The 454,260-nt window shown below is 51.9% G+C and carries 455 protein-coding genes, 18 tRNA genes and 2 pseudogenes (2 of these 475 cut by a window edge); 241 read left to right on the forward strand and 234 right to left on the reverse strand.

Features of this window, described 5'->3' with window-relative positions; all coding sequences use genetic code 11:
- The 4 genes from UNDYM_RS20365 to UNDYM_RS20380 form a co-directional block, all read right to left on the reverse strand.
- Window positions 1-57, reverse strand: partial view of a hypothetical protein gene (locus UNDYM_RS20365; protein ID WP_162042690.1) — the beginning only. Its footprint begins 258 nt before the window's first position; only the first 57 of its 315 coding nucleotides appear in the window; the start codon lies at window positions 55-57; the stop codon falls past the left edge of the window.
- A gap of 64 nt (window positions 58-121) precedes the next feature.
- Window positions 122-934: a hypothetical protein gene (locus UNDYM_RS20370; protein ID WP_162042691.1), complete on the reverse strand. Its 813-nt coding sequence runs from the start codon at window positions 932-934 to the stop codon at window positions 122-124.
- Window positions 935-1,114: 180 nt separating this feature from the next.
- Window positions 1,115-1,669, reverse strand: coding sequence for a 3'-5' exonuclease (locus UNDYM_RS20375; protein WP_162042692.1), 555 nt, complete (start codon window positions 1,667-1,669; stop codon window positions 1,115-1,117).
- A 725-nt stretch (window positions 1,670-2,394) separates the two neighbouring features.
- Window positions 2,395-3,294, reverse strand: coding sequence for a LysR substrate-binding domain-containing protein (locus UNDYM_RS20380; protein WP_162042693.1), 900 nt, complete (start codon window positions 3,292-3,294; stop codon window positions 2,395-2,397).
- Between the two features lie 117 nt (window positions 3,295-3,411).
- On the opposite strand from UNDYM_RS20380, the gene UNDYM_RS20385 reads away from it, so the two are divergent.
- A complete protein-coding gene (locus tag UNDYM_RS20385; RefSeq protein ID WP_162042694.1) occupies window positions 3,412-4,425 on the forward strand; it encodes an MBL fold metallo-hydrolase in 1,014 nt (337 codons plus the stop codon).
- A 143-nt stretch (window positions 4,426-4,568) separates the two neighbouring features.
- Here UNDYM_RS20385 and UNDYM_RS20390 read toward each other — a convergent pair whose 3' ends face one another.
- Complete coding sequence (locus UNDYM_RS20390; protein ID WP_232064209.1) at window positions 4,569-6,272, reverse strand: PHB depolymerase family esterase; 1,704 nt, start codon at window positions 6,270-6,272, stop codon at window positions 4,569-4,571.
- 597 nt (window positions 6,273-6,869) lie between these two features.
- On the opposite strand from UNDYM_RS20390, the gene UNDYM_RS20395 reads away from it, so the two are divergent.
- The 5 genes from UNDYM_RS20395 (at window position 6,870) to UNDYM_RS20415 (ending at window position 10,186) form a co-directional block, all read left to right on the forward strand.
- On the forward strand, window positions 6,870-7,955 hold the full coding sequence (locus UNDYM_RS20395; RefSeq protein WP_162042696.1) for an alginate lyase family protein: 1,086 nt from the start codon (window positions 6,870-6,872) through the stop codon (window positions 7,953-7,955).
- Between the two features lie 71 nt (window positions 7,956-8,026).
- The gene (locus UNDYM_RS20400; protein ID WP_162042697.1) at window positions 8,027-8,263 is read left to right on the forward strand and encodes a hypothetical protein; all 237 of its coding nucleotides are present in this window, start codon (window positions 8,027-8,029) and stop codon (window positions 8,261-8,263) included.
- A gap of 86 nt (window positions 8,264-8,349) precedes the next feature.
- A complete protein-coding gene (locus UNDYM_RS20405; protein WP_162042698.1) occupies window positions 8,350-8,778 on the forward strand; it encodes a hypothetical protein in 429 nt (142 codons plus the stop codon).
- 43 nt (window positions 8,779-8,821) lie between these two features.
- Window positions 8,822-9,286 (forward strand): hypothetical protein, encoded by a 465-nt coding sequence (locus UNDYM_RS20410; protein ID WP_162042699.1) that lies wholly within the window; start codon window positions 8,822-8,824, stop codon window positions 9,284-9,286.
- A gap of 120 nt (window positions 9,287-9,406) precedes the next feature.
- The gene (locus UNDYM_RS20415) at window positions 9,407-10,186 is read left to right on the forward strand and encodes a hypothetical protein (protein ID WP_162042700.1); all 780 of its coding nucleotides are present in this window, start codon (window positions 9,407-9,409) and stop codon (window positions 10,184-10,186) included.
- A gap of 86 nt (window positions 10,187-10,272) precedes the next feature.
- Here UNDYM_RS20415 and UNDYM_RS20420 read toward each other — a convergent pair whose 3' ends face one another.
- From UNDYM_RS20420 to UNDYM_RS20430, 3 genes are all read right to left on the reverse strand, one after another.
- Window positions 10,273-10,923, reverse strand: a complete 651-nt coding sequence (locus UNDYM_RS20420; RefSeq protein ID WP_162042701.1) for a DUF1877 family protein — start codon at window positions 10,921-10,923, stop codon at window positions 10,273-10,275.
- A gap of 258 nt (window positions 10,924-11,181) precedes the next feature.
- Window positions 11,182-11,691, reverse strand: a complete 510-nt coding sequence (locus UNDYM_RS20425; protein WP_162042702.1) for a Crp/Fnr family transcriptional regulator — start codon at window positions 11,689-11,691, stop codon at window positions 11,182-11,184.
- 168 nt (window positions 11,692-11,859) lie between these two features.
- Window positions 11,860-12,774, reverse strand: a complete 915-nt coding sequence (locus tag UNDYM_RS20430) for an AraC family transcriptional regulator (protein WP_162042703.1) — start codon at window positions 12,772-12,774, stop codon at window positions 11,860-11,862.
- A gap of 267 nt (window positions 12,775-13,041) precedes the next feature.
- On the opposite strand from UNDYM_RS20430, the gene UNDYM_RS20435 reads away from it, so the two are divergent.
- From UNDYM_RS20435 to UNDYM_RS20460, 6 genes are all read left to right on the forward strand, one after another.
- On the forward strand, window positions 13,042-13,500 hold the full coding sequence (locus UNDYM_RS20435) for a (2Fe-2S)-binding protein (RefSeq protein WP_162042704.1): 459 nt from the start codon (window positions 13,042-13,044) through the stop codon (window positions 13,498-13,500).
- Window positions 13,501-13,514: 14 nt separating this feature from the next.
- Window positions 13,515-15,761, forward strand: coding sequence for a xanthine dehydrogenase family protein molybdopterin-binding subunit (locus tag UNDYM_RS20440; protein WP_162042705.1), 2,247 nt, complete (start codon window positions 13,515-13,517; stop codon window positions 15,759-15,761).
- A gap of 50 nt (window positions 15,762-15,811) precedes the next feature.
- Window positions 15,812-16,858, forward strand: a complete 1,047-nt coding sequence (locus tag UNDYM_RS20445) for an XdhC family protein (protein ID WP_162042706.1) — start codon at window positions 15,812-15,814, stop codon at window positions 16,856-16,858.
- Between the two features lie 273 nt (window positions 16,859-17,131).
- Window positions 17,132-18,688 carry a tyrosinase family protein gene (locus tag UNDYM_RS20450; RefSeq protein WP_162042707.1) on the forward strand — a complete coding sequence of 519 codons (1,557 nt, stop codon included), beginning with the start codon at window positions 17,132-17,134 and terminating at the stop codon, window positions 18,686-18,688.
- Between the two features lie 2 nt (window positions 18,689-18,690).
- The gene (locus UNDYM_RS20455) at window positions 18,691-19,449 is read left to right on the forward strand and encodes a DUF2182 domain-containing protein (protein ID WP_162042708.1); all 759 of its coding nucleotides are present in this window, start codon (window positions 18,691-18,693) and stop codon (window positions 19,447-19,449) included.
- A gap of 121 nt (window positions 19,450-19,570) precedes the next feature.
- Window positions 19,571-19,786, forward strand: a complete 216-nt coding sequence (locus UNDYM_RS20460; protein ID WP_162044726.1) for a VF530 family DNA-binding protein — start codon at window positions 19,571-19,573, stop codon at window positions 19,784-19,786.
- A 73-nt stretch (window positions 19,787-19,859) separates the two neighbouring features.
- Here the strand turns inward: UNDYM_RS20460 and UNDYM_RS20465 are convergent, their stop codons facing one another.
- Complete coding sequence (locus tag UNDYM_RS20465; protein WP_162042709.1) at window positions 19,860-20,345, reverse strand: hypothetical protein; 486 nt, start codon at window positions 20,343-20,345, stop codon at window positions 19,860-19,862.
- A 337-nt stretch (window positions 20,346-20,682) separates the two neighbouring features.
- Between UNDYM_RS20465 and UNDYM_RS20470 the strand changes: the two genes are divergently transcribed.
- The 3 genes from UNDYM_RS20470 (at window position 20,683) to UNDYM_RS20480 (ending at window position 21,983) form a co-directional block, all read left to right on the forward strand.
- On the forward strand, window positions 20,683-20,895 hold the full coding sequence (locus tag UNDYM_RS20470) for a hypothetical protein (RefSeq protein WP_162042710.1): 213 nt from the start codon (window positions 20,683-20,685) through the stop codon (window positions 20,893-20,895).
- Between the two features lie 103 nt (window positions 20,896-20,998).
- On the forward strand, window positions 20,999-21,511 hold the full coding sequence (locus tag UNDYM_RS20475) for a hypothetical protein (RefSeq protein WP_162042711.1): 513 nt from the start codon (window positions 20,999-21,001) through the stop codon (window positions 21,509-21,511).
- A gap of 49 nt (window positions 21,512-21,560) precedes the next feature.
- Window positions 21,561-21,983: a hypothetical protein gene (locus UNDYM_RS20480; RefSeq protein ID WP_162042712.1), complete on the forward strand. Its 423-nt coding sequence runs from the start codon at window positions 21,561-21,563 to the stop codon at window positions 21,981-21,983.
- Between the two features lie 48 nt (window positions 21,984-22,031).
- On the opposite strand, the gene UNDYM_RS20485 is transcribed toward UNDYM_RS20480, so the two are convergent.
- Window positions 22,032-22,982 carry an IS110 family transposase gene (locus UNDYM_RS20485; protein ID WP_162042713.1) on the reverse strand — a complete coding sequence of 317 codons (951 nt, stop codon included), beginning with the start codon at window positions 22,980-22,982 and terminating at the stop codon, window positions 22,032-22,034.
- Between the two features lie 394 nt (window positions 22,983-23,376).
- Here UNDYM_RS20485 and UNDYM_RS20490 point away from each other — a divergent pair, with 394 nt between their 5' ends.
- Together UNDYM_RS20490 and UNDYM_RS20495 are read left to right on the forward strand one after the other, a co-directional pair.
- Window positions 23,377-24,099 (forward strand): SMI1/KNR4 family protein, encoded by a 723-nt coding sequence (locus tag UNDYM_RS20490; RefSeq protein ID WP_162042714.1) that lies wholly within the window; start codon window positions 23,377-23,379, stop codon window positions 24,097-24,099.
- Between the two features lie 275 nt (window positions 24,100-24,374).
- Window positions 24,375-24,755: a hypothetical protein gene (locus tag UNDYM_RS20495; protein WP_162042715.1), complete on the forward strand. Its 381-nt coding sequence runs from the start codon at window positions 24,375-24,377 to the stop codon at window positions 24,753-24,755.
- Window positions 24,756-25,840: 1,085 nt separating this feature from the next.
- Here the strand turns inward: UNDYM_RS20495 and UNDYM_RS20500 are convergent.
- Both UNDYM_RS20500 and UNDYM_RS20505 read right to left on the reverse strand, forming a co-directional pair.
- The gene (locus tag UNDYM_RS20500; RefSeq protein ID WP_162042716.1) at window positions 25,841-26,260 is read right to left on the reverse strand and encodes a hypothetical protein; all 420 of its coding nucleotides are present in this window, start codon (window positions 26,258-26,260) and stop codon (window positions 25,841-25,843) included.
- A gap of 70 nt (window positions 26,261-26,330) precedes the next feature.
- Window positions 26,331-26,591: a hypothetical protein gene (locus UNDYM_RS20505; protein ID WP_162042717.1), complete on the reverse strand. Its 261-nt coding sequence runs from the start codon at window positions 26,589-26,591 to the stop codon at window positions 26,331-26,333.
- A 298-nt stretch (window positions 26,592-26,889) separates the two neighbouring features.
- On the opposite strand from UNDYM_RS20505, the gene UNDYM_RS20510 reads away from it, so the two are divergent.
- From UNDYM_RS20510 to UNDYM_RS31145, 3 genes are all read left to right on the forward strand, one after another.
- Window positions 26,890-27,474 carry a TetR/AcrR family transcriptional regulator gene (locus tag UNDYM_RS20510; RefSeq protein WP_162042718.1) on the forward strand — a complete coding sequence of 195 codons (585 nt, stop codon included), beginning with the start codon at window positions 26,890-26,892 and terminating at the stop codon, window positions 27,472-27,474.
- 378 nt (window positions 27,475-27,852) lie between these two features.
- Complete coding sequence (locus tag UNDYM_RS20515; protein ID WP_162042719.1) at window positions 27,853-28,356, forward strand: hypothetical protein; 504 nt, start codon at window positions 27,853-27,855, stop codon at window positions 28,354-28,356.
- A 32-nt stretch (window positions 28,357-28,388) separates the two neighbouring features.
- Window positions 28,389-28,520, forward strand: a complete 132-nt coding sequence (locus UNDYM_RS31145) for a hypothetical protein (protein ID WP_255456495.1) — start codon at window positions 28,389-28,391, stop codon at window positions 28,518-28,520.
- Here UNDYM_RS31145 and UNDYM_RS20520 read toward each other — a convergent pair.
- The 15 genes from UNDYM_RS20520 to UNDYM_RS20590 form a co-directional block, all read right to left on the reverse strand.
- Window positions 28,507-29,007 (reverse strand): hypothetical protein, encoded by a 501-nt coding sequence (locus tag UNDYM_RS20520; RefSeq protein WP_162042720.1) that lies wholly within the window; start codon window positions 29,005-29,007, stop codon window positions 28,507-28,509. The two genes, UNDYM_RS31145 and UNDYM_RS20520, sit on opposite strands and share 14 nt — an antisense overlap.
- Before the next feature lie 79 nt (window positions 29,008-29,086).
- The gene (locus UNDYM_RS20525; protein ID WP_162042721.1) at window positions 29,087-29,686 is read right to left on the reverse strand and encodes a hypothetical protein; all 600 of its coding nucleotides are present in this window, start codon (window positions 29,684-29,686) and stop codon (window positions 29,087-29,089) included.
- Window positions 29,687-29,697: 11 nt separating this feature from the next.
- A complete protein-coding gene (locus tag UNDYM_RS30835; protein WP_232063554.1) occupies window positions 29,698-30,261 on the reverse strand; it encodes a CPCC family cysteine-rich protein in 564 nt (187 codons plus the stop codon).
- A gap of 69 nt (window positions 30,262-30,330) precedes the next feature.
- The gene (locus UNDYM_RS20535) at window positions 30,331-30,570 is read right to left on the reverse strand and encodes a hypothetical protein (protein ID WP_162042722.1); all 240 of its coding nucleotides are present in this window, start codon (window positions 30,568-30,570) and stop codon (window positions 30,331-30,333) included.
- A gap of 395 nt (window positions 30,571-30,965) precedes the next feature.
- Entirely contained in the window at window positions 30,966-31,496 is a 531-nt protein-coding gene (locus UNDYM_RS20540; RefSeq protein WP_162042723.1) for a hypothetical protein, read from the reverse strand.
- 233 nt (window positions 31,497-31,729) lie between these two features.
- Window positions 31,730-32,167: a transposase gene (locus tag UNDYM_RS20545; protein WP_232063555.1), complete on the reverse strand. Its 438-nt coding sequence runs from the start codon at window positions 32,165-32,167 to the stop codon at window positions 31,730-31,732.
- Between the two features lie 179 nt (window positions 32,168-32,346).
- The gene (locus UNDYM_RS20550) at window positions 32,347-32,829 is read right to left on the reverse strand and encodes a hypothetical protein (RefSeq protein ID WP_162042724.1); all 483 of its coding nucleotides are present in this window, start codon (window positions 32,827-32,829) and stop codon (window positions 32,347-32,349) included.
- Between the two features lie 12 nt (window positions 32,830-32,841).
- Window positions 32,842-33,414, reverse strand: a complete 573-nt coding sequence (locus tag UNDYM_RS20555) for an energy transducer TonB (RefSeq protein ID WP_162042725.1) — start codon at window positions 33,412-33,414, stop codon at window positions 32,842-32,844.
- 63 nt (window positions 33,415-33,477) lie between these two features.
- Window positions 33,478-34,242, reverse strand: a complete 765-nt coding sequence (locus UNDYM_RS20560) for a hypothetical protein (RefSeq protein ID WP_162042726.1) — start codon at window positions 34,240-34,242, stop codon at window positions 33,478-33,480.
- A 77-nt stretch (window positions 34,243-34,319) separates the two neighbouring features.
- Window positions 34,320-34,646: an energy transducer TonB gene (locus UNDYM_RS20565; RefSeq protein ID WP_162042727.1), complete on the reverse strand. Its 327-nt coding sequence runs from the start codon at window positions 34,644-34,646 to the stop codon at window positions 34,320-34,322.
- Entirely contained in the window at window positions 34,643-35,485 is an 843-nt protein-coding gene (locus UNDYM_RS20570; RefSeq protein WP_162042728.1) for a hypothetical protein, read from the reverse strand. Before UNDYM_RS20570 ends, UNDYM_RS20565 begins: the two co-directional genes overlap by 4 nt.
- A gap of 227 nt (window positions 35,486-35,712) precedes the next feature.
- Window positions 35,713-36,372, reverse strand: coding sequence for a hypothetical protein (locus tag UNDYM_RS20575; RefSeq protein WP_162042729.1), 660 nt, complete (start codon window positions 36,370-36,372; stop codon window positions 35,713-35,715).
- Between the two features lie 138 nt (window positions 36,373-36,510).
- Window positions 36,511-38,139: a SulP family inorganic anion transporter gene (locus UNDYM_RS20580; protein ID WP_162042730.1), complete on the reverse strand. Its 1,629-nt coding sequence runs from the start codon at window positions 38,137-38,139 to the stop codon at window positions 36,511-36,513.
- 270 nt (window positions 38,140-38,409) lie between these two features.
- Window positions 38,410-38,853 (reverse strand): hypothetical protein, encoded by a 444-nt coding sequence (locus tag UNDYM_RS20585; RefSeq protein WP_162042731.1) that lies wholly within the window; start codon window positions 38,851-38,853, stop codon window positions 38,410-38,412.
- 43 nt (window positions 38,854-38,896) lie between these two features.
- On the reverse strand, window positions 38,897-39,112 hold the full coding sequence (locus tag UNDYM_RS20590) for a hypothetical protein (protein ID WP_162042732.1): 216 nt from the start codon (window positions 39,110-39,112) through the stop codon (window positions 38,897-38,899).
- Window positions 39,113-39,611: 499 nt separating this feature from the next.
- Here UNDYM_RS20590 and UNDYM_RS20595 point away from each other — a divergent pair, with 499 nt between their 5' ends.
- From UNDYM_RS20595 to UNDYM_RS20625, 7 genes are all read left to right on the forward strand, one after another.
- Entirely contained in the window at window positions 39,612-40,586 is a 975-nt protein-coding gene (locus UNDYM_RS20595) for a DUF535 family protein (protein WP_162042733.1), read from the forward strand.
- A gap of 376 nt (window positions 40,587-40,962) precedes the next feature.
- Window positions 40,963-41,406, forward strand: a complete 444-nt coding sequence (gene arr, locus UNDYM_RS20600; protein WP_197741940.1) for an NAD(+)--rifampin ADP-ribosyltransferase — start codon at window positions 40,963-40,965, stop codon at window positions 41,404-41,406.
- Window positions 41,407-41,486: 80 nt separating this feature from the next.
- Window positions 41,487-42,797 (forward strand): type II toxin-antitoxin system HipA family toxin, encoded by a 1,311-nt coding sequence (locus UNDYM_RS20605; RefSeq protein ID WP_162042735.1) that lies wholly within the window; start codon window positions 41,487-41,489, stop codon window positions 42,795-42,797.
- Window positions 42,798-43,091 carry a helix-turn-helix transcriptional regulator gene (locus UNDYM_RS20610; protein ID WP_162042736.1) on the forward strand — a complete coding sequence of 98 codons (294 nt, stop codon included), beginning with the start codon at window positions 42,798-42,800 and terminating at the stop codon, window positions 43,089-43,091.
- A gap of 108 nt (window positions 43,092-43,199) precedes the next feature.
- A complete protein-coding gene (locus UNDYM_RS20615) occupies window positions 43,200-47,333 on the forward strand; it encodes a response regulator (protein ID WP_232064215.1) in 4,134 nt (1,377 codons plus the stop codon).
- 107 nt (window positions 47,334-47,440) lie between these two features.
- Complete coding sequence (locus UNDYM_RS20620) at window positions 47,441-48,391, forward strand: diguanylate cyclase (RefSeq protein ID WP_162042738.1); 951 nt, start codon at window positions 47,441-47,443, stop codon at window positions 48,389-48,391.
- Between the two features lie 106 nt (window positions 48,392-48,497).
- On the forward strand, window positions 48,498-49,838 hold the full coding sequence (locus tag UNDYM_RS20625) for a HEAT repeat domain-containing protein (RefSeq protein ID WP_162042739.1): 1,341 nt from the start codon (window positions 48,498-48,500) through the stop codon (window positions 49,836-49,838).
- A 353-nt stretch (window positions 49,839-50,191) separates the two neighbouring features.
- Here UNDYM_RS20625 and UNDYM_RS20630 read toward each other — a convergent pair whose 3' ends face one another.
- The 5 genes from UNDYM_RS20630 to UNDYM_RS20650 all read right to left on the reverse strand — a co-directional run bounded on the left by UNDYM_RS20630 (window position 50,192) and on the right by UNDYM_RS20650 (window position 54,492).
- Complete coding sequence (locus UNDYM_RS20630; RefSeq protein WP_162042740.1) at window positions 50,192-50,632, reverse strand: hypothetical protein; 441 nt, start codon at window positions 50,630-50,632, stop codon at window positions 50,192-50,194.
- Window positions 50,633-50,728: 96 nt separating this feature from the next.
- Window positions 50,729-51,055, reverse strand: coding sequence for a cell envelope biogenesis protein TolA (locus tag UNDYM_RS20635; RefSeq protein ID WP_162042741.1), 327 nt, complete (start codon window positions 51,053-51,055; stop codon window positions 50,729-50,731).
- Window positions 51,056-51,538: 483 nt separating this feature from the next.
- Entirely contained in the window at window positions 51,539-52,024 is a 486-nt protein-coding gene (locus tag UNDYM_RS20640) for a MarR family transcriptional regulator (protein WP_162042742.1), read from the reverse strand.
- Window positions 52,025-52,112: 88 nt separating this feature from the next.
- On the reverse strand, window positions 52,113-53,264 hold the full coding sequence (locus UNDYM_RS20645; protein WP_162042743.1) for a branched-chain amino acid ABC transporter substrate-binding protein: 1,152 nt from the start codon (window positions 53,262-53,264) through the stop codon (window positions 52,113-52,115).
- Window positions 53,265-53,499: 235 nt separating this feature from the next.
- Window positions 53,500-54,492: a LysR family transcriptional regulator gene (locus UNDYM_RS20650; RefSeq protein WP_162042744.1), complete on the reverse strand. Its 993-nt coding sequence runs from the start codon at window positions 54,490-54,492 to the stop codon at window positions 53,500-53,502.
- Window positions 54,493-54,758: 266 nt separating this feature from the next.
- Between UNDYM_RS20650 and UNDYM_RS20655 the strand changes: the two genes are divergently transcribed.
- Both UNDYM_RS20655 and UNDYM_RS20660 read left to right on the forward strand, forming a co-directional pair.
- Window positions 54,759-55,346 carry a hypothetical protein gene (locus UNDYM_RS20655; protein WP_162042745.1) on the forward strand — a complete coding sequence of 196 codons (588 nt, stop codon included), beginning with the start codon at window positions 54,759-54,761 and terminating at the stop codon, window positions 55,344-55,346.
- A 94-nt stretch (window positions 55,347-55,440) separates the two neighbouring features.
- The gene (locus UNDYM_RS20660; RefSeq protein ID WP_162042746.1) at window positions 55,441-56,340 is read left to right on the forward strand and encodes an amino acid ABC transporter substrate-binding protein; all 900 of its coding nucleotides are present in this window, start codon (window positions 55,441-55,443) and stop codon (window positions 56,338-56,340) included.
- A gap of 12 nt (window positions 56,341-56,352) precedes the next feature.
- Here UNDYM_RS20660 and UNDYM_RS20665 read toward each other — a convergent pair.
- A pseudogene (locus UNDYM_RS20665) lies at window positions 56,353-57,539 on the reverse strand (M20 aminoacylase family protein).
- A gap of 16 nt (window positions 57,540-57,555) precedes the next feature.
- A complete protein-coding gene (locus UNDYM_RS20670) occupies window positions 57,556-58,785 on the reverse strand; it encodes a diaminopropionate ammonia-lyase (RefSeq protein WP_162042747.1) in 1,230 nt (409 codons plus the stop codon).
- Window positions 58,786-58,907: 122 nt separating this feature from the next.
- Here UNDYM_RS20670 and UNDYM_RS20675 point away from each other — a divergent pair, with 122 nt between their 5' ends.
- The 6 genes from UNDYM_RS20675 (at window position 58,908) to UNDYM_RS20700 (ending at window position 64,614) form a co-directional block, all read left to right on the forward strand.
- Window positions 58,908-59,399, forward strand: coding sequence for an Lrp/AsnC family transcriptional regulator (locus tag UNDYM_RS20675; RefSeq protein WP_162042748.1), 492 nt, complete (start codon window positions 58,908-58,910; stop codon window positions 59,397-59,399).
- Window positions 59,400-59,822: 423 nt separating this feature from the next.
- A complete protein-coding gene (locus tag UNDYM_RS20680; protein WP_162042749.1) occupies window positions 59,823-60,578 on the forward strand; it encodes a gamma-glutamyl-gamma-aminobutyrate hydrolase family protein in 756 nt (251 codons plus the stop codon).
- A gap of 25 nt (window positions 60,579-60,603) precedes the next feature.
- Window positions 60,604-61,857, forward strand: coding sequence for a D-amino acid dehydrogenase (locus UNDYM_RS20685; protein WP_162042750.1), 1,254 nt, complete (start codon window positions 60,604-60,606; stop codon window positions 61,855-61,857).
- Between the two features lie 19 nt (window positions 61,858-61,876).
- Window positions 61,877-62,782: an ornithine cyclodeaminase family protein gene (locus UNDYM_RS20690; protein WP_162042751.1), complete on the forward strand. Its 906-nt coding sequence runs from the start codon at window positions 61,877-61,879 to the stop codon at window positions 62,780-62,782.
- 446 nt (window positions 62,783-63,228) lie between these two features.
- Window positions 63,229-63,894 (forward strand): site-2 protease family protein, encoded by a 666-nt coding sequence (locus UNDYM_RS20695; RefSeq protein WP_162042752.1) that lies wholly within the window; start codon window positions 63,229-63,231, stop codon window positions 63,892-63,894.
- Window positions 63,895-63,987: 93 nt separating this feature from the next.
- A complete protein-coding gene (locus tag UNDYM_RS20700; protein ID WP_162042753.1) occupies window positions 63,988-64,614 on the forward strand; it encodes a LysE family translocator in 627 nt (208 codons plus the stop codon).
- A gap of 103 nt (window positions 64,615-64,717) precedes the next feature.
- Here UNDYM_RS20700 and UNDYM_RS20705 read toward each other — a convergent pair whose 3' ends face one another.
- The 5 genes from UNDYM_RS20705 to UNDYM_RS20725 form a co-directional block, all read right to left on the reverse strand.
- A complete protein-coding gene (locus UNDYM_RS20705) occupies window positions 64,718-65,185 on the reverse strand; it encodes a hypothetical protein (protein ID WP_162042754.1) in 468 nt (155 codons plus the stop codon).
- A gap of 99 nt (window positions 65,186-65,284) precedes the next feature.
- The gene (locus tag UNDYM_RS20710; RefSeq protein ID WP_162042755.1) at window positions 65,285-65,611 is read right to left on the reverse strand and encodes a cell envelope biogenesis protein TolA; all 327 of its coding nucleotides are present in this window, start codon (window positions 65,609-65,611) and stop codon (window positions 65,285-65,287) included.
- A gap of 565 nt (window positions 65,612-66,176) precedes the next feature.
- Window positions 66,177-66,929, reverse strand: a complete 753-nt coding sequence (locus UNDYM_RS20715; protein WP_162042756.1) for a hypothetical protein — start codon at window positions 66,927-66,929, stop codon at window positions 66,177-66,179.
- Window positions 66,929-67,747: a hypothetical protein gene (locus UNDYM_RS20720; protein ID WP_162042757.1), complete on the reverse strand. Its 819-nt coding sequence runs from the start codon at window positions 67,745-67,747 to the stop codon at window positions 66,929-66,931. The genes UNDYM_RS20715 and UNDYM_RS20720 overlap by 1 nt, the downstream gene beginning before the upstream one ends.
- Complete coding sequence (locus tag UNDYM_RS20725) at window positions 67,744-68,604, reverse strand: ATP-binding cassette domain-containing protein (protein WP_162042758.1); 861 nt, start codon at window positions 68,602-68,604, stop codon at window positions 67,744-67,746. The genes UNDYM_RS20720 and UNDYM_RS20725 overlap by 4 nt, the downstream gene beginning before the upstream one ends.
- Before the next feature lie 485 nt (window positions 68,605-69,089).
- Between UNDYM_RS20725 and UNDYM_RS31265 the strand changes: the two genes are divergently transcribed.
- Window positions 69,090-70,988, forward strand: a complete 1,899-nt coding sequence (locus UNDYM_RS31265; RefSeq protein ID WP_162042759.1) for a DUF4214 domain-containing protein — start codon at window positions 69,090-69,092, stop codon at window positions 70,986-70,988.
- An 89-nt stretch (window positions 70,989-71,077) separates the two neighbouring features.
- On the opposite strand, the gene dapF is transcribed toward UNDYM_RS31265, so the two are convergent.
- Window positions 71,078-71,908, reverse strand: coding sequence for a diaminopimelate epimerase (gene dapF, locus UNDYM_RS20735; RefSeq protein ID WP_197740934.1), 831 nt, complete (start codon window positions 71,906-71,908; stop codon window positions 71,078-71,080).
- Window positions 71,909-72,010: 102 nt separating this feature from the next.
- The gene (locus UNDYM_RS20740; RefSeq protein ID WP_162042760.1) at window positions 72,011-72,967 is read right to left on the reverse strand and encodes a zinc-binding alcohol dehydrogenase family protein; all 957 of its coding nucleotides are present in this window, start codon (window positions 72,965-72,967) and stop codon (window positions 72,011-72,013) included.
- 100 nt (window positions 72,968-73,067) lie between these two features.
- On the opposite strand from UNDYM_RS20740, the gene UNDYM_RS20745 reads away from it, so the two are divergent.
- Window positions 73,068-73,520, forward strand: a complete 453-nt coding sequence (locus UNDYM_RS20745) for a MarR family winged helix-turn-helix transcriptional regulator (RefSeq protein ID WP_162042761.1) — start codon at window positions 73,068-73,070, stop codon at window positions 73,518-73,520.
- Window positions 73,521-74,058: 538 nt separating this feature from the next.
- Here UNDYM_RS20745 and UNDYM_RS20750 read toward each other — a convergent pair.
- Together UNDYM_RS20750 and UNDYM_RS20755 are read right to left on the reverse strand one after the other, a co-directional pair.
- Window positions 74,059-75,306 carry an amino acid--tRNA ligase-related protein gene (locus UNDYM_RS20750; protein WP_162042762.1) on the reverse strand — a complete coding sequence of 416 codons (1,248 nt, stop codon included), beginning with the start codon at window positions 75,304-75,306 and terminating at the stop codon, window positions 74,059-74,061.
- Between the two features lie 445 nt (window positions 75,307-75,751).
- Window positions 75,752-76,906, reverse strand: a complete 1,155-nt coding sequence (locus UNDYM_RS20755) for a serine hydrolase (RefSeq protein ID WP_162042763.1) — start codon at window positions 76,904-76,906, stop codon at window positions 75,752-75,754.
- Window positions 76,907-77,103: 197 nt separating this feature from the next.
- On the opposite strand from UNDYM_RS20755, the gene UNDYM_RS20760 reads away from it, so the two are divergent.
- Together UNDYM_RS20760 and UNDYM_RS20765 are read left to right on the forward strand one after the other, a co-directional pair.
- Complete coding sequence (locus UNDYM_RS20760; RefSeq protein WP_162042764.1) at window positions 77,104-78,123, forward strand: hypothetical protein; 1,020 nt, start codon at window positions 77,104-77,106, stop codon at window positions 78,121-78,123.
- A gap of 422 nt (window positions 78,124-78,545) precedes the next feature.
- Window positions 78,546-81,443, forward strand: a complete 2,898-nt coding sequence (locus UNDYM_RS20765) for a ligand-binding sensor domain-containing diguanylate cyclase (protein ID WP_162042765.1) — start codon at window positions 78,546-78,548, stop codon at window positions 81,441-81,443.
- 175 nt (window positions 81,444-81,618) lie between these two features.
- Here the strand turns inward: UNDYM_RS20765 and UNDYM_RS20770 are convergent, their stop codons facing one another.
- Window positions 81,619-82,233 (reverse strand): ester cyclase, encoded by a 615-nt coding sequence (locus UNDYM_RS20770; protein ID WP_197740935.1) that lies wholly within the window; start codon window positions 82,231-82,233, stop codon window positions 81,619-81,621.
- A gap of 376 nt (window positions 82,234-82,609) precedes the next feature.
- Window positions 82,610-83,506, reverse strand: coding sequence for a LysR family transcriptional regulator (locus UNDYM_RS20775; RefSeq protein WP_162042766.1), 897 nt, complete (start codon window positions 83,504-83,506; stop codon window positions 82,610-82,612).
- A gap of 136 nt (window positions 83,507-83,642) precedes the next feature.
- Between UNDYM_RS20775 and UNDYM_RS20780 the strand changes: the two genes are divergently transcribed.
- The gene (locus UNDYM_RS20780; RefSeq protein ID WP_162042767.1) at window positions 83,643-83,858 is read left to right on the forward strand and encodes a hypothetical protein; all 216 of its coding nucleotides are present in this window, start codon (window positions 83,643-83,645) and stop codon (window positions 83,856-83,858) included.
- Window positions 83,859-84,034: 176 nt separating this feature from the next.
- On the opposite strand, the gene UNDYM_RS20785 is transcribed toward UNDYM_RS20780, so the two are convergent.
- The 7 genes from UNDYM_RS20785 to UNDYM_RS20815 all read right to left on the reverse strand — a co-directional run bounded on the left by UNDYM_RS20785 (window position 84,035) and on the right by UNDYM_RS20815 (window position 89,174).
- Window positions 84,035-85,027: a hypothetical protein gene (locus tag UNDYM_RS20785; RefSeq protein ID WP_162042768.1), complete on the reverse strand. Its 993-nt coding sequence runs from the start codon at window positions 85,025-85,027 to the stop codon at window positions 84,035-84,037.
- 221 nt (window positions 85,028-85,248) lie between these two features.
- Complete coding sequence (locus UNDYM_RS20790; protein ID WP_162042769.1) at window positions 85,249-85,575, reverse strand: hypothetical protein; 327 nt, start codon at window positions 85,573-85,575, stop codon at window positions 85,249-85,251.
- Window positions 85,576-85,635: 60 nt separating this feature from the next.
- Window positions 85,636-86,067: a hypothetical protein gene (locus tag UNDYM_RS20795; RefSeq protein WP_162042770.1), complete on the reverse strand. Its 432-nt coding sequence runs from the start codon at window positions 86,065-86,067 to the stop codon at window positions 85,636-85,638.
- A 284-nt stretch (window positions 86,068-86,351) separates the two neighbouring features.
- Window positions 86,352-87,302, reverse strand: coding sequence for an IS110 family transposase (locus UNDYM_RS20800; RefSeq protein ID WP_162042713.1), 951 nt, complete (start codon window positions 87,300-87,302; stop codon window positions 86,352-86,354).
- Between the two features lie 656 nt (window positions 87,303-87,958).
- Window positions 87,959-88,513: a hypothetical protein gene (locus UNDYM_RS20805; protein WP_162042771.1), complete on the reverse strand. Its 555-nt coding sequence runs from the start codon at window positions 88,511-88,513 to the stop codon at window positions 87,959-87,961.
- The gene (locus UNDYM_RS20810; RefSeq protein WP_162042772.1) at window positions 88,474-88,818 is read right to left on the reverse strand and encodes a hypothetical protein; all 345 of its coding nucleotides are present in this window, start codon (window positions 88,816-88,818) and stop codon (window positions 88,474-88,476) included. The genes UNDYM_RS20805 and UNDYM_RS20810 overlap by 40 nt, the downstream gene beginning before the upstream one ends.
- Window positions 88,819-88,967: 149 nt before the next feature.
- Window positions 88,968-89,174, reverse strand: a complete 207-nt coding sequence (locus tag UNDYM_RS20815) for a hypothetical protein (RefSeq protein WP_162042773.1) — start codon at window positions 89,172-89,174, stop codon at window positions 88,968-88,970.
- Window positions 89,175-89,838: 664 nt separating this feature from the next.
- Here UNDYM_RS20815 and UNDYM_RS20820 point away from each other — a divergent pair.
- From UNDYM_RS20820 to UNDYM_RS20830, 3 genes are all read left to right on the forward strand, one after another.
- The gene (locus UNDYM_RS20820; protein WP_162042774.1) at window positions 89,839-92,130 is read left to right on the forward strand and encodes a pre-peptidase C-terminal domain-containing protein; all 2,292 of its coding nucleotides are present in this window, start codon (window positions 89,839-89,841) and stop codon (window positions 92,128-92,130) included.
- Between the two features lie 409 nt (window positions 92,131-92,539).
- Entirely contained in the window at window positions 92,540-94,258 is a 1,719-nt protein-coding gene (locus UNDYM_RS20825; RefSeq protein WP_162042775.1) for an SH3 domain-containing protein, read from the forward strand.
- A 167-nt stretch (window positions 94,259-94,425) separates the two neighbouring features.
- The gene (locus UNDYM_RS20830; RefSeq protein ID WP_162042776.1) at window positions 94,426-95,151 is read left to right on the forward strand and encodes a hypothetical protein; all 726 of its coding nucleotides are present in this window, start codon (window positions 94,426-94,428) and stop codon (window positions 95,149-95,151) included.
- Window positions 95,152-95,574: 423 nt separating this feature from the next.
- Here UNDYM_RS20830 and UNDYM_RS20835 read toward each other — a convergent pair whose 3' ends face one another.
- A complete protein-coding gene (locus UNDYM_RS20835) occupies window positions 95,575-96,594 on the reverse strand; it encodes a hypothetical protein (protein ID WP_162042777.1) in 1,020 nt (339 codons plus the stop codon).
- A gap of 465 nt (window positions 96,595-97,059) precedes the next feature.
- Here UNDYM_RS20835 and UNDYM_RS20840 point away from each other — a divergent pair, with 465 nt between their 5' ends.
- The 10 genes from UNDYM_RS20840 to UNDYM_RS20885 all read left to right on the forward strand — a co-directional run bounded on the left by UNDYM_RS20840 (window position 97,060) and on the right by UNDYM_RS20885 (window position 105,211).
- Window positions 97,060-97,758, forward strand: coding sequence for a paraquat-inducible protein A (locus UNDYM_RS20840; protein ID WP_162042778.1), 699 nt, complete (start codon window positions 97,060-97,062; stop codon window positions 97,756-97,758).
- Window positions 97,751-98,407, forward strand: a complete 657-nt coding sequence (locus tag UNDYM_RS20845) for a paraquat-inducible protein A (RefSeq protein ID WP_162042779.1) — start codon at window positions 97,751-97,753, stop codon at window positions 98,405-98,407. Before UNDYM_RS20840 ends, UNDYM_RS20845 begins: the two co-directional genes overlap by 8 nt.
- Window positions 98,400-100,157, forward strand: a complete 1,758-nt coding sequence (locus tag UNDYM_RS20850; RefSeq protein ID WP_162042780.1) for an intermembrane transport protein PqiB — start codon at window positions 98,400-98,402, stop codon at window positions 100,155-100,157. Before UNDYM_RS20845 ends, UNDYM_RS20850 begins: the two co-directional genes overlap by 8 nt.
- Window positions 100,154-100,744, forward strand: coding sequence for a membrane integrity-associated transporter subunit PqiC (locus UNDYM_RS20855; RefSeq protein ID WP_162042781.1), 591 nt, complete (start codon window positions 100,154-100,156; stop codon window positions 100,742-100,744). The genes UNDYM_RS20850 and UNDYM_RS20855 overlap by 4 nt, the downstream gene beginning before the upstream one ends.
- Window positions 100,745-101,017: 273 nt before the next feature.
- Window positions 101,018-101,509 (forward strand): hypothetical protein, encoded by a 492-nt coding sequence (locus UNDYM_RS20860; RefSeq protein ID WP_162042782.1) that lies wholly within the window; start codon window positions 101,018-101,020, stop codon window positions 101,507-101,509.
- A 118-nt stretch (window positions 101,510-101,627) separates the two neighbouring features.
- On the forward strand, window positions 101,628-102,275 hold the full coding sequence (locus UNDYM_RS20865) for a DUF4303 domain-containing protein (RefSeq protein ID WP_162042783.1): 648 nt from the start codon (window positions 101,628-101,630) through the stop codon (window positions 102,273-102,275).
- Window positions 102,276-102,772: 497 nt separating this feature from the next.
- A complete protein-coding gene (locus UNDYM_RS20870; protein WP_162042713.1) occupies window positions 102,773-103,723 on the forward strand; it encodes an IS110 family transposase in 951 nt (316 codons plus the stop codon).
- A gap of 84 nt (window positions 103,724-103,807) precedes the next feature.
- On the forward strand, window positions 103,808-104,074 hold the full coding sequence (locus UNDYM_RS20875; RefSeq protein WP_162042784.1) for a hypothetical protein: 267 nt from the start codon (window positions 103,808-103,810) through the stop codon (window positions 104,072-104,074).
- A gap of 82 nt (window positions 104,075-104,156) precedes the next feature.
- Window positions 104,157-104,687 (forward strand): transposase, encoded by a 531-nt coding sequence (locus UNDYM_RS20880; RefSeq protein ID WP_162042785.1) that lies wholly within the window; start codon window positions 104,157-104,159, stop codon window positions 104,685-104,687.
- Window positions 104,688-104,845: 158 nt separating this feature from the next.
- Window positions 104,846-105,211 (forward strand): hypothetical protein, encoded by a 366-nt coding sequence (locus UNDYM_RS20885; RefSeq protein WP_162042786.1) that lies wholly within the window; start codon window positions 104,846-104,848, stop codon window positions 105,209-105,211.
- Between the two features lie 56 nt (window positions 105,212-105,267).
- Here UNDYM_RS20885 and UNDYM_RS20890 read toward each other — a convergent pair whose 3' ends face one another.
- On the reverse strand, window positions 105,268-106,218 hold the full coding sequence (locus tag UNDYM_RS20890; protein WP_162042713.1) for an IS110 family transposase: 951 nt from the start codon (window positions 106,216-106,218) through the stop codon (window positions 105,268-105,270).
- 508 nt (window positions 106,219-106,726) lie between these two features.
- Here UNDYM_RS20890 and UNDYM_RS20895 point away from each other — a divergent pair.
- The 6 genes from UNDYM_RS20895 to UNDYM_RS20920 all read left to right on the forward strand — a co-directional run bounded on the left by UNDYM_RS20895 (window position 106,727) and on the right by UNDYM_RS20920 (window position 111,140).
- Window positions 106,727-107,152 carry a hypothetical protein gene (locus UNDYM_RS20895; RefSeq protein WP_162042787.1) on the forward strand — a complete coding sequence of 142 codons (426 nt, stop codon included), beginning with the start codon at window positions 106,727-106,729 and terminating at the stop codon, window positions 107,150-107,152.
- Between the two features lie 103 nt (window positions 107,153-107,255).
- The gene (locus UNDYM_RS20900) at window positions 107,256-108,383 is read left to right on the forward strand and encodes a hypothetical protein (RefSeq protein WP_162042788.1); all 1,128 of its coding nucleotides are present in this window, start codon (window positions 107,256-107,258) and stop codon (window positions 108,381-108,383) included.
- A gap of 87 nt (window positions 108,384-108,470) precedes the next feature.
- Complete coding sequence (locus tag UNDYM_RS20905) at window positions 108,471-108,893, forward strand: hypothetical protein (RefSeq protein WP_162042789.1); 423 nt, start codon at window positions 108,471-108,473, stop codon at window positions 108,891-108,893.
- Window positions 108,894-109,340: 447 nt separating this feature from the next.
- Window positions 109,341-110,291 (forward strand): IS110 family transposase, encoded by a 951-nt coding sequence (locus tag UNDYM_RS20910; RefSeq protein WP_162042713.1) that lies wholly within the window; start codon window positions 109,341-109,343, stop codon window positions 110,289-110,291.
- Window positions 110,292-110,432: 141 nt separating this feature from the next.
- Window positions 110,433-110,927, forward strand: coding sequence for a hypothetical protein (locus UNDYM_RS20915; RefSeq protein ID WP_162042790.1), 495 nt, complete (start codon window positions 110,433-110,435; stop codon window positions 110,925-110,927).
- A 3-nt stretch (window positions 110,928-110,930) separates the two neighbouring features.
- A complete protein-coding gene (locus tag UNDYM_RS20920) occupies window positions 110,931-111,140 on the forward strand; it encodes a hypothetical protein (RefSeq protein WP_162042791.1) in 210 nt (69 codons plus the stop codon).
- 44 nt (window positions 111,141-111,184) lie between these two features.
- Here the strand turns inward: UNDYM_RS20920 and UNDYM_RS20925 are convergent, their stop codons facing one another.
- The 3 genes from UNDYM_RS20925 to UNDYM_RS20935 all read right to left on the reverse strand — a co-directional run bounded on the left by UNDYM_RS20925 (window position 111,185) and on the right by UNDYM_RS20935 (window position 113,388).
- A complete protein-coding gene (locus tag UNDYM_RS20925; protein WP_162042792.1) occupies window positions 111,185-111,922 on the reverse strand; it encodes a hypothetical protein in 738 nt (245 codons plus the stop codon).
- 81 nt (window positions 111,923-112,003) lie between these two features.
- Window positions 112,004-112,603: a hypothetical protein gene (locus UNDYM_RS20930; RefSeq protein ID WP_162042793.1), complete on the reverse strand. Its 600-nt coding sequence runs from the start codon at window positions 112,601-112,603 to the stop codon at window positions 112,004-112,006.
- 17 nt (window positions 112,604-112,620) lie between these two features.
- Window positions 112,621-113,388 carry a hypothetical protein gene (locus UNDYM_RS20935; protein ID WP_162042794.1) on the reverse strand — a complete coding sequence of 256 codons (768 nt, stop codon included), beginning with the start codon at window positions 113,386-113,388 and terminating at the stop codon, window positions 112,621-112,623.
- 427 nt (window positions 113,389-113,815) lie between these two features.
- Between UNDYM_RS20935 and UNDYM_RS20940 the strand changes: the two genes are divergently transcribed.
- Together UNDYM_RS20940 and UNDYM_RS20945 are read left to right on the forward strand one after the other, a co-directional pair.
- A complete protein-coding gene (locus UNDYM_RS20940; RefSeq protein WP_162042795.1) occupies window positions 113,816-114,190 on the forward strand; it encodes a hypothetical protein in 375 nt (124 codons plus the stop codon).
- A gap of 245 nt (window positions 114,191-114,435) precedes the next feature.
- Window positions 114,436-115,107, forward strand: coding sequence for a hypothetical protein (locus UNDYM_RS20945; protein ID WP_162042796.1), 672 nt, complete (start codon window positions 114,436-114,438; stop codon window positions 115,105-115,107).
- A gap of 676 nt (window positions 115,108-115,783) precedes the next feature.
- Here the strand turns inward: UNDYM_RS20945 and UNDYM_RS20950 are convergent.
- The gene (locus UNDYM_RS20950) at window positions 115,784-116,272 is read right to left on the reverse strand and encodes a hypothetical protein (protein WP_162042797.1); all 489 of its coding nucleotides are present in this window, start codon (window positions 116,270-116,272) and stop codon (window positions 115,784-115,786) included.
- A 171-nt stretch (window positions 116,273-116,443) separates the two neighbouring features.
- Between UNDYM_RS20950 and UNDYM_RS20955 the strand changes: the two genes are divergently transcribed.
- Window positions 116,444-117,217 (forward strand): hypothetical protein, encoded by a 774-nt coding sequence (locus UNDYM_RS20955; RefSeq protein ID WP_162042798.1) that lies wholly within the window; start codon window positions 116,444-116,446, stop codon window positions 117,215-117,217.
- Window positions 117,218-117,768: 551 nt separating this feature from the next.
- Here UNDYM_RS20955 and UNDYM_RS20960 read toward each other — a convergent pair.
- Both UNDYM_RS20960 and UNDYM_RS20965 read right to left on the reverse strand, forming a co-directional pair.
- Window positions 117,769-118,086, reverse strand: coding sequence for a hypothetical protein (locus UNDYM_RS20960; RefSeq protein WP_162042799.1), 318 nt, complete (start codon window positions 118,084-118,086; stop codon window positions 117,769-117,771).
- Between the two features lie 282 nt (window positions 118,087-118,368).
- A complete protein-coding gene (locus UNDYM_RS20965; RefSeq protein WP_162042800.1) occupies window positions 118,369-118,824 on the reverse strand; it encodes a GNAT family N-acetyltransferase in 456 nt (151 codons plus the stop codon).
- 237 nt (window positions 118,825-119,061) lie between these two features.
- On the opposite strand from UNDYM_RS20965, the gene UNDYM_RS20970 reads away from it, so the two are divergent.
- On the forward strand, window positions 119,062-119,601 hold the full coding sequence (locus UNDYM_RS20970) for a DUF4399 domain-containing protein (RefSeq protein WP_162042801.1): 540 nt from the start codon (window positions 119,062-119,064) through the stop codon (window positions 119,599-119,601).
- 46 nt (window positions 119,602-119,647) lie between these two features.
- On the opposite strand, the gene UNDYM_RS20975 is transcribed toward UNDYM_RS20970, so the two are convergent.
- From UNDYM_RS20975 to UNDYM_RS20990, 4 genes are all read right to left on the reverse strand, one after another.
- Entirely contained in the window at window positions 119,648-120,007 is a 360-nt protein-coding gene (locus tag UNDYM_RS20975; RefSeq protein ID WP_162042802.1) for a phage tail protein, read from the reverse strand.
- A 419-nt stretch (window positions 120,008-120,426) separates the two neighbouring features.
- Complete coding sequence (locus UNDYM_RS20980) at window positions 120,427-121,131, reverse strand: hypothetical protein (RefSeq protein ID WP_162042803.1); 705 nt, start codon at window positions 121,129-121,131, stop codon at window positions 120,427-120,429.
- A 257-nt stretch (window positions 121,132-121,388) separates the two neighbouring features.
- Complete coding sequence (locus UNDYM_RS20985) at window positions 121,389-121,700, reverse strand: cell envelope biogenesis protein TolA (RefSeq protein ID WP_162042804.1); 312 nt, start codon at window positions 121,698-121,700, stop codon at window positions 121,389-121,391.
- A 94-nt stretch (window positions 121,701-121,794) separates the two neighbouring features.
- Complete coding sequence (locus UNDYM_RS20990; protein ID WP_162042805.1) at window positions 121,795-122,124, reverse strand: hypothetical protein; 330 nt, start codon at window positions 122,122-122,124, stop codon at window positions 121,795-121,797.
- Window positions 122,125-122,621: 497 nt separating this feature from the next.
- Here UNDYM_RS20990 and UNDYM_RS20995 point away from each other — a divergent pair, with 497 nt between their 5' ends.
- Window positions 122,622-123,335: a GNAT family N-acetyltransferase gene (locus UNDYM_RS20995; RefSeq protein WP_162042806.1), complete on the forward strand. Its 714-nt coding sequence runs from the start codon at window positions 122,622-122,624 to the stop codon at window positions 123,333-123,335.
- 258 nt (window positions 123,336-123,593) lie between these two features.
- Here UNDYM_RS20995 and UNDYM_RS21000 read toward each other — a convergent pair whose 3' ends face one another.
- Window positions 123,594-123,848: a hypothetical protein gene (locus tag UNDYM_RS21000; protein WP_162042807.1), complete on the reverse strand. Its 255-nt coding sequence runs from the start codon at window positions 123,846-123,848 to the stop codon at window positions 123,594-123,596.
- A gap of 184 nt (window positions 123,849-124,032) precedes the next feature.
- On the opposite strand from UNDYM_RS21000, the gene UNDYM_RS21005 reads away from it, so the two are divergent.
- A complete protein-coding gene (locus tag UNDYM_RS21005) occupies window positions 124,033-124,554 on the forward strand; it encodes a hypothetical protein (RefSeq protein ID WP_162042808.1) in 522 nt (173 codons plus the stop codon).
- Window positions 124,555-124,805: 251 nt separating this feature from the next.
- Here the strand turns inward: UNDYM_RS21005 and UNDYM_RS21010 are convergent, their stop codons facing one another.
- From UNDYM_RS21010 to UNDYM_RS21025, 4 genes are all read right to left on the reverse strand, one after another.
- Complete coding sequence (locus UNDYM_RS21010) at window positions 124,806-125,432, reverse strand: hypothetical protein (protein ID WP_162042809.1); 627 nt, start codon at window positions 125,430-125,432, stop codon at window positions 124,806-124,808.
- 433 nt (window positions 125,433-125,865) lie between these two features.
- The gene (locus tag UNDYM_RS21015) at window positions 125,866-126,291 is read right to left on the reverse strand and encodes a hypothetical protein (protein ID WP_162042810.1); all 426 of its coding nucleotides are present in this window, start codon (window positions 126,289-126,291) and stop codon (window positions 125,866-125,868) included.
- A 188-nt stretch (window positions 126,292-126,479) separates the two neighbouring features.
- Window positions 126,480-127,268: an ATP-binding protein gene (locus UNDYM_RS21020; RefSeq protein WP_232063556.1), complete on the reverse strand. Its 789-nt coding sequence runs from the start codon at window positions 127,266-127,268 to the stop codon at window positions 126,480-126,482.
- Window positions 127,255-127,947, reverse strand: coding sequence for a hypothetical protein (locus tag UNDYM_RS21025; RefSeq protein WP_162042811.1), 693 nt, complete (start codon window positions 127,945-127,947; stop codon window positions 127,255-127,257). The genes UNDYM_RS21020 and UNDYM_RS21025 overlap by 14 nt, the downstream gene beginning before the upstream one ends.
- A 1,445-nt stretch (window positions 127,948-129,392) precedes the next feature.
- Here UNDYM_RS21025 and UNDYM_RS21030 point away from each other — a divergent pair.
- The 13 genes from UNDYM_RS21030 to UNDYM_RS21085 all read left to right on the forward strand — a co-directional run bounded on the left by UNDYM_RS21030 (window position 129,393) and on the right by UNDYM_RS21085 (window position 139,370).
- The gene (locus UNDYM_RS21030; protein ID WP_162042812.1) at window positions 129,393-130,085 is read left to right on the forward strand and encodes a LexA family transcriptional regulator; all 693 of its coding nucleotides are present in this window, start codon (window positions 129,393-129,395) and stop codon (window positions 130,083-130,085) included.
- A 188-nt stretch (window positions 130,086-130,273) separates the two neighbouring features.
- On the forward strand, window positions 130,274-130,840 hold the full coding sequence (locus UNDYM_RS21035; RefSeq protein WP_162042813.1) for a GNAT family N-acetyltransferase: 567 nt from the start codon (window positions 130,274-130,276) through the stop codon (window positions 130,838-130,840).
- A 531-nt stretch (window positions 130,841-131,371) separates the two neighbouring features.
- Window positions 131,372-131,587: a hypothetical protein gene (locus tag UNDYM_RS21040; RefSeq protein ID WP_162042814.1), complete on the forward strand. Its 216-nt coding sequence runs from the start codon at window positions 131,372-131,374 to the stop codon at window positions 131,585-131,587.
- Window positions 131,588-132,049: 462 nt separating this feature from the next.
- A complete protein-coding gene (locus UNDYM_RS21045) occupies window positions 132,050-132,361 on the forward strand; it encodes a hypothetical protein (protein WP_162042815.1) in 312 nt (103 codons plus the stop codon).
- Entirely contained in the window at window positions 132,358-132,672 is a 315-nt protein-coding gene (locus tag UNDYM_RS21050) for a hypothetical protein (protein WP_162042816.1), read from the forward strand. Before UNDYM_RS21045 ends, UNDYM_RS21050 begins: the two co-directional genes overlap by 4 nt.
- Entirely contained in the window at window positions 132,669-132,797 is a 129-nt protein-coding gene (locus UNDYM_RS31155; protein ID WP_255431517.1) for a hypothetical protein, read from the forward strand. Before UNDYM_RS21050 ends, UNDYM_RS31155 begins: the two co-directional genes overlap by 4 nt.
- A gap of 43 nt (window positions 132,798-132,840) precedes the next feature.
- Entirely contained in the window at window positions 132,841-133,278 is a 438-nt protein-coding gene (ssb, locus tag UNDYM_RS21055; RefSeq protein ID WP_162042817.1) for a single-stranded DNA-binding protein, read from the forward strand.
- Window positions 133,279-133,385: 107 nt separating this feature from the next.
- Window positions 133,386-133,538 (forward strand): hypothetical protein, encoded by a 153-nt coding sequence (locus UNDYM_RS21060; protein ID WP_162042818.1) that lies wholly within the window; start codon window positions 133,386-133,388, stop codon window positions 133,536-133,538.
- Window positions 133,535-133,846, forward strand: coding sequence for a hypothetical protein (locus UNDYM_RS21065; RefSeq protein ID WP_162042819.1), 312 nt, complete (start codon window positions 133,535-133,537; stop codon window positions 133,844-133,846). Before UNDYM_RS21060 ends, UNDYM_RS21065 begins: the two co-directional genes overlap by 4 nt.
- 456 nt (window positions 133,847-134,302) lie before the next feature.
- Window positions 134,303-136,630, forward strand: coding sequence for a hypothetical protein (locus UNDYM_RS21070; RefSeq protein ID WP_162042820.1), 2,328 nt, complete (start codon window positions 134,303-134,305; stop codon window positions 136,628-136,630).
- Window positions 136,631-136,649: 19 nt separating this feature from the next.
- A complete protein-coding gene (locus UNDYM_RS21075) occupies window positions 136,650-137,465 on the forward strand; it encodes a hypothetical protein (protein ID WP_162042821.1) in 816 nt (271 codons plus the stop codon).
- Between the two features lie 62 nt (window positions 137,466-137,527).
- A complete protein-coding gene (locus UNDYM_RS21080) occupies window positions 137,528-138,238 on the forward strand; it encodes a hypothetical protein (RefSeq protein WP_162042822.1) in 711 nt (236 codons plus the stop codon).
- Window positions 138,239-138,533: 295 nt separating this feature from the next.
- On the forward strand, window positions 138,534-139,370 hold the full coding sequence (locus UNDYM_RS21085) for a hypothetical protein (RefSeq protein ID WP_162042823.1): 837 nt from the start codon (window positions 138,534-138,536) through the stop codon (window positions 139,368-139,370).
- A 60-nt stretch (window positions 139,371-139,430) separates the two neighbouring features.
- Here UNDYM_RS21085 and UNDYM_RS21090 read toward each other — a convergent pair whose 3' ends face one another.
- Window positions 139,431-139,820 carry a hypothetical protein gene (locus UNDYM_RS21090; protein ID WP_162042824.1) on the reverse strand — a complete coding sequence of 130 codons (390 nt, stop codon included), beginning with the start codon at window positions 139,818-139,820 and terminating at the stop codon, window positions 139,431-139,433.
- Window positions 139,821-140,037: 217 nt separating this feature from the next.
- Here UNDYM_RS21090 and UNDYM_RS21095 point away from each other — a divergent pair, with 217 nt between their 5' ends.
- Together UNDYM_RS21095 and UNDYM_RS21100 are read left to right on the forward strand one after the other, a co-directional pair.
- On the forward strand, window positions 140,038-140,583 hold the full coding sequence (locus UNDYM_RS21095; protein ID WP_197740936.1) for an NUDIX hydrolase: 546 nt from the start codon (window positions 140,038-140,040) through the stop codon (window positions 140,581-140,583).
- A gap of 16 nt (window positions 140,584-140,599) precedes the next feature.
- Window positions 140,600-141,016, forward strand: a complete 417-nt coding sequence (locus UNDYM_RS21100; protein WP_162042826.1) for a pilus assembly protein PilP — start codon at window positions 140,600-140,602, stop codon at window positions 141,014-141,016.
- A 794-nt stretch (window positions 141,017-141,810) separates the two neighbouring features.
- Here UNDYM_RS21100 and UNDYM_RS21105 read toward each other — a convergent pair.
- From UNDYM_RS21105 to UNDYM_RS21115, 3 genes are all read right to left on the reverse strand, one after another.
- A complete protein-coding gene (locus UNDYM_RS21105; protein ID WP_162042827.1) occupies window positions 141,811-142,554 on the reverse strand; it encodes a lysozyme inhibitor LprI family protein in 744 nt (247 codons plus the stop codon).
- Window positions 142,555-142,844: 290 nt separating this feature from the next.
- Window positions 142,845-143,222: a hypothetical protein gene (locus tag UNDYM_RS21110; RefSeq protein WP_162042828.1), complete on the reverse strand. Its 378-nt coding sequence runs from the start codon at window positions 143,220-143,222 to the stop codon at window positions 142,845-142,847.
- Between the two features lie 52 nt (window positions 143,223-143,274).
- Window positions 143,275-143,700 (reverse strand): biopolymer transporter ExbD, encoded by a 426-nt coding sequence (locus UNDYM_RS21115; protein WP_162042829.1) that lies wholly within the window; start codon window positions 143,698-143,700, stop codon window positions 143,275-143,277.
- A gap of 343 nt (window positions 143,701-144,043) precedes the next feature.
- Here UNDYM_RS21115 and UNDYM_RS21120 point away from each other — a divergent pair, with 343 nt between their 5' ends.
- On the forward strand, window positions 144,044-144,508 hold the full coding sequence (locus UNDYM_RS21120) for a hypothetical protein (protein ID WP_162042830.1): 465 nt from the start codon (window positions 144,044-144,046) through the stop codon (window positions 144,506-144,508).
- A gap of 121 nt (window positions 144,509-144,629) precedes the next feature.
- On the forward strand, window positions 144,630-145,130 hold the full coding sequence (locus tag UNDYM_RS21125) for a hypothetical protein (protein ID WP_162042831.1): 501 nt from the start codon (window positions 144,630-144,632) through the stop codon (window positions 145,128-145,130).
- 101 nt (window positions 145,131-145,231) lie between these two features.
- Here UNDYM_RS21125 and UNDYM_RS21130 read toward each other — a convergent pair whose 3' ends face one another.
- Both UNDYM_RS21130 and UNDYM_RS21135 read right to left on the reverse strand, forming a co-directional pair.
- Window positions 145,232-145,801: a hypothetical protein gene (locus tag UNDYM_RS21130; RefSeq protein ID WP_162042832.1), complete on the reverse strand. Its 570-nt coding sequence runs from the start codon at window positions 145,799-145,801 to the stop codon at window positions 145,232-145,234.
- 258 nt (window positions 145,802-146,059) lie between these two features.
- The gene (locus UNDYM_RS21135; RefSeq protein WP_162042833.1) at window positions 146,060-147,058 is read right to left on the reverse strand and encodes a LysR family transcriptional regulator; all 999 of its coding nucleotides are present in this window, start codon (window positions 147,056-147,058) and stop codon (window positions 146,060-146,062) included.
- A gap of 245 nt (window positions 147,059-147,303) precedes the next feature.
- Here UNDYM_RS21135 and UNDYM_RS21140 point away from each other — a divergent pair, with 245 nt between their 5' ends.
- From UNDYM_RS21140 to UNDYM_RS21175, 8 genes are all read left to right on the forward strand, one after another.
- The gene (locus tag UNDYM_RS21140; protein ID WP_162042834.1) at window positions 147,304-147,594 is read left to right on the forward strand and encodes a DUF4148 domain-containing protein; all 291 of its coding nucleotides are present in this window, start codon (window positions 147,304-147,306) and stop codon (window positions 147,592-147,594) included.
- A gap of 240 nt (window positions 147,595-147,834) precedes the next feature.
- Complete coding sequence (locus UNDYM_RS21145) at window positions 147,835-148,221, forward strand: hypothetical protein (protein WP_162042835.1); 387 nt, start codon at window positions 147,835-147,837, stop codon at window positions 148,219-148,221.
- Between the two features lie 695 nt (window positions 148,222-148,916).
- On the forward strand, window positions 148,917-150,458 hold the full coding sequence (locus UNDYM_RS21150; RefSeq protein ID WP_232063557.1) for an FAD-binding oxidoreductase: 1,542 nt from the start codon (window positions 148,917-148,919) through the stop codon (window positions 150,456-150,458).
- A gap of 230 nt (window positions 150,459-150,688) precedes the next feature.
- The gene (locus UNDYM_RS21155; protein ID WP_162042836.1) at window positions 150,689-151,039 is read left to right on the forward strand and encodes a hypothetical protein; all 351 of its coding nucleotides are present in this window, start codon (window positions 150,689-150,691) and stop codon (window positions 151,037-151,039) included.
- 15 nt (window positions 151,040-151,054) lie between these two features.
- Window positions 151,055-151,504 carry a hypothetical protein gene (locus UNDYM_RS21160; protein ID WP_162042837.1) on the forward strand — a complete coding sequence of 150 codons (450 nt, stop codon included), beginning with the start codon at window positions 151,055-151,057 and terminating at the stop codon, window positions 151,502-151,504.
- Between the two features lie 137 nt (window positions 151,505-151,641).
- Window positions 151,642-152,493: a SpoIIE family protein phosphatase gene (locus tag UNDYM_RS21165; protein ID WP_162042838.1), complete on the forward strand. Its 852-nt coding sequence runs from the start codon at window positions 151,642-151,644 to the stop codon at window positions 152,491-152,493.
- Window positions 152,494-152,679: 186 nt separating this feature from the next.
- Complete coding sequence (locus UNDYM_RS21170) at window positions 152,680-152,838, forward strand: hypothetical protein (protein WP_162042839.1); 159 nt, start codon at window positions 152,680-152,682, stop codon at window positions 152,836-152,838.
- 35 nt (window positions 152,839-152,873) lie between these two features.
- A complete protein-coding gene (locus UNDYM_RS21175) occupies window positions 152,874-153,605 on the forward strand; it encodes a carbon-nitrogen hydrolase family protein (RefSeq protein ID WP_162042840.1) in 732 nt (243 codons plus the stop codon).
- Between the two features lie 53 nt (window positions 153,606-153,658).
- On the opposite strand, the gene UNDYM_RS21180 is transcribed toward UNDYM_RS21175, so the two are convergent.
- Window positions 153,659-154,291 (reverse strand): hypothetical protein, encoded by a 633-nt coding sequence (locus tag UNDYM_RS21180; RefSeq protein ID WP_162042841.1) that lies wholly within the window; start codon window positions 154,289-154,291, stop codon window positions 153,659-153,661.
- Between the two features lie 263 nt (window positions 154,292-154,554).
- Here UNDYM_RS21180 and UNDYM_RS21185 point away from each other — a divergent pair, with 263 nt between their 5' ends.
- On the forward strand, window positions 154,555-156,102 hold the full coding sequence (locus tag UNDYM_RS21185; RefSeq protein WP_162042842.1) for a methyl-accepting chemotaxis protein: 1,548 nt from the start codon (window positions 154,555-154,557) through the stop codon (window positions 156,100-156,102).
- A 39-nt stretch (window positions 156,103-156,141) separates the two neighbouring features.
- Here the strand turns inward: UNDYM_RS21185 and UNDYM_RS21190 are convergent, their stop codons facing one another.
- The 3 genes from UNDYM_RS21190 to UNDYM_RS21200 form a co-directional block, all read right to left on the reverse strand.
- On the reverse strand, window positions 156,142-156,501 hold the full coding sequence (locus UNDYM_RS21190) for a hypothetical protein (protein WP_162042843.1): 360 nt from the start codon (window positions 156,499-156,501) through the stop codon (window positions 156,142-156,144).
- A 510-nt stretch (window positions 156,502-157,011) separates the two neighbouring features.
- Window positions 157,012-157,938, reverse strand: coding sequence for an amino acid ABC transporter substrate-binding protein (locus UNDYM_RS21195; RefSeq protein ID WP_162042844.1), 927 nt, complete (start codon window positions 157,936-157,938; stop codon window positions 157,012-157,014).
- Window positions 157,939-157,981: 43 nt separating this feature from the next.
- Window positions 157,982-159,457 (reverse strand): aspartate/glutamate racemase family protein, encoded by a 1,476-nt coding sequence (locus UNDYM_RS21200; RefSeq protein WP_232063558.1) that lies wholly within the window; start codon window positions 159,455-159,457, stop codon window positions 157,982-157,984.
- Window positions 159,458-159,650: 193 nt separating this feature from the next.
- Between UNDYM_RS21200 and UNDYM_RS21205 the strand changes: the two genes are divergently transcribed.
- On the forward strand, window positions 159,651-160,556 hold the full coding sequence (locus UNDYM_RS21205) for a LysR family transcriptional regulator (protein ID WP_162042845.1): 906 nt from the start codon (window positions 159,651-159,653) through the stop codon (window positions 160,554-160,556).
- A 52-nt stretch (window positions 160,557-160,608) separates the two neighbouring features.
- On the opposite strand, the gene UNDYM_RS21210 is transcribed toward UNDYM_RS21205, so the two are convergent.
- On the reverse strand, window positions 160,609-161,559 hold the full coding sequence (locus UNDYM_RS21210; RefSeq protein ID WP_162042713.1) for an IS110 family transposase: 951 nt from the start codon (window positions 161,557-161,559) through the stop codon (window positions 160,609-160,611).
- A gap of 482 nt (window positions 161,560-162,041) precedes the next feature.
- Here UNDYM_RS21210 and UNDYM_RS21215 point away from each other — a divergent pair, with 482 nt between their 5' ends.
- A complete protein-coding gene (locus UNDYM_RS21215; RefSeq protein WP_162042846.1) occupies window positions 162,042-162,500 on the forward strand; it encodes a hypothetical protein in 459 nt (152 codons plus the stop codon).
- On the opposite strand, the gene UNDYM_RS21220 is transcribed toward UNDYM_RS21215, so the two are convergent.
- Complete coding sequence (locus UNDYM_RS21220) at window positions 162,497-162,796, reverse strand: hypothetical protein (protein ID WP_162042847.1); 300 nt, start codon at window positions 162,794-162,796, stop codon at window positions 162,497-162,499. The genes UNDYM_RS21215 and UNDYM_RS21220 overlap by 4 nt on opposite strands.
- A 354-nt stretch (window positions 162,797-163,150) precedes the next feature.
- Here UNDYM_RS21220 and UNDYM_RS21225 point away from each other — a divergent pair, with 354 nt between their 5' ends.
- The 3 genes from UNDYM_RS21225 (at window position 163,151) to UNDYM_RS21235 (ending at window position 167,254) form a co-directional block, all read left to right on the forward strand.
- The gene (locus tag UNDYM_RS21225) at window positions 163,151-164,080 is read left to right on the forward strand and encodes a hypothetical protein (protein WP_162042848.1); all 930 of its coding nucleotides are present in this window, start codon (window positions 163,151-163,153) and stop codon (window positions 164,078-164,080) included.
- A gap of 385 nt (window positions 164,081-164,465) precedes the next feature.
- On the forward strand, window positions 164,466-165,899 hold the full coding sequence (gene aspA, locus UNDYM_RS21230) for an aspartate ammonia-lyase (RefSeq protein ID WP_232063559.1): 1,434 nt from the start codon (window positions 164,466-164,468) through the stop codon (window positions 165,897-165,899).
- Window positions 165,900-165,952: 53 nt separating this feature from the next.
- Window positions 165,953-167,254, forward strand: coding sequence for a dicarboxylate/amino acid:cation symporter (locus tag UNDYM_RS21235; RefSeq protein WP_162042850.1), 1,302 nt, complete (start codon window positions 165,953-165,955; stop codon window positions 167,252-167,254).
- Window positions 167,255-167,505: 251 nt separating this feature from the next.
- Here UNDYM_RS21235 and UNDYM_RS21240 read toward each other — a convergent pair whose 3' ends face one another.
- Together UNDYM_RS21240 and UNDYM_RS21245 are read right to left on the reverse strand one after the other, a co-directional pair.
- The gene (locus UNDYM_RS21240) at window positions 167,506-167,937 is read right to left on the reverse strand and encodes a hypothetical protein (protein ID WP_162042851.1); all 432 of its coding nucleotides are present in this window, start codon (window positions 167,935-167,937) and stop codon (window positions 167,506-167,508) included.
- Between the two features lie 890 nt (window positions 167,938-168,827).
- The gene (locus UNDYM_RS21245; RefSeq protein WP_232063560.1) at window positions 168,828-170,051 is read right to left on the reverse strand and encodes a YbfB/YjiJ family MFS transporter; all 1,224 of its coding nucleotides are present in this window, start codon (window positions 170,049-170,051) and stop codon (window positions 168,828-168,830) included.
- Window positions 170,052-170,203: 152 nt separating this feature from the next.
- On the opposite strand from UNDYM_RS21245, the gene UNDYM_RS21250 reads away from it, so the two are divergent.
- A complete protein-coding gene (locus tag UNDYM_RS21250) occupies window positions 170,204-171,148 on the forward strand; it encodes a LysR substrate-binding domain-containing protein (RefSeq protein ID WP_162042852.1) in 945 nt (314 codons plus the stop codon).
- 239 nt (window positions 171,149-171,387) lie between these two features.
- Window positions 171,388-171,615: a hypothetical protein gene (locus UNDYM_RS21255; protein WP_162042853.1), complete on the forward strand. Its 228-nt coding sequence runs from the start codon at window positions 171,388-171,390 to the stop codon at window positions 171,613-171,615.
- Between the two features lie 163 nt (window positions 171,616-171,778).
- Here the strand turns inward: UNDYM_RS21255 and UNDYM_RS21260 are convergent, their stop codons facing one another.
- The 3 genes from UNDYM_RS21260 to UNDYM_RS21270 are packed head-to-tail and all read right to left on the reverse strand — an operon-like array spanning window position 171,779 to window position 172,988.
- Window positions 171,779-171,964, reverse strand: a complete 186-nt coding sequence (locus UNDYM_RS21260; RefSeq protein WP_162042854.1) for a hypothetical protein — start codon at window positions 171,962-171,964, stop codon at window positions 171,779-171,781.
- Window positions 171,961-172,203 (reverse strand): hypothetical protein, encoded by a 243-nt coding sequence (locus UNDYM_RS21265; protein WP_162042855.1) that lies wholly within the window; start codon window positions 172,201-172,203, stop codon window positions 171,961-171,963. The genes UNDYM_RS21260 and UNDYM_RS21265 overlap by 4 nt, the downstream gene beginning before the upstream one ends.
- A gap of 35 nt (window positions 172,204-172,238) precedes the next feature.
- The gene (locus UNDYM_RS21270) at window positions 172,239-172,988 is read right to left on the reverse strand and encodes a ubiquinone/menaquinone biosynthesis methyltransferase (protein WP_162042856.1); all 750 of its coding nucleotides are present in this window, start codon (window positions 172,986-172,988) and stop codon (window positions 172,239-172,241) included.
- 399 nt (window positions 172,989-173,387) lie between these two features.
- Here UNDYM_RS21270 and UNDYM_RS21275 point away from each other — a divergent pair, with 399 nt between their 5' ends.
- The 6 genes from UNDYM_RS21275 to UNDYM_RS21300 all read left to right on the forward strand — a co-directional run bounded on the left by UNDYM_RS21275 (window position 173,388) and on the right by UNDYM_RS21300 (window position 179,608).
- The gene (locus UNDYM_RS21275; RefSeq protein ID WP_162042857.1) at window positions 173,388-173,657 is read left to right on the forward strand and encodes a hypothetical protein; all 270 of its coding nucleotides are present in this window, start codon (window positions 173,388-173,390) and stop codon (window positions 173,655-173,657) included.
- A 199-nt stretch (window positions 173,658-173,856) separates the two neighbouring features.
- The gene (locus UNDYM_RS21280) at window positions 173,857-174,699 is read left to right on the forward strand and encodes a DUF692 domain-containing protein (RefSeq protein ID WP_162042858.1); all 843 of its coding nucleotides are present in this window, start codon (window positions 173,857-173,859) and stop codon (window positions 174,697-174,699) included.
- 24 nt (window positions 174,700-174,723) lie between these two features.
- Entirely contained in the window at window positions 174,724-175,494 is a 771-nt protein-coding gene (locus UNDYM_RS21285) for a DNA-binding domain-containing protein (RefSeq protein ID WP_162042859.1), read from the forward strand.
- Window positions 175,495-175,900: 406 nt separating this feature from the next.
- The gene (locus tag UNDYM_RS21290; RefSeq protein WP_162042860.1) at window positions 175,901-177,565 is read left to right on the forward strand and encodes a hypothetical protein; all 1,665 of its coding nucleotides are present in this window, start codon (window positions 175,901-175,903) and stop codon (window positions 177,563-177,565) included.
- 315 nt (window positions 177,566-177,880) lie between these two features.
- The gene (locus UNDYM_RS21295) at window positions 177,881-178,822 is read left to right on the forward strand and encodes a hypothetical protein (RefSeq protein ID WP_162042861.1); all 942 of its coding nucleotides are present in this window, start codon (window positions 177,881-177,883) and stop codon (window positions 178,820-178,822) included.
- 228 nt (window positions 178,823-179,050) lie between these two features.
- Window positions 179,051-179,608: an NUDIX hydrolase gene (locus UNDYM_RS21300; protein WP_162042862.1), complete on the forward strand. Its 558-nt coding sequence runs from the start codon at window positions 179,051-179,053 to the stop codon at window positions 179,606-179,608.
- A gap of 143 nt (window positions 179,609-179,751) precedes the next feature.
- Here UNDYM_RS21300 and UNDYM_RS21305 read toward each other — a convergent pair whose 3' ends face one another.
- The 20 genes from UNDYM_RS21305 to UNDYM_RS21400 all read right to left on the reverse strand — a co-directional run bounded on the left by UNDYM_RS21305 (window position 179,752) and on the right by UNDYM_RS21400 (window position 187,738).
- Window positions 179,752-180,543 (reverse strand): transglycosylase SLT domain-containing protein, encoded by a 792-nt coding sequence (locus UNDYM_RS21305; protein ID WP_162042863.1) that lies wholly within the window; start codon window positions 180,541-180,543, stop codon window positions 179,752-179,754.
- On the reverse strand, window positions 180,512-181,081 hold the full coding sequence (locus tag UNDYM_RS21310; protein WP_162042864.1) for a hypothetical protein: 570 nt from the start codon (window positions 181,079-181,081) through the stop codon (window positions 180,512-180,514). The genes UNDYM_RS21305 and UNDYM_RS21310 overlap by 32 nt, the downstream gene beginning before the upstream one ends.
- Window positions 181,082-181,404: 323 nt before the next feature.
- Window positions 181,405-181,821: a hypothetical protein gene (locus UNDYM_RS21315; protein WP_162042865.1), complete on the reverse strand. Its 417-nt coding sequence runs from the start codon at window positions 181,819-181,821 to the stop codon at window positions 181,405-181,407.
- A 471-nt stretch (window positions 181,822-182,292) separates the two neighbouring features.
- Window positions 182,293-184,425, reverse strand: coding sequence for an SMP-30/gluconolactonase/LRE family protein (locus UNDYM_RS21320; RefSeq protein ID WP_162042866.1), 2,133 nt, complete (start codon window positions 184,423-184,425; stop codon window positions 182,293-182,295).
- A gap of 216 nt (window positions 184,426-184,641) precedes the next feature.
- Window positions 184,642-184,726 (reverse strand) — tRNA-OTHER (locus UNDYM_RS21325).
- 129 nt (window positions 184,727-184,855) lie between these two features.
- Window positions 184,856-184,938 (reverse strand) — tRNA-Leu (locus tag UNDYM_RS21330).
- 245 nt (window positions 184,939-185,183) lie between these two features.
- Window positions 185,184-185,260 (reverse strand) — tRNA-Pro (locus UNDYM_RS21335).
- 266 nt (window positions 185,261-185,526) lie between these two features.
- Window positions 185,527-185,611: transfer RNA gene (locus tag UNDYM_RS21340), tRNA-Leu, on the reverse strand.
- Window positions 185,612-185,658: 47 nt separating this feature from the next.
- Window positions 185,659-185,745, reverse strand: a tRNA-Ser gene (locus UNDYM_RS21345).
- A gap of 14 nt (window positions 185,746-185,759) precedes the next feature.
- Window positions 185,760-185,844, reverse strand: a tRNA-Leu gene (locus UNDYM_RS21350).
- Between the two features lie 24 nt (window positions 185,845-185,868).
- Window positions 185,869-185,943: transfer RNA gene (locus tag UNDYM_RS21355), tRNA-His, on the reverse strand.
- A gap of 192 nt (window positions 185,944-186,135) precedes the next feature.
- A tRNA-Pro gene (locus UNDYM_RS21360) sits at window positions 186,136-186,212 on the reverse strand.
- 266 nt (window positions 186,213-186,478) lie between these two features.
- Window positions 186,479-186,563: transfer RNA gene (locus tag UNDYM_RS21365), tRNA-Leu, on the reverse strand.
- A gap of 23 nt (window positions 186,564-186,586) precedes the next feature.
- Window positions 186,587-186,661: transfer RNA gene (locus UNDYM_RS21370), tRNA-His, on the reverse strand.
- Between the two features lie 141 nt (window positions 186,662-186,802).
- A tRNA-Pro gene (locus UNDYM_RS21375) sits at window positions 186,803-186,879 on the reverse strand.
- A gap of 24 nt (window positions 186,880-186,903) precedes the next feature.
- A tRNA-Gln gene (locus UNDYM_RS21380) sits at window positions 186,904-186,978 on the reverse strand.
- Window positions 186,979-186,985: 7 nt separating this feature from the next.
- A tRNA-Leu gene (locus UNDYM_RS21385) sits at window positions 186,986-187,070 on the reverse strand.
- A 23-nt stretch (window positions 187,071-187,093) separates the two neighbouring features.
- Window positions 187,094-187,168, reverse strand: a tRNA-His gene (locus tag UNDYM_RS21390).
- A 131-nt stretch (window positions 187,169-187,299) separates the two neighbouring features.
- Window positions 187,300-187,376, reverse strand: a tRNA-Pro gene (locus tag UNDYM_RS21395).
- A 116-nt stretch (window positions 187,377-187,492) separates the two neighbouring features.
- Window positions 187,493-187,738: a hypothetical protein gene (locus UNDYM_RS21400; protein ID WP_162042867.1), complete on the reverse strand. Its 246-nt coding sequence runs from the start codon at window positions 187,736-187,738 to the stop codon at window positions 187,493-187,495.
- Between the two features lie 406 nt (window positions 187,739-188,144).
- Here UNDYM_RS21400 and UNDYM_RS21405 point away from each other — a divergent pair, with 406 nt between their 5' ends.
- Window positions 188,145-189,806 (forward strand): FAD-binding protein, encoded by a 1,662-nt coding sequence (locus tag UNDYM_RS21405; RefSeq protein WP_162042868.1) that lies wholly within the window; start codon window positions 188,145-188,147, stop codon window positions 189,804-189,806.
- A gap of 139 nt (window positions 189,807-189,945) precedes the next feature.
- On the opposite strand, the gene UNDYM_RS21410 is transcribed toward UNDYM_RS21405, so the two are convergent.
- Window positions 189,946-190,902 carry a LysR family transcriptional regulator gene (locus UNDYM_RS21410; RefSeq protein WP_162042869.1) on the reverse strand — a complete coding sequence of 319 codons (957 nt, stop codon included), beginning with the start codon at window positions 190,900-190,902 and terminating at the stop codon, window positions 189,946-189,948.
- 175 nt (window positions 190,903-191,077) lie between these two features.
- On the opposite strand from UNDYM_RS21410, the gene UNDYM_RS21415 reads away from it, so the two are divergent.
- Window positions 191,078-191,944 carry an oxidoreductase gene (locus UNDYM_RS21415; RefSeq protein ID WP_162042870.1) on the forward strand — a complete coding sequence of 289 codons (867 nt, stop codon included), beginning with the start codon at window positions 191,078-191,080 and terminating at the stop codon, window positions 191,942-191,944.
- 153 nt (window positions 191,945-192,097) lie between these two features.
- On the opposite strand, the gene UNDYM_RS21420 is transcribed toward UNDYM_RS21415, so the two are convergent.
- Window positions 192,098-192,964 carry a DUF4375 domain-containing protein gene (locus UNDYM_RS21420; protein ID WP_162042871.1) on the reverse strand — a complete coding sequence of 289 codons (867 nt, stop codon included), beginning with the start codon at window positions 192,962-192,964 and terminating at the stop codon, window positions 192,098-192,100.
- Window positions 192,965-193,953: 989 nt separating this feature from the next.
- On the opposite strand from UNDYM_RS21420, the gene zigA reads away from it, so the two are divergent.
- The 7 genes from zigA (at window position 193,954) to UNDYM_RS21455 (ending at window position 201,894) form a co-directional block, all read left to right on the forward strand.
- Window positions 193,954-195,216 carry a zinc metallochaperone GTPase ZigA gene (gene zigA / locus UNDYM_RS21425; protein WP_162042872.1) on the forward strand — a complete coding sequence of 421 codons (1,263 nt, stop codon included), beginning with the start codon at window positions 193,954-193,956 and terminating at the stop codon, window positions 195,214-195,216.
- Entirely contained in the window at window positions 195,213-195,728 is a 516-nt protein-coding gene (locus tag UNDYM_RS21430) for a DUF2796 domain-containing protein (RefSeq protein ID WP_162042873.1), read from the forward strand. The genes zigA and UNDYM_RS21430 overlap by 4 nt, the downstream gene beginning before the upstream one ends.
- Window positions 195,728-196,447, forward strand: a complete 720-nt coding sequence (locus UNDYM_RS21435) for an ABC transporter ATP-binding protein (protein ID WP_162042874.1) — start codon at window positions 195,728-195,730, stop codon at window positions 196,445-196,447. Before UNDYM_RS21430 ends, UNDYM_RS21435 begins: the two co-directional genes overlap by 1 nt.
- Window positions 196,447-197,733 (forward strand): ABC transporter permease, encoded by a 1,287-nt coding sequence (locus tag UNDYM_RS21440; RefSeq protein ID WP_162042875.1) that lies wholly within the window; start codon window positions 196,447-196,449, stop codon window positions 197,731-197,733. The genes UNDYM_RS21435 and UNDYM_RS21440 overlap by 1 nt, the downstream gene beginning before the upstream one ends.
- A 16-nt stretch (window positions 197,734-197,749) precedes the next feature.
- A complete protein-coding gene (locus UNDYM_RS21445; protein ID WP_232063561.1) occupies window positions 197,750-198,445 on the forward strand; it encodes a DUF3299 domain-containing protein in 696 nt (231 codons plus the stop codon).
- 210 nt (window positions 198,446-198,655) lie between these two features.
- Window positions 198,656-200,740, forward strand: coding sequence for a TonB-dependent siderophore receptor (locus tag UNDYM_RS21450; protein WP_162042876.1), 2,085 nt, complete (start codon window positions 198,656-198,658; stop codon window positions 200,738-200,740).
- Window positions 200,740-201,894 carry a DUF1624 domain-containing protein gene (locus UNDYM_RS21455; RefSeq protein WP_162042877.1) on the forward strand — a complete coding sequence of 385 codons (1,155 nt, stop codon included), beginning with the start codon at window positions 200,740-200,742 and terminating at the stop codon, window positions 201,892-201,894. Before UNDYM_RS21450 ends, UNDYM_RS21455 begins: the two co-directional genes overlap by 1 nt.
- 167 nt (window positions 201,895-202,061) lie before the next feature.
- Here UNDYM_RS21455 and UNDYM_RS21460 read toward each other — a convergent pair whose 3' ends face one another.
- The 3 genes from UNDYM_RS21460 to UNDYM_RS21470 all read right to left on the reverse strand — a co-directional run bounded on the left by UNDYM_RS21460 (window position 202,062) and on the right by UNDYM_RS21470 (window position 204,086).
- A complete protein-coding gene (locus tag UNDYM_RS21460) occupies window positions 202,062-202,856 on the reverse strand; it encodes a hypothetical protein (protein ID WP_162042878.1) in 795 nt (264 codons plus the stop codon).
- Between the two features lie 141 nt (window positions 202,857-202,997).
- Entirely contained in the window at window positions 202,998-203,498 is a 501-nt protein-coding gene (locus tag UNDYM_RS21465; protein ID WP_162042879.1) for a phage tail protein, read from the reverse strand.
- Window positions 203,499-203,684: 186 nt separating this feature from the next.
- Window positions 203,685-204,086, reverse strand: coding sequence for a DUF3224 domain-containing protein (locus tag UNDYM_RS21470; RefSeq protein WP_162042880.1), 402 nt, complete (start codon window positions 204,084-204,086; stop codon window positions 203,685-203,687).
- Window positions 204,087-204,311: 225 nt separating this feature from the next.
- On the opposite strand from UNDYM_RS21470, the gene UNDYM_RS21475 reads away from it, so the two are divergent.
- From UNDYM_RS21475 to UNDYM_RS21515, 9 genes are all read left to right on the forward strand, one after another.
- A complete protein-coding gene (locus tag UNDYM_RS21475; protein ID WP_162042881.1) occupies window positions 204,312-205,136 on the forward strand; it encodes an AraC family transcriptional regulator in 825 nt (274 codons plus the stop codon).
- Window positions 205,137-205,203: 67 nt separating this feature from the next.
- Window positions 205,204-206,025, forward strand: a complete 822-nt coding sequence (locus tag UNDYM_RS21480; protein WP_162042882.1) for a hypothetical protein — start codon at window positions 205,204-205,206, stop codon at window positions 206,023-206,025.
- Window positions 206,026-206,159: 134 nt separating this feature from the next.
- Window positions 206,160-206,993, forward strand: coding sequence for a lipase family protein (locus tag UNDYM_RS21485; protein WP_162042883.1), 834 nt, complete (start codon window positions 206,160-206,162; stop codon window positions 206,991-206,993).
- A gap of 314 nt (window positions 206,994-207,307) precedes the next feature.
- A complete protein-coding gene (locus tag UNDYM_RS21490) occupies window positions 207,308-208,141 on the forward strand; it encodes an AraC family transcriptional regulator (RefSeq protein ID WP_174244960.1) in 834 nt (277 codons plus the stop codon).
- A gap of 74 nt (window positions 208,142-208,215) precedes the next feature.
- On the forward strand, window positions 208,216-209,178 hold the full coding sequence (locus UNDYM_RS21495) for a DMT family transporter (protein WP_162042884.1): 963 nt from the start codon (window positions 208,216-208,218) through the stop codon (window positions 209,176-209,178).
- Window positions 209,179-209,409: 231 nt separating this feature from the next.
- Window positions 209,410-210,717: a M20/M25/M40 family metallo-hydrolase gene (locus UNDYM_RS21500; protein WP_162042885.1), complete on the forward strand. Its 1,308-nt coding sequence runs from the start codon at window positions 209,410-209,412 to the stop codon at window positions 210,715-210,717.
- A 79-nt stretch (window positions 210,718-210,796) separates the two neighbouring features.
- Window positions 210,797-211,255: an SMI1/KNR4 family protein gene (locus UNDYM_RS21505; protein WP_162042886.1), complete on the forward strand. Its 459-nt coding sequence runs from the start codon at window positions 210,797-210,799 to the stop codon at window positions 211,253-211,255.
- Between the two features lie 84 nt (window positions 211,256-211,339).
- The gene (locus tag UNDYM_RS21510; RefSeq protein WP_162042887.1) at window positions 211,340-212,251 is read left to right on the forward strand and encodes a barstar family protein; all 912 of its coding nucleotides are present in this window, start codon (window positions 211,340-211,342) and stop codon (window positions 212,249-212,251) included.
- 164 nt (window positions 212,252-212,415) lie between these two features.
- Window positions 212,416-213,615: a helix-turn-helix domain-containing protein gene (locus tag UNDYM_RS21515; protein ID WP_162042888.1), complete on the forward strand. Its 1,200-nt coding sequence runs from the start codon at window positions 212,416-212,418 to the stop codon at window positions 213,613-213,615.
- 58 nt (window positions 213,616-213,673) lie between these two features.
- On the opposite strand, the gene UNDYM_RS21520 is transcribed toward UNDYM_RS21515, so the two are convergent.
- Together UNDYM_RS21520 and UNDYM_RS21525 are read right to left on the reverse strand one after the other, a co-directional pair.
- Window positions 213,674-213,937, reverse strand: a complete 264-nt coding sequence (locus tag UNDYM_RS21520; protein ID WP_162042889.1) for a hypothetical protein — start codon at window positions 213,935-213,937, stop codon at window positions 213,674-213,676.
- An 11-nt stretch (window positions 213,938-213,948) separates the two neighbouring features.
- Window positions 213,949-215,181 carry a TCR/Tet family MFS transporter gene (locus UNDYM_RS21525; RefSeq protein ID WP_162042890.1) on the reverse strand — a complete coding sequence of 411 codons (1,233 nt, stop codon included), beginning with the start codon at window positions 215,179-215,181 and terminating at the stop codon, window positions 213,949-213,951.
- A gap of 75 nt (window positions 215,182-215,256) precedes the next feature.
- On the opposite strand from UNDYM_RS21525, the gene UNDYM_RS21530 reads away from it, so the two are divergent.
- Both UNDYM_RS21530 and UNDYM_RS21535 read left to right on the forward strand, forming a co-directional pair.
- Window positions 215,257-215,919, forward strand: coding sequence for a TetR/AcrR family transcriptional regulator (locus tag UNDYM_RS21530; protein ID WP_162042891.1), 663 nt, complete (start codon window positions 215,257-215,259; stop codon window positions 215,917-215,919).
- A gap of 27 nt (window positions 215,920-215,946) precedes the next feature.
- Complete coding sequence (locus tag UNDYM_RS21535; protein ID WP_162042892.1) at window positions 215,947-216,105, forward strand: hypothetical protein; 159 nt, start codon at window positions 215,947-215,949, stop codon at window positions 216,103-216,105.
- 224 nt (window positions 216,106-216,329) lie between these two features.
- On the opposite strand, the gene UNDYM_RS21540 is transcribed toward UNDYM_RS21535, so the two are convergent.
- The 5 genes from UNDYM_RS21540 to UNDYM_RS21555 all read right to left on the reverse strand — a co-directional run bounded on the left by UNDYM_RS21540 (window position 216,330) and on the right by UNDYM_RS21555 (window position 220,256).
- On the reverse strand, window positions 216,330-217,244 hold the full coding sequence (locus UNDYM_RS21540) for a hypothetical protein (protein ID WP_162042893.1): 915 nt from the start codon (window positions 217,242-217,244) through the stop codon (window positions 216,330-216,332).
- Between the two features lie 22 nt (window positions 217,245-217,266).
- A complete protein-coding gene (locus UNDYM_RS21545; RefSeq protein ID WP_162042894.1) occupies window positions 217,267-217,854 on the reverse strand; it encodes an SMI1/KNR4 family protein in 588 nt (195 codons plus the stop codon).
- Window positions 217,855-217,986: 132 nt separating this feature from the next.
- A complete protein-coding gene (locus UNDYM_RS21550; RefSeq protein ID WP_162042895.1) occupies window positions 217,987-218,739 on the reverse strand; it encodes a hypothetical protein in 753 nt (250 codons plus the stop codon).
- 616 nt (window positions 218,740-219,355) lie between these two features.
- Window positions 219,356-219,730: a LysR substrate-binding domain-containing protein gene (locus tag UNDYM_RS31420; protein ID WP_370529359.1), complete on the reverse strand. Its 375-nt coding sequence runs from the start codon at window positions 219,728-219,730 to the stop codon at window positions 219,356-219,358.
- Window positions 219,663-220,256 (reverse strand): LysR family transcriptional regulator, encoded by a 594-nt coding sequence (locus UNDYM_RS21555; protein WP_370529360.1) that lies wholly within the window; start codon window positions 220,254-220,256, stop codon window positions 219,663-219,665. Before UNDYM_RS21555 ends, UNDYM_RS31420 begins: the two co-directional genes overlap by 68 nt.
- Window positions 220,257-220,362: 106 nt before the next feature.
- On the opposite strand from UNDYM_RS21555, the gene UNDYM_RS21560 reads away from it, so the two are divergent.
- The gene (locus UNDYM_RS21560) at window positions 220,363-221,568 is read left to right on the forward strand and encodes an MFS transporter (RefSeq protein WP_162042896.1); all 1,206 of its coding nucleotides are present in this window, start codon (window positions 220,363-220,365) and stop codon (window positions 221,566-221,568) included.
- A gap of 360 nt (window positions 221,569-221,928) precedes the next feature.
- Entirely contained in the window at window positions 221,929-222,591 is a 663-nt protein-coding gene (locus UNDYM_RS21565; protein ID WP_162042897.1) for a hypothetical protein, read from the forward strand.
- Between the two features lie 71 nt (window positions 222,592-222,662).
- On the opposite strand, the gene UNDYM_RS21570 is transcribed toward UNDYM_RS21565, so the two are convergent.
- A complete protein-coding gene (locus tag UNDYM_RS21570; RefSeq protein WP_162042898.1) occupies window positions 222,663-223,352 on the reverse strand; it encodes a hypothetical protein in 690 nt (229 codons plus the stop codon).
- 68 nt (window positions 223,353-223,420) lie between these two features.
- Entirely contained in the window at window positions 223,421-224,032 is a 612-nt protein-coding gene (locus UNDYM_RS21575; protein WP_162042899.1) for a DUF4124 domain-containing protein, read from the reverse strand.
- Between the two features lie 357 nt (window positions 224,033-224,389).
- Here UNDYM_RS21575 and UNDYM_RS21580 point away from each other — a divergent pair, with 357 nt between their 5' ends.
- The 3 genes from UNDYM_RS21580 (at window position 224,390) to UNDYM_RS21590 (ending at window position 230,723) form a co-directional block, all read left to right on the forward strand.
- Window positions 224,390-225,631, forward strand: a complete 1,242-nt coding sequence (locus UNDYM_RS21580; RefSeq protein ID WP_255456496.1) for an MFS transporter — start codon at window positions 224,390-224,392, stop codon at window positions 225,629-225,631.
- 206 nt (window positions 225,632-225,837) lie between these two features.
- Window positions 225,838-226,575: a siderophore-interacting protein gene (locus UNDYM_RS21585; RefSeq protein WP_162042902.1), complete on the forward strand. Its 738-nt coding sequence runs from the start codon at window positions 225,838-225,840 to the stop codon at window positions 226,573-226,575.
- 950 nt (window positions 226,576-227,525) lie between these two features.
- Window positions 227,526-230,723, forward strand: coding sequence for a di-heme oxidoredictase family protein (locus UNDYM_RS21590; protein ID WP_162044736.1), 3,198 nt, complete (start codon window positions 227,526-227,528; stop codon window positions 230,721-230,723).
- A 119-nt stretch (window positions 230,724-230,842) separates the two neighbouring features.
- On the opposite strand, the gene UNDYM_RS21595 is transcribed toward UNDYM_RS21590, so the two are convergent.
- From UNDYM_RS21595 to UNDYM_RS21610, 4 genes are all read right to left on the reverse strand, one after another.
- A complete protein-coding gene (locus UNDYM_RS21595; protein WP_162042904.1) occupies window positions 230,843-231,100 on the reverse strand; it encodes a hypothetical protein in 258 nt (85 codons plus the stop codon).
- 90 nt (window positions 231,101-231,190) lie between these two features.
- The gene (locus tag UNDYM_RS21600; RefSeq protein ID WP_162042906.1) at window positions 231,191-232,366 is read right to left on the reverse strand and encodes a thioredoxin family protein; all 1,176 of its coding nucleotides are present in this window, start codon (window positions 232,364-232,366) and stop codon (window positions 231,191-231,193) included.
- Between the two features lie 86 nt (window positions 232,367-232,452).
- Window positions 232,453-232,869 carry an organic hydroperoxide resistance protein gene (locus UNDYM_RS21605; protein ID WP_162042908.1) on the reverse strand — a complete coding sequence of 139 codons (417 nt, stop codon included), beginning with the start codon at window positions 232,867-232,869 and terminating at the stop codon, window positions 232,453-232,455.
- Window positions 232,870-232,921: 52 nt separating this feature from the next.
- Window positions 232,922-233,995 carry an alpha/beta fold hydrolase gene (locus UNDYM_RS21610; protein WP_370529490.1) on the reverse strand — a complete coding sequence of 358 codons (1,074 nt, stop codon included), beginning with the start codon at window positions 233,993-233,995 and terminating at the stop codon, window positions 232,922-232,924.
- A gap of 264 nt (window positions 233,996-234,259) precedes the next feature.
- Between UNDYM_RS21610 and UNDYM_RS21615 the strand changes: the two genes are divergently transcribed.
- Window positions 234,260-234,739: a MarR family winged helix-turn-helix transcriptional regulator gene (locus tag UNDYM_RS21615; protein ID WP_162042910.1), complete on the forward strand. Its 480-nt coding sequence runs from the start codon at window positions 234,260-234,262 to the stop codon at window positions 234,737-234,739.
- A gap of 101 nt (window positions 234,740-234,840) precedes the next feature.
- Window positions 234,841-235,587: an SDR family oxidoreductase gene (locus UNDYM_RS21620; protein WP_162042911.1), complete on the forward strand. Its 747-nt coding sequence runs from the start codon at window positions 234,841-234,843 to the stop codon at window positions 235,585-235,587.
- 228 nt (window positions 235,588-235,815) lie between these two features.
- On the opposite strand, the gene UNDYM_RS21625 is transcribed toward UNDYM_RS21620, so the two are convergent.
- From UNDYM_RS21625 to UNDYM_RS21635, 3 genes are all read right to left on the reverse strand, one after another.
- Window positions 235,816-236,202, reverse strand: a complete 387-nt coding sequence (locus tag UNDYM_RS21625; protein ID WP_162042913.1) for a phage tail length tape measure family protein — start codon at window positions 236,200-236,202, stop codon at window positions 235,816-235,818.
- 107 nt (window positions 236,203-236,309) lie between these two features.
- On the reverse strand, window positions 236,310-237,260 hold the full coding sequence (locus UNDYM_RS21630) for an IS110 family transposase (RefSeq protein WP_162042713.1): 951 nt from the start codon (window positions 237,258-237,260) through the stop codon (window positions 236,310-236,312).
- Window positions 237,261-237,717: 457 nt separating this feature from the next.
- The gene (locus UNDYM_RS21635) at window positions 237,718-238,356 is read right to left on the reverse strand and encodes a hypothetical protein (RefSeq protein ID WP_162042915.1); all 639 of its coding nucleotides are present in this window, start codon (window positions 238,354-238,356) and stop codon (window positions 237,718-237,720) included.
- Window positions 238,357-238,486: 130 nt separating this feature from the next.
- Here UNDYM_RS21635 and UNDYM_RS21640 point away from each other — a divergent pair, with 130 nt between their 5' ends.
- From UNDYM_RS21640 to UNDYM_RS21650, 3 genes are all read left to right on the forward strand, one after another.
- The gene (locus UNDYM_RS21640; protein ID WP_162042916.1) at window positions 238,487-238,666 is read left to right on the forward strand and encodes a hypothetical protein; all 180 of its coding nucleotides are present in this window, start codon (window positions 238,487-238,489) and stop codon (window positions 238,664-238,666) included.
- A gap of 275 nt (window positions 238,667-238,941) precedes the next feature.
- Window positions 238,942-240,486: a hypothetical protein gene (locus tag UNDYM_RS21645; protein ID WP_162042918.1), complete on the forward strand. Its 1,545-nt coding sequence runs from the start codon at window positions 238,942-238,944 to the stop codon at window positions 240,484-240,486.
- A 176-nt stretch (window positions 240,487-240,662) separates the two neighbouring features.
- A complete protein-coding gene (locus tag UNDYM_RS21650) occupies window positions 240,663-242,114 on the forward strand; it encodes a DUF1254 domain-containing protein (protein WP_162042920.1) in 1,452 nt (483 codons plus the stop codon).
- Window positions 242,115-242,293: 179 nt separating this feature from the next.
- Here the strand turns inward: UNDYM_RS21650 and UNDYM_RS21655 are convergent, their stop codons facing one another.
- Entirely contained in the window at window positions 242,294-242,926 is a 633-nt protein-coding gene (locus tag UNDYM_RS21655) for a TetR/AcrR family transcriptional regulator (RefSeq protein WP_162042922.1), read from the reverse strand.
- Between the two features lie 67 nt (window positions 242,927-242,993).
- Between UNDYM_RS21655 and UNDYM_RS21660 the strand changes: the two genes are divergently transcribed.
- Entirely contained in the window at window positions 242,994-243,815 is an 822-nt protein-coding gene (locus UNDYM_RS21660) for an inositol monophosphatase family protein (protein ID WP_162042923.1), read from the forward strand.
- 47 nt (window positions 243,816-243,862) lie between these two features.
- Here the strand turns inward: UNDYM_RS21660 and UNDYM_RS21665 are convergent, their stop codons facing one another.
- Window positions 243,863-244,027 (reverse strand): hypothetical protein, encoded by a 165-nt coding sequence (locus UNDYM_RS21665; RefSeq protein WP_162042925.1) that lies wholly within the window; start codon window positions 244,025-244,027, stop codon window positions 243,863-243,865.
- Between the two features lie 82 nt (window positions 244,028-244,109).
- Here UNDYM_RS21665 and UNDYM_RS21670 point away from each other — a divergent pair, with 82 nt between their 5' ends.
- The 3 genes from UNDYM_RS21670 to UNDYM_RS21680 all read left to right on the forward strand — a co-directional run bounded on the left by UNDYM_RS21670 (window position 244,110) and on the right by UNDYM_RS21680 (window position 246,998).
- Window positions 244,110-244,799: an NAD(P)H-binding protein gene (locus UNDYM_RS21670; RefSeq protein WP_162042926.1), complete on the forward strand. Its 690-nt coding sequence runs from the start codon at window positions 244,110-244,112 to the stop codon at window positions 244,797-244,799.
- Window positions 244,781-244,987, forward strand: coding sequence for a hypothetical protein (locus tag UNDYM_RS21675; protein WP_162042928.1), 207 nt, complete (start codon window positions 244,781-244,783; stop codon window positions 244,985-244,987). Before UNDYM_RS21670 ends, UNDYM_RS21675 begins: the two co-directional genes overlap by 19 nt.
- Window positions 244,988-245,051: 64 nt before the next feature.
- On the forward strand, window positions 245,052-246,998 hold the full coding sequence (locus UNDYM_RS21680) for a M61 family metallopeptidase (RefSeq protein ID WP_162042930.1): 1,947 nt from the start codon (window positions 245,052-245,054) through the stop codon (window positions 246,996-246,998).
- A gap of 147 nt (window positions 246,999-247,145) precedes the next feature.
- Here the strand turns inward: UNDYM_RS21680 and UNDYM_RS21685 are convergent, their stop codons facing one another.
- Entirely contained in the window at window positions 247,146-247,997 is an 852-nt protein-coding gene (locus tag UNDYM_RS21685) for a LysR family transcriptional regulator (protein ID WP_162042932.1), read from the reverse strand.
- A 114-nt stretch (window positions 247,998-248,111) separates the two neighbouring features.
- Here UNDYM_RS21685 and UNDYM_RS21690 point away from each other — a divergent pair, with 114 nt between their 5' ends.
- Complete coding sequence (locus tag UNDYM_RS21690; protein WP_162042934.1) at window positions 248,112-248,645, forward strand: hypothetical protein; 534 nt, start codon at window positions 248,112-248,114, stop codon at window positions 248,643-248,645.
- 82 nt (window positions 248,646-248,727) lie between these two features.
- Here the strand turns inward: UNDYM_RS21690 and UNDYM_RS21695 are convergent, their stop codons facing one another.
- A complete protein-coding gene (locus tag UNDYM_RS21695) occupies window positions 248,728-250,827 on the reverse strand; it encodes a hypothetical protein (protein WP_232063563.1) in 2,100 nt (699 codons plus the stop codon).
- A gap of 310 nt (window positions 250,828-251,137) precedes the next feature.
- On the opposite strand from UNDYM_RS21695, the gene UNDYM_RS21700 reads away from it, so the two are divergent.
- Window positions 251,138-252,154, forward strand: coding sequence for a YiiG family protein (locus tag UNDYM_RS21700; protein ID WP_162042935.1), 1,017 nt, complete (start codon window positions 251,138-251,140; stop codon window positions 252,152-252,154).
- 216 nt (window positions 252,155-252,370) lie between these two features.
- Here UNDYM_RS21700 and UNDYM_RS21705 read toward each other — a convergent pair whose 3' ends face one another.
- A complete protein-coding gene (locus tag UNDYM_RS21705; protein ID WP_162042937.1) occupies window positions 252,371-253,459 on the reverse strand; it encodes a hypothetical protein in 1,089 nt (362 codons plus the stop codon).
- Between the two features lie 92 nt (window positions 253,460-253,551).
- Between UNDYM_RS21705 and UNDYM_RS21710 the strand changes: the two genes are divergently transcribed.
- The 3 genes from UNDYM_RS21710 (at window position 253,552) to UNDYM_RS21720 (ending at window position 255,926) form a co-directional block, all read left to right on the forward strand.
- On the forward strand, window positions 253,552-254,082 hold the full coding sequence (locus UNDYM_RS21710) for a hypothetical protein (protein WP_162042939.1): 531 nt from the start codon (window positions 253,552-253,554) through the stop codon (window positions 254,080-254,082).
- Window positions 254,083-254,625: 543 nt separating this feature from the next.
- On the forward strand, window positions 254,626-255,456 hold the full coding sequence (locus tag UNDYM_RS21715; protein ID WP_162042941.1) for an AraC family transcriptional regulator: 831 nt from the start codon (window positions 254,626-254,628) through the stop codon (window positions 255,454-255,456).
- An 80-nt stretch (window positions 255,457-255,536) separates the two neighbouring features.
- The gene (locus UNDYM_RS21720; RefSeq protein WP_162042944.1) at window positions 255,537-255,926 is read left to right on the forward strand and encodes a cupin domain-containing protein; all 390 of its coding nucleotides are present in this window, start codon (window positions 255,537-255,539) and stop codon (window positions 255,924-255,926) included.
- 394 nt (window positions 255,927-256,320) lie between these two features.
- On the opposite strand, the gene UNDYM_RS21725 is transcribed toward UNDYM_RS21720, so the two are convergent.
- Together UNDYM_RS21725 and UNDYM_RS21730 are read right to left on the reverse strand one after the other, a co-directional pair.
- Window positions 256,321-256,632 (reverse strand): hypothetical protein, encoded by a 312-nt coding sequence (locus tag UNDYM_RS21725; RefSeq protein ID WP_162042946.1) that lies wholly within the window; start codon window positions 256,630-256,632, stop codon window positions 256,321-256,323.
- Between the two features lie 15 nt (window positions 256,633-256,647).
- On the reverse strand, window positions 256,648-257,208 hold the full coding sequence (locus UNDYM_RS21730) for a DUF6210 family protein (RefSeq protein ID WP_162042948.1): 561 nt from the start codon (window positions 257,206-257,208) through the stop codon (window positions 256,648-256,650).
- A gap of 229 nt (window positions 257,209-257,437) precedes the next feature.
- On the opposite strand from UNDYM_RS21730, the gene UNDYM_RS21735 reads away from it, so the two are divergent.
- The 5 genes from UNDYM_RS21735 (at window position 257,438) to UNDYM_RS21755 (ending at window position 261,151) form a co-directional block, all read left to right on the forward strand.
- Window positions 257,438-258,115 (forward strand): GntR family transcriptional regulator, encoded by a 678-nt coding sequence (locus tag UNDYM_RS21735; protein ID WP_162042949.1) that lies wholly within the window; start codon window positions 257,438-257,440, stop codon window positions 258,113-258,115.
- 47 nt (window positions 258,116-258,162) lie between these two features.
- Window positions 258,163-258,681 (forward strand): isochorismatase family protein, encoded by a 519-nt coding sequence (locus UNDYM_RS21740; RefSeq protein WP_162042951.1) that lies wholly within the window; start codon window positions 258,163-258,165, stop codon window positions 258,679-258,681.
- 22 nt (window positions 258,682-258,703) lie between these two features.
- Window positions 258,704-259,846: a PLP-dependent aspartate aminotransferase family protein gene (locus UNDYM_RS21745; protein ID WP_162042953.1), complete on the forward strand. Its 1,143-nt coding sequence runs from the start codon at window positions 258,704-258,706 to the stop codon at window positions 259,844-259,846.
- Window positions 259,847-259,925: 79 nt separating this feature from the next.
- A complete protein-coding gene (locus UNDYM_RS21750; RefSeq protein WP_162042955.1) occupies window positions 259,926-260,618 on the forward strand; it encodes a hypothetical protein in 693 nt (230 codons plus the stop codon).
- A gap of 311 nt (window positions 260,619-260,929) precedes the next feature.
- Window positions 260,930-261,151, forward strand: a complete 222-nt coding sequence (locus UNDYM_RS21755; protein WP_162042957.1) for a hypothetical protein — start codon at window positions 260,930-260,932, stop codon at window positions 261,149-261,151.
- 142 nt (window positions 261,152-261,293) lie between these two features.
- On the opposite strand, the gene UNDYM_RS21760 is transcribed toward UNDYM_RS21755, so the two are convergent.
- Window positions 261,294-261,587, reverse strand: a complete 294-nt coding sequence (locus UNDYM_RS21760) for a hypothetical protein (protein WP_162042959.1) — start codon at window positions 261,585-261,587, stop codon at window positions 261,294-261,296.
- A gap of 64 nt (window positions 261,588-261,651) precedes the next feature.
- The gene (locus tag UNDYM_RS21765; protein WP_162042961.1) at window positions 261,652-262,248 is read right to left on the reverse strand and encodes a DJ-1/PfpI family protein; all 597 of its coding nucleotides are present in this window, start codon (window positions 262,246-262,248) and stop codon (window positions 261,652-261,654) included.
- Between the two features lie 87 nt (window positions 262,249-262,335).
- Between UNDYM_RS21765 and UNDYM_RS21770 the strand changes: the two genes are divergently transcribed.
- The gene (locus UNDYM_RS21770) at window positions 262,336-263,670 is read left to right on the forward strand and encodes a PLP-dependent aminotransferase family protein (protein WP_162042963.1); all 1,335 of its coding nucleotides are present in this window, start codon (window positions 262,336-262,338) and stop codon (window positions 263,668-263,670) included.
- A gap of 20 nt (window positions 263,671-263,690) precedes the next feature.
- On the opposite strand, the gene UNDYM_RS21775 is transcribed toward UNDYM_RS21770, so the two are convergent.
- Both UNDYM_RS21775 and UNDYM_RS21780 read right to left on the reverse strand, forming a co-directional pair.
- Complete coding sequence (locus UNDYM_RS21775) at window positions 263,691-264,257, reverse strand: hypothetical protein (protein WP_162042965.1); 567 nt, start codon at window positions 264,255-264,257, stop codon at window positions 263,691-263,693.
- Window positions 264,258-264,534: 277 nt separating this feature from the next.
- Window positions 264,535-265,452 (reverse strand): hypothetical protein, encoded by a 918-nt coding sequence (locus UNDYM_RS21780; RefSeq protein WP_162042967.1) that lies wholly within the window; start codon window positions 265,450-265,452, stop codon window positions 264,535-264,537.
- 246 nt (window positions 265,453-265,698) lie between these two features.
- Between UNDYM_RS21780 and UNDYM_RS21785 the strand changes: the two genes are divergently transcribed.
- On the forward strand, window positions 265,699-266,409 hold the full coding sequence (locus UNDYM_RS21785; protein WP_162042969.1) for a hypothetical protein: 711 nt from the start codon (window positions 265,699-265,701) through the stop codon (window positions 266,407-266,409).
- A gap of 97 nt (window positions 266,410-266,506) precedes the next feature.
- Here the strand turns inward: UNDYM_RS21785 and UNDYM_RS21790 are convergent, their stop codons facing one another.
- Genes UNDYM_RS21790 through UNDYM_RS21800 form a run of 3 tightly spaced genes read right to left on the reverse strand, consistent with a single transcriptional unit; the run spans window position 266,507 to window position 269,145 of the window.
- On the reverse strand, window positions 266,507-267,700 hold the full coding sequence (locus tag UNDYM_RS21790; RefSeq protein WP_162042971.1) for an aminotransferase class V-fold PLP-dependent enzyme: 1,194 nt from the start codon (window positions 267,698-267,700) through the stop codon (window positions 266,507-266,509).
- Window positions 267,697-268,161 (reverse strand): RidA family protein, encoded by a 465-nt coding sequence (locus UNDYM_RS21795; protein WP_162042973.1) that lies wholly within the window; start codon window positions 268,159-268,161, stop codon window positions 267,697-267,699. Before UNDYM_RS21795 ends, UNDYM_RS21790 begins: the two co-directional genes overlap by 4 nt.
- A gap of 9 nt (window positions 268,162-268,170) precedes the next feature.
- The gene (locus UNDYM_RS21800; protein WP_162042974.1) at window positions 268,171-269,145 is read right to left on the reverse strand and encodes a quinone oxidoreductase; all 975 of its coding nucleotides are present in this window, start codon (window positions 269,143-269,145) and stop codon (window positions 268,171-268,173) included.
- Window positions 269,146-269,243: 98 nt separating this feature from the next.
- On the opposite strand from UNDYM_RS21800, the gene UNDYM_RS21805 reads away from it, so the two are divergent.
- The 4 genes from UNDYM_RS21805 (at window position 269,244) to UNDYM_RS21820 (ending at window position 272,276) form a co-directional block, all read left to right on the forward strand.
- The gene (locus UNDYM_RS21805; RefSeq protein ID WP_162042975.1) at window positions 269,244-270,167 is read left to right on the forward strand and encodes a LysR family transcriptional regulator; all 924 of its coding nucleotides are present in this window, start codon (window positions 269,244-269,246) and stop codon (window positions 270,165-270,167) included.
- A gap of 254 nt (window positions 270,168-270,421) precedes the next feature.
- Window positions 270,422-271,105: a DUF3106 domain-containing protein gene (locus tag UNDYM_RS21810; protein ID WP_162042976.1), complete on the forward strand. Its 684-nt coding sequence runs from the start codon at window positions 270,422-270,424 to the stop codon at window positions 271,103-271,105.
- A 100-nt stretch (window positions 271,106-271,205) separates the two neighbouring features.
- Window positions 271,206-271,715 (forward strand): hypothetical protein, encoded by a 510-nt coding sequence (locus UNDYM_RS21815; RefSeq protein WP_162042977.1) that lies wholly within the window; start codon window positions 271,206-271,208, stop codon window positions 271,713-271,715.
- 123 nt (window positions 271,716-271,838) lie between these two features.
- Entirely contained in the window at window positions 271,839-272,276 is a 438-nt protein-coding gene (locus tag UNDYM_RS21820) for a biopolymer transporter ExbD (protein WP_162042978.1), read from the forward strand.
- Between the two features lie 28 nt (window positions 272,277-272,304).
- Here UNDYM_RS21820 and UNDYM_RS21825 read toward each other — a convergent pair whose 3' ends face one another.
- The 3 genes from UNDYM_RS21825 to UNDYM_RS21835 all read right to left on the reverse strand — a co-directional run bounded on the left by UNDYM_RS21825 (window position 272,305) and on the right by UNDYM_RS21835 (window position 274,480).
- Window positions 272,305-272,745, reverse strand: a complete 441-nt coding sequence (locus UNDYM_RS21825; protein WP_162042979.1) for a hypothetical protein — start codon at window positions 272,743-272,745, stop codon at window positions 272,305-272,307.
- Window positions 272,746-272,974: 229 nt separating this feature from the next.
- A complete protein-coding gene (locus UNDYM_RS21830) occupies window positions 272,975-273,751 on the reverse strand; it encodes an ATP-grasp domain-containing protein (RefSeq protein WP_162042980.1) in 777 nt (258 codons plus the stop codon).
- Window positions 273,752-274,027: 276 nt separating this feature from the next.
- Window positions 274,028-274,480 carry a cache domain-containing protein gene (locus tag UNDYM_RS21835; protein WP_162042981.1) on the reverse strand — a complete coding sequence of 151 codons (453 nt, stop codon included), beginning with the start codon at window positions 274,478-274,480 and terminating at the stop codon, window positions 274,028-274,030.
- Between the two features lie 247 nt (window positions 274,481-274,727).
- On the opposite strand from UNDYM_RS21835, the gene UNDYM_RS21840 reads away from it, so the two are divergent.
- On the forward strand, window positions 274,728-275,300 hold the full coding sequence (locus UNDYM_RS21840; protein WP_197740937.1) for a glutathione S-transferase family protein: 573 nt from the start codon (window positions 274,728-274,730) through the stop codon (window positions 275,298-275,300).
- Between the two features lie 7 nt (window positions 275,301-275,307).
- On the opposite strand, the gene UNDYM_RS21845 is transcribed toward UNDYM_RS21840, so the two are convergent.
- The 3 genes from UNDYM_RS21845 to UNDYM_RS21855 all read right to left on the reverse strand — a co-directional run bounded on the left by UNDYM_RS21845 (window position 275,308) and on the right by UNDYM_RS21855 (window position 277,830).
- Complete coding sequence (locus UNDYM_RS21845) at window positions 275,308-275,784, reverse strand: Lrp/AsnC family transcriptional regulator (RefSeq protein WP_162042982.1); 477 nt, start codon at window positions 275,782-275,784, stop codon at window positions 275,308-275,310.
- A gap of 73 nt (window positions 275,785-275,857) precedes the next feature.
- Entirely contained in the window at window positions 275,858-276,784 is a 927-nt protein-coding gene (locus UNDYM_RS21850) for a TIGR02285 family protein (RefSeq protein WP_162042983.1), read from the reverse strand.
- A 203-nt stretch (window positions 276,785-276,987) separates the two neighbouring features.
- The gene (locus UNDYM_RS21855) at window positions 276,988-277,830 is read right to left on the reverse strand and encodes an oxidoreductase (protein ID WP_162042984.1); all 843 of its coding nucleotides are present in this window, start codon (window positions 277,828-277,830) and stop codon (window positions 276,988-276,990) included.
- A 211-nt stretch (window positions 277,831-278,041) separates the two neighbouring features.
- Here UNDYM_RS21855 and UNDYM_RS21860 point away from each other — a divergent pair, with 211 nt between their 5' ends.
- The 3 genes from UNDYM_RS21860 to UNDYM_RS21870 all read left to right on the forward strand — a co-directional run bounded on the left by UNDYM_RS21860 (window position 278,042) and on the right by UNDYM_RS21870 (window position 280,055).
- Complete coding sequence (locus UNDYM_RS21860) at window positions 278,042-278,983, forward strand: AraC family transcriptional regulator (RefSeq protein ID WP_162042985.1); 942 nt, start codon at window positions 278,042-278,044, stop codon at window positions 278,981-278,983.
- Window positions 278,984-279,046: 63 nt separating this feature from the next.
- The gene (locus UNDYM_RS21865) at window positions 279,047-279,604 is read left to right on the forward strand and encodes a hypothetical protein (RefSeq protein WP_162042986.1); all 558 of its coding nucleotides are present in this window, start codon (window positions 279,047-279,049) and stop codon (window positions 279,602-279,604) included.
- 16 nt (window positions 279,605-279,620) lie between these two features.
- A complete protein-coding gene (locus tag UNDYM_RS21870) occupies window positions 279,621-280,055 on the forward strand; it encodes an EamA family transporter (RefSeq protein WP_162042987.1) in 435 nt (144 codons plus the stop codon).
- 353 nt (window positions 280,056-280,408) lie between these two features.
- On the opposite strand, the gene UNDYM_RS21875 is transcribed toward UNDYM_RS21870, so the two are convergent.
- The 4 genes from UNDYM_RS21875 to UNDYM_RS21890 form a co-directional block, all read right to left on the reverse strand.
- Complete coding sequence (locus tag UNDYM_RS21875; protein WP_162042988.1) at window positions 280,409-281,428, reverse strand: alpha/beta hydrolase; 1,020 nt, start codon at window positions 281,426-281,428, stop codon at window positions 280,409-280,411.
- A gap of 434 nt (window positions 281,429-281,862) precedes the next feature.
- Window positions 281,863-282,345, reverse strand: coding sequence for a MarR family winged helix-turn-helix transcriptional regulator (locus UNDYM_RS21880; RefSeq protein WP_370529362.1), 483 nt, complete (start codon window positions 282,343-282,345; stop codon window positions 281,863-281,865).
- Between the two features lie 85 nt (window positions 282,346-282,430).
- Entirely contained in the window at window positions 282,431-282,715 is a 285-nt protein-coding gene (locus UNDYM_RS21885; protein WP_162042990.1) for a hypothetical protein, read from the reverse strand.
- 220 nt (window positions 282,716-282,935) lie between these two features.
- Window positions 282,936-284,594, reverse strand: a complete 1,659-nt coding sequence (locus UNDYM_RS21890) for a Tar ligand binding domain-containing protein (RefSeq protein WP_162042991.1) — start codon at window positions 284,592-284,594, stop codon at window positions 282,936-282,938.
- Window positions 284,595-285,015: 421 nt separating this feature from the next.
- Here UNDYM_RS21890 and UNDYM_RS21895 point away from each other — a divergent pair, with 421 nt between their 5' ends.
- From UNDYM_RS21895 to UNDYM_RS21905, 3 genes are all read left to right on the forward strand, one after another.
- Window positions 285,016-285,417, forward strand: a complete 402-nt coding sequence (locus tag UNDYM_RS21895) for a PRC-barrel domain-containing protein (protein WP_162042992.1) — start codon at window positions 285,016-285,018, stop codon at window positions 285,415-285,417.
- 311 nt (window positions 285,418-285,728) lie between these two features.
- Window positions 285,729-286,130 carry a PRC-barrel domain-containing protein gene (locus UNDYM_RS21900; protein ID WP_162042993.1) on the forward strand — a complete coding sequence of 134 codons (402 nt, stop codon included), beginning with the start codon at window positions 285,729-285,731 and terminating at the stop codon, window positions 286,128-286,130.
- 70 nt (window positions 286,131-286,200) lie between these two features.
- Window positions 286,201-286,395, forward strand: coding sequence for a hypothetical protein (locus UNDYM_RS21905; protein ID WP_162042994.1), 195 nt, complete (start codon window positions 286,201-286,203; stop codon window positions 286,393-286,395).
- A gap of 74 nt (window positions 286,396-286,469) precedes the next feature.
- Here UNDYM_RS21905 and UNDYM_RS21910 read toward each other — a convergent pair whose 3' ends face one another.
- Window positions 286,470-288,569, reverse strand: coding sequence for an AsmA family protein (locus UNDYM_RS21910; protein WP_162042995.1), 2,100 nt, complete (start codon window positions 288,567-288,569; stop codon window positions 286,470-286,472).
- Window positions 288,570-288,729: 160 nt separating this feature from the next.
- Between UNDYM_RS21910 and UNDYM_RS21915 the strand changes: the two genes are divergently transcribed.
- Both UNDYM_RS21915 and UNDYM_RS21920 read left to right on the forward strand, forming a co-directional pair.
- Window positions 288,730-289,266: a ferritin-like domain-containing protein gene (locus tag UNDYM_RS21915; RefSeq protein ID WP_162042996.1), complete on the forward strand. Its 537-nt coding sequence runs from the start codon at window positions 288,730-288,732 to the stop codon at window positions 289,264-289,266.
- Between the two features lie 87 nt (window positions 289,267-289,353).
- Complete coding sequence (locus UNDYM_RS21920) at window positions 289,354-289,656, forward strand: YqjD family protein (protein WP_162042997.1); 303 nt, start codon at window positions 289,354-289,356, stop codon at window positions 289,654-289,656.
- A gap of 75 nt (window positions 289,657-289,731) precedes the next feature.
- On the opposite strand, the gene UNDYM_RS21925 is transcribed toward UNDYM_RS21920, so the two are convergent.
- From UNDYM_RS21925 to UNDYM_RS21940, 4 genes are read right to left on the reverse strand one after another with little or no spacing between them, the layout of a single operon-like run.
- The gene (locus tag UNDYM_RS21925) at window positions 289,732-290,373 is read right to left on the reverse strand and encodes an ABC-type transport auxiliary lipoprotein family protein (RefSeq protein ID WP_162042998.1); all 642 of its coding nucleotides are present in this window, start codon (window positions 290,371-290,373) and stop codon (window positions 289,732-289,734) included.
- Between the two features lie 18 nt (window positions 290,374-290,391).
- Complete coding sequence (locus UNDYM_RS21930; RefSeq protein ID WP_162042999.1) at window positions 290,392-291,324, reverse strand: MlaD family protein; 933 nt, start codon at window positions 291,322-291,324, stop codon at window positions 290,392-290,394.
- Window positions 291,309-292,208: an ABC transporter ATP-binding protein gene (locus UNDYM_RS21935; RefSeq protein ID WP_162043000.1), complete on the reverse strand. Its 900-nt coding sequence runs from the start codon at window positions 292,206-292,208 to the stop codon at window positions 291,309-291,311. Before UNDYM_RS21935 ends, UNDYM_RS21930 begins: the two co-directional genes overlap by 16 nt.
- Window positions 292,208-293,401 carry an ABC transporter permease gene (locus UNDYM_RS21940; RefSeq protein WP_232063564.1) on the reverse strand — a complete coding sequence of 398 codons (1,194 nt, stop codon included), beginning with the start codon at window positions 293,399-293,401 and terminating at the stop codon, window positions 292,208-292,210. The genes UNDYM_RS21935 and UNDYM_RS21940 overlap by 1 nt, the downstream gene beginning before the upstream one ends.
- Before the next feature lie 504 nt (window positions 293,402-293,905).
- Between UNDYM_RS21940 and UNDYM_RS21945 the strand changes: the two genes are divergently transcribed.
- Both UNDYM_RS21945 and UNDYM_RS21950 read left to right on the forward strand, forming a co-directional pair.
- Window positions 293,906-294,052, forward strand: coding sequence for a lmo0937 family membrane protein (locus tag UNDYM_RS21945; protein WP_162043001.1), 147 nt, complete (start codon window positions 293,906-293,908; stop codon window positions 294,050-294,052).
- A 77-nt stretch (window positions 294,053-294,129) separates the two neighbouring features.
- Entirely contained in the window at window positions 294,130-294,975 is an 846-nt protein-coding gene (locus UNDYM_RS21950) for a YihY/virulence factor BrkB family protein (RefSeq protein ID WP_162044741.1), read from the forward strand.
- 14 nt (window positions 294,976-294,989) lie between these two features.
- On the opposite strand, the gene UNDYM_RS21955 is transcribed toward UNDYM_RS21950, so the two are convergent.
- Entirely contained in the window at window positions 294,990-296,321 is a 1,332-nt protein-coding gene (locus tag UNDYM_RS21955; RefSeq protein ID WP_162043002.1) for a sorbosone dehydrogenase family protein, read from the reverse strand.
- Between the two features lie 699 nt (window positions 296,322-297,020).
- Between UNDYM_RS21955 and UNDYM_RS21960 the strand changes: the two genes are divergently transcribed.
- Window positions 297,021-297,686 carry a hypothetical protein gene (locus UNDYM_RS21960; protein WP_162043003.1) on the forward strand — a complete coding sequence of 222 codons (666 nt, stop codon included), beginning with the start codon at window positions 297,021-297,023 and terminating at the stop codon, window positions 297,684-297,686.
- Between the two features lie 236 nt (window positions 297,687-297,922).
- The gene (locus UNDYM_RS21965) at window positions 297,923-301,408 is read left to right on the forward strand and encodes an EAL domain-containing protein (RefSeq protein ID WP_162043004.1); all 3,486 of its coding nucleotides are present in this window, start codon (window positions 297,923-297,925) and stop codon (window positions 301,406-301,408) included.
- A 45-nt stretch (window positions 301,409-301,453) separates the two neighbouring features.
- Here the strand turns inward: UNDYM_RS21965 and UNDYM_RS21970 are convergent, their stop codons facing one another.
- The gene (locus UNDYM_RS21970) at window positions 301,454-302,278 is read right to left on the reverse strand and encodes a M50 family metallopeptidase (protein ID WP_162043005.1); all 825 of its coding nucleotides are present in this window, start codon (window positions 302,276-302,278) and stop codon (window positions 301,454-301,456) included.
- A 176-nt stretch (window positions 302,279-302,454) separates the two neighbouring features.
- Between UNDYM_RS21970 and UNDYM_RS21975 the strand changes: the two genes are divergently transcribed.
- Together UNDYM_RS21975 and UNDYM_RS21980 are read left to right on the forward strand one after the other, a co-directional pair.
- Complete coding sequence (locus UNDYM_RS21975) at window positions 302,455-302,874, forward strand: hypothetical protein (protein ID WP_162043006.1); 420 nt, start codon at window positions 302,455-302,457, stop codon at window positions 302,872-302,874.
- Between the two features lie 146 nt (window positions 302,875-303,020).
- Complete coding sequence (locus UNDYM_RS21980) at window positions 303,021-303,587, forward strand: HAD family hydrolase (RefSeq protein ID WP_162043007.1); 567 nt, start codon at window positions 303,021-303,023, stop codon at window positions 303,585-303,587.
- Between the two features lie 85 nt (window positions 303,588-303,672).
- Here UNDYM_RS21980 and UNDYM_RS21985 read toward each other — a convergent pair whose 3' ends face one another.
- The 4 genes from UNDYM_RS21985 to UNDYM_RS22000 all read right to left on the reverse strand — a co-directional run bounded on the left by UNDYM_RS21985 (window position 303,673) and on the right by UNDYM_RS22000 (window position 308,204).
- Window positions 303,673-304,755, reverse strand: a complete 1,083-nt coding sequence (locus tag UNDYM_RS21985; protein ID WP_162043008.1) for a calcium:proton antiporter — start codon at window positions 304,753-304,755, stop codon at window positions 303,673-303,675.
- A gap of 89 nt (window positions 304,756-304,844) precedes the next feature.
- Window positions 304,845-306,164, reverse strand: a complete 1,320-nt coding sequence (locus UNDYM_RS21990; RefSeq protein ID WP_162043009.1) for an MFS transporter — start codon at window positions 306,162-306,164, stop codon at window positions 304,845-304,847.
- 124 nt (window positions 306,165-306,288) lie between these two features.
- Window positions 306,289-307,083, reverse strand: coding sequence for a substrate-binding domain-containing protein (locus UNDYM_RS21995; RefSeq protein ID WP_162043010.1), 795 nt, complete (start codon window positions 307,081-307,083; stop codon window positions 306,289-306,291).
- Window positions 307,084-307,103: 20 nt separating this feature from the next.
- Entirely contained in the window at window positions 307,104-308,204 is a 1,101-nt protein-coding gene (locus UNDYM_RS22000) for a porin (RefSeq protein WP_162043011.1), read from the reverse strand.
- A 161-nt stretch (window positions 308,205-308,365) separates the two neighbouring features.
- Here UNDYM_RS22000 and UNDYM_RS22005 point away from each other — a divergent pair, with 161 nt between their 5' ends.
- Both UNDYM_RS22005 and UNDYM_RS22010 read left to right on the forward strand, forming a co-directional pair.
- A complete protein-coding gene (locus UNDYM_RS22005) occupies window positions 308,366-309,280 on the forward strand; it encodes a LysR family transcriptional regulator (protein WP_174244961.1) in 915 nt (304 codons plus the stop codon).
- Window positions 309,277-310,539: a cation:dicarboxylate symporter family transporter gene (locus UNDYM_RS22010; protein ID WP_162043012.1), complete on the forward strand. Its 1,263-nt coding sequence runs from the start codon at window positions 309,277-309,279 to the stop codon at window positions 310,537-310,539. Before UNDYM_RS22005 ends, UNDYM_RS22010 begins: the two co-directional genes overlap by 4 nt.
- A 12-nt stretch (window positions 310,540-310,551) precedes the next feature.
- On the opposite strand, the gene UNDYM_RS22015 is transcribed toward UNDYM_RS22010, so the two are convergent.
- Window positions 310,552-311,091, reverse strand: coding sequence for a histidine phosphatase family protein (locus tag UNDYM_RS22015; RefSeq protein ID WP_162043013.1), 540 nt, complete (start codon window positions 311,089-311,091; stop codon window positions 310,552-310,554).
- A gap of 113 nt (window positions 311,092-311,204) precedes the next feature.
- Between UNDYM_RS22015 and UNDYM_RS22020 the strand changes: the two genes are divergently transcribed.
- Entirely contained in the window at window positions 311,205-311,624 is a 420-nt protein-coding gene (locus UNDYM_RS22020; protein WP_162043014.1) for a hypothetical protein, read from the forward strand.
- Here the strand turns inward: UNDYM_RS22020 and UNDYM_RS22025 are convergent, their stop codons facing one another.
- On the reverse strand, window positions 311,625-312,230 hold the full coding sequence (locus tag UNDYM_RS22025; protein ID WP_162043015.1) for a hypothetical protein: 606 nt from the start codon (window positions 312,228-312,230) through the stop codon (window positions 311,625-311,627). It abuts the gene before it with no gap.
- 158 nt (window positions 312,231-312,388) lie between these two features.
- Here UNDYM_RS22025 and UNDYM_RS22030 point away from each other — a divergent pair, with 158 nt between their 5' ends.
- The 7 genes from UNDYM_RS22030 (at window position 312,389) to UNDYM_RS22060 (ending at window position 326,273) form a co-directional block, all read left to right on the forward strand.
- The gene (locus UNDYM_RS22030) at window positions 312,389-314,314 is read left to right on the forward strand and encodes an ATP-dependent Clp protease proteolytic subunit (RefSeq protein WP_162043016.1); all 1,926 of its coding nucleotides are present in this window, start codon (window positions 312,389-312,391) and stop codon (window positions 314,312-314,314) included.
- Between the two features lie 123 nt (window positions 314,315-314,437).
- Complete coding sequence (gene fumC / locus UNDYM_RS22035; protein WP_162043017.1) at window positions 314,438-315,835, forward strand: class II fumarate hydratase; 1,398 nt, start codon at window positions 314,438-314,440, stop codon at window positions 315,833-315,835.
- 282 nt (window positions 315,836-316,117) lie between these two features.
- A complete protein-coding gene (locus UNDYM_RS22040; RefSeq protein ID WP_162043018.1) occupies window positions 316,118-316,417 on the forward strand; it encodes a putative quinol monooxygenase in 300 nt (99 codons plus the stop codon).
- An 88-nt stretch (window positions 316,418-316,505) separates the two neighbouring features.
- Window positions 316,506-317,753, forward strand: a complete 1,248-nt coding sequence (locus UNDYM_RS22045; protein ID WP_162043019.1) for an alkaline phosphatase family protein — start codon at window positions 316,506-316,508, stop codon at window positions 317,751-317,753.
- Between the two features lie 1,685 nt (window positions 317,754-319,438).
- Window positions 319,439-322,276, forward strand: a complete 2,838-nt coding sequence (locus tag UNDYM_RS22050; RefSeq protein ID WP_162043020.1) for a TonB-dependent siderophore receptor — start codon at window positions 319,439-319,441, stop codon at window positions 322,274-322,276.
- A gap of 1,110 nt (window positions 322,277-323,386) precedes the next feature.
- A complete protein-coding gene (locus tag UNDYM_RS22055) occupies window positions 323,387-324,391 on the forward strand; it encodes a ferritin-like protein (RefSeq protein ID WP_162043021.1) in 1,005 nt (334 codons plus the stop codon).
- A 16-nt stretch (window positions 324,392-324,407) separates the two neighbouring features.
- Window positions 324,408-326,273, forward strand: a complete 1,866-nt coding sequence (locus tag UNDYM_RS22060) for a hypothetical protein (RefSeq protein ID WP_162043022.1) — start codon at window positions 324,408-324,410, stop codon at window positions 326,271-326,273.
- A 119-nt stretch (window positions 326,274-326,392) separates the two neighbouring features.
- Here the strand turns inward: UNDYM_RS22060 and UNDYM_RS22065 are convergent, their stop codons facing one another.
- Window positions 326,393-326,884 carry a DUF3060 domain-containing protein gene (locus tag UNDYM_RS22065; RefSeq protein WP_162043023.1) on the reverse strand — a complete coding sequence of 164 codons (492 nt, stop codon included), beginning with the start codon at window positions 326,882-326,884 and terminating at the stop codon, window positions 326,393-326,395.
- Between the two features lie 190 nt (window positions 326,885-327,074).
- On the reverse strand, window positions 327,075-327,575 hold the full coding sequence (locus UNDYM_RS22070) for a GNAT family N-acetyltransferase (protein WP_162043024.1): 501 nt from the start codon (window positions 327,573-327,575) through the stop codon (window positions 327,075-327,077).
- A gap of 189 nt (window positions 327,576-327,764) precedes the next feature.
- Between UNDYM_RS22070 and UNDYM_RS22075 the strand changes: the two genes are divergently transcribed.
- Window positions 327,765-328,688 (forward strand): LysR family transcriptional regulator, encoded by a 924-nt coding sequence (locus UNDYM_RS22075; protein ID WP_162044743.1) that lies wholly within the window; start codon window positions 327,765-327,767, stop codon window positions 328,686-328,688.
- A 151-nt stretch (window positions 328,689-328,839) separates the two neighbouring features.
- Here the strand turns inward: UNDYM_RS22075 and UNDYM_RS22080 are convergent, their stop codons facing one another.
- The 3 genes from UNDYM_RS22080 to aroQ (UNDYM_RS22090) form a co-directional block, all read right to left on the reverse strand.
- On the reverse strand, window positions 328,840-329,490 hold the full coding sequence (locus UNDYM_RS22080; RefSeq protein WP_162043025.1) for a hypothetical protein: 651 nt from the start codon (window positions 329,488-329,490) through the stop codon (window positions 328,840-328,842).
- A 440-nt stretch (window positions 329,491-329,930) separates the two neighbouring features.
- Window positions 329,931-330,353 carry a DUF4279 domain-containing protein gene (locus UNDYM_RS22085; protein WP_162043026.1) on the reverse strand — a complete coding sequence of 141 codons (423 nt, stop codon included), beginning with the start codon at window positions 330,351-330,353 and terminating at the stop codon, window positions 329,931-329,933.
- 54 nt (window positions 330,354-330,407) lie between these two features.
- Window positions 330,408-331,043 (reverse strand): gamma subclass chorismate mutase AroQ, encoded by a 636-nt coding sequence (aroQ, locus tag UNDYM_RS22090; RefSeq protein ID WP_162043027.1) that lies wholly within the window; start codon window positions 331,041-331,043, stop codon window positions 330,408-330,410.
- 104 nt (window positions 331,044-331,147) lie between these two features.
- Between aroQ (UNDYM_RS22090) and UNDYM_RS22095 the strand changes: the two genes are divergently transcribed.
- Window positions 331,148-331,834 carry a transporter substrate-binding domain-containing protein gene (locus tag UNDYM_RS22095; RefSeq protein ID WP_162043028.1) on the forward strand — a complete coding sequence of 229 codons (687 nt, stop codon included), beginning with the start codon at window positions 331,148-331,150 and terminating at the stop codon, window positions 331,832-331,834.
- Window positions 331,835-331,954: 120 nt separating this feature from the next.
- Here the strand turns inward: UNDYM_RS22095 and UNDYM_RS22100 are convergent, their stop codons facing one another.
- The 6 genes from UNDYM_RS22100 to UNDYM_RS22125 all read right to left on the reverse strand — a co-directional run bounded on the left by UNDYM_RS22100 (window position 331,955) and on the right by UNDYM_RS22125 (window position 334,748).
- Window positions 331,955-332,377, reverse strand: coding sequence for a hypothetical protein (locus UNDYM_RS22100; RefSeq protein WP_162043029.1), 423 nt, complete (start codon window positions 332,375-332,377; stop codon window positions 331,955-331,957).
- 107 nt (window positions 332,378-332,484) lie between these two features.
- A complete protein-coding gene (locus UNDYM_RS22105; protein WP_162043030.1) occupies window positions 332,485-332,859 on the reverse strand; it encodes a hypothetical protein in 375 nt (124 codons plus the stop codon).
- 95 nt (window positions 332,860-332,954) lie between these two features.
- Window positions 332,955-333,314, reverse strand: a complete 360-nt coding sequence (locus tag UNDYM_RS22110) for a hypothetical protein (RefSeq protein ID WP_162043031.1) — start codon at window positions 333,312-333,314, stop codon at window positions 332,955-332,957.
- 26 nt (window positions 333,315-333,340) lie between these two features.
- A complete protein-coding gene (locus tag UNDYM_RS22115) occupies window positions 333,341-333,763 on the reverse strand; it encodes a hypothetical protein (RefSeq protein WP_162043032.1) in 423 nt (140 codons plus the stop codon).
- A gap of 71 nt (window positions 333,764-333,834) precedes the next feature.
- A complete protein-coding gene (locus tag UNDYM_RS22120) occupies window positions 333,835-334,410 on the reverse strand; it encodes a DUF2812 domain-containing protein (RefSeq protein WP_162043033.1) in 576 nt (191 codons plus the stop codon).
- Window positions 334,407-334,748, reverse strand: coding sequence for a PadR family transcriptional regulator (locus UNDYM_RS22125; protein WP_162043034.1), 342 nt, complete (start codon window positions 334,746-334,748; stop codon window positions 334,407-334,409). The genes UNDYM_RS22120 and UNDYM_RS22125 overlap by 4 nt, the downstream gene beginning before the upstream one ends.
- Window positions 334,749-335,180: 432 nt before the next feature.
- Here UNDYM_RS22125 and UNDYM_RS22130 point away from each other — a divergent pair, with 432 nt between their 5' ends.
- The 3 genes from UNDYM_RS22130 to UNDYM_RS22140 all read left to right on the forward strand — a co-directional run bounded on the left by UNDYM_RS22130 (window position 335,181) and on the right by UNDYM_RS22140 (window position 336,905).
- A complete protein-coding gene (locus tag UNDYM_RS22130; RefSeq protein ID WP_162043035.1) occupies window positions 335,181-335,852 on the forward strand; it encodes a class I SAM-dependent methyltransferase in 672 nt (223 codons plus the stop codon).
- Window positions 335,853-336,416, forward strand: coding sequence for a hypothetical protein (locus tag UNDYM_RS22135; RefSeq protein ID WP_162043036.1), 564 nt, complete (start codon window positions 335,853-335,855; stop codon window positions 336,414-336,416).
- A 258-nt stretch (window positions 336,417-336,674) separates the two neighbouring features.
- A complete protein-coding gene (locus tag UNDYM_RS22140; protein WP_162043037.1) occupies window positions 336,675-336,905 on the forward strand; it encodes a hypothetical protein in 231 nt (76 codons plus the stop codon).
- 65 nt (window positions 336,906-336,970) lie between these two features.
- Here the strand turns inward: UNDYM_RS22140 and UNDYM_RS22145 are convergent, their stop codons facing one another.
- Window positions 336,971-338,206: an MFS transporter gene (locus tag UNDYM_RS22145; RefSeq protein WP_162043038.1), complete on the reverse strand. Its 1,236-nt coding sequence runs from the start codon at window positions 338,204-338,206 to the stop codon at window positions 336,971-336,973.
- Window positions 338,207-338,302: 96 nt separating this feature from the next.
- Between UNDYM_RS22145 and UNDYM_RS22150 the strand changes: the two genes are divergently transcribed.
- The 7 genes and pseudogenes from UNDYM_RS22150 (at window position 338,303) to UNDYM_RS22180 (ending at window position 342,958) form a co-directional block, all read left to right on the forward strand.
- On the forward strand, window positions 338,303-339,271 hold the full coding sequence (locus tag UNDYM_RS22150; protein ID WP_162043039.1) for a LysR family transcriptional regulator: 969 nt from the start codon (window positions 338,303-338,305) through the stop codon (window positions 339,269-339,271).
- 26 nt (window positions 339,272-339,297) lie between these two features.
- A pseudogene (locus UNDYM_RS22155) lies at window positions 339,298-339,368 on the forward strand.
- A 131-nt stretch (window positions 339,369-339,499) separates the two neighbouring features.
- Window positions 339,500-339,570: transfer RNA gene (locus UNDYM_RS22160), tRNA-Ser, on the forward strand.
- A 108-nt stretch (window positions 339,571-339,678) separates the two neighbouring features.
- Window positions 339,679-339,749: transfer RNA gene (locus UNDYM_RS22165), tRNA-Ala, on the forward strand.
- 52 nt (window positions 339,750-339,801) lie between these two features.
- Window positions 339,802-341,115, forward strand: coding sequence for an SDR family NAD(P)-dependent oxidoreductase (locus tag UNDYM_RS22170; protein WP_197740938.1), 1,314 nt, complete (start codon window positions 339,802-339,804; stop codon window positions 341,113-341,115).
- The gene (locus UNDYM_RS22175) at window positions 341,105-342,295 is read left to right on the forward strand and encodes a ribonuclease inhibitor (protein WP_162043040.1); all 1,191 of its coding nucleotides are present in this window, start codon (window positions 341,105-341,107) and stop codon (window positions 342,293-342,295) included. Before UNDYM_RS22170 ends, UNDYM_RS22175 begins: the two co-directional genes overlap by 11 nt.
- Before the next feature lie 57 nt (window positions 342,296-342,352).
- Entirely contained in the window at window positions 342,353-342,958 is a 606-nt protein-coding gene (locus UNDYM_RS22180) for a hypothetical protein (RefSeq protein WP_162043041.1), read from the forward strand.
- 137 nt (window positions 342,959-343,095) lie between these two features.
- Here UNDYM_RS22180 and UNDYM_RS22185 read toward each other — a convergent pair whose 3' ends face one another.
- The gene (locus UNDYM_RS22185; RefSeq protein ID WP_162043042.1) at window positions 343,096-343,500 is read right to left on the reverse strand and encodes a DUF1801 domain-containing protein; all 405 of its coding nucleotides are present in this window, start codon (window positions 343,498-343,500) and stop codon (window positions 343,096-343,098) included.
- A 232-nt stretch (window positions 343,501-343,732) separates the two neighbouring features.
- Between UNDYM_RS22185 and UNDYM_RS22190 the strand changes: the two genes are divergently transcribed.
- Window positions 343,733-345,907 carry a prolyl oligopeptidase family serine peptidase gene (locus UNDYM_RS22190; RefSeq protein ID WP_162043043.1) on the forward strand — a complete coding sequence of 725 codons (2,175 nt, stop codon included), beginning with the start codon at window positions 343,733-343,735 and terminating at the stop codon, window positions 345,905-345,907.
- A 131-nt stretch (window positions 345,908-346,038) separates the two neighbouring features.
- On the opposite strand, the gene UNDYM_RS22195 is transcribed toward UNDYM_RS22190, so the two are convergent.
- The gene (locus UNDYM_RS22195) at window positions 346,039-347,196 is read right to left on the reverse strand and encodes a hypothetical protein (protein WP_162043044.1); all 1,158 of its coding nucleotides are present in this window, start codon (window positions 347,194-347,196) and stop codon (window positions 346,039-346,041) included.
- Window positions 347,197-347,529: 333 nt separating this feature from the next.
- On the opposite strand from UNDYM_RS22195, the gene UNDYM_RS22200 reads away from it, so the two are divergent.
- Window positions 347,530-347,973 carry an NADAR family protein gene (locus UNDYM_RS22200; RefSeq protein WP_162043045.1) on the forward strand — a complete coding sequence of 148 codons (444 nt, stop codon included), beginning with the start codon at window positions 347,530-347,532 and terminating at the stop codon, window positions 347,971-347,973.
- 32 nt (window positions 347,974-348,005) lie between these two features.
- On the opposite strand, the gene UNDYM_RS22205 is transcribed toward UNDYM_RS22200, so the two are convergent.
- Window positions 348,006-348,773: an SDR family oxidoreductase gene (locus UNDYM_RS22205; protein WP_197740939.1), complete on the reverse strand. Its 768-nt coding sequence runs from the start codon at window positions 348,771-348,773 to the stop codon at window positions 348,006-348,008.
- 410 nt (window positions 348,774-349,183) lie between these two features.
- Here UNDYM_RS22205 and UNDYM_RS22210 point away from each other — a divergent pair, with 410 nt between their 5' ends.
- Together UNDYM_RS22210 and UNDYM_RS22215 are read left to right on the forward strand one after the other, a co-directional pair.
- Window positions 349,184-350,101, forward strand: a complete 918-nt coding sequence (locus UNDYM_RS22210) for an AraC family transcriptional regulator (RefSeq protein ID WP_162043046.1) — start codon at window positions 349,184-349,186, stop codon at window positions 350,099-350,101.
- 350 nt (window positions 350,102-350,451) lie between these two features.
- The gene (locus UNDYM_RS22215; protein ID WP_162043047.1) at window positions 350,452-352,476 is read left to right on the forward strand and encodes a hypothetical protein; all 2,025 of its coding nucleotides are present in this window, start codon (window positions 350,452-350,454) and stop codon (window positions 352,474-352,476) included.
- A 108-nt stretch (window positions 352,477-352,584) separates the two neighbouring features.
- Here UNDYM_RS22215 and UNDYM_RS22220 read toward each other — a convergent pair whose 3' ends face one another.
- The 4 genes from UNDYM_RS22220 to UNDYM_RS22235 all read right to left on the reverse strand — a co-directional run bounded on the left by UNDYM_RS22220 (window position 352,585) and on the right by UNDYM_RS22235 (window position 356,362).
- On the reverse strand, window positions 352,585-352,866 hold the full coding sequence (locus UNDYM_RS22220) for a hypothetical protein (RefSeq protein ID WP_162043048.1): 282 nt from the start codon (window positions 352,864-352,866) through the stop codon (window positions 352,585-352,587).
- Between the two features lie 267 nt (window positions 352,867-353,133).
- Window positions 353,134-353,484, reverse strand: coding sequence for a hypothetical protein (locus UNDYM_RS22225; protein WP_162043049.1), 351 nt, complete (start codon window positions 353,482-353,484; stop codon window positions 353,134-353,136).
- A gap of 151 nt (window positions 353,485-353,635) precedes the next feature.
- On the reverse strand, window positions 353,636-354,892 hold the full coding sequence (locus tag UNDYM_RS22230) for a DUF4861 family protein (protein WP_232063565.1): 1,257 nt from the start codon (window positions 354,890-354,892) through the stop codon (window positions 353,636-353,638).
- A gap of 48 nt (window positions 354,893-354,940) precedes the next feature.
- Entirely contained in the window at window positions 354,941-356,362 is a 1,422-nt protein-coding gene (locus UNDYM_RS22235; RefSeq protein WP_162043050.1) for a glycoside hydrolase family 105 protein, read from the reverse strand.
- 223 nt (window positions 356,363-356,585) lie between these two features.
- Here UNDYM_RS22235 and UNDYM_RS22240 point away from each other — a divergent pair, with 223 nt between their 5' ends.
- Window positions 356,586-357,611 carry an alpha/beta hydrolase gene (locus tag UNDYM_RS22240; protein ID WP_197740940.1) on the forward strand — a complete coding sequence of 342 codons (1,026 nt, stop codon included), beginning with the start codon at window positions 356,586-356,588 and terminating at the stop codon, window positions 357,609-357,611.
- 13 nt (window positions 357,612-357,624) lie between these two features.
- On the opposite strand, the gene UNDYM_RS22245 is transcribed toward UNDYM_RS22240, so the two are convergent.
- From UNDYM_RS22245 to UNDYM_RS22255, 3 genes are all read right to left on the reverse strand, one after another.
- Entirely contained in the window at window positions 357,625-357,954 is a 330-nt protein-coding gene (locus UNDYM_RS22245; RefSeq protein WP_162043051.1) for a hypothetical protein, read from the reverse strand.
- Between the two features lie 137 nt (window positions 357,955-358,091).
- Window positions 358,092-360,089 carry a sulfatase-like hydrolase/transferase gene (locus UNDYM_RS22250; RefSeq protein WP_162043052.1) on the reverse strand — a complete coding sequence of 666 codons (1,998 nt, stop codon included), beginning with the start codon at window positions 360,087-360,089 and terminating at the stop codon, window positions 358,092-358,094.
- 307 nt (window positions 360,090-360,396) lie between these two features.
- Window positions 360,397-360,939, reverse strand: a complete 543-nt coding sequence (locus tag UNDYM_RS22255; RefSeq protein WP_162043053.1) for a hypothetical protein — start codon at window positions 360,937-360,939, stop codon at window positions 360,397-360,399.
- Between the two features lie 106 nt (window positions 360,940-361,045).
- Between UNDYM_RS22255 and UNDYM_RS22260 the strand changes: the two genes are divergently transcribed.
- Window positions 361,046-361,939, forward strand: a complete 894-nt coding sequence (locus tag UNDYM_RS22260; protein WP_162043054.1) for a LysR family transcriptional regulator — start codon at window positions 361,046-361,048, stop codon at window positions 361,937-361,939.
- A 90-nt stretch (window positions 361,940-362,029) separates the two neighbouring features.
- Window positions 362,030-362,437, forward strand: coding sequence for a RidA family protein (locus UNDYM_RS22265; RefSeq protein ID WP_162043055.1), 408 nt, complete (start codon window positions 362,030-362,032; stop codon window positions 362,435-362,437).
- A 319-nt stretch (window positions 362,438-362,756) separates the two neighbouring features.
- Here UNDYM_RS22265 and UNDYM_RS22270 read toward each other — a convergent pair whose 3' ends face one another.
- Window positions 362,757-363,620, reverse strand: a complete 864-nt coding sequence (locus tag UNDYM_RS22270) for a hypothetical protein (RefSeq protein WP_162043056.1) — start codon at window positions 363,618-363,620, stop codon at window positions 362,757-362,759.
- A gap of 405 nt (window positions 363,621-364,025) precedes the next feature.
- On the opposite strand from UNDYM_RS22270, the gene UNDYM_RS22275 reads away from it, so the two are divergent.
- A tRNA-Gly gene (locus UNDYM_RS22275) sits at window positions 364,026-364,099 on the forward strand.
- Window positions 364,100-364,447: 348 nt separating this feature from the next.
- On the opposite strand, the gene UNDYM_RS22280 is transcribed toward UNDYM_RS22275, so the two are convergent.
- Entirely contained in the window at window positions 364,448-364,729 is a 282-nt protein-coding gene (locus UNDYM_RS22280) for a hypothetical protein (RefSeq protein ID WP_162043057.1), read from the reverse strand.
- A gap of 255 nt (window positions 364,730-364,984) precedes the next feature.
- Between UNDYM_RS22280 and UNDYM_RS22285 the strand changes: the two genes are divergently transcribed.
- Window positions 364,985-366,007 (forward strand): ribonuclease I, encoded by a 1,023-nt coding sequence (locus UNDYM_RS22285; RefSeq protein ID WP_162043059.1) that lies wholly within the window; start codon window positions 364,985-364,987, stop codon window positions 366,005-366,007.
- 205 nt (window positions 366,008-366,212) lie between these two features.
- On the opposite strand, the gene UNDYM_RS22290 is transcribed toward UNDYM_RS22285, so the two are convergent.
- Window positions 366,213-367,988 (reverse strand): S41 family peptidase, encoded by a 1,776-nt coding sequence (locus tag UNDYM_RS22290; RefSeq protein ID WP_162043061.1) that lies wholly within the window; start codon window positions 367,986-367,988, stop codon window positions 366,213-366,215.
- Window positions 367,989-368,255: 267 nt separating this feature from the next.
- Between UNDYM_RS22290 and UNDYM_RS22295 the strand changes: the two genes are divergently transcribed.
- From UNDYM_RS22295 to UNDYM_RS22330, 8 genes are all read left to right on the forward strand, one after another.
- Window positions 368,256-370,670 carry a PAS domain-containing protein gene (locus UNDYM_RS22295; RefSeq protein ID WP_162043063.1) on the forward strand — a complete coding sequence of 805 codons (2,415 nt, stop codon included), beginning with the start codon at window positions 368,256-368,258 and terminating at the stop codon, window positions 370,668-370,670.
- Entirely contained in the window at window positions 370,667-371,275 is a 609-nt protein-coding gene (locus UNDYM_RS22300; protein WP_162043065.1) for a response regulator transcription factor, read from the forward strand. The genes UNDYM_RS22295 and UNDYM_RS22300 overlap by 4 nt, the downstream gene beginning before the upstream one ends.
- Before the next feature lie 146 nt (window positions 371,276-371,421).
- Window positions 371,422-371,814, forward strand: a complete 393-nt coding sequence (locus tag UNDYM_RS22305; RefSeq protein WP_162043067.1) for a response regulator — start codon at window positions 371,422-371,424, stop codon at window positions 371,812-371,814.
- A 13-nt stretch (window positions 371,815-371,827) separates the two neighbouring features.
- Entirely contained in the window at window positions 371,828-373,528 is a 1,701-nt protein-coding gene (locus UNDYM_RS22310) for a methyl-accepting chemotaxis protein (protein ID WP_162043069.1), read from the forward strand.
- 222 nt (window positions 373,529-373,750) lie between these two features.
- Window positions 373,751-374,158 carry a response regulator transcription factor gene (locus UNDYM_RS22315; protein ID WP_162043071.1) on the forward strand — a complete coding sequence of 136 codons (408 nt, stop codon included), beginning with the start codon at window positions 373,751-373,753 and terminating at the stop codon, window positions 374,156-374,158.
- 47 nt (window positions 374,159-374,205) lie between these two features.
- Window positions 374,206-375,888 carry a PAS domain-containing methyl-accepting chemotaxis protein gene (locus UNDYM_RS31270; RefSeq protein WP_162043072.1) on the forward strand — a complete coding sequence of 561 codons (1,683 nt, stop codon included), beginning with the start codon at window positions 374,206-374,208 and terminating at the stop codon, window positions 375,886-375,888.
- A gap of 152 nt (window positions 375,889-376,040) precedes the next feature.
- Window positions 376,041-377,258, forward strand: coding sequence for a hypothetical protein (locus tag UNDYM_RS22325; protein WP_162043073.1), 1,218 nt, complete (start codon window positions 376,041-376,043; stop codon window positions 377,256-377,258).
- Window positions 377,259-377,346: 88 nt separating this feature from the next.
- Window positions 377,347-377,682, forward strand: a complete 336-nt coding sequence (locus UNDYM_RS22330) for a hypothetical protein (RefSeq protein ID WP_162043074.1) — start codon at window positions 377,347-377,349, stop codon at window positions 377,680-377,682.
- A 151-nt stretch (window positions 377,683-377,833) separates the two neighbouring features.
- On the opposite strand, the gene UNDYM_RS22335 is transcribed toward UNDYM_RS22330, so the two are convergent.
- The gene (locus tag UNDYM_RS22335; RefSeq protein ID WP_197740941.1) at window positions 377,834-378,733 is read right to left on the reverse strand and encodes an ABC transporter substrate-binding protein; all 900 of its coding nucleotides are present in this window, start codon (window positions 378,731-378,733) and stop codon (window positions 377,834-377,836) included.
- A gap of 393 nt (window positions 378,734-379,126) precedes the next feature.
- On the opposite strand from UNDYM_RS22335, the gene UNDYM_RS22340 reads away from it, so the two are divergent.
- From UNDYM_RS22340 to UNDYM_RS22350, 3 genes are all read left to right on the forward strand, one after another.
- Window positions 379,127-380,020, forward strand: a complete 894-nt coding sequence (locus UNDYM_RS22340) for a CPBP family intramembrane glutamic endopeptidase (RefSeq protein ID WP_162043075.1) — start codon at window positions 379,127-379,129, stop codon at window positions 380,018-380,020.
- A 399-nt stretch (window positions 380,021-380,419) separates the two neighbouring features.
- Window positions 380,420-381,622: a basic secretory protein-like protein gene (locus tag UNDYM_RS22345; RefSeq protein ID WP_162043076.1), complete on the forward strand. Its 1,203-nt coding sequence runs from the start codon at window positions 380,420-380,422 to the stop codon at window positions 381,620-381,622.
- A 105-nt stretch (window positions 381,623-381,727) separates the two neighbouring features.
- On the forward strand, window positions 381,728-382,534 hold the full coding sequence (locus tag UNDYM_RS22350; protein ID WP_162043077.1) for a hypothetical protein: 807 nt from the start codon (window positions 381,728-381,730) through the stop codon (window positions 382,532-382,534).
- Between the two features lie 14 nt (window positions 382,535-382,548).
- On the opposite strand, the gene UNDYM_RS22355 is transcribed toward UNDYM_RS22350, so the two are convergent.
- Window positions 382,549-383,103, reverse strand: coding sequence for a carboxymuconolactone decarboxylase family protein (locus tag UNDYM_RS22355; protein WP_162043078.1), 555 nt, complete (start codon window positions 383,101-383,103; stop codon window positions 382,549-382,551).
- A 137-nt stretch (window positions 383,104-383,240) separates the two neighbouring features.
- On the opposite strand from UNDYM_RS22355, the gene UNDYM_RS22360 reads away from it, so the two are divergent.
- Window positions 383,241-383,588: a helix-turn-helix domain-containing protein gene (locus tag UNDYM_RS22360; RefSeq protein ID WP_162043079.1), complete on the forward strand. Its 348-nt coding sequence runs from the start codon at window positions 383,241-383,243 to the stop codon at window positions 383,586-383,588.
- A 20-nt stretch (window positions 383,589-383,608) separates the two neighbouring features.
- Window positions 383,609-384,727, forward strand: coding sequence for a tetratricopeptide repeat protein (locus UNDYM_RS22365; protein WP_162043080.1), 1,119 nt, complete (start codon window positions 383,609-383,611; stop codon window positions 384,725-384,727).
- 19 nt (window positions 384,728-384,746) lie between these two features.
- Here UNDYM_RS22365 and UNDYM_RS22370 read toward each other — a convergent pair whose 3' ends face one another.
- Both UNDYM_RS22370 and UNDYM_RS22375 read right to left on the reverse strand, forming a co-directional pair.
- Window positions 384,747-384,962 carry a helix-turn-helix transcriptional regulator gene (locus UNDYM_RS22370; RefSeq protein ID WP_232063566.1) on the reverse strand — a complete coding sequence of 72 codons (216 nt, stop codon included), beginning with the start codon at window positions 384,960-384,962 and terminating at the stop codon, window positions 384,747-384,749.
- 9 nt (window positions 384,963-384,971) lie between these two features.
- Window positions 384,972-385,433 (reverse strand): hypothetical protein, encoded by a 462-nt coding sequence (locus UNDYM_RS22375; RefSeq protein WP_162043081.1) that lies wholly within the window; start codon window positions 385,431-385,433, stop codon window positions 384,972-384,974.
- A 287-nt stretch (window positions 385,434-385,720) separates the two neighbouring features.
- Here UNDYM_RS22375 and UNDYM_RS22380 point away from each other — a divergent pair, with 287 nt between their 5' ends.
- The 4 genes from UNDYM_RS22380 to UNDYM_RS22395 all read left to right on the forward strand — a co-directional run bounded on the left by UNDYM_RS22380 (window position 385,721) and on the right by UNDYM_RS22395 (window position 388,485).
- Entirely contained in the window at window positions 385,721-386,911 is a 1,191-nt protein-coding gene (locus tag UNDYM_RS22380; protein ID WP_162043082.1) for a metallophosphoesterase, read from the forward strand.
- A 152-nt stretch (window positions 386,912-387,063) separates the two neighbouring features.
- Window positions 387,064-387,594, forward strand: a complete 531-nt coding sequence (locus UNDYM_RS22385; RefSeq protein ID WP_162043083.1) for an SMI1/KNR4 family protein — start codon at window positions 387,064-387,066, stop codon at window positions 387,592-387,594.
- A gap of 1 nt (window position 387,595) precedes the next feature.
- Window positions 387,596-387,880, forward strand: coding sequence for a hypothetical protein (locus tag UNDYM_RS22390; protein WP_162043084.1), 285 nt, complete (start codon window positions 387,596-387,598; stop codon window positions 387,878-387,880).
- Window positions 387,859-388,485, forward strand: a complete 627-nt coding sequence (locus tag UNDYM_RS22395; RefSeq protein ID WP_162043085.1) for a hypothetical protein — start codon at window positions 387,859-387,861, stop codon at window positions 388,483-388,485. Before UNDYM_RS22390 ends, UNDYM_RS22395 begins: the two co-directional genes overlap by 22 nt.
- A gap of 16 nt (window positions 388,486-388,501) precedes the next feature.
- On the opposite strand, the gene UNDYM_RS22400 is transcribed toward UNDYM_RS22395, so the two are convergent.
- The 4 genes from UNDYM_RS22400 to UNDYM_RS22415 form a co-directional block, all read right to left on the reverse strand.
- The gene (locus UNDYM_RS22400) at window positions 388,502-389,626 is read right to left on the reverse strand and encodes a DegT/DnrJ/EryC1/StrS aminotransferase family protein (protein WP_162043086.1); all 1,125 of its coding nucleotides are present in this window, start codon (window positions 389,624-389,626) and stop codon (window positions 388,502-388,504) included.
- 78 nt (window positions 389,627-389,704) lie between these two features.
- Window positions 389,705-390,883, reverse strand: a complete 1,179-nt coding sequence (locus UNDYM_RS22405) for an MFS transporter (RefSeq protein WP_162043087.1) — start codon at window positions 390,881-390,883, stop codon at window positions 389,705-389,707.
- A complete protein-coding gene (locus UNDYM_RS22410) occupies window positions 390,880-391,284 on the reverse strand; it encodes a hypothetical protein (protein ID WP_162043088.1) in 405 nt (134 codons plus the stop codon). The genes UNDYM_RS22405 and UNDYM_RS22410 overlap by 4 nt, the downstream gene beginning before the upstream one ends.
- Before the next feature lie 79 nt (window positions 391,285-391,363).
- Entirely contained in the window at window positions 391,364-392,143 is a 780-nt protein-coding gene (locus UNDYM_RS22415) for an ABC transporter substrate-binding protein (RefSeq protein ID WP_162043089.1), read from the reverse strand.
- 195 nt (window positions 392,144-392,338) lie between these two features.
- On the opposite strand from UNDYM_RS22415, the gene UNDYM_RS22420 reads away from it, so the two are divergent.
- The 3 genes from UNDYM_RS22420 (at window position 392,339) to UNDYM_RS22430 (ending at window position 397,319) form a co-directional block, all read left to right on the forward strand.
- Window positions 392,339-395,056 (forward strand): TonB-dependent siderophore receptor, encoded by a 2,718-nt coding sequence (locus UNDYM_RS22420; protein WP_162043090.1) that lies wholly within the window; start codon window positions 392,339-392,341, stop codon window positions 395,054-395,056.
- 491 nt (window positions 395,057-395,547) lie between these two features.
- Entirely contained in the window at window positions 395,548-396,030 is a 483-nt protein-coding gene (locus tag UNDYM_RS22425) for a hypothetical protein (protein ID WP_162043091.1), read from the forward strand.
- Between the two features lie 11 nt (window positions 396,031-396,041).
- Complete coding sequence (locus tag UNDYM_RS22430; RefSeq protein WP_162043092.1) at window positions 396,042-397,319, forward strand: DUF2235 domain-containing protein; 1,278 nt, start codon at window positions 396,042-396,044, stop codon at window positions 397,317-397,319.
- Window positions 397,320-397,383: 64 nt separating this feature from the next.
- Here UNDYM_RS22430 and UNDYM_RS22435 read toward each other — a convergent pair whose 3' ends face one another.
- From UNDYM_RS22435 to UNDYM_RS22450, 4 genes are all read right to left on the reverse strand, one after another.
- Window positions 397,384-397,827: a thioesterase family protein gene (locus tag UNDYM_RS22435; RefSeq protein ID WP_162043093.1), complete on the reverse strand. Its 444-nt coding sequence runs from the start codon at window positions 397,825-397,827 to the stop codon at window positions 397,384-397,386.
- Between the two features lie 102 nt (window positions 397,828-397,929).
- Entirely contained in the window at window positions 397,930-398,301 is a 372-nt protein-coding gene (locus UNDYM_RS22440; RefSeq protein ID WP_162043094.1) for a nuclear transport factor 2 family protein, read from the reverse strand.
- A gap of 17 nt (window positions 398,302-398,318) precedes the next feature.
- The gene (locus tag UNDYM_RS22445) at window positions 398,319-398,927 is read right to left on the reverse strand and encodes a transglutaminase family protein (RefSeq protein ID WP_162043095.1); all 609 of its coding nucleotides are present in this window, start codon (window positions 398,925-398,927) and stop codon (window positions 398,319-398,321) included.
- 57 nt (window positions 398,928-398,984) lie between these two features.
- Window positions 398,985-399,398: a GNAT family N-acetyltransferase gene (locus tag UNDYM_RS22450; protein ID WP_162043096.1), complete on the reverse strand. Its 414-nt coding sequence runs from the start codon at window positions 399,396-399,398 to the stop codon at window positions 398,985-398,987.
- Window positions 399,399-399,758: 360 nt separating this feature from the next.
- On the opposite strand from UNDYM_RS22450, the gene corA reads away from it, so the two are divergent.
- The 3 genes from corA (at window position 399,759) to UNDYM_RS22465 (ending at window position 401,743) form a co-directional block, all read left to right on the forward strand.
- On the forward strand, window positions 399,759-400,727 hold the full coding sequence (gene corA / locus UNDYM_RS22455; RefSeq protein ID WP_162043097.1) for a magnesium/cobalt transporter CorA: 969 nt from the start codon (window positions 399,759-399,761) through the stop codon (window positions 400,725-400,727).
- A gap of 36 nt (window positions 400,728-400,763) precedes the next feature.
- Window positions 400,764-401,159: a VOC family protein gene (locus UNDYM_RS22460; protein WP_162043098.1), complete on the forward strand. Its 396-nt coding sequence runs from the start codon at window positions 400,764-400,766 to the stop codon at window positions 401,157-401,159.
- A gap of 173 nt (window positions 401,160-401,332) precedes the next feature.
- Window positions 401,333-401,743: a VOC family protein gene (locus UNDYM_RS22465; RefSeq protein ID WP_162043099.1), complete on the forward strand. Its 411-nt coding sequence runs from the start codon at window positions 401,333-401,335 to the stop codon at window positions 401,741-401,743.
- A gap of 3 nt (window positions 401,744-401,746) precedes the next feature.
- Here UNDYM_RS22465 and UNDYM_RS22470 read toward each other — a convergent pair whose 3' ends face one another.
- The 3 genes from UNDYM_RS22470 to UNDYM_RS22480 all read right to left on the reverse strand — a co-directional run bounded on the left by UNDYM_RS22470 (window position 401,747) and on the right by UNDYM_RS22480 (window position 404,546).
- Window positions 401,747-402,946, reverse strand: coding sequence for a DUF4272 domain-containing protein (locus tag UNDYM_RS22470; RefSeq protein WP_162043100.1), 1,200 nt, complete (start codon window positions 402,944-402,946; stop codon window positions 401,747-401,749).
- 216 nt (window positions 402,947-403,162) lie between these two features.
- Window positions 403,163-403,918, reverse strand: coding sequence for an ABC transporter substrate-binding protein (locus UNDYM_RS22475; protein WP_162043101.1), 756 nt, complete (start codon window positions 403,916-403,918; stop codon window positions 403,163-403,165).
- A 232-nt stretch (window positions 403,919-404,150) separates the two neighbouring features.
- Window positions 404,151-404,546 carry a MarR family winged helix-turn-helix transcriptional regulator gene (locus tag UNDYM_RS22480; protein WP_197740942.1) on the reverse strand — a complete coding sequence of 132 codons (396 nt, stop codon included), beginning with the start codon at window positions 404,544-404,546 and terminating at the stop codon, window positions 404,151-404,153.
- Window positions 404,547-404,738: 192 nt separating this feature from the next.
- Here UNDYM_RS22480 and UNDYM_RS22485 point away from each other — a divergent pair, with 192 nt between their 5' ends.
- The 6 genes from UNDYM_RS22485 to UNDYM_RS22510 all read left to right on the forward strand — a co-directional run bounded on the left by UNDYM_RS22485 (window position 404,739) and on the right by UNDYM_RS22510 (window position 409,890).
- Complete coding sequence (locus UNDYM_RS22485) at window positions 404,739-405,161, forward strand: nuclear transport factor 2 family protein (protein WP_197740943.1); 423 nt, start codon at window positions 404,739-404,741, stop codon at window positions 405,159-405,161.
- The gene (locus tag UNDYM_RS22490) at window positions 405,158-405,523 is read left to right on the forward strand and encodes a cytochrome-c oxidase (RefSeq protein ID WP_162043104.1); all 366 of its coding nucleotides are present in this window, start codon (window positions 405,158-405,160) and stop codon (window positions 405,521-405,523) included. The genes UNDYM_RS22485 and UNDYM_RS22490 overlap by 4 nt, the downstream gene beginning before the upstream one ends.
- Window positions 405,524-405,664: 141 nt before the next feature.
- A complete protein-coding gene (locus UNDYM_RS22495) occupies window positions 405,665-406,669 on the forward strand; it encodes a YHYH protein (protein WP_162043105.1) in 1,005 nt (334 codons plus the stop codon).
- Window positions 406,670-406,778: 109 nt separating this feature from the next.
- A complete protein-coding gene (locus UNDYM_RS22500) occupies window positions 406,779-407,441 on the forward strand; it encodes an SCO family protein (RefSeq protein ID WP_162043106.1) in 663 nt (220 codons plus the stop codon).
- 440 nt (window positions 407,442-407,881) lie between these two features.
- Complete coding sequence (locus UNDYM_RS22505) at window positions 407,882-408,898, forward strand: SPFH domain-containing protein (RefSeq protein WP_162043107.1); 1,017 nt, start codon at window positions 407,882-407,884, stop codon at window positions 408,896-408,898.
- Window positions 408,899-408,912: 14 nt separating this feature from the next.
- Window positions 408,913-409,890, forward strand: coding sequence for a sugar kinase (locus tag UNDYM_RS22510; RefSeq protein WP_162043108.1), 978 nt, complete (start codon window positions 408,913-408,915; stop codon window positions 409,888-409,890).
- Between the two features lie 11 nt (window positions 409,891-409,901).
- Here UNDYM_RS22510 and UNDYM_RS22515 read toward each other — a convergent pair whose 3' ends face one another.
- Complete coding sequence (locus tag UNDYM_RS22515; RefSeq protein WP_162043109.1) at window positions 409,902-410,288, reverse strand: nuclear transport factor 2 family protein; 387 nt, start codon at window positions 410,286-410,288, stop codon at window positions 409,902-409,904.
- A gap of 394 nt (window positions 410,289-410,682) precedes the next feature.
- Here UNDYM_RS22515 and UNDYM_RS22520 point away from each other — a divergent pair, with 394 nt between their 5' ends.
- The 4 genes from UNDYM_RS22520 to UNDYM_RS22535 all read left to right on the forward strand — a co-directional run bounded on the left by UNDYM_RS22520 (window position 410,683) and on the right by UNDYM_RS22535 (window position 413,446).
- The gene (locus UNDYM_RS22520) at window positions 410,683-411,621 is read left to right on the forward strand and encodes an ADP-ribosylglycohydrolase family protein (protein WP_162043110.1); all 939 of its coding nucleotides are present in this window, start codon (window positions 410,683-410,685) and stop codon (window positions 411,619-411,621) included.
- Window positions 411,618-412,076 (forward strand): macro domain-containing protein, encoded by a 459-nt coding sequence (locus UNDYM_RS22525; protein WP_162043111.1) that lies wholly within the window; start codon window positions 411,618-411,620, stop codon window positions 412,074-412,076. The genes UNDYM_RS22520 and UNDYM_RS22525 overlap by 4 nt, the downstream gene beginning before the upstream one ends.
- Window positions 412,077-412,154: 78 nt before the next feature.
- Window positions 412,155-412,820, forward strand: coding sequence for a hypothetical protein (locus UNDYM_RS22530; RefSeq protein WP_162043112.1), 666 nt, complete (start codon window positions 412,155-412,157; stop codon window positions 412,818-412,820).
- Between the two features lie 50 nt (window positions 412,821-412,870).
- A complete protein-coding gene (locus UNDYM_RS22535) occupies window positions 412,871-413,446 on the forward strand; it encodes a hypothetical protein (RefSeq protein ID WP_162043113.1) in 576 nt (191 codons plus the stop codon).
- 247 nt (window positions 413,447-413,693) lie between these two features.
- On the opposite strand, the gene UNDYM_RS22540 is transcribed toward UNDYM_RS22535, so the two are convergent.
- Together UNDYM_RS22540 and polA are read right to left on the reverse strand one after the other, a co-directional pair.
- Window positions 413,694-415,247 (reverse strand): DUF262 domain-containing protein, encoded by a 1,554-nt coding sequence (locus tag UNDYM_RS22540; RefSeq protein WP_162043114.1) that lies wholly within the window; start codon window positions 415,245-415,247, stop codon window positions 413,694-413,696.
- Between the two features lie 71 nt (window positions 415,248-415,318).
- Window positions 415,319-418,105 (reverse strand): DNA polymerase I, encoded by a 2,787-nt coding sequence (gene polA, locus UNDYM_RS22545; RefSeq protein WP_162043115.1) that lies wholly within the window; start codon window positions 418,103-418,105, stop codon window positions 415,319-415,321.
- On the opposite strand from polA, the gene UNDYM_RS22550 reads away from it, so the two are divergent.
- Window positions 418,106-418,843, forward strand: a complete 738-nt coding sequence (locus UNDYM_RS22550; RefSeq protein ID WP_162043116.1) for a TIGR00730 family Rossman fold protein — start codon at window positions 418,106-418,108, stop codon at window positions 418,841-418,843. It begins immediately after the preceding gene.
- A 72-nt stretch (window positions 418,844-418,915) separates the two neighbouring features.
- Here UNDYM_RS22550 and UNDYM_RS22555 read toward each other — a convergent pair whose 3' ends face one another.
- On the reverse strand, window positions 418,916-419,680 hold the full coding sequence (locus tag UNDYM_RS22555) for a hypothetical protein (protein ID WP_162043117.1): 765 nt from the start codon (window positions 419,678-419,680) through the stop codon (window positions 418,916-418,918).
- Window positions 419,681-419,928: 248 nt separating this feature from the next.
- Between UNDYM_RS22555 and UNDYM_RS22560 the strand changes: the two genes are divergently transcribed.
- Window positions 419,929-420,462 carry a GNAT family N-acetyltransferase gene (locus tag UNDYM_RS22560; RefSeq protein WP_162043118.1) on the forward strand — a complete coding sequence of 178 codons (534 nt, stop codon included), beginning with the start codon at window positions 419,929-419,931 and terminating at the stop codon, window positions 420,460-420,462.
- Between the two features lie 8 nt (window positions 420,463-420,470).
- On the forward strand, window positions 420,471-421,256 hold the full coding sequence (locus tag UNDYM_RS22565; RefSeq protein ID WP_162043119.1) for a hypothetical protein: 786 nt from the start codon (window positions 420,471-420,473) through the stop codon (window positions 421,254-421,256).
- On the opposite strand, the gene UNDYM_RS22570 is transcribed toward UNDYM_RS22565, so the two are convergent.
- Window positions 421,236-421,568: a carboxymuconolactone decarboxylase family protein gene (locus UNDYM_RS22570; RefSeq protein WP_162043120.1), complete on the reverse strand. Its 333-nt coding sequence runs from the start codon at window positions 421,566-421,568 to the stop codon at window positions 421,236-421,238. The two genes, UNDYM_RS22565 and UNDYM_RS22570, sit on opposite strands and share 21 nt — an antisense overlap.
- Window positions 421,569-421,786: 218 nt before the next feature.
- Here UNDYM_RS22570 and UNDYM_RS22575 point away from each other — a divergent pair, with 218 nt between their 5' ends.
- Window positions 421,787-422,347: a hypothetical protein gene (locus tag UNDYM_RS22575; RefSeq protein ID WP_162043121.1), complete on the forward strand. Its 561-nt coding sequence runs from the start codon at window positions 421,787-421,789 to the stop codon at window positions 422,345-422,347.
- Between the two features lie 68 nt (window positions 422,348-422,415).
- On the opposite strand, the gene UNDYM_RS22580 is transcribed toward UNDYM_RS22575, so the two are convergent.
- The 9 genes from UNDYM_RS22580 to mpl form a co-directional block, all read right to left on the reverse strand.
- Window positions 422,416-423,144 carry a hypothetical protein gene (locus UNDYM_RS22580; protein WP_162043122.1) on the reverse strand — a complete coding sequence of 243 codons (729 nt, stop codon included), beginning with the start codon at window positions 423,142-423,144 and terminating at the stop codon, window positions 422,416-422,418.
- Window positions 423,145-423,273: 129 nt separating this feature from the next.
- On the reverse strand, window positions 423,274-423,822 hold the full coding sequence (locus tag UNDYM_RS22585) for a hypothetical protein (RefSeq protein WP_162043123.1): 549 nt from the start codon (window positions 423,820-423,822) through the stop codon (window positions 423,274-423,276).
- Window positions 423,819-424,514, reverse strand: coding sequence for a monofunctional biosynthetic peptidoglycan transglycosylase (gene mtgA / locus UNDYM_RS22590; protein ID WP_162043124.1), 696 nt, complete (start codon window positions 424,512-424,514; stop codon window positions 423,819-423,821). Before mtgA ends, UNDYM_RS22585 begins: the two co-directional genes overlap by 4 nt.
- Entirely contained in the window at window positions 424,514-425,350 is an 837-nt protein-coding gene (aroE, locus tag UNDYM_RS22595) for a shikimate dehydrogenase (RefSeq protein WP_162043125.1), read from the reverse strand. Before aroE ends, mtgA begins: the two co-directional genes overlap by 1 nt.
- Window positions 425,347-426,438: an energy transducer TonB gene (locus UNDYM_RS22600; RefSeq protein WP_162043126.1), complete on the reverse strand. Its 1,092-nt coding sequence runs from the start codon at window positions 426,436-426,438 to the stop codon at window positions 425,347-425,349. The genes aroE and UNDYM_RS22600 overlap by 4 nt, the downstream gene beginning before the upstream one ends.
- Window positions 426,439-426,440: 2 nt before the next feature.
- The gene (locus UNDYM_RS22605) at window positions 426,441-428,567 is read right to left on the reverse strand and encodes a ribonuclease catalytic domain-containing protein (RefSeq protein ID WP_162043127.1); all 2,127 of its coding nucleotides are present in this window, start codon (window positions 428,565-428,567) and stop codon (window positions 426,441-426,443) included.
- Between the two features lie 589 nt (window positions 428,568-429,156).
- Window positions 429,157-429,771, reverse strand: coding sequence for a chorismate lyase (locus UNDYM_RS22610; RefSeq protein ID WP_232063567.1), 615 nt, complete (start codon window positions 429,769-429,771; stop codon window positions 429,157-429,159).
- Window positions 429,758-430,330, reverse strand: a complete 573-nt coding sequence (locus tag UNDYM_RS22615; protein ID WP_162043128.1) for a YqiA/YcfP family alpha/beta fold hydrolase — start codon at window positions 430,328-430,330, stop codon at window positions 429,758-429,760. The genes UNDYM_RS22610 and UNDYM_RS22615 overlap by 14 nt, the downstream gene beginning before the upstream one ends.
- Window positions 430,327-431,742 (reverse strand): UDP-N-acetylmuramate:L-alanyl-gamma-D-glutamyl-meso-diaminopimelate ligase, encoded by a 1,416-nt coding sequence (gene mpl / locus UNDYM_RS22620; protein ID WP_162043129.1) that lies wholly within the window; start codon window positions 431,740-431,742, stop codon window positions 430,327-430,329. The genes UNDYM_RS22615 and mpl overlap by 4 nt, the downstream gene beginning before the upstream one ends.
- A 171-nt stretch (window positions 431,743-431,913) precedes the next feature.
- Between mpl and UNDYM_RS22625 the strand changes: the two genes are divergently transcribed.
- From UNDYM_RS22625 to UNDYM_RS22635, 3 genes are all read left to right on the forward strand, one after another.
- Entirely contained in the window at window positions 431,914-432,516 is a 603-nt protein-coding gene (locus UNDYM_RS22625; protein ID WP_162043130.1) for a hypothetical protein, read from the forward strand.
- Between the two features lie 159 nt (window positions 432,517-432,675).
- Window positions 432,676-433,896 (forward strand): hypothetical protein, encoded by a 1,221-nt coding sequence (locus tag UNDYM_RS22630; protein WP_162043131.1) that lies wholly within the window; start codon window positions 432,676-432,678, stop codon window positions 433,894-433,896.
- Window positions 433,897-433,957: 61 nt separating this feature from the next.
- Complete coding sequence (locus tag UNDYM_RS22635; protein ID WP_162043132.1) at window positions 433,958-434,224, forward strand: hypothetical protein; 267 nt, start codon at window positions 433,958-433,960, stop codon at window positions 434,222-434,224.
- Between the two features lie 391 nt (window positions 434,225-434,615).
- Here the strand turns inward: UNDYM_RS22635 and UNDYM_RS22640 are convergent, their stop codons facing one another.
- The 16 genes from UNDYM_RS22640 to UNDYM_RS22710 form a co-directional block, all read right to left on the reverse strand.
- Window positions 434,616-436,307, reverse strand: coding sequence for a DUF1444 family protein (locus UNDYM_RS22640; protein WP_162043133.1), 1,692 nt, complete (start codon window positions 436,305-436,307; stop codon window positions 434,616-434,618).
- 133 nt (window positions 436,308-436,440) lie between these two features.
- On the reverse strand, window positions 436,441-437,487 hold the full coding sequence (locus UNDYM_RS22645) for a M48 family metallopeptidase (protein ID WP_162043134.1): 1,047 nt from the start codon (window positions 437,485-437,487) through the stop codon (window positions 436,441-436,443).
- Between the two features lie 7 nt (window positions 437,488-437,494).
- A complete protein-coding gene (locus UNDYM_RS22650; protein WP_162043135.1) occupies window positions 437,495-438,760 on the reverse strand; it encodes a YjgN family protein in 1,266 nt (421 codons plus the stop codon).
- A gap of 114 nt (window positions 438,761-438,874) precedes the next feature.
- Complete coding sequence (locus UNDYM_RS22655) at window positions 438,875-440,755, reverse strand: DUF3426 domain-containing protein (RefSeq protein WP_162043136.1); 1,881 nt, start codon at window positions 440,753-440,755, stop codon at window positions 438,875-438,877.
- Window positions 440,756-440,762: 7 nt separating this feature from the next.
- Window positions 440,763-441,674: a 50S ribosomal protein L11 methyltransferase gene (gene prmA / locus UNDYM_RS22660; RefSeq protein ID WP_162043137.1), complete on the reverse strand. Its 912-nt coding sequence runs from the start codon at window positions 441,672-441,674 to the stop codon at window positions 440,763-440,765.
- A 496-nt stretch (window positions 441,675-442,170) separates the two neighbouring features.
- The gene (gene accC, locus UNDYM_RS22665; RefSeq protein ID WP_162043138.1) at window positions 442,171-443,538 is read right to left on the reverse strand and encodes an acetyl-CoA carboxylase biotin carboxylase subunit; all 1,368 of its coding nucleotides are present in this window, start codon (window positions 443,536-443,538) and stop codon (window positions 442,171-442,173) included.
- 110 nt (window positions 443,539-443,648) lie between these two features.
- Window positions 443,649-444,107, reverse strand: a complete 459-nt coding sequence (gene accB, locus UNDYM_RS22670; protein ID WP_162043139.1) for an acetyl-CoA carboxylase biotin carboxyl carrier protein — start codon at window positions 444,105-444,107, stop codon at window positions 443,649-443,651.
- 145 nt (window positions 444,108-444,252) lie between these two features.
- Entirely contained in the window at window positions 444,253-444,690 is a 438-nt protein-coding gene (aroQ, locus tag UNDYM_RS22675; protein WP_162043140.1) for a type II 3-dehydroquinate dehydratase, read from the reverse strand.
- Window positions 444,691-444,768: 78 nt separating this feature from the next.
- Window positions 444,769-445,305: a TlpA disulfide reductase family protein gene (locus UNDYM_RS22680; RefSeq protein WP_162043141.1), complete on the reverse strand. Its 537-nt coding sequence runs from the start codon at window positions 445,303-445,305 to the stop codon at window positions 444,769-444,771.
- 287 nt (window positions 445,306-445,592) lie between these two features.
- Window positions 445,593-448,103, reverse strand: coding sequence for a VIT and VWA domain-containing protein (locus UNDYM_RS22685; protein WP_162043142.1), 2,511 nt, complete (start codon window positions 448,101-448,103; stop codon window positions 445,593-445,595).
- 54 nt (window positions 448,104-448,157) lie between these two features.
- The gene (locus UNDYM_RS31160) at window positions 448,158-448,289 is read right to left on the reverse strand and encodes a hypothetical protein (RefSeq protein WP_255456497.1); all 132 of its coding nucleotides are present in this window, start codon (window positions 448,287-448,289) and stop codon (window positions 448,158-448,160) included.
- A gap of 38 nt (window positions 448,290-448,327) precedes the next feature.
- Window positions 448,328-448,585, reverse strand: coding sequence for a MerR family transcriptional regulator (locus UNDYM_RS30345; RefSeq protein ID WP_197740944.1), 258 nt, complete (start codon window positions 448,583-448,585; stop codon window positions 448,328-448,330).
- Window positions 448,586-448,738: 153 nt separating this feature from the next.
- Window positions 448,739-450,295: a DHA2 family efflux MFS transporter permease subunit gene (locus tag UNDYM_RS22695; RefSeq protein WP_162043143.1), complete on the reverse strand. Its 1,557-nt coding sequence runs from the start codon at window positions 450,293-450,295 to the stop codon at window positions 448,739-448,741.
- Complete coding sequence (locus tag UNDYM_RS22700) at window positions 450,295-451,572, reverse strand: HlyD family efflux transporter periplasmic adaptor subunit (RefSeq protein ID WP_162043144.1); 1,278 nt, start codon at window positions 451,570-451,572, stop codon at window positions 450,295-450,297. The genes UNDYM_RS22695 and UNDYM_RS22700 overlap by 1 nt, the downstream gene beginning before the upstream one ends.
- Window positions 451,569-453,101 (reverse strand): efflux transporter outer membrane subunit, encoded by a 1,533-nt coding sequence (locus tag UNDYM_RS22705; RefSeq protein WP_162043145.1) that lies wholly within the window; start codon window positions 453,099-453,101, stop codon window positions 451,569-451,571. The genes UNDYM_RS22700 and UNDYM_RS22705 overlap by 4 nt, the downstream gene beginning before the upstream one ends.
- A gap of 57 nt (window positions 453,102-453,158) precedes the next feature.
- Window positions 453,159-453,644 (reverse strand): MarR family winged helix-turn-helix transcriptional regulator, encoded by a 486-nt coding sequence (locus UNDYM_RS22710; RefSeq protein ID WP_162043146.1) that lies wholly within the window; start codon window positions 453,642-453,644, stop codon window positions 453,159-453,161.
- 401 nt (window positions 453,645-454,045) lie between these two features.
- Between UNDYM_RS22710 and UNDYM_RS22715 the strand changes: the two genes are divergently transcribed.
- Window positions 454,046-454,260, forward strand: the 5' portion of a protein-coding gene (locus UNDYM_RS22715) for a diguanylate cyclase (RefSeq protein WP_370529364.1). The gene runs 1,336 nt beyond the window's last position; 215 of the gene's 1,551 nt are visible here — the first part of the coding sequence; the start codon lies at window positions 454,046-454,048; its stop codon lies beyond the right edge, outside the window.

Genomic DNA, 454,260 nt, shown 5'->3' on the forward strand with positions numbered 1-454,260 from the left:
GCAGCCATTGGCTGGAAATAACCCGGCTGTCTTGTGAGTTTTTAACGGATATTTCATATTTTAAAAAGAATATTGTTCAACACACGAGCTGTGCAGCTCAAACACATCCTGGCATCCCATACTAATTGACCAGCGTCACGCCTGCTTCAGCCTGCTTCAAAGCCTTTGCCGCCGCCACATATTTTGGCCGCCAGAACCAGAACAGTATCGCCCCCAGCGGGAAACCCGCCGTCAACACGCACGGCGCATATTTGCTCATCGTCATCAAGGCTGCCCCAAATAACTGGAATTGCAGCAGGTTCAAACGATATTCGCCAGATGTCCAGTTCATTTGAATTGCGCCTACGCTCAGGATAATGAATACAATCCACAGCCACTTGCGTTTGGGGATAGGCGTCTTGATGCAGGCGATCAGTGTGACGAGTATGAACAGGGGGATACAGACGGTAGCAATCAATACCAGGTAGTGCAATACTGATTTGCCAGACAATGTGAAGCGGTTCAGTTCTTCTTGCGAGCCATTGGCCTTGTGAACGCTAAAGGCGGTCACAATTAACTCGGCATCGATGCGTTTCAAGGCCACAAACCCTACGGCCCAGCCATACTTTGTATGGTATTCAAAAGTGAAATTGCCAGTCCAGACGCCATTGATGATATTGACTTGTGAACCTATCAGTTCCGTCGATAATATCTCGCCACCTGGAAAATAAGCGCTGATACGCAGTAAGTTATCGTCAGTTACCGTTGGCAGCAATTCTGGGTCCAGCTTACTCTTCACATAGGAAAAATCATTGTCATGCACATGCTGGAGATAATCTCTTGCGAAAGCAGATTCTTCTTTGGGTATCAGCTTGTCTTCGAGAAAACCTGCTGATGCAAAAGCAGAGATGCTTAATAATGCCATCAACAGAATGGCCTTGATGAAATTGCGCATGTATTTGTCTTTTTGCCGGTGAGGAAAAGGAAATTGGCTGGCTGCCTATTCTAAAACAAAAGACGCGGCAGCATCTTATTTTATGCATCCGCCAACTATGATTTCATTTAACGCGGTGTGCAGAATTTTTTTGAATCACTGCTATAAAACTGTGATTGCACTTCTTAGCGTCATCCCAACTCAACGATCTCCGGCATCGAACAGTAAGGGCAACAGCCGTGCGATATTGCGCGCATCGTCTATGCCACGGTGGGCAGTGCCCTCAAATTGCATGCCTGCCTGACGCAGAGCCTGGCCCAGGCCCAGTTTTTTGCTGAGGTTCAGGCGTTCAGACATCAAGGGCTTGAGGTTGATGTGTGGCGCACCAACAGGATTGGGGATGCGATGAAAGGCGCAATCCTGCTGCAATTGTTTGCGGTCATAATCGCCCCAGGAGCAAAATACAAAACCCTGGTATTGATGCAGCCATTTCTTGAATTGCACTGCCACATCCTTGAACAAAGGGGCCCCATCCACATCGTGTTGTTGTATGGATGTGAGCTCTGTGCAAAAGCCAGTCAGCACCGGGTGCCTGACAGGCTGGACAAAACTCTGGAACTGGCTGAGCACCTGGAACTGGCGTGCGTCAACCATGACTGCACCGAATTCTATGATTTCCATTTGTTCACGCGGCACGCTGCCCTGGTCGCAGCAGGTGGCTTCAAAGTCGATGACGAGGTAATAATTTGTTTTCATGTTTTTTTTATTTTAAGGCGCACAGTGTCGCTGGCACACGCCATACGGCTGCACGCTATGATGAGTAAGCTGAAATTAGTTTCAGATTTTTATATCGTATTTTTTATAATGCGCCACAGAGCCGGTCTGCAAGGTCTGCAAAGTTTGCAATATCTGCGTAAGGTCTGAGTATGGCATGGCATCGCGCTGAACATTCCATGTTGTGCCTGGTATTGTTGTGCTTCTTGTTTTGACCTGGCAAATTTTCCCTGGAGCGGGTGTTGATCACATAAATAGGACTTACGCAAAATTGTCCCAGCAAGGCGTAGCGACGAAGACAGTACTTTAGTACGACTAGGAGCTGCAACGCAGCTGGGGCGGTTTTGCGTAAGTCCTAATAAAGTGTATGTGCGGTATTGCTACAATGGGCGGATTGTAGCAATACTTGTTTAAGGAATGAAAGTTTATTTGCGATGGATGTTGCGCGTTTGCTGCATTCATCTCTTGGGGCGCATTACAGTGCGCGCGACATCACGGCTTTGATACGAGATGTTTGATGTCGTCGTCCTGCTGCTTGAAACCTCTCACCACAGAGACACAGAGTCACAGAGCTGGAACAGAGAGAACATCGTCACTTGCACACCGGAAATTACATTCATTTATAATCGTAGGGCGCATTACAATGCACCTCCCGTCACGGCTACATCACGGCTTTAATCCGGCATTTTTTTGATGCCGCCTTCCTGCTACTTTACGCCTTCCACCCGCAAGAACGCAATCAGCGCCTGCAAGGCTGCCGTCATGTGTCGTCTGCTGGAGTAATACAGATAAAAGCCCGCGCGCATGGTCGCAAAATCAGGTAGCACTTCTTGCAGGCGGCCGCTTTGCAGGTAGGGGCGTACATGGTCTTCTGCCAGGGCGGCAATGCCTGCGCCGTTCAGGGCGGCGGCCAGGGCGAGGTTGGCGTCATTGACGATGAGGTGGCCTGTTACGGCAATCTCCAGTGCCTGCCCTTTGTCCATGAAAGTCCAGGGGATATGCACCTCGGTGCTCGGGCGCTTGATGCGTATGCATTCATGCTTTTGCAAATCACGTGGGGTATGCGGCATGCCGTTTTTGCTGAGATAGCTTTTTGCAGCGACACAGACAAAGCGGCGCTCTGGGCCTATGCTGATGGCGATCATGTCTTGCGCCAGCAATTCCCCCTGGCGTATGCCTGCGTCGAAACGCCCTTTGACCAGATCGACGGTTTTATCTTCTACCGAAATATCCAGCACAATATGCGGATAGGTTTTGTGGAATTCTGCCAGCCTGGGTGCGAGCAGCAATTCTGTCGCGACCCGTGGTGCGGTCAGGCGCACTGTGCCCGCAGGTGTATCGCGAAAGTCATTGATGGCTTCTGTCGCCTTCTCCAAGCCCTCCAGCACGGGCCGCAAATGATCGAGCAATTGCTGGCCCGCCTGCGTCAGCGAAACACTGCGTGTCGTGCGGTGCAAGAGCCGCACACCGACACGGGTCTCCAGTTGCCGCATCACCTGGCTCAGGGCAGATGGTGTGACTTCCAGAAAAGCTGCCGCCCTGGCGAAGCTCTGCCTCTCTGCTATAGCCACGAAGGCCTTGAATTCTGCAAATTCACTCGCACGCATCAGTTAATCCAATTCATTAGCACTACTACATAGTTTAATAAGATATTACTACATTATTTCATCACAATAGCTCTCTATACTGAAGCCCTGTTCAACATCAGATGAAAAGGCTTTATCATGAAAACCACCATCAAAACCGCCCTCATACTTGCCAGCACGCTGAGCCTGGCAATAGCCATCTCAGGCAATGCCAATGCGCAAGCCCAGGTGCCAGAAAAGACCCGGGCAGCAACGCCCATGGCCAAGTTCCAGGCCCCCGGTTTTTACCGCGTGATGCTGGGCAGCTTTGAAGTCACGGTATTGTCAGACGGCACAGCAACCCGCCATGTCGATGAGATCATGAGCAAACCTGAAGACGTGCGCGCCGCCTACGCGCATCATCATGAGGAGCTGCCTGCTGAACTGTCGATCAATACCTATCTCATCAACACCGGCAGCAAGCTCTTGCTGGTCGATACCGGCGCGGGCGAGTTGTTTGGCGCTGCCAACGATGGCAGTGGCAGCAGCAACAGGCTGATCCGCAATCTGCGCGCAGCCGGTTACCAGCCTGAGCAGGTCGATGCGGTCTTGCTCACGCATATCCATGGTGACCACTCTGGCGGCCTATCGGCTGGCGGCAAACGCCTGTTCCCGAATGCTGATGTGTATGTTGATCAACGTGACGCCAGCTACTGGCTCAGCGAGGCCAATGCCAAGGCTGCGCCCGCAGCAAAGCAACTGACGTTTACCCAGTCACGCGCCACGGTGAACCCGTATGCCGACGCTGGCCGCCTGAAAACCTTCAACGGTGCGCAAGAACTGTTCACAGGTGTCAGCAGCCTCCCCTCTTACGGCCATACACCGGGCCACACCGCCTACCTGATCAGCAGCCAGGGCAAGAGCCTGCTGTTGTGGGGTGATGTGATACATGCCGGTGCAGCCCAGTTCAAAGACCCGACGATTACCATCGCCTATGATGTTGATGCTGCGGCTGCGGTCAGATCACGCCAGCATTTATTGCAACTGGCTGCCAGCAAGGGCTATCTGGTTGGCAGTGCGCACATCTCCTTCCCTGGTCTGGGTCATATAGGCAGCACGGCCACAGGGTTTGAATGGCTGACTGCGCCTTATCAGATTCAGGGGACGTATTAAAAGCGTCAAAGGGCAGCACTTATTAAAGCACAAGGATGGGCATGAGATTTAGCCCACCTATAATAAAAAAAACAGACATGCTTGCCCGGCATGTCTGTTCCTGCTTGCTCTCACATTTCTACGTCAATCAACTCAAAATCAACTCAGGGGCAATTACCAATGATGTAATAACCAGCCGCTGTCTGCGCCAGCGTCTTGGTGTAGAACAGGTTATCCAGCCCCATGTTCTGGTTGGAGCCATTGGCCAGTGCATAACCGCCACTGTCATGCGCCCGCCCAGCTTGCACATGGGCATAATTACTCGCAGTCACCGCGCTGCAAGTCCAGCTTGATGCAGTAGTGACGCTGATGGCAGCAGACAAGGCACTCTCACCACTGCTGCCCACGGCAGAAACAGCAAAGCTGTAACTGCTGCTGGCTGTGAGGCCGGTAACGGTATAACTGGTGGCAACGAGCGGTGACGCGGTGATTTTTGTGCCATTGCTATACAGGTTATACCCCGTTGCGCCGCTGACTGCATTCCAGCTCAGCGTTACGCTGGTTGCCGTTGGTGTGCCTGCGCTCAAGCCACCTGGTGCCGATATCACTGGCGCAGTACCCACCAAAAATTGCGGGATAGCGCAACTGGCGGATGCCTGGCCCAGATTGTCGGTGGCAATGACTGTGCCTGTGTAATAACCGCTGGCGAGGTTATAGCTTTTGCTAAAGCTGCTGCCGCTGCCTGCTGCGGTATCGTTGACATTGCTGGGGCCACTAAGACTGACGGCGTAGCTTATGATGCTGCCGCTGGCGGTAGCCGCACCATTGATGGTGGCACTGGTGGCTGTGATGCCTGAGCTGGAGCAACTGCTCATCACAGGGGCAGGCACGGTGGATGCGCGCAGATTATTCTTGAACCAGAAGTCCATCAAAAATACCGGATAGTTGATCTTCGTGCTATCGACATAATGGCTATTCTGGCCGCCACTGCCCGCAGGCCATGCATGGCCCATGCCGCTGACGGTAATCTCATGCGTGCGTACTTTGCCATTGGCATCGGTATAGGGGATATTGGTGCCGCCAGTTGCGATGCTGACACTGCTGCCCTGGGTGAAAGTCCCACCATACACCTGGCGCATGGCGGCCACATCCATGGGGCCATAGGCTTGCGCGACTGTATAGTCACTGGTACCCCAGACCGCACCGGCAATCTGGGTCGCAAATTTTGCAGCATTGCTGCCCGCCATGGCCTGGCATTTGCTGGCTGCGGTGGCAGCGGTATAGCCTGAGGGTACGGCACCGATCTGCAAGGTAGTGGTGCCTGGAGGTGGCCCGGCATTGATGCCGACACCGGCAAATACATCAGGTGCCAGGCAAGCCAGCACCATGGCTTCGCCACCGCCGGACGACAAGCCGGTGACATACACCTGGTTAGGGTCAATCGCATATTGTGGATTAGTGACAAAGCGGTTGACCAGGTCCAGCAAAATCGCATCATGCCCAGGCGCGCTGCGGGTGTGCGTGGTATTGGCATAGTCCCAGCAATGATTGCTATAGACATTGCCGGTCGCATTTGGGGCCAGGATGACTGCACCATATTGCTCGGCCACCGCCTTCCAGTTAAAGCCCTTGTCGCTGGTTTTATCGATCACGTCACCGGAAGCGGTCTGTGTGCAGCCGTGCAACACCAGCACCAGTGCGCGTTTGCCTGCCAGCGCGGGTTGTGCTGCGGGCCAGTAAAAATAACCTGTGAGGTTGCCGCCATTGACGCTGTCAGCCGCCCAGGTTTGCTGGCTACTCCAGCTGCCTGGCCCGGCTGTGGCTGCATGCGCAGTGAGGCTGGCCAGCAATGTGCAGGCGGTCAGCATGAAGGCCTGCAAGATAATCTTGATCTTGTTCATTGATGTCTCCGTTACTTTATTTATATAATTTGAAGCAGTTTGTGAGTCCAGTTTTTTGCACACCGATCGCTTTGCATTTATACGGCGAAGATGCCACGAAGATACGACTAAGATTAGCTCAGCAAAGTGTTTCCCCATAGACCCGGCAACCAGGGTGGACATACTTCCGTATTCCTGGTCTTGTTTTGGTGATGAACGCAATACGTACACGCGCACGCGTGCACCAGCTAAGCACGCACGTGTGCGCAAGCTCAAAAAATGAGCTAAAAAAAATAAAGCAGTTGAAGTTCTTGTCTCCTGATTTTTTTGGTATTCCATCTGGGCAAGCGCGGGCCAAACCAGATGCAGACCTGTACAGGTAGCAATCATGGTAAATCATTATTTTGCGATTACAAGGCGAACAGGCTGTGCAAATCTGCACATTTAGCTGGAGAAAAAAACGCATGCTTTTTTGTATCAATGTGAGCATTAGCCCGCCCGCAATTTGATACGACAATCGCTAGGTCATAAGGGCAGAGCTGTCCTTTATCACCTCGCCTTGCCCGGACACGGTATCATGCTCTCATGTCCAGCTCGCATATCATCGCCATGAAAAATCATCCAGGCCGTATCATATTCAGTCTTATTCTGGTTTTGCTCGGCCTCCCCTGTCATGCACAAACCAGTGTCGCACCCGCACAGCCGATGATGATCAGTGCAGAACGCTTCGCCAGTTTGCGACAAGAACCCGCACGCTGGGCAGCCTTGCGCAAGCGCTGCGATAAAGAGTTGACGCAACCCGCCCATGCAGTGGCAGATTACAGCCCGGCACGTCATTACACGGCTGACGGCGTCAGCCATGACCCAAGCGGCAAATACCTGAACACAGATGCCGGGGTAGCTTATCGCGCTGCCCTTTGCTACCAGCTCAGTCATGACATCGTCTATGCGCGCCACACCCAGCGGATCGCTGATGCCTGGGGCAAGACGCTGACACATGTATCAAAAGACCAGGGTGCGGCAGAGCTCAATTTCAATATCCCGCAACTGGTGATCGCCGTCAGTTGGGTGCGCGATGCCAGCCCCTGGGATGACAGTGACCTCATCGCCATGCTACAAAAAGTGGCGCTGCCGTTGTCACATGCCGACAAGGCCAATAATCACGGCAATTGGGGCGTGCTGATGGATGCCAGTATTGCCGCCTATACGGGCAACAGCAAGCAACTGGAACGCGCGCAACAGCGCTGGCAAACCCTGTTATTAAACCAGGTTGCAGAAGATGGCAGCATGCCGCTGGAAATTTGCCGCAGCAACACCAATAATTTTTGCGGCGGCCCCGACAAAGGCATCAACGGCATCAGCTACACCCATTACACCCTGCACCCCGCCACCATCACGGCAGAAATTTTTATGCAACTGGGAAAAAATTTATATCAGACGGACGCGGGCAAGAAACTGTCACTGGCCTACCAGCGCACTGCGGAATGGACGCGTTACCCTGAACGATTCCCCTACTATGCCAGCAACCAGGGCAAGCTCAATGGCATTAACAACACCGCCTATTTCCTGATCCTGCAAGCTCACAACATGAATGACGATGCCGCAGAAGTCATCAAGCAGGGCAAGCCTGGTTCAAACAGTCTGGAACTGGTGCTGCTGTACGGTCGTTGAGGCAGAGCGAATACCATGTTAAGTTACAATATCCGCCTGCATACCGCATTAGTCCACCAGGAACCCAGCACATGAACACCGTATTCGCCGCCCCCGTCTTTGACACCACCGTGATTTTTGAAGGCAAGGAACTCTTCAAAGGCAAAAGCGCCGCCGAGAACTGGGCCAAAAAACTTGGTGCAGAACTCGAATGCGTGACCACCGTAGAAAAGATAGGCACAGGCTGGGCGATAGTCGGCAATGTTGATGGTGAGGATTGTGTCTGGGCGATTTTGGGGCAGAGGTTGAAGAGGATTAATGGTGAGTGATAGGTAGGTGCGACACCTCTTGTTGGGCACACTACAATAAGCTATATATTGGTGTTGCATGTCGTGGTAAATTAGCATTGCAGTATATGCTACGCACATACTGTGCATTGCAGCGCAACCTACTCACTGATTCACATTTTATGCAAGTTCTTGGTACGATCATTTTTCTGATGGCGGCTTGCTTCTCATGGTGGCTGGCATTCCAATTCTCATCAATCGCCGGAGTATACGGAGCTTTGATTTTCCTGGCGCCCATATTGCTGATGATAGTCCCCATTGCGGTCCGCGCTTTTAAAACAAAGTCTGCTACCTTAGGCGCATTTTTGCTGGCTATCGCCCCGGTTCTGGGTGCATTAAATTTTTTACCCTGGGTGATATTCTGCGAAATCGGTGAGCTCTTGCTAGGTAAGAATGCAGATAATGTAGTAATTTTTGCGCAGGTATTTACAGTGCTGCCGTGGATTTTTGTCGCCTGTTCCATTTTGATACCGACAAAGAAAAGTGGGCAAATCTGACCAAAGTACACGCTGAAAATAGCCATCAATAAACAACAATATCATGACAACAGAATTACAAGCAGCAGTACATAAGATGGAAGGATATTTGCTGGCTGTTGCAGCATTGAAAGCAGATGGCAGTAGTTTTTCATGTTTCTACCTTGGTGAAATACCGTTGGAAAATGCACTATCACCTTTGGGCGTTTTCCTCAGAACAGAAAAAGACAGGCTGCAGTTTTATCCACCAGACACGCTGACTTTATCTGGGCTGCCAACTTCATTGCGCCAGTGGCTATGTTCGCGCAGGAGAATATATGAAGTGGATGATACAAAAGAAATCGATATCAGATTATTTGATGGCTTTGTCGAAGAAATGAACGAGCTGCTTGGCCGACCAGAGCAATGGATGCTGGCAGGTGCAGGACGAACTTACCTGCCGCCACATGATCTCGGGGCAATCTGGGATGTGTATTTGTTTTCTGCAAGGGGGCATGTTTATGCAGTGCATTGCTCCTGGGACTCGTAGTTTTTTCAATATGTGTGCGTTTCTACTTTGCCGATCGCACCTGCACAGCTAAATCCATAAAATCAACACATGCATAACTGTCTATCCACATTGATTTTGTTATTGCTCCCCTTATTCTCAATGAATGCATGGGCTGGCAATTACTTTTTCTATGATGGGATACCCCTGTTCAAACTGTCGGGCGATGGTAAATTCGAAACGTTCAGTCTGTTGCAGCAAGATGCGGGTACAAAGCAAGTTCAGTTGAATCAAGGTCTTTACCAGCAAATACCCTATGTGTGGTCTTACCATGCCAAAGGCAACGCTATCAGGCATGCAGTCAGCAAGCTCGATTTTGATGCTACCCCTGATGCGTGCGTACCCAGAGAAACCATCATATTGAAAGACGCGAAGTCTGAGGGCTTGATGACTACCTTGCCTTTGCCAGCTAAAAGCAGGGCCACGCAGGTGATAGTTGCTGACGAAAGAAGAGAGGCCGCGCTAAAAATACTGGATGCAGCCTTGATTAAGCGACGTGTCACACCAGCATGGCGCGCACGCTTGTTGGAGATGGCATCAGTGCATGAAATCCAGTTGCACAATAACGATGCAGCGACCCTGCTCGTGCAATTGCATGACGACTGGAAGCAAAGAAGTATCTCTGCCCTGCTACTGCTGACGAAAACTGAGGAGAATATTTACCTGGCTGCCTACTCGGAAATAAATATAGGCGGGCCATCTGGCTCAGAACCAGAGGCTGCCCGCATCGTCTTTATCGATCACCTGGCCACAGAACAAAATGACAGCAAGGTCGTCTTGCTGCGCCGGGAAGGCTATGAAACGACAGACTGGCTGTTACTCAAACAAGCTGGCGTGAAAAAACCCTGGCAAGAAATAGCAAGGCGAGAGACTGGGTGCTGACATCAGGTGTCACCATATAACAGGCAAAAAAATTGATGTGTTTGCCTCCACATGTGGCGCAATGCAATGCACTTGATGACTACTCATTAATTATAAATCACCAGCACATAATTCTGAGCCTTGGCGGCAGACTGATAAAACTGGCTGACAGCGCGGTAAGATGGCAGGAGGAAGTCTTCATAGACGCTATCTTTTTCTTCTTTCCAGGACATGCCGCCTACATCATATTTTGCCATTGTGGCGCGGTTGAATTGCGCCTTGATGGCAGATTCCTTGACTAGCGCAAAGGCATCTGCAATTGCCTTGACTTCAGTCGGTGCATAAACGCAGGGGCCACCTAGTCCAAAATTGATCGCCGTATCACGTTGCGCTTTATCACAACGCCCTTCTATACCCTTCAATAGCGGGTCGGTAGGCATGGCATCGGTATCTTGCGGCTGATTACCCATCTTGCGCATTTCTTGCTCGACGGCTTTTTTAAAAGCTTCTTTATCTGTCTTTTTTGTACTGCGTTCTTCACGGTCAAGTACATGCATGCGGGCGACATAGTCTTGTTGTTCAAGACGTTTTTTAGGCGAAGCCAGCCATGAAATCACTTGCCAGTCCTGATCAACATCCAGCATGGCGGCTTTGGCAAAACGCGCATCATTTTTCATCTGCCACAAGAGCACAGGTTTTTGCCTGAGCAGTTGTAGTTGTTCAAGGGAGACCTGCACGTAGTAGGCAACGATACTCATGAGCGTAGTAAGATGATTGTTAAGCAGCAGGCAATATAGTGGCAAGGTGATGCCCAGTCAAGCAAGCTGCTGACTAGTCTTTACCAACAGCCAGTAGGGTGCGTTTCAACGCACCAAATACACTAACCAATCACACTAATATGGGCGCCGTTCAGACAGTGAAGTAGAGTGCATTGCAATGCACCTCTCGTTACGATTGCGACTGCCCTGCTTCCGCCATCGCCGTACATTTGTATTGTGGCGCGAGTACTAAGCCACTCACAAAAACTCCACCAGTTGCCCGCTCACGCTACGCAGGCGCTGGCTCATGAGTTTGGCCAGCCGGGCCAGGATTTGTACTGCCAGCGCTGGCTTTTCGCGGATGATGCGCTGGTAATTGTCCTTGGTCAACAGGAGCAGGATACTGGTTTGTGAGGCCAGGCAGGTGGCGGAGCGTTTTTCGCCATCGATGATGGACATCTCGCCTATGGTCTTGCCGTGGCCTACCGAGACGATGCGGTGCGGCGTACCGTCGAGGTCCGTCTTGAGTATCCCGACTTCGCCCTTGACCAGCAGGCCCATGTAGGAACCGGCTTCACCTTCCCTGAAAATGGTCGTGCCTGCCGAGACTTCATAGCATTGCAGATAGGCCGCCAGGGCCTCGATGTCTTTCCACTCAAGGTCGGCAAACAGTTGCGATTCAGAGACCATGTCGCAGATATCACGCGACTGAAAGGTCGTGCCAGCGCCGACGAGACGAAAACCTGGCAAAGCTTGATCTGGGTTCATTTTGCACTCTCCAACATTTTACGGATGGTAGTGACTGATAGTTTATCGCAATCAGGGGAGTCTGTGACAGTAACCATCGCAGGCATCTGCGCAGCAAGCGATATAAAATTTTTAATTATCAGTACGTCATGTCCAGGTTTGTGTGCGCTATTCTGCTGTAAGGCATACTCACATCGCCATCCGCATACGCCTGATATCGCGCAATGGCGGCTCACCAAACAGCCGTGTGTATTCACGGCTGAACTGGGAGGCGCTTTCATAGCCTACTCTTAACGCGGCGCTGCTGGCGTCTATGTCTTCGACGAGCATGATCTGGCGGGCGTTTTGCAGGCGCAGGTGTTTCAGGTATTGCAAGGGGCTCATGCCTGCCACGGTGCGGAAGTGCAGCCTGAAGGTGGAGGCGCTCATGTGGGCTTTGCTGGCCAGCTCGTCAATGGCAACATCTTCGGTGTAATTCTGCTTAAGCCAGGCGATGACTCGGGCAATTTGCTGGCCCGGTGAGCCAGCGGTGACCAAATGGCGCAATACCGGGCCATGCTCGCCATTGAGCAGGCGGACGATGATCTCTTGCTGTATCAGCGGCGCCAGCATGGGGATGAGTTGCGGCTCATCCAGCAGGCGCACCAGGCGGGTGATGGCATCGAGCAAACCTTCCTCCATGGTCACAACGGACATCGCCAGCGAGGTCGTGGCTTTCAGCGGCGCTGCGAATGTCATGCCAGCGGCGCACTGGGTGATGGCCAGGGCATCCAGCATCAGGTACATGCCCAGAAATGGCTGCGCGCTGCTGGCAGCGGTCACATAAGACACCACCGGCAAATCGACCGAGGTGACCAGGGATTGCCCTGGCACATAATCAAATACTTCTTCCCCCAGATTCACGCGCTTGCTGCCTTGCACCGTGACACCCAGCCCCAGGCCATAAAAGCAGGGCATGGGGTCGGTAACCTTGCTGCGCCTGACCATGATCAGCCCTGGCACCTGGGTGATGCAGTCGCCGTCTGCCTTGATGATATTGCCGACCATTTCAGCCAGGGAGGGGCTGGATGATGGGTAGGCGGCGGTCTGGTGTGAGGTCTGCATGTGACGACGTTAGTTTTTTTAACTGTAGGTTTTTGAACTATCGATAGCCTACCATTTTCAGGGTGGGGATTTCAATTTCTGCCGGGCATTCGTCGAAATAGGCAAGAAATACGTCGAATCAGGCAAACGCTTTATTGCCGGGAGAGCTGACAATAGCCGTCAATTAAGATTTTGCAGCGGCTACCTGTACATGGGCATGGCCGCCGCCATTAACCTGGCAGCACCCCGGCATCAACCACATATCGTCACCCCATTTTGGAGGTTTTTATGATCAACTCAACTATTAATGGCAAGAATACCAGCGTCGATGTCGCGCCCGACACGCCCGTGCTATGGGCCCTGCGCGATACCCTGGGCCTTACCGGCACCAAGTTTGGCTGCGGTGCCGCCCTGTGCGGTGCCTGCACCGTGCACCTGAATGGCCAGGCCATACGCTCTTGCATCACCCCTATCTCTTCTGTCGCCGGGCAAAAAATCACCACCATCGAAGCCATTGGTGAAGACAAGGTTGGCAAGGCCGTGCAGGCCGCCTGGATCAAGCACGACGTTGCCCAATGCGGTTACTGTCAAAGCGGCCAGATCATGAGCGCCACTGCCCTGCTCAAAACCAAGAAGAAACCCAGCGATGCCGACATCGACAGCGCCATGGCAGGCAATATCTGCCGCTGTGGTACATACGTACGCATCCGCGCTGCCATCCACGACGCTGCATCCACCTTGGCCTGATCAGGAGAACCAACATGCATTTTGAAGCCCGTTTGAATGAACTGCCACGCCATTTGCAATCCCTGTTGCAATCCACCAGCCCCGAAACGAACGCAGCCGGCCTGAGCCGCCGCAGCTTCTTGAAGATGGCAACTGCCAGTGGCTTTGCCCTGGGTTGCTACCCCATGCTGGCGACAGCGCAGGACGCTGCCGCCAAAGCCCCCGCTGGTTTGAAAGCAACTGAGCAGCCTGGCGCCTTTGTCCAGATTGCCAAAGATGGCACGGTCACGGTGACGATTAACCGCCTGGAATTTGGCCAGGGTGTGCAAACCGCCTTGCCGCTGATACTGGCAGAAGAGCTCGATGCCGACTGGAGCAAGGTCAAGTATGCCAATGGCAATAACCACCCTGCCTATGTCGATCCCGCATTTGGCATGCATTTGACGGGCGGCTCGAATACCATCGCCCATTCTTATACCCAGTACCGTGAACTGGGTGCACGCACCCGTGCCATGCTGGTACAGGCTGCGGCGACGCAATGGGGTGTTGATGCCTCAGCCCTGCGTACAGAAAAAGGCGTAGTCGTTGGGCCAGGCGGCAAAAAACTGACCTATGGCGAACTGGCTGAAGCCGCCATGAGCTTGCCGGTACCAGAAAAAGTTGTGTTGAAAGACCCCAAGAGCTTTAACCTGATAGGCAAACCCACAGGCCGCCTCGATGCCAAAGCCAAATCCACAGGCACCCAGGACTTTGGGATAGACATGCACCTGCCTGGCATGCTGACGGCGGTTGTCGCACGCCCGCCGGTATTTGGTGCCAAACTCAAGTCTGTCGATGATACGGCGGCCAAAGCCATCAAAGGTGTCAAGGCCGTGGTACGTGTGCCGCTGGATCGTGGCGGCGAAGGCGTGGCGATTATTGCGACTGGCTATTGGCCAGCCAAGCAGGGGCGCGATGTGCTGAAGCTGGAATGGGATCTGGGCAGCGTAGAAAAAGTCGATAGCGTGAAACAACTGGCCAGCTATAAAGAATTGGCCAAGCAGCAAGGCGCATTGAAGTACAACGACGATGTCTCAAAGATCGCCACAGCACCACATAAACTGAGTGCAGAGTTCAACTTCCCTTACCTCGCCCATACCCCAATGGAGCCTTTGAACTGCACCGTCGCCATCAAAGGCGACAAGGCAGAATTATGGATGGGCACGCAAATGCCTGGTCTGGATGGCTTTGCCGCATCCGCCGCGCTGGGCCTGAAGCCAGAAAACATTGCCGTGCATACCCAGATGGCCGGTGGCGGTTTTGGTCGCCGTGCCATTCCTACCAGCGATTATGTGGTGGAAGCCTGCCATGTCACCAAGGCAGCAGTCGCCGCTGGCCTGGATGCGCCGGTGCGCACGCTGTGGAGCCGTGAAGATGATGTCAAGGGTGGTTACTACCGCCCCATGCATGTGCACAGGGCAGATATCGGTTTTGATGCGCAGGGCAATATCCTCGGTTGGGACCATGTCATCGTCGGCCAGTCCATCCTCAGCGGCTCGCCATTTGAAGGCATGATGGTCAAGAATGGCGTCGATGCGACTGCGGTGGAAGGCATGAAAGAACCGTATGAGATGCCTATGCGCCTGTCTGTCCATCACCCGAAAATCAATGTGCCTGTCTTGTGGTGGCGCAGTGTGGGCTCTACCCATACCGCCTTTGTCATGGAAACCCTGCTCGATGAAATTGCAGAAACCACCAAGCAAGACCCGGTGGCCTATAGACTGAAACTGATGGGTGACAAGCATCCAAGGCATAAGGCTGCGCTGGAACTGGCGGTTGAAAAATCAGGCTATGGTAAAAAGAAATTACCGGCAGGCCGGGCCTATGGTGTGGCCGTGCATGAATCCTTCTCGTCCATCGTTGCCTATGTAGTGGAAGCATCCATCAAAAATGGCCAGCCCAAATTGCACAAGGTCACGGCTGGCGTGCATTGCAATCTGGCTGTCAATCCCAAAACCGTGGAAGCACAGGTGCAGGGTGCTGCCCTGATGGGCTTGTCGATGTGCTTGCCGGGTGCGGCGATTACACTCAAGGATGGTGTGGTCGAGCAAAGCAATTTTGGTGATTTTGTCGTACCACGCATTACCGACATGCCGCAGGTTGCCGTGCACATCGTGCCCAGTGCAGATGCACCTACCGGCATGGGTGAACCTGGCCTGCCAGCCTTGGCCCCGGCATTTGCGAATGCCGTTGCCAGGGCAGGTGGCAAGCGCTGGCGTGAACTGCCATTCAAGGCTGGTTAAGCTCCATTAAGCTTAAATCAGTTAAGGTCAACTCAGTAAAAGTCAAAGCAATGGAAGATCTCGATACCCTGGTCTTGCGCACTGCGCTGAACTGGCATGCGCAGGGCTTGCAAGTCATTCTGGTCACGGTGGCGCGCACCTGGGGTTCTTCACCACGCCCACCGGGGTCGCTGATGGCGATCAACGGGCGCGGTGAAACCGTGGGCTCGGTATCGGGTGGCTGTATAGAAGATGATCTTATCCATCGCATCCGGGAAGAAGGCGTGCAGGCAGTATGCGCTGGCAACCTGCCGCTGGTGCTGCGTTATGGCATCTCTGCCGACCAGGCGCACCGCTTTGGCCTGCCCTGCGGCGGCACGGTAGAGCTGGTGCTGGAGCCAGTCTCTGCCCATAGCCGCCTCGATGAATTGTTGCTGGCCTGCGAACAACGCCGCAGCGTTGAGCGCACACTGGATTTGCAGACCGGCCATGCCCAACTGCAGGCAGGCCAGTATGATGGCTTGCCCAGGCTGGATGATCACAAGCTCATCACTTACCTGGGCCCACAGGCCCGCATCATCGTCATCGGTGCCAGTGACCTTTCACGTTACCTGTGCCAGTTTGCACTGAGCCTGGGTTTTGCCGTCATCGTCTGCGACCCGCGTGAAGAATACCGTGCCAGCTGGCAATTGCCGGGTGTCGTCGTCAGCGATGAAATGCCGGACGACCTGATACTGCGCCTGCAACCCGACAACCGCACCGCCGTCATCGCCCTCACGCATGACCCCAAGCTCGATGACCTGGCCCTCATCGATGCCCTGCAATCAAATGCCTTCTACGTAGGTGCCATCGGCTCACGCCGCAACAGCCAGCAAAGACGCGAACGCCTGCATATTCACTTTGATATCCCTGAATCTGCCCTGCAAAGCCTGCATGGGCCAGCGGGCCTGTACATAGGCAGCAAAACCCCGGCAGAAATCGCGCTGTCCATCATGGCAGAAATTGTCGCGATCAAGAATGGCATACCACAGCCAGCCAGCACGTCCGTCGTGCTTGGCAAGGCGATCTATGAAAGCCAGCCGCAAGAAGAGATGAACGCCTCCATCTGCGCTATCTGAGCATGTAGCTGCTCATCTCTTACTTTTCTCTTGCTCTATCTCTTGCCCTAACTCTTGCTCTAACTCTTGCTGCGGCATGAGGTTGCCTGGTCTGCATTCTTCCTGACTACCACCTGATCCCCTTCCCCTGCGGCTTCTCTCAAGCTCATCCATGCCCTGCGGCAATCTCAGGTCACAAATAAACAATTGACGATAACAATTGACAAAAAGTGAATAATATTGCAAGATTTTATGGCAATATTTTTGCATACCTGATCATCTCAAGGAGGATGTATGACATTTGAACGCAAGGACGTATCAAAACTGGGTTCTGACTGGAGCGATACGCTGGTCTGGTATGCAAAAGCAGTGGGCAAGCTGCAGGAAAGGCCGCTGGCATCGCGCACCAGCTGGCGTTTTCTGGCGGCCATGCATGGCTTTAATGAAGTACTCTGGTCGGCCCATGGCTATTACAGCAGTGGCGAGACCTTGCCCTCAGACAGCGACAAGGCCAGGTTCTGGGACCAGTGCCAGCATCAGAGCTGGTATTTTTTGCCCTGGCACCGTGGTTACCTCGCATCATTTGAAGCCATCGTGCGCAGTGCCGTGGTTGAGCTTGGTGGCCCGGCAGACTGGGCGCTGCCTTACTGGAATTATTTTGATCCCAATTCACGCTCTGTGCCACCGGCTTTCCTGCAAAAGACCATGCCTGATGGTTCGCCCAATCATTTGTTTGTCGAAGCCCGCTATGGCGATGGCGACGGCAACTTCATCGTGCTTCCTGAAGACGTCTCGCTGAATGCCCTGAAAGACCATGCCTTCATCGGCGGCAACGCCGGTGGCAATACCGGTTTTGGTGGGCCAGACACCAAATTCAATCACGGCAAGGGCGTTAACGGCCATCTCGAATCTGACCCGCACAATACCGTGCATGGCCTGGTTGGCGGCCTGGCCGACCCTGCACATGAAGAAGACCGCACGACCTATGGCCTGATGTCCATTCCCGCCACCGCCGCGCTTGACCCCATCTTCTGGTTGCACCACGCGAATATAGACCGCCTGTGGGAAGTCTGGCGCAAGCGCGACCCACAAAATCTGGACCCCGACCAGGAAACCTGGCTCAAAGGCCCGGTTGACCGCAAGTTCATCGTGCCTGACGCCGATGGCGAAGGCATCACTTTCACCGCTTCGCAAATGCTTGATACCACGGCAGCGCCATTGAACTACACTTATCAGGACACCAGCGACCCGCTGGCTGGCAGCACGCGCAAAAAAGTCAGGCTGACAGACTTGCGTCTCCTGAGCGATGCGCCTATGGTAAATTTTATGGATATCAAATCCGCAGGAGGCCAGGTGGCGACAGAATTATTGGGTGCCAATGCCAGCACCATCAAACTGGCTGGCGGCGTTTCACACACCAGGGTGACGCTGGACAAAGCCAGCGCTGACAAAGTCAATAACAGCTTCGACAACGTCAAACTGTTCAGCACCACGCCCAAGGAACCAGACCGCGTCTTTTTGAACCTCGAAAACATACGCGGTAAAAATGATGCAGCCGTCTTCTACGTCTATGTGAATGTGCCCAATGGTGACAAGCCACAAGACCATCCTGAAAACAAGGTTGGCGTGCTGTCGTTGTTTGGTGTGTCCGACGCCAGCAAGACAGACAGCCCGCATGGTGGTGCAGGCATCACCCAGGTGTTTGAAATCACCAGCATCGTCGATAACCTGCAGCTCGATGAAAGCCAGCTCAGCGATACCCTGCAAGTGCAATTCGTAGCACGCAATACCGTCAAGCCTGAGCACGACATCACGGTAGAACGCGTAAGCGTGTTCCGCGAAAGCCTGTAGTCGTGCTGTTTGCCACGCTGTTTGCCATCTTGCGCGCGGCCCTGCTGAGCTGCCCCCGCCCCTTGCTGTTGATCAGCCTGGCGGGCTGGCTGGGTCTGGCTGCGCTGCAATTTGGCGTGCGTGTGCCAGAATACTGCGGCAGCCTTGCCAACATAGACCTGGCTTATCTCGCCAATATCGGCGATCGCCTGGTCTTTGTCTGGCACACCAATTCAAGGCCCACCATGATGGCCAACTGGCTGCTCATGCTGCTGGCCATGATGTCACCCTTGCTCGCGCAAGAAGTGAGCTACCTGTGGCAACGCAGCCTCGCACGCCGCCGCCTGCGCGCCTTGCTGCTGTTTGCCATCGCCTATTTACTGATATGGAGTCTGGCAGGTGCATTCATCATGCTGGCCTCACTGGTGTTGCGCCTGGCCATAGGCGACATGCGCTGGTGCTTTGTCATGTTGCTGGCACTTGCCCTGCTATGGCAAATCAGCCCCGCCAAACAATACTGCCTGAACCGCTGCCACAGCCGCCCCCGCCTCGCCGCCTTTGGCTGGCAGGCCGACCGCGACAGCCTGCGCTACGGCCTGCAAGCCGCCTTCTGGTGTGGCGGCACCTGCTGGGCGTGGATGCTGGCCGCCACCGCCGCAGGCCCCGCCCACTTCCCCTTCATGCTGATCACCTCAGCCTGGCTCCTGATAGACCGCCAGGCCCCAGGCCGCCTGCCTGCATGGCAATTGCCCTACAGCCTGCGCTGGTACCGCCCCGCCTGATACCACCCACGCAGCCCCGGTGATATCATCCCATCACCGAAGAACCAAGGTGGATCTGAACAAGATCACCGATATGAGCACCGACATGAGCACCAACATGAGCACCAACGAGAGCACCAGCATGAACACACCAGCCCCCCGCAGCCTCAACGGCATCACCCTCGAAAAAATCCTCGAACAACTCGTCGCTTATTATGGCTGGGAGCAAATGGGACAGATGATAGACATCAACTGCTTCAAGAGCGACCCCAGCATCAAATCCAGTTTGAAGTTTTTGCGCAAGACACCGTGGGCACGGTCCAGGGTGGAGGAGTTGTATTTGGGAATGCCGGGGTGAGGATCTGGTGTCGTGATGCCTCATTTTTTCAGACATTGTAAATATCAGTTCCAGCACGGGTTTTTATTGGAGTTCAAGTTCCTTCAGTTACCTGCTGGAAAAGCATTAAGCGTTCTTCAGGAAAAAGAAAAACATAAGCACTGGTGTTAGTCTTGAGCACAAGACTAAATGCTTTTCTCCAATTCAAAAATCTGAAAATGAAACCAGTAAATTGTTCCATATTCATGAAAAACCAGTCAGGGTAATCACCGTTTGGAAGATAAACAGAAACCGAGATTTTCTCAGAATCTGGTAAATTCAAGACTTGAATAATTCTTTCTATTGCACCTTTATTTGCATTAGCGTCGTTATAAATAGTAATTTCAAGAAGAATATTTTTTGATGATAATATCTTTGACTCCAATCCTTTGATATTGTTGTTCAGGCTCCAGGAATTACTATTTATGTTAGTGCCAAGGAGGTACGCGATAGCGGTCTCATTTTCTTCACGATGGAATTTCGCATTCAATTTCGCATGCAATTCCGCCAATTTCTTTTCGAGTAAAGCGGACCTTTTCATTTTTTCTTTCAGTTGGTTTTAGCTGATACAGAGAATTTAGCGCGTAGGTACGATTAGTGCAACGTAATCGTACGCATGTCATGCCGTAAATAACGAAAGCTTACTAGCAAGCCCCACGGTCACCACTTATCCATTTCGACGTGAGTATGATGACGGCTTTATCCAGCCCCCCAAAGCAGCAGTGACAATCAAGCAGCATAAAGAGTTACTGCTGATCATGCGTACGATTACGTTGCACTAATCGTACCTACAACACTACAATGTATGCGTAAAACTGCACATACAAGACGGCAGCGCGGATTGCGTTACATCAACCAATTATTGCAGGAGAGATGAATTGCAGCAGCAATGGACAGAGCGTGCCATTAAAGGCACCAAATATTTATTGGCAGGCGTATTCCTGACCATGGCTATGCCAACGGCGCTATCCTTGGCTCAAGGTAATCACCTGGCTCTGGCATTTGTACATTTCGTCTTTGGAGTAATAGGCCCTATTCTGTCTGTTATTGGCATTTACTTTATTGCGACGCGAAACAGGCAGCCCAAGTGATTTCAAGCTAGATATGATCCCAACAGAATATCGCTGCAACAGTTGCCTGACAAAGTTTCAAACTCCGTTCACCAAAGCTTATTACTATCTTGGCCCAACAGCAATGGGGCAGCAGGTAGAAGATAGTCAGTTGCTCGACATACCGATGCGCCCAGCCTGGTGCAAGACCTGTGAAGTTATTTGCGGTGCCGAAGACATACTTCCATTGCGCGATTTTGAAAACGCCTATGGTGCTGCACGGGCGGGCAAACAGATCGAATATCCTGTCAACTCAGAGTTCATGCATGCCGAGTCTATAGTCGGCGAGCTTGCCCGTTACCTCAGTTGGAGAATGACACGTCGCAATGTACCACGAGTACTCTGCTGTGGTGGCACCGACTTTCAATATCTGGACGTAGCACAACCCCTGATCAAACACGCGGGTTGCGAATTTGGTTTTATACAAGGCTGGTATCGTATAGGCTCAAGTACACCTGGGCCTGGATACTATAGCCCCGCCGACTTCCGCGTATACGATACCGAAGGCACACTGATAGGGCTACTGACGTGGAGAAAGAGAGAAATTGAGGGATGGGATACTGAAAAACTCAGTTACCCTGTGCGTGTTGAGGATTAATTTCCAGGAGCCCTCGTAGCTATGATACAAATAAAACGAGAGAGAAATTATGCCATTTACGTATGAGTATATGCCAGAAGGCACATTTCAAAAATATCACCTGAACACAATGGAGAAAGAGTTTTTGACGCCCGGTTCTTCACGCTGGGTGGTAGATAAAGAGCGTGATATTCATCTTCGATATATGACTCGTGAACGTGAAGAACCCACCGAAACGAAATTCAGTTTTTACTGGGAAGGAAAATTTTTTAAAGTCATTTTAAAAAGTACAGCTCATAGTGGCAAGCGAGGTGGCGAGGGTAGTGTTACTTGGGATTTATTGAAATTTTATGAAATATCACCGAAGGTAATGAACGTCACTGAAGTTTATGGGATGGGGATCATTAGTGATTTAAAAGATGCCATCAGGACGTATAAGGACGGGACATTGCCTTCTGTATTTACTGAATTTACTACTTACTTTGAGTTTTGATCGAAAGAGCGTAGCTAGCGTAGGTACGATTAGATTCTATGGTTCCCGTCAAGTTTTTATCGAGATGAGATCAGAATTAAAATCAACGCCGTTCTTGATCAAGCTAAAAGCAATCCGCAGTATTTTACGTGCGATGATCATAATGGTGGCCGTTGATGGCCAGCCAAGCTGACGGTAATGTTGGTACACAGGTGCCCATACCTTTGATTTTGCTGCCGCCATACCAGCGTTAAATAGCAAGCGGCGCCCTTCAGCAGGGCCTCGCTTGGACAACCTCCTGCGTCCACGCTTTTGGCCAGAGTCACACGGACGTGGGTCCATACCGACAAATGCAACGACAGCATCACTGTTTGTGAAGCGAACGCGGTCAAACAGATTGGCCAGCCAGGAACTCGTTAATAGTCCGACTCCTGCAATGGATTGCAAGCGGCAGACTTGTTCATCACGCTTGGGAATATCCTTATTCAATCTGGCAATGTCCTGATCGATTTGCTTGAGTAATTCTGTGAAGCTGTCTAAAAGCCTGGCTGACTTCACTTTCAGTGATGGTGCTCCATCACAGGTCAGACGCAAAGCCGTCTTTAGAGAAACAATTTTAGCCCGGCGTTTAAGCAGTTCATCCATCGTGCGTTGCTCCGGCGTAGCTGGTTCATAGCGACGCAGTTCCTTGATTTCATGGGCCAGATAACGTGCAATGAGCATGGCATCGACGTTGTCAGTCTTGGCTCGCGCCCCAACCCCTTTCGCATAATGACGGGTATCTTTAGGATTGAGCACATAAACATGCAGGCCCATCTGGAAAGCCAGGTCGGCCAGCATCTGGTGATAGGTGCCAGTTGCTTCCATCGCAATAGACGAGCCAGGTGGCAGTTGTTTCAGGAATTTCTTTAAAGCAGCTAATTCATTAGGAACAGCACGCACTGGGAAACTGCTTTCAGAGCAGGCGATAACGACCTCAGATTTCGCCACATCAACACCTATGCATAACGGGGATTGCATGATTGCCTCCTTATCGTTAAAGTGAGAATGTTGGGGTGGCCACTTCTTCACGTTAGCTTGCACATATCGGCGGTATTGGTTGGCAGGCCTATTGACCGCTGGATTCCTCATCGACGTTGAAGAGGTGGGGTGGGAGAGTTCTAATCGGGTCTGTCAGCGAAAACTGCAGATGCGCAGCGTTGTCCCTCCACCCCGACGCTTTCTAGTTTCCCAGAAATCGTCACTTATAACCATACAAGCGCAAGCGTAATCGTACGCACTTTGTGCCGCAACGAACGAGGTGCCACAAGAAAATTTTCCGGTCACCACTAATCCATCTCAACGCGGTTGCAATGAATGCTTTATTCGGCATCATAAAGTAAGCCCGATGATCAAGTAGCAGAAAAAAAACCACATGAAAAATATATTGGAAAAAGCCTCCACACTCGCCCAGGCAGCCAACATAGAATTGCCGTCCATTTTGCAGGCACTGTATCGTGATGGCATGACCAGTTATGGCAAAGACAGGGCAGACTGGCAAGCCAACTGGGAACACTACCTGCTGGAGGCACCGCCCGCGCTGGCCAGCAGCTATGATCTTGAATGGCTGGATGCGGAAGCGATTGCAGAAACCATCAATGGCTGGCTGCATCCACAAAGCCAGAACGGCCGCAGCTTTTTCCCTTTTGCCCAGTCTGGCGCAGGTGATGTTTTTTGCCTGACCGCACATGAAGATGAGCATGAAGGTGAATGCATCGTGGTCTATATCTGGCATGACTCAGACGCGCATACGATAGAGGCATTTTCATTTGCTGATTTTATTTATTCCAGGCTGATCAAGGCGATGACAGACATGAGTCATTTGCTGGATGACTTATCCAGTGCCGACAATGCCAGGCTATGCCTGCTGGCCGATATACGCAGGATGACGGCTTACTTGCCCGCTGACGATGCGACGCGTTTGCAGGCTTATCTTGAACGCCCGGTGATCGAAGTTGAAGTGAGCTATGGTCGCCACATAGAGCGCGTGCCTTGCCTCATCACGGATGAAGACTATAAGCTGTTGATGCAAGGGAAACGCGCAAGCGAGCGCTGGCCGGTCAATATCGTTGACCGGTGGGATGTACAGTCTGTGTAGGCAGGTTCAGTGCTTACGTAATGGTATGCATGCAATGTAGATAGCAAGCAGTAGTCGTCAGCTCTACTTGTACATCTTCTGCCCATCCCAACGTGAGCTTCATTGATGTCAGATACCATGTCATAGAACGACAAGTGATGCACAGGCAGCGCGAGAAGTTTTGGCTGACCATACGTACGATTACGTAATACTGGTCGTATCTACGACGCTACACTATGCCACGCATACTGCCAATGAAACATTTTTACAAACAGATATTCATTTAGGGACGTTAAGTGCAACGATTAAAAAAATTCTTTGTTTCTTTCAGCCTCTTTGCCTTAATTTCATCTGCATTCAGCGCCAACGATGCACAATACCCGTTTGCCGTGATAAGCGCAGACACCGGGGCTGGGGAGGTTCAATATGTAAGCATATTGCCACAAAAAATTGTATTTTCCATGGGCCTGATACCGCAAGCCATAGTCGGACAACTACGTCAGCCAAATGGAAAAATTACTCCTGACAATTTTGCCCGAAATTCCGTTTTTGTCGATTACATGCATGACTTCATTCGGCGGGAAGCTGTGCAGATTCCCCAAATCAAATCTCAAGCCCAGAAAATAAAGAATGGCAAATTTGATCTGATAGACTTACGTCTTGGATCTCCAAATTAAGAAAACATAATTGGTGTTTTTAACGTGCAGAATGGAAAAATTATTTCCTATGAGCGCAATAGAGAACATAGAATTTTATCCGACCAAGGATTTTTCAGACTTCCTTATGGCATAGAAATGAAGTTGATTGCTGCGCTTAGTGCTGAGGCGAAACTAAATAAGCAGCCTGCAAAAAAATAAACTAGAAATTTTCCTCATGTTTGACGCTCATTGATATTGCAATCATTGAAGAATTCAGAGTACTTCATATGCGCCATCTATTACAACACTTGATAAAAGATATGACTGGCCCCGGCCATGATGAGGCGATGGAAAAAGCACGACCCTCGAAAACCATCAAAGACCGGTACGGGAATGAAATTGAAATCTGCAAAAAATGCAGAGTACCTGTACGACTTCAGGATACTGCGATCAAATGCATGAACGGCTGTCTTTTAGGGTGTATTGATTGTGCGCCAAACGAATTTCCATCCCCATCAAATAGTTACAATCCGTGGGTGCGCAATACTTGCCAAGCCTGTGGCGGTGACGGGAACGAATTTTTCCAGGAAGAAGGCGAATGGTGCGTAAAGTCTTGCGATACCTGCCAGGGCAAAGGATCATTCGTGGTTAAAAAACACAGTGAAGCAGAGGCTGCTTCCCTTTCACAGCCACTACCCCTCGATGTAGATGATAAGGGATGGACACGCTGTCCCGGGTGCAATTTCCGGTTTATGGTTACAGATCCCAACGTCTGGCAAGGAGACCGCCATAAACGCTGCAGCCAGAGGCTGACTTACAAAAGTTGAAATCCACATCAGACAACAAAAGCCTCATGATTGAATCCATATTCAATTTGAGCTTTGAAGAATTTGAAAACGAATATGACAATCACAAGACAGCATCACAAGGAGAGATCAGGTCGCGACTACTTCATTTAAGCTCCCTCGTTATTTGGAGCCGCATGCGTACGATTACGTTGCACTAATCGTACCTACGACGCTTGCTCACCTTCTATGCATCCCAAAATGAGCATTATAGTGGCCTGATTCCATGTCATGGAACTGCCAGACTGCATGAAGTGTTACGGGTCACCATGCGTACGATTACGTTACACTAATCGTACCTACAGCGCTGCCCTTTAGCATTTTCAATTCAAGCAGGTTTCGCAATAAATTGCCCGCCTCATCCAGTCCAATGTCATAGACGAGCCTGACCATTCTTACTATTCTTAATTCTGGCAAGCCTTCGCTTTTTGCGACCTGCACGAGTTCCTCAAGAGTCAAGCCAAAACTCTTCAGCAATTTGTACGTCTCATAGTTTGTAGAGTCGGCATCGCTTCCAATATCCTTCTTGCGTTCTGAGAGCTGATCAGGAAATGGAGGCCAGAGTAATTCGATCTCTTTAGCAAAACCAATTGCCAGGTCAATACGCTTCGTATTTTCTAGAGCAGGGTCAGCTTTTAATTCGCTTAAAACTCTGAGCATATTTTGCATGCAGACCTTAAAAATAATTTCAGTTTCCATTCATGCCTCTTTAATGACTTGCCCTTATCTTTGATTGTGCGGATATCCAGGATTTACTATATTTTCTCCATCAAATCGCCGCTATTACTTTCGATGCGGTTTGTAGAGTCTTCTCATTCAATCGGACAGTGATCGTGGCGCCTTGCCAGGCATAGATGATTAATGATTTATTTTTGAACTCAAGCTGTAACCGGGCATTTGCAATCGGGCCAAATCCCGCTACATGCGCTTTGTCTCCTGGTTCAATCCCAATTTCCTCCGCCCATGGTTCAATGACTAATTTAGATATGCTTTCGGGCATATTATCTATTAAGACATTTTGTTCGCTCATTACAGCATTTTTTTCTATCATCTTTTACCGTCAGGTCCCAGAACGCGATCCATCATCTGCTCATACAACAATGGCACGGGGCGTTGTTCGCAGCTTAGCAGGATTTGTGTTTTCAAGACGCCATCACATCAAATCAACCTACTAGTAGATAAAATCATTGACATCGATCTACTAGTAGGTACAATGCGCGCATGAACTCATTTTCCCTCATATTGAACAAGCCCTTGCCAGGAAGGCACGGCGAAGTGCGCATGCTGTCAGCGTTTGTACCATCATTTGAATTAAAAGAAAGACAAGCATGAGCTTAGAACTCTCCCCCAAAGCTGCCGAGATCGTCGCTTGCGCGCGCACCCTGCTGGCGGTTGGTGGTTATAACAGCTTTAGCTATGCTGACATTTCTGCCTCTGTACATATCAGCAAGGCCAGTATTCACCATCACTTCGCCAGCAAGGCTGAACTGGTGCGCAAGTTGCTGGTGCTGTATCGCGAAGAAAGCCGGGCTGGCCTGGCGGCGATGGAGCAGCAGATTACTGAACCGGTGGCACAGCTCAGGGCCTACACCGGGTACTGGGCCGCGTGTATCCGCGATGGCAGTGCGCCTTTTTGCGTCTGCGCCATGCTGGCGGCGGAGTTACCGGCCATCCCTGCTGAGGTTGCAGATGAGGTTCGTGGTCATTTCAAGGATTTGTCGGCATGGCTGGCCTCTGTGTTGAGCAAGGGCGCGGCACAGGGAGTCTTTGCCCTGAAAACAAAGCCCGAAGCAGAGGCATTGCGCTTCCAGGCGACGGTGCATGGGGCAATGCTGTCTGCCCGTGCCTATGGCGACCCGGAGATTTTTGCCAGCATTATTGAGCCGCTGATGCATCAATTGACTACTGAATAATTTAAATGACAGGACTTACGCAAAACCACCCCAAAGCTTGCAGCTTACCGTACTTCCGAATTCGTCATACCCGCGCAGGCGGGTATCCATGTCTGATCGGCCTGTCTTATTGCCTGCGGGGTTGATCAACGATGGATTCCCGCTAAAAGCACGCGGGAATGACGGTTTGGGGGGCATAGGATGGCTTGTGCTCATTGTGCTCATTGTGCTCGATACTATCCATGCATGGCTGACGCAAAAAGCGTCAAGGGCAATTTTGCGTAAATCCTGAATAACTTAAACAGGCGATTTCGCCTGTCTGGCCGACCGGAAAATGCTGCTATTTATTTCCGGTTTTTTTTGAAGCAATCACTCTACCTACTAATAGATAACATCATCATGCCACATCCACTCTCTCCTCTGGGCATTGCCCATACAGCCATCAGTCTATTGCCAGTCGTAGCTGGCCTGTATAGTTTTATCCGTTACCAGGCAATTGATACGAGCAGGCGTTCCGGCCAGGTCTATCTGGCCGGGCTGGCAGTGTCGGTATTTACGGCGTTTGGCCTGTCCAGCACCGGCAGCTTCAATCCTGGCCATGTGCTGGGCATACTGGCGCTGATTGCGGCCTTTGGCAGCCTGCTGGTGACGCGCTTGTCTTTTCTGGGGCGACTACGACCTTACCTGGCCACGTTCGGGCTGTCGTTCAGCTTCTTCCTGACGATGATACCAGGCACGGTAGAAACCCTGACCCGGCTGCCGGTGGCAAATCCATTAGCCAGCGGGCCAGAATCACCCGTGGTACGCGCGGTACTTTTGACCTGGGTAATAAGCCTGCTCGTGGGCTTTGCACTTCAAGCGCGGGCTCTTCGCTTGCGTCATCGAAAAGCAACAGGCAATTAGTGGACTATGGCGTTGCATAGTGAGTGAGGGGCATGTGCGCTGCGCATCAGGGCAAGGCACGCAGCCGTGCACATGCAGGCATGATGGATGCAGGCTCATCGCTGGCTTGCAATGCCGGAATAAGGAGTCGCTTCAAAACCATGCATGCGACTACACTGCAATGATCACATCTACGACCCTGAAGCCAGAAATCCAACGAACACCGTCAATCTCAATAAAAGCATCATGCTCCAAAATTCTATTCTTCGCATCGCTTAAAGGAACGATATAAATTAAACCAGGACAGTGAAAGCTTAACAAATCAATGTTCGCTTTAGCGAACTGAAGAGTACATATTAAACCAGGTTGCGATCCACTAAATATGACCGCTACATCAGTAAATTTTCCCAAACTTGTGTTGCTGATAAAAATCTCTGTTTCTTCGTCACTAACTTCATTCCACGGAAGTTGCATGGAGTTTGGTATGCGTCCCCAACCAAGCCTCATCCCGGAAACATGCCAAGGATAATTTTCGGTGATATGAGCATCAAATTCGGAGCACAAATCCCGTTCAAATAAGGTGGCAGAACCATTTTCCAAGAGCTCTCGATTTTTGGGTAAATCAACGATTAAGGAAACCATAGTAGCTTGTGTCAATTGAGGTTTCAGCATGTCTTGCCCATGCTTGCAATAGCGCCGGGCCAATAGTGCTTATCGCTCCGACAGCGTTTGTGTATGCCCCGCTTAGGTTTTAATATACAAGGACGTACTTGATGTTGGTATCTATTCTTCTTTTGCTGACAACCTGTCTCTTTAAGCTGTAAGGATTCGCTATCACCCTCAGTTCTCCATTTTCAGTATCGAACAATAATCTCGTTTGACATTCGCTACCGGCCAAAATTGTGGGCAAGGGCAACCTGCGTCTGGTTTCATGAGTTTCTCCACTGGTTACATCCATAATTTTGTGACGCTCGCCTTGAAGCTCTACATAAGGAATGCCACGCTCAGCAAGCATTCGTTCAGCATCCCAAATGCTTTTGAAAAAAGAATTGTCAAATGCTGCCATGTCAAAATACCAGCCATGCGCTTGTCCGTCATCATGCGAAACAGAGCAGGTAATAGCATCAAGAACATTGCCTTCAAAGTACAGGGTCCAAATCCCATAACCCCACATGTCTGCATTCATATATTCTGGAATTTCATCCCATTGTTCAGAGTGTACCCAGCCAGGTGGGATGCCAAACAACGCTACTACTCGCTCTTTGGTATCGCCTGGTGAAACACCGGCTAGTTCTCCGGTGGCAATCCAGGAAAAAATATCTGCTTCAGGCTTTGAAATTTCAGGGTTCATGGCTTTGCTGGTTAAGTCTCACATTCCTGTCTCTCAAATACATATCGCTCCCGTCCATCAGAAAGGACATATCGTTGAACCTCTTCACTGACGGCACCAATGTCTTGGAAATTCTGTTGTGCCTCGCGTAAAGTCATGCGGTTCGGCGAGCTAAGCTGATCTAATTCACATGTACCGTCATCTTCCCAAAAGCACACACGACAAATTTCATATTCCCCATTCACGTCCAGGCTCCGGTACCCACAACAGGGACAGGCCATCAATTTTTCGACCCGACCTTCTATCACAACTTTCGATCCATGCAGTGCAGTCTGCGCTTCCAGATACGAGTTGACCACGCCCAGATACGTATGACGAAGTGCAATCTTTAGCAGGAAATCATATATTGCATTATCTGGATCGTCAGGTTCGTCACAACAGGTGATTTTCTCTTTCAAGAGATCCGTAAGCTCTGCGTAACCAGAATCACCTGCGTCAATGGACCACCAGTCCAGCAACAAGGCCTCTCGCTCCTTGGTTGACAACCGGGCAAGGTCACGTAGCACTAATAAATCAATTGCTTCATCTCTCGTCATAAAATCATCAGGAAAAACTATGTATTCGGCCTCTTAAAATCAAGTCTCATCTATTACATGCAAATGCAGTCATTTCCAGAATTGCCACCATTTCTTCGCTGGCGAACCAGGCGATTGATAGCTTGGCCGCAGTGGGCTGGCATGATCGCAGCAATTCGTCATCTTCAAGCGCATGAGTATCTTTGGGTCTTTTCCACCGTATCGTAATGCATCAACGCAACAGACTTCAATCGCACTGCATGCCTGTTCTATCTCTTCTGCGGACTGTGGCTGCTGCAAAAAATAGGTATCCAAATTTTCGTCAGTCAAGGGCGCCAGTAGAGTTGGCGCTTCGCTCTCGGGAACGCCGCAAGACAAACACTGCCCATTCCAAGTACCGTCACATCGTTGATCTCCCAGAGTGTAGAAAGGGCCCGGAGCGTTTTTGGGGAAACGTTGTGGGTGCTTAAAATAATCACTATTCATCGTTATCGCCAATTGTATCTGGCCTGGAAAATCGCCTGGGCAGGTCAATTTAACCTGATCATGCGCATTTCGAACACAAAAGCTTGCGCGTTTCTTCGTAGCTGGAATGCAGTGCAGCCAATACCGTAGCGGGTGATACGTGCTCCAGGCCAATATCAACTACCGCGATGAGATCAACGCCCATGCGCTCGTCCGTACTCAAGCATACCTGTTATGCAAATATTCACCTCAGTTCGTACTTACGCAGAAAGTTTGCCAGCCACTGCCTGCGCGAAAGCGTCAACATCGGCCTGCGGGCCGTCACCGAAGTTGAGATGTGCATCTTCATCTGTCCATTCACAAAACACTGTCCTGGGCGTGCCGTCCAGGTTGATGCCGCATTCGAGCGTGAAATAACGTATGCCTGCGTCTTCTGGTGGCAACTCGTTTTCACCATTGACCATGAGCACTGCGGCAATATAATGCACCTCTGCCACGGCCCTGGGCTCAGGCATGCGGAGTATCACGGCGGGGTATGGGCCCATTCGGCACGTCGTGACCACGACATCATCGACTCTCAGTTCTTTGGACGGATTTTTGACATATTTGGCGCAGACATCCCACATCCATGCCAGATAGGGCTTTTGCTCTTCAGATGCCATGAGTGAGAAAAACTGCAGCGGATTATCAACGCATGCCTGACGAACGCCCTGATGGGCAAACACATAATGTTGCTCGCGTGGTTCGCTGAGCAAGCCTGTGGGTGACTCTTTCTTTTTGTTGAAGAACATGGTGGCGTTTTTCTAAAAATGGATTTGCAAAAGTTGGGACTTGAATGATATGCAGAGACTTGGTGCGTCGAGACGCACCATCTGCGCAATTAAAAATTTCAATCTTCAAATGACAATGGTACTGTAGATTCTCCCGTTTTTAGTCAGGATAATCAATATCAACTTCATCACCTCCGGCCCAGTTCTGAGGGTACACACCTTGTTCTGCCAGACGATGAAAAGTTGAATACGGCCTAGTCAACCAGTTTATCAACAAGGCCATGCTTTTGTGGATTGATGTGAACGTAATCCATGTGCGCAGAAAAATCCTGTTCGTCGCGTATCAAATGCTCCCAAAAACGTCGTTGCCAGATTCCGCGTTCATTGCGACGAGACCTGGATGAAGAAATCACTTCGGTAGCGGGGAGTGTCTTTGAGAAATTGCTTTTGATCATACGCCAGCGCACAGAAAAATCAGTATCGCCTTGCGGTAATTCAATCACGCAATGCAGATGATCGGGTAAAACGACCCAGGCATGAATGGTGAATGGATATGCTTCACGCGCCTGACGGACAGCTTCACTCAAATTTTCAATATACCGCACTAACAGATCATTTCCGGAACGCTTAAGAAGATTGACGGTGAAAAAATATGTCCCACCCGGGTGCCAGGCGCGACGGTAATTGGACATGAAATTTACTCGGCGAGTTTTTTGTTTTGACTGTCCTGCAAATATGCTACAACAAATAGCCTAACACCTTGGTTAAAACCAGCTTTCCGATCTGCTTTTTTTACACATTCATCAATACACTTTTGCTCATTTTAACGCTGACGGTGCGTCAAGACGCACCCTACAGGTTACGGCATGTACTACATATACAAAGTCTTATGATGCAAATAATTGCGATAGACGATTTTGAATGCCTCGATATCGCGCTTGTCTTGCTGCACAAGCAAATCACGCACTTCGCATTCGTTGTCTTCGATTTTATAGACCCAGAAATCGAGTTTGATTTCTGGATGATCTTGCGAAACGATGGAGACACCCTTGCCACCGCCGAGAAAATTGGAAAACAGATAGACCAGGAATTTACCCTTGAGAATTTTCTTGTCTATCTTTAATTCATCGAGAACGCTGGCGGCTCTTTCTTCTGCGGGGGAGACATCCTGGCGGTGGTCTGCGTAGGTATTGAGAAACTGACGCAAATGTCTGACCTCTGCGGTTTTATAGGTCTGGCCGTATTTGGCAAGTTGCTCTTGATTGAGTACGAGTTCTTTGGGTGCTTCTGTTTGTGCCTGGCTGGCCAGGGGGAGCAGGAACAGGGACAACAGAAGCAGTTTTTTGATATGCATGTTTTTTCGGGCCTATTTTGATGCGCTACTTTTGTTATCAGTGGGAGCTTCTGTTTCTTGCTTGTTAAAATTAAAATGGAAGATAAGCACACGTACTTCAGCTTGCTTGTTGCTTGTCTTTGCCTTCGAAAACCGGGGAAAAGGAGCACTATGACGGGCAATACTCAGGGCTGCGTCGTCGAGATCCTTATTGCCAGAAGACCTTTCAATTTGTATTCCACTGCCTTGTTCATAGATGTTGCCACTTTCCGTGATGGCAACGGACACATAAGCTTCACCATATAATTTCTTGCCATCTTTTGATGGAAAATGATCTGTGCCATAATCTTCTATTCTTTTCGAGACCATTTTGTAATAAATGGCATGCTCCCGGTTTTTTGTCGAGGGCGTAATATAGGTTCGATTGTTTTTGCCAGCAACTGAGATATTTTTTTGGCCGTTCTGCTCATCTATCATCCGGGCAATTTCTGCAGCCTTTGCGGCTAATTGCTCATCCAGTTTTTTTATTTTCTCAACATCGGCACAAGCAGCGCTACAAGATAAGAACAAACTCAGGGATAACAGGTATTGCGCAAAATGCTTCATTGAGATTTTTAATATTTTTAAATTGGTATGTAAGGATAGAAAGCGACAGGTAGCAATGCTATTTTACTTAACTAAAGCCCTAGCATCAGAATTATCCCCTTTTTTCCGATAGGCATTCCCCATCCAGCCTATTGCCAGAAACCAGAAACCAATCGAACCTACATAAGAAAAATACCAGGACAAAAACAGGGCAATGACCAGCATGGCCGATGCCGCCGCACAATTGGCATTGATAGTGCGGTGAGAAGGGAAGCAGAACCACAGTGTCCAGCCTGTCATGATGATGAGGAAAGGACCAGAGATGGCGAGGTCCAGCAGCCCACGCACATTGCTGATAAAGAGCTCGGACGCGCCCAAGCTCACCCATAGCCAGGGCGTACCAAGAAAAGTGATAGCCGCCACGGAATAAATCAGGCCCCAGTTTCTACCGGAGCGCACTTCTACCTCAGTCTCATCCCCGGTAGTCGCAGGCTGTTTAAACGTACCGCCCCTCAAAGTCTGCAAGAGCATCAAGCCAGAAAACATGATGAGAAAGCCAGGCGTCTGTTTAAACATGGCGTAAAGATTGAGCAGAAAACCTATGGTCATGAATGAAGCCCCGGCACCGATGATGACTTTTTCTTTCCTGTATTTTGGTATGCTGAGAAAAACAGTCCAACCAAGTATGGTCAGCAGATAAACAGAAGAATGCAAGAAATTCTGCAGTCCGCGAAAGCCATACATAAAATAATCTGTCTGAAAAAAAAAGTACCAGACAGGTGGTAGCCAGACAGACAGTGTCAGCAGCCAGGCGATGAGCAGGGCTTGTTTGTGCTTTGATATCTGCATCACGGCATCTTATTTTCCAGCACCACATTGTGGAGCGAGTAAGGTTGAAAATTCATGCTTGATTTTTGGCATCAGCGCTACGCGCAGTGTGCTAGCTGGGTCTCTTGTGGCAGCAGTTTATCTTCAAATCCCAGCCTATAAAATATCACGCGTACCTCAGTAGCACGGCCAGTGGATTTGCTTTTGGAAAAACCGGGGAAAGGGCCACTACGGCGGGCGATGCTGAGGGCAGCCAGGTCGAGCTCATGGTTACCAGAAGATGTTTCAAGTTTGATGCCCTCTCCTTTTACATAGATGGATCCATCTTCCTTGATGGGAATTGAGACATAGGCCTGACCCTGAAGTTTTTTGTCTTGCCCAGTTGGGAAGTTACTGGCCACATAGCTGTCGATTTTCTTGCTCACAGCCTGGTAGTAACTGACCAGCTCGCTATCGCTGGTCGTGGGGGGACATAGATTTTTTTGACTTTACGGGCGAAAAAGGCGGCTCTTAATTTATTGTTCTTTTGAATCGACTCGGCATTCATCAATACCTGCCAGAATGGTAGAAATAGCAAACTCACGCTGAAAAACTCTGGGTCAGCCTGAAAAAACACCGCCATCGCTAGCAAGGAAGCTGCCGCACCAGAACTGGTGTTGAATGTGCGTTTTGCAGAGAAGGACAACAACACTGACCAGTAGCCCATGATGCCTAGCAAGGGTGCGGCCACAACGATATCTTGCAGACTACGCATGCTGCGAAGAAAAAAATCCTGCCCGCTCAAGAGTTTCCAAAGCCAGGGCATGGCAAGTAAGATGACACTTATCCAGGCAGGCAAGGTGCTGTATCCTTTCTGCAAAGGCGCTTTGCTGGCGACCTGATCAGGTTTGGCCGCCATGTTGTCCTGCTGTTCAACTTCAGCGCCTGTCACGCTAAACAATAGCGCAAACCCGGCCAGCAGCAAAATAAGGCTGCCGGTCATGGACAAACTGGCATAAGTTTGCAACAGCAAGCCCAGTGTCAGAAATGAACTGGCGGCACCAATAATGTTTTTCTCAGTCCTGAACTTGGGTATGGATAAAACGACAGACCAGGCAAGAATGAGCAGCAGGTAATGCACTGAGTCACCAAAATCCCGCATTCCATAAACGCTGGAGAAAAAGTAAGAGGTCTGGAGAAAATAATTTCGTGTGGCTGGCAGCCAGACGAGTAGTGTCACGGTCCAGGTGATGAGGAGGATAGCTCTGCTTTTGTTGAGCAGCATTGAAATGTCCTTGATGTATGATGCGGGCAATTGCGCCTGCTTGCCATATTACCATCATTCACCCTGATTTGAGATCGTGATAATGACAGCAAATCATTACCCCCGTGTGTAGCATAGCCATACGGCGCAATATATTGCGCCCTACATCACGGCCTGGCTCAAGGAGGGCGTTTTTTTGCTGTGAACACATGCCTGCTTCAACATGACGACCAATCCCGCCTTGCGATTTATTTGGCAAATCGCAAGCGCAGAATCGCGGATAAGGCGCGTTGCCCCATCTTTGCTGCCTGTGCGTGGGCATGTTTGCTGCACAACTCCGCGATTGTCCTGAGGTTTTCTGCGGGGCGCTTGCAGATTTCCAGGGCGACGGCGTCTCCCAAAAAGAAATCATCTGAATTGACAAGCTGATGAAGCAAAGAAAAATTAGTCAGATCCAAGGAAGGAATACAGGCAAGAGTCAGCGCATTGTCAAGATTGAGCGCAAAGTCCTTTTCAATCAGGGCGCAGAGAGCAGCCTGATTAGCCACAACAGGTGAACACTTGGGGTGCAGATCATGGATATCTTCGCCTTGTGCGATCGCCTGTTCCACAGTCTGCAAAAAGTCATTCAGCGAACTGAACATGATGCGCGTGCCGCCATCATGGGCAAGATAAAGCACATAGCCTGAAAAAGGCGGCTCAATGAGGTACACATGATGATTGCTGGTATTGGGATCATCCAGCACTATGCCTTGCAAACCACCGACCAGAGGGTGGTACTGCATAAGGCCAGTGACGGAAATTGCCTCATCCCTGTTTAATAAATGTATTCCTGCTTCAGTATGATGCCGGTAGTCGCCGAGCTGGATTTCTTCAAAATAGGCAAGCAGATCGGATGAGAATTGCATAGTTTTGCACAAAGCCGGGTTAAGTGAATGCAGGTGATGATGACATAAATTCAGTGCGCATTATGCATGCCCGCCGTGATGCATGGCCATTGCAGCGTGTCTGTTCTCGACTGAAGCCGCTCCGACAAAAATTCTGTACTACTCTTTCCCCACATACGCTTCCCGCGCCATAGTGACAACATCATCGACGCTGAGTTCGCTGAAGCTGCCTATGTGCAGATGTGGTATCGCGGCTCTTTCCAGTACGACGCGGCTGGCGAATTTGACGCGGGCCAGCATCAGGTGTTTTTTCTGCAGGTAAAGCGCGGCGCATAAATCGGCGAGTGCTTCTATGCTGGAGCTGTCGAGGTCGGGGGATTCTTCCAGGCTCATGACGATGACCTTTGCATCACTGGCGACGGCATATTGCCTGGCCAGCGCCATTGCGCGTTCGGCATTGCCAAAGAACAGCGCCATCTCGGGGCGCAGGATGAGTACGCCGGGGATGATTTTGGCTTCTGGGTAATTGACGAGACTGACAAAGTCATGGCCACCGTTCAGGCGGCCAAGCACGCTGACATTGGCCTCGGCCAGCCTGCGCAGGAGCATCAGCAGGCTAAAGCCTATGGCAACCAGCAAGCCGTCGAGCACACCAAGCAAGAGCACGGCGACGACGGCAGCCAGGGCAACAAACCTGTCGCGGTGCAGTTTGAAGTAGGCATAGAACACAGAAGGCCGCAAGGAATGGCTGACCGCATGGATGACGATGGCCGCCAGCACAGGCACCGGTGTCAGGGCAATGACGGGCAAGAGCGTGAGGACGATGAGCAGCAATACCACGGCTGCGGCCCAACCCGCAAGCTTGCTGCGGCCACCATAACTTTCATTGGCTGCCGTGGCAGAAAACCCTGCCCCCACAGGCAAACCATGGAACAGGCCAGAGAACAGGTTGGCAACGCCCAGGGCCAGCAAGTCACGGTTGGGGCTGACACTGTCACCGTGGCGCAGGGCAAAATTGCGGATGGAGCTGTAGGATTCGGCATACAGTATCAGCAGCATGGCGATACCGAGCTCACCTATGCGCAGCCACTGCACATAGCTCAAGGTGGGCAGGCTGGGTACCTGCACTTGCAGATCAATCGCACCCACCACCTGCACGCCAAGTTGCGCGAGGTCCAGCGCCTGCCCTGCGGCAATGCCAAGTGCCAGCACCACCAGGCCAGCCGGCATGTAGGCAATACGTGCCAGGCCATATAAAAGCAGCAGGGCCAGCATGGCAAGGCCGAGTGAAGGCCAGTTCCACTGCGCAAACTGGGCGAGCAAGTGATAAATAAAACGCGGCATGTCAGTGCTGTGTACCTGCACGCCAACGATGTGGGCAAACTGTTTGATGACGATGACAAGTGCCAGGCCAAAGGCAAAGCCGCGCAACACTGGCCGGGCAATGAAGTCAGAAATGCTGCCCAGCCTGGCCGCACTCGCCAGCATGAAAAATGCACCTGTCATGATGACCAGCCCGGTCGCCACCAGCATGCGCAAACCCGCGTCGCCATTGGCCATGGCTGCCGTGGCCGAGGCCAGCACCGCCGCCGACGATGAAGTGGCCGCCACGATGGCAAAACGGCTGCTGCCCATCAGACCATAACAGACCAGTCCGGCAAACACGGCAACGATGCCCGCCTGTGGCGGCAGGTTGGCGATGCTGGAATAGGCAACGGCTTCAGGCAGCAGCAGGCCGGCCAGCGATAAACCAGCGATGATGTCAGACCAGGCCCAGTTTTTTTTCATGTGCTTTGAGTTTGTTTGGGTGAGTACGTTTTTTTGGTGAGCGCATATTGGCTAAATAATTTATCTTTTATTTGTATCAACGCATAGCCCACGCACAGCCAATACGCAGTCAATGTGCAATCAGTATACGCCGCGTGGATATGGATGGGGAAAATGTCAGGCTGGGGCAGATGCTTAAAAAAACTCGTGCATGACGTATCTCAAAGTCGCACCGCACAGAGTGCACTGTGCAGAGCGCATGAATGGCAAACCCTGTTATCATCGCCTGGTTCAAGCCCGGCTTTTTTGCGCCTTGCCAGGGCCAGGCTCATTGGCATTATTTATATCCATAGCCTTGTCGGCTGCGAGTTCATAGGCTTTCTGATCTATGGTCTGCCTGTATGTATTCAGCAAGGCACCTCCAATCACCATCACGATCACGCCGCCAGTATGCTGGAACATCTCATAGTATTGCATCAGCAAGCCCATGGTAAAAAGTGAGCCGCCTGCACTGAGTACCATGTCCCAGGTTCTGGTCTTTGGCAGCGTAAGCAAAATCGCATAGGCCAGTATGATCAATAAAACAGGCGCAGAAACTGCAAAATTTTGCAGGCCGCGCATATTTTTGAAAAAGAAATCTGTCTGGAAAAAATATTGCCAGGCTGGTGGCAACCACATCATGATAGTCAGGGACCAGATGGCGATGAGCGTATCTTTGCTTTTGGGTATCTGCATTGCGCGATTCTTTAATTTCAATTGATGATATGCACAGTTCATCTCATTGATTGCGCCCGCTATCCTCCCGCTCTATCCCGACCAGCTTCAAAGCCAGCACGGCAAGGCCAAGCACGATGCCCACAATGATATCCGCTATCTTGCCAGAATAAGGCAGCAGGAAGATGCTGTAAAAGATGCAGGCCAGGATGATGGCAATACAAACACCCACAATCATCGTCCTGATGATAGCTGCATTGCCTTCGGGAGGTTTGCCCATGTCAATCGCGCCTTGCTAAGAGCTGAATCTAAGAGCTGGATTGTGCTGCGTGCCTGTTTTCCCATTTTACTTCGTATTGGCAAAAAGTATTTTGTACTTCGCAATTTATATTTCCTATCGGCAATAAACCTATGTAATGCAAAGGCTATAGGCGCATGGAGGTATGGGGTCCGGCTTTTACAATCGTTATCAGTCGCTGACCACAGCTTGCGTCTGCACTTGCAGGTAAAAACTGCATGAGCTGGTCATGCAAAAACTGCCACCAATTGCAACATAACGTTACAAAGCAAAATATCTACCCTGAAAATCGGCTAACTTCGGCTTTTTTATTTTCCAAAATCAACATAATTCCCATACGGAAATTATTCAAATTTGCTATTTTCTTTTAACTCCAGACAAAGTGATGACAAATTGACGACAAAATTAAGTTTGCTAATATATTCCCATATCTGATACATTGAGTTACATTAATCTGCAGTGCGAAACAAATGGTGCGATTGTGAATATTTTGAACTGGCGTGAACTGTGGACTGCAGGCAGGGTACTGGAGGCTATTGATACAAAGAAGTTGCATGAGTCAGGCAGTTTCATGGCCAGCCTGCGCTGGGCCTTGCATGTACGTCTGGCGGATGACAACACCAGCTTCAAGAGCAAGTTCCTGTTCCTGTTGCGCAGCAGCGTGCGCCCGCAGGTGAGCTTGCGCTGGTTTCATTTCCTGCACCAGACCTATTTGCGCAAGGCTGCCCCGGGTGATATCGCCTTGCTGGACGCCATACACCGCCCTTTCTTTGACCGCCAGATTTGCTGCGTGTCGCGCCTGCGCTTGTTGCGCAATCATTTCCATTTGTCCGCCCAGTTGTTTGGCAAACGCCGCGCCCAGGACATGCTGGCGGGCAGTGACTTTACCCTGGCCACACTGGTGGGCAAGGATGAGCAGCATTACCGTATCAGCCTGTTCCGCAGTTGCGCCTTTAAACGTGAAGGTGGCCTGAGCCTGGGCCTGTTCCAGGGTAGCCAGCTGCTGCAATGCATCAGCTTCTCTTTTGACCGCAAGGATCAGCAACTGATGATCAGGGTGGGCGGCCTGCAGTCATGCAAGCACAATGCACGCGAGACCATGCGCACCTGCACCAAGAGCCTGTTTGGCATACAGCCACGCCTGTTGCTGATCGAAGCCTTGCGCAGCCTGGCACGTGAGCTGCACTGCTCGGGCATAGAATGCATCGCCAAGAAAAACCATATTTACCAGTCCTGGCGCTACCGTTTCAGCAAGACCATCAAGGCAGAATACGACAGCCTGTGGCAGGCTGCCGGCGCCTGCGCGCAAGCGAATGGCAATTACCTGTTGCCGCTGGCGAGTGAAGATGTACCACTGTCAGAACGCCCATCCAACAAGCGCAGCGAATACCGCGCACGCGATGGCCTGACCACGAGCATGCGCGAGGGGATCAGGCGCAGCCTGGTGAGTGCCTGAACGTGGCTTGTACGCGGCAAGTACGTCTTGCTCTTTCAAGCGCACGCCCATAGCTCGCAGGAGCGGCTTCAGCCGCGAATGACTTTTACCGCTATCTGTTCACAGCTAAGGCCGCTCCTACGGTTGCAATTGCCGTGACGTAGGGCGCATTGCAATGCGCCGCATGTAATCTTCACGCCTCAAAGCAAATCATCTTTGCCGTGCGCAGCGTACACATGCTGCGCAATATCTTGCGCCCTGCATCACAGCCAGGTTCGGGGACGATGGTTTGCAGCAATCAGATGCGGGTACACTACCCAGCATCAGGTGCACTCCTCCACCACCATCCGAAACACGCCAACAGCACAAATTGGAGATATTGATGAGCAATGCATCAATGGCAAATTCAGGCCCCACCAGCAGCGACAGCGACACAGCCGACCTGCGTGCGCAGACGCTTTACCACGGCACCAGGGCTGACCTGCAGGTGGGTGATCTCATCGCACCGGGTTACCGTTCGAACTATGGCAAGCGCAAGAAGGCGACTTACGTATATCTGAGCGCGACCCTGGATGCTGCCACCTGGGGCGCAGAGTTGGCAGCCGGTGACGGCCCCGGCAGGATTTATATTGTGGAAGCAATGGGTGAGATCTTCGATGACCCGAATCTGACGGACAAGAAGTTCCCTGGCAATCCGACAAAATCATACCGCAGCCGCGAGCCATTGAAGGTCGTCGGCGAGGTCATGGAATGGCAAGGGCACCCGCCAGAAATACTTCAGGCGATGAAAAATCATATAGAACAATTGCGGCTGCAGGGGATAGAGGCGATTGATGATTGATCATAACACTTCGCAATAACACACCAAACTATCATAATAGTGCACTTGTGCACCGATGATAGTGATACTATACTGTGCATATGCTCACAAATACTTGCACCCTTCAAATTTTCATTGACGCTGCCTGGCGTGATGCGGCTGTACTTGAGCTGACGGGTGAGCAAGGACTGGGAAAAGCGGCTGCCACTTATCTAATTTACTGGCGCGACTACGCGCTCAAGTATTGGGAAAGAGCAGATGCATCGGCGCTCACGGTAAATATGCCTGTTGAACTGTTTGGTCGCAGCAGCGAGGCTTGGCCAGCTTTTCTCATTGATTTATTACCTCAGGAATATGGTCGTCTTGAATTATTGCGGCAACTCAAGATGGCGGACCAGTTGGCATCTGATGCGGGCGCTGCAGACTGGCCTTTGTTACTTGCTGGTGCTGGCAATACCATTGGCAACATCAGGGTAAAAGAAGCGCATGAATGGGTTATAGCCCGCAGTGGCAATAGTGAGGGCAAACAGCGCGGCTTCACTGCAGATGAAGTAGCAGCAAGGGCTGAGGATTTCAACGAATACCTGGCGCAGCATGGTTTGTTTCTGGCGGGCTCATCGGGCATACAAGGTGAATGGCCAAAGATCTTATTGACGCAGGCACACGATGGTCTGTTTTATCTGGATCACACTTTGCCCGATGAACAGGCAGCGGAACATTTTATCGTTAAATTTGGCCGTGGTACGAACCGAGACCTGGCCAACATCCTGCGTCTCGAAGCTCCGTACATGCAACTCGCAAAAAAACTGGGGTTGCACGTGCACGCCGACCTCAGCTTGCGCGGGCGTGCTCTGTTCATCCCTCGTTTTGACCGCGAAGTGAAGGACACTCAGGTGTTCCGGCACGCGCAGGAAAGCATAGCTTCCTTATGTGGCATCAGCGGCTTGGGCAATCTTCCTTCACATAATGAAATTTGCCAGCGCCTGGCAAACGTCGTGACTGACCCAACGCGCGATATCATCGAATACATCAAACGCGATATCGCCAACATTGCCCTTGGCAACAAAGACAATCATGCTCGCAACACTGCGATACAGCGCAGACAAGACGGCAGTATCGTCCTGACGCCCTTGTTTGATTTTGCACCGATGCGATTGCATCCTGATGGCATTGCCAGAAGGATACGCTGGCAAGCAGATGACGGTGGCTCTCCAGACTGGGCCAGTGTTATCCGGCAAGCCTGTGCAGCGGCGGCACTCGATCAGGCTGTAGTAACAGATGGCATACGAATGATGGCAAAGCCAATGGCTAGCCTGCTTGACGATGCAAGGGCTCTGGGCATAGAAGAAGAATTCCTGACACCGCTGGAGCAAAGCATCATGAATATCCGCAAGCAACTGGAGAAGCTGTAAATGGACAAGCGTTTCAAACCACTGTCTCCAGCAGAAGAATTACAGGCGCGGCGCACATTGGCCATGGAGCTGGCGGCAGAACCTGCCATGCCGGTTCCGGCTGTCATCAGAAAAATACGTGTGAGCCTGCGTCTGACCATTGCCGAATATGCGCAGCTTTGCGGGGTGTCGGCCCGGACTTTGCAAGACATAGAGCGTGAAGTATCCAGCCCCAGTCTGAGTACGGCAGACAAGCTGCTGCGCCCCATAGGGATGAGCGTGGGCGCGGTACAAAAACCGCTGCCGCACCAATAAACCACATTCTTGCACTGCCATGCTGTAATTATCATAAGAAAATCAGGTAAACTTAGCCAGACCAATCCCAGCCCGCTTTACGCTGCCCACAACCGGAGAACATGCTTGATGACAGCACAGCAGCATCCCATGTCTGCCGCCAGGGTATTGCTACCGGCCTGCCTGTGGTTCTTTGTGCTGGCGGTGGCGGGCATGTGGCTCACGCGGGGCGAGAACCAGGTGTCAATACTGTGGTTTGCCAATGCCCTGGCAGTGGCTTACATGCACGGCCAGAGCCGCACCCGGCAATTGCAGATACTGGCGCTGACCGTGGTAGCCAGCCTGGCCGCCAATCTGCTGACGGGCAATAAGCTGGCGGTAGCCACCCTGTTCACCCTTGCCAATGCAGTAGAGGTCGTGCTGGTCAGCTATACCATACGGCATGCGGGGCTGGCCCAGGGCTTTGAGCATTCAAGCAGCGACATGTTGAAGCTGATCTTGCTGGGCTTTTTGCTGCCCTGCGCCTGCAGTGCCACGCTGGCGGCAGCGCTGGCAGCCTGGGTGGGCCTGGGTGAATTTGAACTGATCTTCACAGGCTGGTATGTATCGGCCTCGCTGGGCCTGATCCTGATTTACCCACTGGTGCGCAGGATGCGGCTGGAAGCAGCACCCGCCTGGGCCAGCCGCATCAACTGGGAACGCTTTGCCCGTTATGCCCTGCCGATACTGGTGCTGGTGGTGGTTGCGCTGCTATACCTGCCACTGCCCTTTTTGTACATCCTGGTGGCGCTGACCTTTGCTACCCACAGGCTCAATTTTGATGAAGCACATCTGCTGACGGTGCTGGCCATCACCTGCCTGGGGCTGATGCTGAGCCTGGGACATGTGCTGCCCCTCGGTGGCGTGGCGCGCTGGCAGTTACTGTTTGTCTATCTGCCTATCCTGATTACCTCGGTGCCGCCGATGCTGATGGCAGCGGCGCGCAATGAGAACCTGATCAAGGATGCCGAGAGACAGCGGTTTTCTGAAGAGCTGCAAAAGAGCCAGCAATCGCTGCAATCCACCATCGACCACATGCCTGCGATGATAGGTTATTGGGACCAGCAATTACATAACCGTTTTGCCAATGCTGCTTATGAAAAATGGTTCAGGCTCAAGCCTGATCAGATACGCGGCATGCATATCCGCGATGTGGTGGGGCCAGAAATATATGAGCAAAACTCTGCACACATGCAAGCTGCGCTGGCTGGGGAAGCGCGTATTTTTGAGCGCTCCATCGTTGACGCCGAGGGCAAGCTGCACAATGCCCTGACCCATTACACCCCGCACATAGTCAAAGGCAAGGTGCAGGGGTTTTATGTTTTTGCATCCGACATCACACCATTAAAAGAAGCACAGCTTCAAGAAAACCGCGCCTTGGCCAAATTTGCCAGCGTCGTCGAAGCAGCCAGTGAATTTGCCATTATCACCACCGATTTGGTGGGCACGATCACTCTCTTTAGCAAGGGTGCAGAGCGTATGCTGGGCTATGGTGCAGATGAGCTGGTGAATCTGCACACCCCTGCCATACTTCATCTACAGGAAGAAGTCAGCGCCATGGGTGAGCAACTCACCGCAGAACTAGGCTACCCCGTAGAGGGTTTTGAGGTCTTTGTCGCCAAGGCCAGACGTGGCTTGCCGCAAAGCCAGCAGTGGACCTATATCAGCAAGCAGGGACAGCATATTCCGGTGAACCTGGTGATCAACAGCATCCATGACGAGCATCAGCAAACCATTGGCTTTTTGGGTATTGCAACCGACATCAGCCGCCAGAAACAACTGGAAACCTCGATGATCAGCGCGCGCGACCAGGCCGAAATGGCCAGCCGCACCAAGTCAGAATTCCTCGCCAATATGAGCCATGAAATCCGCACGCCGATGAATGCGGTGCTGGGCATGAGTTATCTGCTGGGCAAGACAGACCTGAGTTCTACCCAGCGCCATTATTTGGAGATGATACGTTCGTCCGGCCAGTCACTGCTGGGCATACTGAATGACATACTCGATATCTCGAAGATAGAAGCAGGCCGCATAGAATTGTCGCCTACCCGCTTTTATCTCAAGGATGTGCTCAGTGCACTGGCCAATATGATGTCGGTCAATGTCGGTGAAAAGCAGCTGGAATTATCGATGGGCATAGACACTGACGTGCCCAAGGAACTGATAGGCGACGCGCTGCGCCTGCAACAGGTGCTCATCAACATCATCGGCAATGCCATCAAGTTTACGGCCAATGGTGAAGTCTCATTGCTGGTGCAACAGGCTGAGCCAGTAGCAGGCAGTGAGCAGGATACAGGCAATTTGCTGATACAGTTCATCATCCGTGACACTGGCATAGGCATGTCGGCAGAGCAGATCAGCCGCCTGTTCAATGCCTTTGAGCAGGCCGATGCCTCGACCTCGCGCCGCTTTGGCGGCACCGGACTGGGTCTGGCGATCTCGAAGCGCTTTGTCGATCTGATGGGTGGCGATATCCGTGTCAACAGTCAGGAAGGTTCAGGCACAGAATTCATCGTCAGCGTACCCATGCAAACGGCCCCGGCGCTCGAAGACAATAGTGAACAGAGCGCCAGTACTGGCTCAGGCAGCAACCAGGCCAGAAAAATCCTGGTCGTTGATGACAATGCCACCAGCCGCAGCTATATCGCCAAGACCATAGAAGCCTGGGGCTGGCATGCCGACACTGCCAGTACCGGTGAGCAAGCCCTGCAAAAAGTGCGCGAACACCTGGCCGACCAACCTGCCGCAAAAGATGAATACTGCGCCATCCTGATAGACTGGCACATGCCGGGCCAGGATGGCCTGAGTACCCTGGCCGCCATCAAGGACATGCAGGCCAGCCAGCGCATCCCCCTGATTTTGATGAGCAGCGCCTATGACCGCAGCGCCCTGCAGATGGAAGGCAAGCCAGGCGCACCCGATGCCGTGCTGCTCAAACCGGTGACCGGCTCCAGCCTGTATGATGTACTGCAAGAGACCAGCCTGCACCTGCACCATGGTGCCCCGGCGCTGTCTGCTACACTGGCTGCAGCAAACCCGCATAATGAACAAACCATGAACAATAGCAGCACACCCGCCAGGACAGGCACAGGCAGCTTCAGCGGCAAACACATACTGCTGGTGGAAGACAATTACTTCAACCAGATCGTCGCCACCAAGATCATCGAACAAACCGGGGCCAGCATCAAGGTCGCCAACAATGGCAGTGAAGCAGTAGAGATTTTCAAAGCTGCGGAAGAACAGTTTGACCTCGTCCTCATGGACGTGCAAATGCCCATCATGGATGGCTGGACCGCCACCGAAATCCTGCGCAAGGAACTGGCCCTGCCCATCCCCATCTTGGCCATGACCGCCGGTGTCATGACGGCAGAGCGCGAACATTGCCTGGCCGCAGGCATGAATGATGTCATCTCCAAACCCATAGACATAGACCAGATGCTGGGCATGCTGGCGCGCTACCTGTCGCCAGAACAGCCAGCACAGGCTGGCGGTGCAAGGGCTGCACTGCCCCCGGTCAAGCCTGCCAGTACGGCAGAGACCAGCTCAGTGCCCGCGACAAGAACAGCGCCAAGCCCAGTGCCTGTGCCAGACCCCATGCCCGGCCAGGTGGCAACACCAGTTGCCAGCGGCGTCTTTGATCCCGCCAAGATCATGGCACTGGCCAAGGGCAACCCTGCCCTCGTCAAAACCCTGGCAGGCGTGATACAGAACATGATCAACCACTCCAGGCAGGATTTTGACCAGGCCGTCAGCCACTGGCAGCAAGGCGACGCGCAACAGGCCGCCCGTACCCTGCATACCATGCGCGGCAGCATAGGTACGCTCGGTGCCAGGGACTTTGCCGCCGCTGCACTGACACTGGAAAACGCCATTACCCAACAAAACCAGCAAAACCAACAAGACCAGCAACGCGTCCCCGACCTGATCAGCCATGCCGACCAGCAACTCAGCCTGACGATTTCCAGCGTGCAGTCATGGCTCAATGAGCAAATGACCGGCAAAACCGAAGCTGACGATGTTGCCAGCCCGATCAAGCCTGGCGAACTGCAGGAATTAAAAAACCTGCTCCAGACCCAGAACATGCGTGCCAGCACCCGTTACCAGGAACTGCAAGCCAGCCTGCAGCAACACCTGTCCGGCGAGCGCCGCCAGGCCATGCAGGCCGCCATGCTGGACCTGGACTTTGCCACCGCCCTCAGGTTGCTCGACGAGATAAGGGTGTAAATTTTGCAATACGGCAAAATCCGTTTGCGTTCGCCTGTACAAATGTTATGCTGACAAAAATCTACCCTAGTGATCAGCAGTGACAATTACCAGCAATATGCAGAGCCATGCCCAACACAAAATCCCTGGACAACCTGACAGAAAAACTTGAGTTCGCAGCATACCGGCCGCGCATACTCATCGTCGATGACCAGGTCATCAATATCCAGGCATTGCACCAGATTTTTGCCAGCGACCATGAAGTCTTCATGGCCACCAGCGGCCAGAGTGCCCTCGATTTTTGCAGGAAAACCCCACCCGACCTGATCCTGCTCGACATCATGATGCCAGACATGGATGGTCTCGAAGTCTGCGCCCAGCTCAAGCATGAAGAACTCACCGCCGACATCCCGGTATTGTTTGTCACCGCCCAGAATGATGCCAGCGAAGAATCACGTGCCCTCATGGCTGGTGGCATGGATTTCATCAGCAAACCCGTTAACCCCGATGTCGTGCGCGCCCGCGTGCACACCCATGTCACCCTCAAGCTGCAACGCGACCTGCTCAAAAAACTGGTGTTCACCGACCCGCTGACAGGTCTTGCCAACCGTCGCAACTTTGACCAGGCAATCGCCAGGGAATGGCGGCATTGCCAGCGCAACGGCAAATCCCTGGCCGTGCTGATGATAGACATAGACTGCTTCAAGCAATACAACGACACCTATGGTCACCAGCAGGGTGATACCTGCCTGGCAGCCGTGGCAGCCTGCCTGCAGGCAGGATTCCGACGCCCGCATGATATCGTCGCCCGTTACGGCGGCGAAGAATTCATCTGTCTCATGCCTGAATGCGAACTGCAGAGCGCCATCAGCAAGGCCGCATCCGTGCTGCGCGCCATCACCGACCAGGCCATCCCGCACAGTTCAACCAAGGTCGCAGACAGCGACACCATCACCCTCAGCATAGGCGTGGCCGCCATCGTGCCCGGCGACCAGCACAGCATTGATGCGCTTATCGCCAAGGCCGACCAGAAACTGTATGAAGCCAAACAGGCGGGACGTAACCGGGTGGGGGCTTAGGCTCACCATAGCAAATTCAAAGTCATCAACACGGCCCAGGCCAACCGATCTCAAAGACGCCTGCACTTCTGGCGAATATCGTCGCACCTACCCTCACTTTTATCTCATGCAATTCCTTTACCGCCTGCTCATCGCCACCGCAAGCCTGCTCCTGCTGCCTGGTTGCGACAAGAAAATCGACACCAGTGTTGAAACACCTGATATCAGTTCTATCGTAGGTATCAAGACGATGCCGGATATCAAACCGACCGTTGATGTGAGCCTGCCCGATGCCGATGCCAATCTGCCAGAATTATTTTCAAGGCTGGACAGGCAGTTCTCCAAAAACAATATCCAGCCATCAGCACCCATTTCTGATCAGGAGATCACAGCCCTGGAGCTGCAACTGCCCTGCAAGCTGCCACCGATCTTGAGAGCGATGTACCGCTGGCACAATGGCATCCCGGATTTCACACCTCCGTATGAATTTCAAGCTTTGAGCAAGGTCGTAGAAGAATACAAATTCTTCAAACGCTTTAACAAAGAGTACGGCGTGAAAGAGGGTGAAGGCTGGCCCGCTCACTTTTTGCCGATCTTGCAGTTTAACGGCAAAATGTATGTAGCCCTGGATTGCAAGGATCAGGGCCCCACGCCTCTGTTTTCTTATTTCATTGAAGACGGCACGCCGCAAGCCAAGTACCGTGGTCCTGCTCATCTGCTGCAAGTAACGCTGAGTTCTTATGAGTCAGGCGCATACAAACGTGAGTTTGAAAATATGGAAGTTGATACCCTTGCAGAAGCCAGGGCATTTCGCCAGCATGCCTTTGCAAGTGAACTGCAAACCATGGAAGACAACTGGGCGAAGACGAAAAAATTTCTGATGACGGCCAAAGGAGAGAATTTCAGAGCGATGGTCGGCTCCATGGACCCTGACGAACGCGCCATCCCTTTACTCATAGACAAGTTGCATGATGCAGACCCAGAAGAAATCGTTTATATCTGCCTTGCATTTGGCAATTTTAAGTCAGAAGCAACAAGACCCGCATTAAATGACTTACTTAAACACAAATCATCCCGAGCACGAGATTTTGCAGCCAGCGCCTTATCAAAACTGAGAGGTCCACAAAGCCAGGCTGAAACAGACACCCTGCTGAGCTTGCTGGAAGACAGTGACAAGTTGGTACAGCTCAGCGCTATCGAGGCATTGAAACATGCTAAATCCTATCGCGCCATCGATACACTGATTGATAAACTGCACCGCAGCAAGCCAGGAATGCAGGTCTATATCATTAGCACATTAGCCGACATAGGCGACAGACGCGCCTTGCCTGCATTAAAAGAACTGCAGGCCAGTTTCCCTTCGCAACTCGATAGCAAACGATACGCCCGCGCCCGTGGCGATGACCCCTCACCTGCGGATTTCAAATCAAGCGTCGATGAGGCGATCAAGCGATTCGGGCAACAGTGATTTTATAGGCGAAGTCCTTGCCAGCCATGGTTCATTTGACAAAGCATGATGAACTCAAGTACGCAAACCAGGTGATCCCTTAGCCCATGCAAGCCAGGCACCGGCTCCCACATCCGGCGCATTGCAATGCGCCTCACGTTACGGCTGCATCACGGCGATGTTTGCCGCCAGGATATGCGCAAATCCTGACCTGCGGGGTGCGCCATGCGCACCGATATCACGACGAAAAAAACGCGCCATATCTCACCATGGCGCGTTTTTTATTACTACTGAACTACTCTTAATTTACTACCTATTTTACTGCTCAAGCTACTACCTGATCTACTACCAAATTTACAGCTCGCGCCGCAAACTTATTTCACTGCTGGAGTTGCTGTCTTGCCTGTACCTGCGGTTGCCACTTTGCCTGCATCAGTTTTCACTTCAGCCTTGATTTCTGTTTTTGCTTCAGCTTTTACGTCTGGTTTGACTTCTGTTTTCACTTCAGTCTTTGCCTTCGCATGTTTTTCATGCTTGACGTGCTTTTCATGTTTCTCTGCAGTTTTTTCTACTGCTGCAGTTTTAGTCTCAACCGCTGGTGTTACCGCCGCAGTGGTAGTTGTCGCTGCGCTGGTTACTGCCTTGCCAGTTGGAGCAGGTGTCGTTGCGGCTGTCGTAGCCACTGCTGTTGTTACTGCTACAGGTGCTGCAGTTGTTTTTGCTGGCGTAGTTGCTGCAGTAGTTGCCGGTGTCTGAGCAAATGCGCCACCCATCAAAACAGTAGAAGCGATCAGGGCGGTAATGAGTTTGTTCATGGTGATAATCCTTAATATGTCTGTAAGCGGTTTTTTTTACTTGATTCACCGGCAGCCCGTGCTGCCGGTAAGTGTTCAACAATTACTGATTAAAACTTATTTCGATGCTGCGCTGGCTGCCGCAGATGCGCCTGCTGCTTTTGCTTCTTTCTTGGTGTGCTTGGTATGTTTCGCAGCCTTTTCACCTGTGTGCATTGCTGGTTTGGCTTCAGGAGCAGATGCTGCTGGTGCTGCTGCAGAAGCACTGGCTGAGGCAGAAGCGGCCACTACTTTAGCTGCTGGTGCAGATTTCGCTACGCTCGCTGCTGCAGCGGCTGTCGCTGGTTTGGAAGCAGCAGTAGCAGATGCGGATGCTGGTGTCTGTGCAAAGGCGCTACCCATAACAACTGTGGAAGCGATGATGGCGGTGATCAGTTTGTTCATGATATTTCCCTCTTTATGTTTGGGTTGCTTGCTAAGTTTGTGTTTCGTTTTGCGTCTCGTAGTGTCGCTACGTAAGCCAAAAACGCCGCCCGGATAACTTGCGTTGACGCAAAAAACCACAGATCATGGGGCTTAGTGTTGTTGTTCTAAACGGCAGGTAGCTTGTCAACCGATCACCAGGTTCATGCGTTACGCGCGTAGGAACAATAAAAAACGACGCCATGCAAACTGCATGGCGTCGTTTTTTGTAGGGTGCGTCTTGACGCACCATCTCTTCAATGATCAGGAAAACGTAGAAAGACGGTGCGTCAAGACGCATCCTACTGGTTTGCTATCAACTGCAGGAGCGGCTTAACCTGATATGTGTGTTTGACGTCCAGTAGGGTGCGCCGTGCGCACCGGGTTTTGAATTGGATTATCGCAAAATATTGAGCAGAGAACGGTGCGCACGGCGCACCCTACGGATGGTAATTTTCGCTCGTCTCACAAAAAATTCTTGACCTTACGCACCCCGCGTCTGCCCCAGCGGCGGGCTGTTCTTTGCGACTGGCTGACGCGGTCAAGCTGCACGCAGCGCAGGTGTGAGCTGATGCTCTGGTCTATGTTCCACAAGGCCTGGGTAATGAGCAAATCCATTTCCGTCGTGAATTTACCTGCTACGGGTGCCGTAGTGCTGGCACGCGATGTATCTGCCATGCTGATGCGCCAGGCGTCTTCCAGCGTGATGCCGCCTGCAGGTTTGGCGAGATTCCAGTGCAGGCTGTTTTCGGCAGCAGAGATCAAGCCTTCGTCCTGCAGGCGCAGGCAGATTTTGCGGATGGCGTATTTGCTCATGCCGCAGTGTTTTGCCAGTTGATCCAGCCTGACCTCAGCCGGAGCCGCGGCGACAAAATGTTCGAGCACCCTGGCCAGTTTGCGGAACATGCCGTATTGGGATGCGGGTAAAAATTGTGCTGTGCTCAAACTCATGGCTGGGTCTTTCTTTAATACTCTCTTTGATACTTTCCATGCATGGCGCATACAGACAGCGCAGGCGCCATGCGTACTCACAAAACGATTAATGTGTTACCGCGATCAGTTCGCGCTTACCACCCTTGTAAGTGTACAAAGTCAGGGTGCCGTCACGGATATCACCACGCGCATCAAATGCGATTTCACCTGTCACGCCCTTGTGGTTGATTTTGGCCAGTTCTGGCAGGTATTTGGCGGGTTCGGCTGAATTGGCTTTTTGCATGGCGGCCACCATGGTCATCACGCCATCGTAGGCATAAGGCGCATTCAACACAACTTCGTGACCATATTTTTTGCTGAAATTGGCCTTGAACTTGACCAGGTCGGCCTTCTTGCCTTCTTCTACCCCGCCCGCCTCAGCGCAGATCACATTGCCTTCACCGATGGCATCGCCGGCCAGTTGTGCCAGGTCTGTCGAGCAGATGCCGTCACCCCCCATGAACTTGACTTTCAGGCCCAGTTGCTTGATTTGCTTGAGCATGGGGCCACCTACCGCATCCATGCCGCCAAAGAAAATCAAATCAGGATTGGTGGATTTGATGGTGGTCAGGATGGCGCTGAAATTGGTTGCCTTGTCGGTCGTATATTGACGCGAGACGATCTTGGCAGAAGCGAGTTTACCCGTTGCGCCTTTGACGAATTCGTCTGCCACACCTTGCCCATACGCGGTGCGGTCATCAATCACGGCGATATTTTTTGCCTTCAGCATTTGCACTGCATAGCGACCCAGCGTGCCACCGAGCTGGCCGTCATTGGCAACCACTCGGAAAGCCGTCTTGTAGCCCTGCATCGTGTATTGGGGGTTGGTTGCCGAGGGTGAAATTTCCGGGATACCGGCATCGCTGTAGATTTTTGAAGAGGGGATGGTGGTGCCAGAATTCATGTGGCCGATAACACCATTGACCTTGGCATCCACGAGCTTTTGCGCCACGGTAGTGGCCTGCTTTGGCTCTCCCGCATCGTCTTCTGACAGCAATTCAAACCTGGCTTTCTTGCCGCCTATGGTGACGCCTTTGGCATTGAGTTCGTCCACCGCCATGCGTGCACCCTCTTCAGTATCTTTACCCATGTGTGCAGATGGCCCGGACAAGGGGCTGACATGGCCTATCCTTACCAGCAGGTCCTGGGCATTGGCATTACCTGCCAGCAGGATGCCTGCAGAAGATGCGGCGGCGATGAGTTTGATGGTCGTGGACATAGGTATTCCTCTCTGTATGGGTTTTAGGTATTGGTTTTCGGTTTCGCCTTTCGGTGATGAATGATTGTCTGGCGCATCTCAATGCACAAGGCAATAATTCTAAGGGTATGAATTAGCGAGGCTAATGCGTAAAGACAGGCCACGCCCTGTGCAGGAACGGTGACCAAGAGGGAAAAGATGGATTAGCAGGGGTAATATGATTGCGCTTGATCTGCTGTTGCAGCAAGCCAGAAAATCAGACCATTCGCGCAATACCTGACAAAATGGCATTGCGCTGTGTTTCGAATTCGCGACACTCTTCGGTCAGCCAGTCTTTGAAGATGTTGACTGACTTTTTATTACCCACATGCTCATTGATGACTAAAAAATAAGCCGCACTGGCTTTGACGCAGATAGGCACAGTAGGTATCAACTGCCCCTGAGCAAGTTCGTCGAGTATCAATGAAGTACGTGCCATTGCCATGCCCTGCCCATAAGTGGCGGCATTGATGGCCAGGTGCGAGAGATTGTATTGATGGCCGTGGCGCACAAAGTCCTGCACCTCGTTGTCATTGCTCTGTGTGGCAATGCGCATCCACTCGCCCCACTCGGCATAGGGCGGCGCGTTCTCCCAGGGGGAATCATCATGCAGCAAAATGTGTTCAGTAAAATCCGATGCCTTTGCCAGCGCCGGGTAACGCGCGAGGTAATCATTGTTCGCCACCGGCAGCAGGTATTCAGACATCAGCCTGCTGGCATGGTGGTTACTCTGGTCTGGCCCCTGCCCGTACAGCACCAGGATGTCGATAGATTCTGCACTCATCTTCAGCGCACTCATGCCAAACAGCTCGCCACGCAAGTGGATTTCTATCTCCGGGTAGAGCCGTCCAAAGCCGCTAAGCCTGGGCATGAGCCACATCATCGAGAATGAGGGCGATGAGCGTATCGCCACGCTCTTGTTGTTCAGGCTGGGTTGTATCGCCTGCAATTGCAATTCCAGTTCTTGCAGCAGGCGGTTGACCACCCTGTGCAACTCGCTACCCTCACGCGTCAGCCGCAGGCTGCGCGTCATGCGCACGAACAGGCGCGCCCCTATCTGCTCTTCCAGCCCCTTGATCTGCTGGCTGACCGCCCCTTGCGTGACATGCAACTCCGCCGCCGCACGGGTAAAACTCAGGTTGCGCGCCGCTGCATCAAAGTATTTGAGTGCGTGTAGAACCAGGGGTGTAACTAGCTTTTGAGTGCGCATGGCATAGTCTGAAAGTGATGTCTTGCCTGATTATAAGTTTGAAAGCGGGGTGGAGGATATAGGCTCAGGTTTTATTGCAATAAACGAATCAGGCTACCATAGAATCTATTCACGAATCTATTCACTTACCTATTCACCCTGTCACATCTTCACTATGAAGACTGGCTGATTTTATCTATTCATCCCGAAGGCATATCCGGCTCAAAACAGCCTCCCTGTTACAATGTGGCAAATATACAAGATATGCCAGCCACCGCAAAATCACCATGAGCTACACCCTGTATTTTGACTTGACCCAAAAAGTATGGACAAATTTCCTGACGCCTGTCCCGCTCATTCCCCTGAGTATCGGTGTAGTTGGCATCGCCCTGAATGTCTCGCGCAAGCGGCACGGCCTGCCTGCGTATAGCTGGAGTTCAAGCCCGGATAAACCTGCCCCTTTTTTACCCTATCTCTTTCTCGGTATTGGCCTGCTCACAAGCTGGATGGCATTTCGCGACGGCTATCTTGCCTACACAGACCTGCGCGCTGAATATGATGCAGGAAAATGCGAAATCATCGAAGGCAAGATTGAGAACCTGGTTTTGCATAAAAAGAAGGGGGACCCGCCAAGTTCATTTGATGTCTGGCCCAAACACTACCCCTATCGAAGGTGGCTTAATACCGCCGCCTTTCATGTTAGCGGAAGTGACAATGACCCCATCAAGGAAGGCCTGCAAGTCAGGATCACTGATTGCAGCGGTGCCATCGTCAAACTGGAAATCGAGAAAGATGTGCCAGCCGCTCAGGCAATCGTGGATACTCCAAACGACCCGGTAGCCAAACCAAGCGTCAGCGACAATAAAGCCCAATAGCCCTGCTAATAGACCTGATTAGAAATTTTAGTTTGTTGAGCAAGGCTGCAAGCCCCCACAATCGCCAGCATCTTGAACACGATGGGGAAATTTCATGCAGGCCCACTCTACCCGCAAACTGACAGCCATGTTGTTGATGGCCGCTATCAGCATCAGCAACTCAGCAATGGCGGGCGAGACACTGGAGCGTATCAGCCGCAGTGGCAGGATAGTGCTGGCAACCAGGGATGCATCGATTCCTTTCTCATACAAAGATAATCATGGCAAACCCCTTGGTTATACCGTGGATATCTGCCTCAAGCTGGTCGACGCCATCAGGCTGCAACTGAAGCGGCCTGATCTGCGTATAGACTATATGCAGGTGACGCCGTCCAGCCGTTTCAAAGCCATCATTGAGGGACAGGCGGATCTGGAATGCGGGCCTACCACCAACACCGCAGAGCGCCGTGCGCTGGTGGGTTTTACGATTGCAAATTTTATTGCCAGTGCCAAGATGCTCGTGAAAAAAGATTCTGGCATACGCAACTGGGCAGACTTGCGCAACAAGACCATCGTCACCACAGCGGCCACTACCAATGCCAAATCGATTGCTGAACGCAATGACGTTGGCGCCTTGCGCATCACCCTGCTGGAGGCGAAAGATGACCTGGAATCTTTTCACCAGGTAGAAACCGGCAAGGCCGATGCCTTTGCGATGGATGATGTGCTGCTGTATGGCCTCAAGGCCATGTCCGCTCACCCGGCAGACTATCAGGTCGTCGCCAGCCCGCTGACGGTGGAGCCATATGCCATCATGTTTTCCAAAAATGATATCGAACTCAAGAAGCTCATGGATGCAGAAATGGCCAGGATCATTTATAACGGCGATGTCGAAAAGTTGTATAAAAAATGGTTCAACAATCCCATCCCGCCATCTGGTGTGAATCTGGATATGCCGATGAATGCCTTGTTGCGAAATTCGTTTCAGTTTCCGTCTGATAAGGTGGCGGATTGAGCTTGCTCTACCTCAATCTGCCTTCAACTCCAACCGCACAATCTCAGCAAAATACTGCGCCCCTGTCGTCAAAATTTCATCATTAAAATCATAGCCCGCATTGTGCAAGGGAATACCGCCCTGGTCGAGCGCAACACCATTGCCAATGAAGCTGAAGTTACCCGGCACGACTTGCAGGAAAGCGCCAAAGTCCTCAGAGATCATCATGGGCTGGACGTTGGCATCGACCTTGTCTTTGCCCGCGATGTTGGCTGCGGCCCTGGTGGCGACATCGACAAACTCAGTTGAATTAACAGTTGGGGCAAATTCATGGGTATATTCAAACACGCATTCTGCACCGTGCATGTGGCAAATTCCCTCACTGATGTCGCGCATGCGCTGCTCCAGCATCGCTTGCACCTCGCGTGAATAACTGCGGGTATCGCCCTTGATGGTGACGTTCGATGGAATCACGTTCCTGATGCCGTCAGTGATGAATTCAGTACAGGAGATCACTGCCTGCAAACCCGGATCAAGATTGCGGGAGACGATGGTTTGCAAGGCCAGCACGATTTGCGACGCGATGACGATGGGTCTATGCCCATATGCGGCCTGGCTGCATGGGTGCCACGTGCCTTGATGTGGATGACAAAATTATCTTCCGACGCCATAATGCCGCCCGCGCGGGTGGCAAAAGAGCCCGCAGGCATGCCCGGCATATTGTGCACACCAAAAATCGCATCGACAGGGAAGCGCTCAAACAGGCCATCCTGCATCATCGCCTTGGCGCCGCGTCCGTGTTCTTCTGCCGGTTGAAAAATAAAACGCACCGTGCCATTGAAGTCTGGCCTGGCTGTCAATAACCTCGCTGCGCCCAGCACCATGGCCATGTGACCATCGTGGCCGCAGGCGTGCATTTTGCCGTGCGTGCATGAGGCATGTGGCCTGCCGGGCGCGTTCTCGGTGATGTGCAGGGCATCCATGTCGGCGCGCAAGCCTATCGCCCGCTTGCCACTGCCTGCGCCATTACCTACGCCATTGCCTGCACTCAGGCTGGCGACCAGCCCGGTGCCACCTATGCCGCGATACACTTCCAGCCCCTTGTCCTGCAAGGCTCTGGCGACATAATCAGCGGTTGCCACTTCTTCAAAACCTGTCTCTGGATGCTGGTGCAAATGCTTGCGCCAGGCCAGCAATTCTGTCTGCAATGCCGATTTCAATTCTGATGGCAATGATTCATTCATGATGCCTGTCCTTCCAGGAATTTTGTTGGGCAAGTACCGCATGTGCCGATATGCCAAGCAGTTCGTGATATACCGTGGCCGCAGTTGCGCCTTCAGTATTGATGACCAATACTTTGGAGCTGGCATCCAGGCCCACTTGCTTCATGCAGACCTTGTTGCTGCACATACTCAGCAGGCCAGCCAGACCCGCCACGCCAGATTCACCGGCGACTATGGGGATATCTGCCTCACTACCCGCTGCCAGCACACGCATGGCCTGGATGGCGAGCTCATCTTCTATCGTCAAAAAATAATCGACCGCAGGCTGCAAGAAGCGCCATGCCAGAGGTGAAGTCTCGCCGCAAGCCAGGCCCGCCATGACAGAGTCGATAGAACCCAGCGCCCTGCTCGCCCGGCCATGCAGCGCACTTTGATAAAGGCAATCTGCCTGCGCAGGTTCTACCACGATAAAGCGCGGGCGGTTGATGCCATACAATTCCCAGAAATAACTGACGATCCCCGCAGCCAGGCCGCCGACGCCGCCCTGTAAAAAGATGTGGGTGTATGCGCTTTTTCCATCAGGCCCGGCACCTTGCTCCACCAGCTCGGCAGCAATGGTGCCATAGCCTTGCATGACATCACGCGGGATATCTTGATAGCCTTCATACGAGGTATCTGAGATCACCTGCCAGTCATTGGTGCGTGCCAGCTCGGCGGCTACTGTTACCGATTCATCATAATTACCGGTAATGCGTACTATGCGGGCACCGTAGGCCGCAATCGCGGCTTCGCGCTCGGCACTGACATGCGCATGCAAGACTATCACGCACTGGCAGCCTGCAGAACGGGCAGCCGCTGCCAGGCTGCGCCCGTGGTTGCCATCTGTAGCGCTGATGACGGTATAGTCTTGCAGCAGATGTGCATAACGGCCTGCCAGCACCTGCTCAGGCACAATATCCTGCGCAGGATAAAGCCGCAAAACCTGCCTGACCAGCGCAACAGGCGCACCCAATGCCTTGAAACTACCCAGTGGCGAACGGACTGATTCATCCTTGACATGAATGGCCCCCACCTGCAATTTGCCTGCCAGATCAGGCAGGGCATGCAGCGGCGTTGCAGCACGGGCCAGCTCTCTCCACGGTGCCAGCCAGCGCTGGCTTTGCTTTGCACTCTCTATATTCATGATGGCAGCAAGATCGGCAGGATAGGGCCGGCGTACAGCGTGTGGATTAGATAACAGCATGCTTGTTCCTGACATTGGGGTAAGATCGAATGAAATAATATTCCGCAACCAGTGGTAAGATTTACGAAAATGACGCAGATATACGCAAATTCTTTGCATAAAATGAGATTACAGAACCATAGATGACTACCCTGGACAATTTTGACCGCCGCCTGCTGGCAGAAATCCAGCAAGACAGCAGCCTGCCACAAAGCACTTTGGGAGAAAGGGTTAATCTCTCCACCGCCGCCGTCAACCGCCGCCTGAAGCGCCTCAGTGACGACAAGGTCATAGAACGCTACAGCGCACAACTGCGCCCGGATGCACTAGGCTACCCGCTGACCATCGTCGTCGAAGTGGAGGTGGAAAACGAACGCATGGATTTGCTCGACGCCATGAAAACCGCCTTTCTCGCCTGCCCCCAGGTGCAGCAATGCTATTACGTCGCTGGCGAATGTGATTTTGTCCTGATCTTCATCGTGCGCGACATGGCGCAATACACCGAGCTGACGCGCCAGCTTTTCTTTGAAAGCAATAATGTCAAACGGTTCAAGACTCTTGTGGCGATGAGCAGGGTGAAGACGGGGCTGGATGTGCCTGTGGATGATATTGACGCTAATAGTTCTTCGAAATAATTTTCGAGTATAAAATGCCATGAAAATTCCCTCCCCTTCAAGGGAGAGGGTTAGGGTGGGGATGGGTTTCGGTTGATTGTCGGAAAATGATATTGCGTCAGAAACCCATCCCCATCCCAACCATTCCACCGCGCCGCTTGCAAGCGGCTTAGAAATTTGCTGCGCAAAGCATGCTTTGCAAAACCCAGCAAATCTCCCTTGAAGGGGAAGGAGTCCAAAAAAATCCGCCGCGCAGCTTGCAAGTTAATTGGAAAACGAAAAAACTTAAACATCTGGTAACGCAGCTCTTCGCTCAAAAAAATCAAACAACCCCATGCATTAGAAAAACTAATGCCAGAACATAGAATTCATGGTTTGCGTTAAGTATTTTGAACAGGGATGATAGCAACATCAAACCCATCAAAAACAATCAAAACAAAACCCATGACCAGCTCTCCACCGCCCCGCATAGGCATCACCCCTGACCGCAGCGCTGCCGCAAGCGATATCGAAGCCCTGTTCTTTGTGCGCCGCAATTATTGCGCAGCAATCAGTGACAATGGCGGCGTACCGCTGGTGCTGCCTTATGACATGGATGCGGTAGAGACTTACCTCGACCAGATCGATGGCCTGCTCATCACTGGCGGCATGTTCGATGTCAATCCTGCCCTGTACGGCATGCCCGCCCGCTACCCTGAAAAAATGGCCCTCAAGGAAGACCGCACCGCCTTTGAACAAGCCATGCTGCGCGCTGCCATTGCGCGTGACATGCCGGTGCTGGGCATTTGCGGCGGCATGCAACTGATAGCAGTTGAACTGGGCGCAAAGCTGCTGCAGCACATCCCTTCTGATATCTCCACCAGCATAGAGCATAAGCAGGCGGAAGATTGCGATCTGGCCAGCCATGCCATCCACATCCGCCAGGGCAGCAAGTTGCGGACGATTCTGGGTGTCGAAACCTGCGAAGTCAACAGCCTGCATCACCAGTCCGTCGCGTCCTCTACCGACAAGGTCAAGGTAGCAGCAGTGGCAGATGATGGCGTGGTGGAAGCCATAGAAGTGCCGTCGCTGTCATTTTGCATGGGGGTGCAATGGCACCCTGAATACCGGGTCAATGCCAGCGAAAAAAACCTGTTCACTGCCCTGGTTGCAGCGGCGCGGGAAAGTGCTGCACGACACCTGACTGCTATCAGCGTCTAATTTATTTTCACTCAATAAGTTTATTATGAAAGTTTGTATCATCGGCGCAGGTGTCATCGGCCTCACCACTGCGTATGCACTGGCAAGGCGCGGTCATGATGTCAGCATTGTCGAGGCGCATGATGGTGCCGGTGAAGGTGCCAGCTATGGCAACGGGGCGCAGCTCAGTTACTCTTATGTTGCGCCACTGGCGGATGCCTCGGTCTGGGCCAGCATGCCCTCTTACCTGCTGAACCCTGATTCGCCTTTAAGCTGGCGTCCCTCCCTCGAGCTGGCGCAATGGAAATGGCTGTGCGGTTTTTTGCTGGCCTGTAACCAGCGCAAATCCAGGCAGACCACGGCAGAGCTGTTGCGCCTGGCCTTCTATAGCCGCGATTGCCTGGCGACTTTGCAAGCACAGTTATCACTGGATTTTGATCTGCGCCAGGCAGGCAAGCTGGTCATGTATTCATCTGATGCGGCGCTCAAGGCTGCGGCTGCGCAAGTCGCCTATCAGGCGCAACTGGGTTGTGAGCAGCAAGTTTTATCGACCCAGGCTTGTCTGGACATAGAACCTGCGCTGGCACATGCAGCCGCCCGTTGGGTAGGCGGCGTCTACACACCGTCAGAAGATGTCGGTGACTGCGCCCGCTTTTGCAGGCAATTGTCGCAGGAATTGATACACAATTATCCGAATGTGAAGTTCTTGTACGGCACGCAGGTCAACGGCCTGCTCGTGCAGGCGAGCAAACTGCAGGCCCTGCAAACCAGCCAGGGCGATATCCGCGCAGATACCTTTGTGCTGGCAAATGGATCGCATGCCGCCGCCCTGGCTGCCAAGGTGGGCATGCGCTTGCCTGTCTATCCGCTCAAGGGCTACAGCATCACGCTGGATGCGCCAGCGGCGGATGCCACCCTGCCCAGCGTCAGTATTACCGACAGTGCGAGAAAAATCGTCTATGCCCGTATAGGTGAGCGACTGCGTGTGGCAGGCCGGGTAGAAATTGTCGGCCACGACATGCAGATCAATGCGGCCCGCGCGCAAAGCCTGCTAAAAGAAACACAGGAACTCTTCCCTACGCTCAAGGCAGATACAAACGCCATACACCCCTGGGTAGGCATGCGCCCCGCAACGCCCACTGGCATCCCCATCATAGGCGCATCACCGGTCTGCAATCTCTATCTCAATACAGGCCATGGCGCACTTGGCTGGACACTGGCTTGCGGCAGTGCCGAACTGCTGTCCCAGCAAATCGATGGCGAACAGAGTGCGATTGACGCCAGCCCTTATCAATATTAAGCACTATTAAGGAAACCACATGCAAGTCATCACAAATGAACAAGTCGCATCACTGTTAACAGTCAAGGACGCCATCACCGTCATGCGCGAAGCCTTTACCCACTATGCGACCGCTGGTGCCATGCAAGAAAGGGTACGCATAGACAGCGGCAAAACCAAGCTCAGCGCCATGGGTGCCGTCATCCCTGGCCTGAATGCTGCCGGGGCCAAGATTTACTCCACCATCAATGGCAAGTTCACCTTTGTGATTGTCTTGTTCGCGGCTGACGATGGCCGCCTGCTGGCCGTGATGGAAGGCGACACCATGACAGAATTCCGCACCGCTGCCGTCACCGCTGTCGCTGCCGACAAACTGGCACGGCAAGATGCCACCACCCTGGCCATCTTTGGCACCGGCATACAGGCGCGCGCCCACGTCCCCGCCCTGCTCGCCGTGCGCAATTTCAAAGAAGTGCTGGTGGTCGGCATAGAAGGACAGGATGCTTTTGCACAGCACATCGCCACGCAATACGGCATCCCCGCCAGAACCAGCAGCGCTGCTGAAGCCGCCAGCCAGGCCGACGTCATCCTCACCGCGACACGATCAGCCACGCCGCTGTTTGATGGCAATCATGTCAAACCCGGTGCCTTTGTCGCCGCCATCGGTTCCAGCAAACCCGACACCCGCGAAGTCGATGACACCCTGATACGCCGCGCCAGCAAGATCGTCGTTGAATGGAAAAAACAGGCCGCCTATGAGGCAGGTGATTTGCTCCTGTGCGACCAGAACAGCTTTGCATGGGACGATGTGCTGGAGATGACTGATGTAGTGCAAGGCACAGGCATACGTAGAAATGAATCTGACATCATCCTCTACAAGGCCATAGGTGTAGGGCTGGAAGACGTGGCGCTGGCGGAGTTTGTTTATCGCAAGCTGGCGGAGTAAATTTTTCTTGTAGGGTACGCCGTGCGCACCATCGTTGATTTTATTCAGCGAATTGGAAACACAAACGGTGCGCACGGCGCACCCTACAAGTTGGTTGTCGTTCCATCTCAACGGACCTTGCGCAGATGGATTCCAGCCTGCGCTGGGATGACATTACTAACATAGAGATTTATCAAATTCCCCGGCCTTAATCCAGCCGGGCATTTAAAGTCGTCATTCCAGCTTTATTTCAACCTTACTCTCAAAGTCGTCTTCCAGCGCAGGCTGGAATCCAGTGGCGTTCGTCGCATTCGTCTAGCGCTGTTATAAGCACGCAAGCCGCCCACCTGCAATTAGTGGAGCAGGGCATATTGCAATACGCCGCATGAGTGGAGATAAAAAAAGCAAATCGCAAACCCTGCCATACAGGCTACAATTACGCCAGCCCTGTTCCCATCTCACCTGCCATGCTCAATCTTCTCCTCATTGTTTACATTTGTCTGTTCGTACACCTGTTCAGCATCGCTGCGGCAGGCCGGGTAGCCAGTGTCAGGCTACTGGAAATATCGATAGGCATGGGGCCAGCGCTGTTCAGGTATAAGAAATTTGTCCTGAAGCTCATCCCCATCGGTGGCTATGTCAAATTTCTGGACAGCCAGGAACACTACGTCAGCGACGCCGATCTACCCTTTGCATTTGACCAGTTAAGTCTGGTAAAGAAAATTCTGGTTATCTTGCCGGGCTGCGCCGCCCTGCTGTTACTGGCCATGGCCCTGAACGGCGCAGATGCATGGCAAGATTTTTGCACATTTCCCATGCAATTTGTGACGGGTGCTTTGTCCCCTTTTGACACGGCACAGACCCTGCTGCACACAGCTAGCAAGCTGATACAGACCAGCGGTTTTCTGAGCCTGATGGGTATCGTTGCTGCCAAACTGGCTGCTGGTAATTTACTGCCATTAGTGAGCACCAATGGCAGCCAACTCATTATTTTCGTCGCGCAGCGACTTGGCCTGGTCAAGCCTTATCCTGGTCCTATTCACAAGTTTGTCGCAATCGTCAGCATTGCATGCTGGATCTCGTGGCTCCTGGCGATAGTCAGTACCCCTGTCATAATGGTATATGGCTTGTAGCCTGCGCGAAATATGCCCCTCCAGATTGTGGTCTGTCGGGGCCTTGTCATCAATAGGATAAAATAAGCTCTCCTCCAACAGCCAAGGACATTCATGGAAAACTACGCCCCCCTGCTAGGCATCTGCGCCGCACTCACTGTCGGCGTTGTCAGCCCCGGCCCCAGTTTTGTGATGATAGCCCGCACCGCCATGGCATCTACCCGCGCCGAGGGTGTCAGTGCCGCGATAGGCATGGGCATGGGTGGTACGCTGTTTGCGCTGGCGGCCTTGCTGGGCTTACAAGGCATTTTGCTGGCTTTGCCTGTGCTGTTTATCGCACTGAAGGTATTGGGAGGGCTTTACCTGGCATACCTGGGTTTCAAAATCTGGCGTGGTGCGGCTGAGCCTTTGCAGATTGCGGCTACTGAAGCATCGGGTGAACGCAATTTGCGTAAATCGCTGTTACTGGGTTTCACTACCCAGGTCAGCAATCCAAAAACATCGATCGTGTATGCCAGCGTGTTCGCCGCCTTCATGCCTGCCACGCAAAGCCTGGGCTTTGATGTCTTGCTGCTGGCTTGTGTCTTTATCATAGAAGCGAGCTGGTATGCAATTGTTGCCGTTGCCCTGTCCTCAGAAAAACCGCGCACGACTTATCTGCGCTACAAACAATGGCTGGACCGCGTTGCAGGTGGTGTCATGATGGCGCTGGGTATCAAGCTGGTGGCATCGGCACGCTGATACCTGTTTTACTTGTTGCGCATAACAAAAGACGCTTCATCGCGAATGATGAAGCGTCTTTCTTTTCAGACCTGATATTGCCTGCTACTAAAAACCCTGCAACTTATTTTGTTGCTGGTGTTGCTGTCTTGCCAGTGCCTGCTGTGGCGACTTTAGCTGTGTCAGTTTTGACTTCGGCTTTTACTTCTGGTTTGACTTCAGTTTTCACATCTGTCTTCACTTCAGTTTTTGCCTTGGCATGCTTTTCATGGGCGACATGCTTGGCATGCTTCTCATGTTTCTCTGCTGTTTTTTCCACTGCTGCAGTTTTGACTTCTGGCGTTGCTGGTGTAGCTGCTGGCGTAGTTGCAGGCGTAGTTACCGATGTAGCTGCGGCCGTGGTGTTTGTTGCCATTGCAGTCGTTACTGCCTTGCCCGCTGGTGTTGCTGTGCTTGTTGTGACTGTGGCTGCTGGGGTTGCTGCCGTCACTGCTGGTGTTGCTTTTGCTGGCGTAGCAGTTGCAGGTGTCTGTGCAAATGCGCTACCCATCAAAACAGTAGAAGCGATCAGGGCGGTAATGAGTTTGTTCATGGTGATAATCCTTAATATGTCTGTGAGCGATTGTTTGTTTTACTTGATTACCCGGCAGCGTCTGGCTGCCGGTATGCGTTCTACAACTGCTGGTAAAACTTATTTCGATGCTGCGCTGGCTGCGGCGGATGCGCTGGCTGCTTTTGCTTCTTTCTTGGTGTGCTTGGTGTGTTTTGCAGCTTTTTCATCTGTGTGCATTGCTGGCTTGGCTTCAGGAGCAGATGCTGCTGGTGCTGCTGCAGAAGCACTGGCTGAGGCAGAAGCGGCGACTACCTTGGCTACTGGTGCAGATTTCGCTACGCTCGCTGCTGCTGCGGCTGTCGCTGGTTTGGAAGCAGCAGTAGCAGATGCAGAGGCTGGAGTTTGTGCAAAGGCGCTACCCATAACAACTGTGGAAGCGATGATGGCGGTGATCAGTTTGTTCATGATATTTCCTTCTTTATGTTTGGGTTGGCTTGCTTGATTTTTCATTTCGTAGTGTTGCTACGTAAGCCAAAAACGCCGTCCGGATACATTGCGTTGACGCAAAAAACCACAGAACATGGGGCTTAGTGTTGTTGTTCTAAACAGCAGGTAGCTTGTCAACCGATCACCAGGCTCATGCGTTACGCGCGTAGGAACAATAAAAAACGACGCCTGCAAACTGCATGGCGTCGTTTTTTGTAGGGTGCGTCTCGACGCACCATATCGTCAATCATCAGAATGGATCAAAGAGAAAAACGGTGCGTCAAGACGCACCCTACCGGTTTGCTATCAACTGTGAGGCGCACTACATTGCGCCCTGCGTTACAGCGTTAATCCTGATATGTGTGCTCAACGTCCGGTAGGGTGCGCCGTGCGCACCGGATTTTGAATTGGATTATCGCAAAATATTGAGCAGGGAAACGGTGCGCACGGCGCACCCTACTGACTTGCAACGCCCACTACTCACTGGTGCGTTTAAGCCCTCTACCCACTAATGCATTGCACTCTGCTCTGCCGTCAGGCTTGCTCACTGTGCAGCACTACTGAAACTGAGTGACCGCAAAAAATCGCGACGCCCTGTGACAATCACGTCATTACCCACATTCAACAGTGTTTGTTGCGGCGCAGTGCTTGCAGAAAAAACCAGGATTCCATGCTGCATGTTCACCTCAAGTTTTCCAAGCTGGATTTGCCCGTTAAAAGTAGCATTGAGAGAGCAATAGTTTTCTTTTGCCAGTGTTTTGCAGCCAGACATCAGCTTGAGATGATTCACTTGCAACTGCTCTGACAAGACCCGTGATCCGTTGCCCCAAAATTCCAATACCAGTTCGGCAGATGGTTCTGGCAAACTCCCGGATATCTGAATGTCATTCACGTCAAAAAAATCGACTTTGCTCACCGTCGAAGGCAAGCGGATTTCAATTTTTCCAGGTAAATGCCCGCCTCGCACTGCCACCTCCTTAGAAATAGCAATATTGAAAACACCATCAATAAGCTGCGCACTTGCATCAACCAGCCTGTTCTCGTTACTAAGCGTCGCCTGCGTAGCTGCCGGGTCGAAAACCAGCTGTAGCTGCATGCCCCGCACCTCCGTACTGAGTGCACGAATCACGGCCCTGCTGCCACTCCCGATAACAGTCTGCTGCCTGGCGACATGCGCGCTTTTGTCAAAGGATACCTGCCCTTTCTCCACATTTTTTAAGAAAAAATTACCTGTCAGATACCACAGCACAGTGAAAACGAAAAGCCATACTCCAACTTTTAAAGAATGATGCGACATCATGCCACCTCACGTTCTTTGATGTGGAAATACAGCACTGCCCACAACAATATAGGCAATCCCAGCCAGAGGCCGATAGAAAGCCCATATTCCATGGCTGTGTACTGCATTTCACCGGGGCCATAGTGCCGGGCAAAAATGCCAAGTTGCGGGGTGAAGCCTGCCCACGTCAGAATAACAAACAACAAGAATGAGCACAGTACTGTACGCAATACCGGTGAGCGTTTGAAGTATGCCGTTCCTCCTGCAATGAGTGCCTGTGCTGCCGAAAGCAACATAAAGAAAAATAGTTGATACTTCAAAAAATATCCGGCATCACTCATGCCTTTCTCTGTTGATTCTGGCGTTATGAAAGGGAGATAAAACCGAAAATCCCTGACGCAGTTTTCACAAAGTGGCCACTGGCTTGCGATAGACTTGGCAAGCTGTACAGCCGGATAGTTGAAGACGATATACAGCACGGTAAAAACCAGGGGATATAAAATACTGATGACCAGAAAAGCCATCAGCCACTTCTCAAACACAGATGCTGGCCGCATCAACGCAATCAGGCTGGCACCAGGATTGAGCAGGTATTTGAAATAGCGGCCTGCAAAGATCACTGCAGAAGGAAAAAGCCCCATCATGTACCAGGTTATCTGCCCCTGGAATTCAAATTCCCGGTATGAATAGCCGCTCTGGGTAGCAAAAGAAATGGCCATAGCAATCAAATCCAATATCATCAGCACACCTGCAAACCAGGCATATTCACGCCAGCTCTCGGCCCAATGTGCGCGCAGCAGGTGGACAAAACGCTGCATGTCAAAAAAATCTGTCATTGTTTTTCCTTCCCGGCATACTGGTAGCCCGCCACCGCATCCAACACACCCTGTTTATTGATGCTCAGCGCCTTGTACAAGAGCTCAAGATTAACCGTACCCTGCGTAGTACCTGCATTGCGGCTCACATACGCCCACTGATGGCCATAGGCCTCCTGATAAATACTGCCTGCCGTGTCTGCCTGATTATCGGTAACTCCGAGTTGCAAGGCATGTTGCAGCGTCGCCATACTGGCCGACAGAGCGAGCTTGCCGCCATCGACAAACAGCACATGGTGCATCAGGCTCTCAAGATCATGCGCCTGGTGGGTGCTGATGATCACGGTACGGTTCGCATGTTCCTTGCCACCAAGGATAGTCTTGAATTGCGAGCGCCCGACAATGTCGAGGCCGTTGGTGGGCTCATCCATCAGCAGCAGGGGCGTGTGTGTTGCCAGGGCAAAGGCAATGACGGCCTTCTTCTTTTGCCCCAGGCTCATCGCGGCAAAGCCCTTGTCACGCGGGATTTCAAAGATGTCGGCATACTTTAAAAAATCACTGCCAGAAAAGCGCGGATAAAACGGTGCATGTGTCTTTTGCAGCACGGCCATGCTGATATCAGGCAGATGAAATTCTTCCGGCACGACATATACCTGCTCCAGAAAAGTCGGCAAGCGCGCTGCTGGCTTGTAGCCCAGCACCTCCACCTGCCCACCATGCGGGAACAGCAAACCTGACAAAATCTTCAGCAGCGTCGATTTGCCACTGCCATTGCGGCCAAACAGGCCATACACACCAGGCTTGTCCAACGCCAGCGAAAAGTCGTCATAAACACGCTTCTTGCCATACTCAAATTGTAGTTGCGAGACTTTGATCATTCAAATCCTTCCAGCGTTTCATGTGCAGCGCGGTGTGACAGCAATTGATCTCACATGGCAATAAACGCGCAATTGCCAACACCGCTTCCACGGGCATGCGCAAAATGCCATGAATCAAAGGCAGCAGTGTATTACCAATTTGAAAATATGGGGAGGAATTCATTGCTGGCATAGCGATATCTGCGTAGGAGCGGCTTCAGCCGCGAATGGTCGATACGGTTAAGCGGTTCGCGGCTAAAGCCGCTCCTACAATTCCAGCCAGCAGGACGCGTCTCGACGCCCCCTGCCTTTCGATTGATGCAAAAACATCCTGTTCAACTCTCCCGCCAACGATACTGCCTGGTGCCATGCGCACTGCAATTGGAAGCCTGTGCCAGCAACATATCGCTCATGCTACAATGTCAAGCCTTAAAAAATACTGTCGCCCTAAAACTCTTCCGTGACACTATCCTCCTTGCTTGCTTCCCGCTTTTGATCAATAAATCATGTCTCTATTCACCGGCAAAAATACTGTATTCGACGAAAAAACCAGAGAAAAGGATTCTGAATTCAACTCTCCAGCTTATGTGGTTGACGTTGACTACAAAACCTATGGCAAGATGAGCGCGAATGATCTGGTTGACTGGTACCAGGTGCAGTTTCATGACCTGGGACAGTACGTTATCAAGATATCGACCGACCCGGTTAATAACTATAGTGCATCCAATGTCTGGGGAGCGGCGAACAGCCAGGTAAAAATAGAATTAACGGATGCCAGCGGCAAGCTCATTCCTGATACCCCCATTAGTATCGCCAGCGGCACAAGCGACGGTAGTACCTCGTTTTACATGAGCGGTTTCATGGCACCCGGCAGTATCAATGTCAAAGTTACCAATATGAGCGGTGGAAATATCGACTATGTCATTACGATGACGCACCCACCTCAACTGGTTGACTACAACAGGCCGGTACTGAAATCTCTGAAAATTCCTGATGCCGTCGTCGTCAATAGCAAAGGTGGCATGCTAACAATCAGCGGTGTAGCCAGCGATGCCGAGTCGGGCATACGCAATATTGCCGTTGAATTTCAGTATGGAATGAAGTCTGATTTGCCCAGTGGTTATGCTGACACGGTCAACCCTCTGGTCATGGATGGCCTGGCAGATTCCTGGAGCGACGGTCAATCGAGCCAGAGTTTCGCCATTTCCAAGTCCACGGCGCCCGCCACCTACACCGTCTGGCAGGTAACTGTCACAGACAATAGCGGCAACCAGATGCGCTATTCCACATCAGATCTCATCGCCATGGGTGTTAACACCAGCGTCAAAGTAACAACGTCTGGCGACATCAAGGCCCCCATCGTCGTCAGCGGTACACCCAGCAGCTTCAAGCATGATGTACCTTTGAATACCGATATCGTGCTTACTTTTGACGAAACCGTCGTGCGCGGCAAAGGCTTGTTTACCTTGACAGACAGGGACGGCAAGGTGGTTGAGAGCTTTGATGCGGCAACCAGCCCCAATATCAGCATCAATGATCATGTCGTGCGTCTGCACCCGGTGAACCCGCAAGCTTATGGCATGACTTATGTCCTGAATGTCCCTACAGGTGGCGTGCAGGATCTGGCAGGAAATGGTGTCCAGGGTTATTCCAGATATCTGTTCCAGACCGTAGATGCACTGGGCCTGACCATCAACGGTACAGCAGGCAATGACGTGCTGACGGGCACTTCGGGCCGGGACTATATCTACGGCGGAGCAGGCAATGACACGATCAGCGGCGGTGGTGGCAACGATACGGTAGCAGGCGGGCCAGGTGACGATTACATCATGGCAGGGGTGGCAACGGATACCGCCGTATACTCCGGCAATAAATCCAGCTATGCCATCAGCGGCATAGGCCCCATGGGTGACACCAGTACCGATGTGGTCGTCAAAGACCTGCGGGGTGTAGATGGCACAGACACCTTGCGCTTCATCAGCCGCCTGCAGTTTGCCGACGTGACCGTTTCTTTTGGCCCCTACAACGATATAGGCCGAGTTTACCGAATGTACCTTGCTGCGCTTGGAAGAAAGCCCGACCTGAGCGGCCTGGGTTACTGGGTCAATGAACTGGACCGTGGCATGGAATTAACTGCCGTTGCAGACAATTTTCTGCGGTCAGCAGAATTCCAGAAACTCAATGGCAGCAATCCATCTACCAGCACACTGATCAACAGCTTTTACCAGAATGTCTTGCATCGCACAAGTGACAAGGCCGGTTTTGATTACTGGGCAGATCGTCTCAACAGTGGAACGATATCACCCGCAGAAGTATTGATCAGCTTTTGCGACAGTAGTGAAAACATGGCACAAGTTGTTGGACAAATTCAGAACGGCATCGATTACGTCGTCTGGAAAGGATAAAAACAATACTGCCGCACGGGTCAGCAGCCAGTAGGGTGCGTCTTGACGCACCACGCTTTGCGATTGATCTCAAGATCACCCTGCCAAGCTTAAGCCCTCACCACTACCTCGCCACGGCACACCGCCTGCACCGGCCCCGTCATCGTGACCTCAAATTCAGGTGAGATAGCAATCGCGATATCACCACCGCGCATATGCACCGTCAGATTCGCCTCCACCAACCCCAGCCTGTGCGCGACGGCAGCAGCGGCGCAACTGCTGCTGCCGGATGCATGGGTATAGCCTGCACCACGCTCCCAGATTTCGATTTGTATGTTCTGGCGATCAAGCACACGCATGAACTGCACATTGCTGCGGTTAGGGAAGAGTGAATGCTGTTCCAGCAAAGGCCCTAGTTCTCTCGCAATCGCCTGTGTAGGTTCTTCCGTCAGCACCACACAATGCGGATTGCCTATGGTCGCGCAAGACACCTGCATACTGCGTTGACCAACAGCGATTTCTTCCAGCAGGACTTCACGCGCAGGCCCTGCCACGGGTATCTGTGCTGAATCGAAACTGACCTGCCCCATCGACACTTCCACCAACTGCTGCTCAGGAAAAATTCTGGCCCGCACGATGCCGCCCCGGGTCTTGACGGTGAAAGCCTGCGTGCCAATCACCCCCTGGTCGTACAGATACTGGCAAAATATACGCAAGCCATTGCCACTCTTCTCAGCCTCGCTGCCATCCGGGTTGATGATGCGCAAACCAAAGTCGGCATCATCCGGGTAACTGGGGCCAAACAACACACCATCGCTGCCTATGCCAGTACGAAAATCGCACAGACGCCTGATCTCGTCCGTGCCAATTTCCATGGCAGATGTATCCACAACCAGATAGGCATTGCCGAGTGCCTGGTATTTTGCGAAACTGATTTCCATACTGGTATCCACCGCTTGTGTCATTGATACAGACAACAAAGATACGGTAAACAATGCGCTTGTTCAAGCAGATTAGCGCAGACGCAACTTTCGCCAAAGCCATCACGCCATCGTAAACACCAGCCTAGGCATATTGGCATCCTTACCCCAGTTTTCTGCCACCGCAGACAAGGGTGCAGTCTCCACCGCGATGTCAAACCCGCCTGGCACGGCAGCATGCAAAACTTCGCTTATCGATTTGAACAGCCGCTGGGGCGGGATGCTACCTATGCCGCTGCCCATGAGCACGATGGCGGATGAACGCAGTACCGCACTCGGCAAATTGATGTCTTCGCCACTGACTGAGCCCACCTGCACAAAGCGCACGGGCACGGCTTCTTTGCCTGCCTTGGCAGCGGCGATGAGCAGCAATTCTGCGCTCTGTCCCCACAGGTAATCGACGACCACATCTACGCCCCCGGCAAATTGCTGTTTGAAGGCTTCTTCCATGGCTTGTTTATCATCGCCCAGAGGGATCACCACGTCTGCACCTATGGCTTGCAGTGCTTGCAGCGCCTGTTTGTTACGACCCGTGGCAATCACTTTCTTTGCGCCCAGGTACTTTGCAATTTGCACTGCCAGGCGGCCCGCTGAGCCAGTTGCGCCATTGATCAACACGGTTTCGCCGGCCACCAGCTTTGCTCTCTCCTGCATGGCGGCCCAGGCCGACATGCCAGGGTTGGCAAGGGCTGCCGCCTTGATATCATCAAGCGCATCTGGCAGGGCGATGCATTGCGCAGCCCTGACTACAGTCTTTTCTGCCATGCTGCCAAAGGGCGCTTGCGGCAGGGCAAAATAGACACGGCTGCCATCTTCCAAATGACCTACGCCATCAATACCCACGACAAATGGCAGGCTGCCTGCGGAACTATAATGCCTGCCCGAGGCGCGGCTTTTGACCACAGGGCTGAGCGCTGCTGCCACTACCCTGACAAGCACCTCGCCATCGCCTGCGGCTGGTTCCTTGAAATCACCATAGACGGGTGGCTTGCCAGCTTCTACTACGATTGCTGCTTTCATATCTGCTATCCTTTGCTGAAATTATTCAGGCTTGCTCAAATTGGATGCACTGAATATCCGTGCATTATACACATATATTGACATACGCAAGGACTATCACATGAAGAAAGAAATTGGCGAATTGCGCGGTGCCCTGATGGATATCACTGGCGTGCTGAACCGCCCGCAGCCGGATGCCGCCCTCATTGCGGCGGCGGGCATTGATCTTGACCGCGCCCTCTTCCCCCTGCTGGTACGCATAGAACGCCTGGGGCCGATAGGCATAGTCGAGCTGGCCGAACTGGTGGGCCGCGACCACAGCACCGTCAGTCGCCAGATCGCCAAGCTCGACAGCCTGGGCCTGGTCAGCCGTTGCCCCAGCCCACAGGATGGCCGCGTCAAGGCTGCCATCATCACCGAGCAAGGTCGCGTCATGACTGATGCGCTCGATAGTGCGCGACAAAAGATCATAGAAAAAATGCTGAGCGACTGGAAAAAAGAAGACGTGCGCGAACTGGCGCGCTTGCTACGGCATTTTGCGGATGATGCACTGGCCTGGGTGGGGACTTTGTGAAGTTGCGATGGCGGTGATCGGGTTTATGGATGAACGCAAGTGTCATTGCCGCTGCATCTGATTAACCAGTAGGGTGCGCCGTGCGCACCGCTTGTACTTTGAAATTGCCAGATTTAAAAACGGTGCGCACGGCGCACCCTACTGCGGAACGATACGGCAATAACAGCGATATACCAATGCGACGAACGCCGCTGACGCGCCAGCCCGGTAGATTCCAGCCTGCGCTGGAATGACGACTTTAAGTTCAGGGTCTGATTAGCAGCGTAAAGTTTGATGATCAGCACCCATCGCAACGTCATCCCAGCGCAGGCTGGGATCCATCTGCGCAAAATCCGTACTCCTGAAATGGCCAACGATTTTACAGATCGACTTCTGCCATTTCCAATCTGCTCGCACAAGCGCACATCCTTGACGCCACTTTAGCATCAAGATAATATCGCGCAAAATTTTATCCTGCCGCAGGATAGATAAAAAAATCCAGTACCCTACCCACATCAAGTCCAGCCAGTGACATCGCTTTCTCCATACGCAAGACCCCTCAAGGCGACAGCCTTCCCGGCCCTCTATGGATAAACGTCGCCTCTTTAATCCCCGGCAAACCCAGGAACAAGGCGGTCAAACGTGCCAGGCCCAAGCCAAAACCACCGTGTGGTGGTGCTGCCAGTTTGAATGATTCCAGATAAAACTCCAGGCCCTTGCCTGTCAGCCCTTTCTCGGCGAGTTGCGCCATCAGAACATCGTATCGGTGTTCGCGTATCGCCCCCGTGGTAATTTCAACGCCGCGATACAGCAACTCAAAACTCCGTGTCAGGCTCTCGCCTTCGCGCATATGGTAGAACGGCCTTTGCTTCCATGGCACGCGGGTCAGTGCCACCAGCTCATGGCCCTGCTCTTGCATCATCGCACCGAGTCTTCGCTCTTCCTCGGCACTCAGTGATTCATCGCCGGATACACCAAGCAAAGCCTGCGCTTCTGCAAATTCGAGAATATGGCAAGCGGCTGGCACTGTCGCTTTGGGGTAATGCACGGCCAGCTCAGTGCCCATTCTGGTGATTACCTGCTGCAAGGCGGTAATGATCAGTGCGCACTCAAGTTGTATGATCTCGACTTCGCTTTTAACACCTTCGAGTTCCACGTCGAAGGAGATAAACTCGGTCGCGTGGCGCGAAGAAAAACTCGGTTCTGCCCTGAATACCGGGCCGACCTCATAAATCTTGCCCAGGCCTGCCATGATGGCAATTTGCTTGTAGATCTGCGGTGACTGCGCCAGATAAGCGCGTTCACCAAAGTACTTGACTTCAAACACCTCTGAGCCTGATTCAGACGGCGCGCCCATGAGCTTGGGTGAATGGATGCCAATGAAACCCTGGCTCCTCAGATAGCCGGTCATTTCCATTTCGATGTCGCTTTGCACTATCAGTGCCAGCGCCTCTTTGCGATCACGGAAACGCGCTGCTGGCCATGCCAGCCTGGTGCCAATTTCACTATCGCTGGATATTGGCCACTGTATCGTTGGCGACAACAGCTCAATCGACTCTGCCTGTATCTCAAAGCCGCCAGGTGCCTGCGCCGATGCAACGACTATGCCTTCAACTGCCGCATACGCCTGCTGCATCAAGGCCTTCGCCTGTTCACGCGCCGCGCCCGATGCCACGACCTGCACCTTGCTCGCACCAGACTGCAAAATAACGAATGCCATTTTGCTCTGTATGCGGGTGGTCGCCACAAAGCCTTCTACTCTTACTTTTTTACCTGCCTGTACTGCGATTTCCTCGAATGTAAACATGTCCTGCTCCTTGATTGCGGGTTGATAAAAATGCCGCCTTCGGATTCCGGAAATGAAAAAAGCCCGGAATCTCCGGGCTTTTTTGAATCGTGGTGTTCGCTATCTATTTAATCTGATAAAGCGAAACGACTCCAGCCCGGGTTCGAGTTGGAATCATTATTATTAATGCTGGCAACAAGCGACAAAACCTCGCAGCCACAGGCGAAGCGACGCAGTGAGCGTGGCTCCGGCGTACTTGCTATTTGTGGATACGATGTAGTTTGCATGATTATTGTCAAAAATTATTGGTCGTCTGAATGAGACTGAACGCCAAGCCTATATCAAGACTATCACGCTTGTCAAGCTCACCGACAGTGGTACTAAAAGCAAGTAGGGTGCGTCTTGACGCACCGTTTTTGCTTTGAACCGTTCTGACTATTGACGATGTGGTGCGTCAAGACGCACCCTACTGCTCTGACATACTTTCCAGCACAGCAGCAATACGCCCCGCCAGCGGTTGCTGGCCAGGCTCATAGTTGGACAGCACGACCACGGTATAGCCCGCATCGAGATACATGTCGAGCTTGCCGTACACCCCGGTGAACTGCCCGCTGTGTCCCACGACTTTGCCCAGTGGGCCTGCGCTTAATTCAAAGCAGTATCCATAGCTGCCCTTGTCTGCACGGCCTGCGGTCTGGTCTTGCCAGAACAACTGGCGCGTTGCTGGCTTGAGCAGTTTGCCTGCCTGCAGTGCGTCGGCAAAGCGCAGCAGGTCATGCGTGGTCGAATAAGCCAGGCCATATGGCCCGCCGCGCAATGGTATGAGGACAGTGTTTTCTTTTCTGCCTGTCGTTGCGGCTTGCTTGCCCAGATAACCGGTGGCGAGGTTTTCTATTCCCTCGTCCCTGACATAATTATCTGTACTGCTCATGCCAGCCGCTAGAAACACATGCTGGCGCACATAGTCATAATAATTTTGCCCGGAAACTTTCTCTATGATGACACCGAGTAAAAACGTGCCCATATTGCTGTACAAATAATTGCTGCCGGGTGCAAACTCCAGCCTCGCTTCACGTGTGAATGGCTTGTAGTCATCCAGATTACGCAGCGCGACCATCTGCATATACGGGCCGTTGAGAAACTTGCTGTTGAAAAGATCGCCCAGGCCCGATGTGTGCGACAGCAACTGGCCTATGGTGATTTTCTTCGCCAATTCAGGCGGCAACCAGCTGGCATCCACATAGTTGCTGACAGTGTCTGCATACGACAAACGCCCCGCCTCTGCCAACTGGCCTATGGCCACCGCAGTAAACATCTTGCCGACCGAGGCCACATTGAACCTGGTGTCTATCGTGTTAGTGACATGGTAGCGCTTGCTGGCTTCGCCACATGCCGCTTCGCTGATGATCTTGCCGCCTTTTGCGACCAGATAGACACCAGAGAATTCATCCTTGCTGCAGGCTGTGTTGAATATGGTTTGCAGTTTGTCTTTCAGTGCAGCTTCAGCAGCGGGCGACAGCACTGCATTTTTATCAGGCATTGCAGCCGTACTGGTTTGCGCAGTTGTAAGGGATGTCAGGAGCAAACTCAATATGGCGGGCAGTGCATGGCTGGTGCGCATTCGTTTCCTTATCGGATGTATGGATGAGAGGCTGGCGAAATTTGTTGACCGCTATTGATAACGTTGTGGATTTTATATGAGTATGCACTTAAAATGAACAGCACCACCTTACTTTTCTTTAGAACATGCACGCATTAGACAGATACAGAAACACCCGCGACCACTGGAGCGAACTGGCGCCAGATTTCAGTCAAACCATGAACACGAAAGATTTGGCAGTCGATCTCAATGCAAAGCAAAGATACGCTACCCTGCTTGCAATGCAGTATGATTTTCAAGAGATTGACAAAGAACTGGTTCGCTATCTGTTTGCACAAGAAATAGATTCTCTCATCAATGACGACACCAGCGGCACCACTTATTCGTTAAAGCTGGGCGCCTATTTGCTGGCAAGTTACCGGGACCCGCTTGATATTCCCTCGTTCTATAAAGCAAAGAATATAGACATGGATACACACGGTGGATTTGACACTGAATTCATGTATTGGGCGTTGGGACGCGGAACATTTGACTATATTCGCAGCCATTTCCCGGATCTCTACGAAGACATCAAGGACGAGGAAGAAAATGATCGTTTTTTTCAACGCCTTGACAGTTGGTGGACAAGCCTTTGTGAGCAATATCCGACTCATCCTGCCAGTGAATCTGACTACACTATGTACGAGCGTCACTTGTATTTTGGCGATCTGGAACAGGCACGCATACATATTGAAAACTGGGCAAAAAACTGCAGAGATGAACGTGACGTTTCAGTCACGCTGAAGTATGCATATAAGGCACTAGGTGCATACCGGGAAGTCATCAAGATTCTTGAAGTTAATCTGAGTCAGGCAAAACCGGGCTGGGACAAAATCAGTGTCATCAGCGATCTGTTACAGATGTATGTTGGGCTCAATTCACCGCCTGAAGCCTTTGTGTATTTCGCGCAGGCAGATGCAGAATTATCGACCTTTGACGACTGGAAGAGCTTGGGGCTAGGCAGAATGTTAGTTCACGCCGCCTTCGAGTATGCGGCTCTGTGTGATGACGACCAGCTAGCAATCTCTTCATGCGGGTTCGCCTTGTCCTGGTGCCAGGAACTGACTTCTCATCATTATACTTTGCTCGTCGCTGGCGAGAAGGCAACAAGACGATGCCAGCTTATTTCTCTTGCTGAAGATTTCAGACAAAAAACCGAAACAGAACGTCAACGAATAGATGCTTTATTTCGGAAGTGAAGAACTCTTGCCAAATCCAGGCCATCATCTATTTAGGTCTATCTTGCGTCATCATCATACGTAATTTACCAAGTAGATATAATCCACTTCACAACCACAATCATTGACTGTGCAGCACGCTTTTGAGCAGCGTGATACGCAAGTCCATGCTTGCTTCATCAAAAACTGCCGATCCATGTAGCGTGTTTACCCTTTTTGTGACATGCTTCCGCCCCGCTGAGAAAATTTCCTCACCATGGAAAATCGGTAGCTTCATACCGGCAACTCTATGACATTTGCGTGACCAAAAATTTCGCTTGCATGTCAAATCGCACCAGATAGTCAAAAAAATGACGCCTAGTCAAGTTTAAGGAGTTGCGAAATTGTATTGCTACACAGGTCAATTCTTACCTCGCTTTGCCCGCTGCAAGATACTGAAGTTGATGGTCGTATTGAAGTTGATGTTCGTGTTAACGCTGGCGATATGGGTAGTACCTGCCCGGTCGCAACAAATACCGCTACGCTACTACACCCAGCTCGACGGTCTGAGCAATCTCTCAGTCACGGCGATGGCGAGTGATGCTGACGGCTATATGTGGGTGGGCACAGAGAACGGACTATTTCGCTGTAACGGCGCAGAATTTCGTCGCTACGCCCAGGAACAAGGCTTGCCCGATCCATTCATCGCCGCCTTGTACGTGGATGAACAGCGGCGGCTATGGGTGGGAAATAATGAAGGCCTCTTTCTCAAGCAGGGCGAGCGCTTTGTGCCCATACTCCACAATGGCAAAAAACTGCCGATTACACCTGGCCAGAAATTCTATTCTTCACCGGATGGCAGCCTGTACTTCATCAGCCAGCAACATCTGTATGCGCTGAACATGGCCAGCGGCCAGCCGCAGTTGCAGGTGATACTTCCGAACCAGCAAAATCTCGCGCAAGCAACGCCAGATACCCTGTATGGTCTTTATCGTGAAAAAAACGGTGATTTCTGGCTGGGTTGCGGTTCATCGATCTGTCAATACTCAGGCAATCAAATTCATGTATGGGATGCAGCGCAGGGTGTACCGGGCGACCAGTGGCTGAGTTTTCACCGCGACAACAGCGGGCAACTCTGGGCCAGGGGTGAGCAGCATATCGTGGTTTTGCAGGCCAGCGAAAAACACTTCACCGACAGGACACCACCAGGCGACATCCTGCATAAAAAAGGCCTGGTTACCTGGATATCTGCCGATGCAGAAGGACGCATACTCAGCAATGCCGACCAGTCACTGATACGCTGGAATAAAGATCACTGGGAAAATTTTGACCGGAAGAATGGATTGAAAATAGCAGGCGGCCTGACTGCCCTGCTATATGACAAAGATGGTGGCATGTGGCTGGGTTCACGCGGCCTGGGCCTGATCAAATGGCTGGGTTCTGGCAATTGGGAAAGCTGGACCATGGCCCAGGGCATGCCTGACGATGTTGCCCTTTCCATGGTCAGGGACAAGGATGGGGTTTTGCATATAGGTACACGCTCTGGCCCGGCACAACTACGTCCCGGTCAACGGCAATTCAGCAGCATGAATGACGGACTGGAAAAGCTGGACCACCAATGGTCAGGCATGGTGGTCGACAACTCTGGCGTGGTATGGGGCAGCACTTATTCCGGGCAGTTGATGCGTTTTGACGCAAAGGCGCAGGTCTATCAACAAATGGCAAGCCTGCCCCAGATTTTTAGAATGCTGCCAGACCGCCAGGGCAACATCTGGCTGGCGACCATAGAAGGCTTGTTCGTCTTTGATGCCAATGCCAGCAAGATCAATGTCGTGCGCCCCGCTGGCCTGGATGGTTTGCAGATTCCCAAGGGCGTCAATTTTCGGGATCTGTGCCTGAGCCCGAACGGCAACATCTGGTTTATGGCACGCGATCACCTGCTGCGCTTTGATGGCAAAAACTGGGCTACTTTCGAAGTGCGCTACAACGGCCAGTCACCTTATATGTCCGCCATCAGTTGCACTGCAGAGAATGACTTGTGGCTAGGTACGCGTCACGCAGGCCTCTTACGTGCCAGTGCCAGTGCCAGCATCAGCAACGGCGTCTTGCAGTTACGCCAGCAAGAGTCTCCCGTCTTAAAGAACAAGATCATCTTTTCCTTGCTGGAAGACAGCCGTGGCTGGCTGTGGGCAGGCACCGATGCCGGCATCGCCGTCTGGAATAAAAAACAGTGGCGGCTATTCAATCAAAGCAATGGCTTCGTCTGGAACGAAACCAATGGTCACAGCTTTTATGAAGACAACGATGCCGCCATGTGGGTGGCCACCAGCAACGGTATCTCACACATACTCAAACCTGAGAACCTGTTTAAAGAACATCAACTCAATACCCTGATAGAAAGCATCCATAGAGATGGCAACAGCTACGCCAGCGACAAACCGTTGGCGCTGGCCTGGTCACCCCAACCGCTGGAACTGGTGCTGGCCAGCCTTAATTTCAGGAACCGCAGCGCGCTGGAATTTCATTACCGGCTCAGTGGGCTGGAAGAAAACTGGTCAAGCTCAACGACACCCAAAGTGCGCTACACCGCGCTTGAACCTGGCAGCTACCGCTTTGAATACTTTGTCAGCAATGCCGATGCCCAGCAAACCTCGGCGGTCAAATCGCTGGACCTAATCATACAGCCGCCGTGGTGGCGAACCATCTGGTTTTACCTGCTGCTTGCCACCGCTTTGCTGATGCTGGTTTTTACCCTCCACCGCTATCGCCTGCGCAAGCTGACCGAGCTACAGGCTCGTACTGAAGCCATCGTCCGAGAACGCACACGTGAACTGGAAATATCCCGCGAAGAACTCAAGGTGCGCGCCTTGCGTGATGGCCTGACATCTGCCTGGAACCGTTCTGCCATGATGGAAATGCTGGACATGGAAATCGGCAAGGCACAACGCCAGCAAACGCCCTTGCTCCTGGCCCTGCTTGACCTCGATCACTTCAAGCGCATCAACGACACCTACGGCCACCCTGCTGGTGATGCCGTCTTGGTCGAGGTGGTGCGCCGCCTGAATGCCACAGTGCGCCAGTCAGACGCGGTTGGCCGCTATGGTGGCGAAGAATTCCTGATCATCATCCCCGGGCTTGATGTCGCGCATGGCAAGGGCCTCATCGAAAGACTGCTCAAATCAGTCCGCGAAAAAGAAATCAGCATCAGCGAACACCAGTCCATCGCCGTCACCAGCAGCTTTGGCGTCATCGCCTTTGATCCACAAAACCCGATGACAGCCGCCGAACTCATCTCGCACGCCGACCAGGCCTTGTACCGCTCCAAACAACAAGGCAGGAACAGAGTTGAGTATGTGGAATGAAGATGCCGCAAAATGAGAACGGTAGGTACGATTAGCGAATCGTAATCGTACAATTCGTAGCAAATTATGCAGTCAGGTTTAGACTGTAATTCGCCAGCCGATCGATGATGATAATGATCGGCTGACAGCACAATCACATGCATTACATGCATTACATGCGTATGATTAAAGCTCTTTAATTCGCAGCTGCTGCCTGCCCAAACTTTAACTGCGTCAACAGGCTTGCCGTATCGGCGTGCAGCCAATAGTCTTTTACTTTACCGCCTTCGATACGGAGTATGTCTGTACCTGTGAATTTCAAAGGTGTTCCCACGGCTGCATCGGCACCGGGTATTCCACCGCCATAGTTGCCCGTTGCCTCCCAGCGCAGCACTGCAAAATTGCCATCGACAATGGGGCCGACTTGTACCGTGAAGCGCAGGTTTTTGAACAGTGCATGGCTTTGCGCGACCCAGGCTGTGAGCCCGGCGGGGCCACTAATTGCAGTGTCGGGGCGGCCATCAAGCAAGGTGGCATGCAAGGCAAAATCGGGGGCAATAATGGAATTGGCCAAATCCAGATTGCCATTCCACAGCGAAATCCATTGATTAGTCAGTGCCTGATGTGCTGTGGTCACGCGGGTTTGGTGCGTTGGCTTGATTGCGGCAGGGGCAGATCCCCTTGTCTCGGTGGTCGCGCCAAAAGCCGCAGTCAGGCTCGTGCCCAGCAATGCAATTGCGGCGGCCATCTGCATGGCTTTACGGGAATATATTCCAAATGAGTTTCTGGATGAGTTGCTAGTTGAGTTCATGAAAAGCTCCTGAAATGAGTTCAATGTATTAAAAATGAGTAAGTGATTGCGTCAGTCATCGCCAGTCTGTTGAAATACGCCTGCTTGCATTAGCAAAATCCCTGATGTGGCCTTGCCGTTTACAGCCGTATTGCGATGAAAGAAGTATGGGCGAATGCCTGGGTAAAAGAAATTGCAGAAAGCCGACTAGTGGCTATGCATTAATGCATAGCCATTGAAGGTATGCTAAATGGAGATGAGTGGGAAGATTGATAGTTTGCTGTAGCCTATTCCGGCAACCGGCTATTTTTACTGCGTGGTCTTGCATGCGTTTTGCAACGGGAGTGCAAGGTCATGTGCCCGGTTTTAAACTCTCTCAAGCATGAAGAAATGCACATCAAGCATGCTTCTTGACATAGTCCTTCAAACCCGCCGTGAGCGCCGCAAATGTCACGGCACAACGCGGGCTGTCGCGCAGGTCTTCATGCATGGCGACCCATAAATCCAGGTTGACCGAGAACTGTGTTTTTAAAACGCGGACCAGGTCTTTGTCCCTCGCGGCCAGCGCAGAATGGCAAACCCCTATGCCATAGCCCGCGCGGATTGCCGCCAACTGGGCCAGGTCACTGTCGGTGCGCAAGGCAAATGACGAGGGCTCAAGCGTGGGGAATTTTGACCTCACTTTACGCAGGAAGGCGTTTTCCTGGTCAAAGCCAATGATGGTATGCCTTGGCAGCTCATCCATCGTTTTTGGTATGCCAAAGTCAGCCACATAGCGCTGGTGGGCAAAAAAACCTAGTTCAATTGCACCGGCACGCTTAGCGATCAAGGCGTCTTGCTCTGGGTTGACCATGCGCACGGCGATGTCTGCCTCTCTGTGCAAGAGATCATCGACACGGTTAGACAGCACCAGTTCTATCATCAATTCAGGGTGTTGCCGCCGCAATGCCGTCAGGACAGGCGGCAGTACTTCGACACAGGTGACTTCACTGGCAGTTACCCGCACCGTGCCGCGCACACCTGATCCATGGCTGCTGGCAACCCTGCGCAGTGCCGCAGCAGTGGCAGCAACGTCGGCGGCATAGGGTTTGAGCTCCAGTGCCGCCTCAGTTGGCGCGAAGCCGTCAAACGTGCGCGTGAACAGTTTTAAATCCAGCGCCTTCTCCAGGCTGTCTATATGGCGGCCAACAGTAGGCTGCGTCATGCCCATCGCCCGCCCTGCAGCCGACAGCGAGCCGGTGTCGATGACCATCAAGAAGGTACGGTACCACTCCCAGTTCGGTTCAGCGTTCATGGCATATACATTTATTTATAGCAACCATGCAATTCTAGGCAATTTTCATTTAGCTGGCAATACTGCACACTGGCATCTATTGCAGTAGAACTGTGCCAATTAATATTAATGCAGCATTGATGACGGAGCCCATACCATGAATATCGCCATCCATTTAGCTCAGCTATTTTCCAATCACGCAGAGTGCGCAGTTGCCTTGCGCCCCAGGCAACTGGCGATATCGGTTTTTGGGCTGGTAGTGCTGGTACTTGAATTTTGGTTGAAGGTGCCTGTGAAGCCGGTTCTGGATACTTATCTGCAAAAGCTGCTTGCCTGCATCGCAGCCAAAACATCCTCGCAGGCGGCGTTATAAGGCAGCAATTGGATGTCACAAGCAGGCATTCTAGAGATTTTCTAAGTGCATAAATTAATTGATCCCCTTGTATTTTATGCGTCGACCAGTAGGGTGCGTCTTGACGCACCGCTTTTCGCTCAGAAAAATTCAATGCACATACACATAAAGGTGCGTCGGGACGACGCCCTACTTCACTATTTCTTTTCCGCCGGCATCTGATCCACCGCCTGCGTTATCGCTTCCTTGAAATTCAACTGGCCTTCCAGATAAGGTTCCCACACCTGGTCTATCAAATCCAGATATTCTGGCCAGGCTTTTTGATACAGGCCATTCTTCAATGCGTAGGGCTGGTAGTCCAGATTGGCGCTTTGCTTGAGGACATCCTGGGTCACTTTACCGATCGTATAAAATTGCAGCACATGCCATAAGTCAGACTCACCTTCCCTATGTGCAGCCTTCATCCTGTCATTGATGGTAGCGACCAGGGTATCAGTAACGGTGGTGTGCGATGCCTCGTGATACAGCATTTCCAGCGCCGCCAGGCCCTGATAATCTGGTCGCCCACTGGGCATGACGATCTGTTCATCGGTATAGGCACCCTGCCTTGTACCCGTCATCACGACGATATCACTACGTATGGGCTTGGCCGGAAAAGCATGCACCATATACTTCTCTATGCGCGCCTGTATTTCCTTGCCATAGCTTGCGTCAAGCTGTTTGGTCTGCTTGATCCAGTCCTGGTTGCTTTGATTCTGCGATGCCCAGATACAGCGTGCATACACAGGGGCAACCCGGTTCAACACAGCAATGAGCGGCGCCGGAATAGCCAGACCGCTGGCATCGCGACGCTGGTCATCCACACTCAGGCCACGCTTGATGCCTTGCATGGTCGCATCAAACAGCGGATCGCGTTTGGCATAATCAGCCTGGTAAAAATCAACGGCGTCTTTCAGGATAGCGAATTCTGCCTCGGCAGGTTTGTTATCCCAGGGCAGCTCTTGCAGTGATTTTTTTCTGACCGACACATCCAGCAGAAAGTGATGCAGGTTCATTAAAAACGCGCTGTGATACTCAAAGCTGGCACGCTGCGAGGGCAAACCCGGCTTGCCGTTTTCTGCACTGTGGGCAGTCGTCAGGAATGAACAGGCAAGGGAAAGAGAGAGGAATAACTTCAGAACAAGGCGCATAGTAATTCGATGGGAAAGGTAACAGACTGCTGACTTGGCTCAGGACTTGGACATGCTTAAAGCATGCAAATTCTTAGGCGGTGATTCTCTCTTAATTTTGCTGGCTCCTGTATTTTTATGCAATGCCAAATCCACAATATTAAGAATGGAATTCAATTTACCAGCGCCATTGAAATATATTCGACAGAATTTTCATCAAAACAGAGAATTTTGCACGGCCTTTATTTGCCCATCCACTTCTTCAGAAAGCGCTTTTTCAATGCCGCCCGCTCCTGCGGAGTACGCCCCTTTTGATTGGCACCAATCTCAGCAGCAGCGGCCATGTCACGCGCAGAATGGTAGGAATGCCCGTCCTTACCCATCTTCCATACATTGCTGACTTGCCGCTCCAGCACAGGTAAATGAGCGTCCAGCCCTGCTGGTGTTGCACTGACGAGTGCCACACGTTCAGTGCTGCGCCAGCGGCTGTGCCAGCGCGTCTTCTCTTCCTTCTCGCTTTGGCAAACACAGTGGCCCCAGACAGGTTTTTTACGGCGGCTATTACTCATGAGCTCATCTCACTCCTCAATTTTCTGATAGCTGCTTGCAGTAAGTCCAAACGACACACACTACCCGCCTGACTGTATAGTTCTGTAGCAATCAAGAAATCCGCCATCACTCTTGATGGCGAACGATGCTATTTCTTGCAGCGTCCAGATCGCAGAATAATTATCATCGACAACTCCGGGCAAGATACTGATGAGCCGCAGCGCGAATGGACTGGCATCATTCACACCTTTGTTGCCACTAGACCTGCGCATCTCGATTGCCAGCGATACGCCTGGCATGCCCGGTAGTGCCTCTGTGACGCTGGCTATGTTTTCAGGCTCATACTCAGTGAGCATGTCATCATAAAAATAAATAGTCAGGGTATAGTCTTCTCTATACGGGTATCGCCATGTCTGTTTTTCATACTCAATGGGACTCGCCATGTGATCAACTACGTTAGTAACTAACTGACGGTCTTGAGTACGAAGATGGACTATGATGGATTCTGCCATGGTGAGTTTTTTTGGTTGTCAGTGGGTACGATGGGTAGGTACGATGGTAGGTACGATTAGCGCAGCGTAATCGTACAGATCGTGTTCACATCATATCGCCATTTCCAGGAAATTTTTCTCCCCATCCCAATGACGTCAATGTTTCTTTTTTGGATCAGGCTGTATGTGCAGTCTGCGCACCATGCGTACGATTACGCTGCGCTAATCGTACCTACGCGGGCTGCTTGTCAGCGGGTACGATGGGTAGGTGCGATGGTAGGTACGATTAGATTCTATGGTTCCCGTCAAGTTTTTATCGAGATGAGATCAGAATTAAAATCAACGCCGTTCTTGATCAAGCTAAAAGCAATCCGCAGTATTTTACGTGCGATGATCATAATGGTGGCCGTTGATGGCCAGCCAAGCTGACGGTAATGTTGGTACACAGGTGCCCATACCTTTGATTTTGCTGCCGCCATACCAGCGTTAAATAGCAAGCGGCGCCCTTCAGCAGGGCCTCGCTTGGACAACCTCCTGCGTCCACGCTTTTGGCCAGAGTCACACGGACGTGGGTCCATACCGACAAATGCAACGACAGCATCACTGTTTGTGAAGCGAACGCGGTCAAACAGATTGGCCAGCCAGGAACTCGTTAATAGTCCGACTCCTGCAATGGATTGCAAGCGGCAGACTTGTTCATCACGCTTGGGAATATCCTTATTCAATCTGGCAATGTCCTGATCGATTTGCTTGAGTAATTCTGTGAAGCTGTCTAAAAGCCTGGCTGACTTCACTTTCAGTGATGGTGCTCCATCACAGGTCAGACGCAAAGCCGTCTTTAGAGAAACAATTTTAGCCCGGCGTTTAAGCAGTTCATCCATCGTGCGTTGCTCCGGCGTAGCTGGTTCATAGCGACGCAGTTCCTTGATTTCATGGGCCAGATAACGTGCAATGAGCATGGCATCGACGTTGTCAGTCTTGGCTCGCGCCCCAACCCCTTTCGCATAATGACGGGTATCTTTAGGATTGAGCACATAAACATGCAGGCCCATCTGGAAAGCCAGGTCGGCCAGCATCTGGTGATAGGTGCCAGTTGCTTCCATCGCAATAGACGAGCCAGGTGGCAGTTGTTTCAGGAATTTCTTTAAAGCAGCTAATTCATTAGGAACAGCACGCACTGGGAAACTGCTTTCAGAGCAGGCGATAACGACCTCAGATTTCGCCACATCAACACCTATGCATAACGGGGATTGCATGATTGCCTCCTTATCGTTAAAGTGAGAATGTTGGGGTGGCCACTTCTTCACGTTAGCTTGCACATATCGGCGGTATTGGTTGGCAGGCCTATTGACCGCTGGATTCCTCATCGACGTTGAAGAGGTGGGGTGGGAGAGTTCTAATCGGGTCTGTCAGCGAAAACTGCAGATGCGCAGCGTTGTCCCTCCACCCCGACGCTTTCTAGTTTCCCAGAAATCGTCACTTATAACCATACAAGCGCAGCGTAATCGTACAAATCGTGTTCACATCATATCGCCATTTCCAGGAAATTTTTCTCCCCATCCCAATGACGTCAATGTTTCTTTTTTGGATCAGGCTGTATATGCAGTCTGCGCACCATGCGTACGATTACGCTGCGCTAATCGTACCTACGCGGGCTAAGGTCATCAAAGATCATGCCGAATTCTGGCCTTGACCCACAGTAAACCCCGATGAATCAAAAAATCAAGTATCGTCTAATGCCTGTCGCAGCAAGCAAGCTTCATTGATTTGGTTCTGACTTTTGAACCAGCAATGCTTTCATTCGCAATCTATTACGCCGCAAGTGTTCACCAAATACGATGCAAATATTTTTCTTCAAGTTTGAAAATCACGTGCGGCGCATTGCAATGCGCCCTACGTCACTGGCTGACACTCAGAGAAAGCCACCCGAAGCATTATCCAGGATTGATTTTTCTATTTTTGCAATCTGCCCATCGGACAAGTTTTGAATAGCGATCCAACATAAGCGGGCATTTCCAAAAGCAAGTTGTAAGCTGTCGTATTGCCAAATTTTTTGGGCTATTTCAATTTCATTAAAAATTAGGAAAAAAGTATTATCTGCGATACTGGCAGTGGCTTCAGCGTCGATATCAACCGTTTTTTTATTTCTCCATAGCGACAAATCAAATTGAGGTAACTCATTCACTACCTCTAAATCTGTTACTGGAAAATCTCGAATTCTCAGCCCAGAGATTTGAATTAAATTGATTGATTCAAGCAATCCGCTAAGTTCTGAAATACCGAGTTCGACAAGCGTAGTCTTTGAAACAAATCTCAAATATAGATTCGAAGATTTATTGCTTCCAATGTAGGCAAACAACGGAACATACTCATCAATCTCTAAGGTGAGTTCGTCTTTCTCAGTTACATTTTTCATGCCTGCATCAATTATTTTTCCGCGAAACGGGGTGCAAGACCATTCAGCCACGGCATAATTTCAGGCTCATCATCATTAAGCCAAGCTTCCATCTCTATCTCTGTTATCCAGATGTTGTGTGGGTCAACATAAAAGCGACCGCCGTTAATCAAAAAAACTGATTTAGAAATCGCCTCCAAATTCCCTTTGATCAGCAACTCATTTGGCACAATCTCTGTGTACAGTATGTTCTTCGCAGAAACCAACTCCATACTTTCATTTTGCAAAACGAATTCCCTAGCCCTGCTTTCGTGTTGAATCAACGCAAGGCGATAACGCTGATTTTCGTCAATATCTGATCTTCTCCACATTTTCAACTTTCAACGCTATTTGATGCGAGTAAGGTTTTTAAATTTACACTTCATTAAACTGCCGCATCATGACTCACCATTTGCCGATTATTTACAACGGATCACATTAATAAGTTTACGGTGATATATATTCAAGCTCGTTTGAAAAAAGCATTTCAATGAAAGTGTAACGCATGAAATTGAAGATTTTCTGCGCCACACCCAACGCAGCAAAAAAAAACAGACACGCCGTTTTGCGCATGTCCAGATTTTTTCTCGATATCATCTCTCTTCGCAAAATCCAGCATCAAAATAACAATCGCCCACCAAAAATCTAGAGCTCCAATTCTAATTCGCGCCAGTGTTTTACCAATGTGATTCACGCAAAAAGCAATCCGTTAAAAAGCTGTATCACAACATCCATTTTTGCCTGTTTTTTTTACATAAACGACGCCAAAAAATGCGCAAACCGGCACAGGAAATGGGGATATATATGCGCTTTTTGAGACGGTTCTGTTGCAATTTCACAACCACTTTCTACTGCTCACACATTCCTTTTCAGTAATGAAAGTATATCTTTTCCTCTATGAAAATAAGTTTTCATAAATTTCAAGGTAAATGATTAAAAAAATTTGTCTATACATAAACACTTATTGCTTTTGACATATTGTTAAAGAATGTCAATAATTTGGCTCTGTTACAAAATGGCAAACTGGTATTGAATACTTCCAGTGCCTATAAAAAATTCGGCAGTGAATATCGTCTTGCGCGGCTTTGGCCAAGCGCAAGTGGTCTTACTATTGCCTGAAAGAATTGTTGTGTGGGGAAAATGATCAATTACCTGCATGGCAATATGGGACGAAGGGCGGGCCTCGCGCAGCCTGCCTGGGTGTCTCTGGATGTAGGGTAAAAGCGGTGCGGATACACCGCTTTTGTCTGTGCATCCATCCCTGTTTTGGGAAGAATGGGGATGAGTACTTAGCCAGACCGACGCCGCCAACAAGCTTCGGTCACATACTTCGTATCAAAAAAACAAGGAGAGAAGTAATGCGTACCAGCAGTAACCTACAACTACTAACCGGCATTTCCATGGCCGTTGCCATGCTGTTCAACACGGCACAGGCATCTGCCGAACAATGGGCGCCAACAGCGACCAAGGCAACCAGGATACCTACAACGGTGTCATCCAAATCGGTGGCAACACTGATGCAGGCAGGCACGCCAACTCAAATATCGGTTGCACTCAAGCTGCGTAACAAGGCTGAGCTTGATGCCATCACCACCGGCATCCTGAACGGCAAAAACGTGAAGACGATTTCGAATGCCGAATTCATGAACCGCTTTGCACCGACCACAGCCCAGGTGCAATCGGTCGTGAATTACCTGAAGGCCAGCGGTTTCGTCAACATCACGGTGTCTGACAACCGCATGCTGGTGACTGCAGATGGTGCGGCAGCAACGGTAAAAACGGCGTTCAACACTGACCTGCAAACCTTCAGCATCGATGGCCGTACTGTGCATGCCAACACCACCGATGCACAGATCCCGCAATCGCTGTCTGACATCGTGCTGGCTGTGCATGGTCTGCAAAACGTGCACACCTACCGCACTCACCTGGTCAGGCCCAATGCCAATACACTGGCAAGCACCGGGCACAACCCTACCGAGTTCTCGGCGATCTATAACGCCAGTGGTCTACCCAGCGCTGTGAATGCCACCATAGGCATTATCACGCAAGGCAGCATGACACAAACCATCAAGGACTTGAACACCTTCACTGCCAAAGCCGGTTACCCGACTGCGAATGTGGAAACCGTGACGATAGGTTCACCCAGCACAGATACTTCCGGTATCGGTGAATGGAATATGGATACGCAAGATGCGCTGGCAACTGCAGGCGGCACGATCAAAAAGATGGTGCTCTACACAGCCAACACACTGAACCTGACTGACATTACGGCAGCCTATAACCGCGCGGTCAGTGACAACGTGGCCAAGGTCATCAACGTGTCTTTGGGTATGTGTGAAAACGATGCGAAAAATGGTGGTATCACGGCCAGTAATGACCAGATATTCCAGACAGCGGTGGCACAGGGCCAGACTTTTGCAGTCTCGTCCGGTGACTCTGGTGCGTATGAATGCGGTGGCCCAGGTACTTCACAAAGCTATCCATCGGCTTCACCTTATGTGATCTCGGTGGGTGGTACCTTGCTCAATACTTCTGGCACAACCTGGGTATCTGAATCGGTATGGTCTTGCACCACGGCGGCAAATTGCCAGGCATCTGCCAGCGGTGGCGCTGGTGGCGGGCCATCCCTAACAGAAGCAGCACCTAGCTGGCAAATCAGTTCCGGCGTTTTGGGTTCTGCAACCAAACGCGGCACGCCAGATATCTCGTTCAATGCTGACCCTGCCAGCGGTGCTTTGGTAATCGTCAATGGCTCCAACCAGCAGATCGGTGGTACCAGCCTGGCTGCACCTATCTTCACCGGCTTTTGGGCTCGGGTACAGTCGATGAACAATAACAGCCTGCCCTTCCCTGCTGCTGCGATCTATCAAAAAGCAGCCAGCACACCGGGCATGTTCCACGACGTGACCACCGGCAGCAATGGCGGTTATACCGCCAAGGCAGGCTGGGATTATGCCAGTGGTTTTGGTAGCCTGAACATGGCTAACTTTGCCGCCGCCATGGGTTCTACACCGCCACCACCAAATGTACTGGTCAAGGATGTACCGATCACAGGCATCAACGTGGCAACAGGTGCCAACCTGGTATATACCTTTGCAGTGCCAGCCGGTGCGACCAACCTGAGCTTCAAAACCACAGGTGGCACAGGCGATGCTGATTTGTATGTACAAGTGGGTTCTGCTCCAACGACCACGACCTACCTGCAAAAGTCTGACGGTTCTACCAGCACTGAAACCGTGACTATCGCATCACCAACAGCAGGCACTTACTATGTCCTGCTGAATGGTTATACGACATCCAACGGTGTCAACCTGGTGGCAACTTACCAGACCGGCACACCAGGTAATGTATTGAACAATGGCGTACCAGTCACAGGCATCAGCCTGGCCTCTGGCGCATCATCGGTCTATACCTTCGTGGTACCTGCTGGTCGCCCAACAGTGACATTCAAAACCAGCGGTGGCTCTGGCGACGCTGACCTGTATGTCAAACTGGGCTCTGCACCAACGACCTCGTCTTACCTGCAAAAATCTGATGGTGCCAGCAACAATGAAAGCATCACCATCAATTCACCAGCAGGCGGCACTTACTATGTCATGGTCAAGGCCTATAGCGCGATCAGCGGCCTGAGCCTGGTCGCAACAGACTAAGGCAAGACCTGATTTGATTTAAAAGTAACGGCATTAAGGCCCCGGGGTAAAAACCGGGGCCTTATTTTTTTGTGTTTGGGTGTTTATGGTATTTGAAGACCTCTCACCACAGAGACACAGAGCAAGCACAGAGAAAAACTTCATTCGCGTCCTGCATCGAAGAAAATGGATGGTCGTGGCCGTAACGGGAGGTGCATGGGAATGCGCCGTATGTATGCATCGTTTGCGGCAAGGACATCTTCACACTGCGTGCAGCCATTCCATGCGGCGCATTGCAATGCGCCCTACTTTACGGCCATGTCTTCGTCCGCTTGTTATGGTCAGGCAGATTTGCGCGCCTGGACCGCAGAATGCTAAAGTGCTGTCTTTATATGCCTGCCTTGAGCGCAGTGCAATTTTGTCCGACATCATGAAATCACCTAACTTCTTAGCCGTAAATTTCTTTCTGCTGGCCGCCATGGTGCAAGCAGATGCCAGCGCCAGACGGGCAGAACAGCCGCCGCGCTGGGTCACGGCGGATGAAGTGCGGGTGCGGCAAGGCCCGGACATGACGCAAAAAGTAGTAGGCGTATTACACCGTGGCGCAGCCCTGATACTGAAGGACACGACCGAGCATGCCGGTTACTGCCTGATTGAAGGTGAAGGCCAGTATGGCTATGTGGCCTGCAAATACCTGAGCGCCGACCACATAGCCAGGCCCGTGGCCGGTGAGGCAGGCATAGATGCGGCGCAACGCTGGGTCAGTGGCACGGCGCTGACACTACGCCAGGCAGGGCAGGCCGATGCGCCGGTGATAAAAAGCCTGTCCCTCAACAGCATCGTCAAACTGCTCAATGAGGGCGCAGGCAATACCTATTGCGAAGTACAAATCGCTGATGGCACACGTGGCTACACCGCTTGCCGCTACCTGGCCAAAACACCCGTGGTGGTGGCGCATATCCAGGGTGTCACCTACGGGGATGGCCCTCGCCCTGCAAACTTTGATCCGGTAAAGGCATTCTGGCTGGACCCAGGCTGGCAGGCACTGGAGAACTATGCCAACTATCTCAAGGAACGCCACCCTGAAATAACTGCAGCAGGCCCCTGGCCTCGCGATGAAGCCCTGGAAAAAATGAAGGCACATCTGGCACTGGGCCTGAAGGGCAAGAAGCCTGAGCCCTATGCCGACTGGCAAGAGATCAAGCGCAGGGCCGCGCAAAACCTGGAATTCAAACGGGAAAGCACTCGCCTGGCCGCAGAGGGGAAAAAAATCCCGGCTGATATGTGGGAACGTGAAAACCGCATGGAGAATCTCGCCAATGAACTCAGCACGACAACAGGCTTGTGGGATATAGACAGATCAGCAGGTGAAAATGATATGGGATATATCTTCCGCCTGCTGCGCAAGCTTGAATTTCCTGCCGTGCGCCCGTCTTTCTTTCGTAGCGAAGCGGACCTGGCCCCTCCGAATGTGACGCCAGAACAAGCAGGCGGCCGGTTTGACATCATCTACCGCCAGTTGACCACGCCGCGCCGTGCACCCAAACAAAACGAAGAAATAAGCTATGCAGGTCTATACGATATGCGCAGTCGCGTCCAGGTGCTGACGCGACCAGTGCAACGGGTACAATTATTTCGCGATGGCCGCCTGATCAGCAACCCCAGCTATATGCGCGTCAGCGAAACCCTGTGGCGTGACGTCGATGAGAGAGGATGTGAAAACTTCACTCCGGGCTTTTCCTATGGTGAATCCGACAATTCGATATGGAATTATTTCGATGATGGCGGTTCACCAGACGCGTACAGAATCAGTAGCCAAAAAGCCAGTTCAAAATTGAATCCACCAGGTAGTGTATATGCCTTTTATACTACGTCGACATTGCCAGCCGCCACGGCAAAAATCACGACAAGCTCTGTGAAACTGGACCGGCAGCAAACCGGCTTTATCGCGGGCACTTATCTGAACTATGATCTGGATGGTGACGGCATCGCCGACATCGCCATCTGGGAAGGCCAGGGCAAAGGCCCCGGTCACCTCGGTGGCTCAACGAAGACAGACGACCGCTGGATTCGCCTGGTGCTAGTCAATATCAACGGTGCATGGAAGCTGCTGGGCAGCGACAGATTCATCTATGGTTGCGGGTGTTAAGCTGACCAGACTGGTCAGGCTTGAGGGTCTTGAGGACAATTGCGCATTAGCCCTTGTGATAAAGTGACAAGCAGCTTGTAGGGTGCGCCGTGCGCACCGTTTTCTGCACGCACATGTGCCATAAAAATGACGTGCACAACATAGCCACACCCAAACAAAGGAGATGAATGAGCAATACAAATCTGGCCATAGAAACGAAATACGAACACGGTGGTGGCTATGGCGTCAACGAAGGTGAATTGCTGTACGCGCTGAGGAAAAAGAGCAAATTAACGATGCTCAAGATGGTCGTCCACGATGTCTCGCTGTGGTCTGTGCTGGTCGGCCTGTTTTTCTGGGGGCCGCTGCTATGGAGCCTGATGCTGTATCCTGCTTTTGTGATCCTGGCTCTGGTACTGCGCAATTTCATCGACATGCCAAATTCAGACATTAATATGTACGCTGCCTCGCTGGCCTATGCGGCTGGCATCTGGCTGTCGCTGCGCAAGCAAACCCCGGTGCGTGATTACATGACCAGGAAGCAGCATGCCGCCACCAAAACCCTGCATCTCGATTGCACCCAGAAACTGCTGGTGGCAGAAGAAGCCTATCGATTTTTCCCCGCAAAAAACCGTACAGTGAAAGTGCCGTTTGAGCATCTGCACACCTGGGCGACCTGGCAGCATGCCGACAAAGAACGGGCGGATGACGATAGCTATCTGGATTCCGTCAGCATCTATCTCAGAATCAGACGCAACAGCCGCCTCGACATGGAGTGGGCCAACAAAAAAATCGGTGACCCGGTTTTTTATCATCAATATGATAGTAGCGATGCCACGCAGAATGCGCAGGCAAAAGCGAAGTTTGATGAAGTCATGGCTTTGTTTGCGGATTGCGGGATAGGGCAGAAATGAGATTGCTCTATTTTTTGGATTGGCTTGCCAAACGATAGACCACAAAAGAGACACAAAGAAAAACCGCTGCCATCAAATGACCCGCAGTTTGTAGGGTGCGTTTCAACGCACCATCTCGTCAATCATCAGTAGCGCGAAGAATGATGGTGCGTCAAGACGCACCCTACTGGCTGACCCGCAGTTTGTAGGGTGCGCCATGCGCACCATTACGGCAATGCAAATAAATACAATGGTGCGCACGGCGCACCCTACCAATCCACAACATTCATCGTGCACGGCACCGGCATCTTACCAAGGCATGCAAGCACCTCATGCGGCGGATTACAATGCGCCCTACGTCAAGATCACGTCATGAATAGCTTGTGATTGCGAGACAAATGCGGGCAATAGCGCTGTCCGATTTTAAGAACAAGACCTCATGATCTATGATGTTTTCAATTTTCTTTGCCAAATCATCCGGGGAATACTGATTCTTTTGTTTGTGTCGCCATCCCATTCAACAAACAAGCCATGAGATTGCAATGTTTTTTTGATGATTTCAGCGACCTCCAACTTCCCCTCTTCGGTGTCACGCATGTCGCCAAAGGCAAGAAATATGCCCTGCCCAGCAACCGCCCTCTCTACATCTTGCCCATGATAAAAACAATATCCACGGTAGGTTCCCGGTGGCATTTTTGAGTGAACTTCACTGACGTCTTCATGGCCATCACTCGTCGTATATCCAGCGTTGTGGATGGCGATGATCCATTTTGAATTCAACTCATCAAAGGCAGTATCAAGCCTGTCGCAATCCGTTGTATCGGGCCATTTTCGCTCCTGCTTTCTCTTCTCGGAAAATTCCCGGTTAATCAATGCCCGCATATCTATTTCATCGACATCATCTTCCAGTATATCGTCAAGCAGTTCGTTAACGCGGTTGGCATCATAAAACCCCGACCAAACCCATGCATGGATAGCCTTTGTAATATAGCGCTCATTGTCGTTCTGGTTCATATTGTCCATTTCTGACATTTCCGGCAAGAGTTCATCTTCAGCTTGTATCTCGGCTGAAGGCTCGGGTGTGGGCATATTCAGTCGAAAGATTTCACCGTTGAGACTATAGTCACCAAGCGTAAAGAGCCGGGTGAGAATCAGATCGACTACATTGGCAAGCTCGGCAGGTGCGACTGAAACAAACGACCACGTAGCATATTTCATTGGTTCCCAGGAGATCAAATTTGCCTTCGGTAACAATTGAATGATGTCATGCAGCTCTTGTTCTGGCGAATGACTCAGGGGGTAAGCGACGTTTAACTCTGTAGGAGTGACTTGCGCCCACACATCACTCGCTCCTGCAAGCTCGAAAGATGCACACAGAACAGCACTGTTCTTTGAAGTCACCTGGGCATGATTAAAGACCTCGCGGACGAGAGGAATAATTTCAGCGATTTGATCTGCACTCATGGATAGTTCACAGTTGGAAATGGCAGGTAAGGATAGTATGTGGCTTAGTAAGTTAAATTATAACTTGAGTCCTGGCCATACATCGCGACAGGCATGCAGGCACCTCATGCGGCGCATTACAATGCGCCCTGCCTCACGCTCATATCGTGATCTGCCTATGATCCCGCACCGGGGGAAACAAGATACTTACACGCCATAATCCCCGCTTTAGCCCCTGAAACACCGGCAAAATCACAATAAACCGCTGCCACCGCCGTTATTCTATGATTAATCTCCAAAATTGATTACACTCATATACTAGTGAACTGTAATAATGAAATGGGAGTGAAGGACATGTTTCCGGCGCATCAGGGCAAGGCGCAAAACACAGCGATAGTGGGGCTATCTCGAGTATTTGCAACGCCGCCATGATCGTCGCAAACATGGCAGGCACTCCCATTTCATTGTTACAGTTCACTATTATTTTTGCCTTATTTCCTTGATTTCTACCTGACCCTGCACCATAACGTGAAGCCCGCCATCAAGCCTGCCCATCATTTTATCGTCTGCCATGAATGCGACCTGGTCTGTGCGGATGTGCCGGTCGCCACGGGTGAGGCGGCGAGTTGCCCGCGTTGCCGGGCTATCTTGTACCGCAATGGCACTGCCAGCGTCGACGTGGCGCTGGCGCTGGCGATCACTTCGGTGATCCTGCTATTGCTGCTCAACTGCTTCCCGCTGCTGTCGCTGAAGGTGCAGCAGGTCACGCGCGACACCACGCTTTTTCATGCGGCGCTGGCGATGTGGGATGATGGCATGCACATCCTCTCGTTGCTGGTGATTATCACCACCATGCTGGCACCGACCCTGCAAATCTCGGTGGCGGTGTATCTTTTGTATGTGATCCGTTTTGGTGATGCCGGGCTGGCGCTGGGTGCGCCCCTGCGTGCGCTGCAAACCCTGCGGCCCTGGAGCATGGTCGAGATTTTCATGCTGGGCTTGCTGGTGTCGCTGGTCAAGCTGCAACACATGGCCGACATCGTCATTGGCCCGGCCCTGTGGTCTTGCGCCTCGCTGATCTTTTTTACGGCTGCGCTGACCTCGGTGCTGACGCCGCGCAATATCTGGCTGTGGGCAAACGCCGCCAAAGCCAGCAAGGCAGCCACCGGGGTAAGCCATGTCTGAGCAAGAATACCGCCACATCCCCGCTACCGGGCTGGCAGGCCAGACCGGCGCCTCTGCCGGGCTGATCACCTGTGACATTTGCGAAGCCCTGTGCTGCACCCACGACGAGGCCGCCACCCACTGCCCCATCTGCGGTGCCACCCTGCATTTGCGCCATAAAGACAGCCTGACCAAATCCCTGGCTTACCTGGTTGCGGCGACAATACTCTACATCCCCGCCAACCTCTTGCCGGTCATGCAAACCAATACCATCTTTGGTACGCAGGATGACACCATCATGAGCGGGGTGCTGGTGCTGATGTATACAGGCTCATGGCCGCTGGCCTTGCTGGTATTCTTTGCCAGCATCGTCGTGCCCTTGCTGAAACTGTTTTCGATCAGCCTGCTGCTTTACACCTGCTCAAAAAAATCGACCTGGAACCCGCTGCAGCGCACCCAGTTATTCCGCATGATAGAGGCGGTGGGCCGCTGGTCCATGCTGGATGTGTATGTCGTGACAGTACTGGTGGCGCTGGTGCAGTTTAAATCCCTGGCAGCGATACACCCCGGCGGCGGTGCGCTGGCCTTTGGTGCGGTGGTGGTGCTGACGATGCTGTCGGCACAAAGCTTTGATTCACGTTTAATCTGGGTAGCAAAGACGCATGAGTGATCCAACTTCAGAACATCCTGGCCCTGAGGCAGGCAAACCCGCCAATGCTGCCAGCAGTGATGCCGCTGCCGGCACAAGCGATGCAGCAACTGATACAGCAGCCAGCACTGTAGAAACCGTCGATGCAGTCGATGCCATCGTCCCCGTCGTCAAGGTCAGGCCAAAGCGGCGTCTGCCCTCGTTTGTGTGGGCCGTGCCTGTCATTGCCGCCCTCATCGGTATCTGGCTGGTGGTGCAAAGCGTGACCAGCCAGGGGCCGGTTATCACCATCACCTTTAAATCTGCCGAAGGGCTGGAAGCAGGCAAAACCAAATTGCGCTACAAGGATGTGGATGTTGGCCATGTCAAGGCAATTGCCCTCTCGCCAGACCGCAAGCGCGTGCTGATCACGGCGCAGTTGATCAAGAGCGCATCAGACATCCTTGCCACCGATACCCGCTTCTTCATCGTCAAGCCGCGCATCTCTGGCGGCTCGGTGTCTGGCCTCTCTACGCTGTTATCCGGTAATTACATCAGCGTCGATGTCGGCACATCATCAGAGACCACCAATGAATTCACTGGTCTTGAAGAACCGCCGCTGGTCAACCGTGATTCACCAGGCCGTGAATTTGTCTTGCATGGTGCACAGACCGGCTCGGTCAATTATGGCTCACCTATCTTCTTCCGCCACATCAATGCCGGGCACGTCACCAAGTTCCAGCTTGACCGTGATGGCAAGGGCGTGACCATACGCGTCTTCATCGATGCGCCTTATGATCAATACGTGACTGAAGACACCCGCTTCTGGCATGCCAGCGGCGTGGATATGCAGCTTGATGCCAATGGCTTGCGCGTGACGACCGAATCACTGACCTCACTGATAGAAGGTGGCCTCGCCTTCCAGGAACATGATGATGCCCTGCCCGGTGGCAAACCCGCGTTTGAAGGCAGCGTCTTCCCCTTGTTTGAAGACCGCGAACATGCCATGCGCGCGCCGGATACCAAGGTGCGCAGCTTCCTCATGTATTTCCCTGAAAGCCTGCGTGGTTTGTCCAAAGGTGCGCCTGTCGATTTGCGCGGCATCGTCATCGGCGAAGTCAAATCCCTGAATGTGGAATTTGCCGAGAATGGCCGTCTGCCGCGCTTCCCGGTTGAAATCAGCCTCTACCCAGACCGCCTGAAGGCCAGGGTCAGGACAGGCACCCGCCTGCCGGATGATGATACCGAAGCCAAAGAAAGATCGCTGCTCGACCACCTCATCACCCGCGGCCTGCGCGGCCAGCTACGCAGTGGCAACCTGCTGACCGGCCAATTGTATATCGCCCTCGATTTCTTCCCGGATGCACCGCAGGCAAAAATGGACTGGCGCACCGACTACCCCGTGCTGCCCACCGTCGGTGGTGGCCTGGCCGAAATCCAGGAAACCGTAGGCCGCATCGCCAAAAAAATCGACAAGCTGCCTTTCGATAAAATCTCTGGCGAGCTCGTGCAGGCACTCAGCAAACTCAACACCACCCTCGCCAGCACAGAAAAACTCGTGCACCGCCTTGATGTAGAAGTCACACCCGAGCTGACCTCTACCCTCAAAGAAGCACGCAGCACCCTGAACAGCGCCAACGCCCTGCTGGCAGAAGACGCACCGCTGCAACAAGACATGCGCGAATCACTGAAGCAAGTCGCCAAGTCCGCCCGCGCTGTCGCCAACCTGGCCGACATGCTGGAGCGCCATCCAGATGCCCTGGTGTTTGGCAAACAAAAGGTAAAACCATGATGCGAAGCACACACGTCCTGACGATTTCCCTGGCAGGTATTTTGCTGGCCGCCTGCGCCACGCCCCCCGTAGAACACCTTTACCGCCTCGACTACCCGCTCGCCAGCAGCAGCCAGGCAGAGGCACAATATGAACTCGTCGTCGCCACCATCAAACTGCCAGAGGCAGTCAACCGCCAGCAACTCGTCATCCAAAAATCTGCCACAGAATCCATCGTCAGCGACGAACAACGCTGGCTGGCCCCGCTAGACGAACAACTGACCAACGCCCTCACCGCCCACCTGCGCAAAAACCTGCCCGACGCCTGGCTCTCTACCGACACCAGCATCAGCACCACCAGCAGCCTGCCGCGTTACCACGTCAAAGTACAAATCAACCAACTGCTCATCAACAGCGGCGAACAACTGACACTCGAAGCCAGTTGGGCCGTACTCGACAGCAGCCGCAAACTCAAAAAACGCGAACACCAGGTATTCACCGTGCGTCTGAACGGCACCGCCTATGAAGCCGTGGCACCCGCCATGTCAGAAGCGGCGCGACAGTTGGCCGAGCAAGTTGGAGCGAGTGTGGCGGAGGCGCGCAAGTAAAGCAAATCTGTCCCCACGTAGGTACGATTAGAGCAGCGTAATCGTACGCATGCGATGCTCGATATAGCTAAAGACCTCAAAAAATCCTGTGATCGCTGTCGATCTTTCTTTGCACAACTGTGATGTATACTTGATTCGTCACCAAAAAACAGCCCTGATTTTGAAGTAACCTGCAAAATTACTGCTGTCCATGCGTACGATTACGCTGCGCTAATCGTACCTACGCGGGCTGCACCAAAAACTAAGGAATATGATCTCGAACCAACTCCTGCCATGACAAACACCAGAACTTTATCCGGCAAGGACATACACAACCTTGTCTTGATTGAACAGGCCACCATAGATAGCGAACACCTTGAAGGTGATACTCTGAGGGCGCGCCTGGATTTGATCGGCAACATCATGCAAGAGAATGTCGTGCGCTTGCAGCTGGATGAAGAGATCAACCACTTGCTCACGTTTGCCCGCTGCACCGGTTGCGAAACCTTGTCTCAGGCAGTCAAAGAAAAACATTACCCCTCGGGCTGCTGGGGAGCAGAACCCCGTCGCCATTATCAGCCAAATTTTCTGTTAAAGATTGAAGGCAAGAGCCGTCCATCCAGTATCGTCTATTCATTAGAAAAGCAAAAAATTGGCATGGCGATGATTATTTTAGCCCACATGAAGTGGGACCCGAGATATGCCAAGGGTGCAAAAAAAATGCTGCACTATATTGATGAAAATAATTTGTGGACAGTGGCTGACGGCGAATATCTCTTTGCCTAGCAAGCCCCTGTAGGTACGAATAGCGCAGCGTAATCGTACCTACAGGAGCTGCGCGGCCGTAGTAAAATCGCTTATCGCACGAATACGCCAAGCTCTCCTTTATTCAAACTGATCAACAATGAGCCACAACCAAGACCAGGTACACGCCATCTGGGCCGCATGGCTACAGCGCGACTATACTGAATTAAAAAATGCTGTCAGGCTGGCGGTGACGCAAGACCTGAGCAATATGCTGGTGCCTCCACCTGGTGAAGACTTTTATGGTTACAGTCTGTATACCTGCAATGGCTTGCTGCATATATACGCAGTCTTGAATACCATGCCAGAGCGGCAGGACCGCCTTGACCGGGAGCAGGACCAGTATGCCCATAATTGCGCCGATGAATGGCAACATTATCGTCAGGATGGATATTTTGATTCCGTCAACGAGTGCCTCACGGCCCTGCGCGAAGAATTTGAAAGCCTTAACGACGCCTTTGAAGACCTGGAATGGGATGGCCTCACCACTTTGGACGATGACGTCGATAATTATTGGGAACGCCATGTGGAGCGCATGTTTGCAGCTATATTGGAAGCGCTGGTCGAGCTACAAAAAGCCGGCCAATTTTCTGACCTGGAGCAAGCAGCGTCACCCTTGCTAATGATCTGGTTTTCTGACGCCTCGGTGTGGGAGATGGAGATGATCAAAGAATCAGTACGGCGCTTGAATTCTGAGTCTGTGTATAAAGAGTTTTGTGCGGTGTTTAATGATTATGGAAATCAATGAAACTAAACCTGCATCAATACCTCGCCCTCAAGCTCTGCAAACCTTGGCATAGAACGCGAGGCCCGTAGGTACGATTAGCGCAGCGTAATCGTACGCATGCTGTGCCTGAAATAGCTATAAACTTCAAGAAAATCTCATGATAGCCGTCCATCCTTCTTTGCACGAGCGTTATGTATACTTGATTCAACACCAAAAAGCAGCCATGCTTTTGAAGCAGCCTGGAAAATTACGGCTGACCATGCGTACGATTACGCTGCGCTTGTATGGTTATAAGTGACGATTTCTGGGAAACTAGAAAGCGTCGGGGTGGAGGGACAACGCTGCGCATCTGCAGTTTTCGCTGACAGACCCGATTAGAACTCTCCCACCCCACCTCTTCAACGTCGATGAGGAATCCAGCGGTCAATAGGCCTGCCAACCAATACCGCCGATATGTGCAAGCTAACGTGAAGAAGTGGCCACCCCAACATTCTCACTTTAACGATAAGGAGGCAATCATGCAATCCCCGTTATGCATAGGTGTTGATGTGGCGAAATCTGAGGTCGTTATCGCCTGCTCTGAAAGCAGTTTCCCAGTGCGTGCTGTTCCTAATGAATTAGCTGCTTTAAAGAAATTCCTGAAACAACTGCCACCTGGCTCGTCTATTGCGATGGAAGCAACTGGCACCTATCACCAGATGCTGGCCGACCTGGCTTTCCAGATGGGCCTGCATGTTTATGTGCTCAATCCTAAAGATACCCGTCATTATGCGAAAGGGGTTGGGGCGCGAGCCAAGACTGACAACGTCGATGCCATGCTCATTGCACGTTATCTGGCCCATGAAATCAAGGAACTGCGTCGCTATGAACCAGCTACGCCGGAGCAACGCACGATGGATGAACTGCTTAAACGCCGGGCTAAAATTGTTTCTCTAAAGACGGCTTTGCGTCTGACCTGTGATGGAGCACCATCACTGAAAGTGAAGTCAGCCAGGCTTTTAGACAGCTTCACAGAATTACTCAAGCAAATCGATCAGGACATTGCCAGATTGAATAAGGATATTCCCAAGCGTGATGAACAAGTCTGCCGCTTGCAATCCATTGCAGGAGTCGGACTATTAACGAGTTCCTGGCTGGCCAATCTGTTTGACCGCGTTCGCTTCACAAACAGTGATGCTGTCGTTGCATTTGTCGGTATGGACCCACGTCCGTGTGACTCTGGCCAAAAGCGTGGACGCAGGAGGTTGTCCAAGCGAGGCCCTGCTGAAGGGCGCCGCTTGCTATTTAACGCTGGTATGGCGGCAGCAAAATCAAAGGTATGGGCACCTGTGTACCAACATTACCGTCAGCTTGGCTGGCCATCAACGGCCACCATTATGATCATCGCACGTAAAATACTGCGGATTGCTTTTAGCTTGATCAAGAACGGCGTTGATTTTAATTCTGATCTCATCTCGATAAAAACTTGACGGGAACCATAGAATCTAATCGTACCTACACGAGCTGTGTTAATCTTATTCGTATAAGCCAAATTTTAATGGCAGGAGAATGTTGTGAGCCCTGTATCTGTATGTTTTAAGCTAGGCATCGCCTCTGTTTTGATACCGGCTGCCGCTTTCCTCATCAGTATTGCGATCCATGCCGTGATTCCTGGCTGCTTTTGCGATGAAGGGGCCGGATGTCATGGCTGCGGATTGAATGGACTGATGGACCTCGCCATGTTTGGTGGCCTTGTCGGTGCAATTGTTGGGCTCGTCATTGTTCTTCCTGCGTTTGTCGTGCTGGGAATGATCTTTGCGATGATTAGCAATAAGTCATAAATAACCCACGTAGGTACGATTAGCGCAGCGTAATCGAACGCATGATCCCCCGCAAAATCACCTGAGCCCATCAAAAAATACCATGCCCAATTACCGTCGCGCATTCGTCCCGGGAGCTACATGGTTTTTCACCGTCAATCTGCTGCAAAGACACAACAATGACCTTCTGGTACGCGAAATTGGACTCTTGCGGCAGGTGATCAAAGATGTGCGTAGTAAATATCCCTTTCATATCGATGCCTGGGTAGTTTTGCCAGAGCATATGCATTGCATCTTCACCCTGCCTGAAGGTGACAGCAATTTCAGCCTGCGCTGGCGGCTCATCAAGAGTGGTTTTTCACGCGCCCTGCCAAAAACAGAATCCCTCTCCGCTGCACGGCTGGCAGCAGGTGAGCGCGGTATCTGGCAACGCCATTATTGGGAACATCTGATACGCGACGAGCTGGACTTTCAAAGACATGTCGATTATGTACACGTCAATCCATTAAAGCATGGCCTGGTGGAGCGGGTTTGTGAATGGCCTTATTCGACTTTTCACCACTATGTGAATGACGGCGTGTATCCTGTAGATTGGTGTGGCGACGTGGCGGTGGAGATTGGTGGTGGCGATTGATATGTGTGTGCTATGTGCGATGCTTGAAATAGCTATAGACCTCAAGCAAATCCCATGATCGCTGTCTATTCTTCTTTGCACGCGTGTTTTGTATACTTGAATCATTAATCAGCATGGGAAGTAATTGCTGACCATGCTACACGAGCTGACAGATCAAAATGACATCCAATGATAAAAGCCGTCAATCAAACTGGAACAATTTCGACGCCCTTTTTGAATTACCTGAGCATGAGCGTGTAAAGGCATGGAGCCAGGAAAACCTGGAATTCCTTCAAAATTTTGTGGCCGTGGAAATGAATCACTACAGCTTGCCTGACATAGCCAATGCACAAGATTTTTCTGAGGTCATCAAAGTCTTGCGGCTTAATTATCGGCTATGGAATCAGCGGCTGATGAAATTGATGTGGATAAATGATGAGCTCCGTAGTGCAGAAGCACAAAACGACCTGGCTGAATTCATCAACACATGCCCGTGGAATATGCTGATTGAAGTCGCGCGTGATGTGCCAGGCCAGCTAAACTGAGCAAATGGCAATCTCAAAAACTGCACCGCAGCTACGATTAGATTCTATGGTTCCCGTCAAGTTTTTATCGAGATGAGATCAGAATTAAAATCAACGCCGTTCTTGATCAAGCTAAAAGCAATCCGCAGTATTTTACGTGCGATGATCATAATGGTGGCCGTTGATGGCCAGCCAAGCTGACGGTAATGTTGGTACACAGGTGCCCATACCTTTGATTTTGCTGCCGCCATACCAGCGTTAAATAGCAAGCGGCGCCCTTCAGCAGGGCCTCGCTTGGACAACCTCCTGCGTCCACGCTTTTGGCCAGAGTCACACGGACGTGGGTCCATACCGACAAATGCAACGACAGCATCACTGTTTGTGAAGCGAACGCGGTCAAACAGATTGGCCAGCCAGGAACTCGTTAATAGTCCGACTCCTGCAATGGATTGCAAGCGGCAGACTTGTTCATCACGCTTGGGAATATCCTTATTCAATCTGGCAATGTCCTGATCGATTTGCTTGAGTAATTCTGTGAAGCTGTCTAAAAGCCTGGCTGACTTCACTTTCAGTGATGGTGCTCCATCACAGGTCAGACGCAAAGCCGTCTTTAGAGAAACAATTTTAGCCCGGCGTTTAAGCAGTTCATCCATCGTGCGTTGCTCCGGCGTAGCTGGTTCATAGCGACGCAGTTCCTTGATTTCATGGGCCAGATAACGTGCAATGAGCATGGCATCGACGTTGTCAGTCTTGGCTCGCGCCCCAACCCCTTTCGCATAATGACGGGTATCTTTAGGATTGAGCACATAAACATGCAGGCCCATCTGGAAAGCCAGGTCGGCCAGCATCTGGTGATAGGTGCCAGTTGCTTCCATCGCAATAGACGAGCCAGGTGGCAGTTGTTTCAGGAATTTCTTTAAAGCAGCTAATTCATTAGGAACAGCACGCACTGGGAAACTGCTTTCAGAGCAGGCGATAACGACCTCAGATTTCGCCACATCAACACCTATGCATAACGGGGATTGCATGATTGCCTCCTTATCGTTAAAGTGAGAATGTTGGGGTGGCCACTTCTTCACGTTAGCTTGCACATATCGGCGGTATTGGTTGGCAGGCCTATTGACCGCTGGATTCCTCATCGACGTTGAAGAGGTGGGGTGGGAGAGTTCTAATCGGGTCTGTCAGCGAAAACTGCAGATGCGCAGCGTTGTCCCTCCACCCCGACGCTTTCTAGTTTCCCAGAAATCGTCACTTATAACCATACAAGCGCAGCGTAATCGTACGCATGCGGTGCCGGAAATAACGAAAACCCCCAAGCAAATTCCATGATCGCAGTGTGTCATGCTTTGCGCATAAGTGTGATGTATACTTGATTCAACATCATAAAGCAGCCGTGATTTTGAAGCAGCCTGGAAAATTACAGCTGGCCATGCGTACGATTACGCTGCGCTAATCGTACCTACACGAGCTGACCTTCACCACATCAGCCATACCGAATCGCAGTAAAAAATAACTCAGTATAGAAATTAAGAAGTAATGATCAGTTCAAACCAGACACCTCCAGGCAAGCTCAAGACCTTACGCATTTTAAAAGCCCTGATTGCAGCAGGACTATATGCCGCCATTTTTCTTCCTGTCTTCTTTTTCTCAGTACTCTGCATCATTTTAACGGTTGGCAGCGGCAACGATTTCACCAACACACTTGTCAATTTGTCGGGTGAAATCATAAAAATCCCTGTAAGAATGCTGAATATGGACGACGGAGGTAGTATATTCCCGGCTAGTTTTTTTTGGTCGCTGGTATTGTATGCAGTTGTATTTCTACGAGTTTTTTTCTTCTCCCGGATAGCACCGATGGACGAGGATGAAGCCGCAAAGAAATACGATGAAACGAAAACCCCTGCTCTTCTATCTTTGCTGTTCCTGTTAATGTCTTTGGCAGTTTTAGTAAAATGGAAATAGTCGGCGTAAATACGATTACATATTGAATTGCTGCTGACTATGCGTACGATTACTCTGTGCTAATCGTACCCACAGATACTCAAAAAAACGAAAGAAATAATCGATGTACGCATTCAAATTCACCGCCAAAGACAGTCAAGGCCGCGTCGTCACAGATCGGGTAGAGGCCAGCTCCATTGAAGATGCCTACGACAAGCTGGAGAAGCAGGCTTATCGTGATATACGGGTCATAGACAGCAAAGAAACCGCTATCAATCTTGACAATGCTGATTCAAGGCTGCAACTGAGATTGAGTGCAGACCATGCGCTGCAGTTGCAAAAGCAATCGAGCTTGCTGGTCAGGCTTGGCATGTTGTATGCCAACAATGCAGGCATCTGGGGCCCTTTATTGGTGTGGTGGGCAATCGCAACGGCGGTGAGTGGCAGCCACAGTGTCGCGGCGCTGATACCGGTGCTGTTGTTCGTCGTCCATCTGATCTGGTTTCTGTGGGCGACGACACCCCTGGTTTTATATAATCGCGCCCTCGAAGCTGGCCATTGGCGACGCTGGGCCGAGGTCGAGCGCACCATGCATTTAATAGCACGCTGGAAGTCTTGGTTCAAGACGCCGCTTCCTGAACATGAAATCATTATTCGCCTGGCTATTGCAGAGGCAGGGCAGGGTCGCCTGGAAGCAGCGCTGGCGCGGGCTGCGGTAGTCAAGAGTGACGATACTCTGGCCCCCGGTTTTTATGAAGGGCGACTCGCCTCTATCTATTTTGCGGCGGGAAAATTCCAGGAAGTGGCCATCACCCAACAGGCTGCGCGCAAAATCAATCCCAGTGCAGCCAATACCGTCGATCTCGCCACCACGCTGGTACGCAGGCTGGACAATACCAAAGGCGCGGCCTTGCTGATGGCAGAGATAGAAGACGCCAAACTGTCGGATTTGCAGCGCGTCATCGTGCTGTATTGTCAGGGCTTGATACGGCTCAAGAATGACGAGGCCAAAGAGGCACTGGATTTACTCACACTCTCGCTGGAGCTGAGCAAAGACTTTGGCTCACCGAGCATGAAATATTTTGTGGTTGAAATCCAGGTCCATCTCGCCCTGGCCTTGTGCGCCTGCCAGCGTCACCAGGAAGCCGCACCGCTTTTCTCGGCGGCACGCCCGTTCATAGAAATATGGAAGGATACAGACTTGCTGCAGTTATGTGATCAGGCACAAGCTGGTGGGAAAATGAATAACTGATTGTGCAACCCACATGCGTACGATTACGCTGCGCTAATCGTACCTACTTGCTGTGGTAACCTGGTTTTCAAATCAAATGATATCGCCATGACATTCACATATAAAGATATTACGCCTGAAAAGCGGACAGAATACAGAAAGCAGGTATGCGGACCCATATTTGTGTTTCAAACTTCCTATGCTGAAGATGAGGATAGAGGCATCGTTTTTTTGAGTCTCGGCGGTCAGGGTAATCAGCCACCAGAAAGAGGAGAAGGGCCAAGTTATTACAACTTGATATGGAAGGGATGTGCAATAGCTTTTGAAGCCTACCATGCCATTAAACGTTCTGATGACGGGGGAAGTTTTTTTGAGTTCACCATTACAAAGGTGCAGGTACCAACAAAATCGACGAAAACTTTGAATGACATCAAAGATGCGATTATTGCAGGCGCCCAATGCTATTGGAGTGGCATTTGGGAAGAAACACTGTTGTTGAATGTCAGTTTTTCAGGTATTGAATTTTACTAAGCTAGCAAATTTATTCCATTTCCCTCAACCCGCGTAGGTACGATTAGCGCAGCGTAATCGTACGTATGATGCCTATAAAATTACAAAAGCGCACAAAAGACCTTGCCTTGATCTGGCGCTGGAGCAAAAAATGTTACTCCGCAATTTCTCAGGAAGACCAGCTTTGGGTATCACAGAATTTTACTGACATGCGTACGATTACGCTGCGCTTGTATGGTTATAAGTGACGATTTCTGGGAAACTAGAAAGCGTCGGGGTGGAGGGACAACGCTGCGCATCTGCAGTTTTCGCTGACAGACCCGATTAGAACTCTCCCACCCCACCTCTTCAACGTCGATGAGGAATCCAGCGGTCAATAGGCCTGCCAACCAATACCGCCGATATGTGCAAGCTAACGTGAAGAAGTGGCCACCCCAACATTCTCACTTTAACGATAAGGAGGCAATCATGCAATCCCCGTTATGCATAGGTGTTGATGTGGCGAAATCTGAGGTCGTTATCGCCTGCTCTGAAAGCAGTTTCCCAGTGCGTGCTGTTCCTAATGAATTAGCTGCTTTAAAGAAATTCCTGAAACAACTGCCACCTGGCTCGTCTATTGCGATGGAAGCAACTGGCACCTATCACCAGATGCTGGCCGACCTGGCTTTCCAGATGGGCCTGCATGTTTATGTGCTCAATCCTAAAGATACCCGTCATTATGCGAAAGGGGTTGGGGCGCGAGCCAAGACTGACAACGTCGATGCCATGCTCATTGCACGTTATCTGGCCCATGAAATCAAGGAACTGCGTCGCTATGAACCAGCTACGCCGGAGCAACGCACGATGGATGAACTGCTTAAACGCCGGGCTAAAATTGTTTCTCTAAAGACGGCTTTGCGTCTGACCTGTGATGGAGCACCATCACTGAAAGTGAAGTCAGCCAGGCTTTTAGACAGCTTCACAGAATTACTCAAGCAAATCGATCAGGACATTGCCAGATTGAATAAGGATATTCCCAAGCGTGATGAACAAGTCTGCCGCTTGCAATCCATTGCAGGAGTCGGACTATTAACGAGTTCCTGGCTGGCCAATCTGTTTGACCGCGTTCGCTTCACAAACAGTGATGCTGTCGTTGCATTTGTCGGTATGGACCCACGTCCGTGTGACTCTGGCCAAAAGCGTGGACGCAGGAGGTTGTCCAAGCGAGGCCCTGCTGAAGGGCGCCGCTTGCTATTTAACGCTGGTATGGCGGCAGCAAAATCAAAGGTATGGGCACCTGTGTACCAACATTACCGTCAGCTTGGCTGGCCATCAACGGCCACCATTATGATCATCGCACGTAAAATACTGCGGATTGCTTTTAGCTTGATCAAGAACGGCGTTGATTTTAATTCTGATCTCATCTCGATAAAAACTTGACGGGAACCATAGAATCTAATCGTGCCTACTTGCTGATCATTATTCTTAGCTTACATGATGTACACATACACCAAATCGAAGTTTAAAAGTAACGTGCCGGTCTTGTGTTTTCTTGCGTATGCATTTAGCGGGATGGCATGCATGATGCAACTGGACGATATGAATGAGGACTGGCCACTTGCCTTCAGCTATGCAGCTATTGCCGTGTTAGTTGTGATGGCAATATGCGGCACATATTGGCGCAAGCACATCGTGGAATTCATGCGTTACGGTTTGCTGACAACAGGCTTTCTCATGCTCCTTGTTTTTTCCTGCTTGACATTGTTAAGCACTCCCCACGTATTTTTGGTGAATGCATTGAGCGCAGATAAAACCACCGTCCTGCTAGAAGGAACTATCATTTACAAGCAAGCCTATCACGGTAAATTTCCTTCGCGCATACTCACCATTCGAGGTGAGAACAATCCAGTACCGATAGCCTTGAAAGTAACTCAGGGCGAGTATGACAAGGCCACAGTAGGTGAACATTATCAGCGATGCATGCGCATGGGTGGCCTGGGCTTGCTATTTAAATGGCGCAATGGCGAAGCACCACGATGTACCGATCAATACCAGCATGATAAAAAGGGCATATAAGAGATGAAATTGAATATGAAAAGCCAGCTTTCAGTGGCCTTGTATTGCGCCGCCTTGCCCTGGTTAATCGCCTTCGGGAACTATTTGGACGACAGGCCTGTAAAGCCCTTATTTAATACCTGTTTTAGCCTGGGCTTGTTTGTTGCCCTGTATTGGGTAGGGCCATATCTTGAAGAATTAAGAGACGGAAAAAAACAAAATGATGAAAAGTAAACAGGCATAAAACGATACGGCACTCGTCGTCGCTGCATCTTTCTTTAATCGTAAATAACGTGAATAGATAAGGGCAAATCTTCTGCGATGATTTCACCATTTTTCTGTTGTTCAGGGAAGCGGAACGCGACAGCATTACCAGGGATTTTTTCTAATGGCTTCATCAGGCTAATTGCCACCATTTCGCCTGATTCATTTTTATAAAAAAGTCGTGGTTTGGCAATACGCTCAGGGTAATGGAATTTGACAGCGATGCATTTTTTGCCTGCGGTTTTGAGTCGAATACTCAACCGCGCATCGCGCAGGTAGCTTAGCAACTGATCACATGCCTGGTGCAGGTCAGCTAGTGGATAAACGCCATTAGGATTTAGCCTGATCGATCCTGTATATTGAAAATCAAAAGTGCCAGCTTGACGATTCAACCTGAATTCGGCGTCTTCTTCATAGGCCTGCTTAATATCTGGTATGGAGGTCGTCAGACCTTCATCCAAAGGCAATTCCATCCGCGTGGTTTTACCAATCAACTCAAGGCGCAGGTCTTTTAACGAGGCCTGGCGATCTTTGGGTTTGAGATCAAAAGTCACGCGGACAAAATTTTTATCTTTCTTGTAGTCGTCGTGCCATCTCAACACCTTGTAGGCGTCCCGGTAGGACATCCATTGCGGGTCACGCATTGTGGCAATCGTGACTTGCTGGACAGGCGTATCCACTTCCTGTGCAGAGAGGTCTACGGCAATCAATAGTAAACAAAAAGCGAGGGTGCCACTTTGATTTTTATTCATGCAGGCCCGGGACGGTGGATGATCGGTGAGATTTTAAAAAGTGGACATGCGCCCATGTCAGGGCGCGCACTGACAAAAAAATCAACGAAAATCAGGAGCGGCCAGCAGGCTATTTTGCATCTTCAGCATGGCGGCAAGCGCAGCCCGGCGTGCGGCTTCTGATCCGTACAGGGCAGCAGGGGAATAAGCTGCTTCTTTTTCTTGGTCAAATTTGCCTTCACCCACAACCTCCCTCAGCAACACCTTACCGCTTGATACATCGACCAGCTTAAATTGCAATGTCAAAGTAAAACTCGTAGGTGCCCATGAAGCCCTATTTTGCGATGAAGAACTTGTGCTAATAGTCGGTGTCACCAGGTAATGAATATCGCGCTTCTTCAGGTCGGCAAGGTCAGGCGGATCTGTCAGGCGTATTGCGCTGACGAAGGTATTCTTCAACAATTTATAGAGCCCGAGCTCCATGTCGCGGTAAGGCATATAGGACGCACTGTCACCACCTCCCGCTGGTGTCGTCACCTTTACATTGCGCAGCTCATCAGGCAGATAAAACGCAACTCGCCTTGACAACGGTTCGATGGAGGCGGGCAAGCTAACGTTTCGCAGTTCAGGCTGGATGGTAATGGTATGAGCGCAACCACCAAGCAGCGCCAGCAAAAGTATGAGGAATGAAGTCTTTAACATAGCGTACCGATCAAGTTTTAATATACCGAGCCTGGTTGTGCATCCAGCAGGTCCATCGTGAAATTGGGATAACTTACTTCAAGCAGCAGCGAGAGGTCTTTCGCAGTAATGCGTTGCGATTCAACCCTGAATTGCGTTCTAAAGCCACTAGGGGTGGTCATACCTGAAAATTTGCCCAGATACCTCACTCGTCCTGGGGTCACGGTAAATTCAAGGCCCCGCTCATTTTCAGGTAAAGTTTTCTTGGCAACTTTTTCTTTCGTTAAATAGTCATAGATTAACCAGCTGGACACACGATACCGGCCAGGTGGAAGCTGGATCATTGTCACCCTGTCGAGTTGCGCTACCCTTGTCATTGTCTTGTAAACAGCCGGGTCAATAAATGGCAAAACAAATTCTTCGCCGCCATTAACATTGGTAACACCCAGGGCATAGCTTCCCCCGCCCGAAAAGACGAATGCACCCGCGACATAACCAACATCTGATTTTGGTTTGTCGGCAACTTGAAGTACCGGTTCCAGTGTGACACAGCCAGATAAGACCAGCACAATCACGGCGAGCAGGTATTTTCTTGCGGTAGAAAGTAAAAAAGAAGAAGTTGTAATGTGCATGAAGCTTATCCGTCTCAAGAGGTGCGTAATGACTGCAAAATATAAAGCAGCGATTATAGCAAGACCACATTCCACAAAAAATGAATTTTCCGGCACATAAAGGCACTTTGCAGGTGTTTTGCAGGCAAGATGCAGACATTGGCACACAGTGAGACCTGCTGCGCCAATTGTCATGATGCCTGTTTTTTTGACTCATTGGGCAACAAGACTTACGCGATTATTGGATCGATGGCATTGAGCCCGCGTCGCAAGCCAATCGAAACTGCCATGACGCCAGGATGCTCTGTGCAAGGGAAAATTTCTGCCCTTGCCCCTTCGGCGCATTAGATTGCGCCCTACGATACGGAGTAAAATGACATCGCGGCTTTTTTGCTATTTCGCACAAACCCGGCATGCCGGAGCCTGACCTGGCATCCAGCATCATCGATGCATAGGTAAGCACCGGCTTTGAAACAGATTGCGATAAAATAGCGGCAGTTTCCAATCAATTACTCTTGCGAACCCGATGATATCCAAGCTTGCACGCCTGATTAACAACACGAAGGAGCTTCCGCTCGTGATACGCATCTTGTGTCATGGATGGATGCTTGTGTGTCCGCTGATGCTGCTGTTATTGCTGCAGCCCCTGTTTAACTGGGAAGTGAATGGCCAGGAAATGACTTACCTTGAGCTCTGGACTACCGGTACAGGTGTTGAGCTTGCAGTTTTTTTAGCGATGATGGCGGCGGGTTCATGGGGTATGGCAGCACGCAAACCCTGGGCGCGCTGGGTATTGGTATTCATGCAGCCAGCATTGTTGCTGATGCTGGCCTTATATCCATCGACATGGATGGCGCAAGAAGGTCTGAATATCGCTGATCTGGCCCTACAAACACTGATCGTGTCACTCTGCGTTTATGCCTGCCTGTTTCATCTCCCTGGCATGCGCCGTTATTACCAGGCGGCTGAACCTGCAATGGCTCGCAGACAATTGTAGGTATGATTAGCGAAGCGTAATCGTACGCATGATGCGCGAAAAATTACTCGCCGTCGCAAGAAAATCTGAGCATCGCAAAATACCTGCTTCAACAACATTGCAGTCTTTGCTGAAAACACTATATTGAAGTCGTGATGACATTCGTTCTCCATAGACATTGACGACCAACATGCGTACGATTACGCTGCGCTAATCGTACCTACGTGCCGCCCTATATCCACCGCAAAATCGCAAAAACATATCGCATGAAGATCATACCTCGCTTGCACATCACTGCTGGCATCAGCCTGGCACTAGGCATGTTCATCTATACGGCAACAGCAGCGGCAGCGGCCTCTGCGCCATCATCCTGCAAAGGAATATTTTCAGCAAAAGCCAGGCAGCTTGAGGCAGGTAATATGCAGGCAGGCTGGCAACTGGCGTCACCCGACGGCAATCTGACTATCAGGGAACAAGCAGGTGAACTGGTCTTGCAAAACAGCGATGGGAAAACCGCTAAACTGGGTGTGATGGCCCAACCTGATCTGACCGAAGTGTTATGGAGTGCAGACTCCAGGCATCTTGCCATCAACACCAGCGATGGTGGAGCAGTTGGCACCTGGGAGGCGAAGCTGTTTGCAGTCGATGCGCAGGGTCATTCTGCCGCCATTGACTTATCGGATGTCACCCAAAAAATCTCAAAAAAAAACCTGCGCTGCAAACCACAGGAAGTAGCCAATTTCGCCGCACTGGCCTGGGTGAAACAGGATTTACTTCTCCTTGCCGAAGTACCACCGCATTCGTCCTGTGCCAATATGGGGCAGATTACTGGTTTCCGGGTCGCGTTGACATCGAAAAAACTGATGGAAGTTTTTTCTGAAAAATCTCTGCGCGCCAACAGGCAAGAGTTATTGGGATGCCGGTTTTCCAAGCAGTAAGCTCGTAGCCTCGTAGGTACGATTAGCTAAGCGTAATCGTACGCATGATGTGCGCAAAATTACTCACGGTCGCAAGAAAATCTGAGTATCGCAAAATACCTGCTTCAACAACTTTGCAGTCTTTGCTGATAACACTATATTGAAGTCGTGGTGACTTTCAATCTCATCAGTTAGTGGCGGTTGGCATGCGTACGATTACGCTGCGCTAATCGTACCTACTTGTTACTTGCTACTTGCTGCATCCAGCGTCGTTGAGTGTTGGCTGTGATTTTGCCTCCTTGCAAGGGATATTTCCGCACGCTTATTTCCATACATTGATTTCCCGCGTTGACTGATCTCTGTAGTCATAAATATCAACTATCTTTGTCAGCCTCGTAGGTACGATTAGCGCAGCGTAATCGTACGCATGATGTGCGCCAAATTAATCACGGCCCCAAAAAATCTGAGCAACGAAAAACAGCTGCTTCAACAACTTTGCAGTCTTTGCTGATTACACTATATTGAAGTCGTGGTGACTTTCAATCTCATCAGTTAGTGGCGGTTGGCATGCGTACGATTACGCTGCGCTAATCGCACCTACTTGTTACTTGTTACTTGCTACTTGCTACTTGCTGCATCCAGTGTCGGTGAACGTGGGCTGTGATTTTGTTTCCTTGCAAGAGATATTTCCGCAAGCTTATTTCCACACACTGATTTCCCGCGCTGACTGATCCCTGTAATCATACACATCAACTATCCTTGTCAACTCACCAGACCAGCCGCCAAAGTGGCCTTGATGGTTCTTATTAAATCTGGCGATGATGGTCGCGGTTTTTTTATTGAATTTTTCAAGCGCTGCCAGCTTCTTGAAGATTCTCTCCTGATCAGCCTCACTGGCAGTGGGGCCAGAATCGATATTGATCCAGACGCAGTCCTTGCTGGACACTTCGACCGGGTAAGGGCAGATGGAGATGTTTTCCGGGCCGACGAAAATATAGCCCGTGACGCTCACCAGCTTGCCGTGATAGCGCTCTGGCGTCGCAATCAGATTAATCAGCGACAGATCCAGTGCCTGTTCAGGAGCCTTAAGTTTCGTTTTAGCCGCAGCAGCAGTCGCAAACAAGGTGATCGTCGCCATCAGGCATGCGGACAACAGATGGCGCGACAACAGATAAGGAATTTTCATGCGACGTACTCCGTTTTACTCAAATGAGGGATAAAATCAACACATGATAACAGGGCTTTAGCTTGGCACGATCTGGACGATTTCTTGCTACGCCTGATCTGCACTCTCAAAAAAGCCATCAGAAATAATCGATTAAAAATAAGCGATCAAAACATAAAAAGGGAAAGCCGGATGAAACGGGTACTGTTGTTATTGATCTGCGCCCTGCTGCCGTTTGCAAGCTGGGCAGACACGGTTTTGTACGAGCAGAGCCTGCCGGAAAATATCATCCAGCTGATCCGCTCGGCTTTTCCTGAGACGCAGCAATGGCGAGATGCCAGGCCAATTGTTGAGCGGTACCGGGGTGAAGGCAAGGTGGGGGGCAATTATAGCCATGCCCTGATTGTCAGCTTCAGGGATGATCAACTGCTGCGTCATTCTGCCCTGGTGGTACTTCAAAACACAGACAAGCGTGCGAAAGATACCGACCTTAACCGGAATAGCGATGTCAGCCTGTTGGGCAGGTCAAAGCTATGGCCAGACCTGTTCGGCGCAAGACGGGGCATCAACAGCTCCAGCACGTATGCGAGGATAGACAATGGCAGTGTGTTTATCGATGCCATCGATTTTCAGGATTGCTGCGAGCAAATCACCTATTCTTACCAGTTCAGGAAAAAGGGAGAAAAGCTGATACTCGCCGGCATGAAGGCGAAGCAGATCAGGACAGATGACAAGATAGAACGCATCCTGCACGAGCTGGCCGGATGCAGTATCAACTATCTCGACAACAGCCAGGTGCGCTGGTCATACAATGGCAAGCGCCGTGTGGAAGAAAAGTCTGCCGCTTTTGCCCACGCTTTTGCCCAACTACCCGCCCCTGTTCCCTTGCATGAATTCACACTTGCCCGCAAACCGGATGCGTGGCCAAAAGACAGCGCGGCGCAGACCTGTCAGGGCGGGGAGTAAGTGTGTTGCCCCCTAAAAACACTCACGAGAGGCATACTCTGGTAGGTACGATTACGCTGCGTAATCGTACGCATGATGCGCGCCAAAATAATCACCGTCCCGAGAAAATCTGAGCATCGCAAAACTCCTGCTTCAACAACATTACGGTCTTTGCTGAAAACACTATATTGAAGTCACGGTGACTGCGATCTCCATAGACATTGATGACCAGCATGCGTACGATTACGCTGCGCTAATCGTACCTACGTGCTCACGGACTAATTCTGGATGCCCATAAGACCCCCAGGAGACAGAGCCAAATTGATACTTTGCAAAAAGCACGGTGCAGATGATTGATAGCGAGATGAGGACAATAGCTTTTTTCATGTTAGAGGCGCTTTAAATTATTGTTTACCATTAGCTCGCTTATTCCCATATCCCTTTTTTCCAATACTTGCACTTGATTTTGGCATTGCCGTACAGCGTCAGCATTTGCTCTTCTATGTCCAGATTCTGTGCCAGCTTGCGGTTCATGCAAAGGCGATCCGTACCTAGCCACCAGTCAATGATTTTTAAATCACCCCCTGATTTTGCCGGGCAAGAAGGTATATGTTACTAACGCTTGGTTCGCCATGCATCCTGGTGGCGACAGAAGCCGGATCTTTTTTAAGTTGGCCTATCAATACCTCTTCAACACCAATGAACAATATCACGTCAGTATAGAAATCGATGACGTTTGGCTTGGGTATATTCGGCCTGCCCCATTTAATATCATTCATACGCGCTTCCATCAGAATGATATTGGGATGTTCAAGGCCAGTCAGGCTATTACAACCGCTTAAGACTGCCATCGTGGCGATGAGGCAAAGAATCCTGGTGAAAATTTTCATGGTCTGTGGTTTCCCGTGGTTGATATTGCAGCCAAGGTACGATTAGTAGGTACGATTAACGCAGCGTAATCGTACGCATGAATGCCTCAAAATAAATATGCTCAGTAAAAACAATCGCAATAACATGGCATTCTCGATTTTCAAAAACAGTACGTTACAGCCCACCGTGACTTTCAATTTCCTCAGATAGCGACGCATGCCATGCGTACGGTTACGCTGCGCTAACCGTACCTACGACTACCTCCCTGCGTGCGTATAAAGCTGCCTACGGGTGTCTGTATATTATATGGTCAACCCAAGCCTCAGCACATAGCCAGATGCGCTGAAACTTTCATTGCCTGCGAGCTTGCCACGGGAGTGTTCAACGATAGTAAAACCTTCGCTGAGATAAAGCGCGAGTGCTGCTTCATTGCCTTGCAAGACTTCGGTGTCGAGCTGGCCTTCATGGGCGGCGATGGCGTGGCGCAGCAATTGCCTGCCTGTGCCTTGCCTGAAACTGGCTGGATCAACATAGAGCCAGGTCAGCTCGCCTTGGCACCAGGCGGCAAAGCCTTGCACCTCTCCATCTATTTCAGCGACGACGATGTCGCCATCGAAGAGGCCTTCATTCTTGCCGGTTTGTTCCAGGCTCAGGTAGGCGTCTGGCAAACCCGCGGCTTGCAGTTCAAAGACGCGTGCAGCGTCGTGGATGGCGCACAGGCGTGGCCAGTCGTTGTTGGTGTAGGTTCTGATGTTCATCGTATGTCGTCTTCTATAAAGTATTTGCATCAGGCGGCTTGCATGGGGCATGCCCACGCCTTTGCCAGCCTGCCGTTGCAGGCATTGGCACGCTGCCTGGCTCTCTGCGCAAGCTTGCCGGGGTGGCTTACCTGCACTTGCGAACACTGATATTGACTATACGAACATAAAAAACATTGTTACACCTTTGCTCTATAATGACTTACGCTATTTTGCCCACTCTATCGAGGTCCGCAGATGAAACTCCAGCTCAACAAAAACCATCTACCTTACCTGGCAGCGCTGTTGGCCCTGCCCTGCCTGACATTTTCTGCGGACAAGGCCAAGCCTGCGCCTGTCATCAACACGCCGGACAACACGGTTTGCAGCAGCAATGCGGTGGAGCGTACCCTGCCTTTCCCGGTCGGTGACAAAGCATTATATTTCCTGAACCTGCGCGATGGTGACAAGGTGCGTTCACCGTTCAGGGTGGCATTCTCTGTTTCAGGCATGGGTGTCGCGCCTGTGCAGGCGGGTAATATCGATGGCACCGGCCATCATCACATCTTGATTGACCTGGATTTGCCGCAGGACATCAAGAAACCTATCCCGTTTGACAGTGCAGAAGAATTCCAGCACCAGCATTACAAGCATTTTGGCAAAGGCGAAACCGAGACCGTGCTGAACCTGCCACCAGGAAAACACAAGCTGCGCCTGATGTTTGCCAACCACCAGCATGTACCTTATTACATCGCCAGCAAGGAAGTCAATATCGAGGTGCTGGCGAGCAAGGGGTGAGTAAGGAGTAGCGTATGAAGCACATTGTGCTGTCTGCCTTTACGGCTTAACGCATCGGAGCAACCGGCCCATAACTATATTTGATGATATAGGAAGCGCCTTTCAAGGCGTTCACCCCGGAAGTTCCTGTGCCGGGTGCAGAGCCGGCTCTATAGTCAGGAATACCGAATTGATCACCCTGGCCACCATAAAGATAGCCAAGTACGGCGAATAATTCAGGATACAGGTGAACCATCAGCATGCGGCCATCACAAACCAGCCAGCCACTGGCTTCCAGGTGTGCTGTATGCGCTTGTACTTCGTCCCTTGTGCTAACCGCGCCGGCATAGGCAATCACCGATCCCACCGGGACCTGGCCAAATGTCGTGGGCATGGCAAAAGGGGGAAACATGCCAGGTAGTGCCATAGTGCATCCTCATTTCATCAGTGTGAATCGGCAAATTGACCGTGTTGCCAGCTTTATCTTCATACTCGGTGAGCATCACGGCGGTGATTCAGGATCATACACGCATTGAGGATGATTATTCAATGGCCACATCCCTTCCCTTGAGTTGCTGATGACTTTCAGGGACAGACGGCAGCCCACGCAGGTACGATGAGCGCAGCTTAATCGTACAAAACCGTATCCCCCAAAAAAAATCGCATGATCGCGCCATGTCCTGCTCAGCATGAGCATGGCGCGTTTTTATCTAAGACGGCGAAGCAGCGGTGGTTTACAACCAAGCTGGCGCTGGCAACATGCGTGCGATGACACTGCGCTTATCGTACCTACTAACCCGAAAAGTATTGCCGCCAACGGATTAAATGAGAAAGGCAAGCAAGCGATCAGTTCGCAGAGATAAAGCCCTTTGTAAAATCACGACACGTGTTTTTTACCCATTGGAGATCGCCCTCACTTTTGTAAAGACCATAGGTATTGATAAATATGAGCTTGCCTTTGAGAAGAAGGACGTTGTTGCAAATAGCTGTAACCCAGGTGCGCGACTTGCCATCTATTTCGGCTTTATACCTGACTGCATAGGTAAACCCATAGCCAAATTCTTCATCACGCTGCACTTCTATTAAAATCGGGACGCCTACGGACATTTGCTCCATTCGAACATCAAGTGCTTTTGATATCTTTTTCTCTTGTTCAGGCAAGCGAGAATTTCCAAGTTCCGAAAGTGCACCCAGGTTCGCCGTTGACCTTTTTAGTACACCTTTCAAATCTCGAAAATCGTTCTTTCCCAAAGTGGCTTGCTCCCATTTTTTTGAAGTCTTTACGGTAATGTAGCGATCTATTTCTAAATCGTTAATTCCCGGGTTATCTCGTTCTACAAAGATTGTCAGTAGTCGAGCACTTGGCTCCATCACCGCGCTCCCCATCTCCATCACTCGCGCATTGCCACGCATGTCAACAAGAGCCGGCAAAACCGGTATTGAAAACGTCTGTGTTCCTACTGCTATAGTGGTCGATTCACCGTAGGCGCCAGACACTATTGTGGAAGTCAAAATAGCCAACACTATTTTTGCGGCAGTGTTACGAATCATTCGTAGTTACCCTGTTCGATCTGTCATAGTTAAGGGACATCTTTTAAGCTCAAATTTTCTTCATGTGGCCAGCGCTTTTTCAATGCAGCGCGCGTAGCTACGATGCATTTTGGTTCAATGATAAACCAATTTTTTTGCACGGCGGCATTTCAACGCAACAAAAAAAATCGACGTGCGCTCCAGGCCGGAGGCACGTCGATTTTTTTAATTGCATCCCGCGTGGCTATGACAGCCCACCCGGGTGCCGGCTTAGCAGCTTACTTCGATGCTGCCGGAGTGGATGCTGCTGGTGCAGCTGCCTTGGCATCGTCCGCTTTCTTGTCCGTATGTTCTTTCTTGGCATGCTTCACATGCTTTGCTTTTTTCTCTACCGCAGGTTTGACTTCTGCTTTGGTTTCTGTTGCTGGAGTTGAAGCCATGGCCGATGCCGATGCAGCTTTTACAGCAGGTGCCGGTGTGCTGGCAACGGCAGAGGCAGAGGCTGCCTTGGCTGGTGCAGCAGGCGTTTGTGCAAATGCGCTACCCATCAAAACAGTAGAAGCGATCAGGGCGGTAATGAGCTTGTTCATGGTGATAATCCTTAATATGTCTGTGAGCGGTTTATTTGTTTTTACTTGATTCACCGGCAGCGTCTGGCTGCCGGCATGCAATCTGAAGCTATACTTATTTCGATGCTGCGCTGGCTGCGGCAGATGCGCCTGCTACTTTTGCTTCTTTTTTGCCATGCTTGACATGTTTTTCATGTTTGGCTGGCTTGGCTTCTGGTGTAGAAGCTGCTGGTTTGGTTTCTGCTGCAGGCGTTGCTGCGCTGGCAGATGTTGAGGCTGAAGCTGCGACCACTTTAGGGGCTGGTGCAGATTTAGCGACGCTCGCTGCGGCAGCGGCTGTTGCTGGCTTGGAAGCAGCAGTAGGAGATGCAGAAGCTGGAGTTTGTGCAAATGCGCTACCCATAACAACTGTGGAAGCGATGATGGCGGCGATCAGTTTGTTCATGATATTTCCCTCTTTATGTTTAGGTTGCTTGCTTGGTTTGCGTTTCGTTTTGCATTCCGTAGTGTTGCTACGTAAGCCAAAAACGCCGCCCGGCTACGTTGCGTTGACGCAAAAAACCACAGAACATGGGGCTTAGTGTTGTTGTTCTAAACGGCATGTCACCTGTCAACCGATAGCCAGGCTCATGCGTTACGCGCGTAGGAACATAAGAAACGACGCCATGCAGCAAGCAGGCGTCGTTTTTTAGTAGGGTGCGTCTTGACGCACCATATCGTCAATGATCAGGAAAGCGTAGAAAGACGGTGCGTCAAGACGGACCCTACTTTACGGTTACGTCGGACTTGGAGTGCTCAATTTTCATGGCCAGGTTTCACAAGACTTGTGTGCGCATTTTTTGATAGCCTGATGGATTTGACAGCAATGCCCACAAGCCACGGAACAAGCATGAGCGATACGAGCTGGGTATAATAAAACAACCCACACTCAGGGACGACCCAATGAGCACACACCTCAATGCACAACACCCGAGCCAACAGTATCTGCGTTATCCAGAAGAAGACCATGCAGCCTCGCTACAGGCAAACCCTGAGCTGGTCGGGCGCTGGCTCAAGGGCTGGGCGCTGGCACGAGACACGGCCCAGCCTGTCGCTGCGCATGGTGGCTGGCGTGTTGATGTAGGCTGGCCTGAGCAAAAGGCACGTTATGTTTTCCCTGGCTTGTTGCCAGATATCGCAGAGCTGGCCCACAGCATCAACGAACCCTGGATTTTTTTGAAAACCTGCACGTCCGCTGCCGCACTACAGGCCATGCTGCCTGCACACTGGATCATACAGCGCCCCGGTTACATGATGACGCTGGCAGCCAGCATGCCAGAAGCGCCGGATTTACCAGCGGGATATAAACTCGATATCGCGCTGACGCAGTCCATCTCCACGGTGCGGGTGCTGACGACAGAGGATGAAGTGGCCGCGTCCGGACGCATCGTGCTGGTCGATGGGCTTGCCATCTATGACAGCATAGAAACGCAGGCGGCACACCAGCGGCGCGGCCTGGGGCGTGTGCTCATGAAGCAACTGGAGACCATCGCGGCAGAGCACGGCATCCACGGCGGCGGACTGGTGGCAACTCCCCAGGGCCGGGCACTGTATGCCAGCCTGGGCTGGGAATTGCATTCACTGTACAGCACCGCCGTCATCCAGGCACCAGCCTGAAGCCATCGCAGGTGACGGCACAAACGGCACTGCGCAAACACAAATGTGCAATGTGCGCACCGGGTTTTGAATTGAATGCTTTGAATTGGATGATTACAGAATTTTTCCTGTGAAACGGTATGCATGGCGCACCTTGCTGGCGGCATGGCATCGTTTTTGGCAAATCCTATTTTTGCAAAATGACGTGATGCAGGGTGCTCAGGTTACTATACATTGCGCCACACCTCACGCTTATATTACGGCACCTGCACGATGGTGCTAAACCCCGTAATAATTAATCTTACCGTCAAGATCGCGCTGGAAGGTACATCCAATTTTGCGCTCGAAAGCGTTTCCACATTGCTGTCCACAAAACCACCCTACATGCGGAACAGGAACTGCTTCGGCCAACAAGAGCTCTTCAGGCCCGGGCACAATACCTTCTTCCGAAATGACAGCGAGGAACTGGCCGCATTCAAGGCAGGTCACTTTATCGACATCTTGAAATCTGGATTCATCATCCGTCTTGTTCATTCGTTTCCTTTTGAGATAAGCATGTTTGCTGTCCGGCATATACAGAAATAATCATAATAAATTACATGCCGGTTTTTAGTGAACGTCAGGCAGTGTGCATTGTAATGCACCTCTCGTTACGGCCATTTAGGTTACTGTCCTGAAAAAGATATTGCAAGCACAATATTTTAGGTAACATAGCTATATGAAAAATCCTCTCAAAACCTGGTCCAAACACCTGTCATCAGGCCTGATGCTCGCGTGCCTTGCCGCTTGCACAAGCATTCCATCTACTCCTGTGGTGTTATTCAAGGCAGCGATTTATGACATCCGCCCAGGGCCGCCTTATCCCAGATCGACCAAGCCCAACGTGGTGGACATGACCAGTTTTTTCTGGGTCGATTTCATGCTGCAAGAAAATCTCGTCGGCCATGTCAGCAATACTCGCGGCCCGGCTTTACTGACGGCCTGGCACATGCCTATGGAGCGTCACTGGGAAAAGAATGATTTTTACTTACTGGCGCGCCAGGATCAGGAAGGGAAATTGCAAACTATGTGGTGGAATTTCGCCCGCAACGGTTTTTGCGTGAATCAAGAAACTGCACAAGAGTTGAACATACAAAATGAAATGCTGGCCTTGTATCAAAGCGGCAAATTGAAATGTTCTGTTCTGAATGAACTAGGCTATGACCTGCAGGTCGTGAAGAAGCCGGATCAGGCCAGATAACACAGCGGGGTAAAGTGTCGCGCTACGTGTGTGCGTTAATTGCAGCCAGGATTATTTGCCCGAGGCTGCGGAGGCCACATTGCGTGTAACCGTGCTCCGTGCATGCCTGATCTTGATGTGAATGCGTAAAAATATTAGCTGAAAATGGTGCGCATGGCGCACCCTACTCACGGTATTTCGCAGACATCAAGGCTGTACGTCCACAAACTCTTGAACCCCCTCATACCAGGCTGAGTGCTACATTCAGTAACTCATTTTCTCATTTTCAAAAACCCGCACTGTATCATGCTGCCATTGAGGGTGTCGGTGTCTGGCGATAGCCCGGAGTTGATGTAGGCGTTGTAATCGACAGGGGTATATTTGAAGAATTTTTCAAATTTTGCCGGGGTCAATTGATTAAAGCGGTCTTGCATGCAGCTACAGACTTCGGGCATTTTTGATTCATCCCATGCACCTGGCGGGCTGATCGAGATGACGTCGCTCATGATGGCATGACAAAAGCCGGATTTCTGTGTCTGCATTTTTGCCAGCACACACTCCTGTCCTGTCAGTCTGCCCAAAGCCCTGCCATCTTCTGGCGACAGATTTTTGAGTATATCCGGGGTCAGCTTGGTGCTGGCTCGCTCAACAACGCAAGTGCAATATTCAGATGGGTTGACCATACCGGAAGTCCATTTCAATAATTCCACCATCTGGGTTGGAAATTTGTCAGGCGCAAACAGCGTTTTTTCCAATGTCTGCATCTCGCGCTGACAAGCGCTCATCAGTTCGCCATTGGGGCCAAACAATGCTTCTTTTTCTTTTGTGCTGAACTCTGCGGACCATGCAGGGCCGCTGACAAGGATAATGAATGAGATGAGGATGCTGATGATGCGCATAAAGTGTGCCTGAGTAGTTTTTTGCACATTATAGCTGAGCGTCTTAGGGGGCGGCAGGCAGTTTTTGCATGCTCGCATACATGCTTGAGTTTTTTGAGCGGAAGGTGCAGGCTCGTCGCCTTGTTGATATCGCACAGCCAAGCTCATGTTGCGCATGGCCATGCATTCTGTGCAAGCGCAATTGCTACTGGTGCGAGCGGTTTTAGGCGCGAGCATCGCGGCCCTTGCAAGCATTCGCGGCTAAAGCCGCATCTGCAGAAAATCTTGCCCACCATCACGATCGTGATACAGCGATGTTTGTCGATTAGTAGGGTGCGCCGCGCGCACCAGGTTTTGATGTGGGAAATTGCAGAAAGATGCGTGAAAGACGGTGCGCATGGCGCACCCTACACAGTACGGTAATGTGCAGGATGCGCGGTTTATCGTGTTGCGGTTACAAAACCAGCTTGCGTTCTTCGACCAGGTATAGCAATTCATCCAGCGCATTGACAAAGGCTTCTTGCGGGTCGAGCTTGGGGTATTTCCAGAAGTTCATCAGGCCCAGGTGTTTGCAGATGGCCCAGTAGGTCCAGGGTTGTTCGAGGCGCAGGTCGTTGATGAGGCAGTCAATCTCTTTGACTTTTTTCTCCCTTTCCATATCCCAGACAGCGTGGCAATCGTCACTGGCGACGCAATAATTGCTGAGGGCATTCTTGCCGATGATGCCGCCACCGATGCCGGTGTCGCGGGCGATTTCTGCGTGGTTGTTGTTCATCCACATGGCCCATTGGTCGAGCCAATAGGTCAGCAGGTCTTTTTGTTGCTTTTGTGGGTCATTGTTATTGGTGACTGTGTGTGCAAAATTCTGACGTGCGTTCATGCTTGCTCCTTGTTGTGCATGGGCTGTAGAGGTGTTGCTTGTTTTTTTTACTCCTCCCCTTTCAAGGGGAGGTTGGGTGGGGGATGGGTTTCGGTTGCTTATGCAGACACTCAGTCCGCGAGAGAACCCCATCCCCACCCCATCCCTCCCCTTGAAGGGGAGGGAGATTTAATGTGGAACGATCTTTATCAAACCACCCGCCGGTACGATTCCCAATCAAACACCACGGCCTTGCCACCGCCTTCGCGCAGCCTGTCCATGGCGCGGGTGCCGATGTAGTGTTCGAGTTCTGCCAGACCCAGATTGCTGATGAGGATGCTGGGTTTCATGACTTCGTAGCGGCCGTTGATGATGTCGAACAGCAGCATTTTTTCTGTGTCGCTGCCGAACTGGACGCCGACTTCGTCGAGTATCAGCAAGTCTGGTTCTACAAATTCCTGTATCAATTCCGCCTCGGTGTGAGGGCTGTCGCGGCGGTAGCTTTCTTTGATGCGGCGTACTGCTTTTAAAACGGAACTCATCACGGCCTGTTTGCCTGCATCCATGATGTGCCTGGCAATGCCCACGGCCAGATGGGTTTTACCGGTGCCAACGCTGCCGCAAAAAATCAGGCTGCGGCCAGTTTTGAGGACCGCATCAAACTCTTGCGCATAGGCCTGGCAAGTGCGCAATGCCTGCTCTGCGGCAGCACAGGTCGGGTGATAATTGTGCAGGCTGCGTTCTGCAAAGCGTGCCGGTATGGCGGCACGGCCCAGGCGTTTTTGCCACAGTGCCGCTTGTTGCGCTTGCCGCTGTTGTTGCAGGCTGGCCTGGCGTTGTTGAGCGTCGCTGGCTTGCTGGCATTGCTGGCAGGCAGACCAGATGCCGCTCTTGTGCGAGTAGGCGGTGTAGCCGCCATGCTGCTGGCAATGCCTTTGCTCGCTGCCAAGCTGCATGCCGCCGACGCGGACAAAACTGCTGGTGTCAGAATGAACCATCCTGGGCTATTCCCTGTGCGTAGTTGGTGTTGGCAAACCCTGTGTGCTTGCTGCTGGCAGGTGGTGCGTGGTCGGCAGGCATGCTCCAGTCGGCCTTGTAGTGCTCATAGGGGCCAAAGAAGGTGGCGGCATGCTTGACGAATTTGGGGGCCTGCCCGCTGGCGGCGATATAGGCGGCATAGCGCTTCACGCCATCGACCATGAGTGTTGCATCGACACCATCCCGCCGTCGTGCCAGCCAGGCTTGCCAGGCTTCTTTTTTGCTGGCACCGGGTCGGCGTGGATAGGCTTGCCAGGCGGTTTCGAATTCAGCAGGGCATTCGTCGAATTTTCCTGGTTTTTTTTGTTTGGCAGGTTTTGATTCTTCACAATCGATTTCCTGGCAGGACGAAGTCGTGTCAGGTTTTATAAGATTACAGGAATCAGTAATCAGATTATATGAATCAGCCGGAGCAGCATCCGTTAACTCTGGTGCAGGGTTGGTAGCTTGCACAGTACTTGCACTGTGCTGACCTGGTGCTGGCAGCGCACTGGGAGGTTCATTCCTGTGCGGATGCTGATGGGATTTGAACTTGCATATCTGAATATAGCCTATGCCATCCACCACATAACGCTCGATAAAGCCATGTTTGGCCAATGAGTTCAGCAGGCCATCGATATCGCAATCGTCATAAGACATGATCTCGCTTCGGATTCTTTTATGGCGATCCTCAAGCCGGCCCTCTCTGTCAGCCATAGTCCATAAACCTGCGAACAGCAAGCGGCCAAGAGGAGGGATTTCAGCCAGCAAGTCATTTTTGAAAAAGCTGTGCTTGATATTTCTTGCTCGGGGCATGTAAAAATTCCTTTTAATACTGATTGAATCTGGCCACACAGGACCTGCAGGTTGAACCGGGCCCCGCCAGGCTAGGAGGTATCTGTCCGACACTTCGCTTTCTCTGTGAAACCTCTGTGGTGTAGCAGGAGGGTTCATGTGCATGCCACATGCCTGCGTAACGAAGGCTGCCTGCAAGCAGCCTTTCCTTCCTCTGTGTCTCGGTGGTGAGTGGTTTTAAGTCTGGTCCCAGACTTATCTATTACTTCTAGCCACCACGACACAATTTGCAATACGTATACACAGGCTGATTCTGCGCATTACAAAACTGCCGTATTGAGCGCATCTGCCCACGCCCGTGACGACAGCGTGGGCCTTTGCAAAGACGACGGGCGGTGATGGTGTGGGTGGGTGAAATCACCCGGTTGTCGAGGTGCTGCCAGTCGGTGGTTGCGGGTGACTGGCTCAGCATGGGCAGGCCCTTGTTTGTGTCGATACTTGATTTTTTCCGCAGGCTTGCCCCATAGTGCATGCGCGTGCGGACACCTGACGCAGGATGTCATTTTGTATTGTCATGTTGTTGTCGTGTGGCTGCGTGGGCAGCCTGGTTTGTGTTTTTAAAACCGGAAGACCTCTCAACACAGAGGGAGGAAAAACTGCTTGCAAGCAGTCTTCGTTACGCAGGCGAGGAGCATGCTCCTCGAAACCCCTGCTGCACCACAGAGGGGCGCGCAGAAAAAAGCGGTAGAGAAACGAAAATATTGGCAAGTGCGTAGGTTGGGCCGGGCCTCGCTAGGCTACGGGGTATCAGCCCAACACTCGGCATTGAAATAACGTAATCGCTTATCAAAAGCCCAGTGTTGGGCTGATGAAACGTAGCCCAACCTACGAGGGCGCCAACATTCTCGTTTTCCCAATGTTTCGCTTTTCTCTGTACATCTGTATCGAGAGGTCTTCATCGTCAATTTATATGCCCCATGCATGCGGGGCTTCGGTCGCCAGAAAGACGACAAAATCATCAGCCGGATTGCCAAAACCACAGGCGGCTGATGGTGACCAGGGAATCCTGGTGGAGTAAGTAGATGGTTAAACAGTATTCGCGCGGTAACAGATCAAGGCAGGCGAACGGCTAGTATGTTTAAGGTTGAAGGATAGGTGGATTGATAGCGTCACTTCATTGCCAGATGCATACCTGATTAAAGTAAGCGAGCGCCTCCCCCACAAGTTCAATTATATACATTTTCGTATTGCCATCCAAGTTTTTTTCACTAATTCTTGGCATTTTTAATGCAATAACGCATAATGCAGCCATGGACGCTAAAACTAATATCAAATATCTCATGGATAAGTCGGGCATGAACCCGACTTCGTTGGCAACTGCCCTGGAAAAAATGTTCCCTGATGAAGTCAGGGTGCCGCAGGCGACGATATTCCGTATTGTCGAGGGCATCACCAAGGACCCGCGCACCTCGTCGCTGGCGCCGATTGCCAAGTTCTTTAATGTCACCCTGTCTGACTTGCGCAGCAAGGATTTGCGCGGGCATGAGAGCAGCCAGCCTGTCGCGGCCAATGATGAACAGATCAGCATCGCTGCTATTAATTACTATGCGGCCAAGGGCTCTTGCGGTGGCGGTGCACATAATGAAGATGCCGAACCCAAGGGCCAACTGATTAAAGAGCTGGGCTTTTTCAAGAAATATGGCGTCAAACCTGAGAACCTGGCGGCCATCTATGCTGATGGCAGCTCCATGGCTGACTTTATCGTTGATGGCGACATGGTCATCATCGACCAGACCAAGACTGAACCACAGAGCGGCAAAATCTTTGCCATCCAGCATCCGGACGGCCTGCGCATCAAGCAATTACGGCGCGAAATTGACGGCACCTGGGTGCTGGAAAGCCGCAACCCCGATAAACGCACTTATCCCGATGAGCGCATCACGCCTGAGAATGTGGGCTTGCTGAAAATCATAGGGCGCTTTGTTTACAGGCAGGGCGGCTGATCCGTCGCGTTGGTTGCAGGATGGTTGCGTGATGGGTTTGTGACGGTGCGCAGACCCTGGCATGGCGGCAGCATATCTGTACACCCGTCCATGCCAATTTGCTATGATAGCTGCTTGTATGCAGGGTGATGCGCCCGGCACCCTGCCCCTACTCTCTGTAATTCCACCATGATGGATGATCAAGCTTCATGCAAACTGTACTCTCGCAAGCCCTCCACACCCCGCGCCTGATCGTGCGCGCCATACAAGAAAACGACCTGCCTGACTTGTTCAAGGTATTTTCTGACGACACCGTCACCCGCTTTTTACCGTATATCACCTGGGAAGATACACTCGCTGCCCATAGCTGGTATGCGCGCGCCAGGGAAATGGCGGCGCAGGCATCCGCCGTGCAATGCGTGATCGTCGATAAAGAAAGCAGCCAGGTCATTGGTTCTTGCCTGCTGTTTCGCTTTGATACCGAGAGTGAACGCTGTGAGCTGGGCTATGCCCTGGCGCAATCGCACTGGGGCGGTGGCTACATGGCCGAAGCCCTGCGCGCCCTGCTGACGCACGCCTTTGGCGAGATGGGCATCAACCGCGTCGAGGCAGAAGTCGATCCCCGCAACCCCGCCTCTGCCCAGCTCTTGCGCAAACTGGGCTTTACCCAGGAAGGCTTGCTACGCCAGCGCTGGAAGATGAAGGGCGAGATCAAGGACACCTGGATGTTTAGCCTCTTGCGCGATGAATGGCAGGCGGCGAACCGGCCAGGTTGATTTTGCCATTGGCGGACAGGGCAAACCTGAAATGATGCGTGCTTACGCGTGGGGCAGCGTTAGCCGCGAATGGCCGTTACGGTGCGCTATTCGCGGCTAAAGCCGCTCATGTGGGATGTCATTTCCTGATTGTAGGGCGCATTGTAATGCGCCGTATGGCGCGGTCGCACACGGCAATTTAATTTGCCGGCGATAAACAATACCAGGCAAGCAGGATGCGCCGTGCGCACCATCGCCTGGCAATATGGGTTGCGATATTGCTTGTAACATTGCTTGTGATATGGATTGTGACATCGCTTAAGAAGCGCGGCCTATCATTTGGTGCGCATGGCGCACCCTGCTCCCGCAAATTGCTGCAGCCATCATTTACGTCAAATCAAACCGCCTTATACCAATTCCAGCACTTTCCACGTTTACATATAACCAACAATTCCATACGAAATCATACTTTTTAATGCATTTTCGTATTGACTCGGATTATACAAAAGCGTATAGTTCTACTCATGGTCAGACAAACAAAGAAAGCGACACATGAGCACGCAAACTTATTTTGGATTACCCAAAACCTATTACGCCCAACCGGCCACTGCATCCACTGCGGTGCTGATCAACGGGCAAAACCTGATCGACGCCTTTGCTGAATGTAGCATGGAACAATGCAACAAAATGGCCAGTCTGCTGGACCAGGGGCGGTATGAAAACTTTGGCAGGATGATGGCGAAGGTCATGCAGGACTGGCAGCAATAAATCGCTGTATTGCGCTTTGAAAACTGGACGATGAAATCTCGGTTTTGAAATCTGAACAATGAGTTTCAACACCGAGTGCGGCACTGAGTTGAACACTAAGTTCAGCACTGAATGTCGATATTGGCTATAACACCGAAGCGCTCCGCATCTGAGCGCATAGCACGCAAAAAGAATACGCTGGTGAAATCGGTTCGCGGCCCATTTCACACTTGCCGGAGTAGCGTCCGGCACCTTGTCTGCGCTGGCCTTGCACCTTCTGCTGCCGCGTTCACCCGCGGCGGGCAAGGCCAGCGCATCACATTGGTACCTGTTTTTTTCTGGCATCAACAGCCAGCCGCAATGGCCAGCTAAAGCAGCATTGCATCACCAACAAAGTATCACCCAAAAACTACATTGATTAACACGAGAACGAGTGCGTTTTTCTGTGCGTATGCGCTCGTCCAAAATTTTGTGAGGACTAGTATGAAAACATCCCTGACAGACTGGCTGGTCACTGCCCTGGCGTATATCGTCATCTGCGCTGTGCTCAGCATCATCAATAATGAAGAAGACAAAATACCAGGCGCCGAGCAGCTTGAGCAGCCTGAAAAACAGGTGGCACCCGCCAGCCGGGCGGCGGCGAGACTGCATGCCTCAGTGACTGCATCTGCGAATGCATCAATCAATACACAGCTCGCCAAAAAAATACCCGAGCAAGGCACAGCGCGCAGCGAGCTGAGCCAGCTGGCGCAAGAAGCAGAACGCATGACCGGCTTTGGCGCGAGGGTGCAATGAAGCATAGCCGCCAGTTACATGCCGTGGGCAATGCCCTGTTCGATACACGCAGCAGCCAGTGCATGGCGATCGCTTACGGCTGGCAGGCCGAGGCGCATTACGATGCCAGCGGCAAGATCTGCAACCCGGATGCCCTGCAACCGTCTGACGAAGCCATTGCCAATGCCCGCCTGTGGGCCAAGGCGCCCGAGCTGCTGGACAAGGCGCAGGCCCTGGCAGCGAGGTTGCCACAAGATGACAACTGGTTTGCTGCCCAAGAAGCACAAGCCCTGCGCGAACTTTGCCTGTCTTTAGAGAAAGCCACAACATGAACGATACACATGCCCTCATCAACCACCTGCACATGCGTGTGCGCATCAAATGCGCTGTATATCGCATGATACGCGACCTCGGTTACAGCCGTCTGGCGGCATGCAAGACAGCGTTGCAACATTGATTTTTGAAATTTTTAAAAATTTTCACACAAGGCGATAACACGAATGGCATCCGTCAATAAAGTGATCCTCGTTGGCAACCTGGGCCGCGACCCTGAAACCCGCTACGCCCCCAGTGGCGAAGCCGTCAGCAACATCACCATTGCCACCACCGACAACTGGAAAGACAGAACAAGCGGTGAACGCAAAGAACGCACGGAGTGGCACCGCATCAGCTTCTTTGGCCGCCTGGCAGAAGTGGTCGCCATGCATCTCAAGAAAGGCGCGACCGTCTATGTAGAAGGCAGCCTGCGCACCCGCAAATACACAGACAAGGATGGCCAGGAAAAATTCATCACTGAAGTGCGCGGCGACACGATGCAGATGCTCAGCAGCAGATCAGCAGCCCAGGCAGATGGCACGGATGGCACACCGCTAAAACCCCGCCAGCCAGCCCGCGCACCTGAGACCTGGGACAACATGGATGATGATTTACCGTTTTAATCAGCATTAAAAACCGCCTGGATAACAATGTAGTAATTCCCTCTCCTTCAAGGAGAGGGCCAGGGTGAGTATGGGTTTCTTGTGCAATGTGATGATGAGTCAATCAAATGGAAACCATCGCCATCCCCGCCATTTCAATGCGCTGCCAGCAGGCGGCCTGGAAATGGATAGTGCAAAGCGAGCTTTGCGAAACCGCAGCAATTTCCCCTGCAAGGGAAATAAGCAACAAGCCAAACAACCGCCGAAAGGACACAACATGAGAAACGACATCGCCGTACGCTATGCCCAGGTGGCGCAAATCCTGAGTGACAAATTCCTGTTCATCGAAGACATCATGCGCGAGCTGCGCACTTCGGAAAATTATGCGCGCAAGCTCATCAGCGACCTGTGCTTTTCCGGCCACGTCGTACAACGCGCCACGCCCACGCCCCGTGGCCGCAGCAAATTGCAGTTTGGCTGGCACAGCGGCAAACCCGCACCCACCATCTACACACGCCAGATCAAACCGCCGACCGACAAGATACGCCGCACTGATCCGCTGATGATTGCGCTGTACGGTGAGGCATAAGGAATATGCTGACAGGGACTGCATGGCCGTACCGTGCAGCCCGCTACTCTTACTGCAGGAGCGGCTTTAGCCGCGAACCGGCAGACCGCGTCGACCATTCGCGGCTAAAGCTGCTCCTACAAAAAAATCCCTTAAGTAGGGTGCCTTGTAACGCACCGCATGAAAGCGTCAATCACTGGCATGTTCATTGGCCCTTGGATGTGAAAATCACTTGTCTTGAATGATGGTGAATCCAGTAAGCCGGGTACATTGCAACGCGCCGCTATCAATGTAGGAGCGGCTTTAGCCGCGAACCAGCAGGCCGTGACGATCATTCGCGGCTAAAGCCGCTCCTAAAGAGAAAACATGCCAGTAAGCAGGGTTTTCATACGGTGCGTTACAACGCACCCTGCTGACTGCCAGAACGAGCCCGACAAATGGCAGGCAAAAACAAGACGACATCACTAAAGGAACATCATGGCAATGAAACGCATCACCGGCCCGGATGGCCTGCCCTACCTCATCGATACACAAGAAGACGACGAGCAATCAGACAACTGGGCCAACTCTGATTTTCTGTCAGCCTTGGAGGATAGCAGCAGTCTGACCCCAATTTCTGGCATACCCCGTAGCAGCGAGGAGCTCGACCATCTCGTGAGATACTTTCCGAGTGCAATGCACAGGGCCACAGACAGCGAAGACAAGGAACAATATATTGATCATCTGGTGCCCAAGTTCCCTTCTGATATGCCAAACCTGGCACCATCTGAGTTACTCCCTTATCTGCGCAGGGGCTGGTCCCGGGGGGCAGACAGCAAGAACGCTGAGCAGCTCTTGCCAGCTTTCATCAACAGGGCTGCATCAGGAGAAGAAGGCCTGACGCCATCTGAGCTGCCCCCTTATCTGCGCAGGGGCTGGCCCCGCACAGACAACAATGGCTTGACCCAGTTCGTTCCCGATACCATCAACAGGGCCGCACCTGGAGCAGACGACGCACAAATTCGTGGCCCTGCCTTTCTCTCACGTCTGCCTGACATGCAGGGTTTGACACCATTAGATTTGCGTCCCGCCATGTATAAAGAGCTAAGTCCTGAAGAGGCGCGCAAAGCCATACGCTTGTTATCAGGCACGATGAACGGAGAAGCAGATCCATTTGCCGGACTCCAATTTTCCAGAAGGCCAAACCCGGATGATGAACAAAAGCTAGCCGCACCAGGCAGCAGTGGAGGTGACAGGCAAGCGGCCACACCGGTCAGGGGCTTGCTCTTGCGTGCCATGGCGGCGAATGATGATATTGGCCCGGATGAAAATCTGACTGGGCAAAGCCGCCGTGCAGATGATGACATGTCACCTGGCTCCGGCGCACAGGGCAACATCGGCAATCAATTAGGCTTATTGAACAAGTTCAGTTTTCCTCAGTCAAGCGCGGTCAAATCTGTACCAGCCTCGTTCATCCGGCAATCTGAACTTTATGCACGCACGCCCTCAGCCCTGCCATTGTTCGATGAGGATGTAGATATCAATCCCTCGCGCTTTCCGCACGATCCTTACATGCCCCTTGATACGCGCCTTGAAAATGATGTTGGCGGCCGTGCCATATCGGGAGATGCAATCAATCAGGGACAAGAAAAGGCCTGGGATGAAGGCTTAAGTCTCCACGATGGACCTGCCACTGACAATAAGGTCAGCGCTGAAGAAGGCGAAAGACTTACAGCCAAACTCCTGCGCTCGAGATTATTGCAGGCACGTGAAGACAGCGACAAAGCACTGACTCCCATAGGGGCGCGCGCCAACAACAGCCCCGAAGCAATCGCCGTTGCAATGGGACAGGATGTCGCCCGCATGAAGAAGGGGATGACCGGCAAGGATATGAAGGCTGACCGTGCCACGTTCAATAAAAATACTGAGGACGAACTACACGAACTGGATGCAATAGCAGATCGTGAAGGCTATAGCGCGGCAAACAGAGCCATGTTGAAGAACACTTATGCGCTGGCACGTTACGGTGCATTAAACAAAGACAATCCAGATTTCATGTGGACAAAATTAGGCATCTTTGCGGCCAATACGGTTCGCCACGGCCTGGTGCAATCCCATAATTCTGCAGATGCCCTCGATGGGCTTGGGCCTATCCTTCCATTGATGTCCGGCGCATCGGGAATCCTGGGCGGCATGAGCGTCGGTGAAGCCGCAAATTTAACGCGTGCCATGGCAGACGAAACCCTGAAAGGCCAGATCGATGTACTCAAAGACGTTGGCGGTTTGTCAGTCATGCACAAGATGTATGGATCAGCCGCCATGAAGGATGCTGCTTTTGAAAGCATGTCTGATGCCGCCAGAGATTCTTTTAAACTGCAAAGGCAAGCTGAAGAGGCGCGTGATCGTGGCGACATGCAAGGTTTTTACCGGCTGCAGACCGATGCAGCCATACAGATGGGGCGTCACGAACAAAGCAATTTGCAAACAATGTGGGACAAACCATCCATGGCAGCATTTTCAAAATTAAATGCCATGTTATTGAAAGAAACGGGCATGGCACTGGTTCATCCAGACATCTACATAGGCACCAATCGTGACACCGACAAAACAAACACCAGGAATATTACCGTTCCACAAGGCAGTGAAGACCTGACCTCGCTTGAGAACCGTGTTAACATCGCACGTAATGGTTTCAATACAATTAATGAAATGCGGCAGACGCCTGAGGGAAATAATTTACTTAACTTCCACCAGCGGCAATTGGGCAGTGGCAGCAGGCTGATAAAACCTTTCTTTAAACCCGACTGGTGGAAATTCAATACATAAAACACGTCACAGGATAATCATGAAAATCATCAAATTGTGTGCATGCCTGATTTTGCTTCATTTTTCCGTTGCCTGCGCTGACCAGGCAAAGCCTGTCCTGCCTGTCATACAGTTACGCATGGACGCACCCGTCAGTGAAGTGCAAGCCAAATCAAGTTACCAATTTGATCAAAAATTCCTGAAGGGCGTACCCGGTAAAGAATATATCACCACGCCGCATGTACTTTTCTACAAAGATACGGACCTGGAATTTCGCGTAGAAAAAAAGGGGGATATCCGCAGCCTGGCGACATATCTGGGTTATGAAATACGTCATTTTGAAGGCGCCCCCGAATCACTGATTTCACATTTCTCGTTTTTCCCCATTGATGACTACGTCGATGCGCACACCGCCGTTGAACAGATAAAAAAATTCAGGGATGTTTTTATCTCCCAAGGCTTTGTATCGACAGATAAACCATGGCTGGACTCTTATGTCATCAGTAGTGAGCAACCGCAGAAATATTTGACATCATTGGAAGGCCTGGAATCTCTTTTCCTCAATTCTCAATCCTACGTCAAACAAATCAGGGCAGTTGTATTAAAAAAGAATAGCATCGAGATCAAAATAGATATTGTCAACCTCAGGAGAAAATATGGGAGCCGTACTGACGCAGATGATAAGGATTATGCACCTACCGAAGACAGGATTGCCCGCGAAATCAGAAGCCTGACGCCAGCAGAGTTAAAAACCGAACCTTCTTACTCGGTACAAATCATATTTTCACCAACGCGGGAACGGTCTAATCAACGATCAGAAGAAATTGAAATGTTAAGACGAGCTGAAGAGAAATGATGGCAGACAATTCTAATCCTGGCGACAATGAATATTGACGCGCAGTGCAGCCCACCCTCGCCATGTCACACCCTGTTAGTACAGTAGATGAACATCATATACTGAAAGGCCGCAAGCGAGCTTTGACTTATGCCATCGCACACGTGGATGAAGAGCATAAAATCATCCACATCCGCTTGAGCATGAACTATGGCAAGCCATCACTGCTTACCTGTCTGTTGGGACTCGCCAAAAAGCCCGACGACGCGCAGTTTGAATACCATGCGAGGCTGGCTGATGAGGGTATAGCAAGATACTGGAGTCGAACCATCACGCTCAAGGGTGAAGCATGGGATGTCAGGGTAAGGCCGGAAAGATCAGCGCAAGGCATGCCCCTGACACTGGCAAACCCGGGCAGCCGCCTGCTTGGCAACCTGAGCAGGCGCTCGCGCAATCCATACCCGTTTTTTACCGGCACTTTATATTACGATGAGAATGACGGACCAGACCCTGAGCGCTCGTATGCCATGACAGCGGCGCATGAAGTTGGCCATCCACTATTGACGCATGCATTTGGCGCGAAATACTCATGGGGACATGCAGGAACCTCGACGATACTTGGCCGCAGAGATCAAGATGCACCAGAATACCCGGCACAGGGCGAGATCAGCCTCATGCTGTATTACAATCGCAATTCAAGTTGCGTGATAGACAGTGACAGTATTTTTAGCAGGACGATTGCCAGTGAGGGCGATGTAAAAACCCTGGTTTATATTTCTGGCCGATCGAAGTAATATGTTACTGAGCCTACATAAAGAGCGTAGCTTGACTTGCAAGACTCCGTGTGAATGGTCGCCAGATATGAGCATCTGTTTGAAAGACATTCATGTCACTTGCGTTCAACATGTATGGAACTTGGCATTTTATCTGCCACCAGCCGCGTTTCATACCTGATGGGTGCATCATACCGTTACCCGCACATCGTGGGCTTTATTTTCCAACACGCCCGAAAAGCCAAGATAAAACCGTATGGGATATATACAATTTTTTTACGACATACACTTACGAGTAGCAGGGCCTACCCCAACGTTGCAACTATTTTTTGAAAATCACCTGGCAGGAGGACAATTTTCATTTACGTCCATCGTCCACATGCCGGTTGAACTGAATTTCGAGCTCAATAGTTTTGTCGATGATGGCTATGCTGCCTTATATGGGGACTGGAATACCCTGACTGGCCGCTGGATGTTCAAGGAAGCGGCAACAGCTTATGGCTACCCATTCCCTCTCGCAAGCAGAGAGCAAGTGCTGAACTGCATCAAGGCGCTAGGTGAATTTGGCGAGACCAGGCTATACTTGGGAGAATTGTTCAAATCCAACATTGATCACTACGGACATGGGCATGCCGACAGTTGGTGCAAACAATATTGGGGAATCAGTGAAGACGTTTCTGATGCGCTGATCTCGATTGCAGATGAACACACAGACATCGTTTTTGAACTATCGCTTGCCATGCCGCAGAAGTTATTGACTTTGTTATCCAGGCGTTATGCTGATTTACAAATAACTGCATCCTCTGCCAAGCAGAATGGCAAGGGCGCAAAGAAAATCGTCATGCAGAGCGGCAAGCAGCTGCCGACACCCGCACAGACACCAGCGGATATTCAAGCGTCCGTCCAGCATATTAAAGGCGAAGTTCAGCGAAAATACTTTGATGAATTGCTGAAGCCACACGGCCTTGATGATGCAATAGTCATCGATCAGTTCGGCAATGCCATGTTTTCAGGCAGCCAGATCAACGTCAATTTAATCAAAAGCCGCCTGGCCGACGGCGACAAAGCAGAAGAAATCGCATCACGCTATATCGGGCTGACAGACAGGCATAAGGAGGTGATACATCTGCTACCGCCGTACTGGAACAAATAAGGCTGTTTGCACCGACAACCTGCAACTGCAACCAGAGTTTGCAAGAGTTGACGTCCTGTTTTACATCACCGCAATCAGCCTCACGCTGACGGTATCCTGCTCTGCGGTTTCACAGCGCTCTATGCAATAGCGCAGGTCTTCGATGAGTTCTTCATCGTCGCCTGCTTCTGCCAGGGCTTGTTCGAGTACACGCAGGGTCGCCAGCAGCTCTGCCGGGCTGACCCATTTGGCATGATCGGCCAGCCATTGTTCTGCCTCTTCTTCGCCCATGTCTTCTTCGCTGACATTGAGTTCCATATCAGAAAAATCGACAAAATCGCTGAAGGCCGCGACACTAAGGTCGGCACATTGTTCATCGAGTGCATCCATGCTGGCATACAGCGCAGCGAGATCATCCGGCGCGAAATCATCGTCGTCGTTTTCCAGTATCATCCACAAAACGGTACTCATTGTTTTTGCTCTCCAGGAAGAGGTCGGTCAAAGGGAGTTGCCAGCTTGTCAGGCTATAACTTGATGATTATCTGGTAGATCGATGACAATAAGATGACAATAGCCTTGCATTCAGCGCAGTGGCCCGCATTGCGCCAGTCTGCAGCACGCTATAATCTTTTTTATTCTGCCGCTCTGATTTTATCCTGACGCCCCCATGCAAGACCAACTGATACCAATGCTCCAGACACATACTCCACGGGACAGCACCGAAGCCGCGCACCTGAAAACCGCGCTGGATTTTGTCGCCAGCAACCCACTATGCAGCAGCCGCAGCAACCTGGCCGGGCATGTCACTGCATCGGCCTGGATTTTGTCGCCCGATGGCAAGTCTGCCCTGCTCACGCATCACAAGAAACTCAATCGCTGGCTGCAGCTCGGCGGGCATACCGACGATGCCGACACCAGCATACAGGCCGCCGCTGCCCGCGAGGCGCGGGAAGAGAGCGGCATGACAGATCTGCGCTTGCTCAGCGACGCCCTGTTTGATGTCGATGTCCACCCCATCCCCGCCCGGGGCAGCGAGCCTGCACACTATCATTACGACCTGCGATTTTCATTCCAGGCACAGCATGTCGATTTTAATGTCAGCGAAGAGTCACATGCGCTGGCCTGGGTGCCGTTGGCTACGCTGGCGGCAGAAGACGGCAATGCGTCGGTTGCCAGGATGGCGAGGAAGAGTTTGGGGGTGTCGGGGTTTGCGGATGTAGCGACGGTCAAATGAAGGTGCAGGTAAAGACATGCAAATGAAAGTTAGCCTCGCATTGCAGCTCATGTTGCCACTGACCTTACTGGTTATGGCTGCACCATCCAGTGCGACCTTCCCCATCAGTGAACTTGAACTGCTCACTTACGACAAGATGTTGTTGACGGGCACCGCACAATACGGGAAAGCATGGATAGCCTGTATAAAAACCAGCGAGGGCAAGCAAGTCACCGTCAAAAAAGGCGATACGCTCGGTACACAGCTTGGCCACATCCAGAAAATTGATGCCAAAGGTATTTATCTGACAGAAACGGTGCAACTCAATGTTAGCGAGTGGTTTGAAAGAAAATTGTTTTGGCCTGTGGTGAGTGACAAGACACTGCGTGCAGAATGCAAATGGATAGCTGCGCCTGAAAAGAGCTGGAGCTATCCTTCTCACTTTCAGGATTAGCACGCTTGCTTCCTTGTATCCTACTCACTAAACAGGACATGTTTCATGTGGTGCGTTGCAACGCACGCTACCCGTTACTTCAAAATTCCAGTAAATCTATTTTAGGAAGCGGCCACCACTCCGTCATGCCGGACTCGATCCGGCATCCAGCGACTTTGTTTGCGCACTGGTAGCACATTTATTCACCGTGCCGCAATGCGCCGCCCTGCCACTGTCCTCGCAGATAAACACCGCACGGCTTGAAGACTAACGACGCTGGATGCCGGATCGAGTCCGGCATGACGAGTTGTGGGGCTATGCGCGTTACCAACCTTGTCCGGCACTAGCCTGCAATACAATTCAACAGCAGATGCGTGAAATGATTTGCGAAGCGCTGGAACGTGGAATACGTGCGGTGCGCACGGCGCACCCTACTTTACTGCCTCAAACCCTCCGTATATTCATTTCAAGCAGCGGCCCCATACCGTCATGCCGGACTTGATCCGGCATCCAGCGGCGTTGTTTGCGCACTGATACGGCACTTATTCTCCGTGCTGCAATACGCAGCCCTGCCGCTGTCCCCGCAGATAAACACCGCATGGCTTGAAGACTAACGACACTGGATGCCGGATCAAGTCCGGCATGACGGGTGGTAGTTTATGCGCGTTGCCAATGTTGTCCGGCACTAGCCTGTAATACAATTCAACAGCAGATGCGTGACATGATTTGCGAAGCGCTGGACAAGTGATGCGTGTGGTGCGCACGGCACACCCTGCTTCAGCCTATCCGCAGTACGCTCAGTTGCCACACAAATCTCAGTCCGCCACACAAGCCCGTTTAGCCTTGTCGGTACGCAAAAAGCTGGCGCCATTCGCAAAACTGGCGCGGGCACCGCAGTGTGAACTGCATCCCTCACCCGTGGCTGACAAGACGAGCTGGTGTTGTTTGACAGTCAGCTTGATCTGGCAATTCTGAATATCGTTTTCGCCTTTGCCTGGCAGGTAGCTATACACATTGCCAGCCAGCGCGAACTTGCCATTGAGGCTGCAATTGTGGCCATTTGATTGCACGAGTATCGTCTTCACCTGTGCCTGGGCATTGCCTGTGCTTTTGATATTCAGGCAGTCTTGCACTGTCGAGTGGGTGCCATTGGCAAATTCCATGTCATGGCTGAACTCGTAGTTACCGTCGAGCTTGCCGTCTATCTTGCTGTTTGCCGGTGCGTCTTCATTCCATTGCACAAGAAATGCAATACGCCCGACATAGGCATTCTCCAGGCATTGCACAGTCTTGCAGGCATCGCGGGTAGTGCGCAACCAGCGTTGCTGGCTGGATTTGAGTAACTCACTGGTATCGGTGCCTGTGGCCGGGCTGGCCGCCTTCATCATGGCCTTGTAGGCACCGGCAAGCTGCTCATCAAGCGTCGAGAGATTGCCCGTGTCACATATCATGCGTTCCACCGGTTTGGCGGCCTTGCTGCAATCAAAGCTGGCGGCTTGCGTGGTGCTGGCCAGGGCGGAGAATAAAGTGATCAGTGCAAGGGTACAAAGTGTGCGCATAAGTGTTATATCCAGGTGGATTGTGTGGATGCGCATGGCGCAGTTTAATGATGATGTTGAAGCTTCATATATTCAAGCCTTCAAACACATCGGGCATTCATTCTTGCAGCGATGTTCGTCAATGCATGGTCGTAGGGCGCATTATAATGCGCCGCATGTGTGCGTCGTTCACGGCGACGCTTGCCATGATGTAGGGCGCGTCGTGCGCACCATCGTTGAATAACGTGAATGCCTGCATGATAAAAGCCGGTGCGCATGGCGCACCCTGCGAGCTAACTCAGCCATTGTTTTTACATCACCGCAATCAACCGCACTTGCACTGCGTTTTCTTCAGCCTCTTTGCAACGTTGCCCGATAATCTGCAATTCTTCGAGTACTTCGTTGTTGTCGCCTGATTCGCTCAGCGCCGCTTCGAGTGCGCGTATGCTGATCAGCAGTTCGGTAGGGCTGACCCATTTGGCGTTTTCGGCAGGCCAGTTTTCATCGAGGTCTTCTTCGCTGATGTTGTATTCAACATCAGAATAATCGACAAATTCGCTCAAGGCTTGCACGCCCAGTTCTTCACAGTGGGCGTCGATGTCTTCGAGCTCGTCGAGCAAATAACCGAGGTCGTCTGGTGCGACGTCGTCGCTGTCGCTTTCAAGCTGTATCCACAAGACCATGCTCATGATGTGTTTTCTCCGTGCTTGATGAAATCTTTGTCTGAAATTTTGTCTTCATTCAGGAAGGCAGCAGGCCGTCGTTGACGATGTGGACGTAGTCCAGTCCATGACGCCGGGTCGATGCCAGCACTGAGGTCACTTGCTGGTAGGTGGTAGCATGGCTGGCACGCAAAAAGATAAACTGGCGATGGTCGTGGCGCAGGGCGAGTTCCTGAAAACGCTGCTCCATCTGTTTCTTCGTGAGCACCTCGCCATTCAATTGCAAACTTCCATCGAAATCAATGTCAACGAAATGGGCATCCGCATTCGGGTCAAAAAAGGCGCAGCCGCTTGCGCCATAGTCAAGAAAATGCCTTTCTGGCGGCACAGCCATGACCAGCATGGCGATCAGCGCCAGCAAGATACCTATCATGGGAGTGCTGTCCATAGTCAGCAAGACCTCATCTTCTCTTTGCCTGCCCTGGGCTGCCTTTGCGTGCATCATGCCTTTGTCCTGGTTGTTACTGCGGGATTACTGCTGGATTAGCTGCCGCAGTCATATTACACATTTTGTAAAGCTGTTGCAAAGCGGGCAAGCTCAAGTGAAGAGAACGGCTAGCCTGGCTGACAGCGGCAAAGACCATTGTACTATCGGGCAATAAACCTGCCCGTGCCTGTCCGTTTTTAGCATCAGCCCGGCAGGCAAAAGAAATTCATCTTGATGTTCTAAGACAAGTTCTGGGGACTGTGGCATTATATTTTGGAAGTAATTCAGAAGTAGACTAAAACCACAGCATAAGTAGCCCTGAAGTAAATAAGCCAGTCTCACACCTGTAAAGGCGCGAAGCATGAAAATCTATTCGGAAATCATCGTTCTGTATGACCACGTCGCCATGCCTGGCGAAGATGATTTTTGTCCGGCATTCTGGCAGGCAGAAGAGTTTGACTCAGACGGTGATTTTTATGGCGATGATGAATCGAAGGACTGGACCACGCTGAAGCTGACCAAGCATTATGCGAATGGCCGCAATAGTGACTTTCATTTGTATGTTCATCGCGAAAAAAACGGCGATGCCGCGCATGAGCTGGCCCGCTATTTTCAATACCGCAATGATGGCCAGTACAAAGAAAAAAAGAATGTACAGGAAGCCAAGAACCTGTGCGTAGCCTCGCTTGAAATCAAGGCCGCTTCGCTGGAAGACTACCGCGAATTTTTACGCACCGTGCATTTTTTCCTGGAACACACCGGCGGCATCGCTGCCAATGTGGGCGGTTTTGATGCATGGGATTTCAAGACGGAGTTTGTGGATTGATGTTTTGTAGGGTGCGCCGTGCGCACCATGTTCGTCCATGTCCCCGTGTCCCTCATGTGCATAAATCACAAGAGATAAAAACGGTGCGCATGGCGCACCCTACGCACTCTACCCAACTATTATGGCAATCTGGCATTTCGAATTTTCATTGATTCCTACTGAAGGTATCTGCAAGGCGCATGGCAAGATGGTAGATTTTTTGCCGGAATATGGCCGACACCAGCCAGACGCACCACTCCTGGAAAACGATGATTTCTTCAATTATTGGGCAGGCTCTGATCTGTCATCGGGACCAGTGCGCTTGCTGGAGCAATTACTGCCACAAAAAACTTCGTGGAGCAGCGACGCACGCATGTATGGCAGTAAAGAACAAAGTCAGCTGGAAGTATGGGATGACGGCATACATTGCGCTTTTAACGTCGCCAATCTGGACGTCACCTTATTAACAGCCGTTATCAACATTGCGCGAGAACTGGATTGCAAGCTTGCGCTGAAAGATGGCGGCAAACTGATAGACCCAGACATGGACATGGTCATCGAAGCACTGCGGAATTCTTTAGCCTGGAAATTTGTAAAAGACCCAGAGGGAGTCCTCACTCGTGGAGAGCACGTAATTCGATGAGGCTCGTTATAATTGCCAGCTCGTAGGGCGCATTGTAATGCGCCGTATGTCAGCATGCGTGCACGGTATAGGCATTTTACCCAGGCATGCAAATATCCCTGCTACTTGATTGTCTCAACCGAATGCCTGAAAGTTTTGCAGACTATCCTGAACACGCTGCCGCGTGAAAAATACCATTCATGAACCACGGCCTGATTATCGTCTGTCAGGCTCACTTCATGTATCAATAAATCGCCGTGGCCAATTGTCGCAAATGGGGGATGAGCAAAGTCTTGCGGTGTCATGATACTGTATTCAATCACACCTGAATAAACAAGGTGGATTTTCAGGTCATGGTAGGGCCCCAGAAAACTTGCCTCTATCTGGATGGTGCGAATTTCTGAACGTTCACCACTTGCCGGTTCAGAGATACAAAACCGCTCCAGCCAGGCATCATGCAGGCTTTGGTGGCTGCGCAGGTCATAATTGCCCGTGTCTATAGCGAAGGCATACACGTCTGGCGGAAAAAGATCACGATGCTCTTGCAAGTATCGTTGATAAGACGAGAAATCGAAGTCATATTCCCCTACCTGCTGTGATTCAAAGAATTTCATCTTGTAAAAATGTGGATGTGTAGGGTGCGCCGTGCGCACCGGTCTGGAGTCTGGCGATAGGTATTCTTCGGTGCGCATGGCGCACCCTGCAAATCAGCAAATGGCAGTGCCTGCATGATAACGCGCACGAAATCACATCTCCAAATAAAAAACCGCCACGGAAGGGGGAATTCCGTGGCGGCAAAATACCTAAGGAGACACAACAATCATAGGATATCGAATTAATGTTACACAAGTATGACGGCGATATTTTACAATTGCTTACAAGCATGTAATTTACGCCTGCCTGTGTCTGCTGCTTAATGCATCTCTGTTGCGAAGCCGCGTATGGCCATCTCAGCCAACGCGCATCTTGCCGGGATGCGGTATGCCCAGTTCCCTGAGTTTTTCTTCATGGATGCGGAAAGGGCAAGTGCCCAGCCACATGTCTTCTTCCGGGTGGGGAAATTTGCTGGCGACGAAATCGACAAAGCGCCTGACCTTGGCCGACAACTGGCGGCGGCTGGGATAGACCATGGAAATCGACACCGCACCAAAGCAGTGTTCAGGAAACAGCCTGACCAGCCTGCCCTGCGCCAGGTCATCATCAATCTGAAAAGACGTGCGCAAGACCAGGCCCATGCCCGCCAGGGCGCAGGCACGCAGCACGTCGGCATTATTGCTGATGACTTTGCTCTGGATAGGGATGCTGCGGTAAGAGTCGCGGCCTATGCGCTTGTCAAAGGCCATCCAGTTATCGCGCAAAAAGTCGTAATTGAAGTTGAGGCAGCGGTGACCAGAGATATCCTCAGGCGTGGTCGGCGTGCCATGTTCCTTGAGGTAGCTGGGTGAGGCACACAGCAGCACTTCTGACGTGGCCAGCTTGCGCGAGATCATGCTGCCGTCTATCTTTTGCAAGTCCAGGTAAAAGCCGACATCGATGCCCTCTTCGACCAGATCAACCTGATGGTCAGTGATTTTGATGTCGAGCATGACATCGGGATAATCCCTGGCAAATTCGGGCAACAGCTGCGCCAGTTGCGCTTTACCGAAATGCGGTACAGAATAGATGCGCAAGGTGCCGCTGGGTTTTTTGGCCGCATAAGAGGCGATGGCATCGGCATCGTCAATATCGCTCAGGATGGCACGCACCCTGTCCAGATACACCAGACCCGTCTCTGTCAGCGACAATTTACGGGTCGAGCGGTTCAGCAATCGCGTGCCCAGATGGGTCTCCAGATCCGCGATATAACGGGTGACAACGGCGTTAGACATGTCCAGTGCCGTAGCAGCCTTGGCAAAATTGCCCAGCTCCACCACCTTGGCAAAAGTACGCATTGATTGCAATCTGTCCATTTTCAAGCCCCTTATTGTTCCTGATTCAGCAATAGTATATTCCCATTTACATACTTTATTGTTGAATCCGAAAAGCCTACACTTCCTTCCATCGGTGCAGTGCAACATAAATCAAGCTCTACACCGCGCCGCTGGCGACGACTTGTTTCAGTTGTTATCGGAAGTGAAATTTCACTTCTCATGACAATTGAGCAAGATCACCGAGGCGGCTATCTCTGAAAACTTACTTATTGATAGGAACGATCATGAATGCGAAACAACTCTTCTTGGCAACCAGCCTGACATTTTTGACAGCAACTTCTGTTTTTGCTGCTGACAACAACGCTGAAAGCACTGCACCAAAAACCCGCGCCCAAGTTTTGGCAGAACTGCAAGAATCCCGCGCCAACGGCGAAGAAATCGGCATGGAAGGCTACTCCTGGTACCCAGCCCAGAAAGCAGCTCTCGTCAAAGCCAATGAAACACGCCTGGCTGCTGACAAAGCCAATAACGACAAAGTAGCGACATCCAAAACACAAAAAGCGACACAGAACTAATTGTGTTGCCCATGTGCTGATGTGAAGGCCAGTTAATAACTGGCTGGCAGCAGGAATGATGAAACCCGGTGATCGATGATCAGCCGGGTTTTGTTTTTTGGTGCGTTGATTTTGTATAAACGCTGCTATACACACACTCAACTCAGTATTAATATCCCACAACCACTTTCTCTTACACTTTCTTCCATGGGTATAAACCCCTTCCCAATTGCACCTGATGCCATGTTTCTAAGATTAAACATGAGCACAAAAAGCTTGTTGATCCAGAATTTTGAATCGGAATGGGGCTTGACCGACGAGCGTCTCTGTTATTTTGACGATGTACTTATCGGACTAGCATCTGACACCAGCACCGATGGTAAGCAAATTTATATTTCACTGTTACCCAAGCTTGATTCAACGCGTCAATATCCCTGGCCTGACAGAGCGATGTTTATTTTGGTAATGACTAAACTACTAAGTACATCAAAAGACTGGCTGCTCATATGCGAGCGGGATGTGGATCAAACCAAGCTTAACCATATCAACGGGCTCGAAGAAACGCTCATTGCATTAAATACTGCATTAGCATTCAGTGCGGGCGAGCCCATCCATTGCCCGACTTTCTCAGCATCCTCACCAATCTAAATCTGCAGTCATATGATGTGAAGGCCGACACAGATCTATTTTCATCTTCAGTCATCCCTCCCAACCGTCATGCCAAACTTGATCTGGCATCCGGTGTCGTTATGCCCTGCGTCTGATATAAGCAAGACCGCAAAATAGTACCGCTTCACGCAATCAGCAAAACACGCTGACCGTGCACGACGAACGCCGCTGGATGCCGGATCGAGTCCGGCATGACGGGTTTGAGAGTGTGGGTTTTTATCGCGAAATACGTGCACGTAAGTCGTTTTTTCTGCTGCCTGATGACGGCGACATCTACCGCCAGCAATGAGCCCCAACATCGTCATGCCAGACTTGATCTGGCATCCAGCGTCTTTACACCGTGCTTTCCGCCTGAACTTGCACACAAAAATGCGGGTTCATGCAAACAGCAAACGCCCTGCCAATTCACAATCAAGACCATTGATTCGTAGCTAAAGCCACTGCTGCAAATTCTTGCAACACATCCAGCAACATTAGTTGTTTTTTGCATAGGTGGGTTTACTCGATATTGCAAAAATAATTATATTAAAAGACAATACACAAAGACTCATTTCAAGATAAAAACAAGAACCGGTCAGTTGCGTTGCTTTGTCGCGGATAGCGGACTGGCCCGTAGCTTTTCGCTGATCTGTTGCTGAATTCAACGCTGGTTTTGCCCAAACAAGGAGAAGTTCATGGATGTCTTGTCCACCGCTGTCACCACCTCAGCCGCAACCTCAGTTCCTGCCCCTTCCCGCCGCCGCTTTTTACAAACATCCACCGCATTAGCCACCGCCAGCATGCTGGGCATCTCGGGCGAGGCTGCGGCAGCACCGGCCTTGCACAGCAAGCACAACCTGGCAGCGCTGGCGCGCAGCATGGCTGGGCGCTTGATTTTACCGGGGGAGCTCGGTTATATGATGGCCGCCGCACCGAACAACCAGCGCTATGCCGACATCCTGCCCATCGCCGTTGCCATGTGCGCCAATGACAGGGATGTACAGTTGTGCCTGCGCTGGGCGATCGACAATCGCAAACCCTTTGCAGTGCGTTCTGGTGGTCACAATTACGCAGGCTTTTCTACTACCAGGGGTTTGCTGATTGATGTGAAGGCGATGAATGGCATCCGGGTCGATGAAAAAGAAAATACCTGCACCATCGCCGCTGGTGTCAGTAACCAGGATATGGCCAACTTCTTTAGCGGCAGCAGCCTGGCTGTGCCGTCTGGCCGTTGCCCGACCGTGGGTGCGGCGGGCCTGGTGCTGGGTGGTGGCTGGGGCTTTTCTGCCACCCATGCTGGCCTGACTTGCGATAGCCTGAAATCATCAGAAATTGTTTTACCCAACCAGCAACTGGTGGTGGCAGAAGACAAGGGCAGTTATCAGGATTTATTCTGGGGTCTGCGCGGCGGCGGTGGCGGCAATTTTGGGGTGAATACTTCGTTCACCTTTAACCTGGTGGATGTGTCACACAACGTCACGATTTTCAATATCCTCTGGCCTGCCCAGCAGCAGCTGGAATTATTTTCTGCCTTGCAGGACCTGCAGCAAAATAATCCCACCACGATTTCCACACGCAGCAAAATCGTGCCGCGCCGTGCTGGCACCAACTACACCATGGCAGACTTGCAGGTCACGACCCTGGGCCAGTTCTTTGGTGGCAAAGAAGCCGCACTCAAGGCTTTGGAGCCGGTATTGAAAATGCTCACGCCTGCCAAGGCCGACATTCGCGAAATGACTTACTGGCAGGCACGCGATTACCTGATCACCGACGACCCCAACGGCATGTATGACCTGCGGTCTTCGTACGTGGGAGAAAAAATGTCGCCAGAAGGCATGGAAATGATGCTGCGCTGGATGCTGAAATGGCCCGGTGGTTCGCTCGTGCCAGAAAACATGGGCATCCTGTTTGCCATTGGCGGCAAGGTGCGTGAAGTGCCGGTCAACGCCACGGCTTACCCACATCGCAATGCCAATTATATTTTTGAAATGGAAGCCGCCTGGGGGCCGATAGACAAGCTGGACGTGGTACAGAAGCAGCAACAATGGCTGCGCGATTACTTTACCGCCATGAGCCCTTTTGTACTGCCGCAAGCCTATGTCAATTTCCCGAACCGCGAGCAAGCAAATTGGGCAAGGGCTTATTATGGCCCTAACCTGGATCGTTTAAAGATCGTCAAACACAAATACGATCCGCACGATTATTTCAAGTTTGAGCAGAGTATTCCGCAGAAGTGAAGTGGTTTGCCTGTGGCTGGAGGTTCAGGCACTGGCCCTGATGTCGTCATGCCAGACTTGATCTGGCGTGACTGGTTTGCAAAATCCCTGAAGACCTCTCAACACAGAGACACAGAGACACAGAGAAAGCACAGAGTTTTACAAAGGAAATCTGAGTTAATGTTAGCTCCTTTGGCTTACTCTCTGGTACACGGCAATCTCACTATTCAACCATCAGCCCCCACGCCGTCATGCCAGACTTGATCTGGCATCCAGGGTTTTATGCCGTAGCCCTGCTCAAGCGTAACCGCAAAAGCAGCTTGATGTCATCAGCTAAACACGCAATGTATGTGTACGACGAACGCCGCTGGATGCCGGATCAAGTCCGGCATGACGGGATTGAGGGTCTGCATATAAACACGAAATATCTGCTCGCAATTCGTTTTGATTTTGCTGCATCATGGACGGTAACATCCACCTCCAGCAATGAGCCCCAACATCGTCATGCCAGACTTGATCTGGCATCCAGCGTCGTTACAGGCTGCCGTGCTGGTTATAATGTCGATGGTCTCTGTAAACTTGTGGAGATAGGCACTTTATGAAAAACTGCTACTGCCATGATCAACAAACCCCATGAAACCTATCTGCGCGAACTAAGGGAGACTGACTCCCCTTACCTGCTCGCCTGGCAGTTGGTGTCATTCTTTGCATTAACCCCGGAAGACCAGCGTGCCGCGGTGGGGCCGTGCGAGCCTTGGTTTGTCAAAGAAGACAGCAGCAATGCCGGTGCCAACTATTTCACCGGCATGCTGCTTTTATTATGCCAGACAGGTCATGGCCATCATTTTGATGACTGGGCACATGCAGAAGCAGATGAGATGGAAGAAACTCTGACGCGTATACATCGCAAGCTGCATTTCTACAACTGGTCAGCCGCACAATTGCAGCAAGATCAGGACTGGATATATCTACGCGCCCTGGCCAATGCCATGCTGGAGAAAGCGGGAATATGGATCAATCCTCCCAAAAAACCTCTATGGTTTCCAGAGCATATGGAGATTGATTGAGTGTTCTTATGACGCGCGGCTGGCGCATTCCTGCTCCTACGCGTTCAGCGATCTCCATCATCAAATTAGCCCCAACGCCGTCATACCAATGCTATATTCTGCCATCAATAAACATGCAGAAACCAGGCTCCACAAACATGCAGATCAACATCCTCTCCACCGCCGCTGGCATCAAACCAAACGAAGACCTGGCCTGCCACTTCACACACGCTGACGGCACCCTTGATGTGCTAATGTTTGACGGTGCCAGCTCGGTATCGGACCAGCATTATCTTGATGCCGAGCTAGGTGACCCGGCCTGGTTTGTGCAGCAATTTGCGCTGGCGCTGCAACAAACCGCCACCCCGGCACACACCCAGGCAGACTGCATCGTACATGCCCTGCAAACCTTGCGCACACAGCACAGCAGCCTGTTGCAAACTGCCGCCATGCCCGCCTATGCCTGGCCGATTGCCGCCCTGAGCTGGCTGCGCATGCCAGCGAATGGTGAAGAGTGCAGCCTGTATGCACTGGGGGATTGCAAGAGTTTTTTACTGGATGCACAGGCCAAGGTCATTGATCTTGACCCGTATGACAATCCACAGGAAGGCATACTCAAGACGGCGGTAGAAGAATTAAAACAGCAAGGTCTTGATGAACAGGCACGCTGGGCCAGGCTCCTGCCAATGCTGCGCGAGCGCCGCGTGGCACAGAACAACAGCCCGCAGCCATCGATACTTTGCCTGCACCCGCAAGGCCGATTTGCGGCGCGTGAATACAGATTCAGCCTTGCAGCCGATGAGCGCCTGTTCATGATGACGGATGGTTTTTACCGGCTGGTTGAAAGCTACCATCTCTATGACGACCAAAGCCTGATGCAGACTTGCTCAACACGTGGGCTAGAGGCGATGATGCAGGAATTGCGCATGCATGAAGCGGGCAAGTCAGGTGGCATGACAGTGAAGAAGGCGGATGATGCGACGGTAACGATGTTGAATGCGGGTCAGTGAAGATGCGCCCAAGTGAGAGCATAGCCGTAAAGAGTAACCCGCAGTTACGAGCTAAAACACTTCAAAAAATTTAAGAAATGGAACAATGTGAACGAGCTTCAGCATTTACTCGACATCATCCTGGCTCATGGCATGACAGGACGCATAATTCCAGGGCCACCACCGCAAATTATTGGAGGACACACTATGTCCGTTCATGCTGGGATAACAATATATGCCATGTCTTTTCAAGTATCCCGCAACGATCAAGGATGGATTGCGCTCACGAATGGCGAAGGACAACATGTCATTGAAACCCAAGTCTCAACTGAAGAAGAAATACTGGCCTTACTCACTTCAACATAAAATTAAAATGTGATGGCTATGCACAACATACAACAATGACCACCAACAAACTACGCATCGCCGCCTTCCAGCGCTACCCTGTGTTTGACGATCTGCAAGCAACATTAGCTCAGTTACGTACCGATCTGCAATGGTGCCAGGAACAAGGCGTTGAACTCGCCCTCTTCCCTGAATGTTATCTGCTGGGTTATTCGTCCGATGCGCAGACGATTGCACGACGTGCCATCGCCATCGACAGCCCGGTTTTCAAACAAGCACTACAACAATTATCCGCCTTCAACACCGATTTAATCCTGGGATTTTTTGAGCAGCGAGTGGCAGGCATCTACAATTCTGCCGCCGTGTTAAGGCAAGGCCAGCTCATGGGTGTATATGCAAAGCGTCACCCCAATGAGCGCGGCATAATGGCTGGTTCTGCCTCGCCCGTATTCGCCAGATCAGGCTGGTCTTACGGCATCAATATCTGCAACGACGCCAATTACCCGGCTTGCGCGGCAGAGCTCCGCCAACAGGGTGCACGCCTGCTATGCTACCCACTGAACAATATGCTGGCCCCCGCCACCGCAGAAAAGTGGCGCAGCAAGAGTATCGACAACCTGCGCCAGCGTGCCATGGAGACTGGCTGCTGGTTGGTGTCGGCCGATGTGGTCGGTGAGCATGAGGGCAAGATCAGCCACGGTTGCACCTGCATTGTCGCGCCGGATGGTCGTGTCGTTGCCCGTGTGGCAGAAGGGCAAGAAGGGGTTGCTGTATTCGATATAGGCTGAAAGCTGTCATTAAATTTTGCGCGCCCCTATCTTTCATGCATAGGTATTGCCCATCAACCAAATTGCCTTTTCATCGCCTTTAGCAATTCTATTCTGTCTTCTTCTGTCCCAATGATGGCTGTTTGAATCGGCATTTTGGGTGCTGGAGCAGACAAGCTGGGCAAGCTGACTTGCTCATACCCTGCTGCCAGGGCCAATGCATTTTTACAGTTCACATCTTGCAAGACCGCCCACACTGTTTGAATGATCTGACCAGTGAGCTTACGCGAAAAATAGGGTTCTTCAAAAGCGCGCCCCGTTTGCGCGACAAGCTCTCCATTTTTCATCAGGATGGATTCGACTGACATCCCGTCTATAGCTATGCCTGAGGTGCCGGCACTCTTGCCAGAGACAATGGCACTTTTTACCCATTCCTGAAAACACGCCATGGGTAACTCACACTGATCCCTATACGTCATCATGGGAGCCATTTCAAACAGGTGCCATATCATCCATCGCGCAGCAACTACCCTTGCCTCAACACGCTGCCCATCACTGATGATGGTGATGCAGATTTCTGGATCAAAAGAGGGCTTCAGTAATAAGCGCAATGCCTCTCCAGCGGATTGCAGGACAGGGTCCACAGCAAAACCTGGCATACCCATTGCCTGGCAAATATGATGGGCGGTATAGTCGTCTGAGCGCATGCCTGGTCTTTCGCAAAAAATCCTTGTCTGGAGAAGTTTCATTGTACCAAATGCCCAACACGGGCAACGTGGGTCCAGAGTCAATCATGACCTGCTATTTACTATTTCCTTGGAAAAATATTTCACATCTCCGCAACACCTCTTGTCACATTCATCAGTTACACTCAGCAAACGTGTGCCGTTCCTTGTGCACGCACATTCCCTGTAATACCATACACACTTAAAACTTGCCTGCCACAAACGGGCAAGATAATGGAGTCAGCATGAAATTCTCAGCCAAGATCGTCCTCTGCTCTGCCATCCCGGCCGTCCTGTTTGCCATAGGCCTGGCCACTGCCATCACCTCGCTGATGGCGACCCGTAGCCAGTTTGATAACTATATTTCAACTGAACAGGCGCTGGAGCGCAGTATTTCTGAGATGTATGCCCAGGGTTTGCAGATGGGCCAGGCTTTGCGCAATGTCGTACTGGACCCGTCGAACAAAAAAGGTGTGGATAATTTTTTGGCGGCACAAACTGCCTATGAAAAAGCCTATGAAGAGGCCAAGAAAATATCAGCCAGCAATAACACCACGCAAAGCCTGGCAGAGCTGCCCAAGTTGCGCGCCGCCCATGCCCAGGCGCAGGAAAAAATCGTCGCCATCCTCAAAGAAAAAGGCGATGCTGCGCCAGTCTTGAATGCCGAAGAAACCCCGGCCTGGCGCAACCTGCGTGCTGAGTTATTAAAGCAGCGCGATGAAGCGGGCAAGCGCTCGGCGCAGGAACATGCGAATGTCAACAGCAAGGTCAGTTTCACCATCACGCTCTCGCTATGCCTCGCTGTGCTGGCGGGCCTGGTCGCTGTGTTTTTGAATTTCTTTTGCCAAAAAACCCTGCACAAAGAACTCGGTGGTGACCCGTCTCAGGCCAGGAATGCGCTGTCGAATATCGCCAGGGGCAACCTCGCGCAAAACATAGACAATAATGCCGGTGAAGACAGCCTCATGGGTGTGCTGCAAGAGATGCAGACCTCGCTTGAATCGCTCGTCAATGGCGTGCGCGGCTCGGCCAGCGGCATAGCCCAGGCCACCAATGAAATTGCCTCTGGCAGCATGGACCTGAGCAACCGCACCGAGAGCCAGGCCAGCTCGCTGGAAGAAACGGCGGCGGCGATGGATGAACTCAATTCCACCGTCAATCACAATGCCGACAGCGCCAAAATGGCCAACCAGCTCGCCGCCCAGGCGTCTGAAGTCGCCAGCCGTGGTGGCGACGTGGTCGAGCAAGTCGTGGGCACCATGCGCGGCATTAATGAATCTTCACAAAAAATCCAGGACATCATCGGCGTTATTGATGGCATCGCTTTCCAGACCAATATCCTGGCCCTGAATGCCGCAGTAGAAGCCGCCCGCGCTGGTGAACAAGGGCGTGGTTTTGCCGTCGTCGCCAGCGAAGTGCGCTCACTGGCAGGCCGCAGTGCCGAGGCCGCCAAAGAGATCAAGGCATTGATAGGCAGCAGCGTAGAAGCCGTAGGCAAAGGCACGCAGCAAGTCGATCTGGCAGGCAGCACCATGGCCGAAGTAGTCAGCTCCATCCGCAAGGTCAGCGAAATCGTCGCCCAGATCAGCGCATCAAGTGCAGAGCAATCCACCGGTGTAGGCCAGGTCGGCCAGGCCGTCACCCTGATGGACCAGACCACCCAGCAAAACGCCGCCCTGGTAGAACAAATGGCAGCCGCCGCATCCAGCCTCAATGACCAGTCGGGTGAATTGATGAATGCGGTGTCGGTGTTCAGGACCAGGCAGAGTGGTGGTGCTGTGCGGGCGGCTTGATGGCTTTGCAGGAGCGATCAGGCCAATCAAAGCAGCGCATTAAATCACCAGTACGGCAAGCAATACAGGCAGGCACAAAAAGCCCCCCAGCATGATCCCCGCCCGCACCCGCGGGCTGGCTACCACAGTTTGCCTGCGTAGCAGGATAAGGCGGGTAATAGCGCCCGCAACCAAAGCCGTGCTCACCAAAGCGACACTGCACATAAGGATGGCGGTCCCAAATGACGAAGCATTATTGTCCGGGTTACTCACCTCCCTGAATGCGAAGATGGTGAATGCGATAATGGGTAAGCCAAGAACAAAGCCTGCAATGGACAGTGCACGGCGGCTGGGCATGAATGCCATGATGCAGAAGGGTAAAGCGTAGAAGGGCAAGAATACAGAAAATAAAAAGCTCATGAGAAATGTCATACCTGAATTCAGCAAAGATGATGGCCCACGGGATCAAGCCTTATGCAAGCCCGCGCCGCCATTGAATACACAGCATGTCATGTCGAGGTGAAGGGAGTGTGTGGTGGGTGTGAAGAATGGAACAATTCTTGATGGACGCTAGTCTGAGAACACACTTCCGCTATACAGCAACCGTAGCGTCAAGCATGGCCGTCACGTAGGGCGCATTGCAATGCGCCGCATGGGTTGCTCACATGCGGTGCAGGTATTTCCCTCCAGTAGGGTGCGCCATGCGCACCGGGGTTTTGGCTTGCTCACTAATTGCCACTAGCTCAGGACGGTGCGCACGGCACACCCTACAAAATTAATTGACGTTTGGCGTGTAGGTACGATTAGCGCAAGCGTAATCGTACGCATGAGGTGCCGCATACCGGTGAATATCTGCACGGCATGCAACATCCCCATGCGGCGCATTGCAATGCGCCCTACGCTTATCCTGTTACCACTATTGCTGTGATTTTACGGACTGCGCCACTGCGCCGCGCCTGCCACATCCGCCACGTCCTCCAGCGGGAAGCGTAATGACGAGCGTAGTAGCTGGCTCATCGGCAGTTGCAGTTTGATGTTATGTGGAGGGATGGCTTGCATGAACCATTTGTCGTACATGCGGTAGATGTCTCCATCGAGCATGAGGCGGCTGAGTTCCTGATTCAGCAGGTGTTTGAAGGCGGTATCGTTTTTGCGGAAGATGATGGCGTAGGGTTCTGTCGATAGCGAATCGCCGACTACCTGAAAATCTGCCGGATGTGCAGCGGCAGCGCGCAGGCCGTAGAGCAGCACATCATCCATCGCAAAGGCAGCGGCCTTGCCCTGTGCGACCATGGCAAAACCTTCTGCATGATCTTTGCTCTCGATCAGGTTCAAATTCAATGAGCGCACCTGGCCACGGTCTGCCAGAGTTTGCGCATTGGTCGTGCCCCTGGTGGTGACCACGGTCTTGCCGCGCAGGTCACCCCAGTTGCGTATGCCAGAATCACTGCGCACCAGCATCTTTGCACCGGCGATAAAATAGGCGATGCTGAAATCAACCTGCTTACGCCTTTCTGCGGTATTGGTGCTGGAGCCACATTCAAGATCAGCCTGGCCATCTGCTATCATCTGCAAGCGGTTGGCCGGGGTTACGGCAAGGTATTTGACTTGTAATGCGGGCAGCTTGAGTTCTCGTTTAATGGCATCGACGACTTTGAGGCAGATGTCCAGTGCATAACCAACCGGGCGCTGTTGCGCATCGAGATAAGAAAACGGAATCGACGATTCACGGTGCGCAATGATGATGGTCTTGCGTTCACGGATATTGGCGAAGGTATCGGTAGCCATAGCAGAGAATGGCAACAGCAGCAGGATAACAAATTGCAGCATTACAAACTGAAAGACGAGCTTGACCATGAGATACCTTCCTCAAATTTACTTCAAATAAATACTTGCGGCTTTAGTGAAGTTGCGCTGCCTCTGCCCGCTTGACACAGGCTTGCGCCAAAATGGTGGTGGGATCAAGCAAAGCCACCGACTTGCCAGCAATGACAAACGCCGGGTCTTGCTGCAAGACCAGCGGCAACTCTGTGCAACCTAGAATGACGACCGCCGCCCCCTGCTCCACCAGATGTGTCAGCGCATCGAGCAAATCCTGCCGGGCGACACCACCGGTATGGCCCGCCTTGATGCCCAGCGGGCCGTAGATGGCGTTCATGACCTTGTCCTGATGTACCGCATCTGGCGTGATGAGCTCAAAACCCTGCCCAACGGCGGCATCATGATAAACGCGGCTGGTAATCGTGCCGGACGTCGCCAGCAGGCCGACTTTGGCAGGCGAAGTGAAATGCGCACGGATGTAGCTGACCGTTTCTTCCAGCATGTTGACGATGGGGATGGAGAGATGCGCCTGTATGCGCTTGACGTAGGCATGCGCGGTGTTGCAGGGGATGGCAATCAGCGCCGCCTCGTTTTCTTCCAGGCGCTTGCAGGCAGAATACAGGGCGATGGTGGGGTCTTCGCCATCGGCAATCAGGTTGGCGGTGCGGTCGGGGATCTGGGGATTATGTTCGACCATGATCTTGATATGGTCCTGGTCACGCGCGGCGTGGGTGTTGTGGATGATCTTGTCCATGAAATCGACCGTGGCTGCTGGCCCCACGCCACCGACCACACCTATCTTGAAGCTGCGCGGCTGCGGCGCCTGCTCATTGCGCAGCGCATATTCGACATATACCTGGTTGGTATCAACGATGGGTATGCCACGGCTGCGCAGCAAGTCTGCCACGATGGCGACATCAGTAGCACCCGAGATAATCACGTCGGCACCGCGTGCCAGCAAATGCACGCAGGCCTCATGCAGGCGATTGACAGCATCGCCCTGCAGATTGCCTGCCTTGATGCCCTGCTCGCCATAGATGGCAGCCATGACGCAACCGTCCTGCACGGCATCGTCAGGATACACGACCGCAATGCCTGAACCGGCAAAGTATTGGTCAAACAGTTTCTTGTTTTTGACATAGGTCGATGCCAGTACGCCTACCTTGCAACCGGTGGAGAACTCTTGCTGCAAGTGGGCCAGCAAGGCATCCATGATATTGACGATGGGTGTCGAGAGCTCGCTTTGCAACTCCCGGATGAAAGTATGACTGATAAAACAAGGCAGCAGCACGCGCTCTACCCGGCTTTTTTCAAAGCGCCTGATCATGTCGAAAATGTATAGTTTGCGCGCATTCAGGTTGGGGTTTTCACCGCCTGAATTTTCATTGCCTTCAAACGGGTGTTGTTCAAAGAACAGTTCATAGCGTTCAGAAATACTGTCACGCGCCAGTGCACGGGCGAGCTTGAAATACACATCCACCCCTGCCAGCGTGCCCAGGCCGCCGATAATGCCGAGCCGGGTTTTGTGTGCTTCTGGTTTGATGGTCATGTTCATGGCAGGTCGATTTTCTTTTTTGGGTGTACCAATAAAGATACCGGATAGCCAGAAAATGTTTATGCAAAATCGGTCTAGTTCTATGCCGATACTACATAGATGGTTTTTTGCACCGCGCGCGGAGCTACAATGGCAGTCATCAAGGTGCTGGGGACGCATTGGGCACACATTGGGGACGCATTGAGGATGATACATGGACATCAAATGGCTGGAAGATTTTTTGAGCCTGGCGCAGACACGCAATTTCTCTCGTGCGGCAGACGACAGGCATGTGACCCAGTCCGCCCTGAGCCGCCGCATCCGCAGTCTGGAAGCCTGGGTAGGTGCCGACCTGGTAGATCGCAGCACCTACCCGCTGGTGCTGACGCCTGCTGGCAAGATATTCAGCGCCTCGGCAGAAGAAGCCATGCGCCTCTTGAACGATACGCGGGCACAACTGCGTGTGCGCGGGCCGGATGAAAACCTGCTGCGCATCTCTGCTGGCCACACGCTGTCGCTGAACTTCTTCCCCATGTGGCTCAAGAGTGTGCGCTCACAGGTCGGTGAAATCCACGCCAGCATCCTGCCAGCCAATGTGCATGATTCTGTACTCTCCCTCGTCGAAGGTAATTGTGATTTGCTATTGTCCTACTACCATGCCGACCTGCCAGTGGAGCTTGATGCGCTGCGTTATGAATATGTGAGCCTGGGCACCGAGATTGTCTTGCCAGTATCCGTACCCAGCCGCAAGGGCACGGCCCTGTACAGCCTGCCCGGCAGCAAGGCCAAACCCATCCCCCGCCTCAACAACATCAAGGCATCCTTCTTTGGCCGCGTGGTAGAACGCGTCCTGGCCCGCTCAGACCAACCCTGCTATTTTGTGAATGCCTACGAGAGCGACATGGCCGAACTATTAAAACGCATGGCCCTCGAAGGCCACGGCCTGGCCTGGCTACCCCACAGCAGCGTCATCAACGAACTCGCCGAAGGCAAACTCGTGCGTGCAGGTGGAGAGCAATGGGCTATGGAAATGGACATACGCCTGTACCGGGCGGTGGATAACAAGAATCCGGTGTTGTTGAAGTTGTGGGGGGCTTTGGGTGGGCGTCAGGAGGAGTGACAGGTATTGCGGACCATGTTCTTGTAGGTGCGATTAGATTCTATGGTTCCCGTCAAGTTTTTATCGAGATGAGATCAGAATTAAAATCAACGCCGTTCTTGATCAAGCTAAAAGCAATCCGCAGTATTTTACGTGCGATGATCATAATGGTGGCCGTTGATGGCCAGCCAAGCTGACGGTAATGTTGGTACACAGGTGCCCATACCTTTGATTTTGCTGCCGCCATACCAGCGTTAAATAGCAAGCGGCGCCCTTCAGCAGGGCCTCGCTTGGACAACCTCCTGCGTCCACGCTTTTGGCCAGAGTCACACGGACGTGGGTCCATACCGACAAATGCAACGACAGCATCACTGTTTGTGAAGCGAACGCGGTCAAACAGATTGGCCAGCCAGGAACTCGTTAATAGTCCGACTCCTGCAATGGATTGCAAGCGGCAGACTTGTTCATCACGCTTGGGAATATCCTTATTCAATCTGGCAATGTCCTGATCGATTTGCTTGAGTAATTCTGTGAAGCTGTCTAAAAGCCTGGCTGACTTCACTTTCAGTGATGGTGCTCCATCACAGGTCAGACGCAAAGCCGTCTTTAGAGAAACAATTTTAGCCCGGCGTTTAAGCAGTTCATCCATCGTGCGTTGCTCCGGCGTAGCTGGTTCATAGCGACGCAGTTCCTTGATTTCATGGGCCAGATAACGTGCAATGAGCATGGCATCGACGTTGTCAGTCTTGGCTCGCGCCCCAACCCCTTTCGCATAATGACGGGTATCTTTAGGATTGAGCACATAAACATGCAGGCCCATCTGGAAAGCCAGGTCGGCCAGCATCTGGTGATAGGTGCCAGTTGCTTCCATCGCAATAGACGAGCCAGGTGGCAGTTGTTTCAGGAATTTCTTTAAAGCAGCTAATTCATTAGGAACAGCACGCACTGGGAAACTGCTTTCAGAGCAGGCGATAACGACCTCAGATTTCGCCACATCAACACCTATGCATAACGGGGATTGCATGATTGCCTCCTTATCGTTAAAGTGAGAATGTTGGGGTGGCCACTTCTTCACGTTAGCTTGCACATATCGGCGGTATTGGTTGGCAGGCCTATTGACCGCTGGATTCCTCATCGACGTTGAAGAGGTGGGGTGGGAGAGTTCTAATCGGGTCTGTCAGCGAAAACTGCAGATGCGCAGCGTTGTCCCTCCACCCCGACGCTTTCTAGTTTCCCAGAAATCGTCACTTATAACCATACAAGCGCAGCGTAATCGTACCCATGCGCGCCGTAACCACTTGATGAGATTGAAAGTCACCACGGCAGTTACCCAATATTTTTAGCCCAGAACGATTCACCGTCGAGAGCAATATTTTGCGAAGATCAGATTTTTTGAGTCTATGATTATTTTGGTGCACATCATGCGTACGATTACGCTGCGCTATTCATATCTACGTACTATCACCTATCATCGTTTATCATCTATTCGCCACGGTCAATTTATCCATGTTTTCATTTTTCAAGAAGAAAAAAATACCCCTAAAACATGATCTTGAACAGGTCATCTATGATGTAGCTGAGTACCAGACGGATGAAGGCTTTCATCTTCTGTACCAATTGATGGAAAAACGCAGCGTGTTTGTTCCTGCCGATCCTGCCAGCTTGCCAAAGGCAGCTACCCCCGGAGAAAAATACGTAACCACAGCGGCGGATAGAGTTCTCTTGCGGTACGTCACCCTACCCAATAACCAGCTTGCTGTCCCTGGGTACACGCGCAAAGACATGCCCAACCTGGCCAATGGCTATGTAGAGATGGAGTGGCTGGAATTATTACAAATGGCACTCAAGCTTGATGCATCTTTTTACGGCGTCTTGATACAGGGACAAAAATCCTGGGTTGCATTTGACCGTGAACGCATACAGTACATCTTGAAACTGAGCGGCATGCAATTCAATTCACCTTAGCGCCCTCCCCACATCATAAGGGCAGCCCCCACAATCACCAATGCCCAGCTCATCAATTCGGTTTTTCTCATTGATGAGACATGCTCTTTCACCTCCTCTGGTTCGCGCTCAAAAACCAAAGTTAATTTCCTGATTGAGCTTCTCCAGAAAAGATATTCGAAAGTGCCATGGCGATACAGTCGGTCTGCGTACTGCACGGAAGCATGCATGATATCCGGCTGGTAACGTCGTGCCCGCAACTCAGTTATCCATCCGCAAATCACACCCACTATAAATAAGGTAAATCCATATGGCATGTTAGTCTGCTTTCTCTGTCATTTTTTCTGCACTCGCGCTCATCTTGCATGGCATTGCAGACATTATAAACCCGTCCACTTTTTACTGGAGGCTACCTGCGAATAAGGGGGCGGTAGTTACACACCTGCGTCCCCGTCGGCACAGTTCCGGGAGCAATCGCAAGGCGCAAGCCAGTACGTGACGATTAGGGTCAATCTTCATCCACTTTAACGCACCTTATTCCAAACAATGTAATAAGTGTAACTAAGTTAAATTTTTATTAATATATTTGATGCTAATGTTATATTTTTATTGCAATCTGGAAAGTCTTATTTTGTCAATCATGCCAATTTATCACTCGAAAAGGAAATGCAATGACTTCAACAGCACATCAACTCAACACGGGTTCTGAAGCGAAGTTCAAGAAAAAAGACCGCAAGCGCTACTTTGCCCCGGCTCTGCTGGCACTTTGTGCCAACCTGTTTTTGCTGCCCCAGGCAAATGCAGATCAAACCATCTCGGCAATGGCGGGCCCCTGGCCTATCACGATCAGGACTTGTTCTTACGATGCCGGTGCCGTCTGTTCACTGACATGGAGAGGTAAGGAATTCATCAACGACTATGATCATGGACGGCAATTACAATCCGCCTCATCATTTGATAATTTAGGGGAAAGTTTCAACCCGACTGAAGCCGGTGCAGCGGTGCCGTATAACGGCATCAATCCAAGCGCGAGCAGCAGTATCCTGCAAGGAGAATGGGCAACCAGCAATGTGCTGGCGACACAGACCAGGATGGCATTCTGGTACCCGGTAGGAGGGAACCAGGTTTCCAATCATATTCTCAACAAGCGGATCATCATTGGTCTGCCCAACATGCCGCATGTGATTGAGTATCTGACTCAATTTACCATCCCGAGTAATGAAACACATTCTTTCGGCGTATTTGAGGCCCTGACAGGTTATATGCCGCCAGAGTTTTCCAGGTTCTATACATTCGATGTCAGGAACAATGCCGTCATGGAAGCCCCTCTGAGCGATGGACCTGGTGAGCAAAACCTGCCTATCATTTTTTCTACGCCAGACGGTGGATGGGCAATGGGTATTTATTCGCCAGAAGCGCCACAAGCCACATTCGCAGGCCTGGGCTATGGTCGCTTCAGATTTCCAGATACGGTGAAATGGAATAATGTATTTCGCATCTACAATCCATCTGGCACCTATCACTTCAGGTCTTATGTCATTGTAGGGTCACTGGAAAACGTGAAAGTTTCAATGACACAGTTGTATAACTACGTGCATTGAGATTTGCCGTAGATTCCCATTCGTCATAAGGTAGTGATGCAGGCATCCGCAGCGCTTCAACGAGCCGGGTGCCTGGCTACCAGAGACAATCAGCCTCTTCGGGCCTGCCCGCATTTCAGGGTATAAATGGTACGCACGGTGCCCTGCTCTTGCGGCGTGAAAACCGTACTACCTTACACCTGAAAATTATTTTCCACCGCCGCCATCCCCCTGCAGCAAACCCTGCCATTTCCCCACACATGCTGCCACCGCATCAAAGTATGCGTAATCAGAATAAGTAGGCCGTTTTAATTATCTACACTGCGTTGCGAAGTGTATTCATCCGTCTTTCATGGCCGGGCGCAATACACGCAAACCAAACCCACCCAACCACCAGGAGTTTATTTTGTCCATACCAGCGACCAGGATAGAGCACGACTTGCTCGGCGACCGTGCCGTACCGGCAGATGCTTATTATGGCGTGCACACGCTGCGCGCGATTGAAAACTTCCCGATTACGGGCACGCCCATCTCCAGTTACCCTGAGCTGGTGGCGGCGCTGGCGAGTGTGAAGCAGGCGGCGGTAGTCGCTAATCGTGGCCTTGGCTTGGTCAGTGATGCGCATGCAACGGCCATCATCAGCGCCTGTGAAAAAATTCGCCAGGGTGGTTTTCATGCGCATTTTGTGGTCGATGTGATACAGGGTGGTGCGGGTACTTCTACCAATATGAATGCGAATGAAGTCATCACCAATATCGCGCTTGAGGAACTGGGCTATGCACGCGGCAGCTACAAGATCTTGCACCCGAATGAGCAGGTCAACCTGAGCCAGAGCACCAATGATGTCTATCCCACAGCCTTGCGGATCGCGGCTTACCAGGGCATCTTGCGTCTCGTGAGTGCGATGGAGGTGTTGAAGACATCCTTCCATAACAAGGCGCTGGAATTCAAGGATGTGCTGAAGATGGGCCGCACGCAATTGCAGGATGCGGTACCGATGACGCTGGGCCAGGAGTTCAGCACTTATGCGGTCATGATAGACGAAGACCAGGAACGCCTGCGCGAAGCGGCCAAGCTGATGTGCGAGATCAACCTCGGCGCGACGGCGATAGGCACGGGCATCAATACCCACCCTGATTATGCGCGCCTGGCCTGTCAGGCTTTGCAGGACATCACTGGCATACCAGTCAGCACTTCACCCAACCTCATTGAGGCAACGCAGGATGTGGGTTCTTTTGTGCAGTTGTCGGGCGTGTTGAAACGGGTAGCCGTCAAGCTGTCAAAGATGTGCAATGACTTGCGGCTCTTGTCCAGCGGCCCGCGTGCGGGTTTTGGCGAAATCAATCTGCCTGCGGTGCAGGCTGGTTCCAGCATCATGCCGGGCAAGGTCAATCCTGTGATACCTGAAGTGGTTAACCAGATTGCCTTTGAGGTCATAGGCAATGATGTGACCATCAGCTTTGCGGCAGAAGCTGGGCAATTGCAGTTGAATGCCTTTGAACCGATTATCGCCCACAGCCTGTTCAAGAGTGTGTCGCACCTGTCCAATGGCTGCATGGTGCTGGCAGAACGCTGTGTCGATGGCATCACCGCCAACCATGAACGCCTGCGCGAAATCGTCGAAAACTCCATAGGCATCGTCACTGCCCTGAACCCTTATATCGGTTATAGCGCCGCCACCGAAGTGGCACAACAAGCCCTGCTGAGCGGCAAGAGCGTATATAGCCTGGTGCTGGAAAAGAAACTGCTGACTGAAACGCAGTTGAAAGAAATCTTGCAACCGCAAAGGCTGACGATGCCGAGACAGGTGGAAAAAGGCGAGACCATGACTGCAAAATAAGGCGCGACTGCATCCCACAAAAAATTTGAACAAACAAACCTGAGGAGACACACATGAAAAAAAACAGACTGACCACATGGATCATCACCGGCATGGTGCTGGGGCTGATCACAGGCTATATCTGCCACCGCTATGCGGCAGATGCCACACAGGCCAAGACCATTGCCGGTTACTTCAGCATCGTTACCGACATTTTTTTACGCCTGATCAAGATGATCATCGCGCCGCTGGTGTTCACCACTTTGGTGGCGGGCATGGCGCATAGCGAGCCGGGCTCGATAGGCCGGGTAGGTTTGAAGGCGATGAGCTGGTTCATTACCGCATCCTTGATTTCGCTGGCGATAGGCTTGCTGTTCTCTAACCTGTTTGAACCTGGCCGCTCGCTGGCGCTGACCTTGCCAGATGTGAATGCCACCACCAAGCTGGCGACTGGCTCGCTGAACCTCAAGGATTTTTTGACTCACGTATTCCCGCGCAGTTTTTTTGAGGCGATGGGCAATAATGAGATTTTGCAAATCCTGGTGTTCTCCATCTTCTTTGGCTTTGCCCTGTCTTCACTGAAAGGCAATGGCCCGCGTGTCTTGGTCAGTGCAATAGAAGAAACCGCGAACACCATGCTGAAGATCACTGATTATGTGATGCGCTTTGCACCGATAGGCGTATTTGCTGCCGTGGCTGCGGCGATTACCGTGCAAGGGCTGGAAGTAGTGCTCACGTATGGCAAGTTCCTCGGCAGCTTCTTCCTGGCACTGGCCTTGCTTTGGGTGATTTTGATTGCGGTAGGTTTTATGTTCCTTGGTCGTGAGGTATTCCGCCTGATAGGCCTGATCAAGGAACCGATGATCATTGCCTTTTCTACCGCCAGCAGTGAAGCGTCTTATCCCAAGACCATAGAGCAGCTGGAAAAATTCGGCGTCAGCAGCAAGATCACCGGCTTTGTACTGCCACTGGGTTATTCATTCAATCTTGATGGCTCCATGGTGTATCAGGCGTTTGCCGTGATGTTCATCGCCCAGGCCTATGGCATAGAGATGAGCCTGTCGCAGCAGATCACGATCCTGCTGGTGCTGATGGTATCGAGCAAAGGCATGGCAGGGGTCTCCCGCGCATCACTCGTGGTAGTGGCCGCAGTGCTGCCCATGTTCAACCTGCCTGAGGCTGGCCTCTTGTTGATCATGGGCGTAGATCAGTTCCTCGACATGGGGCGCACTGCCACGAATGTATTGGGCAACAGCATTGCCACCTCGGTGGTGGCGAAATGGGAAGAAGGCAAGGAGCCTGTTGCCAGTGGTGTGCCGGCGAACGAGGCTTACGAGGAACATGAGCCAGTGCTGGCGAGGGTGGCGAATAGTTGATCTGGCAAAATTGGTAGTGCTTGCAGGGATGGCGCGCGTGAGTGTGTCATCCCTTTTTTGTAGGGTGCGTTTCAACGCACCGCATTGGTACGTGGAGATGGTGCGTCAAGACGCACCCTACCGAGAATGTCCCCCTTCGCCAAGGCACAATCGTAGAGCCCCCAATGTCGTCATGCCAGAGTTAATCTGGCATCCAGGGTCTTTGAGCCGTGCTTTATGCTCAAGCTAAGTCACGCACCTTAAACCCAAAGTTATGTCTTGCGAATGTGCCGTATCCCAAAGTAAGGATCATCAACAGTATCCCCAAACTCCACAATAGCAGATGCTATTTCTGTCTTTATCTCATCCTTCAATTCTTGCGGATTTGTCAAAATCACTTTTGAAAAAGCATTTGTTAAACCAAGCCTCGCAATGATGCTCATTAATGCTTCGGTAGAGTCCAGTGAATCTTTCGACCATATTTTCAATACCAGCATATCAAGCTGATGCCTGAATGTGTCGGACAATAGTGAGTAACTATTCCACTGTCTTTCTGCCAATTCAAACACTGCAGACATCAGTATGTCGCAGTCTTGATTTTCTGGTGCTGACTTGATTCTTTCTATGATGCATGCAAACTCATGTTCAAGTTGATGCTGTGTCAGTTCGTCTGGAAATGCAGATATTCTGTCGAGTTCATCCATGCTGGCATTGCTTCAGAAAAATAGATGCAGTTATTGTATGCCCTATCTCCAATCTTCTCCACTGATTCACTCGTTACCAATTGAAAATCTGATATAGGTCGCGTCCCAATCAAATCGAGCGCCTATTTTCTCTTCAGTTCATGGCTGTAGCTATATCAACGCATGGTGATGCGCTGAAAATATCCGCCCTTCGCCGATAGATTGCTAGCGCTGCTCGCAAAAAATACAATCGCAGGGCGACCACCAGCTCCAATGTCGTCATGCCAGACTTGATCTCACTGCTGTCTGGAATAATGTCCTTGACAAACAATAACGAGTAAATTCCCTCCCTTTCAAGGGGATGTCGTCGGGGTTTCACAAAGCATGCTTTGTGCCGACAGAATCTAAGCCGCTTGCAAGCGGCGCAGTGGACGGCTTAGGATGGGGATGGGTTTCGGTCGATTGACTGTACATGATTTTGCTACAGAAACCCATCCCCATCCCAACCTTCCCCTTGAAGGGGAAGGAGTTTCAAGCATGATCGCTGACAAAAATTATTCAATTGCAGAATTAAGTCTTCGACGTAGAAAAATCGCCGGGACGCTGTTCGTACTTGACTCTCCGAATGAGTCAAGATAATTATTCCGGACAGCAGTGGGACTTGATCTGGCATCCAGCGTCTTCAAGCCGTGCTTCCCGTTCAAGCGAAACCGCAAAAAGTAACTTTATATCGGCATTAAAACACCATCACTGTATGCGACCAAAGTCACTGGATGCCGGATCTAGTCCGGCATGACGGGTTTGAAGACGCAACTTTAAACACGCAAGCTTGCCTGCTCAGGTCCGTTACATAGCACATTGCCTTACGCCCTACGCTTATCCCCAGGCTGGCATCACCGCCATATCCATGATCAGGCACCTCTACCCTCCACAGGCTTTTGCTGCCACGCCAGTATGCCACCCACCAGCAACGTCAGGCCGGAGAATATCAGGCCACGCTCGAGACCGCCAGTGCCGTCGGCGATCCAGCCTACGATGCTGGGACCAACGATCTGGCCCAGCGCAAATACGGTGGTAAAGGCGCTGATGCCTGCTGACCAGGCTTCTGGCCTGGCATTGTGCCGTACCAGTGCAGTGGTGGATGCGACGGCGGACAAGAACACAGCACCAAACAAGATGCCGGATGCAAACACGGCAAAGACATTGCTGCTCAGTGCGGGTAGCAATGCCGCGACACCCGCCAGCGCAGTCAATATCGCGAGTGACTGGCCGCCCTTGTAGCGGTCAAGCATGCCTGCCCAGATACGTGACGAGGCCAGCACGGCCAGCCCCAGCAGGGAGTAAAAGGCAGTAATCGCAGGCGCGGGCATGCCCTGCTCTTTGAGCAGCGCAACAACGAAGGTCATGTAACCGATATAGCCTGCACCGAACATGAAATAGCCTGCGAGACCAAAGCCAAATGCCTTGATGCTGAATGCGCTTTTGGCACCCGCCTGCCCGGGCAAATCCTGTATCGCCCGGACTGGCAAGCTCATGACGATGGTTGCCAGCAGGCAGGCAGCGCCCATCGCCAGCCACGGCCATTGCCAGGCATGTTCGACATGCTGCGCCTGGGCCGCCGCCAGGGTGGCAGGTACCAGCAAGGCAGACAGGGTGATGCCAAAACCAGTGCCGCCGTAATACAGGCCTATCAACAGACCCGCCCGCGCCGCATGCAAGCCACCCAGGCGCGAGATCAATACCCCACCCGCGATAAAAATCAGTGCGCTCGATATGCCCGCGAGTATGCGTTGCAGCAGCAAAAACCCGGTGGCGGTGACCATGCCGGACACCAGCATGAATATGCCCGTCAGCACCGCGCCGCCAGTCAACAGGCTATGCGCACGATAGCGCCGCATGAGCAGGGGCGTGATCAGTGCACCTAAAAAATAGCCGAGCGCGTTACCGGTATTCATCACCCCTGCCAGCAGATAAGACCAGCCGAGGTCGGCGCGCATGGGTGGCAGCAGCAGGCCGTAAGAAAAGCGTGACAGGCCCAGTGCGATGGCTGCGCCCAGTGACAATGCCAGAGCAGTCAGGACAGGGCGTTGCGCAGGGAAATGACTGAATAGCCTGGGCATGGTGATAGAGGTCATGGTAAGCAATTCAAGTGAAGTTACGGGCAACCGGGCAACAAGTTTTAGCTTCCTGCGATAGAATGCCTGTGAGTATAGTCCTGCTCCCCATTTTATAGACAAGCTTAGCAACTACAAACGCAATTTACACATGTGTTGCATGAACTAAATTCATGAGTAACCCGCTACTACACCTGCCGCCGCTGGACGCCATCCGTGGTTTTGTCGCCGTCGCCCGGCGCATGAGCATCACCGTGGCAGCAGAAGACCTGTGCCTGACGCAATCTGCCGTTAGCCGTCAGATACAAAGCCTGGAAGAACATCTGGGCAGCAAACTGCTGATACGCAAACACCGCGCCATCGCCCTGACCCCGGCGGGTGAACAACTGCTAAAACTGGCCTCGCCGTGGCTCGATCAACTCGCTGAATTTTCAGCTTCGCAGCGGCAACAGTTGCAGTCGCGCCCGGTCACCATGACATCGGCAGTCAGCGTGACTGGCTTGTGGATTTTGCCCATGCTCGGGGCTTTTCAGGCAGCGCATCCGAATATCGATGTGCGGGTATCTGCCGACAACCGCATGCTGGACCTCAAAAAAGAAGGCCTGGATATGGCCATACGCTATGCCCGTGCGGCGGATGTGCCAGCACAGGCGATCAGGCTGTTTGGTGAAAAAATCATGCCGGTAGCCTGCCCCGCCATCGCCGCCCGTGCCTTTGGCAACCCCGAAGGTTTGCTCAAAGAAGTCTTGCTAGAACTTGATGAACGCGCCCTGCCCTGGCTGCGCTGGTCAGACTGGCTGAGCGCCACCGGCCTGCTCAGCATCAAACCCGACGCCAAACCCAAGGCCTATCTGCACCTGAACCAGTACGACCAGGTCATCCACGCCGCGCTTGAAGGCCACGGCATCGCCCTGGGCCGCGCCGCGCTGCTGCAACCCATGCTCAAAGATGGCCGCCTGGTCGCCCTAGAAGACCCGCGCCTGGGCAACAGCGACTATGCCTACTGGCTCATCGTTGAATCCACTACACCACGCGCTGAGGTGCAGGTGTTCAGGGACTGGATTATTGCAGCAGCAAAGCAAGCGGATCAAACAGCTGAAAGCTCGGTGGACGCCTGAGACCAGAGGCATTGATCTGCGCTGAACGACACCATCGCAGTGACGTAGGGCACATTGTAATGCCCTACCTCTGCATGGTGCGATTTTTCTGTAGGGTGCGTTTCAACGCACCAAATCGCCAATAATCAACAACGTGAAGAAAAGCGGTGCGTCAAGACGCACCCTACGGGCTGTTTTGGTTGCGGGCAGCAATTTGGGGGCGTAAGATATCTTTCAGAAGATAGGCGGCCAGGATCATGATGAAAAAAGCAAGAGCATCTTTTTGGGAACAGTCTGCAGGCTTTTATCTCGGCGCTGGCTTCGTCGGAGAAATACCATTGACACTGTTTTTGAAACTGGACATCAGCCGCCAATTTCTCGACAGGTACGTCGATTGGCCACCACCAGTTTGGTTGGTAATGATGCTGGCATTCCTCGCTTACGTTTTTACATGCTGGGCCGGTTATCAATTAGGGTTTGGAGATTGAAATTTTTCCAGACAGATGCCGTCGCAAGCATGGCGAATATCTGGTGAGGTTTTCTGTAGGGTGCGTTTCAACGCACCAAATCGCCAATAATCAACAAGGTGAAGAAAAGCGGTGCGTCAAGACGCACCCTACGGGCTACTGAGCTTTCTTTCTGATTATCCCTTCAATATTTGCCATCAAACTTCTCGATAATGAAAGCACGCAAGGCGGATGGTAAAGCAATCACGGTCAGACCCAGTGTTGCCAGAGTCAATTTGATCGACATGCCAGGATTACCATTGCACACAAATTCCGGATGAAAAGCTGGCAGGTGGCCGCCACAGTCTATCATCAGGAACAGCAAGCTCAACGCTCCCCGAGAAAGAAAAGACCCAACCAACCCACCCACGTCATCGGCCTCACTTTTTGTTCAAAGACACCGTTCCACGCAGCAATAGCAAATACAAAAGCAATCGAGTTTGCACCAATCATCATGGGCAGTCTCTCCTCCTCTGCCAACGTCCAGAAAACGCTGGCCGTGACTATGGTGAAGAGCAGCGTCAATCCTATCACTGAAGCAGCCAGATTGACTTTACTGATCTTGGGCATGACTCTGGCTCTTTGCTTGTCGTCTTGCACAGCCACTACAAGGGCTTCCGCGCCGTATGCACGGCCACTATCCCCAGCGACAATCTTTCAAACTGAACGTCACTAAATCCCATGTCCTGCATTTCTTTGGCGAGCTGTTCTGCGCCGGGGAATTCGCGCACGCCTTGCAGCAGGTATTTATAGGCGGATGCATCGCCGCCGGTGGCCATCCATGCGATGGCGGGGGTGCAGATGGACATGTAGGTCAGGTAGGCCTTGTGCAACCAGGCCGGGCGGATGTTCGAGGCTTCAAGGATGATGAGGCGGCCACCGGGGCGTAGTACGCGCAGGGCTTCTTGCAGGGCCAGGTGGCGCTGGCAGATTTTGAGACCCAGCGAAATCGAATAGGCATCGACACTTTCGCTGGCGATGTCAGGCATGCTGTGCATATCCAGCTGGCAAAGGCGGACTTGCTCGCCGTGCTGGCCCAGCTTGCCTTGCGCTATCGCCAGCATTTGCGGGCTGATGTCAGAGGCGATGATGCGGCGGCTGGCGGGTAGCTGCTTTTCCAGCACGCGCAACATGATGTCGCCTGTGCCGGTTGCGCCATCGAGCAGGGTTTGCCATTCTTCTTGCGCGATGATGTCGGCAACGCGGCGCTTCCATGTACGGTGTATGCCAAAGCTGAACAGGTCACATAGCCTGTCATAGCGGCTGGCGATGCGGCCAAAGACGTCATCGTTGTGGGCGACGAATTCGGCGGCATTGCCGGATTGTGGTGGGTGTATCTGATCAGGCATGCTCATGATAAGAATAGAGGTAAGCCATGAGTGTAGCGTATTGCCCAGGCCGAAACATTTTTTCATCATCGCAGTGATGTAGCGCGATGGCCTTGATTCGCAGTATGCGTATTTTGTAGGGTGTGCCGTGCGCACCGGCTCAGTTCCTTATTAATATTGACGTGCGGCATCTATTGCTGCGCACGCCCCCCTGTTCACCCTGATTGATACCTTTCAAAGTTTTTTAAAAATATTTAAAAAAAAGTGTAAGTAATCTGAAATCCGTCCGACTGATGCTTAAGTTCTGCTTGTTGATGCTTACGGCAAGGCAAGCAAAGGACTTGGTTTAACTTTCAATAGAGCTTCAAAAGTAGTTGGCAGTATTTAATTACCTTCACTTATTTTATATTTTACGGAGAACACATCATGAAAAAATCTATCCAAACTGGCGCCCTGATCGCTGCTGCTGCCGCTACTCTGGCTTTGTCTGGTTTTGCTGTTGCTGCTACAAGCACAATCAGCGCTGGTGACAAGGTACATTGTGCTGGCATCAATAGCTGCAAAGGTACCAGCGACTGCAAAACAGCAGAAAACGCATGCAAAGGCCAAAATTCTTGCAAAGGCCATGGCTTTGTAGCAACTGCTGCTGGTCAATGCCTGGCTAAAGGCGGCAAAATCGTTGATCTGGATAAATAATCTAGCGTAATCGGTGAAATGCGCTAGGGAACCTCTGATTAAGTTACTGCGCGACGCTATTTTGGGCCTGCGATGCTCGCCGTACTATCGTACGACTGCGCTTCTTAACCCAAACTAACGCCGCTCGCTACACTTACTCAGAGGTTCCCTGGTTCTTTGGAGCCGCGCATTTTCTGTTTTCACTCCATATATCTTCATCATGACAAATCCCCTCACCTCTTCCAGCTTTGGCCTGGGTTTGCGTACCGACCATTATCTGTCCATACTGGCCGATAAGCCGGCAGTCGACTGGTTTGAGATTTTGTCTGAAAACTACATGGTGCCCGGTGGTAAACCGCTGGCGATGCTCGATGCCATACGCGCTGATTACCCTGTCGTCATGCATGGGGTATCGATGTCCATAGGCACACCGGAAGGCCCGTCGGATGATTATCTGCGTGACTTGAAAAAGCTCATCGATAGAGTCTCACCGATGTGGGTGTCTGACCATATCTGCTGGACGGGTGTGCATGGCAAGAATATGCATGACCTGTTCCCGCTGCCGTATAACGAAGAAACCATCAGGCTTGTTGTCAATAATGTGCGCCGTGTGCAGGATGTGCTGGGGCGCAGGCTGGTGCTGGAGAATGTATCGAGCTATCTGCAATACAGCAGCGACAGCATGCCCGAATGGGAATTTGTCGCCGCGATTGCAGAACAGGCAGACAGCATGATTTTGCTGGATGTGAATAATATCTACGTCAGCAGTATCAACCATGGTTTTGATGCGATGGACTATCTGCGCGGCATACCGCTGGGCCGCGTGCAGCAAATCCACCTCGCAGGCCATAGCGACCACGGCACGCATATTGTTGATACCCATGACCAGCCGATTGCCGACCCGGTCTGGGACTTGTATGCGCAGGCGATACGCCGCTTTGGTGCGGTGCCGAGCATGATAGAGCGCGATGACAATATCCCGCCGCTGGCTGAACTGGTGGCAGAGCTGGAGCAGGCTCGCCGTATTTGCGCTGACATACTTTCACCAGCCATCGCGGCATGAAGCTGACAAAAAAACGTGACGATGATGAATACGACGCAAATCCTGCAAGCAGATTTCCAGCAATTTATTTTAGGCCAGCGTGATGCGCTCAGCATGCACAAGCATCTGGCCGAGACACCAGGCCTGGGGCGTGATGCCCGGCTGGATATTTATTACCAGGCTTACCGCTTGCGCCTGCGCGATGCCTTGTCCGAGGCCTATGGCAAAACCCATGCTTATCTTGGTGACGATTTGTTTTACCAGGCTTGTGCAATATACATAGACGCGCACCCTTCGTCGTACCGCAATCTGCGCTGGTTTGGTGATGCATTTGCTGAGCAGTTGCGCACACAGTTTGCCGAACACCCGCAAGTGGCAGAGCTGGCACAGTTTGAATGGGCGCTGGGCCTGGCCTTTGATGCGCCTGATCAGGCTATCCTGAGCCTGCCTGACCTGGCAAGCGTACAAGACTGGGAAACCGTGGCTTTAAGTACCAGCGGCTCTTTGCAATTCATCCCCATGCAGTGGAATAGCGTGGCGATCTGGCTGGCCCTGAATGAAGACAGGGCCCCGCCTGATCCGGTATCAACAGAGCATGCAACGACCTGGATAGTCTGGCGCAAGCAGTTGCAGGCGCATTTCAGGTCATTGAATGCAGCAGAAGCGCAGGCGCTGGTGCAACTCGGTGCAGGCATGCGCTTTGCCGACGTCTGTGAGCAGGCGGCAGAAAATAATCCGGAGATTGCCAGTGAAATAGGTGGCTGGTTGCAGACCTGGGTGGTGGATGAGATGCTGGTGGAGGCGGTAGAGGCATAGCCGTTTTTTTGCCAGTGCCGTCATGTAAAAACCCGATGGCAATCTAGTAGGGTGCGCCGTGCGCACCGCTGCATCGCCGTACATTAATATTGCCAGGACCATCCAACGGTGCGCACGGCGCACCCTACTTCTGGCATCAGGCCGCCGCTCCTGCAAATCACCATCGCCGTACATGACGCCCACATGTGGCGCATTGCAATGCGCCCTACGATTATCTCCTTGCACGCATCACTGTCATCCTGCTCCTCCATCCCCCACAAGCAGCTAAGCCTGCAAACAATATTCCCACAGAGAAATTTTGTCGCTTTGTAAAGCAGTGAAACAATTTGACACAATTCACGCGTCAATGTTCTAATCCATGCTTTGCTACGGCGAAACCTGAGCCCAACTGTTTCACAGATCACCCATGACATTTGACCCGCCGAACCGGAAAACCTCTGCTACTCCCTTCCCTGAGATCAATGTCAATGCAGGTGCGTTGAGTCTTGAAGAATGGGATGAGCCCGTCGCCAAAAAAGCAGCGCCTGCCCCTTCTACTACGCCACCGCCGCAAACGCAATCACCAACGCCACCGAGCCAGCAAGAGCTGACCGGACATGATATTGCCTACCTCAATCCCAAAGAATTCCGTAATGCCCATCTGGGGCTGGAATTTTATGCGCCGGGTAGCTGGAGAGAGGTCAAGAACAGCCGCTCACTGCATTTGCTGGATGCGGCCACCGGCACCAAACTCGAAGCGAATGGTTTTGCGCGCGAAGGTATATCGATAGAAAAATGGGTGGGCATGCGCCTGCACATCGTCGATAAAGAGATGCCGCACTTCAAGCAGGTCGCCAAGCCCACTGTCATCAAGGGCGAGAACTGGGGCAACCGCATCCAGGGCATCGTGGCTGAATACAAGGGCATACAGCCTGGCGACACTGAAGAAAGCCATCTGCTGATCTGCTGCATGCGCACCGACAGCATGCTGGTTTCTATCGCGATTACGGCCAAGGCTTCGGTGTTTACCATCAAGCGGCCGGTATATAACTGGATTTTCAGCCGCAGCGATATGGTGATGCCTGCGCCTGCGGGCGCTGCCTCGGCAAAAAGCAGCGCGGCGGCCAGTGCAGGCAGCCGCAATGAGGGTGGGCGCAGCAATACCCTGGCAGACAGCGTATCGTCTGTGCAATACGCGAGCGCCGATGGCCATGACGTGGGCCGCCTTGCCATAGGCCAGCGCCTGCTGATATTGGGTATTTTGTTCTACTTTGTCCTGGCTGCCTGGGCAAAGAGTATGGACTTCTCCAGCCGCGTAGAAATACTGGGCTTATGCTGTCTGGGCCTGATGACCATCTTCTCCAGCCTGCTTGGTTTTTTCCGCATGGCTGGTGGTTTTGGCTGGTCGGCTGTCAAGACGCTTTTCATGTTCATCCTGTCTTTTGTGCCGCTGGTGAATATCATACTGATGGTGTCCTATAACATGAAGGCCACTGCGCGTATCAAGGAAGATGGCTACAAGGTCGGATTTCTCGGTGCGCGTGAAGCGATCCCGGATGATAACCATGACCTGCGCAATATCTTCCTGGCCAGCCTGGCGCTGACTGCCTGCCTGTTTGCGGTGTCCGGTAAAATCATCAAACCACCAAAAGAAGAACCCGTCGCCGAGTTTTCACCGCCTGACAACCGCTATTCCATCAGCATGCCGGGCACGCCAATTGAACAAGAGGCGCCAGCGGCCGAAGGTGTGTTCAACAATCATACCTATTCCGTGACCTCTGGCAAGATACAGTATGCAATCACGTCTTTTGACCTGGCCGTGAGACCCGCCGACCCTACCTATTTCCTGGACACGATCAAGGCAGGCATGGTAGGCCAAGGCAAGGGCAAGATCAGCGTCGTCAGCGAGAACAGCATACAGGTAGAGGGCAATGCCGGGCGCAGTGTCACCCTGTCTGCCCCAGGCGCGGTGAAGAAAGTAGATTTTTTCCTCGTCGGAAAAACCGTATACATCATCGAAGCGGGTGCACCAAAGGATATGGCCAACTCACCCAAGATTGCAGCGTTTTTTGAGTCTTTCCATACGAATTAGGCATTGCCCCTGCCTGGGGCACATTCCATCAATTGGGATGCGCCCTACAGCCCAGGCTTAACATCGATAGCCATATTGCGTCATTGAGTATGGTGCGCCATGTGCACCGGTGTATTACCATGCGTTAATGCGTTTATATTGCTGTAGTTGATATTACTCTCGCCAGAGATCGGTGCGCACGGCGCACCCTACACCTCATCCCATGCTGATCCTGAATCCCTCAACGACTGATATCGCTGTAGCTCTGGCGATGTGCGTCCGGTAAAATACGCCCGGATATTCCCATCCTGACCAGGCCTTACCAGCAGATTATTTATGCCCACGACAGAAAAAGTCAGCGTCAACCACCCTCTTATCAGCATCGCCTTTCTTGCCAATTTGCTGCTGGTGCTTTATTGCATCATCCGCTTCCTGGCGTATTTGTTCCGCCCCAATTATGCAAGCGCAGACATGCTGTCCATCATGATGTTCATGATACCGGTAGGCGTGTCTCTCAGGGCTTGCTCGGAAGGCAGCAGCAGGCTCAGGTGCCTGCTTGCGGTGTTGCTGAATCTGATGTTCTTGCTGATGATCGTCAAGAGCATGTTCCCGGCAAAAAAAGTGTTTGAACCCATCAGCCTGTGGATCAGCATACCCTTTGCCCTGGGGTTTTTAATCAATGCCCTGGTATTGTGGAAAAAGGATGTCTTGCAGATCCGCACGGTCAATGACGAAGCTGAGGGTGGTGAAGCCGGCAACAGCAGCGAGCAGGAAAGCCGCGAACACCACTGGACCATGACCCGCGTGGTCTTGCCACGCCTGTTGCAGGGCGAGGGAGCTGCCAGCTTTGTTGCCAGCCTCAAGCAAGATGGCACGGCCATCTTCACCCGCATCTGGGTTAATTTTGGCAAAAGCAATATCAGCGACGCCAACAAGATCGTGCCCTGCCGCGGCATCGCCGTCTACACGGACACAAGCCCATCCGGCAAAGAGCTGATCACCATACAGATGCCCAGGGCCATCGCCAGAGGAGAAGCCCATTTCATGGCCATCGCCTCAAACGGCCAGGACTCGGGCTACCAGACCTTCAGCCTTGAATACAGCATCATGCCACGTGGCGGCAAAGCCTTCACCATGCTGACCGGCATACAAAATGGCTGCCGCAGCAACTACGGCCTGGGGCCAGTGCCGGACAAGGATGCGTTTGTGAAAGCTGTCACTGCCCTGCTGGAAAAACCAGAACCACCCATGACGGCGATGAACGTGCCGTCGCTGTGAGCAATACAGGATGTAGGTACGATTAGCGCAAGCGTAATCGTACGCATGTCAGCGTTTGCCAGTCGTTAAGATTACAATTTTTATGCATTGCTTTTCCGGGGAACGACATCTCATTGAGAAGGTAATTCATTCTGCGCAGTCTTTGAAAGACTGTAATTTCTCAGAGATATCATGCGTACGATTACGCGCTGCTAATCGTACCTACGCGGACTACAAACCAAGGCTACTATGCGCAAGCAAATCAGAGATGAAGTTATTTCTATCACTCCCATCGACGCCATCGAGCGTGATGATATTTCTCGTTGTCTTGCATGGATAGACTCTGGAACTGATTTGTGTCGCGTTGCAAAGCCAGCCACGCCGCCCATGCATCTTGTATCCTATGTTGTCGTTGTAGATGACGGGCATATCCTGCTGGTCGATCACAGGAATGCGCAGTTGTGGCTTCCACCAGGTGGCCATGTTGAGCCAGGAGAACACCCGCGTGTCACAGTTGATCGTGAATTGGAAGAGGAACTCGGCTTTGTAGCATCACATCCCATAGAACCACCTCTATTCGTGACCATCACGACGACTGTTGGGCTTACGGCCGGACATACCGATGTTTCGCTATGGTACGTAGTACGCGCCAGCCGTCACCACAGCTTCAAATTTGACGAAGCTGAGGAGGGTGAGTTTAGGGATGCACGCTGGTTTCCGTTCAACGAAGTTCCACTTGAGCGCACGGACCCGCATATGAAACGCTTCCTTACCAAGCTGGAAAATAACAAGCTCTTAGCGTCATGACGCAGGTTCAATTAGTGACGTAGGTACGATTATGCGCTGCTAATTGTATCTACGCGGGCTGTAGGATGTTTTTCTGGAATGTCGCCAGCCTTACCCAAGATCAGCGAGCGACAAAAACATTGTCCAGACCAAGCCTGATGAAATTACTTCAAACCCAGTTTGTCGGGGCTGACTTTAGGGGGTTCTTTGACACTTTGCAGAAGACGGCTGGAGGGTGTGTCCGGCATATTCAGACATTCACGCTGATCAAACGCAGGAATAGACATCTTGGGTACAGGGGACATCTTCTCGAAAGCCGTGCTGCCAGCAGGTTCTGGCTTGAGAAAAACCACGGATTTTTCTGGTGCTGGTGGCCCTGGGCCATCCCAGACTTTATTTTTCAAGTCTTTTTCGTACTGCTTTGCATGTTGCTGCAACCTGTCTTTGTACTTGGCAGTTTCGTCGGCATTGGTATTCCACTTCTCGTAAATAGTGCCAATATTTTCAGAATGTGCGTGTTTCTTTTTATCGAGATAAGTTGCGATACCATATGACACATTTGATTCAGGTTTAAATCGATCGTAATTGCCATTGACTGTAAAACCATCAATTTTCTGAGTACCACTAAGCCGGTTTTTTGTGTCTTTAGCAGTTTCATCAGTAATGGCAAAGACGCCGGACGCAGAAGAAATACGAGAAGTTGTAGCGGCATCAGGATTAAATCCTGACTCCACTTCAGCAAGCGCTAATAAATTAGCGATATCATGTTGCGGCAACCTGGCCTTCGTTGCTTGCTGGATGATTTCCTTTTGCACTCCAAATTTGACATGATCATTTGCGTCCCCCCAGTCTCGGCTATTACCTAATGACTCAGGTGTCATGGGCACACCATGCTTGCTCAAGTTTGTTGAATGTCCTGACATATTACTTTTCCTTACGAAGCCGACGATCAACATACACTTCTTCTATCGTCACCATATTTCCAGCCGCATCTGTTTCGTAGCTAATCTTTTCATCAAAGTTATGCGGCAATTTTTTTGGCTTGCTATTTGTTGCGCCAAACATAGTCCTGTCAGACCCGAGAAATTCGCCAGTCTCAGAAAAATAATCACTCCACTCGCAGCCTTTGCAGTTGCCCAGATTGGTTGAACGTAGTATGACCTTGTTTTTCTTATTACTTCCTTTAACACACAACATTCCAGTAATAAGTGACTGATCCTTGAGGTAATTTTCATAGAGGTAGAATTTCTCAGTCAACTTACCTGTAATCCCATGGCGTAATTGTGCCCTCTGCAAAAAGCACTGCTCTTCAGCGCTTTTATCCAACTGGCAAAATGTCTCCACTTTGACATCAAGCTGCTCGCAATGCAGTTTGGCCTCATTGACATAAGGGCCGCCCGTTGCTGGCCCTGCGGCATAGGCGAGAAGCGGAAATAAAGCACAGCCCACGCTCAGACCGAGCAGTACACAAAAACCTGGCAAATACTTGTTCATCATAGGGCTTCCAAGGTGCTTATCGAATATCAATACATGACCATTATACAACACTGTGTTTTACTTTGATTATCCTAAACATGATGCCTAGCGAAGCGTTGTGATCATGCCGCATTGTCAATGAAGCTGATCATGAACATTCAAGGTGTGCCAGGATCAGAGCTGCAAACTTTTTAGCATCAGCATCCTAAAGCTTGGGTGCAGCCTGATGCGCCATATTTGCTGAATAAAAAAACCCGCTACACAAGCGGGTTCTTTTGATGATGACAGCGTTCAAGAACATCTGTCTTATCTGTATTCTTATCTGTATTCTTAGCTGCGACTCACCTGCAATCAGCCGGTTCCAGCATCACTTTCCAGGTTTCGCTGGAGAGATCATTGAGTGAATGTGGCTGGGTTTTAAAATTATATTCCACCCTGGCCTTGGCTTTGTAAAACGCCTGCATATTCCCTTTGCAATAGGACGCGATCATCTCTTTTTTGAATTTCTCTTTCTGGCTGTCAGTCGCTTCAAACTTGAATGCTTCTGTGGCATACATGCGGGCCACGCGGTCGACGTACTCTGCCTTGTCGATGCGGATACCGTTCTCCAGTGTCATCGGCAGTTTTTGCTGCACCCTGTCAAATTGAGCTTTAATCTCTACATCATCGGATGCTGCCTTGATGTCGCCCTTGTTCATCGTATAGACGACCTTGGCCACAACGCCAAGTACCAGAAGCATGGAGAGAAAACGAAACATGGTGCAAACCTTCCCGGGTTAAAGTGCCTGCGCATGCCTCAATAAAGGCGCGCGGGCTTTTTGTTTTATGTGAAGACAGACCTGCACGCATGGCCTTGCAGGTGCACATGCGTAGATGGACGTATCAGTTTTATGGTTTTTAATACAAGTATGTGAATGGCGACAGAGAGCAAAATTACTGGTGAGAAATATGCAAACCCATTGCGCAAAGCAGCGCGCATTTTATCAATGATTGTTGGGCTGGGGAAGAAAATGTCAGGGCCAGGCGGGCGTTTTTTGCGGAGCTTGACAGATTAGTCAAGCGCAGCAATTCAAGGCGATGAAACCCGCCGTCATGTAAAGCGAGTTCGAGATGGCAGGGGCAACAGGGTATGTGGTCAAGGCGATAATGTAAGGCGCATTGCAATGCGCCCTACAGTCTGGCTGATCCTACCCGTGTGAGTAACATCAGCCACGAACATCTAACAACACTCAAAAATTACGCGCGACCACCACGCCCTGGTAAGTTGTGATGTACAGGGCATCATTGCTGAACACCACAGACTGCGGTTTTGACAATACGCCTGGCAAGGGGCCGGTGGTAAAGCCTTCCTGGCCGGGGGTGCCGATCAGTGTCGTGACTACGCCTGCCGGGGTGATTTTGCGTACGGTATTGTTGTCGGTATCAGCCACATACAAATTGCCTTTGGTGTCGATAGTCATGCCTTGCGGGCGGTTGAAGCGGGCGGCGGTGCCTGTGCCATCGGCACTGCCCGGCTGAAATTCGACACCGGCAAAAACACTGCTGACGCCTGCGCTGGAAATCTTGAAGATCACATGGCTGCCGCCGTCTGCCACATACAGATTGCCACTGCTGTCCATCGCCATGCCATTGGATATATAAGGTGTTCCACGTCCCTCATCAAAAGGCTTGTAGGTGGCAGCCTGCGTCAGCGGGATGCTGGCATAGGTGCTGACCTGGCCAGTAGCGGTGACTTTGCGTATGGCCTGGTTGACCATGTCAGCCACCAGCATGTCGCCATTACCCATGTTGACGATACCATTTGGCGATTTGAACCTGGCTTCGCTGCCCTTGCCATCGACCAGACCAAACTTCCACTCCACACCCGCCACTGGCGTGATCACACCGGCGGGGTTGATCTGGCGGATAGTGCCTACGGTATCGGCGACATACACATTGCCATTGACATCTGTTGCCAGGCCACCGATCTGGCCAAAATTGGCAGACACGCCAGCTATGGTACTGACCACCCCTGCCGCTGTGACCTTGCGCACGATGTGTTTGCCAGACATAAAATCATTGAGGTAAAGATTGCCGTAGATGTCTGCGGCCAGGTTACCAGGCGCATAAAACCCGGCAGTTGCGCCTACGCCATCGAGGGCATACCTGATGTTGATGGCACCCGCCAGCGTCGTGACCACACCGGCTGCATTGATTTTGCGCACGTTGAAATTGCCTGCATCTGCTACATACAGGTTACCCGCGCTGTCACCAACGATGGCCACAGGCTGGGCAAATCTGGCGGCCACGCCAGTGCCATCGTCTATCCCTACTTGTCCGCTGCTACCGGCCACGGTGCTGACCATGCCTGCCTGTGTGATCTTGCGGATGACGCTGTTGAAAGTGTCAGCCACAAAGATATTGCCAGCCGTATCGACAGCCACTGCACGCGGGGTATTGAAACGGGATACAGCGACTGTGCCATCGACGCTGCCGGTCTCACCGGCACGGCCAGCGACGGTAGTGACTGCGCCTGCGGGTGTCATCTTGCGTATGCTGTGATTGTAGCTGTCTGCAATATAGACATTGCCAGCATTATCGGTCGCCAGGCCAGAGGGCCAGAAAAAACGGGCATTGCTACCCTGGCCATCATCTGCCGCACTGACCCCGGGTTTGCCTGCGATAGTCGTGACCATGCCTGCCGGTGTCAGCTTGCGTATGGTGTGCTCATCCGCGATATACAGGTTGCCTGCGCTGTCTATGGTCATGCCTGAGAGCATGGCAAAGCTGGCAGCACTGCCCTGCCCGTCTGCCATCGCGGCGGAACACACACTGCCAGCCAGCGTTGATGAGACGGCAGCGGGTGTCAGTTTGCGCACCACGCAGGCGTAAGGGTCGAGCACATAGATATTGCCTGCAGCATCACTTGCCATGTGCTGTGCCTTAAAGAACTTGACACTGCTGCCGCTTCCTTCTGCATAACCAAATTCGCCTCCGGCAAAGGTCGTGACCGCGCCTGCTGGCGTTATCTTGCGCACACGCTTGTCGTCACCGACATAGAGATTGCCGCTGGTATCGAGCGTGATGCCATTGAGGCCACTGAAGCGCGCGTTTGTCCCCGTGCCATCAACAATGCCAGGACCACCGACATTACCGGCAAGCAGAGCAATACTGCCTGTGCCAGCTGTGGTACCTGTGTTGGTGCCTGTCGTATTACCTGTGCTGCCTGTTGTTCCGCTGGTCGTACCAGGAGAGACAGCACCAGGCGCTGCACTGCCACCACCGCCACAAGCAGTGAGTATGGCTGCGGTGACGAGACAGCTCAGGGAGGCGCGAAAAGGAATGCCACAAAGAGAATGACTAAAAGCTTTGAATGTAATCATGAGCGGATACGGGTGGGTGAACAAGCAAGCAGACTGGCCGGTCCATGTATGGGTTAAAGCTGAACCATGTCCGGGTGCACCAACCGCTAATGCAGCGGCACAAGAATGCCAAATTGCAAACATATTACCACATTTGAATATCTTTACCGTAAGCAACTATATTGGCGATAGCATTTCACGAATGCATCTGTCTTCATCTACCACCAAGAAAATATCTGAAAACGGTGAGATTCGAACTCACGGCCCCCGACAGCGATTGCTGTATTTAGACAGGTGCATTCAACCGCTCTGCCACGTTTTCAAAATTCTTATTGCCACACACTCGGTACGCGCAAATTTTATCCCTGCCCAATCTCGTCCTGCTTGGCAGCGAACGTCGCTGGATGACAGATCAAGTCTGGCATGACGGCGGTAATATTGATGGCTATCCTGGTGCGCGCGGTGGGACTCGAACCCACATGCCAGAGGCGCTGGTGTTTAAGACCAGCGTGTATACCATTCCACCACACGCGCTTAAATCATTTTTCAAGCGGCTTTGGAGTGAGTACCCGGAGTCGAACCAGGATAAGTGAACATATGCGGAGTCACAATCCTCGACTTTCACCGTTATTTATGCCCTCCAAAGCAGGGTAATTTTTTCCTTTATCGCTGAACCTTTGCCTGGTCTGGTAGGGTGCGCCGTGCGCACCGGCACAAACGTTTCGTTGATCAACGATGGTGCGCACGGCGCACCCTACAAAATCATGCAAGACTCAAACTGGTCGGAGTGCGAGGATTTGAACCCCGGACCTTCTGCTCCCAAAGCAGTTGCGCTACCAGACTGCGCTACACTCCGAAAAAACTTTTCACTACTCAATACTGGAAGGGGATCAAGGATTCGAACCCAGTGGACTGTGAAAGTGAAAGCGAAAGTGAAGGACATGTGCCCGGCGAATCAGGGCAAGGCGCAAAACACAGCGATAGCGGGGCTATCGCGAGTATTTGCAACGCAGCCATGATCGTCGCGCACATGGCAGGCACTTCGCTTTTCACTTTCACAGTTCACTAATATGCCGGATTCAAATTCCGGTGCCTGGCCTCTTGGCTAATCCCCTGTAATACTGGTGCGCGCGGAGGGACTTGAACCCTCAATCCTTTCGGCACTGGTTTCTAAGACCAGCATGTATCCCAATTCCACCACACGCGCATACAACTCTCTCGCTCACCGGCATGTATGCAGATGCGCTTACTCACTGGCGGAAACGGTGAGACTCGAACTCACGGGACCTTTCAGCCCTACTGTCTTCCAGACAGCTGCAATGGCCGCTCTGCCACGTTTCCAAATTTCTAAATACTGGTGCGCATGGAGGGACTCGAACCCTCAAACCTTGCGGTGCTGGTTTTTGAAACCAGCGTGTATTCCAATTCCACCACATGCGCATTTATTCATTCTTCAACCTGCTTTGGGGTGACCACCCGGAATCGAACCGGGATAAGCGGAATCACAATCCGCGACTTTCACCGTTAAGCTATGGACACCCCAAAGCAGGCTGATCTTTTCTTTCATTGCTGAACCTTTACTTGTTCTCGTAAGGTGCGCCGTGCGCACCAGCACACCCGTTTCGTTGATCAACGATGGTGCGCACGGCGCACCCTACCAAGCTGCAAAGTCAGGGTGTAGAGAACGCCGTTTACCACGACGCTCTCTACGGAACGATGCAACGTTCTAACTGGTCGGAGTGCGAGGATTTGAACCCCGGACCTTCTGCTCCCAAAGCAGTTGCGCTACCAGACTGCGCTACACTCCGAAAAAACTTTTTCACTTCTCAAACTGGCAGGGGACCAAGGATTCGAACCTAGTGGACTGTGAAAGTGAAAGCGAAAGTGAAGGACATGTGCCCGGCGAATCAGGGCAAGGCGCAAAACACAGCGATAGCGGGACTATCGCGAGTATTTGCAACGCAGCCATGATCGTCGCGCACATGGCAGGCACTTCGCTTTTCACTTTCACAGTTCACTAATATGCCGGATTCAAATTCCGGTGCCTGGCATCTTGGTTAATCCCCTATATAACTGGTGCGCACGGAGGGACTTGAACCCTCAATCCTTTCGGCACTGACTTCTGAGGCCAGCGTGTATTCCAATTCCACCACATGCGCTTCATTCATTCTTCAACCTGCTTTGGGGTGACCACTCGGAATCGAACCGGGATAAGCGGAATCACAATCCGCGACTTTCACCGTTAAGCTATGGCCACACCAAAGCAGGCTGATTATTTCCTTTCATCGCTGAACCTCTGCCTGGTCTCGTAGGGTGCGCCGTGCGCACCATCACACACGTTTCGTTAATCAGCGATGGTGCGCACGGCGCACCCTACAAAATCATGCAAGACTCAAACTGGTCGGAGTGCGAGGATTTGAACCCCGGACCTTCTGCTCCCAAAGCAGCTGCGCTACCAGGCTGCGCTACACTCCGAAAAAACTTTTCACTACTTAATACTGGAAGGGGATCAAGGATTCGAACCTTGGTATGCCGGATTCAAATTCCGGTGCCTGGCCTCTTGGCTAATCCCCTATATAACTGGTGCGCACGGAGGGACTTGAACCCTCAATCCTTTCGGCACTGACTTCTGAGGCCAGCGTGTATTCCAATTCCACCACATGCGCTTCATTCATTCTTCAACCTGCTTTGGGGTGACCACCCGGAATCGAACCGGGATAAGCGGAATCACAATCCGCGACTTTCACCGTTAAGCTATGGCCACCCCAAAGCAGGCTGATTTCTCTTTCATTGTCATTCGTTCGCTATCCTGAGTCTGCGATGACTTCGCAAATTCAGGATGTAGAGAACGCCGTTTACTACGACGCCCTCTACGGAACGATGCAACGTTCAAACTGGTCGGAGTGCGAGGATTTGAACCTCGGACCTTCTGCTCCCAAAGCAGTTGCGCTACCAGGCTGCGCCACACTCCGATATGACTGTTAATGCCTGCTGCGATCTGCAATCAGGCTAAAAATTCTGCGGTATAAAACTAAAAAGCCCGGTGCGTTAATCGCATCCGGGCTTGTCGCTACAGGTGGCCTGACCATTAACTGGTGAGGCTTGCCTGTGGGGTTTCCCCCCGGATGTTGAGCTGCACGCATGCGCCCAGATGATGCAAGGGCAAGGCGAAGAGCGGGCTGGGCAATGTTGGCAGTGCTGGCTGCGACTGCAGGTCAGTGGCCAAATGGGATGGGAGCGATGCTGCATCCAGCAGCGCTGCGCCAGCCTGTGCCATGCCCTGCGCAACGAGGCGCAGGTTCTGGTGCAGTTGTTGGAGTAGCGTTGCGTTCACAATAGGTCCTGTTCTTTAAAATTGATGTTGGTATTCAAGTGGGTGTTGCTGTATTCGATGGATGTATCTTGCCATAGGTTTTTAAATAAAACAAGCATGGCATGACGAATTTATTCAATTAATTGATATATTTTTGCAACAGGTGGGCATTTCGGCAGGAAATTAAGCAGCGGATGTGTGCATGTCCACACTATGAAAAAGGCTTATTTTATTGAAATTTATGCTAGAGTAAATTACATCAAAATATTTTTTTCTGCTTGAAGTTTAGTGTAACTGGACAGAATTTTTAGCATCACACATGCGCTTGACTTACAGATGCCAATCGCGAGTGTGAAGTTTTAGTCCCCTCCCCTTCAAGGGGAAGGAGCAAAAACATCCTCCCTTGCATTCCCCACCGGAGTAATCCATGCCACAAACCAGCACAGACAACACCAAGCCCGCCTCGCCACTCTGGCAGAACTGGAGCCAGAACCTGTTTTACCAGGGCGATAATTATTACTACACGCCACGCACGCGCGCAGAATTACAAGCAATTGTCAGTACAGCCGCTGCACAAAACAAACAACTGCGTGTGTCCGGCCAGCGCCATTCACAAACCCCGCTGGTGGCCAGCAGCGAGACGCCTGCGAGTGGCGTCGTTATCCTTGATCTGTCCTGCTATGCAGACCTGGGCCGCGAAGGTGACCAGCGCATGCAAATCAGCAGCGATGGCAAGAGCGTTACCGTGAACACTGGCGTGCGTGAAGATGAGCTTGATGCCTTCCTGACGCAAAACAAACTGATGCTCGAAACCGTGACCGCCGGTGGCTTCTTCAGCCTTGGTGGCATGACAGCGGTGGATGTGCATGGTGCGACCGTGCAGGCACCTATCTTTGCCGAGACCGTGAGCGCCTTTGCCATCATGGGGCCCAGCGGCATCGTCAATACCATCGACGCCAGCACACCCAAGGTGGGTGCATGGTCACCACTGCAATTTGCCCGCGTGTCACTGGGCAGCCTGGGTATCGTGACTGCCGTTACCATCAGCGTCTTGCCGCGCCCTTTTGCCAATTGTCTGGCTGCAGGCATCAGTGACTTTGTGTGGGAGAATGCCGCCAATTTCGGTGCTGGCCTGTCTGCCCTGCTGGCCTCCAAATCCAGGGTAGAAACCTTCTTCAACCCCTATGCACTGACCGGCACCAGCAACTTCACGGCAGCATGGTGGAATGTAGAAAGCGGCTCAGGTGTAGCCCCCGTGGCAGAACCCACGACAGATGCCTGCCAGCTCGCACAAAAAAATGAATTCGGTGCCCCCTATCTGCCTTTCGCTGAAAAAATCGCCGAAGACGCCGCCATCTATGCGCAAAGCTTTGATGCGCCCATCGTCGGTACCGCAGCAGCAGCCCTGATCACTTCGACGGCGATATCCGTCATCAAGGGTGAGGTCAAGGCCGCTGCGCAAAAGAATTCTGACCTGTGGCTGGGTGATGCCGCCAGGGTCATTTTCATGTCTTACTTTATCGAGCTGCCTGACCTGGGCCCAGAAAGTTTATCCACAGTCTGGGGTGCTCTGAAATCCATCAGTGACAAGGTCAACAAGAGCAGCAACTTTCACATCGCTGCACCGATGGAATTTCGCTTCATCAAGGGTGGCAACACCGCCATGGCAGGCACCTACACTACCAACACCGACGCCTACTTCGTCAACCTTGACCTGATCGCCTTTGTCGCCGTGCACGAAGACAAGAGCGGTCTCGACTACCCGACCAAGCTGCTGAATTTTTTTGCCGAAGTCGAGAGCGAATGGGTCGCCCTCGGTGGCTGGCCTCACAATGGCAAGATGTATGGTTTCTATGATCCCACCACCGGGCCGGGTACCGGCACTCAGCCCTTCAACCCGGCATTTCTGAAGCAGTTACGCAACCGCCGAGCAGAGCGCGTGCAGGCCTTTGATGATTACCGCCAGAGTTGTGACCCTACCGGGATGTTTGTGAATGCTTATGTGGCGAGGCTGATGGGGAGTGATGCTGCCGTTGTAATGATATTCGGGGCGATGTCCGCGAAAGGGATAAGCGTAGCGGTGACGTAGGGCTCATTGCAATGCGCCCTACGTCACGGCGATGGTGGGAAATGGGGAATGTAGGTACGATTAGCATCGCGTAATCGTACGCATGCTATACGCAGCGATATCAAGATACTCGCACGCATATCTTCATGCAATATCCAGGCTATCTGGCAATTTTCTTTTTCTGAACAGCCGCAGCAGAACCCTGGCCAGCACCATCTGGCGCACGAATAAAATCCACAAATGCACGCAAGGGTGCAGGCAGGTGTCGCCGCCCTGAATAATATAAAAACGGCCCTGGAAAACTCAGCCACCAATCCTGCAATATGGGCTGCAACTGCCCCGATGCCATGTAGGGAGCAAGCCATTCTTCAAACAGATAGATGACGCCATGGCCAGCCACCGCTGCATTGACTGCCAGATCCATCACGGTGGGCGTGACGATCAGGGGGCCGCTGGGGTCTAGGCTTAATTTTTGCCCATCGCGCTCAAACTCCCACGGAAAAATAGCACCGCTAAGAAATTTTCCACGCAGGCAGGCATGCTGCAACAAATCACGCGGGTGCTCAGGTATGCCCCGCCTGGCGAGATAGGCAGGTGCAGCAGCGACAGCAAAACGTTGGGTCAGCGGGCCGATGGGGACGGCGATCATGTCTTGTTCCAGCCGTTCACCATAACGTATGCCAGCATCACACCCGCTTGCCACGACATCGACAAAATTATTGTCGATGACGATGTCGAGCAGGATATCCGGGTATTTGCGCATGAATTGATCGACGATGGGTTGCAGGAAAAAAAGCACCGCACTGACTGGCACATTGAGTCGCAAGGTGCCGCGCGGGCTGTCGCGCAAATCGTTGAGCACATCCAGTGCACTGGCAACATCGTTGAGTGCGGGTTGCAGGCGGCTCAGCAATAGCGCACCGGCCTCGGTTGGCGTGACGCTGCGGGTCGTGCGCAATAGCAGCCGTATGCCTAGCTGGCTTTCCAGCCGCCTAACTGACTCGCTCAGTGCCGAAGCGGATTGCCCGCTGGCACGCGCAGCCTGGCGGAAGCCGCGATGCTGCACGACCAGCGCAAAGGTGGACAGGTCAGCCAGGGAATGCAAGTCTGTGGTCATGGTTGGAATGCTCCATTGTGCGGAATATCGTACAAGCCGTGCGGAATTGCCCTGATTATCACACAGTAAGACTCTCGCTATGATGTCTCCATGCCCTGCCCCACCACGCAATGAACGCTAAATGAGCGCAAAACAGGGGCCTGGCAAACCTGTCAACCATCACCCTGGAGTTTTTATGAGCACTTATTCCCCCTCCCGCGACCAGTTCACACCTGCGCATTGCGACATTGCATTCAATCGCATGGGCTACGGTGCCATGCAACTTGCTGGCCCGCATGTATGGGGCCCACCCAAAGACCGCGCTGCTGCCGTGGCAGTGTTGCGTGCAGCCATAGAGCTGGGCATCAACCATATCGATACCTCGGATTTTTATGGGCCGCATGTGACCAACCAGATCATCTGCGAAGCGCTGCATCCCTACCGCGATGGGCTGACCATCGTCACCAAGATAGGTTTCAAGCGTGGCGAAGATCAGTCATGGCTGCCCGCAGCATCTGCCCAGGAATTGCGTGACGCCGTCCACGACAACCTGCGCAACCTGCGGCTGGAAGCGCTGGACGTAGTCAACCTGCGTGCACCTGGTGTAGCTGGCCCGGACGGCTCATCACTCGCCTCAGCACTGGATACCATGCTGCGCCTGAAACAAGAAGGCCTGATCCGCCACATAGGGCTCAGCAATGTCGATATGCAGCAACTGACAGAAGCGCAGCAGATCACTGACATTGTCTGCGTACAAAACCAGTACAACCTGGCGTATCGCGGTGACGACGCCATGATCGATACACTGGCTGCACAGGGTATCGCCTATGTACCGTTTTTCCCGCTCGGCGGATTTACACCTTTGCAGTCGGACGTGTTGACGCAGGTGGCAGCAAGACTGCAAGCCCAGCCCATGCAAGTGGCACTGGCGTGGCTGCTGCAACGTGCACCTAATATCCTCGTCATCCCTGGTACTTCGTCAGTGGCCCATCTGCAAGACAATGTCGCAGCGGGTGCACTGCAACTTGATGAGGCGGCATTGGTGGCGTTGAATAATATGTAAAAGCAAATGAGTAACCAGCGTCAGGTCAATATCCGTCTTAAACCGGCTATCATTATTTAATGTCAAAGATAATGCGGCAATCTTGGCAAAACGGATAATCGTAGGGCGCATTGTAATGCGCCCTACTGCACTGACGACCTCATTCGCATAACATCATTCTTCTTGCTCAAGCTCGGCGATATGCGCACGGATGTAGGCCTGTCGCGCCGATTCAATTGAATCGTTGATCGCATAATAGCGGCTCATAATATCTGTCTGTTCGGTCTTCGGTAGCGCGGCGATGCCGAGCGCGTCCCGGGCTTGTTCCACCCGGTCGTAGAAATGCGCATATAAGGCAATCGATTCCGCATACAAGGCAGCTCCTGCTTCGTGACCGATGCGTTGCAGGCCACGATAAGTCGGGCCGTACAGGTGGGCGCGTTCGATGCCAGACGTGTCGCTTTGCGCACGTGCGAAATACTGGTTCATGGCGCCATTGTTAACATCCCCTTGCCAGTCCAGTGTGGCGTAGATTTCCAGCATCGGTTCCGATATTGGCTTGCCGGCTTCGACACGGGCAGGGATAAAGAAATACAAGCCGTCATCGAGTTCATAGTCCTTGATTTGGGCGATAAGCGCAGCATCGTAGCGGCGCCGGTACACGAATGAAGGCGCCGAGCGCCGGGAATCAGTTTCCAATTCCCGGACAGATGAAAATGGCGTGCCTTCCCAAAAATAGTGCAGTTGTATGCCACCTTCAGGCAACACGTCGATGTTGCAGTGGTAAAGCGGGCCTAGCGGCTCGGAACGCGATGCATCCCATAGTGCCTCCATCAATTGGCTGAAGCTGCCTTCATCTTCTTGCGTGTCGGAAGTGAAATTGTAGATATCGGTCTTGACGCGATCCTGCTCGCCCGAGGTGATCGAGCCGGAATACCCGATGAATCCGCTATCGAGTTTGCAGCGTATCGTGCCGGATGGCAGCGCGCCTTTGATGTTGGCTTTGAACCAGTCGCGCAGATGGGCTTCGGCTTGTTTCATGTGACCTTTCCTTTGCAATACCGTCCAGCCAGAACTTGTACGATTCTGAAAATTAGCTATTGACGATGAGCGCGCATTTTATACCTGAGTATGCGGTTCGCCAACAGCGTTATGACAGGGTTGATATGTAAGCGTTCATTTCAGTCCAACATCACCCCACCGATCCAAATCATGCAAGTCTGAACGTCCTGGAGTGTCAGCAGACATGTGCTTCCGGACGCGTGGCGTAAGCTGAAGCCTCTCCTGCGAAGAGCTTGCCACTTTTCGATTGCACACCATATCAAGAAATTTTGTGACGATATGCGGAAAGGGAGGTGCATTGCAATGCGCCGTATGTGAACGTCGTGCACGGCACAGATTATTTTCCAAGCGTGTTGTGAGACACATGCGGCGCATTGCAATGCGCCCTACATCACGACGTTGATTAAAGGCCAGCGTATGCGGCCAATGGAAGCACTTGTTCGCGGCTGAAGCCGCTCCCACGAAAAGTTCAACGTTTTTGATTGAACACCGTATCAAGAAATCTTGGAGCATCATGCATCCGACGCTACAGTAGCAAGAAGCATCACTACAATGCCCTTACCCCCTCATTCATTTACATTTAAAGCTATTGCAACACTGTTGCAAAATAATTTGAATTACTTTATGATCCTGAAAAATGCAATTGTGTTGCAAATAGGCTTGAGATAACAAGCCATGTGCGTGCCAGATGCATGGTGGATGCTTCCTGTTTGCTTGAGGTGCTGAGCTGCACGCACGCCTTTGCAGGCGTTGCTCATAGCTGGAAAATTGAGATACACAAAGATAAGCACAGACTGATTTCAGTCTGTTTTTTTTAAACCGGTAATGCAACAAAGTTGCATTTAAAGATAAAGACGGGAATTGATACGTCGCACTTCTGCCATTGGAAGCGCCTGGCCTGGTGCCATCCCTATCAAGACTCAGTCACACATCTGCCACCTACCGCAAACCCAGACACAGGACCCATCATGCCCAACCCCACGCTCTTGCCCGTCACCGTACTCTCCGGCTTTTTGGGTGCAGGTAAAACCACCCTGCTCAATCACATCCTCAACAACCGTGAAGGCAAGCGGGTGGCTGTGATTGTCAATGATATGTCCGAGGTGAACATCGATGCTGAGCTGGTGCGGCAAGGCGGGGCCGAGTTATCGCGGGCGGATGAAAAGCTGGTGGAGATGAGCAATGGCTGCATTTGCTGCACCCTGCGGGAGGACTTGCTGATAGAAATCCAGCGGCTCGCGAATGAGCAGCGCTTTGATTACCTGCTCATAGAATCTACCGGCATATCTGAACCCATGCCCGTGGCCGAGACCTTTACTTTCCGTGATGAAGAAGGCCGCAGCCTTTCTGATATTGCGCGGCTGGACACCATGGTCACGGTGGTGGATGCCTATAACTTCTTGCGCGACTATGCCTCGGGCGACAGCCTTAACCAGCGCGGCACTTCCATGGGTGAAGAGGATGAACGCACTGTGGTTGACCTGCTGGTCGAGCAGATAGAGTTTTGCGATGTCATCGTGCTCAACAAGGCTGACATGGTCAGTGCTGCCGAGTTTGAGCGACTGAGCCAGATATTGCAGGCGCTGAACCCGCGTGCAGATATCGTGCCTTGCAGTTTTTCGAATGTGCCGCTGGAGCGGATATTGAACACAGGTCGTTTCAATTTTGAACAGGCATCTGCCGCACCGGGCTGGCTGAAAGAACTGCGCGGCGAGCACGTGCCTGAGAGTGAAGAATACGGCATACGCAGCTTTGCCTACCGCGCGCGCAGGCCGTTTCACCCGCAGCGTTTCTGGTCTTGCATACACCAGGGCTTTGCGGGTGTGGTGCGGTCAAAAGGCTATTTCTGGCTGGCGACGCGCATGGATATCGCGGGTGAGTGGTCGCAGGCGGGCGGCATTTGCCGTCACCATGAAGCAGGCTTGTGGTGGTCTGCCGTCAACAAGGCAGAGTGGCCGCAGGATGCAGATTACCAGCAGCATATTTTAAGCAAATGCATAGAACCCCACGGCGACCGTCGCCAGGAGCTGGTGTTCATTGGTGTGGACATGGATCAGGCTGCAATAGAGGCGACGCTGGATGCCTGTCTGCTGACGAATGCAGAAATGGCGCAAGGGCCAGCAAGCTGGATCAACTATGACGACCCTTTCCCATCGTGGATGGAAACGGATGATGGCGAAGACGAGGAAGCCAGCGACGCAATCACAGCACACGTGGAGGCTTTAGTATGAACAAACTGATCCCCCTGACCCTGCTCACTGCATTGCAAACGATAGCAATCAACAGCAGCGCCCACGAAGCCCATGTACACGGCAGCGCGACTGTCTTGCTGGCGCAGGATGGCAACAGGCTGACGCTGGAATTTGACAGCCCTCTGGATAACCTGCTGGGCTTTGAACATGCGCCGCGCACGGACAAGCAAAAGCAGGCCGCCAAGGCTTTGCTTGATCTCATGCAAAAGCCGGATACCTTATTGAAGCTCAATGGCGATGCAGACTGCCAGCTAACCACGGTGAAAGTGGTTGCGCCTGTTTTACAAGCTACCAGTACAGCCAAGGATGAACATGCAAACCTGCACGCCGAATACGAATATGCCTGCACCAAAGTCGCCGCATTAAAGTCGCTGCAACTGAGTTTGTTTGATGCCTTCCCTGCGATACACAAGGTCGATGCGCAAATGGCAGGTGCGCGTGGGCAGGTGGCAGCAACACTGACACCAAAACAACGCATGCTGGCATGGTGATGTCAGCAATGGAAAAAGGCAGCAGCACTGCACTGAGCCTGAGCAACGTACAGTTTCGCTGGCAGGCCGGGCAGGCAGCTTGTCTGGACATAGAAAACTTCAGCATCAGCAAGGGTGAAAGCGTGTTCCTGTACGGCCCCAGTGGCAGTGGCAAGAGCACGCTGTTGTCGCTGGCGGGTGGCATCATCACGCCGCAGCGCGGACAGGTCACGGTACTGGGTAGTGACCTGGGTGCCTTGTCTGGTGCAGCGCGTGACCGTTTGCGGGTGGATCATGCGGGATTTATTTTTCAGCAGTTCAACCTCATTCCTTATCTGTCTATGCTGGAAAATGTCTTGCTGCCTTGCCGCCTCTCGGTGCGGCGGCAGCAACGTGCCAGTGCAGCGCATGGCAGCCCGCGCGAGGCGGCAGTGGCTTTGCTGGATACCCTGGGGCTGGATGCCAACCTCTACCAGCGCCATGTCACAGGACTGAGCATAGGCCAGCAACAGCGGGTGGCGGCAGCGCGTGCGCTGATAGGCCAGCCAGAAATCATCATCGCTGATGAACCTACATCGGCACTGGATGCGGACAGACAAAAAGATTTTATCGCGCTCATTTTGCAGCAATGCGCCAGCCATGGCAGCAGCCTGTTATTTGTCAGCCATGACCACAGGCTGGCCAGCCAGTTTAACCGCGAGCTGGACTTGCAAAAAATTAACCGCGTGGAGCAGCACTGATGTTTTCGCAGTTATTCTATTTCTTGCGGCTGGCCGGCAAAAGCGCCTGGAACCGCCGCCTGACGCTGGGCCTGATGCTGTTTGTCATTAGCCTGTCGGTCTGCCTGTTGCTGGCAGTTGAGCGGCTGCGCAATGATGCGCGTGAGGGTTTTTCGCATGCCATCTCCGGCACTGACCTGGTCGTGGGTGCGCGTACCAGCCCGGTGCAACTGATGCTGTATGCGGTGTTTCGTATCGGTGCGGCGACCAATAATATTGCCTGGCAAAGTTACCAGGATTTGCTGCATGACCCGGCGGTGGCCTGGGCTGTGCCGCTGTCGCTGGGTGACTCGCATCGCGGCTTTGCGGTGGTGGGTACCACGCCAGATTATTTCAGCCGTTTTCGCTATGGTGATGCGCAAGGCCTGCAACTGCGGGCGGGGCAGGCTTTTGCCGGGGATGCAGATCATTTGTTTGACGCCGTCATTGGGGCGGATGTGGCAGACAACCTCGGCTATCAGGTCGGCACAAAAATCACCCTCAGTCATGGTACTGGCGATGCTGCATTGGCTGAGCATGCCGACAAACCTTTCAAGGTAGTGGGTGTGCTGGCACGCACGGGCACACCGGTCGATAGCAGCGTGCATATCAGCCTGCAAGCCATGCAGGCTATCCATCTTGACTGGCAGGGCGGTGCGCCTGTACCTGGATTTTCTATCGCCGCCGAGCATGCGCGCAAGTTTGATTTGCAGCCAAAAGAAATCACTGCCGTGCTGGTGGGCCTGCACAAGCGCAGCATGGTGTTTCGCTTGCAAAGGCAAATCAACACTAAAAATGGAGATGCCTTGCTGGCCGTGCTGCCAGGCGTGGCGCTGGATCAGTTGTGGCAAGTCATCAGCATCATTGAACGGGTCTTGCTGGCGATGTCGTCCCTGCTGGTGGTACTTGGCAGTGCAGGCTTGCTGGCGGTGATGCTGGCCAGCCTTAATGAGCGCAGGCGTGAGCTGGCGATTTTGCGCTCTGCCGGTGCCGGGCCTGGTCATTTGTTTTTGATGCTGATGTTTGAGAGCCTGGGCCTGACCATTGCAGGGGCCATCAGCGGCCTGCTCTTGCTTGATGTACTGACGCTGGCGGGCAAGGACTGGGTACAGATGCATTACGGCATACTCATCAAACCCGGTCTCGTCAATGCGACAGAAATCCCGCTGCTAGGTATGGTGGTACTGATGGGCATGCTGACCAGCCTGGTGCCGGCATGGCTGGCTTACCGTAATTCACTGGCGGATGGTTTGACACCGCGCCTGTAGAAATGAGAGAACAACGATGAAACCAAAACATCAATCCCGCTTTGCTTACCAGTTCTGGCTGGGCAGCGCCTGCTGTATTTTATTCATGCTGACTGCCTGGCTGCTGATGTCTGCCGGGTCTGCACAGGCCAGCGGGCAATACAAGGTAGGGGACAGGCTGCCGCAAAACAAGGCTGCGGCAGCATCGGCATCAGCATCAGCAACACCGGCGCCAGCGTCGACCATCAAACCAGCAGCCACGCCTGTCGCCAGCGACAGCTATAAGGAAATCCGCTGGGAAGCCCTGATCCCCAAGAACTGGGACCCGAGCAAGGACTTCAAGAACCTGGACATGAATTTCCTCAACGATGGCGACCCACGCGCCATGGCCGCCCTGCAAACCATGCGCGAAGCCTGGGACAAGGCACCAGTCGAAGCCAGCCTCAACGGCACGCGCATCAGGATACCCGGCTTCATCGTGCCGCTGGATGGCGAACGCGGCAAGCTGCGCGAATTTTTGCTAGTCCCCTACTTCGGTGGCTGCATCCACACCCCGCCACCACCTGCGAACCAGATCATCGACGTGGTGCTCGACAAGCCTGCGAAGATACAGATGATGGATGCGGTATGGGTCAGCGGTGTGCTGGAGACGACGCGTAGTGATACGTCCATGGGTAGTGCGGGGTATCGCCTCAAGGGGGTGAAGGTGGAGGCTTATGTTTATCCGAAGTAGTTTAGCTCGCAGGTCAAGCGAGCGTAAATTGGGTCGGAGCGTAGGTTGGGCTACGGTTTACCAGCCCAACACTGGGCCTCAGCAAACGTATACGTCATTTAAACGCCGAGTGTTGGGCTGATGAAGCGTAGCCCAACCTACGCCCCAGCCCAACCTACGGTATTTCAACCTACGTCCCCAAATCAATTTTTCAATTTCCCCAGGAACCCCATGCACTACAAACACCTCACCCTGCTCATCGCCGCCGCATACCCCGCGTTCACCCACGCACAGGAATCAACCCAAACCGAAGTCCTCATCAAAGCACAAAGACAAAACTACCGCAGCATCTCCGCCACCGGTGCCACCAAGACCGATGCCTTGCTGGCTGACCTGCCGCAAAGCGTGCGGGTATTGACGGCTGACCTGCTCAAGGACAATGGCGTCACCAGCCTCAACAATGCGCTGGACCTGACCAGTGGCATTGCGCGGCAAAGCAATCTGGGTGGTTTGTGGGACAGCTATGCCATGCGCGGTTTTACCGGCGACCCTAATTTTGGGTCTGATTACATGGTCAATGGTTTCAGTTCCAGCCGTGGCTACAATGGCTTGCGCGATACTGCAAGTACGCAATCCATCGAGATATTGAAGGGGCCATCGTCGGCACTGTATGGCCGTGGCGAACCGGGTGGCACGGTGAATATCATGACCAAGAAACCGCGCTTCAAGCCTGAGTATGATGTTGACCTGACGCTGGCCAGCCACCAGACTTACCGCATCGCTGCCGACCTGACCGGGTCAGTCAGCGACAATATCGCCTACCGCATCAATGCCGCAGCAGAACAGGGTGACAGCTACCGCGATACCATCAACAGCAAGCGCAGCTTTGTCTCGCCTTCGCTGGTGTGGCTGATAGGTGAGCGTACTACCCTCTCGTATGAACTCGAAGCCAGTGAGCAAAAAACACCGTTTGACCGTGGCGTTCTGGCTGTGAATGGCAAGCTGGGCCTGATACCCAATTCACGCTTTCTGGGTGAACCAGGGGACGGCCTGATGACGGTGAAGTCACTGGGCCACCAGGTGTTTGTGCAGCATGATTTTAACCAGCAATGGTCGCTGCAAAGCGGCTTGTCTTATCGTGACAGTGCGCTCAATGGCTACTCCAGCGAGGCAAATAATCTGCTGGCAGATGAACGTAGCTTGCGTCGCCAGCGCCGCTACCGTGATTTTTCTGCGACGGATAAATCTGCGCGGGTGGAACTGGTCGGCAAGTTTGACACTGCGGCCATCAAACACCATGTCTTGCTGGGTGTGGACACCTACCAGTTTGATGACAGCCGCGTGCAGTTGCGCCGCAATCCATCGGCCACCAACGCCTATGCAATCGACATCTACAATCCTGTGTATGGCAAGAATGCCGACCCGCTGACGCTGTCCGTCAACACCCTGGAAAACCAGCGTGCACGTGGCCTCTACCTGCAAGACCAGCTTGATCTTGGCACACAATGGAAGGCTCTGCTGGGCCTGCGCAGCGACCATTATGACCAGACCCTGACTAATTACCGTGCATCAGTCGCCAGCAGCCAGTCACTCAGTGCCACCAGCCCGCGTGCTGGCCTGGTGTATCAGCCGATAAAGGGCATATCGCTGTATGCCAATGTCGCAAAAGGCTTTCGCCCGAATAGCGGCATCAGCATCAGTAACACCGCTTTCCCGGCAGAAGAAAGCCGCTCTTATGAAGTGGGCCTCAAGTTTGATACACCGGATAACAAGACCAGCGCCACCATTGCGCTCTACCGTATCAAGAAAAGCAATGTGCTGACCACCAACCCGGCCAATACCGATTTCTCGATTGCGGCAGGTGAAGTGGGCAGCAAGGGGCTGGAGCTGGATGTGGCGGGCGACATCGCCACTGACCTGCGCCTGTCTGCCGCCTATGCCTATACCGATGCAACCGTGACCAAAGGCGACAACACCATCATCACTGGCAGCCGTTTCCCGAATGTGGCCAAGCATAGCGCCAATCTCATCCTGAGCCAGTTATTCGCCATAGGCACAGCCAGGGCCAGCGTGGGTGCGGGTATCAATTATGTGGGTGAACGCCTGGGTGACGTGGCGGTTTCTTCCAGCTTTGTGCTGCCAGCTTACACAACGGTGAAACTCATGTCTTCGTACAGCCCGAGCAAAACCACGCGGGTGTCGCTGAATGTGGATAACCTGTTCAACAAACGCTATTACGCCAGTTCATATAGCCAGTTATGGGTCGCGCCGGGGGCTGAGCGCAGTATCAGCCTCACTCTGCATCAGCAATTCTGATGGACTTGGCGGCTCAAAAAACCAGCCAGCGCATCAGCGGTATCGATGCGCTGCGCGGCCTGGTCATGATGATCATGATGTTTGATCATGTGCGCGAGACTTTCTTTTTGCATCAGCAAGTGAGCGACCCCATGGACATGGGCCAGACTGCGCCAGCACTGTTCTTCACGCGGCTGGCGGCGCATCTGTGCGCGCCGGTGTTTGTGTTTCTGACTGGTTTGTCGGCATGGCTGTATGCAAACCCGCCATCTGGGCCGCGCGATGCAAGTAACTTTCTCATCAAGCGTGGTTTGCTGCTGGTAGCGCTGGAGCTGACAGTAGTCAATTTCGCCTGGGCCGGGCAATTCCCGCCTGCGACGATTTACCTGCAAGTGATCTGGGTCATCGGCCTTTGCATGATTATCCTCGGCCTGCTGCACAAGCTGCCACCGCTGTTATTGGGCACACTGGGCCTACTGATCGTGGGTGGACACAATGCCCTGGCTGACTTGAGTATCGCACCTGGCACGGTGTGGTATACCCTGTGGGCTTTGCTGCTGCACCGTGGCTATCTGATCAGTGATGTTTCGATCAGCGTCAAGGTCAGCTACCCCCTGCTGGCGTGGATAGGCATCATCTTGCTGGGTTATGTTGCTGGTAGTTTGTATGCAGCAGGCATCAGTGCAGCACGCCGCCAACGCCTGCTGACTATCCTGGGCATCACTGCCCTGCTTATGTTTGCCGTGCTGCGCGCAGTGAATGGCTATGGCGAAACCCAGCCCTGGCAAGATCATGGCAATAGCCTGCTGACGCTGATGTCTTTCGTCAACCTGACCAAATACCCGCCCTCGCTGGACTTTGCCCTGTTGACGCTGGGTACAGGCATGTGTTGTTTAGCCTTACTGGAAAAGTATCCTGGCAAGTTAAGCCGCATCGCCAGCGTATTTGGTGGCGCACCCATGTTTTACTACCTGCTGCATCTGTATGTCTTGCTGGCTTTGCAGCACCTGATGCTTGCTGTGTATGGTGCTAATCATGGGCAGCGTTTTGGCGTCGATCATGTCTGGCAAATCTGGTTGATTGCTGCGGCCCTGATACCCGTACTGTATTACCCCTGCCGCGCCTTTGCGCGTTACAAACGGCAAAGCGGGAAGGCATGGGTTAAGTATTTTTGATAGGTAGGGATCGCCCAGTAGGGTGCGCCGTGCGCACCGTCGTCGCATACAAAAACGGTGCGCATGGCGCACCCTACGAAACCCGCAAACATCGCAGGTTAAGGCTGTGGCACAGCCGTAACGGGAGGCGCATTGCAATGCGCCCTATCTTACGTCTACGCTTATGGCTATGATTCAGAATCTACCGGAGCAGGCGGACAAAACCACGCAAGTTCCAGCCCATCCCGTGCCATTGCGGCTTCATCGAGTATGGGGGCAAATGGCACGACAGCCTGCTGCTCCAGCCTGGCATACAGCTCTGCCGCAAAGCGGTGTGCATAGTCTTCTTTGGTGGCTTTGGTCTTACCCGCCCACTCTTCAGTCGTGCTACGTTTGTAATCGACGTGATGGCCGGTCTCATGCAAGAGTGTGCGGTACAAAATGGTATTGCGCATGGCCTGGGCATCAGATGAAATTGAATAACCCTGGCGAGTTCGGGTGATGGCATGGCCATCTTGCTGCAGACGGGCCAGCTCACGCTGGCTTTCCTGGCTCAGCGATTTTGGCCATGTATAGCCAGCCAGGTTATGCGCCTCGATGACAATGGCGGCACCAGGCTGCTTGCTTATCTCAAACGAGAATATCGCCCTTCCCCAGCACGGACGCAGGATACGCTGCTTGCGCGTGGGCTGGCGCAGCACGATGAAATCAAAAGCAGATAAAACTTCTGGCGGGCAATGCGCAATTACCCTGCAGATATCATCGATGCTGCAGGCATAAAAACAGTCAGACCGGGTTGGTTCGACAAAGAAACGCATTTCACGCCCGGCGATATCGCGCCTGACCAGCACGTGCGTAGTCAACTTCTCATAAAAAATTTCGCCCCAGGCTTCTGGCACAACCATGCGGTTGTCATTGCCATGACCCTGGGCTTTGGTGCCTATGTTTTTATTCCTGCGGGTGGGGTTCCAGGCGCGGTGCATAGATCATGAATGATGTTGAGAACAGCATCGATTCTAATGCAATGCGCGTGATATCACTTGGCAGGGTGCGCCGTGCGCACCTTTTTCCTGAGACGGATATGGTGCGTCAAGACGCACCCTGCGGGGTAATTTCTTCCCGGCTCAATACTTGACGATATACGTCAGCGCAAAATACGGTGGCCGGTTTTCATGGGCCTGGCCGCCGCCGGTTTTGTCTGTGCCGCCTATATAGGTGTTATACCTGGTTTCATAAGGCAGGTCAGAGTCGTTGTTACCTTCAAATGAACGGTTATGCAAACCAAAATCACCGTTGTTGATGGTGTGCGAGTGGGATGGTATCTGGTCTGTGGTGAGCGTTACGCTCTCAAGACCACCGGTTGCGTTGGTGGCATAGTTACTCAAGCCTGCACCCTGCCCTGAACCAACGACAAAGCGGCTGCGCAGGTCTGGCAGTGTGCCGTTAACCAACATGGGATACAGGTTAGGATAAGTTGCCTGGTCGATGCGCGTGCCATCGCATAGCAGCCAGCCATTCGGCGCGCTTTGTCCCAGAAAGCTGATGACCGTGCCAACCGGCATGGCGATCAGGGCAACTACCGAGCTGCTGTCTGCGGGGAGTTCGGCATCGAGTGTATATGTCATCATCCAGTCCTTTTATCTGAGTTGCACAGCGAGGGGTTAAGCGGCATAAGGCATAAGACATCAGAACACCCTGGGCGACCAGAGCGAGCGCCATTAATTGACATAACAATAATTGTTAATTAATTAAATTTCAAGCTTAATTCGCAAATAGCGTGCAAATCCTGGGAAAGATGAACATTACTATCTTCAAGGCAAGCTGAAATCAAAAGTGTAAAAATGCTGCCCTTCCTTGATATCGATGCTCATGCTGCCGCTGATGCCTGTCAGCTCATCGGTACCCGAATCCGGCACAACCTGCACCGTCAGTTGCGGTTGTCCCCGGTTCATCAGGCCGGTATGCATGAGCACGAAGCTGCCTTTTCTACCCAACAGGCTACCGCTCACCCTTTCTATCGCAACATAGCCTGCCGAGCCCTTGACCTCGCCCATTGCAGACATCATCTCGCCCAGGCTATGGGCTTGCAGGTCACCATGGAATTGCTTGTCTATCGTCATTCGGCCCAGCTTTGCTGCCTCGATGCCCGGTGCGGCGGCTTGCGGGCTGAGTTTGACTTCAAATGTGCCGCTGACCTTATGCGTGTTTTGCATGCGCTGCTCCTTTACAATGGTGGATGGGAATGCTGCAGTTTGTGCGCCGGACCTACCAGTATAGAGGCAGAACGTACTGGCGATGACAATAGTGATAGTGCTGGATAGTATGGTTTTCATCTCTGCTCACTATGGAAGTTTACATGAACAGGATTACACCAGAACCATCATGCACAGGATAGTAAAAACGCGACAAGCAGCCAAAGAAGTAAAAGAGGCACAGAGATGAACCAGCCCGCTTCGACAATCACCAGCACAGACGCGGGCCAGGCACGCGGCGTGCTGCGCCCGGCCTTTAGCGAAGGTGAATTCCAGCACCACCGGCAATTGCCCTCGCCCGCGCTGGCCGGGCTGGTCGCGCATTACTGGCATGTGGCCTGGGATTTGCGCGGCCTGCCAGCGCAGGAGCAAGCGACCCTGCCACATCCGAATGTGCACCTGGTGGTGGGAAATGGCCAGGCGCGCATCTACGGCGTACATAGCGGGCGCTTCATGCGCACGCTACAAGGCAAGGACAGAGTATTCGGCATCAAGTTCAAGCCCGGCGGCTTCTATCCATTTTACCGGCAGGCGGTGGCGCAACTGGGCAATACATCCATTGATGTGAGCGCTTGTTTTGGTAATGAGGGGAGTGATTTTTGCGAACAAATACTTGCCGCAGATGATGTACAAACCATGTGCGCTGCGGCAGAAACATTCTTGCTGCATCACCAGCCGCCAGCCGATGCGCAAATCGACCGTATCAGCACCTGGATGACGCAAATAGAGCAAGACCGCAATATCCTCACCGTCGAAGACGTGATGGCAATCGCAGACCTGGATAAACGCAGCCTGCAAAGACTGTTCCAGAAATACGTGGGCATAGGCCCGAAGTGGGTCATACAACGCTACCGCCTGCATGAAGCGGTGGCCCAGGTGCAAGCTGGCAAAACCCTGAACTGGGCAGCCCTGGCGCTGGAACTGGGCTACTTTGACCAGGCGCATTTTGTGCGCGATTTCAGGAAATTGGTGGGAATGACGCCGGGGGAATATGAAAAGAGTCTGGGGTAAGGTGCAGCTTATATGCAGCTTGTATAATTTCGACACATCTTATTGACAATCATATACATCAGAAATCATGTTCAAATTTTTTCTTGCGCTGGCTTTGGCTCTCCATGCTGTTTGCGCCAGCGCAGCCGTAAAACCTTACTCCGCTGATGTCAGCACCTGGAAAGAGATCACTGTCCCTGCATCAGAAGAAGAGCGGGAAGTATGGCGTTACGCAGCCAATGATTCTGAGATCGCATGGCGCGTATATACCGAGGGAACTATTGTCAAGGCAAAACTGGATGATCATCATTCAAAGAAGGCAGACAGGGACACGCGCTTTGTCATTGCAGCAGAACCGTTGTCCGGTTTTTCAAAAACATCATTCACCGAAGTGGATGACGGCTGGCTGGTTGGCTATAACCGTGGCGAATTTGGCGCGTCTCTTTACTGGTTTAGCAAGGACAGAAAAAAACATTACAAAATATCTGATCACCAGATCATACGGTTCATTCAAAAAAGTAATGCCTTGTATGCGATAGAGGGCCTGTCTCATCTTGGAGTTTCCAGAGGCTCATTGATCAAGTTTATCAAGCACTCTGGCCGCTGGCTGGCTAGCACAGAAGTCAAGTTACCTTGTGCGCCCAATACCGCCAGCCTGAAGCGTAATCAGGAACTGTTGCTGGCCTGCCCGGATGCCTTGCTTGCCATAGATCAGGATAATTTCATTCACACTTTGTATAAGCCATTTATCCAGGATGGTATATGGCCCATATCGTCCGTTCTGTCTGAAACAGAAGACTATCTCTACATAGGCGCAGTTCAATATGTGATTCAGGTTGATCTGAACAGCAAGCAAATACGTTACCTGATACCGGACGAAAGTTTGCTCAACAAACGATCAGCAAAATAAGAAGCATCAATACGATATCAGTTCAAGGCAGTAGGCCCGGTCAACAGCCATTAATCCATCACACTCACACTTGCAATATAGTTAAGTGTGAGCTATCTTTAAATGACCATCCCTGTCCTGCCACAGGAGTACACATGCAATACGATCCGAGCAAAGCGGCCTTGTTCCATCCTGAATCCCAGCCTGCCTTGTTGGGGACGGAGTTGCCGTGGACCACGCATGCCATCTGCGCCGAATTGTCGCGGCTGGCTTACTGGCATTATGACAAAGGCGGCCAGGTGCTTGAGCACTTCCAGGGGGTATTGGCGCAGGCACAGTTTGGAGCAGCAACGCTGTTCACGGATACAGGCACCAGCACCCAGGGGGTTGCCGTCACCAAGGGTGAAACAGCCTACGTCGCCTTTCGCGGCACCCAGCCGGACGACCCTACCGACATCCTCATCGATGGTCTGTTCTGGCCAGTGAACTGGCAGGGTGATGGCCAGGTGCATGATGGTTTCTTGCGCGCCTACAACAGCATAGCGCCACAACTGCAAGACTGGCTGGGCAAGTGCACTGCCAAAACCGTTTATCTGACCGGCCATAGCCTGGGTGCTGCCATTGCCACCCTGGCCGCCGCCCTGCTGCCCGAGACCCGCCTCGTCACCTTTGGCTCACCCAGGGTCGGCAATGTGGCCTTTACATCCATGTTCAAAAGTCGCGTGGTCGACCGCTATGTCAATTGCGCAGACGTGGTCGCCATCTTGCCGCCAGAGTCAGAATATTATGAGCATGTGCACGGCATGCATTATCTTGACCGCCACGGTGCATTGATAGCCGCACCGAGCAGCCTCGACATCTTGCAGGATCAGACGATAGCCAAGGCAGAATACCTGTTTGAATATGCGTGGCGTAGCGAGAACGTGGGTTTTCGTTCACTGGCCGATCATGCGCCGGTGAATTATGTGCATGCGGTGTTGGGTTTGTGAGGGGCCTTGTATCCGAGTATCAAAGCAATATCCAAGACCCATCACCACAGAGGATAAGCGTGTAGGTACGATTAGCGGAGCGTAATCGTACGCATGCCTCGCAAAAAAACGATAAGCGTAAGGTATTGCAATGCACCTCTTGTTACGGCTACATCACGGTTTAAGGTCAAATTGTAGTTCACTTGTCATTGCCACGCAGATGCGGGCGATTACACGCTGCTAATCGCGCCTACTTCCCTGAAGTGAGCGAATATCTGTCTCACCTGCTCTCATCAAAAGTGCTATCCTGAGCTTACACTTTACCCGATTCCACCATGCCTGCCAGCCCGCAAAAACAATTCACCATGCTACCCTGCCACCTGGCTGGCGTAGAGGCCGTGCGTGCACAATCGCGGCACAAGTTTGGGCGGCACATGCATGAGCAGTTTGGCATAGGGGTCGTGGTGCAGGGTGCACAAAAATCCCTCAGCGGCGTGGGCATGGTCGAGGCCATGGCGGGCGATACGATTACCGTCAACCCCGGTGAAATCCACGATGGCACACCCATAGGCGAAAACGGACGCTGCTGGCAAATGCTGTATGTGGAGCCTGCGCTTATCGCCAGCCTCATGGGCGACATCACGGAAGGCAAGACTGTGCAGGCAGAATTCAGTTTGCCTGTCATGCGTGACAAACGTATCAGCCAGGCGGTGCAGACATTGTTTGCAACCATGACATCTCCGCAGGGGACGCATGCATCAGCAGAAGAACAGATACTCATGCTGTTTGCCCGCGTCATGCAGCCAACCACCCTGCTCAGCCACAACGTGCAAAGTGTGCAGGGTGTGCAGGGTGTGCCGTCAGCCATACAGCACGCGCGCAGCCGCATTGATGATGATCCGACCGCCCTCCTCAGTCTGCAAGACCTGGCGCAGCAAAGTGGCCTGAGCCGTTTCCAGCTCTTGCGTGCTTTTGCCAAGGCCACCGGCATGACGCCGCATGCCTATATCCTGCAACGCCGCCTGCACCATGCCCGCCGCCTGATTGCAGCGGGCATGCCACTGGTACAAGTCGCGATGGATAGCGGCTTTGCTGACCAAAGCCATCTGACGCGGCTGTTCGTGCGTAATTTTGGAATATCACCCGGGGTATATAGCTCGAGGAGCTAGCCTGCAATTTTATTCAAGACGACGCCATTTCAAGCTGGCACGCTGTCACTTTTCCATACAGGGTGAGGCAGGCGATGTCAGACAGATTCACAGGATATGTATATTTGGCGCTGGCGATGATTGTCGTTGGCAGTACGGTAGTCGCCAGCAAAGTCATAGGCAGTGGCTTGCCGGTGTTCACCGCAACGGCGCTACGCTTTGCCATCGCCTTCCCCTGCTTTTTATTGTTGATGCGCGTCACCGGCGCGCGACTGCCCAGGCTAGGCAAGCGCGACTGGTTCTTGCTGGTCTTGCAGGCTGGTGCTGGCAGTGTGGGCTATACCACCCTGCTGATCGCTGGCATGCACCTGACATCTGCTGCTGATGCCGCTGTGATCATCGGCACCCTGCCCATCGTCTCTGCCGCGATTGCCATCGTCTTGCTGGGTGAAAGACCGCAAGCCAGTTTATTGCTGGCTGTGCTGCTGGCGGGTGCAGGTGTGTTGTCGATCGCTGTGCGGGCAGATGGGGCAAATGCAGGTGCTCAGCATTCACTGTTGGGCAATGCCTTGATTTTTGCAGCGATTGTTTGCGAAGGCTTGTTCATCCTGTTGAATAAACGCCTGAAGACGGCAATCCCACCGTTAGCCTTATCGACCATCATGACGGGCCTGGGTCTGGCCTTGTCCATCATCCCCGCCGTGTTTGAAATGCCGTGGCAGACGCCTGTCACCGCCAAGGCAGTATGGGCCGTGGTCTATTATGCGATGGTGCCTACTGTGGCCGGCTTTTTGCTCTGGTATGCAGGCGCGGCCAAAGTCAGCGGCAGCGAAGCCGCACTCTTTACGGCCCTGGCCCCGGTATCTGCCGTGGTGCTGGCAGTTGTGGTACTCGGCGAAGTGGTCAGCGGCAGCCAGCTAACAGGCATCGCCTGCGTGTTGCTGGCGATAGGTGGAATGGCGTTGTTGGGCAATGGCGGGTTTGTGTTTTTAAAAAAGACCAAAAATCTCACCACAGAGGCACAGAGACACAGAGATAACACCGAGAATTTAAAATAAGCGCACCCTACTATAACGCTCTCAGACTATGCAATTTCTCTCATATTTTTCCTCTGTGCCTGCTCTGTGCCTCTGTGTCTCTGTGTCTCTGTGGTGAGTGGTTTTAAGATTTTCAACGCTGCAAGTTACGAACAACGCTTTCTACTGATGTTTGCATCCTCCCCCTACCCGCAAAACCGTGTACATTATGCATCTGTCCAAACCAGCCAACACAGATACCAGGAACGCGCCATGCTCATCAAAAAAGTGCTCCCGTTTTGCATCGCCTTGTCCATAGGCGCATTGACATCCACTGCCAACGCGCAAAGCCTGTCACCGACTGAACAAAAAATTGTCGCTGCTGTGCAGGCCAGGTCAGAAGCCGCGCTGCAACTGCTGGAACGCAGTGTCAACATCAACAGCGGCACACTCAATCATGCAGGCGTGCGCGAAGTCGGCAAGTTATTCAGCAATGAACTTGAGGGCCTGGGTTTCAAGACCAGCTGGTCAGAAATGCCAGCAGCGATGAACCGTGCCGGGCATTTGCTGGCCGAGCGTGATGGCAGCCAGGGCAAGCGCGTGCTGATGATAGGCCATCTCGATACCGTGTTTGAAAAAGACAGCCCCGTGCAGTTATGGGACAGGCAGGGCAACCGCGTGCGCGGCCAGGGTGTCAATGACATGAAAGGTGGCGACGTCATCATGATAGAAGCCCTGCGCGCCCTGCATGCCGTCGGTGCACTCGACAATACCCGCATACAGGTCATCTTCAGCGGTGATGAAGAAAGTGCAGGCCACCCCATCGCCACTTCGCGTGCTGACCTGGTCAATGCAGCCAAACGCAGTGACGTAGCCCTGGCCTTTGAGGGTACGGCACTCGATAAAAACGGCAATGCCACCGGCACCGTAGGCCGCCGCGCCTCTGGCGGGTTTGTGCTGGATGTGACAGCCAAGCAAGGCCATTCCGCTGCCGTGTTTGGCCACAATGGCTATGGCGCGATTTATGAAACCGCGCGCATCCTGAACAGCTTTCGCGAACAATTGATCGAACCCGACCTGACCTTCAACCCCGGCAATATCGTCGGTGGCACTGAGATCAGTTACGACAGCCAGAACAGCAAGGGTACTGCCTTTGGCAAGACCAATGTCATCGCCCCCAGTGCCCAGGTACACGGCGATTTGCGTTACCTCAGCGCAGAACAGGGCCAGCGCGCCAAAGACCGCATGAAAGACATCGTCAGCAAGAACCTGGCTGGCACCAGCGCAACGATACGCTTTAGCGAAAACTACCCACCGATGTCCCCCACCCCCGGCAACTACGCCCTGCTGGACCTGTACTCCAAAGCCAGCTTTGATGCAGGTCTGGGCGAAATCAAAGCCTTCCCACCAGGTGAACGCGGCGCTGGCGACATCCAATTCGTCGCGCCCTATGTAGCCAGCCTGGATGGCCTGGGTGCCACCGGCAGAGGTGCGCACTCACCGGACGAAGACCTGGATATTTCTTCGATACAGAGAGCGACGATCAGGACGGCGATTTATTTGTATAGGTTGACGCGGTAAAACCAACGGCCAGGCAGTCGGTACGACCACGGTCTGCGCCTGTTACGTCAGCCTTTAGCACGAGGTAGAGGAAATTAAAATGCAGACAATAGAATTTAAAAACCTAAGTATTGCCAAACCATTTAGTGAAGAATACGTGGATGAGGTTGAGGCAGAAATCGGAATCAAGTTCCCACAAAAATATCTTGAACTGATGAGGCAGAAAAATGGAGGTGCCCCTGTTCAGCAATGCTTTACTGTTGGGATGAATGAGAAAGTAATCGAGAGATTTTTGTCCTTTGTAGAAAATTACAAAGTTGATCAATGCGGCATCTACGATATAGAAGTTGTATGGAGTCAGATAGAGGACAGATTAGAAGAAGGCATATGCCCGTTTGCGGCATTATATGGAGGGGATTTTCTCTGTTTTGATGGCCGCTTTCAAGATGAAGCAGCGATAGTGATATGGCACCATGAACAGGCTTCTCAGGGAAAATCGAGCATTACACCCGTAGCTGATAGCTTTGAAGTATTTTTAGAAATGTTGAAGGAATTATGAATCAAGAGCCGCAGCTACAACTAGTGGACTAATTCCCTGCGCTGGCATGCCGAACTGAACATATAAATACCTTAAAGCGTATCCATGATCACAAAGAGTAATTTTTCGCTTGCTTACTTCAAGTTTCTGGAAGTTGAGGAAGAATTTGAAATCGTTGAATTTTTTGGTTTTTCCGCACTTCATCTATCACTTACGGATCAGCCCCTTCCCTCATCACAATTGTATGGCTCAAGCTTGATGCTGCGAGGCTGTGTGGCTTTAAATCAGGAATTACGACAAAGCCTGTTATCAGGCCATCTCCCTGTGCAGATGAAAGAGATGACGATATTCATGCTTGATGGTGAAGGTCAACGACTCGCTGGATATGATGTGACTGTATTGACTGTAATAAGCACAGAGGCAGGTAATGACGGGAGTATGGATATCTGCCTGGCCGTATCGCATTACGACACTGATCTTATGCACGTCAATGTGCTACAAAGCATATGGTGCAATGGAATTCAAGAAAAAAACCTGTGGGCCGGGCTGGATTATTTGCAGCGCAGATCATGGCTGCACCTGGTTCGCAAACATCATTGCCTGAGTCAAATCGCGATGGAAGATAAACCAGCCCATATGGTTTATGAAATGGATGGCCGTTTTATCACCGACTACCCCAGCTTTTTTATCGCCCTTGGCGAAGCCATCAACGGGCCTGGAGCTTATTTTGGAGGAGGTTTCGATGCACTGGCTGATTGCCTGTGCGGTGACTTTGGCGCAAAGACACCATTCTCGCTGGTATGGACAGCATCTGATATCGCCAGAGCAGCCCTGGATAAAAACAAATCCTTAGAAGAAGCATTGGCTTCACGCGAAGATGCTTTGAAAAACCATGACTTTGAAGAAGATGAGTTCGCAAGCGTTGCCGAAATAATGCGAAACAACACCAGTTCCTTGTTTGATAACTTGATCGATAATTTGGGAAGGCTGCATGCGATCAGGCTGACGCTGGCCTAAGAAGCGTTGCTGTGATTAGGATCACAGTACAATTGGATTCTATAATTTTTGTCAAGTGTTGATTGCGATCAAATCATTCATTGTTTTTTTGGATTTTTGGCATTATATTCAGAAGTTGTAGTCTTCATTTTCCTCAGCGCACAGTTAATTTGAGAGGATGCCCAGTGCTGCCACAATTAACCTCTATGATTGATATGGCTTTATTGCAGAGTCTTTGCTCCGATAAATGCCCTGAATCACAGACTCTCGAATTTAAAAGATGTTTGCGTAGTACAAGCGAGAAAGACAAACAAGAACTCGCAAAGGATGTCACAGCATTAGCCAATACTGAAGGCGGAGATATTATTTACGGTATTGTCGAAGTTAACGGTGTTGCTGGTTCACTCGAACATATCAATGCTGAATCCAACCCTCCCGATTCTGTAGTTCGTCGCTTTATTCAAACACTTGAAGCTCTCGTCGAACCAAGAATCCCTGGACTTAAGCTGCATCCAATTGAAGTAGAAGGCGGCTACATATTGCTTTTGAGAGTTCCAGCATCGTTCGATGGACCTCATTCAATTAGAATTAATCAAGCCAGAAGGTTTGTGATGAGAAACGGTACTGCGACAATTGATATGAGTTATGAACAAGTACGCTCAGCATTTGATCGAACAGCGACTCTTGCCAAAAGTGCTCATGACTTTATTGCTGGTCGTTTAAATTTAATTTCCGAGGGGAGAAGTGCTGCAAAGCTTTTAGATGGGCCTCTATTTGTGACACACCTAGTACCAATTTCCGGTCTTGCAGGACGAAAGTCTGTAGATTTGCAGGAGATTTACCATAATAGTTTCTTAAATTTCGTGAGTGCAGACTGGGGGCAGAGTAGTCGAACTTTTAACTTTGACGGACTGCTTGTGCATCAACCTCCAAATGAATCTGGTCAACACTATATCTATAACCATATATTTCGAAATGGGTCAATGGAAGGTGCTCGCTTAGGCGGCGCAACACGCAATTACAATGGTGAGCAGAGAGCATTGGTATGGTCTGTTGATATGTCAAATTTTTTCTACAATTCATTTCGAACATTCCTGGCTTCCGCAAAAAATTGGGGATTTTCTGGTCCGGCGGTACTGAGTGTCGCAATTTTGAATGTCAAAGGATATGAACTAGGTATTGGCAATAATTTTCTTCCATTTAATCCTGCTATAGCTGATCGTCCACATTTGATAACGCCCGAAGTATGGATTGCGGACATCGCCTCTGATGATTTGGATAATTTAATTCGCCCAGTGCTAGACATGCTTTGGCAGGCCTTCAACTTTGAACGATGTCTTGATTTCGATCCAGCGTCAGGAGCCTTTAGGCCAAGGTCAAACTGATTCCCCCTTAAAAAAAATCTGGGCCGGTATAGTTGGGCCATAGATACTGTTATCCAAGTCATCTCAAGAAAACCATATTCCCGACCACCAGCAAGACCATCACCAGCAAACCCCAGGCAAGAAATTTATTTGAATTTTTTGTCGCAGTCTTTTTATGCTGCGCAATGACTATGGGCCACAGCAGCAGGTAGTCTGCAAAAGACTTGCTGTCACTTTTCAGGACACGTAACAGGATGCTCAAAATACCTGCCAGTAGCAGGATGATCCCCAGTGTGAGATAAGCTTGGGGGTCATTTGCCAGCCAGGACAAGAAGGTGTTCATGATATGTTTTTTCACTCCGCACGACGGAACTTCAAGCTTAGCACAAGCGGCACCGCCAGCACATACACCACCATCACGCTGAGCCAGATCGCCCCCGGCCATTGTGAGCGCACGACAAAATACAGCGTAGAAAACATCAGCGGGCCAATGATGGACGTGAGGCTGACGGCGGATGCCAGCACGCCCTGGAATTGCCCCTGCATGCCTTCATCGACCATGCGGCTGGCGAGTGATTGCAAGGCCGGTATGCCGACACCACCCAGCACAAACACCGGCATGACGGCAAATACCATCCAGCCCTGTTTGGCAAAAGCCATGACGACCAGGGCCAGGCAGGTACCCACAAAGCCGGTCAAAATGGTGCCGCGCTCGCCCAGCAGTTTGACGGCAGGGCCGGGCAAGAAGGCTTGCGCGAGTGCCTGGCACAGGCCGTAGGTACCTAGCGACAGACCTATCCACAGACCGTTCCAGTGGAAGGCATCATTGCCCCACAGTGACCAGCAGGTGCCATACACCTCGCCCGTCATGCTGAGGATGAAGAAGAGCAGGATCACCGGCAGCAGGTTTTTCATGCGCCATGTCCAGCGCAAGGGGCGCAGCGGGTTGAGTGCTGCAAGGTCCAGCTTCTCGCGGCTGGGTGTGCGTGATTCTGGCAAGACAAAAAAGGCCATCAGCAGGTTGGCCGCATTCAAGATCGCTGCCGCGATGAAAGGCAGGCGCAAGCCATAGTCACCGAGCACGCCACCAAGGATGGGGCCGATGATGAAGCCTGCCCCAAACACGGCATTGAACAGGCCAAAGCGGCGCGCCCGCTGGTCTTCTGGCGAAATGTCGGTGATATAGGCCATGGCCACCGACATATTGGCACTGGTCAGCCCGGCGATGGCGCGGCCCAGGAATAGCATCCAGAGTTGTGGCGCGAAGGCCATGACGAGGTAATTGATGGCTGCCCCGGCCAGCGAGATCAGCAACACCGGGCGACGGCCCAGCCTGTCACTCAATGCACCGAGCACGGGTGCAAAAACAAACTGCATCACCGCATATAGCGCAGTCATGATGCCTATGTAGGGCGCGACATTGTCGCCATGGGTAACCTCTGCCAGCAAGCGTGGCAGGATGGGGAAGATCAGGCCTATCCCGACGGCGTCCAGGCCAATGGCGGCGAAGATGACAGCCAGGGCGCGGTTATTGCCCACCCCTGCGGCCTGTGCATGCTGGCTGCCTGTACTTGTTAATGTAGTCATAAAATGAGTCTTTCTTAATATATACTCAATACATATATATACTGAGTACATTTAATATATGCTATGATGCAGCTCATGTCAAACCCTACCGATCTCCGCACCCGCAAACGCCTGGCCATGCGCCAGGGCATCTCTGATGCTGCCACCCTGCTCTTCCAGGAGCGCGGCTTTGATCATGTGACGGTGGATGAAATTGCAGCCGCGGCTGACGTGGGGCGCATGACGGTGTTCAATCACTTCCCACGCAAAGAAGACATGTTCTTTGACCGAGATGAAGAAGGGCGCGAAATATTGCGCGAGGCTTTGCGCCAGCGCGACCCTGCTATTTCTCCAATTGAAACCTTGCGCCTGCTCGCCCATAAGCTGGTGGCAGACGAAAGCCCTTATGTCAGGTTCGCTGCCGGTGCCAAAGGTTTTGTCTCACCAGGCAGCCAGGGCTTCATAGAAACCATAGAAGGCAGCGACACCCTGAAGGCACGCGCCAGGGCCATACGCGATGAGATAGCCCAGGTCGTGGCAGAGGCAATGGCCTTATCCGTCAAGCGCGAAGCTGGCGACACAGACGCCATACTGGCCGCCAACCTGTTGCTGGCGACATGGACAGTGGCACTTGTCCAGGCTCACCAGAGTTTCAGGCAAAAGCAGGATGCGGCGGAAGCGAAAGCGGTTTTTCTGGCGATAGTTGATAAGGGAAGTGTGGGGATCAAGGCGGCGATGGCAGGGACGGTTTATGCTTGAATTTAACGTCATGAATACCGGAACCTGATGTTGCTGCGGCATCGTGATATCGCCCGTCACCATACTACTGAAGGCTACTCACTATCGTTAATGAAGGCATTTGCGCAGATGGATTCCAGCCTGCGCTGGGATGACCTGAATGTGTATGGCGGGGCTTTAAACTCCAGGGCTTCGATGCGGCTATAAGAGCCGCACGTTCATCCTAAAGCCGTATCCGGTGGGGTGCGTTGTAACGCACCGCATGGATGCACGCAAACAAATACCATCAGTTTTATAGATTCCCGTATGTGGTGCGTTGCAACGCACCCTACCGATTGTTATTATGAAGCGCAATTTTCCCATTCTGGTAAAAGATGCGTTTATCCATAATCATCAGGCCTGCCATTACTCAAAGCTAATCGCGTATGAATTCACAACGATTTCAACTCATAGTTGTAATACAAGCGGCAGAAATATATTCCGTCTGTTAAGACAGATATCGTACGGGACAGCGCTTGCATGTCTATGTTGATAGCATCGACTATCTTTGTGCTGGTGTCGTCAAAACGCACAAATCCCGCTTCACTTTCTGCTGGAGGTCCGAGGAAAGAAGGGATATCAGGCAGTAAAAACAACTTACTTTCATGCTGGCTGACTCGTCCATGGCATATTGTATGGTAGGCGTTTAACTCACCATCATTATTGAACCAATTGACACTTAAACCTGGATCAATCGCTTCATCGTAAAAACTGCCATCTTCATAAATAGTAAGCTGCAAGCCTACCATCGCTTTGAGTTCTGATGGTGCGTAGTCTGCTTCCTCCAGTAAGTATGCCCGCGCCAATGAAGGATCAATTTGTTGCTGCCTCATATCATCTGCCGCAGCAACAAGAGACCAAACGCTTTTTATCGCACGCCCACCCACAATATTCTCTTTATTTTTTCGCCGCATCTGCTCAGGAAGTATGACATTACTGGGGTGATAAAAAGAATTTGGCAATCCTACATCTTCTTTGGATATGGAAAATGCGTGCAATTCATCATAAGAGAATTTTGTATAACTGCTACTATGCGAAACGTCCATCACTACCACATTCGGTTCTTGCTTTCCTGCACAAACAAATGCAATCATCTGCTTTACCAAACCAGAGAATTCTTCTATTTGTGTTTGCGATTGTGCAGGGGGCTGAAAATTCTCAACTTTGCGTTTCTGGCGATAGGCGATTTTGCATTCCCCAGAATCGATCTCAAATCTGAACGCCACGCTATCGAAATCGCGGATATGTTCATTTGAGAACGCGCGCAGCAATTTCTCAAGTTGATCAGCAATTGGATTGTTCATCATGGGGATGCGTATTTAATAAAGATTAATTATCGGATTTTGCAGGATTTTCTACGGCCAATCCGCTGACATACCAATGCCGTTCTGTGACTTCATCTCTCCAGCCTTTGGTGATATAGCGGAGAGGGTCATTCAATACTGCCCTGAAAAATTCAAGATAGCTTGCAGCAACTTCTTCAACATCTTCTGGCTGTAGTGGCCCGCCATATCTCAATCCATGACCAATAAAAACAACTCTGCACTCATCATCTGAGCGGCGGTTGCAAGTATCAATGGCAAAACGATCGCCTGAATAAAACGGGGCGGCAATGGGTATCAGGCCAGCCATCCATGCGAGTTCTTCTGCATCGTCACGGCTGGATTCTGTACCGTCAGAAAATTCGTCCTGAAAATCAATTTGTTCTTGCGCAATTTCTTCCAGGTCAAAAAAAACAAAGCCTGCATTAGCCTCAGCAGTGGGGCGGAATAAATTGGCGCCATTAAAATTCTTGAATAATTCTTTCATCGAGGGCGGCATCCATTTGGCCAGTTTCCTGGCGGGCAGCTTGTCGCCAAACTGATGTACTGCCTGATATAGCCGCTCAGTAGATTCGCCTTCAGCAACGCATCGCATTGCTGGAGGAAATTTTAAAATATTCAGAACTGCGCTTAGTTCTTCCTGCATGTCAGCATTTCCTGAAATTGATACTATGTTGTTATTCTTGCAGTTCCTGTTGTCCGACCAGTATTTACCGCTTTTTGGGAATCAAGATTTCCTCCCCTTCTCCAGCCGCCACTCCTTCTGACAATCCGCATAATTCGCAAACTCATAACTAACACCGACTTCGCCGCGGTTGATGGCGTGGGCCTGGGCGAAGACGATGATGTTGAGGATGTTGTCGGGCAGTTCGCGTTCGGTTTTGCCATTGGCCCACAGGTAGCCGTAGCTGACTGAGCCTTCTTTGAGGCCGACCATCCAGAATTGCGGGCGGCGGTTGTAGATGTCGGTTTTGACTTTGTCTTTTTTGAGGCTGGGTTTGCCGTATTGCTGTTCCAGCGCTTGCGCGATGCGGTCGGCGGCGGCTTTGATTTGTTCGCCGGTGCCGCTGACGGCGGTGATGGTGCGCGACGCACCGACCTTGCAGACGCCGCTGATGGGGGCGGTGACGGCATAGTAGTCGCTGAAATCATCTGCGGGTTTGGGTGGTTGGCCTTCAAACAGATGCTTGGCTTTGCTGGATTTGACAAAGCCCAACTTGCTGGCGAGCTCGGTTTCGCTGATGGCCATGGCGAGACCAAAGGGGCCGGATTCTGTGGATGCAGGTATAGCGTCTGAGATTGCTTCTGCGGCAGTGCTGGTTTCTGTCGTGGATGCAAGCACGCTGGCAGATGGCATCGCTACAGAGCTGGCGGTAGTGTTGGCAGTGGCATCGGCAGTTTTTTTGCAGGCGACGAGGCTGGCTGTCGTCATCAACAGGGCAATGATGCAGAGGTGGTGGAGTTTATTTTTATGCTGCATCAGGCTAGGATGGATGTATGGATATGGTTTGCCAGGGTCGCTGCAATTTAATGATATTCGGGCATAAATTGCAATGGCTTTGATCTAATTCCTTCTCACACATAAATAGGGGCACGGTATCGCGTTCGCGGCAGAAGCCGGTTCTGCTGGAAATTTGTCTTGCGGACTATAGGGCATGTCAAAGAACATGGCATAAATACGATGGATTCCTGCCTGCGCACACTGCTGTCCGGAATAATTATCTTGACTCATTCGGAGAGTGAAGTACGAACAGCGTCCCGGCGATTCTTCTACGTCGAAGACTTAATTCTGCAATTGAATAATTTTTGTCAGCGATCATGCTTGAAGCTCCTTCCGCTTCAAGGGGAGGGTTGGGATGGGGATGGGTTTCTGTAGCAAAATCATTTACAGCCAATCGACTGAAACCCATCCCCACCCTAACCCTCCCCTTGAAAGGGAGGGAATTTACTCGTTATTGTTTGTCAAGGACATTATTCCGGACAGCAGTGTGCCTGGGCAGGAACGACGATTTTGCGGAGATGCAAATAGGCGGGCAATGGGGTTTGCATGAGCCATGCCTCGCCGGCCCCAACCTACAAATTACGTAATCCCCCTCTCACACCCTGTCCAGCGGCAATCTCGTCATCAAAAAATCCAGCAAGGCTGCCACGCGTGGGGGTATGGCTTCCTGTTTATAGAATACCGCCCAGACTGGCTGCATCCAGGGCAGGCTGATATCGGCCAGCACGGGTTTGAGCCTGCCGTGGGCGCGGTCGGCCATGGTCAGGAAGTCGGACAGACAGACGATGCCAGCGCCCTGCACGGCCAGGTGGCGCAGGGTTTCGCCATTGCTGGCACTGACTACAGGGTCTATGACATAGCCCTCATCTTTGACGCCATCCAACTTGGGCAGCGGCCAGGTATTAAGGCTGGGGGGCAGTAAAACCCAGCAACCTGTGCTGTGCCAGGTCAGCCACGGTTTGCGGTTCACCGTGACGTGCGAGGTAGTGCGGTGCAGCGACCGGGCGGATGCGGCTGCTGCCCAAGCGGCGTGCGTGCAGGCTGGAGTCAGTCAAATGGCCTATGCGTATGGCCAGGTCGGCGCGCTCTTCGATGAGATCGACAAAGGTTTCACCACTGACCAGTTCGAGCTTGATAAGGGGATAGGCATCGAGAAAATCGGCTACCAGCGGGGCAAGCAAATGATCCAGCGTGGGGGTGGCGGCGTTCACCCGCACCAGGCCGGATGGTTGTGACAGGCGTGCTGTCAGTTGTTCTTCGGTGTCATCAATATCACAGAGTATCTTCTTGGCCCTTTGCAAGAGCCAGTGGCCTTCTTCTGTTATCTCCAGCTTGCGGGTGGTGCGCGTCATCAGGGTCATGCCGAGCTGCGCTTCCAGGCGAGAAATGCTGCGGCTGATGCCGGATGGCGTTTGCCCCAGGCGCTCGGCAGCGGCTGAGAATGAGCCGGTATCGGCCACTGCGACCAGGGCTTTCATGGTTTCCAGGCTTAGCATTGTTGACTCCGAGTCATAAGTAAAGTGTAGCTTAAGCTATTTTTCTTTGTTCTGCATGGGCCCAGACTGCAGCCTGTTATTCATTTCCCTCATGTATGGAGTCCATATGCCCTTAGCCTTGTGGGCGCTGACACTCAGCGCCTTTGCCATCGGTACGACAGAATTTGTGATTGTCGGCCTTATCCCTACCATCGCCAGCAGCCTGGCGGTGTCTGTTCCTTCTGCCGGTTTGCTGGTCAGCCTGTATGCGCTGGGCGTGGCTGTCGGTGCGCCCGTATTGACAGCACTGACTGGCCGGGTGCCGCGCAAGCAGTTATTGCTGGGCCTGATGGCCTTGTTCACGATTGGTAACCTGGTGGCGTGGATGGCACCCAACTATGCCTCGCTGATGGCGGCACGGGTCTTGACTGGCCTCGCGCATGGGGTGTTCTTTTCGATAGGTTCGACGATAGCCACTGGCCTGGTCGCCAAAGACAAGGCCGCCAGCGCCATTGCGCTGATGTTCAGCGGCCTGACGGTGGCGCTGGTGACGGGCGTGCCACTGGGAACCTTCATCGGCCAGCACCTGGGCTGGCAGGCGACGTTTTTGGCAGTGTCGGCACTGGGCGTGATTGCGTTTATTGGTTGTGCGATCCTGATCCCCTCGACGATTGCCAGCAGCAAGTCAGCCTCTTTATTGACGCAAATGGCGGTACTCAAAAAACCGCGCCTCTTGCTAGTGTATGCGATGACGGCGCTGGGTTATGGCGGCAGCTTTATCGCCTTCACTTACCTGGCACCGATACTGCAAGACATCAGCGGTTTTAGTGCCAATGCGGTGGGCCTGGTGATGCTGGTGTATGGTGTCTCGGTGACCTTTGGCAATATCTGGGGTGGCAAACTCGCCGATAAAAAAGGCCCGGTCGCAGCATTGCAAATCGTGTTCGCCTTACTTGCCCTGGTCTTGCTGGTGCTGACTTTTACTGCACACAATAAATGGCTGGCCTTGCTGACAGTATTGGCCTGGGGCGCGGTAGCCTTTGGTAATGTGCCGGGTTTGCAGGTGTATGTGGTGCAGCGGGCTGAACAGGATGCGCCGCAGGCTATCGACGTCGCATCTGGCTTGAATATCGCTGCCTTCAATGTCGGTATCGCCTTTGGTGCCTGGGCGGGTGGCTTGATCGTCAGCCACATCGGTTTGATGCACACACCCTGGATAGGTGCGCTGGTTGTGGTAGGTGCCTGGGGTCTGACAACGCTGGCAGGCAAGCTGGACAAGGCGGATGGGATAGATTTCGCCACAGGACAAACAAGGGTACTTGCGATGCATTGAGCGTTTTCAGAAAAGCGTCGGTTTTACTCCTCAGTAGCGACCACGTAAGTTGCGCCGGGCATCGCCAACTACGTAGGTTGGGCCGGGCCTCGCTAGGCTACGCCTTATCGGCCCAACACTGGGCATTTGAATGGGCGTATACGTTTGCAAAGGCCGAGTGTTGGGCTGATAAGGCGCAGCCCAACCTACGGGGTCGGCCCAATTTGCGGTCTACCCAATTTACGCCCCCCACCATGCGCGCAGGACACGATTGATGTGCATATAAAAACCTTGGTAGAATTGCGCCTTTCTTTCCTTTGCTACGAACGGGCAAACTTATCCAGCCCCGCCTGTGCAAGCTATCCCCATACAAGCACTTTAATGAACATTTCCAGACTATCTCTGATTATTTTATTGTCCCTCGCCAGCCAGTTGCCTGCGACCAGCATTGCTGCTGGCCCCGCAAACCCTGCCAGCCTGATCGCGCCAAAACAAGTTGTCGCGGGCAAAACCCAGGGAGAATGGTCCAGCGCCTGGTGGCAGTGGGCGCGTTCATTTGATGGTGAAAACAATAGCCCGGTTGCAGACAAAACCGGTGAGTCCTGCCATTTCAAACAGCAAGGTCCTGTCTGGTTTTTGGCTGGCACGTATGGCACGCAAAGAACCATCAGGACTTGCACCGTCCCCAAGGATAAATATCTTTACTTCCCTCTGATTAATTACATGGTCAATTCAGGTGTACCAGGCAAAATCAGTTGTAAGGGCGTCACGGAAGCTGTCAGGGAAGCCATTGATGGCATCCATATGCTGATACTGGAAATTGATGGCGTACGCGCCTCAAAACTTGAAACACACAGACAAGTCAGCCCTGTTTGTTTTGACGCAGGAGCACTTACCGGCGGCAGAGTCAAACTCGACCCCTCTGCTGCTGACGGTTACTATGTCATGCTCAAGCCCTTAAGCCCGGGCAAGCATACGATCAACTTTGGTGGGCGTAGCAACGATATGTCGCAAGCAGTGACATATACATTGATCGTCGAATAAACCCTGGTCTCGCCTATAGTAAAAAACACCCACGATGTGGGTGTTTTTTTAAAGGTGTCTGCCTGCAGAAATTATGCGGACAAGGAATGATGATAATTTCTTTTTTCCAGATCCGCTTTCGCCTTCGCAGAAACAGCGCCAGCTTCTTCACTACGTCCGGCAGCCTGCAATACCTTGGTGATATTGTCGATGTCCCGAATAAACCTGTCCTGGATATCCTTTATAAACACCACCCTGCCAGTTTCAGGCATGGCCCCCAGGAATTTCAATGTTTCATCATGCATGTTCAACTTGGTCTCATAGAAGGCCAGCGCATCATCCATATAAGTGGCGCACACTATAATGTGTGGTGAAACGACCAATTCATCCCAGATGAAATGCACTATTTGCGCGGCGAGTTCAGGGTCGGCATGGTGATAACCCACGAATTTTTCCAGCACGGTTTTTTGCTGATTAAGGCTGGCGCCTATAGCAGCATAGTCATGAAAATAAGTCAGATTGCGTGACTGTTCCAGTGCCTCGATACTGTGTGCAAATTTTTGTTCAAGACGAATTCTGGCTGTCTCATATTCCTGGCCCAGCCGGGCCCATCCAAACAGGCAATATGACAGGCGCACGCCGTACAGCGAAGCATTATCCTCATCCAGCGCATGATCAAAAAACCATTCATAAGATACCAGCGACGTCTCATATTCTTTTGCGGCATGCGCCTCCATCGCCTTTTCAAGAACTTGCTTTGCATGCTGATTATGGTCGTTCATCAAGTGATTTTTCTCTGCCGTTGAGCTGCCATATATGCCTCATGCACATGAGGCCAGCATAAGCTAAATTATCTTCTTCTATTATAAGAACTGCTGCTTCTTTCAGGATCAGGCAAACCCATTAATTTGACTTCGATATTCTTGGCGTCTTGCGGTGGCACTTTGTCGTTGAAGTTTTGCTTCAGGTAAGCCCACATATCTTTTTCCAGCACCTCACATTGCAAGACAGCGCGACTTTTGCGGGTATCCCTGTGGCTATATTCGAGATCATCGACTTCTTGCGATGACTCTCTGTATTCGCGACGCTCCCTGTAAGTTCTATAGCTGGTGCTGACGTTGTCGTTGGCGCGGTCTTTGATGAACTGGTTTCTCGGTATGGTGCAGTTTTCCTTGAAGTTGGTCATCAGGGTGCGGTCTACGCTGACATCGCATTGACTATACCTGTGCTCCAGCACCCAGCAGCTTTTGCCGGTATCGCGGTCTTTTTGCATGGCCGTGATCTTGCGCAGTGTGGCGTCGTTTTTGACTTCGGTCGCGTTGCTGCCTATCTTGGCATTGCAGGGTTGGTCGGTAAATATCGTTTCACCGGAAGGCGTCACACACTTGCGCACCTCGGCCTGCGACAGGCTGGGCCAGGCAAAAACCAGGAAAGACAAACAGGCCAGAAATGTTTTTTTCATAATATATAGTGACGATGAGCAGGTTTTATTGTCTTCCATTAGTCAAAATAGCAACGTGGGCTCGCAAAACAATTGCAGATTATAGCTCAGGCTACAATTGGTTACATTTGAAATCGTAAGGGTATTTGCTTATCTATTTTGTCAAGTAAGGCTGGCAAACCCGGATACTCAGCAATAATCAAGCCGTTTCTCGTCCAGGCTGGCGGCATCAAACCCGCTCGTTGACGCCCGGTTTTTTCTTTGTTAGGATCGCCCCCATATCACTGGAAACAGTGACGTAAGCGTTTACGTTAGCCAACGCGCAAACAAATTTGTCCTGCATTTGCAAGCAGATTTGTCGCGCCATGGATAATGTATATGCGATTACTATTACGACTGCTGTCTCAGCTCCCCCGCAGGTTCTCTGCTTCTCTCCGCATTTTCACGAATGCGCCTCTTGCCACTGCTGTTGGCCTTTTCCTTTGTTTTTTTGTCGGCTTTGCTGATGGTGTACTCGTGCCGTTTTTTGCCCTTTGGGCAGAAAAAGAGGCAGGCATTTCTGCCAGCCACATAGGCTTGCTGCTGGCTTGCTATTCTGGCGGTGAATTGCTGGCCACGCCTTTGGTTGGCGGCATTGCCGACCGTGTCGGGCGCCGCCCGGTCTTGCTGATCTCCACTGCGGGTGTGGGGATGGGCTTTGCGATACTCTACTTTACCCATGGTGTATGGGCATCTGCCCTGGTGCTGATCTTGATAGGGGCGTTTGAAAGCGTCTTGCACCCCACTATCTCTGCCGTCATTGCCGATGCCATACCGGCTGAGCAGCATCGCTATTACTTTTCCATCGCACGCGTCATGTCGAGTGCAGGCCGCGTGGCTGGCCCGGCAGTGGGCTCTGTGCTGGCGCTGTTTTCGCTGGGTGCCGTGTTCCTCGGGTCTGCGTTGGCGACACTCATCAGTACGCTGATCATTGCGCTGTGGCTGCCAGAGACACTGACAAAAGATTCCATTCCCGATGATGAGGATGAAAGTTTGATCGGCATCCTGCCCGCCTTCCGGGATGCGCGTCTCGCGGGTTTGCTGCTGTGGTCCATGTGTTTGCAGATATCGGCGGGCTGGTTAAGTTCAGTCTTGCCATTGTATGCGGTAGATGCAGGCACCCTGACACCTTCGCAGATAGGTTTGCTGTTTACTTATGCGGCGGTACTGACGGTGCTGTTCCAGTTGAAGATCAGCGCTGTTCTCGCGCATGTGTCTAATTTCAGGATGGTGATTGCCAGCGGCTGCGTGCTGGTGGGCGCTTTTATCTGCCTGCTGTTTTCATCCAGCCTGACGGCGCTGGTGCTGGGTCTGAGCTTGCTGTCGCTGTCGCAAATGCTGTTTGGCCCTTTGCTGCCTACCCTGATCATGGAGCTGGCACCTGCGCATGCGCGGGCTACCTATATGGCAGCCGCATCGGTAGCGGCAGACTTGAAAGATACCGTAGGCCCGGCAGCGGGCACATCCCTGTATGCAATTGCCGTACGCCTGCCATGGATGGTGGGGATACCTGTTGCGGTATGCGCGACGCTGGCGCTGGCGTTTAATGTCAGGCGGTGTGGGCGAAGGACGGCCTCGTAGGTTGAGCTGGAGTGTAGGTTGGGCCGGGCCTCGCTAGGCTACGCCTCATCAGCCCAACACTCGGCCTTTGCAAACGTATACATCATTTAAAAGCACAGTGTTGGGCTGGTAAAGCGTAGCCCAACCTACACTCCGGCCAGCCCTGCACCTGGCCCAATCCACGAAAACTAATCAACACGAACCAATACTCACAAAATCAAAACATCATGACCACAAATACCAAACACCACATCGAACGCCTGCACTGGGAAAAACGCCGCAGAACCCTGCGCGTCACCAGCGTCATACGTTTGACACCAAATATGCAGCGCATCACTTTTCAATCAGATGATCTGCATGATTTTGCCAGCCTCGCGCATGATGATCACGTCAAGATCTTGCTGCCAGTTGCCGGTGAAGCAGACAGCTTTGTTACACGCGAATATACGCCGCGATATTTCGACACACAGGCGCGCACGCTGGTGCTGGACTTTGCGTTGCATCAGCATGGGCCAGCCAATGCATGGGCGATGCAGGCAAAACCCGGCGACACACTGATCGTCAGCGGGCCGGGTAAATCCATGGTCGTGGCAGACGACTTTGACTGGTATCTGCTCATCGGCGATGCCACTGCCCTGCCTGCAATCACACGACGCCTTGAACAATTGCGCGCAGGCGCGCATGTCACCAGCATCGTCATGCTTGCAGATGCGGCAGATCAACAGGCTTGTGTGACAGCGGCCAGTTGGCAGACGCAATGGCTGATACGTGATCGCAATACAGGCAATGATGAACAGGCTTTGCTGACAGCAGCCGCTGCTTATACTTTTCCGCCTGGCGATGGTTACATCTGGATAGCTGCCGAAAGACAGGTTGCGCGGGCATTGCGTACTTATCTGGTAGAACAGCGCGGGCAGCCAGAAGCATGGATAAAGTCGTCAAGTTACTGGACACGCGAAGACTGATGTGTGTTGCAAAATGATGCTGGCACCATTTTTTTGCATCTGCATTTGTAAGTTTTCTGTAACAGGGAAATCAATTTGTTTCTTACAAACTTGTCATAAACGCGTTGCGCACTAAACAGGATTTTCTTTTTTGAGGATGGATTAAATGATTGCGGGTTCATTTGTGTATTTGCGGGACGTTTTTTGTCAGCGGTTTAATGAGCATTGTTATTGATCCGTGCCACGTACAGTCGCGCGCATAGTTTGTAGTTTTATTTGAAATTTGCGATGCTCGCTGTATCTTTGCGCAATCTCGGGATGGAATTTTTACTGGCATCAAACTAAACCTATTCCTACTTCTATTATTGTTGATTACTAAATCCCCTCCCCTTCAAGGGGAGGGTTAGGGTGGGGATGGGTTTCGGTTGATTAAGCTGCGATCAAATTTCATAAGACCCCATCCCCATCCCAACCTTTCCCTTGAAGGGGAAGGGAAAAACATGTGCATCTGCATGAAGTTGCGCAATTGTTCAAATCGCGAAAAAACTGGAAAAGTTTCCATTTCCAACACCCATTCCCGTGCATGCCCCAAATGGGATGCTTTCCAAAAACTGACCAATTATGTCAATCGACTGACAAAAAATGAGATGCGCCACAAGAAATTTCGGAGCGATACCACTGGCTGATTGCTTACCTTTTTGTTAGCTATCACCTACCTTTTGGTGATTTGTTTAGTGCCGCCCGCTGGCTTGCAAGTGGCATGCTGATTATGTAGTGTTGCGCTTCGACGGACCAGGAAACCCGTTCCTGGCGTTGCTCTCTTTATAGAATTCATCGCACTACCGGCGCTTCACCTGTCTGCACATGCACAGACATGCAGTACGCAATACAACAGGATGTGGACTACCTGCCACATGCAAATACAAAACGTACCAACCAGGAGTTCTTACGTGAAAAAAATATCCAACCGCATGACGGCCATCTGCCTGGCCTCATCGCTATTATGTTTACAACTGGCAGGCTGTGGTGGGTCCAGCAATGCTGATTCTGCACAGAACGGCGCGGGCGCGACGCCTATGGCTGCGCCACCGCAAGCTGCACCGGCAGAAGCCGCGCTGACACCTGTGACGGCGACTGCCAGTTCTGTTGAACGTGGCGACCTCTCTGCGCTGGCGGCGATAGACCATAACGACAATACGCGATGGAGCAGCGGCTTCACGGATGACCAGTATCTGACCCTGGACTTTGGCAAGACAGAGACCATTACCCGCGTGCGCATACAATGGGAAAACGCCCATGCCACGCAATATCTGTTGCAGGTGTCTGACAATAATAGTGACTGGACGACGATCAAGACCGTCGATAACAGCCAGGGTGGTGTCGAGGACCTGACGGACCTGAATGGCAAGGGCCGCTACCTGCGCGTGAAAGGTATCAAGCGTTCTACCCAGTATGGTTATTCCATCATAGAGATACAAGCTTTCTCAGGCACAGCGGTTACACAACCGGGCACAGATCCAACCCAGCCTGGCCAGCCCAGCCAACCCGGCAACCCTGGGCAGATCGATTTGAGCAAACCTGGTGTTGCCGTCAAGCCTGTCGCAGCGACTTCTTCTGCAGTAGAAAACCAGGCCATGTCAGCCGCCATGGCAATCGATGGCAAAGCCAATACGCGCTGGGGCAGCACCTCAGAAGACGGTGCATGGATACAGTTTGACTTTGGCAGCAAGACACCCGTTGGCTATATGAAGCTGGTATGGGAAAACGCCTATGGCAAGGAATATGCACTGCGCGTATCCGACGATGGCCAGACCTGGACGCAACTGCGTTATGTCAGTGGTGGCAAAGGCGGTACGGAAGAATTCTTTAACCTCGGTGCGAATGCCCGCTACATACGCCTGCAAGGCGTGGCCCGCGCTACCCAGTATGGTTACTCGCTGTTTGAAGTTGAATTCAAGTCACCAGGCAGCGACAACACCCTGCCAGATGCAGCGACCACCGCCTTGAAATTTCCAGCCAGCGGCAGCGGCTGGGCACCTTTGCCTGCCGCCGCAGAACCGCTGGAAAGCCTGCAATTTACCCTGCCTGACGGCACCCTGGTCACGCGCTTTGGTGCACGCGGCCTGGCACGTCATGGCCGTGAACGTGGTGAAGAGTGGAATGAAATTGGCTACGGCCCAAATGAAACTGTCGATGCTGTCACCGGCCTGCCAGTTGATAAGGGCCCGGGTAATTACCTGACCTTTGTACCGCAATACTTCAAGAACCGCACCTGGGGTTTTGAGATCATTGACAATAGCCGCGTGGCTGGTGTGACCAAGCCAACACTGACCGTCAATCAATACAATACCGTCGATTTCTTGCCGGGTGGCGTGGCCTTCTTCCGTGGTTTTGACCGCGTTGGCGTGACCGGTTATGGCTGGATGAATCCGGGTGAACTGGTCGATCGCAATGTCGCCATCTGCAAACCTGTACCCTACCCTGCCAACAACAAACTCAGCAGCCCTGATGGCGTAAATGGTGCCTGTACCTTGCGCGTGAAAGATTATCCTGGGCATAGCGACCTCGATGCAAACGGCTTCCCGAATGGCAAGAACATCCCGGCACGTCCACTCGTCGTGGGTGACATCATTGAAGTCTCGCCATCGATGTTCTCCACGCCTGAAGGTATGGCTGCCAAGGGTGACAATGGCGGTGTACGTTATTACTCAGCCGAATGGATTTATGTGGTCGGCTCTGGTCTCAAGCCATGGTATGGCGTGCAGCCACGCTTGAACTCGGTGCCTCTGCCGGAGGATACTTTGTCGGGTGGCCAGGGTTCGGTCTCCTACAATTATTCTGACAATGGTCTGTTCATGTTCCAGCAGCCACACAATAATGCGGGTATGCAAAACATACAGCGCTTTGTTGAAGGTCGCCGCCTGGTGCATACCAACTTTACGACCGGTGACCATAATGAGAATGGTAATGACCGTTACCAGCAAGCCGTAGGTTTGCAGGGGCCGCGTTTCAACCAGTCTGCCTGTATTGCCTGCCACGTCAATAATGGCCGCAGCCCTGCGCCTACCGCCATCAACCAGCGTTTGGACAGCATGTCGGTGCGCGTAGCAGCCACCAATGCAGCAGGCCAGCAATTGCCGCATCCGCAATATGGCACGGTAGTACAGATGAATGCCTTCTCCAGCAGTGGCGTGCCGCAAAACTGGGGTACCAATGTCAACGTCGCCGGATTTGAAACCCGCACGACCAAGCTGGCCGATGGCACCACGGTAGAATTGCGCAAACCGACACTGGCATTTGAAGGTGCCGTACCAACCGTGTATTCGCTGCGCGCTGCACAGCCTATGATAGGCATGGGTTTGCTCGAAGCCATACCTGAAACAGACATCCTGTCCCGCGTGCGCTCTGCACCCGATGCTGATGGTGTCGTCGGTATTGCCAACTATGTGTTTGAACCAGAGACCGGTGCAGTACGCGTAGGCCGCTTTGGCTGGAAGGCATCCAAGGCAAGCCTGCGTCATCAGACTGCGGCTGCGCTGTTGCAAGACATGGCCGTCACTTCACCAAGCTACCCTAACCGTAGCTGTACAACGGACCCGGCTGGCTGTGCTGCTGCACCTGCGCAAAAAGGTATCACCGAAGCTGACCTGCAATCCATCACCCGCTACCTGGGTCTGGTGGCCGTGCCTGCACAACGCAGCATTGCCAGTGGCTTCCCCAAAGGTGTCGCACCTATGGATGAGCATGTCGTCAATCCTCAACAAGTCAGTGCCGGTGCCAAGGTGTTCCAGAACATGCGTTGTTCAGCATGTCACACGGTAGAGATGAAAACTGGTAATGGCCATTTGCTGGCTGAATTGCGCAACCAGACCATCAAGCCATACACAGACTTGCTGCTGCATGACATGGGCACAGGTCTGGCCGACAAGCTGGTAGAAGGCCAGGCCCAGGGCAATATGTGGCGCACTTCGCCACTGTGGGGCATAGGCTATACAGAGAAAGTCATGGGCAATAACAGCAAGGTCGGCTACCTGCACGATGGCCGCGCCCGCAACCTGACCGAAGCCATACTCTGGCACGGTGGTGAAGCAGACAAGGCACGCCAGCGTTTTGAAGGCTTGTCTAAAGCAGACCGCGATGCAGTACTGGCTTTCCTGAAGTCTTTGTAATCACCTGGCACTAAAAGCAACGGCTGCTGAACAGATACATGTTCAACAGCCGTTTTTTTATGCGTGCTACATTCAACACGCTTGGCAAGTCTGATGCATATCAGATGAATTACCGTCTGCTAAAATTTGTCTTTCTCTACATACCCAGCTTCTTTTAGCATCCTTAGAAGCTCCTCATTCAAAACCTCGTCCCTCATTCCCTGTGTTTTGCCAGGTCCTTTCCAGTGCCAGATAAGCTGCCCCGCCAAGCCATCAACATTGATAAACTCCAGCCTGAAAATCTGCGAAAGACGAAAATTGGTAAGTGCAGGATCTTGTTCAATCAATTCTCGAAAAATGGCACAGGGCAATTTTCCGTTGTAAATTTCTTCAAGCATGCTCAGCTCAATCAAAAAAGTTAAGTCGATTCTTTAGCTGCTTGAGTATCACATATATCCATGTATATTTGTAAATGAACATCTGCACTCTCAGCCAAATGTGAAGGCAAACGCACCTGCCCCGGCATCGAGAAAGCGGATTTCAAACGTGGCTTCCCTGACCTTGCCAGACTGGCGCACCAACTGGTAAAGGCGGGCATCGCTGATGATGCCATTGCCTTCTGCATCGGTATCTGAACCATGGTCCGCACCGGGTGCATCGCCATCTATCCTGACCTGAAAACGCACAGGCATGCCATCGGCGCGTGGGCCCAGCACCAGGTGCAGGTCACGAGCTTTAAAGCGATACACTATGCTGCCGCCTACCTGGTTGAGGTTGGCACGTTCTGCACCCACCGTCCAGTTGCCTGCCAGGCTCCATTCATTGAGTTGCGGCATGTTCTCGGCGTAGCTGGCGTAGTCATGGGCCGCATCTTTTTTCAAACCACTGCGCGAGATAAAGTTTGATGCCTGGGCATAACCAACATAGGTTTCGCCTGAACGCAGGTTGGCCATATCCGGCCCCGCCTGTTCGGCACTGGCCGCCAGTTTTAAAGCTGTCGATGGCATAGGCTGCGCCATTGCAGGTCTGGCCCTGGAATTGCCCGCTTCCGCAAGTAAAGACTGGATGATGTTCTCGGCCTTGTCGTAATTGCCTTCACCGGCAATGCGTGCCCTGATCTGACCTTGCGCATCAACGAAATAAAAGACTGGCCAGGCATTGTTGCGAAACGCCTTCCAGATGCGATGCTCGCTATCCACTGCGACCGGATAATCAATCTTGAAGCGGCTGATCGCTTTCTGGATATTCGTGCTGTCTTTTTCAAAATCAAAGTCGGGTGTGTGTACACCTATCACGACCAGACCCTGGTCACGGTATTTCTCTGCCCAGGCACGCACATGCGGCAAGGTGCGTATGCAGTTGATACAGGAATAATTCCAGAAATCAACCAGCACCACCTTGCCGCGCAACTGCGTCATATCCAGCGGTGCAGAATTCAACCAGGCCGATGCACCTGTCAAGGCAGGCATTTGCCCCAGCACAGGCAAATCGCTGGCGCGTGCACTACCCAGGGCTTGCTGAGCTTGTCGGGTTTTATCCCTGGCCTCGTCAGCGGCAGACCTGTTGCTGAACATAGTAATACCAAGAGCAAGCATGACGAGCGCAGCACCAGCCAGGCAGCGATGATGGCCTTGTTGAAACAGAGATTTGATGAAAAGCAGCATGGTCTATCCTTTTTACTTTGTTGCGGGGGCATGTCAGGTTTGATGAAGCTGTATTGCACCATTGCGCCATTGTCCCGCTGATCACATCAGGCCAGCGTGACACTCACGTCGATATTGCCGCGGCTCATCTTGGAGTAAGGGCAAATCTGATGGGCCGCCGCGATCAGCTCCTGCCCCACATCGCCAGGCAAACCCGGCAGACTCACCTTGAGGCGTGCCTGCAAGAAAAAGCCACCATCCCCGGTACCCAGATCGACCTCGGCATCAACCGCAGTGCCCGCAGGCAGTACGATATTTTTTTCTTTCGCTGCCCGGCCCATCGCACCGATGAAACAGGCTGACCAGCCTGCCGCAAAAAGCTGCTCAGGATTAGTGCCCGTGCCATGGCTGCCAGGTGGCGATAATTTGATATCGAGACGACCATCGTCGCTTTTTGCTTCGCCATCGCGGCCACCGCTAGTGTGGGTTTTGCCTGTATAGAGTACGGTTTCTATCTTGCTCATGATGATTCCTTTAGTATGATATTGATCGTCGAAAAAATTGAATGCGCCACCATTACAGATGGTCAGCGCTGATCACAGCATCAGCAAAGGCGCGAGGTGCCTCTTGTGGCAGGTTGTGGCCTATACCACCGCTGATCAGCACATGCCTGTATTTGCCGGTAAAGCGTTTTGCATAAGTGGCAGGATCAGGGTGAGGTGCACCATTGGCATCGCCTTCCATCGTGATGCTTGGTACCGTGATGGCAGGGAAGCTGGCGAGTTTTGCTTCCAGCGCTTCATATTTCGCTTCGCCATTCGCCAGACCCAGGCGCCAGCGATAATTGTGGACAGTGATAGCGACATGGTCAGGGTTGTCCAGTGCCACGGCGCTGCGGTCAAAAGTGGCATCGTCAAAGCGCCATTGTGGTGATGCGGTTTGCCAGATCAGCTTGGCGAAATCGTGGCGGTTCTTGTCGTAACCTGCGCGGCCACGCTCGGTGGCGAAATAGAACTGATACCACCATTGCAGCTCGGCCTTGGGTGGCAAGGCTTGCTTGCCCGCCTCCTGGCTGCCGATCAGATAACCGCTGACAGCAACCAGCGCCTTGACGCGCTCAGGCCACAGCGCAGCAACAATACCTGCCGTGCGCGCACCCCAGTCATAACCGGCAAGCACAGCTTTGTCTATCTTCAGCGCATCCATCAATGCCACGACATCAGAGGCGAGCGCCGCTGGCTCACCATTGCGTAAGGCATTGGGGTCGAGAAAGCGGGTCGTGCCATAGCCACGCAGATGCGGGACGATGACGCGATAACCTGCCTTGGTCAGCATAGGCACGACATCAACAAAGCTGTTGATGTCGTAAGGCCAACCGTGCAGCAAAATCACTACCTGGCCATTTGCCGGACCTTCTTCGACATAACCGACATTGAGATCACCGGCATTGACTTGCTTGATGGCAGTGAAACTAGGCAAAGTCTGGCTGGGCAAGGCCTGGCTGGCCTTTGCAGCGATACCCGGTACCGCGCTGACGGACTGTGCCAGGGTTGTTGCTGGCAGCATGAATTGCACACCGGCCACAGCCAGTGTGGCGACGGCAAGAACAAGGCGGCGCTTGCCGCCTGCGCGAATGCCCTGATCGCTCAGATTGATTTGATTGCTGTCGGTGAGATGGCTAATTCGAGCGGCGCGCTTCAGATTTTGGTGCATTTGCTTACTCCTGTGATGGTGGTCTGGTCTTCAGTTTGGTTTTCAGCTTCAAGTAGAAGATAAAGTCGCAACTTTATCTCCTGGTAAATTCAGTAATTTAGTTATCGTCATAATGATTATGAAGCGAAATATATACCACTACAAAACAGTTTTCAAGTACGATAATCATTATTACGATAATTATTTTTGTGAGAATATGAAATGAGCAACAAATTGGGCAACAAATCCAGAGCTGACAAAAACACGGCAAAGCTGGGGGATTTCATGTGCTTTGCCATCTACTCCACCAACCTCGCCTATTCCCGCGTCTATAAACCCGTGCTGGAGCAACTGGGCCTGACTTACCCGCAATACGTCACCATCATCTGCCTGTGGGAAGAGGACGGTCAGACCGTCAAGGCATTGAGCGAAAAACTGTTCCTCGAACCAAGCACCATGACCCCGATGCTGAAACGCCTTGAAGCCATGGGTTATGTGAGCCGCGAGCGCGACAGCGAAGACGAACGCAGCGTGCTCGTGTCACTGACCGACGCGGGACGCGAACTGAGAGAAAAAGCATTTGACTACCGCGAAGTGACGGCCAAAGCCGCTGGCCTCGCGCCGGAAGAATTTCGCGTGCTGCAAAAAGCCATCGTCAATTTGCGCACCAACCTCATGGATGCTTACCGGCTGAACGAATAGGCAGTTAGCATTCGCCGTGCAGACTGCCATTCTGCATGCGCGGCAAGACTGCTGTATAGTTTTTCACTCGCTAATTGAAGAAAATTCGTGAGGAGAAATATATGACTAGCCTGGCTGGAAAAACCGCAGTGATCACCGGCGCAGGACGCGGCTTGGGTGCCGCGCTGGCGATCTCTTTGGCAGAGGCGGGCTGTAAAGTGATTTTATGTGGCCGCAAACTTGCACAACTAGCCGACACCGCCAGCACCATACAAAGCCTGGGACATGAAATGCCAGCATGTGTAGAAACCGATCTGGCCGATATCCACAGCGTGCAGGCCACCATCGACACGCTGAGCAAATCGCACACCCACATCGACCTGCTCATCAACAACGGCACCATGTGGCTGGAAGCCAGAGACCACGCCTACACAGCAGCCGAAGTACTGGGCGTCATCAATTCTGCCGTCACCGGCACCTTCCTGCTGACGCAGGGCCTGTTGCCATTACTGCGATTATCAAGTGGCGCAGACATCCTCACCATAGGCTCCATCAGCGGCTTGCCAAATGCAAGGATGCAAACCGTCTCCGTCCCCTTCTACGCCGCCAAACGCGCCCAGGCCGGCCTCGCAGACGGCTTCCGGCAAATGCTGGCAGGCACCCCCATCCGCTCCATCAGCTTACATCCACCTTACCTCGATGACGTAGCACCGCAGCAGCCAGAATGGCACGCCGTGCAAGACCGCCAGGAAGGCGAACGTGCGACCAGTAAGGACGTGGTAGATGCCGTCTTGTTCGCGCTGACCCGGCCACGGCATATTACTTTGCAGGTGATACTGGATGCGGATGAGGGTGGGGTGTTTGGGTGAGATTAGCTTGTATCTATTGGTGAGAGACGTTATGAAATAAAGTGCTCATGTCAAAAAGCATAGGGCCTGAAAGCTCAACACAGAGTCACAGAGAAATGCACTAGAATGATGGAAATGTATGCTGCTATATACCACCATGTTTGAGGTATTTTTTTTGGGGGGCGGGCAAGCTTGTGTACGATTACGCTGAGCTAATCGTACCTACTCTGGCTCACACCAATTTCGTTTTTATTTCGGACAACCGTCAAGTGGCGCGCGTGCCGATGGATCGACCATTTTAATCAAAGTGGTAACCGCCTCTTTTTCACTCAGTCCTTGTGCAGATACCAAGCCTAACGCAGCTTTGGCCGATGGTTCAATGGTGGCGGATGAAAACCGGCCGCTGCATACCAGCCAAAAAATCACTTCACGCGCTTCTCCTATGGTGCCGACGCCATTCTTTGAAATGCTAGTCCCAAGTTCATAGAGCTGCCCTTCTGTCATACCGACGTAACCCCCGGTCAATTGCAGAGCAGATTGCATACGGCGTTGATCACCAGCCCCTTGCATTGCAACAACCACAATAATGACTACAAGGCCGACAACGACGATTCCTAACCACTTTAATATTTTCACGCTAAGTCTCTTTCAAAAAATAGATACGATTAAATTACAGCTGTGCGACTCGCAACGGTCAAATAGTCCAAAAGGGACGTGGGTACGATTAGATTCTATGGTTCCCGTCAAGTTTTTATCGAGATGAGATCAGAATTAAAATCAACGCCGTTCTTGATCAAGCTAAAAGCAATCCGCAGTATTTTACGTGCGATGATCATAATGGTGGCCGTTGATGGCCAGCCAAGCTGACGGTAATGTTGGTACACAGGTGCCCATACCTTTGATTTTGCTGCCGCCATACCAGCGTTAAATAGCAAGCGGCGCCCTTCAGCAGGGCCTCGCTTGGACAACCTCCTGCGTCCACGCTTTTGGCCAGAGTCACACGGACGTGGGTCCATACCGACAAATGCAACGACAGCATCACTGTTTGTGAAGCGAACGCGGTCAAACAGATTGGCCAGCCAGGAACTCGTTAATAGTCCGACTCCTGCAATGGATTGCAAGCGGCAGACTTGTTCATCACGCTTGGGAATATCCTTATTCAATCTGGCAATGTCCTGATCGATTTGCTTGAGTAATTCTGTGAAGCTGTCTAAAAGCCTGGCTGACTTCACTTTCAGTGATGGTGCTCCATCACAGGTCAGACGCAAAGCCGTCTTTAGAGAAACAATTTTAGCCCGGCGTTTAAGCAGTTCATCCATCGTGCGTTGCTCCGGCGTAGCTGGTTCATAGCGACGCAGTTCCTTGATTTCATGGGCCAGATAACGTGCAATGAGCATGGCATCGACGTTGTCAGTCTTGGCTCGCGCCCCAACCCCTTTCGCATAATGACGGGTATCTTTAGGATTGAGCACATAAACATGCAGGCCCATCTGGAAAGCCAGGTCGGCCAGCATCTGGTGATAGGTGCCAGTTGCTTCCATCGCAATAGACGAGCCAGGTGGCAGTTGTTTCAGGAATTTCTTTAAAGCAGCTAATTCATTAGGAACAGCACGCACTGGGAAACTGCTTTCAGAGCAGGCGATAACGACCTCAGATTTCGCCACATCAACACCTATGCATAACGGGGATTGCATGATTGCCTCCTTATCGTTAAAGTGAGAATGTTGGGGTGGCCACTTCTTCACGTTAGCTTGCACATATCGGCGGTATTGGTTGGCAGGCCTATTGACCGCTGGATTCCTCATCGACGTTGAAGAGGTGGGGTGGGAGAGTTCTAATCGGGTCTGTCAGCGAAAACTGCAGATGCGCAGCGTTGTCCCTCCACCCCGACGCTTTCTAGTTTCCCAGAAATCGTCACTTATAACCATACAAGCGCAAGCGTAATCGTACGCATGTTGCAGACTTCCACTTGCTTCTGCAAGCATGGCTTCTTTGCGATTACCAGTCAAGAATAAACCATGTTCATCTTGAGATGGACCGAAGATAACCATGCGATGTGCTTGATATCTTTTCTTTTGGGGACACGGATTTGTACGATTACGCTTCGCTAATCGTACCTACGCGGGCTTCTGCACCTTGCGAATTTCCTCACTATTTTTGCTCTACAAAGTCGAGTGATATTTCGCTCAGATAAGGCTGTGCCTGGATCACTGCGGGCAGGCTGGATTTGATTTTTTGTTCGCCAAGTATGGCCTTGGGTGCATTTTTATCAGTACGTAGCTGGAAGCGGAAATGCGGCGTGCAGTCGCCGGATGGTTTTGAAAAAGCACCGTCATTGAAGCTGGTGACGTGGCCGCCGTAATCCCAGCCAAAACCATACAGTGTAAATGGCTTGCCGTTCTGTTTTTCTACTGCCTGGATGGAATCAAGTATCTTCAAGCCCTGATAAGTCCACTGGCTTTTCTCAATATTGATATTGACGGAAACAAGGCGGGTCATTGCGTCATCATCAAAGTACACTTCTACCCTGTAGGGCTTCATGAGGTTTTGGGGATAAAGCACCAGTACTTTTTGAGTTGCCCCTTCCGCACCATCCACTTCCTGTACCGTGGTGTTTCCTGGATAGCGTTTCTTCAGGCTTTGTGCGGTGTCGCCTTTCTTTACCGGATTCTGGCAGGAGAGCGCCAGGTCAGCGGGGGCAGCAGGTTTATCCGCTGCATAAGCACAAGGTGAACTGGCCAGCACGGCGGCTGCGCATAAAAAAACGACTGGTTTCAACGAAGAATTCATGACGCTCATTTCTCGAAATCTGGCATGCGAAAAGTAAATGGATGATATGCCTGTTTCGGGTTTATGTGAACCAGACTAAAGTTCAGGTCGCTGGCTTCATATTGCGGCAGAGCACAGGAGAGAACTCTCTGTGCTGAGACATGCTTGGGCAGTCTGCTTTACTCCTCTCGCTTTATTGTTGCGCATGGTCTTGCGCTGGCGGGCTGAATGGTGCTTCAGCTCTGCTGCCACTGGCAGTGATGCATCGCAGATTGCCCTGACTGGAAAGGCAGGTGACTTCCATGTGATCGCAAAACTCAACATAAGCTAGTCAGATTTCCTGAAAAAGTGATGAAAAACAGTCGCACATGTTGTATTTTGAATAATTTAAGTGCATTTATGCTAATAATAGATGCATTTATGATAATCTGCATTTCGTCAGCAATTTTTAGACACCTTTATAGCGTTCGTCGCGTTTGTCGCTTGCCTCCTGTTCTTGATCAACGCCCTTAACTTAAAAATTTCGTTGAACAATTTAGTTAAACAATCTTCGTCACCGCTACATTTGTACCGGCTTGCACGAATACCATCCTGAGACTACATCACATGAAAATTCAGCGTTTGATCGGTAACGGGGCGCCCTTGCTGGCGGCTCTATTCTTTGCGCCGCAAGTCGCGCATGCCTATTTTGAAGATCTCTGTGTCTCCACGAAAGACCGCAAGATCGTCGCTTGCGTGGAGCCGCGTGCGGCGTGTGCAAAAACGCCGTCTGAAGGAAAAGCTTGTCCGGTGCAGCTTGAGCAGGCGGTAAAGCAAATTGCTGCGCCGGTTCCCGCCAGAAGCATGATCCATTCAGATGCCACCTACTTTTTGGCGCAGGCACTGGGCTATAGGGCCGATGTAGCGTATTGGATTGTTGCTTACAATGAAGTGGCAGACTACACCCAATATGCACCCATTGACCAGTGCGGCGTGCAGGCGTCTGCCAGCAACTCTGGCCAGTCTTATATCACGGCCAAATTTAATGGCTTTCAGCGCATCAATAACACGACCGATGGCCCCTTGTATCACTACGTGCTGCCGTTTTCCCCGAACGGTGCAGGCACGGACGTGCATGGTGCCGGCGGCATCCAGGCGGTCTATCCATTTCATTTCCCTGCACCCGGCTATCCGCTCGTGATTGACGACGTTTATGAGGGTTCGCTGTCCAATCTGCGGCAATGGGCCATGCAACCAGATGAAGAACCTGGCTTGCTGTGCGCGGCTGGCTTGACGGTGCCAAATGGTGCTTCGAATTTCAGTGGCCGCACGTGCAGAACCGGGATCACCGTGCAAGGAACCGTGCCGGTGATTACACAGTCACAGAACGGTGTTCAGGTCAGCTTTAACTCGGGGCCTAAAATTCTCGACAATAGCAATGGTGATGTCAGTTACCGCGAACTGGGCCAATGGCTAAAGGATAAATCCCGTACAACCGGTGTCTTGTGGAAAGATCCGGCCATGCCGCCGGTTCCGGTGCAACTTGCCCGCATCGGCTTGTATATCCACAGCATGCAGGACACGGCTTCGCATTCGACTTACTGTGGTGACGATGCCCCGTCTCCTCCTGGCGGCACCGATGTCGGTAGCTATATGAAACTGGATGGCAATAATCTGCAACTCATCTTTGGCGCGACCTGTGCCACGGCGCCGCACATCGCCGGGCATACCGAAGAAACCGCGACCGGCGATGCCCCCTTGCCCCTGCGTAATTACTCAGCACTCAATATGACATTGAACGAGCTGATTATTTTTGGTAATACAGTTGCCAAAGCCAGGGGATGGATCGTCAACCCAGACCTGCTGCCTCCCGATGTCGTTGGCGGCAAGAATGCCATGGGGCAAAGTGCCGCCGATCTGCAGGCCAGGCTCGTCGGCACCATCACCCAGGGTCAGCAATGGACACGCGGCGAAGTTTACAAGTCCGGCCTGGTGACATTGCCATTGCAGGAGCTTTCCACTTTGATCCGGCTGCACGTCATGAACGCCGCGCTGATGTCGTACTCCGACTATGTGCAAAAGCAAACCACGGCCCCTGGCCGCTTCACGCCATTCGAGCTGATGCCCGGCAATGCGAAAAACCCGCAAGATACCAGTGCATGTTTTAAATAGGATAGGGTTTGCAAAAAATTGCCAAAACAAGGCTATCGCTGTAGGGAACCCTCTCTTGCCGGAGAGGGTTCCAAGTTTGGCAAACAAGAGCTAGTCTGAAAACACTGACTATGCCCCCAAGACAAAGAACGTGTCTTGCTTCTATCCCCATCATTTCACCTCTGACAGGATTCATCATGAGCAACGCAGCATCAACACCAGACGCCAGCCAGTTCAGCCTGCAACTGCCACAACTCAGCCTTCCCGATTCAGGCAATGCCGAAGAAGAGTATGCGTATTCGCTGGGCATTCAAGCCTACGTCTTTGGCTTTCCCTGGATTTACAACACGCAACTGCGCTGGCTGTGGGCCAGCGAAGCTGGCAGGCATTTTTCAGAAAAGCATGGGCTGCCTGACCTGTATGCGCCTATCAATACTTTTCATCACGCAGCCGTGCTGGCTAGCCCGGCGGCACAAACGGGTGGCGCGCCCAATACCGATACGCTGTATTCCACCGCCTGGCTGGACATAGCCGAAGACCCCATCGTTATCTCGGTGCCGGCAGTCAGCGACCGGTATTTCGTGATCGAAATGGTATGTATGGATGCCGACAACTTCGCCTATGTAGGTACGTACGCCACAGGTACAGAAGCAGGCAACTACCTGATTGCACCACACCACTGGAACGGCACGGTGCCAGATGGTGTGGCAGACATCTTGCCACGCTCGCGCACTGATACCGTATTCCTGTTGGGGCGCACCGGAGTCAACGACAGCAGCACGGCCGAAGTTCAAGCCGCCAATGAGGTCCAGCAACAATACATTTTGACGCCGCTGGCAGACTGGCCCAATGCGCCCACGCCGTATAAAAAACCTGTGATGATACCCTGGGGTGTCGATTACAACCATACCGCAGGGGCATGGCACACCATGAACGAAGCGATGACACAAAACCCACCCGGTTTGCCGCCGGGGATCAATCAGCAGCAATTGCTGAGGCTCTTTGCCACGATCAACATTGGTCCGAACCAGCATGTAGAGAAGCAATCCGAAGCCACCCGCATCGGTCTTCAGCGGGCAGCGAGAGACGGGCTGGCCTTGCTGAAAAAATTCAGCAAGAGTCGTGGGAAAACGGTGAATAACTGGACGTATCCACCGCAGGACGTTGGCCGCGCCGGGCAAAACAGCGACTTTATTACACGGGCAGCGGTGCAATCGCTGTCAGGCATCTGCGCCAACGACCCTGACGAAGCCGTGTATATCAACACCAGCATAGACAGCAAGGGCAATGAATTGAATGGTTCCAATTGCTATCGCATGACTTTTTCGGCAGATAATTTCCCGTCGTTCAACGCAGACATGCACGGCTTCTGGTCGGTCACCTTGTATAACTCGACTTACAACCTTTGCCCTGGCTCAAGCAATTATTCCATCAACGGCTACTACCCAGAATTTTCGACAACCGATGCCGAGGGCGGCATGAGCATCGTGATCCAAAGCGACAAGCCCGACAGCTTGCCTGCAGGAAGTTATTGGTTGCAGTCGCCCAGTGACGAAAGTTTCTTTTTGATTTTACGGGTCTATGTACCCGGCCCTACAGTCAGCTTCACGCAAACCTATAGCCCGCCAGCGCTTGTTCTTGCAAGCTGATTGAATCCTTATGGAAAAATGGCTCTGCCACTGGACAGGCCCCGTTGATAAGCGCAGAAAGACGCAGAAAGACAAAGACGGGGTCACCACTGACCTCCAGTAGTCAAGTAATCAAGCAACACAATTAGATCGCCACGATCATTCCCCTTGGCTGCTACATGAATAATTTTTCAGTCCCCCTATTTTCCCGCATCCAGATACCCAAAGACCGCACGCCGTACCCGTCTGCGTAAATTCACTGCACTCGTCTCGATATGTGAACCGGCACGCACCCCCGCTGCATCGACCATGCCCTTGATGATGCCCATTAAATCGGCCATGACTTCTGCATCGTTTGCACCTTCTGGCATATCGGCCTGAGAGAGTATGTCGTGCACGGTTTTGCGCAGGCGGGTGGACTGGCGTTTGAGGTCTGCGGCGACGGGCAGGCGCAGTTCTTCTGCGTCGAGTATTTTTGCCAGCGCCGGTCTTTTTAGTTGGTGGATGATGGCGACATCGATCAAGTCTTCCAACGCCTTGCGGCCACCCTGTTCCAGATCTATTTTTTCGGCATCTTCAACCAGTGCGGTGGTTTGTTCCAGTATCAGCGCCCTGCTGATGGCGTCTTTTGAGGGGAAGTACTGGTACAGCGAACCTATGCTGACGCCAGCCTTTCTTGCTACGGCATTGGTGGAGCAGGCACTGAGGCCTTCAGTTTCGAGAATGTGAGCAGCAGCTTGCAATATGGCTTCTACAGTGGCCACAGAGCGGGCTTGTGTGGGGCTTTTACGAGGGGCCAGCGGGGTGGCGGCCTTCTTGATGGGTTTGGTCATGAATGCGAGTTTTCAATATGAGCGATAGCTCATATTATATATCTACCTTAACGAACACGAATTAATCATGAAAACCTTAAACAAAACGGAATTCAAAAATGGATACGACCCGCAATTGCTCGACAAAACCGTGATTGCAGTGCGCGAAGCGGCTGACCTGCTGCTACAGCGTTTCAAGCCAGATGCACGTCCCGCTGACTTGCCGCAACTGCTGACGATGATAGAAGACAATGACGTTGCCGTCACAGCGCAATTGCGTGAATCTTTACTGACCCTGCGCCCTGGTGCGCAATGGCTGGACGATGAAAAATCCAGCGGCCCCCTGCCTGCTGGCGAATGGTGGGTGGCTGACCCGGCAGAAGGCAATGTCAACCATATCCACGGCACGACTGAATGGGTAGTGACGGCAACGCTGGTACGTGACAATGTGCCGGTGCTGACGGTGGTTGCTGAACCGCTGGCGGCAAAGCTGTATACGGCAGTGCGCGGTGGCGGTGCTTATCTGAACGGCCAGCCTCTGCATGTATCACAAAAACCCACTCTGGCAGCGGCCCTGGTCAGCACTGGTCAGGCGACGCCCGGTGAAGGCAAGCTGGCTTACAGCAAGATAGGCCAGTCTGTCACGGCCATGCTGGAACATGCGCTGCTGGTGCGCATGGCTGTACCTGCCACCATGCAACTGGTACAGGTCGCCAGCGGACAACTCGATGCATTCTGGCAGCACGGCAATGTCTTGTCTGGCCTCGTCAGCGGTGCCTTGCTGGTGACTGAAGCCGGTGGACTGGTGACAGACTGGACAGGCCAGCCCTGGACTTTATCCAGCCCCAATTTTATTGCCAGCGCACCTGTGATGAATGGCCAGTTGGTCAACGTTTTGAAAAACATATAAACAGAATATCAATAGGACTTAGGTAACACAGCCCCAAAGCTTGCAGCTTACCGGAGGTTCCAATTCGTCATACCCGCGCAGGCGGGTATCCATGCCTGATCGGCCTTGCCTGCCTTACTGCCTGTGCGGTTGATCAACGATGGATTCCCGCTAAAAGCCTGCGGGAATGACGGTTTGGGGCGCGCTACATAGCTTGCGCTCATCGTGCTCATTGCCATCCATGCATGGTTGAGGCAAAAACCGTCAAGGCCAATTTTACGTATGTCCTAATCAATAAGAGAAAAGAGAATGATCATGAAAGAATACGCAGTCGTCGGTGCCAGCAGCGGCACAGGTTTGGCCATCACCCGTTTGCTGGCCAGCCAGGGTCACACAGTACGTGCCATAGCACGCAAGCCACCCGCAGCAACAGAATTTATCAAGCCTGTTGTTGCCGATGTGGGCAAGCCGGACGCCATAGCCGCAGCACTGGCAGGTGAGCTGGAGGCAGTGTTTTTTACGGTGGATATTCACAAGGCATTTGCATCAAAACAGCTGATACGCTCGGTGATGTTTGATGGTTTCGTGAATGTACTGAATGGTATACAGCGTCACGCAAAACCACCACGCATTATCCTGCTCTCGGTCATGGGGCCGGGCAAATCATCACTGACCTGGCATTTGCTGAACCTGGCCAAGCGCGGCATGCAAAAAAATATCGTGGACAGGGAACAGGCACTTTTGGATAGCGGCCTGCCGTATGTGATACTGCGTGCGCCGCGCCTGGTTGATGTACTGGAAAATGGCATTGAAACGACCAGGCCAGCAACAGCCGCCATGCTGTCTGCCCAGGCGAATCATCGTCTCGACATGAAGCGCACGATAGCAAGACCTGACCTGGCCGCTGCCATGGTTGCGGCGGCAAGCTCAGCACCTGAGGATAGTGTATGGGATGTATATGGTAATGATGCCGGGCCGGTGCCTGTATGGCTGGAATGGCGTTAAATAAAGGACTACTTATTATTTTTCCCGGTGCAACCTACAATGCGAATCTGACAGCCGCCATGATTGCGGCAGCTACAGGCATATCAAATTCAGGCAATGGCCCTGCGCGTGAGATTATCAATGGTAAGCAGACAGATCATGCATATATCCTTTGTTCTGTGGAACTTTCTCGGCTAAAAATGGCCTGAAGCAGACCGTCCGTAAAGTAGTCACTACGGGCATCACTTGAGAATTTCCATTAACAGATTGCCTATGAATAAGCTACTGCCAGCCCTTGTTCTGTCTTTTTCGCAAATTGCTCTTATAGAAGCAGCGCAAGCAGTGCATTCTGACCCTGGCCCCAGGGCCGCAACACCGGCACCGTCAATCGAAACACCGCGTGACCGGGTGTTTCATGGTGCCATGGCACTGGATGTCGATGCCTCTGATACGGTGCACAAGATCATTCGTGTGCGGCAGAGTATACCCGTGCAAAAAAGCGGCCACATGGTCTTGCTGTATCCCGAATGGGAAACCACCAGCCATGCGGCCACGCAAACCGTCGCTGACCTGGCAGGCCTGAACATCATGGCAGGTGAGACAAAGCTGGAATGGCAACGCGATGCGGTGAACCCGTATGCCTTTCACATCAATGTGCCAAAAACTACGCGTGAACTGAAGCTGGATTTCCAGATACTGCCAGCCAGCCGTGGTTTGTCGCCGGACATTTTGAAATTGCAATGGTCTAAGCTGGCGCTGTATCCGGCGGGCTGGTATCTGCGCAATATTGCCAGCACCGCCTCCCTCACCCTTCCTGAGAATTTTCAATTCGCTACTTCGCTGGATAGCAATACAGTCAATGGCAATCAGATCAGCTTCAAACAAACCAGTGTTGAAAAACTCATGGATGCGCCTGTGTATGCAGGGCGGTATTTCAAACGGGTAGAACTCACACCTGCGGGCGCGGCTGTGCCGGTACGTTTGAATATGCTGGGCGACTCTGAGGCTGCGATTGCCATCACGCCAGAATTTCTGGCGAGGTATCAGTCTATGGTGGCGGCAGTTCCTAAACTGTTCAAGGGTCAGCCTTATCCGCATTTTGATTTTCTGGTGACGCTCTCGGATACGATATTTTCTGGCGGTGGTGCCGAGCATTCAGAATCGACAGAGATCAATCTGCCTGCTGATTTTTTCACGAATGCCGATGCACAATTACGCATTGCCAGCCTGCATCCTCATGAATATGCGCATGCCTGGAATGGCCGCTACCGCCAGCCTGCTGATTTATGGACGCCCAACCTGAACATGCCCATGCGCGGCAGTCTGCTGTGGATGTATGAGGGGCAGACAGAATTCTGGGGCCGTATACTGACATCGCACCTGGGCTTCATGACACGCCAGCAAAGCCTGGATGCACTGGCGATGGATGCCGCCTTTGTCAGCGCCCGCGTGGGCAGGCAATGGAAATCACTGCAAGACAGCACGATAGACCCCATCTACATGGCGGGCGGCAAGGCCGCAGTGCGCTGGCGCGACTGGCAACGCCGTGAAGATTATTATGTCGAAGGCGTGATGCTGTGGCTGGATGTAGAGATGCTGATGCGCGAACGTTCCTCCGGCAAATTCGGCCTGGCAGATTTCGCCGGCAAGTTCTTTGGTGGCGGCAAAGCGAACAGTGCTATCAGCACCTATACCTTTGTGGATATCTGCAAGGGTCTGAACCAGTTCGTGCCTTATGACTGGGCTAGTTACTTCACCAACCGCCTGCAAACCCACGATGCCAGCCACGCGCTGGATGGCCTGACACGCAGCGGCTATCGCCTGATTTACACCGATGAACCCACAGACTATTTCACGAAGATGGAAGTGGATGCAGGTGCGACAGATTTTTCTCATTCGCTGGGCCTGACAGTCAATGGCAATGGCGTGGTCAACAGCGTAACATGGGAAGGCCCGGCCTTTCGCGCTGGCATCAGCCTGGGTGCGCGCTTGCTGAACGTGGGGAAGGAAGCGTATTCGGATACGGTATTGAAACAGGCGATCAAGGCGGCAGCGATATCAAAAGAAGCGATAGAACTGACTTTCATGGCTGATGGTAAAACGCGTACTGTTGCCATCAACTATACCGGCTCGCTGCGCTACCCGCGTCTGGAGCGTATTCCTGGTACGGTAGATAAGCTCGAAGGCTTGTTGAGTTTGCCTGTTTATGTGGGCGGGTGATTGCGGATGGGCCGGGCCTGTAGGTTGGCCCCGGCCTGTAGGTTGGGCTACGGGGTATCAGCCCAACACTGGGCTTCGAAATAACGCATACGTTTATTAAACGCTGAGTGTTGGGCTGATGAGACGTAGCCCAACCTACAATATTGCTTATACCTTATACGCCCCCCGTATCGCTTCCGCCAGCGCCATGCTCGCTGCACTGGCCCCATGCGCGGGCATGCGCAGGCTGATGGCAAATTCATCGAGCACTGGCAAGCCAGCCTCTTCGCCGAATATATCCAACCCGGGCGGTACCGTAGATGGCAGCAAGGCCGTCACTGCCAGGTCTGCCTGGACGGTGGCGCTGATGGCTTCCATGCTGGGGTAATCGACGACATTGCGCCAGTCTATGCTGGCCCTGGCGAGTTCACGCACTACCGTGGGTTTGAAGACGCAGGTTTCTGACACCAGGCAGATCGGCAATGGCCGTTTTTGCCAGGCACTGCCATCGCGCCTGCCTGCCCAGACTGGTCTTTCCAGTGACAGCAATTCTCCTTGAGCAGAGCCAGCAGGCGCTTCAATGATGGCAATATCCAGCAGGCCGCTGTCAAAGTTTTTCATCAACTCAGTGGATGAACCTGCGAGCAGGGATATTTCTACCTGCGGATAGGCTTTGACAAAGGCAGGCAGGATATTCGGCAGGTGCATGACCATCAGGTCATGTGGTACACCGAGGTGCACTGTACCTGCTACTTCGGCCAGCGTCATGGAGGCGAGGATGGCGTCATTCATTTCTACCAGGCTGCGCGCCTTTTGCAACAATACCTGCCCTTCCACTGTCAGGCTGACACCAGACCTGGCCCTGTCCAGCAAGCGCTTGCCGACCATGTCTTCCAGCCGCTTGATTTGCTGGCTGACTGCGCCCTGCGTCATGTGCAGCCTTTGCGCGGCAAAACTCATGCTGCGCGTTTCTGCGACATGCAGGAAGGTTCTGAGCAAGCCTATGTCGAGGTTTTTCATGGGAGGCGATCAATCATTAGGCTTTGTAATACCTTGCATTATGAATATTCGATTTATTAATGGGTCTCAGCTCACTATAGTAGCCGAATGCACTCTTTTGAAGGAAAACCCGCCATGAAATTGATACCCCGCGTTGCCTTTACTTTCATCCTGACCCTCACTATAGCAAGCACCATGACCAATCCTGCCGCCGCAGCTGTCCCCTCCTCTGTCGATTTTCAATCCCATTACTTCAACAGCGCTGAGGACAAGCAGGCCATAGCGCGCCTGCTGAACAGCTACACGACATCCGTCAGCACGGGTGACGGCAAGACCTTTGCCACGCTCTTGCTTGATGCGCAAGTGCCTTTCATGGCGGTGCGAGGCGTCGCAGATATCGCCAATACTGGCGCTAGCATCGATACCCGCCGTTATGCGGATTTTCACCAGGGTGTATTTGGCAGCGGTCGCAAGCTGGAACAGGATTTTTATAATGTCGATATCAAGCAGGATGGCGCACTGGCGCAAGTGTCATTGGATTTTGTGACCAAAGAAGCAGGCACGCAAAAAGGTGGCTTTGGCTGGAAGCTGCTGCATCTGCTGAAGATCAACGGCCACAGGAGAATCGCCAGCGAGTTTTATACCGTGCGGGCATTGCCGTCTGAATAAACCCGAAAAAAATGATGGATGGCCATGCGGCCATCCACCATTTTTTAGTAACTACACGCGTAATAATCTTAGCGTAACAATCTTAGCGCTGCGGTGTCACCACCGTACGCGGTACGATCGCAAATTCTGGCCATGCAGTGTAATCAGGCAAGACACTGCGTTGCATGAATTTTTGCCAGGCTGCGGCACCGCCAGTAAAGCCAGAATCTGCTGCATAGGCCAGAGCGGGCTGCATGTTCGATGGATAGCCGGTAGCTATGCTTGAATAGCCTGTCATCTCACCCACCTTCAATCCCAGCGCTTTTGCCATTTCCGGGCTATTGCAGGCCATGCCAGCCACGACAGGATTGCGGCTGGCTTCATACGCCTGCCCAAATGTGGTGTACAAGGGTGCCGTTGCGTTTGCCCTGAGGTTGAGGCTATAGATGCCACCAAAAATCCAGCAGTAATCAGGTGCCAGCATGCGGTTCACCGGGAACCTGGCTTTCCAGCTCAATAGCGGCTGGGCCTTGCTGAAGCCCAGTTCAGCAGCACGCCCAGCCGCCGAGGTGAAGAAGTCATCCATCCACGGTGCTATACCGATATTGCTGTTATAAACAATCGCCCCCGGGCCGGTGATGGCACCAAAGATATTGGCTGCCGCATTATTGCTGTAGGTGGTGTTGTAGTAATCCAGATTGTTCGACAATATCCTGGTGAACTCGGCCTTGAGTACATCATTGTCAGGCGTGATATAGGCGGTCTCGGCCAGGTTGCGTATATCCCAGGCCTGCACACGCACGTTCGACTGATACACCAGTCCCTGGATATTGGCGCGATAACCGGGGTTGGTCTGGAACACATCCCACATCGCCCAGAACTGCATCTCCTCAAGGTGATAATAATCACCCGTGACCAGGTAAGGCAGGTAGCTGAAGGCTGGTGTATGCGCAGCGTCTGCAATATTAGGGTTGGTGCAAGTACCGCCACAAACTGGGAAAGCCTCGCGCTGCCTGGTGGCCGGGTTGTAGGTGTCGCCTGGTGTGCCCAGTATGGTCATGTAGGGATAATCATGCAGGCTGATGGGCTTGTCAGTCTTTTGATCGCGGTAATGGGCAGACCAGCTGCCAGCCAGGTCTGCCGTCGCCAGTGTGGCGTCTTTGGCGCGCTTGTCCATGCTTAGCAGGTACGCGGCAGACCATCCAGGCATGAGGCCAATATCCGGCCTGCCACCAGTAGTGGGCATGCCAGGTTCCGCCAGGCCCGGCCCCATGGGCTGGAACTTGACGCCGCTCATGAGGTTTTTCATATTGTTCAACGCTGTCTCGGAAATGGCTATGCGCTGATCATAATTGGGCACAGCCTTGCTGGCGATGAGATAAGCCTTGTTATGGGCAATATGGGTTTGCGGTGCTCCTCCCCACCAGAAAGTCTTGCGCCAGCGGGTGTGATGAAAATGCGTCAGGTTGGCTTGCGAAAACACGCTCTGGCCACCGATGACGACCTCGGCATCATAAGTAAAATTTTGCGGTGCCGGTTGATAGGCCCAGTCATTTTCTATCGTCACATCAACCCTGGCCTTGCCATAGCCGGTATAAGAGCGTATTGCAAAGCGCGCATGCAGATGCGGATGAGTCAGGCCGGTGGAATCATACAATGGCGCAGACACCAGCCATTCACCCGTTTGCGAACCACTGAGCCAGTCTTGCACCTTGCCACTCCTGAGCGCCTGTTCAATTGACGCGGTATACAACTTGCCAGCAATCGTAATATTTACGCTGCCATTAAAACCGGCATTGAGCAAATCGGCAGGCTTGGCGACCTGGCTTGCAGGTGGTGCCAGAGGAGCCAGTTTCAATTGCAGGCTTTGCGGCGCACTCTTGCTCAGTTGCGGCAAGACCGTGCTGATGATGGCATGGCGCACCGAGCCATCGGCATGCCTGGCCTTGACATCGACCTGCAATGAAATGCCTGCTCCGCTACTGAGCTGGCCCGCCAGACTGGCACCGGCTGGCACATCACCAACGGCAAAAGCCTGGCCGAAAGTGACGGGAACATTGCTCTGCACAGTATCAACCGTGCTGCTGATACTGACATCAGGAAGTGAGGCGCCTGTAACGCTGCCTGCCTGGGCAAACGCAGAGGATAGCGCAAGGGTGAGCAAGCCCAGGGCTGCGCATGCAACCGGAATTTTCTTTGACATGGTGAATTCACCTTCGCTTGTGAAAGGGTAAGAAGAGCACAGCAACAGTGCCGCGTTGAGCCCCTGAATAGTAGTCAAAAAATAAAGCAAGCACATGACCGTTCGTCGCCAGAAACCTACCAGTGGTGCATAAAAACGCAGAAACAAAATACAGTGCAACCAAACACACAAATGGATACAAATTGTTGCAACTTTAAAAACATCAAGCGGCTAAGATGGCCCACCCAATCTGAACTTGACTAGCATGACTTTGCCTCACTCTGCTGTATCTGCAATCTCAATAAACACGCGTACGACAATATGTACGACAATGCGAACGCGCACGCTGGCGGGCCTGGGCTTGATCTTGCTGGCTACCGCATGCAGCAAAAATACCGACAATGCACCCGCAACGACTGCAACCCAGCCCGTTGTCGCAAGTCAGGTACAAGTTGCGCCAGCGACTGCGCCGGCAGCGGTCTCTACCCCCGCAGCAAGCGGCTCAGACAAACTGCAAGATTACATCGCCTGCTATAACCAGCTCGACAGAAATGCCCATCGCAGCATTGCGCGTTACGCGAGCTGGGTCAAGAACATGGAAACTGGCCCCAGCGGAAAAGAAAGCGTGGTGTATGGTCTGTATAAAATCGATGTCGATGAGATAGCCAAATGCCAGGCCAGCTTTGCCCAGGCAGGCAAGGCAGCACCGGGCAAACTTGATGTGGCCGCTACGGCTTACATCAACAGCCTGGCAGAGTTGGGCACACTGGTTACCGATGCCGACCAGTATTACAGCCGCGACAACTACAAGGATGATGCCTTTGCCAAGGGCAAGAAAATGCATGCGCCGCTGGCAGCAGCGATGAAGCTGTTTGAAGAAAAGAGTAATATTTTTTCTGATGAAATCGAAGCAGAGAACGACAAGGTACTCGATGCAGAAATGCAGCAACTTGAAAAAAACGAGGGCCGCCAGCTACCCTATCTGCAAATGGCCCTGATGAGCAAGGCCAAGCACCTGATACGCCTGATAGGTGAAGAGAAATTCGACGCCGTCACTGCTGCCAAGGCACTGGCCGAGTATGAAAGCCTGACTGACGAAGCGATTGCCTATGTCAAAAAGAATAGCGAAAGCGCGGCCAGCGGCTGGTCCAGCCTGGAGAGAGCCAGCGAAGATTATCGCAAGGCCGCCAAAGAACGCGTGCGCCGCATCCGTGACAAAGTACCCTACAGTGAAGGCGACAAGATGATGCTCAAGCCAGGTTCAGCCTGGATGGTAGAAGGCAGCCAGGAGAAAGTCACCAAGGCCTACAATGAATTGATAGAAGCGAGTAACCGCATGCACCGCTGAGGTCGATTAATTATACAAAATTGAGCATAAAAATAAGCATACACAATTAAGCATTCACGATTTTTTTACTCATGCGGGATTTTTTCAAGCGTGCATCGGTACTCTGCAGACTTGGAGTGCGTTTGAAGAAGCCCCACATGAACCCCACCCGGTAGTACTCCAGGTCCCCATCTGGAGTTGCTCTTTACAATGCCCTTGTCGTCTGAGGGCATTTTTTTATGGCTTTACAGGCTTGCATTGCGCGGCCTGTTTATCCACTGCGGCCTTGTCGCCGAACAGCAATTTCACCCCGCATTGCGAACCGAACATCCTGGTTTGGTCATGCCCTACGCCTTCCACATCGAGGTAATGATGGTTGCTGGCTGGCAGGGCTTTGGCGACCGGGGTTTGCTTACCCAGATATTGTTCATAAGCCCAGTAGGCATGGGCGCGGTCATAGCGCGTTGGCCCTTCTGCCTCGGCACCGCAGGACTTGTCGAGCACGCGGTGGTTTGGATCAGTATCCAAGCTACCAACCAGATAAGTCACCTGTCTTTGCAGGTGACGGTTGTATAAATCCAGGCCAGCCATGCCCTTGGCATAGGACACCATATTTTGCATACCATAGCGGTAGTCATCATAGGCGGGGCATACTGATTTATCGTAGAGTGCAAAACCAGTGGATGCGGGCCGCTCAGGCGTGAAATACAGATACGATGAGGGATTCGCCACCACATATTGCACATCCAGCCCGCGCGCCCGCAAGGCTTCATCCACATGATTGAGGACAGCATAACGGTGTATCAACTGCCCACCACCAGAATGCCCAGCGAAAGTGATTTTCTTTAGCTGAGGCAGGCGTGACTTGTCGGCCAGCAGTTGGGCGATATCATCGATGACCTGCAATGAACTCAAACCCGTCTGCGTGCCTGTGCCCGGCAAGGCAGGCTCACCCCCGGTCCAGCCCTGCACCGACCAGACCGGCATGCCATCAAAACCAGTATCCGGTTTGCCCGGAAAATTAGGCACAATCACCAGCACTTCATCCAGCGAGCGGCCAGATGCCTGCAACAAGGCCATCGCCGCCGCATAATAATCGTCGCCATTACGCTGTATGCCATGCTGGACGATGATCACTTCACGTATCGTATCGAGTTTTCCATCAAGCATGTGATTCGCATACACCGGAAAATCATATCCGGCCTGCTGACCAGGTACAGGAAGATGCAAACGCTGCCAGGCAGGTGTGGCACTGGCAGGCTGCACAAGACAGCAAACAGCCAGCGTCGAGGATGCCAGCATGCCAAAGAAATTAGATGCTTTCATGCCAGCCCCCGTGTTATTTGAATAGCGGGAATGATAGCATTGCCATGCGATTCAAATTTACCGCAGCCCGCCCATTTTGGAAATGAAATGTAATGAAAAGTAGCATCTTATGTATCAGCACGGCGCTGCTGCTGGCGTCGGGCAGCAGCCTTGCGCAAGACACGGCAGGCGACATCCACCAACTAGCTTCCCTGTTCATGGTCAAATTGCTGTATACGACCGCCGATGAACTGGAAACACATTGCACACAAATTGACCCAGCCTACCAAACACGCTTTGCCGAGAAAAGAATAGCTTGGGACAAGGACATAAAAATGATGTATGCAATGAGTTCTACCACATCAAAATTCATGGGGATGGCAAAGAAGCACTCTGCCAACACCGCGACCAATCCACTCAATTACGCTGAACAAATGACAGATATGTCAAAGCAGCGGGCCGACAGTGCAAGACCAGCCTATGAAATTCCAGCGAAGTGGAAAGAGCTTAAGCTCAACAAGAATATCAAGGAAGACGTGGAAAACCACTTTGCCGGTCTGGATGAAGCCGGACAAAAAAAACGCTGCGAATATATACTCACAAAAAAAGGCATGCCAGCCTTGCCACCGAAAGAATTGCCATGAATCGCGTGCATGGGCTGGAAGTGATGAGCGCTGCAATATAGTGGCTTGGCATGAGTTTGAGTATCTCGTGTGGAGTATTATCTTGCACACTACCTCAGTGATTTTTCGGCACTTCAAAAAAACTCAACCTGCATTTAGGATGAAAATCGTCCAATCCAATCGTCATGCCGGACTTGATCCGGCATCCAGCGACTTTCGTCGAGCATTTGTGCCCTTGTTCATGAAGGGAACTCTGCGCACTGTTTTTGCATAATCCAGCAAGAATTTGCAAGCCCGGGCCAAACGCCACTGGATGCCGGATCAAGTCCGGCATGACGGGTTTGGTGCCATGAGCAAAATCAGGCTGTGAGTCTTTCTAATAGCAGGAAAGCGGGGGCGTACTGCACTTGACGGTTTTTTTACAAAAACTCATCCCCTATTCAAAACTACAAGGTTCGAATCGTCATGCCGGACTTGAGCAGGTATCTGGCGCACAAATTCAGGCACGGTGTAAAAACCACCCACAAGTGCTAGCATATACCCCATGGAAGCGAGCACACCGCCATGAGCAAGAAAAACACCGACTGGATACGCCAGGCGCCAGGGTCTGACCGGCTGGAACGTATTGAAGCTTATTTTTCAGGCAATGCCTATGCCATGCACAGACACGATACCTACGCCATAGGCAGCACGCTGGCGGGGGTGCAAAGCTTTGCTTATCGCGGCAGCATGTGTAACAGCCTGCCTGGTGGTACCATTGTGCTGCATCCTGATGAAGCGCATGATGGCCAGGCAGGTACTGGCGATGGTTTTCATTACCGCATGATCTATGTCGAACCTGCGCTGATACAGCAAATCCTGGGCGGCCAGGCTTTACCATTTGTCAGGAACGGCATTTCCACCGATCCACGCCTGTATGCCGCCACCCTGCCACTGCTGCAAGCCATGGACAAACCCATGGATGCGCTGGAAGAACAAGACGCGCTGTTCGACCTGGCCCATGCCATGCACACCTGCTCAGACAAACTCGCTGGCGCAGCGACAAGTAAATTGCATTTTGATTACCAGGCCGCCGAACGGGCGCGTGAGTATATCCACAGCGCCATGACGGACAACATCACCCTCGATGAACTGGCAGACCACAGTGGCCGTGACCGCTGGAGCCTGTCACGCGATTTCCGCCTGCTGTTTGGCACCAGCCCCTACCGCTACCTGACCATGCGCCGCCTTGACCTCGTCAAAAGCCTGCTGATGCAAGGCTACACGCTAGTAAATGCCGCACTGGCTGCCGGGTTCAGCGACCAGAGCCACATGAGCAAACACTTCAGCAAGGCCTTTGGCCTGACACCTCTGCGCTGGCTGAACATGCATGGCAAAACATCACGGCCTGAATAGCTGACGCACAAACGTACAAGAATTGATGTGGCAGCTTGCGTATGCTGGCGCTTTTCAAACAAAAGCCAGGAGCGCCAGCCATGAATGCCAAAGTCAACGACAGCAAGACTTATCACAGCATTAATTTCGCCAACAAGTTCAGTCTGTTCAGCGAACAGTGGTCACAAAAAGTCATCGCCGAGATGAATAACTACCAATTCAAAGTCGCCAGACTGCAAGGCGATTTCATCTGGCATGACCATGCCGAAACTGATGAAAGCTTCATCGTGCTTGAAGGCCAGTTACGCATCGATTTTCGCGATGGCCATGTACTGATATCTACAGGCGAAATGTTTGTCGTGCCCAAAGGCGTGGAGCATAAACCCAGTGCAGAACATGAAGTCAAACTCTTGTTGATAGAACCGCGTGGTGTGGTCAATACCGGTGATGAAGGCGGGGAGCGTACCAGTGAGCTGGATGTGTGGATTTGATTTTGGGGTTTTGTTCCGGTTTTTGGCGCTGGGTTTTATCGTACACTTTAAAAAAATATCCAGCTCAGGCAAAACAGCAATCTAAAAGTCGTCATGCCAGACTTGATCTGGCATCCAGCGGCTTTCGTCGCATACTTGCGGCCCGGCCCATGAATAAAATGCAACACATTGTTTTTGCATATGTTCCAAGAATTTTCAGGCCCGGGTTAAACGACACTGGATGCCAGATCAAGTCCGGCATGACGGGATCGGGGCTTATTTGTCTATCTTGAGCGCTGCAGTCTTTGACCTTTTGAATTCACACGCACAACTTACGCAACACGAGCATTCTTGGCCGAAGCTTGCAGAGTGCGCCGTGCGCACCCCACCTCGCAGGCAAGTCATTACTTAATTATCACGCCATTGGCGCAAGATACCGATCAAATACCTCATGCAACTTCTCCAAGTCTATATTCGCCGGAACAATTTGATCCTGCGATTTAGCTGAACCATGAAGCACTGTAAAAATCGCCCAATCCATTTTGAACAAGTACCCATTATCTTCCATAGCGTAAATGGCAGATTCCACCGTATCATGCGTCTTGCTCAACTCAGGTATCGTGACTCCGCCATTATCATGGAATTTTTTATTACTCACATTAATACTTGCAGGCCAAAGAGAAATTACTTTTTGGAACACCACATCAAAATTTGCTTCACTTGCCATATAAATTCCAGTTCATCAATCACTGTTTTGCCAAATCAAAACCATTTCGGCCGGAGGATCTGAGCCTTCACAAAATGGTACCCACGTGTACTCTGGTTTAATACAAACGTGTATCCAGGCTTCATACGAGTCCTTTAGACGGTTAGGAGCAATGCAAAGCCATTCAAGTTTATGCCGCTTAAATATGGCATCAATATCTTCTGCGTCTCTCTCGCTAAGACCCGAACGACTATGAGCTGGCAAGAAGTAGCTGGCCAATTCGTTTTCTGCTTCATATGAAGCTTCAATCGGTACAAGATAGCCTTCCAAAGAAGGATGAAAACACGCAGTGCCAGCACATTGATGGGTGTATTCAACTCCCGTCGGGTGATGGACGATGAGATACAAACCTCTTATTTCCGGAATTTCCACATCAATCAACTTACGCTTTTCACTCTCAAGCACAATTTTACGGGCAGCAGACGTACGTGGCGAAAATGTATAAGGTGGGAAATTACTACTCTGCGACTTTGCTATAGGTTTGGTTGCAAGTGGCACCTCGTCTTTGATACCCAGTAGTTTCTTTAACCAACTCATTCTGTATTCTCGTGTGAAATTGCATCTATCTTATTCTTAAGCTACTCAGAAACGGCAATATTGCCAAGGTTGCTAAAAACAATTAATTAACATTAAAGCATGTGCTATTCCAGGTGGACAATAAATTTCTGTAAGCGACAGCTTCAAATTTCTGTAGTATATTACATACTACAAACTTAAAATTGCTTAGAAATAACTTTACTTATCATTTAATAACACCCAACCCAGCATGCCCATCCCCACCAGCACAGCCCCCTTAAGCCGCTCCCTCGCCCGTGAAGAGGTCTATCGCAGTCTCAAGCAATGGATCATAGAATTGCAGCTCGCGCCTGGAGAAATTTTGCGTGATCAGGAACTGGCCTTGCAGCTCGGGGTATCGCGCACGCCTGTGCGTGAGGCCTTGCGGCAACTGGAGGATGAGGGTCTGGTCATTACCAGTTTTCATAAATGGACCAAGGTCGCACCTTCAAGGCTGGAAGAAATTATCGAGCTTTACCCGGTCGTCGCCGCACTGGAAGCGACGGCGCTAGAGCTGGCAGCACCCCGACTGACTGAAGCTGATTTACAGGAACTTGAGGCTGTCAATACGGCACTCGCGCAGGCTATTGCAGCACATGCGCATCAACGTGCGACTGAACTTGATGCGCAATTCCATGCCCTCATCGTGCGGGCCAGCCAGAATGCGGAGATAGAAAAACTGCTGGCAAATCTGCGCCCGCGCATTAAACGCATAGAGCTGGCGCATTTTGATGACCAGCGCATGGCACCGCAATCGATACAAGAACACAAAACCATCATCGCGGCGCTTCGTGCCGTTGATACCCAGGCAGCAGTGCAGGCCATCAAACAAAACTGGACTCTGCCACCAGATTTATTGCAAGTGATCGCAACTGCTGTTTCTGCATAAGCCGATAGTCCCCTTTCTAAGCCCGCTTATCAATTTTGGAGTAAACCATGCCATCTGCCCTGCTCATCATCGATTTCCAGAATGCAGTTTTCATCGACCCGCCAGCTCATAGGGCAGACGAGGTGCTGACGCGTATCAACGAATTGATTGCGAGAGCGCGCAAGGCCAACATGCCGGTCGTGTATGTGCAGCATAATGAAGAAGGTACTGCATGGGAAAAAGACAGCGACAGCTGGCAATTCCCCACCGCCATTGCACCACAGGCTGGCGACTATGTTTGCGCGAAGCAGCACAGCAGCGCTTTCCAGCAAACCGGCTTTGAAGCCGGGCTTGCTAAACGTGGCATAGATGAAGTGTTTGTCTGCGGCTACGCCAGCGAGTTTTGTTTAGACAGTGCAATACGGCAGGCAGCGGCGCTGGGTATCAAGACCAACGTCATTGCCGATGCCCATACCACGCGCAACCGCCCTCACCTGGATGCAGCGACCATCAGCAATCACCACAACTGGGTATGGAGCGAGATGGGGCAGATCAGCGTGATACCGGCTGCGCAACTGCCATTCTGATCAGCGTTTGGAGAGTATAACCATGACTGACATCAGCACCAGCCTCGTAAAACCTGCCAGCGATATCCCGGATGGATTTGCCTCGTTGTCGCAAGGTGTATTCCATGCATCGACTATCGTTTTTCCTGACGTTGCCTCCTTCCTGCACAGGCAAGCGCAGGCACACACGGGTTATAGCTACGGGCAAAATGGCACGCCCACCCACTATGCGCTGGCAAATAAATTGTCTGAGCTTGAAGGTGGTGGCTATACCGTGCTGGTGCCAACTGGCCTCGCCTCGGCGGTGCTGGTCAACAGCATGTTGCTGGCTGCGGGCGACCATGTGCTGCTGCCGGACAGCATCTATGGCCCGACGCTGGAAACCACCAAAACCTTGTTTGCCAAATGGGGTGTGCGCCACAGCATTTACCCCAATGATATTGGCGCTGGCATCGCTGATTTTTTTGAAGACAATACCAAACTGGTGTGGACAGAAAGCCCGGCCTCCAACAGCATGGAAATGCAGGACATACCTGCCATCGTTGCTGCTGCCCATGCACGCCAGATCAAGGTGGTGATGGACAATACCTGGGCCACGGCACTGGGCTTCAGGGCGCTGGATGCCGGTGTCGATTTCAGCATACAAGCACTGACCAAATACGTGGGCGGGCATTCTGATTTATTGATGGGTGCAGTCAGCACACGCGATGAAGCAGCCTACCATGCCCTGCGTGATACCGCAGAACTGCTGGGCTATTACGTCGCCCCCGATGAATGCTTCCTGGCCCTGCGCGGCTTGCCGACGCTGGCCTTGCGGCTGGAAAGGCAATATGTATCTGCCCTGCGCATCGCCGCATTTTTGCAAAGCCATGCAGCGATAGCGCAACTCAATTATCCCCCACTGCCGGGGGATAATTATCACCACTTATGGAAACGCGATTTCAAACTCGGCAATGGCTTGCTGTCTTTCAGCCTGAAGCAAGACAATCTGCCAGCGATAGAAAAGTTTGTCGCCGCACTACAGCTATTCACGCTGGGCAATAGCTGGGGTGGCGTACACAGCCTGATCGCGGTTGCGCCACAGCGTGCGCCAAAAACCGGCTGGCTGCTGCGCCTGCATGTGGGTGTGGAACATGTCGATGACTTGCTGGCTGATCTTGAACGGGCGCTGGCTACTTTGGACTAATAATGGCCTGTGTTAGACTGGCAACATACAATATGTGGACTGTACCAGCCCAGGCAGCCCAAAACAGATATTCCCCTAAATGACCGAGAGTACAGATTCCATACACCAGATACCCGTCGCGACTTATACATGCAAACAGCGTTTAGATTTGCAAACACAGGTGCAAGCAGATTTTTTTGCGGCACTTGAAGCAGAACTGTGCAGCCTGGTATGTGATCGCCTGCTCGTTTTCCGTAAGCGGATTTTTACAGACACCATACAATTACTTCGCGCAAGGCTGGCGAAATATGCCAGCGCCATTGGGCTCTGTCTATCGGTGGTTTTAATTTCCCTGGATGGCTCGACAATGCATGGCATCAGGGTTGGTCTGCTACTTTTCTTCCTGTTTTCTGTAGCTTTTTTTGCCACCTGGGATACCGACAGGCTCCTGAAAACACAGGAAAATATCATCCTGCCCTACTGGCGCCGGATTGCCAATCTTAGTGCCGCCAAAATACTCAAGGCCCCAAAAAAAGTCTTGCCATTCACTGCAGAATATCAGTTTCGTGATAATGTCGTCTCTTGTTACCGCATCAACACCAACGGCACCTGGCTGGCCTGGAGCAAAACACTGGAAGGCTGGTACTTCAGCGGACAACATGTCACCATGCTGTTCAAGAAGAAAACTTCAATCCATCCTTACCTGCTCATCATGCACGAAGCCCCGCAAGAGCTGGCATTGTATCTGGATGCGCTGAGCTTACATTGCATTGACAGTCTCCAGGCTACATAGATTTGTGGGGCGCACCACGCGCACCGATTTACTATCAATGAATAGGGCGCATGACGCATCTACCCAATTGCGAACGTCGCCACCTACATAGCAAATGCAGAACATATGCAATACACCGTAAGCTGGCGGTATGCAGCACGCTATCTTCTCTAATAACGCATCATATAGCCTCTTGCAAAAATCTGGAGTATCCGCAAATACGCGATATTGATATTTCAAATATAGAAAGTCCATCATGAACCAGTACAGCAAAAAGTTCTTCATGCCACACAAGGCGGCAATCGGGCCGCCTGGGGTAATGAGGAACTATCATGAAAGATCTCTCTCGTGCTTTGCGCAGGCACCATGCTGCGCGTCTGAAAAAGAAACGTCAGTATTATTTTTATAGCTGGGAAGAAAAGCTCAGTGTCTTGCGCCTGGGTATGGTCTTGCATACACCAACAACCTGCAGTTGCCATATGTGCGGCAATCCGCGCAAGTATTTCAAGGAACGCACCATGCAAGAAAGGCGATGGATGCAGGTAGTTGAATAGCACGAAATTAATCAACTTCGCAGGTGCGATTAGCGCAACATAATCGAACGTATGCAAGCTATTGAAGCCATTAATCTATCTCAGGTTTTATAGCTACATGCGTACGATTATGCATTGCTAATCGTACCTGCAACACAATACCTCAGGACGCCGACAACATCTCCAGCAGCCGCGCAAAGCCTGTTGGTATTTCATGCATCTGATCGGGTGAGTAAAGCACATTCAAGACCTGATCTCCTGCATCAAGGTCAACGACATCCATTGCCAGCCAGTCTTTGGACCAGAAATCGATCGCGCCGATTTTGGAGGATGATGAAAATTCCAGTCTTTTCAAATCACCAAAATCCCCTTCCAGATATTCAGTCCAGGTCAGGACATAGGAAGCGGGGATCAGGGGTTCTACAAGTTCCTTGAAATAGGCAAGGTGTTCGTTCATATACTGGTGGACTGTAACAGTGGAAACCGGGAACACGCATCTTATCCTGAACCCATCGCCGGTGTCACAAATACGGAGTGATATTGCGCATGGTGCGCTCCACATAGTCTTCTTTCTCACCGACCGGGGCAACATAGTGAATGGCGCTTTCTGCGGCTTCTGTTCCTGCCAGGCGGGCAATGACCCAGGCAGCCAGGTATTGTGAAGCCAGGCAACCGCCCGCAGTGGCGACGTTATCTTTGGCGAAGAAGGGTTGGTTCAGGACTTCAACACCTGCTGCCTGCACCCAGGGTTTGGTGGTAAGGTCAGTGCAGGCTGGCACGCTGCCCAGCAAACCCAGTTTGGCCAGCACCAGCGTGCCTGAACACTGTGCGCCCAGGATTTGCCGGGCTGGGTCAAGCCGCAATTGCGCCATCAGGGCGGCGTCTTCCACCACTTCTCGGGTGCGCATGCCACTGCCGATGATGACGGCATCTGCTGCATTTGCTTCCTGCAGGGATATCTGCGACTCCAGCAAGAGCCCATTCATGGAACGAACCTGTGCAGCAGGACTGGCGATGGACACACGCCAGCCTGGCGTCTTGATGCGGTTCAAAATACCCAGAGCGATCAGGGAATCAAGTTCATTAAAACCTTCAAATGTCAGGATGGCGATATGCATAATCTCTCTTTCGGTTTGCAATGGTGATGAGGCATAATAAGCTGGCAACACAATACAATCAAATAATTGTCATGGATACGCTTTACTATGCCGCTGAGCCGCTATAAACAGCTAGTCGATACACTCGCCAGCGAAATACGTTCTGGCCGCCTGGCGCCAGGCACCCGCCTGCCCACACACCGCAAACTTGCAGCAACACATGGTCTGGCGCTGGTCACGGCCAGCCGCGTGTATGCAGAGCTCGAAACCATGGGCCTGGTCAGTGGTGAAACCGGGCGCGGCACCTTTGTGCGTGAAACGACGCTGTCACCTGGCATGGGCATAGACCAGCATGCGACCGCGACAGGGATGACTGACCTGAATTTTAATTATCCATCCCTGCCGGGCCAGGCAGAATTATTGCGCGCCGCCTTGCGCCAGCTGGCATCTTCAGGTGATATAGATGCACTGCTGCGTTACCAGCCGCATGGCGGCAGACAGCATGAGCGTGCCGCCATGGCCCGCCATCTTGCGAGTCGTGGTCTTGATGTCAGTGCTGAGCAGGTAGCCATCGTCAGCGGTGCGCAACATGGGCTGGCAGTGACCGCCATGGCCTTGCTGCAACCCGGTGATGTGGTTGCTGTAGATGCCCTGACTTATCCCGGCTTCAAAGTTGTTGCACAAGCACAGCATCTGGAATTGCTACCGATTGCAATGGGCAAAGACGGCCCCAACCTGAACGCACTGGAAAAACTATGCAGGCAACGCAAGGTGCGGGCGGTATATACCATGCCCACCATGCACAACCCTCTGGGCCTGGTCATGGGTCTGCCATGGCGGCAAGAGCTGGTGCGCATCGCCCGCAAACATGGCTTGCTGATCATGGAAGATGCTGCTTATGCGTTTCTGGCGACCAGGCCACCTGCACCACTGGCGGCAATGGCACCTGAGCTGACGGTGTATATCTCAGGATTTTCCAAGAATATTTCTACCGGGCTCAGGGTGGGTTATGTTGCCGCCCCCAAGCAACACCTGCCCGCGATTGAACGCGCAATACGGGCCACGACCTGGAACACTCCTGCCCTGATGACCAGCCTGGTATGCAACTGGCTGGGCGATGGCACGGTAGTCCGTCTTGAAAAAGAAAAGCGTGCCGATGCCAAAGCCAGACAGGCCCTGGCGGGCAAAGTACTCACCGGATTTGATTACATCAGCCATCCGGCATCGTATTTTATCTGGCTGCCGCTGCCAGCAGAGCTGCGCGCAGACCAGATAGCCATGGCACTGGAACGCGAGCAGATTGCCGTCTCAACGGCAGAACCCTTTGCCACCACAGAACAGGTGCCGCATGCCTTACGTCTGGCACTGGGCTCGGTGGAGATGGATGTACTCAAAGTGGCGCTGGAGAAGTTCAGGCAGGTGTTGGCGCGGTATGTGTATTGATCAGGAATGATCATAAATGATCAGGGGATGCTGGCCTGCTGACCAGGCCGCTGCCGCATGAGATCAACGAAGGCATCCAGCGCAGGTTGTGGCCCGGCACCCAGATTGGCATTTGTCCCCATGTCATCAATCTCGCGCAAGACCGTGCCGCCACCCATGGAAGTCTGGCCCAATACATCGTAACGGATATGTTGACTGGACTTGTTACGCACGATGCCCGAGAAATGCGGTGCCAGTACCCAGGTGCCTGCGCTTTGCTTGACTTCTTCCAGCGACTTGCCCGTCAGATCAACCGGCGTGGCCTGGGGATAAGCCAGCACCAGCAGGGTATGGTTGGCATCAAGTTCACACTGATGCCAGCGGTATTGCGTGGCTTCTTCCTGCAAGCTGGGTATTTCCTGCGCTTTGCAGCTTAGGTGGTAAAACAGGTAGTGGGAATTCTCGTCGGCTTTTTCGACAATATCAAACAATTGCGCGGCCTGGCGAAAGACATAGTGCGGCAATATCTGGTAGGCGATGTTATAAGACAATTGCTCCAGCGAAGTGCGTGCGGCTGGCTTGCTTTTGAAAAAGTCGAATAGTCCCATGGTGTCGCCCCGGATTTTTGTATGTTTTCTCTTTGCCTCGCAAGAGACAGGATTGCAAATGAAACCATACGGGCGGGAGTTTTGTCAATTAGTCAGGTAGGGCATGTGGGCAACGGAGACAAATTCCTTGTAGGGGATGCATGGCGCACCCTACTGAAGCGCATCATTTTCTCCTGTTTCTACGGGGATGTAGAAAAGCTGCGAACCATACGGCGCATTCCAATGCGCCATACATCACGGCATGAATTACGCTTGTGGCATGCAGGGCTAACCAAGCCTAAGTTGCTTCCAAAGGAAGCAACTTGCTCAAATCCGTGCTCTCTACAAGGGCTTCATCCAGCCCTTCATTCCAGTCGCCCAGGGTTTCGTCAGCAAGAAAACCTGCGACTTCCATCAATTGGTGCTCATCATAGTCTTCAGCGAAACTATCCTGCACTTCATCCAGCACCGCCGCAAACTTTTTGTCCTTGCGCAAGGCGTTCAGGAAAATTTCTGTGACCTGCGCATATTGCGCTTTGTCCTCACCTGCGTAGATACGGGCGAATTCGCGTAATTGCCAGGCAGATTCAGGATCAGGCAAGATCGCCAGTGCAACGCTGACAAAATCCTCAAGCACGATTTGCCGTTTGAAGCCATGGCGATACAAGGCACGCAAGACATTCTCACCGCTATGCTGACCATCGGCGCAAACACGCGCTGCCAGCAAAAACAGTGTCTGTTCTGTATAGCCGTATTTTTCAAAGAGTTTATCGATGAGCCTGTAATGATAGGTTTCATGGCCCATGTCCCAGTTAAACAGGAGTTGGGCAAATTGCGGTATATAGTTTTGATCAGCCAGCACCAGTTCTGCAATGGCATAACTGCCTCTGGGGTGGTATTCATCCTGCCAGGTGTTGCTCTCATGATTGACATTGCTCACATATTGCGAGATCAATGATCTCAGGGCAGCAAACTTTACCCCTTCATGGAAGAAGGCACGTTCATGGACGATGGTGTCGCCATGCCTGAAAATGATCTTGTAATCACTGGATTGTTTACCATTGCCAAGATCTAGAAATTTTTCCATGTCAGATGTAGCGGCAATCAATTGCTCGCAGGCCGCTTGCAGGCCTGCCTCATCCATCTGTATATCTATGGTGAGGACCAGCCAGTCGCCAAAATTTTTTCTGTCACCTGCGTGTCGCCAGCGCTGCATCTGTCATTCCTATTAAGAAGTAAGCTGAGGATTATGGCATTTTTTTAATCGACAAGCCGATTGGTGATATCCTCACGCAAAAATGTAATACAAAGCCAGAAAAAAATTAGATAAATACAGGCATCAACTTAATGATCAAAAGTCCTGCCAGTGGTGTCGCGGTGGTTTGGTTTTAGCAAAAACAATACTTACAATGATTTTAATTTCTAAAAATCCCGGATTATCCAGGCGAGAAAGTAGTCACTAATGGGAATAATTGCTTTCGCCGGTTTATTGATTTGCCTTGCCGGTGCAGTTTTACTATATCTAATCTGCGGATGGGCAGTCAATCGCAAATTCAGCGCACAAAGCGCCCGTCGTCGTTCTGTCATTCATAACCTCAGTGTATTCGTGCTCGTCCTTACGGCTTGGTTAGCTTTCAACTACTCTGATATCGTCAAACAACATCAGATAGACGCATTTACCCAAGATTGTGGCTGGAAAGTATATAAACAAGCGGTCGATGTTGAAGGCGTTTATCTGGAAGATGACAATACAGGCCGGTACGGTGATATCAATAAACTTTATCTGGGTATTTACCCCCAGATTGAATATCAGGACAAGGGAAAAAAATTTCATGTAAAAAAACTAGGCAGTGCGGAAGAGTCAACGTTAAACAAGCGTACTTTCAGATACGGTTTTCGCAGGGAGCATCAAGAACTGCCGCATCAACTTACGCGATATGCCATAACCTACCTGGACTTTGATACACAAGAAAAGTTAGCAGAGGATATTTTTTACGAAATCAACGACACAAGCAATCCGGATATCCAGTCCTTGATGTTTTTTTTCGTCAGTTATCACCCGCATTCTTGCGGATGGGCTGGATCATTGGAACGTGAAAGGCGTTATAAGTCTGTATTGCGTCCCAAACTCGTAGAAAAATCTGAATTAGCAGAACATGCGTCACGGCTATAGTGGAGAGCATGTATATTCCCAGTAGGGTGCGCCGTGCGCACCGCTCCGTGAAGTTTGAATGAGTTAGCAGGCGGTGCGCACGGCGCACCGTACAAAATCAAAGCGCTTCCAGCGCCCGCGCCAATATCTCCACATCATCCTCGGTATTCAAATAAGAAAACGATGCCCGCGCTATGCTTTGCAAGCCACGCGCCTGCATGTCCAGAGGTGTATAGGGGACGCCGTTTGCACCTATGTAGATGCGTTGCTGGGCCAGTGTGTTTTTCAGGGCCATCGCATCATGCCCTTGCAAGTTGAAAGAGACTATGCCGGATCGGGCGCCCTCTCCCAGATCATGCAGGCTGATGGCCGGGATGTTTGCCAGACGTTGGCGGCAAGCTGCTGCCAATGCAGCGCTGACAGCGCCCAACTGGGCGACGCCCGTGTTCAGTGCCAGTCTGACTGATTCTGCCAGCCCCAGTTGCAGGGCGACTGCGGCTTCGCTGGTTTCAAAGCGGCGAGCGTCATTGCGCAGATGGGTTTCATTTGCCGTGATGGGGGCAGATGAAACATCGACCCAGGCGGGTTCCAGTTTATCGAGAAATGATTTGCGCACATACAGCAAGGCGGTGCCGCGTGGGCCGCGCAAGTGTTTGCGGCCTGCGCTTTTTAATATATCGCATTGCAGGGCTTTGACATCAATCGCTACTTGCCCCATGGCTTGCCCGGCGTCGATGAGATAAGGCACGCCAGCCGCGGCGGCGACACGGCCGACGGCAGCGGCGTCATTAATGAGACCACCATTGGCGGGCAGCCAGGTCAGCGAGACCAGGCGTACATGTTTGTCGATCATTTGTGCCAGGGCATTTGCATCGACACTGCCGTCCGCATGGCTGGGGATAGTCTCTACCGTCGCACCTGCGCGCTGTGCGGCACGCTGGTAATTAGCGAGGTTGCCGCCCCACTCCTGTCGCCCTGTCAGTATTCTGTCGCCCGGTTTTAATTGTGGCATGGCGGCAAATACACTGCCAAAGGCACTGGAGCCTGAGCTCATGAGGGCGATTTCATCGCTGCTGGCATTGATCAGTGCGGCCGCATCTTCACGCAGGCTTTGCAATCTGTCCGCCACCAATAAAGCAGCCTCCATGGGGCCGACCTGCGCTTCGAGATCAAGGTGGGCATGGATGGCTTGCAAAGAAGCTTGCGGCAATAGCGAGGCACCGGCATGATTCAGGTGCGTGCCTTGATCAAGGCCGGGTGTCTGCATACGCAATTGCGCGAGTTGTTCAGTAGTGAGCACGGACTTGATCATGCTTCCACCAAAGTGACTATCGCATCGACTTCTACCGCTGCACCTGTGGGCAGACTGGATACTCCTATTGCCGTGCGGGCATGGCGGCCACGCTCACCCAGAACAGCAACGAAGAGATCAGATGCGCCATTGGCTACGGCGCTGTGGCCATCAAAATCATGGCTGGCGGCGACGAATACGCCCAGGCGCTGTACCTGTGCTATGCGCCCTATGTCACCACCAGTGACTGCATCAATGACGGCCAGAAGGCGCAGCGCTGCCATTTGCGCTTCTTTGTGTGCTGCCTCGACTGAGCCGCCTGCACCCAGCACGCCGTCTTTGGCTGTGCCTGGATTACCTATCTGCCCGGCGATGATGAGCTGCCTGCCTTGCAGGGTGTAGCTGAGATAATTTGCTGCCGGAGCCTTGACGGGTGGCAGGGTGAGACCGAGTTCTTGCAGTTTTGTTGCGATGCTGGACATGTTGTTTCCTTAAACAAGTTGAGAATTGATGGACAATAAAAGCTTGCCTTGCGTACCGCGTTCTGCCAGTGCCGCATGCGCTTGTGCCACATCTGCCAGCGCATATTCGGCATGGATGCGCAGCTTGACCGTGCCAGTGGACAGGTAGTCAAACACCTTGCCTGCATGTTCCTGCAAGATGGTGGATGTGTTCAGATAATGCGGCAAGACCGGGCGTGTCAGGGTGATGCTCTTACGCATGAGTTGCAGGACATCGACAGGATCAGGCTGGCCGCTGGCGGCACCAAATAAAATGACATGGCCGCAAGGGGCGACGACATCCAGGCTTTGGGTGAAAGTACTTTTACCGACGGAATCAAACACCACATTAACGCCGCGCCCCTGGGTTTTATCGCGGATGTGGGCGACCCAGTCTATGCCATCTTCATACGCCACTGGCTGGGCACCAACGCTGCGCAACCAGTCAGCCTTGCTGGCGGACGATGCCGTGCCAAATACCGTCAGACCGCGTGCCACCAGTAACTGCACAAGCCAGCCGCCAACACCGCCAGCGGCAGCGTGCACCAATACCGACCCGGATGCTGGCAGGCGAGCGACATCGTCAGTCAGCATGATGGCAGTCAGGCCGTGCTCTATGGCGGCGCAGGCATCACGCAGGCTGACAGCATCGGGTATGCGTATCAAGTGCGCGGCAGGTACGGCCACCTGGCTGGCATAGGTGCCCTGCACACCTGTGGTATAGGCTACCCTGTCGCCCGCATACCAGCCGCTGCCCGCCGGTGCGCTGGCGACGATGCCTGTGCCCTCTATACCCATGGGCCAGGGCTGTTTAACGCCGGGGTAGCGGCCTTCACGCTGGTAGACATCGACAAAATTAATACCCGCCCAGGCGGCATTGACGATGACATCGCCGGTGGGTGGAGGCATATCCTGCAAAAGCAATTGCTCAGGCCCGCCAAACTGGTTCACGATGATCGCCTGCATGGTCTTTCCTCTGTCAAGTTTCGATGGGCTAATTATTGTCGTAATATAGGCGGGTAAAAAACGATACTTTCGCAATATGAAAGTGAGGAAAATTCAATATGCAAGGAAAACTGCCACCCCTGTTCACGCTGCAAGCCTTTGAGGCAGCCTCGCGCCTGGGCAGTTTTAGCAAGGCAGCCGATGAGCTGAGCCTGACGCCGGGTGCCATCAGCCGCCAGATACGCCAGCTTGAAGACTGGAGCAGCCTGACCCTGTTCAAGCGCCAGGGCCCCAAAGTCAGCCTGACCGATGACGGCGCAGCGCTGCTGACTCGCCTTGCTGGCCCCCTGTCCGCCTTGCACCAGGCAATTTACCCACCGGCAGATGCCGCAACAAAGACCCTGCACATCTCCACCCTGGCATCCATCGCCAAGGAATGGCTGTTGCCACGCCTGGCCAGCTTCAGTGCGGCCCACCCGCATATACGCCTGATCATTGATACCGACTACGCACTGGTGCGCCCTGCCCCACGCGTGGCAATGGTGGCGATACGCCACGGTGCAAGGCAAAGTACAGACCAGATTTGCGAGACCTTGTTCACAGACCGCTTATTGGCAGTGACATCGCCAGAAGTCAGGAGCAGGCTGGGTACAGATGCACGCCTGTGGCCCGCATCGATGATGCTGCAGCACCTGTCACTGGACCCGGCTCACTGGCTGGCTGCCGCTGGCCTGCCTGAGGACTACAGTTTGCAAGGCCAGGCCTATAACGATGCCGATGTCCTGCTTGAAGCCGCCCAGCACAGCCAGGGCATCGCCCTGGGCCGCCTGTCGATCGCCTGGAGACGCCTGCAGGCTGGCAGCCTGGTACTGGCTAACAATACCATCTGCCCTAGCTCTCGGGACAATTTGCTGGTCTTGCGGGAAGATAGTGCGGCACTGCCCGAGGTGCAGACCTTTACCACCTGGCTACGTGAGCAGGCCAGGCTGTGGCAGATGGAAATGGACAAATTCGACAGCATGCATCAGGTCGGGCAGGGATGATAAGTATCTCAGTGTGCCCACAAAGCTATCACTGTGATGGAACTGATTGTTTTAATTAACAGATTAATGCGTGAAACAAGCGGCCAGCGCTCAACGCGTTGCCCTGTGACGCTGACGAAAATCCAAATGAAGTTTACAATGGAGGAAACTTCATCTCTGCAATATGGTCTCATATTGGTACAAGCGAGATTTTACAAACGCAATCTCAGGGCCTGTTGCAGTAATCCTGATTCGATCAATTCGAGAGTAGCGTCATGAAACCAGTGAACAACACCATAGATGTAGCCAGCCTGAGCGCTATTGTGGGCATTACGGCCTTGACCGGATTGCTGTTATTTAATATCCATGAAACAAGGCAGGCTGCTGTCGCCGGCCTGCAGGCCAGTACTGCCGCTAAAGTGGCCGCAGGCAATGCCAGGCCAGCCTCGCGACTGGTTGGTAAAGCAGAATGGTCACAATTAAGCGCAGCCCAGCAAAAGACCCTGTCACCCCTGCTCAGTCAATGGGGTAAGCTTGACGACAAGAACAAGGCAAAATGGATCACCATCGCCGACCGCTACCCAGGCCTAAAACCTGAAGAACAAAAACGCATACAAAAGCGCATGGAACTGTGGGCGCAACTGAGCCCAGAGCAAAAACAGATCGCCCGCCTGAACTACGCACAGGCCAAGAAAATCGAGACTGCCCAAAAAACCAGGCAATGGGAGTTGTACCAGCAATTGCCAGCAGAGAAAAAACAATTGCTGGCCAGCGGCATGCCTTTCCAGCTCGCCAACGTACCCGCACCCAAAACCCTGGCAGACACCGTTGCAACCGTCAGCACTGAAAGCACCGCTGCATCTGTCACTGAGCAGAGCTCGGCTTCAGCCAGCCAGTCTGCTGACCTGGAGGTAACGGCTTCTCCCGCCAGCCGTGGGGATTTGCCGGTCGCGAAGTAAGCTCAAAAGCAAGCATGCTGAAAATACCCCGGACTGAGACGGACTCAAGCCGGGGTATTTTTATGAGCACCTGCGTAAAAAATAGCAATAAACGACCAACATGAAATTTTCAAGAAAACTATGCACAACCTTGCTCTTGTGCGCATTCGTAAGCATTAACGCCAAGGCCGACAACAAGGCGGCCCCGGCTTTTTGCGAACAGTTAAAAGCATTTTCAACAGATTTGAAAATCGATCAGAGCCGCAGCATTACTTTCTTTGTCCGCCATGTCGATATTCTCTCGTATCAGAGAGTATGCAAGCAGAGCAAAGCAGACGACGGAGCAGACGACAAAGGCAGAGCATTTTGTAACTGGTTGAGCAAAAACAGTTCTGGCGAGTTCATGGCTGCCAATGTCACCAGAGCATTGTCATGCGTAACGGGGAGCACTAACTTTTTTGGCAGACCAATGGAAATTAAAGAACTCAAAGGAAAATTGACTGCCTTTGAGCCTTTTCAAGACATGCCGGACATCATCATCGACTTCAAATACTCATTTGATGTACGTGCAAAAGACGAAGAGAATTATTTCACGATTACGACACGCAGAGTGAAGCTGGAAGAGGATTGAGGGTATTTTTCCCGCATCATGGCAACTGGTGTTTTGCCATGCCTGTAAATCAGGAACATGCTACTTGCATCCTCAACAGATTAATGCAATGCTAAGGCATCACACCGCCACCAGGATGCCATCATGTTTTTTTCCACTTCAGCCAAACCAGACGAAGACAGTGATCGTTTATTGGGCATGAATATGACACCGTCGATCGGCGTCATTCTGGTGCTGATGAAGGTAATGATCATTGGTGTTCCAAGGCAGCGGGATATGTTGCTATGGAAACTGCCAAGCCTGAATTATGCTGCCTGCGACGGCATGGCCGAAATATCTTTAATAAAAATTACGATAGACTTTGACGACAGCATATTGTGGGACGGGCATGTGATATCTATTGAAGAGATGCAAGCCCGTTTGTCACAAATAAGCAAGGCCGAAGCCTTGCCAGCAGTGGTGTACTTGAAACCAAGCTTCATGACCAGCCACGCGAGCCTGGTATCAGTTACCAATGGCATACGGCGCAGCGGAATAGACAGCATACGTCTGGTGATGAGTGAGTTCAGGACGGTATCATAAAGGCGTAGGGCGCATGCCATGTCTTTATTCAATAAGCATGTACCCGCATAGGCCCCAGTTTGACGATGCTTCCTTTGTTCTTTTCTATGAATGCGATCATTTGCGCCTTTTTTTCTTCGCTTGCTTTTCCGAATTTAAAGCTGTAATAGGCAACGGTGAAAGACAGGGCTATTACACCCGTGCAAGCGGCGACAAACCACCATGCGTCGCGGTCGATTGGGCTGCCGGACAATATGATCAACATAGATAAAATCGACACAATAATCACAGCACCTATCAGTAACCTCAAATATGCAAAGGCGATAGATTTGAAATTGATGGGAATACGCAGGGCATGCGTATTGTCGATCACAATATAGCTGCCCTGATAAACCAGAGGTATCAAAGAAAAATGATGGAATCGTGTTGCTATATGCAAGTGACTGTCAACAGACTCAACCTGCCCAAAGAATTTGGTACCATAAAACATTCTCTACACTCCAGTGAAATTTGCGCACAGTATCAACCCGGCGTAGCCGTACCAGCCATAATTGCGATGCCGATCTTACTAGCTTTAACAAGTGCAGGCAAATGAAGTAACGGTATGTCGCATTAATGCCGTGACCGTAGAGCGCATTGTAATGCGCCGCATGAGAGCGTTGCACGCCGTGGAAAATATCTATGCCATGTAGCGCGCCTGCAGGCAACTCAATGTGAGACTAGGCTTCAAAAATTCCCACAAACTTTGCCGCATCCCATTTCTTGCGATCAGAAACCTGACCGTCGCCGAGTTCCATCAACCTCGCTACACCGTGACTATTCAAAACGATATCGATGGAAAAAAAAGGGCTGTCTATTCGCCGTGCAATATTCAACACGATATCGGGCACCACATCATCACGCGCATAGACATGGCCACCCAATACAAAGTAGCGTTCTTCTGTTTCAGGCAATAGCTCTTCAAACTCACGCACGCAGTTGCCGCCTTCAATCTGGCCGCGGTAGCGTTCTATCATACTGACGATTTCGCGCACCTCGTCTGCATTGCGTGCCACCGATCCTCGGCTTGTGGTCAGGGACTTCACATAGTCCTTGACGAAATACGCCTTCCAGCCTGTGCTTGCCAGTGCTGCGTCAAAGTCGTCATCGCGCGTCAGGAAGATGGTGTCTGGTGTCACGTCGCGACAAGCCTCATACCATGCAGGCAGGTAATGACATTGCCTGTATTGATGGGCAGTAGTGAGCAGACTGGCATTTTTTGCTGCAATTGCCTGTTCCAGTTGGGCGTAGCGCTCTGGTGTCAGCATCCAACCCCTGTATAGTATATTCCCGGAAAACTGGTTTGCCGGTCTTGGCCTGAAGTCACCGGACTCAAAGTCTTCTGCCGAAAACAGGAAACAGGTCAGGCCTGCTGCTTTGGCCGCATGGAATTCTTCTGCATAGGCTTCATCAGGCTGGTTCTTGTCAAAGGGATCGCAAGGATAGAGGAGTTGCATGTTTTATTTTTATGCTTGTATAGATGATTGCTTGTGCAATTTCAGCCTGTCACTTCAGATGATTGAATCAAAGAAGAGGTATCAGACTGGCCGTGACCGTAGGGCGCATTGTAATGCGCCGCATGAGAGCATTGCAAACGTGGGAGAAATACCGATGCCGTACACGCCGCGTACATGCGGGCACTGCAATACGCCTTACGTGCCAGCGTAATTGAGCGATAGAAAACGTGCGATTACGCTACGCTAATCGCACCTACGCGATGCATCTTGACTGCCTCAATTGCCTTTATAAATCCCTGCTTCGAGCGTGTAGTCGCCGCTGCGGACATAGTAAGTGGATTTATTTTCGAGTTGTTTGGTGACGGGATTATTGTAGCGGTAATCGACCCAGCCCTTGCCCTTGGACTTGGCACCTTCGACGATTTCCTTGCGGAACAGTTTACCGTCTGCATCTGGCAAGACGATCATGTTCTTACCGATGAGCTTGGGATTGACGGGGTGGGCCATGGTGGTGCCATCTATGCTGCGTACGACCAGATAAATTTCGCCTTTGACAAATTCAGGGTTTTTGTTATTGACCTCTTTGATGAGCGCTTCAATACTGTTTTTCTTGACATAGGCCAGACCTTTTTCAACCATGTCGATAGCATCAGACGGGTTATCCGCATAGGCATTCGGGAAAATCATGGAACTTAACAATGCCAGAAAAATCAGCGCGAAACGTTTCATGATGTCTCCCTGTATGGTATTGGTCTTGGCTCAGTATAGGCAAGTCGCATGGGTGAGACAAGCTATATTGCAGAAAAGCCGCATGGGCAAAGCCACAAATGCGGGGAAAACTCAGATGCACTGATTTAGCATGTCTTTTCATTAAATCCAGGGAATACCTCTCTGGTTTGTCATATTTTCATGCAACTCAGGAAGCCATCACCATGCAACTACTCTACCAAACCCATTCCCCTATGCCCGCAAGGTATTGGTATTCGCCCATGAAGCCGGCCTGGCCGGGCAGATAGAAGTCATCCACCACGAGACCAGCCCGACCAATCGTAATGAAGCCGTATATGCGCAAAACCCTTTGGGCAAGGTGCCAGTGCTGGTGCGCCCCGGCTTGCCGCCGCTGTTTGATTCTGACGTGATTTGTGAATACCTTGATACCCTGCACTCTGGCAGGCCGCTGATTCCGCGCGAAGGCGAAGCGCACTGGCATGCCTTGCGGGTGCAGGCGGTGGCCAAGGGCATGGCAGATTCTGGCATCGCAGTGCGCTGGGAAACCTCGCGCCGCCCGGAAGCCCTGCGCTACCAGCCGCTACGTGATGGTCATACGCAAAAGCTGCTGGCCAGCTATGACTGGCTGGAGCAAGGGCTGGATGTGGATGGCCCTGTCCATATTGGCCACATTGCCGTGGCAACGTCCTTGAGCTGGCTGGAATTTCGCGGCTTGCCCGGTTTCAGGGATGGTCGCCCCAATCTGGTCGCATGGTATGAAGAATTCATTACGCGGCCATCGATGCGGGCGACACCCCTGTCAGGTGAAACCCAGGACTGAGCTGGACTTATACAGCCTCGTCGAGTGATACAGGGATAGTCAAACCGCGCTTGACCAGACCCAGGCTGACATTGGTAGTGAAGCGCCTGACGTTGACATTCTCTTGCATGAGGCGCGACATCAGGGCATCAAAGGCTTCCATATGGGGTGCGGTGACGATGAGGACAAAATCAACTTCGCCGGTGACGTAAAAGGCTTGCTGTATATGTTCCTGCTCATTGAGCCAGGTGCGCAGTTGCGCCAGCAGTTCTGGCCGTTCGCGCTCAACTTCAAGCGAGACGATGAAGAAATTCGGGCGGCCAATTTTAAGCGGATCAACGATTGCAGCATCCCGCAGAATGACGCCCTGCTCACGCATGCGGCGCAAGCGTCTTTGTATGGCAGACGGTGACAGCGGCACCTGTTCAGCCAGGCGCTCAGCCGCCAGGCTGGAATCTTGTTGCACGAGATTGAGTAACTGGCGGTCGAATCTGTCGAGTTGCATGGTGGATATTGGTCTGCTGGAAGTGGCATGACAATCTGCTGTTGTGCAGGATTGTAGCACCCGGTGATCAGGCTTACTTCTTCGTCCTGGGCTTGGCGGGAAAGGCAAGTCCAAATACCTGACGCGCCAGTGGGTGCGCATCTTCTGGCAACCAGCCTTCGTAATAGGCGGCGATGGCTTCCAGTATGTCGCGGCGGGCGAGTACGGCATTGATCTGCTCTATGACTTGCTCACCAAAGGGCCCCTTGGAGCAGGCAGCATAGCCGGACAGGAAAGCCGGTTGCTCTTGCAGCGGATAGAATTTCAGATCGACAAAGTCAGCGCTGTCGCGGTTATTGAGGAAATTGGCTTCATACGGGTAGCCAAGGATGAGGTTGACACGGCCCAAGGCATTCATCTGGAACAGGCTTTTTGCGGCATTGGGGGCGCTGTTCAAAAAGATATTTTTCTTGCCCTTGTAGGTCGCCAGGAGCTCGTCTATCGCTGCACCATAGCTGCGGCCACTTTGCACACCGACAGTCAGTACTTCGTCTTCCAGCAGTTTGCTGAAATTGAGTTTATCACCCGCGACGAGGTAGGGCCGCAACTGGGCAATCTGTGCACGCGGTATCATGGCACCAGGTGGTATCTGGGCGAAAAATGGCGTGGAGAACACCATGGTTTTTTCACGTTCGGCATTTTTAAATAGGCCCAGGGCGCAGGCATTGGCTTCATCCCTGAGCATGAGCTCCAGGCGTTTGAGTGGCACGTTGATGAATTTGTGCTGGTAGCCTGGCAGGTTGGGAATGAGATGGCGTTGCAGGGCCAGATCAACAATGCCCTCACCCTTGCCTGGTCCCTCGGGTATATACAAAGGAGGCAGCGGAAAAACATACCAGTTGATCTCGCTGGCGGCCTGACTTACAGCCGGTACAAGGCCACTGGCAAGCACACCCATGGCCAGTGCTGTGCCCCTGAGCCATTTCCTTACACACGCCTGCAGACATGAGACACGCCGCATTCACCCTCCCACTGTTCATTCTTGCTTACATACCTCATAAGTATGTCATATTTTGCAAGTTTGACAAAGATGATAGCCCGCATGCGTTTGAGAAAAACCAAAAGGCTCACCACAGAGACACAGAGGTAACACAGAGTAAAGGAAGATTCTTAGAGGACGCAAAGTAGATGATAAACAGAGAGGAGGCATGCTCCTCCTTTTTTCTATGCAAAATCCCCATCTGTCGATACCGACAAGACCCGCCATTGCTGCAACTCTTGCTGGTGTTTTTCGAGGCTGGCGCCAATAACCTCTATCGCGTCTGAACCGGCGGCATAACGCAATGGTGGTTCTGCCATATTGCTGATGGTTACCACAGCAGCCCCCAGTTTGACCGGGTCACCAGCTTGCTGGTGATTGTAGCTGGCGAAAGTCTCGCGGCTGTTGATGCCACTGCTGGCATAGTCGGCGATGGTTTTATCACCATAGCGTACCGAGGTCTGATCCAGGAAATCAGTGCGGAAGAAGCCGGGTTCAACGATGGTGATGTGTATGCCAAAGCGTGCCACTTCCAGCGCCAGTGATTCTGAAAAACCTTCTATGGCGAACTTGCTGGCGCAATACACCGATGCGCTTTCAAAACCGGCGATACCGCCTATTGAAGACAGGTTAAAGATATGTCCGCGTCTTTGCTCACGCATGACAGGCAAGGCGGCGCGTGCCATGTTCATGCTGCCATACAAATTGGTGTCGAATTGCTGGCGTATCTCTGCCGTGCTGATTTCTTCAAACAGGCCCAGTTGACCATAGCCCGCATTATTGACCAGCACATCCAGGCTGCCAAATTGCGCGCAGGCTTCCTTGACGGCGGCCTGTGCCTGGGCTTCATCATTGACGTCGAGTGTCAGTGCCAGCACCTTGTCACCATAGCTGGCGAACTGGCTTTGCAGTTTGCTGATATCGCGGCCAGTGACGACGACCTTGTCGCTGGCATCGAGTGCGGCTTTGGCGATGGCTGCGCCTATGCCACGGGTGGCACCAGTAATTAACCAGGTTTTTTGTTTCATGATCTGCCTTTCAAGGATGACCGCTGATTGCGGAATGTAGCCATGATAGGCAGCCTGCGTCATAAGCTAAATGCCGGAAACTTTCTGATTCTTGCCTAATCCTATTTCTGGCTTCATTCGGAGAGCAAAGTGCCCGGTATTATTGCTATGATGAATGCCTGTTCCTCTCTGGCCATCCATAAGCAAGAAATAAGCAAAACACAAGCAAAACATGCAAAACAAGGACGACATCAATCAGCAGTTGGCCGCCATGGTCGCCACCATGGCGCAGCAGGAAGGTTTTACTGCATCTGCACTCGACTATGTGCATTTCATGCGTAGTGAGCAAGCCTACAGTCGCACGCCGGTGATGTATGAACCCTGCATCTGCATCATCGTGCAGGGGCGCAAACGGGCCTATCTGGGTGAGGCCATCTACACCTATGATGCGCGGCAATACCTGGTGGTATCTGCCCCCATGCCTTTTGAGGCGGATACTGAGGCGAGCCCCGAGCAACCCATGCTGGGCATACACCTGGGCATACAGCAGACGCTGGCAGCCGAACTGGCACTGGCGGTGCAGGAAGCGCAGCAGTTGCAAGCCGATGTGCCTGCCAACGCCACAATTACCCCCACCTTCATGTATGCCACCCAGGTAGATGATACCCTGGCAGCCGCCGTGCTACGCCTGTTGCAGGCACTGGCATCACCGCTGGAAGCCAGGATACTGGCGCCTGCCATCGTGCGGGAAATCTATTTCCGCATACTCATGGGTGAACAGGGTGCAGCAATGCGGGCGGCGCTGAGCCAGGGCAGTCACTTTCAAAAAATCACCCGTGCCCTGCGCAAGATACACGATGGCTTTAGCGACAAGCTTGATGTCGATAGCCTGGCGCGTGAATCGGGCATGAGCCTGCCCGCCTTTCACCTGCACTTCAAGCAGGTGACGAGTACCACGCCTATCCAGTACATCAAGGCCATGCGTCTGCACAAGGCGCGCCTGTTGATGATACGTTCAGGCATGAATGCCTACACCGCATCGAATACCGTGGGCTATGAAAGCAGCTCGCAGTTCAGCCGTGAATTCAAGCGCCTGTTTGGCCGCAGCCCTCTCGAAGAAGTCAGGCAAATGCGCAGTGTCTTGCGCATGCATGAGGTAGCTGGCTTGTCTTAATCAAAATACAAGGTAAAATAATCCCACCCTTAAGCCTGTCTACCTTCAGCAAGGAGTGCCCCCATGGCGATCACCATAGTCAACAACACTGGCTACGAAGCGTTTCTCACCGTCAACAAAGGTGACCTGGTCATCGCGCGTTGGACACGTACAGGTGCCGGCCACAAGCTGGAAATCCCTACCCATATCATAGGCACTATCGTCGCCAAGGCCAACTTCCAGAACCGGGAATACGTGTCGGACAGGATGCAGTTGAACGACACCGCCGCTTATATCGCACAGATGGAGCAAGACCTGGAAAACAAATCTTATGTCTTGCGCCTGGTCGAAAGTGGCAGCAGCGAGCCACCCTTCATGCAGTTGTACAAGACCTGCACACCAGCTGTCAGTTTCATCATCCAGATGCATGGCCTGTTCGAGCAGGAAATCACCCAATCGCGCGGCTTTAATCCCTACAATTTGCACAGCGGGCCAGCTTATACACTGCAAGCCGTGATCAACGGCATCACCCTGCCGCCCGTGCATTTCAGTGATGAGAATGCGACGATTACGGCGGAGACGGTGCAAAACGATCCCATCGCAGGTTTTTACAGGCTGGAAGTGGCGCAATCAAAAACTTGAAAACCTGGGGCAAGCAATGAGTACATCCAACGCCTGGTTTTTTTGGGCCGCCCTGTCGGCGATGTTTGCAGCGATGACGGCCATTTTTGCGAAGATAGGCATACAGGGCGTAGATTCTGATCTTGCCACCCTGATCCGTACCGCCATCATCATCGTCGTGCTGTCGCTGTTTGTGGTGTATGCCGGTAAATGGGCCAACCCGCTGGCCTTGTCTGGCAAGACCTGGCTGTTTCTGACTTTGTCCGGTCTGGCCACGGGTGCATCCTGGGTATGTTATTTCCGCGCCTTGAAGCTGGGTGAAGCGTCAAAGGTCGCGCCTGTCGATAAATTCAGCCTGGTGCTGGTGGCGGTGTTTGCGTTTGCGTTTCTGGATGAACGGCCATCCTTGCGGGAATGGGCAGGTATAGGCATGGTGGCGGGTGGGGTTTTGTTGTTGGCGTTCAAGCGGTGAGGTTGATTTATTGTTTTGAAAAAGACCAAAAATCTCACCACAGAGACACAGAGAAAGCACAGAGAAAGGCTGAGAGATATGTGGGCAGTAGTAAGTTGCCTGCATCTTTTAGTTCTCGGTGCCCCCTCTGTGGTGAGTGGTCTTAATTTAGTACGTAGGTTGAGCCGGGCCTCGTTAGGCTACGGGGTATCAGCCCAACACTTAGCATTTGCAAACGTGTACGTCATTTGGACGCAGAGTGTTGGGCTGATGAAGCGTAGCCCAACCTACGTGGCTGTGTTGAGTGGTCTTAATTTAGAAAAGCCGTGCCTCTGTTAAGCGCTCAAGCTGCCTGCTTTCGAGACACCCTGCCCTTATTTCAAACTCGCCTTCAATTCACTACCGGCCTGCAGCATCGCCGAGCGCACTGCCGGTACTTTGGCCAGCACATTCAACAAACCAAAATCATGGATCATGCCCTTGTAGCGCACGGTCGTGACCTTGACGCCTGCGGCATCGAGTTTGCGGCCATAGGCTTCGCCTTCATCGCGCAGGACATCGAATTCTGCGGTTTGTATCAGGGCGGGTGGCAGGCCAGTCAATTGCTCATTAGTTGCACGTAATGGGGATGCGTAAATTTCCTGGCGTTTGGCAGCGTCGGTCGTGTAATTGTCCCAGAACCATTTCATCATATTGCGTGTCAGGAAGTGGCCATCGGCAAACTGCTTATAGGATTCATTATTGAAATCAGCATCTGTTACCGGCCACAACAGGATTTGTGAGCGCAGTTTGGGGCCGCCCTTATCCTTGGCCATGAGGCTGACCACCGCCGCCATATTGCCGCCTACGCTATTGCCTGCAACAGCCAGACGGCTGCCATCGACCTGAATTTCCTTGCCGTGTTCTGCCACCCACTTGGTGGCGGCATAAGCCTGCTGGATGGCGACGCCATAACCCGCTTCTGGTGAGGGTGTGTAATTGACGAAGATGGCAACGGCACCGGATTCTGCCACCAGGTCGCGCACCAGTCTTTCATGGGTAGGATAATCGCCGAGTACCCAGCCGCCGCCGTGGAAGTACATAAAGCCGGGCAAGGTTTTTTTGACGCCAGCCGGGCGCACGATCGTCAGTTTGATGTCGCCACCATCGACCTTGATGATTTTTTCGGATACATCAGCAGCAGGCAATGTCAGCTTGACGCCAGCCTGTGCACCGACCAGTACGCCACGTGCATCAGCTACTGGCAATTGTTCCAGCGGCTTGCCGCCCCCTGCTCCCAGCGCTTGCAAGAAGGCCTGGGTAGTCGGCTCAACACCGGGGCTGCCTGCTGCAAAGGCATTGCTGATGGAGAGGCTGATGGCGGTTGCAGCTAGCAGGGATTTCAGATGTGTCATGGTCATTTCCTTTTCATGTTATGGCAGTGTGATTACTGCGCGGTGACTACGTTGGGGTGCTACAAACTGGTTTTCTTTCTTCTTGCCAAAATCTTTTTCCAGGCTTTTCTAGTCATTAATTTAAATAATCAACTATTAAATAGTGCACTATATATTTACCAAGCTACTGAAGGCGTAACAAACTCACGGGCAGACAAAGTCGCCCATGCTTATAGCGTCATTAGCCATCTCTTCAACATCAGCCATGTCCGCAATATCCCGTAAAAGCGGCTTTAGCCGCGAACATCCAGCCGTGTCGATTATTCAAGTTGCGCAGCGATTCGCGACTGAAGCCGCTCCTACTTCATCAATGCAAATCAGCACAAACAAATAAAATAATAAGCTATTAAATAGCACGCTATATATTTAATACTCCAAAAATCTCTGGACTATCCTCACACATTCTTCATCAATGCTGCACGCAGAGCCAGTATCTCTTGCTTGAGGTCACGCGCCTCATCGGCTGAACACTCTGCTGCGCACAAGACCGAGGTCGGCAGACTGGCTGCCTGCTTGCGCAAATCACTGCCGGCCTTGGTCAGCGAAATGATGACCTGGCGCTCGTCTGCGGCTGACCTGACGCGGTTGATCAACTCCTGCGCTTCCATGCGTTTGAGCAGGGGTGTCAGTGTGGCTGAATCCAGTATCAGGCGCTCACCTATGTCATTGACGGTTTGCTCATCCTGCTCCCACAAGACCATCAGCACCAGGTACTGCGAATAGGTGATCCCCATTTGCTTGAGCAATTTGCGGTACAGCTTGTTCATTGCCAGCGAAGTCGAATACAGTGCAAAACAAAGCTGGTCACCGAGTTGCGGCGTTGCCGTTTGCTCTGCTTTTGCTGCTGATTTGGCGTTTGCGGTTTTCATGCTTTGCATTTTAAATAGTGCACTACTTATTTGCAAGCTATTTTTAAAATATTTATTGATCAGGATGTGCCAGGCACACCCTGAATAGCTACAATTATTTATTGGCGACGCACTTGAACTCGATCTCAGCTTGCGCATCCGATGTGAACGGCACCATGTCTTTCTGCGTTGCCTTGATGATTTCTATCGTTTTATTTTTCGAAGCACAATACTCATTGGCATCTTTCAAAGCTTCCGCTTTTACTTTTGAGCCAGTAGTATCAACGCCTTTTCTTGAGTTTGAAATCATATAAGTGTCACTGCCCGTCGCTACCACACCAGACGACGATGCGCACGCGGACAAGATCAATGCGGGAATCAGAAGAGATAATTTTTTCATGGGCTTGCCACATAAAGGAAGATGCACGAACCGTGCTCGTGCATCTGTAATGTTTATTCGGTATGGTTCTGGCTCTTTGGATAGGCCTTGAGCCGTGACTTTACAAAATCACGGCTTGCATCATATTACATGATGTATGACTATAAAAACATTACCATGAACTTCAAGTTCCAATTTTCCACCCCACACTAATTTATGCAAGTCTAGCCACAGAAATTTTCTAAGTCCGCACCAAACGCAAGTCCGGGCGTTTGTGTGGCACATGTCCGGTCACTGTTGCGCTAACCACCTGCAATTGCGACTTCGCCTTGTGCCCTGCGCCAGGTTTGAATCCATTACTCAGCCGTGTCAGATGGCTGGCATGCTGCTCCATTAGTTTGGCGGCTGTCGTGGTGGCGCTGAGCAGGACAGCGTCCTTGCGGCTGGCATAGTCGAGATCACTGACGGTATGCCTGATCTGTCTGAGGTCTGCTTCCTGTTTTTTGCCTGCGGCATCGATTCCTGCCATGAGCTTACTGGCATGCTGCAGGGTGAACAGCAGCTTTTCTGCATCGGCATTGTTCTGGCTGGTCAGCCTGCCAGCGCGGTCCAGGCTTTCCCATGATTCATTAAGCAGGTTCTTGATTTCATGAACGGCACAGGCAACGCCTTGTGCAAGGCCGCGCACTTCGGATGTAACGCTGGCAATGTGCAGTTCAGCGCCCTCAGCCTCCTCTGCAAGCTCCGCAGCCTTGCCTTCTATCGTACTCCTGAGCACTGCGGTGTCGAGCTGGAAAACAAGTTCATCTATCACCTGGATGTTGGTGTCCAGCTTGTCCCAGGCATGCCTCAATTCTGTCATGGCGGTCATTGCCTCGCTGCCCGCCTGCGCTTTTTTAATGGCAGTTTCGCTGGCCTCGTCAGCAAGCTGCATGGCCTGGCGCGCCTGTCCAGAATTCTGGCGTATGGCTGTGCTCAGGTCCCTGGCGGCCAGGTTAATCTGTGTATGCGAGGCGGCCTGCTGATCCATGCGTGAGGATAGCTGCACATTGTTATTCTGTATTTGCACGGATGTCCTGGCAATGCTGCCAGTATGGCGGTGCAAGTCCTTGCCGATTTTTTCCAGCTCTCTTTGCAGTTGCTGCAGCGAGGACAGCAAGCTGGCATCATCATGCACATCTGGCGTGATACTGACAGTGTGATTACCATCTGCCATTTGCCTGGCTACCTGCGCCGCATAGGCAGGCTCACCGCCGAGCTGACGGTAGATCACATGAATGAGGAAATAAGCCAGTGCTGCGGCCAGCACCAGGCCCATGCCTATGGCGGCCCACATCAGATTGCTTATCCTGGCATAAGCAGCCTCGGCACTGCCGTATTCTTTATTGAGTGTATCAAGTTGCAGGCTGCGCAGGCTGTCCATTGCGCTGATGACGGGGCCCTTGAGTTTGTCTGCGGCCAGTCTGATTTCCCTGAGACTGGCGACGTCAGCGGCGTGCATGGCCTTGATCGCAGGCAGGGTCACTGCATGGTCGAAGCTGAGACGTGCTGCACTGAGTTCATCCGCTTTTTTCCTGGCATCCTGTGACATGGGGAGTGTCGCAACGTCGAGCCATAACTGTTCTATGGCGCGCCTGTCGTGTTCCATGGTATCGGCAAGGGTACTGAGTTTTCCGGCGTCCGGTTCAGCCAGTGCTGCCAGGATGGCATGCCGGTTTGCCAATAACAATTTGTCCATGCTGGCGAGCTTATACAGCCCCAGGCTGCGCTCTTCATGGCTGCTTTTCAAACTGTCATGCGAGGCTTTCATCGAATACAGACCTGTCAGCCCCAACAACAGCATGAGTGTGCTCATGATACCCATCACCAGCATGAGTCTGGTTTTCAACGTCGTCTTCATTGCCCGGCCCCGGTCGTGAATCTGTATAAATAAAATAGCAAAATCCAGAACTCCCTGCGACCTCAATGCTTGTCATGTTTTTATTTTTTCAAGACCAGATCGCAAGCGGAATTCTTTTACTGTATTAAACAGGAAGTTATAAGAGAATTGCCCGATGGAAAACCGTATTTAGCAATGTTTGACCGTGTGCAATATGAATTCACATTCCTGTGTAAATGGCATCATCAGTATCTGGATAAACCATCAACTGCGACTTACCATTTCAGCAGATTAACTCAGTGAAGGATACGGTTACGTGCAGAACACTCATGGACCTGTTTAAAATTCCTGTCAAAAAGACCTTCTTATGTGTGGTATCGAACTGTTAAGACTTGCAAGAAAGCGCATGCTCAGCTCTCCACTCACCCTGAAGGACAAGACAATGATTGATACTACTTCCAGTACTTATACTCCCGGCAGCTCTACAAATGGTCACAAGGGTCCGGGCCCTGAACTGATGGGTGCCAACACCCTGACTGGTGACAATGTCGTCAACCAGGCGGATGAAAATCTGGGTGACATCAAAGAAATCATGCTGGATATGCGCACTGGCCGTGTTGCCTACGCGGTCGTGGCTTTTGGTGGCATTCTGACCATAGGCGAAAAACTGTTTGCGGTACCGTGGTCAGCACTGACGCTGGACACTACCAACAAACGCTTTGTCCTGAACATAGAAAAGAGCCGTTTTGAAAATGCACCAGGCTTTGACTCTGATCACTGGCCAGATATGGCAAACCAGGCCTGGGCAGATTCCATACACAGCTACTACGGCATGACTGTCTGACTGCATGACGAAGCGCTGCAGGCGCAGATCGCAGGGGTCAGAATGACGACCCTGGTCTATGAACAGCAGCATTTCGTTTTTATCGATGATGAATAGCATAAACCGGCACTGCAAGCGCAAGCTTGGCAGTGCCGTTTGCTTTAAAGAAGCAAATCCCTCCATTGGGTGGTTGATCGCCGGAACCCAGTGCCGGACTGTTCTTCCAGATTCAAACCGGCACTCAAAATTTGCTGTCTGTGTACGCTATCGTACCGATCACTTTCATTGCGGCGCACATACTGGAGGCTCCAATTCTTATGAAGGAAAAGATGATGATTGATATTAATTCCAACATTTACGATACGGGCCCGGGTAACAATGATCACAAGGGGCCTGGCCCTGAGCTCATGGGTGCACGCACGCTGACAGGTGACAATGTCGTCAACCATGCCGACGAATACCTGGGTGAAGTCAAAGAGATCATGCTGGACATGCAAGCCGGGAGGATAGCCTATGTGGTCGTCGCCCACGGTGGCTTGCTGGGCATAGGCGAAAAACTGTTTGCCATCCCCTGGACAGCGCTGACACTGGATACAGTCAATAAACGCTTCATCCTGAATATAGAAAAAAGCCATTTCGACAATGCCCCGGGATTTGATCCTGAGCAGTGGCCAGACATGGCAGATGAAATTTGGGTGGATTCAGTACACGCCCATTACGGCACGAAAACATGAAGCAGTAATCAGCTAAGCCTTAACCAAGCATCAACTGAGCATCAGCAAAACAAGAGAACAGGAGAAAGACATGGACTACACAGAAATGCAGTTTGCCTTCAAGGTATATGAAAAAGCCCTCAACAAACGCAGCCGTCATTTGATACGGACGCCAGAATCTGTACGTGAAGCGGAAGAAGCAAAATACACTTTGCAAATGGCGGTCAATGATGTGCTGGCTGAAACGCGTGAAGTAGCGACGATGATCAGGACCAGCCCGTATTGATGGCAGCAATGCCATCTGCAATCGTGCAATACTGCAATGGCAGTCTTTAAACATAGCAGCTCTTAAAAGGGCTGCTATTTTTTTGCCGTTTTCAACAAGCTGCCACAGCCACTGGCCTGATCCGGCCCGGTACTCACCAGTGGCAAGAGTGCGGCAAATGGCGTCAGCAGGGCCAGGCCTATGGCACCACCGGCGCGCAGGGCCATCACACCCTTATCGACTGAGACCTGGGGATGCAAAAAAGTGCCGCGTACATACAAAGGGGCACGCAGGGAGAAGACACGCAAGCCTTTGCTATTGGGCTTGATGGTCAGGTTCAGGTCCTCCTTTTGCATATTGATACTGCCACTGATGTCTATCAGTGCTTCGTCAGTATCAACCAGGAAACTGCGGGCATTCATTTGGCCATCTTTCACGGCAAAATCTGCGAGCATGCAATTGAGTTTGACCTGTTTATCACCAGACAGTCGGGTCAGGATGACGTTACCTATGTTCAGGCCCATTTCTTCCAGCAAGAGCTTGCTGACCGTGCCACGGTCTATCATGCTGCTGAGCTCGCCATTCGATGTTCCCAGCAGACCGGCGACAGAACTGCCGGTCGCGGTCAGGTTGCCGTCGGCATTGATCTCGCCGACTGTCAGCTTTGATGCGGCCAGTGTCGGGATGAATTTTTGCAATTGTATATGCCGCGCAACAAGCCGCATTTTTGCCCGTATGGCATGCGCCTGTGTCTCTTCATCGCCCTGCTCGCCTGGCTTGTTCTTGTTGCCGCCACTGCCGTCGAGGGTGATATGCGCCTGCAATTGCCCGCCTGCAAGTTCAAAACTCAGAGGCAGCATGCTGATGACACCATCTTTCATGATCAGCCTGGTTTGCAGCTTGTGTATGGGCAGCACTTTTTCACGTATCAGTTTGGTGGCGCTCAGGTTCACGTCTGCATCAATGCTGCGCCAGCGCTCAGTACGAAAATTTTCTACCGGCAGGAGTTTATCACCCGGTTGTACTGCAGCCATGCCACGTTTGAGTTTGTTGGCATTGGAATCAGCACCGACCAGTGGCGCCAGGTCGGCGGATTGCAGTACCTCTGAACTCATATTCCCTTGCAAAAGTGGGCGCAGCTTGTCTGCCTTTCTGGTCTGGTAATCGAGGCTGCCAGCGAGGTCACTGGAACCTACCTTGCCTGTGAACTTTTCATATTTCCAGTGATTATCTATCTTGCCAAGGGTGGCACTGAGATGGCCAGCAGTGCTGTATGCCGGTGTCTCAGGCAAGACTATGCCAGTCAATGGATACAGTCTTGCCATGCTGTTGCCCGAGATTTGTAATTGCATATCGACCGCAGCCAGTTCGCTGGGCTTGGTGACACTGCCTTCAACACTGACCCTGGTTTGCCCCATTTGCAACTGCGCCATGATGGGGAAAGGCTGGGTCTGGTGCTGTAAGCTCAGGATGGCCCCGGCCTTGCCGTTGCCAGTGATGGCTTCACCGTGTAGCTTACCCTTGAGCTTCCAGCTGATGCCGTAATTGGCCTCCGTCGTCAGGCTTTCTATATCGGCGACGACATCGGCATGGCGTATGGCATCGACATAATGCACTTTGCCCTGGCTGAGTACCAGCCTGCGTAGTTCCAGCCGCCACGGAGATGCATTGCTGCTTTTCCTGAAGGTCCAGTTATTGCTGCCATCGGCAAAGCGTTGCAGGGACAGGCTGCTGCCATGGAAGCGCAGCAGGGGTATCTCAAGTCGTTTGTCCAGCAAGGCCAGCGGATTCAGGGAAAACGAGACTTCATTGATCTGTGCCATGTCTTCTGTCGGCGCGGTGGCAGATTTTGCGGATACGGCAGATGCGGCAGATTGCCTGGCTGGTGGCGCTCCAGCCAGAATATCCGGCGGCTGGCCAATATGGATATCTTGTGCCAGCAGATGTGGCCAGGGTATCTTGCCGCGCCAGCCAGTCGCGTTTTCCGGCCCGCTGAGCTGCTTTTCCCAACTGAGTGCCAGGTTGCCACGTATGCTGAAGGGCCGCCCCAGTGCTTCGCTGGTGCGTTCATTGAGCCAGGGCCTGGCACGGTTCCAGTCCATATTGAGCAGGATCAACACAGCAACGGTCAGCAGCACGATGATGCCGGACAGTAGCCAGAGGCTGATACGCCATATTTTATTGTTGAGTTTCATGGATCATCTTCTTTTTCGCCAGCCTACAGGCTAACGCAAAACTATATAGCTCTATGTACGGCAGCGTACTGACCTTATTTTTGGTGAGGGATATAAAGGAGCCTGGACGAAAAAAATCGTCCGTCTGAATTCTCTCTCTTAATTTAACCGGAATCTCATCATGCATGAAGTCAATAGCAATCTCCGCAATGGCATGGACACTGCTGCCATCCGCGAAGCAGCCAAAAATCTTGATGACGGTGCAGTCACTGCAGGTTATCAAGGCAATCGTGAAGAAGTCATCGCCATGCTTAATGGCGCACTGGCTACGGAGCTGGTGTGCGTCTTGCGCTACAAACGTCATTATTACACTGTTTCAGGCGTGCACAATGGCCCTATCAAGGCAGAATTTCTGGAACACGCAATAGAAGAACAGGCGCACGCTGATTTGCTGGCAGAACGCATCGTCCAGCTCAATGGCAAACCCGACTTTAACCCCGCCACACTGACTGAACGCAGTCATGCTGAATATGATGATGCCGAAGATGTGCGTGCGATGCTCAAAGCCAATCTGATTGCTGAACGGGTCGCCATAGAATCATACCGTCAGATGCTGGCAAAAATCGGCGACAGTGATCCAACCACGCGGCACATGCTGGTCGGGATCATGGCTAAGGAAGAAGAACATGCGGATGACATGAGAGATTTACTGGCTTGAGAACCAAGGCAACACCAAGGCCGCAAGCAGTTTCAACAACCGTTTCAACAATTGCAGCGCCCAACCCCACACTGAAAGGTAAGCATCATGCTCGAATCTGATTTTAAATCTGTCAACAAAGACATCAAAGTATTACTCAAGGATGCTCAGGCATTGCTGACCGCTGCAGCATCCCTCACCGGCGAAAAAGCCGATGAGATGCGCGCACGCGGGATGAAGATGATAGACTCAGCCATGCAAAAGACGCACGACGCTCAGGCATCAGTGCTCGCCACCGGCAAGCAGGTGGCTGAATCTACCGATACTTACGTCAAGGATCATCCCTGGAGTACCCTGGGAGCAGCAGCCACCGTGGGTTTGCTGGTTGGCTTGCTGTGCTGCCGTAAATAGCAGGCTATCGTAACAAGCCATACAGGCTTACTACAACAGTAAGGTCAAGAAAGCAGAAGCAGCCCTGTTCCAGTATCAGGGCTGCTTTTTTCTTGCCTGCGCTGCCAGCGTAATCTGCTCTACACAAAATACCCTCAGTTGCTGCAAGACCTGGGCTACCGCCTGATTGCTGGCGAGCACGCTGCCATAGGCATCTTCACTCGCAGTGGGGATACTGATGCTGAATTCACGCCAGGCCATGACCTGCTGAGTCTGGCGGTCAGACAAATGGGCGCGCAGCTTGAACTGAACATGGCTGGGCTTGCTGCTGAAGTCTTGTTGCAGACTCAACAGCTCAAGGTCCAGACGGTAAGTTGTCAGCGTCGCATTGGGTGCTTGCAGAACAGCCTTGAACATGCCGGTCGATTCCAGCGCCGTTGCCACCAGCGGCATGAGCATTGCAGCGGGCGGCTTTTGCCACTGGCTTTGCTGGAATTCTTCTACCTGATACGGCTGGCGTGTATAGAGCATGCGACTGGTGTCAAAACCGGCAGCCGCGCGGATATTGCCAACCAGGATACTGGCCGTGACATTGGCGGGTGCGACTGAGCTGCCGGGCGCGGTGGCCTCCAGTCTGTAGACGGCCATGGGCGGCACATTGGCAGGCTGCAGGGCGGAGCAGCCAGTCAGGGCGATTGCCATGATGGAGACAAAACTGCTTGCGGTTAAGTGTTTCATGGGGTGACTCCTTTAGTTTTATTTAGCTTCGCCCGGACCTGCCGGTGGGGTTTGCCGCCCTCTGATCAGGCTGCTGGGATTATGTTCTGTCTGCTCTATGAGACGGGTCATCGAGGCTGACAGGGTCGTCAGCTCTGCCATTAGCCTCTGCAATTCCGGCAGGGTATCGCTGCTTAACTGGCGCACACCGCCACCGAGCTCGTCTGCAGTTTTCCTGGTGCTGTCGCTGGCCATGCCTGCCTTGTCTGCCATGCTGGCGACGGCATCGGCACTCTTGCCTATGCGCTGGAACAAGAGATCAATCTTGGCACTGGCCTGTGCAGTGTTGGCGGTGGTGATGGCGGCATTGCTGATGGCCATGCGCATGGCATTTTTTTGCGAGGCCAGTGTATCCATGACAGTTGAGGTATCACGCAAAATCTTGCCAAAGGCAGCGCGGTTTTCATCATTCAGTATTGCGTTAACATTGGCGGCTGTACGGTCGAGATTGGCCAGCACGGCACTCAGTACATTCTCCAGCCTGGCACTGAGTGACGGCTTGGTGGGTATCTGTGGATAAGCCTGGCCTTCCCTGGCCTGCAATAATGGCGCTGCCGGTGAACCGCCGCTCAACTCGACATAGGCAATACCGGTCAGGCCCTGGGTCTTGAGAACAGCCAGGGTATCAGTCTTGATGGGTGTACCTGCAGCGATGGCGAACACCAGTTGCACTTGCTGGGGATTGGCAGGGTCAAGGCTGATAGTGCGCACCTTGCCGACATTCACGCCCTGGTATTTGACAGGCGCATCGAGGTTCAGGCCCGCCACCGACTCATTGACGATGGATTGATACAAGACAGTCTGCTGACGTTTTCCCAAACCGACGGAAAGCCACAATACCGCGGCCACCAGCAGCGCGCCCAATGCCAGCACAAAGGCACCGACAGCGGCATAATTTACTTTGGTTTCCATGGGGTTCCCTGTGCGCTCTTGTGTACGCTGTTGTGATCATTCTTTTGCTCGTTCCTGAATTCAATGTCGCCTGCCTGTTGCGTCCGTTGCGCCTGTTGCTGTGCAGCCCTGCCACGTGCGCCATCAAAATAATCGCGGATGACGGGGTGCTGCAGTTGCGATAATTCTTCCATGCTGCCCACTGCCAGCACCTTGCCCTCACCCAGTACCGCTACCCTGTGTGTGACTTGCCATAGCAGGTCAAGATCATGGGTGATCATGACAATGGTAGGCTGGTACAGCTCGTGCAAATGACGCAGCAGGGTATCGAGCCCACCGGCGCTGGCCGGGTCCAGCCCGGCAGTCGGCTCATCAAGAAACAATAGCTCAGGGTCCAGCGCCAGTGCCCTGGCCAGTGCCGCCCGCTTCAACATTCCGCCACTCAGCTCTGCCGGGTAAAGGCCCGCAGCTTCGGGCTTGAGGCCGCTTATTGCGAGCTTGAGTGCGGCGATATCATTGATGCTTTTATCATCCAGCTCACTGTGCTCACGCAAGGGCAGGCCGATGTTCTCTGTGACAGTCAGGGTGCCAAACAGGCCGCCTTTCTGGAACATCACGCCGCAGCGCTGCCGTAAAGAGCTGGCTTGCTCATCGCTGATATCAGCCAGGTCCATGCCCAGCACTTTGACCGTGCCTGAGTCTGGTGTATGCAACAAGATCATCTCGCGCAGCAAGGTCGATTTACCAGAACCGCTACCACCAACAATTGCGAATATCTCGCCACGGCGTATCTGCAAGTCCAGGCCTTCATGCACGATCTTGTCACCAAAGCGGGTGCAGACTTGCTGCATGTCTATGGCGTAGTCATACGCTTGCGCCGGGCTTGTGGGCTGGTCTGTATTCATTAAAGTCCCAGCAAATTAAAGATGACGGAAAATACCGCGTCGAGCACGATGACGATAAAGATCGCCTGCACCACACTGCGGGTAGTCTGGCGACCGACACTGTCGGCATTACCTCTGGTGCGGAAGCCCTGGTAGCAGCCGATGATGACGATCACCGCGGCAAACACCAGTGATTTACCCAAGCCGATGAGCAGGGTCTTGAGCGGGATCTCCGTGGCAAAGCGATCAACAAATTCATGCATGCCCACATCCAGCTGGCTACTGGCCATCAGCATGCCGCCAATGATGCCGATCAGGTCGGCAAACAGGGTCAGCAAGGGCAAGGCTAGCATCAGCGCGATGAGTTTTGGTAGCACCAGTAACTCTATGGGTTTGATACCTATGGTTTGCAGGGCATCGATTTCTTCTGTGACGACCATGGTGCCTATCTGTGCCGCATAGGCAGAACCAGAGCGGCCAGCAATGATGATGGCCGTGATCAGCGGTGCAAATTCACGCAGCATGGCGTAACCCAGCAGTTCAACGACAAAGATATTCGCGCCATAATGCTTGAGCTGGTCTGCTCCCTGATAGGCGATGACGATACCGAGCAAGAATGATGTGACACCGACTATGGGCAGCGCTTCAAAACCGGCGATCTGGATATTGTGCAGGATAGTGCGACCACGCCAGCGGCGCGGATGCAGGAACAGGCCCAGCAGGCTGACAGCAGTTTCCCCTACAAAGCTCAGTAGCGCCAGGTTGTCTTTGAAGATATCGACAGTGGCTTTGCCGGCTCTTGCCAGCACGCCTGGCATCATTTTGTCCGGAACAGCATCCTGTGGCAATTCACCCAGCCCATCAAGCATTTGCTGATATTGCGCAGGCCAGCCTTGCATGCTGATCAGCACACCGCTGTCACGCAATTTTTTCAAACGTGTTTGCAAGACCCAGGCCGTGATGCTGTCTATCTTTTGAATTTGCTGCCCGTCCAGTTGCAATACCGCTGCATGCCGCATGAGCAGGCCATCAAGCTGACGCATGACATTGCCAAGCTGGCAAACTGTCCATGTACCGGAAAATTGCAGCACGCCCGGCGCAGTTTGCAGTATGCGGGCAGGCATGCGCGCTGGATCATTGGCAGCCCTGGAGCTGGCAACTTCGCTTGCCACCCTGGTGGCAGATTTGATGGGACTGACAGGAGCAGCAGGCATGATGGATTCTTTTATTTGCACACGCTCAACAGCTTGCCGTTTAACAGAAACTTAATCTGTGCGCTGGCGTACTCAGAAACTGAGTAAACACAGGAAAACAAGCACTTGCGCAAAACCACTCCAGCGACCCTTACTGTATTTGCATACATATTTGCATGCGGTATGGGCCACCGTTTGTGCTGGAGTGATCTTGCGTAAGTACTCCTTTCCTGACGTTTCTGCGTTGGCAGTTTTGCCTTGACTGCATCAGTAAGAATTAACTGACATTATCTTGGTCAATTTCTTCCCTGGCGTCCGTACGCTGGCGAACAGACGCTGGCCGGCTGCTGCATCACGATGCAAGCGTGCTTCAGGTAAGACCAAACGTTGCGTTGTTGATGCGGATTGTTGAGCGATATGACAATGAGAATAGCTTCAACACGGTTTGATCACTTATCTGATGCCAGCATTCTTAAACCCTGTGCGCAATCGCTACGCTTGTGCACTTTTACAGGAAGAAAAATCATGCTCTATACCATCGCTGTTATTTTACTGATCATGTGGTTGCTTGGCATGGTGTCGGCTTACACCATCGGTGGCTTTATTCATATTCTTCTGGTCATCGCCATTGTCATGATACTGGTTCGTGTCATACGAGGCGAACGACTCTGAAGCCTTTGCTCTCTGCACTCGGGTCGCTGCTGAAACGTGGCTTTACGCTGCCACTGCTGTTGCCGGACCTCGTCCACATCCTGCAGCGCACCCTGAGTGAATGGCTACGCCACCGCGCCGCCAGCAAGGGCGCGGCGCTGGCTTTCTATACCCTGTTTTCGATGGCACCTATCCTGGTACTGGTGCTCGCCATCGCCGGTTTTTTCTACGGCCAGCAAGCGGCACAGGGGCAGTTATTCCATCAATTACAAACCCTGGTCGGACACACCAGTGCCGAGGCCATACAAGCCATGCTGGCGGGTGCACGCAATGAAGACGAAGGCCGTCTGGCGACCATCATTGCCAGTGTGCTGCTGCTGGTTGGTGCCACCAGTGTCTTTGCCGAACTCAAGGAAAGCCTTGATGAAATCTGGCAAGTGCCACACCAGACCGACAGCAGCATCTGGCATTTGCTGCGTACCCGCCTGCTCTCTTTTGGCCTGGTGCTGGTACTGGCATTTCTGATGCTGGTGTCACTGGTCATCAATGCCGTGCTGGCAGCGCTGGAACATTACTGGAGCGGCAGCCAGATTGCGATTTCCCTGGTATTCCTGCCCTTGTCTGCGATGACCAGCTTTGCCGTCATTGCCTGTCTGTTTGCGGTTATTTTCAAGATGCTGCCGCAGGTAAGGCTTTCCTGGAATGATGTATGGGTAGGTGCACTCGGTACGGCGGGCTTGTTCCACGCCGGTAAATATGCGATAGGCCTGTACATAGGCAATAGTGGTGTCGCTAACAGCTTTGGCGCCGCCGGATCAATGATCGCGATTTTGTTATGGGTATATTACTCGGCCCAGATTTTCCTGCTTGGTGCAGAATTTACCCGCCAGTATGCGTATTCTATGGGCAGCTTGCAAAATCAAAAGCAAACTGCCGCGACCTGAACCAAGCAGCTAATTTATTTTGCCGAGACCCTCCAGATGATATTACCAACGTCATCTGCCACCAGCAGAGCCCCCGCCTTATCGACGACAACGCCAACAGGACGTCCTTTGGCTTTGCCATCTGCAGTTAAAAACCCGGTCAGTACATCTTGCGGTGCACCGCTGGGCTTGCCATTTGCAAACGGTACAAAGATGACTTTATAGCCGCTATGCGGCTGGCGGTTCCATGAGCCATGTTGCCCAATAAATGCGCCTCCGGCATAGCGTTCAGGCAGCATTTTTGCACTATAGAATGTCAGACCCAGCGATGCCGTGTGCGCACCCAATGCATAATCCGGGGCAATGGCTTTGGCGACAAGATCGGGCCTTTGTGGTTTGACACGTACATCCACATGCTGACCAAAATAACTGTAGGGCCAGCCATAAAATGCACCATCCACCACTGAAGTCATGTAGTCGGGGACCAGGTCATTGCCCAACTCGTCCCTTTCATTGACTGCCGCCCATAAAGCACCACTTTGCGGTTGCCATGCCAGGCCATTGGCATTGCGCAAGCCGCTGGCAAATACACGTGTGTGGCCAGTGGCGATCTCGATCTCATGGATGGCAGCACGTCCCACTTCTTTATCCATGCCATTTTCAGCTACATTGCTGTTCGACCCTACCGAGACATACAGACGCAAACCATCGGGGCTGGCAATCAGATCCTTGGTCCAGTGGTGGTTGATTTTTCCGGCAGGCAGATCGACCAGCTTTACTCCGGGTGTCGTGATCTGCGTCTGCCCACGCTGGTAAGGGTAACGCATGATGGCATCGGTATTGGCAACATACAGATAGTCACCGACCAGTGCCATGCCAAAAGGTGAATGCAGGCCTTCCAGGAATACGGTGCGCGTTGTTGCCTTACCCTGACTATCCATGCCACGCAACAGCGTGATGCGGTCAGCGCTTTTCACCTGGGCACCGGCTGAACCCTTGACCACAGACTCCACCCATTTCTTGATGCGCTTGACGCCAGTGACAGTGTCATGTACCGCTGGCGCGTTACTTTCTGCCACCAGCACGTCCCCGTTTGGTAATACATGCATCATGCGCGGATGATCAAGTTCTTGCGCATAGGCATGAACAACCAACCCATCGGCAGCGAGTGGTTTATCACCTTGTTCCCAGCCTATCGCCTTGGCGATATTAATGGTGGGCAGCAATTTTTTTTCCGGCTCAGGCAATACGGGCTGGCTGCCAAAACCTGGCGTGTCAGCAAGTGTGTTTGACTCCACAGGCGCGACCAGGCAGACTTGCAGGCTCAGCAGCACACAGGTGCTGAAAATGGGTATTGTGGGTTTCATCCGTTTCTCCAGAGCAGAAAAGTAGTTTTTAAATAGGCGATAGAGACTATCGATATAAAAGCACTGGAGTTGATTGCGCGTCTGTTCGTCAAAGCACACTGGTGAAAACTAGAACTCATTTTATAAATAGGGATGAGTACGAACGAGACGATTTGGGATGCAGTGCAAGGCCTCAGTTGCCTAACCTCTGCAGCTAAGGCTCACACCTCAGCAAAGGAGGGGTGGCATACTACCCGCGGCAATGCGCCCAAATCGTCAGTTCACTAAGGGGTTGCCTCATAACGTGTACCAGATAACATAGAGTTTATTTTTGATGATGCGAGCATAAACTGCCGTGTCCGCATTGCCATTCCGCGTTATGAGGCAAACGCACCTCATTCATATTTATGAAATGAGTTCCAATGACCCTTTACCTTTCAGAGATAAAACTTGATCTGCTAAACAACATGGCAGGGTGCATTTCATCATGCTAAAGAAATCATATTTGATCGCGCAGCGCTTGAATCTATATCAAAAACATCATGTTTCAATGAAATTTCATCACAGCATTTCAATGCCGAAATATTTACTTACAATTACCTAAGATTTGTCACTGAAATAATATTGTTAAACAATGTAAACTATATATTATTGCTGTTGGTTAATAGTTTTACAGATGGGAACGCACCAAGCCGGTGTCGTGATATCCATTCTCAGCACATGAACACAGCATTTCTACACGTAGTAAAAGAACCTGATCTGGCCAGAGACTTGAGCCGGATTGCGGATGATTTTGACATACTCGGTTTTTTCCATCACTTTGGCAGCTCCTGTTTTGCCATGTCAGCCATGCTGGCACAGATACTCATAGCCAAAGGTTATCAGGCCAAAGTACAGGGCTGCTACGGCGAGATCAGGCAGGGCAATGGGGTTTTCTACATAGGCTATCAGGGCTTTGCCCATCAGGGTCAAAAAGAAGGCCATGCGGTTTGCCTGGTAGAAGATAAATACCTGATCGACTTTGGTCTTGGCACGCTCAAAAAACACTATGCTGCCGACTTCAAGCCTGCGCTGGCCAGCCCGCTGCAAAGTAATGCGGGTGGGGCTGGTGTGATTGCCCACCTGTCACTGGACGATGGCAGTGATATGGTCTGGCGCACAGACTGGATTTCCCCCATGGTAGAGACTGAACTGCTGTCGCAGACAGCGACCGTGCAAAGGATACTGGCGGTATTTGATGACTTTCAAAGAAACCGTGTTGCCCATCTGGTCAAAAAGCTGTTTTCAGATAAGAACGCTACTCCCGCAGTCCATGAACTCATGGTCACGCGCAATCCCCGCATTGATGCCAACGACACTACCGAAGTGCAGCGAAGACTGGCATAGTCAGCCTGCTTTTGGCCTGCCACACAAAACTCAACCTCCATGCTTCCTGCGCAATCCTGCACAACTTAGCACTGTTCAATCCATGAATTGCTGGCTAAGATTTATATCAGTAACATTTTTAAAAAATTAAATCTTGCCGCAAGTCACCTTTTGAAAAGGATATAGTGACCGCTTCATGTTAAATTATTGATCTCAAACGGTTTTTCATTCCAGACCCTGCACTGTGGGAAAGCAAGATGACAGAAACGCGTGAAGACTTACCGGCATCAGCTCAGCCAGCGCCAGCGAGGTCCATACGCAGTTATTTGCTGATGCTGGTACTGGCCGTGTCCTTGCCACTGGTGGCTGCTGTCGCCTTTGGCATCTATTACGACTTCCAGCAATCAACCAATTTCACCAAGACCACCCTGAAGACCATGATCAGCGTCATGATCAAGAACACCCATGGCAAGCTGGACCAGGCGCACAAGATCATGGCCGGAGTCGCCAGCCTGCCACTGGTGAGGCAATTGCAGTTACAGGGCTGCCCCGAAAAAATGACCAGCCTGGCCAGCCTCGACCCTGCCTATGCGCGTCTGGCCATTGTCGATCTGCAGGGCAATATCCTGTGCAGTGCACGCAATGTTCCTGCTGCCGTGCTGAGGGCCATGATCAACGTCGCCGACTTTGCCGAAACCGTGAAGACCGGGCACCTGACTATTTCGCCTCCACACAAGGTACAGGCATCATCCCCCTGGAATACGATCATGAGCCTGCCTGTGCGTAATCAGGCAGGCCAGATCATCGCCGTAGTGATACTGTCACTGGATGTGAATTTCTACGATCCCGGCATTCCTGCCGAGTTCTTGCCTGACGCCAGCCGTTTTGGCTTTTTCAGGGATGACGGCATCATGGTCTGGCGCAATCTCGACCCTGACCAGGTCATCGGCACCCGCCCCAATGCCGAAGCTGCCAGGCGTATTGTGACAACCAGGAAAGGCGAATTCGAGAGTCTGGCCGTGGATGGTGTGACGCGTTTCTTCTCGGTCATGCCCATGCCTGAATACGGCATGATCGCCTTTGTCGGTGTACCGGCAGATACCATCTTTGCCCAGGCCAGGACACGCGCTGCCGAAGCCATCCTGCTCACGCTGGTGATGATAGGTTTGTTGTGGGTGGTCGCACGTGCCTTTGGCCAGCGCATCACCCGGCCCATGACCGCACTGGAAAGGGTTGCCCGGGCGGTGCAAAGAGGCAACCTCAGTGCCAGGGCCAGCCTGACCGGGCCGGGCGAATTGCAGGCTGTGGCAAATGAATTCAACCGCATGCTGGCGGCACAGCAGCATAGTGATGAATTGTTCCGCGCTTTTCTGGACAATAGTGCTATTGTCGCCTGGATCAAGGATGAAGATGGCCGTTACCAGTTTGTCAGCGACAATTTCTTGCGGCGTTTTTCTTTCCAGGCCAGCGAGGTCATAGGCAAGACTGACCACGATATTTTACCGCCAGAAATTGCCGACAGCTATCGCGCCAGTGACCTCGCCCTGCTGGCCACCGGCGGGCAGGACGAGGCCATCTGGCCCTCGGACAATCCCGGTGAAAGTGTCAGCTGGTGGCTGGTCAACAAGTTTGTGTTTACCGGCTCGGACGGCAAGCGCCAGCTTGGCGGCCTGGCCGTGGATATCACTGAACGCAAGCGCATGACCGACCTTGATGAGTTGATCCTGCAAACTGCCATGGACGCTTTCTGGCTGGTCGACAAGAACGGCAAGCTGCGCGCCGTCAATGAAACTGCCTGCAGCATGATGGGCTACAGCCGTGAAGAAATGCTCAAGCTCAGCATCGACGATGTCGATATCATGGATGAATTTGAAGGCAAACCGGTGCATGAAAGACTGGACATCGTGCGTCAGGCCGGTGCCCAGCAATTCGAGGCCAGGCACAAATGCAAGGATGGTCACATCATCGATGTTGAAGTCTCGGTACGCTACCTGCCCGGCCAGGAATTATTCCCCGCCTTTGTGCGCGATATCACGGCGCGCAAGCAGGCCGAACAAAGCCTGCACCTGGCAGCTACCGTATTTGAATCGCATGAAGGCATGTTCGTGACGAGTGCCAACAAGATTATCCAGCAAGTCAACCGCGCCTTTACCGAAATCACTGGCTACAGCCGTGAAGATGCGATAGGACAAAGCCCCAAAATCCTCAATTCTGGCCGCCACGACCAGGATTTTTTTGCCGACATGGATGTGCACCTGGGCATGAGTGGCTCCTGGCAGGGTGAAATCTGGAACCGTCACAAGGATGGTCATATCAGCCCGCAATGGCTGGCCATCACCGCCGTGTATGGCCGCAATAATGAATTGCTGCATTATGTTGGTACCCTCGTTGATATCTCCATGCGCAAGGCCGCAGAAGATGAAATCAAGACCCTGGCTTTCTATGACCCGCTGACCCACCTGCCCAACCGCCGTCTGCTGACCGACCGCCTGCAACAGGCCCTGCTGGCCTGCGCCCGCAGTGGCCGCAAGGGTGCGCTGATGTACATTGATCTCGACAACTTCAAGACGCTCAATGATACCCAGGGCCACTACAAGGGCGACCTGCTGCTACAGCAGGTATCCGGGCGCCTGACCAATTGTGTGCGCGAAGGCGACACGGTAGCACGCATAGGTGGCGACGAGTTTGTGCTCTTGCTGGAAAACCTCAGCGAATCCACCCATGAAGCAGCCAGCCAGATAGAAATGGTAGGCAAGAAAATACTCGCTGCACTGAACCAGCCGTATGACCTCGAAGGCTATGAATGCCATAGCACCCCCAGCATAGGCGCGACCCTGATTGCTGACCAGGACAATGGCTATGAAGAGTTGATGAAGCAGGCCGACCTCGCGATGTATGCTGCCAAGACGGCGGGCCGCAATACCCTGCGCTTTTTTGACCCTGCCATGCAAGCCGTGGTCAGCTCACGCGCCCGGATGGAAAAAGAATTGCGCGACGCCTTGCGCGAACAGCAATTGCGCCTGTTTTACCAGCCCCAGGTTGGCCGCGACGGTGAACTGCTGGGGGCAGAGGCCCTGGTACGCTGGCAGCACCCTCAGCGCGGCATGATCTCACCTGCCGAATTCATCCCGCTGGCAGAAGCCACAGGCCTGATCCTGCCACTGGGCCAGTGGGTCTTGCGCACCGCCTGCATGCAATTACTGGATTGGGCCAACGACCCCGCCAGTGCAAAACTGACCATTGCCGTGAATGTCAGTGCCCGCCAGTTCAGGCAGATAGATATCGTCGAACAGGTCCTGGGCATACTGCAAGAAACCGGGGCCAACCCGCAATTGCTGAAACTGGAATTGACAGAAAGCCTGCTGGTCGATGATGTGGAAGATACCATCACAAAGATGGAACAACTGAAAGCCGCAGGCCTGTGCTTCTCTCTTGACGATTTTGGTACCGGCTATTCTTCCCTGACTTACCTGAAACGCCTGCCGCTGGATCAGCTCAAGATAGACCAGTCCTTTGTACGCGATGTCCTGACTGACCCCAACGATGCCGCCATCGCCAGGACCATCGTCGCCCTGAGCCAGAGCATGGGCCTGTCTGTCATCGCCGAAGGGGTGGAAAGCGCCGAACAGAGGGATTACCTCGCCAGCCAGGGTTGCTTTGCCTATCAGGGCTATCACTTTGGCAAGCCTGTCCCTATTGCTGACTTCACCACGGCCCATCTTGATCAGCCGGGTCTGCCCTGATCTTGCGGTGGGCACAAGTCAGTGAAGTTCGAAAGACACGCCTGGCTAAGCCGTTTTGCGTAATGCCCGCCCTACTCCCAGGCCCAGCAAGGCAAAATTCAGTACTGCAATCAGTGCTGCAAAAAATACAAACACCAGCCAGGGCAAGCCCTGCACGCTGAAAGGTGAAAACAGCGCCGCAAATTCCCTTGCATCTGAATACATGCCATTGCGCAAGGCTTCATACTGGAAGATATAGCTGGTATCACTGAAGGCCGAGTAACACATGACGATGCCCAGGCATTGCAAGACCAGCCGCTGCCAGGCGTCTGGCGCACGCATCAGCATGACAGTCATCAGTATCAGGCTGACGGGCAAGATCAGGCCCAGCAAATGTGTGGCATGCCATTGCGCCAGTATGGGATAAGTGCTGCTGCTCAAGAAAACCGGCTTGATCATGTAGTAAGCACCGCAAACAAAGAAAAGCAACAGGACCAAATACGCTATCCGCAACTTCTCTGCCCGGGTCGAGACCATCAGCAAGATGCTGCCAGACACCGCTGGCCCCAATAAACCACCCAGCAAGACCAGGCTTTGCCAGCCACCGCTGGTAATCGCCGCACCACCATCGCCATCCATCTGGAACCAGTAAAACGAACCACCACTGAGCAGGCTGGCCAGCCCATGCCCCATCTCATGTACGAATACCCCCAGATAGCGCAGCGGCGCGGTCAGCCAGTACAACAGATACGCTTGGGCAGGCAATAGCAGCGGCAAGACTATCCATAACAGGAAAAACACCGCCATCAGTGAAAGCAGCATGCGCCTGTGCCCCAGGCCGCGGTTGCTGGCACCATGTACTGGATCAAACGGCATCTGCTGGCTTGCCATGGGTATTCCTGTCAAAAAGATATTGGCTTAGTGTAACTCAAGATCAACTTTGCCCTGCACAAGCGGCCTATGCCAAGCTCAGATTAAACGACAGCAAAGCCCGGCGATACTTCAAGGCAATAGTAAAAGCCGCCGAACATAGTAAAATTGCGGGATACCCCTTACCGGAAATTTGCATGTCCAAGAAAAACGAACTTACCCTGCTGATGGCAAAAGTTCTTTTAAAACTCAGCTCCGAATCCCCGCAAGCCTGGGACCAGTCATATTGCCGCTTTTTAGCGCAAGGTCAAACCCGGCCCGGCTTTGAGTTCGTCATCCGCTGGGGCAGAACCATCTACACCCTGCCAGTACAAGCTGAATACACCGATTTGCTGGCACCGCTGATGCAATCACTGTTTGATGAAATGCAGGCAGAAACAACGCACAGACCCATACTCGCCGTGTTGACGGTAGATTCAGCAAAAACCTATAAACTCAAACTTGAGTACAACAATCCACAGGCGCATGAAATCAGCGTGCAGGCCCTGGGGACGGCTGCTTCGTATTTTGCGAAAGATGAGGTTGATGTGCCACCACGGGATCAATTCAGATTTTAAAATGATGCGTCTTGATTCAAGGCAGTAATGCAGGGCGCATTACAATGCACCTCCCGTTACGGCTACGACTATCCATTTGCAATCGCCCCAGCAAATCAAGTAATGCTAATATGTCATGGCAACATTTTTATCAAGCCTGACATGCCATGAACAAGAAATTACTGATACTGGATCTGGACGAAACCCTGATCTTCGCAACGAAGAAGCAACTCGCGCATGAAGCTGATTTTTGCTTCTTTACTTATCATGTCTATCTGCGTCCCCATGTCAGGGAGTTCCTTGCATTCTGTCTTGAGCATTTTGACTGCGCGGTCTGGACATCGGCATCCGAGAGTTATGCCGCTGTCATCGTCAAGCATCTGTTTGGTGAAGAACCGCCATTAAAATTTGTCTGGGCCAGGCAACGCTGCACGCGCGTGTTCGATCCTGAATATCAGGACTTTGAATGGGTCAAGGATTTGAATAAAGTCAGGCAACGTGGCTATCTGCTGGAGCAAGTCATCATGCTGGATGACACACCCAGGAAACTGCGCCGCAACTATGGCAATCTGGTGCGCATGAACATGTTTGAGGGCGATACCCAAGACCATGAGCTGAAGCTGGCCATGGCCTATCTGCAGGAGTTGAAGCACGCAGAAAATATCCGCGCCGTAGAAAAACGCGGATGGCGGACACGGTTTCTGGAAGCTGATGGGAAGGCGATATTCGGATAGATAAAGTCATCATCGTGATCTCCGTAATCTAGATTGCGGTTACGGCTATCCCTTTACCATCATCACGCCAAATCGCAAGGAAAGTTTACGGCACTATCGTCGTAAACAAATACACCGCAAAGATCACGCAATGAATAGTACCCTGCATGATGGTGGTTCGCCCCGTTCCCAAGGACAAAGAAGTAATCATCAGTGACAACAGCAGCAGCACCGTCGATTTCGCATCGATGCCGAGGTTCAGTGACCAGCCCGTGGTCAGCGAAATCACGGCAACGACAGGGATGGTCAGGCCTATGCTGGCCAGCGCTGAGCCCAGGGCCAGGTTGATGCTGGTTTGCAGGCGGTTGGCGCGGGCGGCGCGAAAGGCGGCGACACCCTCTGGCAACAACACGACAATGGCAATGATAATGCCCACCAGCGCCTGCGGTGCACCGGCAGCAGCAACCGCATTTTCCAGGGTAGGTGCCAAAGCTTTGGCCAGCAACACCACCGCCCCCAGACATAACATGAGCAGACCGGCACTGGCCCAGGCCACGCCATTGCTGGGTGGCGCTGCGTGCGCCTCCTCATCACCGCTGGATGCAGCGGGCAGGAAATAATCGCGATGGCGCACAGTCTGCACCAGTACAAAAGTGCCATACAAGACCAGCGAAACGACAGCAATAAAAGCCAGCTGACTGGCGCTATACACAGGCCCCTGCGCAGTCGAAGTAAAGTTCGGCAATACCAGGGTCAGTATCGCCAGCGCAGCCAGGGTCGCCAGTGAAGTGCTGGCACCACGCAGGCTGAAGCTTTGTTCCTTGTGCAGGCTGCCTCCGGCCAGCAGGCACAGGCCGATGATGCCGTTGAGGATAATCATGATGGCGGCAAACACGGTGTCGCGTGCCAGGCCTGCAGTGACTTCGCCACCGGCCAGCATCAAAGAGACGATCAGCGCCACTTCTATCAGCGTCACGGCCAGAGCCAGCAAGAGCGTGCCAAAGGGCTCGCCAATTTTATGCGCGACTACTTCAGCATGATAGACGGCAGTCAGCACACCACCAAACAGGGCGATGGTCAGCAGGATTGCATATAAGGGTGCGGTGATCAGCATGCCGCCGCCGAGGATGACCCAGGCAGCAAAAGGCATGATGATGGACCACCGCGGCAAATTAGCAGATATCGTCATGTATGGAGTCCGAGGGTAAAAAAAAACGTCAACACATAGCGTGTTGACGTATTGTATCAGGAGCCCAATGAATCTATCTTGCCAGGGGACTAACGTTCTTTCACCACACCGCGATAAATCAGCAAGGTGGCCAGCAAGCCGAAGGCACCAGCCATAGCCATCCAGTATCCAGGTGCGGCCTTGTCGCCCGTGCTTTCTATCAACCAGGTAGAAATCAGCGGCGTCAAACCACCAAACAATGCCGTTGCAAGACTGTAAGCAAGGGAAAAGCCGGTGGTGCGTATGCGCACAGGGATGATCTCCGTCAGTGCGACAATGGTGGCACCGTTATAGCTGGCATATAGAAAAGACAGCCACAGTTCGACCATTAACATGTGCTCAAAACTGGGATTAACAATCAGCCATGATAACAAAGGGTAAGCTGTCGCCATTGTAAGGGCAGAAAACAAAGCCATGATCGGCCATCTGCCAATACGATCTGAAAGTGCGCCCATTATCGGCAACCAGATAAAATTTGATACGCCCACACAAAGGGTTACAAGCAGACTTTCTACCGTTGTCAGTTTCAGTACGGTTTTGCCAAAGGTCGGTGTGTAAACGGTGATGAGATAAAACGACACCGTTGTCATGACGATTAACATGGTACCAGCGACCACCAGTGGCCAATTAAGCGAAATGGTTTTCAACATTTCTTTGAAGCTGGGATGTGTCTTTTGAGCCAGATAATCTTCTGTCTCCTGCAAAGAGCGACGGATGTAAAATACAACAGGGATGATGGAACAGCCAATGAAAAAAGGGATGCGCCAACCCCAGTCGGCGATAAATTCCTTGCTCAGCGTTTCATTGAGAAAGTAGCCCAGTCCCGCAGAAAATACGATCGCTACTTGCTGGCTTGCCGATTGCCAACTGACATAAAACCCCTTGTGTCCCGGTGTCGCCATTTCTGACAGATACACTGACACACCACCGAGTTCCACGCCGGCAGAAAAGCCTTGCAGCAAGCGTCCTATCAGTATCAGGAAGGGTGCCAGCAAGCCTATGGTGGAATAATCGGGGATGAAGGCTATCATCGCCGTTCCTGAAGCCATGATAGCCAATGTCAGCACCAGGCCCTTGCGGCGACCTATGCGGTCAATATAGCTACCAAGAATAATCGCGCCCAATGGCCTCATGAAAAACCCGGCACCAAAGGTGGCAAACGTCATCATCAATGCAGCGTACTCGCTACTGGCCGGGAAAAAGGCTTTGGCAATATAGGTGGCATAAAATCCAAAAAGGAAAAAATCATACATTTCTATGAAGTTTCCACTGGTGACACGAATAACGCTGGAAAACTTCGACTGACGCTGTGCAGGAGCTATGGGCACCTGATCAACGAGAGTTGGTGCTACTGATGGGTTGCTGGACATTTTATTCGACCTTTGTACTCTGATGGCGGGCGTTCATGCTGGCCATATCTGCTAAAAAACTGAATGAAACCGGATGAGACGGAATGATCCCGGACAGGATGGATGCGAACAGCATTCCTTACATCTATTTACCGGCAACTGGCTCCAGGCCAGTCTCTGCAATCACTGGAGCATTTTTCTTCGCCGCAAGAAAGTTCAGCAATGCCTGCGCCTGTCCCTGCACTTTGCTTCCTTTGACGATAGCAGCAGAGAATTGCGTTTGTAATTGCACTTCTTGCGGAAGCAAACCAACAATTTCTATGCCTTGTACAGGCAACAGTTCACTACGTTGCTGGCATCCAAAGTCAGCCTCACCCTGCGCGATGATTTCGCCAACAGGGGTGGCAGGTATTTGCGCGGCCTTACCCTGCATTTGCTCTTCTATCTCCAGCTTTTTCATCAATTGATGCTTGATGTACTCACCACTGGCGCTATCAGAATAGGCGACTTTGCGCGCCTGCAAGAAAGCATTTTTCAGGCCGACTGTCGTGCTGATATCAGGTTTTGAATTTCCTTTTTTTACTGCACACGCGATGGGAGAATTAGCCAGTACCACCTTGCTGCCAGCGACCAGCTTGCCTTCATTCATGAGCTTGTCCAACGAGTCGCCAACCATGATGACAACATCTATTTCTTCGCCGCGTGCCATGCGTACCGGGATAGCATTGCTAGTTTTACCCATTGATGGGCCCCATTCCGACAGCAGCTTGTCGCCAGAGGCAAGTTCGTAAGCGGGTGCCAGGTTTTTGTAGGCCTGGGCGAAACCGCCAGAGCTGACGACACGTATATCGGCTGCCTGAGCCTGCTCACTTGCACATAATGCAGCGACGCTCATGCAAATAATGCTAACCAGGCTTGCGATGCGTTTGGGTGTGGACATGATACTTTCTCCTTACTGATTCAAAACTTGTGCATTAGTCCAAGGGTCAAGCCAAGGCCGCGGCTGCTGTTTGCCTGACCAGCAGTGATGCCGGCAGCGTTGCCTCTCCAGCTGGTATAGTCAGTTTCCGCATAGAGCATGCTGCGTTTGGATAATGCCTGTTCCAGATAAACAAAACTGCGATCAAAACCATCATCGGAATAAGTACTTGCTTCGCGACGCACACGATAATAGGCCGTCGTCAGATTCAGTTCAGGGTTAATCGAATAAGCCACCCCGGCAGAAGCAATCCGCTGTCGTGTTTGTTTACCCGGACCTGTTTCCGCACTGTTATCGCCTGCATTCGCCCTGAATACCAGGCCACCATATTGATAGGCAACACCCAGTGTGTAAGCCTGAAGGTTAGAGCCGGCGCTGTTTTTCAATTTCATATATGCACCGGAAACTGACCAGCCATCACGCTGATAAGCGAGGCCAGCGGCAACACTGGACAAGGCAGAATTGCTACCTGCCACTTCACCAAAGGAATAGGAGCTACGTACAGTGTAGGGGCCGGTTTCAAGTGTATATTTCACCATATTATCAAGGCGATAATAATTATCTGCATAGCCGCTGCTGCCATACTGCACACCAAACGCATGCGTGCCAAAAGCAGTGTTGCTGAGTGCAGTTATATTAATATTCGGATTAAAGCTGGCGTAGCGCATGCCCAATGGATCGACGCTTGAGATTGCATCCGACAATATTGTGGCCTGGCGACCAGCGGTCAGATTACCGTAGTTCGACTTGATACCGACAAAAGAAAGCCGGTCAAACAATTTATCGGGTTTTGCGGATGTACCGGTGTCGAAATTCAAGCCGCCTTCGAACTGAAAAACCGCTGCCACACCGGCCCCCAGGTCTTCCTGCCCTTTAAAACCCCATCGGCTGGTATTATTGACGCCGCTATTTAATGCAAGACTGCTGCCAACTGAAGCACCAGAAACAGGTGTATTGCCAGCATTCATGCCACGGCTGTAGTGCACACCAAGATCAGCGATGCCATAAACGTCAACTTGGGATTGTGCAGATGCGCTGCCGCTTGCGCATATTAAAATGGCAAGGTAAGTAAATTTTCTCACATTGTCTCCAAAGGATTTTAATTGCGGCCTTCTTGATGAGGCGTTAAGTATTTGCCAAAAAATTGGCCGCTCCTGGCGGATCAATGTTCTTATTCAGGCTGGTACGCATCATCCAACACATGGCATAATTTGTGAATTGCAATATTTATTAAGATTAATGCATGGGACGCATCAATTTCGATTTGCAGGAATTACAGGCATTTGTTGCCGTAGCTGAACGTAGCAGCTTCAAGCATGCAGCGGAGGACCTGTTCCTTTCACAGCCAGCACTCAGCCGCCGCATAGAAAAGCTGGAAGACTTGCTTGGTGTAAAACTGTTTGAACGAACTACCCGTCGCGTGCAGCTGACGAATGTTGGCAGGATTTTTTTGGCAAATGTCAGAAATGCGCTGGATGAACTTGAGGGTGCCATGCTGAGCGTGTCTGATCTTGCGGCACACCGGACAGGTGTCATCAGCCTCGCATGCGTGCCTTCTGCTGTCCATTATTTTCTACCCGGTGTGCTCAAGAGTTTCACTGAGCGTTTTCCCAAAATCCGTGTACGAATCCATGACGAAAGCGCGCAGGACGTCTTGAATCTGGTCTTGGCAGGTGAAGCCGATTTTGGCATCAATTTTGCAGGCGCAGAAAACCCGGAAATTGACTTCCAGCCCATCTATAAAGAACACTTTGTACTGGCGGTACCACAAGATCATCCGCTCGCCAGGCGAAAGAAGCTGACCTGGAAAGAAACTGCCAAGGAGCGCTATATCGCAGTTGCCAAATCAAGCGGCAACCGAAGCCTGATCGACAATGCGCTGGCTGGAGTAGAAAAGCACCCCACGATTTATTATGAAGTCAATCATGTTTCCGGCCTGCTTGCGCTTGTCGAAGCTGGCATGGGCGTAGCGGCGGTACCCCGCCTCTCATTGCCCGCAAATCCCAGGCTGGTCGGTATTCCACTGACTGAACCTGTCATACAAAGAACTCTGGGTATGATCAGCAAGCGGGGTCGCATTATGCCACCGGCGGCACAAACTCTATTCGACATGCTGGTCAGCAGCATGGCAAAAAACAAGAGATCACTGCCAAAATGAAGTCATCAACCCTGTTTAGACAGCGTTACATACAAGTGATATTCGCGGTGATACTGGGTATTTGCTTTGGCTATTTATGGCCAGATCTTGGACGCGATATAAAGCCGGTGACCGATGCCTTTATAAAGCTTATCAGGATGATGCTGGCGCCACTGGTATTTTCCACTATCGTCCTTGGCATTGCCAGTCACAGTCATCGACATGGCAGTAGTGTAGCGAGTACGCTTTTTAAATCGATGGGTCTGTTCTATTTTTTGACCTTGCTCGCCCTGCTATCGGGCTGGCTGGCAGCCACTTTATTGCAACCCGGGGTGGGATGGCATTTGCAGACCGCCGCTATAGATAAACACTTGCTGCCAGCGCTGCCTGCCAACACGGCAGAAAAGGGGGTAGCCGGATTTTTGATGCAAATCATTCCTACAACTTTTGTCAGCGCATTTACTGAACCGGAAATCTTGCCAGTGCTTTTGCTGGCCATGTTGACCGGTTTTGCCATAGCGCGCGCCAAACCCAGCAACGACTATGCCTTGAAGCTCATGGACGAACTGGGAAAGATATTTTTTAGCATCTTTGACGTCATCATGAAGCTGGCACCGCTGGCAGCTTTTGCTTCCATGGCGTTCACTGTAGGCCAGCATGGAATACAATCCCTGGCCGGTTTCAGCTATCTGATTCTGAGCTTCTATCTTGCTTGTACGGCTTTTGTATTGCTCGTCCTGGGTGGGCTGGCAAGATGGCACGGTTTTAGCCTGTGGAAGTTAATCCGCTATATCCGTGAGGAACTATTGGTGGTTCTTGGCACCTCCTCGTCCGAACCGGTATTGCCACCGCTTTTGCAAAAGCTACAGACATTGGGGTGCAAAAAAGAGGTGTCAGGCCTCGTGTTACCAATGGCTTATTCCTTCAACCTCGATGGGACTGCGATTTACCTTACTTTGGCTTCACTATTCATTGCCCAGGCTTGCGATATACAACTGAGCAATGCACAAATACTGAGCTTGATTGCAACCATGTTGCTGACATCTAAAGGGGCAGCAGGTGTCAGCGGCAGTGGCTTTGTAGCGCTGGTGGCAACCCTGGGTATTATCCCGGATTTGCCACTGGAAGGTGCTACTCTTTTGCTGGGTATAGACCGCTTCATGTCAGAAGCCCGGGCCCTTACAAGTACCATCAGCAATGTTGTAGTTTGCCTCATTGTCAGCATCTGGGAAGGGGCCTGCGACCGCAAACTCCTGCAGCAGCAGCTTGATTTGCCATGAATAAATGGGCTGCTACTGACAATCTGCGCTGAACTTGCCCGTATCGGCTTCACCATAACGTGTTTGCACTACGTGCATGTCCGGTCCGGCGGGCCGTAAAACCAGCACATGACTGTAACTGCTTTCACAAAACTCTTTCATCGCAGGCGCGCCCAGCGCAGTGGCAATTGCGGGTACGGTATTGCCATGCCCCACGACCAGCACGGTGCCGCTGCTGGCACGCACGGCATCAGCCACCTCTTTGATATGCTCGGCACCGCGTTTGGCAGACAGCACCTGCGGCGTGATATTCCTGGCCTGCGCCAGCGGCTGTGCCGTTTCGCGGGTACGCTTGAATTGCGTGGTGAAGATGCTGCTGACACCTGCGTTCTGCAAAGCCAGCGCCAGTGCCTGCGCACGCGCCTGCCCTGCTGCTGACAGGCCGGGGTCAGCAGGATTTTCTACTGCTTTTTCTGCATGGCGCACCAGGATGATGAGTTCAGGTTCAGCACTGGACATCATGGGGAAGAGCATCGTACAGAAAATGAAAAAGCAGGTCAGGGAAGTTCGCATAATGGCTCTATGAACAAAAAAGGGAAAATAACCCGTGCAGGCGTCAGTGCATGCATGAAGATTTTACTACGTCACCATGTTATGCTTGCATATCAGTTTTGCAGGAATAACTCATGAAACTACCGGGTAACAGGGCATTGATCAGCAATGTCGTGCTGAACATAAGAAACGCCATGCCGCCTAGCTTGCTAAAGCTGTTGAAAGTGCTGGCTGTCATTCCCTGCATCATGCTGGTATTTGTTGTGCTGGCATCTTATGCCAGCAGACATTCACTGTCTTACTGGACGCTTCTCGCCATGCTTGTGCTACCTGTCGTCATCTGGCGCAGCAGCAAATTCACATTGACTGCCGCCATTTTTTTACTTGGGGGCATGCTCCTCGCACTCAGCCCGGTAGATTTGGTTTACAAGTCTGGGCAAGCGGGCTTAGACCTGCTACCTACCAGCGTCGGTAATGCGACGCGTCCAGGTACCGTAGGCTATGGCTGCATTGCCAGAAATACTCCGCCATGGGCGCTGGTACTTTCTTTTTAATCAGTTGACCTGCAATTGCAGAAAACCAGCCACCATCCCCATCACCGCCGCCACCGTCTGCTCCACACTTGCAGCATCATCTCCCAGTACTGCCCATAAGTCCGCAGTAACAATTGCTGGCTTGCTGATCTGGGCATACGCATCACGTGCGCAAGCGCCTGATCTTGCAACGGGGATGACGAGCGCGCCGTTGCTGAGCGCGATCTGCACTTCATCTGCCGTCGCGGGCCCACCTTCGATGACGATATACAAGGGTGCCATGCGCGCCAGCACGGCGCGGCGTTCCTGCATGTCATTGCCTGCATGCAGGGTCTGTCCATAATCCCAGGCAGCCATGCCTTGCGGCAGGATGTGGAATACCTGGGGCGGCATTTGCAATTGCTGGCGGCGCTGGTAAAAACTGCGGCCACAGGCCTCGCCTATGCCACTGACGCCACCCGTCAGCAGCACCAGACCAGGGATGGATGCCAGAGCTTGCCCCAGCAATTGACAAGTCTGTTCACTGTCGGGATGCCAGAAGGCAGTACTGCCTATGATCGCAATACGCGGGCCAGGTGGCAATATGTGGAGCAGGGTTTGCAGGTTTTGATCTGTTTCGGTTTGCATAAAATTTCTTGTGAGCGTCTTTCTGGCATGAGCATAATCCTGTATTAGAACACCTCACCGTGCCCCTTGTCCACGCAGCACAAATAGATGCGCCTTGCCATCTGCCAGCCTGATATGCGATGCTCTCGCTTTATCCTGCCAGCCTCTCCGTAACACCCATGATCAAGTTCACGCGCATAGCCAATTTGTCCCTGATGATATTGCTGGGCCTGGTCTTACTACTGGAAGCAACGGGCAGATTGCCTCAGAGACTGGTGACGCTATTTGGGCCCTGGACTGAATTAATGGCGCTGCCAATCATTCACCTGATTCCCTGGTACGCACTCAATGATACGGCTAAGCCGCGTTTTCTGCGCTTTGCCAGAGGCTTTGCGGCGATCAACCTGATGCTTGCCATCGCTTTATGTGCTCGCGTGATATCGAACCCGGACTTGCTCAACAGACCCCCATTTATGATGAGTATGTTGCTCATGGCGCTGCTTGCGCTTTTGAATTTCCTGGGATTGAATCAAAAGTACAAGCATCTCCAACTGGCCGTAGGCCCCCTGCCTAAGCAGCCTGCGAGACTGACGGCCTGGGGTGCATACATGATGGCACACTGGCGTGGCCAGTTGTCGCTGGCGCAATCATTCTGGGTCAATGGCTTTGGCATAGGTAGCCTGCTGGCGGCATTGATGATGATAGGCTTATCCAGATTGCTGGAAGTGACAGATGTCAGTTTGCGCATGCTGGCGGCGATCAACATAATGGGTTTCGTGATTTCCGGGATGTTATGGCTATGGGCCATCACTGGCATCGTACGCTCTGCCAGCAAACATGCTGAGCGCGGCGGTTCAGGTTGGGTCGCAGGTTTGACAATGATGTTGGTTTTTTTTAATGCCCTGGCCATGCTGCTGAGTACCTTGTCGTCTTATCTGCCGCAAATGAAAGAGTATGCGCTGATCGCGACAGGGCACGACAGCATGAGCACGGTCGTGATCACCAGTACGCCCAAAGGCGATGTCCTGAACCTGCGAGGCACTCTGGGCGAAGGCAGCATGGCCGGCTTTGCCGCCGCCCTGGAAAAAGCACCGCAAGTCAAGACCATTTCCCTGAACTCGCCCGGCGGGCGCTTGCGCGAAGCCCAGCAAATGGCCAGCTTGCTCAAATCGCGACAGCTCAATACCTATGTCGAGGGCGAGTGCAGCAGCGCCTGTACTTATGTGTTTTTGGCGGGCAAGGACAGGGCTGCAACCCCGAATGCCCACATCGGTTTTCACCAACCCAGTTTTCCTGGCGTGAGCGACACTACGCTGGCGATTGCCAGCTCAGGCATGGAAAAATACTACCGGTCAGCAAATTTGCCCGACGATTTTATCCAGAGAGTGCTGCAGATCAAGCCCGAAGGCATGTGGTACCCGAACCGCGAAGAATTGCTCAAGGCTAGGGTTATCACCCGGGTTTCGCTGGGTAGTGAAGCCAATAGCCTGTTCGATTTGCAGTCGCGTGACGAAGTCTTCGCAAACCTCAACAACAGCAGTATCTGGCGCCAGTATGAAAGGCACTCACCCGGCAAAATGAATGAAGTGGCTGACCTGATCTGGAGCATGAAGCAGCAGGGCAAGGACCAGCTGGACATACAGGATGCCGTCAAGACGGCGACCAGAGATATCTATCTGCGTGCATTGAAAAGTGCGCCAGATGATTTGCTCGATGAACACGCACAATTACTGTCCGAGCAACTGGAAGCCGCCCGGCACATCAGCCCACAAGCCTGCGGCCAGTTGATCAAAGGGAGACTGAGCATACATCGCACCATGCCGGAAGAACTGGTCAAGCGTGATACGGCCCTGATGGAGAAAATGCTGGCGAGCAGCCCGCGCAGCGTCAGTTATTACATGGGGTCAAAAGAATTTGCCAGGAGCGCCAGCAAACTGCAAGAGCGCCTGAGCCCGCTGCAGCGCCAAGTCACTGCCAATCTGGCTGCCTATGACGACCAGCCCATGTTCCAGTGCGATGCCATCCTCAGCATGTACCGTAACATCCTGCGCATGCAGGATACTGACCGGCATATCATTCTCAGTGCTCTGATGCAGGCGAAATAGAGGCTACTTCCGGCATGCCCCGGCATAACTGCCGTGGCAGCTGTCATGGCAGACATCTGGCTTCAGCGCTACAATGTCGGCAGCCATCGCCAAATCTTAGAACTCATTCAGGAGCAGGTGTAAATGAAAACCGATACTACTGTCGCGCAAAGAACAGAGCGCGATACCTTTGGCGACATCGCCGTCCCCGCAGCCGCCTTGTGGGGCGCGCAAACCCAGCGTTCACTGCATCACTTTGCCATCTCCACAGAAACCATGCCGCCAGAACTGGTGCTGGCCCTGGCACGCGTCAAGCGCAGCGCTGCCCAGGTCAACAGTGACCTCGGCCTGCTTGATGCCAAAGTGGCAGAAGCGATTGCCCAGGCGGTGGAAGAAGTGCTGACGGGCACGCATGCAGCAGAATTCCCGCTGTCAGTATGGCAAACCGGTTCTGGCACGCAAAGCAATATGAACATGAACGAAGTGCTGGCCAACCGTGCCTCTGAATTTTTGGGCGGCACGCGCGGCATGAGCCGGGTCGTACACCCAAATGACCATGTCAACATGGGCCAGTCATCGAATGATGTCTTCCCTACCGCCATGCATGTGGCGGCCAGCATTGCCGTCATCAGCCAGGTATTGCCATCGCTCGCCAAACTGCGCACCACGCTGGATGCCAAGGCCAAAGAATTTGCCGACATCATCAAGATAGGCCGCACCCATTTACAAGATGCCACACCACTGACACTGGGCCAGGAAATATCTGGCTGGGTCGCGCAACTTGATTATGCAGAGCGCGCTATACGCCACACCCTGCCCGCCCTGCAAGAGCTGGCCATCGGCGGCACGGCAGTTGGCACTGGTCTCAACACCCATGCAGATTTTGGCAAACTGGTTGCGGCCAGCCTGACTCTCGATACCGGCATTGCCTTTGACGCAGCCCCCAACCGCTTTGCCGCACTGGCCGGGCATGATGCCATGGTCAGCAGCCATGGTGCACTCAAGACCCTGGCCACCGCACTGATGAAGATTGCCAACGACATACGCTGGCTGGCATCCGGCCCGCGTTCTGGCCTCGGTGAATTACAGATACCAGAAAACGAACCAGGTTCATCCATCATGCCGGGCAAGGTCAACCCCACCCAGTGCGAAGCAGTGACCATGTTGTGCTGCCAGATCATGGGCAATGATGTGGCACTGAGCATAGGCGGTGCCTCCGGCAATTTTGAACTGAATGTTTTCAAACCACTCATCGTCCATAACTTCCTGCAAAGCTGCCGCCTGCTGGCCGACGGCATGGCCAGCCTGGAAGAACACTGCGCCCGTGGCATGCAGGCCAACCGCACACGCATCAAGGAATTACTCGACAATTCCCTGATGCTGGTGACCGCGCTCAACCCCTACATAGGCTATGACCGCGCTGCCGCCATTGCCAAGCATGCCCACGCCAAAGGCACGACACTGCGCGAAGCCGCACTGGCTTTGGGTTATGTGACGGCTGAGGAATTTGATGGCTGGGTCAGGCCTGAGGATATGGTGTAATTTTTTATGAACGCACGGGACTCAAAATCCCCTGCGTCATTTGCAGGGTGCGTCTTGCTCATCCATCACATATATTCATGACATCAGGATCAAGACCTCTCACCACAGAGGCACAGAGACACAGAGGAAGCACAGAGAAAGACCTGAAAGAAAAACAGAAACATGCATTAAATCAGCCAATTTTTTTAATACGAATTTCTTCTCCTCGCTCTTCTCTGTGTCTCTGTGGTAAAGATTTTTGGTCTTAAATAGGCACAACACAAAACACCCAACGGAAACCACATGTCCGAACAACTTAAACTCGTCATACTGATACAGACCAAACCTGGCCAGGCTGCCGAACAGATCGCCACCTTCACCAGACTCGCACCGCTGGTGCGTGCCGAAGCAGGCTGCCTGCAATATGAAATGCATCCTGTTGCCGGCGATGAAAACAAATTCGTCCTCATAGAAACCTGGACATCCCAGGCAGCGCTGGATGCACATGACGCCATGCCTTATATGATAGAGGCCGATGCCAACAGCCCCAGCTTTCGCGCCGGGCCAGCAACCGTGCTGTTTTTAGGGCCTGTCATCGCGTAGTAAGACACTGATCTTAGAATGCATGCTGCCTCCGCAGGCACGATACCTTGTGCCTGGCCCCTAGCTATTGTTTACACCAAGAGTCACCATGATGAAACCATCTTGCAAAAAAATCCTCAGCTACGGCTTGCTGAGTCTGACCATCGCTGGCTGCTCTTCCACGCAGCGGCAACATGCCAGCAATACCGACGACAACTACCATCCCGTCATCCTGGTATCGATAGATGGTTTCAAACCTGACTACCTGACACGCGGTGTGACCCCCACGCTGAACGCGCTGGCAGCAGATGGTGTGCGTACCGAGGCCATGCGCCCTTCTTTCCCGTCGATCACCTTCCCGAATCATTACACCCTGGTCACTGGCCTGCGCCCTGACCATCACGGCATCGTCGGTAACACCATGGAAGACAGCAAGATACCCGGCGTACGCTTCAAGCTCAGCAATAAAGAAGCCGTGCTTGACAGGCGTTGGTGGGACGGGGCTGAACCAGTCTGGGTCACTGCAGAAAAGAACAAGGTAAAAACCGGCATCATGTTCTGGCCCGGTTCTGAGGCCGCCATACAAGGCGTGCGCCCCAGTGAATACCGTACTTTTGATGACAAGCTGCCTCCTGCTACACGGGTTGATACCATGCTAAGCTGGCTCGACAAACCTGTGGCAGACCGCCCCGGATTTTTGACCGTGTATTTCGACCAGGTCGATCACGCAGGCCATGATTTTGGCCCGGATACCAAAGAAGTGACGGACGCTGCCGCCGGTGTGGATGCGGCCATTGCCCACATGATGAAAGGCCTGCGCGCCCGCAGCATCAAAGCCAATGTCGTCATCGTCTCTGACCACGGCATGGCCGCAACCAGCCCTGAACGCACCATATTGCTGGATCAGCTTGCTGACCCGGCCAGCTATGAAGTCGTCAATTATGGCAGCTATGCAGGTGTCAATCCCAAGCCCGGGCAGGAAGAAGTCGTGGCAAAAGCGCTGCTGAAAAAACATGAACACATGCAGTGCTGGAAAAAAGAAAACATTCCGGAACGCTTTCACTTCGGCCAAAACGCCCGCGTACAACGCTTTGTCTGCTCAGCCGATGTAGGCTGGCTGGTGGTGCCAGATGCCAAGGCAGCCACCAAGGCCAACCGGGGCTCACACGGCTACGACAACCTCAGCAAGGAAATGCAGGCCCTGTTCATCGCAAACGGCCCGGCCTTCAAAAAAGCCACCGTGTTGCCACCGTTTGACAATGTCAATGTGTACCCGCTGCTGATGAAGCTCATCAAGCTGCCTGCACTGGCGTCCGATGGAAATATCGACGCGACCCAGGCGGCCTTGACGGATTGAAAATATCGCCTCTGGTATCCATGCTAAAAATTACTAGAACTCATTTCATAAATAGGGATGAGTGCGAACAAGGCGATTTGGGATGCAGTGCAAGGCGTGGCCTGCAGCTAAGGCTCCTGCCTTAGCAAAGGACGCAACGCAGCAATGCGCCCAAATCGTCAGTTCCCGAAGGGTTTGTCTCATAACATGTGCCAGACAGCATAGAATTTATTATGGATAGTGCCACTATTAACGGCGGTATCCGCATTGCCAATCCGTGTTATGAGGCAAACGCGCCTCATTCATATTTATGAAATGAGTTCTAATGAGGGCTTATGCAAAATTGGCCTTGACAGTTCTTTTGTCGGCCATGCATGTATAGCAATGAGCACAATGGGCGCAAGCCATCCTATGCACCCCAAACCGTCATTCCCGCATGCTTTTAGCGGGAATCCATCGTTGATCACCCGCACAGGCTTAAGACAGGTGAGGCCGATCAGACATGGATACCCGCCTGCGCGCACTGCTGTCCGGAATAGCGTGCAAAAAAAATGATGAGCAGATTCCCTCCCTTTCAAGGGGAGGGTCAGGGTGGGGATGGGGTTCGGTCGATCAACGGCAATTGAATTTGCGATAGAAACCCATCCCCATCCCAACCTTCCCCTCGAAGGGGAAGGAGTTTCAAGCATGACTGCTGGCAGAAAATATTCAATTACAAAATCAAGTCTCCGACACAGAAAAAATGCCAAGACGTCGGCTATATATTGATTTCAGAACAAGTCAATATAATTATTCCGGACTGCAGTGCGCCTGCGCGGATATGACGAATTGGGAAGTCCGGTAGGCTGCAAGCTTTGGGGTAGTTTTGCGTAAGTCCTATCAATGAAACTGAACCCCGCCAATGCACTCTTGCTGATTTAGACCGGCAACTTCAGCACGGAGTCGAGATAATTCATGTGAGAATACAAGCGCTTCACAAGAGGTCAGATATTTCTCGAAAACTTTCTCGCTTTACTCGACATCAATTTCAAAAGCTCCATGCTTTCTTTCGGTAGCACTTTACATCTCCTTCCTTGCAAAAAAACCGTTGCTAATTTCCGTCATTTTTGTTTCGTAAACAAACTAAACTGAAAAGCGCAAATAAGCTCTGATTGACTGAATTTTCCAGACAAAGTTAGGATGAGTTATCGTCAGGGCTTGCCTTTCATGATCCTGTTTAGTGAAGTTTCGCATTAATTATTTATATTATTTACATCAATAATTTTGACATGAATATGCCAGGACTTGATTGAAGCAAAGGGCTTCTCACTTGGCACTGTATCGAGTGCATGCAAAAGGCGGCCTGACACGACGGAAACAACGCGCGCAATGGTATTTGATATTGCACAAGGCATTGCTGATGCGCTTAAAAAATTGAAGTACGGTCGAATACGGGCACTCGCCATATTCAAAGCCTGAAGCTCGCTTGCAAGAGCGATCAGGTGCTGCGTTTGCCAGCCGCGTCGGTCTGGTGACGCGAACAACAGGCAACACAAATTTGAAGCAACCGGGCACGGCATTGGTTGGCACAAGAGTGTGCGTCACCATCAATCCGACCTCGTCAAAACTCACGTATCAAGGAATTGGTCTGGCCATCGTTGCCGAGCGATGGCTGACCTGCATAGGGAGTAAACACGGAGACTCGAATAAACAAAAAAGGAATTGATATGACGAACAAATTGAAGGTATTACCCCAGGCAATTGCCACTCTCATCGCAGCCGGAGCATTTTCCGCTTCGCTCACCGGCGTCGCATTTGCACAAGAAGCTGAACCCAAGGCAAGCCCTGTAAATCGCGTCGAGATCACCGGCTCTTACATCCGCCGCGCTGACGCTGAGACGCCCAGCCCGGTACAGGTGATTAATGCAGCCGACCTGAAAAACTCAGGCTACACCTCGGTGTCAGAGGTATTACAGCATATAACAGCCAACGGGGCAGGGACGCTAAGCCAAACATTTTCGGGCGGGTTTGCGGCTGGCGGCAGCGGCATTTCGCTGCGTGGTTTGAACAACAATGCTACCCTGGTGCTGATAGACGGTCACCGCATGGCGGGCTACCCGCTGGCCGATGATGGCTCGCGCTCGTTTGTCGACATTTCGAATATTCCTTTTGATGCTGTGGAGAGAATTGAAATCCTCAAGGATGGTGCCTCAGCGGTCTATGGCTCCGACGCCATGGCCGGCGTGGTCAACGTGATTCTGAAAAAGAACCTGGTCGGCACCACGCTGTCAGCCGAAACGGGTACTACCAGCCAGGGAGGCGGCAGCACAACTCATGCGACGTTTAGCCACGGCATCGGCAAACTTGACCAGGACGGTTTTAATTCCTATATCAGCGTGGAATATCGCAAGCAGGATCCGATTTACTATACCCAGCGCCGTGACGCGGGGCTGTGGCAGGCCCTGGATATGTCGGCCTATGGTGGCACGAACAAGGCGCTGGGCGTGTTGACCCCGCAATCAACTGCGCCCACGGTGCTGTCGCCTTATCTGTTGAATCCGAATGTGAAGCGGATAGCGGGCGCTGACAATAGCGCTGCTTTCGCCTTCTTCCCCGGTACGGTTTGTGGCAGCTACTCCCAACTGGCATCCGGTGGGTGCGCCTATGAAGATCCGTTCAAACAGATCCAGCCGAAGACAGAAAACATCAATATCCTGGGCAGTTATACCAGGAACCTGGGCAAGGACTGGAAAGTGAATATCAAGGCATCCCTGTTCGAGAGCAAGGTTACCCTGCCACAGGGTTTCAGCAACTTCCCTTCATCCTATCCCACTCAACTGGAAATGGTGTCCGGCGTGGCACCTCACTATATCGCTGGCACAGCCATTCCCTCCATCCGCGTTCCTGCCGACTATCCGGGAAATCCCTTTGGCGTGCCTGCCATCGTGCGTGGCCCCATCCCGGGTGCTCCGGCACGTAACATCACTACCGACTCCAAGGCCTACCGGCTGGTGGCTGATCTTAGCGGCACTCTGGGTGCGTGGGACATCGACGCCTCGCTTGGTTATACCCGTAACAATCTGAACCGGGTAAGCACGGGCAACGTGAATGTGCCGGCGATGAATGCTGCCTTGAGTCGCAGTAGCAATCCGTATTCGGTGACGGGAACAAATAGCGCGGCCGACATGGCAAACATCTTCAGGACAGTTTCCTCGTTCGACACCTCAGAGCTCAGCTTTGGCGAGCTGCGTGCCGCGCGTGCGCTGACAAAACTTGACGGTGGCGATCTGATGGTAAGTGTGGGCCTGCAGTCTTTCCATACCAAGTTGTCGGCACCTTCGATGCCGCAAGCAGATGGGCTGACCAATGGCGCGTATGCCTTTGGTTCTGAGACGGCTACGTCTGCCTATGCGGAATTTATCGCACCGGTGTTGAAGGGTCTGGAAATCGATGGCGCAGTCCGTTTTGATCATTATGGCCTGGCCGGCAATTCGAGCACGCCCAAGCTGGCGTTCAAATGGACGCCGAGCAATGCATTTGCGCTGCGCGGCACAGTGGCTAAAGGATTCCGAGCGCCAGGCCCGGCCGAGAACGGTAATTCGGCAAGCAGCGGCGGGGTCGGTAATGCGAACGATCCGGTGCTGTGCCCAGGCGGCTATCTGGCCAATGGCATGTATCCTAAAGGCACTGTCGTCGCCTCTTGCAACGAGTCGCTGATCGGTTTGACCACGACCAATCCGGCGTTGAAGCCTGAAAAATCGACATCGGCCACCCTGGGCGTGATACTGGAACCCGTCAAAGGCTGGAGTACGGCAATTGATCTTTACCAGATCACCGTCAAGGATCAGATTATTGGTGGCCCACTCTCTGGCACACCGGTGCGCAATTCCCCTGAACTCAGCGACTGCGCTGACGGTAATGGCGGCACCACTTCGTGTACGCCCCCTGTGGGCCGGATCGCCTACTATCCGGCTACCCCGGTCAATGCCAACAGCACGCGCACCCGCGGCATAGAGTTCGACACCCGCTACACCTTCAAGCTGGGTGAATATGGCAGTCTGAAGGCCGAGTTTCAATATACGCACGCCTTCAGCTATGCCATGACTATCGACGGTAAGACTTATGAACTGGCAGGCACGCACGGACCAGCCGGTATTGGTGCCGATACCGCCAATCCAAAAGACCGGGCGCAGCTGGACCTGACATGGAATATGGGCCAGCTGGAAGTCGCCACCAGCCTGCACTGGATATCTGGCTACGACCTGACTGATCCTACCCTGGGACAGACCACATGTAGTGAGGGTGGCAAAATGAATGGCGTATTCCCTGAAGGAAATACACCTGCACGTTTCTGCCGGGTCTCACCCTTCCTGGAAACTGATTTGTCGCTTAACTACAAGATGGGCAAGCAATGGACCTTGCATGCATCGGTCTCCAATCTGTTCAATCAGGCACCACCGGTTGACGTCAGCACCTATGGCAGCGGGCGCCCATACAATCTGTCTTTGCACTCGGCGGGTGCGGTTGGGCGTTTCATCAATATCGGTGCGATCTACAAGTTCTGATTTGACAGAAACTTTGCATGTTGAAGTAGCCTGGAACGTAGCGGGTGTCCCACTGCTGTCCGGAATAATTATCTTGACTCATTCGGAGAGTCAAGTACGAACAGCGTCCCGGCGATTTTTCTACGTCGAAGACTTAATTCTGCAATTGAATAATTTTTGTCAGCGATCATGCTTGAAACTCCTTCCCCTTCAAGGGGAAGGTTGGGATGGGGATGGGTTTCTGTAGCAAAATCATTTACAGCCAATCGACTGAAACCCATCCCCACCCTAACCCTCCCCTTGAAAGGGAGGGAATTTACTCGTTATTGTTTGTCAAGAACATAATTCCGGACAGCAGTGAGCGGATGTCCAGGATGATGGTGACACCCGTTATGTTCAAGCTTGGCACGCCTGATTTGCGGCGCTTGGTCAGGCGATTATTCTCTGTAGAGCTCTGTCGGCGTGTGACTGGATGTTACTGCGCATGCCACGGACGTTGGTAATGAAAATACTGCCCCCTGAGGCGAAACCACAAGGCTGGGCGGCAGGTCACCCTCAACTGCTCATACCCGCCTGGCAACTCTTCCCTGCCTCACATTGGTTCCAGCATTTTTGTGACAAATCTGTCTCATTAATGCAAATTTGACAAAATATCCCATCCTTCACTATTATCATATAGTAAATTCAAATTATTAATTTATCTGACTTCTGTAGCCGCCGCAAACAGGGGAAATCTTTCCAATAAACACCATGGTCAAGCCCGCCGGTTTTGTTCTGGCCTGCTGCCATGTCCCGTCTTCACTGTTTGCTGCGCACTGTGTTTTTGCCGTGCTTTTGCTGTGCTTTTGCTGTGCTTTTGCTGTATGTCCGCTGCATGTCTGTTGCATGTCTGTAGCTGGACAGCGGCGCAGGCCTGGGCTATGTCCAGGTCTTTTTGATCATGTATGCGCATTGCCTGTGGCTTGCAATATCTGTCGCAGGAGAAACCGGGGATTGCCAGCAGGCAGTCTCACCCGTCGTTTGTGTTTGTTGGTCCATGTTTGTCTATACCAAATCACTTCTTGCCAAGGAGAACAGCAATATGAATACGCATTTGACGCTTGCCTGCCACCATGCCTGCAGGGGGCAAGCATGATACGCTTACAACTATCCCCGATCACCAGTGTGGCGCAGGCGCAGGCCATGCTGGAGACTGCCATCAATGTGGAGTTTGGCACCCTGCCGCCCTACCTGTATGCGCAACTGACGATACTGCCGGGCAGCAATGCACCCGCTGCCGGACGCCTGCGCTCCATCACGCACCAGGAGATGATCCATCTGTGTCTGGCAGCGAATATCCTCAACGCCCTCGGTGGCAGCCCCAAGCTGCAGCCACCCAAATACCCCGGCCCATTGCCCGGTGACATAGGCCACGACGGCAAGGTGCTTACCCTGCACATACTGCCGTTTGGCAAACCCGCGATGCAGCAAGGCATGAATATAGAAATGCCGGTAGACCCTATCGATTTCCCGCAACTGAAGCTGGCAGCATCGCCGACCAAGGCGGTCACCATAGGCCAGTTTTATGAAGCACTGGATGCCTACTTGAAAACCCTGCCCGCCACGGCCTGGCAGGCCAACCGCAACCAGATCGACGACAAGCAATTCTTCCCGGGCCAGTTGTTTGCTGTGAATAACTATGCAGATGCCCACAAGGCCATACAGATTATCGTCTCTGAAGGTGAAGGTGCCAGCACCAGCCCGCTGGACTTCAGTAATGAACTCGCGCACTTCTACCGCTTTGAAGAAATCTACCGCAACCAGGTACTGACGGCCAGTGATTCGCCGCAAGGTTTTTCCTGGGGCGGGCCACTGGGTGTGGATTATGCCAAGGTCTTTCCAGCGATTGCGGACCCGCAACTGCATGATTTTTCCAAGGAACCAGCGGCAGCCAGGTCAGCTCAGGATGCCTGCACCAAGGCCTATAGCGCCATGGTCGATGCACTGAACCTGGCCCTGAATGGCGATGCGGCACAACTCGGCATTGCGGTGCGCAAGATGTTTGACCTGCGCATGGCTGCCATCGAAGCCTTGCATACGCCCCTGAACGACAAGCACAAAGTCGCCGGGCCAGCCTTCATCTACAAAAAAACCTGAATCGGGAGAGAACAGCATGAGTATCCTGCAAACGCCGCGCATCCATTTCAAGGGGCAAATTTCCTGGGACCCCATCGTCACCAATAACTACAAACGTTTTTATGACGAGAACACTTCCCAGACCGTCATGACACCAACCGAGACCATGCAACAGTTTCGCCAGAGCGCGATTGAATCGGTCAAGACAGGTGCTGGCGGTGGCAACTGGAACCCGCATGGCACCCACCGCGTACAATTCTTTAATACCGCAGTATCGAGTGTTGATCTGGGCAAGGGCCCGGTCACCACAGACAAACTTGTTGGAGCCCCGGCCAAGCTCAGCGCCATGTTGATAGACCTGGAACCCTATGGTGCCTGCACTTCACAATTATTCTTTGACGGCATCAGCTTTGGCATAGATGGCGGCTGCCGTGTCGCCGCGCCATGCAACCAGCGCTTTACGGCACGCTATATCAACTTCCAGCGCAATGCACAAGGCATTATCGCAGGCGTTGCCTCGGTCAACTGGCAGACATCTTTTTCCAAGCACGGCCTGCAGATTGATGTACACAAGAGTGATGCGCTGGCCGCACTGCACCATGCACTGCAAGACAGTGATGCACAAGGCATCGTCGTCAGCTTCAATGCCTACTGCACAGTTTATTTCGATGACCCCAGCCTGGCCACCGCAGGTGCCTCTGCCACGACGGCACAATTCCAGGCATTACGCGACAAACTGACGAAAGGTGGCTTCCAGCCCAACCCTGCGCGCAGCCAGGTGGTCGGTACCATAGGCGTCTGGCGCAAGGACGAACCCATGCATGAACCAGGTGACCGCGCCCTGCTGCCTGTCGATAATGACAAGGCCTTTGTCGCTGCTGCCCATGCACGCCAGGGCAAGGGCATCATGACAGTGGATTTGTCGAACAGCGTCAGCGAAACCGGCATGGACCTCACCAAGCAGGACCTGGGTACATTGCAGCTCTTCCTGACCGGCAAGGCTGATGCCATCGCCAGCATCAACTATGACAAGTATGACCGCAAGGCCTATGAAGCAGGCGCAGGCATCGTCACTTTTGACATCAGCAAGGTCAATCCTGTAGATATAGAAAATGGTCAGCTTGAACTGCACAGCTCCAAATATGGCTTGCTGTTGCAAGAGAGCGTCTTGCGCCTGATACCGCATACACCCAACCTGTATCTGGACCAGGGCCCTGCCGGCAATGTCAAGTTCACGCTGTATTCGCGTGGCAAGCCGCTGCACCAGGTCAGCGATATCACGCTATTCCAGTTGTCGGCCAGCGGTGGTCAGGTGACGGGTACACAAAACCTCAAGACCGACGCACAAGGTGTGCTCAATGTCACGGCCAGCGCCACCAAGGGCACGGTCTATGCATATCTGCCCGTACCGGCAAAAAGTGCCCCGCCGCCCACCCAGGGCCTCGATACCCAGACCAATACCTATGCCTATGTACGGGTACGCCAGGCAGACAGCAATATAGCCGCCATGGCCCCTACCTGGGACAATGTGTATAAATACGTGCTCATCAACTGGAATGCCATGGCCCCCTGCATGGACAACTGGCTGGACCTGGCCAATCCGGCCCAGGTGCATCAATACGCCAGCATCCTGCACCGCCTGACCGCCCCTGCCGCATTTGAAACCTACCTGTTCATGCCGGTCACACGCGACATGACGGCAGGCCAGCGCAGCCTGTTGTACAAGTTTCTCGACAAACCACTGACTGCCCTGACTGCCGCCGAGCAGGCCGACCTCGCAGAAAAAGCACCCGCTGTGGCACTCAAGGCAGTGCAGGTAGCAGAGGCCGCCGATACAGAAGAAGCAGCCTTGCCTCACTTTGCCCAGCTCAGCCGCTCATTGCGCAATCCAAACAATGAGTAATCCAAATAATGAGTAATCCAAATAATGAGTAAAGCGATGGGTATATTGATTGGCAAATAAAAAGGGTGTGGATATCTGTTTGATTATCCACACCCTTTTCAAGTCAGCGACCTGCCTGCTTACTGCTTGCTGATCTGGTTATCATTACCCGAGCTCTGCACCTGCGGCTTAGCCCCATTCAATGCCTGCGCCCACCTGACCTGGTTATCGTTACCCACCACCTGCACCTTGCCCAGTTGTTCTATCGTGATCTGGTTTTCATTCCCGTTCACACTGACCTGGGGACAAACCCCGCTGAGGCTGATCTGGTTGCCATTGCCCTGTATGCTCACAGGCTGGCCATTGCATTGCGTAGATTTGCTCATGTCATTGCCCATGATGCGTCCGCCATCAGCGCGTCCAGCCTGCTTGCCAGCGCCATTGCCGTTGCCATTACCGTTGCCTTGCACTGCATTCACACTCACACCAGGCATCTGCACATTCGCCTTGCCCCCATTGTCCTGCGCCTTGACGCTGATGCCCGGCATATTGACCGACACATCGCCTGCATGGACAACACATGTGCTGCCTGCCAATAATAAAACTGCCAATATATGTTTTTGGATAGTCATCGTCCTGCCTTTATTTATCTCAAGGATTGATCATGCTGTCTGTCTCTGCCTTGAAAAACCGGTACCAGCAGACAGGTAACCTGTGAGTGACACAAAACGCCGTATTTGCATTTTGCTCACCCAGGCAAGGCAGGATGCTAACATAATGCCAACACCCCCCTCAAAAACTGCCAGGACCAATGGAGATAACTCAGGCGGCAGCCAGTGCTTTGTCACCTGCCGCAAAGGCTCGCAAGCCCTCACCAGCAAGGCGATAACGCACCCATTCATCCTGCGGCTGCGCACCTATCGATAAATAAAACTGTATCGCCGGTTCATTCCAGTCCAGCACACTCCATTCAAGACGGCCACAGCCACTCTCGACGGCCACCTGGGCCAGATGCCGCAACAAGGCCTTGCCCGCGCCGCTGCCACGCTGGCCGGGCGAGATATACAAGTCCTCCAGATACATGCCCTTGCGCCCCAACCAGGTCGAATAGCTCAGAAAGTAAACCGCATAGCCAACCGGCACATCGTTGATGCTGCATATCAGGCCACGCGCCGGGCTGTCAGCCGCAAACAGGCTGTGCCTGACATCATCGACACTGGCAATGACTTCATGCTCGGCTCTCTCATAAATCGCCAGCTCGGTGATATAGGCATGGATCAGGGCGGCATCTTCAGGTTGGGCTGGACGTATTTGTATATTCATGAATATCTCATTCTGTATCCCTCGTCTCAATGATCGGGGGAAAAGTTTAGGGTGGGACAGTCTTAGCTCAATGAGCGTTACAGCAAGGTAACAGCAAAAATTGAAGGCCATCTACTTCGCATTTGCCACATCCTAACAAGCCAGCCTACAATGCGGCAAGTGCAATTACTTCAGACTATCATGCAGAACATGCATCTTGACCTGCGCAAACTCGACCTCAATCTCTTGCTGGTATTTAATGCACTGTACCAGCAACGCTCGGTCACGGCTGCCGCACATGAGCTGGCACTGAGCCCCTCGGCCTTGAGCCATGCACTGGCCAGGCTGCGCACCGCCCTCGGCGATGAATTATTCGTGCGGCTAGACAACCAGATGCAACCAACCTTGCGCGCCGACCAGATCGCGGAACCGATCAGCACGGCGCTGGCGCAATTGTCTGCCGGGCTCAGCCTCAGACTACGTTTTGACCCTGCCATCAGCCAGCGCAACTTTGTCATCTCTGCCAGTGACTACACTGCCTTTGCGATACTGCCACGCCTCATCAACAGGCTGCAACAGGTCGCACCACACATCACCCTGCGCATCATCAACACCAGCCAGAAAATCGCGATCGCAGAACTGGCCGCAGGCCATATCGACTTCGCCCTGGGCTACGATGAAGAACGCAGCCCATTACCCGCAGGCTTGGAAGAATTTGACTGGCTGCAAGACGACTACGTCGCCATCGCCCGCCAACACCACCCGCACATCAAACGCAAACTCACATTGAAAACCTATCTGCAAGCTCGCCATGTCGTCGTCACCCCGTGGAATGAAAGCCGCGGCGTCATCGACTATGTACTCGACGGCATGGCACTGCAAAGACAGGTCACCGTCCAGCTCCCCAATGTCCTGGTCGCCCCCTTCATCATCGCCAGCAGCGACCTCATCATGACCCTGCCCCGCCACGCCGCCATCACACTGGCACAAGCCGCAGGCATTGCCATCTACCCAGCCCCGTTTGCGATACCGCCCTATACTTTGAAAGTCTATAGCCACAGCAAATATGCGCGTAGCGATGCGCATTTGTGGTTGAGAGGATTGATGATGGAAGTGGCAGAGAGTGCCGGGTAGTAGTAATTTATTTCATTTATCTCGCTAACACGAGACTGCATGAAGAAAAACAAGCTTCAAGCGCAGCTGTAAGGTAGGGAGCATTACAATGCGCCGCATGCTTTTCAAATCCTCCTTGCAGTGTCTAATACCGCGCACTCGAATACTGCTGCTATCGCGAAAAATACAATTCTAGTTGATGCGGTTTGTATCCGTCAGTGTCGCCGAACAAAAATTCTTCGATCAAAAGTCTATCGCTCTTTACCTCGCGGACTCGCCCAAAATTCCTCGCAATAAGATCATTTTTTCTGACTATGCGAGCGATGCCTGATTCATCGATAATTGTTGCATGTTGTTTGCGAGTATCAACTGAAACCAGTTTCAGATTTTCGATACTGCCTACAAATCGAAGGCTTCTCAATAATGTTACCAACTCCCTGTTACCTGCTTCAGACAATCCAGAGATGGCAAAAATAGTCAATCTGAAGTTAGCTTCGTCTTTAGTATCCTTGATTGAGATTTTTCGCTTTATTTTTTGATGATACCGCTCTGTCGAAATACACTTCAGACTGTCCAATGTGGTCATCACCATCATGTCAGAAATTTCGCAATCACTTTTTTGATCCAACATCCGTCGTCCATAATCAAACGTAATGAGTTGTGATCCCTTGCTCAAGCTGAATACCTGACTATCGGGCGATCTGCTTTTTTGTGCGTGCCAACCATGTGGCACATCCAAAAATACCGGGGTATTCCACACAGGTTTTGCATAGGCAGAAATCTGCAGTATGAACAGCACCCAGAATAAAAATAATTTACGCATATTTTTTCATTGTCTTGCAGCCTCGTTGGAAATACCTTGCTTCCATGCTTCCAAAAAAAACTAAGCGCTGACGACAGGTAAGCTGAACGGATGAACCCCTGCAAAGTAATATACCACCATCGATAACAATACTGAAAAAATCAAAAAGTAGAGAAGAAATTTTTTCAGCAGGTCCTGCCTGTTTTCTTTCAAAAGTAGATGGAGGACAAGAAATTGCAGCGGTGTAAAGATTAAATACAGCATCAAGAATAACATGGCGTTCTGGGTTTTCTGATAGAACTCCGAACCCACAAGCATGCCATTCAATATCACAGATGCACTTCCCGGATTAAAGGAAACAAAGACCAGGAAGCTGAATGTCAAAAAAGAGATAGCCCCAGCACTTTGAAAAAACTATTCATAGTCTTAATTTCTTTTTGCATTGGTTTGACGAGAGCCATTCACAAATATGCCCCATAGGCATCCAGTTGAAAAGAAATCTCCAAATCAGACATCCTGCGCAAGGTTTTCCAGTCGAGTACCATGCCCGCAGTTCCCTCAAAAAACCATCCTATAAAAAAATGCATTTCACCACCTGACGAGGTCATCTCAGCGATCTGTCTTCTTTTCAACTCCAGCAGGTCAAGCGTTTCATCGATGGCAGCTTCCAAAGAAACGTCTTCATCAAACTCAAAACTGCAAGTACAAAAGGATCGTTTATGTACCCCGCCCAATAGCCTGCCGTCTGGAGACTGTCTCACTTCCCCGGCCAAATTGCATTTCCATGGTATCAGCTCGATCAAATCGCAAAATGCCTGTAAATCCATTTCTGGATGCGTCATCCTTAAAGATAGTGCAAATTCTCGTTGCTTCTTCGTCATCATTACATTCATTCCGCTGTTTTCTTATTGAGTCCGGCTTTTACCTGCATACCTTGCTTACCTGCCAGCCAAATCCCCAAGCGCATACTCCCATGCCGCTGCATAGCCAGGCACAGTTTGCAATACACCTGCACGCACGCCGGCATCTGCCGCTACCAGCTTCACTGCCTGCTGCCAGTCTTTAGCCTGCAAGGCAGGTTGCGCTTCGGCCAGCGCGGTCAATAGCTGTGGCGTCAGTTTGTCGAGTGCAGGGCGGATTGCTGTCTTCAGGTCAGGCGGATTGTCAAACGGGGCCTGTGTTTTGCTCACCCATTCTGCAAACAAGGCTTTCTGTATCATCTTGCCAGCCACTATCTGTGCAGTAAAAAAGTCATGTACCTGTTTGGGTGCCAGGCCATATTGAGCCGCCTGCTGCGCCAGTGCATCCAGTATTTGCTGCTCACGCACGGGGTCGTCAATCGCTGCTTTGGCGTTCCACTTGTACATGGCGACATCTTGCGCGAGATTCAGGCGTTGCTGCATGAGGCCCATCAAACGCACGAGACGCGGGTCGCTGGCATTCTGGGCCTGTGCAGAATGTGACAGCGACATTGCAGCGCATGCGAGGGTCACATAAGCCACATAAAGCAGCCATGGCAAAAATGCTTTTTGCGCAGGGCGCTGTGCTAAAGTGGAAAAAGAATGATCTGTCATCAGTAATCGCCAGCCTGTTTGTGAAATCGATAAATGATATTGTAATGCCCTGGCTTAGAGCACGCATCAAAATAGCCAGCAGTCCAGGATAATGGAGTACGCTCATGAAAGTAAAAATCGCCTACATAGAAGAAGCCCCCTTCTACTGGACACGCGAAGACGGCAGTGTAACTGGTGCAGACATAGAATTGGCGGAGACAGTGTTGCGCGCAATCGGTGTCACGGACATAGAATATCAACTACGGCTTTTTGCGGAACTGATACCCGGCCTGCAGGCTGCCCGCTGGGACATGAATGTACCGCTTTTCGTAACGGCGGAACGTGCAGAGCGGGTTAACTTCAGCCTGCCGGTATGGTCACTCGGCGATGGCTTCATCGTGCAGCGTGGCAACCCCAAAGCGCTGACTAGCTATGAAGCAGTAGCGGCACAAAGCGATGCGCGACTGGGCATCATCCCTGGGCAGGTGCAATATGACTCGGCAAAATCGGCAGGCGTCAGCGACAGCCAGATCGTGATGTTCAACAACCAGCCCGAAGCCGTGGCCGCCCTGCTGACAGGCAAGATAGACGCCTTTGCGGCGACAGCGACAGGCAACCGCATCATCGCGAGAGACCATAAGGAACTGCAGGCAGTTGCCCACGACTTGGGCAAGCAAGACAAAGCGCCTGTTGGCGCATTCTCGTTCAACAAAAATAATCTGGTGCTCTTGCAGGCAGTGAATGAACAACTGCGTCATTATCTGGGTTCACAGCAAGATCTGGCGCGTGTGGAAAAATATGGTCTGGTGTAAGCGTTGAGCAATCGTGTAAGTGTGAGACAGTGGATGTCTTCATTCCACTGCACTGTCTTTTTTACAGAAGCTTAATGGCCACTCCTTTTGTGCGTTTCTGCTTTCTTTACCCCGAAAAAATTACCTGGAATCGATTTCCAGGGCGATTCCATATTTTTTGCCATTCGTTATTACACTTTCCCCACCAAAATCTTGAGCACAATCGATGAACAATAAATTATTCTGAAAATCAGCGATGTTCTTTTCGTCAAAAAGTATATCGACACAAGAATCTTCCTGATGGAAAAAAAAGCGGGAATCACTTAAGAAAAATTTAAATACTTGATGACGCTCAAAAATCACTTCATCAATTAACCAGTAGCGAATTCCAAGAATGTCAGCAGACGCATTGCGAATATAATCATAAAATACGCCACCAGGTTCTATTTTTTTAGTGGGAGTCCAACTATGCTGACCAATTGAAAAAGGAGGGTAGGATTTACCTTGAAAATCCTTTCCATTTTCATCAGGTATCAACAAATGGATAATCGTTGAAGTACTCACTTTTATTTCCCACACAATTCATCATCAATAAAAAGGATAAGGTCTGGTATTACAATATCTCTATAGCTTGAAAATATATGAATGTAAGTCCTGACTCCGCTTTAGACCTAGCAACTTTTGAGTTCTGGTTCTTCCCAGGCCAGCACGCTTACACAGCCATTGCTGCTGGCGATAAAAAATTCCTTGATGGCGGCGATATCCTTTCTCAGAAAACCAGGCCGCAATGATTCTTGCGCATACCAGCCGCCTCCTTCAATTTGAAACACCCAGTGTTCAGAATCCGAACATGCAGGCCAAAATTCAAGTAAATCACCTTCATCCAAAAGACGGAATCCACAGATTTCTGCAAAGTTCGCTTGATAGCTTTTATTTTCTTGCGATGACTCAACCGTAACAGTCAATTTTCCCAGATCGTAACAAACCTGCGTCATATCTGATCTGGAATGAAACATCATTGTCGACTTCAAAGCCCTGGCTTTCATCTTAAAACTCTTATAGTTTGATACTTCTGAACTCGAAGCTTCATTCACATGATCAAGGATTGCGGACTGCGCATTTCGAATTAAAACAGAAATACTTATTTAGAATATTCAATATCGGATATAGAAAAATCATCTTTTTTAATAGTGTAAGCAATTTCGCCACCACGCACGTTTTTATCTTTAGGAGTAAAACGAATTATGTAATGCCTTTTTTCTACAGAAATTTTTGCATCGTAGCTTTCCAATTTTGACATGGATCGTGCGAAATCATTCGTCGCTGCTTTGTCTTTCTTATCAAGCTCTTGCTCAAACTGTGCATACGCAAGCGCAGTTGCTTTGACCAAGGCTCCTGGAAGAATAATTCCCGGCTTCTGATGGAACTCAGTGCCAGCAAGGCAATTGTGCCAGGCTGCGGCATTCAAGATCAAAAAGATATAAAGCAGTATTCGTTTCATTCACATTCCCCGATAGACCTTGCAACTTAAGGCGCCAAACTAAATTCAACACTGCCACTGGAATCCGGCCCAAATCCAATTGCCATATACGCTACGCCGCGTTCAAGTTTTTTCGCTTTGACGGTCTCAACATAAGCTGCGGGAAGGCTGGCATAGCGAAGTTTTTCCACATCCAAAGTAGCTCCTGGTGGCAATCCAAAAGCCCATAGTGGATTGTCGTGATCCCAGCGATCATTTTTTTTCTGCACGATCTTAAAGCTATTCAAGGGAACTATCCTCATTTCCCCTATCGGGGATGCTGTGATTGGTTTTGAGAAAACGAATATCGGTTTTTCGGCATGCAGTTCAAAAGGTGTAATTTCAATTTTATAGGAGCATCCGGCTGCGCAGAATAAAATGAGCAGGAAAGACAGGAAGAGAAATTTTTTCTTGATGAGCAATGCGGGCATGATATCCGTGGAAAATGGATGGAAATAAAAGAGAATGAGTGAGCAAGGCAAGATCGCGAGTATATGCGGAATCAAATTTTCTGCATTTCACGCATGCGCAAATATATGCGTATGGATGCATAAGAAAAGTAGAGGCAGGCGGGTATGACCATGCCGAAGATGATAATGTACGCCGCCAGACTATGATCCCATTGCCTGAGGGTGGCCGGAGGATAGATCGCGGTTGGGAACAGCGCGAAATTGAAGATACACATCTCCAACAGGCGTCGCTTGTATTTGGATTTTTTGGAAGCAGTGTCCGTGAAAATTTCCGGCACTTTGCCATTGCGCACAGGCATGCGCCAGTATTGCCATCCCAGCGATGACAGCACATGCTCCCAGCCGGCATCAATGATCAACTGGTGGTAGAACTTTTGGTAGTGAATATCTGGCTCTAATCTTGATGCAAATTCCATATTCAGGCCAGGTATGTAATCCAGAGCATAGGCAATATCGGCAGGTTCACCCTGGACGAAGCTATACACGCCAAAAAAACTGCGGGCTTTCAAATGCCATCCCTGGCTGGCCATTTCCCGCAGCCATTGCTGTTCTTGCTCGAGTTCCCACGACCAGAAGCATTTGAATTTTTTGATCAATGTCTCACTCACTTTGCCTCTCCTCTTGTTAATTGTGGCAACGCCACTTGCGCATTGCGGTACATGATTTCCAGCCGGCGGATATGCTCGGCCAGTACCAGCCGCCCCTTGTCGCTGAGCTGGTAATACTTGCGCCGCTCTTCTTCCCCGACCTTTTTGATCAGCCCCTGTTTTTCCAGAGTTGAGAATGCACCATACAAGGTGCCGGGACCAATGACGACATTGCCCTCGCTGATATCTTCTACCTTTTGCATGACGGCATAGCCGTGCAGAGGCTCGGTCAGTACCAGCAGCACGTAAAAGGTGGCTTCTGACAATGGCAGGTATTTTGAATAATTAATTGCTTCCATCCGCGCCTTTCAGGCTTGCTGGTTTGTTGATGTCGCTCAGCCTATATCGGGCGATGCTACATCGCTTAACGATATATCGACTATCGATATATTATCAGGCGAAATTTGGATGTCAATAAAATTATTTTTGTGGCATGAGTCGTTTGATGGCGCGAATGCGCACGCAGTATTTCTGGGATGGGTGGCTATTTTCTGAACCAAAGAAGTTTTCCCAATCGCTCTCGCTGCAAAGTTTCTTTACAGCGAAATTTGCCGCAATGTACAGATACCTTACAGCCGCCTGTTCATTCGAAAAAATAATATTCTTTAAAAACAGCAACTTGGAAAATTTATTGAATTGGCATGCCCATTGCATAGTTCTGGGTACGAGTCTGGATTGCGAATTCATTTCCAGGCATCCGGGTCCCGACCATTTATTGATATGAGACAGCCATGATGAGCGCCATTACCAGCAGAACGACCGATGACGGGGTTCGTATTTACAGCAGGCTTTTGCTCAGGTGCTATGACATTCTGATTTACCGCTTGTTGGCACCTTATGTGTGGCGCTGCAAGAGCAGGTATTTTGCTGACCTCTATCACCTCATGATGTCGCGCAATCACGCGGATATTGGCGTTGGTACTGGCTATTTTCTGGACCGCTGTCACTACCAGCCCGGCGAGGTGCGCATAGGTTTATTCGATTTGCAGCAAAACTGCCTGAATTTTACCGCAGCAAGAATTGCGCGCTTCGAGCCAGAAACTTATCTCTGCAATGCGCTGGAACCAATGCCAACCTCTGCCGCCCGCTTCGACTCAATTGCGCTGGGCGGCATTCTGCATTGTATTCCTGGTGACATGCTGGAAAAAGGCGCGGTGTTTGATGCCATCAGGCCGCTGATGCATGCTGGCACCCAGGTCTTTGGTTACACCATACTGAATCAAGACATTACAAAAACCATGCTTAGCCGCTGCGTTTATGCAGTGTTGCACAGGCTCAAAGTCATCAATGGTGATCAGGATTCGGCGGGCCAGTTGAAGTCAGCATTAGAAAAGCGATTCCAGAACGTTGAAGTCAGCACCGTAGGATGCATAGCATTGTTTAGCGCAAGTACCCCCGTTTAAATGAAGCAGGCATTTTCAAATACCGTAAATCAACAAGCGAGAAAGATCATGAAACAGCAAACTACCAGCAGCGCAGTGACCAGCAGCATCATTAAGGCGAATAAAGCCGATGTCTGGCAAAAAGTAGGCTTTTATGAGCATGTCAAAAAACCGGCATCGTGGTTGTTGAAATTAAGCCTGCCGGTGCCGCAGGAAGTCGAAGGCAAGTATGCGGCTGTAGGCGATACCTGCCGCTGCAAATATAGTGATGGCGGTTACCTGACCAAAAGAATTACGAATATTGTCGATCAAAGCCGTATCGAGTTTGAGATTATCGAGCAGAGTATCCGTTATAAAGACACAATCAAACTATTGGGCGGATATATAGAAGTGGAACAGCTTGACGGTGAGCAGAGTATCGTCCGCATGCTTACCTACTATGACAACCGCATTGCCCCAAGGCTGATTTCATCTTACTTTATTGAAAAAGTGATCAAGACCATGCATGAGTTTGTGATCGCGGATATGCAATTGCAATTGGAAAATGCGACTCAAGACAGCCGTTCTGCTTATGCCAAAGGATAAATCTGGCCTCTGCTATCGACCAGCTTCCATGAGATGGACTGGTCAATAGTCAGAGTAACCTGAAAAGCGCGGCTAAATAAGGCGTGAGTATCCACACGCCTCGGTTTTTTACAGCTTAATTATTACAGATTAAATATCACTCTTTGCAAGCAGCTTTGTAGCTTCTTCAATTGCCCAATTTAATTCTTCCTGCAGGTTTGCCTCTTTGGCGATGTCGTTTAGCATAAGCACGACGGTGTCATCTGGCATGCGCGGTTCATGGCTATCGCCTATGCCACGCAAGCACTGGAAGATACGGTGGAAACATTCGTTGATGGCCCGGTATTCGCGGTCTTCATGCTGGGCATGCAAGTCATGCAAGCTATATTTGCCACGAATCTGCATGGAAAAATAAAAACCGGTATTGATAAAAAACTGCAGGCGTTCTGCGGTGTTAAGGTCGGAAATGTTAAGGCGGGAAAGCTTATTGCCCATGATGCTCCTGTCTAATTTTTTTGCATTCAAATTATAGGAGCATATCATCAGCAATACTAAAGCCTGCATTCTGATCCTGCTTATGCCACCCGCCAAAACCGCAGCGCCAGTGCTGCCAGTGAAGTGACTGTTGCCATGCCCGTCACGCCTATCCAGCCCCATTGCGCCAGCAGCACGCTGCCCAGGGTGGCGCCGGCTGCCATGCCGATGAACATGCCGACAAACAGTACGGCATTGAGGCGGCTGCGGGCGGCGTTGTCTATGCCATAGACTATTGTTTGATGAGCGATCAGGGTGCTTTGCACGCCAAGATCAAAGCCTACCGTGCCTATGCCCAGCAGCCACAATTGTGCAGTGGGTGGGAACAGCGGGCTCAGGTTCATGATGGCGAACGATACAGTGCTGATGCCGGTACCGACCTTGGTGACCAGTTCTGGCCCATGCTTGTCTGCGAGATGGCCAGCCAGCGGTGCTGCCAGTGCACCTGCGGCACCGGCCAGGCCAAAGGCACCTGCGACTGCACTGCCCATGTGGAAGGGTTCGGCATGCAGCATGACGGCCAGGGTGGACCAAAAGCCGCTGAAGCCCATCGCCAGCAAGCCTTGCGCCAGTGCCGCACGGCGCAGTTTGCCGTGGCGACGGATGAGATCAAGCAAGGAAGCCAGCAAAGCGCGATAGCTCATGGTGGTGGTTGGTGCAAAATGTGGCAGACCACGCCAGACCGCCACGGCAATCAGTGTGACACCTACCGCTGCCAGCACAAACATGCTGCGCCAGCCAAACTGCTCGGCCACAAAACCACTGACCACACGCGACAGCAGTATGCCCATGAACAAACCTGTCATGACCGTACCCACGACCTTGCCACGGCGCGATTCATGCGCGAGAGTGGCCGCAGCTGGCACAATGTCTTGCGCCATCGTCGCTGTCAGCCCTATCGCCAGGCTGGCGAGCAGCAGCAGGCTCAGGGAATGTGCAGCAGCCATCACCAGCAATGCAGCCACCAGCAAACCAGCCTTGATGAGGATGATATTGCGGCGGTCATGCTTGTCGCCCAGTGGGGCCAGCAGCAAGATGCCGAGTGCATAACCGAGCTGCGTGAGTGTGGGCACATAACCCACTGCGACATTGCTGATACCCAAGTCACTCGCCAATATGCCCAGCATGGGCTGGCTGTAGTACAGCGATGCCACCGACAAGGCAGCACCACAGGCCAGCAAAAATACCAGTGCAGGCGATGGTTGCTGATGTACCTGGGTATCTGACGCCGGTGTTATGGCAGTTATATGATTATGCGGATTTTGAATGGAAGACATGACTTTCTCTCTGCTTTAACTGATGTCTGGCAGTGTAAGACCCTCGCGTTTCAAACGGTAGTGGCATGTCACGCAGATTTGTTATACATTTGACGTATGACCAAAACTCTGACCAGCCGCCCGGACAACTCTGCCACCGCCGCCCTCATGGCAGGCGCGGGCGATCGCATAGAGCTCATGCAAACCTTTGTGCGCATCGTCGAGGCGGGCAATCTGTCTGCTGCGGCAGCGCAACTGGGCACGACTCAACCCACAGTGAGCCGCCGACTGCAGTCGCTGGAACAATTTCTCGGTGTGCGCCTGTTGAACCGCTCCACCCACAGCATGCGCCTGACAGCCGATGGCGAGCGCTGCTATGAACATGCGCGCAACCTGCTGGCAGGCTGGGCGGCCTTTGAGTCTGACTTGCGTGGCACCAATGACGAGCCTGAAGGCGTACTGCGCGTCGTTGCCCCACATGCATTTGGCCAGGAACGCCTGGTCAGGCCGCTGGCAGATTACCTGCGGCGCTATCCGCGTGTCTCGGTAGAGTGGCTGCTGCATGACGATACATCGTTGCAGGACTTTATTTCTGAGGGCATAGACTGCGCCATACAGATAGGCGAGCTAAGAGATACCAACCTGGTCGCCATCAAACTGGCAGAGGTGCCACGCATCGTGGTGGCGGCACCATCCGTCCTCGCTGGCAGGCCCATGCCGCAACAAGCCATCGACCTGGTCGGCCTGCCGTGGCTGTCGCTACGCACCTTTTATCGTAGCGAAGTATTTTTGCACCATGTACAAACCGGCGAAATCCAGCGCGTGGCTTTCACCCCGCGCCTGAGCACGGACAACCTGTATGCGCTGCGCATCGCCACGCTGGAAGGACTGGGTGTCGCCATCGGCTCTACCTGGATACTGGCCGACGACATCGCTGCCGGGCACCTGATACAACTGGCACCGCAATGGCAGGCAACGCCACTACCGGTGAACCTGGTTTATCCGTATGCCCGCTTTTACCCGGCGCGGCTGCGCAGGTTTATTGAAGTGATACGGGCCAGTGTGGCTACGGCTTTGCATGTATGAGCTCATGACCTTTATAATCACAACCGGGAACGGTGGTGTAATGGAAGCATGTCTATCACCAAAGAAGACGGCGCCGGTTCAAACCCGGCCCGTTCCCTTTCATTCCGTTGTTCCCAACAGTTTGCATTCTCCAACCTTCGCCAACCTTCGCCAATATCGGTGCAAGAGCAAAACCAACCTGCGGCTTTTTGAGCACGACGGGCGTGTACCCCGCTATAATCGCAACCGGGAACGGTGGCGTAATGGAAGCGCACTTTCTAGCTAAGAAAGTGGTGCTGGTTCAAATCCAGCCCGTTCCCATTTAATTCCCCGGTTTCCACTAGCCTTTCTCCTTCACTATTGGCGCAGGCAAATCATGTCTGTAATTTTTTGACCATGTCAGGCAAGCTCCGCTATAATCGCCGCCGGGAACGGTGGCGTAATGGAAGCGCATTTTCTTTGCAAGAAAAAGGTGTTGGTTCAAGCCCAACCTGTTCCCACTGATTTTTGCGTGGATGCGCAAGCGCATTTGACCGGTAAGGATAGCCGCCGTGGCATACACAGATGAAGAATTGGGCATCGCCTTGCGGGTACTGCACACCATTGCAAACGATCCATCACAGATGGATGATCACCCGCAGTTCAAAACCCTGATTGCCAAAATTCAGAAAACCGCCAAGCGTGGCCACCGCCAGGCGCGCGCCAATGCAGCCAAAGAACAATTGCAACATGCACGCCTGCAAACTGGCCTGGTGCGTGCGCAGCTTCCAGCATCATTGCCGCTGACGCTCAGCGAAGCAACCGCAGGTACATTGCGTTCACAACGCTGCTATGTCTGCAAGCAGGGTTTTCAGCAACTGCATCATTTCTACCATTCCCTGTGCCCGGTGTGTGCGGACAAGAACTGGCAAAAACGGCACCAGCAGGCTGATTTGCGCGGGCGTTATGCACTGGTCACTGGTGGCCGCATCAAGATAGGTTTTGAAACTGCCCTGCATCTGCTGCGCGCTGGTGCCCATGTCACGCTGACCACGCGTTTTCCACAAGATGCAGCAAAACGTTTTGCTGCCATGCCGGACTATGGCGACTGGCAGGAGCGACTGAACATACAGGCACTGGACCTGCGCTGCATCCCTGATGTCGAACAATTCGCCGACAGGCTCAATGCAGAACTGCCACACCTCGACATACTGATCAATAATGCGGCACAGACCATCAAGCGGCCCGGCGAATTCTATGCAGCACTGATGTCTGGCGAAGCAACCCCGTGGCTGCTGGAAGCCAGGCAACAATATCTGGGCAATCAGCCTGGCTATGCGGATTATTTTCCGCGACATGAGGTCGATATGTATGGGCAGGCGCTGGATAAACGGCCCGCCAACTCTTGGTCGCAACGGCTGCATGAAGTATCAACCTTTGAACTGCTGGAAGTGCAACTGGTCAATGCGGTAGCGCCCTTCATGCTGACGGCCCGCCTCAAACCAGCCTTGTTGCGTTCACCACATGCACGCCGCTTTGTGATCCAGGCCTCGGCCATGGAAGGACAATTCAACCGCGACAGCAAGACAGAATTTCATCCGCATACCAATATGGCCAAGGCAGCGTTGAACATGATGGTGCGTACCAGCGCCCAGGACTGGGCCCGCGATGGCATCTATATGAACGCCGTGGATACTGGCTGGATTACCGATGAAAAACCCTATCCGCAAGCCATGCATGTGCGGCAGACCCAGGACTTTTACACGCCGCTGGATGTGACGGATGGCATGGCGCGTTTGCTTGATCCTGTCATCCGTGGCGTCAATGAAACGGAGGACCCGCTCTACGGCCATTTCCTCAAGGACTTTGAACCCTATGCCTGGTGATACTGCTAAAGCATCTCTTGCCTTGCCTGGTGATGCAATCACTGCTGTCCAGTGCCCGGTGCACCGCGTCAGCATCACGCCTTGTGATGCTGAAGAGCTGGATCCCTTGCTGCAGCATCTGAGTGCCAATCTAGCAGCCAAGGGCGACCAGCAATTTCCTCGTGGCACGCTGACCGCCGATGGTCGTCTGGATTTATGCAAGCAAAGCCTGGGAACCAGCCACTGCCTGGCGATCACAGAGGCATTGCAGCACAATACCCGCGTCCGCAGCCTCATGCTGGGCACCGATGCAATAGGCGATGCTGGTGCAGCAGCGGTGGCTGGCCTCGCCAGCGTCAATCCTCAGCTTGAGGTTCTTTACCTGGGTTGCAACAATATCGGCCCGGCAGGAGCACATGCGCTGGGCACGACGCTGGCAGGCGGGGCACAAAACATTAGCGGCCTGTGGCTCAAGCGCAATCCACTAGGCCCGGATGGTGCAACAAGCATTGCCAGCATGTTACGCAGCAACCAGCACTTGCGCGTGCTGGACATGGTCAATACCGATTTGCGTGCAGAAGGCGTGCGCGCCATCGTTGATGCCCTGTGCAGTGATAACAAGAATCTGCAAAGCCTTTATCTCAGCGGCAACGGTCTGGACGCAGCAAGCGCAAACGACCTGGCACGTCTGCTGCGCGAAGCGCCACATCTCAAGGCACTCTACCTTAGCGTCAACCGTCTTGGCGATGCAGGTGCAGCATGCATCGCCGATGCGCTGCGCCACAACCGCAGCCTGCAAACCCTGGAGCTGGCAAGCAATGGCATAGGCACACAGGGAGCATCTGCCCTGCTGGATGCAGCCCGGCATTCAGCCTTGCAAAACCTGAACCTCGGTTATGCGCCATCCACCAGGGTGCTGGGTGCACAGGCCAATCACATGGGAGATGAGGGTGCGCTACACGCCGTGGAGTTGATCAACACCTCTGCGACACTGCGCAGGCTTAACCTGGCCCGCAATAACATCACGGATCAGGGAAATACAGCAGTCATAGATGCTGCGCTACGTAATGGCGAGCTTATCCAACTGACACTTGATGGCCGCCTGCCAGATGATCTCGCTGCTCAATTAAAACATAATCAGGCTTTATCTGGTGGCGGCAACACTCTGGGGCAGGCGATGATCAAGAGTGTTTATCGATAAAAAATCTACAGGTACAACAAAAGAAATTCTTCTGTTTAAACGAATATGCGGTGAACCATGTTGCCCAATTATTATATCTGTACCAGTTGCAATGAAAAACTCTTCTTGCCGTTTCGCGAGGCTTATTACTACCTTGGTTCAGACGCCATGGGGCAATTGATAAGGAATGACGACTTGTTCGCGATACCAGTCCGCCCAGCCTGGTGCAAGACTTGTTCGAGCCTGTGTATAGCCGAAGATATTGCCAGCTTGCGTGATTTTGAAAATGCCTATGGTGCTGTGCGCAATGGCAAGGCAGTGGAATATCCGCTGGAAACAGAGTACATGGATCAGGAGCTGGCGATCAGTGAAATCCAGAGCTATCTGCGCTGGAGAATGTCGCGTCAACAAAAACCAAGAGCGCTGTGCTGCGGTAGCCATGATTTCTTATACACTGACGTGGAGCAACCTCTGTTCAAGCATGCGGGCTGCGACTTTGGCTGCATGGAGCCCCGGGTTTTTCTGGGGTCATATTGCGGACACGGCCCCGGCATATCCAGCCCTGCCGATATCCGCATATATAATGCTGAGGGCGAACTGAAGGGTAAGCTAACCTGGCGCAAGCGTGAAGAGAATGCATGGGATACAGAAATATTGACTTATCCGGTTCAGCCTGAAGAATAAGACCCGTCAGTCAGTAGAGTGCGTCATGCGCACCACTCTCAAAAAAACATCAAAGAAAATTCATAAGAAACGGTACGCACGGCGTACTCTACCGCGCATATTAAATTTAATCGCTGGCTCACTTTTCTAGTGTTGACTCATTTCTTCACCGACACAGCCTCCTTGATCAGGGTCTCCAGCACCTTGATATTTACATCATTTAATTTCCGTATATACAGGCAGCCTTTGCCGGATTTTGTTTTACCGAGTTCAGACAATAATTGCGCATGGTTGGGTGCGGCATTGAGGCCATACAGGCTGATGTCACCCTTGCGGGATGCAAAGCCGATGAGGCACATATCACCTTCGCGACCGCTCTCATAGACATAGTGGTAGTTGCCAAAGCCGACGATGCTGCTGCCCCACATGACGGCGGGCTGTTTGCTGGCCCTGGACATGAGCTTGATCAATATTGCGCAGTCATTGCGGCGCGTCTCGTCCTGTATCGCGGCGAGATAATCATCTACGCTGGAGTCTGTTGCTTTGGTTTTGTTTTCAGCCATGACATTCCCTCTTTGGGTAGAAAGTGAATCGGCAACGCAAGCATAATAACAGCGGCACTGCTTCGCGGCCTCCAGCATGAAAAATATCGTCGGTTTGCAGCAACTGAGCATGCTGCCAGACGAGCCTCCCACCTGTTGCGGCATATCTGCAATGGCATAGCGATCTCATTGCAAGTGACTTATAAATCCGTCTATACTCCCTGACACGCCCCATACTGAGAGGTAGCAGATTATGATTTCCCGTCGCCAATTTGCCTTGTCCTTTTCTGCATTTGTTCTCTCACCTCTCAGTGCGCATGTGCATGCTGCGGTCAGGAAAACACCCACGTCCTTGCTGCCACCGCTGGCACGTGAAGAGGCGGTGACCGACAGCCTGTGGGGCAAGAGCATCGTTGATCCTTACCGCTGGATGGAACAAAAGCCGGACACTGCCGAGTTCACTAACTACCTCAAAGCGCAAGGCGCTTTTGCAAGGCAAGTGCTGGACAAGTTGCCAGGGCGGCGGGCGATAGAAGCATCTCTGCAACGATTCAGCGCAGCAACGACCACGCTGGCGATACGCCAGGTCACGAGTACCCAACTAATATTTGCGCGCCGCTCGCCAGACCAGCAGGTACTCAAGATTTATGCTACCCCACACGCGGGTGGCGCAGAACGCCTGTTGATTGATCCGGAAGCAGGTAACAAGAGTGGCCAGAGTGCTCAACCCAGGCGTGTGACCGAGGTGCTGATGTCTCCTGACAACAAGCATCTGGCTTACGCCATCGACAAAGGTGGTGACGAGATGCATGAGTTGCATGTGCTGACACTGGATAGTGGCAAGGACGTGCTGATCACCCGTTTGAATGGCATGCCGGCAAGCTGGCTGCCCGATTCCAGCGGCCTGTTTTATGCACGCCTGCGCGACGGTGCAGTCAAGGGCAAAGTCGATTTCTCCTTCGACACGGCAACATGGCTGCACAAAATGGATAAAGACCCGGCGCAAGACACGCTGGCCTTCCGCTGGTCAGATGGCCCGGCCATGGGCCAGACAGAACGTGAAATGCCGGTCGTACATGTGAATACCGCCAGTGACTGGGCACTGGGTGCCATCTACAGCAATGGTGAATGGCCTGCCTATGGCATGGTCGCACGCCTCAATGACCTGTTGGCAGGCAAACCCGGCTGGGCAGAAGTATTCCGCAAGGACGATATCGCGACCCACGCGCTGACCGTGGGTGACGAAGTGTATGTACTGGCCAAAGGCAAGTCTGAGCGTGGGGAAGTATTCAAAGTTAGCCTGCGCGAGGCAGACAAGGGCAAGCGTGTCGTGGTGGTGCCGCAAGGCGATTATGTCATCGACAGCCTGAGCCTGGCCAAAGATGGTTTATACATCCATGAGCTGCGCGGCCAGGTCGGTGCCTTGCGGCGTTACAGCTTTGCCACCGGCAAGGTGGAGGATGTGAAACTGCCTTTGACAGGTGCGGTATGGAATATACAATGTCACCCGGCCATAGAAGGTGCCTGGTTTGGCATGGACGACCTGACCTGGTCTGCCCGCACTCTGCAAACAGGGCCCAACCTGGTCGCCAAAGACACTGGCCTGACACCGAAGGCAGCATTTGACACATCCTCATTCCTGACCACCCGCCAGGATATCAAGGCGCGTGATGGCACGGCTGTGCCGGTAGAAATACTGCACAAGAACAATACCAAACTGAATGGCAAAAACCCTCTGCTGATTATTGCCTATGGTGCTTACGGCATCATACTTGACCCTGGATTTCAGGGTTCCATGCTGGCTTTTCTGGACCAGGGTGGCGTGATTGTATATGCCCATGTGCGCGGAGGCGGCGAGAAAGGCGAGACCTGGCACACTGCCGGGCAAAAAGCCAGCAAGCCAAATACCTGGCGCGACGTGATTGATGTGGCAGAAGCGATGATCAAGGATGGCTGGACTGCACAAGGCAAACTCGCTGTATGGGGTACCTCTGCCGGCGGCATCATGGTAGGCCGCGCCATCACAGAAAGGCCAGACCTGTTTGCCGTAGCAATCGGTGAAGTCGGGGTATTCAATACCCTGCGCTTTGAGCTGACATCGAATGGCCCTGGCAATGATGAAGAGTTTGGTACGGTCAAGAAAGAAGATGAATTCCGCGCTCTGCTGGAGATGGACGCCTACCACCATGTACAAGCTGAAACCAGCTACCCGGCAACGCTGCTGATGACGGGCGCCAACGACATGCGGGTAGAACCCTGGCAAATCGCCAAAATGGCTGCCCGCATGCAAAAAAACTATAACCCAAAACGCCCGGTATTGATGCGGGTTGATTATGATTCAGGGCATTTTTCCACGACCAAGAAAATCGGCATTGCCAAGCATCTGGATATGTTTTCTTTTATCCTGGCCCATACAGGCAAGGCTTGAATTTGAAAAGAAACTCTGGGAGGTGCACGCCGACCAATGGCCGGCTTCTTGCATTTGCCCTTCTCCACTTTTCCAAATCCAGAAGCCCTCCAGTATGAGTTCAACCCCGACACAGAATCAATAAGCATATATCATTTGGTGATATTTGCAGTGGGTGAAACAGAGCCTAGGGTACTTCTCAAAGTAATATCTTTGAGAGTCTTGCTACCTTTAACTGTGACATCTTCTTTGGGAGCGCCCGGCACTTCAGGAACCTTTGCCGGCGTACCTGCAACGGCTGGTTTTTCCTCTACCTTTTTCGCCACCGCAGCTTTCATCGCAGCGATTTTAGCCGTCCATGCTTGTATGGTCGTCTTAGGAAAAAGAAGCATATAGGGAGCCAGTAGTTTTTTTGCTGCAGCTACCGTATCTGCATTTTTTGTCGAAACTGCGGTAACCTCTTTTAAATTTGCGGCAACAAGATTGTCTGTACTCGCGTCATATTGATCACTTTGCAGCCAGTAAAGATAAAAAGCCTGGTCCGGTGTCAGTGATTTCATATTGACGCCAATGGCAAGCGCCGCCGTTGCAACTGTCGTCTGCCCATCTGTTGTGCTGCCGGTTGTTGCATTGCCAACCGCCTGATTCACAAGTGTGCGGATAGAAGCCGGCTGACAATTGGATTCATATTGCTTGAGATAACTGATAGCCTGCCCATAGGCCAATCTGTTTTCTCCTATCGCGGTATTAATCTGGCTGGCATTGGTTTCCATCATTTGCAAAACCAGACGTCGAATCGAATCTATGTCTGGCGTGTACAGAAAGGCCTCCTGATAGGCATCGAGTGAAGAAGTAGTAAACCCAAAGACTGCACCGGTGTTGGCGATGGCTTTTGCCGACTGATTTGCCAGTCCCATCGTTCCCTGGATGAGGCCGCCTACGATTGAGGTTTCTTTTCGCGCAAATGACAATGACTGCAAGGCTTTTCCAAGTGCATCAAAATAAACACCACAACGGTATTCGATGGCAGCCATGCCTTCTGTCAGCAATTCCCTGTTTTTGCCAGAGTCAGCAGGGCTTTCCTCTGCATCCCTGAGTGCTATCTTGTATCCAGCATACGGATTGAGCGCCCCAACATTGTTATCAATTGCCGCCTGATCAGAACGTTTCATCTTGAAGGTATTGTCAGGACTTTCAAAAATCGACACGGCAGGTGTTGTCGAATGGGGTGTTGCACAGCCTGATAATGCTGTGACACCAGCAATTGCACAATACAGCTTGAAACGGAATAGCATGGTTCGGTTTTTCATTATTTTCCCCAGTAAGCTATGTAGTTGCTATTAGAAATGTCAGAAATACTTCTCCCTGATTCAATTGAGGCGCGCAATAAAATGAATTTATTGGCAATACTATTATGATAATTTTCAATATTTAATTGAAATATCAATAATGCAATTAATAATATAAAATTGAAAACAATTGCAAATTTGTCGTGGCAGCGCATCAAGCCTTTGCATCTGCTCCCACATGGCAAATAACAGCACAACTTCATCGCGTGGCTATACACTCAATGCCATTGCGCAGTGTCACTTGCCACTCTATAGTTCAAGCCTGAAGAAAACTGAGATATCGCAAAAAAAAATATGCAGGAAACGACAATCAAATTCTATTCAGCCGAAGACGAGTATGGAGAGTTCTCCAACTTCGCACGCTATTCCATCTCCATCAAAGGCAAAACCTGGCCCACTTCTGAACACTATTTCCAGGCGCAGAAATTTGTGGATGCGGCATATCGCGAAAAAATACGCAAGGCCAACACGCCTGCGATTGCTGCACGCCTGGGACGAGCGCGTACAGAAAAACTGCGCCCGGATTGGGAGTCTGTCAAAGTGCAGGTCATGCGGGATGCACTGATGGCGAAGTTCCAGCAGCATGCGGATTTAACAGCCTTGCTGTTGAGTACAGGCGCAGCAAAACTGGTCGAAGACACCAGCGACGATGACTATTGGGGCTGTGGCAGTGATGGGCGTGGCAAGAATATGCTGGGCAGAATATTGATGGAGATAAGGACCTCCATCAATATCTGAAACGGCAGCTTGGTCTCAGTCAATAAAGCAGATCAAATCCCCTGCCCGCCCGACACCTCTATGCGCTGGGCATTGACCCAGCGATTATCGGCAGACAACAGGCTGGCGATCATGGGGCCTATATCGTCAGGCAAGCCGGCGCGGCCCAGGGCTGTCATGTCGGCAAAGATTTTATTGACCTCTGGATTATCGCGCACAGCGCCACCACCAAAGTCGGTCTCTATCGCGCCAGGGGCGACGGTGTTAACAGCAATGCCGCGGCTGCCAAGTTCTTTGGCCATATACACGCTCAGCATTTCCACCGCCGCCTTTACCGCAGCGTAGGCGGCATAGCCGGGGTAGGATACCCTGGTCAACCCGGTCGATAAATTGACGATGCGGCCACCGTCTGCCAACAGAGGCAGCAATGCCTGAGTCAGGAAATACACGCCCTTGAAATGTACATTGACCAGGCCATCAAATTGCGCCTCGGTAGTCTCTGCTATGAGTGCATAGTCGCCATGCCCAGCGTTATTGACAAGATGATCAAAACTCTCGCGCTGCGAGTGATCACGCAAGGCTGTGCGTACTTTGTCTGCAAAGGCGGCAAAGCCCGCGCTGTTGCCTACATCGAGCTGCAAGGCCAGTGCCTTGCGCCCCATGGCCGTGATCTCTGCCACCACCGCCTGGGCTTCATCGCTGCGGCTATGATAAGTGATGATGACATCGCCGCCCTTGCGGGCAATGCTCAATGCGGTATTGCGGCCCAGGCCACGGCTGGCACCGGTAACGATGGTAATCTTGTTGATATCTGTACTCATGATTGAACTCCTGCTTGTCTGCGTTGAGGGAAGTTCATGATAGGAGCACATGACACCGACAGCATTGCCAAAACCTCGACATTCTTTGCCTGATCCTCCAATAGCTGTATGCGTCAAAACTAGAACTCATTTCATAAATAGGGATGAGTGCGAACAAGACGATTTGGGATGCAGTGCAAGGCGTGACCTGCAGCTAAGGCTCATGCCTTAGCAAAGGGTGCAACACAGCAATGCGCCCAAATCGTCAGTTCCCGAAGGGTTTGCCTCATAACGTGTACCAGATAACATAGAATTTATTTTTGATGATGCAAGCATTAACTGTCGTGTTCGCATTACCATTCCGCGTTATGAGGCAAACGCGCCTCATTCATATTTATGAAATGAGTTCTAGAATACATTAAGATTGCAGCATGACCACTCCCCTGTTCAATGCCGTACGCCGCTATACAAATGCCCATGCTGACGATAGCGGCCTTGCCCAAACACCGATACCGGGTTTGACGACGATACGCTCGTCCATACCGAGCGGGTTGGTGCATGGCATACCCAATCCTCTGATTTGCTTGGTGCTACAGGGCAGCAAACAAGTGACGATGGGGGCGCAGACTTTTCATTTCCATGCGGGTGACTCTTTGCTGATCACCGCAGATGTACCGACCGTCAGCCAGATCACCCAGGCCAGTGTTGCTGCACCGTATATCTCGCTTGTACTGGACCTGGACCCGGCCATCATCGCCGACCTGAATAGACAAATGCGCGATGTGTCTGGTGGGCCTGGTGTGACTGGTGTGGCTGATGTGGCTACCACACCGCTGCATTTTGAGGCTACCGAGGCTGAAGTCGCCGATGCCGCATTACGCCTGATGAATTTGCTGGAGCGTCCTGCCGCCCTGCCGGTACTGCATGCGCAACTCGTGCGTGAGCTGCATTACTGGCTGCTGGCTGGCAAGCATGGTGAGGCCATACGCAGGCTGGGCTGGCTGGAAGGGCATAGTCACCGCATCGCCCGTGCAGTTGCCTTGCTCAGGACAGAGTTTGCGCAGCCCTTGCCGGTTGAACGTCTGGCTGCCACGGCAGGCATGAGCCCGTCTTCATTCCATCATCACTTCCGCAACATCACTTCGCTGTCACCGTTACAGTTCCAGAAGCAACTACGCCTGATCGAGGCACGGCGCATGCTGATGGCAGAAGGCATGTCGGCCAGCAGTGCCGCCTTTGCCGTCGGTTATGAAAGCGTGTCGCAATTCACGCGCGAATATGGCCGCATGTTTGGTCTGCCGCCAGCGCGGGATATGGACGCGGCGAGGCAATATCGAGATATAGCTTGAGCCTTGCAAGGCCCCGCCCAAGCCTGGGCACTTCAGTCATGGATACATTTATCGCGGCCCTGCACACAATCAAAACCAAAAAACTCACCACAGAGTCACTTAGACACAGAGATGGCACAGAGTTAAAGAGAAATATTAATCGCATTGCCTGACCCGGCCCGTCCAATGCCACGGCTCATTTGCATGGAGATCACAATTACATCGCGGCTAATCGATGAACCAAAAAATATCACATCCTGGCCCAACAAATCGACAGGATATTTGTTAGCGAGGTACGGTGACAATCGATTCTGCCATACAATAAAGGCATCTATTTTTAATACCCGCGCTCTGTCATTTGAAGGATGCCCATGACCACTGCTACACCTGCTGCCCATGCTTTCGCTGCCCTGCCACCCGGCCTGTTTCGCACCACCGCTTTGAGCGCAACCCACGGGGCGCGACCTGCGCTGGGCTTCAAGACGGGCATTACCTCGACCCTGTCTTATCCAAACAATACCGAAAACCAGGGCCTGGCCGTGGCTGCTGATGGCAGTGTCTGGACACTGACCAGTGACAGTGTCTCGCAGTTGGACAGAAGCACGGGTGCAATGGTCAAGATTTGCGACTATGCACTGCATAATAAAAGCATGTTCGGCTTCCCCCAGCATCTGGCACCGGTGAATTTTCAGCATGCGTTTTTTATACGCAGCAAGGACAGGCACCCGGTTATCATGGAATTTCACAAAAATATCATCACTGATCCTGGCTCAGTCAGGATGTTGCCTGCGCTGGAAGATAATGATTTACCGTCTGCCATCACTGCCACGTCAGACGGCAATATGTGGGTACGCGGGCGTAGCGGTCACGTCTGGCAATACACCAACAATGTCTGGAAGAAAATTGCCACCCCGGAAGGCACAAGCATCTTGCAGATCAGTGCGGGTGCTGCCGATTTTTTACTGGCGCTGGCCAAACAAAACGGCTACAACACCGTACTGCGCCTCCAGGATGGCGCATGGGTCACACACAATAAGCTGCCACACGTGAGCATCAACTGGATAGGTGCATGTGAAGACAAGGAATACTGGTGCACCTCTGCCAGCCTGCAAACTGAGGGGGACCTGTATCTGATACGCGATGGTGCCGTCGTGCAGAGTTTTGCACTCGGCAAGATGGCGGTAGGTTTCACGGCGGCGAGCTGGCGCTCATGTTACTTTTTTTCCGTTGAAAAAATGTCTTTCCAGCACGCTTCCATCGGCGTCATCGATCAGCCTGCACAAGACTGGCCCACCATGACGACGAAGCAGAAACAGATTTATGATGACATGTCGGCCAAGCTGGGCATTACCAATATCAATGGCCTGCGCTCGCAATACACCAATATCAATGCGACGTTTTCTATCTGGACTGGCAATCTAAGCAACATGGTACGTCCAGAAAATTTCACGCAAGAAGACTGGGACATCGTCAAGTATCAATTGCTGAATGAACTGGAATACGTGCAGGGCATGACTACATTGTCCAGCAATGTTGGCACGCTCAACGGCATCATGAATAACATCTACACCAACACTTACAACAAGGTCGTTAAAATGATGGGCTTGCCTGACAAGGCTGCAGATCATCCCAAGACAGTGATAGAACTGGTGCTGCACATCCTGGTTGACAAACTGGAAGGCGAGATCATCAGCAAGGCCAAGGCAGTTGTCAATGCCGAAGCCGTGGATATTTCAGTCGCCTGTTTGCGCTATGCGATGGACGAGCTGAACAAAAAGCACAAGCTGCCTGACGGTAACCACGCCCTGCATATCGCCTGCGCTGAACTCGCAGGTACGCTCAATGAGATGCTGGTGGAAGCAGAAAATGCCAGGGCCAAATTTCAGGAAGCCGTTCTCAAAGACTGGGGCAGACTCAGCGCCTGCGGCCAAGCTATACGCAGTGGCGTCTGGTTCTGGGCACCCGGCACGACCTATGAAAAAATCAAGGATGCAGACAAAGCCATCAGCCTGAATTTTTACCAGATACTCATGCCCGTCAAATGGAAGATCGTGAGATGTCAGGGCATACAATCGATACGTCTTCCAACCTATCCGTATATGCATCATGTGCCGCGCTATGCGCTCATGTGCAAGGTACTGGAAGGCCAGGGTAACAGCATTTACTGGTGGCATGCCTGCATGGAAGTCGGTGCCGCTGTCATACAGCAAAGCGAAGGCCCCTTCCCCGACCAGAACCTGCTCGAAGCCATTTTCGCACTTGATACCACGCCCCTGGATTTTTTTACTGGCACCAGAGGCTGGAAACTCAACGTCGCCAACGTCCCTGGCTACAGTGATCCAGAACCTGCTGCCCAGTGGAAACCTTATGTGAACCTGCCCGGGCCCGCAGGCTGAGTTACCTGAGACAGCATCAGTTTTCCTCGTTTTTGCGGATACGATTGCAGGGCGGCCAAGCCCCCTGCATAGTCGCGCTTACTGCCTGGAAGATGACCCAAACCATGCTCAGCAAAACACGATGGCGGTCTTGTGTTCCAGGCTAAGGCGAGCTGCCTCAAACAGCGTGATCCATGTTTCCAGCTCACGGTAGCAGGCAGCTTCTTTTTCGGCTTGTTCTTGTATGCGTGCTACTTCGGCATCTGACAATTGCCCGTTGTCGAGTTGTATGCCCAGCGCCGGTGCAACCAATATCAACTCGTCCATCAGGCGGTAAGAGGAGCCGAGCATGCCGCCTGGCAAACCGGCTTCTTCACTGTCGAACAGAACTTCATCAAAATCGACAGGCACATAGAACTCATTTCATAAATAGGATGAGTGCGAACAAGACGATTTGGGATGCAGTGCAAGGCGTGACGCGCAGCTAAGGCGTCCGCCTTTGCAAGTGGCACAACGCTGCAATGCGCCCAAATCGTCAGTTCCCGGAGGGTTTGCCTCATAACGCGCGCTGGACTGCGTTGGACTCGTTATCAATAGGCAAAGCTATTGACCGCCTCGTCCGCCTTGCCAGCCCACGTTATGAGACAAACGCATTTCACCCTATTTATGAAATGAGTTCTAATAGCCTTCTGCATCTGAATGGCAGACGAGATGGCTATCGAGACTGTCATATTCTGCCTGCAATGCATCGTCCTGACCCGGGTCTTCATTGTCTGCCAGCGGCGTTGCTACCCATGCAGGGTCTGCCTTGCGGTGCGCATAAGCACGGCGCAGATAATGCAGGAAGGAATAGGGAAAACCATCAAGCTGCGCACGGGATTCCATTGCAGGCAAAGACCTGGGTTCTACGTGCGCTGGCAAACCGGCTTGTGCCAGCACGGTGTTAATTGCCGCAAAATCCTCCTGTGACCATTCAAGCTCTTCATCATCGCAATCTGCCAGAGTGCCTATGCTGATACCCAGTCCCATTACTTTCTCCTGTTAGCGCACTATACGGTGCAAAGACGCATTGCCTGAAAACCGCAATGGTAGCTTCTCAACCGGGGAGATGCAACGTGAAAAAAAACCAGAAATGCATGGCGGCATATCTGGTGCTTTTTGAATGACCCAGACCTCAATATCAAGGCGTGCGTACCGCCACAATCATGACGGGATGCTGCATTCTCTCGGCATGGGCCTTCACATAGGCCTGCCATTTTTCATTGCTATTGTAGGGGCTGGCCCTGTCCCAGGCTGCTCCTACGTAATAGCGCAGGGGCTTGCCTGAGGCGACTGTGGCGACGATGAGATCATTGAGCTTGTCTTCTGCATAGCCCTCTGCCGTTGGCAAAATAATGGCCGTGCCTATCGAGCCGTTGCTGGCCTGATCTACCCATTGGGTGATGGATGGCGTAGCCTGATTTTTGCTGAGCTTGATGACGGGGTTCTGGCCTTTGTCTGTCGGTGTCTTGTTCAGGCCAAGTGCCACCTTCAGTTGTGCCGGGCCACTGAAAGTGAAGGTGCTTTCCATCTGATCAAACAAATGACCGGCATCAACGGTGAAGCGTTTGACTTCAGACACCTTGACGCCAGCCGCATCCCAGTTATCGTAATTGAGTTCAAACACGGTGCGTATGGGGCCGTTGGCGATGATTTTCCAGGTAGCGTAGTTGGCGCTGGTGTACAGGGTCTGGCCGTCCCAGATACCGGTGCCGCCGCAGCCGCGTGAACGGCCGACATTGTACATGTCCATGCCCTCGCCTTCATCCTTGTGGTAATGATCATGACCCTTGTTGTACCAGCGATCGACGATGGGGTAGCTCACGCGCTTGAACCAGATGTCGAGGCCGCTGCTGCGCAGGACTTCTTTATTGCTGCCTGACGGTGCGGGCGCTTCGAGTGCCGGGCCATAGGTACGGTGGCCTATCCTGTCATTCTCCCAGGCAAAGTCGTCCAGACGTTCTGGGATATAGCGGGCAAAGGCCTTGGTTTCAAATACCGGTATCAGGGTATCGATTTTTTCTACGCTGAAGACAGCCTGCTTTTCGCCTGGCGCAAAATCATACTGGAAAATCAGTTCGCCATAGGCAATGCCTTCACCCTTGGGGTCTTTCGACAGAGGCGCAACATTGGTGACCTGGTGCGCCAGCACTTTACCCTTGGCATCCTTGACGGCAATGCGTTGTATCAGCGCGCCGGGCAAGGCCTTGTTGACTTCTGACCACGGCAGCGTAATGGTTTCAGACGGGCGCGCGGCCTCAAGATCATGGCTGACCTGGATAGTGAGCTTGTCGGCAGCGTTGGCCGCTCCCGCACCAAACAGGCTGAACAAGACGAGTGGAAGTATCTGATAGCGCAGCGAGAGATGCAGTGCCTGTTTCATGGCGATGGATTTCATTGTTGGTGTCCTGTTGGTGTCCTGTTGGTATCCATAAGATGTAATGCATCAATGGTGTTCGCGATAATCTGTCTTGCTGTTGCCAGCAGGCAGATAGTGGTAAGTGCGCACCTTGTGCTGGATTTCAATCGCCGGATTTTTCAACAATTTGATCATTTCAGCACCAGCGAGCAGCACGGGGCCATAGCCATGCAGGGTATCGACGCTGGTGGGGCGGTTGTAGTAATACACCTGGTCACTCGCAAAGGTGGTGCCTACGCAAGTGCCTTCGACCTGGCCTTTGGCATTGATGCGCGGGTACAGCGCATTCCAGCCAGCCTGGGCAATCGAGCCATAAGTCGTCGGGCTGATCCAGCCCTGGTTGATGGCATGGGCAAACACATACACATACATGGCGCTGGCAGATGTCTCAAGGTAAGAGTCATTGCGGTCCAGCATCTGGTGCCACAGGCCCTGGCCAGACTGCAACTCGGCTACGCCATTCAGGGTGGCACGCAGTTGCGCCAGTACTTTGGGGTAACCCGGGTGATCCTTGGGCAGCACATCGAGCAGATCAGACATGGTCAGCACTGCCCAGCCATTCGCGCGCGCCCAGTAAAAACGCGGCGCGTCAGGGTTGTTCGCATTCCAGCCATGGGTGTAGATATTCGCCTGCTTGTTGAACATATAGGCAGACATTTGCAGCACGTTTTTGACAGCATCATCAAAGTGGCTGCGGTCTTTGGTGTAATGCCCTATTTCACCAAGCGGCATGACACCCATATACATATCGTCTGCCCACAGGGATGATGCCTGCGGGCGCTTCCTGGCCAGCGTGCCGTCAGCCAGCCTGTATTGTTGTTTGGAGACGAAATTGCTGCACACCTTGATCATGTTACTAAGGTCTGGGCCGATATTGGCAAACCTGGCCCTGATCAGTGCCGCACACATGGAGCCACTATCGTCGAGCGAGCGCGGGTCCAGGAAGCGGGCAAAGCTGTTGGCGCGCTCAAGGTGGAACTGCTTTTCCTGCGCATCAAAGTAAGGCATGGTCTTGGCAAAGAACTGGAAATGACGCTCAGTCATGGCCGTGAATTTTTTGTCGCCAGTGACTTCTGCCGCCTTCATCAAACCTGCATGCACTACACCCATTTCATAGACCAGGATGCCAAAGTCACCCTTGCTGGGCTCAAAAATCGCATCGGCAACCGGTGACTTGCTAAAGTCTGTGATCTCAGCGCCTGTGCTTTTCTGGATCACGCGGGTAGGCGTGACTGATTCCATATAGGCGCGTATGCGGTGCAGGGCTTCGGTGATTTCTGCCACTTCCGGCTTTTGGTAAGGCACAGGATAAGTACCCTCGCCTGCATCCTTGAGGTCTTTATTGTCCCTGTTACGGTAACCGCCATCAGCATAGGCCGTGCCACACAAAAACAAGGATGCGATGACCGTGGTCAATAAGTTTTTAACAAGGGTAGAACTTGGTTTCATGTGCGCCCGCCTGGAAGATTTGTTGGTTTGTCTCGTTTGCGTTTTTCTTGAATTCATTACCTGAAGCGATATTATTGCTCTTAATTGGTCAGACCATTCTAAATTGGTCTGTCCAATAATGCAATGTGGACTAGCCGCTTATCCTATGATTATGCGATAATTCTTGCGCCTGCCTGCTGCAGGCAAGCAGCAATATTGATATAAATACATGAAGGAGCAGTGCTTGAAGCCAGCCATCATCACCCTGTTTGCTTCTGTATGCATGGCAGCAAGCCTGCTCACGGCATGCGCAAAGCCAGCTCAACCCCAGCCGGCTGACAATGCCTATACAGCCGAGAACACCTATAAAAAGCTGGCGGGGACATATCCATACATCCACATCGCCAGCAAGCAGGCACCTGCGACTGTCAGGGTCTTGCGCAATATCAGCTATGTCAGCAATCAGGGCCAAGCCCTGCAACTGGATGTGTTCATGCCGGCTCACAGCAGCAGTAGCAACAGTAGCAGCGGCGCAGCCTTGCCAGGCATAGTCTTGGTGCATGGTGGCGGCTGGCGCTCAGGCACTCGCGACAACCTCGCCCCCATGGCGATACGTCTGGCAGAACGCGGCTATGTTGCTACCACCATCAGCTACCGCTTGTCAGATACAGCGCGTTACCCCGCCGCCATCCATGACGTGAAGGCAGCGATACGCTGGTTGCGCACGCATGCGGTTGAATACCAGCTAGACCCCACGCACATAGCCGTAGCAGGTGGCTCGGCCGGCGGCCAGATCGCCGCCCTGGTTGGTGTCACCAATGACAGGCCTGAATTTGACCCACAGGCACGGCACAGCGCGGTTTCCAGCGTCGTTTCCAGTACAGTGCAAGCCATCATCAATATCGATGGCCTGTCCGACTTTACCTCAGAAGAAGCGCGCAAGTATGAAGACGACCCGCGCAAGCAACCATCTGCGGCGGGTGCCTGGTTTGGCGGTACCTATGCTGAAAAGCCTGAAGTTTGGAAAGACGCATCACCACTGACGCACGTCAGCAAAAATACACCGCCCATCCTGTTCATAGGCAGTGCACAAAAACGCTTCAGTCTGGGACGGGATGAGATGGCGGAGAAATTGAATGCACTTGGCATCGCCAATCAGACCGTGCTGCTACCGGATACACCGCATAGTTTCTGGCTGTTTGATCCATGGCTGGGGACAACGGTGGAGGCGATGACAGTGTTTTTGGCGTGCGTGTTTGAAAAGCCCTGAGCTTGCTAATTCCTCACCGCACTGTTTCACCAGGCAGTCGAATATCGATATTCTTTAGCTTTACCCAGGCACAAAATGCATCGGGATCTTTGGGTGTAATCAATACTCGCCGCGTAAACCACCCACGCTTTTTCTCAAGCATGAAGCTACGGCCAAGAAATCGATTTTTGAAATTATAGGCATTCCATGCACCAGGCAATAATGGATGTGTTTCTACCACCGACTCGATGTTATCAACATCAAGGTGATGAACCGTCCAGACTCTGAAGAGAAAAAAACGTATGCCGCTTTGATCGGGCTCCACATCGTAGAGCCAGGAGAACAAGCTGATCGGCTTAATCATTTGCGCCTTGAAAAATTCCCAATGGGTAAAGAAGATGATCACCAGCCGGTATGGTGCGCCATGCGCACCATACCCGCAAATATTGCGCAGGCATAAATCAACATCCGGTTAGCGCAGATCTGCAACAAATAGTGACCTCAGCTCGGTGCCTGTCCATCTGTCACGATGCCCATGTCCTGCATGTTCTGCGGCGTATAACCAGCTTTGATCAGCGACTGGTTCAGAGCCTTGCGTAAATAGGCGAGGTCAAATTCTGTCTGCGCCAGGTTCAGGCCCAGCTCAACGATCTGGCCAGACCGTAGTATAGGCGCGCCTGTGCTTTTATCCCATTGCAGCAGGTTGTGGTTTTCATTCGGGTCGGCATCGAGGTTATACAATTCCCATTGGGTATTCGTGGGATTTTGCGGTTCCCAGTAACGCACGAGTTTCCATGGTTTCTCAAAATATGATTGTATGTGGTTGGGTTGTACGACCGGGCCGGATGCTGTCAGTGGTTGCTTTTCGGTAGGCTTGCCAGTAGGGCTGGTCAGGCGTTCTGTGATATCGACATACCACTGGTATTTGTCAGGCAGATAGTTGGTGTCCAGCGGTGCGGTGATGTTGTCGTCAGAGACAAACAGCACGCCACGGCGTTCAGTTTCATTTGCCGTTCCACGGATGACGGGTGACAGGTCTTCGCCCGCCAGGGGTTTGACATCATGGCCCTGTATGAATTTAGCCAGTGCCTGCCTGTCGTTTTCATCATAGCCTGCCAGGCCCAGCAGGGTTGGTACCCAATCGACATGCGTGGTATGGCATTGCACGGTGCGCATGGTTTTGTCACCATTGACCAGCGGTGAAGAAATAATGGCAGGAATATGCGTGGCCTCCTGATAGGCGCCACACCATTTTTCTATCTGCCCGCCATGCGCACCTGCAAGCTCACCATGGTCAGAAGTGAAAACGACGATGGTATTCTGGTCGAGACCACTTTCATACAGACGTTCAAGTATGGTGCTGACTTCGATATTGACGAGGTATTGCAAATACAGGTAAAACGCCAGATAGTTGCGGTACCAGTCCTCGGCATTGCTTTGCATCTTGAAGGGATACGGCGAAGGCACAACGGCATGCTGACCACGCAATGTCGTCAGTGCTAGCTGGAATTTATAGGAATAATCGTACTGGCAATCCGGCTTGCTGGACAGGTCACCGTGCCAGTTGGCAGGCAGCCTGACATCGCCGAGTTTGAAGCCATCAGGATTCAGCGGCACGCGGTAAGTTGCCTTGAACTGATTGGGTGCCTTGCCATAAGTGGGTGGCTGACTCAGCGTACCTTTCACAGGCGCACCATAGGGCGCAATGATGTCACCCAGCGTCGGCGGTGTAGTTGGTGTTTCTACCGCTGGTTGCCAAGGAAATGGATAAGCACCTATATCATGAGGATTGACAAAAGACGCCACCGCCAGCCAGGGCCGCGGCTTAAAACTGGCATTGGTAGGGTTGTTACTATTGATCATATTCGCCTCCACACCCACGCCCTTGCGGCGCAGGAAGGTGGTGACGAGGTCAGTATAGGTCTTGTCGCGATACACGCCGAGGTTGGGCGTACCGAAGCGCTGGTCAGACGGGGTTGAATATTCCCAGTCGCCAAAGCCCCAGTTCTCCAGACTGCCATCAGGCGGGTTCGATAAATCCCAGCGGCCAAAATAATGCGTCTCATAACCCGCTGCGCGGAACCAGTCACCCATGGTTGGCACACCATCTTGCGGCAACCATGGAAAGGCCGGATCAGTATCTACCTTGAACATGCCCTCGGTCTGTGTCACCCCACTATGCGCACTGTATTGTCCCGTCATGATGGTGGCACGACCGGGCACACAGGCAATGCTGGAGCAGGTATGGTTTTGCAGCGACACCCCATTCTCACGCAGCTTGACGAAACCTGGGAACTGCTCTGCATACGGATTGTCCGCCAGGCTACCCTCTTCAAATCGCAAAATCTGGTATAGCGGGTCCAGCGGGTCATCCGCATAGCGCGGCGGATAACGCATCTGATCAACCATGATGAACAGGATATTCGGCCTGGCTGGTGGCTCGCTGCTGTCACTGGCATTGCTATTGGAATTACTGGCGTTGGGGCTTGCTGTGCTCATGATCATCCTTTGTGCGTTAAGGGCTAGAACAATGCGGAAGCTTTGCAGCAAGGATGAACGGAAGTTCACTCTTGCATTGAATTATCTAATTATTAATTTTAATGCGACTTGTCGAAAAAACAAAGATATAAGTTATGCAGGCACAAAAATTTTCAATTGGCGCGTGGCAATAGAAAAATTTATGCATCGCAAGTGGGGTAATGCGTCTGCACGGTACATGGCACTGCGCCTGTTCAGACACAGCACCAGTTCAGACACAGCACCAGTTCAGGCATTGCGATCAATGTGATGCATGTCAGGATCTCAATCAGGATCTTGAATATAAATATTTCAAATTTTTCTCATACACTGCTTCTGCATCAATACGTGTAATCAAATCCAGGGCAAGCAAAGTATGCTTCCTGTCGCGGTTTTCTCTGGTTCCATATTCGTGCAGCACCAGAAAATCCTGATCCAATTCTTCTACCTCACCAATAAAACAGACATCATTGCGCACGCGCTCTGTATGCAGGGTCACATGCCCAAACTGCTCTTGGATTGAGCCCAGTGCTTCATCCAGAGAATTGATGGCAATCCCGGGCATGAATGGCACAACCTGGTTGCGCTTGATTAAGGCATCCAGTGATTCAAGGAAATTGCCACCCCAGCGTATCCGGGTAATATCCTCGCCATAGACAAGGCTGAATCCATTCGCCACACCCTCTTCGGTGAACAAGCTTAACAGTACAAATTTGTCCGAGTAATCGGCAATGATGCCCGTTAATGCATTGCTATCCAGATCGTCGCGATACAGGTCTATCAGTTCCTGGCTTTCTTTTAGTTTGTTTATCGTCTTGTAATGCACGCTCATTTTTTATCCTTTCAAACTGTATGAGCTACCCGGCATTCATCTTGAAAATGCTAAAATGAATTGCCGGAATTAAAGTAGAAACGACCATAGCACGAGACGAGGCCGCATGATAGAAAAGCTGGAAATAAATCATCTCAGAACCCTCGATGCCCTGTACAAGTTTGAGAACCTGTCGGCAGCGGCAGAATATCTGAACGTCTCGCAGCAGGCCGTCAGCCTGCAGCTTAAAAAATTGAGGGATATCCTCAGTGACCAGCTCTTTGTCAGGACGGGTCATGGTGTTGTCGCCACGCCGTATGCAAAACTGATACAGCCGCATGTCCGCCAGGTATTGATGCATCTCAATGAGATACCCTTGCCTGGCTCAGTCACTCCGGCAAATACCGCAAGAACCCTGGTCATCTCTGCCACTGACTATACGCAAAAAATCATCGTTGGGGAGCTGATCAATGAACTAAGAATTTCTGCACCCGGGGTAAAAATCATTGTCATCAATATCGAGAGTGCGAACCTGATCCAGAAGATGCACCAAGGTGAGATAGATCTGACGCTGACATCGAATGGCTATGTGCCTGCGGGCCTCGTGTCAGATGCGATTTTCACGGAAAGATATGTCTGCGTATCCGCCAACAAAGACATTGTCTTTGATGATTATTTGCCGCTGGAACGCCTGGTCGACTATGACTTCGTCGTGACATCACCCGGCATCGCCAGCTTCAAAGGCTCGGCAGACAGCTGGTTTGAACAACAGAAGCTGCGCCGCAAGGTGCAGGTATCCGTACCCTCTTTTTTCATGGCGCAGGAATATTTAAAGCAATCAGGCATGGTCGGCTTTTTACCATCGCGCCTGATGCCATGTGCTGGCCTGTTTGAAATACCACTCAAGAAATATCCACCAGGATATGAAGTCGTTGCCGCCTACCACCCCAGCGCCAGGAACGATGCCTTCATGGTATGGCTGCTGGACAAGATAAAGAAAAAATTCTCGCCAGCCACATAAATCGCTTGTATCGCTTACAAGCCTGCCTTGATGGTCAAGCGCAGCCAACTCCTTCAGACTCTCTGCATGTTTATTCAACAGAGAGCTCATATGACCATCAAGAAAATCAATCCTGCCAGCTTGTATGACGGTGCGCCATTCGGCATGTCGCAGGCAGCAATAGACACCGAAAGCCGCCTGGTGTTTATCTCAGGCCAGGTCGATTGGGACAGCAGCTATCAGGTCAAAAATAAAGACATCGCAGCACAGGCAGAAGGTGCAATCAAAAACCTGCTGGCCGTGCTGGAAGCAGCAAATTCCTCCGTCGCCAATATCCTGCAACTACGCGTCTATGTCAGGGGCGAACTTGCGGACCACATGGAGAAGGTGGTACCTGTGCTGCTGGCATACCTGGGCACATCACGCCCGGCATTAACCGGTATCGGTGTCACATCTTTGGCGACGGTGGATACCCTGATAGAGATTGAAGCTGTGGCAAAGTTGAATTCTGCGCAGTGACCAGCGAATAGCCTGAAGCTGCCTTATGCGCACGTTGTCAGCGCCAGAAAAATGCGTGTAGCCTACATGAAATTATGTAATGAGAAATATTTCGGCATAATTACAAAGGTTCAAATTTGACTGAAGTTTCATGTATCAATTGAACATGGTAGGTAATATTTAAGAGGTAACTCTTCATTTGAAGGGTGCAGTATTTTAAATATCTGTACTGCTTTATCTCACTACATTTGCAGGACTACTTTGTACTAGATCAGGCTTGACCTGGCACCCGGAGAGCGATGATCGGCTGCATCCAGCACATCGCTTATTACTTGTTTTTTTAATCCGAAACCAAGGACAATTTCTGCTGAAATTCTACAAGCAATGATTCAATAGTTCGTTTATATGAGAGCTCCACAGCCCTGCTGAATTCAGTACCTGAAAATATCAGGCTTATCAACTTTTCAAAGTTGTCCGGCTGCGAATCGTGTAGATAGTGAACAAACAATGAGCTCACTCTATATAAAATCCAATTCGCCCGGCCAGCCTTGCTCACAGCATCAACTGCGTCTTTGCTATGAAACCAATAATCAATAGAGCCAGATTGAAAACTCTGTTTTTCTTCTAAACTGAATTGATGGAAAACATCTTTTTCGTGGGTGTAAGCAGCCCCTCCGTTTGCAACAAAAACAGCTATGCCCTCTCTGAACCAGAGCGGAATGTTTTCAATAGATGCCTTTTCACCCAAGTGGGTATAAAAAATGTAATGGGTCAGTTCATGTGTAGTCAGCTCGATGAGCGACAACTGGCCACTGCTGAATGCCCCTGGTGATAAGAACAGCTTACCCCAATAGACAGCACCTCTAACATTTGTCGACAAGAAAACATATTCATTGAATGTTTCTTGGGTAGCGCAGACGTAGACCTCTATTGGTTTCTTAAATTCTGATTTCAGAAGATGCTCTACACTGCTTTGGCTGCTTTGCAATATTTTTTGTAAGGCAAAGGCATTTTCCTTTGAGTTCTCCTCATATCGAATCCGAGGGTCAGCGGAGAACACGATGAAGTTATCCGTCGACTTAAATTTTGCCCTCAAAGCTTTTATTAACATTGGCTGATTTAAAAGTACTGCTGCCGCCAAACAGGATGCAATAAAAAATATAAAGAGAGAGAATTTTACAATTTTTGATTTGGTTTTTTTCAATCGGTGCTCGCCAGTAAGTGCTGAATATCAGTAAAAAACTCGCAACAACTGCTTTGCGCGTCCCTGCTATTGGCCGATTGTTATCACATCCCGGCTCTAGTTGGAGCACTGATGACACATAATCGTTCCGGCTTAGGCCGCCATGGTTAAAACAGATCATAAAGCTAAGTGTACATTTGATCTGACTCTATTTTTTCATTCAGAGAAGAATAAAATACCTTACGCATCCCCTGTTGAACACATGCAAAGCTGTGTCAGGATTGATAATGGTATCTATTGGAATTTCATGTTTCTTTGTTGTGAAAATAAATACGTCCATATGAAAGCAGCCATCACATTTTCCATCACACCGGCCATCTGATGAAGTTGCCAACATCCTTGAAACCCGCGTAGAATGTGGAGATCGCGGGTGTAGTTTAATGGTAGAACGGCAGCTTCCCAAGCTTCATACGAGGGTTCGATTCCCTTCACCCGCTCCAATTGCGCTTAAATTCTTCTTTTAGTTCCCTGCCTCACCCTTGCCAACCCTCGTTGTAAGGCAAACAAATTGAGTTTTAGCTTGCTTGTCTTTGTCTATACCAGCGCTGAATCCTCAACTCACCGCGTATGACTCTGTAGTCTATGGTGTGACCAGTATTGGGAATGGAGAAGCGGCGAACACCAGGTAAAGCAGTGAAAGTCCCCAAACCTGGTTGCTGAGCAAGAATGGCGATTGATTTACCTACACGCTTTAGCACTTGACTGGCGACTAGAGAATTTTCTTCCGCAATGCGGTCTAAAGTGATTAAAAAGCCTTTTGTGCGCTTGCTGACCAACGTACATTTAATTCATGCTCGTTGTCTGACACGTTTATCACTTTCTTTCAATCGAGCGGCAGCTGACTTCATGACCGTATCATGATCCTTACTTTGTCCTTTTGAGAATTCAGTGTCGGCTTTGATATTTTCTGCCACATCTTCTTCGCAAGTGGCAAAACCATCTCGCAGGACAAAGCGGAGCATGACCCGGGGAGTGCGCCCAGCCAAAGCGGCCAACTTTTCAAGGCGCTTTTGGTCCGCTTTTGTCAGTGCGAGTGGATGATCTAGAAGTGATTTTACTGAGGCACTCATGCTTTAGCCTTTTTGTCTGTGTCTGCAGTATCCAACATGATAACGCATAGCCGCGAAAATGGCGCTCCTGCCTATTCTATTTTCTATAGTAAGAAAATTTACCGTCAATTTTATCCTTCAATAAGAGAATTCAAACACCGGTCATGTTTGTACCACTGATCTTTGCTATGCAGATACAATAATGACAAAATTTATTTAATTACGTCACACATAAGCCGGGCCGCGGCCACCAGATGATAAAAGGTAAAAATTAACATGAAACAACTGAGATCACGCGTCATCGTCGCGCTCGCATTGCTGATAACGGCAACATTTCCTGCCCATGCCAGCGAACCCGTGAATGGCAGCTTCACCGCCAGCAAATCTTGCGAGCTGTATTCGTCTTTCAACAAGCAAAGTAATCCTGGTGCCGTGCATACCGTGGTCGGCAAGAGCTATGCGGTGAAGGAGATCAACAAGCCTGGCGACTATGCGTGGTTGCGGGTGGATGTGGATGGGGCTAATCCTAATTTGCGCTGGGTGGCGCGGGATTGTGGTACGGCACAACTGGACCAGGTGCCGCAAGACAATCCACCAGCGGGCCGGGCCAAGGCGAACCGGGAGGCTGAGCGCCAGACCATGTGCAGCACGCCGAATCTTGAAGACAGCTATGTGCTGGCAATCACCTGGCAACCCGGCTTTTGCGAGCACTTTGCCTATCGAGGCAAGAAGCCTGAGTGTGATGCCATCAACAGTGGCAAACTGAAGATCAATAACCTTACCCTGCATGGCCTGTGGCCAAATAAAAAAGAATGCGGCATCAATTACGGCAACTGTTCCACCGAGCCGATGAAGCTGTCTTCTGACACGATAAAACGCATCGCCAAGTGGATGCCTAACTTTCAGTTTGAAAACAAGTTTGGTGAATATGAATGGAGCAAGCATGGCACTTGCCAGGCACGCGATGCGGATACTTATTTCAAGACTGCAGCGGCAGCCGTCGAGGAGGTCAATAATTCAGCGGTAGGCAAGTTCATTCTCGATCACGCTGGTAAATCTTTCGCGGTGAAAGATTTTTTTGAAATGCTCAAGAAACAGGAAGGCGAAAAAGTCGCGCAGAATTTCATGCTCAGTTGTGCCGATGGAAAATACCTGCAAGAGATACGCCTGAAGTTGCCAACGAATTTTGAGACGGGCAAGGGCCTGGCAAAACTGGTTGGCGATGCAGAGGGATTTAACCGCCAGACCGACAAGTGTGACAATGAAATTATTGTCGAAACGAGCGGCCGGGGGCGATAAGAAATTTGCAGGGTGCGCGCGGCGCACCCTGCAATGACATAGATTGACATAAACGCCGATACGGCATCATCGGCATCACATGCGGCGCATTACAATGCGCCCTGCTCTGCGGCACTGTTCGCCAGAAGGATGTGCGAAGGCTTTACGCCGTAGAGTGAGTTATGCGTACGGTATCTACATCGCATAATCTGTCGGTCAATCTACCCTATTTACCGAGCACAGCCACTGCCTTGTCCAGCACCACATCACGCCCGGCGCGTATGTCGGCAACGGTGGGGACGATTTCCATATCAGGTAGTATGCCCTTGCCGACAAATTCGCGGCCATCGGGGAAGCTGTCATGTTTGACGCAAATGCGCGCGCTGCCGCCGCCAGGTAATTTAAATGACATGGGCATGCCGGTACTGCCAGCAGTAGCGCTGCCGATGACGGTACCACGCTGCATGGTGACGAAAGACATCAAAAAATCTTCTGCGGCTGAAAAAGTTTTTGCCCCAGCTAAAACAACAACCGGCCCGGCGTAGACTTCCTTGCGCTCCTTGCTATAGGGTTTGGCAACGCCAGCCCTGAGGGTATCAAGCAAAATCAAGTCACCTTGCGTGCGCATGACATTGCTCTCCTGTCTCTCTGTGCTACGGGCATAAGGTACAGGTTTCTTGCTTAAAAAACTCAGTATTGCAGCGCCGTGAACGCTGGAACCGCCACCATTGGCCCGCACATCAAGTATCAGGCCTTTGGCTTTCATGATAGTGGGCATGAGCGATTCAAGTTTTTTCACCCCGGCATCGCTTTCAAAATGATCGAGTGCAAGGTAGGCAATATCACCAGGCAGCATTTTGAAGTCAAAGGCAGGCTCACCAGCCACATTGCGCTCTTGACCACGGGCGACGATTTCTATCCTCTCCTTGCCAGTCGCATCACGCAAACCGAGACGTATGCTTTTGCTTTTCTCTCCCATCAGCAATTCATAACTATATGTGCGCACGACTTTGTCTTGTGGTGTACTGCTGCTGGCATAAGGGGCTACCCTGGTGTTTGCATATTCGTGTACAGCCTGGCCATCTATGCTGATGATTTCGTCGCCACGCTGGATTTTTTGCGCTAGTTGCTGGTTGAGTACTTTGGTCACGAGAACGCTCTTGCCGACCAGGGCAGTTGCCAGCGCCGGGCGCGAATAAAACAGGTCTTGCAGCTCGTCTGGCACATAAATATTGGTGTGCCCATCTTGCAGCAGCGGTGCCAGTTGCGTCATGACCTGATAGTATTCACGGGTGCTCCTGGTTTGCATGACTTTGTCCAGGTATTCCAGATAGACTTTATCCCAGTCGAGTTCAGGAACATTGTGGAAATTCACAAAGCTGCGTTTAACCTCAGACCAGAACATCGACAGGCCAGCGACTTTTTCTGCGCTACTCAGATTGTCTTTATAGGGAGTGGCAAGCAGAGATGCTTTTCCCATTCTGGCAGGCAAATCCGAGAGCTTGAGGTAAGCCTTGAAGCGTGGCTCGTCTTTGACAGCGTCAAAGGCAGGGCTGTTCAGGTATGCTTTCAAAGAAGGTAATAAAACCCAGGTCTGGCTGCTTTCCAGCAAATTGAAAAACGCCTCTTTATGGCCCAGGCGCAGTTCAAGCAAGGCGGCATCCATGGTGAGATTGAAACGCTGCCCCTTGTAACGGCTTGCGGTCGAGGCCAGGCGCTCAAACTCGCTGCTCTCTACCACTGTCAATGCCAGCCTGATTTTGGTGAGTGCTGCTTCCAAATCTTCTTTACTGGCATCAGGTTTGGACAGATTATTGGCTTCATTCCTGAGTTCGTGGATATGATTGGTAGTGTTTTCTACGGTTTGCGATGATTCGCTGATCATGGTGTTGATAGCGGTTTGCCTCGCGGCGATGTCAGCAGCACTGGCGAGCTCAAAGGCCAACAGCAGGGGGAACGCAGCCAGCAGACGTAAAGTCAAAGCAGAAACAGTATTTTTCACAGATTATTTTACTTTCACAAAAAGAATGTAAAGTTGCCTAAGGGGAAATGAATAAACAATTATAAATTGCCATTTAAAAATGGCAATTTATAATTGTTTATTCATGTAGATAAGCTATGCTCAGATCACTGTCTGTTGTTTTACCTGCAAGGCAAACATATTATATGTAGATGCAATTCAGGCATCAAAGCTAACATCTGGATTGATATTGCTCAATACGCTCGATTTTTTATTAAGCAAAGTTGAAAACTCACCATTTCAGAGTTCATGCAAATAAATTCTCATTCAACTCCGCAAGACTTGCTGACAACAGCACAAAGTGATCAGCTTGCTGCACAACATTTGCTTGCGCGGATGGAGCAACTTGAGCAGGAAAATGCAGCTCTTAAACTTACCCTCCAGTCGCAACAGACCGAATACAGTTTTTACAAAGACTTTTTCCTGAATTCGCACACCCCTTGCCTGATCGTAGATTCCGCTGGACTGGTGATGCGTACCAGCCAGACTGCAGCAGGCTTGCTGAGCACAACAAAAGAAAACCTGGAGGGGCGGCAGCTACAAACATTTGTCTTTAAAGATCAAGAAGTGCTTGAAAATTGTCTGGCAACCTTGAAGACCCCTGGCAATAAATCAACCTGTGAAATAAGGGTTGTAAGGGCAGACCGGGAACTCGTCTTGCTGCGACTTGAGTTGGTCATGCTGAACGCCAAAAATCAGCAAGCCAGCCTGGGTGTGCAATTGACAGATATTACGCGGCAGCAGGGCAAACTCATGAATCAGGCAGAAGGGCAGTATTTTGCCAGCGTTGTTGCTGAGAACTTTCCGGGTATGGTGGCCTACTGGAACGCTGACATGCGTTGCACTTATGCCAACCACCATTACCTGAACTGGTTTGCTCGCACACCTGAGCAGATGCTAGGCATACACATGCAGGATTTGCTTGGTCCGGAGCTGTTTTCAATGAATATCGCCTATCTCAAGGCAGTCTTGAAAGGTGTAGATCAGCAATTCGAGCGCACTCTGGTCAAGGCGAATGGAGATATTGCCCATACCTGGGCGCAATACATAGCCCACACTATCGATGGTGTCGTGCAAGGTTTCTTTGTCTTGGTGACCGATGTCACTTTACTGAAACGGGCGCAAAAAGCGCTCATGGAAAGTGAGGCAAAAAACCGTGCATTGGTAAGAGCTATTCCTGATCTGATCCTGACTATTCATAGTGATGGTCGCCATCTTGACGTGCATGCCCCTGACCCAGGCATGTTATTGCAAAGCAAGGAACAACTACTGCGATTAAAAATTGAGGAAGTGTTACCGCCAAATGTGGCAATCCAGTATAAAAACGCAATTGACCAGGCACTGGCCAGCGGCAGATTGCAGGAATTTCGCCATGACTTGCCTGTTGCTGGCAGAGGAGATATGCAATTCGAAGCCAGGGTGGTGCCTTGCACCCAGGATACTATCATCGCCATCATTCGCGATATCACCGAAACTGAACGCGAGCGCCGTGCGCATGAACTGCAATTGTCTGAACGCCTGCAAGTACGTGAAAACGACTTGCGGGATATACAGTTAAGCCTGACCATGGCAAGTGATATTACCAATATTGGTGCATGGATACGCGATTTGAGGACGGGAGAATTCTGGGCCTCGTTGGAATGGCGCAGGCAGTTCGGTTTTAGTCAGGATGAAGCACTGAACATGCACAAGGTCATTCAGCGCATCCATCCAGCTGATCGCCGCCACATAGAGACTATTACAGAAGATTATGAACATGCAAAGCAGCATCGGTATCAAGCCGAATTCAGAGTAATGTTAGCTGATGAGGCAGAACGCTGGGTGGCTGTAGTCTGGCAAGTAGAATTTGATCACCAAGGGCTGCCGTTGATGACCCGTGGTGTAACGGTGGATATTTCTGCACGCAAGGAAGCCGAACTTGAATTAGCACAAAAGCGTATGGAAGTCATGCATCTGGCACGCGTCGCCACCATGGGTGAATTGTCTGGCGCTCTGGCGCATGAATTGAACCAGCCGCTCACAGCCATACTCAGCAATGCCCAGGCCGCCCAACGATTTTTGGCAAAGCCCGAAGTGGACTTACAGGAGCTGGGCGAAATCCTGCAAGATATAGTTGACGAGGACAAGCGCGCTGGTGAAATCATCAGGCGTTTGCGACGCTTGTTTGATAAGCGCAGCAGTGAGCATCACAATGTTGACATCAATGAAGTAGTGTTGAAAGTCCTGCATATCCTGCGCAATGACATGATCAATCAGGGAATTACTTTATTAAGTGAATTGCAAGACGATTTGCCACCTATTAGCGCTGACACGGTGCAATTGCAGCAAGTCTTGATTAATCTGATCATGAATGCAAGTGAAGTTGTTGCTGGTCTGGATGCGATCCAGCGCATCATAGAAATTAACACGAGACTGACACCAGAAAACAAAGTCGAAGTCAGTGTGAATGATCATGGTCCAGGTGTACCCGAAGCTCTGGGCAGCAAAGTATTTGAGGCTTTCTACACCACAAAAGCGAATGGCATGGGTTTGGGATTATCTATTTGCAAGAATATTATCGAAGCCAGTGGAGGTCAATTGTGGTATGAGAACCATGACAATCACTCTGGTACGGGGGCGAGCTTCCGTTTCCACCTGCCTGTTTTGAACGAGCCTGTACCATGACAGAAACACCAATCGTTTTTCTTGTTGACGATCAGCCTGCTGTACTCAAGGCTATGGCTCGCCTATTGCAATCTGCCGACATAAAGTCTGTCACTTTTGAATCAGCACAAGCCTTCCTGGACAGCGGCGGTGCGAAAAAGGCTGGCTGCCTGGTGCTGGATCTGGCGATGCCAGGTATGGACGGCATGGTACTGCAACAAAAACTCAAAGAGCTGGGCAGTGATCTACCGATTATTTTTTTGACAGGCCATGGCAGTATAGATGCGGGTGTGCTTGCCATGAAGATGGGTGCGCAAGATTTTCTAACCAAACCAGTGAACGACGAAAAATTGCTGGCAGCGGTACATACCGCTTTTGAACGCAATCAGCGCGCCAGGCTCGCGAATGCAGAGAAACAAACGATACAGGCCCGCCTCGATGGCCTGACGCCCCGCGAGCTGGAAGTCCTGCACCAGTTAATTAAAGGCAAGCTCAACAAACAAGTCGCAGCAGAGTTGGGAACTGTCGAAAAAACCATCAAGGTGCACCGCGCCAAGGTGATGAGCAAGATGGAAGTGACATCCGTCGCGGCTCTTATTCATTTGCTGGAAAAACTCAAAGCCTGAGATTCACCCGCTCCCTCTAGTCCCGTCAACTCCAACTCACCTTTTTTTCACAAATCCACGCCAGCTATTGGACCAAGGTCCAATAGCCTCATCATCTTTTCAAACATAAGATGATACTCATGGGAAATACATCTACATGGATAGCAGTGATTGATGACGAAGAAGGAATTCGTCGCTCTTTGCTGCGCTTATTGCGCTCGGCTGGATTGGAAGCCCACGCTTTCGTATCGGGCAAAGTCTTCCTGGGCAGCCTGGAGTCCAGGCAACCCGCATGCGTATTACTTGACCTTCACATGCTGGATATGTCTGGCTTTGCCGTCATTGAACAGCTCGCCCTTATTGCACCTGAGCTGCCTGTCGTCATTCTGACAGGGCAAGAAGTCAGTGAAAGACAGAGAAATGCTGATCTGGCACATGCCTTAGCAGTTTTACAAAAACCAGTCGACGATCAGGAATTGTTTGCCACAATAGCTACAGTGTTGATGAACCCAAACAAACAAGCACTAAGTCAAAACGACAATTTAGCAGCACACACCTAGCCGGAGAAAGAAAATGAAATTATCCAACCTGAAGATAGGCCAGCAACTTGGCATTGGCTATGGCCTGTTGCTTTGCATATTGGCAATCGTCGCTCTGCTGGGCATCAATGGCATGCACAAGTCCAATGAAGCGCTACACCATGTTGTCGATGTCAATATCGTCAAAATCAATCACCTGGAAGATATGGCCAGCTCAGTACATATTGTATCTAGGGTGATCAGAACCATTGCATTACTGCCCGACGACAGCATGTCGCAAGAGCAGCACAAAAAAATAGATGAGGCTCGCGCTCAGTACAACAAGGCATACTCGGAACTGGAGAAAATGCCGATGGACGATGCTGGCAAAAGTTTCATGCATAAAATCAAGGAAGACCAGCAGGCGGCACGGACACAGAATGACAAATTTGTTGAGTTGGTGAAAACGGACAAGGACGCAGCAATCAAGTTTTTGTTGAAAGATGTCATTCCCCTCAATGCAAAATGGCAGGATGCCCTGCACGAATTTGTCGTGTTACAAGAATCAAAGAACGCGCAGGATGAAGTCAAAGCGAAAGAAGCCTATCAGGCCTCAATGACTTTCATGATCATTGCAACCGTGGTAGCCATTTTAATCGGCATGACGATTGCCTGGAGCAGTGCCCGTGCCATCACCACCCCGCTAAAAAAGGCAATACAAGTAGCGCAAAATGTGGCAGAAGGTGATCTCACCAGCCAGATCGAAGTACTTGGAAAAAACGAAGCGGGTCAACTGATGCAGGCATTGAAGCAAATGAATGACAGCCTCGCCCATCTGGTAGGGAAAGTACGCCAGGGTACAGAAACAATTAGCACTGCATCGACGGAAATTGCCACGGGCAACATGGACCTGTCTTCCCGTACAGAGTCGCAGGCTGGTGCCTTGGAGGAAACCGCTTCATCAATGGAAGAGTTGACTGCGACCGTCAAACAGAATGCTGACAACGCCCACCAGGCAAATCAATTGGCCATCTCGGCCAGTGAAGTCGCCATCCAGGGAGGAGCAGTCGTTGCCCAGGTTGTCAGTACCATGGGTGATATCAATACCTCATCCAAAAAGATCGTCGATATTATCAGTGTGATTGACGGAATAGCCTTTCAGACCAATATCCTGGCGCTCAACGCAGCGGTTGAGGCTGCACGCGCCGGAGAACAAGGCCGCGGCTTTGCCGTAGTTGCCAGCGAGGTGCGCAACCTGGCACAGCGTAGTGCATCTGCTGCCAAAGAAATCAAAATACTGATTAACGACTCCGTTGAAAAGGTAGAGCAAGGTAGTCGCCTGGTTGATGAGGCAGGTACAACCATGGATAAAGTCGTCAGCAGTATCAGCAATGTGACCGGCATCATGAGTGAAATCACGGCAGCCAGTGCAGAGCAAACTTCTGGCATAGAACAAATCAATACAGCCGTCTCGCAAATGGATGAAGTAACCCAGCAAAATGCAGCCCTGGTTGAAGAAGCAGCGGCAGCCGCCAGCTCATTGCAGGAGCAGGCCGTCAGCCTGGCAAATCTGGTGCAGCAATTTAAAATCGAATCCACAAATCCTCCACAAGTAACACAAGTAAGAAAAGCACGCCCTGAGACCGTCAGCAAAGCGCCTTCTGCAGGGATAAAAAAAATCCAGCGAGCAGTCGCAAGGGCTGCACCAGCACCCAAACTTGCAACGACAAATGAGGGAACTTGGGAAGAATTCTGAGCTAAGCAAGCTTTACTTTTGTACTGAACTTATTTCATTATCTGATTTTCGGTGAAGCAAGTGATGCGATGCAGTAAATAGAGCAGATGTATCGCATTTGAAGGACTGCAGAGAATATCTGTAGTCCTTTTTTTCTGGTTTAACACAGCTTGACATATTCATGCCTCATATTGGACCAAGGTCCAATATCGCCCAACCGCGCAGCATCATAAAATGATGCTCATGGGAAATACATCTACATGGATAGCAGTTATTGATCACGACGCAGCTACGCGCGAGGCGTTGGTCACACTATTAGGCACGATGGAGTGGAAGGCTCTGAGTTTTAGCTCTGGCTATCTGTTCATAGATAGCCTGCGCTTTACACAGCCTGACTGCATCATCCTGGACTTGCACATGCCATATATGTCCGGCTTTACGATCATGTCCAAGCTCGGGCAACTGGCGAAAAAAATTCCAGTGATCGTCTTGACCAGGCACGAATTGACAGAAGATTTTAAACAGGCTTGCTTGTCGAGCGCCGTCGCCATATTGCAAAAACCGATAGATGAACAAGCCTTGAACACAGCCATAAAAAAAGCCCTGAATAAAAAATTAGCGAGTTTCTCAGCATCCAGGCTTGCAATCTGAATCCATGCACATCGAATATTTGAGAGTTGACAACAAGGAGTTTTATCATGCGTAACAATTTGCCCGTCACTGGCCAGGAATACATCATGCAGGACGCGGAAACCATCGTTTCCAAAACGGATCTGCAGGGAAATATTACCTACGTCAACGACGACTTTGTTCGTATCAGTGGCTTTAGCGAGCATGAATTGCTTGGTGCACCACAAAACATCGTGCGCCACCCGGACATGCCGGTCGAGGCATTCGCAGATTTCTGGGACACCATCAAGGAAGGCAAATCCTGGACGGGCCTGGTCAAAAATCGTTGCAAGAATGGTGACCATTATTGGGTGGAGGCGCATGCAGCCCCGCTGATCAAGGATGGCAAAATGGTGGGGTACACCTCGATACGTGTCAAGCCCAGCCGTGATCAGGTCAGGGCTGCGGACGCAGCCTATCGTGCGATCAAGAATGGTGACAAATCACTGGTCATCCGGGAAGGTGCAGCCATCAAACGTAGCGCGTTTTCTTCCCTGGATTTTTTTTCCAGACTGACCATGTCGCAAAAATTAGTCAGTTTCAATGCACTGATAATTCTGCTCATGGGCGCAATCATCTACCTGGCAAATGCGGGAAATATCCAAGCACCTAACCAGAACATGGTCAATCTTCTCGCTCTGGCAATGGTCGGCCTGATTGTGGGTTTCAGCCTTAACTTGCGTCAAAAACTGCTATTCCCTTTGCAGAGCATGATCCAGGATATCCAGACCATGAGTGCAGGCGATTTATCGCAGCATATCAAAACCGAAGGAAGCCAGGAAGTCGTCAATCTGGGGCAAGGTCTGCGTATCTTGCAAACCAACGTAAAATTATTGGTTGGACAGATACGCCAGACGACCAGTCACCTTACCAATGGCGCAAGCGAGATTGCAGCGGGTAATTCCGATCTGTCTGGCCGCACTGAATCACAGGCAAGCTCGCTGGAAGAAACCGCTTCATCCTTGGAAGAATTGACCTCCACCGTGAAGCAAAATGCCGACAATTCACATGAAGCGACCCAACTGGTTGCGTCCACCGCAAAAATTGCTGAAAAAGGAGGCCACGCCGTAGCGAAGGTAGTTGAAACCATGGGAGCGATCAAGCATAGCTCATCCAAAATCTCCGACATCATAGGCGTGATCGATGGTATTGCTTTCCAGACAAATATCCTTGCCTTGAATGCCGCAGTTGAAGCCGCACGAGCAGGTGAACAGGGACGTGGATTTGCTGTCGTCGCCAGTGAAGTACGTAATCTGGCGCAGCGCAGCGCTGGTGCTGCCAAGGAAATCAAGACATTGATTCACGACTCGGTTGAGCAAGTCGATATCGGCGACAAGCTAGTAGAAGAAGCAGGCAAGACCATGCATGAAATTGTATCCGGTGTAAAACGCGCTGCAGATATCATGCATGACATTACCGTCGCCAGCCAGGAACAAAGCTCAGGGATAGAACAGGTCAATCAAGCCATTACACAAATGGATGATATTACACAACAAAATGCAGCATTGGTAGAACAGGCTGCAGCCTCGGCGGAAAGCCTGAGGACCCAGGCAATTGGTCTCAGTGAACTGGTAGATGCATTTACACTGGTAAAAAGTAGCGGAATGTCTGCAGTAACAAGGCCCGTCACAGCGCAGATCAGGGCGCTCAAAGCTGTCGATAAGCAAATTCCTGGTGCAATGCGCCCGAAGCTCATTGCCAATCAAAACTGAAATCCGCGGCAAAGCTTACCTCGCCAAGGCAAGCGCCGCAAATACGGCGAACACAAATCCCGTCGTTGACGTTATCATACAGAAAATGCCCTGCAGCCGAGATGCAGGGCATCACTGGATTTACGATAACCACACAGCAGGCCGGGAGATTCATGGGATTCTTCGATTTATTCAAGTCCAAGCCATCGACGCACAAATTTGCCCAGATCGTCATCAAGTATGCACGCAACCAGGGCATCGCCCAGACCATGCATTTTGATGAAGCGGAGTTCCGCCTGGTGGTTGGTGAAAATGGTTCGCACATCCTGAACCTGCACAATGCCTACCGTGATTATTGTGCTGCGACCAAAAGCCAGCGTGACCATGTGCTGCTGAAATACACCGCAGGCCTGCAGGTGAATGGCATACCCGACGATTTTGCCAGTGCCAGCAAGCATCTGATGCCCAGCCTCAAACCCTGCGGCCAGGGTGAATACCTGCGCCTGACTTCGCTGATGCAGGATAAGCCCATGTCTTATCAGCAGGCTGCCCTGCCCTTTGGCGACGATGCCATGCTGATGCTGGCCTACGATACCGAGCATTCCATGGCACTGGTCAACCAGAGTAATTATGAAAGCTGGAACATCAGCCTGGAAGATGCCCTGAAAGTGGCACTGGATAATTTGCGCGACCGCACTGAAGACAAGTTTGTCAATCTTGGTGAAGGTGTTGTCGCCGGGGTGTGGGAAGATGCCTATGACTCTTCACGCATCCTGTTGCCTGACCTGATTTACCGCGCCGGTTGCGGCAGTGACCCGGTATTGATGGTGCCCACCCGTGGCAGGTTATTGCTCTGCAATGCCAATTCCAGCACCTCGCAATTAGCGATGCTGGAGCATGCGCAATCCTGCATGGAACAAGAAGGCCGGGTAGTCTCCGCTGGCATGTACAAGCTCAGGGATGGCAAGGCCGTCAGTTATCTACCTGAAAATGCCGATGTACTTGACCGCCTGAAAAACCTGCAGACTGCGCAAAGAGCAGAAGATTATGGCTCGCAAAAAGAATTGCTCGAAGCCCTGCATGACAAGACCGGGGAAGATATTTTTGTCGCCAGCTATACCGTACTCAAGAACAATGACACCGACAAACTGACTTCACTCTCTACCTGGACGCAGGGCGTAGTATCGCTGCTGCCTAAAACCGACCTGGTCGCCATGGTGATCCCTGGAAGCCAGGAGGGTGAATACACCAGCAAGATACTGAGTTGGGATGACTTGTGCAGCACGGCAGGCGAGCTCATGCAAAAGAAGGAAGGCTATCCTGAACGCTATCTGGTATCAGAGTTCCCGGCACAGGACAAGCTGGATGCGGCGACGGAATCGACTTTGTAGGGCAGCACATAAGCGTCTTGTGGATCATGACACCCTGCTGTACGCAATTTCACCCGTCTTCATATTTCATTTTTCCTAAAGCTTCCCTATGAAAATGTATATCCTCGTCAAAGATGATGTTCCACTTGGCTTTGCGATGGTGGCGGTGGCACATGCTTCCCTGGCGGGCTATCTGCGCTTTCAGGATACCCCGGAAGTCAAAGCATGGCTGGCCGGACCATTTTTTAAAGCGGTATGTCGTGTCAATGCCAAAGAATTTGACAATGCCAAACTGGTCGAAGATCATGTAGTGCTGACAGAATCTGCGCTTGATAACCGGGAAGTTGCGATTGTATTCAAACCGCGTGAAGAATGGCCAAAGATGTTCAGGTTTTTGAAGTTGTACCGTGATTTGCCTGCACAGGAAACAGTGGATAAGCTTTGAGAGGTGCGTGCGGCGCAGCCTACTAGAATTGCAAACAACGTCGTCAGACGTGCACATGCGGCGCATTATAATGCGCCCTACGATAGCCCTTTGCTGCCTTTGCAGATAGTTTTCTGCGGCACCAGTAGCGTCTAAAACGCAAGCTGCCACCTCAGGGTTTGAACCACAACTCCGGCCTGTGCAAAGGCATTTTTTCTGTGCTCAGCAAGGGGTTGCGCAAGCTGATGATGGTGCGGGACTTGAGGTTGATGTTTTTGATCGTGGCTTGCTGGTAGCGCTGGAATATTTTTTCAAAGCTGCCATTTCTGATCATCTCTTCCAGGCCGTTCTGTATGTCTTCAGCCACTTTGGGTTCGCGCGGGCTGACAAAAAAATACAGGGCAGATGGATAATACAGGGCGATGTGCTTGTCGATGACCAGCTTTTGACCAGGACGGCCATCGAGTTCTACCTGCACTTCAAAAACAGAACGTGGGAAATAATCAAAGCGCCCTGCCTTGAGCATATTGAACAGGGGTTCGTAGGATGCCGAAGTTTTTAGCGGCAGGCCATTGCTTTTCAATATAGGCCCATCGGGCCAGTCCAGCTCTTGCCCGGCAGTGAAGGCCGCCAGGTCTTTGAGGTTTTTGACATCCTTGAAGATATTCGCATTCGCCTCTGTCAGCAAAGCAATGCGCCAGCCTATCAGGCCCTTGTCGATGGGAATGCGAATGGGGATTAGCTGTGCCTCCCTCTCATCTGTCGTCATGGTCCACAGGATATCGACATTCCCCTTCACCGAGCTCAGCTCATAGATACCGCGCGCCTGTTGCATGGGGGCCTCACTGGCTTGCAACTGATAAGGCTGACCACTGGCCTTGATCGCCAGCCTTAACACTTCCAGTACATAGTCACTATGCGGATCAAGTTGCGTGGACAGACGTGGATAGCGTATGAGCTTGCCTGTATTGCTGCTGACATTACTGGAATTGCTGGCAACATCACTGGCGTGCGCCGGGTACAGGCAGCCCATGGTCATCCAAAGCAGTATCAGCAGTCTAGGCAATTTCATCTGATATCCCGGTAAAAAAGGTTTGCAGTAAGGCTGGTGCCACATTTAAGTGTAATGCGCACTGCCCGGTCTGTGTCAAGAATCCGCAGGCGAATTACAACTTCATCCCGCAGATTGACAGGAAGCAGACAAAATACAGGGACTTGCATTAAGGAGAATGACTTGCCCGATGGATTGCAGCTTGGCGGGCTCTCAATCCGGGCTTGCTTTTTATCGCCGTATTTTCCCATTCAATCCCTGCTTTTTGCACTTTGTCTTATCCCTGATGTAAATAGTTTGTCATCTGTTTATAGTGCCAGCCAGTCATCCATGCACTGATTGTCGGGCATTGCCTGCCATTGATGGGCCTGGCTGACGCAGACTATACTCACAACAAAATCCATGGGGATATTTATGACAACTGCAGAAATCACCACCAGCCTGGACAAGCCAGTCTGGCATCAAAAACTTTTGCAATACACCATCGTCAAATTCCTGCTGGCGGTACTCATCGTCGGTGGCGTGCAATTTGTTTCCCGCAAGGCCATGTCGCATTTCCTGGCCGGGCCGGACTGGGTGATATTTCGCAATATCACAGCCATGCTGCTGGGCTGGCTGAGCTATGCCTTCTATGTACGTCTCATAGAAAAGCGCAAAGCGACTGAGCTGGCCTTATTCTCAGCCTGGAAAGAATGGCTGATCGGCCTGGTGCTGGGTGCCATGCTGTTTGTGCTGGTGCTGGGCAGTTTGTCTTTGCTGGGCGTGTTTCATGTCGATGGCTATAATGACCCCAGGCTGATGCTCAAATACCTGCCCATCTTTGTGGTAGTAGCGGTGATGGAAGAGCTGTTTTTTCGCGCCATGATCTTTCGCATGATGGAAGAATCCCTGGGCAGTGCCGTTGCCATCCTGATCTCTGCCCTGGCCTTTGGTTTTGCCCATGCGTCCAACCCGGGTGCCACTGTCTTCAGTTCAATTGCGATTGCGCTGGAAGCCGGCATCGCGTTCGGCGCTGCCTATATGCTGACACGTCGTCTGGCGCTGTGCATTGCCATGCATTTTTCCTGGAATTTTACCCAGGGCGCGGTGTTCTCTGTCGCAGTATCCGGCACGGACAGCAAGGGCTGGCTGCAAACCCATATGACAGGTTCTGAATGGCTCAGCGGCGGTGCTTTTGGAGCCGAAGCTTCGGTACTCGCGGTTTTTCTGGCGACCTTGATGGGTGTGGTATTCCTGTACCTGGCCTGGAAGAAGGGTGAAGTCAAATCAGGCTTCTGGAAAAAACCGCGCCAGCTTGCGGCGGCATGATATCTGTTCTGTATTAAGTCTCCAGCACTAGCGCCCTACTGTTCCAGGTAGTTTTGCATCACGGTCATTTCATCCTGCAGCCAGTGGATGAAATGACCGACCTTGGCAGTTGTGCGACTGGCGGTGACAACACGGTAACAATAGCGCGAACTCAGTCCTGCGGAAGGTAGCACATGCAGACGACATGGCTGACGCTATGGTTTACTTGAATCATCGATCTAGAAAATGCCTTGGCTACAAAACTTCGCAGGAAGTCTTTATGGCTCAGATGCAATCACTATAATAAAGGGTTGCACTTCGAACTTGAATCCGCCAATTAAGTATAAGCTCGTATAAAGACGTTAATCCGATTTTTTCTTATAGAATGCTGGCATATTCAATAACTCTTGAATGCTCCTCATGCGAACTTTCCTGATTTCCACAGCGATGGCAACCAGCATCAACCTGTTGATCAACTTGCCCGCTATCGCCGACGAACCAGGCAAGTTGCCTGCGCAGATGCAACTGACCCGCATAGCTGCCGACAAATGGCGTGCAGACTACAGTTTTAGCGAAGCGATCTCCCGGTTCAGCATGCCTGCCGCTGGCGATTACCGCAGCACGGCCTGGAAGCCGCTGACAAGCGGTGTGCGCTATCAGGCGGAGCCATCTGCCCAGCCTGATCAACAGAAAGACAGCTATATCCTGGATCAGCCTGTGCGCCAGCTCAGTTTTGAGATCATCTCCTATAACGGCTTTGCACCAAAAAACTATGCGCCGAATAACCGTTTCAGTGATGGCGGTGCGGGTATCTATATGGGATTTTTTGACGGCGATGTGCAGGAAGGTGGCAAGACGCGCGCCATGAATTTGACAGTCAGCTATCAGGGTCTGTCTGGCGAGACTGTCATACCCCCACCGGCGTTTGCCGATGCAGAACGCAGCTTGCGTGCCTATGCTTATTTCGGGCCACAAAAACCTGCCCCAGCGGGCGCAGCCAGGCTGGTCCTGGACCCGGCCACGCCGGAATGGCTGGCCAAACTTATTCTCGACACCACCAGTACCATGTCGGCCTATTTTTCCAGCACCTACCAGCGCCCTCTCTTGCGTGAACTGGTCTTGATGATTTCTGTCACGGATACAAGCACTGCCGGGTTTTCCATGAAGGGCGGTGCCACCAACGGGCAAATCACTTTCCGCCTCAGTGGCAAGGCCATGCTCAATGAACATCCCGCGATACGCCACCTGGTACAAAAGTTGGTCGCCCATGAAATGGCCCATATCTGGCAAGAAAATGTGAACCAGGGTGGCATAGGTGACGAACCTGCCTGGATACATGAAGGTGGCGCAGAAGCGATGGCTGTAGAAGCGCTAAAAAGCACAGCGGTGTGGACAACAGAAGAAGCGGCAGCTTACCAGGCAAACGCCAGCGCCACCTGCAAAAAAATCACCCGCCAGAGTGACCCCTACCAATATGCTTATGCATGTGGCTTGCAAAAATTCATGAACATGAATGTGGATATTCCGGTGTTATGGCGCAGCCTGATCAGTGAAACAGGACAAAGCGGCCAGCCTTACAGTGAAGCGATGCTGGGCAGTGTCAGCCAGCGCTTGCGCCAATAGTGCCAAGAGTGCCAATGTGAATGCAAGTGTGAGCAAATGAAAATCTGTTTTTGCTGGAGTGAGCAAGCTGTTATTGTAAAACCTTGAACAGCCAGCAGGAAATATATGCCCGACATCACCCACCAGCAAGCCCTCGACAAACTGGCCGCCCATCAATTGGTGCAGGTCATAGAAGATGATGTCGCCAGCCTGACGTCAACTGCCATGAGCTTTGCCAAGCATGATCAGCAACTGACCGTGGCTGGCTATGTCTTGCCCAGACTGCTGGCGCGCTGGAATTGTGTGCTCAACGCCAGCGATGATGAAGCCACGCCCTTATACAGGGACAAAACTGTCCTGGCACTGGCGCTGCTCTTGCACAAGCACGGCGTGACCGAGGCAGCCATTACCGTGTGTGCATTGCAGGCTATAGACAACTTGAATGCAGCAGTGGCACTCAGCGATGCTTTTTTCAGAAATACCGATGCCATCAAGGCCTTGCTGAACAGCCCAGCCCCGTCTTTGAAAAAGCGGCCATCGACAAGGGACAACCTGACATTCCTGCGGGCGCAGGATGTCATTGCCATCCAGCTTGAGCAATACTATTACGCTGCTTATGTGCATGAGATCAATGGCTTTAATGAATACCCCGTCATCGAGTTTTACCGGGCGCGCTTTGAGCACAGGCCGGACATGGCCGCCTTGCAGGGATGCACAGCACAAGGTGAGACCTATAATGATGGCAAGACACGCATTTCATTACATGCAGTCTGTGGCATGCGCCATGTACCTGACCCGGCTAACCAGTTCCACCTGATTGCCTCAGGTGTTGCCGAAAAGCCCGATCAAAGCCACCTGGCTGCGTCAGTAGGCCTGTATGCAATGAGTGACTTGTTCAGGCTACAGGCCATGATGCGAAAAACCGGTAACTGATTCAGAATGCCGACTCACTGGTATTGTGCAAAGCGTGCGGCAAAAGTCTCCAGCTCTATTCTTGCGGCATTGGTGACGAAGGACACGGTGTGATAACTGCCCACCAGGCTGATGATTTCGAGTAGTTGCGCCTGGCTGAAATGCTGCTCCAGTTTTTCCCATAACGCATGCGTGATGCTTGATGTTGCATGCAATTCATCGACGGCTTTGAGCAATAGGATTTCGCTGGCTGACAAGGCGCTTGATACTGGCGCATCGCTGAGCGTGGCAGCAATGTCTTCCTTGCTCAAGCCTGCCCTGGCGGCAAACAGGGTGACATGTACACCCCATTCATATTCCGAGCCGCAACGGGCACAGGTGCGCAGGATGAGTAGTTCGCGTTCCCGCAAGGATATCTCACCCTTGTCCAGCAGATTGCCGGCAAACATGCGCATCAAGACACGCTTGTTATGTGCCTGGGTACGGAATAGCGTCAAGGGCGGCATGCCGGGTGGCATGATGCGGGCAAAAGCCTGTTCCAAGTCGATATCATAAGGCGGCTCCAGCGGGGCAATTCTTGGCATGCTCATCGTCTTCTCCTGAAAAAATCGCAATCAAATAGGGGCCAATGCCAGCAAAGCATCGCCCGGTGTTAAAATCCGCAAACCGCTACGCTATCAGTAGCACATAGCATAGCGCTACATTTAATGTAGCGCAAGGAGAAAGTATGACAACACCAAAACCGGGGCAGGCAGTGCGGGGATCGCAGACTGGCCGCCCGATCATGGCCTTGCTGGATTTGCTGGGCCGCCGCTGGACTTTGCGCATGATCTGGGAATTGCGGGGCGAGCCCCTGAGCTTCAGGGAACTGCGTGAGCGTTGCGACGCTATGTCGCCCACCGTGCTCAACCAGCGCCTGCGTGAACTGCGCGAAACCCGCATCGTCGAAATGGGTGCTGCTGGCGGTTACTGCCTAAGCCCCTCAGGCTTGAACCTGGTCAAGGCAATGCTACCCTTGCTGGCCTGGTCAGAAGAGTGGCAGCAGATGCTGGACGATGTCCAGCAGCAGTGCTGATTTCACCTGGGCAGAGCAAGATGATTTACACTAACACCCTCAATAGCAAACCTGAGCCGTGCGCCTGCAAGCCTATCTCATCATCCATGTACAAATCCACACTCTTCGCTACCCTGCTCTGCTCTCTGCTCTCAGCCCATGCTCTGACTGCCAATGCCATTACCACCGCCGTCACCCCACCAGCCAAACCTGCCGCAGCAGCACCAGATGTCGGCGCAGCCGCCTTCAGGGAGGGCAATTTTGCCCTGGCCTTCCAGGACTGGAGCACCCGGGCAGCAAGTGGCGAAGCCGCAGCCCAGCATAATCTGGGCACCCTGTACCTGAGCGGCAAAGGGCCAGACAAGGATGAAGCCAAGGCCATGGAATGGTTTGGCAAGGCTGCTGCTTCTGGCTATGCCAGTTCACAATTCAACCTGGCAGAAGGCTATCGCCTGGGCATAGGTGTAGAAAAAGACATGGCGCAAGCCATCTCCTGGTATCAAAAAGCTGCTGCGCAAGGATTGGCAAGCGCCCAGGTCACCCTTGGTATCTGCCTTGAAATGGGCCTGGGTGTGCCAAAAGATATGGAGCAGGCCAACAAGTTGTACCGGGCCGCCGCCGACCAGCACGATGCAGAAGCCCAGTTCCGACTCGCCCGTATTTTTGCGCTGGGCCTGGGTACCGAGGTCAACCAGCGCGTCGCCAATATTTATGCAGCGCAGGCCGCCAACCAGAGTCACCCCCAGGCGCAGACTTATCTGGCTACCCAGTACCTGTCAGGTGCCAGCATGCCACGCGATGTCAATCTCGCCATCCACCTGCTGGCACAGGCTGCCCGCCAGGGCCACGCCCGTGCATTTGCCTGGCTGGGCAATATCTATAGCGAAGGCAATGGCATTGCCGCCGACCTGCCCCGCGCCTACCTGTATTTCTCTATCGCCGACAGGCTCGATACCGCCAAAGAAATGCAGGACATGCCCAACAAACAAAAACTGGGCCTGGCCTTCCGCCTGAAGACAGAAGAAATACAGCAAGCCATGACACTGGCCAGTGAATGGAAGCTCGGCAATCTGCCACCGAGGCTGGTCTTGCCGGTCTTGAACACGAATCAAGCCAAGCCCGAGATTTATCGGGGTGAGGTTTATTATTTCAAAAACTGAATAAAAACCACGGCCTGACCTACTCACCCATTTCTTCAATAAAGAACAGGGTTTCTACTGTCACCTGCAGAGCCTTGGCTAGCTTCAAGGCCAGCAGGGTTGATGGCACCATATGCCCCATTTCTATGGCGTTGATGGACTTGCGTGTAATGCCGGTCAACTCTGCCAGATCGGCCTGGGTCAGGTTATGGATGGCACGCTGCACTTTCATCGTGGTTCTGAGTTGTTCTGTCATGACACGAACTCAGCGATCCAGATACAACTGGCTGATGCACACAGCCAGCAAACTCAAGGCAGCCGTCATGATAGCCATGAAGATATGATCATTCGTCATCGGCCACAGGTGCGCAGTCACTGCCAATGCGGGTTGCAAAAGTATCGCCACAACCAGGCCATTTTGTGAAGCACGCAATGAGCTGGCTTGGTATAGCTCATCTTCGCGCGCCGCCTTGCGCACCGGGCTGGAAAACGGGATATTGGCAGCGCGCCGCATCGCCCCCATGCTGGCGAAACCCAAAAACATCAGTACCAGGAACATCAAGCCAAAATGCCTTCGGATAAACCCGGCGGCGACGCTGCCTTCAAACCCCAATGCCACTACAGCACAAATACAAAAGAATACGCAATACACCACGCCCATCCAGGTGCGGTGACGGTCATAACGTACAAGCAATTCCAGGTCTTCCAGAGGATTTGTATGTTTCATCTTTTATCTCCATAAAATGATAGTTTGCACACGGACAGGCCACGACATAGCTCGAACAGGCGCCGTCGCCGTGCTCAGATTATATAACACATCAATCACTTTATGAAACCTATTGGTTACATTAAATAACTCATGTGTATCTATTTAAACCACACCATACCCTCACAGCCCTTGACTCAATACTTAAACTTGCGGCTATGGCGGTCAAAAACCTGCCGACTGTTTCGCGAGGCTGGTGGTATATTCGTGATCCTGATTTTCTGCAATACCTACTTGAAGAGCACCTCATGTTGAACAATACAAACTCACGAGCAACTTATCTCCGGGCTGCCAGACAGGTTTTGCGCGCAAGTGTGCTCCACATCGCCCTGCTATTTGCTCCCGCCACGCAGGCCCAGGATGCGCTCCTGGCCACAACACCCGCCAGCAGCATCAACGATGGCCCCCATGCCTTTTACCAGTCGCCCACACAGCCAGACAAAGGGGGGCTGGATGTCAGTTGGATATGCAATGACCAATTGCAAAAGCAAAGTTTTACCAGCTCTGCCAACATCAGCCTGCCCGCAGCTTGCGGCTATCCGCAGGCATTGACGATACGTCCGGTTGAAACTGCCTTTCCCGCGACCATCAAATTCAAGACCGACAAACTCGCCGCCATCAGTGACATCCACGGTCAGTTTGACCTCATGCTCAAACTCTTGCAGGCCAATGGCATCATCAACCAGGACTGGCGATGGACCTATGGCAAAGGCCATCTCGTCATCGCCGGTGATGTACTGGACCGTGGCCCGAAGGTCACTGAATCCCTGTGGCTGTTGTATGCACTCGAAGCCCAGGCCAGCGCCGCCGGTGGTGGCGTGCACCTGCTGCTGGGTAATCATGAAGCTATCTCCATGGCAGGCGACGTGCGTTACCTGAATAAAAAATATGCTGCCGTCGCCCAGCACCTGAATGTCAGTTATCAGCAAATGTTTGACAACAGCAGCGTGCTCGGCCGCTGGTTGCGCAGCAAACCGGTGATCGTGCAGGTCAATGACATGCTCTTCATGCATGGCGGCCTGCATCCCGATCATCAAAACCTCAATATGAGCCTGCAGCAAATCAATGAAAAATACCGCAGCACACTGGGTTTGAGCAAAGCGCAGGTCAAGACGGATGACGTACTGAGCTGGCTGTATGGCAGCGTAGGGCCGCTCTGGTACCGTGGCTATTTCAATGCGCCCAAATTACCCCTTGCCGACCTTGATAAGATGCTGCAGCAACTCAAGCTCGAACGCATCGTTGTTGGCCACACCACCATGGATGGTGTGTATTCCCATTATCAGGGCAAAGTCATCTCGATAGATTCCGGCATCAAGGGCGGTATCAAAGGTGAAATGCTGTTCTGGGAAAAAGGCCAGCTCAGCAAGGCAGGCGTGGATGGGCAAAAAGTCGCAGTGCCGGATGCGCCGGAGAAGCGCAAGGATGCGGGGGATTGAATTTACATAGCAAAAAAAATTTCTGGGTCAAAGCAATACTCTTGACGCAGGGCGCATTGTAATGCGCCGGATGTTTGGTTGTCAGCCGTATCGCTTGTACTCGATGGCGCTCTGAGATTACGCTTTATTTTCAAAATCTAATAAATCAGGATATGAGTATTGACTACCTTTATCATTTACTTACACCTCCAAGTAAACCATTAGAAAGCCCCTACGATGCAGAATGGAGCAGTATTGAAGCTCGACTAGGGGCAGAACTGCCTTCTGATTACAAAGAGTTCATACATGCATATGGTTCAGGTCAAATTGATGATTTTCTATGGATACTCAACCCATTCTCCAGCAACGATAACTTAAATCTGGAAAAACAGATATTTCTTCAACGCCAAGTCTTGGAGGAGTTGATTAACTTCGGAGAAGTTTTACCTTTCAAATCGTTTCCCAATTTAAATGGTCTTCTTCCATTTGGCATCACTGACAATGGGGATTTATTATTTTGGAAAACTGGTGAAAATTCTGCCTCCTGGACAGTCGTAATCAATGGAGCACGATCGACGGAATGGGAAGTTTTTACTCTTTCAATGTCAAGATTCTTGGAGGCAGTATTAAACGGAACATTAGACTGCAATACTTTTCCCCGAAATTTTCCCGGTACATCGCCACTATTTAAATCAGCGAAATAAAATGAATCCATGGCCATTTAGCGACCCGCCAAATATAGCGGTTATCGCGAACAAGAACTTCTTCACAGGTGACAACTGGATTGCCTATGTCTCGCACGATGAGGATGATGGTGGCTGGCAATTCCATGGGCCAGAATCGAATCCTTCCGAGTCTGATATGGTCTTAGTCAGCCTGGCAAGCATAGCGGAGCATGATCCCAATGTTTGTGCTTTGGCGGACTTGCCATTGGGCTGGCGTGCATGGAGAGATACAAAAGAATCAATTTGGCAGCGAGCGCCTGCGTAGGGCGCATTGCAATGCGCCGCATGTTTGCCAGATCAACAGGTAACCCTGATTTCACGATCTCATGCGGCGTATTACAATACGCCCTACGATATTCAAATAGTTGCTTTAAGCAGCACTCTTGGCCCCATCGCAAAATGCCCATCGCTGAATTCAAGAAAATCATTCCCAAATCAGAACACCACAAACTCATGCAGTGGTGGAATGCTCTCGGGAGTGCTTTGCAGTCAGAACTAGAAGATTTTTATCTGAAAGGGGATGCCGTCGCCACCTTGGTGCAAAACATCAATGCTGAACTTGCCGAACGTGAAGAACGTCACATGGCTGTGCAAGAAATCATTAATCTGGATGGCTATGACTTTCCAAATCCAGACTATTACGAAAACTTGATCGGCAACGATATTTATCTATGCCTGCGCGGCCCGACCTTCCATATCTGCAAGGCGCATCCCGATCTGCGATTAATGCTATTGCTTGGCATACTTCCCAAAAACTTTAGCTGCTATCTTGATAAAGACGATTGTGCGATGACTGAAAATCTACATTGCAATAATAGTGGATATTGGGCTTTACAAAGTTCGCAGGTTGATACAATCCGAATATTGTAGAGCGCCATATATTTCATCACCCCACCAACGCCCTCTTCACCACCGCACAAATCTCATCCACATCCGACACCGTCAAACCCACATGCAAAGGCAGGGTCACAGTCTCGCGGGCGATGCGTTCTGCATTGGGGAACATGCCGTCGCCATAACCAAAACTCTTGCCCACGGTAGTAGTGTGACAGGCTTCATAGGAAACACCTGTACCTATACCGGCATCATGCAGCGCCGCGCGGAAGCTGCTGCGGGTGTGGCCAAAGTTTTCGTAAGGGATGAGTACGCAAAACATATTCCAGGTCTGGTCTGGCTGGCCCTGCGGTGGCAGCACGATGCCGGGTATCTGCGGGAAGCTGTTGAAATAACGATCTGCCAGCACCTGGCGCTGGGCCATGAAGTCGTCGAACTGTGTCAGTTGATGCAGGCCTATCACGGCTGATACGTCCGACATATTGAACTTACCGCTGGCCTCTACCACATCACGGGTCTGGTCTGGCAGCTTGGTGATCCCATGAAAGCGCAGCACATCTACCCGCTGCGCTTCTGTCTCATCGTTAACCACAATCGCACCACCTTCTATGGTCGTCATGTTTTTGTTTGGATGGAAGCTGAAGATGGCGATGTCACCAAATGAGCCTACGGGTTTACCCTTCCACTTCGAACCCTGCACCAGTGCTGCGTCCTCTATGACGCGCAGTTTGTACTTCTTCGCCAGCGCATACAGCGCATCCATATCACCGAGCGCACCGGGGAAATGCGTGGGCATGATGGCTCTGGTTTTAGGTGTGATGGCGGCTTCTACCTGGGCCAGGTCGATGGCGCGGGTGACCAGGTCACAATCGACAAATACGGGTTTGGCACCGCATTTGACAATCATGTTCATGGCCGAGAAAAAAGTCTGGGCAGACGTAATGACTTCATCGCCTTCACCTATATTGCACAGTGCCAGCGCCACCTCCATCGCACCTGTGGCCGAGGTCAGCAACCTGGTGGGGCGATGTCCAAAAGTTGCTGATAGCGCCTGTTCCAGTTCACTGACCCTGGGGCCAGTCGCGATCCAGTTGGAACGCAGCACATCGGCCACTGCCTGTATGCTGGCTTCGGACAATTGTGGCTGGGCGAATTTACGGTATGCAGATGAAGTCATGGCGAAAATTGTAGGCTGAAAAATGAAAGCCTATTGTAGCTGAAGATTTTTTTAAACAGCTTTACGCCAGCAAATCAATCAGACTGGGCTACCGGCAAACAGTTTCAACCTCGCGCTGGCCGCCACCAGCAACATCGCCACACCCAGCCCTGCAAATGCCATGTTGAGGCTAATCGCATGGGCAACAAAGCCTATCAGGGCCGGGCCAGCCAGCACACCGGCATAACCTATGGTGGTGATGGCACCAATGGCCAGGCTGGCTGGCATGGCATTTTGCTTGCCTGCGGCGCTGAACAAGATAGGCACAATATTTGATGCGCCTATGCCTATCAAAATAAAACCCAGGATGGCAATAGCGGCCGAGCTGGCCAGTACAGCAGCAAAAAAACCCAGCGCCGCACACATGCCCCCAGCTAGCATGACGAGCTTGCCACCCATGCGCGCCACTACGCGGTCACCCGTAAGCCGGCCGAGGGTCATGGCGACCGAGAATGCGGCATAGCCTATGCCGCCCTGCCCGGCATCCAACCCGCGCCCGGCGGTCAGCAATAATGCGCCCCAGTCGAGCAAGGCACCTTCAGCGAGGAAAACCACGAAACACAGGACACCGATAAAAATCACTGCACCGTGCGGTATCACAAATTGCGGGCCATCACGCTCGGCTGCTTCCAGTTCATGCAGCAGATTCGGGCTGGCAATCAGCAACATCAATGCGACCAGCAAGCTCAGGCAGATACTGGCGGCCAGCACGTGCATACCCAGCCATAACAGCAAAGCCATGGTACCCGCCCCGAGAAAACCACCGGCACTGAACATGCCATGAAAGCCGGACATCAACGCGGCACCACTGTTTTTTTCAACAATCACGGCCTGTATATTCATCGCCACATCGAGAGTACCTACCGAGGCCCCAAACAACAGGAATGTCAAACCAAACAGCAAGGGCCTGCCCACGACAGAGAGGCAAGGCAGGATCAGGCAAGTCAATACACCTGCCGTCAAGATCACGGAGCGGCAACCAAAGCGTGCAGTCAACATGCCAGTCACAGGCATGGCACACAAAGAACCACCACCAAGGCACAGCAAGAGCAGGCCAAGAGCAGCTTCATCAAGGACCAGCCTTTCTTTGGCATAAGGCACCAGTGGCGCCCATGCAGAAACAACCAGGCCAGCGGCGAGGAAAGCGAGGCGGGTGGAGAGGCGGTGTGCAGTATCTGTTTTACCGATGGGGACTACTTTATTTGATATCAAGCTCATGGCACTATCACGTCCCCAAATTTATTTGGAGGACAAAGATATCTTCCATTGGCATACACCCCATATTCAGCAAAAGCAGCTTTAATTGCCGATTTCAATTCTTCCAGCTTTGCAGGCTCCATATTCACATGTTCAGCAAAATAAATTGTCTGTGAGTCCCTGGTTTTTATGTGCAGGACATGCATGACTTTCTTGAAGAAGAAATAATATTTATTTTCTTCCGACATGCTGACTGGCGGCGCAGAAAACAGATAAGTATCGTTTTCTCTGTCTATGACCCATTTTCTTGGCACGCCATCGTTAAAATAACCTCCTCTCATCTGCAACCATCGCGTCTTTCTGAAGTCATTGGCGAGATCACTAAAAATCTTGTCTTGGTCAGGCTTGGAAATTTCTTCCATTACGTAATTCATTTTTTTCTTCACTGTCTGCAAATGCAATTTTCGTTATCAATATACAGGTTGGTAGGGTGCGCCAAGTTCATGGCTCTGGCCTGGCCCATTTCCTTTCTATGGCCGCATACACGCCATTCGCCTTGATCTGGCGCAGGCCCTGGTCGAGGGCGTTTGCATAGCGCTGAGATTCCGGACGGCGCTTGGAAAAACTCACATACAGGCTGTCTTCCAGCAGGATGCCGGTTTGCTGGATTTTCCCCTTGAACTCATCCGGGTGCACGCTGCTCAGGTAATCTGCAATACGGGTATAGATGAGAGAGTAGTCAGAACGTCCAAGCAGGAGTTTGCGCAAGCTGGATAAATCACTGGGTGCAGCTTCACGGACTATGCGCGCATCGTTTTCAAACGCGTTGCCATAGGTATAACCATGCGTCACACCGATGACATATTTTTGCAATTCCTGCACATTGATCTTGCTGACTCTTGATTGCGGGCTGTCTGTCCTGGCATAGATGCCAACGCTGGCCTTGAAGATGGCTTCCTTGTGGAAGATAAAATCCGGCTCCAGCGCAATGTCTTTGAGGCTGTCAAAGCAACCGAGTTCCTGCCCGCTTTTGACCAGCATCAGGCAACGTGAATATGGGGTGGCAATGAAGCGGACATCAATATTCACCGCCGCATAGGCGGCCTTGATGACATCGACGGCAAAGCCCCGGTTCTTGCCATCCTTGACGGCAGAATATGGATACCAGCTATCCTCACCGATGAGCGTGATGGTTTCTGCCTTGCCATCGGTGCTGCCTGCACATGCGAGACAGCACAACAGCAGACAGAGCAAGTTATGCAAGGATTTTTTGAGAAACACTGCGCGTATTCTGAAATATTGGAAACGAAACCACTTTCATAAGTGTGCCACACATTCTCCAGGCGGATGTTGATCAAGGGCAGTCATTAAGTAGTAATACCAATCAAGCTATGCATGTGGATATACGGATATATTCGTTTTAATATAAATATATCCTTGATATTTTTCGGTCTTCATTCATTCCTGAGAAGACCCATGCATCAAAAAAACTATCCCCGCAAAGCTGCAAGCCAACCCGCACTGAAACCCCTTGCAGCCTGTTTACTGGCACTCTTTTACAGCCAGACCCTGAGTAATTCTGCCTTTGCCCAGACGGCAGAAGGTAAACCGGAAGCCGTCGTCATCACTGGTTCACGCATACCGCGCGCAAGTCTTGAAGGCCCTGCCGCTGTCACCATCATCACTGCAGAAGAAATCACCAGACAGGGTTACAAGAATGTCTATGATGCGATCAATAACTCGGTACAAAACTCTGGTTTTACCCAGGGTGAAGACTTTGGTAATACCTTCACGCCGTCTGCTAATACCATCAGCCTGCGCGGTCTGGGGCCTAACCATACCCTGATACTGCTTGATGGCAGGCGCATGGCTGATTTCCCTATTGCTTATGAAGGCACGGTCAATTTTACCAACCTGGCGAATATCCCGTCGAATGTTGTAGAGCGCATAGAGATTTTGAATGGTGGTGCCTCTGCGATTTATGGTTCTGATGCGATTGCCGGTGTGGTCAATATCATCCTGAAAAAACAAAGCCAGGGTTATAACCTGAATGTCAAACTCGGCGATACTGGCCGCGGCGGTGGCAGCAACAAGCGCGTGCAATTCTCTGGCACCGCCAATGTCGATCAGTTGCGCAGCCTGTTCAGCCTGGAATACAGCGAGCGTGAACCACTGCGTGCGACCCAGCGTGATTTCATGGCGACCCGCAGCACACCGAGCGCGACGCTATATCGCAAGGATATGAAATCTGGCAAATACCTCGATCTGGGTGATGCCTGCAGCCAGCTAAGCGATTTTTTTGAAGGCACGCAGATCAGCTATAAAACCAGCAAGGGCAGCTATTGCGCGAGCCCGCGCCTGAGCCCCATGCACTGGACAGTGCAAACCAAAAACCAGAGCCTGAATTTTTTCTCCAGCAGCAACCTGGATTTGAACGCAGACACTACCCTGTTCGCCGATATTCTGCTGGGCAAGAACAAGACAGAAAACGATACACGCTCGCCAAGCTGGGTATCGTCTTCCACCAACCAAAGCTATTTCTGGAACAAGAACAGCAATGCCTATGAAGCCTGGAGCAAGGTATTCGCACCGGAAGAAATCAATGGCGTGAACCGCTTCAACCGCCTGTGGGATGACCAGTCTGCTGGTATCAATCTCGGCATCAAAGGCGTGATCCCTGGCACGCAATGGAATTATGAAGCTGCCTATAGCGCCTCTGCTTACCGCAGCGAAAACGTGGCACCACGCACGCTGGCCAATATAGACCAGTTTTTTCTGGGACCCAAACTGGGTCTGGACGCCGCTGGCATCGCCATCTATGCACCTGATCCAAAACGCCTGACGCAAAGGCTGACACCGGCAGAATTTGACCAGATCACCTCGGCATCTCGCAGCTCAGACAGTTCACGCACACAGACCCTGAGCCTGGCTGTCAACACTGAATTATGGAAACTGCCGGCTGGCGCGGTAAAGACTGCGGCCATTGCCGAGATAGGCCGCCAGAGTTTTGATAACCTGCCTGACCCCAAAATCAACCAGGGCGTGTTCAACACCGTCACCAAATCAGATGATGTGCGTGGTTCGCGCCAGCGTTATGCGCTGGGTGCAGAAGCCTATGTACCGCTGCTCAAAGAGATCACTGCCAGCCTCGCTGGTCGCTACGATGATTATCACTTCGCTGGCCGCAAGGATGGCAAGCTGACCTATAACGGCGGCCTTGAAATCCGCCCGACTTCTGAGCTTTTATTCCGAGCTAATTACGCCACCAGCTTCCGCGCGCCAGACATGAATTACATCTTCAAGGCACGTGGTACTGGCTATTATTCCAGCACCACCGACTATTACCGCTGCAAGGCTGAAGGCCAGGAACTCAAGGATTGCGACTACGCGAATTATTCCCCAGGTGCCAATTATGTGCAGTTTGGCAGCCCTGACCTAAAGTCAGAAAAAGGCAAATCCTTTGGCCTGGGCGTGGTCTGGTCACCCAGCAATCAGTTTGATATCTCGCTCGACTACTGGAACATCAAGATCAGCGACATGGTCGTCAACCTCAGTGCCGACCAGCTCTTGCGCGATGAAGCTGATTGCCGCACCGGCAAGCGGGATATAGGCTCCAGCCTGTGTGCTGATACCATCAACCGTATCAAGCGCTACCCCAAAGATGCACTGAGCCATGCAGGTGAAATACAGGAGATCTGGGTCAATCCCATCAATGCGGCTTACCAGGCTACCAGTGGTATCGACATCAGCGGCAAGTATCAGCTCAAAACCAGTGCTTATGGCAGCTTCATCGTCAAGGCCAATTACAGCAAGACCCTGAGCAAAAAATCCAAGCAGTTTGAAGGCGATGCCCTGTATGATGATTTGGCCGACCTTGGCAACACCGACTGGCGCGACAAGCTCATCACCAGCGTCAATTGGGTAAAAGGAGATTTTTCCAATACCCTGACAGTCACGCGCTATGGCAAGATACCAAATGGCTCTGGCCAGTATTACCTGTCACCGACAGGCATCGCCAACTGGAGCACAGTCTATCAGGCCAATAAAAATCTGAGCGTTTCCGTCATCGTCAACAATGTCTTGAACAAGATCAAGTACGACTATAGTGGCGGTTGGCCTAACTACCCGGTCGGTTCATTCAGCCCGCTTGGCCGCCAGGGCTGGGTGGAAGTCAATTACAAGTTTGGTGCATGATGATGTAGTACTTATTGCTACTCTCCGGCCTGGAGAGTAGCAATCGCTGGCTGATGTACAGTTCCCCTTCAATCTCGCAATGGCATGCTGCATGGCTACCCACGATGCAAGCATCTCCAAAGACAGACCGTCTACACGGTTGGCCTTATAAATATCGCATGCAGGAATGATGCATGGAACTCTGGACAATTTCGCACTATCAATGATATAAACATAAGGAATATTTAATATCGCACAGGGCAACGCTTGAATTTACCTGAAGCAACTAATTGATACACTCAATCTGAATGGGCAGTAGTGAGGCGAGTGATTAAAGTAATGCATTTCCACACTCTTTTTCCAGCCTCGCCTGACTCGGATCAGCATGCACTATCACGGTCTAATTGCAAATGTTAACGGTAAAAACTGACACTGTATCAAGAAGAAAAGTGCTGAAATGGACGGCGTCTATACTGACTATTCTTTTACAAACACAAATAGGAAGCCTCGCCATGGCAGCAGAAGATGATGTTTTGAAATTCGATTCACACGATCTGAATATCCAGGTCTATAGCGCTGGCGACTTACGGCTTGTTTATGCGGGCTTGCCGCACGAACTCGCCTTTGGTGAAACTGCCAGAGAAAAAACCCCTGCAGATGCAGCCCGTTACCCTGGGTCTGGCTCAGGCCCCTATTTGAGTTTCGCGAGTTTGGTGGAAATGGAATGGCGTTCAAAAGATGGGACTCATTTTAAACATACGCTTGATCTGGACAGCATTTTTAAAGACAGGAAAGTGCTGCATGATGAAAATCCTGCTGACATTTACAAACCCATGCCTATATCGGGTCGTCGCCCCACCCTTATTATTGAAGTAAATGACAGAACTGTGAATGTATATATGTTCACCAGCATACAGCTGATTCCCAAAGACCCAAATGCACTTCTGAGAGACGAGCGGGATCATCGCGTTCTTGCCTATTCCAAGACATTTTGACTGACTGAATTATGACGACTGCAGGCAACGACGGCGTGGACGTAAAAATCGCAACGCCTGAACAATTAGCCAGTTATACGAAAGCACAAGAACAGATAGATGCATTTAAAGTACCCAATCTGTATGACGCCAAAAATCCAAACGCCAGAGTTTTCGTTGCACTATTTGATGGTACGGGCAACGATGCAATTAATGATCCTGCCCATATTACCAATGTGGGATTGTTCAGCAAGCAACTTGAAAATATCAACGGGAAGAACCCTAATATAGTAAGTCAATATGTTGCAGGTCCAGGAACGCAAAGCGGTGTAATGGGTACGGTTGATGGCGCACTTGGCGTGACATACAACGCACGCATAGAAATGATGTATGAGAAATTCGAACGGCAGAGTAACCGTTGGCTCCAGGAAAATCCGGATGCCAAAATCAGTGTCGTTTCTGTGGGTTTCAGTCGTGGTGCTGAGCAAGCTGCTGGCTTTTCCCGCATTGTTGCTGAGCGTGGTGTTCAGAACATTCTAGGCAAGGTCGGTCGCCCAGCAAGCAATAATTCTGAACAGTCTGATATCTCTTATACAGTTCCCGCATTAGTCAAAGGCGGCACCATACCGCAAGCTCTGGGTTTGTTTGATCCTGTTGCCACCGGCGTGCCGTCAATGAATGACAGAAGGCCGCCAGATACCGTGATTACGGGTATCCAGATCCGTGCGGCGGATGAGCGCAGGCTGCAATTTCCGGCAACCAATTATAGCAATGACGGCTTGTCGGCAGATGGCAGGTTCTTGAAGGTCATGGTCGCCGGTGCGCACAGTGATATTGGCGGTGGCTATGAAAAGAATGGCCTGCCTTACCGTAATTTCAATATGATGTCGCAGTTCCTGAATGGCACGCTGGGCGACAATCTCATCAAGAAACTTGATGTTCCTGCAGACCCTGACATGAGCGTAATACATGATTCATCACAGCATAAAGTGTACTGGATCAAGATGTCAGAACGTGGGGAAAGTAATAGCCTGGATTTATTCGGTAAAAAAATGGAGCCAATGAACCCGGCAATGGAGCCGTACACAAAAAATGCCAAAGCCCTGGGTACCCAGGCGAATAGTCCAAATGAGATCAGGCTGGACAGCAAGGACGCCGCCAAGCCCTTGCCAGCCACGGCACAGGAAGGCAAGAGTAGCGACAAACCAGCGGTAGATACCGGCTTACTGACGATGGCTGACAGCCCTTCCAGCCGCATGCTGGCGCAATTCAGGGAAGTGCCCCGGACTCCGGCTCAACCCAAGTTGTAGGAATGTCTCCTTCATCTGCCCACATGTCTTGACCAAAAAAGACATGAGCTGTTTTTCAGGCAAATCAATCCAGAAAATTCACCCGTGCAAACTTGGCCTTGAAGTCTTCCGGCATTTCCACCACGCGCCCGGCGCGGTAATCAAAAAACACAAAACCTGATTTTGCCATGGCGACCAGGGTCTGGTCTGCTGGCCGGGTGATGCGGAAGGTGATGTCGCCACCATATTTGTTAAAGTCCATGACACCGACTTCAAACAGCAACTGATCGCGCGCATGAGCTTCTGCCTTGTAGGTCGTTGCCAGATCAGTCACGATGATGCCGCTGCCACCAGCCGCAGTTTCTCGTATGCCAAAGTCATACAGGAAACGTGCCCGCGCTTCAGAAATCATGGAGATCATGGAATCATTACCGAGGTGGTTAGCACCATTGATGTCAGTCACCCTGACTGTCAACTGGGTAGTGAAATAATATTGGTCTTCGGGAAAATGCAGTTGCAGGCGGGCCATAGCTGGAGTAATAAAGCTGGATAAAACCTTATTTTAACGCGCAGTCAGGAAAATACCCGCAAATTGCTGATCATAGCTGGCCACCACAATATAAATCCGACATCAATCCAGTATCTTGGCACCCAAAGCCACGGAAGCGCTTTGTATCAAGCCATTTTTAATTTCATAGATGGCAATCATTTCCATGCGCCCTGTTCCTTCTGGAAAAGTACGTGTGACTTCTTCATGGTCAATGACGATGTGGCCTATCACTTCACGGCGTATGAGTCTTGCATGCAGATTAGGTTCGGCAAAGCGTACCGCCATGCGTGGGCGTATTTCTGCGTGACCTGTTGCCAGCAACTTGCCCGGAAATTCAAATTGCTGTGCATCGATGGCATAGGTCTTGAGTATGGCTTCGACATCGCGGGCGTTATAGGCATCGAGCTGGGCCTGGACGACGGTTTCAGGAGTTATGTCGGCGGTAGTTGTCATGGGTTCAGTTGCTCCTTTCAAAGTAGATGCGCGAGCCTGGCGGGCGTGGGATCATTACTCAAATCGCCATCAGGCAAATGGGTCATCACCGCTTCTACCGTTGGCTGCGTCAACAATGACTGCAGCACCGCTGCATGCGGCTCTGCCCAGATACCGGCGAAATCCTGTTCGCCTGGCGTGGTAAGAGCAAAGGCCAGTTGTTCATTTGGCGGACAAAATTCTGCATCTACACCGGGCTTGTTACCACGCGCGTCCAGCCGGTACCAGCCGTGTTCCGGCAAGTAGGCGGCATTCAGGCCATGCAGGCAAAATGGCGGTTCTGTGCCTATGGTCAGACGCTGGTAACACAGGCCAGCGGGGATACCATTGGCACGCAGCAAGGCAGCCAGCAAATGGCTCTTGGCATAGCAATAACCGGTACCATGAGCCAGTACCTCAGATGCCTTGCAGGTCACGGGATTCTGACGGTAGTCCCAGCTATGCCTGATCTGGTCACGCACAAAATGAAAGCAGCGTCGCGCGATATCAGCCTGCTCGCCACCGGCGGCAGCCAGTGCTTGTGCCTGCGCCAGTACGGCGGGATGTTGCCAGTCGATATAGGTGGTACTTGCCAGAAATTCTTGCATGCGAGCTTTCGTAAAAAATAGGTTCTGGAATGGATTCTGAATTGGATTTGAATTGCGTCAGATTTTATAAGCCATGCCTACCGAAGCAGGTGCCGTGTGCAGGAATCCAAATTGCGCGTACAGATGCTGCGCAGGACCATCCGCAATGAGACTGACATAGGCTGATTCTGGCGCATTCTGCCGCAGATAATGTGTGATCTCGCGCATGATCATCTTGCCCAGGCCCTTGCCCTGATGCTCTGGCAAGACCGCGATATCGACAACATGGTATGAAGTACCGCCGTCGCCGACAACACGCCCCATACCAACGACCAGCTCACCTAGCATGATTTGCACGGCAAACAGGCTGGCTGGCAAACCACGCGCCGCCGCTTCTACTGTCTTGGTGCTTAAACCAGATGCCTTGCGCAAGTGGCAGTAGGTGGCAATATCAGGGATGGCGGCAACCGCCTGGTAAATGTTTGTGCTCATGCTGTTCTTCAGATTAATCTTTACACTGGTTTGTTGATTTCAATGAGCAGAGAAATTTATCACAGATAGGCAAGGAATGTGTGCCAGTACCCAGCAGGGTGCGCCATGCGCACAGGTTCATATCAACGCTAATAGTTCGCCCCGGACATCTACGCAGGTTTAAAGGCACGGGACACGGTAATGGTGCGCACGGCGCACCCTACAAAAATGTCAAATCCCCTTCAATGAGAAAAAATTAAACAAAAGACATATAAATCCACACCAAAACCCAAAATAAAATCCCGCCCCAACCCGCCCACAGGCATAAAACAGGTTTACAATCCAGCCAAACCAAAGACTTTGCTTTCCTGGAATTTGCCTATGATTAATGTCTTCGTCTTGCATAATGGCCGCCTGAGCCAGATCAATGTGGAAAACCGCGCTGATCTTGAAAATACCCTGCCTATCTGGGTCGACCTGACTGACCCCAATGAAGAAGAGCGCGAATGGGTAAAGAGTATCTATGGCGTGACCTTGCCGGGGGAAGACGAGGTCAAGGATATCGAGGCATCAGCCCGCTATTACGAAGCCGACAATGGCGACCTGCACTTGCGCACCGATTTCTTGATTGACGATGACGATGAACCTGCACGCACGGTGACGGTGGCCTTCATCCTGGCGCGTGATATTTTATTCTCTGTCCATACTATCGATTTGCCAGTGTTCCGCCTGGTGCGCATGCGTGCGCGTTCGCGTCCCGGTTCTATCGCTGATTACAAGGATGTGCTGCTGGACCTGTATGCGACCGATGCCGAGTATTCTGCCGATGCGCTCGAAGGTATTTATCAAAACCTGGAAGACGTCAGCCGCAGTGTGTTGCAAAAAAACTTCAGCGATCAGGATGCTGCCGCCGCGCTGAATTCGATTGCTGTTGAAGAAGATTTGAATGGCCGCATACGCCGCAACATGATGGACACTCGCCGCGCTGTCAGCTTCTTGATGCGCGGGCGTTTGCTCAATGCAGACCAGTTTGAAGAAGCCCGCCAGATTTTGCGTGATATCGAATCACTCGATGGTCATACCTCCTTCCTGTTCGACAAGATCAACTTCCTGATGGATGCAACCGTCGGTTTCATCAACATCAACCAGAACAAGATCATCAAGATATTCTCGGTCGCCAGCGTGGCCTTCCTGCCGCCTACCCTGATCGCCAGTATCTATGGCATGAACTTCAAGGGCTGGTTCCCTGAACTGGACTGGCAACTCGGTTACCCGTTCGCACTGGCATTGATGCTGGCTTCGGCGATTACGCCGTTCTGGTACTTCCGCCGTCGCGGCTGGTTGAAGTAATCAGTAACTATAGTAGAAGATAGAAAGTACAAGCATATGCCCGCCATCGCCCTTGGTCACTACAATCTGCGCGGCGACCGTGCCACGCTGGAAAAGCTTAAGGATTTTTATATCCGTTATGTGGGTCTGACAGAAGGCCCCCGCCCGCTGAAGAGCTTTGGTTATTGGTTATATGCCGGTAGCCGTGATGTCTTGCACCTGTCAGAAAACCGCCCTGGAGAAACCCGTCAGACAGCATTAAAAACCGGTTTCGACCATGTCGCTTTCGCCTGCACCGATCTGCCCGCCATGCTGGCAAAATTGCAGGCCGATGGCATCGTTTATCGCCATGCCACGGTGGAAGCATCAGCAGGTTTTGCAACCCAGCATCAAGTATTTTTCAGTGACCCTGAAGGCAATGGCATAGAGCTTAATTTTTCTGAAGGTGCTTGAGTAATCTTCTGCGTTCGTCCGACCAATACGCTCTCAGTAGGGTGCGCCATGCGCACTGGTTGTGTACAGGACCATGGTGCTGTAGCGTGCGTCATGCGTCCCCTACCAGGCGTCAGCACAATTCATCAAACAGGTTTAAGATAAGAAATCGCCACTACTGACGAATCTTAACCATGTTCAAGATACGCGAAATCGATCACCTCGTCCTGCGGGTAAAAGACCTGGACAGCATGTTGCATTTTTATTGTGATGTCTTGGGCTGCACTATCGAGCGCAGGCAGGAAGAGATTGGTCTGACGCAGTTGCGTGCAGGCAGGTCGTTGATAGACCTGATTACGGTCACGGGCAAGCTGGGCCGCATGGGTGGTGCCGCACCAGGCAAGGAAGGCCGCAATATGGACCACCTGTGTCTGCGCGTCGAACCCTTTGATCTCGGCAGCATACAAGCGCATCTGCAAAACCACGATGTCAGCGTTGGAGAAGTCGGCCAGCGCTATGGTGCCGAGGGTGAAGGCTTATCGATCTACATCACTGACCCGGAAGGCAATGTCATTGAATTAAAAGGACCGCCAGAGAGCCCCTAAAGATCAGGTCGGTGTATCCACCCCGTCCCAGTCTGCATTCTCAAAGTTGACCAGCCAGTTAAGAGCATAGTGCCGCTCATAGATGACACCGGCTTCCAGGTTCAGCGGTAGCGCTTGTTCTTTCATCCTGTTCTGGCGTACCAGCCAGTGCAGGCGATAATGCAGGTCCAGCGCATCAAGTATCTGGCTGGCCGGACGTGTTTTTGCCTTGGCCATGGCTGCTTCAAAATCCATGTTCATCATAGTGCGCGCCGTCAGCGGCACATCGCAGATATCGTCGGCAAAGGGCAATTCTTCCTGCAAGCCCAATGCCCATTCCAGCACATACAGGGATTCATAACGCCAGGCAAATTGCGGAAGGATATCCTCTGTCGGTTCTTCCGTCTCAAGAAATTCGCGCTCTACCGGCGACAACCACGCATGCACCTGCGGGAAGCGATCTGTCAATTCATAAGCAGGAATGGGCTGGTTAGTTGCCACAGATTCTGCGCGCAAGGCGACGATATACAAGGCCAGCGCCCTGCCCAGTATTTCAACCGCCGGACGTAATTGCAGCTCGGCCTCGCTGACCAGTGGCGGCAGATGGGCAGGCAGTTGTATGCCCATTTCAGCCAGCAGGGTATCGGTACGCGCCTTTCTTTGCCAGGCCAGTGCCGGATAAGGGATGGCCGCGCCGGTTTCGATACCGCCATCAGCTGCCGCCAGCAAGACATAGCCATGCGGGTCGCGGATATCACCATCAGGCATGAAGGCGATGGCATTTGCCGCCACGGCCCAGTCAGAATAGGCATCAAGCTGGCTTTCATCCAGCCACAGGCTCAGGTGCTGCTGCACCCGCTGGATATGGCGCATCACATGATAACGCTGATGTGTCATCTGCCCATCACCGCGCTTGAGTACATAGCCGATAAAGCCTTGCAGATGCCCATGCATCTCCGGATCACTCATATCGCGCTGGCTATTGAGCTTGTGCGGGAAATTCAGGGGTGGCAATTGCGCGCAGGTGCAATAGGCATTGATCAGTATGCTGCTGACGCTGTCAATATCAATCTCGGTTTCTGCTGCCGCAGTTGCGTCCGTGCTTGCTACCGCAGTTGCTACCGCCGCTACCTCTGTCACGGCTGAACTTGCAGAGCCTGATGATGGCGCCTGGGCTACCGCAGAAGATTTTCCGGAAATGAGATTTTTTAATTTTTTCAGCATGACGCAAACAGAAATGGAGATTGATCTGCTGATTCAGGATTGACACTTGTTACGCAGCCAAAATCACTGTTCAGCATGAAAGCGTAACAGGATAAGGGCAATATAAAAGCTGCGGGCCAGCTTTTACATGTAGAAACAGAATTGGAAACAGGCAATGTTATGCCTGCATGGCCTGCAGGCAAATACAGATTGGCACGCACGCGTCTGGTACAGGAATCAATGTCCACCCTCTACCCTGTGCACTTCCATGGGAGGGGTTTCACCGGGCAACCATTTCTGGTGTATTTTTTGAAAGCTGCCATCCTTCTTCATTTGCCGCAGGGCGTTTTCCCACAGAGTGATGCTTGCTGCCGGGGTTTTAAGTGAAAACGCCAGATACAGTTCCAGGCTATCCAGCACCATGACTTCTTCTACATCGGCCACGCTGCGGCCACTTTCTTGCAGGATGGAATTCACTGCGAGGCTACCCTCAACCCACAGATCAAAACGCCGGGCAAACAGCATTCTCGAAGAATTGAGTGGTGAATCAGCCTGGGCCAGATTGATGAAGCCTTTCTTTTTTGCGGCATCGGCAAAGATGCTGCCACGGTAAGCACCGATTGGCAGCTTGTAGATATCCGTATCGAGAGCCTTGAGTCTTGCTGTCTCACCCTTGCGGGTATAAACCACGGTCTTGGATACCGCGATCGGCCCCAGCATGTGCATGAGTTTTTCGCGCTCTGGCGAGCGGCCGAGGCTGAACAACAACACGTTGTCATCTTCCAGCACGGCCTTGTAGCCACGTGCCCAGGGCACCAGTTGTATCGCTTCCTTATTGCCCGTGATGGCTTGCATGGCCTGGACGATATCGACTGCCATGCCATCAATACCCGATTTGGTCTTGAAGTTCATCGGTGGCCAGTCTTCCGTGTAGATTGTCAGCTTTTGCGCTTGCGCCGCATGGGGAAACACAAGACACAAGATGCTAAACATCAGCACCGGCAAGCACCGTGCGCATATCTGCAGCAAAAACAAGAGAGCCTGGCTAAGCATATTTCTCCTGAAGCATGGCATGCCTCTACGTGGACATGTGCTTAATAGTACGCCCGTGCTTCGCTGCGGAAAATGTCAATATGGCGCTTTAAGAACCCATGAAACGATTTTTTACTTTTTTATTGATATAAATTACATCATATGTACGGATCAGAACGAATTGCATGAACAACTATTTGCGTCCTTCACCAGATTCCTCCAGATGCTGATAAATCTCTTGCAAGATATTCCTGAGCTGTTTGATCTTGCCCTCGCCTACCAGTGTCGAAAGATAAGCCTCTCCCTGCCGGGATAATTCTATGCTGGCATTCACCACCTCTTCACCACGCGCAGTCAGCTTCACGGTATTGGCCCGTTTGTCATGCGGGTCTGGCGCAATTTCCAGCAAACCGGCAGCCTGCATCTGATCGACCAGATATCCCATGCTTTGCTTGGTCATACCGGCACGCGCCGCCAGGTCCACCACGCGCGCGCCACCCAAAGGCATATTGCGCAATACTGCACTATAAGCAGGACGAACATCATCAAAACCCCGCTTGGCAAGTTCCGCATAGAGCCAAACGGACATATATTCATACGGTCTGCGCAACAGTGTGCCCAGGGTTGCGTGGATTTCGGGTAAGGATCTGGAATTCATTTAGTGAGTATTGCACAAGACAGAATGACTGTCTATAATAGGCAGACATTCTGTCTATCTAAATTAAGACAAAATACCTGTTGTGCGGGCAGCATCCGCATTTGCTTGATGACTGGAGTAGTAATGAACACCATAAAACATAATCTGGATGTCGTAGATCGCCATATACAGGGCGAGGCACGCGACGTTGATTCCATACTTGATTTATACACTGACGATATCGTGCTGGAAGTCCCGGGGCGTGGCCTGCGTTTTGCCGGGCGTGACGCCATCCGCGCCAACTACCTCGCCATGTGGCCCTCAATGGCGGAAGTTGAATTACAGCCGCTAGATCGCTTCGCCACTGAACATCGTGTGGTTGATGACATGATAGTGCGCATGCGCCTGGTTGGCCCTGGCATGACGAATGCACCGGTGCCCTTAGGCAGCCGCGTTGAGCTGCGCCTGATTCATCATTTCACCATGCGCGATGGGCTGATAGCGCGCGAACAAGTATTTGAACTCTGGCGCAATCTGGATGAAACTGATGCAGGAGTGCGGCCATGAGCAAATTCTTTATCCGTATTGCCGTGCTGTGGATGCTGGCCGGCATTTTGCTGGGTATCTACATGGGCATATCGCACCAGCATCTCGACAAACAAGTGCATGTGCATGGCTTGCTGCTAGGCTGGGTCAGTTGCGCCCTGTTCGGTCTGGTGCATTTTGCCTGGCCGCAGTTGCAGACCATGCTGACGGCACGCGTGCACTTCTGGTTGCATAACCTGGGGCTCGTCGCCCTCCTGGTTGGCCTTTTCATGGAAAGGCGTGAACTCGCACTCGCCGGGCCATTCCTGGGTAGCGGTTCGATAACACTGGCAATCGCTACCGCATTATTTGGCTGGAGCATCTGGCGGGTAACGGCGAAGTAAATACTACTACATTGCTCGCTGCAGGGTTGCTGTAAAAATCGTTTTCACTCCATATTTCCTTCATATTTGGATCGCAAGCTACATCTATCGCGTATCACCATAGATGATGATCTGCGCTGCCTTATGAAATCCGGAGGAAATATGAAACAAACTCAGTTGCAAGCCATCTTGCTCGCCGGCCTTATTGTTAGCATTGCTGCCTGCGGCGGCAGCTCTGGCGGAGCAACGGCAACGGGCAACAGCACTGTCACTGCGACGACAGGAACAACGACTGGAACGACGGGCACAAATACCGGTACAACTACCGGAACAACTACCGGAACAACTACTGGCACATCCTCTGGCAGCACCAGTATTGATGCCAGCAAACTGCCTCTGGGCGATGGCAAGTTCAGCCGCACCACTCCGGCGATTGGTTATGTCTATGCCTGCTATACCGCAGGCTCGGGTGGTGCGAGCAGCAAGGGGCCATGGTTCAATGCCGATGGCATGACCTGGAATTCACTGAGCAAGATCAGCGTACAGGGTGCGGTCAGTTGGGTATCGAGTTTCATGGTAACCCTGGGCAGCACCCTGGGTATTACCGGTAATGGCCTGCCACCCAATCCCACCGGCACTTTCCCCATCGCCAGCACTGATCCTGCGTATGTGTATGACCGCAATCCCAACAGCATCAGCCAGGCCAATATCGCCTGGGGCTTGCCCGCCAACCCTGTCGTCGCCGCACAGCCAACCTGCACCAGCCTCGGTGCAATCGGCGTACTGCTGGATGGCGTGCGACTCTACAATGCCGACGATGGCGGCTACCGCGATGCCGTCGCCTGGGAAATCCAGGACGCCTGCCAGGGTCACCCTGAGCGCACTGGCCAATACCATCATCACAACATCACTTCCTGCCTGACGCAAAAAGATACTCCGGGCCAGCACTCGCCGCTGGTCGGCTACATCGCCGACGGCTTTGGCATCTATGGCAATCAGGGCGAAAACGGCAAGACGCTGGCCAATGCCGACCTCGACGAATGCCATGGACATACCCATGCCGTAGAGCGCAATGGTGTCATGGTCACGCAATATCACTACCACCAGACCAGGGAATTTCCATACACCATTGGTTGCTACAAGGGGACGCCAGCGACTGTGCATTAGTGCAGCTCCAGTAAAACAGGAGCAGAAGCAGAAGAACATCCTGTGCTTGCTTGGCGCTGCGCTCACCGGGAAATAAAGACCGCACAAAACTTACTCAGCCTTACTCAATATGTCCCTACTAAAATCATTGCTCTTGTCCATGCTCAGCTTCATCGCTACCGTCGTGACCCTGGGCTGGCTGACTGGTGCGTTTGCCGCACCACAAAATGCCCTCAACAACGACAAGCTCCCCTACTACTATCAGCAAGACCTGCAAGCGCATTGGGACACCTGGGCATCCCTGCAGCGCATTGCCAGGTTTCAACTCATCAACCAGCATGCACAAGAAGTCGATCACAGCCTGCTGCGCGGCAAAGCCAGCTTTGTCGGTTTCTTTTACGCAGGCTGCGTCACACTCTGTCCCATTTCCCTCGAAGTCATGCGTGAACTGCAAACACAGATCAAACAAAAATCCATCGCCACACCCCAGTTCATTTTACTGACTGTCACTCCAGAACAGGATGATGCCAAAACCATGGCCGCCTATGCACAAAAACTGAAACTGCCTGCGGACTGGAACATGCTCACAGGTGATTCCAGGCAAATGCAAAAACTCACCACCAGCCTGATGACCGACATCAACGCCCGCGTCAGCAATGGCGAACCCCTGCACGGCCAGCGCGCTTTCCTGATAGACGCGATGGCCCGCATCCGCGGTATCTATGATGCATCGTCGATGCTGGAAATGCGGCGTATGGTGGGGGATTATGAGAGGTTGTTGATGGAGGAATAGCAAACATTATTGCTCTTACCCTTAGTGCATCCCGGAATTAATTCATGTCGCTGGTCCAAATACTTGTACCGTAGCCGCACTACCCGCTTTGTAGAATTCCCAAGCAATCTATCCTTGCACAAAACGAAAACCCGGAATAAGACGCTGCCTCTTCATCGTCTTTGCACTCATTCCTGCTGTTTCTTGCTTGATCTAAGCGAGCAAATGTAAAAAGCCCTCCCCCATTCGATGCGATGTGCACGGCACCCCCTGACAGTCTTTAATGACTTGCCTCCAAATTGCCTTCCCTCCACCTTTGTTTAAATAATCAACTAACTTAGTTGCATTTAACATTTAAGTAGATTATTCTATATTCAAGCAAAGGAAAAGAATCATACCGAGATCAAAATAAACGATCCAAAAACACCTCAGCGCACCTGAAGACAAGAAAAGGAATAGTCATGTTCAGCATCAAATTCATCAAGTTCCAGCCCACCACCTATGTGCTGCAATTCAAGAACGGCAAGCTAAGGCGCGAGGGTGCCGGGCTGGCTTTCTTTTACTATGCGCCTACCACGTCCATGCTGGCCATACCAATGGCGAGTACCGACACGCCGTTTATCTTTGAAGAAAATACCGCTGATTTCCAGACGGTTACGGTGCAAGGCCAGGTCACTTACCGCATCAGTGACCCGCAAAAAGTCGGTGCCTTGCTCAATTTCGCCATCAATCCAGTGACACAACAATATATCTCGGATGACCCGCAAAAACTGTCGCAGCGCATCGTCAATCTCGTTAAAGTGCTAACCCGCAAGGGCTTGCAAAGCCTGGCGCTGCGTGATGCCCTGAAAGCGGCCGATACGCTTGGTGCAGCGGTGAGCATGGCTGTGCGCGACAGCAAGGAATTGCAGGCACTGGGGGTGGAATTGCTGGGTCTGAATTTTCTGGCCCTCAAGCCTACGCCAGAAGCAGCCAAGGCGCTGGAAGCGCAGGCGCGCGAGCAAATCCTCAAATGCGCGGACGACGCCATCTATGAACGCCGCAATGCTGCCGTTGAACAAGAGCGCCGCATACGCGAGAATGAATTGAATACCGAAATCGCTGTCGAAAGCAAAAAACGGCAGATACGCGAAACCCAGATGGAAGCCGAAAAAAGCATACAACAAAAAGAAAGCGAACTGAAACTCGCCCAGGTACAGGCCAGGATAGCCGAAGAAAACCAGCAAACCACACTCGTCAAACTAGCTACAGAAAACGCCAGGGCGGAAGCCGACAGCCGCGCCTATGCCGCTCAAACCCTGATGAATGCCTATAGCGGCGTTGATCCCAAAGTCTTGCAGGCACTGGCGATGGGCAATATGCAATCCGGCCAGTTGATCGCCCTCGCCTTCCAGGAACTGGCAGAAAAAGCTGGCTCCATAGGTCAGTTGAATATCACGCCAGACCTGTTGCGTGAATTGATGAACCAGCCTGGATAGACCGGGGAAATGACATGAGCAGCATCCACGGTACAACAACGCGCCAGACAGAAAACAAAATCATCCTGGTCACCCGCAAGACCAGACTCGAAGAGCTCATCGTCAAGTACAACACGGTCGGCCAGGCACGCTTTTATATAGAACATCTGGGTGGTGACTTTGCCGCCTACCAGACCGAGCATGACAATTACCTGGCCTGTGTCAGCGCGGCAGAAAGCAGTCTCACACAACTTGTGCGCCTGCAAAAAATAGATCGCAGCTTCTTGCCCAACATGATCTTTGGCCGTGACGATATCGTCATCGCTGTGGGGCAAGATGGCCTGGTCGTCAACACCATGAAATACCTGGATGGTCAGCGCCTGATAGGTGTCAACCCTGATGTGCAACGCTGGGATGGCGTGTTGCTGCCTTTCCAGGTCAGGGATTTACCCAAAATCGTCCCTGAGGTCCTGCAACAGCGCCGCCCGGTGCGCGAAGTCACCATGGCAATGGCCAGGCTGAACAACGGCCAGACCATGCTGGGCGTGAACGATATTTTCATCGGGCCAAAATCCCATATCTCTGCCAGCTACACCATACAACTGCAAGAACGCCAGGAACGGCAGTCATCGAGTGGCATCATCATCTCCACCGGCATGGGTTCCACAGGCTGGATGAAGAGCATACTGACAGGTGCAGCAGCGCTGCAAGAGAGATTTGATGATCCGCGTCAGTTGATATATAACATCGCCGCCGAGCCGCCGACATACACCGCAGACTGGGATGCCCGCGAACTGATGTTCGCCGTACGCGAACCCTTCCCCAGCAAGACTTCCTCTGCGACTTTAGTACGTGGTCAGATACTGGAAGACAGCAAACTGCAAGTCACCTCCCTGATGCCGGAGCACGGCGTCATCTTCAGCGATGGCATAGAAGCAGATTACCTGGAGTTTAATGCAGGCCTGACAGCCGAAATAGGCATAGCTGACAGGCGGGGGTATCTGGTGGTGTAAGTATTGACCAGTTAACTGATGTCTGTAATCGACTTTATCAGCTTGTCTTCAAATGCAAACTCAGACACGCCTTGCAACTGCAATTGCTGGCCCTGCTTCAAACCATTTGGCAAATCCATGCCAACAACAGCGTTAAAGCTGATTTGCAACCTGACATTGCCATTATCCAGAACATCGCGCCGCAAGGGCACTTGTTCACGGGAGCTGAAGAAGTTCCTGGACATGTCAGCCAGTTTGAAAAACTCTTGTTTACCTGCAGTTGATACCGTCACTTCTTCGCCAGAGATATTGTGGAAATTGATCTCTTCATGCAAGAGCTTAAGCATGCCTTCAATGTCGAAATTGTTATAGGCATGCAGATAGGTGTCTATCAGTTCATTCTTGCTCTTTTCGTCCATAGGCTACTCTCCTGAAAAACTTGTTTGATGCCGCTTAAATCCACAGTTAAGCAGATATTGAAGCAAGTAAGAAAATCTAAAATTCGGGATAAAACACAATATGAAAACCATTGTCGTTATTCTTGTTAAGGGAATGAGTGACAAAAATATCCAGGTAACTGAGTCGCAAAGAAAACATGAGATATCTAGTCTTCGCAGAAATTGCAGTTATGACAAATAATAGCACACACAAACCATCGCGAATTAGTTATATGGCCCACACAAAAATGCCAATAATTTTTGCAAGAATCATCAAGAATTCCATCTTAGTTACCATTAATAACTAAGATAGTAGATAAATTTAACTAAGTGAGTTAATCTGATGATAAATATATTCCCGCATAAAAAATCTGATATGAACATCACTCTGGAACAACGCTATCTCGGTACACTGGCTGGCCTGGCCTGCGGTGATGCCGTTGGTACGACAGTAGAATTCTCAGCGCGCGGCAGCTTCACGCCTGTGACAGACATGGTTGGCAAAGGCCCTTTTGGCCTGCTGCCTGGTGAATGGACAGACGACACCTCGATGGCGCTGTGCCTGGCAGAAAGCTTGCTGACGAAAGATGGCTTCGACGCCAAAGACCAGATGGGGCGTTACCTGAACTGGTGGAAGTGGGGTTACCTGAGTTCTACCGGCATCTGCTTTGACATAGGCAATACCGTGCGTGCTGCCCTGTCGCGCTATGCCAGCAGCGGTGAACCCTACTGCGGCGCAGAACATCCCAGCACGGCTGGCAATGGTTCGCTAATGCGGCTTGCCCCTGTAGTCATGTTTGGCTACCCCGATATAGCCGCAGCCATCCACTATGCAGGAGAAAGCTCGCGCACTACCCACGCCGCGCCAGAAGCCATACAAAGCTGCCAGTTGCTGGCGGCGATATTGTGCAAGCTGTTTGCTGGTTGTGCAAAGCTTGATTTGTTTACAGACCTGCCATTCACGCCGACCGAGCCAAAAATCATAGCTCTCAGCAAGGCTGGCTTCATTGAAAAAGACAGCACAAAAATACGTGGCAGCGGCTATTCAGTTGAATCCCTCGAAGCCTCGCTATGGTGCTTCATGCACACCGACAGCTTTGAAAGCGCCATCCTGACCGCCACCAACCTGGGTGACGATGCCGACACCACAGCCGCCATCACAGGACAAATTGCCGGTGCCTATTACGGCGTGGAAGGCATCCCTGCAAAATGGCTGGAACGCCTCGCCATGCGCGAAGAAATATTGCGTATGGCGCGGGAGTTGTATGAGAAATTTGGTAGCAGGGTCATTTCACAAGCAAGAGAGTCAGCATGAAAGAATGCACAGGAGATATATTGGCACTCGCCCTGCAAGGGAAGTTTGACGTTATCGTCCATGGCTGCAATTGTTTTTGCAATATGGGCGCTGACATCGCCAAGAGCATCAAAAAGCAGTTCCCTGAAGCCTATGCAGCAGATCAAACCACCTTGCCTGCCGATCATGCCAAGCTGGGCAGTTATAGCCAAGCTAGGATACAAAGAGGCGACAGGCAGCTTGTGATTCTCAATGCCTATACTCAATTTGACTGGCGCGGCCAGGGGGTGAAAGCCGACTATGCAGCAATACGCAAGGCATTTGCCGCAATACGTAAGGAATTCGACGGCTCGCGCATCGCTTACCCACTGATAGGTGCTGGCCTTGCTGGTGGTGACTGGGCGACCATTGCGGCTATCATTGATGAGGAATTTGCTGGGCTGGATCATACCTTGGTAAGACTACCGTCAAACTGACATAATCAAGGCGGAAGAGTTTTTTCAACATCACACAATGAGTTCATTCAATACTAATTACCGCCTTCGTAAAACTCCATGAATAAAATTTATACTTCACATTGCAAAGAATTTGAACATCCAGAATTTTGTCTGCAATTTGATCCAGACATAGCTCTGGCTACAGATGCTGAGTTTGTTGCCCGCCTGCTTGAATCCATGGTCAGCAAGGGTAGTTGTTTTCAGGATGGGCAATCAATGCAGCTGGGCTGGTCTTATCTCATGCTAAGCACACAGCAAGACGGCAGCCTTGGTTTCAAAGAAGCTGATTTTCAGACCATGCCCCTGGTCTGGAATATTGGTATCTCCAACACCTTGCGCCACTTGCGTCTGCATAAGGATATTGTCGAGCGCGTCGTACCCACGGAATATCTGTCCATTCCTTCATTCCGGGCGGAATGTGTCGTCTGCAATGAATTAAAAAATGCCAACGGGCTAATCATGATGGTCAGGCAGGAAGAAAAAAAACGCGACAGCGGCTGGTTCTTTGGCTGCTACAAGGAAGGACATGATCACAACAACGTGGATAATCTGGAACGTATATCATTGTACGAAGCAGTAGTCACGCATGCACCTGCATGTCTGCCTTATCTTGGTTTTCCGCAAGGTATGACGATATTATTGGGCGAAGGCAGACCCATCTTTTTCTATGAGGATAAGGAACTCACCATACTTGAAGGTTCTTATCTGGACATAGCGATTTAATTTACTGGTTCGCCTGATGAAAGAATTGGAACATAGAAACCAGATGTGTCATGCATAATTGCTGCATTCCGTATTTAAAATCTAACCTATCCATGCGCTCACGTCTTTTTCAACTGGCATTTCCCGTATTGCTGCTCCCTGCCTGCCAAGCCAGTACCGAAATCCCCGCCTACCTTTTACCCGGTGCTGCGCAGGAATTGGTTGCGTCTTCACTGAAACTGAGCAAATGTGATCCTCAAAAAGTAAGTACGGACATCAGTTTTTGTGACGTCAAAGAAGCTAAATTTGGTGGCGCGCCAGCATCATTCAAATTGACCCTGCTGAACGGGAAATTGATTTCTACCATTATCACTTTACCCGCTGACGAATTTTCATCCACGGTTTCCAACATGACGAAGCGCATGGGAGAGTCAAGCTATGAAAGAGAATTTGAGGTGTATGGTGTTAAACACAAAAGCATATATTGGGGGAGCAAGAGCGTGTATATCACAGCCAACAGATATGCCTTTGGCGATACCAAACACAGTATGTTGATCTTGATGCTACCAGAGGCAACACCAGAAATAGCGCGTCCTCTGTTTTTGAAGAATGACGCAAAGCCATCAAGCAATGCCGCTCGTCAGTAAGCAAGTTGGGCTACTACACTCGGTATATAAATAACGTAAATTTTTATTCTTGGTAAAGCATAAATTTATTCAACTTCGTATTTCGAATGGATACGAAATTTGAGGCCCAGTGTTGGGCTGGTCAAGCGTAGCCCAACCTACGATACTGTAGTTTTTAGAATCTGAGTGTCCCATTTGCAACATAACAATCCCCTTCAAAATCCACATAAAACAGAGGGGGTTGCGTTGACCTGCTGAAGCCACCACATCAATTTTTATATCCTGTATTGCAATAGGGATGACTAACTTGTCCATTTTCTACATTACTGCTCCCGCCATCTTGTTTTCTGGTGATATGGTCTATCGAAATCGCATTCCTATGCAAATACCCCCCACAAATTTTACATTTAATGGAATTCTTTAGCGCTTCATTCATAAAGACTTCAGATTTCCCGTCTGAATCAAAATCAATTTCATCATGTCCTGATATATCATCACTTTTCATCGTTAAATAGTTAAAATCAGGCAGTAAAAATATCCTCTCTATTACGTCTTTAACATCCAAATCATTGTTTAATAATTTAATAGCCTGCAAGTAAAACTCAACGACATATGGCGCTCCTTTACTAGATGTCCGGTATTTCCTAATGATTTGCCTTGGAAGATCATCATAATTGAGAACAATATCTTCAAATTTTGCACGGACTTTTGTAAATTCATTTAATTTTTTAGTATCTCTTAATTTAATAAAAAGTTGTAAGAAAAAATTAAATGAGGCGGGTTTATATCGCCCATTTCGTGCATAAAAATAGACCGCAGGATGCAGGCCTAGTGACGAAGCGTGATTACTATTTATTAATTGCGCAATTGTTAGACATTTTTTTAAAGCTTTTATCGTCTCACTTCCATTCACGTCATCTGGTATTTTCGTCGAAACTTGAATGTTATTTACGATATTTACGAATTCCAAAACAAGCATTTGTGTTTGCGAAGAAAAGCTCTTTCCAGCAACTGGAATGTCTAGAGTTTTCAGTGGCGTTTTTAGCGAAGGCTTGAACAATATATCGTTTATGTCCAATGCAAGATCTTGTACAATCTGCTGCTGCTCTTTTGCAAAAGATGACCAATATTTGTGACCTTTTCCACTTCTTAAAATTGCCCTTGTGGCTATTCCGTTTGGTTTATTCCTGCTCTCTAAAAGAATAAACTCTGTTTTGTCTATAGGTGCTGCTTTTTGGTTTATTTTAAAAAATGAAGCTTCTGCTTTTTTTGCATCACCATTTACCCATTGTATTTGGATAGCTAAACTTCCCAAAAGACGCGCTTTAATTGCAATTTCCTCTTTCACTTTTTCTGGACTTTTGATTGCAAGTTTGTAGTCAGAATATGGCCCAATAGTTTTATTTATCCGTTCGCGTAATCTACTGGCAATTTCAATCTGCTCTTCCGAAATTATTGATTCATAGAATGATTTTGTGATACTTCCGTCACCATAGTCATTATTTACCCAAGCCGCCAATGCACTTAAGCGATGTGCTCCGTCAATTACAAAAGTAAATCCAGCCTGATTTTTCCAAAGGATGACCGCAGGTATAAGCTCATCATCTAAAAAACTCTGAATTAGTGAAATTACGCGCTCTTGGTCCCATTCATTAGTCTCTCGTTGAAAGTCTGGTTTCCGTATAGAGCTGAAAAAGAAAGAGTCTTCTGCCAAGTCCGTAGCTTTCAGGTTCTGGGCGATATTTGTTGGAACCGTATCTGAATCATGAACTTCAAAGTCTTCTCTGGGAATCAGTGCATCCAAATTGATTTTTTTAGACATAATCTTCTTTCTTAAGAATCCTGTTTTCCTAACTCAGAATTTTTTAATTTTCCAATACAGCAAATAACTCCTCAATGCGCCTCTTCCCAATTCCCGCCCACGCCAACTTCAGCAAGCAAAGGCACATCCAGCTTCGCCACATTCGCCATCAACTCTGGCAATTTTTGCTTGACCAGTTCCAGCTCAGCTTGCGGTACTTCGAGTACCAGTTCATCGTGCACCTGCATGATCATTTTTGATTGCAGTTTGTCTGTTTCCAGCCAGCCTTGTACGGCTATCATGGCGAGTTTGATGAGGTCGGCGGCGGTACCCTGCATGGGGGCGTTGATCGCCGCGCGTTCTGCACCAGCGCGGCGGGGGCCGTTGGGGGAGTTGATTTCTGCCAGCCACAGGCGGCGGCCGAAGACGGTTTCTACATAGCCGTGGGCTTTGGCCTTGGTGCGGGTGTCTGCCATGTATTGGGCGACACCAGGGTAGCGCTGGAAGTATTTGTCGATATAGCTTTGCGCTGCGCTGCGTTCTATGCCGAGGTTGCCTGCGAGGCCAAAGGCGCTCATGCCATAGATGAGGCCAAAGTTGATGACCTTGGCATAGCGGCGCTGCTCGCTCGTTACTTCTGTCAGTGGTACGGCAAAAATCTCGGAGGCAGTGGCGCGGTGGATGTCTTCGCCATTGGCAAAGGCGGCCAGCAGGCTGGCGTCACCAGAGATGTGGGCCATGATACGCAATTCGATTTGCGAATAGTCGGCAGAGATGATGACATTGCCAGGCCCGGCCACAAAGGCTTCGCGTATGCGGCGGCCTTCTGCAGTGCGCACGGGGATGTTTTGCAGGTTAGGGTCATTCGATGCGAGGCGGCCAGTGACAGCTACGGCTTGCGCATAATTGGTGTGGACGCGGCCTGTGCTGGCGTTGACCATCTTGGGCAGTTTGTCGGTGTAAGTCGATTTGAGTTTTGCCAGGCCTCGGTATTCGAGCAAGACCTTGGGCAGGGGATAATCCTCAGCCAGTTTTTGCAAGACTTCTTCATCCGTCGATGGTGCACCGGATGGAGTTTTCTTGACGACAGGCAGGCCCAGTTTGCCAAAGAAAATCTCGCCCAGTTGTTTGGGTGAGTTCAAATTGAAAGGCTGCTCTGCCAGCTCGTAGGCCTTTTGTTCGAGTTCCAGCAGGCGTATGCCGATTTCATGCGACTGCGCTTCGAGCAGGTCTTTATTGATGTGTACGCCGTTGCGCTCTATCTTTTGCAAGACAACCGAGGTGGGCAGTTCTATGTCGTGGTAGACGCGCAGCAGGTTCGCGTCCGGCTCTATCTCTGGCCACATGGCGAGGTGCAGTTGCAGGGTGATGTCGGCATCTTCTGCGGCATAGGCAGTCGCGCGTTCCAGGTCGACCTGATTAAAGCCTATCTGGCTTGCACCCTTGCCGCAGACTTCTTCAAAGCTGATGGTTTTCTTGCCGAGGTGGCGCATGGCCAGGCTGTCCATGTCATGCGATTTGTGCGATTCAAAAACATAGGATTCAAGCAGGGTGTCATGCGCGATACCGCGCAGGTTCACGCCCTGGTTGGCGAAGATATGGCTGTCGTATTTGAGGTTTTGGCCAACCTTGGGTTTGCTGTCGTCTTCTAGCCAGGCTTTCATCTTGCCCAGCACCACCGCCAGCGACAATTGCTCAGGTGCGCCGGGGTAGTTATGGCCGACGGGGATATAAGCCGCATGGCCGACTTCGCAACACAGCGAAATACCAACCAGTTGCGCCGTCATGGGTTCCAGCGAAGTGGTTTCGGTATCTACCGAGGTCAGTTTGGCGGCATTGATGCGGGCCAGCCATTCATCGAGTGCGGCTTCGGTCAATACGGTTTCATAGTTCTGCTGAACTGGCACGGCTGGCTTGTCAGCATCTGCTGCATCATCATTGAACAGCCCAGCCTGTACAGAATTGCTGCCACTGGTGGCGGCTTTGGCAGCGGGCAGCGGTGTCGCGCCCGCGGTGGCGTCACCAGTCAATTCGCGCAACCAGGTCTTGAAGCCCCAGCGGCTGGCAAAGCCAACCAGCTCGGTCTTGTCTTCTTCTTTCGCGACCAGGCTGTCCTGTATCGAGGTGTAATGTCCGGTGAGGTCACAATCAGTTTTGACGGTGATCAGCACGCGGCCTTGTGGCAGCCATTCCAGCGCACTGCGCAGGTTGTCGCCGACCACGCCCTTGATCTTGTCGGCGTTGGCGATGACGCCATCCAGGCTATCGTATTCTGTCAGCCATTTGACGGCAGTCTTGGGGCCGCATTTGGCAACACCAGGCACGTTATCGACGGTGTCACCTATCAGTGTCAGGTAATCGATGATGCGGTCGGGCGGCACGCCAAATTTGGCCAATACACCGGGTTCGTCGAGCTTTTCATTGCTCATGGTGTTGATCAGGGTGACATTGGCATTAACGAGTTGGGCCAGGTCTTTGTCGCCGGTAGAGACGATGGTGTTCATGCCCAGCTTGGTGGCTTCTACTGCCAGCGTGCCGATGACATCATCAGCCTCTACCCCTTCGACCATCAGGATAGGCCAGCCCATGGCCTTGACGGCGACGTGTATGGGTTCTATCTGCAGGCGCAGGTCGTCTGGCATGGAGGGCCGCTGAGCCTTGTACTCGGGGTAGAGATCATCGCGGAAGGTTTTGCCTTTGGCATCAAACACACAGGCGATGTATGCTGCCGGGTAATCCGTACGCAAACGGCGTAACATATTGATCATGCCGTGTATGGCGCCAGTTGGTTCTCCTTGTGCATTGCGCAAGTCGGGCAGAGCATGGAAGGCGCGGTACAGATAGCTAGAGCCATCAACTAACAAGAGAGTATTTTGCATATGAACGGAAACAGAAAAGATGTAACGAGGTTGCGCCAGATTATCGATCAGGAAAAAGCAACTTCGCTGAAAGCGCGCGAATCATGGCATATGTTCACGATTATGGCAGAATTTATCGAGTCCACCGAGCGGCTTTCATCTATCCGCCCTGCCGTGACGATTTTTGGGTCTGCCCGTACCAAGCCGGACCACCCTGATTATGTCAAATGTGTGGATTTGTCGCGTCGCTTGTCGGACGAGGGTTTTGCCGTCATCTCTGGCGGTGGCCCCGGTATTATGGAAGCCGCCAACAAGGGCGCATTCGAGGGAGCCTCCCCTTCTGTTGGCTTGAATATAGAATTGCCACACGAGCAACGTAGTAACCCCTGGCAAAACATCAGCCTGTCTTTCCGCCATTTTTTTGCGCGCAAGGTGGCTTTTGTCAAATATGCCGATGCCTATGTAGTCTTTCCTGGTGGCTTTGGCACCATGGATGAAGTCAGCGAAGTCCTGACACTGATACAGACTGGCAAGACCCGCCATATCCCGGTGATCTTGGTGGGCATCAGTTTCTGGAGCGGCTTGCTTGAATGGATCAAAGTGCAAATGGTTGGCAACGGCATGATAGAGCCTGGAGACATGAACCTGGTGCAACTGATAGACGAACCTGCCAATATCGTTGATGCCATCTATGCGTTTTATGAGGCGCGGAATATTGAACCGTCGGAAGATGACAGGCAAAAAATGCTGTATTTGTAGCATGCATGAGCAGGGTGTCCCATGTGCACGGCGCACCCTGCCGGGGGTTTTACTGCATCAATCATGCAGCTCTCATTTGGCTTTCACAGCCCCCTGCTCTGCCTGCGGAAAACTCTGTATCACCTCACCTTTGTCATCCAGGAAGTTCAGCATGGCCTGGCCTTCTGGCGTCACCAGCATCATGATGCGCGGCTTGCCTTTGGCGTCGGCCATGATGATGGCAGATGATTTCCCACGGGTCTTGCCGACGAACATGCGGTTGGTTTGTTGGCCGCCCGCATCTTTCCACTTCTGCAGCAACGCATCTTTCTCTGGGCCGGCCGGGGCTTTTTCATAAGCCTGGTACAAGCCATCGTAATCTTTTTGCAGGCCACGGTCATAGATCTTCAAGCCCGATTCCATGCTGCCGCCGCTCTCATAATGACCGAGCGAGAGTTGCTGGTCACCACCAAACCTGTCCATGGAAAAATGCATGCCGGCGACAGGCCTGCCCTTGTCGTCAAGCTTGCCGTCGAAGATGAAGCCGCCGCTTTCATCGCCCTGCGCATTATAGAAAATCATGCCCGGGCGTTGCGGGCCGCTGCGCTTGCTTTGCTTGCCGTCGGTGACAGGCTCAGGTAGGCGCAGGTGATTGGCGATGACCATCTCATGCTTGCCTTCTGGCGTGACGATGTTGATGCGTTCCACATCGATTTCAGAAAACTTGCCGCGGTTTTCAGTATTGACTGCAGCAGTAAGCAACATGACGCCCAGCCCTGCCCCGGCGACGGTCAACACTTGTTTAAGCAAACGGTTCTGGCGTTTCAATTGTGTGATGAGTTCTTGTTGCTGGGTCATGCTGTCTCCTTTGGTGTGGTAAATATTGATGCGACTGTCTTCGTGAACTGTTGCAGCGCCCGTGCATAGTAAAAGTGTTGGGCATAGCCAGACCAGTTAGCTGCGACTAGTGGAAAGATGCGGGTATTGAATGGCAGATAAGAACGATGAACGGGACAGCAGACTTAAGTCTGTATAGACGGATCTGGCTTGCAGGTACAATGTCGTCACGCCAGTAACACAGACCACACAGCACACACATCAATATCATGCTCTTTCACTTGATCAGCATCCCATCTGAAGATTTGCGTGCTCTGGCAGCCTCTACCCTGCCAGATATGCATGGCTATAGCTGTGCCGTGGATGCGCTGCCACCGCACTTTGTTGCCTCCCGGGCGCTGGAACAAATGGCAGCCGGTGTGCCTGTCTACTGGTGTAGCACCCACTATATAGTCGAGACGACAAACCGACACATCGTCGGCAGTTGCGGTTTCAAGCATGCACCCAGGGATGGCATGGTGGAGATAGGTTATGGCATTTCACCCGACTGCAGAAAACAGGGTGCGGCCACCTCCGCTGTGCAGGCTTTGCTGCAACTGGCCTTTGCGGGCGGTGCCACGCAGGTGATGGCCCAAGTCAATCCAGATAATCTGGCCTCAACACGAGTGGTGCAAAAACTGGGCTTCGTTAATACTGGCAGTTATGCTGATGAAGCGCAGGAGACACTGGTGCGATGGTGTTTCAACCAGGATATGCGTGCTGAGGCATTGGCTATCTCCCATAAACAGGGACACGGGCAATGATACGCGTAATGCTTTTATTCATCAGTGCAATGGGTAGCCTGTTATTCGGCGCGGCATTTGTGCTGTCTTATATCAATCCCGTGATGGTGGAGAACGCGGCACGCGAAGTCGTGCGCATGGAAGTGGAAAAGCGCGTTAATGAAAAACTGCATACCCTGCAAGACAGTAACATCATGGGACTGGCAAACCGCATTGCCAGTCGCCAGAATGCCGAGATGGAAGACATCAAACAACAACTCGCTGCAGGTCTGCCCGCAAAAATCGCTGGCATAGTGGCAGAGATGGGTAGGCTTGACTGCCCGTGCCGCCAGAAGATAGAAAAGTCAATTACGACAGGCTTGGAAGAGCGCAGCCTTAGACTGGCAAAACTGAATGACAAATTGAACGGCCTGATACGCAGCAAGTACATGGAAGTGGCGCAAGCCTTGACGAGAGAATTCCGTATCTTTAGCGCTGCCAATGCACTGGTATTTATCCTGCTTGCAGCCACTGTCAGCTTGCGGCCGCGCGCCAGCGTGCAATTACTATTGCCTGCTGTCGTGCTGCTCGGTGCTGCCGCTGTCACTGCCTTTTTTTACCTGTTTAAACAGGATTGGTTGCACACCATTGTTTTCGCTGACTATGTGGGTCTGGCTTATTTTTCCTATCTGGCGCTGGCGATGGCTTGTCTGGCTGATGTCGCATTCAACAAGGCAAGGATATGTAGTGCAACAATCAACGGTGCGGCGCAAGTTGTGGGGCGTCACTCCATGTATTGCCTTGTTGATCCAGGGTCAGGCAGTCTCATCAAATAAGCGCAAGGCCAGCAAGCCATGTCCGACGGCAGCACCTGCACGCAGGGCAGCGGCGATGAAGACGGTTTCGGCAATTTCTTCCCGCGTTGCCCCTGCTCTGGCTGCATTCTTGCTGTGCGTGTCTATGCAATAGGCGCACTGGGTAGTCAGGGCAACAGCAATGGAAATCAGCTCTCGGTATTTTTCCGGGATGGCACCTTCTGCTCTTTCTGCCGTGGTCTTGAGTGCCAGAAAAGCCTGAGCCTCTTTAGGGGCGAGGCTGATCAGGTCTTTGGCTTTGGACAGGTCTTGCGGGTTTTGGTAAGTATTCATATTAAATCCTTTCAGGGGCTGGTTGGCATCTGCTTGCCATGACAAGAGTCAGCGACGGACCAAAAGGATTCATACGGGACGATCTTTTTTTGCATCTGCGTGTCTATGCGCCGAAGGTATAATTATCGGACCCGTGCGCGCAGACTCATAGTAGCCTTCCAAAAATTTTTATCAATGCAGCTTTTTGCGTACTCCAGCAATTACATGACAACCGGACAATGACTACAAACCAGTTCCCGCAAATTACTTCTAAATTATTCTCCCATGAACGCCTGCTATGGTCAGGCCAGCCACGTCAGGGACTGATGTTCCAGGTCACTGATTTGTTCATGGTACCGTTCAGCCTGCTATGGGGCGGCTTTGCGCTGTTTTGGGAATATAGCGTCATCACTTCTGGCGCTCCACTGTTTTTTTGCTTGTGGGGCATCCCTTTTGTACTGATAGGTTTGCACATGATTGGAGGCCGCTTCTTTCTTGAAGCAAGGCAAAGAGCTGGTACCTATTATGCCGTCACCAGTGAACGCATACTGATAGTCTCCGGCCTGTTTAACAGCAATCTGAAATCACTGGACCTGAAAAACCTGGGTGAAATCAGCCTGGTTGAAGCAAAAGAGGGTGAAGGCAGTATCGTGTTTGGCAATAACCCACTGGCAACCCTGTTTGGCGGACTCTCAGGCCTGCCTGGCAGGATGAATATGAAGACGATGACACAGTTTCAATCCATCGCCGGGGCGAAACAGGTATTTGAGTTGATACATCAGGCCAAGAGAATGGCTTAAGGTATTCACCAACTGAAGAAACCGCTGGCGTGTTCAGCAATATTCATCCTTGAGAACCTTCATACTAGTCAATAGCCTTGTTGAGGATGATTGAGTGATGCCCATTTGCTATACAGGCCAGACAATAGTTGATTGCCAGTATGGTCAACTAATTTCTTAAAAGCGCTTTTCGCATCCTCAAGTAACCATCCAGGGCTATTTAATACCTCCCAAGCCAGCTGATAATCACTATTACTAATTGCGTCACTGAAACTTGCACTGAGATCAAAGTTCAATTGCATCCCGTTGCTGGCTAAGTCAAAGCCTGTCTTCCCATGCGTCGTTCCACCTTGGCGGTTCTGAAGATATTTTGGAACACCCGATCTGAAGACATCCAGTCTCAAATAATTTTGTTCGTCGATTGTTTGTAAGCTATTGAATTCATCGACTCCCAATAAGCTGCACAGCTGATAAATCTCACTAGAAATATCTGGATCTTCTTCCAAATAATCATGTAAAGACCTTCTAGCCAGGTAATAACAGAACTGCTTTTCATTGAGGCCGATTTCAAAAAGTTCAGAGTCATCAACCATCAAGTCAACAAAACTAACTTTAGAATCAACGATGTCATACAAAAATGCACCAAAATACTGAAAGGACCCAATTGAATTTGCAATTGGCATAAGGGCTGGAGGAAAACCGAAACCATCGTAAAATGGAATTTCAAGCCCAAGGATTTCGCTAAATCGTAGATTGGAATCTTTTAGTTTATTTAACTGCTTCACATTTAAAGCAGCCAATATATCCTCATATTCCATGTCGTTATCTTATAAAAATTGAGATTCCAGTCAATTTATCGCCGTAAAACGAATGGTGCACATGGCGCTCCCTACAATTCAGTCCAGGCATGGGCAAGTGATTACAGCCCTGCAAGCAGCCCTGCAAGCCTATTTCGTTGCCTTATCAATCGCGCGGTTCATGGCCTTCAGGCGCAAGTCTTCATCGGCACTGGATGCCGGTGCACTCTTGCCCAGTGCCTGCTCCATGATTTTTTTCTTCATTTCTTCATTGCTCATGGAAGCCGGATAATTATTATCTGCACCCTTGCCGCCATCTTCTCTGGCGACCGCAGCCTTGGGTGGCTCCATGCCTTTGGAGTCGTTGAGCTTGATTTTTTTGGTGGTAGGATTATTGTCCAGACACAGGGTGTCTGAATACACGGTCTTGCCATCAATGGTGCAGCGACGCACGCCTTCGCTGGTGGTGGCAGCCTGGCGCATACCGGGGCCCTCACTGCTGCCGGTTGGCAGACCCGTGGTTTCTTTGACGTCATTACTGATGACGGCAGCCGCCTTGCCAAAGCGCGCCCACATATCATGCATGGGCAGGCGGCCATAGCGCATGTAGTACAGGAAACCCATGCCCAATGCAGCAATCAGCATGGAAAGGAAGGCGACGGCAATCAGGCTCAGCCCGCGTTGTTTTGTATATTTCATGGCAGTTCAGAATTATTCATGCGCTGCAGGATGACTTCGCTACGTCTTTGCAAATAGCCAGAGCCCGGGTTTTTATAAAAATAGCGTGGTTTGGGCAGCATCACGGCCAGCCTGGCTGCCTGGGCAGGGCCGAGATTGGCAGCACTGGTATGAAAATAATTTTGTGCAGCAGCTTCAGCCCCAAACACGCCTACGCCCCATTCTACAACATTGAGGTAAATCTCCAGAATCCGTTGTTTGTCCATGCATTTTTCCAACATATAGGTGATGATCAGTTCTTCGCCCTTGCGGAAATAACTGCGGTCAGGCGAAAGGAACAGGTTCTTGGCTAATTGCTGGGTAATGGTGGAACCACCAGAAACGACCTTGCCTTTTTTCTGGTTTTTTTCGTAAGCAGCCTGCATGGCTTCCCAATCCACACCCTCATGATCGACAAAGCTGTCATCTTCTGAGGCGATGACGGCACGCTTGAGATTATTCGAGATGCGGTTATACGGCACCCATTTATGCTTGAGCTGGAAGTCGGGCTTTTTCTCTTGCAAAACACTGAGTTGCTGGCGCATGAAGCTCGTCGATGTCGGGTTGTGATCTATCCACCACCAGACATGCGCCAAATAATACGCCTGCAAAAGCGTGAACAGCAACAGGGGTACGAGTACCAGCCAGAACAGGATACGGCCAAATAATTTCATCACAGGCTCGCTTGCAGAGCAGCACGCATTTCTGCCAGTACCGGTGCCGATGGCGGGCGCACGCCGCGCCACAGGGCAAAGGCTTCTGCTGCCTGCTCTACCAGCATGCCCAGACCATCACGGCATTGCGCACCGTGGCTGGCAGCCAGCCGCAAAAATGCTGTTGGTGCAGCGGCATACATCATGTCATAGGCCAGTGTGTCTTTGCCAAATACGCTTGCCGCCAGCGGTGGCACATCATCATTGATGCTGGCCGAGGTGGCATTGATGATGACATCAAAAGGCTGTTGCAAGTCTTCAAAGCGACAGGCTTGCAGCTCACAACGATCACTCAGGCTGCTGGCCTGTTGCTGCAAATCCTGGGCTTTGGCAATTGTGCGGTTGGCGATAGTCAATGCAGCGGGTTCTTCCTGCAACAATGGCAGCAAGGCACCACGGGCTGCACCGCCGGCACCCAGCAAGATCAGGCGCTTGCCGCGCAGGCTGACACCAGCATTGCGCACGATATCGGCCACCAGGCCTATGCCGTCGGTATTGTCACCATAGATATGGCCGTGCTCAAACTTGAGGGTATTGACAGCACCGGCAATCCTGGCGCGTTCACTGAGTTCAGTCGCCAGTGCAAATGCTTCGAGCTTGAAAGGCAGGGTCACATTGGCGCCCTTACCACCAGCCGCAATAAAATCGTGCACAGTGCTGGCAAAACCATCGAGCGGTGCCAGCAGGCGCTGGTAATCTACTCGCTGGCCTGTCAGCTCTGCAAAGCGGGCATGAATGGCAGGTGACTTGCTGTGCGCAATCGGGTTGCCTATGACGACGTAGTGGTCAGTGCTCAATTTGGCCCCTTGCGTAATTCAGTTTCCAGTTGCTGTTCATGAGTGAATTTGAAGCGCGCGAACATAATGAAAACTTCATTGCTGTCCGGCCCCAGGCTAGCTTTTGGATAATGCCCAAAAGGGGCAGACCGGCGGACAATACGCAGTGCCGCAGCATCAAGTGCCTTGTCACCAGAAGAGACTTCTATGCGCGGGCCACCTTCTTTTTCATAGATGCTGCCATCCTGAAAAATCGGGATAGAGACAAACATTTCACCGTACAGTTTTTTGCCATCCTTATGCGGGAAGTTCAATGTACCGGTATCCTCTATGCGCTTTTGTACAGCCTTGTAATAGATCGCATGGTCCAGGCGCTTGGTGTTGGGCGTAATATAATTTTTGCGCGGGCGCTTGTTCTGGTCTTCTATGGTTTGCGAAATTTCTGCAGCCATGCGGGCCAGTGCCTTGCTGGTATCGACGTTATCAGCCCCAGTGGATGGCTTGGGTTTTTCGTCTGTATTTTTCTTTTCCTGCTGCTCTTGACGGAAGTTGTCCTTGAGCTTGGCCTGATCCATCAACTGCTTTTGCTGCTCTTCCAGGTCGGCGATTTTGCGGGTATTGGTTTGCAGGGCATCGCCATCTTCACTGCGCTTCATGTCTGGCAACGGTGATTTACTGCGACCAGTGTCGTGTGCGCCGCCACCGTCAAGGTCCGCCTGGGCCAGTGCTTCGGCTTTGGCCGGGGGTTTGGCATGCTTGGAATTGACGAGGATGATTTCAAGGTCAGTATCGCGCGGTTTACTATCCACCGTCTTGGGTGCAACAAAATGAACCAGCAAAACTGTACCCGCATGCAAAACCAGGGAAGTGGTGATGGCGATCGTGAAAATCAGTTTTTCAAAATTGGCCTTGCCTGGACTCAAGCGGGCGGAAGAAGGCTTGGCGGTACTGCTTTTGACCTTGCTGCTTGAAGCACTGCCTGCCACAACAGGAGGTGCAGAAACGGAGGACGCGACTTCACCTGCCTTGGAGGCCTGTTCTTGTCCGTCTGGCAGTTGTTCTTGTTTGACCTGTTTCGCAGGTTTGGTTTTTTTATTCTGACTTTTCATTACTAGGCTTGTGGCTGTTCTTCGTCTGGAGTATTCGCGTCATCCTTGGCAAGCTCATTGCTAAGCTCAGTTGCCACCTCAGTTTCCACCTCTGTTGTCGCGCTCTGCGCCTCTGCTACTGTCTCTGTTGCAGGTGCGCCTTCTTCTGCGCTGAAGTCTTCTGCAACTTCAGTGCTGGTTTCGTCGTCCAGCTCTTCTTCCTCAAGCTCGGTGACGGTAGATAACAATTCCAGCAGGCGCGCTTCGACTTCAAGATCGACTTCATCCCAGCGCAGGATATCCAGGCGTACCTGGGCACCGCGTGCTGTCTGCGGCATGCCCGGCAAACGGATGATGAGCGGAATATCGACAAGGCGCAAGACTTCGTCTTTCAAAACAACAGCTTCGACCTGGCGCTGCTCTTGCTGGCCCAGCCAGCGCAGGCACCAGTAGCGTTCCATATTGTTCTGGAAATCAGCATAGGCGGCATAAGCGGCATCAAAGCCTGACACGATGGCGAACAAGTCTGCATCCTTGGGTTTGAAGGTAGCGACCAGCGGCGCGGTGATGCCGTGCTGTACGCAGGCGATGATCTGCCATTGATTGACCAGGTCAGTATAGCGGCGCAGTGGCGATGTGCTCCAGGCATATTGATCGACACCCAGCCCCTGATGCGGTGCCGCATGGGTCAGCATGCGTACCTGCATGCGCGCGGTCCAGCCGCCGGGGCCACGGCCACCAGCCACACCCTGGGCGCGGTAGATGCCAGGGATGCCATGGTCAGCCATGAGCTTACCCCAGGTGCTGTTGGCAAAGATCATCAGTTCGGCAACAATCTTGTCCAGCGGCGCACCACGCTTGCGGCGCACGATGGAGACGACATCATCTTCTACATAGAAATTGAAATCGACGCGATTGTTTTGCTCGGGCTTCATGCCAAAGCTCTCGCGCTTGACCATGCGGCCCTGCTCGAGCACCAGCGCCCATTTCCACAATTGGGCGATATCGGCCTTGTGCGGGTATTCACCAGCGTCATTAGCTAGGTTGTCTTCAGTCACCAGCGCATCAAGGTCATTGTGGCGCAGATTGCTGGCCATAGGCACGGCTTCTACCTTGGTCTCGGTGCTGATGACAGACCAGTCCTCGGTATTCAAGGTCGCATACAGTGATACGGCCGGGCGGGTCTGGCCGGCACCGAGGGTATAGACATTCACAAGTTCATCCGGCAGCATGGTGATCTTGTCGCCAGGCATATACACGGTGGACATGCGGCCACGTGCCATCTGGTCTATCGCATCGCCGCGCTGTATGCCCAGGGCTGGCGCGGCAATGTGTATGCCGACACGCAACTGGCCATTGCCAAGATCAACGACAGAGAAGGCATCATCAATCTCAGTCGTGGTAACGTCATCGATGGAGAAAGCCTGTACATCTGCCACCGGCAAATCAGTGGGCAAGGCTGGCAAGGTAATCGCCGGGAAACCAACGCCTTTGGGGAAATGCTCGTAATGAAACCTGGCCAGGTGCAAATGCTTGGGGCTGGCAATACCACCCACAGCCAGCATCAGGCGTTGCGGTGACATTTGCATGGCATCGCAGGCTTCTGCCAAGGCTTTGTATTCTATGCTGTTCTTGTCGGGTTTGAACAAGAGCTGCAGGGCCAGCGATTTCATCGCCTCTGGCAAGCGGTTTTGCTTGAGTTCTTCGACATAGCCAGCCTGTACCAGGGCTTGCTGTTTTTTCTTTTCTATACCGGCCAGTGCAGCCTTCAGCGATGCTTCCGGCGCAGCCTTGTAACGGCCACGGCCTTTTTTGTAGAAATAAATGGGGGCGTTATGCAGCGCATAGATGAGGCCTGCTGCTTCTACCGGTTGTGGTGCATGACCAAAATATTCGGTACCCAGTTCAGCAAAACCAAATTCTTCCTGTCCGGCGACTTCCCATAGAAATTCCAGGTCTATCTCAGCCGCAGCGGCCTTGGCCTGCTCTATCAGGCTGGCGGGATCGGGCGAGGCAAATTGCAGCAGCACATCCTTGGCTTTCACCTTCGTGCGCTTGCCACTGGCCATCTCAACCTGATAAGCCTCACCAGCATGCGTCATGATGCTGCCTGCCTTGAAATCACCGGATTCTTCGAAAAATAAATTCATTCAATACTTCTTTATGTTTTAAGACCAAAAAGCTCAACACTGAGGCACGGAGACACAGAGGTGGCACTGAGAAAATCTTTGTCATTTACTCGTTCTGTTTTTGCTCTGCGTCTCTGCTTGAGATGTCTGCTGTCCTATATTTACTTTGCTTTTATCAGCAAAGCGGAAAATTATTCATATACCTATTTCATTTCCCTCCCCTTCAAGGGGAGGGTTAGGGTGGGGATGGGGTTCGGTTGATTAGCTGCTTACTTCGTTTGCTGAAGAACCCCATCCCCATCCCAACCTTCCCCTTGAAGGGGAAGGGGTTTACACATTGCAGCTTGCGTTTTGGCTGCATCAGTTTGCCACGAACGCCACTGGTGTCGCCAGCCCGGTGGATTCCTGCCTCCGCAGGAATGACGGCTTTGAGAGCGCGGCTTATTTAACACGATACAGCCTCGTTTCTCTCTATGCCTTTTTGTATTTCTCTGCGCCCCTCTGTGGTGCAGCAGGGATTTCGAACGGCATGCCGTTCGCCTGCGTAACGAAGGCTGCCTGCAAGCAGCCTTTCCCTCCTCTATGTCTCTGTCTTGAGAGGTCTTAGGTTTCAACGCTTTTCAATAATCCTCAACCCCTCAACCCCCGGCAAAAACACTTCCGTCACCTGCAAACACCCGCCCTTGCGCCAAAACAAAGACCGGCGAGCCAGCATGCTGTGCACGCCTGCCAGCTCTGGCTGCCTTGCCACGATACGGCGTATCAGCGGGTGACTCTGTCTTAGCCTGGCGTAATGCAATTCACCGCGGCGCACCAGCGGGTCATTGAACAAGGTGCTGCCCAAGGACTTTTCACCCAGCGCATGAAACAGCGGCCATTCGTTTGCCGTGGCACTCAGCGGCACTATCGTATGACCATACACCATGGCCTCGCCATCGCAACGCAAAAACACTTCGCGCTCATGCACCTTCATGGCACGCGGTAAACCTATGGCAGCATATTCATCCTGCAGGCACGCTGCCTTGTGCTGCGACAAACGCTGTACGCGAAACTGCTGGCACCGGGCCACCAGCCTGGCCGTCAACGAATCGCGGTTCGTCAGCCAGTCTTCCATGACTGCACTGGTGTGCACGGCATTGACATGCGCATACCATTGCGCGGCCAGCGGACGCTGCATCTGTTTTTCTTCATGCAAAATCGCTGCGTCCAAATCAGGCCCTGCCATCCGCAAAATCCATCACCTGATCCAGGTAATCAGCAAATTCTGCTATGCCATGATCACTGCCTTCAATCACGAACTGCCTGGCTTGCGGATAGTGAGCGACCATTTCGCGCCAGTCCAGCACTTCATCACCAGTCGCGGCAATCAAAAAGTAACGCTCAGGCTGGCTGATCTGTTCCACGGCCAGTGCACGCAGTTCAGCCATGTATTCTGCCTTGAATTCAAAGACTCTATCGCTATGGTAATAAGTGGTTACACCTACATAGCTTTCCAGGTCGCGCGGTGGCTTGACGGCAGGGTTCAGCAGTATGGCTTTGCAGCCGTATTTTTCTGCCAGCCAGGTCGCATAATAGCCACCCAGGGATGAGCCTATGATGCAGATATCTTCTGCCTGGTGCCCGGCCAGCAAGGCCTCGGCTTGCTGGATTGCCAGCGCTGGCGAGGGTGACAGGTCGGGGCAGGCTATCTCTTCGCTACGGCCCAGCTTCGCCATGTGCGCAAGCATGACACGCGCCTTGTAAGAATCAGGCGATGAGCGAAAGCCGTGCAGGTAGAGAATCATGCTGCAATCGCCGGGTTACCAGCTCGACTACCGGCCTGCTGTGCGCGGTCTTGCAGGGCATCCAGCAATTTTTGGTGGATGCCGCCAAAGCCGCCATTACTCATGATGAGTACATGGTCACCGGCCCTGGCCTTGCTGACGATGTCCAGCACCAGTTGATCTATCTTGTGATGACAGGCGACCTTGTCACCCAGCGGTGCCAATGCTTCTGCCAGATCCCAGCCCAGGGCTGATTTGCCATCCGCCTCGCCAAAACCAAATACCAGGTCGGCCTGCTCCAGACTACCGGGCAAGGCTTGTTTCATCGTGCCCAGCTTCATGGTGTTTGAGCGTGGTTCCAGCACGGCCAGGATGCGGGCATTGCCGACCTTGTGGCGCAAACCCTCAACGGTTGTGGCAACTGCTGTAGGGTGATGAGCGAAATCGTCGATGACGGTGACGCCATCCGCCACGCCGCGCACTTCCATGCGACGCTTGACGCTGACGAACTGGGCCAGGGCTTCTATCGAAATTTCTGGTGTGACGCCAACATGGCGGGCAGCAGCAATCGCGGCCAGTGCATTCTGGCGGTTATGTTCGCCATTCAGATTCCATTGCACCCTGCCTTGCAACTGGTCGTTGAAATAGACATCAAAGTCTTCACCGTCTTGCATGAGCAGACGCCAGGCCTGCTCATTACCAAAGAATTCTTTTTCGCTCCAGCAGCCGCGTTTAAGCACACGTTCCAGCGAGTCATTATTGCCATTGACGATCAAACGGCCTACGCCAGGCACAGTGCGCACCAGGTGGTGGAACTGGGTCTCGATGGCGGCTACATCCGGGAAGATATCGGCATGGTCATACTCAAGATTGTTCAGTACCGCTGTCTTGGCATGGTAATGCACGAACTTGCTGCGCTTGTCGAAGAAGGCAGTATCGTATTCGTCAGCCTCGATGACAAAGAAGTCAGACGCATGGCTACCCCACAAACGGGCAGAGATACCAAAGTTCAGCGGTACGCCACCGATCAGAAAGCCAGGTGCATAACCGGCATATTCGAGTATCCAGGCCAGCATGGCAGACGTTGTTGTTTTGCCATGCGTGCCAGCAACCGCGAGTACCCACTTGTCATGCAGGATATGCTCGCCCATCCATTGCGGGCCAGACACATAGGGCAAGCCACGGTTGAGGATTTCTTCCATCAGCGGGTTGCCACGCGAAACGACATTGCCTATGACATATAAATCAGGTTCCAGCGCTATCTGCTCAGCCCCAAAGCCCTGGGTCAGGCTGATGCCCTGGGATTCGAGCTGGGTGCTCATGGGCGGATAGACATTGGCATCACAGCCCGTCACGGTATGACCTGCTTCTTTTGCCAATACAGCCAGGCCACCCATGAAAGTGCCGCAGATACCTAAAATATGAATATGCATAATTGAACCAAATTCCAGAATCCCGCAATTCTACCTGAGAGAAGGCATGTTCTTGTCACCACTCGTAACAGAAGCTGAAAACCTATGACTACATAGGCAAAAAATTGGCATTTCTCTGGCTTGAGGGGCCTTGTTTTTGGATTTCCCCAAGGTTTCAGTTATGATTACCCCATGATGATCCATACACCGAATGAAGCAGAGAGCCTGCGGGCAGAGATTGCGGCGCTGGCGGCGCGCATGATCGCCGAGGATGGGGCTGACTATGCCTCAGCCAAGCGCAAGGCAGCCAAGCAATTGCTGGGCAACCATAAAGTCAAGGGCGATGTCCTGCCTGACAATGCCCAGATTGAGCAGGAAGTACGCGAATACAATGAATTGTTCTTTGGCGATACCCAGCCACAGCGCTTATTGCATTTGCGACAACTCACCCTTGAACTGATGGAAGAGCTGGAACGCTACAATCCTTATGTCGTAGGTGCGGTACTGAATGGCACGGCTGGCAACCATTCCGACATTCATTTGCATCTGTTTGCCGACAATACCAAAGAAGTTGCCATTTACTTATTAAACAAGGATGTGCAGTTCGAGGTCTCAGAAAATTTCAATAACCGCAATGAAAGCATAGAAACCCTGAGTTTCATGTACAAGAATGAAGGCGTACACCTGATCTTGCGCGATCAGGATGACATACGCAGCGGCCATGGCAAGGCTGCCGAGCGGGCCAATGCCTCAGGCTTGCGTGCCATCATGGCGGAAGCCGGGGCAGAAGAATAAGCCTGGCAACACAGAAATAAACAGTAAAGCGGGATGGCGCAAAGCAGTCCCGCTCAACTCTTTACCTGCTCCTGTAGCAATATCGCACCACTCCCCCACTAAATCCCCTCCTTCTGAAGTAGCTGAAATACAATAGCGTTTTTTCATTTTCTGCCTGCCATGAGTTACACGCTGACGATTCTCGCTGTCCAGACACCGGCCAGCGATGCAGAGACCTACACCTGGTTGAACGACAAGCGGGAAAGCTATCACAGCAGTGATGCGGCGGCAGTACCAGTGCTGGTCAAATTTCATGATGCCATTACGCGCCTGTTCCCCTGCCTGTCCAGTTGCGCAGATGGCGAAGCCATGGATGCCTGCCCCTGGTCGGATGGTCCGCTGATCAATAATTTTGTTGGCGACATGGGTGTTGTCGGCATTTCGCAGAGACATGAAGAAGTCATTCCGCAGATATTGCGATTTAGCAATACGCTAGGACTGACCGTGATTGATGAGCATGAAGGTGTAATACACAGGCCGCAGCGCTATCGCATCGTGCTACAGGGTGTCAAAGAAGATATGGCTGTGACTGCTGTAGCTGACAAACTGGCCCCCTTGTTCAAGCGCACGCCGGCGCAAGTTGCCGACATGCTCGCGCAAGCAGGCCTGGTGTTGAAAAAAGACCTGACGCAGATTGTCGCCCAAAACTATGTGGCTACACTGGCGCAATATGGTTGCGTCTGCGTTATGGAGCCAGACGTCAACATCACCAGCGCCACCGCAGCGCAAAGCGCGGCTGTGCCCGAAGAAAACCCGGAGCATGCAACAGCGACGACACCGGCAGCAGGCACGGACCAAGCAATGCAGCGCTGGATAGCCTATAACAATACCGGCAAAAAGAAAGAAGAGGCAGACAAGCCCGAACCTGAAATCGTCAACTACGACGATATCCGTATTGCTGAACTGGCTGATGGTCAAAAGCAGCTGATTTATGCTGTGGCGCTGAATTTTGTAGTGATCAGCATGAAGAGTGATGTTATTGGTTTTTTCACGATTGCATTTTGCCTGCTGCCCGTTGAAGTCATGTTCTTTGCCGGTTATTTAAAACTGGCCGCCAATATGGGATTCAACAACACCATGAGAAAGGTCATCGCTTACGGTTCCATGGTGCCGCTGGTGAACACCTTTATCTTGCTGGCCATCAATGATGAAGTCAATCGCCAGCTCAAGGATGCAGGCTTGCGGCCAAGTATCCTGGGCCTGTCTGCAAAACAGCGCGCCAGCTTGAATGAGGATATATGCCCCCCCTGGCCGCCCGCTAAAGTGGGCGATAGGCACGGCAATTTTCATCGCTGCCGTGATAGGCATCGCGCATTGGAGAATCAGCATACCCAAAGATAAGCGCCTGGATTCCAGCTTGCCGTGCGCGATGATGGGTAAATGGGTGTTTACAGGTACCAGCATGCAGAAAATATTGCGCCTGGATAAGGATGGCAATATGCAAAGCAGTGCCGGTCTCATGGGCACTTCACCTTACAGCGGCCTGAACGGTACATGGAAAGTACAGGACAGGCACCTGCTGCAGGATAAAAATGACCGCCCGGCAAAACAAGGCAAGCCTGTCATTCTCAGCAAGGATGGCAAAACCATGACGCTGATCGATGAAGAAAATGAAAAACAAGACTATATGTTGATCGAAGCTCTGGCACCGTACAACTGTAATCACTAATTGTTATCGATCGACCTCTTGCCGGGCTTGTTACTCTGGCGCAGGCAACCACATCGCTGTAGCCCCGGCTTGTATTTGCATGCCTGACAGTTTTTATGAGCTTATGGATTGATTTTCTCTGCCTTGCACTTTTGACAAAGACACAGGAAATAAAATCAATGGTTTTCGTAAATTGATATTGCGTATTTCTATGCAAGCTGTTGGCTTAACTTGCTTTAAGTGGATTTACTCATTCGCGTTTCAGCCGCTGAATAGCGGAACACAAAGAAAATTTGGCAGAAATAATCCGGGCTCTGTTTTTGTGCTTCATGCTCAGCCTGAGTTCACCTGTCTTCCTTTTTTATGCAGGACAAGTAAGTAATCAATCTTACTCAATTTTTTTACAAACAAATTATTTTGGGCTCGCTAACTCCTCAACCGGCACTTCACGCAGGATTTTGCCTGCGATAAATTTGTCCCCGCCCTCTGTCTCACAGTGATAAGCCCACAAGACCACAGGCTCTTCAGTGTTGCCGGAATAACTGACCTGCTCTTCTGGCTCCAGCCACTCTGCGCGACCGCCATATTTTTCCCTGAATTGAAAATCGGAAGAAAAATTTCCTGTCGCAGATTTCAGCTTCCATAGTTTGTCTTGCAAGGTATAGCTGCCAAACCGCAGCACCCTGATTTTTTCTTTGGAAATATTGCGCAAGACAATTACATATCTGGTTTCGCCATCCTGAGTGAATTTGCTCCTGGCAAAGCTGATATTAAGGAATTTGACGCCGTTAACAAGTTCGCTGACGGCGAGTGAAGTCTTGATAATATTTGCAGGTACAAACTGTCTGTGTACGCCAAAGGGCAGCGATGCAGCGAGAATATCGCTGATACCTTCTGCCTCTTTCAGTTCACCATAAGAATTACAGACATAAAAACTTTGAACACCGTGCAGTTGCGAAGACACTTTCACATTCACAGCAAATTTGGAGGCGCAATTATCATCCAGACTGACCCAGCCATCTTCTATCTGCTTGACCTTGGCCCATTGCAACTCGCCATCCGTAGTTGTCGGGATAAAAATTGAATAGTCAGGGTGCGCCTCGTAAATAGATAGCAAGCGCTGTGCCGTTTTTGACAAACTGCGAGGATTCATCGCCAAATTCATCGTATAAAAACCGAGTATGGAATCACCGCTATCAGGTTCATTCTGGAATTGCTTGACTACCTTGGTCCAGGGGAAGGCAATATTTCCATTTTCCAGCCGGATACCCGGACTTCCATAATGTTTTATCCATTTACCGCCCAGATTGCGTCTTAAACATTCGCCCAAAAAACATCCTATCAACTGCCATAATGTGCCGATAAGATCGTCATTTCCTAATTTCCGTAGATAATTAATATACTCATCTGTCCAGCGCACACTTTCAAGCTCATAGCTGAGATCGATTTGCTTGTGCTCCTTGCAAATCTCGCGAAACGATTCAGCCCTGTCAATGGCCCAGGCCTGGAACTTGGCCACTTCCAGTTCCAATACCTTGAGTTCTTCAATATCTGTTTTGATTTCTACCCAACGCCTGTTTTGCCGGCGGTAGAGTGATGTACTGATCAGTTCTGAGTGGTGACTGAGATCCCTGCTGATCACCTCCTTGAGCAGGGCTATGCCTGCTTCAGACTGGCTGTCACAAAAAGCCAGGGCGTCGCGCCTGGGGATGGCGATGATAAAGCCATTATTGACACAGCTCGATAATTCGCTATCCCAGAGATCATCCAGCAACATAGAACTTGCTACAAAACGCATGTCGGCAAAAACGCCGTATAGCGGTGCGCTGTCATGCAAGCCAAAAGTCCGGTCTATCCTTTGTTTGAGGTTGGACATTGCGGACTGGTGCAGTGTCGCCAGGGTCCATCGCTCTGCCCGCAAATGCTGCTCTTTAATAAAAACATAGCCGTTATTATCTTCGACCAGATAGGCAATCCCCAGGCCATTTCCCAGGTCCTGGATACAAGCGCCCAGGGTATCTGCACTGCTATGTTCGCTGCTTTTAATGACACCCGCTTCTACTACCTGTACATAGGCAATGGCTCTGCTACAAAATGAATTCATTTACTTTATCCGGAATAATTAGCCAGGCTGTTTTTCTGTTTTTTGTCTGGCTCTTTGTTTGGTTCTTTGTTTGACGTTTGTTGCATTGCTTGTTTGGCCGCTATTTAAAGGTGCGCAAACTACCACGATTTTTTTACCGTGCCGCCGCCCTGAACCTTGCCACCCTGTCTTCAGTCGCCGGATGGCTGGACATGTATTGGGTGATACGTTTGGTGGTGGATTCTTGTGCGGCTTCACGCTTGTGCATTTTCTCCATGCGTTCCAGCGCATCGGCCAGGCGGGCGGGTGACAAGCCTGTTTCCTTCATGCGCCTGATCGCATAGCCGTCGGCTTCGGTTTCCATTTCACGCGAAAACTCCATATTCACGACCCCGGCAGACGCCAGGCTGACGACGGAACTGAAATCAGAAAACAGGCTGCCCGCAATCACCGTCACCATGGCATCGCGCACCAGGCGACGCATGCCATGATTGCCTTCGACGTGGCCGATCTCATGCGCCAGCACGCCCGCCAGTTCTTCGGCCCCGGCCGGGCTCAGGCCACGGTCTTTATTGGTACTGAGCATTTCTATCATGGCGTCGGTAACGACTATGGTGCCACCTGGCAGGGCAAAGGCGTTAGCACCTATGTCCGGTGCATTCCTGATTTCCAAGCGCATGGGTATGCGGCCATGTTCGGGCATGACGCGCTCTATCGCTTCTTTGGCCTGGGCTATGCGCTGATCACTTAAATGGCTGCGGCTCAGCACTGATTTGTCCAGCAGTTTCATGACTTCGTCGCCAAGGGCCTGTTCGTACTTGCCAGGCAGGCGCGCAGCGATCTTGTCAGCCAATAAAGGCACGCCCCATTCACGCGCGGCCAGCAGCAAGGCCGCCATGACGATGATTGCTGCCAGTGCCCATTTCCATTGTCTTTGCCAGCGCTGCACCAGGCTGGGCCGGTAATCAAGAAAATCCAGCAGGGTTTGCTGGTCTGCCCTGTCATGAATTTCGCAATGGCTGCCGTCTGAAAAGCTGAGTATGCAGGGCGCATGTTCAAAGGGCTCTGACACCTGCAATCTCTTTTTCCTGACGGGATATTGCTTGCCATCAAAAATGACATTCACAATATCTTGTTGCAAATCCAGCTGGATGGGCTGTATCCGGCTCTGTTGATGGTCGAAATAATTGGCTTTAATCATGGGTCAATTACCAGGATAAATCAAAGCCAAACATGTCGGCAGAACTGTCACCGGTGGCTTGCGTCTGCCCGGCTCTGCTGATGGCTTGCACCTGATCAAGTTCTTCTGCCATTAGACGTACATACGCCAGGCGAAAGCGATACAGCGCCACGACCGCAAATGGCCGGTACAAGCCAAGGCTGAACAAGGTGAAGAAAAAGTTTTTCACCTGCAAACGCCAGTAAGGCCAGTATGGCAGTGAAGAGTCTATGTCTATACCTGGGAAGCTGGTGTTGTCCCAGGATTTATTCCACGCCACGGCCTGTATATAGCTCAGGCACCCGATTGCGGCCAGCACTGCCGCCAACAGCATGAGAAATCCCATGACCAGGAAAAAAACGTCTTTGGCACTACGGATGTATTGCAACAGGCTGCCACCATTTTTTTCTATGACGACAGCAACTATGCCACTCAGAAAAATGCCGACAATCAGGGAACAAAACAGTGCCAGCAATACGCCGACATAACTCCAGCTAAAGGCCCCGCTTTTCATGTCGCAACTGGCGCGCAAATTACCGTAGCTGATATTGTCATGCTGGTAGATACGCATTCTGGCATGCAGCCAGGGCCAGAAAAGATAACCGGCGAAAGCGAAGACTGCCATATAGCTTTCTTCAGGAAACAACGCACCAAACAAGCCAGGCAAGAGGATCACGAGAGCAACCAGTGCATAGGCCGCATAGGCATCCTGCACCGAGCCATGGAACTGGAAACGCAAACCACGGTAACTGGTCTGATGCAAGCGAAAACGCAAGGCGCTGCGCATCATGAAAGGCAAACCCAGCACGAATATGACGAAAAACAGCAATGCCAGGTTCTTTGATAAAGTGAACAGATAGTGATAACAGAACAGTAAAACCACGGCAACAAGACGGCCACGCAAAATGGTTTTTGCCTCACCATGAAAATTGAAACTGGCACCGGCGAGACTGGTATTGCGGTCAAAATATTCCAGCCGCCTGACCTTGGCCCAGGCCGAATAAATACCCAGTGTTGCCAGGCTCAGACAAAGATTGACTACCCAGATACGAAAATACTCTTTGCCAGTACCGCTGAAGCTGAGTTGATGCCAGTCTGGCATGCGCGGCTGCCCGGTCTTGCTGGCGATGGCTGCGGCTGTGGTTGCAGGCGAAGGATCAATGTCCAGGGCATCGATGTTCTCGTTCGTCCACTCCTGGTATTCAACAAGGGGGACTGTGGGCAGCCAGACTTCGGCGTCTTGATGGATTTGCATTGCTGAACGTGGGTGTAATGTTTATCTGTGATCAGATGCAAATAAATTTTTCCGGCTTCGCTGTATCGGATATATGAATCAGGATGTATTGATGAGTATGGTTTTATCAGTAGATCAAGGATAAAACACACCTACGTGAAAGCCCGCAGGTTTAAGTACGGGCAGCTCAAAATACAGCTTGATGCTTTGTTCACCGCCAGCCGCAAAGCCTTTGGCCAGCTTGTCTTTTTCAGCCAGATAGTCTGCCGGGGTAAAAGCACGCTGCAACAGGGGCTTGTCTTTGACGTCGTTCAGGACCAGTTCTATATTTGGCCAGGCCTGCACGACATCGCTCTGGTTCTGGATTTGCATGACCAGCATGAAGACATTGCGTTCTGGTGCCAGGTTTTGCAATTCATTTGAATCAACGGCAATCTTATCTATCTGTGCCGGCAAAGCCACCTGGCATCCCAGGTATTTGCACGCCTGCAGCAACCAGGGTTTGGTTTCTGGCACGCGTGCAGCGAGCTGGTTACGGAAGATATAGGCAGACTGGCCCAGCAACAAAGGCAGCAACAGGCCAACCATCAGGCCCAGCATGATGTTGGCCATGCGTTTGCGGGCACGCTGTTTTTCTGCCTGGATCACAAAATTGGGTTTGGCCAGCTCTTCTTCAGGATCACTGCTGGAATCTTCATTGGCAGCAGCCTGCTGAGCGAGTGCAGCTTCGGCCTCGCCTATATAGGATTCACCATGTACTTCATCCGCGGTATTGGCGGCAGCGTCGCTTCCGACTTCATCATTGATGGAAACAGCCTCATCTGGCGTGGCAATGTCAGCATGGTCTTTATGGCGCCAGACCTTGCTGGCACTATGTGCATCGGCTATTTCAGTGGCCGGGAATTCTGGCAGTTTTTCTTTAGCGTCGGCCGCATCCTCGGCACCTTCGCTGACTGACCAGTCGGCAGTTGGCGGATCCATCAGGGCGGCGCGGGTTTCCAGTTCGATGCGGGTCAGGTCAGCTTCCTGCACTTCTTCAGATGGCAACAGAAAGCCGCCATCACCGAGGTCAAAATCGAGAGCCGATGAGCTGGTGATCACAGGTTCTTTTTTTAAACCTGCCGGTTCAGGGTCATCCTTGAGCTGGCTGAGCGGGTCGAGCACAGGCTCAAGCTTTTGCGGCTCTGCGGTGGTGGCTGTCGTGCTGACTGAAGTAAGCACAGCGGGAGTAACAGCGGCGGGAGTATGCACGGCGGGCCTGGCTGCCGGAGGAATATCTCTGGGCATGTCAAAAGCTTCTGCCTCAAATTCCAGCTCGGCCTTGCTGATGGCGGCCAGCACTTTTGTTGCGGGCCGGGCCGTCGCGCTGCTTGCTGGCTTGCCGACAGCTGCTGGCCTTTCTGGCGGCACCAGGCTGTCTGGCAAGAGCATGTCTTCTTGCGGCAGCGCATCGGGCGGGAAGAAGCGGCCCACAGGAGTGACGGGAGACGGCGGCACTATACGCGTCTGTTCGAAATTGGGCTCAGGTTCTATCAGGGACGACAGATGTTCTGCCGGCACTGGCTTGGCGTCCTGCTTGAGTTCCGGCTTGGATTCTGGCGTGCTTTCTGCCACAACTTCGCTTGCCGAGGCAGACGTGACTGGTTTTGCTACTGCCGCTGGCACCGCTGCACTGACTTGCGGCCTGACAGGTGCAACAGGTTTGCCAGGTGCTGCTGGTGTGACTGGTGTGGAACTGGCCGCCGCTGGCACAGTAGCGACAGTTGCTGTTGCTACCGATGCTATCGTCGCTGTCGCCTGAGTTGCGACACTCGCCATAGTTGCTGGTCTGGCAGGCGTTGGAGAAGGTACCGGTGCCGGTACAGGTTTTTGCCCATCGCCAGGTAACAGGTTTTCTACCGCATTAAAAGTTTGCTGGCATGAGCCGCAACGCACCAGGCCCGCATGCAATTTCAACTGATCATTGGCTACCTTGAAGGCAGTCTGACAGTGGGGGCAGCGGGTCGCCAGTGCCATAGTCGCCTCAGTTAGCCAAAGAGCCTGACAATGCTACCCAGCCTTCATGCTCAGCCCAGACGGTGAGCTTGATGAAAGGTTCGTATGCTGCTGCCACTTCTTCGGCCTGCCTTGCCAGCACGCCTGAGAGTATCAGCGAGCCACCAGGGGCAACACGGCCCGCCAGCATCGGCGCCATCAACTTGAGTGGACTGGACAGGATATTCGCCACGACCACATCAAATTTTTGGGTGGCTGGATGAGCAGCACCAAATCCTTCTGGCAGCGCGTATTCTATCTGGCAGTTATTGCGTTCTGCATTGAAATTCGCAGACTCTATCGCTTGTGGATCAATATCGACACCAATTACACTGGCCGCACCCAGCTTGCTGGCGACCATGGCCAGGATGCCGGAACCACAGCCATAATCGAGTACAGACAAATCCTTGGGCGCGTGCGCTTCCAGCCATTCCATGCACAGCTTGGTGGTCGGGTGGCTGCCAGTACCGAAGGCGAGACCAGGATCAAGCTCCAGGATCAGGGCATCAGGATCAGGCGCATCATGCCAGCTAGGCACGACCCAGATATTCTTGCCTATATGAATAGGGGCAAACTGCGATTGCGTCAGGCGCACCCAGTCTTGCTCTTCGACATTGCGGGTGATGTAGGCTGGCACGACAGTCAAGCCAATCGCAGCGGCAGCTTCAGCCACCAGTTCTGCGTGGTCAGCATCAATATCAGCGAGGGCAACCACGCGGCTGCGGTCCCAGGCGGCTTCATCAGGCTCCATGCCTGGTTCGCCGAACAGCGGACGTTCAGCATCCGTACCTTCATCGGCATCTTCCACGGACACCGACAAGGCACCCGCATCCATCAAAGCGTCCGACAAAGCCTCAGCCTGCTCACGCGCTACTTCTATGACTATTTCTATCCAGCCCATATTGCTACTTTCTTACGTTCTATATACAGCGTTATTACTTCCAGAAACTTCAAAGTACTTCAAGACCAAAAGGCTCACCACAGAGCAAGGAAAGGCAGCTTGCATGCTGCCTTCGTTTCGCAGGCGAACGGCATTGCCGTTCGAAACCCCTGCTACACCCCGAGTCACAGAGAAAAGCAAGAGAAAAAATTCATCTTGAACTCTGCGAGGCTCAACCATTTATACGGTGATTATCAATTCATTAAACATCTCAACTACAAAAAGCTTACCACAGAGGCTTCATAACAAAGCCAAAAGCACAGGGAAAAACTTATGTTTTCTCTGTGCTTCTTTTTCAACTTCGTAGGTTGGGCTACGGTTTACCAGCCCAACACTGGGCCTCAACAAACGTATACGTTATTCAAGCGCTGAGTGTTGGGCTGGTAAATCGTAGCCCAACCTACGGAACTCCAACGCTTTCCTCTGTGACTCTGTGTTGAGAGGTCTTCACTCCAAATTACTTCGACTTTTTAGACAACTCCGGCATATCTGCAAGCTTATGTTCAAGGTAGTGAATATTCGTACCACCTTCAATAAACCTCGCATCTATCATCAGTTCGCGGTGCAGGGGGATGTTGGTTTGTATGCCTTCTACCACCATCTCTGACAAAGCGATCTGCATGCGGCGTATCGCCTGTTCGCGGGTTTCACCATAGGCGATCACCTTGCCTATCATGGAATCATAATTCGGCGGCACGAAATAACCGGCGTAGGCATGCGAATCCACCCGTATGCCAGGGCCACCCGGTGTATGCCAGGAGGTGATGCGACCTGGCGAAGGGATGAACTTGAACGGGTCTTCGGCATTAATACGGCATTCAATGGCATGGCCCTTGAGTGCGATATCGGTTTGCTTGAAGCGCAGCTTTTCATTGAAGGCGATGCGGATTTGCTCTTGCACGATATCAACACCAGTAATCATTTCTGTCACTGGATGCTCAACCTGCACGCGGGTATTCATTTCGATGAAATAGAATTCGCCATTTTCGTACAAGAATTCAAAAGTACCAGCGCCACGATAACCTATCTTGCGGCAGGCGGCAGCGCAGCGGTCACCGATTTTTTCTATGATCTTGCGTGGGATGCCAGGCGCAGGTGCTTCTTCGATGACTTTTTGATGGCGGCGCTGCATGGAGCAATCACGCTCACCGAGCCAGATGGCGTTGCCGTGCTGGTCAGCCAGGATCTGGATTTCCACGTGGCGCGGGTCTTCCAGAAATTTTTCCATATACACTTCTGGATTACCAAATGCTGCACCAGCCTCTGTCTTAGTCATGGTGACTGCATTGAGCAAAGCTGCTTCAGTATGCACCACACGCATGCCACGTCCACCGCCGCCGCCAGCGGCCTTGATGATGACCGGGTAGCCGACCTTGCGGGCTGTTTGTACTATGACTTTAGGGTCGTCTGGCAATGCGCCTTCAGAGCCTGGCACACAAGGCACACCAGCCTTGATCATGGCATGCTTGGCAGATACCTTGTCACCCATCATGCGTATGGATTCTGCACGCGGGCCAATGAAGACAAAACCGGATTGCTCTACACGTTCAGCAAAGTCGGCGTTTTCAGACAAAAAACCATAACCAGGGTGGATAGCCTGGGCATCTGTCACTTCAGCGGCGCTGATAATGGCTGGCATGCTGAGGTAACTTAAATTCGACGGAGCCGGGCCTATGCAAACAGATTCGTCAGCCAGCTTCACATATTTTGCTTCGCGGTCAGCCTCAGAGTGCACGACCACGGTTTTGATACCCATCTCGCGGCAGGCGCGCTGTATGCGTAGCGCGATTTCACCACGATTGGCGATAAGAATTTTTTCAAACATGATTTAACTTTGCGGTGGCAATGGTTGCAATTGCGTGAGCAGGAAACACGGTCCGGTCATTTTGTCCTCAACACGGACACAGGACTTGAGTTTGCGCACGCGCGCCTGGATCAGCCAATCACGAACAGCGGCTGGCCGTATTCAACAGGCTGACCATTTTCAACCAGAATCTGTTTGATCGTGCCTGTGAAATCGCTTTCGATTTCATTCAGCAATTTCATTGCTTCAATAATGCAGAGGGTGTCGCCAGCATTGACGCTTTTGCCAATATCAGCAAAAGGCGCGGCGCCAGGAGCAGAAGAACGGTAGAAAGTACCAACCATAGGGGATTTGACGATATGGCCATCCGGTACCACTGGTGCGGCGGCGACAGGAGCGGCTGCGGCGGCTGGCGCGGCGGCTGGCATCATTTGCTGGTGCTGCGGCTGCTGCATCATGACTACCTGGTTTTGTGGCATCGCAGAAGATTTGACGATGCGGACCTTGCCTTCACCTTCAGTTACTTCGAGTTCAGCGATATCTGATTCTGCTACGAGGTCGATCAGTGTCTTGAGTTTTCTTAAATCCATGTGGAATCCCCTTGAAAAAAGTGGTTCTGAATTAATTGGGACGCGCAATGCTGAGCAGGAAAACAGCTCTGCAATTGCCGCCGAAGTTTGGATTATATACGAAATAAGCTGGCATTATCAGCAAATTACGCGAAGATGCGAGAATTTAAATATTTTTCAGGGAAAAGTCAATCGCCAAACGGTAACCTTCAGTACCGAGGCCGCAGATGACGCCTTTGGCAATTGCAGACAAGTATGAATGATGTCTGAAGGCTTCTCTTTGATGTACATTCGATATATGTACTTCTATAAACGGGATCGCCACACCTGCCAGCGCATCCCTCAGGGCAACGCTGGTATGCGTCAGGCCGCCCGGGTTGATGATAATAGCATCGACTTGCTCATTACGGGCAGCATGGATGCGGTCAATTAATGCGCCCTCATGATTACTTTGAAAAAATGACAACTCTGCGCCAGCTATTTTTGCCTGCTCCTGCGCCGCAACCTCTATCTCAGCCAGGGTAGTGGCACCATAGGTAGCAGGCTCGCGCGTGCCGAGCAGGTTCAGATTGGGGCCATTCAGCAGCAAGAGTTTGCGCGCCATAGTCACATTCAATTTGACGAAGATGGCCGCATTTTGCCGCTAATCGACGCAGATTGGCAAGGAAAAACGATGCGTCTTCTATTTTTCCAAAGAATATTTGGCAATATCGGTATGCAATTCATCCATCTTCAGGCGGCCAAGATAGGATTTCACGACCTTGCCTTCGGCATTAATCAACACGGTAAAGGGCAGGCCGCCACCGGTATTACCCAATTGGCGCGATAGCTCAGAACCTTCCATGCCCGCAGAAAACAAGGGATAGCTGATTTTATATTTTTTTGCAAAATCAGCAATATTTGTTGGACTATCTATACCCAGGCCCAAAATCTGTATGGATTTACCTTTGAATCCATCTTGCATGGCAGACAACTCAGGCATCTCTTGAACGCAAGGCGCGCACCAGGTCGCCCAGAAATTCACCACCAGGAACTTACCCCGCCACTCCGCCATCGATTGCGGCTTACCCTCGCTATCCTTGAACTGCTGCGCCATCAATTGCGCGACCGACTTGTCGGCAGGTGGCTTGGGCGTGGTCTGGCGGTTGCCCGCGTAGATACCCAAACCCGCAAACAGCAAACCCAGCGCCACTGCCAGGCCAATAAACTTCTTATTCATAAATACCCACTCACATAAATCCAAAATCACTGCTCAAGGCAGGGATATTAGCCTAGCTGGGAGATTTATGCTGCATAAGTAAATGATACGGGAGAGATGGCGACCCGTCATCGGGTCACCTTCCCTGAAACTCTATTATGCGTTTGACATTAAAAATGGATAAACCAGGCCTGCTGAGTCTATTTATCTCGACCACATATACGGGGAGAGTCGTTTGATGCGAAAGCAGGTCACCATGCCTTGCACAATGTACCTGCCCGTCCCTGACTCAGACTGATACAGCTTGCCTACCCTTCCATATCCATCAAAAAGATAGACTCCGACCATGTCACGGCATCCAGCTCACGCAAGGCTTCGCGTAACTGGGCTTCCAGCCTGGCACTGACAACAGTATCTGCTGACATACTGAGCAATTGCGCCGTATCGGCGCTTGTCCTGCCGCTCACCTGCAGCCCTGGCCTCTGCTCTTCCGATGGCAGCAGGCGCTCCAGCATTTCTGGTTCAGCCATGATGCTGAAGAAGAGCTTGATGACTTGTTGTCCACTGAGCTGGTCTTTGCAGTCTTCCCAGATTGCCAGTTCCAGCCATTCAATAACAGCTTCACCCAGCTGCATCTGTCTGAGCCCGGCAAAACTGTCGGGCCACAATTGCTCATCGAAGTATCTGAGCAAGAGTGTCAGGCCCAGCGGTGTCAGCCCCTGGTAATGCATGTCACGGCGGATTACCCTGTCTGCCCCGACAACGCTGGCGTATTCAAAAAACGCTTGCATTGCCTCTGCATCAAGTACCAACCATTTTGCGACAGGAGATGGCAGATTACTGGCGTCCATGTAGCACTCGCCCGATTCACCAGCCATGTCCAGAGCGGCCCGTTTTGACAATTTCCAGGTCGCCAGCCTGCTTCGCAGGTCCGGCGGCGCAGCAGCCACAGGTGCTGCCAGCATGGACAAGGAATATGCTGCACCACCGGCGGCAGCGGGCGCAGCCATGACCGGCGCGGAGCAAACACCGCCCGCGGCAGCTCCCAGCCCGGCCCAGCCTGCTGGCAACATGTGCGCGACTTCTATCAAGGCTGGCATATCCAGTGGCTTTTCATCTTCTGCCCTTTCCTCGACGATCAGGAAGCTGGTTTCTGCTGAGATCAATTGATATTGCACCGCCAGTTCCTGCACGACGGATACCTGCTCAGCCATACCTTGCATGTCGGACAAATAAGTCGCCGCAGCCACGCGTGACAAGCTGGTGTCAGCCTGCAAGTCCGCTGTCAAGACAAGGCTGCCCAATTCGACTTCTTCTGCCTGCCCCGACAAGCGGCCAAACAGCTTCATCTGACCCTGAGGTTTTTCTGGCAACAGATAAAACATATTCAGGGTTTCACCTTTGAAGACACTTGCTGGCATAGCCGTAGACCACAGCGGTGGGCTGGCAAAGCCGGCGTCGATGCGGATATCCTGCCAGACTGGTGAACGCAATTTCATGAACATGCGCAGGATGGCGGGTGCCACGTCTTCGCCCGGCGCCACATATTCACAAGAGCCGCCACTGGCCCTGGCCAGGCGTTCAAGATGCACTTCTGCCGGGCTGGAACCTATGCCAACAATAAACACCCTTTGCCCGGCAGCGCGGGCGCTGTTGATCAGGCTATCAACACTGTCGATTTCTCCATCGGTAATCATCAGCACATCGCTGCGCCCACTGCTCTGTATGGCAAAGGTAGATTCCAGCGCCAATGCCATCTCGGTACCACCAAGGCTGGCATCAAGCTCATCTACCCAGCGCAGCGCTGCTGCCTTGCTGGGTTTGGCAAACTTCCACATCGCCGGTGAGCGGTGCTGCACTTCACTGCCAAAGCGTGACAGGGAAATATGATCCCCGGCACTGAGTTGTTCGACTATCTCTTTCAGGGCTGTGCGTGCCGCCTGTATGCTGTCGCCATGCATGGAACCTGAGCAATCAACCAGCAATTTGACGGCCACATCAGTCATGTCAGCAGCCGCAATTTGCGGGCAAAAACTGGCCAGCAAAGCGACATGTTCAGGCTGATGATAGTCCCGTCCAAGAACACTGAAAGCTTGCTGACTGAACTGATCCAGACACAGCACAAAATCGCGGTCGAGGTTACCCTTGCGTGACAGGCTGACTATCGTGCCGCCATCGCCAGGCATGACGCTGATGGGATGGCTGGGCGAGGCAATACGCGCACCCGCCACTTCAGCCGCCAGGCGCAAGCTGATCTCAAACGGATATTCGACGCGTATATCATGCCTGGGAGTGGTCAGGCGCTCAAACAGGTTTTGCTTTTTGGTCGCTACTGCCTCTGTCATTTCATAGCGTGGCGCAATCACTGTTGGTACACAAATGCGCAAGGCATTCATGCCATCCATCTCGGCAAAGCGCAGGCTTTGTGCGTAATGCATGCTCAGCGTACACGCTTCACCCGGCGCCAGGTTGCCTATGCTGAGGCTATAACTGCGGTCACCATTTTCTTGCAGCATGAAAGCGGTATTACCTTCAGAAATGGCTTCTTCATAATCGATTTCAGCCTCTTTCCTCGGTACGACAGCGCCAGATAATTTCCTGCCATCCAGCTCGACTTCTATATCCAGCAAAACTGCATCCACAGGCAACGGGAAGGTATATAACACCTCCACATGCTCTTTGTCGGATGGATTGATAAAGCTTTGGGTAAGCTGCATGTCCAGCAGCATGCCTTGTATGACACCCGTCGCACTGACCTTGGTCAGGGCCATTGCCTGTCCCAGGCTGGATTGTATTGTGGCTGTATTTTGGTTAAACATATTCATCCTCTCTCTGCTAGCCATTCGCATTGACGTGTGTTGTTATGCGTGCTGTCATGCGTCCTGGCTGTTTTTCAAACGCTCTGCCAATGCTATAGCCTGCCTGACGAATTCCCTGAGCTGCTCCGGGGTCCAGCCTGCTTTGCCGGCATCGATCACCAGCTCCACCCCCTGCGCTACCGTCAAATGTGTACAGACAGAAATTGACCCGATTTGCTGCGGTTTCACTTCCAGCGGGGCTGGTGCGCCGTGCAACAATTCACGTATGCGCTCCAGTGATACCCCGCAGAACTCCACTTCTTGATCAGCAACAATTGTTCGAGATGCTGCGCTCCATAGCGCGCCGCCCGCGTCCCGCCTTCAGGCTTGCTGACCAGACCTATCTGCATGTAGTAACGCACAGTGCGCACTGACATCTCTGCCATCAAACAGAGTTCAGGGAGCAGATAGCTGCTGTCTTTTTTATCAGAAGAATTATTCATACAGTACTTTATAACAGTTAAACTGTCATTATTCAAGTTTACTTTTTAAGCTCCCCTGAGCAACCCTCAAGTTAGCGATGAAACAGATTGAAAAAGACGAAAAAAAAGCGCTCATGTCATGAGCGCTTCTTCTTGCCTGCCTGAACCTGGAGCCTAATGTGCCCCGCCCGCATCCACAGGTGCGGCTGATTTCTTCGGTTTGGTCAGCCACACCAGACCTATCAGGCCTATGAACATATAGGCCGACATCCAGAAAATATCAGTCGCAGCCATGGTGCTGGCCTGTACGCTGATGGTACGGTCTATGATGGCGTAGGCACCTTGTTCTGGTATGCCTTGTTGCATCAGGCCCTGCACGGTTTGCACAAAGTTAGGAAAGCTGCTGCCGGTGTTCTCGGCGATCTGGGCATGGCGCAGGGTGCTGCGGCTGTCCCAGATGGTGGTCATGATGGAGGCTCCCATGCCGCCGCACATGATGCGCACGAAGTTGGACAAACCCGAGGCTGCCGGGATTTTTTCCGGGGGCTGGCCTGACAGGATGATCGATGTCAGCGGGATGAAGAACATCGACATCGCTGCGCCCTGTATCAGCGTGGGTATCAGCAGGGTCGCAGTGTCCACGTCAGTATTGAAGTGTGAGCGCAGGAAAAACACCAGGGCAAAGCCCAGGAAGGCAGTTGAGGCAACCTTTCTGGCATCCACCTTGGGCAAAATCTTGCCTATGATGGGTGACAAAATAATCGCGAAGATACCAACTGGTGCCATGACCTTGCCCGCCTCTGTTGCGGTATACGACAACTGAGTTTGCAACCACAGCGGCATGATGACAAGACTGCCGAAGAACAGGCCATAACCTATCGAAATCGCAATCACACCGGCACTGAAATTACGTCCCTTGAACAGCGAAAGGTCAACCACAGGGTGATCCTGCCCCAGCTCCCAGACAATGAAATACACCAGACCGATGACAGCAATCACAGTCAGCAGGATGATCTCTCCAGAATTGAACCAGTCCAGCTCTTTACCCTTGTCGAGCATGATTTGCAAAGCGCCCACCCAAACCACCAGCAGGAACAAACCAACCTTGTCGATAGGCAGGCTCTTGATGGCAGATTCGCGTTTGCGATAGATGGACCAGGTGGCCCAGGCAGTAAACAAACCTACCGGGATGTTGATATAGAAAATCCAGGGCCAGGAATAATTATCCGATATCCACCCGCCGAGCAAGGGGCCCATAATGGGCGCGACCAGGGTCGTCATACCCCATAGCGCCAGCGCCATCGAACTCTTGGCGGGCGGGTAACTGCCGAGCAACAAGGCCTGTGACAACGGGATCATGGGGCCAGCGACTGCGCCCTGCAAAATACGCGCTGCAATCAAAATCTCGATATTCGGCGCCATGCCGCACAGCCACGATGAAATGACGAACAGCAGGATCGAAGACAAAAACAGCCTGACCTGACCAAAGTGCGTCGTCAGCCAACCCGTCAGCGGCACGGAAATCGCATTCGCCACCGCAAACGAGGTGATGACCCAGGTGCCTTGCTGCGGCGAGACACCGAGGTTGCCCGAGATCGCCGGTATCGATACGTTGGCAATCGATGAATCCAGCACATTCATGAACACCGCCAGCGACAGGGCCAGCGTGCCCATTGTCAACTGCCCACCTTTCAGTGGTGGATGCGGTGCCTGAGGACGTGGCGCGCTCATTACGCACCCTTGCCTGTGGTTTTCACTGCGGCAGCGCTGTGATTTTCTTTATGGTCGTCTTTGTGATCGACTTTGTGATCCTTAGTACCCGGCAAATTCGCCGCGATAATCTCGGCGATGCGCTGGTCAGCATCTTTACCATTTTGTTCAAACACAGCAGTCTGATAGGCAGGTGTCGTGCGGGCAGCCGCAGTTACCGGTGCGCCTTGCTGTTGCGAGATATTGACCTGCACCTGCATGGAAACACCGATGCGCAATGGATGCGCTTCCAGCTCTTTAGGGTCGAGACTGATACGCACAGGCACACGCTGTACCACTTTGATCCAGTTACCACTGGCATTTTGCGCAGGCAGCAGGGCAAAGGCTGAGCCTGTACCTGCTGACATGCCAAGTACCTTGCCGTGGTAAGTCACATCTGTGCCATACAGGTCAGAATGCAATTCCACCTCCTGGCCTATGCGCATGTGGGCGAGTTGCACCTCCTTGAAGTTGGCATCTACCCACAGGGTATTCAAAGGTACGATGGACAGCAAAGGTGAGCCGGGAGCAATACGCTGGCCCACTTGCACGGCACGTTTGGCGACAAAACCATTCATGGGTGCGGGCAGGCTGGTGCGGCTCAGGGCCAGCAAAGTTTCACGTACACGGGCAGCGGCACGCAAGACATTCGGGTGCTGGGTGACGGTGGTGTTCTCTGTCAGCGTGCGGTTCGATGTCAGTTGCTCACTCGCGGCTTGCAAGGCGGCCTCTGCACTCTTGACGGCATTGCGCGCATGCTCGAGTTCTTCAGAAGAAACCGCACCTGTGCTCAGCAACTGGGTACGGCGTGCCAGGTCAGATTTGGCTCTTTCAACTTCGCTGCTGCGCAGGCTGACATTGGCCTGCAGGCTGCCGTTATTGGCAAACAGTACGCGTACTTCGCGCACGGTCTGCGCCAACTGGGCTTCGGCCTGATCGACCGCAACCTTGGCATCAGTCTTGTCGAGTTCTACCAGGGGCTTGCCAGTCTGCACCACGTCGGTGTCATCAGCATGGATGGCAACTACAGTGCCGGCAACTTGCGACGTCACCTGCACGACATTGCCAGCGGCATAGGCATCTTCAGTATGTTCAAAATTGCGGCCTACTGTGTACCACCATGTGCCGTAGGCTGCCAGGGCGATCAGTACGATGAGGGTGATGATGATCAGCAGTACCCGGCGCTTGCCGCTTTTATCTGGAGCGTATTCAGGCTGAGCAGGTACGCTGACGGTTTTGTTTTGATCTGGGGCGTTCATAACGCAGCCTCCGGTGTGTTTTTAACTAGTGATTGAGTGACGGTTTGATTGGTGCTGGCGGCAGTAACATTGGTCGCAGGCAAGGCCTTGCTCTCATATCCACCGCCCAATGCCTTGATCAGGTTGATGCGTGCTTCGGTATGGCGCACTGCCAGATCCAGCGAGAGTTTTTGTTGCGACAGCACGGCACTTTCAGCAGCCAGTACTGGCAGCTTGTTGGCAGTGCCTGCTTTTTGTCTTTGCTGCGCCAGTTGCAGGCCAACGCGGGCAGCCTGCTCGGCGGCTTTCTGCTCTGCCAATTGCGACTGGCTGGCCTGCAGTATCTGCACCTGGTCAGCGACTTCATGCAGGGCATCCGTCAGGCTCTGGTTATACGTCGCCACCGCCACATCATAAGCGGCGACCCTGCCTTTCAATTGCGCACGCAGGCGGCCACCTTCGAATATCGGCAGGCGTATGGCCGGGCCTGCCCCTATGATGCCGCTGCCGCTATTGGCCAGATTGGAGAGACCCAGGCTGGACAAACCAACGAAGCCAACGATATTAATGTTGGGATAGAACTGGGTCTTGGCAACCTCAATGTCACCCTGTCCTGCTTCTACGCGCCAGCGCGCCGAGACAATATCAGGACGGCGGCCCAGCAATTCCAGTGGCAAATTACCCGGCAAAGCGACATCTGCCACAGGCGCGAATTTTGGCGTGGCAATCAGCTTGCCTTCTTCTGGACCCAGGCCCTGCAAGGCGGCGATCTGGTTACGCGTCAGCGCCATCGCTTCCTGCCACTGGGCGATGTCGTTTTTCAGACCAGACAATTGCACCAGGTTTTGCTGCACTTCTACTTTAGTGTCAAGACCAGCTTTGACACGTTGCTGCGTCAGGCTGTCAAACTGCTCACGCACAGCCAGTTGCTGCTTACTGAGTTCTAGTTGCGCATTCTGGCGTGCCAGTTGCAACCAGGCACGGGCAATGGCGTTGCTGAGCATCAGGCGCACGCTTTGGGCTTCGGCTTCCGCCACTTTTTCCTGCGATATGGCGCTGCGCATTTCGGCACTGTGCTTACCCCAGAAGTCCAGCTCATAAGAGGCATTGAAACTGATCTGGTTATTTGTATTGTAAGTACCAGCCAAAGGCGGCGGCACCAGGCCATGCTCGGTAAAGCGCTGGTAAGTGCTATCGATACTCAGATTAGCCGATGGCAATTTGTTGGCACCTACGAAAGCAGTAGCAGCCTGCGCTGCCTGCAAACGTGCCGCAGCAGCCTGGAGGCTGGGGTGGTTGGCCAGCGCACTGTCTATCAATGCCTGCAACTCTGCGCCACCTATACTGCTTGCCCATTGCAAATCCGGCCAGGCAGCATTGCCGCCCTGGTCAGGGAAGGCACCCGCTTGCGCCGTCAGTGTCTTGAGTTGCGCCTGGCTTTGTATGCCCTGATAACTGACGCAAGCCGACAGCAGGCACAATGCAGAGGCACTGAGCAGCAGGCGCAGGCTGGTTGCGGCTGTAGCTGGTTTGAAAAGAGATTTTTTCATATGGATGATGTCAAAAATGATGACTAAAATTGGCTAACGAATTTATTGCCCAAGCAACTAATTATTCTTTGCCATCCATGCTTCAAGGGTAGGTCTGTTGGCCAGCAATTTGCGCAAGAGATACTTGAGGAAATTGATTTCTTCAGGAGCAAACCCGGTAAAACCCACATCCAGTACTTCTGAATACACGGCAGGCAATTGCGCCGCCAGTTGCTTGCCGCTACTGGTCAGCGCCAGCTTGAACAGGCGCTTGTCGTTCTCATCGACGATGCGCTGCACATAGCCCTTGCTCTCGAGCTTGTCGAGCGTGCGTTTCATAGCTGCAGAGTCAATAAACAACTCGCGTGCCAGATCAGCTGCAGTATGGCAAGTTCCCATGGAAAGCATCATGAACACACTGCCCTGGGCATGTGTAATGTCCAGGCGCCGCATGGATTCATCAATGGCACGCGACAACATGGTGCGCGAACGGGCCAGCAGGTAGCCGACGCTTTCTTCAACCTGATGGGCAAAAAACTCTGAATTTTGATTTTCGGGATTCATGGAAGCAACAATATTCATTGACTAGTCAACAGTCTATACCAATTTAAAATTTTTTGCAGGGCAGCATAAAAATTGCAATTATGTATGAAGCTGCCGACGTTTTTCATAGGGGAATCAGTGCGGAAGTCGGCAAAAATACTGCGCTGATCGTCAGCCTTGCCAAGGATGACGTCACAAAAAATGACAATTAACTGCAAGCCAGGCTGCTGCACATGCAATTAAATAAAATCAGGAATGGAAAGAGATTGCCAAAAAAATCATATCCAATTACCAAGACACTCTATAATCATTATGTATTTGGCATTTTCACAGCAGTGACGCACTTTCCTTGCCAGCAATACGCATGAAAGTACACATGAATCAGTGACGGAGGGCTATGCCTCATGGTGGCCATGACAGCCTTGAAAAACGAGCTCCCTGAGCCTGCACCCAAGAAATTCCCGGTTACCGCCCTGGCCATCGGTTTTGTTGTCCTGGTCTGCCTTTCTCTGATCCTGGTGCAGGCCTGGGTTACCTGGCGGGCCCGTGAAGTGCAACTCGCAGAAACCGAAAGGGCAAGTTCCAATCTGGCGCGTGCAGTAGGCCAGCATGCCTACGACACGATCAAAGGAGCGGA

The organism is Undibacterium sp. YM2 (assembly GCF_009937975.1).
Lineage (GTDB): Bacteria > Pseudomonadota > Gammaproteobacteria > Burkholderiales > Burkholderiaceae_D > Undibacterium.

Excerpts from the sequence above, each read along its gene's own strand:
- UNDYM_RS20370 (WP_162042691.1), bottom strand. The coding sequence starts at position 934 with ATGCGCAATTTCATCAAGGCCATTCTGTTGATGGCATTATTAAGCATC.
- UNDYM_RS20375 (WP_162042692.1), bottom strand. The coding sequence starts at position 1,669 with ATGAAAACAAATTATTACCTCGTCATCGACTTTGAAGCCACCTGCTGC.
- UNDYM_RS20380 (WP_162042693.1), bottom strand. The coding sequence starts at position 3,294 with ATGCGTGCGAGTGAATTTGCAGAATTCAAGGCCTTCGTGGCTATAGCA.
- UNDYM_RS20385 (WP_162042694.1), top strand. The coding sequence starts at position 3,412 with ATGAAAACCACCATCAAAACCGCCCTCATACTTGCCAGCACGCTGAGC.
- UNDYM_RS20390 (WP_232064209.1), bottom strand. The coding sequence starts at position 6,272 with ATGCTGACCGCCTGCACATTGCTGGCCAGCCTCACTGCGCATGCAGCC.
- UNDYM_RS20395 (WP_162042696.1), top strand. The coding sequence starts at position 6,870 with ATGTCCAGCTCGCATATCATCGCCATGAAAAATCATCCAGGCCGTATC.
- UNDYM_RS20400 (WP_162042697.1), top strand. The coding sequence starts at position 8,027 with ATGAACACCGTATTCGCCGCCCCCGTCTTTGACACCACCGTGATTTTT.
- UNDYM_RS20405 (WP_162042698.1), top strand. The coding sequence starts at position 8,350 with ATGCTACGCACATACTGTGCATTGCAGCGCAACCTACTCACTGATTCA.
- UNDYM_RS20410 (WP_162042699.1), top strand. The coding sequence starts at position 8,822 with ATGACAACAGAATTACAAGCAGCAGTACATAAGATGGAAGGATATTTG.
- UNDYM_RS20415 (WP_162042700.1), top strand. The coding sequence starts at position 9,407 with ATGAATGCATGGGCTGGCAATTACTTTTTCTATGATGGGATACCCCTG.
- UNDYM_RS20420 (WP_162042701.1), bottom strand. The coding sequence starts at position 10,923 with ATGAGTATCGTTGCCTACTACGTGCAGGTCTCCCTTGAACAACTACAA.
- UNDYM_RS20425 (WP_162042702.1), bottom strand. The coding sequence starts at position 11,691 with ATGAACCCAGATCAAGCTTTGCCAGGTTTTCGTCTCGTCGGCGCTGGC.
- UNDYM_RS20430 (WP_162042703.1), bottom strand. The coding sequence starts at position 12,774 with ATGCAGACCTCACACCAGACCGCCGCCTACCCATCATCCAGCCCCTCC.
- UNDYM_RS20435 (WP_162042704.1), top strand. The coding sequence starts at position 13,042 with ATGATCAACTCAACTATTAATGGCAAGAATACCAGCGTCGATGTCGCG.
- UNDYM_RS20440 (WP_162042705.1), top strand. The coding sequence starts at position 13,515 with ATGCATTTTGAAGCCCGTTTGAATGAACTGCCACGCCATTTGCAATCC.
- UNDYM_RS20445 (WP_162042706.1), top strand. The coding sequence starts at position 15,812 with ATGGAAGATCTCGATACCCTGGTCTTGCGCACTGCGCTGAACTGGCAT.
- UNDYM_RS20450 (WP_162042707.1), top strand. The coding sequence starts at position 17,132 with ATGACATTTGAACGCAAGGACGTATCAAAACTGGGTTCTGACTGGAGC.
- UNDYM_RS20460 (WP_162044726.1), top strand. The coding sequence starts at position 19,571 with ATGAACACACCAGCCCCCCGCAGCCTCAACGGCATCACCCTCGAAAAA.
- UNDYM_RS20465 (WP_162042709.1), bottom strand. The coding sequence starts at position 20,345 with ATGAAAAGGTCCGCTTTACTCGAAAAGAAATTGGCGGAATTGCATGCG.
- UNDYM_RS20475 (WP_162042711.1), top strand. The coding sequence starts at position 20,999 with ATGGGGCAGCAGGTAGAAGATAGTCAGTTGCTCGACATACCGATGCGC.
- UNDYM_RS20480 (WP_162042712.1), top strand. The coding sequence starts at position 21,561 with ATGCCATTTACGTATGAGTATATGCCAGAAGGCACATTTCAAAAATAT.
- UNDYM_RS20485 (WP_162042713.1), bottom strand. The coding sequence starts at position 22,982 with ATGCAATCCCCGTTATGCATAGGTGTTGATGTGGCGAAATCTGAGGTC.
- UNDYM_RS20490 (WP_162042714.1), top strand. The coding sequence starts at position 23,377 with ATGAAAAATATATTGGAAAAAGCCTCCACACTCGCCCAGGCAGCCAAC.
- UNDYM_RS20500 (WP_162042716.1), bottom strand. The coding sequence starts at position 26,260 with ATGGAAACTGAAATTATTTTTAAGGTCTGCATGCAAAATATGCTCAGA.
- UNDYM_RS20505 (WP_162042717.1), bottom strand. The coding sequence starts at position 26,591 with ATGAGCGAACAAAATGTCTTAATAGATAATATGCCCGAAAGCATATCT.
- UNDYM_RS20510 (WP_162042718.1), top strand. The coding sequence starts at position 26,890 with ATGAGCTTAGAACTCTCCCCCAAAGCTGCCGAGATCGTCGCTTGCGCG.
- UNDYM_RS20515 (WP_162042719.1), top strand. The coding sequence starts at position 27,853 with ATGCCACATCCACTCTCTCCTCTGGGCATTGCCCATACAGCCATCAGT.
- UNDYM_RS31145 (WP_255456495.1), top strand. The coding sequence starts at position 28,389 with ATGTGCGCTGCGCATCAGGGCAAGGCACGCAGCCGTGCACATGCAGGC.
- UNDYM_RS20520 (WP_162042720.1), bottom strand. The coding sequence starts at position 29,007 with ATGCTGAAACCTCAATTGACACAAGCTACTATGGTTTCCTTAATCGTT.
- UNDYM_RS20525 (WP_162042721.1), bottom strand. The coding sequence starts at position 29,686 with ATGAACCCTGAAATTTCAAAGCCTGAAGCAGATATTTTTTCCTGGATT.
- UNDYM_RS30835 (WP_232063554.1), bottom strand. The coding sequence starts at position 30,261 with ATGACGAGAGATGAAGCAATTGATTTATTAGTGCTACGTGACCTTGCC.
- UNDYM_RS20540 (WP_162042723.1), bottom strand. The coding sequence starts at position 31,496 with ATGTTCTTCAACAAAAAGAAAGAGTCACCCACAGGCTTGCTCAGCGAA.
- UNDYM_RS20545 (WP_232063555.1), bottom strand. The coding sequence starts at position 32,167 with ATGTCCAATTACCGTCGCGCCTGGCACCCGGGTGGGACATATTTTTTC.
- UNDYM_RS20550 (WP_162042724.1), bottom strand. The coding sequence starts at position 32,829 with ATGCATATCAAAAAACTGCTTCTGTTGTCCCTGTTCCTGCTCCCCCTG.
- UNDYM_RS20555 (WP_162042725.1), bottom strand. The coding sequence starts at position 33,414 with ATGAAGCATTTTGCGCAATACCTGTTATCCCTGAGTTTGTTCTTATCT.
- UNDYM_RS20560 (WP_162042726.1), bottom strand. The coding sequence starts at position 34,242 with ATGCAGATATCAAAGCACAAACAAGCCCTGCTCATCGCCTGGCTGCTG.
- UNDYM_RS20570 (WP_162042728.1), bottom strand. The coding sequence starts at position 35,485 with ATGCTGCTCAACAAAAGCAGAGCTATCCTCCTCATCACCTGGACCGTG.
- UNDYM_RS20575 (WP_162042729.1), bottom strand. The coding sequence starts at position 36,372 with ATGCAATTCTCATCCGATCTGCTTGCCTATTTTGAAGAAATCCAGCTC.
- UNDYM_RS20580 (WP_162042730.1), bottom strand. The coding sequence starts at position 38,139 with ATGAAAAAAAACTGGGCCTGGTCTGACATCATCGCTGGTTTATCGCTG.
- UNDYM_RS20585 (WP_162042731.1), bottom strand. The coding sequence starts at position 38,853 with ATGCAGATACCCAAAAGCAAAGATACGCTCATCGCCATCTGGTCCCTG.
- UNDYM_RS20590 (WP_162042732.1), bottom strand. The coding sequence starts at position 39,112 with ATGGGCAAACCTCCCGAAGGCAATGCAGCTATCATCAGGACGATGATT.
- arr (WP_197741940.1), top strand. The coding sequence starts at position 40,963 with ATGGCAAATTCAGGCCCCACCAGCAGCGACAGCGACACAGCCGACCTG.
- UNDYM_RS20605 (WP_162042735.1), top strand. The coding sequence starts at position 41,487 with ATGCTCACAAATACTTGCACCCTTCAAATTTTCATTGACGCTGCCTGG.
- UNDYM_RS20610 (WP_162042736.1), top strand. The coding sequence starts at position 42,798 with ATGGACAAGCGTTTCAAACCACTGTCTCCAGCAGAAGAATTACAGGCG.
- UNDYM_RS20615 (WP_232064215.1), top strand. The coding sequence starts at position 43,200 with ATGACAGCACAGCAGCATCCCATGTCTGCCGCCAGGGTATTGCTACCG.
- UNDYM_RS20620 (WP_162042738.1), top strand. The coding sequence starts at position 47,441 with ATGCCCAACACAAAATCCCTGGACAACCTGACAGAAAAACTTGAGTTC.
- UNDYM_RS20625 (WP_162042739.1), top strand. The coding sequence starts at position 48,498 with ATGCAATTCCTTTACCGCCTGCTCATCGCCACCGCAAGCCTGCTCCTG.
- UNDYM_RS20630 (WP_162042740.1), bottom strand. The coding sequence starts at position 50,632 with ATGAACAAACTCATTACCGCCCTGATCGCTTCTACTGTTTTGATGGGT.
- UNDYM_RS20635 (WP_162042741.1), bottom strand. The coding sequence starts at position 51,055 with ATGAACAAACTGATCACCGCCATCATCGCTTCCACAGTTGTTATGGGT.
- UNDYM_RS20640 (WP_162042742.1), bottom strand. The coding sequence starts at position 52,024 with ATGAGTTTGAGCACAGCACAATTTTTACCCGCATCCCAATACGGCATG.
- UNDYM_RS20645 (WP_162042743.1), bottom strand. The coding sequence starts at position 53,264 with ATGTCCACGACCATCAAACTCATCGCCGCCGCATCTTCTGCAGGCATC.
- UNDYM_RS20650 (WP_162042744.1), bottom strand. The coding sequence starts at position 54,492 with ATGCGCACTCAAAAGCTAGTTACACCCCTGGTTCTACACGCACTCAAA.
- UNDYM_RS20655 (WP_162042745.1), top strand. The coding sequence starts at position 54,759 with ATGAGCTACACCCTGTATTTTGACTTGACCCAAAAAGTATGGACAAAT.
- UNDYM_RS20660 (WP_162042746.1), top strand. The coding sequence starts at position 55,441 with ATGCAGGCCCACTCTACCCGCAAACTGACAGCCATGTTGTTGATGGCC.
- UNDYM_RS20670 (WP_162042747.1), bottom strand. The coding sequence starts at position 58,785 with ATGCTGTTATCTAATCCACACGCTGTACGCCGGCCCTATCCTGCCGAT.
- UNDYM_RS20675 (WP_162042748.1), top strand. The coding sequence starts at position 58,908 with ATGACTACCCTGGACAATTTTGACCGCCGCCTGCTGGCAGAAATCCAG.
- UNDYM_RS20680 (WP_162042749.1), top strand. The coding sequence starts at position 59,823 with ATGACCAGCTCTCCACCGCCCCGCATAGGCATCACCCCTGACCGCAGC.
- UNDYM_RS20685 (WP_162042750.1), top strand. The coding sequence starts at position 60,604 with ATGAAAGTTTGTATCATCGGCGCAGGTGTCATCGGCCTCACCACTGCG.
- UNDYM_RS20690 (WP_162042751.1), top strand. The coding sequence starts at position 61,877 with ATGCAAGTCATCACAAATGAACAAGTCGCATCACTGTTAACAGTCAAG.
- UNDYM_RS20695 (WP_162042752.1), top strand. The coding sequence starts at position 63,229 with ATGCTCAATCTTCTCCTCATTGTTTACATTTGTCTGTTCGTACACCTG.
- UNDYM_RS20700 (WP_162042753.1), top strand. The coding sequence starts at position 63,988 with ATGGAAAACTACGCCCCCCTGCTAGGCATCTGCGCCGCACTCACTGTC.
- UNDYM_RS20705 (WP_162042754.1), bottom strand. The coding sequence starts at position 65,185 with ATGAACAAACTCATTACCGCCCTGATCGCTTCTACTGTTTTGATGGGT.
- UNDYM_RS20710 (WP_162042755.1), bottom strand. The coding sequence starts at position 65,611 with ATGAACAAACTGATCACCGCCATCATCGCTTCCACAGTTGTTATGGGT.
- UNDYM_RS20715 (WP_162042756.1), bottom strand. The coding sequence starts at position 66,929 with ATGTCGCATCATTCTTTAAAAGTTGGAGTATGGCTTTTCGTTTTCACT.
- UNDYM_RS20720 (WP_162042757.1), bottom strand. The coding sequence starts at position 67,747 with ATGACAGATTTTTTTGACATGCAGCGTTTTGTCCACCTGCTGCGCGCA.
- UNDYM_RS20725 (WP_162042758.1), bottom strand. The coding sequence starts at position 68,604 with ATGATCAAAGTCTCGCAACTACAATTTGAGTATGGCAAGAAGCGTGTT.
- UNDYM_RS31265 (WP_162042759.1), top strand. The coding sequence starts at position 69,090 with ATGTCTCTATTCACCGGCAAAAATACTGTATTCGACGAAAAAACCAGA.
- dapF (WP_197740934.1), bottom strand. The coding sequence starts at position 71,908 with ATGGAAATCAGTTTCGCAAAATACCAGGCACTCGGCAATGCCTATCTG.
- UNDYM_RS20740 (WP_162042760.1), bottom strand. The coding sequence starts at position 72,967 with ATGAAAGCAGCAATCGTAGTAGAAGCTGGCAAGCCACCCGTCTATGGT.
- UNDYM_RS20745 (WP_162042761.1), top strand. The coding sequence starts at position 73,068 with ATGAAGAAAGAAATTGGCGAATTGCGCGGTGCCCTGATGGATATCACT.
- UNDYM_RS20750 (WP_162042762.1), bottom strand. The coding sequence starts at position 75,306 with ATGTTTACATTCGAGGAAATCGCAGTACAGGCAGGTAAAAAAGTAAGA.
- UNDYM_RS20755 (WP_162042763.1), bottom strand. The coding sequence starts at position 76,906 with ATGCGCACCAGCCATGCACTGCCCGCCATATTGAGTTTGCTCCTGACA.
- UNDYM_RS20760 (WP_162042764.1), top strand. The coding sequence starts at position 77,104 with ATGAACACGAAAGATTTGGCAGTCGATCTCAATGCAAAGCAAAGATAC.
- UNDYM_RS20765 (WP_162042765.1), top strand. The coding sequence starts at position 78,546 with ATGGTCGTATTGAAGTTGATGTTCGTGTTAACGCTGGCGATATGGGTA.
- UNDYM_RS20770 (WP_197740935.1), bottom strand. The coding sequence starts at position 82,233 with ATGAACTCAACTAGCAACTCATCCAGAAACTCATTTGGAATATATTCC.
- UNDYM_RS20775 (WP_162042766.1), bottom strand. The coding sequence starts at position 83,506 with ATGAACGCTGAACCGAACTGGGAGTGGTACCGTACCTTCTTGATGGTC.
- UNDYM_RS20780 (WP_162042767.1), top strand. The coding sequence starts at position 83,643 with ATGAATATCGCCATCCATTTAGCTCAGCTATTTTCCAATCACGCAGAG.
- UNDYM_RS20785 (WP_162042768.1), bottom strand. The coding sequence starts at position 85,027 with ATGCGCCTTGTTCTGAAGTTATTCCTCTCTCTTTCCCTTGCCTGTTCA.
- UNDYM_RS20790 (WP_162042769.1), bottom strand. The coding sequence starts at position 85,575 with ATGAGTAATAGCCGCCGTAAAAAACCTGTCTGGGGCCACTGTGTTTGC.
- UNDYM_RS20795 (WP_162042770.1), bottom strand. The coding sequence starts at position 86,067 with ATGGCAGAATCCATCATAGTCCATCTTCGTACTCAAGACCGTCAGTTA.
- UNDYM_RS20800 (WP_162042713.1), bottom strand. The coding sequence starts at position 87,302 with ATGCAATCCCCGTTATGCATAGGTGTTGATGTGGCGAAATCTGAGGTC.
- UNDYM_RS20820 (WP_162042774.1), top strand. The coding sequence starts at position 89,839 with ATGCGTACCAGCAGTAACCTACAACTACTAACCGGCATTTCCATGGCC.
- UNDYM_RS20825 (WP_162042775.1), top strand. The coding sequence starts at position 92,540 with ATGAAATCACCTAACTTCTTAGCCGTAAATTTCTTTCTGCTGGCCGCC.
- UNDYM_RS20830 (WP_162042776.1), top strand. The coding sequence starts at position 94,426 with ATGAGCAATACAAATCTGGCCATAGAAACGAAATACGAACACGGTGGT.
- UNDYM_RS20835 (WP_162042777.1), bottom strand. The coding sequence starts at position 96,594 with ATGAGTGCAGATCAAATCGCTGAAATTATTCCTCTCGTCCGCGAGGTC.
- UNDYM_RS20845 (WP_162042779.1), top strand. The coding sequence starts at position 97,751 with ATGTCTGAGCAAGAATACCGCCACATCCCCGCTACCGGGCTGGCAGGC.
- UNDYM_RS20850 (WP_162042780.1), top strand. The coding sequence starts at position 98,400 with ATGAGTGATCCAACTTCAGAACATCCTGGCCCTGAGGCAGGCAAACCC.
- UNDYM_RS20855 (WP_162042781.1), top strand. The coding sequence starts at position 100,154 with ATGATGCGAAGCACACACGTCCTGACGATTTCCCTGGCAGGTATTTTG.
- UNDYM_RS20860 (WP_162042782.1), top strand. The coding sequence starts at position 101,018 with ATGACAAACACCAGAACTTTATCCGGCAAGGACATACACAACCTTGTC.
- UNDYM_RS20865 (WP_162042783.1), top strand. The coding sequence starts at position 101,628 with ATGAGCCACAACCAAGACCAGGTACACGCCATCTGGGCCGCATGGCTA.
- UNDYM_RS20870 (WP_162042713.1), top strand. The coding sequence starts at position 102,773 with ATGCAATCCCCGTTATGCATAGGTGTTGATGTGGCGAAATCTGAGGTC.
- UNDYM_RS20880 (WP_162042785.1), top strand. The coding sequence starts at position 104,157 with ATGCCCAATTACCGTCGCGCATTCGTCCCGGGAGCTACATGGTTTTTC.
- UNDYM_RS20885 (WP_162042786.1), top strand. The coding sequence starts at position 104,846 with ATGACATCCAATGATAAAAGCCGTCAATCAAACTGGAACAATTTCGAC.
- UNDYM_RS20890 (WP_162042713.1), bottom strand. The coding sequence starts at position 106,218 with ATGCAATCCCCGTTATGCATAGGTGTTGATGTGGCGAAATCTGAGGTC.
- UNDYM_RS20895 (WP_162042787.1), top strand. The coding sequence starts at position 106,727 with ATGATCAGTTCAAACCAGACACCTCCAGGCAAGCTCAAGACCTTACGC.
- UNDYM_RS20900 (WP_162042788.1), top strand. The coding sequence starts at position 107,256 with ATGTACGCATTCAAATTCACCGCCAAAGACAGTCAAGGCCGCGTCGTC.
- UNDYM_RS20905 (WP_162042789.1), top strand. The coding sequence starts at position 108,471 with ATGACATTCACATATAAAGATATTACGCCTGAAAAGCGGACAGAATAC.
- UNDYM_RS20910 (WP_162042713.1), top strand. The coding sequence starts at position 109,341 with ATGCAATCCCCGTTATGCATAGGTGTTGATGTGGCGAAATCTGAGGTC.
- UNDYM_RS20915 (WP_162042790.1), top strand. The coding sequence starts at position 110,433 with ATGATGCAACTGGACGATATGAATGAGGACTGGCCACTTGCCTTCAGC.
- UNDYM_RS20920 (WP_162042791.1), top strand. The coding sequence starts at position 110,931 with ATGAAATTGAATATGAAAAGCCAGCTTTCAGTGGCCTTGTATTGCGCC.
- UNDYM_RS20925 (WP_162042792.1), bottom strand. The coding sequence starts at position 111,922 with ATGAATAAAAATCAAAGTGGCACCCTCGCTTTTTGTTTACTATTGATT.
- UNDYM_RS20930 (WP_162042793.1), bottom strand. The coding sequence starts at position 112,603 with ATGTTAAAGACTTCATTCCTCATACTTTTGCTGGCGCTGCTTGGTGGT.
- UNDYM_RS20935 (WP_162042794.1), bottom strand. The coding sequence starts at position 113,388 with ATGACAATTGGCGCAGCAGGTCTCACTGTGTGCCAATGTCTGCATCTT.
- UNDYM_RS20940 (WP_162042795.1), top strand. The coding sequence starts at position 113,816 with ATGCTGCTGTTATTGCTGCAGCCCCTGTTTAACTGGGAAGTGAATGGC.
- UNDYM_RS20945 (WP_162042796.1), top strand. The coding sequence starts at position 114,436 with ATGAAGATCATACCTCGCTTGCACATCACTGCTGGCATCAGCCTGGCA.
- UNDYM_RS20950 (WP_162042797.1), bottom strand. The coding sequence starts at position 116,272 with ATGAAAATTCCTTATCTGTTGTCGCGCCATCTGTTGTCCGCATGCCTG.
- UNDYM_RS20955 (WP_162042798.1), top strand. The coding sequence starts at position 116,444 with ATGAAACGGGTACTGTTGTTATTGATCTGCGCCCTGCTGCCGTTTGCA.
- UNDYM_RS20960 (WP_162042799.1), bottom strand. The coding sequence starts at position 118,086 with ATGAAAATTTTCACCAGGATTCTTTGCCTCATCGCCACGATGGCAGTC.
- UNDYM_RS20965 (WP_162042800.1), bottom strand. The coding sequence starts at position 118,824 with ATGAACATCAGAACCTACACCAACAACGACTGGCCACGCCTGTGCGCC.
- UNDYM_RS20970 (WP_162042801.1), top strand. The coding sequence starts at position 119,062 with ATGAAACTCCAGCTCAACAAAAACCATCTACCTTACCTGGCAGCGCTG.
- UNDYM_RS20975 (WP_162042802.1), bottom strand. The coding sequence starts at position 120,007 with ATGGCACTACCTGGCATGTTTCCCCCTTTTGCCATGCCCACGACATTT.
- UNDYM_RS20980 (WP_162042803.1), bottom strand. The coding sequence starts at position 121,131 with ATGATTCGTAACACTGCCGCAAAAATAGTGTTGGCTATTTTGACTTCC.
- UNDYM_RS20985 (WP_162042804.1), bottom strand. The coding sequence starts at position 121,700 with ATGAACAAGCTCATTACCGCCCTGATCGCTTCTACTGTTTTGATGGGT.
- UNDYM_RS20990 (WP_162042805.1), bottom strand. The coding sequence starts at position 122,124 with ATGAACAAACTGATCGCCGCCATCATCGCTTCCACAGTTGTTATGGGT.
- UNDYM_RS20995 (WP_162042806.1), top strand. The coding sequence starts at position 122,622 with ATGAGCACACACCTCAATGCACAACACCCGAGCCAACAGTATCTGCGT.
- UNDYM_RS21000 (WP_162042807.1), bottom strand. The coding sequence starts at position 123,848 with ATGAACAAGACGGATGATGAATCCAGATTTCAAGATGTCGATAAAGTG.
- UNDYM_RS21005 (WP_162042808.1), top strand. The coding sequence starts at position 124,033 with ATGAAAAATCCTCTCAAAACCTGGTCCAAACACCTGTCATCAGGCCTG.
- UNDYM_RS21010 (WP_162042809.1), bottom strand. The coding sequence starts at position 125,432 with ATGCGCATCATCAGCATCCTCATCTCATTCATTATCCTTGTCAGCGGC.
- UNDYM_RS21015 (WP_162042810.1), bottom strand. The coding sequence starts at position 126,291 with ATGAACGCACGTCAGAATTTTGCACACACAGTCACCAATAACAATGAC.
- UNDYM_RS21020 (WP_232063556.1), bottom strand. The coding sequence starts at position 127,268 with ATGGTTCATTCTGACACCAGCAGTTTTGTCCGCGTCGGCGGCATGCAG.
- UNDYM_RS21025 (WP_162042811.1), bottom strand. The coding sequence starts at position 127,947 with ATGTCTTATGACGATTGCGATATCGATGGCCTGCTGAACTCATTGGCC.
- UNDYM_RS21030 (WP_162042812.1), top strand. The coding sequence starts at position 129,393 with ATGGACGCTAAAACTAATATCAAATATCTCATGGATAAGTCGGGCATG.
- UNDYM_RS21035 (WP_162042813.1), top strand. The coding sequence starts at position 130,274 with ATGCAAACTGTACTCTCGCAAGCCCTCCACACCCCGCGCCTGATCGTG.
- UNDYM_RS21040 (WP_162042814.1), top strand. The coding sequence starts at position 131,372 with ATGAGCACGCAAACTTATTTTGGATTACCCAAAACCTATTACGCCCAA.
- UNDYM_RS21045 (WP_162042815.1), top strand. The coding sequence starts at position 132,050 with ATGAAAACATCCCTGACAGACTGGCTGGTCACTGCCCTGGCGTATATC.
- UNDYM_RS21050 (WP_162042816.1), top strand. The coding sequence starts at position 132,358 with ATGAAGCATAGCCGCCAGTTACATGCCGTGGGCAATGCCCTGTTCGAT.
- UNDYM_RS31155 (WP_255431517.1), top strand. The coding sequence starts at position 132,669 with ATGAACGATACACATGCCCTCATCAACCACCTGCACATGCGTGTGCGC.
- ssb (WP_162042817.1), top strand. The coding sequence starts at position 132,841 with ATGGCATCCGTCAATAAAGTGATCCTCGTTGGCAACCTGGGCCGCGAC.
- UNDYM_RS21060 (WP_162042818.1), top strand. The coding sequence starts at position 133,386 with ATGGAAACCATCGCCATCCCCGCCATTTCAATGCGCTGCCAGCAGGCG.
- UNDYM_RS21065 (WP_162042819.1), top strand. The coding sequence starts at position 133,535 with ATGAGAAACGACATCGCCGTACGCTATGCCCAGGTGGCGCAAATCCTG.
- UNDYM_RS21070 (WP_162042820.1), top strand. The coding sequence starts at position 134,303 with ATGGCAATGAAACGCATCACCGGCCCGGATGGCCTGCCCTACCTCATC.
- UNDYM_RS21075 (WP_162042821.1), top strand. The coding sequence starts at position 136,650 with ATGAAAATCATCAAATTGTGTGCATGCCTGATTTTGCTTCATTTTTCC.
- UNDYM_RS21080 (WP_162042822.1), top strand. The coding sequence starts at position 137,528 with ATGTCACACCCTGTTAGTACAGTAGATGAACATCATATACTGAAAGGC.
- UNDYM_RS21090 (WP_162042824.1), bottom strand. The coding sequence starts at position 139,820 with ATGAGTACCGTTTTGTGGATGATACTGGAAAACGACGACGATGATTTC.
- UNDYM_RS21095 (WP_197740936.1), top strand. The coding sequence starts at position 140,038 with ATGCTCCAGACACATACTCCACGGGACAGCACCGAAGCCGCGCACCTG.
- UNDYM_RS21100 (WP_162042826.1), top strand. The coding sequence starts at position 140,600 with ATGCAAATGAAAGTTAGCCTCGCATTGCAGCTCATGTTGCCACTGACC.
- UNDYM_RS21105 (WP_162042827.1), bottom strand. The coding sequence starts at position 142,554 with ATGCGCACACTTTGTACCCTTGCACTGATCACTTTATTCTCCGCCCTG.
- UNDYM_RS21110 (WP_162042828.1), bottom strand. The coding sequence starts at position 143,222 with ATGAGCATGGTCTTGTGGATACAGCTTGAAAGCGACAGCGACGACGTC.
- UNDYM_RS21115 (WP_162042829.1), bottom strand. The coding sequence starts at position 143,700 with ATGATGCACGCAAAGGCAGCCCAGGGCAGGCAAAGAGAAGATGAGGTC.
- UNDYM_RS21120 (WP_162042830.1), top strand. The coding sequence starts at position 144,044 with ATGAAAATCTATTCGGAAATCATCGTTCTGTATGACCACGTCGCCATG.
- UNDYM_RS21125 (WP_162042831.1), top strand. The coding sequence starts at position 144,630 with ATGGCAATCTGGCATTTCGAATTTTCATTGATTCCTACTGAAGGTATC.
- UNDYM_RS21130 (WP_162042832.1), bottom strand. The coding sequence starts at position 145,801 with ATGCGCACCGAAGAATACCTATCGCCAGACTCCAGACCGGTGCGCACG.
- UNDYM_RS21135 (WP_162042833.1), bottom strand. The coding sequence starts at position 147,058 with ATGGACAGATTGCAATCAATGCGTACTTTTGCCAAGGTGGTGGAGCTG.
- UNDYM_RS21140 (WP_162042834.1), top strand. The coding sequence starts at position 147,304 with ATGAATGCGAAACAACTCTTCTTGGCAACCAGCCTGACATTTTTGACA.
- UNDYM_RS21145 (WP_162042835.1), top strand. The coding sequence starts at position 147,835 with ATGAGCACAAAAAGCTTGTTGATCCAGAATTTTGAATCGGAATGGGGC.
- UNDYM_RS21150 (WP_232063557.1), top strand. The coding sequence starts at position 148,917 with ATGGATGTCTTGTCCACCGCTGTCACCACCTCAGCCGCAACCTCAGTT.
- UNDYM_RS21155 (WP_162042836.1), top strand. The coding sequence starts at position 150,689 with ATGCCAGACTTGATCTGGCATCCAGGGTTTTATGCCGTAGCCCTGCTC.
- UNDYM_RS21160 (WP_162042837.1), top strand. The coding sequence starts at position 151,055 with ATGATCAACAAACCCCATGAAACCTATCTGCGCGAACTAAGGGAGACT.
- UNDYM_RS21165 (WP_162042838.1), top strand. The coding sequence starts at position 151,642 with ATGCAGATCAACATCCTCTCCACCGCCGCTGGCATCAAACCAAACGAA.
- UNDYM_RS21170 (WP_162042839.1), top strand. The coding sequence starts at position 152,680 with ATGTCCGTTCATGCTGGGATAACAATATATGCCATGTCTTTTCAAGTA.
- UNDYM_RS21175 (WP_162042840.1), top strand. The coding sequence starts at position 152,874 with ATGACCACCAACAAACTACGCATCGCCGCCTTCCAGCGCTACCCTGTG.
- UNDYM_RS21180 (WP_162042841.1), bottom strand. The coding sequence starts at position 154,291 with ATGCGCTCAGACGACTATACCGCCCATCATATTTGCCAGGCAATGGGT.
- UNDYM_RS21185 (WP_162042842.1), top strand. The coding sequence starts at position 154,555 with ATGAAATTCTCAGCCAAGATCGTCCTCTGCTCTGCCATCCCGGCCGTC.
- UNDYM_RS21190 (WP_162042843.1), bottom strand. The coding sequence starts at position 156,501 with ATGAGCTTTTTATTTTCTGTATTCTTGCCCTTCTACGCTTTACCCTTC.
- UNDYM_RS21195 (WP_162042844.1), bottom strand. The coding sequence starts at position 157,938 with ATGGTCAAGCTCGTCTTTCAGTTTGTAATGCTGCAATTTGTTATCCTG.
- UNDYM_RS21200 (WP_232063558.1), bottom strand. The coding sequence starts at position 159,457 with ATGAACATGACCATCAAACCAGAAGCACACAAAACCCGGCTCGGCATT.
- UNDYM_RS21205 (WP_162042845.1), top strand. The coding sequence starts at position 159,651 with ATGGACATCAAATGGCTGGAAGATTTTTTGAGCCTGGCGCAGACACGC.
- UNDYM_RS21210 (WP_162042713.1), bottom strand. The coding sequence starts at position 161,559 with ATGCAATCCCCGTTATGCATAGGTGTTGATGTGGCGAAATCTGAGGTC.
- UNDYM_RS21215 (WP_162042846.1), top strand. The coding sequence starts at position 162,042 with ATGTTTTCATTTTTCAAGAAGAAAAAAATACCCCTAAAACATGATCTT.
- UNDYM_RS21220 (WP_162042847.1), bottom strand. The coding sequence starts at position 162,796 with ATGCCATATGGATTTACCTTATTTATAGTGGGTGTGATTTGCGGATGG.
- UNDYM_RS21225 (WP_162042848.1), top strand. The coding sequence starts at position 163,151 with ATGACTTCAACAGCACATCAACTCAACACGGGTTCTGAAGCGAAGTTC.
- UNDYM_RS21235 (WP_162042850.1), top strand. The coding sequence starts at position 165,953 with ATGAAAAAAAACAGACTGACCACATGGATCATCACCGGCATGGTGCTG.
- UNDYM_RS21240 (WP_162042851.1), bottom strand. The coding sequence starts at position 167,937 with ATGGATGAACTCGACAGAATATCTGCATTTCCAGACGAACTGACACAG.
- UNDYM_RS21245 (WP_232063560.1), bottom strand. The coding sequence starts at position 170,051 with ATGACCTCTATCACCATGCCCAGGCTATTCAGTCATTTCCCTGCGCAA.
- UNDYM_RS21250 (WP_162042852.1), top strand. The coding sequence starts at position 170,204 with ATGAGTAACCCGCTACTACACCTGCCGCCGCTGGACGCCATCCGTGGT.
- UNDYM_RS21255 (WP_162042853.1), top strand. The coding sequence starts at position 171,388 with ATGAAAAAAGCAAGAGCATCTTTTTGGGAACAGTCTGCAGGCTTTTAT.
- UNDYM_RS21265 (WP_162042855.1), bottom strand. The coding sequence starts at position 172,203 with ATGCCCAAGATCAGTAAAGTCAATCTGGCTGCTTCAGTGATAGGATTG.
- UNDYM_RS21270 (WP_162042856.1), bottom strand. The coding sequence starts at position 172,988 with ATGAGCATGCCTGATCAGATACACCCACCACAATCCGGCAATGCCGCC.
- UNDYM_RS21275 (WP_162042857.1), top strand. The coding sequence starts at position 173,388 with ATGAAAAAATCTATCCAAACTGGCGCCCTGATCGCTGCTGCTGCCGCT.
- UNDYM_RS21280 (WP_162042858.1), top strand. The coding sequence starts at position 173,857 with ATGACAAATCCCCTCACCTCTTCCAGCTTTGGCCTGGGTTTGCGTACC.
- UNDYM_RS21285 (WP_162042859.1), top strand. The coding sequence starts at position 174,724 with ATGAATACGACGCAAATCCTGCAAGCAGATTTCCAGCAATTTATTTTA.
- UNDYM_RS21290 (WP_162042860.1), top strand. The coding sequence starts at position 175,901 with ATGACATTTGACCCGCCGAACCGGAAAACCTCTGCTACTCCCTTCCCT.
- UNDYM_RS21295 (WP_162042861.1), top strand. The coding sequence starts at position 177,881 with ATGCCCACGACAGAAAAAGTCAGCGTCAACCACCCTCTTATCAGCATC.
- UNDYM_RS21300 (WP_162042862.1), top strand. The coding sequence starts at position 179,051 with ATGCGCAAGCAAATCAGAGATGAAGTTATTTCTATCACTCCCATCGAC.
- UNDYM_RS21305 (WP_162042863.1), bottom strand. The coding sequence starts at position 180,543 with ATGTTGATCGTCGGCTTCGTAAGGAAAAGTAATATGTCAGGACATTCA.
- UNDYM_RS21310 (WP_162042864.1), bottom strand. The coding sequence starts at position 181,081 with ATGAACAAGTATTTGCCAGGTTTTTGTGTACTGCTCGGTCTGAGCGTG.
- UNDYM_RS21315 (WP_162042865.1), bottom strand. The coding sequence starts at position 181,821 with ATGTTTCGTTTTCTCTCCATGCTTCTGGTACTTGGCGTTGTGGCCAAG.
- UNDYM_RS21320 (WP_162042866.1), bottom strand. The coding sequence starts at position 184,425 with ATGATTACATTCAAAGCTTTTAGTCATTCTCTTTGTGGCATTCCTTTT.
- UNDYM_RS21405 (WP_162042868.1), top strand. The coding sequence starts at position 188,145 with ATGCCACAAACCAGCACAGACAACACCAAGCCCGCCTCGCCACTCTGG.
- UNDYM_RS21410 (WP_162042869.1), bottom strand. The coding sequence starts at position 190,902 with ATGACCACAGACTTGCATTCCCTGGCTGACCTGTCCACCTTTGCGCTG.
- UNDYM_RS21415 (WP_162042870.1), top strand. The coding sequence starts at position 191,078 with ATGAGCACTTATTCCCCCTCCCGCGACCAGTTCACACCTGCGCATTGC.
- UNDYM_RS21420 (WP_162042871.1), bottom strand. The coding sequence starts at position 192,964 with ATGAAACAAGCCGAAGCCCATCTGCGCGACTGGTTCAAAGCCAACATC.
- zigA (WP_162042872.1), top strand. The coding sequence starts at position 193,954 with ATGCCCAACCCCACGCTCTTGCCCGTCACCGTACTCTCCGGCTTTTTG.
- UNDYM_RS21430 (WP_162042873.1), top strand. The coding sequence starts at position 195,213 with ATGAACAAACTGATCCCCCTGACCCTGCTCACTGCATTGCAAACGATA.
- UNDYM_RS21435 (WP_162042874.1), top strand. The coding sequence starts at position 195,728 with ATGTCAGCAATGGAAAAAGGCAGCAGCACTGCACTGAGCCTGAGCAAC.
- UNDYM_RS21440 (WP_162042875.1), top strand. The coding sequence starts at position 196,447 with ATGTTTTCGCAGTTATTCTATTTCTTGCGGCTGGCCGGCAAAAGCGCC.
- UNDYM_RS21445 (WP_232063561.1), top strand. The coding sequence starts at position 197,750 with ATGAAACCAAAACATCAATCCCGCTTTGCTTACCAGTTCTGGCTGGGC.
- UNDYM_RS21450 (WP_162042876.1), top strand. The coding sequence starts at position 198,656 with ATGCACTACAAACACCTCACCCTGCTCATCGCCGCCGCATACCCCGCG.
- UNDYM_RS21455 (WP_162042877.1), top strand. The coding sequence starts at position 200,740 with ATGGACTTGGCGGCTCAAAAAACCAGCCAGCGCATCAGCGGTATCGAT.
- UNDYM_RS21460 (WP_162042878.1), bottom strand. The coding sequence starts at position 202,856 with ATGCACCGCGCCTGGAACCCCACCCGCAGGAATAAAAACATAGGCACC.
- UNDYM_RS21465 (WP_162042879.1), bottom strand. The coding sequence starts at position 203,498 with ATGACATATACACTCGATGCCGAACTCCCCGCAGACAGCAGCTCGGTA.
- UNDYM_RS21470 (WP_162042880.1), bottom strand. The coding sequence starts at position 204,086 with ATGCAAAACACGCATAAGGTCAGCGGCACATTTGAAGTCAAACTCAGC.
- UNDYM_RS21475 (WP_162042881.1), top strand. The coding sequence starts at position 204,312 with ATGAACCAGCCCGCTTCGACAATCACCAGCACAGACGCGGGCCAGGCA.
- UNDYM_RS21480 (WP_162042882.1), top strand. The coding sequence starts at position 205,204 with ATGTTCAAATTTTTTCTTGCGCTGGCTTTGGCTCTCCATGCTGTTTGC.
- UNDYM_RS21485 (WP_162042883.1), top strand. The coding sequence starts at position 206,160 with ATGCAATACGATCCGAGCAAAGCGGCCTTGTTCCATCCTGAATCCCAG.
- UNDYM_RS21490 (WP_174244960.1), top strand. The coding sequence starts at position 207,308 with ATGCCTGCCAGCCCGCAAAAACAATTCACCATGCTACCCTGCCACCTG.
- UNDYM_RS21495 (WP_162042884.1), top strand. The coding sequence starts at position 208,216 with ATGTCAGACAGATTCACAGGATATGTATATTTGGCGCTGGCGATGATT.
- UNDYM_RS21500 (WP_162042885.1), top strand. The coding sequence starts at position 209,410 with ATGCTCATCAAAAAAGTGCTCCCGTTTTGCATCGCCTTGTCCATAGGC.
- UNDYM_RS21505 (WP_162042886.1), top strand. The coding sequence starts at position 210,797 with ATGCAGACAATAGAATTTAAAAACCTAAGTATTGCCAAACCATTTAGT.
- UNDYM_RS21510 (WP_162042887.1), top strand. The coding sequence starts at position 211,340 with ATGATCACAAAGAGTAATTTTTCGCTTGCTTACTTCAAGTTTCTGGAA.
- UNDYM_RS21520 (WP_162042889.1), bottom strand. The coding sequence starts at position 213,937 with ATGAACACCTTCTTGTCCTGGCTGGCAAATGACCCCCAAGCTTATCTC.
- UNDYM_RS21525 (WP_162042890.1), bottom strand. The coding sequence starts at position 215,181 with ATGACTACATTAACAAGTACAGGCAGCCAGCATGCACAGGCCGCAGGG.
- UNDYM_RS21530 (WP_162042891.1), top strand. The coding sequence starts at position 215,257 with ATGTCAAACCCTACCGATCTCCGCACCCGCAAACGCCTGGCCATGCGC.
- UNDYM_RS21535 (WP_162042892.1), top strand. The coding sequence starts at position 215,947 with ATGTTGCTGCGGCATCGTGATATCGCCCGTCACCATACTACTGAAGGC.
- UNDYM_RS21540 (WP_162042893.1), bottom strand. The coding sequence starts at position 217,244 with ATGATGAACAATCCAATTGCTGATCAACTTGAGAAATTGCTGCGCGCG.
- UNDYM_RS21545 (WP_162042894.1), bottom strand. The coding sequence starts at position 217,854 with ATGCGATGCGTTGCTGAAGGCGAATCTACTGAGCGGCTATATCAGGCA.
- UNDYM_RS21550 (WP_162042895.1), bottom strand. The coding sequence starts at position 218,739 with ATGCAGCATAAAAATAAACTCCACCACCTCTGCATCATTGCCCTGTTG.
- UNDYM_RS21555 (WP_370529360.1), bottom strand. The coding sequence starts at position 220,256 with ATGCTAAGCCTGGAAACCATGAAAGCCCTGGTCGCAGTGGCCGATACC.
- UNDYM_RS21560 (WP_162042896.1), top strand. The coding sequence starts at position 220,363 with ATGCCCTTAGCCTTGTGGGCGCTGACACTCAGCGCCTTTGCCATCGGT.
- UNDYM_RS21565 (WP_162042897.1), top strand. The coding sequence starts at position 221,929 with ATGAACATTTCCAGACTATCTCTGATTATTTTATTGTCCCTCGCCAGC.
- UNDYM_RS21570 (WP_162042898.1), bottom strand. The coding sequence starts at position 223,352 with ATGAACGACCATAATCAGCATGCAAAGCAAGTTCTTGAAAAGGCGATG.
- UNDYM_RS21575 (WP_162042899.1), bottom strand. The coding sequence starts at position 224,032 with ATGAAAAAAACATTTCTGGCCTGTTTGTCTTTCCTGGTTTTTGCCTGG.
- UNDYM_RS21580 (WP_255456496.1), top strand. The coding sequence starts at position 224,390 with ATGCGATTACTATTACGACTGCTGTCTCAGCTCCCCCGCAGGTTCTCT.
- UNDYM_RS21585 (WP_162042902.1), top strand. The coding sequence starts at position 225,838 with ATGACCACAAATACCAAACACCACATCGAACGCCTGCACTGGGAAAAA.
- UNDYM_RS21590 (WP_162044736.1), top strand. The coding sequence starts at position 227,526 with ATGACGGCCATCTGCCTGGCCTCATCGCTATTATGTTTACAACTGGCA.
- UNDYM_RS21595 (WP_162042904.1), bottom strand. The coding sequence starts at position 231,100 with ATGCTTGAAGAAATTTACAACGGAAAATTGCCCTGTGCCATTTTTCGA.
- UNDYM_RS21600 (WP_162042906.1), bottom strand. The coding sequence starts at position 232,366 with ATGCTGCTTTTCATCAAATCTCTGTTTCAACAAGGCCATCATCGCTGC.
- UNDYM_RS21605 (WP_162042908.1), bottom strand. The coding sequence starts at position 232,869 with ATGAGCAAGATAGAAACCGTACTCTATACAGGCAAAACCCACACTAGC.
- UNDYM_RS21615 (WP_162042910.1), top strand. The coding sequence starts at position 234,260 with ATGAGCAACAAATTGGGCAACAAATCCAGAGCTGACAAAAACACGGCA.
- UNDYM_RS21620 (WP_162042911.1), top strand. The coding sequence starts at position 234,841 with ATGACTAGCCTGGCTGGAAAAACCGCAGTGATCACCGGCGCAGGACGC.
- UNDYM_RS21630 (WP_162042713.1), bottom strand. The coding sequence starts at position 237,260 with ATGCAATCCCCGTTATGCATAGGTGTTGATGTGGCGAAATCTGAGGTC.
- UNDYM_RS21635 (WP_162042915.1), bottom strand. The coding sequence starts at position 238,356 with ATGAATTCTTCGTTGAAACCAGTCGTTTTTTTATGCGCAGCCGCCGTG.
- UNDYM_RS21645 (WP_162042918.1), top strand. The coding sequence starts at position 238,942 with ATGAAAATTCAGCGTTTGATCGGTAACGGGGCGCCCTTGCTGGCGGCT.
- UNDYM_RS21650 (WP_162042920.1), top strand. The coding sequence starts at position 240,663 with ATGAGCAACGCAGCATCAACACCAGACGCCAGCCAGTTCAGCCTGCAA.
- UNDYM_RS21655 (WP_162042922.1), bottom strand. The coding sequence starts at position 242,926 with ATGACCAAACCCATCAAGAAGGCCGCCACCCCGCTGGCCCCTCGTAAA.
- UNDYM_RS21660 (WP_162042923.1), top strand. The coding sequence starts at position 242,994 with ATGAAAACCTTAAACAAAACGGAATTCAAAAATGGATACGACCCGCAA.
- UNDYM_RS21665 (WP_162042925.1), bottom strand. The coding sequence starts at position 244,027 with ATGAGCACGATGAGCGCAAGCTATGTAGCGCGCCCCAAACCGTCATTC.
- UNDYM_RS21670 (WP_162042926.1), top strand. The coding sequence starts at position 244,110 with ATGAAAGAATACGCAGTCGTCGGTGCCAGCAGCGGCACAGGTTTGGCC.
- UNDYM_RS21675 (WP_162042928.1), top strand. The coding sequence starts at position 244,781 with ATGGCTGGAATGGCGTTAAATAAAGGACTACTTATTATTTTTCCCGGT.
- UNDYM_RS21680 (WP_162042930.1), top strand. The coding sequence starts at position 245,052 with ATGAATAAGCTACTGCCAGCCCTTGTTCTGTCTTTTTCGCAAATTGCT.
- UNDYM_RS21685 (WP_162042932.1), bottom strand. The coding sequence starts at position 247,997 with ATGAAAAACCTCGACATAGGCTTGCTCAGAACCTTCCTGCATGTCGCA.
- UNDYM_RS21690 (WP_162042934.1), top strand. The coding sequence starts at position 248,112 with ATGAAATTGATACCCCGCGTTGCCTTTACTTTCATCCTGACCCTCACT.
- UNDYM_RS21695 (WP_232063563.1), bottom strand. The coding sequence starts at position 250,827 with ATGTCAAAGAAAATTCCGGTTGCATGCGCAGCCCTGGGCTTGCTCACC.
- UNDYM_RS21700 (WP_162042935.1), top strand. The coding sequence starts at position 251,138 with ATGCGAACGCGCACGCTGGCGGGCCTGGGCTTGATCTTGCTGGCTACC.
- UNDYM_RS21705 (WP_162042937.1), bottom strand. The coding sequence starts at position 253,459 with ATGAAAGCATCTAATTTCTTTGGCATGCTGGCATCCTCGACGCTGGCT.
- UNDYM_RS21710 (WP_162042939.1), top strand. The coding sequence starts at position 253,552 with ATGAAAAGTAGCATCTTATGTATCAGCACGGCGCTGCTGCTGGCGTCG.
- UNDYM_RS21715 (WP_162042941.1), top strand. The coding sequence starts at position 254,626 with ATGAGCAAGAAAAACACCGACTGGATACGCCAGGCGCCAGGGTCTGAC.
- UNDYM_RS21720 (WP_162042944.1), top strand. The coding sequence starts at position 255,537 with ATGAATGCCAAAGTCAACGACAGCAAGACTTATCACAGCATTAATTTC.
- UNDYM_RS21725 (WP_162042946.1), bottom strand. The coding sequence starts at position 256,632 with ATGGCAAGTGAAGCAAATTTTGATGTGGTGTTCCAAAAAGTAATTTCT.
- UNDYM_RS21730 (WP_162042948.1), bottom strand. The coding sequence starts at position 257,208 with ATGAGTTGGTTAAAGAAACTACTGGGTATCAAAGACGAGGTGCCACTT.
- UNDYM_RS21735 (WP_162042949.1), top strand. The coding sequence starts at position 257,438 with ATGCCCATCCCCACCAGCACAGCCCCCTTAAGCCGCTCCCTCGCCCGT.
- UNDYM_RS21740 (WP_162042951.1), top strand. The coding sequence starts at position 258,163 with ATGCCATCTGCCCTGCTCATCATCGATTTCCAGAATGCAGTTTTCATC.
- UNDYM_RS21745 (WP_162042953.1), top strand. The coding sequence starts at position 258,704 with ATGACTGACATCAGCACCAGCCTCGTAAAACCTGCCAGCGATATCCCG.
- UNDYM_RS21750 (WP_162042955.1), top strand. The coding sequence starts at position 259,926 with ATGACCGAGAGTACAGATTCCATACACCAGATACCCGTCGCGACTTAT.
- UNDYM_RS21755 (WP_162042957.1), top strand. The coding sequence starts at position 260,930 with ATGAAAGATCTCTCTCGTGCTTTGCGCAGGCACCATGCTGCGCGTCTG.
- UNDYM_RS21760 (WP_162042959.1), bottom strand. The coding sequence starts at position 261,587 with ATGAACGAACACCTTGCCTATTTCAAGGAACTTGTAGAACCCCTGATC.
- UNDYM_RS21765 (WP_162042961.1), bottom strand. The coding sequence starts at position 262,248 with ATGCATATCGCCATCCTGACATTTGAAGGTTTTAATGAACTTGATTCC.
- UNDYM_RS21770 (WP_162042963.1), top strand. The coding sequence starts at position 262,336 with ATGCCGCTGAGCCGCTATAAACAGCTAGTCGATACACTCGCCAGCGAA.
- UNDYM_RS21775 (WP_162042965.1), bottom strand. The coding sequence starts at position 264,257 with ATGGGACTATTCGACTTTTTCAAAAGCAAGCCAGCCGCACGCACTTCG.
- UNDYM_RS21780 (WP_162042967.1), bottom strand. The coding sequence starts at position 265,452 with ATGCAGCGCTGGCGACACGCAGGTGACAGAAAAAATTTTGGCGACTGG.
- UNDYM_RS21785 (WP_162042969.1), top strand. The coding sequence starts at position 265,699 with ATGGGAATAATTGCTTTCGCCGGTTTATTGATTTGCCTTGCCGGTGCA.
- UNDYM_RS21790 (WP_162042971.1), bottom strand. The coding sequence starts at position 267,700 with ATGATCAAGTCCGTGCTCACTACTGAACAACTCGCGCAATTGCGTATG.
- UNDYM_RS21795 (WP_162042973.1), bottom strand. The coding sequence starts at position 268,161 with ATGTCCAGCATCGCAACAAAACTGCAAGAACTCGGTCTCACCCTGCCA.
- UNDYM_RS21800 (WP_162042974.1), bottom strand. The coding sequence starts at position 269,145 with ATGCAGGCGATCATCGTGAACCAGTTTGGCGGGCCTGAGCAATTGCTT.
- UNDYM_RS21805 (WP_162042975.1), top strand. The coding sequence starts at position 269,244 with ATGCAAGGAAAACTGCCACCCCTGTTCACGCTGCAAGCCTTTGAGGCA.
- UNDYM_RS21810 (WP_162042976.1), top strand. The coding sequence starts at position 270,422 with ATGAAACCAGTGAACAACACCATAGATGTAGCCAGCCTGAGCGCTATT.
- UNDYM_RS21815 (WP_162042977.1), top strand. The coding sequence starts at position 271,206 with ATGAAATTTTCAAGAAAACTATGCACAACCTTGCTCTTGTGCGCATTC.
- UNDYM_RS21820 (WP_162042978.1), top strand. The coding sequence starts at position 271,839 with ATGTTTTTTTCCACTTCAGCCAAACCAGACGAAGACAGTGATCGTTTA.
- UNDYM_RS21825 (WP_162042979.1), bottom strand. The coding sequence starts at position 272,745 with ATGTTTTATGGTACCAAATTCTTTGGGCAGGTTGAGTCTGTTGACAGT.
- UNDYM_RS21830 (WP_162042980.1), bottom strand. The coding sequence starts at position 273,751 with ATGCAACTCCTCTATCCTTGCGATCCCTTTGACAAGAACCAGCCTGAT.
- UNDYM_RS21835 (WP_162042981.1), bottom strand. The coding sequence starts at position 274,480 with ATGAAACGTTTCGCGCTGATTTTTCTGGCATTGTTAAGTTCCATGATT.
- UNDYM_RS21845 (WP_162042982.1), bottom strand. The coding sequence starts at position 275,784 with ATGCAACTCGACAGATTCGACCGCCAGTTACTCAATCTCGTGCAACAA.
- UNDYM_RS21850 (WP_162042983.1), bottom strand. The coding sequence starts at position 276,784 with ATGCGGCGTGTCTCATGTCTGCAGGCGTGTGTAAGGAAATGGCTCAGG.
- UNDYM_RS21855 (WP_162042984.1), bottom strand. The coding sequence starts at position 277,830 with ATGAAACAAAAAACCTGGTTAATTACTGGTGCCACCCGTGGCATAGGC.
- UNDYM_RS21860 (WP_162042985.1), top strand. The coding sequence starts at position 278,042 with ATGCAAAACAAGGACGACATCAATCAGCAGTTGGCCGCCATGGTCGCC.
- UNDYM_RS21865 (WP_162042986.1), top strand. The coding sequence starts at position 279,047 with ATGGCGATCACCATAGTCAACAACACTGGCTACGAAGCGTTTCTCACC.
- UNDYM_RS21870 (WP_162042987.1), top strand. The coding sequence starts at position 279,621 with ATGAGTACATCCAACGCCTGGTTTTTTTGGGCCGCCCTGTCGGCGATG.
- UNDYM_RS21875 (WP_162042988.1), bottom strand. The coding sequence starts at position 281,428 with ATGACACATCTGAAATCCCTGCTAGCTGCAACCGCCATCAGCCTCTCC.
- UNDYM_RS21880 (WP_370529362.1), bottom strand. The coding sequence starts at position 282,345 with ATGCAAAGCATGAAAACCGCAAACGCCAAATCAGCAGCAAAAGCAGAG.
- UNDYM_RS21885 (WP_162042990.1), bottom strand. The coding sequence starts at position 282,715 with ATGAAAAAATTATCTCTTCTGATTCCCGCATTGATCTTGTCCGCGTGC.
- UNDYM_RS21890 (WP_162042991.1), bottom strand. The coding sequence starts at position 284,594 with ATGAAGACGACGTTGAAAACCAGACTCATGCTGGTGATGGGTATCATG.
- UNDYM_RS21895 (WP_162042992.1), top strand. The coding sequence starts at position 285,016 with ATGATTGATACTACTTCCAGTACTTATACTCCCGGCAGCTCTACAAAT.
- UNDYM_RS21900 (WP_162042993.1), top strand. The coding sequence starts at position 285,729 with ATGATTGATATTAATTCCAACATTTACGATACGGGCCCGGGTAACAAT.
- UNDYM_RS21905 (WP_162042994.1), top strand. The coding sequence starts at position 286,201 with ATGGACTACACAGAAATGCAGTTTGCCTTCAAGGTATATGAAAAAGCC.
- UNDYM_RS21910 (WP_162042995.1), bottom strand. The coding sequence starts at position 288,569 with ATGAAACTCAACAATAAAATATGGCGTATCAGCCTCTGGCTACTGTCC.
- UNDYM_RS21915 (WP_162042996.1), top strand. The coding sequence starts at position 288,730 with ATGCATGAAGTCAATAGCAATCTCCGCAATGGCATGGACACTGCTGCC.
- UNDYM_RS21920 (WP_162042997.1), top strand. The coding sequence starts at position 289,354 with ATGCTCGAATCTGATTTTAAATCTGTCAACAAAGACATCAAAGTATTA.
- UNDYM_RS21925 (WP_162042998.1), bottom strand. The coding sequence starts at position 290,373 with ATGAAACACTTAACCGCAAGCAGTTTTGTCTCCATCATGGCAATCGCC.
- UNDYM_RS21930 (WP_162042999.1), bottom strand. The coding sequence starts at position 291,324 with ATGGAAACCAAAGTAAATTATGCCGCTGTCGGTGCCTTTGTGCTGGCA.
- UNDYM_RS21935 (WP_162043000.1), bottom strand. The coding sequence starts at position 292,208 with ATGAATACAGACCAGCCCACAAGCCCGGCGCAAGCGTATGACTACGCC.
- UNDYM_RS21940 (WP_232063564.1), bottom strand. The coding sequence starts at position 293,401 with ATGCCTGCTGCTCCTGTCAGTCCCATCAAATCTGCCACCAGGGTGGCA.
- UNDYM_RS21945 (WP_162043001.1), top strand. The coding sequence starts at position 293,906 with ATGCTCTATACCATCGCTGTTATTTTACTGATCATGTGGTTGCTTGGC.
- UNDYM_RS21955 (WP_162043002.1), bottom strand. The coding sequence starts at position 296,321 with ATGAAACCCACAATACCCATTTTCAGCACCTGTGTGCTGCTGAGCCTG.
- UNDYM_RS21960 (WP_162043003.1), top strand. The coding sequence starts at position 297,021 with ATGAACACAGCATTTCTACACGTAGTAAAAGAACCTGATCTGGCCAGA.
- UNDYM_RS21965 (WP_162043004.1), top strand. The coding sequence starts at position 297,923 with ATGACAGAAACGCGTGAAGACTTACCGGCATCAGCTCAGCCAGCGCCA.
- UNDYM_RS21970 (WP_162043005.1), bottom strand. The coding sequence starts at position 302,278 with ATGGCAAGCCAGCAGATGCCGTTTGATCCAGTACATGGTGCCAGCAAC.
- UNDYM_RS21975 (WP_162043006.1), top strand. The coding sequence starts at position 302,455 with ATGTCCAAGAAAAACGAACTTACCCTGCTGATGGCAAAAGTTCTTTTA.
- UNDYM_RS21980 (WP_162043007.1), top strand. The coding sequence starts at position 303,021 with ATGAACAAGAAATTACTGATACTGGATCTGGACGAAACCCTGATCTTC.
- UNDYM_RS21985 (WP_162043008.1), bottom strand. The coding sequence starts at position 304,755 with ATGACGATATCTGCTAATTTGCCGCGGTGGTCCATCATCATGCCTTTT.
- UNDYM_RS21990 (WP_162043009.1), bottom strand. The coding sequence starts at position 306,164 with ATGTCCAGCAACCCATCAGTAGCACCAACTCTCGTTGATCAGGTGCCC.
- UNDYM_RS21995 (WP_162043010.1), bottom strand. The coding sequence starts at position 307,083 with ATGTCCACACCCAAACGCATCGCAAGCCTGGTTAGCATTATTTGCATG.
- UNDYM_RS22005 (WP_174244961.1), top strand. The coding sequence starts at position 308,366 with ATGGGACGCATCAATTTCGATTTGCAGGAATTACAGGCATTTGTTGCC.
- UNDYM_RS22010 (WP_162043012.1), top strand. The coding sequence starts at position 309,277 with ATGAAGTCATCAACCCTGTTTAGACAGCGTTACATACAAGTGATATTC.
- UNDYM_RS22015 (WP_162043013.1), bottom strand. The coding sequence starts at position 311,091 with ATGCGAACTTCCCTGACCTGCTTTTTCATTTTCTGTACGATGCTCTTC.
- UNDYM_RS22020 (WP_162043014.1), top strand. The coding sequence starts at position 311,205 with ATGAAACTACCGGGTAACAGGGCATTGATCAGCAATGTCGTGCTGAAC.
- UNDYM_RS22025 (WP_162043015.1), bottom strand. The coding sequence starts at position 312,230 with ATGCAAACCGAAACAGATCAAAACCTGCAAACCCTGCTCCACATATTG.
- UNDYM_RS22030 (WP_162043016.1), top strand. The coding sequence starts at position 312,389 with ATGATCAAGTTCACGCGCATAGCCAATTTGTCCCTGATGATATTGCTG.
- fumC (WP_162043017.1), top strand. The coding sequence starts at position 314,438 with ATGAAAACCGATACTACTGTCGCGCAAAGAACAGAGCGCGATACCTTT.
- UNDYM_RS22040 (WP_162043018.1), top strand. The coding sequence starts at position 316,118 with ATGTCCGAACAACTTAAACTCGTCATACTGATACAGACCAAACCTGGC.
- UNDYM_RS22045 (WP_162043019.1), top strand. The coding sequence starts at position 316,506 with ATGATGAAACCATCTTGCAAAAAAATCCTCAGCTACGGCTTGCTGAGT.
- UNDYM_RS22050 (WP_162043020.1), top strand. The coding sequence starts at position 319,439 with ATGACGAACAAATTGAAGGTATTACCCCAGGCAATTGCCACTCTCATC.
- UNDYM_RS22055 (WP_162043021.1), top strand. The coding sequence starts at position 323,387 with ATGATACGCTTACAACTATCCCCGATCACCAGTGTGGCGCAGGCGCAG.
- UNDYM_RS22060 (WP_162043022.1), top strand. The coding sequence starts at position 324,408 with ATGAGTATCCTGCAAACGCCGCGCATCCATTTCAAGGGGCAAATTTCC.
- UNDYM_RS22065 (WP_162043023.1), bottom strand. The coding sequence starts at position 326,884 with ATGACTATCCAAAAACATATATTGGCAGTTTTATTATTGGCAGGCAGC.
- UNDYM_RS22070 (WP_162043024.1), bottom strand. The coding sequence starts at position 327,575 with ATGAATATACAAATACGTCCAGCCCAACCTGAAGATGCCGCCCTGATC.
- UNDYM_RS22075 (WP_162044743.1), top strand. The coding sequence starts at position 327,765 with ATGCATCTTGACCTGCGCAAACTCGACCTCAATCTCTTGCTGGTATTT.
- UNDYM_RS22080 (WP_162043025.1), bottom strand. The coding sequence starts at position 329,490 with ATGCGTAAATTATTTTTATTCTGGGTGCTGTTCATACTGCAGATTTCT.
- UNDYM_RS22085 (WP_162043026.1), bottom strand. The coding sequence starts at position 330,353 with ATGATGACGAAGAAGCAACGAGAATTTGCACTATCTTTAAGGATGACG.
- aroQ (WP_162043027.1), bottom strand. The coding sequence starts at position 331,043 with ATGACAGATCATTCTTTTTCCACTTTAGCACAGCGCCCTGCGCAAAAA.
- UNDYM_RS22095 (WP_162043028.1), top strand. The coding sequence starts at position 331,148 with ATGAAAGTAAAAATCGCCTACATAGAAGAAGCCCCCTTCTACTGGACA.
- UNDYM_RS22105 (WP_162043030.1), bottom strand. The coding sequence starts at position 332,859 with ATGAAAGCCAGGGCTTTGAAGTCGACAATGATGTTTCATTCCAGATCA.
- UNDYM_RS22110 (WP_162043031.1), bottom strand. The coding sequence starts at position 333,314 with ATGAAACGAATACTGCTTTATATCTTTTTGATCTTGAATGCCGCAGCC.
- UNDYM_RS22115 (WP_162043032.1), bottom strand. The coding sequence starts at position 333,763 with ATGCCCGCATTGCTCATCAAGAAAAAATTTCTCTTCCTGTCTTTCCTG.
- UNDYM_RS22125 (WP_162043034.1), bottom strand. The coding sequence starts at position 334,748 with ATGGAAGCAATTAATTATTCAAAATACCTGCCATTGTCAGAAGCCACC.
- UNDYM_RS22130 (WP_162043035.1), top strand. The coding sequence starts at position 335,181 with ATGATGAGCGCCATTACCAGCAGAACGACCGATGACGGGGTTCGTATT.
- UNDYM_RS22135 (WP_162043036.1), top strand. The coding sequence starts at position 335,853 with ATGAAGCAGGCATTTTCAAATACCGTAAATCAACAAGCGAGAAAGATC.
- UNDYM_RS22140 (WP_162043037.1), top strand. The coding sequence starts at position 336,675 with ATGGCTATCGCCTATGCCACGCAAGCACTGGAAGATACGGTGGAAACA.
- UNDYM_RS22145 (WP_162043038.1), bottom strand. The coding sequence starts at position 338,206 with ATGTCTTCCATTCAAAATCCGCATAATCATATAACTGCCATAACACCG.
- UNDYM_RS22150 (WP_162043039.1), top strand. The coding sequence starts at position 338,303 with ATGACCAAAACTCTGACCAGCCGCCCGGACAACTCTGCCACCGCCGCC.
- UNDYM_RS22175 (WP_162043040.1), top strand. The coding sequence starts at position 341,105 with ATGCCTGGTGATACTGCTAAAGCATCTCTTGCCTTGCCTGGTGATGCA.
- UNDYM_RS22180 (WP_162043041.1), top strand. The coding sequence starts at position 342,353 with ATGTTGCCCAATTATTATATCTGTACCAGTTGCAATGAAAAACTCTTC.
- UNDYM_RS22185 (WP_162043042.1), bottom strand. The coding sequence starts at position 343,500 with ATGGCTGAAAACAAAACCAAAGCAACAGACTCCAGCGTAGATGATTAT.
- UNDYM_RS22190 (WP_162043043.1), top strand. The coding sequence starts at position 343,733 with ATGATTTCCCGTCGCCAATTTGCCTTGTCCTTTTCTGCATTTGTTCTC.
- UNDYM_RS22195 (WP_162043044.1), bottom strand. The coding sequence starts at position 347,196 with ATGAAAAACCGAACCATGCTATTCCGTTTCAAGCTGTATTGTGCAATT.
- UNDYM_RS22200 (WP_162043045.1), top strand. The coding sequence starts at position 347,530 with ATGCAGGAAACGACAATCAAATTCTATTCAGCCGAAGACGAGTATGGA.
- UNDYM_RS22205 (WP_197740939.1), bottom strand. The coding sequence starts at position 348,773 with ATGAGTACAGATATCAACAAGATTACCATCGTTACCGGTGCCAGCCGT.
- UNDYM_RS22210 (WP_162043046.1), top strand. The coding sequence starts at position 349,184 with ATGACCACTCCCCTGTTCAATGCCGTACGCCGCTATACAAATGCCCAT.
- UNDYM_RS22215 (WP_162043047.1), top strand. The coding sequence starts at position 350,452 with ATGACCACTGCTACACCTGCTGCCCATGCTTTCGCTGCCCTGCCACCC.
- UNDYM_RS22225 (WP_162043049.1), bottom strand. The coding sequence starts at position 353,484 with ATGGGACTGGGTATCAGCATAGGCACTCTGGCAGATTGCGATGATGAA.
- UNDYM_RS22230 (WP_232063565.1), bottom strand. The coding sequence starts at position 354,892 with ATGAAATCCATCGCCATGAAACAGGCACTGCATCTCTCGCTGCGCTAT.
- UNDYM_RS22235 (WP_162043050.1), bottom strand. The coding sequence starts at position 356,362 with ATGAAACCAAGTTCTACCCTTGTTAAAAACTTATTGACCACGGTCATC.
- UNDYM_RS22245 (WP_162043051.1), bottom strand. The coding sequence starts at position 357,954 with ATGATTAAGCCGATCAGCTTGTTCTCCTGGCTCTACGATGTGGAGCCC.
- UNDYM_RS22250 (WP_162043052.1), bottom strand. The coding sequence starts at position 360,089 with ATGAGCACAGCAAGCCCCAACGCCAGTAATTCCAATAGCAATGCCAGT.
- UNDYM_RS22255 (WP_162043053.1), bottom strand. The coding sequence starts at position 360,939 with ATGAGCGTGCATTACAAGACGATAAACAAACTAAAAGAAAGCCAGGAA.
- UNDYM_RS22260 (WP_162043054.1), top strand. The coding sequence starts at position 361,046 with ATGATAGAAAAGCTGGAAATAAATCATCTCAGAACCCTCGATGCCCTG.
- UNDYM_RS22265 (WP_162043055.1), top strand. The coding sequence starts at position 362,030 with ATGACCATCAAGAAAATCAATCCTGCCAGCTTGTATGACGGTGCGCCA.
- UNDYM_RS22280 (WP_162043057.1), bottom strand. The coding sequence starts at position 364,729 with ATGAGTGCCTCAGTAAAATCACTTCTAGATCATCCACTCGCACTGACA.
- UNDYM_RS22285 (WP_162043059.1), top strand. The coding sequence starts at position 364,985 with ATGAAACAACTGAGATCACGCGTCATCGTCGCGCTCGCATTGCTGATA.
- UNDYM_RS22295 (WP_162043063.1), top strand. The coding sequence starts at position 368,256 with ATGCAAATAAATTCTCATTCAACTCCGCAAGACTTGCTGACAACAGCA.
- UNDYM_RS22300 (WP_162043065.1), top strand. The coding sequence starts at position 370,667 with ATGACAGAAACACCAATCGTTTTTCTTGTTGACGATCAGCCTGCTGTA.
- UNDYM_RS22310 (WP_162043069.1), top strand. The coding sequence starts at position 371,828 with ATGAAATTATCCAACCTGAAGATAGGCCAGCAACTTGGCATTGGCTAT.
- UNDYM_RS22315 (WP_162043071.1), top strand. The coding sequence starts at position 373,751 with ATGGGAAATACATCTACATGGATAGCAGTTATTGATCACGACGCAGCT.
- UNDYM_RS31270 (WP_162043072.1), top strand. The coding sequence starts at position 374,206 with ATGCGTAACAATTTGCCCGTCACTGGCCAGGAATACATCATGCAGGAC.
- UNDYM_RS22325 (WP_162043073.1), top strand. The coding sequence starts at position 376,041 with ATGGGATTCTTCGATTTATTCAAGTCCAAGCCATCGACGCACAAATTT.
- UNDYM_RS22330 (WP_162043074.1), top strand. The coding sequence starts at position 377,347 with ATGAAAATGTATATCCTCGTCAAAGATGATGTTCCACTTGGCTTTGCG.
- UNDYM_RS22335 (WP_197740941.1), bottom strand. The coding sequence starts at position 378,733 with ATGAAATTGCCTAGACTGCTGATACTGCTTTGGATGACCATGGGCTGC.
- UNDYM_RS22340 (WP_162043075.1), top strand. The coding sequence starts at position 379,127 with ATGACAACTGCAGAAATCACCACCAGCCTGGACAAGCCAGTCTGGCAT.
- UNDYM_RS22345 (WP_162043076.1), top strand. The coding sequence starts at position 380,420 with ATGCGAACTTTCCTGATTTCCACAGCGATGGCAACCAGCATCAACCTG.
- UNDYM_RS22350 (WP_162043077.1), top strand. The coding sequence starts at position 381,728 with ATGCCCGACATCACCCACCAGCAAGCCCTCGACAAACTGGCCGCCCAT.
- UNDYM_RS22355 (WP_162043078.1), bottom strand. The coding sequence starts at position 383,103 with ATGAGCATGCCAAGAATTGCCCCGCTGGAGCCGCCTTATGATATCGAC.
- UNDYM_RS22360 (WP_162043079.1), top strand. The coding sequence starts at position 383,241 with ATGACAACACCAAAACCGGGGCAGGCAGTGCGGGGATCGCAGACTGGC.
- UNDYM_RS22365 (WP_162043080.1), top strand. The coding sequence starts at position 383,609 with ATGATTTACACTAACACCCTCAATAGCAAACCTGAGCCGTGCGCCTGC.
- UNDYM_RS22370 (WP_232063566.1), bottom strand. The coding sequence starts at position 384,962 with ATGACAGAACAACTCAGAACCACGATGAAAGTGCAGCGTGCCATCCAT.
- UNDYM_RS22375 (WP_162043081.1), bottom strand. The coding sequence starts at position 385,433 with ATGAAACATACAAATCCTCTGGAAGACCTGGAATTGCTTGTACGTTAT.
- UNDYM_RS22380 (WP_162043082.1), top strand. The coding sequence starts at position 385,721 with ATGTTGAACAATACAAACTCACGAGCAACTTATCTCCGGGCTGCCAGA.
- UNDYM_RS22385 (WP_162043083.1), top strand. The coding sequence starts at position 387,064 with ATGAGTATTGACTACCTTTATCATTTACTTACACCTCCAAGTAAACCA.
- UNDYM_RS22390 (WP_162043084.1), top strand. The coding sequence starts at position 387,596 with ATGAATCCATGGCCATTTAGCGACCCGCCAAATATAGCGGTTATCGCG.
- UNDYM_RS22400 (WP_162043086.1), bottom strand. The coding sequence starts at position 389,626 with ATGACTTCATCTGCATACCGTAAATTCGCCCAGCCACAATTGTCCGAA.
- UNDYM_RS22405 (WP_162043087.1), bottom strand. The coding sequence starts at position 390,883 with ATGAGCTTGATATCAAATAAAGTAGTCCCCATCGGTAAAACAGATACT.
- UNDYM_RS22410 (WP_162043088.1), bottom strand. The coding sequence starts at position 391,284 with ATGGAAGAAATTTCCAAGCCTGACCAAGACAAGATTTTTAGTGATCTC.
- UNDYM_RS22420 (WP_162043090.1), top strand. The coding sequence starts at position 392,339 with ATGCATCAAAAAAACTATCCCCGCAAAGCTGCAAGCCAACCCGCACTG.
- UNDYM_RS22425 (WP_162043091.1), top strand. The coding sequence starts at position 395,548 with ATGGCAGCAGAAGATGATGTTTTGAAATTCGATTCACACGATCTGAAT.
- UNDYM_RS22430 (WP_162043092.1), top strand. The coding sequence starts at position 396,042 with ATGACGACTGCAGGCAACGACGGCGTGGACGTAAAAATCGCAACGCCT.
- UNDYM_RS22435 (WP_162043093.1), bottom strand. The coding sequence starts at position 397,827 with ATGGCCCGCCTGCAACTGCATTTTCCCGAAGACCAATATTATTTCACT.
- UNDYM_RS22440 (WP_162043094.1), bottom strand. The coding sequence starts at position 398,301 with ATGACAACTACCGCCGACATAACTCCTGAAACCGTCGTCCAGGCCCAG.
- UNDYM_RS22445 (WP_162043095.1), bottom strand. The coding sequence starts at position 398,927 with ATGCAAGAATTTCTGGCAAGTACCACCTATATCGACTGGCAACATCCC.
- UNDYM_RS22450 (WP_162043096.1), bottom strand. The coding sequence starts at position 399,398 with ATGAGCACAAACATTTACCAGGCGGTTGCCGCCATCCCTGATATTGCC.
- corA (WP_162043097.1), top strand. The coding sequence starts at position 399,759 with ATGATTAATGTCTTCGTCTTGCATAATGGCCGCCTGAGCCAGATCAAT.
- UNDYM_RS22460 (WP_162043098.1), top strand. The coding sequence starts at position 400,764 with ATGCCCGCCATCGCCCTTGGTCACTACAATCTGCGCGGCGACCGTGCC.
- UNDYM_RS22465 (WP_162043099.1), top strand. The coding sequence starts at position 401,333 with ATGTTCAAGATACGCGAAATCGATCACCTCGTCCTGCGGGTAAAAGAC.
- UNDYM_RS22470 (WP_162043100.1), bottom strand. The coding sequence starts at position 402,946 with ATGCTGAAAAAATTAAAAAATCTCATTTCCGGAAAATCTTCTGCGGTA.
- UNDYM_RS22475 (WP_162043101.1), bottom strand. The coding sequence starts at position 403,918 with ATGTTTAGCATCTTGTGTCTTGTGTTTCCCCATGCGGCGCAAGCGCAA.
- UNDYM_RS22480 (WP_197740942.1), bottom strand. The coding sequence starts at position 404,546 with ATGTCCGTTTGGCTCTATGCGGAACTTGCCAAGCGGGGTTTTGATGAT.
- UNDYM_RS22485 (WP_197740943.1), top strand. The coding sequence starts at position 404,739 with ATGAACACCATAAAACATAATCTGGATGTCGTAGATCGCCATATACAG.
- UNDYM_RS22490 (WP_162043104.1), top strand. The coding sequence starts at position 405,158 with ATGAGCAAATTCTTTATCCGTATTGCCGTGCTGTGGATGCTGGCCGGC.
- UNDYM_RS22495 (WP_162043105.1), top strand. The coding sequence starts at position 405,665 with ATGAAACAAACTCAGTTGCAAGCCATCTTGCTCGCCGGCCTTATTGTT.
- UNDYM_RS22500 (WP_162043106.1), top strand. The coding sequence starts at position 406,779 with ATGTCCCTACTAAAATCATTGCTCTTGTCCATGCTCAGCTTCATCGCT.
- UNDYM_RS22505 (WP_162043107.1), top strand. The coding sequence starts at position 407,882 with ATGTTCAGCATCAAATTCATCAAGTTCCAGCCCACCACCTATGTGCTG.
- UNDYM_RS22510 (WP_162043108.1), top strand. The coding sequence starts at position 408,913 with ATGAGCAGCATCCACGGTACAACAACGCGCCAGACAGAAAACAAAATC.
- UNDYM_RS22515 (WP_162043109.1), bottom strand. The coding sequence starts at position 410,288 with ATGGACGAAAAGAGCAAGAATGAACTGATAGACACCTATCTGCATGCC.
- UNDYM_RS22520 (WP_162043110.1), top strand. The coding sequence starts at position 410,683 with ATGAACATCACTCTGGAACAACGCTATCTCGGTACACTGGCTGGCCTG.
- UNDYM_RS22525 (WP_162043111.1), top strand. The coding sequence starts at position 411,618 with ATGAAAGAATGCACAGGAGATATATTGGCACTCGCCCTGCAAGGGAAG.
- UNDYM_RS22530 (WP_162043112.1), top strand. The coding sequence starts at position 412,155 with ATGAATAAAATTTATACTTCACATTGCAAAGAATTTGAACATCCAGAA.
- UNDYM_RS22535 (WP_162043113.1), top strand. The coding sequence starts at position 412,871 with ATGCATAATTGCTGCATTCCGTATTTAAAATCTAACCTATCCATGCGC.
- UNDYM_RS22540 (WP_162043114.1), bottom strand. The coding sequence starts at position 415,247 with ATGTCTAAAAAAATCAATTTGGATGCACTGATTCCCAGAGAAGACTTT.
- polA (WP_162043115.1), bottom strand. The coding sequence starts at position 418,105 with ATGCAAAATACTCTCTTGTTAGTTGATGGCTCTAGCTATCTGTACCGC.
- UNDYM_RS22550 (WP_162043116.1), top strand. The coding sequence starts at position 418,106 with ATGAACGGAAACAGAAAAGATGTAACGAGGTTGCGCCAGATTATCGAT.
- UNDYM_RS22555 (WP_162043117.1), bottom strand. The coding sequence starts at position 419,680 with ATGACCCAGCAACAAGAACTCATCACACAATTGAAACGCCAGAACCGT.
- UNDYM_RS22560 (WP_162043118.1), top strand. The coding sequence starts at position 419,929 with ATGCTCTTTCACTTGATCAGCATCCCATCTGAAGATTTGCGTGCTCTG.
- UNDYM_RS22565 (WP_162043119.1), top strand. The coding sequence starts at position 420,471 with ATGCTTTTATTCATCAGTGCAATGGGTAGCCTGTTATTCGGCGCGGCA.
- UNDYM_RS22570 (WP_162043120.1), bottom strand. The coding sequence starts at position 421,568 with ATGAATACTTACCAAAACCCGCAAGACCTGTCCAAAGCCAAAGACCTG.
- UNDYM_RS22575 (WP_162043121.1), top strand. The coding sequence starts at position 421,787 with ATGACTACAAACCAGTTCCCGCAAATTACTTCTAAATTATTCTCCCAT.
- UNDYM_RS22580 (WP_162043122.1), bottom strand. The coding sequence starts at position 423,144 with ATGGAATATGAGGATATATTGGCTGCTTTAAATGTGAAGCAGTTAAAT.
- UNDYM_RS22585 (WP_162043123.1), bottom strand. The coding sequence starts at position 423,822 with ATGAAATATACAAAACAACGCGGGCTGAGCCTGATTGCCGTCGCCTTC.
- mtgA (WP_162043124.1), bottom strand. The coding sequence starts at position 424,514 with ATGAAATTATTTGGCCGTATCCTGTTCTGGCTGGTACTCGTACCCCTG.
- UNDYM_RS22600 (WP_162043126.1), bottom strand. The coding sequence starts at position 426,438 with ATGAAAAGTCAGAATAAAAAAACCAAACCTGCGAAACAGGTCAAACAA.
- UNDYM_RS22605 (WP_162043127.1), bottom strand. The coding sequence starts at position 428,567 with ATGAATTTATTTTTCGAAGAATCCGGTGATTTCAAGGCAGGCAGCATC.
- UNDYM_RS22610 (WP_232063567.1), bottom strand. The coding sequence starts at position 429,771 with ATGGCAGGGCCTGATTTGGACGCAGCGATTTTGCATGAAGAAAAACAG.
- UNDYM_RS22615 (WP_162043128.1), bottom strand. The coding sequence starts at position 430,330 with ATGATTCTCTACCTGCACGGCTTTCGCTCATCGCCTGATTCTTACAAG.
- mpl (WP_162043129.1), bottom strand. The coding sequence starts at position 431,742 with ATGCATATTCATATTTTAGGTATCTGCGGCACTTTCATGGGTGGCCTG.
- UNDYM_RS22625 (WP_162043130.1), top strand. The coding sequence starts at position 431,914 with ATGATGATCCATACACCGAATGAAGCAGAGAGCCTGCGGGCAGAGATT.
- UNDYM_RS22630 (WP_162043131.1), top strand. The coding sequence starts at position 432,676 with ATGAGTTACACGCTGACGATTCTCGCTGTCCAGACACCGGCCAGCGAT.
- UNDYM_RS22635 (WP_162043132.1), top strand. The coding sequence starts at position 433,958 with ATGCAGAAAATATTGCGCCTGGATAAGGATGGCAATATGCAAAGCAGT.
- UNDYM_RS22640 (WP_162043133.1), bottom strand. The coding sequence starts at position 436,307 with ATGAATTCATTTTGTAGCAGAGCCATTGCCTATGTACAGGTAGTAGAA.
- UNDYM_RS22645 (WP_162043134.1), bottom strand. The coding sequence starts at position 437,487 with ATGATTAAAGCCAATTATTTCGACCATCAACAGAGCCGGATACAGCCC.
- UNDYM_RS22650 (WP_162043135.1), bottom strand. The coding sequence starts at position 438,760 with ATGCAAATCCATCAAGACGCCGAAGTCTGGCTGCCCACAGTCCCCCTT.
- UNDYM_RS22655 (WP_162043136.1), bottom strand. The coding sequence starts at position 440,755 with ATGGCACTGGCGACCCGCTGCCCCCACTGTCAGACTGCCTTCAAGGTA.
- prmA (WP_162043137.1), bottom strand. The coding sequence starts at position 441,674 with ATGGGCTGGATAGAAATAGTCATAGAAGTAGCGCGTGAGCAGGCTGAG.
- accC (WP_162043138.1), bottom strand. The coding sequence starts at position 443,538 with ATGTTTGAAAAAATTCTTATCGCCAATCGTGGTGAAATCGCGCTACGC.
- accB (WP_162043139.1), bottom strand. The coding sequence starts at position 444,107 with ATGGATTTAAGAAAACTCAAGACACTGATCGACCTCGTAGCAGAATCA.
- aroQ (WP_162043140.1), bottom strand. The coding sequence starts at position 444,690 with ATGGCGCGCAAACTCTTGCTGCTGAATGGCCCCAATCTGAACCTGCTC.
- UNDYM_RS22680 (WP_162043141.1), bottom strand. The coding sequence starts at position 445,305 with ATGAATAAGAAGTTTATTGGCCTGGCAGTGGCGCTGGGTTTGCTGTTT.
- UNDYM_RS22685 (WP_162043142.1), bottom strand. The coding sequence starts at position 448,103 with ATGTTTAACCAAAATACAGCCACAATACAATCCAGCCTGGGACAGGCA.
- UNDYM_RS30345 (WP_197740944.1), bottom strand. The coding sequence starts at position 448,585 with ATGAATAATTCTTCTGATAAAAAAGACAGCAGCTATCTGCTCCCTGAA.
- UNDYM_RS22695 (WP_162043143.1), bottom strand. The coding sequence starts at position 450,295 with ATGAGCGCGCCACGTCCTCAGGCACCGCATCCACCACTGAAAGGTGGG.
- UNDYM_RS22700 (WP_162043144.1), bottom strand. The coding sequence starts at position 451,572 with ATGAACGCCCCAGATCAAAACAAAACCGTCAGCGTACCTGCTCAGCCT.
- UNDYM_RS22705 (WP_162043145.1), bottom strand. The coding sequence starts at position 453,101 with ATGAAAAAATCTCTTTTCAAACCAGCTACAGCCGCAACCAGCCTGCGC.
- UNDYM_RS22710 (WP_162043146.1), bottom strand. The coding sequence starts at position 453,644 with ATGAATCCCGAAAATCAAAATTCAGAGTTTTTTGCCCATCAGGTTGAA.